The organism is Thalassotalea atypica, assembly GCF_030295975.1.
Lineage (GTDB): Bacteria > Pseudomonadota > Gammaproteobacteria > Enterobacterales > Alteromonadaceae > Thalassotalea_F > Thalassotalea_F atypica.
In genome coordinates this window covers 865,073-1,326,445 of the sequence record NZ_AP027364.1, presented here as the reverse complement: position 1 = coordinate 1,326,445, position 461,373 = coordinate 865,073, and the positions used below count along the sequence as shown (strand labels likewise).

General features: G+C 39.8%; 423 protein-coding genes, 5 tRNA genes, 2 other RNA genes and 4 pseudogenes (2 of these 434 only partly in view). 144 read left to right on the top strand and 290 right to left on the bottom strand.

Translation table 11 applies throughout. The features are described from left to right. The 3 genes from ileS to murJ form a co-directional block, all read right to left on the bottom strand. A protein-coding gene (ileS, locus tag QUE03_RS06185; RefSeq protein WP_286266221.1) for an isoleucine--tRNA ligase crosses the window boundary here: on the bottom strand, window positions 1–474 show its 5' end (the start). 2,364 nt of this gene lie to the left of the window's left edge; 474 of the gene's 2,838 nt are visible here — the first part of the coding sequence; the start codon lies at window positions 472–474; its stop codon lies off the left edge, out of view. A 67-nt stretch (window positions 475–541) separates the two neighbouring features. Further along, entirely contained in the window at window positions 542–1,471 is a 930-nt protein-coding gene (gene ribF, locus QUE03_RS06180; RefSeq protein WP_286266219.1) for a bifunctional riboflavin kinase/FAD synthetase, read from the bottom strand. 149 nt (window positions 1,472–1,620) lie between these two features. Next, window positions 1,621–3,213 (bottom strand): murein biosynthesis integral membrane protein MurJ, encoded by a 1,593-nt coding sequence (gene murJ / locus QUE03_RS06175; RefSeq protein WP_286266217.1) that lies wholly within the window; start codon window positions 3,211–3,213, stop codon window positions 1,621–1,623. A gap of 249 nt (window positions 3,214–3,462) precedes the next feature. Between murJ and rpsT the strand changes: the two genes are divergently transcribed. The 4 genes from rpsT to QUE03_RS06155 all read left to right on the top strand — a co-directional run bounded on the left by rpsT (window position 3,463) and on the right by QUE03_RS06155 (window position 7,796). After that, on the top strand, window positions 3,463–3,723 hold the full coding sequence (gene rpsT / locus QUE03_RS06170) for a 30S ribosomal protein S20 (RefSeq protein ID WP_286266215.1): 261 nt from the start codon (window positions 3,463–3,465) through the stop codon (window positions 3,721–3,723). 122 nt (window positions 3,724–3,845) lie between these two features. Further along, window positions 3,846–5,501: a DUF8614 domain-containing protein gene (locus tag QUE03_RS06165; RefSeq protein WP_286266213.1), complete on the top strand. Its 1,656-nt coding sequence runs from the start codon at window positions 3,846–3,848 to the stop codon at window positions 5,499–5,501. Between the two features lie 139 nt (window positions 5,502–5,640). Beyond that, window positions 5,641–7,242, top strand: a complete 1,602-nt coding sequence (locus tag QUE03_RS06160; protein WP_286266212.1) for a GMC family oxidoreductase — start codon at window positions 5,641–5,643, stop codon at window positions 7,240–7,242. Window positions 7,243–7,313: 71 nt separating this feature from the next. Continuing rightward, window positions 7,314–7,796: a TlpA family protein disulfide reductase gene (locus QUE03_RS06155; protein ID WP_286266211.1), complete on the top strand. Its 483-nt coding sequence runs from the start codon at window positions 7,314–7,316 to the stop codon at window positions 7,794–7,796. Between the two features lie 30 nt (window positions 7,797–7,826). Here the strand turns inward: QUE03_RS06155 and QUE03_RS06150 are convergent, their stop codons facing one another. The 4 genes from QUE03_RS06150 to QUE03_RS06135 all read right to left on the bottom strand — a co-directional run bounded on the left by QUE03_RS06150 (window position 7,827) and on the right by QUE03_RS06135 (window position 13,549). Continuing rightward, window positions 7,827–9,026: a tetratricopeptide repeat protein gene (locus QUE03_RS06150; RefSeq protein ID WP_286266208.1), complete on the bottom strand. Its 1,200-nt coding sequence runs from the start codon at window positions 9,024–9,026 to the stop codon at window positions 7,827–7,829. Between the two features lie 164 nt (window positions 9,027–9,190). Then, window positions 9,191–10,987: an acyl-CoA dehydrogenase C-terminal domain-containing protein gene (locus QUE03_RS06145; protein ID WP_286266205.1), complete on the bottom strand. Its 1,797-nt coding sequence runs from the start codon at window positions 10,985–10,987 to the stop codon at window positions 9,191–9,193. Window positions 10,988–11,174: 187 nt separating this feature from the next. Beyond that, complete coding sequence (locus QUE03_RS06140) at window positions 11,175–11,600, bottom strand: DUF3010 family protein (protein WP_286266203.1); 426 nt, start codon at window positions 11,598–11,600, stop codon at window positions 11,175–11,177. Between the two features lie 74 nt (window positions 11,601–11,674). Then, entirely contained in the window at window positions 11,675–13,549 is a 1,875-nt protein-coding gene (locus tag QUE03_RS06135; RefSeq protein ID WP_286266201.1) for a DUF885 domain-containing protein, read from the bottom strand. A 182-nt stretch (window positions 13,550–13,731) separates the two neighbouring features. Here QUE03_RS06135 and QUE03_RS06130 point away from each other — a divergent pair, with 182 nt between their 5' ends. Together QUE03_RS06130 and QUE03_RS06125 are read left to right on the top strand one after the other, a co-directional pair. Next, the gene (locus QUE03_RS06130) at window positions 13,732–14,457 is read left to right on the top strand and encodes an SDR family NAD(P)-dependent oxidoreductase (protein WP_286266199.1); all 726 of its coding nucleotides are present in this window, start codon (window positions 13,732–13,734) and stop codon (window positions 14,455–14,457) included. Window positions 14,458–14,479: 22 nt separating this feature from the next. Continuing rightward, on the top strand, window positions 14,480–15,346 hold the full coding sequence (locus QUE03_RS06125) for an amidohydrolase family protein (protein ID WP_286266196.1): 867 nt from the start codon (window positions 14,480–14,482) through the stop codon (window positions 15,344–15,346). Between the two features lie 114 nt (window positions 15,347–15,460). On the opposite strand, the gene QUE03_RS06120 is transcribed toward QUE03_RS06125, so the two are convergent. From QUE03_RS06120 to QUE03_RS06095, 6 genes are all read right to left on the bottom strand, one after another. Continuing rightward, entirely contained in the window at window positions 15,461–16,705 is a 1,245-nt protein-coding gene (locus tag QUE03_RS06120; protein ID WP_286266194.1) for an amidohydrolase family protein, read from the bottom strand. 10 nt (window positions 16,706–16,715) lie between these two features. Then, on the bottom strand, window positions 16,716–18,098 hold the full coding sequence (locus tag QUE03_RS06115; RefSeq protein ID WP_286266192.1) for an amidohydrolase: 1,383 nt from the start codon (window positions 18,096–18,098) through the stop codon (window positions 16,716–16,718). 192 nt (window positions 18,099–18,290) lie between these two features. Then, window positions 18,291–18,902, bottom strand: a complete 612-nt coding sequence (gene msrQ, locus QUE03_RS06110; RefSeq protein WP_286266190.1) for a protein-methionine-sulfoxide reductase heme-binding subunit MsrQ — start codon at window positions 18,900–18,902, stop codon at window positions 18,291–18,293. A 41-nt stretch (window positions 18,903–18,943) separates the two neighbouring features. After that, a complete protein-coding gene (gene msrP, locus QUE03_RS06105) occupies window positions 18,944–19,951 on the bottom strand; it encodes a protein-methionine-sulfoxide reductase catalytic subunit MsrP (protein ID WP_286266187.1) in 1,008 nt (335 codons plus the stop codon). A gap of 205 nt (window positions 19,952–20,156) precedes the next feature. Then, complete coding sequence (locus QUE03_RS06100; protein WP_286266185.1) at window positions 20,157–20,525, bottom strand: glutaredoxin family protein; 369 nt, start codon at window positions 20,523–20,525, stop codon at window positions 20,157–20,159. Window positions 20,526–20,611: 86 nt separating this feature from the next. After that, window positions 20,612–21,163 carry a DUF2058 domain-containing protein gene (locus tag QUE03_RS06095; protein ID WP_286266183.1) on the bottom strand — a complete coding sequence of 184 codons (552 nt, stop codon included), beginning with the start codon at window positions 21,161–21,163 and terminating at the stop codon, window positions 20,612–20,614. A 202-nt stretch (window positions 21,164–21,365) separates the two neighbouring features. On the opposite strand from QUE03_RS06095, the gene QUE03_RS06090 reads away from it, so the two are divergent. Both QUE03_RS06090 and QUE03_RS06085 read left to right on the top strand, forming a co-directional pair. Continuing rightward, window positions 21,366–21,590, top strand: coding sequence for a hypothetical protein (locus QUE03_RS06090; protein ID WP_286266181.1), 225 nt, complete (start codon window positions 21,366–21,368; stop codon window positions 21,588–21,590). A 42-nt stretch (window positions 21,591–21,632) separates the two neighbouring features. After that, window positions 21,633–21,815, top strand: coding sequence for a hypothetical protein (locus QUE03_RS06085; protein ID WP_286266177.1), 183 nt, complete (start codon window positions 21,633–21,635; stop codon window positions 21,813–21,815). A gap of 88 nt (window positions 21,816–21,903) precedes the next feature. On the opposite strand, the gene QUE03_RS06080 is transcribed toward QUE03_RS06085, so the two are convergent. The 7 genes from QUE03_RS06080 to QUE03_RS06050 form a co-directional block, all read right to left on the bottom strand. After that, on the bottom strand, window positions 21,904–24,156 hold the full coding sequence (locus tag QUE03_RS06080) for a xanthine dehydrogenase family protein molybdopterin-binding subunit (RefSeq protein ID WP_286266175.1): 2,253 nt from the start codon (window positions 24,154–24,156) through the stop codon (window positions 21,904–21,906). Beyond that, a complete protein-coding gene (locus tag QUE03_RS06075) occupies window positions 24,153–24,653 on the bottom strand; it encodes a (2Fe-2S)-binding protein (RefSeq protein WP_286266173.1) in 501 nt (166 codons plus the stop codon). The genes QUE03_RS06080 and QUE03_RS06075 overlap by 4 nt, the downstream gene beginning before the upstream one ends. Before the next feature lie 50 nt (window positions 24,654–24,703). Continuing rightward, window positions 24,704–25,372 carry a nucleotidyltransferase family protein gene (locus QUE03_RS06070; protein ID WP_286266171.1) on the bottom strand — a complete coding sequence of 223 codons (669 nt, stop codon included), beginning with the start codon at window positions 25,370–25,372 and terminating at the stop codon, window positions 24,704–24,706. Further along, complete coding sequence (locus QUE03_RS06065; RefSeq protein ID WP_286266169.1) at window positions 25,353–26,435, bottom strand: XdhC family protein; 1,083 nt, start codon at window positions 26,433–26,435, stop codon at window positions 25,353–25,355. The genes QUE03_RS06070 and QUE03_RS06065 overlap by 20 nt, the downstream gene beginning before the upstream one ends. Window positions 26,436–26,439: 4 nt before the next feature. After that, window positions 26,440–26,895, bottom strand: coding sequence for an iron-sulfur cluster assembly scaffold protein (locus QUE03_RS06060; protein WP_286266167.1), 456 nt, complete (start codon window positions 26,893–26,895; stop codon window positions 26,440–26,442). Window positions 26,896–26,903: 8 nt separating this feature from the next. Beyond that, window positions 26,904–28,130, bottom strand: a complete 1,227-nt coding sequence (locus QUE03_RS06055) for an aminotransferase class V-fold PLP-dependent enzyme (RefSeq protein WP_286266165.1) — start codon at window positions 28,128–28,130, stop codon at window positions 26,904–26,906. Between the two features lie 242 nt (window positions 28,131–28,372). Then, the gene (locus tag QUE03_RS06050; RefSeq protein ID WP_286266163.1) at window positions 28,373–28,714 is read right to left on the bottom strand and encodes a hypothetical protein; all 342 of its coding nucleotides are present in this window, start codon (window positions 28,712–28,714) and stop codon (window positions 28,373–28,375) included. Between the two features lie 267 nt (window positions 28,715–28,981). On the opposite strand from QUE03_RS06050, the gene QUE03_RS06045 reads away from it, so the two are divergent. Both QUE03_RS06045 and pheA read left to right on the top strand, forming a co-directional pair. Beyond that, entirely contained in the window at window positions 28,982–31,369 is a 2,388-nt protein-coding gene (locus QUE03_RS06045; protein WP_286266161.1) for a penicillin acylase family protein, read from the top strand. Between the two features lie 248 nt (window positions 31,370–31,617). Beyond that, a pseudogene (gene pheA / locus QUE03_RS06040) lies at window positions 31,618–32,790 on the top strand (prephenate dehydratase); the annotation flags it as partial. 69 nt (window positions 32,791–32,859) lie between these two features. Here the strand turns inward: pheA and QUE03_RS06035 are convergent. The 3 genes from QUE03_RS06035 to QUE03_RS06025 all read right to left on the bottom strand — a co-directional run bounded on the left by QUE03_RS06035 (window position 32,860) and on the right by QUE03_RS06025 (window position 38,082). Next, window positions 32,860–33,738, bottom strand: coding sequence for a hypothetical protein (locus tag QUE03_RS06035; RefSeq protein ID WP_286266159.1), 879 nt, complete (start codon window positions 33,736–33,738; stop codon window positions 32,860–32,862). A 178-nt stretch (window positions 33,739–33,916) separates the two neighbouring features. Beyond that, window positions 33,917–37,027, bottom strand: coding sequence for an efflux RND transporter permease subunit (locus QUE03_RS06030; protein WP_286266156.1), 3,111 nt, complete (start codon window positions 37,025–37,027; stop codon window positions 33,917–33,919). A 2-nt stretch (window positions 37,028–37,029) separates the two neighbouring features. Further along, window positions 37,030–38,082, bottom strand: coding sequence for an efflux RND transporter periplasmic adaptor subunit (locus QUE03_RS06025; protein ID WP_286266153.1), 1,053 nt, complete (start codon window positions 38,080–38,082; stop codon window positions 37,030–37,032). A gap of 169 nt (window positions 38,083–38,251) precedes the next feature. Between QUE03_RS06025 and QUE03_RS06020 the strand changes: the two genes are divergently transcribed. Next, window positions 38,252–38,902, top strand: coding sequence for a hypothetical protein (locus tag QUE03_RS06020; RefSeq protein ID WP_286266151.1), 651 nt, complete (start codon window positions 38,252–38,254; stop codon window positions 38,900–38,902). 84 nt (window positions 38,903–38,986) lie between these two features. Continuing rightward, window positions 38,987–39,595 (top strand): hypothetical protein, encoded by a 609-nt coding sequence (locus tag QUE03_RS06015; RefSeq protein ID WP_286266149.1) that lies wholly within the window; start codon window positions 38,987–38,989, stop codon window positions 39,593–39,595. A gap of 71 nt (window positions 39,596–39,666) precedes the next feature. Here QUE03_RS06015 and QUE03_RS06010 read toward each other — a convergent pair whose 3' ends face one another. Genes QUE03_RS06010 through QUE03_RS06000 form a run of 3 tightly spaced genes read right to left on the bottom strand, consistent with a single transcriptional unit; the run spans window position 39,667 to window position 42,399 of the window. Next, entirely contained in the window at window positions 39,667–40,149 is a 483-nt protein-coding gene (locus tag QUE03_RS06010; protein WP_286266147.1) for a thioredoxin family protein, read from the bottom strand. A 29-nt stretch (window positions 40,150–40,178) separates the two neighbouring features. Further along, window positions 40,179–41,306, bottom strand: coding sequence for a bifunctional chorismate mutase/prephenate dehydrogenase (gene tyrA, locus QUE03_RS06005; RefSeq protein ID WP_286266144.1), 1,128 nt, complete (start codon window positions 41,304–41,306; stop codon window positions 40,179–40,181). A 10-nt stretch (window positions 41,307–41,316) separates the two neighbouring features. Next, complete coding sequence (locus QUE03_RS06000) at window positions 41,317–42,399, bottom strand: 3-deoxy-7-phosphoheptulonate synthase (protein WP_286266143.1); 1,083 nt, start codon at window positions 42,397–42,399, stop codon at window positions 41,317–41,319. A 395-nt stretch (window positions 42,400–42,794) separates the two neighbouring features. Between QUE03_RS06000 and QUE03_RS05995 the strand changes: the two genes are divergently transcribed. Beyond that, complete coding sequence (locus QUE03_RS05995) at window positions 42,795–44,618, top strand: winged helix-turn-helix domain-containing protein (RefSeq protein WP_286266141.1); 1,824 nt, start codon at window positions 42,795–42,797, stop codon at window positions 44,616–44,618. 71 nt (window positions 44,619–44,689) lie between these two features. On the opposite strand, the gene QUE03_RS05990 is transcribed toward QUE03_RS05995, so the two are convergent. From QUE03_RS05990 to ffh, 7 genes are all read right to left on the bottom strand, one after another. Then, the gene (locus QUE03_RS05990; protein WP_286266139.1) at window positions 44,690–46,351 is read right to left on the bottom strand and encodes an SUMF1/EgtB/PvdO family nonheme iron enzyme; all 1,662 of its coding nucleotides are present in this window, start codon (window positions 46,349–46,351) and stop codon (window positions 44,690–44,692) included. Window positions 46,352–46,864: 513 nt separating this feature from the next. After that, window positions 46,865–47,218, bottom strand: coding sequence for a 50S ribosomal protein L19 (gene rplS, locus QUE03_RS05985; RefSeq protein WP_286266136.1), 354 nt, complete (start codon window positions 47,216–47,218; stop codon window positions 46,865–46,867). Window positions 47,219–47,232: 14 nt separating this feature from the next. Next, window positions 47,233–48,003: a tRNA (guanosine(37)-N1)-methyltransferase TrmD gene (trmD, locus tag QUE03_RS05980; RefSeq protein WP_286267770.1), complete on the bottom strand. Its 771-nt coding sequence runs from the start codon at window positions 48,001–48,003 to the stop codon at window positions 47,233–47,235. 33 nt (window positions 48,004–48,036) lie between these two features. Beyond that, window positions 48,037–48,558 (bottom strand): ribosome maturation factor RimM, encoded by a 522-nt coding sequence (rimM, locus tag QUE03_RS05975; protein ID WP_286266133.1) that lies wholly within the window; start codon window positions 48,556–48,558, stop codon window positions 48,037–48,039. Between the two features lie 37 nt (window positions 48,559–48,595). Beyond that, a complete protein-coding gene (gene rpsP / locus QUE03_RS05970; protein ID WP_286266131.1) occupies window positions 48,596–48,844 on the bottom strand; it encodes a 30S ribosomal protein S16 in 249 nt (82 codons plus the stop codon). Window positions 48,845–49,145: 301 nt separating this feature from the next. Further along, window positions 49,146–49,880 (bottom strand): substrate-binding periplasmic protein, encoded by a 735-nt coding sequence (locus tag QUE03_RS05965; protein WP_286266128.1) that lies wholly within the window; start codon window positions 49,878–49,880, stop codon window positions 49,146–49,148. 116 nt (window positions 49,881–49,996) lie between these two features. Further along, window positions 49,997–51,397: a signal recognition particle protein gene (gene ffh, locus QUE03_RS05960; protein WP_286266126.1), complete on the bottom strand. Its 1,401-nt coding sequence runs from the start codon at window positions 51,395–51,397 to the stop codon at window positions 49,997–49,999. Window positions 51,398–51,575: 178 nt separating this feature from the next. On the opposite strand from ffh, the gene QUE03_RS05955 reads away from it, so the two are divergent. From QUE03_RS05955 to QUE03_RS05945, 3 genes are all read left to right on the top strand, one after another. Next, window positions 51,576–52,610 carry an SO_0444 family Cu/Zn efflux transporter gene (locus QUE03_RS05955; protein WP_286266124.1) on the top strand — a complete coding sequence of 345 codons (1,035 nt, stop codon included), beginning with the start codon at window positions 51,576–51,578 and terminating at the stop codon, window positions 52,608–52,610. A 104-nt stretch (window positions 52,611–52,714) separates the two neighbouring features. Continuing rightward, complete coding sequence (locus QUE03_RS05950) at window positions 52,715–53,512, top strand: cytochrome C assembly family protein (protein WP_286266123.1); 798 nt, start codon at window positions 52,715–52,717, stop codon at window positions 53,510–53,512. A gap of 80 nt (window positions 53,513–53,592) precedes the next feature. Next, the gene (locus QUE03_RS05945) at window positions 53,593–54,870 is read left to right on the top strand and encodes an HlyC/CorC family transporter (protein ID WP_286266120.1); all 1,278 of its coding nucleotides are present in this window, start codon (window positions 53,593–53,595) and stop codon (window positions 54,868–54,870) included. A gap of 679 nt (window positions 54,871–55,549) precedes the next feature. On the opposite strand, the gene QUE03_RS05940 is transcribed toward QUE03_RS05945, so the two are convergent. From QUE03_RS05940 to QUE03_RS05905, 8 genes are all read right to left on the bottom strand, one after another. Continuing rightward, window positions 55,550–56,851, bottom strand: a complete 1,302-nt coding sequence (locus tag QUE03_RS05940; protein WP_286266119.1) for a tetratricopeptide repeat protein — start codon at window positions 56,849–56,851, stop codon at window positions 55,550–55,552. 11 nt (window positions 56,852–56,862) lie between these two features. Further along, window positions 56,863–57,513: an energy transducer TonB gene (locus QUE03_RS05935; protein WP_286266118.1), complete on the bottom strand. Its 651-nt coding sequence runs from the start codon at window positions 57,511–57,513 to the stop codon at window positions 56,863–56,865. 3 nt (window positions 57,514–57,516) lie between these two features. Then, window positions 57,517–57,930: an ExbD/TolR family protein gene (locus QUE03_RS05930; protein WP_286266116.1), complete on the bottom strand. Its 414-nt coding sequence runs from the start codon at window positions 57,928–57,930 to the stop codon at window positions 57,517–57,519. Between the two features lie 29 nt (window positions 57,931–57,959). Further along, the gene (locus QUE03_RS05925; RefSeq protein WP_286266113.1) at window positions 57,960–58,487 is read right to left on the bottom strand and encodes a MotA/TolQ/ExbB proton channel family protein; all 528 of its coding nucleotides are present in this window, start codon (window positions 58,485–58,487) and stop codon (window positions 57,960–57,962) included. Window positions 58,488–58,490: 3 nt separating this feature from the next. After that, on the bottom strand, window positions 58,491–59,849 hold the full coding sequence (locus QUE03_RS05920) for a MotA/TolQ/ExbB proton channel family protein (RefSeq protein WP_286266112.1): 1,359 nt from the start codon (window positions 59,847–59,849) through the stop codon (window positions 58,491–58,493). A gap of 14 nt (window positions 59,850–59,863) precedes the next feature. Next, the gene (locus QUE03_RS05915) at window positions 59,864–60,637 is read right to left on the bottom strand and encodes a DUF3450 domain-containing protein (protein WP_286266110.1); all 774 of its coding nucleotides are present in this window, start codon (window positions 60,635–60,637) and stop codon (window positions 59,864–59,866) included. Between the two features lie 300 nt (window positions 60,638–60,937). Continuing rightward, window positions 60,938–63,601 carry a TonB-dependent receptor domain-containing protein gene (locus QUE03_RS05910; protein WP_286266108.1) on the bottom strand — a complete coding sequence of 888 codons (2,664 nt, stop codon included), beginning with the start codon at window positions 63,599–63,601 and terminating at the stop codon, window positions 60,938–60,940. 208 nt (window positions 63,602–63,809) lie between these two features. Next, window positions 63,810–66,542, bottom strand: coding sequence for a beta-helix domain-containing protein (locus QUE03_RS05905; RefSeq protein WP_286266107.1), 2,733 nt, complete (start codon window positions 66,540–66,542; stop codon window positions 63,810–63,812). A 606-nt stretch (window positions 66,543–67,148) separates the two neighbouring features. Between QUE03_RS05905 and QUE03_RS05900 the strand changes: the two genes are divergently transcribed. Then, entirely contained in the window at window positions 67,149–67,775 is a 627-nt protein-coding gene (locus QUE03_RS05900) for a hypothetical protein (RefSeq protein WP_286266105.1), read from the top strand. A gap of 81 nt (window positions 67,776–67,856) precedes the next feature. On the opposite strand, the gene QUE03_RS05895 is transcribed toward QUE03_RS05900, so the two are convergent. Continuing rightward, window positions 67,857–68,321 carry an HvfA family oxazolone/thioamide-modified RiPP metallophore gene (locus QUE03_RS05895; RefSeq protein ID WP_286266102.1) on the bottom strand — a complete coding sequence of 155 codons (465 nt, stop codon included), beginning with the start codon at window positions 68,319–68,321 and terminating at the stop codon, window positions 67,857–67,859. A gap of 161 nt (window positions 68,322–68,482) precedes the next feature. Here QUE03_RS05895 and QUE03_RS05890 point away from each other — a divergent pair, with 161 nt between their 5' ends. Continuing rightward, window positions 68,483–69,442 (top strand): tRNA-dihydrouridine synthase, encoded by a 960-nt coding sequence (locus tag QUE03_RS05890; RefSeq protein ID WP_286266100.1) that lies wholly within the window; start codon window positions 68,483–68,485, stop codon window positions 69,440–69,442. Between the two features lie 77 nt (window positions 69,443–69,519). Here the strand turns inward: QUE03_RS05890 and QUE03_RS05885 are convergent, their stop codons facing one another. The 8 genes from QUE03_RS05885 to QUE03_RS05850 form a co-directional block, all read right to left on the bottom strand. Then, window positions 69,520–70,782, bottom strand: a complete 1,263-nt coding sequence (locus QUE03_RS05885) for a tetratricopeptide repeat protein (RefSeq protein WP_286266098.1) — start codon at window positions 70,780–70,782, stop codon at window positions 69,520–69,522. A 2-nt stretch (window positions 70,783–70,784) separates the two neighbouring features. Further along, window positions 70,785–71,402 (bottom strand): energy transducer TonB, encoded by a 618-nt coding sequence (locus QUE03_RS05880; protein ID WP_286266096.1) that lies wholly within the window; start codon window positions 71,400–71,402, stop codon window positions 70,785–70,787. 3 nt (window positions 71,403–71,405) lie between these two features. Then, window positions 71,406–71,807, bottom strand: coding sequence for an ExbD/TolR family protein (locus QUE03_RS05875; RefSeq protein ID WP_286266094.1), 402 nt, complete (start codon window positions 71,805–71,807; stop codon window positions 71,406–71,408). A gap of 12 nt (window positions 71,808–71,819) precedes the next feature. Then, window positions 71,820–72,344 (bottom strand): MotA/TolQ/ExbB proton channel family protein, encoded by a 525-nt coding sequence (locus tag QUE03_RS05870; protein ID WP_286266092.1) that lies wholly within the window; start codon window positions 72,342–72,344, stop codon window positions 71,820–71,822. Further along, entirely contained in the window at window positions 72,344–73,693 is a 1,350-nt protein-coding gene (locus QUE03_RS05865; RefSeq protein ID WP_286266090.1) for a MotA/TolQ/ExbB proton channel family protein, read from the bottom strand. Before QUE03_RS05865 ends, QUE03_RS05870 begins: the two co-directional genes overlap by 1 nt. Further along, on the bottom strand, window positions 73,693–74,472 hold the full coding sequence (locus QUE03_RS05860; RefSeq protein ID WP_286266088.1) for a DUF3450 domain-containing protein: 780 nt from the start codon (window positions 74,470–74,472) through the stop codon (window positions 73,693–73,695). The genes QUE03_RS05865 and QUE03_RS05860 overlap by 1 nt, the downstream gene beginning before the upstream one ends. A gap of 373 nt (window positions 74,473–74,845) precedes the next feature. Then, the gene (locus QUE03_RS05855) at window positions 74,846–75,538 is read right to left on the bottom strand and encodes a 2OG-Fe(II) oxygenase (protein ID WP_286266086.1); all 693 of its coding nucleotides are present in this window, start codon (window positions 75,536–75,538) and stop codon (window positions 74,846–74,848) included. A gap of 2 nt (window positions 75,539–75,540) precedes the next feature. Continuing rightward, window positions 75,541–76,290, bottom strand: coding sequence for a 2OG-Fe(II) oxygenase (locus QUE03_RS05850; protein WP_286266084.1), 750 nt, complete (start codon window positions 76,288–76,290; stop codon window positions 75,541–75,543). A 112-nt stretch (window positions 76,291–76,402) separates the two neighbouring features. On the opposite strand from QUE03_RS05850, the gene QUE03_RS05845 reads away from it, so the two are divergent. After that, window positions 76,403–78,244 carry a tetratricopeptide repeat-containing sulfotransferase family protein gene (locus tag QUE03_RS05845; protein ID WP_286266082.1) on the top strand — a complete coding sequence of 614 codons (1,842 nt, stop codon included), beginning with the start codon at window positions 76,403–76,405 and terminating at the stop codon, window positions 78,242–78,244. Here QUE03_RS05845 and QUE03_RS05840 read toward each other — a convergent pair. From QUE03_RS05840 to QUE03_RS05825, 4 genes are all read right to left on the bottom strand, one after another. Then, complete coding sequence (locus tag QUE03_RS05840; RefSeq protein WP_286266080.1) at window positions 78,226–79,386, bottom strand: aspartyl/asparaginyl beta-hydroxylase domain-containing protein; 1,161 nt, start codon at window positions 79,384–79,386, stop codon at window positions 78,226–78,228. The two genes, QUE03_RS05845 and QUE03_RS05840, sit on opposite strands and share 19 nt — an antisense overlap. An 11-nt stretch (window positions 79,387–79,397) precedes the next feature. Beyond that, a complete protein-coding gene (locus QUE03_RS05835; protein WP_286266078.1) occupies window positions 79,398–80,303 on the bottom strand; it encodes a class I SAM-dependent methyltransferase in 906 nt (301 codons plus the stop codon). 9 nt (window positions 80,304–80,312) lie between these two features. Further along, window positions 80,313–82,142: a 2OG-Fe(II) oxygenase family protein gene (locus QUE03_RS05830; RefSeq protein ID WP_286266076.1), complete on the bottom strand. Its 1,830-nt coding sequence runs from the start codon at window positions 82,140–82,142 to the stop codon at window positions 80,313–80,315. Between the two features lie 141 nt (window positions 82,143–82,283). After that, window positions 82,284–85,100, bottom strand: coding sequence for a TonB-dependent receptor domain-containing protein (locus QUE03_RS05825; protein ID WP_286266074.1), 2,817 nt, complete (start codon window positions 85,098–85,100; stop codon window positions 82,284–82,286). 680 nt (window positions 85,101–85,780) lie between these two features. On the opposite strand from QUE03_RS05825, the gene QUE03_RS05820 reads away from it, so the two are divergent. Both QUE03_RS05820 and QUE03_RS05815 read left to right on the top strand, forming a co-directional pair. Beyond that, window positions 85,781–86,554: a sulfite exporter TauE/SafE family protein gene (locus QUE03_RS05820; RefSeq protein WP_286266070.1), complete on the top strand. Its 774-nt coding sequence runs from the start codon at window positions 85,781–85,783 to the stop codon at window positions 86,552–86,554. Beyond that, window positions 86,545–87,192 (top strand): primosomal replication protein, encoded by a 648-nt coding sequence (locus QUE03_RS05815; RefSeq protein WP_286266069.1) that lies wholly within the window; start codon window positions 86,545–86,547, stop codon window positions 87,190–87,192. The genes QUE03_RS05820 and QUE03_RS05815 overlap by 10 nt, the downstream gene beginning before the upstream one ends. A gap of 2 nt (window positions 87,193–87,194) precedes the next feature. Here QUE03_RS05815 and QUE03_RS05810 read toward each other — a convergent pair whose 3' ends face one another. Continuing rightward, window positions 87,195–88,286 (bottom strand): tryptophan 2,3-dioxygenase family protein, encoded by a 1,092-nt coding sequence (locus tag QUE03_RS05810; protein WP_286266068.1) that lies wholly within the window; start codon window positions 88,284–88,286, stop codon window positions 87,195–87,197. Window positions 88,287–88,409: 123 nt separating this feature from the next. Here QUE03_RS05810 and QUE03_RS05805 point away from each other — a divergent pair, with 123 nt between their 5' ends. Further along, a complete protein-coding gene (locus QUE03_RS05805) occupies window positions 88,410–88,676 on the top strand; it encodes a late competence development ComFB family protein (RefSeq protein ID WP_286266067.1) in 267 nt (88 codons plus the stop codon). Between the two features lie 4 nt (window positions 88,677–88,680). On the opposite strand, the gene QUE03_RS05800 is transcribed toward QUE03_RS05805, so the two are convergent. From QUE03_RS05800 to pspA, 14 genes are all read right to left on the bottom strand, one after another. Then, entirely contained in the window at window positions 88,681–89,358 is a 678-nt protein-coding gene (locus QUE03_RS05800; RefSeq protein ID WP_286266064.1) for a flagellar brake protein, read from the bottom strand. Between the two features lie 157 nt (window positions 89,359–89,515). Continuing rightward, window positions 89,516–89,612, bottom strand: an RNA gene (gene ffs / locus QUE03_RS05795) — signal recognition particle sRNA small type. A 103-nt stretch (window positions 89,613–89,715) separates the two neighbouring features. Beyond that, window positions 89,716–90,300: a 1-acyl-sn-glycerol-3-phosphate acyltransferase gene (locus QUE03_RS05790; RefSeq protein WP_286266062.1), complete on the bottom strand. Its 585-nt coding sequence runs from the start codon at window positions 90,298–90,300 to the stop codon at window positions 89,716–89,718. 1 nt (window position 90,301) lies between these two features. Further along, a complete protein-coding gene (locus QUE03_RS05785) occupies window positions 90,302–91,195 on the bottom strand; it encodes a DUF3014 domain-containing protein (protein WP_286266059.1) in 894 nt (297 codons plus the stop codon). Window positions 91,196–91,374: 179 nt separating this feature from the next. Further along, window positions 91,375–92,013, bottom strand: coding sequence for a maleylacetoacetate isomerase (gene maiA, locus QUE03_RS05780; protein ID WP_286266056.1), 639 nt, complete (start codon window positions 92,011–92,013; stop codon window positions 91,375–91,377). Between the two features lies 1 nt (window position 92,014). Further along, window positions 92,015–93,004, bottom strand: a complete 990-nt coding sequence (locus QUE03_RS05775; RefSeq protein WP_286266054.1) for a fumarylacetoacetate hydrolase family protein — start codon at window positions 93,002–93,004, stop codon at window positions 92,015–92,017. Window positions 93,005–93,271: 267 nt separating this feature from the next. Continuing rightward, a complete protein-coding gene (tyrR, locus tag QUE03_RS05770) occupies window positions 93,272–94,825 on the bottom strand; it encodes a transcriptional regulator TyrR (RefSeq protein WP_286266052.1) in 1,554 nt (517 codons plus the stop codon). A gap of 117 nt (window positions 94,826–94,942) precedes the next feature. Continuing rightward, window positions 94,943–95,281, bottom strand: coding sequence for a 4a-hydroxytetrahydrobiopterin dehydratase (locus QUE03_RS05765; RefSeq protein WP_286266049.1), 339 nt, complete (start codon window positions 95,279–95,281; stop codon window positions 94,943–94,945). 9 nt (window positions 95,282–95,290) lie between these two features. Then, the gene (gene phhA / locus QUE03_RS05760; protein ID WP_286266044.1) at window positions 95,291–96,103 is read right to left on the bottom strand and encodes a phenylalanine 4-monooxygenase; all 813 of its coding nucleotides are present in this window, start codon (window positions 96,101–96,103) and stop codon (window positions 95,291–95,293) included. A gap of 180 nt (window positions 96,104–96,283) precedes the next feature. Beyond that, a complete protein-coding gene (locus QUE03_RS05755; protein WP_286266042.1) occupies window positions 96,284–97,300 on the bottom strand; it encodes a YcjF family protein in 1,017 nt (338 codons plus the stop codon). Further along, window positions 97,297–98,727: a YcjX family GTP-binding protein gene (locus tag QUE03_RS05750; RefSeq protein ID WP_286266038.1), complete on the bottom strand. Its 1,431-nt coding sequence runs from the start codon at window positions 98,725–98,727 to the stop codon at window positions 97,297–97,299. The genes QUE03_RS05755 and QUE03_RS05750 overlap by 4 nt, the downstream gene beginning before the upstream one ends. Window positions 98,728–98,934: 207 nt before the next feature. Continuing rightward, window positions 98,935–99,378: an envelope stress response membrane protein PspC gene (gene pspC, locus QUE03_RS05745; protein WP_286266035.1), complete on the bottom strand. Its 444-nt coding sequence runs from the start codon at window positions 99,376–99,378 to the stop codon at window positions 98,935–98,937. Further along, complete coding sequence (gene pspB / locus QUE03_RS05740; RefSeq protein WP_434019806.1) at window positions 99,375–99,602, bottom strand: envelope stress response membrane protein PspB; 228 nt, start codon at window positions 99,600–99,602, stop codon at window positions 99,375–99,377. The genes pspC and pspB overlap by 4 nt, the downstream gene beginning before the upstream one ends. A 39-nt stretch (window positions 99,603–99,641) precedes the next feature. Further along, on the bottom strand, window positions 99,642–100,319 hold the full coding sequence (gene pspA / locus QUE03_RS05735; RefSeq protein WP_286266034.1) for a phage shock protein PspA: 678 nt from the start codon (window positions 100,317–100,319) through the stop codon (window positions 99,642–99,644). A gap of 190 nt (window positions 100,320–100,509) precedes the next feature. Between pspA and pspF the strand changes: the two genes are divergently transcribed. Genes pspF through QUE03_RS05705 form a run of 6 tightly spaced genes read left to right on the top strand, consistent with a single transcriptional unit; the run spans window position 100,510 to window position 106,912 of the window. Next, window positions 100,510–101,607 (top strand): phage shock protein operon transcriptional activator, encoded by a 1,098-nt coding sequence (pspF, locus tag QUE03_RS05730; RefSeq protein ID WP_286266027.1) that lies wholly within the window; start codon window positions 100,510–100,512, stop codon window positions 101,605–101,607. 13 nt (window positions 101,608–101,620) lie between these two features. Then, complete coding sequence (locus QUE03_RS05725) at window positions 101,621–103,225, top strand: ABC transporter substrate-binding protein (protein ID WP_286266024.1); 1,605 nt, start codon at window positions 101,621–101,623, stop codon at window positions 103,223–103,225. Between the two features lies 1 nt (window position 103,226). Further along, complete coding sequence (locus QUE03_RS05720; RefSeq protein WP_286266020.1) at window positions 103,227–104,255, top strand: ABC transporter permease subunit; 1,029 nt, start codon at window positions 103,227–103,229, stop codon at window positions 104,253–104,255. Continuing rightward, window positions 104,245–105,138 (top strand): ABC transporter permease subunit, encoded by an 894-nt coding sequence (locus QUE03_RS05715; RefSeq protein ID WP_286266018.1) that lies wholly within the window; start codon window positions 104,245–104,247, stop codon window positions 105,136–105,138. Before QUE03_RS05720 ends, QUE03_RS05715 begins: the two co-directional genes overlap by 11 nt. After that, window positions 105,138–106,133, top strand: a complete 996-nt coding sequence (locus QUE03_RS05710; RefSeq protein ID WP_286266016.1) for a peptide ABC transporter ATP-binding protein — start codon at window positions 105,138–105,140, stop codon at window positions 106,131–106,133. Before QUE03_RS05715 ends, QUE03_RS05710 begins: the two co-directional genes overlap by 1 nt. Then, on the top strand, window positions 106,130–106,912 hold the full coding sequence (locus QUE03_RS05705) for a peptide ABC transporter ATP-binding protein (RefSeq protein ID WP_286266013.1): 783 nt from the start codon (window positions 106,130–106,132) through the stop codon (window positions 106,910–106,912). Before QUE03_RS05710 ends, QUE03_RS05705 begins: the two co-directional genes overlap by 4 nt. 103 nt (window positions 106,913–107,015) lie before the next feature. Here the strand turns inward: QUE03_RS05705 and QUE03_RS05700 are convergent, their stop codons facing one another. The 11 genes from QUE03_RS05700 to QUE03_RS05650 all read right to left on the bottom strand — a co-directional run bounded on the left by QUE03_RS05700 (window position 107,016) and on the right by QUE03_RS05650 (window position 119,923). Then, window positions 107,016–107,954, bottom strand: a complete 939-nt coding sequence (locus tag QUE03_RS05700) for a hypothetical protein (RefSeq protein WP_286266011.1) — start codon at window positions 107,952–107,954, stop codon at window positions 107,016–107,018. A 1-nt stretch (window position 107,955) separates the two neighbouring features. Then, window positions 107,956–108,630 (bottom strand): hypothetical protein, encoded by a 675-nt coding sequence (locus QUE03_RS05695; protein WP_286266008.1) that lies wholly within the window; start codon window positions 108,628–108,630, stop codon window positions 107,956–107,958. Next, a complete protein-coding gene (locus tag QUE03_RS05690; protein ID WP_286266006.1) occupies window positions 108,623–109,171 on the bottom strand; it encodes an RNA polymerase sigma factor in 549 nt (182 codons plus the stop codon). Before QUE03_RS05690 ends, QUE03_RS05695 begins: the two co-directional genes overlap by 8 nt. 110 nt (window positions 109,172–109,281) lie before the next feature. Next, window positions 109,282–110,184, bottom strand: a complete 903-nt coding sequence (locus QUE03_RS05685) for a hydrogen peroxide-inducible genes activator (RefSeq protein WP_286266005.1) — start codon at window positions 110,182–110,184, stop codon at window positions 109,282–109,284. A 198-nt stretch (window positions 110,185–110,382) separates the two neighbouring features. Continuing rightward, on the bottom strand, window positions 110,383–111,648 hold the full coding sequence (locus tag QUE03_RS05680; RefSeq protein ID WP_286266003.1) for an inorganic phosphate transporter: 1,266 nt from the start codon (window positions 111,646–111,648) through the stop codon (window positions 110,383–110,385). Window positions 111,649–111,657: 9 nt separating this feature from the next. Beyond that, window positions 111,658–112,338, bottom strand: a complete 681-nt coding sequence (locus QUE03_RS05675; RefSeq protein ID WP_286266001.1) for a TIGR00153 family protein — start codon at window positions 112,336–112,338, stop codon at window positions 111,658–111,660. A gap of 177 nt (window positions 112,339–112,515) precedes the next feature. Next, window positions 112,516–113,217 carry a phosphate signaling complex protein PhoU gene (gene phoU, locus QUE03_RS05670; RefSeq protein ID WP_286265999.1) on the bottom strand — a complete coding sequence of 234 codons (702 nt, stop codon included), beginning with the start codon at window positions 113,215–113,217 and terminating at the stop codon, window positions 112,516–112,518. A gap of 45 nt (window positions 113,218–113,262) precedes the next feature. Then, window positions 113,263–114,087 carry a phosphate ABC transporter ATP-binding protein PstB gene (gene pstB, locus QUE03_RS05665; RefSeq protein WP_286265996.1) on the bottom strand — a complete coding sequence of 275 codons (825 nt, stop codon included), beginning with the start codon at window positions 114,085–114,087 and terminating at the stop codon, window positions 113,263–113,265. Window positions 114,088–114,180: 93 nt separating this feature from the next. After that, window positions 114,181–115,818 carry a phosphate ABC transporter permease PstA gene (gene pstA, locus QUE03_RS05660; RefSeq protein ID WP_286265994.1) on the bottom strand — a complete coding sequence of 546 codons (1,638 nt, stop codon included), beginning with the start codon at window positions 115,816–115,818 and terminating at the stop codon, window positions 114,181–114,183. Window positions 115,819–115,834: 16 nt separating this feature from the next. Next, on the bottom strand, window positions 115,835–117,991 hold the full coding sequence (locus QUE03_RS05655; protein WP_286267765.1) for an ABC transporter permease subunit: 2,157 nt from the start codon (window positions 117,989–117,991) through the stop codon (window positions 115,835–115,837). A gap of 468 nt (window positions 117,992–118,459) precedes the next feature. Continuing rightward, a complete protein-coding gene (locus tag QUE03_RS05650) occupies window positions 118,460–119,923 on the bottom strand; it encodes a coniferyl aldehyde dehydrogenase (RefSeq protein WP_286265993.1) in 1,464 nt (487 codons plus the stop codon). 234 nt (window positions 119,924–120,157) lie between these two features. Here QUE03_RS05650 and QUE03_RS05645 point away from each other — a divergent pair, with 234 nt between their 5' ends. Then, on the top strand, window positions 120,158–120,595 hold the full coding sequence (locus tag QUE03_RS05645) for a CBS domain-containing protein (RefSeq protein WP_286265991.1): 438 nt from the start codon (window positions 120,158–120,160) through the stop codon (window positions 120,593–120,595). Window positions 120,596–120,708: 113 nt separating this feature from the next. After that, on the top strand, window positions 120,709–122,100 hold the full coding sequence (locus tag QUE03_RS05640) for a hypothetical protein (protein ID WP_286265989.1): 1,392 nt from the start codon (window positions 120,709–120,711) through the stop codon (window positions 122,098–122,100). A gap of 57 nt (window positions 122,101–122,157) precedes the next feature. On the opposite strand, the gene QUE03_RS05635 is transcribed toward QUE03_RS05640, so the two are convergent. The 5 genes from QUE03_RS05635 to QUE03_RS05615 all read right to left on the bottom strand — a co-directional run bounded on the left by QUE03_RS05635 (window position 122,158) and on the right by QUE03_RS05615 (window position 126,691). After that, complete coding sequence (locus QUE03_RS05635) at window positions 122,158–123,465, bottom strand: sensor histidine kinase (RefSeq protein ID WP_286265987.1); 1,308 nt, start codon at window positions 123,463–123,465, stop codon at window positions 122,158–122,160. Window positions 123,466–123,511: 46 nt separating this feature from the next. Next, window positions 123,512–124,270: a response regulator gene (locus QUE03_RS05630; protein WP_286265985.1), complete on the bottom strand. Its 759-nt coding sequence runs from the start codon at window positions 124,268–124,270 to the stop codon at window positions 123,512–123,514. Between the two features lie 9 nt (window positions 124,271–124,279). After that, window positions 124,280–124,729, bottom strand: a complete 450-nt coding sequence (locus QUE03_RS05625) for a DUF3019 domain-containing protein (protein ID WP_286265983.1) — start codon at window positions 124,727–124,729, stop codon at window positions 124,280–124,282. A 12-nt stretch (window positions 124,730–124,741) separates the two neighbouring features. Beyond that, window positions 124,742–125,608 carry a MipA/OmpV family protein gene (locus QUE03_RS05620; protein ID WP_286265981.1) on the bottom strand — a complete coding sequence of 289 codons (867 nt, stop codon included), beginning with the start codon at window positions 125,606–125,608 and terminating at the stop codon, window positions 124,742–124,744. A gap of 168 nt (window positions 125,609–125,776) precedes the next feature. Continuing rightward, complete coding sequence (locus QUE03_RS05615; protein WP_286265980.1) at window positions 125,777–126,691, bottom strand: LysR substrate-binding domain-containing protein; 915 nt, start codon at window positions 126,689–126,691, stop codon at window positions 125,777–125,779. A 117-nt stretch (window positions 126,692–126,808) separates the two neighbouring features. Here QUE03_RS05615 and QUE03_RS05610 point away from each other — a divergent pair, with 117 nt between their 5' ends. After that, a complete protein-coding gene (locus QUE03_RS05610; protein WP_286265978.1) occupies window positions 126,809–127,159 on the top strand; it encodes a hypothetical protein in 351 nt (116 codons plus the stop codon). Window positions 127,160–127,229: 70 nt separating this feature from the next. Here the strand turns inward: QUE03_RS05610 and QUE03_RS05605 are convergent, their stop codons facing one another. The 14 genes from QUE03_RS05605 to QUE03_RS05540 form a co-directional block, all read right to left on the bottom strand. Then, entirely contained in the window at window positions 127,230–128,063 is an 834-nt protein-coding gene (locus QUE03_RS05605; protein ID WP_286265977.1) for an HDOD domain-containing protein, read from the bottom strand. A gap of 420 nt (window positions 128,064–128,483) precedes the next feature. Next, on the bottom strand, window positions 128,484–128,948 hold the full coding sequence (locus QUE03_RS05600) for a hypothetical protein (protein WP_286265975.1): 465 nt from the start codon (window positions 128,946–128,948) through the stop codon (window positions 128,484–128,486). 95 nt (window positions 128,949–129,043) lie between these two features. Beyond that, a complete protein-coding gene (locus tag QUE03_RS05595) occupies window positions 129,044–129,445 on the bottom strand; it encodes a DUF4267 domain-containing protein (RefSeq protein ID WP_286265973.1) in 402 nt (133 codons plus the stop codon). 106 nt (window positions 129,446–129,551) lie between these two features. Continuing rightward, entirely contained in the window at window positions 129,552–129,794 is a 243-nt protein-coding gene (locus tag QUE03_RS05590) for a DUF6868 family protein (protein WP_286265971.1), read from the bottom strand. A gap of 139 nt (window positions 129,795–129,933) precedes the next feature. Then, on the bottom strand, window positions 129,934–130,338 hold the full coding sequence (locus QUE03_RS05585; RefSeq protein WP_286265969.1) for a GNAT family N-acetyltransferase: 405 nt from the start codon (window positions 130,336–130,338) through the stop codon (window positions 129,934–129,936). A 130-nt stretch (window positions 130,339–130,468) separates the two neighbouring features. Next, entirely contained in the window at window positions 130,469–130,888 is a 420-nt protein-coding gene (locus QUE03_RS05580) for a hypothetical protein (RefSeq protein ID WP_286265967.1), read from the bottom strand. Between the two features lie 116 nt (window positions 130,889–131,004). Further along, window positions 131,005–131,442: an acyltransferase gene (locus QUE03_RS05575; RefSeq protein ID WP_286265964.1), complete on the bottom strand. Its 438-nt coding sequence runs from the start codon at window positions 131,440–131,442 to the stop codon at window positions 131,005–131,007. A gap of 109 nt (window positions 131,443–131,551) precedes the next feature. Further along, entirely contained in the window at window positions 131,552–131,932 is a 381-nt protein-coding gene (locus QUE03_RS05570) for a SpoIIAA family protein (protein WP_286265961.1), read from the bottom strand. 63 nt (window positions 131,933–131,995) lie between these two features. Next, window positions 131,996–132,277: a putative quinol monooxygenase gene (locus tag QUE03_RS05565; protein ID WP_286265958.1), complete on the bottom strand. Its 282-nt coding sequence runs from the start codon at window positions 132,275–132,277 to the stop codon at window positions 131,996–131,998. Window positions 132,278–132,347: 70 nt separating this feature from the next. Further along, window positions 132,348–132,737, bottom strand: a complete 390-nt coding sequence (locus tag QUE03_RS05560) for a hypothetical protein (RefSeq protein ID WP_286265955.1) — start codon at window positions 132,735–132,737, stop codon at window positions 132,348–132,350. A gap of 141 nt (window positions 132,738–132,878) precedes the next feature. Then, the gene (locus QUE03_RS05555) at window positions 132,879–133,481 is read right to left on the bottom strand and encodes a hypothetical protein (RefSeq protein ID WP_286265953.1); all 603 of its coding nucleotides are present in this window, start codon (window positions 133,479–133,481) and stop codon (window positions 132,879–132,881) included. Between the two features lie 428 nt (window positions 133,482–133,909). Then, entirely contained in the window at window positions 133,910–135,283 is a 1,374-nt protein-coding gene (locus QUE03_RS05550) for a sigma 54-interacting transcriptional regulator (protein WP_286265951.1), read from the bottom strand. Then, window positions 135,276–135,866 (bottom strand): hypothetical protein, encoded by a 591-nt coding sequence (locus QUE03_RS05545; protein WP_286265948.1) that lies wholly within the window; start codon window positions 135,864–135,866, stop codon window positions 135,276–135,278. The genes QUE03_RS05550 and QUE03_RS05545 overlap by 8 nt, the downstream gene beginning before the upstream one ends. After that, window positions 135,863–137,365 carry a sensor histidine kinase gene (locus QUE03_RS05540; protein ID WP_286265946.1) on the bottom strand — a complete coding sequence of 501 codons (1,503 nt, stop codon included), beginning with the start codon at window positions 137,363–137,365 and terminating at the stop codon, window positions 135,863–135,865. Before QUE03_RS05540 ends, QUE03_RS05545 begins: the two co-directional genes overlap by 4 nt. Before the next feature lie 360 nt (window positions 137,366–137,725). On the opposite strand from QUE03_RS05540, the gene QUE03_RS05535 reads away from it, so the two are divergent. The 9 genes from QUE03_RS05535 (at window position 137,726) to QUE03_RS05495 (ending at window position 148,059) form a co-directional block, all read left to right on the top strand. Then, complete coding sequence (locus QUE03_RS05535; RefSeq protein WP_286265944.1) at window positions 137,726–138,040, top strand: EF-hand domain-containing protein; 315 nt, start codon at window positions 137,726–137,728, stop codon at window positions 138,038–138,040. 108 nt (window positions 138,041–138,148) lie between these two features. Then, window positions 138,149–138,475, top strand: coding sequence for a hypothetical protein (locus QUE03_RS05530; RefSeq protein ID WP_286265941.1), 327 nt, complete (start codon window positions 138,149–138,151; stop codon window positions 138,473–138,475). 290 nt (window positions 138,476–138,765) lie between these two features. Beyond that, complete coding sequence (locus QUE03_RS05525; RefSeq protein ID WP_286265940.1) at window positions 138,766–139,941, top strand: hypothetical protein; 1,176 nt, start codon at window positions 138,766–138,768, stop codon at window positions 139,939–139,941. Between the two features lie 239 nt (window positions 139,942–140,180). Beyond that, window positions 140,181–141,512 carry an MFS transporter gene (locus tag QUE03_RS05520; RefSeq protein ID WP_286265938.1) on the top strand — a complete coding sequence of 444 codons (1,332 nt, stop codon included), beginning with the start codon at window positions 140,181–140,183 and terminating at the stop codon, window positions 141,510–141,512. A 111-nt stretch (window positions 141,513–141,623) separates the two neighbouring features. Continuing rightward, a complete protein-coding gene (gene ettA, locus QUE03_RS05515) occupies window positions 141,624–143,303 on the top strand; it encodes an energy-dependent translational throttle protein EttA (protein WP_286265936.1) in 1,680 nt (559 codons plus the stop codon). A 108-nt stretch (window positions 143,304–143,411) separates the two neighbouring features. Then, on the top strand, window positions 143,412–143,774 hold the full coding sequence (locus QUE03_RS05510) for a PilZ domain-containing protein (protein WP_286265935.1): 363 nt from the start codon (window positions 143,412–143,414) through the stop codon (window positions 143,772–143,774). Between the two features lie 31 nt (window positions 143,775–143,805). Beyond that, window positions 143,806–144,300, top strand: coding sequence for a glycine cleavage system transcriptional repressor (locus QUE03_RS05505; RefSeq protein ID WP_286265932.1), 495 nt, complete (start codon window positions 143,806–143,808; stop codon window positions 144,298–144,300). A gap of 76 nt (window positions 144,301–144,376) precedes the next feature. Then, complete coding sequence (gene ppk1 / locus QUE03_RS05500; protein WP_286265930.1) at window positions 144,377–146,503, top strand: polyphosphate kinase 1; 2,127 nt, start codon at window positions 144,377–144,379, stop codon at window positions 146,501–146,503. Between the two features lie 8 nt (window positions 146,504–146,511). Further along, window positions 146,512–148,059 carry a Ppx/GppA phosphatase family protein gene (locus QUE03_RS05495; protein WP_286265928.1) on the top strand — a complete coding sequence of 516 codons (1,548 nt, stop codon included), beginning with the start codon at window positions 146,512–146,514 and terminating at the stop codon, window positions 148,057–148,059. A gap of 73 nt (window positions 148,060–148,132) precedes the next feature. Here the strand turns inward: QUE03_RS05495 and QUE03_RS05490 are convergent, their stop codons facing one another. The 4 genes from QUE03_RS05490 to QUE03_RS05475 all read right to left on the bottom strand — a co-directional run bounded on the left by QUE03_RS05490 (window position 148,133) and on the right by QUE03_RS05475 (window position 152,386). After that, on the bottom strand, window positions 148,133–149,098 hold the full coding sequence (locus QUE03_RS05490; RefSeq protein WP_286265926.1) for a PstS family phosphate ABC transporter substrate-binding protein: 966 nt from the start codon (window positions 149,096–149,098) through the stop codon (window positions 148,133–148,135). Window positions 149,099–149,286: 188 nt separating this feature from the next. Beyond that, window positions 149,287–150,585 carry a phosphate regulon sensor histidine kinase PhoR gene (gene phoR, locus QUE03_RS05485; protein WP_286265923.1) on the bottom strand — a complete coding sequence of 433 codons (1,299 nt, stop codon included), beginning with the start codon at window positions 150,583–150,585 and terminating at the stop codon, window positions 149,287–149,289. Between the two features lie 3 nt (window positions 150,586–150,588). After that, the gene (phoB, locus tag QUE03_RS05480; RefSeq protein WP_286265921.1) at window positions 150,589–151,284 is read right to left on the bottom strand and encodes a phosphate regulon transcriptional regulator PhoB; all 696 of its coding nucleotides are present in this window, start codon (window positions 151,282–151,284) and stop codon (window positions 150,589–150,591) included. Window positions 151,285–151,459: 175 nt separating this feature from the next. Beyond that, the gene (locus QUE03_RS05475) at window positions 151,460–152,386 is read right to left on the bottom strand and encodes a porin (RefSeq protein ID WP_286265920.1); all 927 of its coding nucleotides are present in this window, start codon (window positions 152,384–152,386) and stop codon (window positions 151,460–151,462) included. A gap of 311 nt (window positions 152,387–152,697) precedes the next feature. Between QUE03_RS05475 and QUE03_RS05470 the strand changes: the two genes are divergently transcribed. Next, complete coding sequence (locus tag QUE03_RS05470; protein ID WP_286265918.1) at window positions 152,698–154,449, top strand: sensor histidine kinase; 1,752 nt, start codon at window positions 152,698–152,700, stop codon at window positions 154,447–154,449. Between the two features lie 127 nt (window positions 154,450–154,576). Then, a complete protein-coding gene (gene rdgC / locus QUE03_RS05465) occupies window positions 154,577–155,506 on the top strand; it encodes a recombination-associated protein RdgC (protein ID WP_286265916.1) in 930 nt (309 codons plus the stop codon). 152 nt (window positions 155,507–155,658) lie between these two features. Here rdgC and QUE03_RS05460 read toward each other — a convergent pair whose 3' ends face one another. Beyond that, window positions 155,659–156,015, bottom strand: coding sequence for an RnfH family protein (locus QUE03_RS05460; protein ID WP_286265914.1), 357 nt, complete (start codon window positions 156,013–156,015; stop codon window positions 155,659–155,661). Beyond that, on the bottom strand, window positions 156,008–156,448 hold the full coding sequence (locus QUE03_RS05455; protein WP_286265912.1) for a type II toxin-antitoxin system RatA family toxin: 441 nt from the start codon (window positions 156,446–156,448) through the stop codon (window positions 156,008–156,010). The genes QUE03_RS05460 and QUE03_RS05455 overlap by 8 nt, the downstream gene beginning before the upstream one ends. Window positions 156,449–156,590: 142 nt before the next feature. On the opposite strand from QUE03_RS05455, the gene smpB reads away from it, so the two are divergent. From smpB to QUE03_RS05440, 3 genes are all read left to right on the top strand, one after another. Further along, window positions 156,591–157,082, top strand: coding sequence for an SsrA-binding protein SmpB (smpB, locus tag QUE03_RS05450; protein ID WP_286265910.1), 492 nt, complete (start codon window positions 156,591–156,593; stop codon window positions 157,080–157,082). 102 nt (window positions 157,083–157,184) lie between these two features. Next, window positions 157,185–157,535: a transfer-messenger RNA gene (ssrA, locus tag QUE03_RS05445) on the top strand. Between the two features lie 493 nt (window positions 157,536–158,028). Further along, window positions 158,029–161,097 (top strand): S8 family peptidase, encoded by a 3,069-nt coding sequence (locus QUE03_RS05440; RefSeq protein WP_286265908.1) that lies wholly within the window; start codon window positions 158,029–158,031, stop codon window positions 161,095–161,097. 366 nt (window positions 161,098–161,463) lie between these two features. Here QUE03_RS05440 and QUE03_RS05435 read toward each other — a convergent pair whose 3' ends face one another. The 3 genes from QUE03_RS05435 to QUE03_RS05425 all read right to left on the bottom strand — a co-directional run bounded on the left by QUE03_RS05435 (window position 161,464) and on the right by QUE03_RS05425 (window position 163,777). Next, on the bottom strand, window positions 161,464–162,306 hold the full coding sequence (locus QUE03_RS05435) for a DMT family transporter (RefSeq protein ID WP_286265906.1): 843 nt from the start codon (window positions 162,304–162,306) through the stop codon (window positions 161,464–161,466). Further along, window positions 162,306–162,974 carry a cupin domain-containing protein gene (locus QUE03_RS05430; RefSeq protein ID WP_286265903.1) on the bottom strand — a complete coding sequence of 223 codons (669 nt, stop codon included), beginning with the start codon at window positions 162,972–162,974 and terminating at the stop codon, window positions 162,306–162,308. The genes QUE03_RS05435 and QUE03_RS05430 overlap by 1 nt, the downstream gene beginning before the upstream one ends. A gap of 77 nt (window positions 162,975–163,051) precedes the next feature. Next, entirely contained in the window at window positions 163,052–163,777 is a 726-nt protein-coding gene (locus QUE03_RS05425) for a substrate-binding periplasmic protein (protein ID WP_286265901.1), read from the bottom strand. 204 nt (window positions 163,778–163,981) lie between these two features. Here QUE03_RS05425 and QUE03_RS05420 point away from each other — a divergent pair, with 204 nt between their 5' ends. Beyond that, entirely contained in the window at window positions 163,982–164,551 is a 570-nt protein-coding gene (locus QUE03_RS05420) for an SOS response-associated peptidase (RefSeq protein ID WP_350227405.1), read from the top strand. 8 nt (window positions 164,552–164,559) lie between these two features. Here QUE03_RS05420 and QUE03_RS05415 read toward each other — a convergent pair whose 3' ends face one another. The 8 genes from QUE03_RS05415 to QUE03_RS05380 all read right to left on the bottom strand — a co-directional run bounded on the left by QUE03_RS05415 (window position 164,560) and on the right by QUE03_RS05380 (window position 170,469). After that, window positions 164,560–165,129 carry a hypothetical protein gene (locus tag QUE03_RS05415; RefSeq protein WP_286265897.1) on the bottom strand — a complete coding sequence of 190 codons (570 nt, stop codon included), beginning with the start codon at window positions 165,127–165,129 and terminating at the stop codon, window positions 164,560–164,562. A gap of 13 nt (window positions 165,130–165,142) precedes the next feature. After that, window positions 165,143–166,531: a hypothetical protein gene (locus QUE03_RS05410; protein WP_286265895.1), complete on the bottom strand. Its 1,389-nt coding sequence runs from the start codon at window positions 166,529–166,531 to the stop codon at window positions 165,143–165,145. Window positions 166,532–166,645: 114 nt separating this feature from the next. Beyond that, entirely contained in the window at window positions 166,646–167,167 is a 522-nt protein-coding gene (locus QUE03_RS05405; protein WP_286265893.1) for a GNAT family N-acetyltransferase, read from the bottom strand. Between the two features lie 22 nt (window positions 167,168–167,189). Further along, window positions 167,190–167,699 carry a phage tail protein gene (locus tag QUE03_RS05400; RefSeq protein ID WP_286265891.1) on the bottom strand — a complete coding sequence of 170 codons (510 nt, stop codon included), beginning with the start codon at window positions 167,697–167,699 and terminating at the stop codon, window positions 167,190–167,192. A 10-nt stretch (window positions 167,700–167,709) separates the two neighbouring features. Continuing rightward, on the bottom strand, window positions 167,710–168,225 hold the full coding sequence (locus QUE03_RS05395; RefSeq protein ID WP_286265888.1) for a phage tail protein: 516 nt from the start codon (window positions 168,223–168,225) through the stop codon (window positions 167,710–167,712). 18 nt (window positions 168,226–168,243) lie between these two features. Beyond that, window positions 168,244–168,756, bottom strand: coding sequence for a phage tail protein (locus tag QUE03_RS05390; protein WP_286265885.1), 513 nt, complete (start codon window positions 168,754–168,756; stop codon window positions 168,244–168,246). A 208-nt stretch (window positions 168,757–168,964) separates the two neighbouring features. Continuing rightward, on the bottom strand, window positions 168,965–169,369 hold the full coding sequence (locus tag QUE03_RS05385; RefSeq protein ID WP_286265883.1) for a hypothetical protein: 405 nt from the start codon (window positions 169,367–169,369) through the stop codon (window positions 168,965–168,967). Window positions 169,370–169,560: 191 nt separating this feature from the next. Next, on the bottom strand, window positions 169,561–170,469 hold the full coding sequence (locus QUE03_RS05380; protein WP_286265881.1) for a 50S ribosomal protein L11 methyltransferase: 909 nt from the start codon (window positions 170,467–170,469) through the stop codon (window positions 169,561–169,563). 114 nt (window positions 170,470–170,583) lie between these two features. Between QUE03_RS05380 and QUE03_RS05375 the strand changes: the two genes are divergently transcribed. From QUE03_RS05375 to QUE03_RS05365, 3 genes are all read left to right on the top strand, one after another. Beyond that, window positions 170,584–170,898 carry a DUF6916 family protein gene (locus QUE03_RS05375; RefSeq protein WP_286265879.1) on the top strand — a complete coding sequence of 105 codons (315 nt, stop codon included), beginning with the start codon at window positions 170,584–170,586 and terminating at the stop codon, window positions 170,896–170,898. Window positions 170,899–170,960: 62 nt separating this feature from the next. Further along, window positions 170,961–171,710, top strand: a complete 750-nt coding sequence (locus tag QUE03_RS05370; RefSeq protein ID WP_286265877.1) for an SDR family oxidoreductase — start codon at window positions 170,961–170,963, stop codon at window positions 171,708–171,710. Window positions 171,711–171,799: 89 nt separating this feature from the next. Then, the gene (locus tag QUE03_RS05365; protein ID WP_286265874.1) at window positions 171,800–172,201 is read left to right on the top strand and encodes a hypothetical protein; all 402 of its coding nucleotides are present in this window, start codon (window positions 171,800–171,802) and stop codon (window positions 172,199–172,201) included. A gap of 34 nt (window positions 172,202–172,235) precedes the next feature. Here QUE03_RS05365 and QUE03_RS05360 read toward each other — a convergent pair whose 3' ends face one another. Then, window positions 172,236–172,979 (bottom strand): substrate-binding periplasmic protein, encoded by a 744-nt coding sequence (locus tag QUE03_RS05360; protein ID WP_286265872.1) that lies wholly within the window; start codon window positions 172,977–172,979, stop codon window positions 172,236–172,238. A 234-nt stretch (window positions 172,980–173,213) separates the two neighbouring features. Here QUE03_RS05360 and QUE03_RS05355 point away from each other — a divergent pair, with 234 nt between their 5' ends. The 4 genes from QUE03_RS05355 (at window position 173,214) to QUE03_RS05340 (ending at window position 175,379) form a co-directional block, all read left to right on the top strand. After that, complete coding sequence (locus tag QUE03_RS05355; protein WP_286265869.1) at window positions 173,214–173,408, top strand: (2Fe-2S)-binding protein; 195 nt, start codon at window positions 173,214–173,216, stop codon at window positions 173,406–173,408. A 144-nt stretch (window positions 173,409–173,552) separates the two neighbouring features. After that, window positions 173,553–174,017 carry a bacterioferritin gene (gene bfr, locus QUE03_RS05350; protein ID WP_286265868.1) on the top strand — a complete coding sequence of 155 codons (465 nt, stop codon included), beginning with the start codon at window positions 173,553–173,555 and terminating at the stop codon, window positions 174,015–174,017. Between the two features lie 10 nt (window positions 174,018–174,027). Further along, window positions 174,028–174,495 carry a bacterioferritin gene (bfr, locus tag QUE03_RS05345; protein WP_286265866.1) on the top strand — a complete coding sequence of 156 codons (468 nt, stop codon included), beginning with the start codon at window positions 174,028–174,030 and terminating at the stop codon, window positions 174,493–174,495. 116 nt (window positions 174,496–174,611) lie between these two features. Then, window positions 174,612–175,379, top strand: coding sequence for a peptidylprolyl isomerase (locus QUE03_RS05340; RefSeq protein ID WP_286265864.1), 768 nt, complete (start codon window positions 174,612–174,614; stop codon window positions 175,377–175,379). A 71-nt stretch (window positions 175,380–175,450) separates the two neighbouring features. On the opposite strand, the gene QUE03_RS05335 is transcribed toward QUE03_RS05340, so the two are convergent. Further along, complete coding sequence (locus QUE03_RS05335; RefSeq protein WP_286265862.1) at window positions 175,451–176,647, bottom strand: serine hydrolase domain-containing protein; 1,197 nt, start codon at window positions 176,645–176,647, stop codon at window positions 175,451–175,453. Between the two features lie 421 nt (window positions 176,648–177,068). Here QUE03_RS05335 and QUE03_RS05330 point away from each other — a divergent pair, with 421 nt between their 5' ends. Then, window positions 177,069–179,144, top strand: coding sequence for an ATP-dependent helicase (locus QUE03_RS05330; protein ID WP_286265859.1), 2,076 nt, complete (start codon window positions 177,069–177,071; stop codon window positions 179,142–179,144). Between the two features lie 52 nt (window positions 179,145–179,196). On the opposite strand, the gene QUE03_RS05325 is transcribed toward QUE03_RS05330, so the two are convergent. After that, window positions 179,197–180,135 carry a LysR family transcriptional regulator gene (locus tag QUE03_RS05325; RefSeq protein ID WP_286265858.1) on the bottom strand — a complete coding sequence of 313 codons (939 nt, stop codon included), beginning with the start codon at window positions 180,133–180,135 and terminating at the stop codon, window positions 179,197–179,199. 130 nt (window positions 180,136–180,265) lie between these two features. On the opposite strand from QUE03_RS05325, the gene QUE03_RS05320 reads away from it, so the two are divergent. The 6 genes from QUE03_RS05320 to QUE03_RS05295 all read left to right on the top strand — a co-directional run bounded on the left by QUE03_RS05320 (window position 180,266) and on the right by QUE03_RS05295 (window position 186,461). Then, window positions 180,266–180,823, top strand: coding sequence for a DUF4136 domain-containing protein (locus QUE03_RS05320; RefSeq protein WP_286265856.1), 558 nt, complete (start codon window positions 180,266–180,268; stop codon window positions 180,821–180,823). Between the two features lie 45 nt (window positions 180,824–180,868). Then, on the top strand, window positions 180,869–181,660 hold the full coding sequence (locus QUE03_RS05315; RefSeq protein WP_286265854.1) for a hypothetical protein: 792 nt from the start codon (window positions 180,869–180,871) through the stop codon (window positions 181,658–181,660). A gap of 42 nt (window positions 181,661–181,702) precedes the next feature. Then, complete coding sequence (locus QUE03_RS05310; protein WP_286265852.1) at window positions 181,703–182,524, top strand: SDR family oxidoreductase; 822 nt, start codon at window positions 181,703–181,705, stop codon at window positions 182,522–182,524. Between the two features lie 40 nt (window positions 182,525–182,564). Further along, window positions 182,565–182,981 carry a hypothetical protein gene (locus QUE03_RS05305; protein ID WP_286265849.1) on the top strand — a complete coding sequence of 139 codons (417 nt, stop codon included), beginning with the start codon at window positions 182,565–182,567 and terminating at the stop codon, window positions 182,979–182,981. Window positions 182,982–183,297: 316 nt separating this feature from the next. Continuing rightward, window positions 183,298–185,106, top strand: a complete 1,809-nt coding sequence (locus QUE03_RS05300; RefSeq protein ID WP_286265847.1) for an arylsulfatase — start codon at window positions 183,298–183,300, stop codon at window positions 185,104–185,106. A 155-nt stretch (window positions 185,107–185,261) separates the two neighbouring features. Then, the gene (locus tag QUE03_RS05295) at window positions 185,262–186,461 is read left to right on the top strand and encodes an OmpP1/FadL family transporter (RefSeq protein WP_286265845.1); all 1,200 of its coding nucleotides are present in this window, start codon (window positions 185,262–185,264) and stop codon (window positions 186,459–186,461) included. A 594-nt stretch (window positions 186,462–187,055) separates the two neighbouring features. Here QUE03_RS05295 and QUE03_RS05290 read toward each other — a convergent pair. Continuing rightward, window positions 187,056–187,217: a hypothetical protein gene (locus QUE03_RS05290; RefSeq protein ID WP_286265843.1), complete on the bottom strand. Its 162-nt coding sequence runs from the start codon at window positions 187,215–187,217 to the stop codon at window positions 187,056–187,058. 45 nt (window positions 187,218–187,262) lie between these two features. On the opposite strand from QUE03_RS05290, the gene QUE03_RS05285 reads away from it, so the two are divergent. Beyond that, the gene (locus QUE03_RS05285; protein WP_286265841.1) at window positions 187,263–187,988 is read left to right on the top strand and encodes a substrate-binding periplasmic protein; all 726 of its coding nucleotides are present in this window, start codon (window positions 187,263–187,265) and stop codon (window positions 187,986–187,988) included. Window positions 187,989–188,517: 529 nt separating this feature from the next. Here QUE03_RS05285 and QUE03_RS05280 read toward each other — a convergent pair. The 11 genes from QUE03_RS05280 to hemA form a co-directional block, all read right to left on the bottom strand. Beyond that, window positions 188,518–188,844 (bottom strand): YbaB/EbfC family nucleoid-associated protein, encoded by a 327-nt coding sequence (locus QUE03_RS05280; RefSeq protein WP_286265839.1) that lies wholly within the window; start codon window positions 188,842–188,844, stop codon window positions 188,518–188,520. A gap of 104 nt (window positions 188,845–188,948) precedes the next feature. Further along, a complete protein-coding gene (dnaX, locus tag QUE03_RS05275; RefSeq protein ID WP_286265838.1) occupies window positions 188,949–191,249 on the bottom strand; it encodes a DNA polymerase III subunit gamma/tau in 2,301 nt (766 codons plus the stop codon). 4 nt (window positions 191,250–191,253) lie between these two features. Then, window positions 191,254–191,799: an adenine phosphoribosyltransferase gene (gene apt, locus QUE03_RS05270; RefSeq protein ID WP_286265836.1), complete on the bottom strand. Its 546-nt coding sequence runs from the start codon at window positions 191,797–191,799 to the stop codon at window positions 191,254–191,256. A 228-nt stretch (window positions 191,800–192,027) separates the two neighbouring features. Beyond that, window positions 192,028–192,150 (bottom strand): hypothetical protein, encoded by a 123-nt coding sequence (locus QUE03_RS05265; protein ID WP_286265834.1) that lies wholly within the window; start codon window positions 192,148–192,150, stop codon window positions 192,028–192,030. A gap of 133 nt (window positions 192,151–192,283) precedes the next feature. After that, window positions 192,284–193,129 (bottom strand): 3-deoxy-8-phosphooctulonate synthase, encoded by an 846-nt coding sequence (gene kdsA, locus QUE03_RS05260; RefSeq protein ID WP_286265833.1) that lies wholly within the window; start codon window positions 193,127–193,129, stop codon window positions 192,284–192,286. 9 nt (window positions 193,130–193,138) lie between these two features. Next, a complete protein-coding gene (locus tag QUE03_RS05255) occupies window positions 193,139–194,383 on the bottom strand; it encodes a DUF819 family protein (RefSeq protein ID WP_286265829.1) in 1,245 nt (414 codons plus the stop codon). Between the two features lie 24 nt (window positions 194,384–194,407). Then, a complete protein-coding gene (locus tag QUE03_RS05250; RefSeq protein ID WP_286265827.1) occupies window positions 194,408–195,208 on the bottom strand; it encodes a tetratricopeptide repeat protein in 801 nt (266 codons plus the stop codon). Between the two features lie 163 nt (window positions 195,209–195,371). Continuing rightward, window positions 195,372–195,734, bottom strand: coding sequence for a SirB2 family protein (locus tag QUE03_RS05245; RefSeq protein ID WP_286265825.1), 363 nt, complete (start codon window positions 195,732–195,734; stop codon window positions 195,372–195,374). A 94-nt stretch (window positions 195,735–195,828) separates the two neighbouring features. Beyond that, complete coding sequence (gene prmC / locus QUE03_RS05240) at window positions 195,829–196,689, bottom strand: peptide chain release factor N(5)-glutamine methyltransferase (RefSeq protein ID WP_286265823.1); 861 nt, start codon at window positions 196,687–196,689, stop codon at window positions 195,829–195,831. An 11-nt stretch (window positions 196,690–196,700) separates the two neighbouring features. Beyond that, window positions 196,701–197,789 (bottom strand): peptide chain release factor 1, encoded by a 1,089-nt coding sequence (gene prfA / locus QUE03_RS05235; RefSeq protein WP_286265821.1) that lies wholly within the window; start codon window positions 197,787–197,789, stop codon window positions 196,701–196,703. 153 nt (window positions 197,790–197,942) lie between these two features. After that, window positions 197,943–199,211 (bottom strand): glutamyl-tRNA reductase, encoded by a 1,269-nt coding sequence (hemA, locus tag QUE03_RS05230; protein ID WP_286265819.1) that lies wholly within the window; start codon window positions 199,209–199,211, stop codon window positions 197,943–197,945. Window positions 199,212–199,445: 234 nt separating this feature from the next. Between hemA and lolB the strand changes: the two genes are divergently transcribed. The 3 genes from lolB (at window position 199,446) to QUE03_RS05215 (ending at window position 201,973) form a co-directional block, all read left to right on the top strand. Next, window positions 199,446–200,051, top strand: coding sequence for a lipoprotein insertase outer membrane protein LolB (lolB, locus tag QUE03_RS05225; protein ID WP_286265816.1), 606 nt, complete (start codon window positions 199,446–199,448; stop codon window positions 200,049–200,051). A 5-nt stretch (window positions 200,052–200,056) separates the two neighbouring features. Then, the gene (gene ispE, locus QUE03_RS05220; protein ID WP_286265814.1) at window positions 200,057–200,929 is read left to right on the top strand and encodes a 4-(cytidine 5'-diphospho)-2-C-methyl-D-erythritol kinase; all 873 of its coding nucleotides are present in this window, start codon (window positions 200,057–200,059) and stop codon (window positions 200,927–200,929) included. Window positions 200,930–201,022: 93 nt separating this feature from the next. Next, complete coding sequence (locus tag QUE03_RS05215; RefSeq protein WP_286267763.1) at window positions 201,023–201,973, top strand: ribose-phosphate pyrophosphokinase; 951 nt, start codon at window positions 201,023–201,025, stop codon at window positions 201,971–201,973. A 68-nt stretch (window positions 201,974–202,041) separates the two neighbouring features. Here the strand turns inward: QUE03_RS05215 and QUE03_RS05210 are convergent, their stop codons facing one another. Next, window positions 202,042–202,446, bottom strand: a complete 405-nt coding sequence (locus QUE03_RS05210) for a VOC family protein (protein ID WP_286265812.1) — start codon at window positions 202,444–202,446, stop codon at window positions 202,042–202,044. Window positions 202,447–202,583: 137 nt separating this feature from the next. On the opposite strand from QUE03_RS05210, the gene QUE03_RS05205 reads away from it, so the two are divergent. Continuing rightward, entirely contained in the window at window positions 202,584–203,234 is a 651-nt protein-coding gene (locus QUE03_RS05205) for a lysoplasmalogenase (protein ID WP_286265810.1), read from the top strand. Window positions 203,235–203,236: 2 nt separating this feature from the next. Beyond that, window positions 203,237–204,238 carry an AraC family transcriptional regulator gene (locus QUE03_RS05200; RefSeq protein ID WP_286265808.1) on the top strand — a complete coding sequence of 334 codons (1,002 nt, stop codon included), beginning with the start codon at window positions 203,237–203,239 and terminating at the stop codon, window positions 204,236–204,238. Between the two features lie 7 nt (window positions 204,239–204,245). Here the strand turns inward: QUE03_RS05200 and QUE03_RS05195 are convergent, their stop codons facing one another. Beyond that, complete coding sequence (locus tag QUE03_RS05195; RefSeq protein WP_286265806.1) at window positions 204,246–205,517, bottom strand: sterol desaturase family protein; 1,272 nt, start codon at window positions 205,515–205,517, stop codon at window positions 204,246–204,248. Between the two features lie 235 nt (window positions 205,518–205,752). On the opposite strand from QUE03_RS05195, the gene QUE03_RS05190 reads away from it, so the two are divergent. The 10 genes from QUE03_RS05190 to QUE03_RS05145 all read left to right on the top strand — a co-directional run bounded on the left by QUE03_RS05190 (window position 205,753) and on the right by QUE03_RS05145 (window position 210,635). After that, complete coding sequence (locus tag QUE03_RS05190) at window positions 205,753–206,544, top strand: substrate-binding periplasmic protein (protein WP_286265804.1); 792 nt, start codon at window positions 205,753–205,755, stop codon at window positions 206,542–206,544. A gap of 192 nt (window positions 206,545–206,736) precedes the next feature. Next, window positions 206,737–207,360: a 50S ribosomal protein L25/general stress protein Ctc gene (locus QUE03_RS05185; protein ID WP_286265802.1), complete on the top strand. Its 624-nt coding sequence runs from the start codon at window positions 206,737–206,739 to the stop codon at window positions 207,358–207,360. Between the two features lie 27 nt (window positions 207,361–207,387). Beyond that, window positions 207,388–207,972 (top strand): aminoacyl-tRNA hydrolase, encoded by a 585-nt coding sequence (gene pth / locus QUE03_RS05180; RefSeq protein ID WP_286265800.1) that lies wholly within the window; start codon window positions 207,388–207,390, stop codon window positions 207,970–207,972. Between the two features lie 42 nt (window positions 207,973–208,014). Beyond that, a complete protein-coding gene (gene ychF / locus QUE03_RS05175) occupies window positions 208,015–209,106 on the top strand; it encodes a redox-regulated ATPase YchF (RefSeq protein WP_286265798.1) in 1,092 nt (363 codons plus the stop codon). Between the two features lie 166 nt (window positions 209,107–209,272). Further along, window positions 209,273–209,623 carry a DUF3718 domain-containing protein gene (locus tag QUE03_RS05170; RefSeq protein WP_286265796.1) on the top strand — a complete coding sequence of 117 codons (351 nt, stop codon included), beginning with the start codon at window positions 209,273–209,275 and terminating at the stop codon, window positions 209,621–209,623. Between the two features lie 242 nt (window positions 209,624–209,865). Then, window positions 209,866–209,942, top strand: a tRNA-Met gene (locus QUE03_RS05165). 8 nt (window positions 209,943–209,950) lie between these two features. Then, window positions 209,951–210,035, top strand: a tRNA-Leu gene (locus QUE03_RS05160). A 38-nt stretch (window positions 210,036–210,073) separates the two neighbouring features. Beyond that, window positions 210,074–210,148 (top strand) — tRNA-Gln (locus QUE03_RS05155). Window positions 210,149–210,219: 71 nt separating this feature from the next. After that, a tRNA-Gln gene (locus QUE03_RS05150) sits at window positions 210,220–210,294 on the top strand. A 256-nt stretch (window positions 210,295–210,550) separates the two neighbouring features. Next, window positions 210,551–210,635: transfer RNA gene (locus tag QUE03_RS05145), tRNA-Leu, on the top strand. A gap of 339 nt (window positions 210,636–210,974) precedes the next feature. On the opposite strand, the gene QUE03_RS05140 is transcribed toward QUE03_RS05145, so the two are convergent. Together QUE03_RS05140 and QUE03_RS05135 are read right to left on the bottom strand one after the other, a co-directional pair. Beyond that, window positions 210,975–212,156, bottom strand: a complete 1,182-nt coding sequence (locus QUE03_RS05140) for an FAD-dependent oxidoreductase (protein WP_286265794.1) — start codon at window positions 212,154–212,156, stop codon at window positions 210,975–210,977. A 28-nt stretch (window positions 212,157–212,184) separates the two neighbouring features. Further along, window positions 212,185–212,838: a 2OG-Fe(II) oxygenase family protein gene (locus QUE03_RS05135; protein ID WP_286265792.1), complete on the bottom strand. Its 654-nt coding sequence runs from the start codon at window positions 212,836–212,838 to the stop codon at window positions 212,185–212,187. 115 nt (window positions 212,839–212,953) lie between these two features. On the opposite strand from QUE03_RS05135, the gene QUE03_RS05130 reads away from it, so the two are divergent. The 8 genes from QUE03_RS05130 to QUE03_RS05095 all read left to right on the top strand — a co-directional run bounded on the left by QUE03_RS05130 (window position 212,954) and on the right by QUE03_RS05095 (window position 223,484). Then, the gene (locus QUE03_RS05130; RefSeq protein ID WP_286265790.1) at window positions 212,954–213,406 is read left to right on the top strand and encodes a hypothetical protein; all 453 of its coding nucleotides are present in this window, start codon (window positions 212,954–212,956) and stop codon (window positions 213,404–213,406) included. Next, complete coding sequence (locus QUE03_RS05125; RefSeq protein ID WP_286265789.1) at window positions 213,354–216,170, top strand: ligand-binding sensor domain-containing protein; 2,817 nt, start codon at window positions 213,354–213,356, stop codon at window positions 216,168–216,170. Before QUE03_RS05130 ends, QUE03_RS05125 begins: the two co-directional genes overlap by 53 nt. 121 nt (window positions 216,171–216,291) lie before the next feature. Further along, window positions 216,292–217,746, top strand: coding sequence for a tRNA (N6-isopentenyl adenosine(37)-C2)-methylthiotransferase MiaB (gene miaB / locus QUE03_RS05120; RefSeq protein WP_286265786.1), 1,455 nt, complete (start codon window positions 216,292–216,294; stop codon window positions 217,744–217,746). Window positions 217,747–217,760: 14 nt separating this feature from the next. Next, on the top strand, window positions 217,761–218,855 hold the full coding sequence (locus QUE03_RS05115) for a PhoH family protein (protein ID WP_286265784.1): 1,095 nt from the start codon (window positions 217,761–217,763) through the stop codon (window positions 218,853–218,855). Further along, a complete protein-coding gene (ybeY, locus tag QUE03_RS05110) occupies window positions 218,848–219,300 on the top strand; it encodes an rRNA maturation RNase YbeY (protein WP_286265782.1) in 453 nt (150 codons plus the stop codon). Before QUE03_RS05115 ends, ybeY begins: the two co-directional genes overlap by 8 nt. A 30-nt stretch (window positions 219,301–219,330) precedes the next feature. Continuing rightward, entirely contained in the window at window positions 219,331–220,215 is an 885-nt protein-coding gene (locus QUE03_RS05105; protein WP_286265780.1) for a CorC family transporter, read from the top strand. A gap of 4 nt (window positions 220,216–220,219) precedes the next feature. Continuing rightward, on the top strand, window positions 220,220–221,788 hold the full coding sequence (gene lnt / locus QUE03_RS05100) for an apolipoprotein N-acyltransferase (RefSeq protein WP_286265778.1): 1,569 nt from the start codon (window positions 220,220–220,222) through the stop codon (window positions 221,786–221,788). Between the two features lie 46 nt (window positions 221,789–221,834). Next, window positions 221,835–223,484 (top strand): amidohydrolase, encoded by a 1,650-nt coding sequence (locus tag QUE03_RS05095; RefSeq protein WP_286265777.1) that lies wholly within the window; start codon window positions 221,835–221,837, stop codon window positions 223,482–223,484. Window positions 223,485–223,575: 91 nt separating this feature from the next. On the opposite strand, the gene QUE03_RS05090 is transcribed toward QUE03_RS05095, so the two are convergent. Together QUE03_RS05090 and QUE03_RS05085 are read right to left on the bottom strand one after the other, a co-directional pair. Then, on the bottom strand, window positions 223,576–224,541 hold the full coding sequence (locus QUE03_RS05090) for a sensor domain-containing diguanylate cyclase (RefSeq protein ID WP_286265775.1): 966 nt from the start codon (window positions 224,539–224,541) through the stop codon (window positions 223,576–223,578). Between the two features lie 2 nt (window positions 224,542–224,543). Further along, a complete protein-coding gene (locus tag QUE03_RS05085; RefSeq protein WP_286265773.1) occupies window positions 224,544–225,683 on the bottom strand; it encodes a response regulator in 1,140 nt (379 codons plus the stop codon). 214 nt (window positions 225,684–225,897) lie between these two features. On the opposite strand from QUE03_RS05085, the gene tpx reads away from it, so the two are divergent. Continuing rightward, the gene (gene tpx, locus QUE03_RS05080) at window positions 225,898–226,533 is read left to right on the top strand and encodes a thiol peroxidase (RefSeq protein WP_286265769.1); all 636 of its coding nucleotides are present in this window, start codon (window positions 225,898–225,900) and stop codon (window positions 226,531–226,533) included. A 91-nt stretch (window positions 226,534–226,624) separates the two neighbouring features. Here tpx and ribBA read toward each other — a convergent pair whose 3' ends face one another. The 12 genes from ribBA to QUE03_RS05020 form a co-directional block, all read right to left on the bottom strand. Further along, complete coding sequence (ribBA, locus tag QUE03_RS05075; protein ID WP_286265767.1) at window positions 226,625–227,734, bottom strand: bifunctional 3,4-dihydroxy-2-butanone-4-phosphate synthase/GTP cyclohydrolase II; 1,110 nt, start codon at window positions 227,732–227,734, stop codon at window positions 226,625–226,627. A 9-nt stretch (window positions 227,735–227,743) separates the two neighbouring features. Beyond that, window positions 227,744–228,406, bottom strand: a complete 663-nt coding sequence (locus QUE03_RS05070; RefSeq protein ID WP_286265764.1) for a riboflavin synthase — start codon at window positions 228,404–228,406, stop codon at window positions 227,744–227,746. A 2-nt stretch (window positions 228,407–228,408) separates the two neighbouring features. Beyond that, complete coding sequence (gene ribD / locus QUE03_RS05065; protein ID WP_286265762.1) at window positions 228,409–229,545, bottom strand: bifunctional diaminohydroxyphosphoribosylaminopyrimidine deaminase/5-amino-6-(5-phosphoribosylamino)uracil reductase RibD; 1,137 nt, start codon at window positions 229,543–229,545, stop codon at window positions 228,409–228,411. Then, window positions 229,545–229,865, bottom strand: coding sequence for a hypothetical protein (locus tag QUE03_RS05060; protein WP_286265760.1), 321 nt, complete (start codon window positions 229,863–229,865; stop codon window positions 229,545–229,547). Before QUE03_RS05060 ends, ribD begins: the two co-directional genes overlap by 1 nt. 59 nt (window positions 229,866–229,924) lie before the next feature. Next, entirely contained in the window at window positions 229,925–230,380 is a 456-nt protein-coding gene (nrdR, locus tag QUE03_RS05055; protein WP_286265758.1) for a transcriptional regulator NrdR, read from the bottom strand. A 247-nt stretch (window positions 230,381–230,627) separates the two neighbouring features. Continuing rightward, a complete protein-coding gene (locus QUE03_RS05050) occupies window positions 230,628–231,989 on the bottom strand; it encodes a spinster family MFS transporter (protein WP_286265756.1) in 1,362 nt (453 codons plus the stop codon). Between the two features lie 263 nt (window positions 231,990–232,252). Beyond that, entirely contained in the window at window positions 232,253–233,509 is a 1,257-nt protein-coding gene (gene glyA, locus QUE03_RS05045) for a serine hydroxymethyltransferase (RefSeq protein ID WP_286265754.1), read from the bottom strand. 270 nt (window positions 233,510–233,779) lie between these two features. Further along, a complete protein-coding gene (locus tag QUE03_RS05040) occupies window positions 233,780–234,352 on the bottom strand; it encodes a hypothetical protein (protein ID WP_286265752.1) in 573 nt (190 codons plus the stop codon). Next, a complete protein-coding gene (locus tag QUE03_RS05035; protein WP_286265750.1) occupies window positions 234,352–234,855 on the bottom strand; it encodes an RNA polymerase sigma factor in 504 nt (167 codons plus the stop codon). Before QUE03_RS05035 ends, QUE03_RS05040 begins: the two co-directional genes overlap by 1 nt. A 154-nt stretch (window positions 234,856–235,009) precedes the next feature. Next, entirely contained in the window at window positions 235,010–236,173 is a 1,164-nt protein-coding gene (locus QUE03_RS05030) for an ABC transporter permease (RefSeq protein ID WP_286265748.1), read from the bottom strand. Further along, a complete protein-coding gene (locus tag QUE03_RS05025; RefSeq protein ID WP_286265746.1) occupies window positions 236,170–236,907 on the bottom strand; it encodes an ABC transporter ATP-binding protein in 738 nt (245 codons plus the stop codon). Before QUE03_RS05025 ends, QUE03_RS05030 begins: the two co-directional genes overlap by 4 nt. 9 nt (window positions 236,908–236,916) lie before the next feature. Beyond that, a complete protein-coding gene (locus tag QUE03_RS05020; protein ID WP_286265744.1) occupies window positions 236,917–238,365 on the bottom strand; it encodes an alpha/beta fold hydrolase in 1,449 nt (482 codons plus the stop codon). Between the two features lie 197 nt (window positions 238,366–238,562). On the opposite strand from QUE03_RS05020, the gene QUE03_RS05015 reads away from it, so the two are divergent. Next, window positions 238,563–238,796, top strand: coding sequence for a hypothetical protein (locus QUE03_RS05015; RefSeq protein ID WP_286265742.1), 234 nt, complete (start codon window positions 238,563–238,565; stop codon window positions 238,794–238,796). 87 nt (window positions 238,797–238,883) lie between these two features. On the opposite strand, the gene QUE03_RS05010 is transcribed toward QUE03_RS05015, so the two are convergent. Further along, window positions 238,884–239,285, bottom strand: coding sequence for a hypothetical protein (locus tag QUE03_RS05010; protein WP_286265740.1), 402 nt, complete (start codon window positions 239,283–239,285; stop codon window positions 238,884–238,886). A gap of 404 nt (window positions 239,286–239,689) precedes the next feature. Here QUE03_RS05010 and QUE03_RS05005 point away from each other — a divergent pair, with 404 nt between their 5' ends. Further along, window positions 239,690–242,398 carry a CHASE domain-containing protein gene (locus QUE03_RS05005; RefSeq protein ID WP_286265738.1) on the top strand — a complete coding sequence of 903 codons (2,709 nt, stop codon included), beginning with the start codon at window positions 239,690–239,692 and terminating at the stop codon, window positions 242,396–242,398. A 126-nt stretch (window positions 242,399–242,524) separates the two neighbouring features. Here the strand turns inward: QUE03_RS05005 and QUE03_RS05000 are convergent, their stop codons facing one another. Further along, window positions 242,525–243,778 (bottom strand): sensor domain-containing protein, encoded by a 1,254-nt coding sequence (locus QUE03_RS05000; RefSeq protein ID WP_286265734.1) that lies wholly within the window; start codon window positions 243,776–243,778, stop codon window positions 242,525–242,527. A 378-nt stretch (window positions 243,779–244,156) separates the two neighbouring features. Continuing rightward, window positions 244,157–246,448 carry a bifunctional diguanylate cyclase/phosphodiesterase gene (locus QUE03_RS04995; protein WP_286265732.1) on the bottom strand — a complete coding sequence of 764 codons (2,292 nt, stop codon included), beginning with the start codon at window positions 246,446–246,448 and terminating at the stop codon, window positions 244,157–244,159. A 609-nt stretch (window positions 246,449–247,057) separates the two neighbouring features. Here QUE03_RS04995 and QUE03_RS04990 point away from each other — a divergent pair. From QUE03_RS04990 to QUE03_RS04980, 3 genes are all read left to right on the top strand, one after another. After that, window positions 247,058–247,912 carry a hypothetical protein gene (locus QUE03_RS04990; RefSeq protein WP_286265730.1) on the top strand — a complete coding sequence of 285 codons (855 nt, stop codon included), beginning with the start codon at window positions 247,058–247,060 and terminating at the stop codon, window positions 247,910–247,912. Between the two features lie 134 nt (window positions 247,913–248,046). Further along, complete coding sequence (locus QUE03_RS04985; protein WP_286265728.1) at window positions 248,047–249,708, top strand: M28 family metallopeptidase; 1,662 nt, start codon at window positions 248,047–248,049, stop codon at window positions 249,706–249,708. 488 nt (window positions 249,709–250,196) lie between these two features. Then, window positions 250,197–250,343, top strand: coding sequence for a hypothetical protein (locus QUE03_RS04980; RefSeq protein WP_286265725.1), 147 nt, complete (start codon window positions 250,197–250,199; stop codon window positions 250,341–250,343). A gap of 384 nt (window positions 250,344–250,727) precedes the next feature. Here the strand turns inward: QUE03_RS04980 and QUE03_RS04975 are convergent, their stop codons facing one another. From QUE03_RS04975 to QUE03_RS04945, 7 genes are all read right to left on the bottom strand, one after another. Beyond that, window positions 250,728–251,942, bottom strand: coding sequence for a bifunctional alpha/beta hydrolase/OsmC family protein (locus QUE03_RS04975; protein WP_286265724.1), 1,215 nt, complete (start codon window positions 251,940–251,942; stop codon window positions 250,728–250,730). A 40-nt stretch (window positions 251,943–251,982) separates the two neighbouring features. After that, complete coding sequence (gene grxC, locus QUE03_RS04970) at window positions 251,983–252,252, bottom strand: glutaredoxin 3 (RefSeq protein ID WP_286265722.1); 270 nt, start codon at window positions 252,250–252,252, stop codon at window positions 251,983–251,985. 235 nt (window positions 252,253–252,487) lie between these two features. After that, a complete protein-coding gene (locus QUE03_RS04965; RefSeq protein WP_286265720.1) occupies window positions 252,488–254,011 on the bottom strand; it encodes an FMN-binding glutamate synthase family protein in 1,524 nt (507 codons plus the stop codon). A gap of 128 nt (window positions 254,012–254,139) precedes the next feature. After that, on the bottom strand, window positions 254,140–254,637 hold the full coding sequence (locus tag QUE03_RS04960; RefSeq protein WP_286265718.1) for a DoxX family protein: 498 nt from the start codon (window positions 254,635–254,637) through the stop codon (window positions 254,140–254,142). 130 nt (window positions 254,638–254,767) lie between these two features. Next, a complete protein-coding gene (locus tag QUE03_RS04955) occupies window positions 254,768–255,052 on the bottom strand; it encodes a BufA1 family periplasmic bufferin-type metallophore (RefSeq protein ID WP_286265715.1) in 285 nt (94 codons plus the stop codon). Window positions 255,053–255,083: 31 nt separating this feature from the next. Then, the gene (locus tag QUE03_RS04950; RefSeq protein ID WP_286265713.1) at window positions 255,084–255,398 is read right to left on the bottom strand and encodes a thioredoxin family protein; all 315 of its coding nucleotides are present in this window, start codon (window positions 255,396–255,398) and stop codon (window positions 255,084–255,086) included. A 30-nt stretch (window positions 255,399–255,428) separates the two neighbouring features. After that, window positions 255,429–255,914 carry a YHS domain-containing (seleno)protein gene (locus tag QUE03_RS04945; protein WP_286265711.1) on the bottom strand — a complete coding sequence of 162 codons (486 nt, stop codon included), beginning with the start codon at window positions 255,912–255,914 and terminating at the stop codon, window positions 255,429–255,431. A gap of 150 nt (window positions 255,915–256,064) precedes the next feature. Here QUE03_RS04945 and QUE03_RS04940 point away from each other — a divergent pair, with 150 nt between their 5' ends. Beyond that, window positions 256,065–256,886 carry an AraC family transcriptional regulator gene (locus tag QUE03_RS04940; RefSeq protein ID WP_286265710.1) on the top strand — a complete coding sequence of 274 codons (822 nt, stop codon included), beginning with the start codon at window positions 256,065–256,067 and terminating at the stop codon, window positions 256,884–256,886. A gap of 634 nt (window positions 256,887–257,520) precedes the next feature. Here QUE03_RS04940 and QUE03_RS19630 read toward each other — a convergent pair. Further along, window positions 257,521–257,661 (bottom strand): annotated as a pseudogene (locus tag QUE03_RS19630) (transposase); the annotation flags it as partial. 403 nt (window positions 257,662–258,064) lie between these two features. Here QUE03_RS19630 and QUE03_RS04935 point away from each other — a divergent pair. Continuing rightward, the gene (locus QUE03_RS04935; RefSeq protein WP_286265708.1) at window positions 258,065–259,270 is read left to right on the top strand and encodes an N-acetyltransferase DgcN family protein; all 1,206 of its coding nucleotides are present in this window, start codon (window positions 258,065–258,067) and stop codon (window positions 259,268–259,270) included. Then, entirely contained in the window at window positions 259,267–260,409 is a 1,143-nt protein-coding gene (locus QUE03_RS04930) for an alanine/ornithine racemase family PLP-dependent enzyme (protein WP_286265706.1), read from the top strand. The genes QUE03_RS04935 and QUE03_RS04930 overlap by 4 nt, the downstream gene beginning before the upstream one ends. 257 nt (window positions 260,410–260,666) lie before the next feature. Here QUE03_RS04930 and QUE03_RS04925 read toward each other — a convergent pair whose 3' ends face one another. The 13 genes from QUE03_RS04925 to trmJ form a co-directional block, all read right to left on the bottom strand. Continuing rightward, window positions 260,667–262,082 (bottom strand): class II fumarate hydratase, encoded by a 1,416-nt coding sequence (locus QUE03_RS04925; RefSeq protein ID WP_286265704.1) that lies wholly within the window; start codon window positions 262,080–262,082, stop codon window positions 260,667–260,669. 527 nt (window positions 262,083–262,609) lie between these two features. Next, window positions 262,610–262,783: a hypothetical protein gene (locus QUE03_RS04920; RefSeq protein WP_286265702.1), complete on the bottom strand. Its 174-nt coding sequence runs from the start codon at window positions 262,781–262,783 to the stop codon at window positions 262,610–262,612. A gap of 57 nt (window positions 262,784–262,840) precedes the next feature. After that, window positions 262,841–263,827 carry a protease modulator HflC gene (hflC, locus tag QUE03_RS04915; protein ID WP_286265701.1) on the bottom strand — a complete coding sequence of 329 codons (987 nt, stop codon included), beginning with the start codon at window positions 263,825–263,827 and terminating at the stop codon, window positions 262,841–262,843. Then, window positions 263,824–264,900, bottom strand: a complete 1,077-nt coding sequence (hflK, locus tag QUE03_RS04910) for an FtsH protease activity modulator HflK (protein ID WP_286265700.1) — start codon at window positions 264,898–264,900, stop codon at window positions 263,824–263,826. The genes hflC and hflK overlap by 4 nt, the downstream gene beginning before the upstream one ends. 447 nt (window positions 264,901–265,347) lie before the next feature. Continuing rightward, entirely contained in the window at window positions 265,348–265,686 is a 339-nt protein-coding gene (fdx, locus tag QUE03_RS04905) for an ISC system 2Fe-2S type ferredoxin (protein WP_286265698.1), read from the bottom strand. 2 nt (window positions 265,687–265,688) lie between these two features. Then, window positions 265,689–267,554 (bottom strand): Fe-S protein assembly chaperone HscA, encoded by a 1,866-nt coding sequence (hscA, locus tag QUE03_RS04900; RefSeq protein WP_286265697.1) that lies wholly within the window; start codon window positions 267,552–267,554, stop codon window positions 265,689–265,691. 108 nt (window positions 267,555–267,662) lie between these two features. Continuing rightward, window positions 267,663–268,190, bottom strand: a complete 528-nt coding sequence (gene hscB / locus QUE03_RS04895; protein WP_286265695.1) for a co-chaperone HscB — start codon at window positions 268,188–268,190, stop codon at window positions 267,663–267,665. A 23-nt stretch (window positions 268,191–268,213) separates the two neighbouring features. Next, the gene (gene iscA, locus QUE03_RS04890) at window positions 268,214–268,537 is read right to left on the bottom strand and encodes an iron-sulfur cluster assembly protein IscA (RefSeq protein WP_286265692.1); all 324 of its coding nucleotides are present in this window, start codon (window positions 268,535–268,537) and stop codon (window positions 268,214–268,216) included. Window positions 268,538–268,550: 13 nt separating this feature from the next. Next, a complete protein-coding gene (gene iscU, locus QUE03_RS04885; protein WP_286265689.1) occupies window positions 268,551–268,934 on the bottom strand; it encodes a Fe-S cluster assembly scaffold IscU in 384 nt (127 codons plus the stop codon). A gap of 34 nt (window positions 268,935–268,968) precedes the next feature. Then, window positions 268,969–270,183: an IscS subfamily cysteine desulfurase gene (locus QUE03_RS04880; RefSeq protein WP_286265687.1), complete on the bottom strand. Its 1,215-nt coding sequence runs from the start codon at window positions 270,181–270,183 to the stop codon at window positions 268,969–268,971. A gap of 36 nt (window positions 270,184–270,219) precedes the next feature. After that, the gene (gene iscR, locus QUE03_RS04875; protein ID WP_286265685.1) at window positions 270,220–270,726 is read right to left on the bottom strand and encodes a Fe-S cluster assembly transcriptional regulator IscR; all 507 of its coding nucleotides are present in this window, start codon (window positions 270,724–270,726) and stop codon (window positions 270,220–270,222) included. 154 nt (window positions 270,727–270,880) lie between these two features. After that, window positions 270,881–271,690, bottom strand: a complete 810-nt coding sequence (gene cysE, locus QUE03_RS04870; RefSeq protein ID WP_286265683.1) for a serine O-acetyltransferase — start codon at window positions 271,688–271,690, stop codon at window positions 270,881–270,883. A gap of 17 nt (window positions 271,691–271,707) precedes the next feature. Next, on the bottom strand, window positions 271,708–272,481 hold the full coding sequence (trmJ, locus tag QUE03_RS04865; RefSeq protein ID WP_286265682.1) for a tRNA (cytosine(32)/uridine(32)-2'-O)-methyltransferase TrmJ: 774 nt from the start codon (window positions 272,479–272,481) through the stop codon (window positions 271,708–271,710). 356 nt (window positions 272,482–272,837) lie between these two features. On the opposite strand from trmJ, the gene suhB reads away from it, so the two are divergent. Continuing rightward, window positions 272,838–273,641 (top strand): inositol-1-monophosphatase, encoded by an 804-nt coding sequence (gene suhB, locus QUE03_RS04860; RefSeq protein WP_286265680.1) that lies wholly within the window; start codon window positions 272,838–272,840, stop codon window positions 273,639–273,641. 137 nt (window positions 273,642–273,778) lie between these two features. Here the strand turns inward: suhB and QUE03_RS04855 are convergent, their stop codons facing one another. From QUE03_RS04855 to gshA, 4 genes are all read right to left on the bottom strand, one after another. Beyond that, on the bottom strand, window positions 273,779–275,122 hold the full coding sequence (locus QUE03_RS04855) for a M28 family peptidase (protein WP_286267761.1): 1,344 nt from the start codon (window positions 275,120–275,122) through the stop codon (window positions 273,779–273,781). A gap of 226 nt (window positions 275,123–275,348) precedes the next feature. Then, window positions 275,349–276,764, bottom strand: a complete 1,416-nt coding sequence (locus tag QUE03_RS04850) for a DEAD/DEAH box helicase (protein WP_286265677.1) — start codon at window positions 276,762–276,764, stop codon at window positions 275,349–275,351. 91 nt (window positions 276,765–276,855) lie between these two features. After that, window positions 276,856–277,476: a transglycosylase SLT domain-containing protein gene (locus QUE03_RS04845; RefSeq protein WP_286265676.1), complete on the bottom strand. Its 621-nt coding sequence runs from the start codon at window positions 277,474–277,476 to the stop codon at window positions 276,856–276,858. A 734-nt stretch (window positions 277,477–278,210) separates the two neighbouring features. Continuing rightward, a complete protein-coding gene (gene gshA / locus QUE03_RS04840; RefSeq protein WP_286265673.1) occupies window positions 278,211–279,782 on the bottom strand; it encodes a glutamate--cysteine ligase in 1,572 nt (523 codons plus the stop codon). A gap of 137 nt (window positions 279,783–279,919) precedes the next feature. On the opposite strand from gshA, the gene QUE03_RS04835 reads away from it, so the two are divergent. After that, window positions 279,920–280,645 carry a TIGR01621 family pseudouridine synthase gene (locus tag QUE03_RS04835; protein ID WP_286265671.1) on the top strand — a complete coding sequence of 242 codons (726 nt, stop codon included), beginning with the start codon at window positions 279,920–279,922 and terminating at the stop codon, window positions 280,643–280,645. A 79-nt stretch (window positions 280,646–280,724) separates the two neighbouring features. Here QUE03_RS04835 and QUE03_RS04830 read toward each other — a convergent pair whose 3' ends face one another. Both QUE03_RS04830 and QUE03_RS04825 read right to left on the bottom strand, forming a co-directional pair. Next, the gene (locus QUE03_RS04830) at window positions 280,725–282,074 is read right to left on the bottom strand and encodes a sodium-dependent transporter (protein WP_286267759.1); all 1,350 of its coding nucleotides are present in this window, start codon (window positions 282,072–282,074) and stop codon (window positions 280,725–280,727) included. 203 nt (window positions 282,075–282,277) lie between these two features. Next, a complete protein-coding gene (locus QUE03_RS04825) occupies window positions 282,278–282,760 on the bottom strand; it encodes a YajQ family cyclic di-GMP-binding protein (RefSeq protein WP_286265669.1) in 483 nt (160 codons plus the stop codon). Window positions 282,761–282,939: 179 nt separating this feature from the next. On the opposite strand from QUE03_RS04825, the gene QUE03_RS04820 reads away from it, so the two are divergent. The 3 genes from QUE03_RS04820 (at window position 282,940) to QUE03_RS04810 (ending at window position 286,211) form a co-directional block, all read left to right on the top strand. After that, complete coding sequence (locus QUE03_RS04820) at window positions 282,940–283,296, top strand: VanZ family protein (protein WP_286265667.1); 357 nt, start codon at window positions 282,940–282,942, stop codon at window positions 283,294–283,296. After that, entirely contained in the window at window positions 283,293–284,243 is a 951-nt protein-coding gene (locus QUE03_RS04815; RefSeq protein WP_286265665.1) for a ketopantoate reductase family protein, read from the top strand. The genes QUE03_RS04820 and QUE03_RS04815 overlap by 4 nt, the downstream gene beginning before the upstream one ends. A 117-nt stretch (window positions 284,244–284,360) precedes the next feature. Continuing rightward, the gene (locus tag QUE03_RS04810; protein ID WP_286265663.1) at window positions 284,361–286,211 is read left to right on the top strand and encodes a putative bifunctional diguanylate cyclase/phosphodiesterase; all 1,851 of its coding nucleotides are present in this window, start codon (window positions 284,361–284,363) and stop codon (window positions 286,209–286,211) included. 137 nt (window positions 286,212–286,348) lie between these two features. Here the strand turns inward: QUE03_RS04810 and thiI are convergent, their stop codons facing one another. From thiI to pomA, 3 genes are all read right to left on the bottom strand, one after another. After that, window positions 286,349–287,803, bottom strand: a complete 1,455-nt coding sequence (thiI, locus tag QUE03_RS04805; RefSeq protein WP_286265661.1) for a tRNA uracil 4-sulfurtransferase ThiI — start codon at window positions 287,801–287,803, stop codon at window positions 286,349–286,351. Window positions 287,804–288,502: 699 nt separating this feature from the next. Beyond that, on the bottom strand, window positions 288,503–289,456 hold the full coding sequence (locus tag QUE03_RS04800; RefSeq protein ID WP_286265659.1) for a flagellar motor protein MotB: 954 nt from the start codon (window positions 289,454–289,456) through the stop codon (window positions 288,503–288,505). Between the two features lie 5 nt (window positions 289,457–289,461). Next, the gene (pomA, locus tag QUE03_RS04795) at window positions 289,462–290,226 is read right to left on the bottom strand and encodes a flagellar motor protein PomA (RefSeq protein WP_286265657.1); all 765 of its coding nucleotides are present in this window, start codon (window positions 290,224–290,226) and stop codon (window positions 289,462–289,464) included. Between the two features lie 310 nt (window positions 290,227–290,536). On the opposite strand from pomA, the gene xseB reads away from it, so the two are divergent. The 3 genes from xseB to dxs are packed head-to-tail and all read left to right on the top strand — an operon-like array spanning window position 290,537 to window position 293,552. Beyond that, window positions 290,537–290,788, top strand: coding sequence for an exodeoxyribonuclease VII small subunit (xseB, locus tag QUE03_RS04790; RefSeq protein WP_286267757.1), 252 nt, complete (start codon window positions 290,537–290,539; stop codon window positions 290,786–290,788). Beyond that, entirely contained in the window at window positions 290,785–291,675 is an 891-nt protein-coding gene (ispA, locus tag QUE03_RS04785; protein WP_286265655.1) for a (2E,6E)-farnesyl diphosphate synthase, read from the top strand. Before xseB ends, ispA begins: the two co-directional genes overlap by 4 nt. Before the next feature lie 14 nt (window positions 291,676–291,689). Further along, window positions 291,690–293,552: a 1-deoxy-D-xylulose-5-phosphate synthase gene (gene dxs, locus QUE03_RS04780; RefSeq protein WP_286265653.1), complete on the top strand. Its 1,863-nt coding sequence runs from the start codon at window positions 291,690–291,692 to the stop codon at window positions 293,550–293,552. 99 nt (window positions 293,553–293,651) lie between these two features. Here the strand turns inward: dxs and QUE03_RS04775 are convergent, their stop codons facing one another. Then, complete coding sequence (locus tag QUE03_RS04775) at window positions 293,652–296,060, bottom strand: Lon protease family protein (protein ID WP_286265651.1); 2,409 nt, start codon at window positions 296,058–296,060, stop codon at window positions 293,652–293,654. A 134-nt stretch (window positions 296,061–296,194) separates the two neighbouring features. Continuing rightward, a complete protein-coding gene (locus QUE03_RS04770; RefSeq protein WP_286265649.1) occupies window positions 296,195–296,686 on the bottom strand; it encodes a zinc ribbon-containing protein in 492 nt (163 codons plus the stop codon). A gap of 237 nt (window positions 296,687–296,923) precedes the next feature. Here QUE03_RS04770 and leuS point away from each other — a divergent pair, with 237 nt between their 5' ends. From leuS to QUE03_RS04690, 16 genes are all read left to right on the top strand, one after another. Beyond that, entirely contained in the window at window positions 296,924–299,503 is a 2,580-nt protein-coding gene (gene leuS, locus QUE03_RS04765) for a leucine--tRNA ligase (protein ID WP_286265647.1), read from the top strand. A gap of 84 nt (window positions 299,504–299,587) precedes the next feature. Further along, the gene (locus QUE03_RS04760) at window positions 299,588–300,052 is read left to right on the top strand and encodes an LPS-assembly lipoprotein LptE (protein ID WP_286265645.1); all 465 of its coding nucleotides are present in this window, start codon (window positions 299,588–299,590) and stop codon (window positions 300,050–300,052) included. Window positions 300,053–300,061: 9 nt separating this feature from the next. Next, window positions 300,062–301,102 (top strand): DNA polymerase III subunit delta, encoded by a 1,041-nt coding sequence (gene holA, locus QUE03_RS04755; RefSeq protein WP_286265644.1) that lies wholly within the window; start codon window positions 300,062–300,064, stop codon window positions 301,100–301,102. Window positions 301,103–301,106: 4 nt separating this feature from the next. Next, a complete protein-coding gene (gene nadD, locus QUE03_RS04750) occupies window positions 301,107–301,802 on the top strand; it encodes a nicotinate-nucleotide adenylyltransferase (RefSeq protein ID WP_286265642.1) in 696 nt (231 codons plus the stop codon). Between the two features lie 35 nt (window positions 301,803–301,837). Beyond that, window positions 301,838–302,155 carry a ribosome silencing factor gene (gene rsfS, locus QUE03_RS04745; RefSeq protein ID WP_286265640.1) on the top strand — a complete coding sequence of 106 codons (318 nt, stop codon included), beginning with the start codon at window positions 301,838–301,840 and terminating at the stop codon, window positions 302,153–302,155. 42 nt (window positions 302,156–302,197) lie between these two features. Continuing rightward, entirely contained in the window at window positions 302,198–302,668 is a 471-nt protein-coding gene (rlmH, locus tag QUE03_RS04740; RefSeq protein ID WP_286265638.1) for a 23S rRNA (pseudouridine(1915)-N(3))-methyltransferase RlmH, read from the top strand. 11 nt (window positions 302,669–302,679) lie between these two features. Next, entirely contained in the window at window positions 302,680–304,671 is a 1,992-nt protein-coding gene (mrdA, locus tag QUE03_RS04735; protein WP_286265637.1) for a penicillin-binding protein 2, read from the top strand. After that, window positions 304,671–305,786 (top strand): rod shape-determining protein RodA, encoded by a 1,116-nt coding sequence (gene rodA, locus QUE03_RS04730; RefSeq protein ID WP_286265635.1) that lies wholly within the window; start codon window positions 304,671–304,673, stop codon window positions 305,784–305,786. The genes mrdA and rodA overlap by 1 nt, the downstream gene beginning before the upstream one ends. Before the next feature lie 10 nt (window positions 305,787–305,796). Beyond that, on the top strand, window positions 305,797–306,678 hold the full coding sequence (locus QUE03_RS04725; RefSeq protein ID WP_286265633.1) for a septal ring lytic transglycosylase RlpA family protein: 882 nt from the start codon (window positions 305,797–305,799) through the stop codon (window positions 306,676–306,678). A 241-nt stretch (window positions 306,679–306,919) separates the two neighbouring features. Further along, entirely contained in the window at window positions 306,920–308,056 is a 1,137-nt protein-coding gene (locus QUE03_RS04720; protein ID WP_286267754.1) for a D-alanyl-D-alanine carboxypeptidase family protein, read from the top strand. Between the two features lie 12 nt (window positions 308,057–308,068). Further along, window positions 308,069–308,920 (top strand): D-amino acid aminotransferase, encoded by an 852-nt coding sequence (locus tag QUE03_RS04715; protein ID WP_286265631.1) that lies wholly within the window; start codon window positions 308,069–308,071, stop codon window positions 308,918–308,920. A 15-nt stretch (window positions 308,921–308,935) separates the two neighbouring features. After that, complete coding sequence (ybeD, locus tag QUE03_RS04710; protein WP_286265629.1) at window positions 308,936–309,199, top strand: DUF493 family protein YbeD; 264 nt, start codon at window positions 308,936–308,938, stop codon at window positions 309,197–309,199. A 115-nt stretch (window positions 309,200–309,314) separates the two neighbouring features. After that, complete coding sequence (gene lipB / locus QUE03_RS04705) at window positions 309,315–309,938, top strand: lipoyl(octanoyl) transferase LipB (protein WP_434020146.1); 624 nt, start codon at window positions 309,315–309,317, stop codon at window positions 309,936–309,938. Further along, window positions 309,928–310,896, top strand: coding sequence for a lipoyl synthase (gene lipA / locus QUE03_RS04700; protein ID WP_286265625.1), 969 nt, complete (start codon window positions 309,928–309,930; stop codon window positions 310,894–310,896). The genes lipB and lipA overlap by 11 nt, the downstream gene beginning before the upstream one ends. A 100-nt stretch (window positions 310,897–310,996) precedes the next feature. Then, window positions 310,997–311,443 (top strand): thermonuclease family protein, encoded by a 447-nt coding sequence (locus QUE03_RS04695; RefSeq protein WP_286265622.1) that lies wholly within the window; start codon window positions 310,997–310,999, stop codon window positions 311,441–311,443. Window positions 311,444–311,582: 139 nt separating this feature from the next. Then, entirely contained in the window at window positions 311,583–312,545 is a 963-nt protein-coding gene (locus tag QUE03_RS04690; RefSeq protein ID WP_286265620.1) for a LysR substrate-binding domain-containing protein, read from the top strand. 100 nt (window positions 312,546–312,645) lie between these two features. Here the strand turns inward: QUE03_RS04690 and QUE03_RS04685 are convergent, their stop codons facing one another. From QUE03_RS04685 to prmB, 5 genes are all read right to left on the bottom strand, one after another. Further along, window positions 312,646–313,263, bottom strand: coding sequence for a hypothetical protein (locus tag QUE03_RS04685; protein ID WP_286265618.1), 618 nt, complete (start codon window positions 313,261–313,263; stop codon window positions 312,646–312,648). A gap of 126 nt (window positions 313,264–313,389) precedes the next feature. Then, the gene (locus QUE03_RS04680; RefSeq protein ID WP_286265616.1) at window positions 313,390–314,310 is read right to left on the bottom strand and encodes a hypothetical protein; all 921 of its coding nucleotides are present in this window, start codon (window positions 314,308–314,310) and stop codon (window positions 313,390–313,392) included. Between the two features lie 496 nt (window positions 314,311–314,806). Then, the gene (locus QUE03_RS04675) at window positions 314,807–315,955 is read right to left on the bottom strand and encodes an MFS transporter (RefSeq protein WP_286265615.1); all 1,149 of its coding nucleotides are present in this window, start codon (window positions 315,953–315,955) and stop codon (window positions 314,807–314,809) included. A 108-nt stretch (window positions 315,956–316,063) separates the two neighbouring features. After that, a complete protein-coding gene (gene aroC / locus QUE03_RS04670; protein WP_286265613.1) occupies window positions 316,064–317,149 on the bottom strand; it encodes a chorismate synthase in 1,086 nt (361 codons plus the stop codon). A gap of 10 nt (window positions 317,150–317,159) precedes the next feature. Next, complete coding sequence (gene prmB, locus QUE03_RS04665) at window positions 317,160–318,095, bottom strand: 50S ribosomal protein L3 N(5)-glutamine methyltransferase (protein WP_286265612.1); 936 nt, start codon at window positions 318,093–318,095, stop codon at window positions 317,160–317,162. Window positions 318,096–318,271: 176 nt separating this feature from the next. On the opposite strand from prmB, the gene smrB reads away from it, so the two are divergent. Continuing rightward, a complete protein-coding gene (smrB, locus tag QUE03_RS04660) occupies window positions 318,272–318,802 on the top strand; it encodes an endonuclease SmrB (protein ID WP_286265611.1) in 531 nt (176 codons plus the stop codon). A 23-nt stretch (window positions 318,803–318,825) separates the two neighbouring features. Here the strand turns inward: smrB and sixA are convergent, their stop codons facing one another. After that, a complete protein-coding gene (gene sixA / locus QUE03_RS04655; protein ID WP_286265610.1) occupies window positions 318,826–319,302 on the bottom strand; it encodes a phosphohistidine phosphatase SixA in 477 nt (158 codons plus the stop codon). 248 nt (window positions 319,303–319,550) lie between these two features. Between sixA and QUE03_RS04650 the strand changes: the two genes are divergently transcribed. The 3 genes from QUE03_RS04650 to QUE03_RS04640 all read left to right on the top strand — a co-directional run bounded on the left by QUE03_RS04650 (window position 319,551) and on the right by QUE03_RS04640 (window position 327,612). Further along, a complete protein-coding gene (locus QUE03_RS04650; protein ID WP_286265609.1) occupies window positions 319,551–322,343 on the top strand; it encodes an insulinase family protein in 2,793 nt (930 codons plus the stop codon). Between the two features lie 239 nt (window positions 322,344–322,582). Further along, entirely contained in the window at window positions 322,583–327,007 is a 4,425-nt protein-coding gene (locus QUE03_RS04645) for an EAL domain-containing protein (RefSeq protein ID WP_286265608.1), read from the top strand. A 368-nt stretch (window positions 327,008–327,375) separates the two neighbouring features. Next, the gene (locus QUE03_RS04640; protein WP_286265607.1) at window positions 327,376–327,612 is read left to right on the top strand and encodes a hypothetical protein; all 237 of its coding nucleotides are present in this window, start codon (window positions 327,376–327,378) and stop codon (window positions 327,610–327,612) included. Between the two features lie 568 nt (window positions 327,613–328,180). Here the strand turns inward: QUE03_RS04640 and fadJ are convergent. Continuing rightward, window positions 328,181–330,325 carry a fatty acid oxidation complex subunit alpha FadJ gene (gene fadJ / locus QUE03_RS04635; protein WP_286265606.1) on the bottom strand — a complete coding sequence of 715 codons (2,145 nt, stop codon included), beginning with the start codon at window positions 330,323–330,325 and terminating at the stop codon, window positions 328,181–328,183. Continuing rightward, complete coding sequence (fadI, locus tag QUE03_RS04630; protein WP_286265605.1) at window positions 330,325–331,635, bottom strand: acetyl-CoA C-acyltransferase FadI; 1,311 nt, start codon at window positions 331,633–331,635, stop codon at window positions 330,325–330,327. Before fadI ends, fadJ begins: the two co-directional genes overlap by 1 nt. A gap of 268 nt (window positions 331,636–331,903) precedes the next feature. On the opposite strand from fadI, the gene QUE03_RS04625 reads away from it, so the two are divergent. From QUE03_RS04625 to QUE03_RS04580, 10 genes are all read left to right on the top strand, one after another. Continuing rightward, window positions 331,904–332,860, top strand: a complete 957-nt coding sequence (locus QUE03_RS04625) for an AAA family ATPase (RefSeq protein ID WP_286265603.1) — start codon at window positions 331,904–331,906, stop codon at window positions 332,858–332,860. 9 nt (window positions 332,861–332,869) lie between these two features. After that, window positions 332,870–333,898, top strand: a complete 1,029-nt coding sequence (locus QUE03_RS04620) for a DUF58 domain-containing protein (protein ID WP_286265601.1) — start codon at window positions 332,870–332,872, stop codon at window positions 333,896–333,898. Further along, a complete protein-coding gene (locus QUE03_RS04615) occupies window positions 333,886–334,359 on the top strand; it encodes a DUF4381 domain-containing protein (protein WP_286265599.1) in 474 nt (157 codons plus the stop codon). The genes QUE03_RS04620 and QUE03_RS04615 overlap by 13 nt, the downstream gene beginning before the upstream one ends. After that, on the top strand, window positions 334,356–335,396 hold the full coding sequence (locus tag QUE03_RS04610) for a vWA domain-containing protein (protein WP_286265597.1): 1,041 nt from the start codon (window positions 334,356–334,358) through the stop codon (window positions 335,394–335,396). The genes QUE03_RS04615 and QUE03_RS04610 overlap by 4 nt, the downstream gene beginning before the upstream one ends. After that, window positions 335,393–337,267, top strand: coding sequence for a VWA domain-containing protein (locus QUE03_RS04605; protein ID WP_286265595.1), 1,875 nt, complete (start codon window positions 335,393–335,395; stop codon window positions 337,265–337,267). Before QUE03_RS04610 ends, QUE03_RS04605 begins: the two co-directional genes overlap by 4 nt. Then, entirely contained in the window at window positions 337,261–338,931 is a 1,671-nt protein-coding gene (locus QUE03_RS04600) for a BatD family protein (protein WP_286265592.1), read from the top strand. Before QUE03_RS04605 ends, QUE03_RS04600 begins: the two co-directional genes overlap by 7 nt. 149 nt (window positions 338,932–339,080) lie before the next feature. Continuing rightward, window positions 339,081–339,596: a sigma-70 family RNA polymerase sigma factor gene (locus QUE03_RS04595; protein ID WP_286265591.1), complete on the top strand. Its 516-nt coding sequence runs from the start codon at window positions 339,081–339,083 to the stop codon at window positions 339,594–339,596. Then, the gene (locus QUE03_RS04590) at window positions 339,589–340,302 is read left to right on the top strand and encodes a DUF3379 family protein (protein ID WP_286265589.1); all 714 of its coding nucleotides are present in this window, start codon (window positions 339,589–339,591) and stop codon (window positions 340,300–340,302) included. Before QUE03_RS04595 ends, QUE03_RS04590 begins: the two co-directional genes overlap by 8 nt. Before the next feature lie 116 nt (window positions 340,303–340,418). Next, window positions 340,419–341,879: a sodium/proline symporter PutP gene (gene putP, locus QUE03_RS04585; protein ID WP_286265586.1), complete on the top strand. Its 1,461-nt coding sequence runs from the start codon at window positions 340,419–340,421 to the stop codon at window positions 341,877–341,879. A 125-nt stretch (window positions 341,880–342,004) separates the two neighbouring features. Continuing rightward, complete coding sequence (locus QUE03_RS04580) at window positions 342,005–343,225, top strand: EAL and HDOD domain-containing protein (RefSeq protein ID WP_286265584.1); 1,221 nt, start codon at window positions 342,005–342,007, stop codon at window positions 343,223–343,225. An 84-nt stretch (window positions 343,226–343,309) separates the two neighbouring features. Here QUE03_RS04580 and galE read toward each other — a convergent pair whose 3' ends face one another. The 9 genes from galE to QUE03_RS04535 form a co-directional block, all read right to left on the bottom strand. After that, complete coding sequence (gene galE / locus QUE03_RS04575; protein WP_286265582.1) at window positions 343,310–344,320, bottom strand: UDP-glucose 4-epimerase GalE; 1,011 nt, start codon at window positions 344,318–344,320, stop codon at window positions 343,310–343,312. Window positions 344,321–344,390: 70 nt separating this feature from the next. Next, window positions 344,391–345,368, bottom strand: coding sequence for a DHH family phosphoesterase (locus QUE03_RS04570; protein WP_286265581.1), 978 nt, complete (start codon window positions 345,366–345,368; stop codon window positions 344,391–344,393). Continuing rightward, window positions 345,368–345,967, bottom strand: coding sequence for an adenylyl-sulfate kinase (cysC, locus tag QUE03_RS04565; RefSeq protein WP_286265580.1), 600 nt, complete (start codon window positions 345,965–345,967; stop codon window positions 345,368–345,370). The genes QUE03_RS04570 and cysC overlap by 1 nt, the downstream gene beginning before the upstream one ends. An 18-nt stretch (window positions 345,968–345,985) precedes the next feature. Continuing rightward, entirely contained in the window at window positions 345,986–347,713 is a 1,728-nt protein-coding gene (locus QUE03_RS04560) for an SLC13 family permease (protein ID WP_286265577.1), read from the bottom strand. A gap of 110 nt (window positions 347,714–347,823) precedes the next feature. Then, a complete protein-coding gene (gene cysN, locus QUE03_RS04555) occupies window positions 347,824–349,236 on the bottom strand; it encodes a sulfate adenylyltransferase subunit CysN (protein WP_286265575.1) in 1,413 nt (470 codons plus the stop codon). A gap of 90 nt (window positions 349,237–349,326) precedes the next feature. Further along, a complete protein-coding gene (cysD, locus tag QUE03_RS04550; protein ID WP_286265572.1) occupies window positions 349,327–350,262 on the bottom strand; it encodes a sulfate adenylyltransferase subunit CysD in 936 nt (311 codons plus the stop codon). A 129-nt stretch (window positions 350,263–350,391) separates the two neighbouring features. Beyond that, window positions 350,392–351,291 carry a UTP--glucose-1-phosphate uridylyltransferase GalU gene (galU, locus tag QUE03_RS04545; RefSeq protein WP_286265570.1) on the bottom strand — a complete coding sequence of 300 codons (900 nt, stop codon included), beginning with the start codon at window positions 351,289–351,291 and terminating at the stop codon, window positions 350,392–350,394. A gap of 92 nt (window positions 351,292–351,383) precedes the next feature. Continuing rightward, window positions 351,384–352,391: an NAD-dependent epimerase gene (locus QUE03_RS04540; RefSeq protein ID WP_286265568.1), complete on the bottom strand. Its 1,008-nt coding sequence runs from the start codon at window positions 352,389–352,391 to the stop codon at window positions 351,384–351,386. A 29-nt stretch (window positions 352,392–352,420) separates the two neighbouring features. Further along, a complete protein-coding gene (locus QUE03_RS04535; protein ID WP_286265566.1) occupies window positions 352,421–353,761 on the bottom strand; it encodes a UDP-glucose dehydrogenase family protein in 1,341 nt (446 codons plus the stop codon). Window positions 353,762–354,076: 315 nt separating this feature from the next. Between QUE03_RS04535 and QUE03_RS04530 the strand changes: the two genes are divergently transcribed. The 4 genes from QUE03_RS04530 to serA all read left to right on the top strand — a co-directional run bounded on the left by QUE03_RS04530 (window position 354,077) and on the right by serA (window position 358,355). Further along, the gene (locus QUE03_RS04530) at window positions 354,077–355,561 is read left to right on the top strand and encodes a peptide MFS transporter (protein ID WP_286265564.1); all 1,485 of its coding nucleotides are present in this window, start codon (window positions 354,077–354,079) and stop codon (window positions 355,559–355,561) included. 93 nt (window positions 355,562–355,654) lie between these two features. Next, window positions 355,655–356,278 carry a 5-formyltetrahydrofolate cyclo-ligase gene (locus tag QUE03_RS04525; protein WP_286265562.1) on the top strand — a complete coding sequence of 208 codons (624 nt, stop codon included), beginning with the start codon at window positions 355,655–355,657 and terminating at the stop codon, window positions 356,276–356,278. Between the two features lie 84 nt (window positions 356,279–356,362). After that, complete coding sequence (gene rpiA / locus QUE03_RS04520; protein ID WP_286265560.1) at window positions 356,363–357,022, top strand: ribose-5-phosphate isomerase RpiA; 660 nt, start codon at window positions 356,363–356,365, stop codon at window positions 357,020–357,022. 103 nt (window positions 357,023–357,125) lie between these two features. Then, on the top strand, window positions 357,126–358,355 hold the full coding sequence (gene serA, locus QUE03_RS04515) for a phosphoglycerate dehydrogenase (RefSeq protein WP_286265558.1): 1,230 nt from the start codon (window positions 357,126–357,128) through the stop codon (window positions 358,353–358,355). A gap of 69 nt (window positions 358,356–358,424) precedes the next feature. Here the strand turns inward: serA and QUE03_RS04510 are convergent, their stop codons facing one another. From QUE03_RS04510 to ribH, 4 genes are read right to left on the bottom strand one after another with little or no spacing between them, the layout of a single operon-like run. Continuing rightward, entirely contained in the window at window positions 358,425–358,892 is a 468-nt protein-coding gene (locus QUE03_RS04510; RefSeq protein WP_286265556.1) for a phosphatidylglycerophosphatase A family protein, read from the bottom strand. A 13-nt stretch (window positions 358,893–358,905) separates the two neighbouring features. Next, window positions 358,906–359,877: a thiamine-phosphate kinase gene (thiL, locus tag QUE03_RS04505; RefSeq protein ID WP_286265553.1), complete on the bottom strand. Its 972-nt coding sequence runs from the start codon at window positions 359,875–359,877 to the stop codon at window positions 358,906–358,908. Window positions 359,878–359,894: 17 nt separating this feature from the next. Further along, window positions 359,895–360,311: a transcription antitermination factor NusB gene (gene nusB, locus QUE03_RS04500; RefSeq protein ID WP_286265551.1), complete on the bottom strand. Its 417-nt coding sequence runs from the start codon at window positions 360,309–360,311 to the stop codon at window positions 359,895–359,897. Between the two features lie 14 nt (window positions 360,312–360,325). Continuing rightward, the gene (gene ribH / locus QUE03_RS04495) at window positions 360,326–360,790 is read right to left on the bottom strand and encodes a 6,7-dimethyl-8-ribityllumazine synthase (protein WP_286265549.1); all 465 of its coding nucleotides are present in this window, start codon (window positions 360,788–360,790) and stop codon (window positions 360,326–360,328) included. Window positions 360,791–360,988: 198 nt separating this feature from the next. On the opposite strand from ribH, the gene QUE03_RS04490 reads away from it, so the two are divergent. After that, on the top strand, window positions 360,989–361,291 hold the full coding sequence (locus QUE03_RS04490; protein WP_286265547.1) for a DUF6170 family protein: 303 nt from the start codon (window positions 360,989–360,991) through the stop codon (window positions 361,289–361,291). Here the strand turns inward: QUE03_RS04490 and QUE03_RS04485 are convergent. After that, on the bottom strand, window positions 361,281–362,873 hold the full coding sequence (locus QUE03_RS04485) for a beta-N-acetylhexosaminidase (RefSeq protein WP_286265545.1): 1,593 nt from the start codon (window positions 362,871–362,873) through the stop codon (window positions 361,281–361,283). The genes QUE03_RS04490 and QUE03_RS04485 overlap by 11 nt on opposite strands. Window positions 362,874–363,114: 241 nt before the next feature. On the opposite strand from QUE03_RS04485, the gene QUE03_RS04480 reads away from it, so the two are divergent. Both QUE03_RS04480 and QUE03_RS04475 read left to right on the top strand, forming a co-directional pair. Further along, window positions 363,115–365,994 (top strand): putative Ig domain-containing protein, encoded by a 2,880-nt coding sequence (locus QUE03_RS04480; RefSeq protein ID WP_286265543.1) that lies wholly within the window; start codon window positions 363,115–363,117, stop codon window positions 365,992–365,994. A 61-nt stretch (window positions 365,995–366,055) separates the two neighbouring features. After that, window positions 366,056–367,327 carry a right-handed parallel beta-helix repeat-containing protein gene (locus QUE03_RS04475; protein ID WP_286265541.1) on the top strand — a complete coding sequence of 424 codons (1,272 nt, stop codon included), beginning with the start codon at window positions 366,056–366,058 and terminating at the stop codon, window positions 367,325–367,327. A 94-nt stretch (window positions 367,328–367,421) separates the two neighbouring features. Here the strand turns inward: QUE03_RS04475 and QUE03_RS04470 are convergent, their stop codons facing one another. The 4 genes and pseudogenes from QUE03_RS04470 to QUE03_RS04460 all read right to left on the bottom strand — a co-directional run bounded on the left by QUE03_RS04470 (window position 367,422) and on the right by QUE03_RS04460 (window position 370,572). Next, a complete protein-coding gene (locus QUE03_RS04470) occupies window positions 367,422–368,975 on the bottom strand; it encodes a right-handed parallel beta-helix repeat-containing protein (protein ID WP_286265539.1) in 1,554 nt (517 codons plus the stop codon). Window positions 368,976–369,052: 77 nt separating this feature from the next. Beyond that, window positions 369,053–369,247: pseudogene (locus tag QUE03_RS19660) on the bottom strand (DapH/DapD/GlmU-related protein); the annotation flags it as partial. Window positions 369,248–369,304: 57 nt separating this feature from the next. Beyond that, window positions 369,305–369,571 (bottom strand): annotated as a pseudogene (locus QUE03_RS19655) (hypothetical protein); the annotation flags it as partial. Then, window positions 369,571–370,572: a glycosyltransferase family 2 protein gene (locus QUE03_RS04460; protein ID WP_286265536.1), complete on the bottom strand. Its 1,002-nt coding sequence runs from the start codon at window positions 370,570–370,572 to the stop codon at window positions 369,571–369,573. The gene QUE03_RS04460 and the pseudogene QUE03_RS19655, both read right to left, overlap by 1 nt. Before the next feature lie 174 nt (window positions 370,573–370,746). On the opposite strand from QUE03_RS04460, the gene QUE03_RS04455 reads away from it, so the two are divergent. Then, complete coding sequence (locus QUE03_RS04455; RefSeq protein ID WP_286265534.1) at window positions 370,747–372,267, top strand: hypothetical protein; 1,521 nt, start codon at window positions 370,747–370,749, stop codon at window positions 372,265–372,267. 2 nt (window positions 372,268–372,269) lie between these two features. Here the strand turns inward: QUE03_RS04455 and QUE03_RS04450 are convergent, their stop codons facing one another. From QUE03_RS04450 to QUE03_RS04390, 13 genes are all read right to left on the bottom strand, one after another. Further along, window positions 372,270–373,196 (bottom strand): hypothetical protein, encoded by a 927-nt coding sequence (locus tag QUE03_RS04450; RefSeq protein WP_286265533.1) that lies wholly within the window; start codon window positions 373,194–373,196, stop codon window positions 372,270–372,272. Between the two features lie 21 nt (window positions 373,197–373,217). Continuing rightward, window positions 373,218–374,402, bottom strand: a complete 1,185-nt coding sequence (locus QUE03_RS04445; protein WP_286265531.1) for a CDP-glycerol glycerophosphotransferase family protein — start codon at window positions 374,400–374,402, stop codon at window positions 373,218–373,220. After that, window positions 374,399–375,646 (bottom strand): oligosaccharide flippase family protein, encoded by a 1,248-nt coding sequence (locus tag QUE03_RS04440; RefSeq protein ID WP_286265530.1) that lies wholly within the window; start codon window positions 375,644–375,646, stop codon window positions 374,399–374,401. The genes QUE03_RS04445 and QUE03_RS04440 overlap by 4 nt, the downstream gene beginning before the upstream one ends. Next, window positions 375,647–376,963, bottom strand: a complete 1,317-nt coding sequence (locus QUE03_RS04435; RefSeq protein ID WP_286265528.1) for an O-antigen ligase family protein — start codon at window positions 376,961–376,963, stop codon at window positions 375,647–375,649. A gap of 27 nt (window positions 376,964–376,990) precedes the next feature. Beyond that, window positions 376,991–377,938 (bottom strand): GNVR domain-containing protein, encoded by a 948-nt coding sequence (locus tag QUE03_RS04430; protein ID WP_286265526.1) that lies wholly within the window; start codon window positions 377,936–377,938, stop codon window positions 376,991–376,993. Window positions 377,939–378,019: 81 nt separating this feature from the next. After that, window positions 378,020–378,862 (bottom strand): glycosyltransferase, encoded by an 843-nt coding sequence (locus QUE03_RS04425; protein ID WP_286265524.1) that lies wholly within the window; start codon window positions 378,860–378,862, stop codon window positions 378,020–378,022. Between the two features lie 60 nt (window positions 378,863–378,922). Continuing rightward, window positions 378,923–379,765, bottom strand: coding sequence for a glycosyltransferase family 2 protein (locus QUE03_RS04420; protein ID WP_286265522.1), 843 nt, complete (start codon window positions 379,763–379,765; stop codon window positions 378,923–378,925). A gap of 3 nt (window positions 379,766–379,768) precedes the next feature. Continuing rightward, window positions 379,769–380,818 (bottom strand): glycosyltransferase family 4 protein, encoded by a 1,050-nt coding sequence (locus tag QUE03_RS04415; protein ID WP_286265520.1) that lies wholly within the window; start codon window positions 380,816–380,818, stop codon window positions 379,769–379,771. A 22-nt stretch (window positions 380,819–380,840) separates the two neighbouring features. After that, window positions 380,841–382,010 carry a PssE/Cps14G family polysaccharide biosynthesis glycosyltransferase gene (gene pssE, locus QUE03_RS04410; RefSeq protein WP_286265518.1) on the bottom strand — a complete coding sequence of 390 codons (1,170 nt, stop codon included), beginning with the start codon at window positions 382,008–382,010 and terminating at the stop codon, window positions 380,841–380,843. Next, the gene (pssD, locus tag QUE03_RS04405) at window positions 382,007–382,501 is read right to left on the bottom strand and encodes a PssD/Cps14F family polysaccharide biosynthesis glycosyltransferase (RefSeq protein WP_286265517.1); all 495 of its coding nucleotides are present in this window, start codon (window positions 382,499–382,501) and stop codon (window positions 382,007–382,009) included. The genes pssE and pssD overlap by 4 nt, the downstream gene beginning before the upstream one ends. 11 nt (window positions 382,502–382,512) lie before the next feature. After that, entirely contained in the window at window positions 382,513–382,905 is a 393-nt protein-coding gene (locus QUE03_RS04400) for an FAD synthase family protein (RefSeq protein ID WP_286265515.1), read from the bottom strand. Between the two features lie 69 nt (window positions 382,906–382,974). Continuing rightward, window positions 382,975–384,120, bottom strand: coding sequence for a polysaccharide pyruvyl transferase family protein (locus QUE03_RS04395; protein WP_286265511.1), 1,146 nt, complete (start codon window positions 384,118–384,120; stop codon window positions 382,975–382,977). Then, window positions 384,120–385,196 (bottom strand): nitroreductase family protein, encoded by a 1,077-nt coding sequence (locus QUE03_RS04390; RefSeq protein ID WP_286265509.1) that lies wholly within the window; start codon window positions 385,194–385,196, stop codon window positions 384,120–384,122. The genes QUE03_RS04395 and QUE03_RS04390 overlap by 1 nt, the downstream gene beginning before the upstream one ends. Before the next feature lie 179 nt (window positions 385,197–385,375). Between QUE03_RS04390 and QUE03_RS04385 the strand changes: the two genes are divergently transcribed. Both QUE03_RS04385 and QUE03_RS04380 read left to right on the top strand, forming a co-directional pair. Beyond that, on the top strand, window positions 385,376–386,695 hold the full coding sequence (locus QUE03_RS04385) for a flippase (RefSeq protein WP_286265507.1): 1,320 nt from the start codon (window positions 385,376–385,378) through the stop codon (window positions 386,693–386,695). A 29-nt stretch (window positions 386,696–386,724) separates the two neighbouring features. Further along, window positions 386,725–387,630: a sulfotransferase family 2 domain-containing protein gene (locus tag QUE03_RS04380; RefSeq protein ID WP_286265505.1), complete on the top strand. Its 906-nt coding sequence runs from the start codon at window positions 386,725–386,727 to the stop codon at window positions 387,628–387,630. 108 nt (window positions 387,631–387,738) lie between these two features. On the opposite strand, the gene QUE03_RS04375 is transcribed toward QUE03_RS04380, so the two are convergent. The 59 genes from QUE03_RS04375 to pseB form a co-directional block, all read right to left on the bottom strand. After that, complete coding sequence (locus QUE03_RS04375; protein WP_286265501.1) at window positions 387,739–388,329, bottom strand: hypothetical protein; 591 nt, start codon at window positions 388,327–388,329, stop codon at window positions 387,739–387,741. 245 nt (window positions 388,330–388,574) lie between these two features. Then, a complete protein-coding gene (locus tag QUE03_RS04370; RefSeq protein WP_286265499.1) occupies window positions 388,575–389,981 on the bottom strand; it encodes a hypothetical protein in 1,407 nt (468 codons plus the stop codon). A gap of 707 nt (window positions 389,982–390,688) precedes the next feature. Further along, entirely contained in the window at window positions 390,689–392,791 is a 2,103-nt protein-coding gene (locus QUE03_RS04365) for a secretin GspD/PilQ domain-containing protein (protein ID WP_286265497.1), read from the bottom strand. After that, a complete protein-coding gene (locus tag QUE03_RS04360; RefSeq protein ID WP_286265495.1) occupies window positions 392,791–393,255 on the bottom strand; it encodes a hypothetical protein in 465 nt (154 codons plus the stop codon). The genes QUE03_RS04365 and QUE03_RS04360 overlap by 1 nt, the downstream gene beginning before the upstream one ends. A 4-nt stretch (window positions 393,256–393,259) precedes the next feature. Then, entirely contained in the window at window positions 393,260–393,826 is a 567-nt protein-coding gene (locus QUE03_RS04355; RefSeq protein ID WP_286265493.1) for a hypothetical protein, read from the bottom strand. Further along, window positions 393,823–394,923, bottom strand: a complete 1,101-nt coding sequence (locus QUE03_RS04350; protein ID WP_286265491.1) for a hypothetical protein — start codon at window positions 394,921–394,923, stop codon at window positions 393,823–393,825. Before QUE03_RS04350 ends, QUE03_RS04355 begins: the two co-directional genes overlap by 4 nt. After that, a complete protein-coding gene (locus QUE03_RS04345; RefSeq protein WP_286265488.1) occupies window positions 394,920–395,816 on the bottom strand; it encodes a type II secretion system minor pseudopilin in 897 nt (298 codons plus the stop codon). The genes QUE03_RS04350 and QUE03_RS04345 overlap by 4 nt, the downstream gene beginning before the upstream one ends. Then, a complete protein-coding gene (locus QUE03_RS04340) occupies window positions 395,816–396,544 on the bottom strand; it encodes a PulJ/GspJ family protein (RefSeq protein ID WP_286265486.1) in 729 nt (242 codons plus the stop codon). Before QUE03_RS04340 ends, QUE03_RS04345 begins: the two co-directional genes overlap by 1 nt. Continuing rightward, window positions 396,538–396,948, bottom strand: coding sequence for a prepilin-type N-terminal cleavage/methylation domain-containing protein (locus QUE03_RS04335; protein ID WP_286265484.1), 411 nt, complete (start codon window positions 396,946–396,948; stop codon window positions 396,538–396,540). The genes QUE03_RS04340 and QUE03_RS04335 overlap by 7 nt, the downstream gene beginning before the upstream one ends. Further along, window positions 396,941–397,480 (bottom strand): type II secretion system protein, encoded by a 540-nt coding sequence (locus QUE03_RS04330; RefSeq protein ID WP_286265482.1) that lies wholly within the window; start codon window positions 397,478–397,480, stop codon window positions 396,941–396,943. The genes QUE03_RS04335 and QUE03_RS04330 overlap by 8 nt, the downstream gene beginning before the upstream one ends. After that, window positions 397,464–398,663: a type II secretion system F family protein gene (locus QUE03_RS04325; protein WP_286265480.1), complete on the bottom strand. Its 1,200-nt coding sequence runs from the start codon at window positions 398,661–398,663 to the stop codon at window positions 397,464–397,466. Before QUE03_RS04325 ends, QUE03_RS04330 begins: the two co-directional genes overlap by 17 nt. Further along, complete coding sequence (locus QUE03_RS04320; protein WP_286265477.1) at window positions 398,663–400,321, bottom strand: GspE/PulE family protein; 1,659 nt, start codon at window positions 400,319–400,321, stop codon at window positions 398,663–398,665. The genes QUE03_RS04325 and QUE03_RS04320 overlap by 1 nt, the downstream gene beginning before the upstream one ends. Then, window positions 400,318–400,713 carry a type II secretion system major pseudopilin GspG gene (gene gspG / locus QUE03_RS04315; RefSeq protein ID WP_286265475.1) on the bottom strand — a complete coding sequence of 132 codons (396 nt, stop codon included), beginning with the start codon at window positions 400,711–400,713 and terminating at the stop codon, window positions 400,318–400,320. The genes QUE03_RS04320 and gspG overlap by 4 nt, the downstream gene beginning before the upstream one ends. 165 nt (window positions 400,714–400,878) lie before the next feature. Then, complete coding sequence (gene wecA, locus QUE03_RS04310) at window positions 400,879–401,946, bottom strand: UDP-N-acetylglucosamine--undecaprenyl-phosphate N-acetylglucosaminephosphotransferase (protein WP_286265473.1); 1,068 nt, start codon at window positions 401,944–401,946, stop codon at window positions 400,879–400,881. A gap of 171 nt (window positions 401,947–402,117) precedes the next feature. Then, window positions 402,118–404,865, bottom strand: a complete 2,748-nt coding sequence (locus QUE03_RS04305; protein WP_286265472.1) for an SLBB domain-containing protein — start codon at window positions 404,863–404,865, stop codon at window positions 402,118–402,120. A gap of 112 nt (window positions 404,866–404,977) precedes the next feature. Then, window positions 404,978–405,778, bottom strand: coding sequence for an MlaA family lipoprotein (locus tag QUE03_RS04300; protein WP_286265470.1), 801 nt, complete (start codon window positions 405,776–405,778; stop codon window positions 404,978–404,980). An 87-nt stretch (window positions 405,779–405,865) separates the two neighbouring features. Then, complete coding sequence (locus tag QUE03_RS04295) at window positions 405,866–406,324, bottom strand: DUF2802 domain-containing protein (protein WP_286265468.1); 459 nt, start codon at window positions 406,322–406,324, stop codon at window positions 405,866–405,868. A gap of 62 nt (window positions 406,325–406,386) precedes the next feature. Further along, window positions 406,387–406,878 (bottom strand): chemotaxis protein CheW, encoded by a 492-nt coding sequence (locus QUE03_RS04290; RefSeq protein WP_286265466.1) that lies wholly within the window; start codon window positions 406,876–406,878, stop codon window positions 406,387–406,389. Window positions 406,879–406,931: 53 nt separating this feature from the next. Continuing rightward, a complete protein-coding gene (locus QUE03_RS04285) occupies window positions 406,932–407,702 on the bottom strand; it encodes a chemotaxis protein CheW (RefSeq protein WP_286265464.1) in 771 nt (256 codons plus the stop codon). Further along, the gene (locus QUE03_RS04280; RefSeq protein ID WP_286265462.1) at window positions 407,702–408,478 is read right to left on the bottom strand and encodes a ParA family protein; all 777 of its coding nucleotides are present in this window, start codon (window positions 408,476–408,478) and stop codon (window positions 407,702–407,704) included. The genes QUE03_RS04285 and QUE03_RS04280 overlap by 1 nt, the downstream gene beginning before the upstream one ends. A 40-nt stretch (window positions 408,479–408,518) precedes the next feature. Further along, window positions 408,519–409,487 carry a flagellar motor protein MotB gene (locus QUE03_RS04275; RefSeq protein ID WP_286265460.1) on the bottom strand — a complete coding sequence of 323 codons (969 nt, stop codon included), beginning with the start codon at window positions 409,485–409,487 and terminating at the stop codon, window positions 408,519–408,521. Next, a complete protein-coding gene (locus QUE03_RS04270; protein WP_286265458.1) occupies window positions 409,474–410,229 on the bottom strand; it encodes a flagellar motor protein in 756 nt (251 codons plus the stop codon). The genes QUE03_RS04275 and QUE03_RS04270 overlap by 14 nt, the downstream gene beginning before the upstream one ends. Continuing rightward, window positions 410,222–411,355, bottom strand: coding sequence for a protein-glutamate methylesterase/protein-glutamine glutaminase (locus tag QUE03_RS04265; protein WP_286265456.1), 1,134 nt, complete (start codon window positions 411,353–411,355; stop codon window positions 410,222–410,224). Before QUE03_RS04265 ends, QUE03_RS04270 begins: the two co-directional genes overlap by 8 nt. Window positions 411,356–411,379: 24 nt before the next feature. Then, complete coding sequence (locus QUE03_RS04260; RefSeq protein WP_286265454.1) at window positions 411,380–413,497, bottom strand: chemotaxis protein CheA; 2,118 nt, start codon at window positions 413,495–413,497, stop codon at window positions 411,380–411,382. Between the two features lie 13 nt (window positions 413,498–413,510). Further along, window positions 413,511–414,251 carry a protein phosphatase CheZ gene (locus QUE03_RS04255; RefSeq protein WP_286265452.1) on the bottom strand — a complete coding sequence of 247 codons (741 nt, stop codon included), beginning with the start codon at window positions 414,249–414,251 and terminating at the stop codon, window positions 413,511–413,513. Between the two features lie 26 nt (window positions 414,252–414,277). Then, on the bottom strand, window positions 414,278–414,661 hold the full coding sequence (cheY, locus tag QUE03_RS04250; RefSeq protein WP_115999548.1) for a chemotaxis response regulator CheY: 384 nt from the start codon (window positions 414,659–414,661) through the stop codon (window positions 414,278–414,280). Between the two features lie 45 nt (window positions 414,662–414,706). After that, window positions 414,707–415,429, bottom strand: a complete 723-nt coding sequence (locus QUE03_RS04245; protein WP_286267752.1) for an RNA polymerase sigma factor FliA — start codon at window positions 415,427–415,429, stop codon at window positions 414,707–414,709. A gap of 18 nt (window positions 415,430–415,447) precedes the next feature. Continuing rightward, on the bottom strand, window positions 415,448–416,290 hold the full coding sequence (locus QUE03_RS04240) for a MinD/ParA family protein (protein ID WP_286265444.1): 843 nt from the start codon (window positions 416,288–416,290) through the stop codon (window positions 415,448–415,450). An 18-nt stretch (window positions 416,291–416,308) separates the two neighbouring features. Next, window positions 416,309–417,835 (bottom strand): flagellar biosynthesis GTPase FlhF, encoded by a 1,527-nt coding sequence (flhF, locus tag QUE03_RS04235; RefSeq protein WP_286265442.1) that lies wholly within the window; start codon window positions 417,833–417,835, stop codon window positions 416,309–416,311. A 72-nt stretch (window positions 417,836–417,907) separates the two neighbouring features. Further along, window positions 417,908–420,010: a flagellar biosynthesis protein FlhA gene (flhA, locus tag QUE03_RS04230; RefSeq protein ID WP_286265440.1), complete on the bottom strand. Its 2,103-nt coding sequence runs from the start codon at window positions 420,008–420,010 to the stop codon at window positions 417,908–417,910. 107 nt (window positions 420,011–420,117) lie between these two features. After that, window positions 420,118–421,248 (bottom strand): flagellar biosynthesis protein FlhB, encoded by a 1,131-nt coding sequence (gene flhB / locus QUE03_RS04225; RefSeq protein ID WP_286265438.1) that lies wholly within the window; start codon window positions 421,246–421,248, stop codon window positions 420,118–420,120. Then, the gene (gene fliR, locus QUE03_RS04220) at window positions 421,248–422,033 is read right to left on the bottom strand and encodes a flagellar biosynthetic protein FliR (protein ID WP_286265437.1); all 786 of its coding nucleotides are present in this window, start codon (window positions 422,031–422,033) and stop codon (window positions 421,248–421,250) included. Before fliR ends, flhB begins: the two co-directional genes overlap by 1 nt. Then, window positions 422,033–422,302, bottom strand: coding sequence for a flagellar biosynthesis protein FliQ (fliQ, locus tag QUE03_RS04215; RefSeq protein WP_286265435.1), 270 nt, complete (start codon window positions 422,300–422,302; stop codon window positions 422,033–422,035). The genes fliR and fliQ overlap by 1 nt, the downstream gene beginning before the upstream one ends. Before the next feature lie 2 nt (window positions 422,303–422,304). Then, the gene (gene fliP, locus QUE03_RS04210) at window positions 422,305–423,069 is read right to left on the bottom strand and encodes a flagellar type III secretion system pore protein FliP (RefSeq protein WP_286265432.1); all 765 of its coding nucleotides are present in this window, start codon (window positions 423,067–423,069) and stop codon (window positions 422,305–422,307) included. Next, on the bottom strand, window positions 423,059–423,466 hold the full coding sequence (gene fliO, locus QUE03_RS04205; protein WP_286265430.1) for a flagellar biosynthetic protein FliO: 408 nt from the start codon (window positions 423,464–423,466) through the stop codon (window positions 423,059–423,061). The genes fliP and fliO overlap by 11 nt, the downstream gene beginning before the upstream one ends. 7 nt (window positions 423,467–423,473) lie before the next feature. Beyond that, window positions 423,474–423,884: a flagellar motor switch protein FliN gene (gene fliN / locus QUE03_RS04200; protein WP_286265428.1), complete on the bottom strand. Its 411-nt coding sequence runs from the start codon at window positions 423,882–423,884 to the stop codon at window positions 423,474–423,476. Window positions 423,885–423,899: 15 nt separating this feature from the next. Continuing rightward, window positions 423,900–424,967 carry a flagellar motor switch protein FliM gene (fliM, locus tag QUE03_RS04195; RefSeq protein WP_286265427.1) on the bottom strand — a complete coding sequence of 356 codons (1,068 nt, stop codon included), beginning with the start codon at window positions 424,965–424,967 and terminating at the stop codon, window positions 423,900–423,902. 32 nt (window positions 424,968–424,999) lie between these two features. Then, entirely contained in the window at window positions 425,000–425,542 is a 543-nt protein-coding gene (gene fliL / locus QUE03_RS04190) for a flagellar basal body-associated protein FliL (protein WP_286265424.1), read from the bottom strand. 96 nt (window positions 425,543–425,638) lie between these two features. Beyond that, window positions 425,639–427,657 (bottom strand): flagellar hook-length control protein FliK, encoded by a 2,019-nt coding sequence (locus QUE03_RS04185; protein WP_286265422.1) that lies wholly within the window; start codon window positions 427,655–427,657, stop codon window positions 425,639–425,641. A gap of 140 nt (window positions 427,658–427,797) precedes the next feature. Further along, complete coding sequence (fliJ, locus tag QUE03_RS04180; RefSeq protein ID WP_286265420.1) at window positions 427,798–428,238, bottom strand: flagellar export protein FliJ; 441 nt, start codon at window positions 428,236–428,238, stop codon at window positions 427,798–427,800. Between the two features lie 33 nt (window positions 428,239–428,271). After that, the gene (fliI, locus tag QUE03_RS04175) at window positions 428,272–429,642 is read right to left on the bottom strand and encodes a flagellar protein export ATPase FliI (protein ID WP_286265419.1); all 1,371 of its coding nucleotides are present in this window, start codon (window positions 429,640–429,642) and stop codon (window positions 428,272–428,274) included. 16 nt (window positions 429,643–429,658) lie between these two features. Further along, window positions 429,659–430,468: a flagellar assembly protein FliH gene (gene fliH, locus QUE03_RS04170; RefSeq protein ID WP_286265416.1), complete on the bottom strand. Its 810-nt coding sequence runs from the start codon at window positions 430,466–430,468 to the stop codon at window positions 429,659–429,661. 25 nt (window positions 430,469–430,493) lie between these two features. Next, window positions 430,494–431,543 carry a flagellar motor switch protein FliG gene (fliG, locus tag QUE03_RS04165; RefSeq protein ID WP_286265415.1) on the bottom strand — a complete coding sequence of 350 codons (1,050 nt, stop codon included), beginning with the start codon at window positions 431,541–431,543 and terminating at the stop codon, window positions 430,494–430,496. After that, entirely contained in the window at window positions 431,536–433,263 is a 1,728-nt protein-coding gene (gene fliF, locus QUE03_RS04160) for a flagellar basal-body MS-ring/collar protein FliF (protein WP_434019805.1), read from the bottom strand. The genes fliG and fliF overlap by 8 nt, the downstream gene beginning before the upstream one ends. Before the next feature lie 23 nt (window positions 433,264–433,286). Beyond that, window positions 433,287–433,610 (bottom strand): flagellar hook-basal body complex protein FliE, encoded by a 324-nt coding sequence (gene fliE / locus QUE03_RS04155; protein WP_286265409.1) that lies wholly within the window; start codon window positions 433,608–433,610, stop codon window positions 433,287–433,289. A 205-nt stretch (window positions 433,611–433,815) separates the two neighbouring features. Further along, window positions 433,816–435,156 (bottom strand): sigma-54-dependent transcriptional regulator, encoded by a 1,341-nt coding sequence (locus QUE03_RS04150; RefSeq protein ID WP_286265407.1) that lies wholly within the window; start codon window positions 435,154–435,156, stop codon window positions 433,816–433,818. Further along, on the bottom strand, window positions 435,149–436,315 hold the full coding sequence (locus tag QUE03_RS04145) for a sensor histidine kinase (protein ID WP_286265406.1): 1,167 nt from the start codon (window positions 436,313–436,315) through the stop codon (window positions 435,149–435,151). The genes QUE03_RS04150 and QUE03_RS04145 overlap by 8 nt, the downstream gene beginning before the upstream one ends. A gap of 130 nt (window positions 436,316–436,445) precedes the next feature. Beyond that, window positions 436,446–437,912 (bottom strand): sigma-54 dependent transcriptional regulator, encoded by a 1,467-nt coding sequence (locus QUE03_RS04140; RefSeq protein ID WP_286265405.1) that lies wholly within the window; start codon window positions 437,910–437,912, stop codon window positions 436,446–436,448. A 104-nt stretch (window positions 437,913–438,016) separates the two neighbouring features. Beyond that, entirely contained in the window at window positions 438,017–439,933 is a 1,917-nt protein-coding gene (locus QUE03_RS04135; protein WP_286265403.1) for a hypothetical protein, read from the bottom strand. Then, window positions 439,923–441,182: an ATP-grasp domain-containing protein gene (locus tag QUE03_RS04130; RefSeq protein WP_434020142.1), complete on the bottom strand. Its 1,260-nt coding sequence runs from the start codon at window positions 441,180–441,182 to the stop codon at window positions 439,923–439,925. Before QUE03_RS04130 ends, QUE03_RS04135 begins: the two co-directional genes overlap by 11 nt. Further along, entirely contained in the window at window positions 441,166–441,933 is a 768-nt protein-coding gene (locus tag QUE03_RS04125) for an SDR family NAD(P)-dependent oxidoreductase (RefSeq protein ID WP_286265399.1), read from the bottom strand. Before QUE03_RS04125 ends, QUE03_RS04130 begins: the two co-directional genes overlap by 17 nt. Next, window positions 441,933–443,705, bottom strand: coding sequence for a 1-deoxy-D-xylulose-5-phosphate synthase (locus QUE03_RS04120; protein ID WP_286265398.1), 1,773 nt, complete (start codon window positions 443,703–443,705; stop codon window positions 441,933–441,935). Before QUE03_RS04120 ends, QUE03_RS04125 begins: the two co-directional genes overlap by 1 nt. A gap of 30 nt (window positions 443,706–443,735) precedes the next feature. Next, on the bottom strand, window positions 443,736–444,941 hold the full coding sequence (locus QUE03_RS04115; RefSeq protein WP_286265397.1) for a class I SAM-dependent methyltransferase: 1,206 nt from the start codon (window positions 444,939–444,941) through the stop codon (window positions 443,736–443,738). Window positions 444,942–444,958: 17 nt separating this feature from the next. Beyond that, window positions 444,959–445,876, bottom strand: a complete 918-nt coding sequence (locus QUE03_RS04110) for a class I SAM-dependent methyltransferase (RefSeq protein WP_286265396.1) — start codon at window positions 445,874–445,876, stop codon at window positions 444,959–444,961. A 110-nt stretch (window positions 445,877–445,986) separates the two neighbouring features. Next, window positions 445,987–446,946 (bottom strand): hypothetical protein, encoded by a 960-nt coding sequence (locus QUE03_RS04105; RefSeq protein ID WP_286265394.1) that lies wholly within the window; start codon window positions 446,944–446,946, stop codon window positions 445,987–445,989. Then, on the bottom strand, window positions 446,939–447,799 hold the full coding sequence (locus QUE03_RS04100) for an N-acetylneuraminate synthase family protein (RefSeq protein WP_286265391.1): 861 nt from the start codon (window positions 447,797–447,799) through the stop codon (window positions 446,939–446,941). The genes QUE03_RS04105 and QUE03_RS04100 overlap by 8 nt, the downstream gene beginning before the upstream one ends. Further along, entirely contained in the window at window positions 447,792–448,532 is a 741-nt protein-coding gene (locus QUE03_RS04095; RefSeq protein ID WP_286265388.1) for a cytidylyltransferase domain-containing protein, read from the bottom strand. The genes QUE03_RS04100 and QUE03_RS04095 overlap by 8 nt, the downstream gene beginning before the upstream one ends. Beyond that, the gene (pseC, locus tag QUE03_RS04090) at window positions 448,525–449,646 is read right to left on the bottom strand and encodes a UDP-4-amino-4,6-dideoxy-N-acetyl-beta-L-altrosamine transaminase (protein WP_286265385.1); all 1,122 of its coding nucleotides are present in this window, start codon (window positions 449,644–449,646) and stop codon (window positions 448,525–448,527) included. The genes QUE03_RS04095 and pseC overlap by 8 nt, the downstream gene beginning before the upstream one ends. Beyond that, complete coding sequence (gene pseB, locus QUE03_RS04085) at window positions 449,643–450,644, bottom strand: UDP-N-acetylglucosamine 4,6-dehydratase (inverting) (RefSeq protein WP_286265383.1); 1,002 nt, start codon at window positions 450,642–450,644, stop codon at window positions 449,643–449,645. Before pseB ends, pseC begins: the two co-directional genes overlap by 4 nt. 257 nt (window positions 450,645–450,901) lie before the next feature. Between pseB and QUE03_RS04080 the strand changes: the two genes are divergently transcribed. Genes QUE03_RS04080 through QUE03_RS04070 form a run of 3 tightly spaced genes read left to right on the top strand, consistent with a single transcriptional unit; the run spans window position 450,902 to window position 454,925 of the window. Then, entirely contained in the window at window positions 450,902–452,167 is a 1,266-nt protein-coding gene (locus QUE03_RS04080) for a motility associated factor glycosyltransferase family protein (protein WP_286265381.1), read from the top strand. After that, window positions 452,155–452,412 carry a DUF8042 domain-containing protein gene (locus tag QUE03_RS04075; protein WP_286265380.1) on the top strand — a complete coding sequence of 86 codons (258 nt, stop codon included), beginning with the start codon at window positions 452,155–452,157 and terminating at the stop codon, window positions 452,410–452,412. Before QUE03_RS04080 ends, QUE03_RS04075 begins: the two co-directional genes overlap by 13 nt. 17 nt (window positions 452,413–452,429) lie before the next feature. Continuing rightward, on the top strand, window positions 452,430–454,925 hold the full coding sequence (locus QUE03_RS04070) for a 6-hydroxymethylpterin diphosphokinase MptE-like protein (RefSeq protein WP_286265378.1): 2,496 nt from the start codon (window positions 452,430–452,432) through the stop codon (window positions 454,923–454,925). A 62-nt stretch (window positions 454,926–454,987) separates the two neighbouring features. On the opposite strand, the gene QUE03_RS04065 is transcribed toward QUE03_RS04070, so the two are convergent. The 8 genes from QUE03_RS04065 to flgK form a co-directional block, all read right to left on the bottom strand. Continuing rightward, window positions 454,988–455,308 carry a hypothetical protein gene (locus tag QUE03_RS04065; RefSeq protein ID WP_286265376.1) on the bottom strand — a complete coding sequence of 107 codons (321 nt, stop codon included), beginning with the start codon at window positions 455,306–455,308 and terminating at the stop codon, window positions 454,988–454,990. A gap of 13 nt (window positions 455,309–455,321) precedes the next feature. Beyond that, the gene (gene fliS, locus QUE03_RS04060; protein ID WP_286265373.1) at window positions 455,322–455,762 is read right to left on the bottom strand and encodes a flagellar export chaperone FliS; all 441 of its coding nucleotides are present in this window, start codon (window positions 455,760–455,762) and stop codon (window positions 455,322–455,324) included. 23 nt (window positions 455,763–455,785) lie between these two features. Further along, complete coding sequence (gene fliD / locus QUE03_RS04055) at window positions 455,786–457,159, bottom strand: flagellar filament capping protein FliD (protein WP_286265370.1); 1,374 nt, start codon at window positions 457,157–457,159, stop codon at window positions 455,786–455,788. Between the two features lie 22 nt (window positions 457,160–457,181). Further along, window positions 457,182–457,649: a flagellar protein FlaG gene (locus tag QUE03_RS04050; protein WP_286265366.1), complete on the bottom strand. Its 468-nt coding sequence runs from the start codon at window positions 457,647–457,649 to the stop codon at window positions 457,182–457,184. Between the two features lie 84 nt (window positions 457,650–457,733). Then, complete coding sequence (locus QUE03_RS04045) at window positions 457,734–458,552, bottom strand: flagellin N-terminal helical domain-containing protein (RefSeq protein WP_286265364.1); 819 nt, start codon at window positions 458,550–458,552, stop codon at window positions 457,734–457,736. A 225-nt stretch (window positions 458,553–458,777) separates the two neighbouring features. After that, complete coding sequence (locus QUE03_RS04040; RefSeq protein ID WP_286265362.1) at window positions 458,778–459,599, bottom strand: flagellin N-terminal helical domain-containing protein; 822 nt, start codon at window positions 459,597–459,599, stop codon at window positions 458,778–458,780. Window positions 459,600–459,715: 116 nt separating this feature from the next. Beyond that, window positions 459,716–460,933: a flagellar hook-associated protein FlgL gene (gene flgL / locus QUE03_RS04035; protein ID WP_286265358.1), complete on the bottom strand. Its 1,218-nt coding sequence runs from the start codon at window positions 460,931–460,933 to the stop codon at window positions 459,716–459,718. Between the two features lie 9 nt (window positions 460,934–460,942). Continuing rightward, window positions 460,943–461,373, bottom strand: partial view of a flagellar hook-associated protein FlgK gene (gene flgK, locus QUE03_RS04030; protein WP_286265355.1) — the final stretch only. Its footprint extends 1,579 nt past the window's final position; 431 of the gene's 2,010 nt are visible here — the last part of the coding sequence; its start codon lies beyond the right edge, outside the window — the gene reads right to left on this strand; the stop codon is at window positions 460,943–460,945.

Below are 461,373 nucleotides of genomic sequence, written 5' to 3'. Positions count from 1 at the left end.
ATCCATCGTTAAGTACGGCTTTTCCCAGTCAGCAAAAACACCTAAGCGTTTAAAGTCTTCTCGTTGCCCGTTCACTTGTTTTACCGCGTATTCACGACATTTTTTCCGAAAATCAGCAGCTGAAACTTTATGTCCAGGCTTACCTACTTTCTTTTCAACCATCAACTCAATCGGTAAACCATGACAATCCCAACCTGGGACATATGGCGCATTGAAATCTGACAATGTTTTCGATTTAACAATAATATCTTTTAAGATCTTGTTAACCGCATGACCAAGGTGAATATTGCCGTTTGCATATGGAGGACCATCATGCAAAATAAATGATTTTTTACCCTTTTTACTGGCGCGAATTTGACCGTATAAGTCTTTACTCGCCCAATCTTTTAACATTTGTGGTTCACGATTCGCCATGTTTCCTTTCATCGGAAACGATGTAGCTGGCAAATTCAGGGTATGTTTGTAATCACTCATCTATTTTATTATCCGTTTACGTTCACTTGTTTTGCACATATTAGGTGCGAAAAATAACATTCTGCCGTTAAGCTATAGATTCTATATACTGTTTGGCCTGCTGGCTATCAATATCGATTTGTGCTGTTAATTGTTCAACACTTTCAAATTTCATTTCTTTTCGGAGTTTTTTAAGCAAAATAACTTCGATTATTTGACCGTAGAGATCTTCATTAAAGTCAAATATATGCACTTCAAGTTGTTGCCTGATACCAGCTACTGTCGGTCTAGAGCCTATGTTGGCGACACCTGAATATTGTGCTGCATTAGTTTTTACTTTAACCGCGTAAACGCCCGCTACGGGCGACACTCTACGCTTTAATTTAATGTTAGCGGTTGGGAAGCCTATGGTGCGGCCACGTTTATCACCGTGAAAAACTCGACCAATTATCGAATATGGTCGCCCTAACATTTTTTTAGCGTCATTAAGTTTATCTAATTCTAACGCCTGACGTATTTCGGTACTGCTGATTCTGCAATCGGCCAATTTAAAGCTTTGTGTATCAGAGACACCAAAATTATATTGCTGGCCTGCTTGGCAAAGCATCTCAAAGTCGCCTCGACGATGCTGACCAAATTTAAAGTCATCGCCAATTATCAGATGTTGTATGCCAAGCTTAGAAACTAATAAGTCTTCAATAAAGTGTTCAGCTGTAAGACTTGCAAATTTTCGATTAAAGTTAATACAAATTAATTTCTCAACGCCGAGTTGTTCTAACAATGCATATTTGTCACGCAAGCGCGTAAGTCTTGCTGGAGCAGTATCAGGAGAAAATAATTCTTGCGGTTGAGGTTCAAAAACCATTACCGCTGGACTGCAATTTAGTTGCTTGGCCTTTTCCACTAACGCATTGATCACTCGACGGTGCCCCAGATGAACACCATCAAAATTACCAATGGTTAAAACACAACCATGGTCTGCCGTTTGAATATTGTGGATACCGCGTATCAACTGCATTTAAGCAATAGCCCTACAAAACCATTATTTAGCATTAATAATTACCATATCGCTAAACAACACAGATTAAAAAAACCGGCGAATTATATATCACTCTGGGGCAAGAATCAGCATACTTTAGTGATATTCATCGATTATTTCTAAGCAACTCATTGCTCAGGTCTAATTGAGTCGACTTTAGACACCTTAAAGTCATTGGTTCGAATACCAAGTAAAATAATACAAACAACATAACAAACGACGCCTGCACTAATACAAAACACAAGATTTCGGGATTGTTCTAGCAAGCTCAAGCTGAGCCAGTGCTCAAATGACGGGCTCAATTGATAAATAAGCATGGTCATCACCAACGCTGACAACACCAATTTTGCAATAAACCATTTGGCACCTGCACTTAAATGATATACGCCGTCACTTTTTAGGCCCTGATATAACCAATAAGCATTTAATGTGGCGGAAAGTGTTGTCGCTAATGCTAGCCCTACATATCCCCAAAATGGCGCTAACATTAGATTGAAGGCCATATTGGCAACCATTGCTTTAATTCCAATTTTTACTGGTGTTTTTGTATCTTGTCTCGCGTAATAACCAGGCGCTAGTATTTTAATGAACATGAAACTGACTAAGCCTGACAGATACGCATAAAGGGCGAATGACACTTGCATTACGTCTGTTTGGCTAAATTCACCACGCATGAAGAGCACCATGATAATGGGTTGAGCCAAAACCATTAAGCCGGCCAAAGCAGGAATCCCCATAAAACAGACTACTTTAATGCCCCAATCAAGCGTTGCGCCAAATTCATTATTATTCTTCTTTGCGTGTAAGCCAGCTAAGCTAGGCAGTATAACCGTTGCAATACCAATCCCGAATAGACCTAACGGAAATTCCAGCAACCTATCTGCATAATAAAGCCAGCTTATAGAGCCGGTAATTAGAAAGCTCGCAATCAAGGTGTCCAACAATAAATTTATTTGTGTCACGGAAACCCCAAATAAGGCAGGCACAATCAATTTTTTAATTTTGTTAACACCTTTAGTCTGCCAAGCCCATTGCGGTTTCACTAATACACCAGCGCGGTACAAAAAAGGAATTTGAAAAATAAATTGAGTCAGCCCCCCTAAAAAGACCCCCCAGGCCAAAGCGTAGGCAGGGTTTTCAAGATGAGGAGATAAAAAGATCGCAGAAGTAATAATACAGACATTCAGTAATACGGGGGTGAATGCTGCAACAGCAAACTTACCCATAGTGTTTAGAATAGCGCCAGAAAGAGCCGTTAAACTAACAAACCACAAGTAAGGGAAAGTAATTTTAAGTAAAGATGACGCCAATTCGAATTTGTTTGCCTGCTCACCATCATTAAACCACTCAACAAACCAACCAAAACCAAAGAGCATTACAATAATGGGTGAGCCGATCATACCAACTATGGTGACCAGTGAAATAATAACGCCCAAGGTGCCCGATACTTGAGCAATTAATTTTTTTGTTTCATTTGTGCCATTTTTTTCATCTTCTGCTTGGTACTCACTCAACACGGGAACAAAAGCTTGTGCAAAGGCCCCTTCGGCAAATAATCGGCGTAAAAAATTTGGAATTTTGTTGGCAAATAAGAAAACATCGGCGGCTAAACCTGTGCCCATAACATTGGCAATAACAACATCTCTGACTAAACCTAAGACGCGCGAGATAAGGGTCATAAAACTGACAATAACGCCAGATTTAATTAATTTTTTACTCAATTGAAGTTCCGAACATGCTAAATAGCTCTAATAAGCTATTATGGAGGCAACTCCCTAATGGAAACAAGCAGATATCATTTCTATATGAACGAAAGTTAAGATAATGTTCTACTTTCTCCACAAAGTCTCTTATAATAATCCGCCTTTATTTAAAATTAATAGTTAAAACATTTGACAACTACGCCAAAAAAAGGCATATTTCGTCGCCTTAAATTTAGGCTATATTTTATCATTTTTTAGGAGTTCACCTTGGCTAACTCAAAGCAAGCTAAGAAGCGCGCAGTACAATCTGAAAAGCGCCGTCAACATAATGCAAGTCGTCGTTCAATGATGCGCACTTTAGTAAAAAAAGTAATCGCTGCAATTGAAGCCGGTGACAAAGAAACTGCAACTAACGAATTAGCGGCAGCTACACCAATTTTAGATCGTTACGCAAGTAAAGGTCTTATCCACAAAAATAAAGCAGCTCGTAGCAAAAGTCGTTTAAACGCAGCTATTAAAGCACTTTAATTTTGTAAAACTTTTAAAAAACCGGCTTTATGCCGGTTTTTTTATTTCCGATCAATAACTCGCTCTTGAACTTTAGCTTCTTTTTTTCTACGCTCTAGCCGTCAAATTAAAAGAGAACAGCTATGAAACTAACAAAAATTGCAGCAGTTGTATTATTAGCAACTGGCGCTTTAACAGCTTGCGGCGAAAAAACAGCCCCAGCGACACCATCTTCTAAACTTGTCGAAAATTACCAAGATAGACTCGATATATACAAAACAGTTACGCTCAGCGCTGATTTAAGCCACCTGACCAGCAATCAAAAACAAATGGTTAGCTTGCTGATTGATGCGTCTAAAATTATGGATGATTTGTTTTGGAAGCAAGCATTCGGGTTAGACAAAGAAGCTTTTCTCGCAAATATTGCAGATCCTAAAGTAAGAGCCTTTGCGGATATTAACTATGGTCCTTGGGATCGTTTAGATGGAGACAAAGTATTCCTTAGTGGCTTTAAAGAAAAAAGCCACGGCGCACAAATGTACCCAACCGACATGACAAAAGCAGAATTTGAACAGCAAGACTTCAATGACAAAACAGGTCTCTATTCAATCGTAAGACGCGACGAACAGGGCAAGCTTTCAACTATTGCATACTCTGAAGAGTACAGCGATGAAGTGAATCGCGCTGCCGCTATTCTTGAACAGGCAGCTAAGTTTGCAGAAGACAAAGAATTTGCTAATTACCTAAACATGCGTGCAAAAGCGCTTAAAACAGACGATTATCAAGCGTCTGACTTTGCATGGATGGACATGAAGAATAATCCTATTGACGTTGTTATAGGTCCAATAGAGACGTATGAAGACCAATTATACGGCTACCGCGCAGCATTTGAATCTTATGTATTAATCAAAGATATGTCTTGGAGCGAAAAGTTAGCTAAATACGCCGCATTTTTACCTGAACTTCAACGTGAGTTACCCGTTAAAAAGCAATACAAGCAAGAAACTCCTGGCTCTGACGCTGACTTAAACGCATATGACGTGGTTTATTATGCGGGCCACTCAAATGCGGGTAGTAAAACTATCGCGATCAACTTGCCAAATGATGAGCAAGTACAGCTGGAAAAAGGGACTCGTCGTTTACAGCTTAAAAATGCCATGCGTGCAAAGTTTGATGCGATCATGCTACCAATCGCTGAAACGCTTATTGTGCCAGAGCAACGTAAAAACGTAACCTTTACAGGATTTTTTGCTAATACTATGTTCCACGAAGTCGCTCATGGTTTAGGTATCAAAAACACTATTAATGATAAAGGTACCGTTCGCCAAGCATTGAAAGAACATGCATCAGCATTGGAAGAAGGCAAGGCCGATGTACTAGGCTTGTACATGGTGAAGCAACTGCTAGCCAAAGGCGCTATCACTGAAGGAAAGTTAGAAGATTATTACACTACTTTTATGGCTGGAATATTCCGCTCAGTACGTTTTGGCGCAAGCTCAGCTCATGGTAAAGCCAACATGGTTCGCTTTAATTACTTTCAAGAGCAAGGCGCTTTTAGCCGTAACGAGCAAGGTCTTTACCGTGTAGATATCGAAAAGATGACCGCAGCTATTGATTCACTGTCAGAGCTTATCTTGACTCTACAAGGAAACGGCGATTACCAAGGCGTTGAAAATCTTGTGAATGAAAAAGGCATCATCAAAGATGACCTGGCAAGTAGTTTGGCAAAACTTGAAGCAGCTAGCATTCCGGTGGATATTGTTTTTGACCAAGGTAAGCAAGTCTTAGGTTTAAAATAACGTTCCATAATTGCATTTGAAAATAAAGGAGGCTATCGCCTCCTTTTTTATTATTACGTACTTTTAACGATTTTAATCACATTTTCTCTGCATTTAAGGTATAAATACACTATAAAAACAAATCAATATGGATTAACTAATGAACAAATTTGACTATATTATTGTCGGTGGCGGCTCTGCCGGCTGTGTATTAGCCGATAAGTTATCTGCTTGTGGTAATTATCAAGTTTGCTTACTTGAAGCAGGTCCTAAAGACAGCTCTTGGTTGATCCACCTACCCATCGGCGTTGTTGAGTTGATGAAAAGTAAAACACTCAACTGGCTTTACAATTCATCCCCTGAAAACACACAACATCAACGACAAATATTTAACCCTCGCGGAAAAACTCTCGGCGGTAGTAGTTCTGTTAATGCAATGCTTTATGTTCGTGGCCAAAAAGAAGATTATGATCATTGGGAAAGTTTGGGTAACAAAGGATGGGCTTATAAAGACGTTTTACCCTACTTCAGAGCGACACAACATCAAGAGCGTGGTGAAAGTGAATATCACGGTATCAATGGCGGCCTAAATGTCACTGAGTCACATTCAAAATTACCAATATTTGATGACTTTATTACCGCCGCTCAGCAAGCAGGTTATCAACCAAATGATGATTTTAACGGTAAAGACCAAGAAGGTGTTGGCTATTTTCAGGTGACCCAAAAGAATGGCCTTCGTTGTAGCGCTGCCAAAGCTTTTTTAACGCCTAATCTTGCTCGCCCCAACCTAACGGTGCTCACAGATGTGTTAGTTGAAAAAGTACTTGTAGAAGAGAAGCAAGCAATCGGCGTACAATTTACGAAGAAAGGAAAAATAAAGCAAATCTACGCACATAAAGAAGTTATTTTAAGTGCCGGAGCTTTTGGCTCTCCGCAGTTATTAATGCTTTCAGGTATAGGGCCTAAAATCGAATTATCAAAGCACAATATTGAAGTATTGCATGAGCTTGATGGTGTAGGTCAAAACCTGCAAGAACATGTTGACGTTTTAGTCGTTAATAAAACCAATAGAACTGATGTTATCGCCTATCGCCCTGTCGCACTTGCCAAATTATCTAGCCATCTATTTAAATTCTTGCATAGCCGTTCAGGAGTACTTACAACGTCCGTGGCAGAAGCTGGTGGTTTTATAAAGTCTGAGCCAGATTTGGATCGACCAGATCTGCAAATTCATTTTATTCCTGCTGCAATGGATGACCACGGCAGAAATTTGAAGCTGATGTGCCAATATGGCGTAGCAATGCACAGCTGCTTGTTGCGTCCAAAAAGCAGAGGCTCTGTGACTTTGTTCGGCAGTAACCCTAAACTGCACCCTAACATCAATTTGAACATGCTCAGTGACGAAAGCGATCAAAAAATCATGATCAAAGCAGTCAGAGCAATGCGAGACATATTTGAGCAACCTGCCCTAAAACAAGATTTAGGTAGCGAAGTTTTTCCAGGACAAGACTGTCAATCTGATGATGAAATTTTGGAGTTCTTGAAGGAAAAAGCCAACACCATTTACCACCCTGTTGGCACCTGCAAAATGGGTCATGATGCACTCGCCGTTGTCGATGATGAATTAAGAGTACATGGCATTGACAATCTTCGTGTCGTCGATGCGTCAATCATGCCGACATTGATCAGTGGCAACACCAATGCGCCCACCATTATGATTGGAGCTAAAGCGGCGGATATGATTTTATCTGACGCTTGTTGAACACTTATTCACAATAAGCAGGTCTTTTCAGGTTCAGACTATAATAATTAAGCAATGAAAAAGAGATAACCATGAAAAAAATACTATTTGCCTGCTATCTTTTTGCCATCACAGCATTGTTATCAACGCAAAGCTATGCCGTTGACATCGCTCCGAATTGGCAACTTAAAACTCAAGATGGACAAGCCATCTCATTGGATCAACTTAAAGGTAAGCCTGTGATCTTGCACTTTTGGGCAACATGGTGCCCATATTGCAAAAAACTGCAGCCAACACTCGTAGCGATGCAAAAAAAGTATCAAGCAAGTGAAGTTACGTTAATTGGTATCAGTTTTAATGAAGATCCTGGCGCTACACCGCAGGACGAATTAATAGCAAGAGGTTATGACTTTATGACAGCAATAGGCGGTGACACAATTGCTGAGCGTTATGGTGTAGTAGGTACACCAACCACTTTTTATATCAATAAAAAAGGGGAAATAGTCTTTAAATCCACAAGCTCTGATACTGAAGATCCACGTATAGAGCTGGCAATCAAAGAAATCATCAAATAGTAGTTTAGCTTCCCCCGACATCAGAGCGAGCTAATAGTGTTCGCTCATTGATGTTGGTGTAACCGCATTCTTACCATAGAGTTTATATTTAAACGTGCTACGTTGGTTAGGCTCATACGTCCACTCTAAACCTGCTCTTAACGCATCTTGAGCTTTGTTTGGGTCACCCAATGCAATATGTGATTGGTACAGTCCTAGGTATGCTTCATTGACGTAAGGCGCCAAGTCGATAACCTTACCATAAGTTTTGATCGCCAAATGATACTTCCCTTGCGCTTTATAAACATATGCCTGCTCTAACCAGCTATATGGATTTGGATCATCAAGTTCGGCGAGCTGCTCTTTAATCATTATCGCCTCTCGGTCTCGATTAGTTTTGTCCAGCAAAACCGCATAATTATTCATTAATGAAATGCTCTCCGGTTCGTAACCAATTGCAGCAACATATATTTTTTCAGCCGTTTCAATATCCCCTTTTCGTCGGTGAACTACGGCCAGTAGATTTAACGCCTTGTCACTTTGCGTATCGTATTTGTGTGCAGTATAAGCATTAGCAAAAGCAGAATCTAAATCCCCCGCCACAAGTGCGTCTGCTGCCATATTTTGATAGTACAATGATAAAAACTGATGGTAACTAAAATAACGGCCCCTGATATTATTTTCATTAGGGAAATAATCAATTACGACACTGGGGCGAATAATGGTAATAGACTCTTTATCGGGAGTAAAAGAAGGATCATATAATCGTGTCTGCACGTGTGATGAAGACAATAATAAATTATTTTTTTGTTCAAATACCGGGATACTAGTGACTTCACGAAAATCAAACTCGATATCCGTTAATCGAGCCAGCGCCACTGAGAATATCGCTAAACTCATGCAGTTTCCTTGCTTAAGCGCCATCGCTTGTGTCGCGGTATAGTTTGCTCCATAGTAGGTGAAATTACTTAAATAGTTGGATAAGTAATTACTGACAATTACATGGGCTTTTTCACCTTTTGCCTGTTGCTTATGGTAATAACCTAGGAACTCTTGCTCTTGCTCATCAGTAAGGGCAAAAAGCTCTTCCTCACTGGTAACTTTTATCGCAAGATTATTAAACAGTTCATGATTGACTGATATAGAGTTTTGCGCCAATAAATTTGTTAGCTCCTGATGTTTCGATGAGCTACACCCCACGATAATTACACCAATAAAAAGAACAACCAAGATATTAAAGACCTTTAACATTCACATTACTCCCTATGTTATTACAGTCATCATTAGTGAGTTCAAACCTATCTACGAAACAATTCATAGTTACAACTACATTAACGACATTTTTTAATCTTGTCTAATTTTCAGACACAAAAAAGGAGCCCTTAAGCTCCTTTTTGATGATTTTAAATAATGAATTAAATTAGGAATTCATCTTCATCATGCGCCATCATACTGGCTGCGCCGTTTTCAATACATGCGGCATGACCGTGTGTTCGCGGTAATATGCGTGCAAAATAAAACCTTGCTGTTTTAATTTTAGCTTCATAGAAAGCCACATCAGAAGTACCTTCTGATAATTTATCAAAAGCAACTTTTGCCATTTTTGCCCAAAAATAGGCCAATGTTAAATAACCTGAATACATTAAGTAATCAACAGATGCCGCGCCAATCTCATCTGGATTTTGCATCGCTTTCATGCCAATTTCTTGGGTCATTTTTTGCCAGTTTGGAGCAATAGTGATCATCGGTTTAATGAACTCACTCATTTGCTCATCAGTAATATTCTCAGTACAGAATTGTGTCACTTCCGCAGCAAATGGCTTAATCAATTCGCCTTTTGAGCCCAGAATTTTACGAGCTAATAAGTCAAGCGCTTGAATCCCCGTGGTGCCTTCGTATAAACAGCTGATTTTGGTATCACGCATCAACTGCTCCATGCCCCACTCTTTGATGAAACCATGTCCGCCATAAACTTGAACGCCGTGGCTTGTACACTCTAAGCCTACCTCAGTTAAAAATGCTTTAGCAATTGGTGTTAGCAGTGCTAACTTGCTATTCGCCTCTGCAACTTTTGCAGGGTCTTTTTCTACTTCAACGATATCAACAAGCTGAGATAAATAACCATTTAACGCGCGACCACCTTCTGCAATCGACTTTTGCGTTAGTAACATACGTCGAACGTCGGGATGAACAATGATTGGATCGGCTGCTCCCTCTGGATTTTTAGGGCCAGATAAAGAGCGCATTTGTAAACGATCTTTGGCATACGCCAATGAACCTTGGAAAGCCGCTTCTGCCGCTGCTACTCCTTCATTCGCCACACCTAAACGAGCCGCATTCATGAAAGTAAACATGCAATTTAAGCCACGGTTAATTTCGCCAATTAAGTAACCTTTCGCACCATCAAAATTGATAACACAAGTTGCATTGGCATTGATGCCCATTTTATGCTCTATCGAACCGCAGCTTACACCGTTTCTATCTTCTACTTCGCCAGCAGCTGATACGTTAAATTTAGGCACGATAAACAATGAAATACCCTTAGTACCCTCAGGAGAGCCCGGCACACGTGCAATAACAATATGTACGATATTGTCCGACATGTCATGCTCACCAGCAGAAATAAAAATCTTCGTTCCGCTTAACGAATAAGTACCGTCTTCGTTTAGCTCGGCCTTGGTACGCAACATACCTAAATCAGTGCCACAATGTGGCTCAGTAAGACACATGGTGCCCGTCCAAGTTCCTTCAACTAACTTTGGCATAAACATCGCTTTTTGCTCGTCAGTACCGTGTGCATCAAGTGTTGCCAAGGCACCGTGGCTTAATCCAGGGTACATTGCAAAACTGTGGTTAGCCGCCGATGAAAACTCGCCAATTGCAGTATTTAATGAGTGTGGAAGTCCTTGACCACCGTACTCAACTGGTTGAGATAATGTCGGCCAGCCGCCTTCAACATACTGTTGATAAGCTTCTTTAAAGCCGTCTGGCGTTGTCACCACACCATCATTCCAAGTACAACCCTGCTCATCGCCTATTTGGTTGATTGGGGCAATCACTTGTTCATTAAATTTTGCCGCTTCAGACATGATGGCATCAACCATATCAAGCGTTGCATCTTCATAACCTAAGCTTTGATAGTGGCTTTCACAATCAAGCAATTCTTGCATGACAAATTTCATGTCGCGGATAGGTGCTTTGTACTCTGGCATTTTTTCTTTCCTCTACAACCAAAACTGGTAAGTGGTCTGACTTGTTATAAATTAATTAAAGCATGTTAGTGTGAATTTTTAAAGTAGAAATTCACCTGCGATAAACAACTGGCATAAATTGAAAAGAAAAACGAAAAGAAGTGAAAATACGCAAAGCGCTGAATAACGCTTTGCGTGTCTGTGTAATTTACTGACTGTCTAAATAAGCAAATACAGTTTCAAATGCCGTTTGTTGGTAGTTACGCAATCCTGTATCGCGAAAATCTATGTCTACTTGGGTTTTAGTTAATGCTTTTTTAACAAAGCTGCCAGATAGAATTTCAACATCTAGATCATTTATCAACTGGATAGCTGCTTCAAGTTTAAAACCCACTGGACCGCCAGCAAATTTACCTTTAATAGCACGTCCTTTAATCACAACTTTATCAATTTTATAATCTTCAACAAGTTTAGCAAAAGTAAACTGAAACTTGCGTATTTGCTCTGCATCACCTGCATCAACAATTGAAATTTTTTGTACTCTTAATTGTGGAATGTCATACAAACCATCCGCTAACGCCATTAAACAGACAATCGCATCATTGCCCTTTAGTTCTACACCACAAACTCTCATATTGCTGCCTTAAAAAACTGAATGTGCCAATTATACCTAGTAACCTTAGCTTATTAACAGTTTTTAATTGCAAACTAATTATTCTGATCCTGAATATATTGCGCCACGACATCTTCTAAAATCGTTAGCGGCATCGAGCCATTTTCAATCACAGCGGAGTGAAAGGCTCTAATGTCATAATCTTTACCTAGGCTTTGCTCAGCTAATTCACGAAGTTCAAGAATTTTAAGCATTCCTGTAGTGTACGCTGTTGCCTGACCCGGCCACACACTATAACGAGCAATCGAGCCTCGGTTACCAATGTTATCCCTAGAAAATTGCTCTGACTGCGCATACGACCAGCCCATCGCATGAATACCGGTATCGAGAACTAACCTTGAAGCCCGCATTGCTTCAAATTGTAATCGGCCTAAGTCACCATAAATATCATTTTCATACCAGCCAACGTCTTTAGCTAAACGCTCTGCATATAACCCCCAGCCTTCGACAAAAGATGTGAAGTTTACTTTTCGCCTAAATAAAGGCAGTGACAGTTCATTGGCAATCGCTATTTGCATATGATGACCAGGAACCGCCTCATGATAGGCAAGAGTGGGCATAGTGGTATATGGCTGATCGCCCGCCGTATATGCATAAAAAGCACCTGGCCTTACCCCATCATCTGAGCCTGCAATATAGAAACCGCCACTTTCTCCACCAATGACAACCATTTCCTGTTGCGGCAGTCGATTAAAATAAAGCGGTAATTCTTGGTAAGCTCGAGCAATGATGTCGTCATACAACGCAATAGCATCTTCACCTCTAATTGTTCCACCATCGCTATCAACTCTGGCATACAGAGAGGCTATTGATTCATTTTGTGGATACCCTAACGTATCAAAATGAACGCGCATTTCAGCCTTTATTCTGGCTAGCTCATCTAAACCTAATTGATGGATTTCTGCTGGTGTCATCTCACTGGAAGTAAAATATTTAAGCGTGAACTGGTAAAACTCATCTCCTCCGTCAAATTGACCAAACCCTATTTCTGTCGGAGCTTTGGCCCTTAAATCGAGCATTTTTTTGGATAATGCTTGATAAGCTGGAATGATTTTCTGCTCAACAATTGCCTCCATCTTGTCAAGCATGATGTTGCGCTCTGCATTAGTCACATCATTAAGTTGATTTACTTTTTGTAAGTACGCTTGGTAATAACTTGTTGTTCTTGGGTTTCCGTTGGCGATAGTGTCGACATTGTTGCGAGAGAAGTCTGCTGTGATTCGCGGTTCAATAATTCCTAACGACTCCCTTGTCTCTATCAGAGTGATAATTTGTTCAATGCGTCTTTGAACTTGATTGGCAAGCACTAAAAATATTTCAGCTTCGCTTTGATTTGTAACAGGAATTAGATCGGTAAAATATCGCTCGGTATTGCTTGGCCAACCAAATAATCCATAGGTGGCTGGGTAGTTAAAATGACGAAATTCACCCCATTGAATTTCAAAACTAAGATATGACTCAAATATACGAGCTGAGAGCCTCTGACTTGCCGTCATTTCACTTAATTCATAAGCTGACAATAGTGAAGAGATTTCTGCTTTGATAGCAACCAATTGCTGATCAAACTCATCGGAGATATTAAAAAGCTCTGGATTTTCAATGCCAAATTCTGACAATTTTCCGTCTGAAATAATGTCATCGTGGTTACGCTCAACGATAACTAAATAAGCTTGTTCGAAGAATTCATCAATAGGTAATCCATTGAGGCGTTGATTAACTTCTGATACAACCTCGACAGTGTTGCTCAATTGAAAATCACTAACCACATCGAGCACTATTTCATTGACGATTGGATCTATTACGACGTCGTCATTGTTAGAGTCGCTCGAACCGCCGCAACTGACAACGAATAACGCAGTAATTAACATCATTTTCGTCGTTAGTAAATTGCTCATTTTAAGCACTGTCATTACCCTCTCCGCCTTACCTTTATTTTCTATTATGACACTTATTAAACAAAGTAAAATGTAAGAAGCAATAACTTTTTGGTAAAATATTATGTCTTTATTTTTATCACCCGAAACGTTAAAAACCTACCGACAAGGTCTTGATAGCGCTATTATATTACTAATATTCACTAAAAATTGTCCCTATGAAAAAAGTATGTGTTGTTACGGGTGGTAGCTCGGGTATTGGCTTGAGTATCGTGAAAAAATTTATTGCCGAAGGTTTTACAGTCTTTAATATAGATAGACAAGCTAGTGAAATTGGAATTTATCGCGCATGCGATATCACCAAGGTCGCGCAAGTTGATAAGATTATTAAAGACATTGCCAATGAACACCACATTTCGGCGTTAGTGTCGAATGCCGGAATTCACTACTCCGGCAATATAGAAGTGACGACAGAGGATGATTTGGAAACCGTTTTCAACATCAATGTCAAAGGTGCTTATGCGGCCATAAAAGCAGTGTTACCAAGCATGAAAAAACACAAGTACGGCGCAATAGTATTAATAGCATCAGATCAAGCATTAATCGGAAAGCGCAACTCTTTTGCTTATAACTTAAGTAAAACAGCGCTCGCTTCTATGGCAAAAACTACGGCGCTCGATTATGCACCGTTTAACATCACAGCAAATGCGGTATGTCCGGGTACTATTGAAACTCCGCTTTATCATCAAGCAATAAATAAATACTGCGAAAAATCTGGTGCTAATAAAGCAGAGGTTCATCAAGAAGAACAACAATTGCAACCATTAGGTCGATTAGGCCAACCTGAAGAAGTCGCTGATTTAGTTTACTTTATGTGTTCAGAGCAGGCGCGTTTTATTACAGGCAGCTTGCAAGTCATCGATGGCGGTTACACAGCACAATAATCATCACATTGAGAGGTTTACAGTGAACATTATCGATCCTCACATCCACCTGTTCAACTTGTCTAAAGGTAATTACGATTGGCTAAAGCCATGTAATGAACCCTTGTGGCCAGATAAAAACGTGATAAACAAAAGCTTTGATGAAAAAGATATAGTACTTTCTAAGCCACTCAATTTAGCAGGGTTTGTGCATATAGAAGCTGGCTTTGATAATCAACAACCTTGGCGTGAAATACAATGGTTAGAATCACACTGCTCGCTGCCGTTTCGCTGTATTGCTTTTATTGATATTACCTTGGCGACGAAAGAGTTTGATCATCAACTGAGCAAATTGTCACAATACAAAAGTGTGGTTGGCTGTCGTTATATTTTGGATGCTCAAGCTGATAGGTTACTAAAACATCATCAAGTGATTCGTAATTTAGAAGTGCTTAAAGAATTAGACTGGCTGTTTGAGCTACATGTCTCATTAAACGATCTCAACACGCTACATCATATTGTTAATTTCTGCACCGAAATTTATACGCCAAGAATGGTGGTTAATCACGCAGGGTTTCCTCCTAAAATACGCGATATCGATGCATGGCATACTTGGCGTCATCACATAGAACAATTGGCGCAATTTGATCATCTCGCCATTAAGTGCTCAGGCTGGGAGATGACCGACAGGCAATATGATTTTAATTGGGTCAGCGCTAGTGTGAATCAAGTAATTAAGCACTTTGGCACTAAGCGGACAATGCTGGCGGGAAACTTTCCATTAACCTTATTTAACCAAAGCTATCAATCGTTGTGGCAAGGTTACACCCAACAAATAAATTTAAGCAATGAAGCGCTAGACGACGTGTGCTACCAAACAGCAAAAAACTGGTATCAGTTGCCGCTATAACAGTTATTTAGTTTTTATCTCATTGAATGTAAAAAACCACTTCGAGAATAAGTCAAAGTGGTTTTATTTTGTTGGACCAAAAGTTTAAGTATGAATTAACTTACTTAACCTGTCCTATTTAACGTATGCTCTTGGCATATCAGTTTCTGCCATATAACGATCACGTAATTCATCTTGACGACTACGAGTGTCGTACTCTTTACCGTCAATCCAAATTTTCTCTACTTTTGAACTAAGCTCAAAAGGATCTGCACTCCAAAGCACGATGTCAGCGTCCTTACCAACCGCAATTTGCCCTGCGTTAAGGTCAAAGACTTCCGCTACATTTGAAGTCACAGCAGCCAGTGCTTGTTCATATGGCATCCCGTTAGCGACAGCAATACCAGCATTAAAGCGCAGTTGATACATGTTATGCGTTTCGCCATTAACCGTTAACACTACTTTTACACCAGCCTTATTTAACGTAGCTGCGTTTTCAAGTGACGCATGTAATGAGTCGAAACTCTCAGGTAAGTTACTTGTTGCACTGAACACAACAGGAACATTAGCAGCTGCAACTTGCTCTGCAACCACAACCGCGTCTGCTGCGCCAACCAACACTAAATTCAGCTGAAATCGCTCTTTTAATTTCAGCAAAGCTAAGATATCAGTCGCGCGGTCTACATGGGCAATTAATTGTTTCTCGCCAGCTAAAACAGCATTGATGATTTTCTCATCACGCTTTAACTCTTTCGGCTCTTTTTTATCGTCTTTCTTTTTGGCTTTCGCTTTTTCTAACGCTTTTTCTGCATCTTCAAGCTTATAGGTCAGTTTCTGCAAATCAGTCGCACGTGAGCCTTTAGATTTAGAGCCTAGTTCAATCACTAAGCCCTGTTGCGTTTTTTCAACACTGTCAAACTCGCCCGACAAGTTAACAACAAACGTTTGCCCTTTAAACATGCTTTCACCGCCGCTTGGCGATACGATATCAGTGGTAATGCCACCTTTACGCGAATAAGGAATAACCGTTGATTTTGGATTAAACGCTAAGCTGGCATCAAATGTCATGTCTGCTTTTTTCTCTCTCGCATCACGTGTTCTTGATACCGCGCCCACTTCAACTAAACCTAAAGAGTTTAACGAGTTAATTAGCCCAGGAGTTAAAATTTTACCTTGCGCATCGATCGTTTCATCAGCATTGATCGTATCAGGGTTTATCGCTGAAATTTTGCCGTTTTCAATCACGAGCGTTGCGTTTTCTAATACGCCCTGCTCGGTCACGGTGTGGATTTTGGCGTTTGTGATTGCAATGCTTGCTGCATTGGCGCAAGTCGCACTTGCTAAACCTAAGGCAACTAAAGAATATCTAAATAATTTCATCGTGGTTCCCTTATTCCTGTCCTAACATGAAGTCGCTTTTAGCTTGGTATTTTTTATCATGGCGATCATAAACTTTCGCACCATCAACAAATACTTGCTCTGCTTGCGCATAAACGCTGAATGGGTTTTGATTCCACACCACAACATCCGCGTTTTTACCGGCTTCTAAGCTACCGGTTTTATCATTAATACCTAATGATTTTGCCGCATTTAAGGTGATCCAACGAATGGCGTCCGCTTCAGTTAACTCAAAACCGTTATCGTTCGCGTCAAACATGATTTTACCCGCTTCTTGGTTCAAGCGTTGAATCGTCGTCGATGAATCAGAGTGCACAACAGCACACGAGTTTTTCACAGCATTAACAATAGCCACATTTTCTTTAACCATATCGTAGGCTTCCATTTTAAAGCCCCACCAATCTGGCCACATCGCCGCACAATTTCCATTTTCGCCTAGTAAATCAGCAATCTTATAAGCTTCGATGGCATGATGGAATGTCCCTGCGTGATAGTTAAATTCTTTACTTAGGTCAATCATCATTGCCATTTCTTCTGCTTTGTAGCAATGATTGTGTATTAAGATATCGCCATCTAATACGCCTTTTAAGGTATCAAGTTCGATATCACGTACTGGCGCTTCTGGATTTTTGCCTGCTGCATAATCTGCATCGTATTTTTCCCAAGCACGTTTGTACTCAGCCGCTTCAGCAAAGGCCATGCGGTAACCCGCCATGTTACCCATACGCGTGCCAGGTGCTTGTTTACGAGAGCCATAAACACGCTTCGGGTTTTCACCACAGGCCATTTTCAGTCCGTAAGGTGCTTCTGGGAATTTCATGCCTTGCATGGTGTGGCTAGGCACGTTGCGTAAAGTAACGCCGCGTCCACCAAATAAGTTAGCTGAGCCTGGTAAAATTTGCATCGTGGTAATACCGCCCGCACGAGCTGCTTGAAAACCAGGATCTTGTGGCCACACACTGTGCTCTGCCCACACTTCTGAGGTATTTGGCGAAGTCATTTCATTACCGTCAGAATGTGATTCAACCGACGGACTCGGGTAAACACCTAAATGTGAATGAACATCAATAATACCTGGAGTCACCCATTTATCTTTACCATCGATAATCGTTGCACCATCTGAGGCTAACCCTTGACCTACTTGTACGATTTTGCCATCAACAAAAAGCACGTCTGCGCCATTAATGCGCTCACCTGTACCTGTTAATACAGTCGCATTTTGAATAAGCGTTTTCGTTTGAGGAAGTGCTTTATAAGTACTTGGGTAAGGATTTTTGTTGATAGTGACTTTGGCATCCTGCTTTTCTGATTGCATACATCCAGATAAAGCAATAGAGACTGCCACCATCACAATTGATGGAACAATTTTACTCATGGTGTGTTTCCTGTTTAGGCGCGTGAAATCAAGTTCACAGCATTTGATTGCGCATTGTTTATAATTATTGATGCAGCGTTAAATAAAAGTTCATTTAGCGCTAACCTGCTAACATATTAAAAAAAAAGCGTAACAACAAGTTACAATCACATTTTCCACTGCGGTTTGCGTCAAGATGTCAAATAAATGCGATTAGCGGTTATTTTTTTTAGGCAATAACCATTGTTTTATACGCTTGCCACGAATGCTTAAAAGCGCAATGACAATAGCGAGATAAATGGACGGTTCTATAATTTCCGACTTCACCGACCAATAAAAATGGACACCAACAAGACATGCCATGATATAAGTATAGTTATGTAGTTTTTGCCATGACGGCCCCAGCCTCTTTTTGTAGTAGCTCAACGAGGTCACGCTAAGTAACGCCATGATCACAAATGCAGCCATGCCTACGGTAATGTATGGTCTTTTAATTATTTCACTCCCCAGCAACGCGATATCAAATTGCAACTCAAATGCAACGAAATTGAGCAGATGAAAAAGCGCATAAGTCGCTGCATATAAGCCTAACAGCCGACGACTTTTGAGCAAATTAGGCCATTTAAATTGCTTTGCTACTGGCGAAATAAGTAAAGTGATAATCAATAAATTAAAGGCGCCAATCCCAGTAAAGTGTATAACAGTCTCAACCGGATCAGCGCCAATGGTGTCGCTAAAGGCACCATAATATAAGTAGAGAATAGGCAGTGCAGCGCTAAGATGAATAATGACCTTAAGCCAAAACAAAGGAAGAAATTTTAACATCTAACAAATATCCCTCAAATCAATAAGTAAATATGGCGTATTTAGTAGTATTTACTTAAGTTCATGCCCTTGTATAAGTGCGCTACTTCTTCGCCATAACCATTAAACATTTGGGTTTCAATGCGGTTTCTAGCGAATAGGCCTCCACCGGTTATTCTACGTTCGCTCGCTTGGCTCCACCTGGGATGAGAAACATTCGGGTTTACGTTGGCATAAAAGCCGTACTCACTAGCAGCAAGCTGGCTCCACGTTGTCGGCGGCTGCTTATCGGTGAGGGTAATTCGAACAACGGATTTTATACTTTTGAAGCCGTATTTCCACGGTACGATTAGCCTGATAGGTGCGCCGTTTTGCGGTGGCAGTGTTTTACCATACAAACCAACACTCATTAGCGATAGGGGATTCAGTGCTTCGTCTAACCGTAATCCTTCAACATAAGGATAATGAATCCCACCGCCAATAAATCGACTGCTTTGTCCCGGCATTTGCTCAGGATCGTACAATGTTTCAAATGCCACAAACTTGGCATTGCTGTTCGGTTGCGCTTTTTTAATCAACTCAGCTAGGCTAAAACCTATCCACGGCACCACCATTGACCATGCTTCAACACAACGCAGACGATAGATACGCTCTTCAAGCGCAAACAATTTGGTTAAGTCGTCATAATCAAGCGTAACGGGATTATCAACTAAGCCATCAACCTTTAATTGCCATGGGTCCACCTTAAATGCCTGCGCATTTTTTACAGGATCAGATTTGCCAGTACCGAATTCATAGAAATTATTGTGGGAGGTAACTTTAGCCTCAGGGGTTAATGTTTGGTTATTCGAATCATCTTTTTGATAAGTTAATGTATTTTGCTTAAAGCTCGGCTTGTCGTCTGAGCCAAAAAAATCGATGGCATGAGCTTTATTGCTCGTGCCAGCGATAAGTGCACTTGCACCTATAAAGCCCATTCCTTTTAGTAACTGACGTCTTTCCCGGTAAATATTTTCTGATGTTACTTCGTTTTCTGATATTGCATAACGCTTTGGTGTTTTGATTAGCACAACGTAAATCCTGACCTATGAACTATTAAGTAATAAGAGCAGAACATGCTGAATTATCTTTCAAAATTAAATTACGGTTGAGGAATAAAATCTAATTATTGGCAGGAGCAGAGTAAATGAACTAAATAGTAAACAAGAAGGATAGAAAATAGCGTACTAAAAAGTACGCAGTTTTCCCACGCTATTGAAAGTTAAGTTGTATAACTTATGAGCGAATAGTGGTGCTGAGGTAATTAATGATGTCATTAGACTCGTACATCCAAGTAACACCTTCTTTACCGTTATCAATACGCAAGCAAGGTACTTTTGCTTTGCCGCCGCCTTTTAGTAGCTCTTCACGTGGTGCGCCCTGATTAGCTTTAATATCTACTATAGGCATTTCGATACCTTGACGTTTTAGCGCTCTTCTCACTTTGACGCAAAAAGGGCACGCCGCCAGTTGATACAGGCTAAGGTGACTTACTTGTTCAGCGATGCTTTGCTTTTGCTCTGCGCTAAGCTGAGGTTTTTTCGGGCTAGTGATGAAGTCAATCAGTAGGATAATTCGGCCAAGTAGCCAACGAATAATGAACATTTTTTATACGCCATTGCTGAAAAAAGGCGACATTCTATCACAATAATGAAATGCCGCTAGTGAGTGCTTAGCTCTCGAGATAAAAGTTACCACATCAAATCATCAGGAATTTGGAATTCTGCGTAAGGATCATCTTCATCAATCGACTGTTCTTCCACTTTGTCATTCTTCAACAAGACAACTTTTTCATCCAAGGTCGCAATTTTATCCGCAGTTTCACTGGTGACAATATAAGTAGTTTGATCCAATCCACACAATGCCAATCGCCCTTTAATGAGCGCCTGCTGCGTGACATTGTCAACATAGAGCTTTTTCACTTTATTATCGAAAGTATAATTATACTCGTTTTCACCATTCACGTTTTTGATTTGATGATGCTCAAGGATTTGTAAGATCCTTAGGTACTGCTCTTTTTCAACAAGGGCCTGTTGTTTTTGCGCTTCAAGTTGAGCATCTTTCGCTTGTTTTTCAGCTTGTTGCTTTGCCAAGTCTTGCTTTATTTGCTCTTGCAAAGAAACGCCTACGTCAACGCCGCTACGCTTTTGTTTATTTTTTTTACGCCTGTCCGTATTGGCCTGCCGCGCTTTTTGTTTGGTGGTTAACCCTGCTTTGAGCAGTTGGTCTTGAAGAGATGCCATTTCATTTACGTTACTTAAGAAATCATAGCTATATTCTATCAGCTCTAAAAATGAAAAAAAGCCTCGTTTTTACAGCTGAACTATATTGCATAGATCCATCAAGTTGTTCTCAAGGTCGCATTTTTCCTTTCTTTTTCTCTACTTGATTCGACTTTTGGAAAATTCATTCCAAAGTCAACTTTAAACAAACCGGAGAAATAAAATGAAAAACGGATTACTTACACTACTCTGTCTTTTATTTAGTTATTCAGTAGTAGCTAAAGAGCGACTAGAGGTTTATAAAGATTATGATATCGGCACGCAGTTGATGCAGGTCACTACGGTTAAAGTAGATCCTAACATGGGCGACGTCTATCTTGCTGGCTTAAGTCAAAGCTGGGTGAAAGCGGTTAAGATTCAAAAAGAGCTGGGTTATATCAAAGATTAGAAAATTTTTGGTAGTGACTACCCAGTTAGTGGTCAGTTCAATATGGTCTTAATAGTCTATTTTGAAAAGGCAGCCGACATGGAGCCAAGTAAGAAAAAATATGCGGCATTCATGAAAAAATGGGGCGAAGAAAATCAAAAGAAAGCCAATAAAATCTCAGCGAAGTATCCTGAAGTAAGAACGCTTACAGGAGAATATGTTATGCGAGAAATTATCATCAAATAGGCTATTTTTGTTCAGTCATAAAAAAGCGAGCTCATGTCCCGCTTTTTAACAAATCATCAAGTAAAGAAAGTTTCATTGCCCTAAAGTGCTACACAATCCCCACTTTACTCAAAGGTAGTTCACGATACCTGTTCCCCGTTGCCGCATAAATAGCATTACATATGGCGGGCGCTATAGGTGGTACACCAGGCTCACCTACGCCGCCTGGGAGCGCATCACTTTGAACGATATCAACATGAGTTGGCGGCGCATCAGTCATTCGAGCTAGAGGATAATCATCAAAATTACCTTGTTGGATGACACCGTTTTTCGCTGTTAACTCGCCATAGAAGGTCAGTGAAATGCCAAAAATTGCAGCCCCTTCCATTTGTGAGCGAATACGCTCAGGATTCACGGCAGTGCCGCAATCAACACTCATCCATATGTTACTGATGTTAATTTTCCCATCAGGCTGGGTTTGAACTTCAACCACGCACGCAACATAACTAACAAAACTGCGGTGGACCGCAATACCCAAGCCAGTGCCTTTGGCTCTTTTTTTATCCCACTGCGCCATGTCTGCAACGCGATTAACGACATTTTTTAAGCGCTTGGTATCGATAGGGAATTTGTCTAGTCCCTCACCATAATTACCGTACTTCGCTTGTTCTTTAGCAACGTCTATCGTTCTATCAGGCCCTATTAACTCAAGCAAATGTGCTTTACTGTCGACTCCTTTATGATGTGCAATTTCATCTGCAAATGAACACACAGCAAATGCTTGGTTAATATTAGTTACCGAGCGCATCCAACCAATTCGTGTATGTGCTGGCGCTTTGCCTGCTGCACAGCGCACATGGTCAATATGATATGGCATATCAACCAAACCTAGGTCACCTTCAAAGCCTATAACATCGGCTCCTTTGCTAAAGGTTGAGCTAATAGTAGGAAGTGCAACATGGTGTTGCCACGCTGTCACCTTGTTGTTTTGATCGAACCCCGCTTTAAGTTTTTGAAAACTCACCGCATGATAGTAACCATTTTTGATTTCATCTTCGCGAGACCACATCACACGCACAGGCGCTTTAATCAATTTTGAGATTAAAGCGGCTTCAGCGACAAAATCAGGTTTAGATTTTCGACCAAAGCCGCCACCAAGCAATGTCACATTCACGTTGACGGTTTCCGGCGGTACCCCTAACGTTTGAGCTACCGTATTTTGAGCTGATTGAGGTGTTTGTGTACATGCCCAAACATCAACGATACCATCATGAACATGTGCCGCTGCCGCAGGTGGCTCCATAGGAGCATGGGTTAGCTCAGGGACATAATAATCAGCCGTTATACTTGATGCCGATTGCTTAAATGCTACAGCCACATCACCCTTATTACGCAAAACGTTTGTCGGATTATCACAACTGGTTTTTAAGGCTTCTTTGTATGCGGCGGAATCATATACTGCATGTTCTCCGTCCTCCCATACGACGTTAAGCGCTTCACGTCCCTTCATTGCTGCCCACGTATTAGACGCTATCACTGCGATGCCGCCAAGTGGTTTAAAAACTGCTGGCTCGGTTAAATCATCCAGTTGAATCACATCGATGACGCCTGATATTTTCTTCGAAGCACTTGCATCAAGTGACTTAACCTTTCCTGCCAACACCGGCGGGCGTTCAATCATGACATAACGCATGCCAGGTAGCTCGACATCAAAGCCATAGGTGGTGTCACCCGTCGCTATTTTGTGACCATCAACTAAGGCGACATCTGATTTACCAATAAACTTAAACGCTGACTTGTCTTTTAATTTTAGTGTCGCTGCATCAGGGACTGTTAACGTTGCCGCGATGGCAACCAACTCACCAAAACTGGCTTGTTTATCACTATTTTTGTGATGAATTTTTCCATTTTTGGCGACACACTCATCCACAGGTACTTGCCATTTTTGCGCTGCCGCTTGTTCTAACATCGTTCTTGCTGAGGCGCCGGCTTCTCTTAACGGTTGATAGAAATTGCGAACAGACCGTGAGCCATCGGTATTTTGACTGCCGTATTTTTTATCACCAAGCCCTTGAATAACCTCTATTTTTTGCCAGTCAGCTTCAAGTTCATCAGCAACGATCATCGGAATACTCGTGCGGATCCCTTGTCCCATTTCAGAGCGATGGACAACAATACCAACGGTACTGTCAGCATTGATGTGGACATAAACATTAGGTTCAAATTTACTTGCTGCTTTACCGGCAAATGCTTTTGGCATCAGTGACAATGTTGGAAAATTAACGCCTAGCACCAAAGCGGTGCTACCGATCCCTAATCCTTTTAAGAAGCCGCGACGACTCACATTTTCGATAGTTTTCATACGTCAGCTCCTTCGACCTTAGGATCAAAAACATTAACGCCTTTAGCTACGCTTTCACTGGCAAGATGAATTGCCTCTTTAATACGTGTGTATGTCCCGCAGCGGCAAATATTTCCGCTCATTGCTGTGTCTATTTGTTTGTCAGTAGGATTAGGCGTATGTTCAAGTAAGGCCACCGCCGACATTATCTGCCCAGACTGACAGTAACCGCATTGTGGCACATTGAGCGCTTGCCATGCCTGTTGCACAGGGTGGGAGCCATCATCTGATAAACCTTCAATGGTGGTGATCGATTGTCCTTCAACAGCAGATACTGGCGTCAAACACGCACGAACCGGTTGACCATCTAAATGAATGGTACATGCACCGCACAAACCTTTACCACAACCGTATTTTGTGCCGGTATACTTTAATACATCTCGTAATGCCCAAAGCAAAGGCATATCCATATCATCTTGATATTGATGTGATTTTCCATTAACCATTAAGGTGATCATTGCGACTTCCTTTTGTTTATATTTATAGTTCTAGGATAGTGTTCGTAGTACTAGTCTTTTTTCATTTTTGACAAAAACATTGTTACTTTTGCTAATTGTTCTGGTGTATCTATATCTTCAAACGCATTGGGAATATCTACCATAAGAGTTGAAGATTTGAATTTTTCTACGATAGGTTTAGCACCTTGCTCCCCCTTTAGGCCAATTAAATTTGTAAAAAATCGTTTAGGAAAGATCACTGGCGGCCCATTAGCTTTCTTTTCTTGTCGATTTACTTGCCTTGATTGAATAATCATTTGTGGTGAATTTATGTGCTGTTTAACCAGTAAGTTTAGATCGGCCTGTGTTAATTTCCATTGATCAACAAGTACTATCATCGCCGCTTCAATATGGACCGGTAACTGGCTGATCGCCGCACTAATAGAACTTCCCATACCATCAGACCAAGCTATATTTTCCACGACGTTGACCTCAAGCTCTGATAACGCGCTACGCATTTGAAGAGCCTGACAACCAATGACACAATAAACATGAGGTGTCAGTGTTGATGCTAACTGACATTGACGATAAATAAGTGATTGGTGCTCAATTTCCACCAGTTGTTTAGGTTGGCCTAAACGAGAGGAACTCCCAGCAGCCAATACAATAATTGCTATCTTGCCTATTTCATTGGCTTGATGCTCTATATCTTCCTGTCGCTTATTTTGTGATGGAAACATTTAATTGTATGTCCATAAACAAAGGTTTTTCATTTTGTGCTGCACGAAATTTCGTTAACTGCTGTTGAATTTCAGCCATTATTGACAAAGCAATAGCTTGCGGGCTTCTTCCGCCAAGGTCCAGACCTATAGGGCCAAATACGCGATCATCGACATTGCCATATACTTCAGAGATATTTTCAAGCAATTTATCTCTACGCGCAGCAGGCCCAAGTACGCCAATGTATGGCAGTGATGACGCTATCGCATTTTTTAAATAATGTTGATCGTTTTCTAAATTATGCGTCATTATTACTATCGCATCATAGAGGTCCAATTCACTTGAGCTTATTTGTTCAGCTCTTATCTTACGCTTAATGTTTACTTCGCCAAATAGTGACTTATCTAACGAGGCTTGGCGATGATCCCATAAGGCGACTTGCCAACCTAATTGTTTTGCAAATTGCACGACAGGCACCGCATCAGGGCCAGCGCCACAAACCAATATTGAAATGGGGGGATAAACTGGGATATTAATCAATCGTCTCGATGAGCTAACCTCCACGTCTGCGGAAATAGAAGATACGCTCTTACCTGCAATCTTCGCAGTCTCAGTCACCTGTTGGTCGAAGCGTTCAACTCTTTCATCTGTCGATATAAAATAACCAATGGGTATTTCACCTGAAGCGGTTTGTTGAAAATAATTTCCTGATTTGCCATCAAGGGCATGGGTCAATACATCAGCAAAACCCAAATGCTGATTAGCGGGTGTCATAGGCTGTAATAATATTTTAATCTCGCCTTCGCAGCCGCCCCCTAGCCCCCACAGTAAGTCAGCATCACCGATTAAGTCATAATGCAATACCTTGGATTTATTCTCTGATAGTACTTGCTGGCTATGTAAAGCAATATCGGCTTCTAAACAGCCACCGCTTAAAAGTCCTGTACATTCACCTGCGGTACTAACGTGCATCATTGTCCCTACTTTTTGATACGTAGCACCCCGTGTTTCAATAATCGTCGCCAGCACACTTTCTTTATCTGCTGAAAAAGCACGGGCCAACTCAAACCAATTTTCTTGCATAAATTTACCCACCAGCCTCTAACACTTGTACCGCAGTGCGCCACGGTAGCAACGCACATTGTTGCCGAATTGGTAAAGAAAACACACTGTTTAACGGAGATAAATTTCCCTCAAATAATTTTTGTTCGTTGAAGGATTGCTCAACATCATTGATCACGGCAAGTGCCTGTTTAGTTGTCATAGAGACCAACTTTTCACACATCATAGAAGCGGACGCTCTGCAGATAGCGCAGCTTTCTCCTGAAAACACAATATTGCTGATGGCACCACTTTCTAGCTTAGCGTTGACGGTAATTTCATCACCACATTCTGGGTTTTCACCATCGGCAGATCTCACCTGTTTACCAGAAAGAGTAACGTCAAAGCCTATGGGTTTTTTATGATGGCGCAATAATGCCTGATGATAAAGTTTACTGATCGCCAACGGCTCGACACTATTATTGCTGTTTGTTTGTAACATATAAATACTTATTCAATTTTCATTATTTCATAGGTTTTAGTCAGCGCTTTAATCAGTTTATCAATGTCAGCCTTGTCATTGTATATTCCTAATGAAACACGAACTGAGCTTTTAAGATTCAAATAATGATGTAAAGGTTGAGCACAATGGTGACCAGCACGCACTGCAATATTTTCCAAATCAAGACACGTTGCTACGTCATGGCTGTGAACATGTTGTAGGTTAAAACTTACAATACCAGAATGATTAGTGCCCGTGACTAGTTCAACAAAAGGTAGCATCCTAAGCTGTTCGAACATGTAGCTGCTTAACTTTTCGATATAAGCTGATATCTTTGAGGGTTCCTTGTCTTGTAAATAGTCTATTGCTGCTTTTAGTCCAACAATAGCGGCAACATTGCGACTACCCGCTTCAAATTGCTGAGGGCCTTTACTGAACGTTACACCTTCAAGTGTCACTTGTTCAACAATCCCTCCACCATAAATAGAAGGTTGCATGTGTACTTGCACCGCCTGCTTGGCGTATAGCACGCCGATGCCAGAGCCAGCGTAACTTTTGTGTCCCGAATAAACATAGAAGTCGCAGCCCAATTGCTGAACATCAATTGCAGTATGAGCCGCAGCTTGGGCTCCATCAACGAGCAATTTAGCGTCATATTTTTGAGTTATTTTTGATAATGCTGCTATAGGATTTTTCACGCCAAGTACGTTAGAGATATGGCTAACAGCGACAAGAGCGGTGTTACCGTCTATTTGATTTCTAACTTGTGTTAGGTCCAACTCACCACAAGGCAATAATGAAATTACCCGCAACTGAGCACCAGTCTGCCAGCAGAGTTGTTGCCAAGGAAGTAAATTTGCATGATGCTCCGCAACAGAGATCAATACATTATGTTTTTCCGTGAGGTGTTGCTTTAAAAATCCATCCGCAACGAGGTTAATTGCATTTGTGGTGCTCGCCGTGAAAATAATTTCATCACTAGATAACGCCTTTATATAAGAAGAGACTCGGTAGCGTACCTTTTCAACAATAGCGGTTGACTCAGCACTAAGCTTATAAAAGCCCCGATGACTGTTGCCGTGATGATACAACTGATAGTCATTGACTGCCTTAGCCACAACAGTGGGCACAAGCGTCGTCGCAGCAGAGTCTAAATAAGAAAGGTCTTTATATTCTGCTTGTTCAAATAGGCTGAAATCTTTTTTCCACGGGCTAGCGTGTGCCGAAAGTGACATGTCATTAATTAAGGTTTGTTGTTGTCATAACAGCTTAACCCGAGTACTTAAGGACTAAAAGCATCAAATGTAAAAATTATTGTCTCATAACACCTGCTGGCTTCTGTAAAGTATTTAGTCGCGGTCAATGCCGCCGATTTCCCAATTGCTCTTTACTTAAGTGGATAAGGGTACAACGAACATTCGAGAATGTTTATCCCTACTACAAAGCTCCAATCGGCTTACTCAACACTCAATCACATTTAGACAAGCTTGAGCGATGGTTTAGCTTGCACGTTTGGCGTTTTGGTTTTACGAATTGACACTTCTTTATTAGTTGATTTTCCTTCATGAAATCTATGGTAGGAAAAATTATCCAACCCTAACGCTTCAGTGAACTTATAAAAAGTCATGAAATCTTCTTTAGTGAACTTATGTCCTTCCTTGGTCATCAACCCATCAATATACATAGAGCTGCCATTGATATTACAGTTGGCTATTGATGAATATGGCTCGCCATATTTGTCAACTTTGAGTGCCCGTACCATCTTAATTTCAAAGCACCACTCACCTATATGCATATATCGAGAAACTGAATCAGACATAGCTTAACCTTATTATTTTCTTACCCTAAAATCCCCGACAACAAAACAGGAATAATGGATAGAATTCTAACCGCGCGCAATTATTACATTTGATTAACAAAATCACCACTCAATTTAGCTCAGTTTAATCACACATATCACATGAATTACGGTAGCTCATTGAATTTATCACTAAAAACTGACAAATTAATGCTGTAATCTTTTTAGCGCTGCCATAATGGTTTAAACGAAACAGCAATAACATTCACTTTAAAAGCCAAAATCATAATGAAAATTAACAGATCAGTTATCTTTACGCTTCTTTCAATAACTATTTTTATTGCTGCTACTGCGGCCACTTGGATATATTCACGTATAGATAGCTCGTTGCCAATACTCGATGGCAAGAAAACAGTTTTTGGTTTATCAGCCCAAACAGTGATAGAAAGAGACGCTTCAGGCGTGCCAACTATAACGGCAAAAAACCGTGCTGATATTGCCGTTGCACTAGGCTTTGTTCATGCGCAAGAGCGATTTTTTCAAATGGATTTATTGCGTCGGAACTCCGCTGGTGAATTATCAAGTTTATTTGGTGATATTGCATTAGATTATGACAAGGAGATCAGAGTACATCGATTTAGAGAACGTGCTCGCGCTATAGTCAAACAGATGTCTAAAGAAGAAGAGCTACTGTTGAAAGCCTATACAAGAGGCGTTAATCAAGGGTTAGACTATTTAAAATTCGCCCCATTTGAATACCTTTTACTGAGCCAAGAGCCAGTGCCTTGGCAAGAAGAAGATACCGTTCTAACCGTACTCAGCATGTATTTAGATCTGCAATATGCTCAAGGTGAGCGTGAGCAAACTTTGGGCATTATGGCCAAAACACTTTCTGACGAAGTATTTAGTTTTCTAAACCCTAAAGGTAGCCAATGGGATGCAGCAATTGATGGCACTGAATTCTCACCGACATCATTGCCGGAAGGCGAGTGGCCCACGAGTTTATTGAGAAAAATTCAGACGACTAACACCCCAGAAAAAAGCACCAAAATAGCTCAAGAGCAATTTGTGGGTTCGAACAATTGGGCCGTATCTGGACACATTAGTACCACAGGAAGTGCTATCGTTGCTAACGACATGCATTTAGGTATTCGTGTGCCAAACACGTGGTTCAAAGCAAGGTTGCTGTATCGACAAGGTGAAGAAGACGTGGATGTTGTAGGCGTCACATTGCCAGGCACACCGAATATCATTGTCGGTAGCAATACTAATATCGCTTGGGGGTTTACCAACAGTTATGGCGACTGGAGTGACGTTATTGTGCTGAAAACGAATAAAGACAATAGCCAATATTTGACTCCTCAAGGCTACAAAGATTTCGAACACTTTAAACAAATCATAGCAGTGAAAGATAAAAAGTCTGTTGAAATAGATGTCATGGAAACGATTTGGGGCCCTGTTATCGGCAAAGACGGTGACGGTAACTTGCTTGCTTATCGTTGGGTTGCCCATGACTTGCGTGCGGTAAATTTAGCGGTTCTTGAATTAGAAACAGCAAAAAATGTCGATCAAGCGTTCGAAATAGCGTCAAGATCAGGCATACCAGCACAAAACCTAATGGTCGGTGACAAAGACGGTAACATCGGCTGGACCATCATGGGAGGGATCCCTAATAAATATGGGAATGTCGGTGAACTGCCACAAGACTGGTCAACTGGGGCGAACGGTTGGGATGGTTATGTGGAATTTGAAAGTTACCCTAAGGTAAAAAACCCAATAGACCATCGACTATGGACGGCCAATTCTCGGGTGGTAGGTGGCGAAATGCTTCGAACGGTAGGCAATGGCGGCTATGCAATAGGCGCTAGAAGCCAACAGATAAGAGATAGGTTATTTGAATCTGATCAGTTTAATGAGCAAAAGCTCCTAAACATTGCCCTAGACACAGAAGCGATTTTTATGAAACGTTGGCAAGCATTCTTAAATAAGAAAGTTTTAACCCCAACGGCCATCGCACAGAACCCTCAATGGCAAGAAGTCGCCACTTTATTGAAGGATGAAAGCCTGTCGGCAGAGGTTCATTCTGTCGCCTACCGCGTTGTCAGAAACTTCCGTCTGCATGTGCGAAACATAACCTTTGAGCCATTGATTGAGCAATTAACTGCACAAGATGAAAACTTTGACTTTCACACCATCAGGAACCAACTAGAAACGCCGCTATGGCAAATGATCAATGAGCAGCCAACCAATTACCAATGGCTTTCACGTGAATCTTGGTCAATAATTTTTATAGAAGCACTTGAGAATACCTTGATGGAGATGACTGACAATCAACCCTTGTCACAGGCATCTTGGGGACAGGAAAATCAAGCGGATATTAGGCATCCTTTAGCCTCATCAATCCCGCTTTTTGGACACTATTTAAATATGCCAGCGGAGCCTTTGCCCGGCGATGGGTTTATGCCACGCGTTGACGGTGGTTCATTTGGTGCATCTGAACGTATGATCGTCTCCCCAGGTCATGAGGAACAAGCCATTTTACATATGCCAACGAGCCAAGCGGGTCATCCGTGGAGCCCATACTTTGGCGTAGGCCATAGTGACTGGGTGAAAGGAAAACCATCACCTTTATTACCTGGCGAAACTAAATACACGTTAACACTACTAAGTTACTAAATAATATGAGCTAGAACGAAATATAAGCTTGTTAATACTTGCACTATGGGGACTAGCTCGTTATTGTACTAGCATGAAAATTAAAACTTGTTTTACACTCTTTATCTTCTTATTTACTTCAGTGCGCTGAGGGGAAGACTGTATGCTTTACTGATTAAAGAGCTAACAAGAAACCTCCTCAATAAGGAGGTTTTTTTTTGCCTGATTTACCTAACTTTGATGACATTATTTTTGCTTAAGGAGCGACCGTGACCGAAGAATTAGATCTCAATAAAATTCGCGAACAAATTACCAGTTTAGATCAACAACTTCTTGAATTATTTGCCCAACGTCGCGCCCTCACCTTAAACGTTGCAAAGAGTAAAGCTCATCAAGTGAGACCTGTTCGTGATCAGCAACGTGAACAAGAGTTACTCATTCGCTTAATCACCCAAGGCAAAAGCTTAGGTTTAGACGCTCATTATGTGACCAGTATTTTTCAAACCATTATTGAAGACTCTGTGCTTAATCAACAAGCGTACTTACAACAACTCACCAACCCCAATACTCAGATGCCAGCAGTTAGCGTAGCGTTCTTAGGTAATAAAGGTTCGTACAGTTACTTGGCAAGTCATCGTTACTTTTCAAGACGCGCAGAGCATATCATTGAATCGGGATGTCAAAATTTTAGTGATATTATGCAGCTGGTTGAAGCCGGTCATGTTGATTATGGTGTTCTCCCCATAGAAAACACCAGCTCAGGCAGTATTAACGACGTCTATGATGTCCTTCAACATACAAATTTATCCATTGTTGGAGAAATTACCCAACCTATTGAGCACTGTTTATTAACGGCAGTAAATTCACACTTAAGTAAAATCCAAACCATCTATGCTCACGGTCAACCATTTACACAATGTAGTAACTTTTTAGATAAACAATCGGATATCCGCATTGAGTATTGCGATAGCACAGCAGACGCGATGGCTAAAGTTTATGAGCTTCAAGATGAAACTGTTGCCGTAATCGGTAGTGAAGAAGGTGGTCAACTTTATAATTTACATGCGTTAGAAAAATCAATTGCTAATCAAAGTGAAAATCACAGCAGGTTCATTGTAGTCGCCAGAAAGCCTGTTGATGTGGCCGAGCAAATCCCTGCGAAAACGACACTGATCTTAGCGACTGGACAAAAACCAGGTGCGTTAGTGGAGTGTTTATTGGTATTGAAGGAAAATGGCATCAATATGTGCAAACTAGAGTCTCGCCCTATTCAAGGAAGACCGTGGGAAGAGATGTTTTACTTAGATGTTGAAGCGAATCTAAAATCGTTGCCCATGCAAGAAGCAATTACCGCCCTCACCGATCAAACTAATTTTATTAAAGTACTCGGCTGCTACCCTGTTGAGCATATCAGCCCGACAAGCGTGCCAAGCAGCGCAATTTAATAACAAGAAATTCATAATCTTCAAAGTGCCCAATACCTAGTTGGGCATTTTTAGTTGTAGTGGGAACTATTGATTAGGCGTACGCTTAGTTAATAACAAGTGCGGAGAGCGGCCCGCATACGCTGTTTGCCATAGTGCAATAGAGTAATGTAGTGCTTCATTTAAGAGAGATAATTCAACTAAACCTAAGTCTGACTGGTAAAACTGAGCGTATTCATTTAGCTCAGTAGTTGATAAGTTCTTATAGAGGAAATATGAAAGTATTGAAATTTGATGTGATAAATCATCTTGTAACAGATGCTCCAATTCAAACAATTGACGTTCAACGTCCGAAACCGTCATTTTTTCTTTTCTTGCCGACTCTGTTTCAACCAAAGCCAACAGTACAGGGCGACTGACCGATAGCGTTAGGTCAATCATATTATCGACCATATGCTTTGCATCTATGACTTTGTTGATTGCGGCTCGATGATTTCTATCCGGCATATTCTCAGGAATGCCTCTGACAAATTGAACAAACTTCTGCTCAAAATCGTCATTATTAGCTTCTGCTTCTTTATGCTTAACTAGCTGGGGCAGCGCACTAGATTGCCACTGTATTAACGCGCTAAGCTGCTGGGACGTTATGGAATCATTGATTTTCGTCATTAATGCATGCTTAATTTTTCTGTCATCCCAAGCATCAATTAACGATTGCATAATTTTATTATCTAGCGAATCAGTACCGTACTCATTTTCGGCATCTAATTGCATGGACTTAAGCTGTTCAGGAATGGATTCTAATAGGTCATTAATACCTGATAACTCGAAGTAGCGAGCCATTTGACGAGAATGGTCTTTGTCAGCTGAAATTGAATTTGCCATCAAAAATGGTGAGACCGATAAAAGTAAAATACTGAACGAGTAAAGTTGAAAACGATTAAGTAGAGGAGATAGTAAATTCAAAATAAGTCCTTTTAATTAGCTAGGAGAAAAAGCGTACAATGAATGACTCAAGAGGTGACTATCCTTAGTCACATCCTTCATCAAAACTGAGTGTAGCTAAAATTGGCAAAATAACAATTATATTAATCGCCACATCGAATAAATTCAATTTCAAATTAACTTACATAGCCTATTTTATTTATTCCTTGGCAATGTTCTTCGTCACTTGTTCACCTCGTAATTTTAGTAACTCGTGCTCTATAGCCAATGGTGACCCAGTGTTTCGACAAAGCCAATAATAAGCACAAGGTACAACAAAAAGCGTAAAAATACTGGCCATCGAAACTCCAGCGAATATAACCACACCTATCACCATACGGCTTTCAGAGCCCGGACCTGAAGCTAAAACAAGTGGTATAGCACTGGTGACGGTGGTAAAGGTTGTCATCACTATGGGGCGTAACCTTTGCTGGGCACCGCCTATCAAAGCATCTTCAAATGCCAAGCCTTTGTCACGTAATTGGTTAGCAAACTCAACTATTAGAATGCCATTTTTCGCCGCTAAGCCAATTAACATGACAATGCCGATTTGACTGTAAATATTTAAGCTCATACCCATATATTCAAGGCCCAGTAATGCACCAACTAATGCTAAAGGCACCGTTAACATGATAACAAAAGGGTGAACAAAACTTTCAAATTGAGCCGAAAGCACCAGATAAGTGATCAACAAAGCTAGGCCAAAAATAAAGAGTATCGATGTACCCGACTCCTTAAACAACATTGACTGACCTTTGTAATCGACCTGTGCTTGTTCTGGCAACTGTTCATCAACCGCTTTGTTTAAATAATCAAGTGCTTCTCCCAATGAATAGCCATCAGCCAAGTTGGCGCTAATGGTTACACTGCGTAGTCTGTTATAACGATTGAGCTTAGACGAAGTCGCATTTTCCCTTACGGAAATTAGATTAGATAAAGGAATTAGACGCTTAGAATCACGTGAGCGAACATAGACATTATCAATATCTGATGGGCTATCAAAGTCTGCTTCATTTCCTTCTAAAATAACATCGTATTCTTCGCCGCGATCGACAAATGTGGTAACACGACGTTGGCCCAACATGGTCTCAAGCGTTTTGGCAATGTCTCCTATAGGTACATCAAGATCGTAAGCACGGTTATGGTCAATTTCAACCAGTAACTGCGGATAGGTTTCTTGATAGTCGCTGTCTACACCAACGAGATTTGGATTTTCTTGCGCTTTTTCAATAATAATATCACGCCATTTCGCTAGTTCTTCGTAGGTGTTTCCTTGCAGGACAAATTGCACTGGCGTATTCCCGCCCCCGCCACGTAATCCTTGACGTAATATGGCAAAGGCCCTTACATCAGTAACACTTTGAAGTTCTTTGTTCATCATTCCCGCAAACTCAAAAGTAGAAAAAGATCGCTCCCCCCACTTAGGTAAACCGACAATGGCAATACCGCCTGTGCCGCCAAAACCAGGAACACGAACAAGGACACGATCAAGTTCACCTTTGGTTTGAAAGGCCATTAACTTGTCTTCAATTTGCTGCATGTTTTTAACGTTATTTTCATGACTTGCCCCTTCTGCACCTCTCATGACAATAAATAAATCACCACGATCTTCTTTTGGCGTATATTCAGAGGGCAATTGTTGAAATAACATATAAACCGAGTAAAGCGATAACCCTATAATCGAGATCAGTAACAGGGGCTGACGCACACTGTGCTTAAGCGAGTTACCGTAGGCCGTCTCAAGCTTAGCAAAACTCTTATCAAGCAACTGGCCAAATGAGGAACTCCGCTCTCTATGTTTTAATAGTTTAGAGCAAAGCATAGGCGTTAATGAAAGCGCCGTAAGGCTTGAAAATACCACAGCAGCAGCTATGGCGAGGGCAAATTCGGTAAAAAGTCGCCCAACATTACCTGATAAGAAAATTAACGGTACAAATACCGCTACTAACACCAAGGTGGTGGCAATCACAGCAAAGGCTACCTCGCGGCCACCTTCAAAAGCCGCAACCAGTGGTGCTTGTCCTTTTTCGATGCGGCGGTAAATATTTTCAAGTACGACAATCGCATCATCAACCACTAGACCGATTGCTAAAACGAGTGCTAGTAAGGTTAATAAATTGATCGAAAAATCAAGCCAAGAAAGCACCATCATTGAGCCAATTAGCGCAACAGGAACCGTAATCGCTGGGATAAATGTCGCTCGAATATTACCTAAAAACAAAAAGATGACCAAAATCACCATCAACATGGCGACAAGTAAAGTGCTGTAGACTTCATCAATGGAGCCTTGGATAAATACCGATGAGTCATAACTGTTGGCAATCGTTGTTCCAATGGGTAATGATTCTCGGATATTGCCCACCTCTTTGCGAGCCGCTTTTACCACATCAAGGGTGTTTGCCTTTGACTGTTTAATAATGCCGAGGCCAACCATGTTTTTCCCGTTACCGCGGAACATGTTTTCATCATCTTCAGCAGCCACTTCCACACGCGCCACTTCCGATAACCTGACTAATTCCTTGTCTTCACCTCGGGCAATGACCATATTTGAGAAATCAGTTGCCGAGCGATAGCTTCGCTCTACCCGTATAGAAAAATCACGCTCAATCGACTCTATTTCGCCAGCAGGAAGTTCGATGTTTTGAGCACGTAATGTTGACTCAATGTCGTCAACAGTAATTCCCCGAGCTGCCATAGCAACGCGATCAAGAAATATTTTCATGGCATAGGTTCTGCCACCACCAACATGGACTTGCGCTACGCCATCAACCACCGCAAAGCGATCGACAATATATCGTTCAGCATAATCAGTCAGTTGCAATGTACTCATGGTTTCGCTTTGTAGTACAAACCAAACTATAACACTTTCATCGCCATTGGCTTTGGATACCTCGGGCGGATCCGCTTGCTCAGGTAGGTTTCTCAATGAACGAGAGATTCTATCTCTGACGTCATTGGTGGCCGAGTCTATGTCACGATCTAATTCAAATTCAATGGTGATACTGGAGCGGCCAACACGGCTCGTCGAGGTAATATTCTTAACACCTTCAACACCGCTAATTCTGTCTTCTAGTACTTGCGTAATTTTGGTTTCAACAATTGCGGCTGATGCGCCTGGATATGAGGTGTTGATGCTCACTATAGGCGGATCGATATCAGGGTACTCTCTTAATGGCAGCATTAAAAAGGCCACTATACCAAAAGTGATCAGTAACAGATTAATGACCGTTGCAAAGACAGGTCTTTTTACAGATAGATCAGATAAAACCACGCTTAGTCCTCCAAGACATTAACTAGAGTACCTTCGCGAAGCTTAATCGCACCTTCCGTGACAACAGCTTCATGTTCAGTAAGCCCATCGAGGATCTCTGCAATACCAGGTTTTCTTCGCCCTACTTGCACTTGCTTTCGCACTGCCTTGTTGTCCATGATGACAAAAACGTAATGACTGTCTTCAATGGGGATAATAGCGTTTTCTGGAATTTGTAATACTTGCTCAATTTTTCGTTCTACCGCAATAGAAAGCAGCATACCTGGTCGTAGTTTAAATTCCATATTTGGGATTTCAGCGCGTACTTTAACCATACGTGTCACATCGTCGATTCTTGGATCGATGGAGGTCACTTTTCCATTAAAACTTTCGCCATCATAAGCAGTATTTTTGGCTTGAATGACTTGCCCTATTTTAATGGTTGTGAAGAATCGTTCTGGCACAGAAAAATCCACTTTAACTACGCTTAAATCATCAAGACTGGTGATAACTTCTCCTGATTCAACATATGAACCGACACTGATTTCTCGAAAACCAAGCACGCCATCAAACGGCGCCATAATCGTCAAATCGCTGAGTTTTGTTTTTGCAATCAATAGTTGAGCAGCAATAGCTTTAGTTTTAGCTTCTTGTTCATCAACTTGTGACTTTGACGTTGCTTTCTTTTTCCAAAGCCCTTGAAATCGATTTAGTTGTGCCACTGATTCCGCCAAGTTTGCTTCTAACTCTTTCACTCTTGCGGCTTCTTCTTGATGATTTAATCTCACCAACACATCACCTTTTTTTACCATTTGTCCATCAGTGAAGGTGACTTCATCAACAATATCAGAGTACTGTGATGTAATAAGTACTTGCTCATTGGCACGCACATTTCCTAATGCTTCAATCACGTCTCTAAATTCATCTTGTCGTGCAACTACTGTTTTTACCGACACGATACGTTGATGTTGTTTCTGCTCAGATACGGCTTCAGGCCAATTTAGATAGGCAACGAGCGCCAGCAGACAAAACAACAAAAAATAAAATGGTAGACGATTTTTAATACTTGAAGACATAATACCCAAACCTTATTTAAGACTTAGCAATTTTATAATAATTACAATAGCATAACGATGTAGTTCGACTGAAAATATCGGTAATTAAACGTATATCAACTTCTTCACTGTGAGTTGCCGATAAGTACGATATAATTATGGCAATCATTTGACAAAAAGGTCTGTTATCTTGAATAAACTCGCTGTACTTGCATTTACTATGCTAGCAATTTTAGGTGGTCTATTGTGGTATGTCGCTGGTAGCTCATTAAACCCATACTTGGCGCAATATGGGAATGAAATAAATAAAACTCATCCTGATCTATCCATTGCATTTGGCTTAACAGAAATAAACAATCAGCAAGGTATTGCTAGTACAAGTCAATTCATCCTTGCCCCATCAGCGCAATCACTGACCCCTAGATTACAATTAGACAATATTCGTTTTAATTACGATCCCAAGAGCTTTAAAAAAGACGCTGTCGCAATAAAGCTAATTTCTATTGAATCAGCAACTTTATCCTTATCAAAGAACAATGCACTGGCAGAACTAGCCCCCTTTAATGAATTGCTTTTAACTATAGTTGAGCAAACTAAATTGGCTGGCGAAAACAGTGGAATTACGGGTAAAAATGAGCCAAAAGTTCACATTATTGAGCTCACCATCAACACATTACACGTTACATTGTTTGAAGGTGGTGAACCTCAACAAGAACAAATATTTCAGGGAGTAAAAATTACACCAACGCTTCAACAAGGCATCATTAGTATGGCTTTTACGCAGCTTAATATTGACATCATCGAGCATGCATCACACCTTTTAGCGACGAGTGAATTGTGAAGAAATTGCCAATTTGAAAATATACGCAATACTTACTTAAGGAGTAAAACGCCTATATAAAATAACAAAAGGATCATTCAGGGTATGACAAATTATAATCATGCAACATTAGCTATGACCTTAGCGTTACTTTCATTTTCGAGTATTGCAAATTCAACGTTGAAAAGTTCGCCCTATGAGTTAACGCCATATATTGGTTACGTGTACGGTAATGATATAGAGGACGCTAATGGTGGCAATCTGGATGTGTCGAACGACCCCAGCATAGGTTTGGGATTTTCTTGGCACATCTCACCAAGCACTAAGGGGCAGGTGCTGATTAGCTACGTTAGTCACGAATTTAAAAATACTAATACAGGAGCAAGTGAAGACTTCAACCTACTGTATACTCATTTTAGCGGTATTAAATTAATGACATTCAAACAGTTTACTACTTCTGTTGAGGTCGGCATTGGGGGGGCGTACATCGATACAGACTTCGAATCAGGTGTATATCCTTCAGCGACAATCGCTGCTGGTGCTCGTTATAAAATATCCCATACTACGGCGATGGTTGCCGAGCTTAGAGGCTATGCAACGTTAACTGACGATGATGATGATTTTTTCTGTGATGGTGATAATTGTGTCGCCGATTTTGGCTCTGGCGTATATTACGATGCTAGCATCAATTTTGGGCTGGTCTTCGAATTTTAAGCTCGCTATTAAGGTTACCCCATTAAAAAGCCCTGCACGTCAAATGTACAGGGCTCTTAACTCTGATGATACTAAAGCATATTTTTTATATCAGTAACTAAATCAATTTGCGGACGCTCTACAATTCGTCCGATTTCTTTACCATTTAACTTAACAACAAATGTAGGCGTGAATTTGATACCTGCGCTTGTTGATAACCCTTGCGGATCTTGCTTGTTAAAATCCAGCGCAATTAAAGTCGTTTCAATATTGTTTGTATAGGTCATTGCCTTTAACATTCGTGGCACTTCTCGGTGACTATCATGACACCATGTACCAAAATAAATATCGAGTGCTAATCCTTTTGGCAAGGACTCAAGTACTGAGATTTGAGCCTGTTCAACTTGAAATCGCTCATACTCAGTACTAAAAGAATCATATTCTTTAAGCAATGACACACTTGTTATTTCACCAACATGATGTTCAACTTTTTTGCTTGTACTATCTGTGCTTACACAGGCAGAAATCATTAAAAGTACCGCTAGCGCACTGACATATTGTTTGATTTTATTCATACTACTTCTTTTGTTGTATCTGGTTAGTCTTATCTAATTTCGTTTGCTTTTGCTAGCATCCCCTTGCTTTCTTTAAGGAAAGTATCCGCATAATCACCAAACCATGAGGAAACTTGCTCAAACACGGCTACAAAAGCACTCTTGTCTCCTTGTTCTACATCATCCAATAATTCTAAGAAGCGATAAGCAAAGCGCTTCATCATAGCGATATTATCCGAATTAGCAAAAATAATATCAGCATACAAAATAGGATCTTGTGCGAACAATCGACCTACCATAATCAATTCCAATCGATAGATTGGCGAACTCATATCAACTAGCTGATTGAGCTGTGCCCCCTCAGTCATCAAGTGATAGCCGTATGCAATGGTAGAAAAGTGACGCATTACCTGCACCAATGACATTGCTTTGTCGTGCTCAACTGCACTGACTGGGTAAATCGTTGCTCCCCATACTTTAAATTGCTCTAAAAGCCACTGGTATTGTTCAGATTCTCGACCTTCACAAGTAATGATTGTTTGCTTAATCAAGCCAGTAACATCCGGACCAAACATTGGATGCAAGCCAACCACAGGGCCAGAATGCACTTTCATCATTTCATACACGGGTGATTCTTTGACACTAGTAACATCTGCTAAAACACAATTTGTTGGTAGGTTCGATAACTTTTGAATGATCATTGAGGTGATTCGAATAGGCACTGCAACTATGACTAAACTGGCCTTACAAAGCACTTTCTCGGCCAATTGCCAATCGTCTTTTTCAATAATATGAACTTGATAGTTTGAACGTTTGAACAGATCAACAAAGATACGTCCAAGTTGACCTTGGCCTCCAACAATAATGATCTCGCCAGCGTCTGGGTTTACGCATCGATAGCCACTTTCATCTTGGCTATTATATGAATCTCGCATCAAGCGACGCAGAATATCTTCCACTAAATCAGCATCGATACCAACTTCTCTTGCTTGTGCTCTACGACGCGCTAATAAACTCTCCTCTCGATCAGGCGCATAAATCGGCATACCTACTTTGCTCTTTAATGCGCCAACTTTTGAAGTGACGAGACGGCGCCGAGCTAAAAGTTCAACCAATTCACTGTCGATACTATCGATTTCATCTCTAAGCTCTCCCAGAGCTCTATCAAATTCTGTCATACTAAGTTTATTACCCTATGCGCGCCGTTAAAGCACTTTGTAATTTTTCACTTGCTTTAGCAAGTAATTCTTTAGTGGTCTCAAAGTTTATACAAGCATCCGTTACAGAAACACCATATGCAAGCTCTTCTCTAGGTAAATCAGTGCTTTGATTACCCGCATGAATATTACTTTCAAGCATAATACCTATGATGGACTTATTCCCTTCACATATTTGATTCAACACGTTATCCGCCACCAAGGGCTGTCTTCTATAGTCTTTATTAGAATTACCGTGACTACAATCAACAACAATACCTGGCTCCAACTTTTGCTTTAACAAGTCTTGTTCGCACTCAGCAACATTGACTGAATCATAGTTTGGCTGTTTGCCGCCGCGTAAGATCACGTGTCCATCAGGATTACCCGAGGTTTTGATCAGTGCCACTTGCCCTTGACGGTTTATTCCCATAAAACGATGTGATGAAGCAGCTGATTGCAATGCGTTGATGGCAACATCTAAACTGCCATTGGTACCATTTTTAAACCCTATAGGCATCGACAACCCACTCGCCATTTCACGGTGCGTTTGAGATTCTGTCGTTCTAGCACCAATCGCCGCCCAACTAAAGAGCTCAGCTAAGTATTGTGGACTAATAGGATCTAACGCCTCAGTTGCCAGTGGCAAGCCTAAATCAGTTAAGTAAATCAAAAGTTCACGCGCATTTCTAAGGCCTGTTGTAACGTCAAATGAGCCATCCATATGTGGATCATTAATCAGTCCTTTCCAACCTACTGTTGTTCTTGGCTTTTCAAAATAAACACGCATAACAATGTATAAAGAGTCTTGATGCTCATCATGCAACACCTTGAGCTTTCTGGCATATGCTTTCGCAGCTTCTATATCATGAACCGAACAAGGGCCACTGATAACAAGTAAACGGTGATCTTTTTTATGAATAATATTAGAGATGACGGCACGTGCCGATTCAACGAACTCTCGGCCTTCATCACTAAGTGGTAGTTCTGCTCGAAGTTGCTCAGGGGTAATTAAGACTTCTTCGGAGTTAACGTGAATATCATTTAAGGTACTTTTTATTGGACTACTAGCCATAATTTCTTCCAGTGAATGTGTGTAAATAAAATATAGAATAAGGTTTTAGGTAAGCAAGGCTTACTTAATAAATGGGGTATCTAGGCGATATCGATAAGAAATGTAGAGGTTATATGTGTTCATTTTCTTTAATAATTAATTCAATGTCTTGGTTTGTCAAAGTAAGCAATTGATTAACTAAGTGTCCAAACCGACTTTCAGCTATCATCATAACTCAACAAAACACCAAGTGTAAAGTTTTCATTTCACCGTTCGTAAACTAAAGATTACAAAAGTATCTACCTTTATATTTATACTCATTTTAATACGGTGAATTTATTTTAGGATTCTCTTTGTCAGTTAATAAGTTAAGATATGAGTGAGGAAAGAATCAGGGATCCGTTCTAATAAAAACAATGCGTTATAAATTTGATAATTTTGAATTTGACAGTACAAGTTTAATACTTAAAAAACATGATGAGCCCTTGGCTATACGACACAATGAAGCCAAAGTACTAAAGCTACTGCTTGAGCATTCGGATGATGTCTTTAGTAAAGAAGATATTTTATCTCATGTTTGGCAAGACAAAGTTGTATCGGAACAAGCTGTTTTTCAGAGTATTAGTCATCTGAGAAGTCTTTTGGGCAACCAAGCAATTAAAACCTTTTCGAAACGAGGTTATCAATGGCAACTCAAAGCTTATTCTATTCAATCTGATGCTAATTGGACGCAAAGTGATATAAATTCAACTGAAGTAAAGCCACAAGCATGTACTTTACCACAGCCTAAAATCCGAAATTCCCAGCTAGCCATTGCACTAGCTAGTTTAGCTTTATTTACCATTGCTGTGATTTATTTAATATTGGCGCCAGCTCAAGAAGAGAAAAGCTTTGCTATTAAAATTGCGTATGTCCCGATAACTGACCAGCAAGGAGGAAAGGCCGCTATACTTGATGATAATGAGCATTTTGATTTTACCGAATTACCTCAGTTAAATACCACACAATTTCAGGCATCAACGGAGTTCGAATATCCACTTTTGGCAAAAGAACACCCATTAGTTTTATCTGGCTCTATTCGTACCCAAAAAAAACAAACGTATATTGATTTTATCTTAAAAGGTCCATTTGCTGATTGGCAAGGTCAGCTTTCAGGTGTTGATCAGCAAGATGTGATAAATCAGCTTCAACAACATTTGCAGCGACCGGTTATTTATCATCTGCTGAATAAGGCTCAAACTCCAGAGATTAAACAAGCAAACTTATCTATTGCTCACCAACAAACACCAAATGATCTCATTATCCTTGGCCAACTGATCGAGACTTACATAAGAATGGGAGAGCTTGAAAAAGCTATGGTGATGGCGAATAAACTGGAAAATATTTCTGTTTCAAAAAGTAAAACACAATATATAGGCAATGCTTTACTCTTTCAAAGTCAAATTTTAACTCGTAAAGAGCTATTCGATTTAAGTGCCCATAAACTGGCCAGCGCAATTGAGCAGTTTGAAAAAATTAACGATTTAAACCGGCAAGCAGACGCATGGTTTGCGCAATCTTGGATAGATCATAATAAGGCTGATTATCAAGCAATCAAGGAAAGCCTCCTTAAGTCATCACAGTTGGCTTTTGAGGCCAAAGATAAACAGCGAGAACTAAGCGCGTTAACTTACTTATCTGTTTTGGCACATAAGAATCATCAAGAAGATGATAAATACCTCTATTTAAGGCAAGCTGAAAATAAGATGAAGGCTTATCAATTACCTAGTTATCACTTTGCCATAGTGCCATACCACTACGCTATTTTTGCTAAAAGCATACAAGATAAAGAACCCCATTTAAGACAAGTATTAGCGTTGGCCACTTTAACACCTGATTTCTGGGCTGCACAAAACAGTCGCCAGCAATTGATGAAATACTATATAAGCCAAAACCGTCTCTCTGAAGCTCAAACGCTTGTCAATGGTATTACTAAAGATAATGCACAGAACTCCTACTTGAGAACATTGTTAGCACAAGCACAGCAAAATAATGATGCATTTATTAATCATGCGCAACGGACCTTTGAGCAAGCGGAGTTGGCGGGGAATACTTATCTTAGTTTAGAAATAGCGTTACTGATGTGCAGTACAAAAAGCACTCAAGTAAATTATGATTTTTATTCACAATACATCGATGAAAAAGCGACATCCTATTGGCGAAGTAATAATAAAGAAAAGTTGTTAGCATTGAACTTATAACGCCACGTTAAAAGCTGAAAAAAATAGTAAAGGCAGCCATATTACTGCCTTTATTTAGTACCACGCTATAACTACGCCTGCGTAAGGTTTAGCCAGTTTAATTTCCAGTTTTTATCACGTGAACGTAACGTCAGCTTATTTTTGCCTTTTTTAAGGTAAATTGCAGCGCCCGTTTGAGTTTGCCATTCGTTGTACCCGCCGGTTTTAGTTACTTTTTCTACTGCTAACTCTTTACCATTGACTAATAGAGTAAAGCCCTCAGTATCTCGTGGTGCAGCCACACGGTAACTGAGGTTGTAATTTCCTGATTGGGCTACCTCAAGCTGATAGTCCACTATCGCTTTATCTCCAATACCACCAGGCCCAGTTAAATTATACTTTCCATCAATATCAGTGGTTCTTGCTACGCTAGAGCCACTTAACTCAGCCGCGGCTTCGGCTTCTATTCTACCTGGTGCGTGTACCCACGGCGCTTGAGTTTTTACTGTGTTGCTGTAGTCGCTTTGTTGATGTTGTCTAACCGCGACAACCGTGTATTCGTATCGATGATGGTCAATATTGGCGTCTTTAAAAGTCGTTCCAACTATATTTGCCGCTAATAGCTTAAAAGTGCTTCCACTAGCCGCATTTCTGTAGATACGATAGCTCTCAATATCAGTTTGCAAGCTCTTGTCCCAATTCAAAATAACAAGGCCTTTTTCTTGATTTATGGTTAAGTTTTTAACGCTGTCAGGGTAAGGCAGCATAGCATCACGTTTTAATTGTTCACTGCGCTGAGCGATTTTTAGTTCTTTGACAAACTTCTTAGTGTTGCTAGATACAGTTGGGCGCACACCATCTAGCGCAATTCGAAACCCTTCCACTGCGCCAACAAAGTCTTCACCCAAGGCACCTCTTCGGCCAACAGGAAACGTATTCCAATGCCAACTACCACCTCGTGCAACGCGGTATTCACAGGCTTGATCTGTCCACGGCTGACCATTATTTTGCACCCCTTTATAATTATCTTTATAACAATCAGCGATAAACTCAACCACGTTACTGAGCATATCATGCAAACCAAAAGGGTTAGATTTATACATGCCAACGATACTTGCATAAGCCGAGTGATCAACACAGCTTGATTTACCATTGAAAAAATTCACATAGCTGGTATTGCTATCCCGTTGCAAAATATTTTCACCCGTTAAATCGGCGGTATTTTCATATTCACAAACTAAAGATTGTTCAGGGTCATCACCAAAATAATATTTACTGCTGGTGCCTGCCCTAGCCGCATATTCCCACTCTGCTTCACTCGGTAAACGATAAGGAAGACCTGTCTCTTTTGCTAGCCATTGGGTATATGCATTGGCCGCTTGCCAACCAATACAATTTACCGGTTGAAAATCATTAGTATTGAGAGAATTATTTTCCCACGTACCATCGGTCTTGCCATAACTAAACCAACCATTTAGTTGATGGGTGCATTCAGAGGGCATTTTATAACCAGTCTCTTCGACGAAGTGGCGAAACTCTTTTACCGTTACTTCATATTTTCCTAAACTGAATTCAGGTAGAGTCACATTATGAATAGGTTGAGCATCTTCTTCATCAATATCCCCCATTTGAAAACTACCTGCGGGAATGGTAACCATCATGGGCTCAATTAACTCGCTGCCCTTCTCATTTGCATAAAGCACAGAACTATTTGTTGATAAGAATAGAGAGACGATTATTTTGTTTAATTTCATTTAGCTGTCCTTTTTAAAGAGAGCCTAATCATGAAAACATAAGTAAATATAATCTTATTAAAAATCTAAATATGGTTAAAAATAGAAAAATCCTAGATTATGAATGTCCTAGCTGTAGTGTTAAAGGCTATTAAAAAGTAAGTTGGCGTTCGACAAATCACCTAATATGTTACTTGCGCTAATTACGCCACTTCAAATTAATTTGGTTGTAATTCATGAGCGTAGTTTTTGAATGGATATTAAATACTAGGTCAACATTGTTGCCGACAGATTATTATAAGCCTAGAAATTTAGTCATGTGCTCAAACAATAAAGCAATATTTAACGACATCAAAGGGTAAAAAACGGCGATTACGTGAAGGCTTATTTTGACACATTTGTGAATCGGCAGGCGATGCGCTGCAAGTGTACTTGAATGATGGTTAGTGATCGGAAAATTCGGGCAATAAAAAAGCCCAGCATAAAACTGGGCTTTTTCTCGGGTAAAAGTAAAACTTTTTACAAGTGTAAAAGTTACTTCTTCGCCAATTTCTCTTTAATACGTGCAGAACGACCAGAGCGCTCACGCAAGTAGTAAAGTTTAGCTTGACGAACATCACCGCGGCGTTTGACTTCAATTGAGTCAACTAATGGGCTATGTGTCTGGAATACACGCTCAACACCAACACCGTTCGAGATTTTACGAACAGTGAATGCAGAATGTAAGCCACGGTTTTTAACAGCGATTACAACACCTTCAAATGCTTGAAGACGTTCTTTATCACCTTCTTTTACTTTAACTTGTACTACAACTGTATCACCTTGCGCGAACGCAGGTAAGTCAGTCTTCATTTGCTCTTGTTCGAGCTGTTTAATAATATTACTCATAATTACCTTCTTTCCTAGGATTCACGATCTGAGGCCGAAGACTTGATTTTCTCAAGCATATTCAACTGTTCAGTCGTCAGAGCTAGGTCAGTTAAAAGTTCTGGTCGTCTAAGCCAAGTTCTTTCTAGAGACTGAAATTGTCGCCACTGCCTTATGTGTTCATGATTTCCACTTAGCAATACTTTCGGTACCGACATCGCGTCATCTGCAATTTCTAGTACTTCTGGCCTTGTATAATGTGGACAATCGAGTAAACCATCAGAGAAAGAATCTTGCTCTGCTGATTGTTCATGTCCAAGCACCCCGGGTATAAAACGCGCTACTGCGTCGATTACATTCATGGCGGGGAGTTCTCCTCCACTTAAAATGTAATCACCAACCGACCATTCTTCATCAATATCTGACTCTATGATCCGTTCATCTATGCCCTCATAACGACCTGCTACGAATATCAGGCAGTCATGCTGTGCCAAATCACTTACACCGACTTGGTCTAATTTCCGTCCCTGAGGCGATAAATAAATGACCTTTGCTTGTTTGCCAGCTAACTGAGCTTTTTCTCGCGCAGCTTTTATGGCATCACGTAAAGGTTGCACCATCATTAACATACCAGGTCCGCCGCCATAAGGTCGGTCGTCTACTGTACGATGCTTATCATGGGTAAAGTCTCTCGGATTCCACTTGTGAAATTCAATCAACCCTTTACGAATAGCTCGGCCGGTCACCCCATACTCTGTGATTGCATCAAACATTTCAGGAAAAAGGCTTATCACCCCTACCCACAGCTTGCTGTCAGCTAAATCGCTGTCATTCACGAGTTAAAAACCTGGATCCCAGTCAACACAAATTTGTTTTGTTTCATTGCTTACCGACACAATGACTTGGTCAAAAATATAAGGGATTAACCTTTCTTTTTTACCAAACCCATCATTTCGATTCGCTTTAACAACCAATACGTCATTCGCGCCAGTTTCCATTACATCAGAAACCTGACCAAGGTCGTAACCTTTATCAGTAACAACAGCCATGCCAATTAAGTCACGCCAGTAAAACTCCCCTTCGGGTAATTCTGGTAATAGATCTTCTTCAACGAAAACTTCAGATCCAACAAAGCGTTGAGCTTGGTCACGATCTTCTGTTGTAGAGAATTTAGCTATTAAACCGTTATTATGTCTACGCCAATCACTTATTTCTATTGATTGTTCTTTACCACCTAATTTTAATGACCAAGGTGTATAGTCAAAAATAGCTTCAGGTACATCAGTAAATGAATGGATTTTCAGCCAACCTTTGATGCCGTAAACAGCGCCTACTTTACCTAGGAGGATTTTCTTTTCCATATTACTCACTAACTGCCCTTAAAACTTTCTAAATCAATTAAGCTGCTACTGAAGCATCTTTAACTAATTTAGCCACACGATCAGATACTGCAGCACCTTGGCTAACCCAATGGTTAACGCGATCTAGGTCTAAACGTAATTTCTCTGCTTGACCTTGTGCTGTAGGGTTGAAGAAACCTATTTTCTCGATGAAACGACCATCGCGAGAATTACGGCTGTCTGCAACAACTACCTGATAGAATGGACGCTTTTTAGCGCCACCACGAGCTAAACGAATGGTAACCATATCGCCCTCTATTTAATTTAATGTTAAAACGAATTTCCAGACACTTCCTGTTCCCTTAGGGACAGAAAAGCTCGCGTATTCTACGCTTTTTGAGCTTAAATGCAAGCTATCTATGTCTATCAAAGCATAATCCTTAGATAAATGACCTAAATTCATTCTTTTTTATCTAGAGAGCTGTTTTGTTATTGCGGCGGGTGGCAATACACGCCCATTGTGTGACTCAACAAAGTAACTACGCACTTGTTTCCGTTTGAACCCAATAAAATTATGTTGAATTCTTTTTTTTAATATATGTTTAACGCTAATATGTAGGTGCATTTAAACCATACTTTGCATATAACTCATTTAAGATTTTTAACTCAGACAAGGTTTCTAATATCGCATTCACCTGAGCTGATGAAATTTGAGCCTTTTGCGGCACAATAAAATACCGTTCGTATTCCCTGTCATAACGTTCAGAGGTAAGTAATTTATTTTTATTGTCTGGGTTACTATAAACAAACCAATTCAGCGTACTTTCGCTAACCACTGCAATATCCCCCCTTTCTGTGATAAGCATTTTTAGAGCGGCAAGCTCTGTTTTTACGAAGATTGGCAAGTACTGAGGGTCTTCAAACCACTTATCATTATCTTTTTCTCTAAACTGATAATGATAACCATTGACCAAGACAATACGTTTCCCTGAAAAGTCATCAAAGTAATCTTGTTGACGGGTACTAGATTTGAGCGCTATAAACCTGTCTTTTTCAGCATTTAAAGGGTGTGAGATCATAATATTATGTTTCAGCTTCCACCCCCACACGGGGTTATCCCACATGACAATATCCGTCCAGTTTTGCTCAATTGACTGGAAGACTCTTTTGGCTGGGATCCGTTTAAGAACAAATCGAAAGTCACTTTGTACGTTATTCATGGCGAGGAGCAAATCAATAGTTAACCCATGATCACCATCTTCAAATAAATATGGCTCATGAGTTGATGCTGAAACGACTATCTTTATTGGCTTGTTGCTCGCAGCAAACGAAGTACAATTCATCGAGACTGCTAAAGCCATAGCAGCAACACAGTATCTAAACCACATATTAACCTGACTGATATCTGAATATTAAAAAAGGCAGCAGAGGCTACCTTTAACTATTGAACAATTAAATACTATCGACGGAACATACCGCCTCCGCCCATGCCACCCATACCACCCATACCACCAGGAGGCATCATTCCCTTCATGCTGCGCATCATTTTTTGCATACCGCCTTTACCAGACATTTTTTTCATCATTTTCTGCATTTGGGTGAATTGCTTAAGCAATTTATTTACGTCTTGGATTTGTGTACCAGAGCCTGCTGCAATGCGTCTTTTACGAGAGCCCTTGATAATTTCAGGTCGGGCTTTTTCAGCTGGTGTCATCGAATTGATGATGGCTTCCATCTGGACAGTCACTTTGTCATCGACCTGACCTTTGATCTGATCTGACATATTGCCCATACCAGGCAATTTATCCATCATCCCCATCATGCCGCCCATGTTTTTCATTTGCACAAGCTGCTCACGAAAATCTTCTAAATCAAAACCTTTTCCTGATTTAACTTTATTAGCAAGTTTTTCAGCTTTCTTTCGATCAACCTTTTGCTCAACTTCCTCGATGAGTGACAACACGTCGCCCATACCAAGAATACGTGAGGCTACGCGATCAGGGTGGAAAGGTTCAAGCGCATCAATTTTTTCGCCGATACCCATAAATTTAATCGGCTTGCCTGTGATATGACGAATAGACAGCGCAGCACCACCACGTGCATCACCATCAGTTTTGGTCAAGATAACACCAGTTAGCGGTAACGCATCATTGAAGGCTTTGGCGGTGTTTGCCGCATCTTGACCTGTCATGGCATCAACAGTAAATAACGTTTCAACTGGGTTAATTGCCGCATGCAACGCTTGGATTTCGCCCATCATGCCTTCATCAACATGCAAGCGACCTGCGGTATCAACAATTAATGCGTCAAAGAAGCCTTTTTTGGCATGATCGATTGCTGCTTTAGCAATATCGACAGGTTTTTGTTTGATATCACTAGGGAAAAACTCAACACCGACTTCTGTAGCCAATGTTTCAAGTTGCTTAATTGCCGCGGGTCTATAGACATCAGCACTGACAACTAGTACTTTTTTCTTTTCACGTTCTTTTAAAAATTTAGCGAGCTTAGCTACTGAGGTAGTTTTACCCGCTCCTTGTAAACCCGCCATCAACACTACTGCTGGTGGTGTGGCTTTTAAATCAAGGGCTTCATTTTTCTCACCCATTGCCGTTTCTAGTTCAGTGCGAACAATCTTCACAAAGACTTGGCCTGGCGTTAAGCTTTTAGAAACTTCTTGGCCTACAGCTCTCTCTTTAACTTTACTGATAAACTCACGTATTACCGGTAAGGCAACATCCGCCTCGAGTAATGCCATTCGCACTTCTCGTAAGGTTTCTTTTATGTTGTCTTCGGTTAGGCGACCTTTGCCGCTAATATTTTTTAGTGTTCTGGTTAAACGATCGGAAAGATTCTCAAACATGAATGTCTCAATCAAAGTAATAGAAAGATATAATTGCAAGCATTATACCTTGATACGTTATAAATAAAATAAGCAGGTTTCAAATTGCTGACAATGAACATTGCAAAGCTAATTATGCTACGCTAGCGCAATGTATTGAATAATACCTTATCTATTGAGGCAAGTAGTGGAAGTTACAATGTTATTGCTTGAAAATTTAATAGCGCTAGCGGTAGAAGCCAGCCCTTGGCTGCTACTAGGGCTACTGATTGCTGGTTTAATGAAATCCTGGTTACCTAGCCAAATATTGAGCAAACATTTAGGTAGCGGAAAAATGGCTGTAGTTAAGGCGGCGGTTTTCGGTGCTCCTTTGCCCTTATGTTCGTGTGGTGTCATACCCGTTGCAACTGAATTAAGACGCAGCGGCGCTTCAGCCCCAGCCACCTCTTCATTTCTGGTGGCTACACCAGAAACGGGTGTTGACTCCATTTCTGTGTCATACGCATTGCTCGGTCCGGTTTTCGCCATTTACAGACCTTTTGCGGCAATATTTTCAGCAATTGCAACAGGGTTAATTGTTTCAACAACAGATGACACCCTCAGTAAAAAAGCTGTGGCTTCCAAAAGCTGCTGCACAAGCCAAAAAAAAATCACAGAATCAAATTGTTGTGCAACTAAACCTGCACCACCGAGTGCATGGGCGAAAACAATCACCGGAATTAAATATGCTTTTTCAACGCTCATAGATGACTTGGTTAAGTGGTTACTCGTAGGCTTATTGTTTGCTACCTTGGTTAGGACATTTGTTCCGACAAGCTTTTTGACTTCATACGGTAGCGGTTTAATCGCCATGTTAGTGATGATAGCTATTTCTATACCCATGTACATTTGTGCAACAGCTTCGACCCCTATAGCTGCTGGATTTATATTAGCGGGTTTGTCCCCCGGTACAGCATTGGTTTTTATGATGGCAGGGCCTGCAACTAACATATCAACCCTTGGTGTGATTAAGAATGAAATGGGTAAAGCCGTATTAATAAGGTATTTACTTGGTATTAGTTCATGCGCCATTTTATTTGGCTACGGGCTTGATTGGGGGGTCAGCGTCTTCGACATTGATATAGGTAAACAAATGGCGCATAGCCACGAAATTGTGCCGCTTTGGGTTGGTTATACCTGCGCAATAGCGTTGGTAATACTGTCATTTAAGCCATTAAGAAAAAAGATTTTCTGATCTAGATCGTAAGATTGAATGTTATATCGTGGTGTAAATTTATTTATCTGATAAAATCCCAAAAAACAGAGACAAATATTAAATTTTTCAGGCAGGAGCACTGAGTGACTTTTATCCAAATGACTACATTGATTGCGGCAATTTGCTATTTTGCAGCAACCTTCTCAATTGTTTCCCGATTGTTTCATGAGAAAGGTCCTCGACACATACTCGTCTTATTTTTTGCTTGCTGTGCCATCATTCCGCATGTGTTGATAACAACAAACTTATTGTTCACAGCAGAGCAAGTGAATTTCAATCTACCGAATGTCGTGACCTTAGTATCATTGGTGATTACACTACTAATCACGTTGTCTGCATTAAAATATAGAATTAATTTACTAATGCCAGTGACCTACGGTTTTGCCGGCACTTGGGTACTAGCGACGTTATTTATGCCGGAGGTATCTTCCCTTCCACTTACCGCAGGTAAAATTGGCCTTGTAACACATATTACTTTTTCATTAATAGCCTATTGTGTGCTCGTTATTGCTTGTTTATACAGCTTTCAGGTGGCATACATAAATATGAAGTTGAAAGAAAAAAATCTAGCCGTATTAAATCACTTACCTCCATTAATGCTAGTAGAACGCCAACTCTTTATTATTTTGGGGATTGGTACTTTATGCCTATTAACGACTGAAATAACCGGAATAATTTTTATCGATGCATTTTTTTCAAAAACGAGTGCGCATAAAACGATACTATCATTAGTAGCATTAATCATGTATTGCGTCATACTTTGGGGACATTTCAGAAAAGGGTGGCGTGGACATAGAGTGTTAACTTTGACGGTAGTAGCCACAGCAATACTAACATTGTCATACTTTGGTAGTAGATTTGTGAAAGAGTTTCTCTTGTAATCCTTTTTAAGGTATAACGGAGAGTGGAATTTAGAAATTCATTCTAAATTCAATGTGTTTAGCTATATGGGATCCCTTTTTTGGACAGCATTTCAACTAGTGTGCTTTTTATAATATTAAGCATACTCATTTTTATTTCTGCTTATTTTTCAGGCTCAGAAACCGGTATGATGTCGCTTAATCGTTATCGATTAAAGCATCTTGAAAAACAAAAACATAAAGGCGCCAAGCGGGTTAGTAGACTGCTGGAACGTCCAGACAGGCTGATTGGCTTAATTTTAATCGGTAATAATCTAGTCAACATTGCAGCATCTGCCATTGCCACTATCATCGGCATGCGTTTGTTAGGTGATGTAGGGGTTGTTTACGCAACTTTTATACTGACACTGGTTGTACTGATTTTTGCTGAAGTCACACCAAAAACCCTCGCGGCACTATATCCTGAGAAAGTTGCATTTCCGAGCTCAATAATCCTTGGCGCTTTACTTAAATTGCTTTACCCCGTTGTGGTGATGGTCAATGCGATCACCAATGGTTTTTTGTCTCTTTTAGGGATCAGCTCTGAACAACGTGAGCAACATAGCTTGAGTACAGAAGAGTTAAGAACTGTGGTAAATGAATCAAGCGCCTTTTTACCCGAGCGTGATCAAAATATGCTGGTTGGTATTCTAGATTTAGAAAATGTCACCGTCGAAGACATCATGATCCCTCGAAGTGAGTTAGTAGGCATTGATATAAATGATGATTGGAAAAAAATACAAAAACAATTAACACAATCTAATCACACGCGCGTGCTTCTTTATCGAGACAGTATTGATGACGTGGTGGGTTACGTTCATGTCAGAGACGCACTTAAACTATTGTCAAAAAACCAATTTACTAAAGCTACATTAATTCGTGCCGTCAGAGAGCTATACTTCATCCCAGAAGGTACGCCTTTGAATACTCAACTGCTTAAATTCCAGCATGCAAAAGAAAGGTTAGGCATTGTGGTTGACGAATATGGTGACATACAGGGATTGGTAACACTAGAAGACATTCTAGAGGAGATTGTAGGCGACTTTACGACGACGATGACACCTACTCCTAGCGATGAGGTCCACAGACAGCCAGATGGCACCTATTTGATTGATGGCAGTGCGACAATTCGAGACATAAATAAAGAGATGTCTTGGCATTTACCCACAGACGGCCCGAAGACGCTAAACGGCTTGATAGTTGAATACCTTGAAGATATTCCACAAGCAAAAATGAGTGTCCGTATCGCTGGATATCCGGTTGAAATCGTAGACGTTCGAGATAATATGATTAAAACTGTTAGAGTCATCCCTGAGTACATATCACGAGAAAACCCTTAAAAAACAAGGGGGACAGAGCAATAATGTCCCCTTAAACCATCAACAAGTGGATAATTCGGTTTTTATTCAAAAAATATTGGATAAAAAGACTACACATTGATTTTTTATCGAACATACTACTGAGTATTTTTACATATCTTCTTCTGCATTGTGGATAATCAAACACTTACAGAACTTTTTCAACAAACTTATCCACAGAAAAGTACGCCATTTACATTTCCACAATTTCTGTGGATAACAAATGCGACCCCAATGAAATAACGACCTCCGTTTTTGCAATCATTTTTTCATAAAAATTTCGTATTTTTTTAATAAAATTTTAATGTCTAAATTAAGTACTGGTATACCAGTTTAAATTTAAAGTATATCTCGTTCGAGGCCAATTGCGCTGACGCAATTCTGTGAAAAATCTTATCGGTAGCAGCAACTTTATCAATTCTAAGCTATTGGAATAATAAAGTAAGTTTCGTGGTTACTACGTATCAACATGCTATGCAAATAAAGAGGTGCTGCACTCAGGTACCATAGCCAATAAACACGGTTTAATTGGCATAACTCAGGCCAAAGCAATGTCTGACAAAAGCAAGGAATGTAACAAGTATCATAAAATTTACCATAGTATTGCTTTCATGACAGATACACTCCCCCTGCGATGGAACTCTCTCAACATTACTAACCATCAATTCATTGTTAAACGCTGTTTATTACTCTGTTCTTTTTCTACGTAGTTAGCCCACTGGGTAGCTGTTTTAGCGATTTCTCGGTGATTTTTAGCTGACTCAAAAGCAGTAATAGACTCTCCATACTCTTGCAAATTAAAGTGTGCCATGCCCAAAGCTAAGTGCATGTTACCTTCGTTAGACAAACCACCACGTTTGATCGCTAATTTGGCACTATCAATGGCTAGCTTCCATTGTTGCGTATTTAGATAGGTTTGAGCCAGTTGCTCATCAAAAAATCCGTTATCCGCTATTTCGGCACCTTTGACTAAAACAGGAATTGCTTTCCGATCTTCTTTGGCCATGGTATATGCCTGAGCCAATAGCTGAATACGCTTCTCGTCTGCGACAACTAAGCCTTGCGCTATGGCATCATCTAATAGCGTAGCGGCTTTATAAGGTAGCTTATTAAACAAGTACAATTGAGCAAGCATAACAATATCACTCGATTTGGTGACAAAGCCCGCTTGCCATGCTGTTTCCATAGTCCCAAGCTGTTTTTGCTCTTGGCCTATTTCACCGTACATGCCAGCAAGCTGTAACCAGTAACTTGGCTTTTGATATAATCGAACCAATTCTTCCATCACTTCAGTTACTTTTTCTGGTTGCTTGAGCTCAAAATAAGCCGCTCTTTGCAAAATTAACCAATTCTCTTTAGGCTGAGCACCTTCAAGTTTAGAGAGCGCAAGCGCATTGTTAACATGTGCCAACGTTTCACTATAGTTTTTGTTTTGATAATGAACTTGTGCAAACAAAATATGCTGACTTGATTTTAACACTTTGTCATTGTTCGCACGCCACTGATTAAGAAAACCCAGCGCCTTTACATAGTCTTGTTGTTGCATTGCTAACTGAGCCAACGAATATACAGTAGAGGTGTACAAAGTATCCGGAATTGCTTCTTGTGCGATAACATTTTCAAAACTGCTGATGGCATTATCTAAATCTTCGTTACCGTAATACATGAAACCATAAAAGTTCCATAGCATAGCTTTCTCGTAACTGTTTAGTTGTTCAATACGATCTTGCACTTCGTCAAGAATTTCAAAGCCAAGAATTTTATCGCCGCCATCGGCAATTTGCTGCGCCCTTGCCAATTGCGTATAAACCCGATTCCTCATCGCGGGCACTTTTTTAGCGACGCGTTTTTCAGCTTCTGCCGCAAAAACATGTCCGCTGTTTAGCACACCACTTGTTAATAAAGGAAATGTGTATAGCATTATGGCAACGACTGACGCGTTAATTATTGTAGATTTAGCCATGTTCTATTCTCCTAACCGTCAATTTCGAAGCTGATTTTATTTTGTACGCCAGCAACTTCCATCGGCTCACCGTCGACAACACGTGGCTTATATTTAAACTTTAATGCTGCGTCTAACGCCGCACGATCGAAAATACTTTCAGGACTTGCTTCAATCACAACAGCATCTTTTACTGAGCCATTTTTTGACACGGTAAATTCAACAATAACGTACCCTTCAATTCCTCTCGATTGTGCTCTGCGAGGGTAAACCGGTGCAACTTTAACAATCGGTAAGTAGTCACCATCACCACTCTCAAGGCTTAAGCCACCAGCTAAACCTGCATCTACAGCAATATCAGCATTAAATGATGTACTTACCGCATCACTATTCGGGTTGCTTTGCTGCATTTGTGGTGGCTGCATTTGCGGTGGTGGTGTTGCAGGCTTGGGTGGCTTTTGCGGTTTACGCGCTTTCTTTTGTACCGTTTCGTCTCTTTTTAAACGTATAAAGTCGAGCACATTACCTCTTGGTGGCTCAGTTAATACGTCATTCCCACCAGTAATTAGGGTTTTCATGCCCACGAGTAAAAACAGCGTCACGACAATAGCAAATGCTAATGCCGGTACGTAGCGTTTTAGCATGGCTGAAATTCCGGACTCAGGCATTGCGATCGTTGTCATGATTTAAGCCTCTTGTGCAGCGATTGAAACATCAAATACACCAGCGGCTCTTGCAGAGTCCATCACTTTGATCAAGATATCTGTAGTTGCTTTTTTATCCGCTTGAATAACAACCGTACCTTGTGGATTTTCAGCCTTTAAACGTTCAATATTTGCTTGCACGGCGCGCACGTCAACACGACGTTTATTGATCCAAATTTCTCCTTTATCGCTAATCGCGACTAAAATATTGGCGCGTTCTTTTTTAACTGCGGTTGCCGCTTCTGGGCGGTTAACTTCAATACCTGCTTCTTTAACGAATGAAGCGGTCACGATGAAGAAAATCAATAGAATGAAGACCACATCCAGCATTGGCGTCATGTTAATTTCTTCGACTTCTTCTTGTTCTTGTAAAACTTTTGCTAATTGAGAGCGCATTTTACGTTCCTGTTCTTTCTAAATTTAAATCAATGAGCCATTGGAAGATTGTCTTCGAGAAGCTCTGTTCTTCGTTTTGATGTGCGTTGCAACCATGTGACAACAAATACACCAGATAACGAACCAACCATACCTGCCATCGTAGGAATAGTTGCCCGTGAAACGCCTGATGCCATTGAACGGGCATTACCACTGCCTGATATGGCCATCACATCAAACACTTGGATCATGCCCGTTACCGTCCCTAGCAGTCCTAGTAATGGACAAAGTACAACTAATGATTGAATGAGTGCTACGTTCTGGTTGAGTAGCTCAGATGCTCTTGAAACATTGGCCATTCGAATATGTTCAGCATTCCATGAATAACGTTCAGTTCGGCTGTTCCAGTTAGCAATAATGCTTTGTTTTATTGAACGATAGGTTTTCAAGTAAAAATAGACACGTTCAAAAATCAATAACCACATCAAGCAAATGACACCGGCAATGACGGTCAATACTTGACCGCCCGTGTCGAGAAACTCACGAATGCTATTCATCATGTCGATGAATAAAGTCATGGGTTATGCTCCTTGCTCTGCTCTTTCAGCAACGATGCCTGCACTTTGTTGCTGAAGAATATTGATGATGCCGCGGCTTCTGGTGTTTAGCATGGTTGAGATAAATACCATTGGAATGGCGACGACTAGACCGAGTACAGTAGTAACAAGTGCTTGAGAGATACCACCAGCCATTAGTTTAGGGTCGCCAGTACCAAACAATGTAATCGCTTGGAAGGTATTTATCATACCAGTAACCGTTCCCAATAAGCCGATCAACGGCGCTACAACCGATATGATTTTAATCATGGTTAAGCGAGAAGTGAGCTTAGGTACTTCCTGTAAAATTCGCTCTGACAATTTTAATTCAAGTGTTTCTAAATCAGCATTTTTGTTAATGTCTTTAACGGCTAGCACCCGACCCAACGGATTATCATTAGAGACAGTTTTTGATTTCAACTGACGGTTAACTCGACCGCCAATGAGGTAAAGTGAAAAAAAGCGTTCGATAGCGATAAGTAAACCAATAACGCCAATTGCTAGTATGACATAACCAACAGGGCCACCCTGATCGATACGTTCTTGCGTATCAGGCGCTTGCACTAATAGGCTTAGAATTGACCCTCCTGTTGGGTCTAGTGCAAATGCCACTTGGCTGTTACTTGCATTAGTCATGTCTTGTGCAGTACCAAGATAACGACCTGAAGGTTGACGAATAAGCTCTGCAACACTGCCTGTTTCGTTGATGTATTCTAAGTACTTTCCATTAGCAACTAAGTTGAAATTACCAATACGTGTCACTTGAGCTTGCTCTTTAGTGCCATCAGCTAATACAACCTCACGTTCAAACCTCGAAATCTTAGCGCTTTCAGTCATTTCACGTTGTAATTCAAACCAGATTTTTTCAATTTCTTCAATGGACGCTAGCTTTGAAGATGAGCCCATAGACTGTGCGAACTCATCTAAAAATTCACCGCGATTTGGGATTTGTGCAGAAATAACGGAATTTTTAAACTTGCTTTTGGTATCGCCAGCGACTTGTTGTAATACACCGAATAACTCTTTCAATTCACCTAAACGCTTGTTCAATGCATCTTGATTGTTTGCTAACGCCAATTCATTCACTTGGAATTTATTTTCCAAGCGCGTACTTTCTAAAATTCGATCGTTTCGCGTATTTTTTGCATTAGACAAAATCTTATCTTGATCTGATTTTCTGGCTACAAAGTCAGCTTCACGTTGCTTATTTTGTCGAGTTTGCGCCACTCTTCCTTCTGCAAGTTGTGCTAATAATTCGTCAAGTGTTGAAGCTTGCTGAGCAAATACAGACGCTGATGATACAACTAACGCTGTAGTAAATAAGGTAGATAGATACTTTTTCACTGTAAACTCCGTGACTATTCAGAAACGTTAATTGGCACAATCACCAAATCAGGGGCAAGCTGCTTACGAGCAATACGCAACGCTTTGTTCAAATCAGTTCTATAGCCAGCATCTAACTCATCCCATGATAAAGTTTTGCTATTCCATAACCCTGAGTTAGCGCCATCACGTGTTTGATAGACGAACGCCACGCGGCCAATACGCAAGAAGTCGACGTCCATTTCATTGCCGTTTAACGCCAATTTATCGGAGTAGGCCTCGATAGTACGGCCATAATCAACTTCCACTTGGTAGGCTTCTAGCACGCGTCTGAACTTTTCAGATACAGCGATATCAGCTCTTTCCATCATAGATTTTAACGATGCAATTCGTTTTGAGCGTTCTTCAGGTAAAAATGGGACATCTAGTGAAACAAACACTTCTAACGTATCAATCATACGTGCCATCAATGGTGATATTTGGCGTTCGATGATGCTGACTTGTTCCATTGATTCAGAAATTTGCGCCAGCTCTAATAGTTGGTTATCAACCTGTTTTTGCATTTGGCTGATATAAACGTTTAAGCCATCAACTTCTTTGTTTACAACGTTGAATTGCTGTAGTTTTGATTGGATTTGATCCGCGATTTTGTCAATTTTTTGCTGAGATTTAACAGCAGATTGGTTGATTTCTTGACCCGCATTAACAACTTGTTCTAATTGCGGTGAGTTTTCAGCAACAACAGTGCCTGCCCATAGACTAGTAGTGCCTATCAGCAAACTAGCTTGTGCCAGTTTAGACAATTTCATAATTAAACCTTTATTTAATTATTTGCGTATCGTGTTTATTCAGCTATCAACAATAAGCAAAAGGGGGCTTTATAAAAGATGAGCAAAGTTTAATTACCTAATGTGACAAATAGGTTTCAGCAATGTGTCAAGTTTATTAAATGACATTAAGGTGACGTTTTTCTTACGCTCTTTAAATAAATGTCATACTTGCCATTTTAAGAACATAGCCATTTAGTAGACTACACATTGCATTGCTAGTTAAAATTGAAAAAGGCTACCGAGGTAGCCTTTTTGAAAATTCAATTACCTTAAGATGGGTTAATCAAACTCCCATTTAAAAGAAAGATCGAAACCAATACCACGCGTTTCACTGCGTAATAACGTATCTTCAAATTCAATTTCCTTTGTCTCATCCAAGATATTTTGCACCTTTAACTTTAGCGTTGTCGCAAACGTTGGGTAGTAGGTGTACACCAAATCTAGTGAATGGAATGGTTGCTCGTAAGCATCATCTTTCTCATCAATGCCAGGAATGATAATACGCTCACCAAACACGTTGTATGCAAGTGTAGCGGTGTGATTACCATTTGGGTGGTCATAACCAAGGTTTAAGTTAATGACATATTCAGAATGACCTGTCATGCGGCGACTTGGGTTAGTGATGGTAGTAGATACACCTGTTTGATCAACAACACTTTGCGTATCGATATTGATTTCAGAATCACTTAATGTCACGTTACCTGACATAAAGAAGTCATTACCATCCATACCTAAGAAAGGACCGATAAAAGCAAAATCCTTCATGAATTCTACTTCAATCCCATACACTTCACCTTCTTCTGCATTGGCGATACGAATAAGTGGCGGACCATCTTGTGCAGGAGATTGTACTGATTCAATCGGATCTTCCATGTCTTTGTAGAATAAACCTACTGACACGTTTTCTCCGGTGTCTAAATACCATTCCCAACGAAGATCATAGTTTTTAATACGGGTGCTGCGTACCGATGGCGTACCACCGATCGGGAACTCAGTTAATGGATCGATGTAAGTCGCTGGTGCAACCTCACGAATATCAGGACGAATAGCTGTTTCACCGTAAGACGCACGAAATTGCATGGTGTCGTCAAGAATGTAGGTTAAGGCTAATGCACCAAATACATCATCTTCTTGGAACGCAAGTTCAGCCAAGTCTTCTTCTGTAGGGTTTGCTGGAATATCAAACTGACCGGTTGCAGGGTCAAGTGGCGCAACCACTTGTCTGAAGTCTTCCCAACGAACACCACCGCTTACGCGCCACGTGTTATCGAAGAAAAAGTCAGCTTCAAAGTAGTACGCATCAATTTTCTGTGCTGACAAGTAATCATCACCGGCAACAGAGGTATCGCGAATCAAACGCTCACTGCCTGTTAATGGGTGGTTTAACACAACATCATCGTTTAAGATTTCGTTCATTTCATAACCCGTTAAATCAAGGTTATTAAATGCTAAGGTGTTAACATCGATACGACGCGCAAAAGCTTCACGCGTTTTCTCGATATAATCAGCACCTGTCTTCAACTCAATTTCTGTAGTGTCAAAAGTCAGCGGTAAAGAGACATTAAAGCCTGCGTTTTCGACATCATCATCAAGATCTTGGAAGGTATACCTTGATGCCGTAGTCGCATTTCTTAATGAACTTTCGTTTTGTACATCAAAGATGCCGTCTTCATTTTCATCCGCTAGTATATAACGAGTTGAAATATTACCTGGGGCATAACGATTAGAACGTGAATCAGAATATTTCCAGTCAACACCGATAAACCAATAATCAGGAAAGTTATGCTGGCCTCGAACTTGATTGACAATCAACTCACGTTCTTCATACGCCACTTCAACATCACGAACACGCAAACCATCGCTGATCAACACGTTATTTGTATTACCAAATTTCTCTTTGATTTGATCACGTGTGTCATGAAGTATTGTCGAGCTAAAATCGATTTTATGATCACGCATGTATTCAACACCAAAGTTGAACATGCCTGACCACCTAACTGAGTGCTCAGTAGAAACAACATCATCAAAACCACGCACTAAATCGTATTCGCCAGAAGGTTGTAGCACGTAGTCTTGGCCTTCATATTCCTCAGATACTTGCCACTCGTTATCATATGAGAGAGCGGTTAAGAATCCATATCGAAAATCCGCCACTTCAAAGCGATTGCCAACGGTTAAGTCTAAACCAAAATCAGGATCTGGATTTTCGGACTTAGGATCATAATCCTTATACAAATCAGCAGCGATTGCTCGGTTGTCTTCTTGAGACAATTCACCCACATTATTGTAGTTGCGCCATAACTGCTTTAATGCAGATGGCGCTTCACGTGTGCCATCATCAATACCATACCAATCATCGTCACCGCCTTCGTAGCTCAGACCATTGTTACTGTTTTCAGAGCTACCGCCAATATTACCGGCGATATTGAACAAGAAATCAGTCGGGATAGACTTCAGGCGTATATCGACGTTACCACCACCAAAATGCGCAGGCATAGAAGGCGAGTACGACTTTTGAACAGATAACGACTCAATAATTGAAGAAGGGAATAAATCCAAAGGAATAACGGTTCGCGTAGGATCTGGAGATGGAACTGCTGCTCCATTTAGTTGCGTACTTGAGTAACGCTCACCTAAACCACGCACGTAAATAAATTTGCCGTCAACAAGTGTAAGACCTGTAACACGTCTTAATGCCGCAGCTGCGTCGCTATCACCGGTACGAGATATTTGTTCTGCACCTAAGATGTCTGCTACGAACGCTTGGTTTTTGCGCTCTTCAATAACAGCACTGGCAGTGCCCTTTAAACGGCTGACTTTTACTACGACTTCTTCTATCGCTTCGTCGTCAGCTTCTTGTGCACTGGCTTGGACACCGGTTAAGCCCGATAGCACGGCTACCGCTAAACTCGATAATCCAAAGTGCTTTAATTTAGTGTTCATTTCTAACCTCTTTAGAATGGCTAGCCCTGAAAAAGGGCTAGTTATAGAACGAGAATCGCCTAATAATGAACACGTCATTAGAATTAGACGTTAGGTATTTCAAATTGAAGTCAGTGAGTTCGTAGACACAGCAGAAGCACGGAGTTTACAAATGTAAATGAGTACTTCTAATGCCGCCTACAAATTCACTGGCAATAAGTTGGAAGACCTATTCAAGACCTACAGTCCATCCTTCAGTCCAATCGTTGTCTTCAGATACCGCACCAATGTGATTAGCATTGTCAAAGAAAGCATCTGCGCCGAAGCTGTATGGTGTTGTTGTATCAATTGTGTAGATACCGTTTATTACGTCTGTAATGCCGGCTTCTGTGCTGTTATCACTATTGATGTTTAATACCCAATCCATTAGGTCAAACGCGCCTGTTGAACTGTCTTGGCTTTTGAAGTTTTCGCCACACGCGAATACCGAGTTAGTGATTACTGTTTGATTTGCGATTGCTTGGTCAACGGTAACACCTGCTTCGAGCTCTAAGCATTCGCCAGCAGCGTTTGTTACCACGAAGTTATGCAATTGCGCACGAGTACCTTCACGTAAGTAGATACCTTCAGAGTCTTTGTCTGCTGTATCAAATCCGTTACCGATGATTGTCATGTTCGCAATGGTAGGGTTAGATTGAGGTGTTTTGCTTGGGTTAGAGCCGTCGTTATCTGCTTCGATTGCACGGTTAGCTTCGCCGTCGTTAGCATCGTGCTTAACAAGTACGTATTGCATGTTACCGCGGAAGCCGTTATCCCAGTCTACTGAGTCATCCTTGTTCGATGTAAGAACAACGTATTTAGCATTAACTGCACCACCGAAGAACTCTACACCGTCATCAGCGTTATCGTGAACTTGGATGTACTCAACCGTTGTACCTGAGCCCACACCACCGAATGTGATACCGTTTAATTCATTGTCTGGTGCAATTTCAAAACCGGCGTGCTTGACGACAACATAGCGTAATGTACCTGAATTGTCTGCCCAGTTAGCTTCAGTATCATCACCACCAAATACAGCTCCTTCTTCTACACCTTCAATTTGAAGTGCACAAGCGCTGCCGTCTGTAGGACATTTGTTAGAGTGTGCATTACCTAAAAGGACAACACCACCCCATTGGCCAGAGCCCGTCTCGATGCCGTTGATATCTTCACTAGAAGTCATGATGATCGGCGCTGAAGCTGAGCCCAAAGCTTCAATTTTTGAATCACGGCTAACCACTAAGTAGTCGCCACCTGAGCGACCGAAGAGTGTTGTACCAGCTTCAATTGTTAGTGTTGCTGAGTCAGCTTTATCGTTACCAACAAATACTGGACCGCTTAGCGCGTATAAGTTTTCAGATGTTAGCGTTAAGTCTGAAGTGATAACACCTGAAACTTCACACGTTGTTTTGCCATTGATTGGAGCAATTGCTGATGTACCTGTAGGACAACCTTCAGTTTCTGGCGGTTCAGTGATTACACCACCACCGAAACCAAATGCCCAGCCTTGACGCCAATCATTGGTGCCGTCGAATGCCCCTTGGTAATCAGTTGCGTCAAACCACGTATCTACGGCTGATGCATCTTGGCCTGCACCTAATAAAGGAGATTGTGCACTAGGAATACCTGACTCATCTACTAAGATAGATGTGCTAATCATGTTCGTTGTTTCAGCAGAAAACCAAGTAGCAAGGTCGAAATCACCTGCGCCTTTAAAATTTTCGCCATTGTTACAAGCCATTGTTGAACTTTGGAAAACGATGTTACCCGCTTCAGCGTTAGCAACTGTTTGACCTACTTCGAATTCTAAACACTCGCCCATTTCAGTAGGCCCAGTTACTACTGTGTTGTAGATGCTTGCTGAAGTACCTTCACGCAGATAAATACCTTCTGAATCTTTATCTGCCGTATCGAAGTTGTTACCCATGATTGTCATATTTGAAATCGTTGGGTTAGACATTGGCTCTTTGCCAGGTGATGAACCATCGTTATCTGCTTCGATAGCGCGGTTAGCTTCACCAGCGTTAGCAGCGTGTTGCACGAAAACGTGTTGTATGCGGCCACGGAAACCGTTATCCCAATCGATGCTATCGTCTTTATTGCCTGTTAATACCAAATGTTTAACATTTGCTGCACCACCGAAAAACTCAACGCCGTCATCAGCGTTAGCGTGTACTTGCAAGTAGTCAACTGTAGTGCCTGAACCAACACCACCAAATGTAACACCGTTTAGTTCATTATCTGGGGCGATTTCGAAACCAGCAAACTTAACTACGACATACTTAAGTGACCCTGAGTCATCTTCCCAGTTGTCGCCACCGAATACAGCACCTTCAGCAACACCTTCAATTTGAAGGGCACATGCGCTGCCATCTGTAGGACATTTGTTTGATGGAGCGTTACCCAAAATAACAATACCACCCCATTGACCTGCTGTAGCGTCTTGACCTTTAACATCTTGTAGCGAAGTGAAAATAATTGGCTCCTCTTTAGAGCCTTCCGCCATGATTTTCGCGTCACGATGAACTACAACATAATCATTTCCTGACTGACCAAACAACACTGTACCTTCATTAATTGTTAAAGTGGCATTCGCCATCACTTCTAATGCACCATCAATGGCATAGAAAACTGGCGTTGAGCCAGAAACTGCAAGTAGCTCTGTATCTTCACTGATTTGACCATCAATGATTTGTACGACAACATCAAACCCTATCGCTGTACTCACTTCTTGGGAAAGTGATGAACTTGGCTTACCAGGAAGCTCTACTACCGGATCTGGGTTAGTCGGTGCTGGGTTGTTAATTATGGTATCGCCAACTGAGTTATCTACTTCTGATGACAACTTAACGTCACCACCACAACCCGCTAATACCAAGGCAGTTGAAACTGCACTTATTTTGAATAATTTTGTTATTTGCATCTTTGTTACCTGCTCCGCAGTGTTTAATATAAACATGGTGTTATAGAAATTTTTGCGGTAATCCTACGGCTGAAAAATGACAAATATGTTTAAATAATGTGTATTTTTTGTGTAACTAAAATGACAAAGAGATGACAGCCTATATTTCAAGCAGCGAGTTGTCCGATTTATAAATTCAAAACATTGAAACAATTATTCCTAAGTCATAGATTTCGCCTACTACTATTTACTTTTGAGTAAGTTATCGCCAACATTAGATTCAATTACTAGTGATTATATAGAGAGCATATGTCAAACTTTTTAGACATCACCGAAATCAACTGCATATGGCAAAAAGGGGAGCACAATGCCTTTACAGATCTTTGCTTCTACGATGGTAAATTTTATTGTTCTTTTAGAGAGGCACAAAGGCACGTTTCTAATGTGGGATTCATTAGAATATTACATTCCGAAGATGGAAAATCATGGACTTTATGCTCCACTATAAGGGAAGCAAATAGGGACCTTCGCGATCCAAAGTTTTCTCATGCCCCTGATGGAAAATTAATACTCTCTTATTATTCAGTTCGAACTATCGAGGATACTAAACAGCGTATTGGTGAGAATATGGTTCGCTTTAGTGGTGATGGTGTTTCATGGTCTACTGCTAAGAAATTTGGCGATACGGATTGGTGGGTATGGCGTCTCAACTGGCACAATAAGAAGGCCTACGGAATTGGGTATTATTACCCCAGTAACCGTGTTCAACTCTATCATGGAGATCCAAGACGAACATTTGAACTCTTAGATGATAACATTTTTGGGTTAGATAAAAATGGTAAAGGATACCCCAATGAAAGTGACATTTTATTTATGGATGACGGGACAGCTCTTTGTGTATTAAGGCGTGATGCAGATACTTGCACAGCACAAATCGGTGTTGCAAATGCGCCCTACAAGGATTGGTCATGGACTGACGTAGGATACTATGTAGGTGCACCCAAATTGATAAAAGTAAAAGGTAAAATAATACTCGCTGGAAGAAGCTGGAATAAGGATGAAGGTTGTAAGACTTCAATTTGGTTAGTAAATAGCGCTAGATTAACCCTAGATCGTCTATTTACTCTTCCTTCACAAGGAGACACAAGTTATCCAGGCATGGTCGTTTCTAAGGACAGACTACTTTTAAGTTACTACTCTCAACATCAAGAAAATAAGTGCAAAATATTCTTAGCGAATATTAAAATAAATTAGCTGCTATAAAAAAGCGAGAGACTATTTTGTTTATAAGTCACTCGCCTTTATAAATAGACACTCTAGCTGTGTGTTATTAAATTAACCACCACACTTAGCTTTACCTTTGCCTTTACCTTCGCCACATTTGCCTTCGCCGCATTTGCCTTTAGCTTTGGCTTTACCTTCACCACATTTGCCTTCGCCGCATTTGCCTTTAGCTTTACCTTCACCACATTTGCCTTCGCCACATTTGCCTTTAGCTTTGGCTTTACCTTCACCACATTTGCCTTCGCCGCATTTGCCTTTAGCTTTGGCTTTACCTTCACCGCATTTGCCTTCGCCGCACTTACCTTTGGCTTTACCTTTACCTTCACCACATTTGCCTTCGCCACATTTGCCTTTTTTACCTTCACCACATTTGTCACCGCCAGCAACTACAGACATAGAAACTACGTCTTCCGAAGCGAATGGGTTGACTTCAGCCTGTGCTGGTGCAGTTACAAACATTGCAGCAGTAAATAAACCTAATAACGTTGTTGCAGAAGCTTTCTTAAATAAATTCATTCTATTTCCCTCTAAAAAAAGTAACTAACTTATACATTTATAAGTGTTTTTATTGAGACCATCAAGTCAGAGATAAAATTTCATGCTTTTAATTTATTTTTATAGCTGTTTCTAAATACAACATTTCACTAAAATACTGAAAATTTTGATCAGGATGTAGTATGAACAACAAAGTAAGTGACATATTTCTTGCACCGATGGAAGGAGTCGTTGACGGCACCATGCGACGCCTATTAACACAAATCAATGACTTTGATTTATGCATAACAGAATTTGTCCGCGTAGTTGATTATAAGCTCCCTAAACATCTTTTTTATAAGACATGCCCGGAGCTAAAGCAAGAAAGCTGCACCGACAATGGTACACCTGTAAGAGTTCAGCTACTTGGTCAGCATCCACAATGGATGGCTGAAAATGCTCACTTAGCGTGCTCATTAGGGTCCAGGGGCATAGATCTCAATTTTGGTTGCCCAGCTCCAACTGTCAACAAGAGCATGGGAGGCGCAATACTGCTTAATTCACCTGATAGTATCTATCGCATCATTATCGCTGTGAAAGAGGCTGTGACGGCTTTAGAACAAGACGTATCCGTTAAGATCAGATTGGGTTTTAACGAAGTCAATTTATTTAGGGAAATCATAGCTGCAATAAATCAAGCAAATCCTGCTCAACTCACTGTGCACGCAAGAACTAAAAGGCATGGTTATAAGCCTCCTGCCTATTGGCGAACAATTGGAGATGTTAATGAGATCAATAATATAAAAACAATAGCCAATGGGGAGATTTGGAGTAAAGAAGATGCGGAAAATTGTATGCTCGATGCTAAGACGAAGCATCTTATGTTGGGAAGAGGTGCGTTAGCATTACCAAATTTGGCAAATGTCATTAAATATAACGATCAACCTATGACTTGGCCACAGGTTTGTGAATTACTCATTCAATACATCAACATAATACCTGATGAACATCATCGTTATTATGTGCCCAGTAGAATCAAACAGTGGTTGAAGTACTTAAAAATTCAATACCATGAGGCCGGAGATTTTTTTGAAGAGATAAAGCGCATCTCAGATAAACAACAGCTAACTGAGTCCATCAAACATCAAATATCTACGCGATGATGCCCTTCTAAAGCTCACCTAACCTTAGACAAAAAAAAACCAGCATAAATGCTGGTTTTTTAGAACAAAGTTAAAGATTAGATTGCAACGTTTTTACGACGTGCAGTATCTTCAATGAATGATACCCAACCCTTCGCAGATTTACGCGTTTTAGGATCTTTCATTGCTTTCTTAATTTCAGCATATGCTTTTTTATACTGACCTAGGTAGAAATGAGATTCTGCCAAGCTCATGTACAATCGGCCTTTATTCTTAGCACCTTTATCGATTGCTTGGTTTAAAACAACGATCGCAGATTTGAACTGCTCGTCTTGCTTTAATAACATGCCTTGCTTACGGTAATGCTGAGCTTCGTTCGTCAACTTAGCCAACTCACCATAATACTTAGCTGCAATACCAATATTTTGAGCTGAATGGTACGCATTAGCTAGTGAACCGATATTGGTCTCATCACGTTTAACTAAACCAGTTCCTATATGCTTTTCAAGCAATTTAGCTGCTTTGAACGGTGCACCACTTTGAGAATATAAGTTAGCTAACGTTTTGATCTCAGACTCTTTTTCTAAAAAGCCTTGCTTGTACGCAAGATCAAGTGTTTGAACGGCCTTGTTATAATCTTCAATTAGTAAGTAAAACATACCCAGTTGCGTCCACCACTGTTTATTTTTAGGGAAGATTTGAACAACCGTCTCTAAAACATCAACAGCATCCTTATACATCTTACGTTCATAATATGAGGTAATTTTAAGGATATATGGATTTTGGTTATGTTTATCACCAAAAAGCGCTATAGCTTTATCAGCTGGCTCGATAATTTTATCAAGGCGACGGATAGAATAGTAAGCATTTGCAATCTTTACATAAGTATCAGCATCTTCTTTACCAGTAAAGTCCATCCACGCTTTGTAATTAACAAGCGCCTCTTTATAAGCTTTGGTTTGCATTTGAAGGTCAGCAAGTAACTTAATTGACTCGCCATGATCACCTTCATTTAAGATGTCAGGTGCAACAGCCAATTTAAGGTACTTAATTGCTTTTGCTTCTTCATTACCTTTAGTAGCGTACATAACCGCAATAAAGCGATCTACGTAAGCTTTATCGTAGACTTTTTTAGCCTCGATATCCAAAAGTAACACCAAAGCACCGTCGATATCATCCGTACTATAAAGCTCAAATGCTTTTTGTACTTTCTTACCAACAGAAGGCCCTACAAGTTGAGTTGGACGCTTTTTCTTTTCTTTTTTAGCAGCTTCTGCCGCAGAAACATCAAAAGATAAAGGAAGCTGTGCCGCAGCAACTGTAGATGCAATAACTAATGCTGTGACTAGTTTTTTATACATTCTTACTTACCTCCGTCCATTTTAAAGTCAAGTTGAACCGTTAAACCAGGTTGCTTTTGCGGCTTGCCGTCAACAACTTTTGGTTTGTATTTCCATTTACGTAAAGCGCGTTTTGCTTCTTTATCGAAAATACGTTTTGGCTCGGCTTCAATAACTTGTACGTCTTCAACACCACCAATTTCATTGATCGTAAATGATAAACGAACCCAACCTTCTTTACCGTCACGAGCAGCTTGTATCGGATATTTAGGCTCGATACGTACGATAGGAGTTGCCTCACCATCACGTCCAAAGCCCGCTCCTGGAGCTGATAACCCCGTTGATGCGCCTGAAAGTTGTATACCAGGCATATTAAAGCTAATACCACCTTGGTTGTTATTCGTCTCAGGTTCCGGCGCTTGTGGCTTAGGCGGAGTCTTAGGCGGCGGCGGCGGCGGTGGCGGAACACGGCGACGTGCTTCAGCTGCCGACTTAGGCGGAGTTGTGTTAACTTCGACTATGATATTTTCAAGCTTTTCTTCATCGTTTCTATCTGTACCAGAAACAAGAAATGCCATGAAAGCAAACAATCCGAAAGTAACCGCTGCGCCTAGTAGTATTGATGCTAAAAAGCGACCCATAAACTACCCCTTTGCAGCAGCGATAGAAATTCGGTCAATCCCTGCTTCCTTGATAGCATCCATTACTTTAACAACTACGCCATGTTTTGCGTCTTTGTCAGCTTGAATGATAACAACGTCAGTTGGTTGCTCTGCTAATAGTTTTTCAATGTTAGCCGCAACGCGTTCAACATCGACGCGACGCTTGTCTAACCAAATCTCACCGGTATCTTTTACGGCAACAAAAATATTTGCAGATTTTTGCTTAGATTGGTTAGCTGCTTTTGGTTTATTTACTTCAATACCTGCTTCTTTTACGAATGAGGTAGTTACAATGAAGAAGATCAACATGATGAATACGATGTCAAGCATCGGCGTCATATCAATTGCTGCTTCTTCCTCTTCACGAAAACGTTTACGTGCCATTCTAATATCTCTCTAGTGATGAGGTAAACTGTCAACCAGTTTAGCCTTTGCTAGTTTAACTTTAGCGTCTAAGCGTGTGCTAAAAAACACACCTGATAATGCTGCAACCATACCTGCCATTGTAGGTATTGTTGCCATCGATATACCAGCTGCCATTAGACGCGGATTACCTGTACCTTGTTGAGCCATGGTTTCGAATACTGAAATCATACCGGTAACTGTACCTAGTAACCCAATCAGTGGACACATTGCCACCAAGGTTTTAATAGTAAGCATATTTCGCTCAAGTAATTCTGTCGCTTCGGAGATCCATGTATCTCTGATACGATGTGCATACCAAGAGGTAGTATCTGCTCTAGCATCCCAACGCTTGATAATATCATCACGCATTGTTGGATAATTAGATGCTAAGAACCAATATCTCTCTATCATGAGTATCCACATCAATAAGAGAGCAACGGCGACGAAGTATAAAACATTACCGCCAGTTGCAATAAAACTCCTGACAGATTCTACAAGCTCTATCAGGAATAACATTATTTAGACTCCTTCTCTGCGATTGCAGCAATCAAACCAGCACTTTGCTCGTCTAATTTATGAAGTACAGCTTTACTCTTACCTGCAACTACGCTGTGAATAAGAATTAGAGGAAGTGCAGCGATTAGACCCAACGCAGTTGTTACTAGTGCTAATGAGATGTTACCCGCCATAATTTTAGGGTCACCTGTACCGAACAATGTAATTGTTTGGAAGGTTAAGATCATACCGATAACAGTACCTAATAGACCCATTAACGGAGCAATAGCTGCGAACATTTTGATTAAGTTAATACCACGGTCAACTGAAGGAGTTTCACGTAAAATAGCTTCATCTAATTTAAGTTCTAACGTTTCAGCATCAACACCTTTGTTCTCTTGGTAAACTTTTAATAAGCGACCAAGCGGGTTGTTTTCGTTAGGCTGTGCTAAGTTCTTTTGTTGTGTCTTCATTTTTGAAGTCACCGCACCTAGAACAATGAAACGTTCTAATGCAATTAAGAAACCTAGGATAAGTAATACTGTGATTGCGTAACCAACAGTACCACCTTGATGGTAGAACTCTTCTAGTGTTTTCTTACGTGTTTCTAACGCTAAAATAGCACCACGTGAAGGGTCAACATAAACCGGTGCAAAACCAGAGCTTACGCTAAAGAAGTCAGCCGCTGTGCCTGAGATGTAACCAGCTGGTTGCTTAGCAAGAGGTTGAACTTGACCTACTTCATCATTGTAGTTTAAGAAACCATTGTCAGATACGATGTTAAATGTACCGATACGTGTAACATTTTCAGTAGACTTTGAACCATCTAGGTTAGTTACTTCAGTAGAGAATTGAGCAACTTTACCTGACTCAGTCATTTCTGTTTGAAGGCTAAACCATAATTCTTCTAAATCTTCCAATGCTGGAATTTCTTTAGAGTTAGCAATGCGGTTTAATGATTCACCACGACCTGGGTATTGAGCACTTACAATTGACGTTGAGATTGAACCGTACGCACTTGCAGCTGCTGCACGGCTAACACCGAACATTTCACCTAAAGTACCTTGAGCGTTGTCAAGTTCAACTTCTTTTTGCGCTAAGGTAATTTCATTAGCAGCGTATTCTTTAGTTAAACGGTCGTTACGAGCGTTTTGATCTGCTAAGTCTTTTTTCGCTTTGTTCAAAAGCGCTTGTTTGTCAGCACGTGCAGCTAAGAACTCTGCTTCACGCTTTTTATCTAATTTAGCTTCAGAAATACGATCTGCTTTTACTTGTTCCAAAAGCTTGTCTAGTTCATTCGCACTTGCTGTAGTTGCGAAACCTGCTGAAAGTGATGCAGCAAGCAATACAAAATTAATAACTTTCTTCATTATTTTGCTCCCGCTGCAAATACTGGTAATTTAGTTAAGTCCATTGGCAACTGCTTACGTGCCATGCGAATAGTATCTGTAATAGATTTAAGGTATTCGTCACCTAACTCATCCCATGAACGAGAATCATTATTCCAAACCCAAGCTTGTTTGTAGTCTAATGATTGTGCAACTAATGAAATACGTCCCATATGAACGAAGTCAGCAGTAATTACACGGTCACCAAGGTCTAATTCACCTTGATAAGCGTCAAAAATCGTACCGTAACCAGCTTCGATTTCGTACGCTTCTAATACTAAACGGAATTGCTCAGACGTTGTAACATTTGAATCAGCCATTACGTCACGTAAACCAGCGATACGCTCTTTACGATTCTCAAGGTTCATTGGCACGTCTAATTCAACGAATTTTTCTAACGTATCAATCATTTTGTACATTAGTGGTACAACACCTTGCTTAATTTTATCAATACCGTCGATTTGACGTTGTAATGAAGCAATGTTTGCGTTTTGGTCATCAACCATGCGTTGTACGTGATCGTTGTAGCCTCGTAATACATCAGTTTCATCAACAGTAGTGCGGTACTCTGCTAATAAATCTTGAGTTTGCTCGTAAATGCTATCAACTTTACTTTGAGACTTAGCTGAAGCTTTGAAAATCTTAGCTTCTGCTTTTTGTAGATCTGTTAGAGCGTCAGCTGCAGCAATATTACTACATGCTAATGCCAATACGCCTGCTATCGTCGAAGCGACTAGGCTTTTTTTACTTATTTTGGACATAGTTCCCAACCAATTGCTATTTAATTAAGATAACAAAAAATCTAAATTTACTGTTACCGCAAATTTAACTTTTGCCATTTAAAAGGATTTATTAATTTAGAATACAACTAGCCAATACTCCCAGACGACAAAGAATGTGTCAACCTGCAATATAAAAAACTGTATTAAAAAACTACAAATTTAATAAACTATTTTCGTTTTGTTCAAAATGAACACAATTTATTAAACTTTGTGAAGCCATTTTAGTGACAACTAAATATAAAGTACGCTAGCCGATCCTTCTTAATGATCAAAAATATTTGCTAATATAAGTTTTACTAATTCTTTCGTATTAAGTCAAATTTAATATCGTTTAATTACATTTTCTTAACATTTATGCCCTGAACCATCCAGTAATAGAGTATCTACTCTTGGGAGCAAACGCCGCAATCGAACTTACCGAATGCACTTTATCAACATCAAAAAGCGTTAATGTATTGAATAATGGAGCGTAGGATTTTTGCGGTTCTCCTTGTAATGAATAAAGCTGTAATAAGCCTCCCCAATCAGGGTGCCATGTATTATTAAGTCCCAGAACGTAAGCGAATTTTCTTGTTTCACCAGGTATATTATCAATGTGACGCGTTAGAAAGTCTCCAACACGATAGCGAGTCACTTGACCGTCGGCATGAGTTAATGAACTATTCCCAGTAATACTTTTAATTAAAGCTGTCGTTGAATCATCATTTACTAACGCTAGAAAATTACCAAGTAACGTGTCACTTTCAGGTGAAGGTCGATGACGTCCGTATAAAAAACCCACCCCTTGCGCCGCATTTTGATAAATACTTAGGTATAACTCTCGTCTTTGCTGTGGAGTCAGTTGGCTGATTTCCTCATCAGAGGCTTCTTTATTCTCATTGTTAACAAAATACGCGTTTTTAAAGTTAACACTATTTTCAACATAATCAGCTAATTTCATCGCATCATGTTCAACTAAAAAGTTCTCTATTCGAACTATGCCTTGTTCACTAAACTGCTGCTGCAGCGCTAATGTGTCGTCACGTTCATGATTCAATTGGAGCATTCTTACCTCTTGTTTTTTGGGTTTTTACCAGAGCGCAGCCAACCGGTAATAGAAATTCGATCTTGGGCCGCAAATGGACTGACATAGCCGACATAATGATCAACTGGTATTTTAAATATGTTTATTTCGTTAAAAGATGGAGCAAAACTCTTTGTTATGTTTTGATTGCTATCTAATAAATGTAACGCACCACCCCAGTCAACTCGCCATTCCTTTGTTAGATTAATCACAAAAGCTGCTATACGATTTTTGCTATCTACATCATCGTTGTGTCGGTTTAAAAAATGCCCTTGTCTAAATCGTGTGATTTGTCCATCCGCAAAACTGATATGGGGCGCACTGAGCAACTGTCGAAAATATGACAATGTAGCATCCTGATTCAAAAACTCCATGATATGGTTGAAAAAGTGATCCGGCAGCAAATTATCGTGATAAATATCGTATAAAGGGATTGTTTCGTAGTGGTACTGAAAACCTTGAGCCGCTTGCTGATAAATTATTGATTGCAAATCTTGTTTTTGTTTCGAGTTCCACTGTTCAACTTCTAAGTTATTTAGATCTTGATGTTGACCATTATGATCAAAAACTAAATTCCACTGTTTTTGTTTTGTTATATGCTGAGTGATTAATTCTGCAGTTTCATTAGATAACGCATTAGGGACTTTGATATAGCCGTTACTTTTGAATTGATCTACTAAATTTTTCGGCGGTTCTTGACGCGCCAGCATTAGCTTATGTTTATATGAAGTCAATGCACTTCCAGAGATAATCATTAATTAATCAATACAGTTATAGTATCATTCTCGACTAATCAAAGAGAAGCACTACCTGTGCATATATCCTTTAGTAAGAATCAAGTAGCATATGAATTTTGACCAAGCATTGCAGGCAGCAGAGCAAGCACAAAGAAGTGGAAACATTGACCGTGCGCGTGAGCTTTATGAAACGATCATTTCTCATTCAAGCCACACCGACGCGCTATATGGCCTAGCGACAATATATCTACAAACAAAGCAGTTTGCCTTGGCCATCCCACTATTTAAACAGGCGCTTAAGCAAGAGCCTAATGCCGCTGATATTGGCTACAACTATATACTGTGTTTAAAAGAAAGTGGTAACATTCAAGCTGCACTATTAGTTGTTGATGAAATGAAAAAGCATGCATTGCTAAACCGCGAGATAGCGATGGCATATGCCTTTGTTTCATACCAAATGAACAGTTTTGACCGTTGCATTACATTATTAGAAAAACTAAATGATAATTCGACTAAAACTACCCATCTATTAGCCACCTGTTTTATGCAGACCGAGCAATGGCTTAAAGCAATGGAGCTGTGGCAGTCATTGGCTAAAGAGCAACCTCAAAATTGCCTGCTCTACAAAAACCTATCCATAGCAGCTTCCAAGGGAATGAAATACGAGACAGCTATTGAAGCATTTGAACAGGTCGTTCGACTTGAGCCCACGAGCGGTAACTTTGTCAAATTTGCAGACTTGTATCTAATCGCACATGACAGTATTCAAGCTAGAGCGAAAATATCGTCAGCTATTGCAATGGGAGATAAAAGCCTAGGTAGATATGAAACAGAGTGCAAAATATGCCGATTTGAAAACGATCGAAATGGCGCATTGCTTGCTGCAAAAGCAGCGATTGCCCTAAAGCCTAGTTCAGACTTTGCCTGGCAGGCAATACAAGAGTTTGGCGACAAGCAAGACAATGAAACTTGTGTTAATAGATTAGCCACCTTAACCCAAGACACTTCATCAAGTTCTTTTGAGTTGCAGCAAAACCTATTCACCTATGCGAAAGCGTTAGAAAAAACCGCTAATTATGCGCTCGCTTTTGATCAATTCACCAAAGCAAAGTCACTTCAATATCAACGTTTTTGCGACAACGGCAATCAGTATGATAAACAAGAAGTTGAGCAACAATATCAACATTTAAGCTCGATCCCCTATCAAGCGATGAGTAAATCAAGAAAAGTTGAGCATATCTTTATTGTTGGTATGCCTCGTTCGGGTACTACCTTAATCAACCGTTTACTTAGTCAACCAAAGCACAACAAATCTTGTAATGAAAGTAACGGCATAGCAACTTGCTTTGAAAATTCGCTTTTAAAGACAAATCGAAATCCAGACCAGCTTGCTGATTTTTTATCTGAACATCGAGCAACCCACCACCATGCATACCGTGATTATGTTGGCATAGAATCACAGGTATTAGTCGATAAAATGCCTCATAACTTTAGGTATGTTGGCGCAATACTAGCGACAATCCCTAACGCGCGCATTATTCAAATGCGCAGAGATCCGCAAGACTTGGCATTATCTATATATTCACACCAATTTCATGAATATCACAATTATGCTTGCCAGCTTGAGCATATAGCACACGCGATTGTTCAAGCGAATAAACTGATGGACTCTTGGAAAGCGCAGTTTCCTAATCAAGTCATTGATCTCAATTATCAAGACTTTGTTCAAAAGCCCTTAGAACAAGGAAAAGCCTTATTCGAGTTTTGTGAGCAAACTTGGGACGACAGTTACTTAGATTTTTATAAGCAAAGTGTACCAAGCTTTACATTCAGTGAAATACAAGTAAGAAAGCCGATAAATACCAGTAAAATAGGTTACTCAGAGCATTATCAAGAACAGTTTGCTGAATTTAGAAGGTATTATGAGCACTACTACTTGGCAGGTAGATAACTAGTCCGCTTTAATAACCACTGATTTCTGGCGTTAAAACTTTGTTGGATTGCCAGTTTTTCATTGTCATTCAACTCAGGGTGCCAAATGGAGAAAATTAAAACAACGCGATCTTTATCACTTAAATTTATCGCTTCGTGTTCAAAGGAATCGTCAAAGACGACCGGCTCACCTTGTTGCCAATGATGTTGTTCACCCGATACACTCAAGTAACCATCGCCAGGTATAATAATTGGCAGGTGTACTGTTAAACTATGATTTGATAAACCATAATGCGGCGTAATATGTTGGCCAGCCTTTAACACAGAAAAAAACACTTCAAATGGGTGTTGTCCTAAACCATACAGTGGCAACCGTGCTAATATCGCTAGCGTCTTAGGAAAATAAGCTTCAATATCGTGATTTATCTTGCCATCCTTGTAAATATGCAATGCAGTCCAATTTTGTTTTCCAGCAAGTGCTTCAAACTCTTTCTGAGTATAACTTTCGTCTAGGTATGGCAGGTATTGCTCTTGAACTCGTGTATTTAGCGATAAGTATTCTAGCTTTATTGACTCAAACTGTTCCTTGACCTGTGCAGCCCAGCTAAATTGTTCACTTTTCCAGATTGCTGTCGCTGTTAGCTCAGGTAAATAAAACAAATGGGGAAGCTGTTTTTCGTGCTTGTATTTAAATTGTGCATTATGCGTTTGAGGCCAAACACTATTCTTTACGTGCTCAATATCTATAAATTCATTCAGTTTATTTTGATGTAACAAACTAAAATGGTGCCTTAAAGCCAAATCTGCATTATAAGATCTAACACGTGTTTCATATGATGTTTGCTCATCAAATTGAAATTGGGTCAATCTTGCATCTAGATCAACGCCAAGCGATAAAATCGAAACACCTTGTTCAAACTGTCCCTGCTTCAAATAAAAGCAACCTGCATACAAATATACTAATACATTGTGCTCTATCGTTTTTAAACAATGTTGATAAGCTAAATCAGCCAATGACTTTTCACCAATTTCTTCTTCAACAACGGCTAAACGGTAACTTTGACTTGCATCGTTTTGATTAGCTTGTACATATTGCCTTAGCAGTGTCAGTGCAGCTTTGTTTTGCTTCGCTTCAAAAAGCAACTCTATTTTATCTAACACTTAACCACCTATTACTTTCTACCATTGATAAGCCAACCAAATATCAACTCTGGCGCATTAAACGGATTTAGCACTTTCATTTTAGCGCTTTCTGGAACTAAGCCAATCAGCTTGATTAATTCTTCTATGTTTTCTGCACTCATTGCTGCCGCTTTTAACTGATTTAAGCGAGAAAGTTCAGCCTTTATGCGATTCATTAAGTTTTCAACAGTGAGCCTGGCGAGTTCATTATTCCCTTGATGCTCTTTAAGGGAGATTATCTGTCCAATAACTTGATAAATTTGACCGGTGACATCTTTAGTCAATTGACCAACGTATTTATCCATATAGGCTTGACCACATTTATCCAATTGATCGGCTGACAAATTGTTGTCAATGTAAGCCGTTAAATGAACAAGCAACCCTTCAGGCTCAAGGAGCCAATTAAGCTCGTCGTTACGCTTTGAGGATGAAGTTAGGATTTCACTGTTGGGATGATGTATGACTAGTTGACACCTGCCCCCTTTTTTTAACACCCGGCTAAGCTCTTTAGATGCAGTTTTAACGTCAGCATATTCAAAGCCAAATTGACTGGTGACATAATCAAAAGAGTTACTCTTAAAAGGCAGAGCACTAATATCAGTGTTGCCCATAAAGCGGACACTACCAATTTCTTCTTCACTTGCACTAGTTGAAGGAGATATAGCCGCATAGTCGACTCCGACTAAATTTAAGTCTTGTCTTTCATTATGAATAGCGTGAATAACACTGCCATTACCCGTTGCCAGATCCAATAAATGCTCATTAGGGCTCGAATTTTTTACAAATTGCTGCCACAAATTCATCAACAACTGTTGATCTTGCTGTTGTGATCTAGCAATACAACTATCTAAATGACTATCTTGCCAATAGCAAGACCATGCTTGATTCTCATTCATACACTCACCTTACACTGGAACAACATCAAAAGGAGATGTCAAACGATAGTCATTTTCGAGCCCATTAAAAGCAATAGTTCCATGCCAAACATAAGATGGAAATAAAGCCAGTGTACCTGCTTTAGGTTCTATAATACGTTCAATTTTTTCACGATCACCTAAAAAGAGTGAACTCTCACCAAATTTAATTGCTCCGGCTTGTGGATGTGTTTGCTGTACTTTTGTGAAATCAGGCATATTGACGTAAAAAGATGAACTTAACCAACCTGCAGGGTGAACATGGTTCACATGAAAGCCTTGAGGCTTTAGTTTTACCGACCATGAACCAGAAAATTCAAATGCATTAGCCTTACGAGACAAGAGTGGATGGTTGTTATCGTCAGGTAAATTTGAGATATGTTCATTAACCACTTCTGACAAACTTTGTTTTAATGCGCTAATAACAGGATGTGGCTTGTACAATAATCTTCCAGGCGTTTGAGTGCCATGTTTCAACGTTTGTTTTAAAGGCTCATGCTTGGTGTTATGCATTGACAACAACACGTGCTCTAAGTCTTTTAAAAACGCTGGCAGGCTTTGATATCCCTTCGGCGTTGGTATTTGATAACCTCTAACAAATCTCTGGTAATCAATTAACCATTGGTATCTATCGTCCCCAACTAACCGCCAACACAAACTTTTGTAGGCAATAAGTAACTGGTTATAGGGCGCAATTTTCTCAACCTTCGCCACTAACTCTTGCGCTCTTTCATATTCATATTCGACGATTAGAATACCGATTAAATCAAGAGCAACATCTACTTTAAAGGACATGTTAAGAGACTGTTCAAACGCTTCTATGGCGGCACTATTATTTTTTTCTTGCGCGAGCAAGATACCTTTTGTTTTCAAAAGTTTTGGTGTTTTTTCAATAGACAGTGCTGAAGTCAACGCCACTTGTGCCAACTCAGCTTTATTCGCATTGATCAGTGAGTCGATGTAGGCATAGTGAATGTCCATATCCGTGGGTAGATGCTCAAGCGCTAATCTAAAACTATGACCAAAACTGTCTTTCTTGCCCGTCTGCCAATAAAATTCATTAAGCGTGGAATGAACATCTATTGCCTTTGGATTTTTATTGAGTGCGCTCCAATAAAACTGCTCAGCTTGCTGATAACGCCCTTGTTCGAAAAGAGTGTTTGCGGTGTTAAACTCTACTTCGGGAATGTTTGGGTTGATTGCACGCGCCTTGTTAAAGCACACCAAAGCTTCATTTAACTGCTCTGATAATTTGTACGCCAAGCCCATATTATGTAATGCATTAATATAATTGGGGTCGATATTAAGGGCTTGTTGATAATATTTAATCGCATGTTCAAATGACTCTTGAGCTTTATAAATATTTCCAAGCTGCGTTAATACTGATGGATCGTTCTTTTTAAGAGCAAGTGCTTTTCGCAATCGCCCTTCAGCCTCTTTAAACATGTTTTTTTCAAAATAGGCCAAAGCACTATTTTTCAAGGCATCAAAAAAGTTAGGCTGTAATTTTAATGCATTATTATATGAATTAAGTGCTTCATCAAATTGTTTAAGCCCTAATAAACAATTGGCAAAATTATTATGTACTGCGCTTTGGTTTGGATTTATGGAAAGGCTTTGTTCGAAACTTTTAATTGCCGCATCAAACTGGCTTTGCCCTTTGTAAGCTAATGCTAAGAGGTGGTATAAATCACTTTGCTTTGGAAATTCATGAATGAGTTTGTTCGCACCAGTAATAACTTGTTGGTAGCTTTTTTGCTGTAACAACTTTGACAATTGTTGGAGCTGTATTGCCAATTGCTGCTTTCTTTGTAAATTCATTACGCTAGCCGATACTTCTTTTAATTTATTGTAATAAATTAGCCCATAAATAAAAACAACAATCAGCTCAAAGTTACTTAACTGTAGCCAAAAAAAATGGCCAACCGAAGTTGACCATTTTGTTCAAACTAAAGCTTTAGCTTAGTTGAATGTGTAAGTAGCACTTACGAAGTAACGTGGACCCATAACGTCATATAACTCAGGGAACGTGTTAGCTTGTTGCTGTGAATCACCTAATGCTTGTGGCTCTTCATCGAATACGTTTTTGATACCAGCGTTCATTTTCAGTGAATCACTGAATACGTAGCTAGCACTTAAGTCAACGTAGATTTTAGAATCTAACTCAGGAACAACTAAGTCGCTGTGAGATAGATCTTCATCAACCATTAATTGGTCATCTTCAGTTTCACCGATGTAACGGATTAATGTAGAAAGCGTTAAGTCACCAGTTGTCCAGTTAACACGAGTGTTAGATTGGAACTCAGGACGTGGCGTACCACATGTGTTACCAAAGTAACCGGCACATTCGTTAACATTGTCTGGTAACTCAGCAATTGGAGTTGTATCAAACTTGTCTAAGAACGTTGAACGGAACTGAACGTTTAAGCTTGAACCATTACCGTTAAAGCCAAAGTCAAACTCAGTATTGTAAGTTACGTTAAAGTCAACACCAGCAGTTTCAATTAAACCAATGTTTTCGTTTAATGATTTAACTAAAGAAACGTTACCGTCTGCACGACGAGTAATGTTTTGACACGTTACATCGTTGATGTCTTTTTGGATGTTGTAACAAACGTCTAATGTGTTGTTTACACCGTAAGAAGCGATTGCATCTTCAATTTCAATTGAGAAGTAATCGATTGTAACGTCTAGGCCTTCCATTGGTTGAATAACTAAACCAACAGTTAATGTATCTGAAGACTCTTCAGCAAGGTTAGCATTACCACCGAATGAACCTTCGATTTGTGAGTTAGCTTGTGTGAACACACCAACTTGACCAGGAGCTACACCAGTAGCTTCACAAAGTGCAACATCAGTTACGCCAGGTTGGAAACCACCAGCAGAACATGGATCCGTTGCACCTGGGAAGCCGTTAGCAGAACCTTGGAAAAGCTCAGCAACGTTAGGAGCACGTACAGCTTGTTGGTAACCAATACGAGTTGAAATCCACTCAGTTGGTGCCCAGTTAACAGCACCAGCGAAAGATTCTACGTTACCAATGTTAGAGTAATCTGCGAAACGAGCAGCACCCCAAAGACTTAAGTCTTCAGCCATTGTTTTACCAGCAAGTACTGGGATTGAGATTTCTGTGAAGAATTCATCAGAAGCATAGTCACCAATTGTTGCTTCACCAGCGTTGAAACCTAATACGTCACCACCAGCTAAGAACTCGTCTGGACGGAATGAAGATTCATCTTGACGTTTTTCATAACCAAATACGATACCAACTGGCTCTTGAGCGCCTGGCATAGTGAAAGGTAATGTACCTGCAACGTTAGCCATGAATACTTCTTGGATAACTGAAGTTACGTTAGATGCACCAACGTTTACGAAATCAACTGCTTCTTGAGAAATGTTACCAGCACCAAAGATGTTCATTGGTACACAACCACCTGAAGGATCTTGACACGCTGTACCATCGTCAGTTACTAAAACTGCTTGACGGAAACGAGAAGCTGCAACGTCATTGTTTAATAAGTTAGTTTGGTCAAGCATTGAGCGGCTATAGAATACATCGTATGACCAATCGTCATTAATGTAACCGTCAATACCTACTAAGATACGGAATGCATCACGAGTATCAATAGATTGACGTGAACCATTCTCTACCATACGACGACCAACGAATGCAGAAACAGTTTCGCCACTTGGTAAGCCCCATGCATCTTGAACTTCTTGAGAGAAGAACACGCTGTTCGGGTTAAGTTCTACTGTAGTGAAAGCAGGAGTAGGTGCTAATTCTTGTGGTACATAGTTACGAATGAATGAAACTTCAGAATAAATTCTGTGTTCATCAGTAATGTAGAAGTGAGAGAAAGCACTTGCTGAGTATCGTTCTTGTGGTAATTGTAAGAAGTTATCTGGTGCGTAGTTAAAACGTGAATCAGGTTCTACCCACGGTAAACCTTCGCCGTTTGGACCAAATGTACCTACAACAGTACCGTCAGCTAGAGTTGGACCACCCCAGATACGTGTACCAGGAACACCTGATGAACCACCAGCAACTAACTCGTCACCGCTTTCTGTTAAAGCAACGTTAGAGAACGAACGGTCGCCTTGGAATAATGCTTCACGCTTAGAGTAACCTAAGTAAACAACTGCGTTACCACGGTCATCAGCAAAGTTGCCACCCATAGTCATATCGAAGTTGAACTTCTCTGCGTCGCCTTCATCTGTAATATCGTAAAGAGTTGAGAATTCAACACCTTCGAAATCATCTTTCATGTTGAAGTTAACAACACCACCGATTGCATCAGAACCGTATACAGCAGAAGCACCACCAGTGATGATTTCAACGTTTTCAATTAAAGAAGCTGGGATTGTGTTCAAATCAACTACGCCATCTTGGCGAGAAGGAACCCAACGACGGCCATTAACCATTACTAACGTACGAGAAGTACCTAAACCACGTAAGTTAACTGTCGCTGTACCATCACCTGGGTTGTTAGAGCTAGGACCAAATGAAGGAAGAGTAGAAGGTAATTCAGCAAGCTTTTGCTCAACGTTTAAGTTACCTGAGATAGCGAATTCTTGTGCGTCAACTTCGATGATTGGCGTTACAGCAGTTAATTCTTGGCGCTTGATACGAGAACCAGTAACTTGGATTCGTTCAACGCTTTCTTCTGCAGCAGCATCATCAGCAAAGGCCATAGCACTAGGCATAGCAAAAGCAGTTGAAGCAGCACCAGCAGCAATAGCAAGCCTAACAGCTCGAGTGAGCTTATTATTTTGATACATTGTATACTCCCTGGATCACTTTCGTGATTTAGTTTTTTAATATCAAGGCTATTATTTTGCCTTGTTTTGTTTTATTTATCGGTCAATGACCTGATCTGTCGCATAGGATAGTAAACTCAATTCGTTTACATCGTCAACACCATTTATAACAATTCTTGTTACATAACTCACAAAAAGTAATAACAATTTACATGTTACTGCAACATCTTTTTACCCTACTCACCGAACACAAAGTTGTAACACCCGAACAAAAAAAGAGGCTCACGAATATACAAACCAAACCAACAAGCAATAAAACAGCGCAATAACAACAACTTAACTTAATACAAAAAAGCATTACAATGTGTTTGTATTTCGTTCACAAGCAACTTTCACCTAATTAAGTAATAAAAGTTATATGTAACTAATGATTTACATATCGTTAATTTTTAGGAATTAGAAAAATTTCAATATTGGAAACTTTTTTTCGATGCAAAATAACGGTACCTAGTTTATAAAATCGACAAGACTGAATCTGGGCATGTAAACTTTCAACGAACTTTCAAGCAGTGACAAAGGGATTTGAATCTGTCTAATAGCTCTTAATACTAATGCTTTGAGTTCTAACTAAGACTAAAATATCAATTAGCTTTTTAAGCCGTTGTGGTACAATCTTTTCAGATTAATTTTGAGGCTAATGAATGGAACCTGTTTTAGACATTACAATGTGGGCGATTATTTGTGGTGTTGGTTTTGTAGCTGGTTTCATAGATGCAGTTGCTGGGGGTGGTGGTATGCTTACCGTGCCCACGCTACTCGCGTCAGGCTTGCCTCCTCATGTCGCATTGGGTACCAATAAGTTAGCCGCTACATTTGGATCTTTTACTGCGTCATATACCTATTATAAGAAAAAGCTGTTCAATCCCCTCTTTTGGAAGTACTCCCTATTAGCCACCGCAGTCGGCGCAATTATGGGTACACTTGCCGTTAGTTTAATCAGTGTTGAGCTACTCGAAAAAGTACTACCTATCATTATATTAGCAACAGCAGCTTATGCTTTTTTCACCAAGAGCATTCCATGTCATACGCACACTTTACCCGAGAAAACACCACAACTAATGACTAAGCAGGTAGCTCAAGGATTAACATTAGGTTTTTACGATGGTGTAGCCGGTCCCGGTACAGGTGCTTTTTGGACCACGTCCAACGCCGCACTTTACCGACTAAATATATTGATGAGCTGTGGCATTGCTCGCTCATGTAATTTTGTCAGCAACATATTCTCACTCGCTTTATTTGCATATTTGGGACATATCAATTTATTGGTCGGCTTGTCAATGGGCCTATTTATTATGATCGGAGCTTGGGTAGGCGCACATTCGGCCATTAAGTACGGTAGCAAATTTATCCGCCCTATTTTTATTGGTATTGTACTAATACTCTCTCTCAACTTGGCATATAACGCATGGTTTTAAATAAACACCAAAAAGCAATTGCTCGCTTGCACAGCATTATTACAGAGCTAGCAAAGCAAGCATTACAAATAGACCAAGAAAATAGTCAATTAAAATCACATCGTAGAATTGAAGATAAAGCCCTATTTTCGAGTAATTTGTTTTCGACGCAATCAGATAAATACCATTTATATGTCAAAGAAATAGAACGGAAAGTAAAAGAACTACAAAAGCATATTAGCTATGAAAACTTTACCGTGGTCGATAATTTACTGCCAAGCCTCGAGCGACAAATTGCAGCGATCACTACTGCCCTTTCAGCCAATGATTCTATTCATCGCAACATTGACAATGCCTTTAAACCAAGACAGTTCATTAAAAATAAGTATAAGAAAACGGCTAAATTAATCATGCAGCCAACACATGAGCTGTATTCAAAACTCTCAGAGCATAATGAGTTTGAAAGGCGCTTAGCGCTAATGATTGCAGAACGCGAAATGCTACGTAGTAAGACATCAAACCATAGTGCAAACAATGAGAAATTGAAACTTGAAATACTGGCGTTACATCAACGACTAGGACGATGCCGTCAAGCTATATCAATTATCGAACGGGATATAGAGCTCGCCGAAAAGCGAGGCTCTAAACCTAACCGCTAACCTTAATTAGAAAAATGGTACCCGAGTGCTCGCTCAACCTCTTTGGGTAGTTCAGGTAACGCACCTTTGGGTAGTAAAAAAGTCGCTAAATTAAAAAAATCCTGGAAGATACGGTTACTTTCAGTCGTCCGCCTTAAATAATCATGGCCCGATGAACCACCAGTACCAATTTTGCTGCCTAACATCCGCTGTACCATCATCATATGTTTATATCGCCACAGTGTTAGCATTTCATCCACTTCGGTAAGACAAGTAATGAGCTGAAATGGCAAGTTAAAAACCGGTTCATCACGATACATATTGATAAAAAGTGCTGATAATGTCGCGCGATGAGACAACCTAAAGCGCCCTGCCTCCCTCACTTGTTCAAATTTATCTGCATCAAGTAACGCATCAAAGTTGGCTCTGGTATTGGTATGCTCTTTAAGCTGCTGTACTTTCTCTTCATCGTTGAGCATATCATTTTGTTCAATGATAGATCGCTCCTGATCTAACATGCTGTCTGTCGCGTCTTTATAAAGCTGCCAAAACTTAAACTCGCCAAATTCTAAAAATGGCATACGCTCTAACCACGATTCAACACGTTCAAATAAACTTTCCTCTTGCTCGAGGTTTTCAAGAAATTCACGATGCTCATCTGTCAACCGGTTATAAAAAGATGCTTTATCAAAATCAATTCTAAATTTAGATTTTAAGCCCAGGCTAATTTCCAACACTTTAAATTGAATACTCTGAAAGCCCGATGCCGGTACAAGGAAATTTCTAAAAGATAAAAAATCTTGCGGTGTCATGGTTTCCATCACGTCAATTTGTTGATTGAGTAAGGCTTGTATTTTTATGACGCGTTTCAATCTATGTACAACAGTAGTTAAGTGCTGATCTTTAACTTCATCTTGCGAAAACACTTTCATCACAGATGAAAGTTCATGCAATATTTGTTTAAACCAAAGCTCATAGGCTTGGTGAACAATGATGAATAAAGTTTCGTCGTGTGCTTCTGCACCGTATTGACCACTCACAGGCTTTTGGGCATCAAGAAAACTGGCAAGCTTTAAATAATCGCCGTAATAACAAGGTTCTATATTTTTTTTCATTTTAATTAATTAACTGCTTTCCCCAACTAGTTTATACACTTTATTTACGAGGTAAGGTTAGCTTTTTTTTATCGGTCGGGTTAGGCTTAAACAGATTTCCTAAAATTATTTTAGAGGGTTTAAATGAAAATTTCTGATGATATACATAATTACTATGAAAAATTAGTACTAGATCATTTTGAAGAATTAAAAGTAGAAGAAAATTATGATATTGACTTTATCGCCGATTTAACCTGTATCGTATTAAACCAATTGCCAACGCGATATATTCGACATGAAGTTGACATGGCATTTTACCTTCCTGCGTCTGAACGATTTGAAATGGAAAGCAAAGTAAAGGTCGCCGTGGTCAAAGCACTAGACTTTATGAAAACCCACCCTTCAGCTTAAACCATTATATATCTTGCTCGATAAATAAGTGTTCGAGAATTCGGTGCACTTGTTTATCGTCATCAATAAACTGAATACCTACATTAACTTTTCCATCTAGATAACGACTGTTACATACCCTCGCCTTAATATAAAACTCCTCAAGTTCAGGTAACTTAATCGCAACACCAATATCTCGTTGATTCACTTTGATCTTGTCATTATTGCTTTTGAAGGCAAAACCACAACCTTTAGATGAAATATCACCAATTACGCCCGAAATGGCTTTTCCATTACTTTCTGCTTTATCACTAAATGTCATGATCCTAGCGGGTAAATGAATATTGATACGTTTTTGCATGCGTAGCTCACGATTTTCTATGTTTTTAGGATACTCAAGTACTATTAGTTTACCTGGTGTTAACGTTACTTGCTTTACCGCAGCACGAAACGCAAAACACTGCCCATGTGCACCTTCCATTAAATAGCGAACTATCAGCATATTGCCTTCAACTAAGACATCACTGAAGCTTTTCATCCTATTAGGCTCGGGATGATTTAAGAGAATATACTTCCCTATTTCATAGCCAACTAAAGAGGTTTTAAATCGAATAGGCACTGGATGATTGATTTGAATATCGACAATTTTACCTGGTAGTAATTCAAAATATTTAAATGCAGTGTCCATTGCTTTTGCATTCATACAGCACAAGCCATGTTTTTTTTATAGATATAAGTGAGTGTAATAAGCTCAGATCAATATTACAACAGATTAATATTAAACATAAAAACGAGTAGATTAGTCAAAAATTTGGAGAGTGAATACAAGTAAAATTTGAATATTTTGGATTAGGTGGTAACCCTCACAGCCACACTCCGGCACATGAGTCGTCTGCTGCGGTTGCTTCCTTCCGGACCTGGCCGAGTTCACAGAGTATCATTGCGGAGGGACCGAAAGGGTCACCATAGTACTATTAAACGAACAAAATTTTTTATTCGTTTAATAACGGCGCGAATTATCGCTAATCAAAGTAGTGGATGCAAGCACTAGTTCAGATATTTACACTGCTTGCGGATTTTTTGCACAAGCTGAAGAAAAAGCCGCTTTCACACGAACTAATTCTTGGGAAATATTGTCATCAATAAAGTGTGGTTGTCCAAACCTAAGCTCCTTGACGTCGTAATGCAGCGTTACGGTTACCACAGGAATATTAGCTAAGTGAGCAATAGATAAGAAACCTGTTTTCCATTCTTTTGTTTTACTGCGAGTTCCCTCTGGCGCTAGCGCAAGTATCAACTGTTCATGGCGCTCAAATTGTTCAACCATTTGTTGCACCACACCGTGTTTTTTTTTGCGATCGATTGGAATACCGCCGAGCTTTAATAACAACTTTCTAAAGGGCCAAATAAATATGGCATCTTTACCCATAAATTTAAGCTTTAGGTTCAATGTCAGCATGATCGCAACACCCACGACAAAATCCCAGTTCGAGGTATGTGGTGCAACAGCATAAATAGCTTTAGGGTAGTGGGGTATTTCTCCTCTCACCTTCCATCCAAGCACTGATACTACTGCTCTTCCTAACCGGTTCCCGATAGGCCGATAAACCGTAGGAATACAATCTGGCACTACAGGTAGCTTCAACTTATTCTCCGCGACGACGACCTAATTTGTCACTAAACTCCAATAGTACGGATTTAATCACTAGTAGGTTCTCTTTACCTAGACGTAACAATAACTTATCAGTATCTGAAAGTGATTCCAACTCATCAGATTTATATTTGTACATGACGCTCGGACGAATTAACACCACCTCACCTTTTGGTATATCCATATCCAGTACACGTGTAATAGCCTCTTGCATGGTTTCGGTAAAATCATCCTCGGGGTAACCAAGCTCACCATAAGCCTCATCTATAAGTGGTTTAAGTTCAAAATACCAATTAACTAAACTTTCAACATCAAATGAACGCAAGAATTCCACATAAAGATTGAAACGTTTAGCCGAATTTTCGTCCCATACCCACTCTTGCATTGGGCTATTCTCGTCAAGAGGAACGCCATCGAATTTCGTTGACGGCTTAACTAAAGGGCTATGTTCATAAGCAATAATGCCCTGTGAGAAGTTATCGGTAAAAACGACCAAACGTCTGATCATGTCATCATCTATAACCAGCTTTAATAGCTCCTTGCGCCAAGTTAAAGAGGTCATTTTCTCTTTTATCCAGTTATCACTTTCGCTCAGTAAGGGAAGCGGCTCTTCTTCAATGACAGGCTCTTCTTCAACTATGTCCACTACGTCTTCAACAAATGACTCAGGGATATCCTCAATGATAGGCTCTTCAATCACTTCCTCAACAATGACTTCTGGCTCTGCGACAACCACTGGAGCAACCTCTTCAACTGGAGCTGGAGGCTGTTTTTCGTCTAAGAATAGGAAGTAAGCGAGCCCTGCCAACAGCACGACAATAATAATGACAACAACAGTCCAATTGTTCTTGTTGGGTGATACTTGTGGATTTTCAGGTGATTGCTGCATAGTTTGCTTTTAATGTCTCTTTGATGGGATTAAACATTCGAAAGTATAGGTCATTGCACCTTTTTTTATCCTAAGATGCAACCATTTACGTCTTGTTGTTAGACAAATAATTGTTAAAAAGTTTTATTTTGTGCAAGAAAAAAGGAAGCATTGCTTCCTTTACTATTAAAGATGACTATTTATTGAGCATCTGGCTGATTTTCCGGCAGTGCCGCGATAAAAGCAGGGTGTTTTTCGCAGTTTGCCATGATTCGCCCTATCGTTTTATAAGATGTTAAATCAACACCAAAGCGTTTAGCGTTATACAATTGAGGGATCAAACAAATATCCGCTAAGCTAACCTTATCACCAAAACAATATTTTCCTGCGCAGTCAATGACTTGTTGCTCGAATGCAGATAATCCTATGGTCATCCAGTGATTTACCCAATCAGATTTTTGTTGCTCTCCCACCGCTAACTCTTGCGTTAAGTACTGCTGAACACGTAAGTTGTTTACGGGGTGTACCTCACATGCAATATCAAACGCTAACGCTTTAATTTTTGCATTTTGCTCAACGTCATCAGCATATATTGACGGCGTTGGGTACTTAGCTTCTAAATAATCAATAATTGCCAATGATTGATTCAGTTTAAATTCACCATCAACTAACGTCGGGACTAGGTGGGTTGGATTAAGCGCGACATAGTCATCACTGTGTTGCTCCCCACCATTTTTAACAAGGTGCACCGCAATTGAGTCAAACTCAATTGCTTTTATGTGCATCGCTATCCTTACACGGTAAGCGGCTGAAGAGCGCCAGTATCCATAAAGTTGCATATTATGCTCCTTTATATTCAACCACTTGCTGGTCTATCGCACCAAAAATGCTTTCACCTTCAGCATCAAACATTTCAATGCGAACGGTATCGCCGAAGCTCATAAATGAAGTGCTAGGTTTACCATCGGCAATAATTTCCAACATGCGCTTTTCCGCCAAGCAGCTTGAACCCGCAGAACGGTCATAGTTTGAAATAGTACCAGAGCCAACAATACAACCAGCTGATAAAGGGCGTGTTTTAGCTGCATGGGCAACGATGGTTGGAAAATCAAAAGTCATATCAACACCACAGTTAGGTTGGCCAAACAGTTCGCCATTTAAATGCGTGGTCAGTGGTAAATGTAATTTCTTCCCATCCCATGCGTCATTTAACTCATCTGGTGTAATCGCAACTGGTGAAAATGCACTTGATGGTTTACTACCGAAGAAACCAAAGCCTTTAGCAAGCTCCCCTGGAATTAGATTTCTTAAGGAAACATCGTTGACTAACATTAGTAACTTAATATGCTCTTGAGCTTGCTCTGACGATACACCCATAGGGACGTCGTCAGTAATGACTGCAACTTCAGATTCAAAGTCAATTCCGTACTCTTCAGAGGCGACAGGAATTTCGTCATAAGGACCAATAAAGGCATCAGAGCCGCCTTGATACATCAGTGGGTCAGTCCAAAATGTTTCAGGCATTTCAGCATTTCTAGCTTTTCGAACAAGTTCTACGTGATTGACATAAGCACTACCGTCAGCCCATTGGTAAGCACGAGGTAAAGGTGATTCACATTGCTTTTGATCAAAAGCAATTTCACCTTCAACAGTGCCTGCATTTAATGCTTGGTAAACAGCATTAAGCTTGTCAGCTGCTTGCGCCCAGTCATCAACCGCTTGCTGCATCGTTGTGGCAATATCACTAACCACTACCGCTTTTGACAAGTCACGACTAACGACGACTAATTGACCATCTCTGGTGTTGTTTTTCAATGTTGCTAACTTCATAAAGCCCCTACTGATACGAATATGACGTAAGTAAACTTCGCCTACTTACTTTTGTTTTTAGATTGAAAGAATTTTACGTTAAACCATCTGAAAAACCAGTATTTACAAGGTTATTTGTTTAAGTATCGCAAAAGTAAAAGTGTTTACAAATGTTTGCAGGATTTAGTGGTCGGTCAGTGATATTTTAGTGGCGTTTGAGGAATAATGATGGCTGGCACAACAAAACACAAGTATTGCGCGCCAGCATATTAGAAAAACAGGTTGGAACTATATCTTTACAGTTTTCTTGTTAATATCATATTCACGTAATTTATTGGCGATGGCTGTATGACTTAAGCCTAATTTCTTGGCGAGCTGTCTTGTACTTGGGTAGGCAGGATAAAGTTTACGCAGCAAGTCAGCCTCAAAACTTTTCACTGCGGCATCAAGTGTTCCTTCAAATTCCTGCTCTAAATAGCCGTGTTCTCGTGTGTAGGCGGGAAGCTGCAAATTTTCAGTTTCTATTTCATTACCTTCAAGTAAGGAAACCGCTCTGATCATCACATTTTCCAACTGCCTAACGTTGCCAGGCCAAGGATAGTGTTCAATAAAATCTCGGCAATCTTCACTTAAGCTTAAATTACTTTTTCCTGTTGGGTGAGCGGCTTTTGTCATGAAATGATCAGCAAGCGGTATAATATCAGCTCTACGCTCTCTTAGTGATGGTAGGTTTAACCCCAGCACATTAAGGCGATAATATAAATCTTCTCTAAATTCCCCAGCTGCAACCATACTCAGTAAGTCCTTATTGGTCGAACTGATGAAGCGAATATTCACTTTAATTTCTTGCTCATCATCTACACGTCTAAAGCAGCCGTCCTGAATTACGCGCAATAACTTAATTTGCAATTTAGCTGACATTTCACCAACTTCATCTAAAAATAGCGTGCCATTATTTGCTAGTTCAAATAACCCTCGTTTACTTTTAGAATCAGTTGATATTCCACTACCAAACAACTCTGACTCCGCAACGTCATCTGGTAAAGACGCACAATTTAACGTCATAAACGGATGTTCAGAACGATCACTAGCGCTGTGGCAAGCTCGTGCAATAACTTCTTTGCCGACCCCTGTTTCGCCAACAATCAGCATTGAAGAGTCTAACAAGGCCATACGTTTTGCTTCTCGTACGACCTTGCGCATTGCACTGCTCGTTGTTTGAATTCCTGCAAAATTATTATCATTTGACTGCTTAAACGCACTCATTTGCTGACCCAAACGTGCTTCAGATTTTAAGATTAACACAGCTCCAGCAAGTACAGAGTCACCATCTTCATCATCAACATGAATAGGCAGAATATCTGCCACAAAATCTTCATCTTTAAATTTCAAGCGGCGGGTTTGTGCCAAAACTTCGTCGTGCTCAAGCCATTTAATGACATTAAACCCCTTCAGCCATTGAGCAACTTGTTCGCCAACAATTGCTTTTATTGGCTCACCAATAATGGAAACTGCAACATCATTAGCCATACGAACATTGCCACGTATATCAATTGATAAAAAAGGATCCGGAAACGTTTTTGCTAGTGTTGCCAGCTCATTTCGCTCCCGTTCAGAGGGCATAAAGGGTGTTGTTTTTACGTCGATGACGCCGTCAGTTAATCTTAACTGAGGCATAAAGGTTTGTAATTCTGAAAATTCTAGATTAGGGATGTGAATGAAAACTTGACCAGTGCCCGTTATCACATCAATACCTTTAATATTGATCTCATGTTCGACAAAGATGCCTAGCACTTTCTGAGCAATACCGACACGATCCTGACAGACAATTTCCAATCGCATTTATTTTAGCCTTTATTTTCAGTAGTAAAGGCAGCTATTGTAAACTATTTTGTACATTAATAAAGCCCCTTTTAAAGGGGCTTTATTAATTTTTTTTCGAAATTTTGTAAGTTTTGATTACAGCAATTTGTCTGTTTTCGCTGCACATATAAAATCATTTCGATGTAGTCCCTTAATTGAATGGCTCCACCAAGTCACCGTTACTTTACCCCATTCCAATAAAATAGCAGGATGGTGAAATTCAGCTTCCGCTAGTTCAGCAACTTTGTTTGAAAAAGCCCATGCTAATTTAAAATTTTTAAACTTGAACTCACGCTCAAGCATCATAATGCCGTCACGTACTTCAGGAATCCAATCAGGAATTTCCCTGATCAACTCGGCTAATTCTTCATCACTCACTTTAGGTGCGTCTACGTGACAAGCTTCACATTGTTGTGTTGATAATTGAGATGTCATTACTTTTCCTTAACTGGCCATTTTTTCTTTGGGTGGAAATTTAGGTTTATGCAAACCAAGTGCTCTTGCTTGTGAAACTAACTCCATTAAGTCCAATGCGCGTATCGCATCTAAATCTGACATTTTCTCGATCATGAAATAGATAGGTTGCATGATATCGATTCGGTATGGAGTTCGTAAAACATCGACGACCTGTTCTTCGTTCGTCAAAAATTTTAGCTGTGCTTGCCCCTCTTGCATCGCGTAATCCGTTTCTCCCGGTGACGACAATATACCACCACCATAGATACGCATGCCTTGCTTAGTTTTCATTAGACCAAACTCGACAGTAAACCAATACAATCGTGCCAATGCAACACGATCTTCTTTGCTGGCATTTAAACCGATTTCACCATAGCGTTGGGTGAAAAGCGCAAACGCTGGGTTGGTCAATAACGGGCAATGACCGAATATTTCATGAAAGATATCTGGTTCTTGCAGGTAATCAAATTCATCAGGTGTTCGAATAAAAGTTGCTACCGGAAATTTCTTCTCAGATAACAGTTTGAAAAACTGACCAAAACCGATTAATGCCGGCACTTTGTAACATTCCCAACCTGTTGATTCTCGTAAGACAGAAGACACTTCTTCTAATTGTGGTACTCGATCCATGGGTAAGTTGAGTTGGTCTAACCCTGACAGAAACTCGTCACATGCTTTACCTTCAATACACTTCAGTTGCCTTTCGAACAGAGATTTCCAGGTTTTATTTTCTTGTTCTGTCCATTGGATAATACCGTTATCATCAGCATCTTTGGAGACGTACTTTGTCGCCTTTGCCATTTTAATATTCCTAATAAGTCCGTGCTTTGGTCACGTGTAGATGCATTTATCTTAAGTGATAGGAACCAGAAATAGGAAGAACAAGCCAACGGTCAAAAATAGTACAATAACTGACAATGTAAAGTTAAAAATACACCTCTTGTCAACACATAGAACTTTATCAATAGAAGTGTGAATAAGTTATTTACTCGGCATTAGCTGCTTGATCTGCTGGATTACTTCTTTTCTCACTTGCGACAATTTAGGGGCATTTTCATCGAACGGCATCGGACGACAAAGGTATATAGTTTTCAACCCTAACCGTGCGGTAAGCATGCCTGCACCTAGGCCTTGCGCTAGTTTTCCAGATAATCGTCCAAGAATATCAGCACCCAACATATCAACACTAACGTCAGCAACCACTTCGCTCGCACCTGCGTAGAGCATATTAGTTAAAACTTGTTTGACCAATTTAATGCGACTCCAATAACCTAGTTTTAAGCCATACAAACCTGCCACTTTATCGACCATGGTTAAATTACGCCATAGCATAATTAGCATATCGAGCAGCGCTATTGGACTTAGCGCCACTAATACAACAGATTCTGATGAATATTTTGCAACTTCAGCTAATGCTTTTTGATCAACCTGTGTCAGAACAATTCGAGAATACAATTGAAGTAATTCTTCATGGTTTAGTTCATTTATTTTAATTTCTCGCCATTTCTCTAGTTGCTCCGAGCTTAGATCACATGGCAAATTTTCTGTTATATCTTCGCATAATGCCTCGATGTCATCGTGGCTAGTATTTTCATCAATATCATTGATTTCTTGACGCAACTTTTCTCTCGACTTTAATTGTCTTAAACCTGTAAATTCACGAAGTAAACTACTGCTGGTCAATAACAGGATGCAAAGTAGCGCCAATGCATATAATCCAGTTAAAATAGGTGATTCAACGAAGCCAGCTGTGAAAAAATCAAACAGTTCGAATCCTACTACGCCGCTAAATGCGACAAGTAATATACGCTTTAACCAACTTGGCTTGGTTTTATCTTCTTGTTGTACTAACTCAATATCTTGTTCTAGTTCAATCGGTTGCCAATCACTGTTATCAACAATTATTTGCTGGTTTTGCTCATCACTCGCTTCTACATTGAGGTCAATCTCTTGCTCGCCAAACAATATTTGCTGTTGATATTTGGTTTTCTCGGTCATTTCATTTTGTCTCCAAGCAAAAATTGCAACACCTGATCTAGTCGCAAGTGCGGTAAGCATTCATGACTTGAAATCGCCTGTTGTGGGGCAAATGATATAAAGTTAAACGGTGTGCTTTTCCAGTATTCTTGGTCTGGCAGTTTTTTCGGTACTGCTCCCGGAAATAAGGTTATCGTTTTGTCATCGTCAGCTTTACGTCCTTTGATCACAGGAATTTTCTTACCTTGATGGAACGTTTGGCCACTGTCAGTTGTCTTCACTGATGAAATAGCTAATGTTTTCATGGTGATCGCATCAAAATTCAACTGATGTTTGCTTGCATGAGTCAATTGATTCAGTAGTGATACTAGTGCGGGGTGCTGCTCAGGCGTAACATGATCTGATTTCGTTGCTGCAAAGAGCAACTTATCAATTTTAGGTGAAAACAGTCGTGAAAGTATATTTGATTGTCCGTAGTGATAACTTTCTAAAATCAAACTGATTGCATGCTGTAGATCTTTAAAGCTCTCCTGCCCTTTATTAAGGGGAGATAAACAGTCAGCCAATACGATTTGTCGATCAAAGTGTTGGAAATGTTTTTTATAAAAGCGTTTTACCACACGCTCTCGATATTCTAAATACCGAGCACGGAGCATTCCTAAGAAACTGGTGTCTTCAGCATTTTGATAGGCATTGCCGTCTATATTATCAATGTCGGTAAAAGGAAAAAATTCTAATATAGGCGCCCCTTCAAGCTCGCCAGGTAAAATAAAACGGCCAGGCTGGATAACTGAAAGGCCAAGTTCATTTCTAAACAAATGTAGTAGTTCGGTGTATTCTTTGGCTAATTCAGTAAGTTTGTCTTCATCTGCAGTTTCAAGCGGATTTATTTGAGCAACTTTATCAATAAAACTCTTCGCATGCTCAGCCCTTGGCGCTTGTTGTAATAGTGCAAGCATTTCAGAGGACCATTGCTCGTACGTTTGTTTTAACATCGGTAAATCAAGCAGCCATTCGCCTGGATAATCAGTTATATCAAGCGTCAAGGTCGCCATGTCTGTCGCATACTTTAGGTACGAATCTTTAGGCTTGTAGCGAATTGCTAGCCTTATTTCACTGATCCCCTTCGTCGGCTCTGGCCAATGTGGGGGCTGATGACAAAACGCAGACAAACAATGTTCGTAATCAAAACGGCTAATATGTAGGTTTTTCTGTGGGACTCGTTTTGCGGCGATAAATCGCCCTTGATGTACCGGATTGAAAAAGCTCATTTGCGATTCATTACTTTCGTTAACGAGTTGATTCACGAGCGAAGTAATAAATGCGGTTTTGCCGCTACGGCTTAAGCCTGTCACAGCTAAAGTAACATGCTGATCCAACGAACGATTAAGTAAATCGCCTGCTTTGTATTTTATTTTGTTGATTTTTTCTTTACTGAACAGCGCCATAAAACTATTTATCTATGCTTTAGAATGAAAAATCTTTTTATTGATGGTAACTATTTTTACCGGCAGTTAATAGAACTAATGTTCAGGATTTGCCTTATTTGACGATAGCTAACTTAATAATTATATTGAGGTAAATGCTCACTATCTGAGATTAACTTGCTATACATGATGTTTTTACCACACACAAAAAAACGACCGAAGTCGCTTTTATAATTTATTGATTTCTCTCGAAACCGTAAACTCTGGCGAAGTAACATATCGTTCCATATGTCTCAGCTGTTGCTCTAGCCCATTGTATTTGCGTCTTATGTCATGAAACGCTTGTTTAGGCGGCTCTCCTGCCTGCCAAATTCTCGCCTTGACCTTAATCGACTCCGTAGCGACATCTTCTTCAATTTCCTCTTTCGTAGGAGGTACATGACGTTTTTGTTTACGACCTTTAGCTTCCGCAGTGCCAGGCTTTTTATCTAAGATAAACCAACCAGCCACATAGATAACGACAAACCATCCCATACCTAATAGCACGCCTGATACAACTAAGATACGTACTAACCATGTTTCCCAACCAAAGTAATCAGCTATCCCTGCACACACACCTGCGACCCTACCTTGGCTTGGAATTCTGTACAATTCTCCGCGACGTGTTTTCATACTTTGCTTCTCCAGTCTGGAGTCTCCGCATCTAAAATAGCTTCTAATGTTTTAATTCTATCAGCCATTTTATCTGCCATCTCTGATAAATCAGATAATTGATTATACTCTTCTTCAGTCAACCCTTGACTAATTTGACGCTTGCTTCGGTAATGTAATATTAACCAAATAGGCGCAACCACAAGCATGAATATAATGATCGGTGCAACAATAATCTCTTCCACAATACTTCTCCTTAATAACGCGTGACTTTGCCTAAACGATTATTTTTCTTTTTTAGTTTTTGATGGTTTCATTTTAGCTTTTAATTGCGCTAATTCATCATCAATATTTTCATCGTTTTCTAATTCAGCAATTTCGTCAGCTAATGACTTGCTGCCAAGATCTTGTGCTTCAACTTGAGCTTCTAAATCGTCTATTTTACGTTCATAGCGATCAAAACGGCTCAGTGCATCATTTACTTTATCATTATCAATATTACGTTTCACTTTTAAACGAGAACTTGCTGTTTTTTCTCGCATTAATATAGCTTTTTGACGCGCTTTAGCATCAGCCAACTTTTCTTGCAATTGTGAAATTTCGTCTTGAAGTTTAGCAATGTGTGACTCTACGTGAGTCAACTCATCGGCTAATGACTCTGCGTTTTCACTGCACTTTTTCTTTTCAATAAGTGCGGCTCTTGCTAGGTCATCACGACCTTTGCTTAATGCTAACTCGGCTTTTTCTTGCCACTGCTGTGCATCTTTCTCATAACGGCCTACCTGACGCGTTAGTTCTTTTTTATCTGCTAAAGTTTTAGCTGATGAAGAGCGAACTTCGACTAAGGTATCTTCCATTTCTTGGATAATAAGGCGAACCATTTTTTCAGGGTCTTCCGCTTTATCTAGTAAAGAATTAATATTTGAATTAATAATGTCTGTAAATCTTGAAAAAACACCCATAACAACTTCCTCAATTAACTAAAATTCATTTTCATCTTGTTATTAACTATTCATTATCTAAGCCAAGATGACAAATACACGTAATTAGATGTTTTAAAAGAATTTTTTATTTTTATAGAAAACACTTCAATCTGACTGAGTAATAAAATACACTATTTGTTAGTGAAATAAACTAATTATTAGGTCGAGCATGGGGCGATTTAACCAGCAGGATAATTTAATAGGACAATCAAACAGTTTCTTGGAAGTTTTGGAGCAAATATCGCAAATTGCTCCACTAACGAAACCTGTATTGATTATTGGTGAACGAGGGACTGGTAAAGAGCTTGTTGCTGCTCGTCTGCATTATTTGTCTAAAAGGTGGGAGCAAAGCTATTTAAAGCTAAATTGTGCCGCCTTAAACGAGAATTTACTGGAAACTGAACTGTTTGGTTATGACAGCGGCGCTTTTACAGGCGCAACTAAGCGTCATGAGGGACGTTTTGAACGAGCAGACAAAGGCACGTTATTCTTAGATGAAATTGCCAATACTTCAGGATTAATCCAAGAAAAATTGTTACGCGTTGTTGAGTATGGTGAATTTGAACGGGTTGGTGGCTCACGTACCATCAAAACCGATGCGCGTTTAATAGCGGCAACCAACGAAGACTTACCAACGTTAGCCGAAAAAGGTGAATTTCGTGCCGACTTGCTTGATCGTTTAGCATTTGATGTTATTACTCTGCCCCCGCTTAGAGAACGCTTAGAGGACATCTTGATACTCGCCGAACACTTTGCAATTAATATGGCACGCGAATTAGAATTTGAATTATTCAGTGGTTTTACTGAAAAAGCAAAACGCTCATTACTTGAATATCATTGGCCAGGTAATATTCGTGAGCTTAAGAATGTGGTAGAGCGTAGCGTTTATCGCTGCAACAATCCTCACTTACCAGTGCACGAATTAGTCATCGATCCCTTTGAATCGCCTTACAGACCTACTCAACGAGTTAAAACGCAAGATCGTGTAGCTACTACACCAGAGAGCATCAATAATAGTAGTACAGCAATAAATGATACACAGATTGTCTCGGAAATTTTGGTCGAGCCGCAAAAACCACAATTGCAGTTCCCCGTATCGTTAAAAGATCTTTCTCAAGATTATGAAATCGATCTATTAAAAACAGCACTGGCAAATTGTCAATATAATCAAAAGAAAACAGCAGATGCGCTGGAATTAACCTACCATCAATTAAGAGGCTATTTGAAAAAATACAATTTGCTTGATGGAAGTGGAGCAGATGAATAAAAGCACTAGGCAAATGAAATCATATTTTCGAACCATCATGGCATTCTTAGGCGTTTCGATATTGTCTGCCTGCGATGTTGCCAATAATGAACAGCTTAGCCAAAATAGCCTTATTTATTGCGCAGAAGGCTCTCCTGAAACCTTTAATCCTCAATTGGTGACTTCAGGGACAACGATTGATGCAACCGCTAATCAAATCTATAATCGTCTGATTTCATTTAGTCGCAAGGACAATAGTATAAGCCCTGCGTTAGCCAAATCTTGGCATGTCACCCGTGACGGAAAAATGATCACCTTCTATTTACGTAAAAATATCGCCTTTCATCAGACCGAATATTTCACGCCTTCACGTACCTTAAATGCTGACGACGTTTTGTTTAGTTTTAACCGTATATTAGATAAAAGTCATAGTTTTCATTACGTTTCAGGAGGTAGTTATCCTTTTTTCCAAAGTGTAGGTTTTAGTGACATTGTAGACAGCATCGAGAAAATAAATGACTACACCATTCGTTTTAAGCTTAACCAGGCAAATAGCTCATTCTTAGCAAATCTTGCCACTGATTTTGCCGTGATTTTATCTAAAGAATATGGCGATAAATTAAGCATCATGAATAAAAAGGAACAAATTGATATTCTCCCGATTGGGACAGGCCCTTTTAAGTTAAAAAGTTATTTGTCTGGCTCTCATATTCGTTATTACAAGCATGACGGCTATTGGAACAATGAAGTAGCAATTGAACAACTGGTGTTCGACATCACCTCAAGTAATACCGCTCGACTCACGAAGCTATTAACGCGTGAATGTGATGTTATTGCTTACCCTATCGCCCAAGAGCAAATTATTGATCATCCGCATTTTATATTAGATGAAGTCACTTCATTTAATATTGGTTACTTAGGTTTTAACACTTTAAAGCCACCTTTTGACAACATTAAAGTAAGGTTGGCGATTGCTCATGCGATTGATATTGATGCTATTATTGACACTGTTTATTCAGGTTTAGCGGAAAAAGCCACTACCGTCCTTCCAAAGAGCTCTTGGGCACACAAAAAAAATACCGCTTTCACCCACTCTAAAACAAGAGCCAAACAATTATTAAATGAAGCAGGTTACCCAGAAGGCTTTGCCATGGATATATGGGCAATGCCTGTACAACGAGCATACAATCCAAATGCTCTGACAATGGCTAAGCTCATTCAAGCCGACTTGAATGAAGTTGGTATTAAAGTTGATATTGTCAGTTATGAATGGTCAACATTTCTTAGAAGGCTACGTTTAGGCGAGCATAGTTCAGTATTGTTAGGTTGGTCAGCAGATCACCCCGATCCTGATAACTTTTTTACCCCGTTACTTAGTTGTGCTGCGGCAAGCACTGGCAGCAACCGAACAGCGTGGTGCAATGAGGAATATGACAGTTTGCTTCAATTAGCATTACAAACAACCAATATTGCTCAGCGAACAAACTTTTATCACCAAGCCCAAGCAATCGTTGCTAAAGAGTTGCCTTTGCTCCCTATCGCTCACTCTAAACGATTTCAAGCACGAACAAAAAAAGTTAAGGGACAGTTGCTGAGCTCTTTTGGTGGTATAAACTTTGCCGAGGTAACCAAAGAGTAACATGCTAATTTTTACCTTACGCAGGCTAAACCTGTTCTTTTTTACCATGTTGTTATTAAGCATTTTAAGCTTTAGTTTGTCTTTTCTTTTCCCTGGCGATCCTTTAATTAATTTAACAGGACAGATCAACGCAACCGAGCAAGAACTGGTAGTGCTTAGAGAAAGTTACGATACTGACCTGAACTTATTCCAACAATATATTGCATACATTGCCCACATTTTTAATGGTAACTTGGGGCTATCCATGTCTTCGCAAACGGAAATCAGCAGCGATATTCTTGCCGTATTGCCTGCCACTATAGAGTTGAGCTTATTTGCTTTTTTACTGGCTACACTTATCGGCATTCCATTAGGTTTTATTGCCGCGATTAATCACAATAAAACAATAGATAATGTCATTTTATCTATAGCTATGATTGGTTATTCAGTACCAGTATTTTGGTTAGGGTTATTTGCGATATTAATCTTTTCCATCACCCTTGGATGGTTGCCCTCTTCAGGACAAATCAGTTTGCTTTACGAAATAGAGCCGATCACCGGTATTTTATTATTCGACATATTGCTGAGTAATAGCGAATACAAATGGCAAGCATTTCAAAATGCTTCAGCCCATATAATATTACCGGCATGTGTGATTGCATCAGCGCCAGCAACTATCTTTATTCGATTAGCCCGCACCGCCATGTTAAGCGTGTTAAACACAAGCTATATCAAAGCAACTATGGCTAAAGGTTTAAGTTTTAAACAAATAATTATCAGACATGCGCTACGCAATGCCCTAATAAAGGTAGTCCAACACGTCGGATTACAATTTGCAAACTTAGTCACCCTAGCAATGATTACAGAAGTAATATTTAATTGGCCCGGTATTGGTCGATGGTTGATCGAGAGTATCTATCAACGTGACTACACCGCGATACAAGGGGGACTGTTGGTGTTATCGTCATTTATATTCGTTGTTCATATCATTACTGATTATATATACGCCGCGCTGAACCCACGTGCACGGGAGCTGCGTCATGGCTCGTGAAAAAATATATCAAGAAGAAGAATTTCCAACGCCAATGGCACAATTTTGGAGCATTTTTAGACAAACTCCTGTGATTATGATCGGTTTAAGCAGTTTTATCTTTTTCACTGTTTTCGCTTTGTTTTCTCCTTTACTAACACCTTATTCATCTGTTGCTAATCACATCGATATGGCATTACTGCCACCAGCTTGGGACAACGAGGGCAGTGTCAGCTTCTTGTTAGGGACTGATGATTTAGGTCGAGATATGCTGTCTCGGCTAATGGAGGGGGCAACATTAACTTTTGGGTTAAGCTTTATTGTGGTAATTATTGCATCCATTATTGGTGTGTTTATTGGTTCAATATCAGCGCTAACCTCAGGTATAAAGTCCAGCATACTAAGTCACTTCTTAGATGTAATATTGTCAATTCCCTCCTTGCTATTAGCCATTGTGATAGTGGCGATACTCGGGCCTGGTTTAGCGAATACACTATGGGCAATCATATTGGTGATGATCCCTCAATTTGTCCACATCACCAAAATGGCGGTGAAAGAAGAGTTTGAAAAAGACTATGTCATGGCTTCACGTTTAGATGGCGCAAGTCCCTTTAGGATCCTACAATATTCTGTTTTCCCGAATATCGTTGAAAAAATCATCAGTCAAGCAACGCTTGCTCAATCTGCTGCCATATTAGACATTGCCGCATTAGGCTTTTTAGGACTCGGTGCGCCAATCCCAATGCCAGAATGGGGGGCGATGTTATCAAGTGGTATTGATCTATTCTACATCGCTCCATGGACAGTTTACCTGCCGGGTTTAGCGATATTATTTGCCGTTATCTCAACCAATTTGCTCGGAGAAGGTATTCGTCATGCGATTAAAATTCGAAAGGAAAGTTAATGAATCTAGTTGATATTCGAAATTTATCTATTGAGCTACTTTCACCTAACAACCCTATTCTTGCTGTTGATCGTGTAAGTTTATCAATGAAGGAGGGAGAAGTTAGAGGGCTCGTTGGCGAATCAGGCTCAGGTAAATCCCTTCTAGCGCAAGCTATCGTTGGGGTGCTTGATGATAAGTGGCGTGTCACAGCTGACAGATTCCACTGGCGTGGAAAAGAGCTTTTACATTTGCCCCTTGAAGAACGAAAAGCAATTATTTCAAAAGACGTAGCTATGATCTTCCAAGAGCCAATGGCCTGTTTGGATCCAACAACTTCCATCGGTGATCAGCTTGAAGAAGCGGTAGATACAGAACAACTAACTGGCTATTTCTGGCAGAAAAAACAGCAACGAAAAAAAGCGGTGATTAAGTTATTGCATAAAGTGGGCATTAAAAATCATGAGTTATGTACTAAAAGTTACCCTCATCAATTAACCGAAGCATTGTGCCAGCGAGTAATGATTGCCATTGCTTTAGCAGGCCGACCAAAATTACTCATTGCAGATGAGCCAACCGCAGCAATGGAAGTGACCACACAAGGACAAATTTTTCGTTTATTGGCCAGTTTGAATCAATTAAAAAACATGTCAATTTTGCTGATCAGCCATGATTTGGAAAATATCACGCACTGGACAAACACGATAACCGTTATGTACTCAGGACAATTTGTAGAAGCAGGCACCACCAAGCAAATTTTCAACCAACCATTTCATCCTTATACCCGTGCTCTACTTGATAGTAGCTTAAAAGCTAATAGTGACTTACCCCCAAAATCACGATTGGTGGCGTTACCTGGTAGTATCCCAATTTTACAGCATTTACCCATTGGTTGCCGTTTAGGACCGAGGTGCCCTCGTGCACAGCAACAATGTGTTGAAGCACCTAAAACAAAGAGTATTCACGGCCATCAAGTCAGTTGTCACTTCTCACTTAAGGATCATTACGCGTCATGACCTGCTTGTTAAGTGTTGCCAATTTAAGCAAACAATATAAATTACCTGGCTTCTGGTTCAATCGTAAAATTGTTAACGCACTTGAGCCGATATCATTCGAATTACAAGCATATAAAACCTTGGCTATCGTAGGCGAGATGGGCTCTGGAAAATCTACGCTAGCCAAGCTATTAGTTGGCGCTGAAGTGCCCACAACAGGGACGGTCAAGCTTAATGGTCAAGTACTGGAGCCCCGTAACTTTAAGCAACGATGCCAACACGTTCGTATGATTTTCCAAGATTCGGGTACAACTCTAAATCCTAGTTTGACCATTGGGCAATTGCTCGACGAACCTTTAAAGTTGAATACACAATTAAGCGATTACGAACGAGGACAATTGATCAGGGAAACCTTGTTAAAAGTTGGGCTGCTGGCCGAGCACATGAATTTTTACCCTCACATGTTTTCAGGCGGCCAAAAACAGCGGATATCACTCGCAAGAGCCATCATATTGAAACCCCAAGTGGTAATTTTAGATGAAGCATTAGCCGCCTTAGATCCCTCGTTACGCTCACAAATGATCAACCTATTACTCGATTTACAACAACAAATGGGATTAGCGTTTGTATTAATCTCTCATAATTTAGGCATAGTACGCCACTTTAGTGATAACATTATGGTGCTGAGGGCTGGTCAAATTGTAGAGTCAGGAAAAACCATTGAGGTTTTAAAGCAGCCAAAACACAAGTACACCCAAAAACTCATCATGACACAAAACCTACAGTTCTCGATGAAATAGTATTCAAGTGATTGTTCATTGTATCCCTACAACAATAAAAAGCCCTTGATAGCATGCGCTAGCAAGGGCTTTTTATTATCAATTTCACTTAAGATAAATCATCTTAAAACTGATAAGCATTGCTCGATGCTAATAACTTATCTGCCGAAATCTCATCCGTTGCACAGCCATTGATATTACGTTTGCTAAATACATGGATGATGTCTTGGTATTGACGTCCCACTTTATCACCACCGGACTTCAATATCACAGTAACGTTCTCTCCCTTTGGTAATGACTTCAAGCCATTGCCATATAAGCATAAGGTTTCAGCCATGGTCTTACTTAATTTGCTGTAATACCCTTTTCGCTCTTCTTCACGTTTAGCCTGTTGCGCACTTTGCTTCTGCTTATATTCTTTAGTGCGTTGATCCATCTCTTTACGACTCACATTTAGCTTTTCTTTCTTCTTAGCCAGTGTTTGAAGCTCAGCTTTAATTTCCTTTTGATCTGCTGGCTCTGCCCTTTTCAGTTGATATTCCAAATCTCGCGTTTCACGAGCAATGTCTCTTAGCTCATAGCTTAAATCACGTTGTTCATCACGTAGCTCTCGATATTGATCTCGATTTTCACTTAAAGACTCAAGTGCATGTTCATAGCTTTCTGCAGCACTTTCCATTGCCTCTGCAACGGTTTGCTCAATATCTACACCCGCTAGTGCTGAGGCGTGTTCCAGCTGAGCCATGTTATGATCAGATATAGTGAAATCACCGACTGGTGGTACTGGCGGCACGGCAGGTACCGGAATGTTAAAATTGTAGCTTCCCCAATGGCCTCTGCCGCCGCTTGAACGAATAGTAAACACTATGCCTTGGCCTTTTAGATAGGTACTTTCAATGCCAGATAATTTGCTGCCACGGTGTTTACTGCCAGTCCCTACGGATGAACTGATGATGTTTTCCATTATATTGAGTTGCTTGCTCATTTGTGCGAAGTCTACTTCGGCAGCGCTTGCGGTATACGATGCAATTAAGCATGGGATAAGTGTTATTAGCTTCTTCATATTATTCCTCTACTCTCCAGCTAGCTGGTTGTAAACTAGGTTCTTGGTTACTTAAAATATTTGTTTGATAGTTAATCGTGTCTTCCAGTTGACGTAACTTAATACGCTGCAAGCTTTGATCTTCTTTTCGCTGCTCGTTGAAATAAGAGATAAAATCACTGATATCTTCTTTGCGCTCTTGGCGCGATGTTTCTAAAATATAGGTCGCCAATTGTAAATTGCTTTGTTGTTGCTTATTCACCTGCTCAACAGAATGATTGGCCAATGTAACTTGCTGTTGTTGGCTAAACTGAAGCAGCTTTTCATCGACCATTTGGGCAATGCGCTGTTGGTCACTCCCGCCACCAAAGCTCACTAACATGCCATTTTCATTCACGTTAAATTCAACTTTAAAGATCACTAGTGCCAACGCAAAACACGAAAATGCCATCGACATTGCGGGGATACCTTGCCACTGCCACCACGGTCTAACATCAGATTCAAATGCCGACGCTCTGTCCCAATCAGGCACCTGTCGTATTGGTGCTGTTGATACTTCAAAATTTACACGTCGCGCTGCATTCACTCGATCTGCCCATAGTGGATCTTGGGTAAGCTCTTGCTCCGCTTTCGCTTGTTGCTCAGCAGATAATGTACCGCTTAGCCATTGTTCAAATAACTGTTCACGTTTAAACATCGACCGCCTCCATAAACCCTTTTAACTTATCTAGTGCGCTATACAATCGAGATTTTACCGTGTTTGTTGAAATTCCCAATTGATAAGCAATATCTTCAAAAGTACGCTGTTGAAAAAACTTAAGCTCCACGACAATGCGTTGATTAAACGATAATTTTGACATCGCTTGCTGGATCTCTCCTGTCTGCTGTCCCGCCGATAACGTAAATTCAGGACAATTGTGTTCAGTTTCATCTATGGTTTCAGGGCTATCATCAAGTGATTGGGTTGGCCTTTTGCGGCGGTAAAACTCAATACACCGATAATGTGCGATCCTAAACAGCCATCCTTTAAACGGACTGTCGCCTCGAAACGTGGATAGATTTCTAAACACAGCGACAAATACATCTTGCATTAGATCCATCGCATCATCAGGATTACTCACCATACGATACGTATAGTTATAAACGTTACTTTCATAACGTTTAACTAAACTTATCCAAGCCGACTTTTTCCCTTTTAGCGCTTGTTTTACGAGCGTTTCATCGCTTCTCTCAAACACGCATTTTCCTATTGTTTTTCGTTATTTTAATCATGTTATTAAGTAGGTAGTTGCAGCTATTAAAAAAGTTTGAAAATAATTAATTTAATTTGCTCCATTCGCTAGCGCCGTTAATCAATTAAGGACTCTACAACCTTTGAAAGCTTATGGTATAAAGGCTGTCTCATACTGGTTGGGCGCCATAACAAGCCAATTTCTCGGTACATGTTATCAGGCATTTTTTCAACAGTGAGCCCTTCTCGTTGGCCAATATTTTTATTTACCGCCATATAAGGCAAAAATGTCACGCCATGATGAAACGCCGTCATTTGTACTAAAGTAGTCAAACTGGAAGCAAAAAACGGGTTTATCCGTGTACTATCTGCAACATTACATGCGCTGACTGCGTGCTCGGTTAAACAATGCTCTTGTGATAATAAAAAAATACTTTGTTGCGGTAAGTTTTGGTAATCAGTGACGTTGTTAACTTGCTGAAATTGATCAATTAAGGCTTTTTCACCTGCAATATAAAATGCGTCGCGACCAACAACTTTAGTTTGAAATTGATGATCTGCCACCGGCAACGCTAACAGTGCAACGTCTATCTCTCCATTGGCCAACTGCACCAACAAGTTCTCAGTTGTGTCTTCTCTAAGAAAAAGTGACAACTCTGGTAATTCTTGCTGACATGCAAGTACTAAATCGGTCAGCAAATATGGGGCGATTGTTGGAATTGAGCCTAGCCTTAAACTTCCACTAAATGGCTCACCCTGTCGCTGACTGTAATCAACGAGTTCACTGGTTGCTACAATGATTTGTTGTGCTTTTGCGACAATCTCTTCACCATGCGTGGTAAAAACAAAGGCCTTATGATCTCGCTCGATTAACTGACAACCTAATTGCTCTTCAAGTTTAATAATCGCGCTACTCAGAGTCGATTGACTGATAAAACTGGCATCGGCGGCTCGATGAAAATTTTGGTGTTGGTGCAAGGCAACTAGGTATTGCAAATGCTTGATATTTGGTAACTGCATAATCAATATTTCATATCAAAGGATAATTATTGATTAATAATAGCAATTTAAAAATATGTTACTAGTCGAGTGAGTAGAAAGTGATCTAAATAAGTAAGGCAAATAGGCAAAAGATGTTTAATTCGTAGAAACAAAAAAGCCAATCGAATGATTGGCTTTTAATACATTGCTGTAATTAACCTAAATAGAGTTAATTAATCAGCTCATGCTGGAAGACAATATCCAGAAGAAAATAATCGATAGACCAGCACCAACAGGTAATGTGATAACCCAAGAAACCACAATGTTGCGAACAACGCCCATGTTAATTGCTGCGATACCTCTTGCCATACCTACACCCAACACAGCACCAACCAACGTTTGTGTCGTTGAAATAGGTAAACCTGTACCTGATGCAATAACCACAGTACACGCAGCCGCTAATTCAGCTGCAAAGCCGCGACTTGGCGTTAAGTGTGTAATTCCTTTACCAATGGTTGCGATAACCTTGTGACCAAATAGAGCAAGTCCGGCAACAATACCTAAACCACCTAAAGGTAAAATCCACCAAGCCAAAGCTGATTTCTTAACAATCTCACCTTCGTTGCCAACAATGCTTACTACAGCAGCTAGTGGGCCAATAGCATTTGCAACATCATTTGAACCATGGGCAAATGCCATACAACAAGCGGTGACAACCATTAAAACAGCGAACACTTTTTCAACATTTTTATAGTGATGACGCTTGTCAGCTTTTTCATTAAACTTTAATCGGGCGATAAAAATCGAACCAATGAAAGCAACAATAAGGGCGACGATAATTGCGTATACAAACCCTTCGGTTGTACCAATGTCTAATCCAATATGTTTAAGACCTTTCTTAATCGTTACTAGCGATAACACAAACCCTGCAAGGAACATATAAAATGGCACCCAACGTTTTGCTTGTCTTAATGGATTTTCAGTATCAAAAATAAGTTTTTGGGCGCTGTTAAAGATAACGAAAGCGATGATACCTGATATCAATGGTGTAACGACCCAACTACCAACAATTCCTAAGACTTTACCCCACTCAACGGTGTCTACACTTACCCCAATAGCGGCAAAGCCTATAATAGCGCCAACAATAGAGTGAGTAGTAGAAACAGGCCAACCTAGGTAAGACGCCACTAATAACCAAGTTGCAGCAGCTAATAACGCAGAAATCATACCGAAAACGAGTAGGTGTGGTATATCAGCAAAATAGCTTGGATCGATGATCCCTTTACGAATGGTCGATGTTACTTCACCACCTGCAAGGTATGCCCCTGCAAATTCAAACACCATAGCGATGATAATTGCTTGTTTAATAGTTAGCGCTTTAGAGCCTACAGAGGTACCCATGGCATTTGCCACGTCATTTGCACCAATACCCCACGCCATAAAAAAGCCGACAACCGCAGCGATCATAACTAATGTGCTGCCGTGTGAAATTAAAATATCCATTATTGCGCCCTATTTTCTAGCGAGAAGTATTTCTAAACGAGCACCAACGCGCTCAGATAAATCGGCAAGATCGCCAACCCATTCAATTATTTGATATAAAAACATCACATCAACTGGGTTAAGTGTTGCTTCCATCGCCATCAAATTTGCACGCATCGTGATTTGCATTGAATCAGTATCGTCTTCAATTTGATCAAGCTGATGGATCATTTTTGCCACTAAGTTTACTTCTCGGCCTCTAAAGCCCGTTTCTAGTAGGTCATCTAGCTCATTGATTGCATCTGCCGCTTTTTCAGCTGCATCGATACAACGTGCTAGGTATTGATTGAAATCTTCTTGAAGTGATTCAGGGATTTGCAATTGTCGACCAAATACGCGTCCTGCGATATCTTTAGCTTTATTTGCTATTCGGTCTTGCTGTGTTAATAGTTCCAGTAAATCAGCACGATCAACTGGCATAAACAAACCACCTGGAAGTTCTAAGCGTAATTGACGCTTTAGACTGTCAGCTTCTTTTTCTAAGTCAGAAATCTCTTTACGAAGTACAGCAGCCTTGTCCCAATCATTTTCTGCACAAGCGGCAAAAAAAGCAGGCAATTGGCCACAACATTTAGTCACCATTCGAATGTGTTTTTCTAATGGTTTTATAGGCGACTTTGCAAATACACCTAATATTGAATTGTTCGACATAATTATAGTCCGGGAGACGAATCTCTTTATTGTTTTGCGACGCGGATTCTACTTTATTAAGTGGCTTTTGCAAGTCATTAAAAAGCATATTTTTCACGTAGTTATCTAAGGTACCAACGAATACCTTTTTTTTATATTAGCTCAACATATTATAAGTCACAGTTGAGCGCTTTTTCGCTATATATTGCCTATTTCCTCAGCACTAGTATGGCGAACTACTTTGCCTTTGACAAAATAAATTATGTACTCACAAATATTTTGACAACGATCACCAATACGCTCCAGCGCACGAGCCGACCAAATCACCGTCATGATTTGAGGAATTGAACGTGGATCTTCCATCATGTAAGTCATTAACTGACGCATTAACCCTTCGTATTCACGATCTATTTTGTCATCATATTGATGAGTTTTATAAGCAGCATCTACATCCATACGAGTGAAAGCGTTGAGTGTGTTTTGTAATACAACTAAAACACTTTGACCAAGATTTTCCAAATTGATCAATAAATCCCGCTGCTCTTTTGAAAAGCTTTCTTGCGCAACTTTCGCTATTTTCTCGGCTTCATCACCTATGCGTTCTAAGTCAGTGATGGTTTTAATGATTGCCATGATCAAGCGTAAATCGCCAGCTGCTGGCTGCCTTTTAGCAATGATGCGAGTACATTCGTCATCAATGCCCACTTCCATTCTATTGACTTGGTAATCGTTTTTCAGCACTTGTTCTGCAAGATTTTCATCTCCGTCGATCATCGCGGTGATCGCGTCTTGAAGCTGTTTCTCTACTAATCCTCCCATGTTCATGACATGATGAATTACACGCTCTAAGTCTTCATTAAATTGGCCTGATATATGTCGACCAACATTTAAATTATCCATAACAATTCTCTTTTCAAAAAATTTTCAATCTACAACTTAACGCTATTAGCCGTAACGACCCGTGATGTAATCTTCGGTTTGTTTCTTAGCCGGTGTGGTAAACAAGGTATTTGTGTCGCTATATTCAATTAAATCCCCCATATACATAAAGGCTGTTTGATCAGATACACGTGCGGCTTGTTGCATATTGTGGGTGACAATAACTACTGTAAACTGCTCTTTTAAATCGTTAATTAACTCTTCAATGGTTAATGTTGAAATAGGATCAAGTGCCGACGTCGGCTCATCAAGTAATAACACTTCAGGCTCAATAGCAATGGCTCGCGCAATCACTAGACGTTGCTGCTGACCACCAGATAAACCTAATGCACTATCGTGTAATCTATCTTTGACTTCATTCCACAATGCAGCGGCACGTAACGATCGCTCTACTGCTTCATCTAATACTCGACGGTTGTTTTCGCCTGTGATACGTAAACCATAGATGACATTTTCATAAATGCTTTTAGGGAAAGGATTAGGACGCTGAAACACCATGCCCACTTTACGGCGAAGCGCTGCAACATCAACATGCTTTCCATAAATATTTTCACCATTTAAATCTATTTCGCCTTCAATGCGACAAGTATCAACCAAGTCATTCATGCGATTAATACAGCGCAACAGCGTAGACTTGCCGCAACCGCTAGGACCGATAAAAGCTGTGACCTGTCCTTTGGGTATCTTCATGGAAATATTATTTAGCGCCTGTTTCTCGCTATAAAATAAATTCAGGTTATTAATCTGCAGTGCAGTTTGCTCTGCTGACAAATTAGCTAAGTCGAGCGGTGCTTGAATGCCACCTAAATTGCTTGGGTTAACGTTAATCATAAAATACTCTTTTAACTCTTAATTTTTCAGTTGAAGAGAGCGCTCTCTCCAAGCTCTAATACTTATCTTTACAGGCCACGCTGTGAACATCAATCAATGCTCTAATGCGCGATATTTTTCACGAAGCTTGTTACGAATATTCACCGCGGTCATATTCAATCCAACGATAATCGTCACCAATAATAAGGCTGTGGCGTACACCAGTGGTCTTGCAGCCTCTACATTTGGACTTTGAAAGCCCACATCATAAATATGGAAGCCTAAATGCATAAATTTACGCTCTAAATGTAAGAACGGGAAGTTGCCATCTAATGGCAGCGTAGGCGCCATTTTAACCACACCCACAAGCATTAATGGCGCAACTTCACCCGCAGCACGGGCAATCGCTAGAATAATGCCTGTCATAATTGCTGGACTTGCTATTGGTAAGATGATTCGCCACAAGGTTTCAGCTTTCGTTGCCCCTAAAGCCAAACTACCGTGACGCATTGATGCTGGAATTCTTGATAACCCTTCTTCGGTTGAAACAATTACAACCGGCAATGTCAAAATTGCCAAAGTAATCGCAGACCATAGTACACCAGGCGTACCAAATGTTGGGCTTGGTAACGTTTCTGGATAAAACAACTTATCAAGGTTGCCACCGACCATATAAACAAAGAAACCTAAACCAAACACACCGTATACAATTGAAGGAACACCAGCTAAGTTGATCACCGCAATACGTAATAGTTTAGTAAGTGCATTTTTACCTGCGTACTCATGCAGATAGATGGCCGCAACAACGCCAAACGGTGCAACAATGACAGTCATCAATAACACCATCAGTACGGTACCGAAAATGGCTGGAAATACACCACCTTCAGTATTGGCCTCGCGAGGCGCATCGAATATGAAACCAAATATTTGCTCAAAAAACACACCAAGCTTGGCAAAAAATCCCAGCTGATTACTGAAAGTGATTTTAATGATTTGATCAAAATTAATCGTGACCTTTTCTCCGCCCATAGCACGCATTACAATTTGATCACGTGATATTTGCTCGCGAAGTACCATTAACTCTTTTTCTAGCGTCTGGTATTCAGATTCAAGTTTTGCTGATTCCTTAACTAGTTCAGTTTTCACTTCATCATTCAAAGTGCCGTCTAAAACATGCTTTCTTTCTTTCAAGCGTATTCGTTCTAATTGATAGTTTATCGCGCCAATATCAACGGTTTGTAATTCTTCAATTTGCTCTTGAAATTTATTAACTCGTTCGAGTAACTCTGGCATGCGTGAAGCGTCAGTGGCTTCGCCCGCCAAAATAATCTGTTCAACAAAACCATAAAAATTGCCATTGCTACGACGTTCTATCACAGCAATATCTTGCGGTTGTGATTGTGCTGTAACCAATGGGGCCAATATCCATCTAAAGTCCAAACTGACTAATTCACGATTACCGGTTTTTATCAAAAAGCGCTCTATAGTTTCAGATTTAGCCAACGCTTCTAAATTTAAGTGCGACAACTGTGATGAAGGTATTTGTTCACGGTCGTAAATTTCACCAATAACAACACTTGCTTTACCGTGTTCATCCACCAAATTAAATTGATGTATTTTCGATGGCCAAAAATAAGATAATCCATTCGATGCAATAAGCCACAACAAGCCCAATACAGAAATTAAACTTAAGCTCACGCCACCAGCAGATAACCAAACCCAAGGGGAGCCAGTTTTAAACCAATCTTTCATTTAACTAATCCTTCCCTTACAACGAGCTATATTTTTCGCGCAAACGTTGGCGAACAAATTCAGCCAATGTATTGAAAACGAATGTAAATACAAACAAAACAAAAGCTGCTAAGAATAATATACGGTAATGTGAACTGCCCACTTCAGACTCAGGCATTTCTACGGCAATGTTGGCGGATAAGGTACGCATTCCTTGGAATATACTCCAATCAAGAATCGGCGTGTTACCCGTTGCCATCAATACAATCATGGTTTCACCAACGGCGCGACCCAGTCCCATCATGACGGCAGAAAATATACCGGGACTTGCCGTCAACAAAACAACTTTCATTAGCGTTTGCCAAGGCGTTGCGCCTAGTGCCAACGAGCCACTAGTTAAATGTTTTGGCACACTGAAAATTGCATCTTCCGCCATAGAGAAAATAGTTGGAACAACTGCAAAGCCCATGGCGATGCCAACAACAAGCGCGTTACGCTGGTCGAACGACATGCCTAGGTCATTAGTAATAAATTGACGAATATCACCACCGAATAAATAGTTTTCTACCACAGGTGACAAACTAAAGGCCAATACACTGGCGAGTAATAAAATCGGGATCAGGATAATAGGAGCCCACTCTTCAGGTAAAACCGATTTATACTTCTTCGGTAATTTGTACCAAGCAAAAGCCGTCATAAAAGTTGATAAAGGCAGGAAAATCAATAACAAGACAATACCGGGTAAGTAATCTTCAATGATGGGCGCAAGCCACAAACCCGCTAAAAATCCTAAAATAACCGTAGGCAATGCTTCCATTAACTCAATCGTTGGCTTTACCTTTTTACGCAACGCTGGCGGCATAAAATAGGCTGTATAAATGGCAGCACTCAATGCCAAAGGTACAGCAAATAGCATGGCATAAGCGGCAGCTTTCATTGTGCCAAAAGAAATCGGCACTAATGAGAATTTTGCTTCAAAGTCATCAGAGCCTGACGTAGATTGCCAAATATAATCTGGCTCAGGATAGCCCTCGTACCAAACTTCTTGCCATAAAGCTGACCATGTCACTTCAGGATGTTCATTGACTAACTTGAGCAAAGCAAAGTGACTTTTACCAGCGACTTGCTCGACAAGAATCAACGCATCGGCACGAGGGGCTATAGAGAGTGCTCCTGGCAGCGCTTTTGCAATTTTTCCATGCCAAAGATCAGCATCACTGGTGGTATAAAAAATTCCCATTTCACCTGAGGGCGTTAAGGTATAAAAGCTTTTACGAAATTGCTCTGTGTATATCGCAGCAACAGGCTCATTGTCGCTCGCCTTAAAACTTCGGATCTTTTTAAACTCACGACCTTTAGCACCTGCAACTTCAAACCACTGGCTCACTTGGCCTCGGCTGTCACCAACAAGCAGTGAGCTCCCTCCAGATAATAATGCCATGGCGGTGATATCAACCTTATTCTCAACAATATTGTTGAGTTCTGCTTTTAGCTCAACGGCATAATCATCGTCTAAGTCATACACAGCAACTTCATCACCCGTGCGAATAAAGGCCATCATCAGATCAGGTGTGACTAAAATGTCTTCAGCGCCTCGGCCAACGTAATCTATTTCTTGATAGACAGCTTCAAACTCAGGGCCGTAATTAAAATCATCTTCTGCAATAAAGCTAGTTTTAATGACGCGATCATCACGAGTACGCGCGACAAACACCGCTTTTTCTTCATTCATTGCAAAGGCGACATGCTCAACGCCTACATCCATCTCATCAACAGGGAGAAAGTCCTCGCCTAGTGGATGGGTAACGGACGGGGTAATATCTCGGCTGTCATTTGGATAAATCGCCGTAAATTTTGCAGCAATGAGTTTCACTCGTCCTTGCGTATCAACTAACAAGAAGTTGCCAGCGCCTACATCAACTACATGTTCAATCGTTTCTTCATGCACCTGCACTGAAAGAATTTCACTGCCTTGTGCTCTAAAATCACTCGGTGATATTTGATAAAACGTCATCGCGCCATGATTATCAATTTGAAAAGCAACTTCTTTAAGCTCATCCAAACCGGTTGCTAGTACTTGCCCTTTTTGTGTAATACTCATCTCATGTACTGGCTCTACATGAGCTGATTCAAAAATAGGCTTAATGACATACAGCAAATATAAAAATATTAAGATCAAAGTAAATAGCACCATGACCCCGCCAAACGAGATAAACCATTTCGCTAGTTTATTTTTTAACTGGCGAATATCAGTGGATTGAGACGCAATTGACACTCAACTACCCTACTTAAAATATTGGGATTAAAACAATTGCGGTAAGTATAAGGCAGTTTTATGACAGTTTTGTGACACATGATGTCAGCGGAGAAAATTCGTTAAGGTCAATCAAAAAACAGTCATCAATTATTCAACGAGGAGCATAACTAACCAATTGTTATTAAAGGTAATTATATATTTAGACCTGCTCTATTTATTGATATTGATAATTTGTTAAGAAAAAACGAATACCTGAATACTCGACATATATATGATATTCGTCTTTTATTATGTACGTGTAGATTTGCCCTAAAAACGTAATAGCTTTCAGTCTAGAGACAGTCCTATTAATTCAAACTTTCAAGAATCCAATGACTTGTCGAGCTTCAACAATCCTATTCGCCATTAGGATAAGAATAGTTTATCAATCATTTTATGAATGAATTTTCCATACGGCGGAAACGCATTAGTTGCCATGTTAAAACGGCCTTTTTTGTATACCCCTTTTGCTTTTGAAAAAGTGGTAAACCCTTCATGACCGTGGTAGTGCCCCATACCTGACGGACCTACGCCACCGAACGGCAAATCTTCTTGTGCAACATGCATAGCGCTGTCGTTTAAGCAGACGCCTCCTGAGTGCGTTTGCTTTAATACTTGCTGTTGTAATTGTTCGTTATGACTGAGCAAGTAAAGCGCCAGCGGTCTAGGGCGTTCATTAACATAGGTAATCGCCTCAGACATTTGCTCATAACCGACAATAGGGAGCAGCGGACCAAATATTTCGTCCTGCATCACGATCATTTCATCTGACACGTTCGTTAAAACTGTAAGGGGGATTTTACCTTGTTCAGCACAGGAGTTAAGCGTTTGCTCATCGTTAGCATTTCCTTTAATTAGTGGTGTAATTAAAGCTCCTTTTGTTCTCGCATCTTCTAACCATGACGTTAATCTATTAAATTGACCATCGTTAACAATGGCTGTGTAATCGTCGTTATTCGCAATGTTCGGGTACAGTTGATTGAACCAAGAGTTAAGCTCATCTACCAAGGCATCAATTCGATTATGAGGGCATAATATGTAGTCGGGTGCGACACAAGTTTGCCCCGCATTAAGCGACTTACCCAAAATAATCCGTGAAACCGCATCTTTAAGCTCTATTTCATCGTCAATAATCGTTGGTGATTTACCGCCGAGCTCAAGAGTGACCGGCGTTAGATTTTTAGACGCTGCCGCCATCACCAACTTACCAACCCTTGTTGAGCCGGTGAATAGTAAATGATCAAACGCTTGGTTTGAAAAGTGCGTGGCAACATCAGGTCCTCCATGAACAACAAGTACCTGCTCCTTAGAGAAAACTCTTGCAATGATTTTTTCTATAACATCATTGGTTTTTGGTGTAAATTCCGACATTTTTATCATGGCTCTATTACCTGCCGCAATGGCCGTTATTAATGGTCCTAAAGACAAGAACACAGGGTAGTTCCATGGCGTAATGATGCCAATCACACCCAAGGGTTGATAGGTAACAAAAGCTTTAGCTGGTTGAAACATAATGCCAACATGACGCTTCGAAGGCTTCATCCACTTTTTCAAGTGCTTAATCGTATAACTAATACTGCCTAATGTCGGCATGATGTCACCCATTTTAGTGTCACCATGCGCACGACAACGAAAATCATTGGATAAAGCAACAAGTAATTCTTCTTTATGGGCGATAATCGACGTTTTTAGGTTGGTCAAGTCGGCGATTCGAGCATCAACTTCAGGGTAAGGTTGTCGACTAAAAGCTTTCTTTTGGCTAACAAACACCTCATCAATTAGCGCAATATATTGTTCATCTTCTTGTTTTGTATATGTATTATCCGCCATAATGCCGTCTACCTATGTAAATTATTGTTTTTGTAACCAAGCGATTAGTCAAGTTAAGTAACCCTAGGTTACTTAACTAAAAAATAGAGTGCAATCTATTACACAATCTTTTACATATTTTGTTCATGCTCTAATGCTGCTAATCAACACGCTAACCTTCACCTTTCATCAACACTTGATTAAATTCGCTGAACTAGGTCTAATAAAATTAACTTCATACCTAGATAAAGAATAATGTCAGTAGCTAACATAATGACGCGAGATATGATTTCGCTTGAATTAGATCAAACGTTAAACGATGCTAAACAAATATTTGAGTCTAATAACATTCACCATATTATTGTTCTAAATGATGATTTAACCCTTGCAGGGCTTATAACAGACAGAGATTTATACAAGCATTTAAGCCCAACCATTGGTACCAGTAAAGAAACACGTCAAGACTCAATGATGCTGAGAAAGAAAATTCATTTAGTCATGACCAGAGATATCATCACTGCACGTGGCGACTTATCAATTAACGAAGCAGCGTTCCGATTTTATGAGCATCATATTTCCTGTTTACCCATTGTTGACAACAATAATTGCCCTGTCGGAATAATTACGTGGCGAGATATCATTAAGCTACTTGCGTATCAATTCAAACGTAAGCAAGCAATGTTAAATTCTTAGCTATACTTACCTTCGCTCACTGCAACGTAGTATAAGGAATTAAAAACATTTTATTTCAGAAACTTAAAGGTAGAAGAATTAATTTATGCGTTTCTTAATAATATAATTTCATCATGAAAAATTTATTATCGCTTATTCACACTATTTCTATGCGCTTATTATTAAGCGGTGTATTAATATACAGCTCTCTGAGCTCAGCCAACGAAATAGTACTGAGTGATCCTAGCAAATCAAAAAAAGCATTATTTGTTAAAGAACTACTTACTATAAGTTACCAGCGTCTAGGTTATAAGGTACGGTGGGTTAAAAACGTTAGTTCACGGGAGCTATCTCTTGTCTCATCAGGGAAGTTATCTGGTGCGCTAGCAAGAGCACCTATTATTGAAAGCAATTACCCTGATTTAGTGAGAGTTCCTTTTCCTATCCTAAAGTTTTCCATGCTGAAGGTTAGTGACCGTGAGCGTTGCGGTTTCTGTTTGAACGAGCAAATCACCTCTTTTGCCTATGTAAAAGGCAGTGTGATTTCCGAAAAGTATGTAGAAACAATAAGTCCAGACATTAGAACATTTGCGCTCACTGCAAGTGATAAATTAAACGAAATGGTACAAAAAAGGCGGGTTGATTCAATGTTAGTAATGGACTTTCAAATTGATCCAGAAATATACCTTAACCCCAATTTGCTAATAGAGTCAGTAGATGAAGAACTCGATTACCACTATTTAGGCCCAACTTTTTCCCATTTAAAAGAGCCACTATTAGAAGTGCTCAATGATCTAAACCAAGAAGGAATGATTGCTAAGCTGGAAGCAAAGTATCAGATTAAGCTGGAACAAAGGCGGATTAAGCCGAATCGGAAAATTAAGGCGGTATCAGGCAATTGGACAGGCTACACCAACAGCGACGGCTCAGGTGTCTATTGGAATATTGTAAAATCGATTTTTGGTAAGAGCTTTACTGTTGAAACATCAGAATACACTTGGCAACGAGCCAAAATTCTGTTTGAGAAAAAGCAAGCTGACTTATTGGTCGGTGCCTATATTAGCGATAACACAGGTGATTTTCTTTTTTCGTCTTATCACATAGATTTCGAATACCCTTTATATGTATTCGCGCAAAATCAACACATATTAGATAAGTTTCAAAACAAAGAGAGTGATATATCAGCCTGTGTTATGGCAGGAACAGAAATGAAAAACTATATCGACTTTCTCCCTATAGAGAATGTATTTATGACAAACCTAGAGCAATGCAATACGTTATTCGCTAAAGGAAAAGTCGACGTAGTTGTTGAATATCACTACAACCTCGACAAAGAGTTAATAAAACGCCCCAAAGCAATTTTGAAAAACGCTGAGCCACTATTTGTCGTCTTTCACAACAATGAGACTGGCCACTATTTGAAAGCGCTCTTTGATAAAAGTATTTCAACCCTCGCTCAACAAGATAAATTAAGAGCTTTGTACCTTACCGATGAAAATTTCGAGCAAGCAAATATCCAATGGTAGTCAGAATTTACCGTTAATACTTTGCATGTGGCTTTGAATGTTGAACAAAGCTATTGATTACTTCTTTGGCAGCTTGATAGTGAAACATGCCCCGCCAAGGATGCTTGAATCAGATACCGACAACACACCTTGATGCCAATCAACAATACGTTTAACCATGGCTAAACCAATACCATGCCCTTTAATTGATGAGCTTTTATTATCACCTCTTACAAACGGTTTTAAGATTTCTTTTCGTTGTGACGGGATAACGCCAGCACCATTATCGTGAATGCTGAGATGAATGTATTTATCATCGGCTTCAAGTTGAATTAACACTTTACCTTCGCCATATTTAATCGCATTTTGAACAACGTTGGTTAGTAGCATCATTAGGTACTTTTTATCTGCAAATAGGTGAAAATCACCGTTGTATTGCTCGCACTCAAACTCAATTTCATCAAGCAGCCCAGACTGGACTTGAGCATCAACAAGAACAGTTATATCAAACAACTTACGCGATAAAGATACTGAGTTCTGATCTAAGCGTGCAAAGGTCAGTAACGTTTCTACAAGCTCCGTCATATCATCAACGTGCTTACTCAGTTTTTGCTGATATTTGTCACGGATAACAGGGTCTGTTTCTTCTTCTAACGTATCGATACCAAAACGAATTTTGGCCAAAGGGGTGCGCAAATCATGAGAGACCGCACTGCTCAATAATTTAACGTCAGCGACTAACCCTTCAATCCGTTCAGCCATGCGATTAAATTCATTTTCTATATCACGGATGTAGGAAAACGAGCTTGGCTTTACCCTACGCTGTAATTCACCTTCGCCAAACATTTTGGCTGTTCTCCTTAACGTAAGCAACTGTTTAATCAACGGGTATACCCATAAAATAAACAAGCAGAGCAGCACGAGATAAAAGACGACAGTAAAAAAATACGCTCTTGATTGTTCTGCTTGAATGAAATGTTGCCTAGGAGCTTTGATCAGCAATACTTCATCAAAATTGGCTAAATAATAGTGCCACGTTAAATGGTTACTACTTTCCAATAATAACGGCAATTTTTGTTTCATTTGTTTATATAACGGCGTGGGCATAGGTAGTTTGTCGGCTGACACTAAACTGATATGAAAACGTTCTTCAGACCCATTTTCATACTGAGCCTTGGCTTGTTGCCATTGCTCAATAAATAGCTGCCTGTCTGTCATGTTATTCAAGGTAGCTGCAAATTGCTTACCTAGTGTCTCAAGTACGTATACCTTATCCATATTACGGCTTGGCTCGTGACTTTGCTCATACGCTTTGTCAAAAAGCCAGCCAAGCCCTGCGGTCGCAATAAATACATAAGCCAATAATGAATACACTAATAAGCGCATGACAATCTACTTCTCTGTATCACCTTTACCATTGTTACTACCATACCTACCAGGCATCCTTCGCAAACAAATACCCTTTACCCCAAATCGTTTTGATTAGATTGGGCTCTGTCGGGTTGTCACCTAGCTTTTTACGCAGACGTGATACTTTAAGATCAATAGAGCGGTCAAAACCATCGTAGTCAAAGCCACGTAATTCACTGACCAACTGATGACGAGAAACTATCTCACCTGCCTTGCTCGCCAGCAGCCACAACACTTCAAATTCGTTCGACGAAATTTTAATTATTTTATCCGCTAGTGTCACTTTCATCGCCTCGCGATCAATGGTTAACTGATTAAAATTAAGCTGTTGCTCTAGCGTGCCTTTACCTTGTTGATACGATTGTGACTTAAGCTGCATTTGTCGCTCAACGTGTTTTCTGATCCGGGCTAGCAAAGCGCGGGCTCGTACAGGTTTAGTAAGATAATCATCCGCGCCCATTTCTAACCCTAGCACTTCATCGATTTCCTCATCGCGTGCGGTAACCATAATGATCGCGTTACAAAACTCAGGGCGAACGGCTTTACACACATCAAGCCCATCAAGGTTAGGTAACATGCCGTCCAAAATAACAACGTCAGGGACTAGCTCTGTGATCAGCATTACCGCTTCATTACCACAGCCGGTTACGCTGACCTGGTAACCTTTCGTTTGCAAGTAATCTCGCATCCACTGCGCTAAATCAATGTCATCTTCAACGATTAAGATATGCGCAGGTGCTTTAACGCCGTTAGCCAACTCATTCTGTTTTTTTTCGTCCATTGCTTCTCTCTAAAACATGCGCCAAGATGCCCTAGAGCGCACGTTTTTCTTGTACACCCAAGCCATTTCTAGTTGCGCTGTCGCTAATATTTGAGGTGTATCCGCCGTACTCTTTAAGTAGAAAGACACATTTTCAGCAGATTCAATTTCGTTAAAATACTGCCCTTGGCGTACCTGTTGCCAACACATTAATGGCTTGTGTTGTTGAGATGAAAACAAGCATAAATCATCACGTTCAGTCGCATTCCATGTGATCTCAATATCAACAAAACAGGTTTGTCCATGATGTAATGCAATACATTGTTTAGGGGCTAATTCAAAATTAATCACCGAGTTTTCTGCAAATGCTTTTACACTTATCATACACATCAGTGTACATGCGAGTAATCCCGAAAATAACGTTGGTTTCACGTTGCCTAATGGCATTAATGCTACTGGAATTTTAATAAGTTTTTTCACGACAAGCTCCTATTAAAATACATAGCTAAGTAATAAACCGAATTCAGTGATATCGGGATCACGATCAGGTATATATTTAGCAAACTGCATTATCGAGCTGTCACTGATGCTGTCTGATACATTGGTATATCGAAAATAGGTTTCAAACAAGACATCTTCGCTGATCGGGTAACTTGCACCTACTTGACCAATAACATCGGTACCAGCCCCTGCTTTATAAGGTCTAAAGCCCAATTGCTCCATCAATTCAGATGTCGAGTAGTAGTAATCTAAGATTTCTTTTGAACGGTACTCTAGGCCGCCTGAGAAATATACTTCCCAGTTTTTAATTTGATAAGAGCGTCCAAGCCACAATGATGAGTAAATACCACTGTCGTAATCCCGGTTAAACGATATCGGTGATACAGTAAATTGCACAATGGCGTCATTGATGAAACCACTAGCGCGCAAGCCAAGCATTTGAGTACTGTCTCTTTCCTCCTTTTCATTAACCTTGTCAGTAATAAAAACATATTTGTTGTGGCCATGTGCTCTGGTAGTAATAACATCAAAATTCCAATTTTCAGTATTGTAAAAGTTATAACCAATATTGGTGCCTTGATCTAATTCATTAGCGCCATAGGACGCCTCAATAAAAAGCCCGAGTTCTGTTTGGTATCGGCCACTAACAAACAAAGAGCCGTTACTGGTTTTGTCTTCGTATGGCCCTTTCTCATATTTATAACCGTAGCCTACTTTAAGATAACCACCATGGGGCTTTTCATTGGCTGATGTTGACGATTGAGCATGGTCATTGGCGCTAAAACCTTCATTAGCTTGAATATTTGTACTGATGATACACAACGCGAGAAAAGCGACGTGTAAAAATAACTTTGGCATATAATTCCTTTATAAATAAACCGTCAATTCACATTGCGGTGTTGACTTGATATGCAAAGAATAAAGCGCTTTGATGAGAAAAGGCGTACCACTGATTGTCAAACTGTATCACTTTGTATCTTCTTTTTATGGTATTGATGGCGAAGATAAGTATAAAGAATCTTCGGCTTATGCCAATACACTTTCGTTACATTTCGGCAGCGCCTGCAAAACTTTAGATATCCATGCTTCAAAAAGTTGAACTTTCTTCCAGGTAAAATGGTGGGCTGGTGCGACTAGATACAATGTGCGAGGGCTATCAAATTGGTAATCCAGCACATTGACTAAAGTACCCTGTTTAATATGCTCTGCCACCAACAAGCGGCTAACAAATGCTACCCCTCTTCCAGAAAGGGCATGATCGATTACCGGTACTGAGTCGGTAGTTTGTAATGAAGGTTTTAACTGCTGCTTGCCCAAATGATATTTCGCTTTAAAGTGCACAACGGCTTCTTGTATATCGACACTGGTGTCATTCAGTAATGGTAAATTGGCAATATCATCAATGTGTTGACCAGCACCTTCCACAATTAGCGGATTTGCCACCAGTACTATCGTATCATCAACTAGTTTTCGTGATTCTAGGTTTGGATAGGTACCAAATCCACGACGAATAGCGATATCAATGTTGTGTTCATCAAAATCATCTAACAAATTATTCGGATTAAATTGCACACTTAACGCAGGATTTTCTTGTTGAAAACAGTCTATGTTAGGGATAAGTAAAAGTGATGTCACTGAATGCAATGCAGTTACTCTTAGCTCGTTCGCATTTGGCTCAAAAGTGACCGCAGAAATACCTTGGCGGACCTGCTCAAAAGCCTGTGCCACAAAAGGTAGAAGAAGAGAGCCACGTTTTGTTAGCGTCATTTTTGTACTGCTACGTTCAAACAATTTACAACCAACGTGAGCTTCTAGCAATTTAATTTGCTGACTCACTGCTGCTTGACTAACAAACAACGAATCGGCAGCGCCTTTAAAGCTGCTACTGTTCGCAACAGCGAGAAACACTTGTAATGATCTAAGTGGAGGTAATCTGTCCATAAATTAAGTTTTTCTTAACTGATGATAAGTTTATATCGTTTGTATGAATACTATACAAGGATTAATTTAGACCGTGCAATTATCAAACACGGATTAGAGCCGTTAAGAGAGAACACCATGAAAATTACAATGTTATTGACAATTACTGCCCTACTCACTTTTAGTTATGACTCTATGGCAGAATACAAGAAAGTTTATTCTGAGCAAGGTTACCCCTATAAATTGCTTATACACAACGCAGATTCAGTTAAGATATTCTATCGTGAATCAGAACAAGGAATTTCTTGTCGCGTTAAAGTAAGTTGGGACAACAAAGTAGCTGAGTCGAAGGTACAAAAAATTAGTCAGCAAAACTTTATCAAAACACCATTGGCGAGTTGTTTGCCAAGAAAACAAGCAAAAGTGTTGTTGGCAAAAACATTCAGTAAAAATAAAGCAAGTGTATTTAGCCAAACTAAAGGGCTATGATCTCGCTTGCAGCTAGGCATAGCACTGAAAGTATGCCTAGCTGTCCTGTTATTCGCCTGGGTATGGAGTGTTAAACTTTTAAAATAGACATGATTGTCATGCCTTCACTATTACAATAGTTAATTGCATCATTTAAGGTCTGTTCATTGATGCCTAAATCATCCAAAACATGTTGACCAATTAACCTTATTTTTGGGTACAAGCCAGGATGTGAATTACACACAGCTAAACGAGATGCCACATAAATAATAGCGCTCAACTTGTCTAACTCGCCAGCGTAGCCTTGATTATGCTCTTTTATGGGAATAATAATGGAATCAGGCAATTGCCACAGTTTCAATAATTCAGTGCTACAATCGGCAAACGTAAAGCCGAATACGTCCTGTTGCCTTTGCCATGGCGTTTCACCTCGCTCAATGGTCTCGCAGTATTTCACCTTTTCTCGCTCGCTATGCACAATGGCGAGTTCACCAATATTATGAAACAAGCCGGATAAAAATAAGCTTTGGCTATGCTTAACACTCACGGCTGCAGCAATAAATTTAGCGATGAGTGCGCAGTCGACACTTATCTCCCAAAAGCGTTCCATATCTAAAACATCAGGATCAAGACCAGAAAATGCAGCTGTTACGCCGTATGCGTCGAGCAAACTATGAACTTCTTTTAGGCCGAGCACTCTCAGCGCTCGCCCAATATCATCAATTTCTCTGGGAAAGTTAAACATGGCACTATTGGCAATTTGTAGAAGTTTTGAAGCTAGAGCAGGATCAAGTGTAATGACACTTGCAATATCATCCAGTGAGGCTTGCTGGTCTTCAAGCATTTGCTTTAGCTTTAAGTATATATCAGGCAATACACATAATTCTTGTGCGTTCTGCGCATATTGCAATGCAGATGATGTCATTTGAGCCTCTTCGTTAAACAGTCAATTACGATAAATAATATAACGAAATTAGTGTGCTGCCTAGCGAATGCTGGCCCGATAAATAGCACCAAATAAATACCAATAGCTAAATTTTACTCACAATTAATAAACAATCTACGTTCGTTTATAGTGCCGCTACAATAACGAGCCGAGAAAAATGAGGTTAGTTTGGGCAATTGATACTTTTATTGTGTTGGAGTATTAGCATATGGCTTAATTTTAGTCATATGCTAATAAACCAATCTAATACTTAACGAACAATACATTACACTAGTATTAAATTTGTATCTGAGGCTTTTTACCGAAGCTACCACTGGCAATCACATTCAGTTAGGAAAAAGCGATTGCATCTTAGAAAAGGCATAGGGCTTTATATGTGTTGAGAGTCAGGTATATCTTTTAAGAGGCTATGCCTTGCTTTGGCTGCTTATTAAGTTCACGTTGCGATTTATATATCCCCACCAAGGCTAAACCCATTAATAAATAGAACGCTTTTATCGCTGAAAACTCAACAACAGCTTGCCCGCTATCCAAGTGACTATATAGCACAGCGCTCGTAAATACTTCAATAACTGTTTGAATAATGGGGTAACAAAATAACGCGATTGCAGATAGTTTGGCAAACTTATAATCCTCTGGTTGTTTAATAAACATAACCAAAAAGAGTAGTGATAAAGACAGCACCGTGTTGCTTATCCATAACATCAAGGCCGCTTTTTTTACTTGCACCATACTTGCGTCTTTTGCAGATGGGTAAACTTCTAGCAACTCTAACAAATATCTCTCTGGCGACACTAAGCCCCAGATGGGATAAATCAAAATAAGTAATGCAGCAATGAATATGCTCACTCTAATTAAGGCCATAATCTCTCCCTTTAATCCTTATGCCCATCTCAAGGGCGAACTTGAATTTGATAAACCGTAACGCACGACGAAAATATAACAATAATATTTTGTATTTAATTGTCCTGCCCCACTTTTTTAGCATTAATCTTTCTTAAGACAAAAAATACAATCAATAAGTACACAACGGTAGCAATATGCTTAGCAACGACTTTGATAGGTGCTTGAGACTCATAGGCCAGTAACCCATCGGCAATTGGCATAATAATGCCAAACAATGCCCCCCACATTAATACAATATAATTACGTGTGTACAAAAGATAGGCAAAAATCAGAGTAATAAAAAGCGTGCGAGAGCCATATATCTTTACCCAATCACTATCCGTAGCCGAAAACAGTTCAGTGCCTCTTACGGTAGAAAAGAAGACAGGATCAATAAAAGCAAAAGTGCCATAAAAGCCTTGCAATAGAACCATTAATAAAACTAATACAAACGCCACTTTTTCTAATTGAGTCATTTTATTGTTCATTACATCCATTTACTTAAATAATGCTAGGCTCAGCTAAGCTGCAGAACCAAATAAAGCTAGCTACTTTTAAGAGCTTATCGCGAAGTACTAGCCACTAAACCATAACTTTCAATGCAATATATGGCACCAAATTAAAAACGATGATAGACAGTTTATAATTTGCCAAATATGAAAAGTATAACGAAGGCAATTTTGAAGCACTCACCCCTGTTAACTTAGTATGAACATTGATTGCAAAGCCTCTAAAAAAGAAAAGGAATATAGCGGCAAAAGCTAAAAGACCTATATTTAGGACTGTACACCAACCAAAGAAAGTCGTTAATTCATTAATATTCATACAAGGTTAATCTCCTATAAACTCGGTTCAAAGTAACATCATTTTATGTAACGAAAAATGCTTGGTTTAAAAACAAAACAAAGCAATACAGAGTAAACTGTTAGCGGTCCCACTATTGTATTGGCCTGTTATATACCAATTATAGAGTTACCTGCATTTTAACGTATGAAACATCTGCCTTATAAAAACGCTTCCCATATGGCTGCATACCAAAGCGTTGATAGAAATTTAGTGCTGACTCTCTTGCATCACACCAGAAAACTTTTGCATCGGTATTTTCGAGTGCTTGCAGAATATACCGCAACATTTGAGAGCCAATACCTTGACTTTGATAATCAGCATTAGTAGCAAATTTACGTAAACGAGCTTTGTTTAACTGCAAGAAAACTGAAGCGACACAAACAAGTTCATTATCAACAAAAGCACCAAAATGCCACGCATCATCGTCACCTTCTACATAGCAGTATTCAGGTGGTTTCATTGGCCATAAAACGCGATGGCGAAGCGGGATTGTTTGTTCCCAAGAAATACGTCTAATTTCCATATATACCTACAGAGCCGTCATAAACATATAGCAGCTAACCAACGGGGCTTATGTGTTTGGCTAAAGTGTTGAAGACAAAAGGAGCCAACTGTTTTTATCCTTATTATTAACTTATAAGCTTGCTCATTGCTTATAAGTTTGCCCATTGCTGCTTTAATCCTATTAGGTGCACAATTCCAAAAACCAGACAAATAATAGAGCTCCAAACCCAAAACTCTGGAGATCGCCCCATGGGAGAACTTATAAAGAAAAAACCAACTGCCCCACGAGCCAAATAAATGATTGTAATTAGTATAAGGGCCAAACGAATTAAAGGGAGTTTAAAAATAATGCCTGCCGCAGAAAAGGCATACATTGACCAAATAGAAAGCACCAGAGCAATTCCAGTAGTCACAAGCGTTGGCTGAATACTCCCCTGCTCTGAAAGAAGCGCCATTTGCTCTCCTGCCCCGAAGAAGCGATACCAAGGTGCTCCGAAGTAAATACAACCTAAGTGTAAGATTGCTGCCACTGCACTTAAAGCGCCTGCGACAATTAGAAAAACATTCATACGTTGTTGGAATCTCCCTGTAATCTAACGCTTCTATAAAAAGCTAATTTTATTGACTAATAAGTGAAACAAGTGGAAATGTACAAACGTTTATCATCCCGACTTCGTTTGCCTTGTTAGGTATATTGGCGAGTTATAGCTAAACATACAACGATGATTAATAAGTTTATTGATGCTCGAAACAACCAATGATGCTCACCGAATGAAATACGAAATTTCTTTGTGAGCAAAACTATCACCCCCATTAAAGAAAACCAGGGTGTAAAAAGAAGCGTTAACTGCCACTTTACTATCGTTATTGCTAAATCGTGTAATGCACCGCTTACAGCAAAAGTCATAACTATTGCTAGCCAAACAGGAAGTACTTGGCTCAAAGGTTTCATTATTTTGCGCGAAAGATAATAACCCCATATTGGATTCCAATATTGCCAGAACAAATAGAATGAACTTGCGCCAAACGACCTTTTGAGCATATTTGTCATTGAACCTGATGCGCCAAGAGCTACGCCATTACGCTTTCTTACGTACTCTGCAAGTGTGATTGTTTTGTGCATGCTGACCTTATATGCCTATCGCTAAGCGAAAATTGTAGTTTATTTATTTTTAAACAAAGCAGTACTGAGCAAACCTTTACTTATAATCTTGTCCCGCCAGAGTAGCCTATTATTCTTTAACCCAGATCAGGGCATCATGTAGTTTATCAAAATACTGAACTTCACCGGTCATAAACCAAGAACCAATCTTAGCAGCTATTTCTTGCCAATTCTTATTCCCATAAATAGCTATTTTGCGAAATTCATTATTATGTTTAAGACCAAGTTTAAGGTCATCCCACGCCGCTCTTAATTCCCAACCCTCAAGCTCAGTACCATCAATTAAAACGTCAACTTTAGGATTTTTAACCTGCGCTAATGCAGAATCAATCATAGGTGTGATCACTTTATAGTCTTCATGCGTAAGCTTTCCCACTGCCTTTAATGAAAGGAAAAACTCATTTTCATACCTTTCTATTCCAATAGATAAACCATGTTTGATAGAGCTCATAATGAAATCTCCAAATAATAAAATGCCCAGCAACAAGGCTAAATGAAACAACTTGTTATATGTTTATGCACTGCAGCTAATTTGATAATGCCGTTCTACGTTTTTAGTTACTTCACCCCATTTGGATGATTTAACTCTGGCTTGGTGATTATCAAAAGCAGCTTGGTTTACAAATTCTTCGTAAACGCTAAACCTTTGAGGGTTAACTGCATCTGGTGTAACTTCAAAAACTAAACAACCAACTTCTTCTAAGGTAAGTCTTTTATGGTTAATTAATTCACTTTTAACAACGTCAAGCGCTGAGTCTGGTATAACTATGAATCCTTCTAATATAACCTTAGCCAACACTAAACTCCTAAAAAGTATAACAAATGATATAGCCCATTAAGCAACTCGTTAAGCAACTCGTTAAGCTTTAAATACGACGAACCCACAATACAACTTTGTATTCCAAATTTGTGTTGTTTTTAAAAGAAATAGTTAATTTACCTTTTTTCTCTTTGAAAACAGTACTGGCGCTATTATCTGTAGGTCCTGTTGATACACCAGCGTAACCATTTTCATCTTTGATTTCGAATATGTATTCACCTTTATGACTATCAACCATATCTTTTGGGAATTCAAAGTTGAAACCAACCCATAGATCAGTTTTTGTGGGTATTTCAATTTTCCCTGAACTATAAGCAGTTAAATTAATCTCTTTAATGATTCTGGCATCAGCCTTAACTTTACTTTTCAAACCACTTGAATATGAGGATTGATAAAAAAAGGTAGTAAGAAAAAATAAGGTGTATAAGAGTTTCATGATTCGCGCTCTTTGAATACTAACGTCCATTTAAAGGGGCTGATAATGGTTGGCTAAAATTCGCGATGAAGGAGCACTAGCCAAGCGTTTTGCATGCTCTTGCCCCAATAAAATGAACACGCTCCGTGTGTTAATTTACTGCTAATTCAAATTAATCATTTCTTTTATCTTTTCTCTAACTAATTTCAAGTCATCTTGCAGTTTTATTGTAACTTTATCCGATTCACCTAAGTAATTTCTCAACTTTTGAGATCTTTCTATGAGATGACGCTTAGATTCAGGAGTCAAATTTGGAGAATCTCCTTCGTTAATACCCTCTATTTTCTTAGAATTTTCATTAAGCTGATTCAGTAGAGAGTTTTGTCCATTCAATGCAGCTTGTAATGTAGCATCAATGCAACTTATCTCGGCTTGTAATAAATTAATTCTTTGATTTCTTTCTTCTAATTCATTAGCTTTTTTTTGTAATATATTAGCCAGAGTTTGTTGTTCTGTTTGCTCTTGATGAGACTCCGCGGAGCTCGTTAAAGCTTTTTTAGTTTCAGTCAATTCTTCTTTTTGAGTTGCATAAGTTTTAATTAAATAGATCAATGCTAACGATGCGATAATAGGGTTTAAAATACCGCCAATATAGTCACCAAAAGCGCCCCAAACATCTTGTTCCGAAGATAATCCATATTGCCCAAATTGAAAAATATAAAGCCCTAAGACAATCGATATTACTATTAAAACGTAGCGAATCATTTTAGTTAAATTGAACCTTTTATAAAAATGTAAGAGTGTGATTAATCGTAGGCATATAACAGCTTATTATGTAGACGTCTTAGTAATATCCGTCTATTCACTTCCTTTTAAACTACCAGAAAAAGCTAACTATTCAATCAGTTAAGTTGGTTTTCGTTGTTTTCAGTTGTACATTTATGGATATTACTGAGAGTTCACCGCAATACCGGTGTAAGAAAGAAACTCATATCCAATAATTTTATATAACTACCAATTATTCATTATGATATTAGTAGCTTAGTGAGAATTTCAGGTAGTATTAGTGTTGGTTTCTTTGGAGTTTGGTGTTCATTTCTCGCGCTGAAGTCATTGCTATGCGGTGTGTTCGATGATGTTTATTAGGGGGCACTCACTAATTCATCCTTCGATGTATTAATGAGCTGACCGCGCTATTCTCTGAATGCCTCGGCATTTAAATGGTGCTTATTCAATAATTTGTAAAACTCAGTACGATTGCGCTGGGCAATTTTGGCGGCTTGCGATACATTACCTGACGTAGTTTTCAAAATATTGGCCAGATAATCCCGTTCAAATTGATCCCTGGCTTCTTGAAAAGAAGGTTGTTGGGATGACTCCCCTCGTAGCGCATTTCTGATCAATGATTCATTGATTAAAGGCTCAGTCGCTAACGCAACACTTTGCTCAACCACGTTTTGTAATTGACGAATATTGCCAGGCCATGGCGCACTAATCAGCAACTCCATCGCGGCTTGAGAAAAGCCATTAATTGTATTAGCTGATTTATCGCCACTTTTTTTAAGAAAGTGTCGCGCCAGCAGTGGAATGTCTTCTCTGCGATCTGAAAGCGGTGGCAATGCCAACTCGACCACGTTTAAACGATAATATAAGTCTTCTCTAAATCGTTGCTCTAAAATTGCTTTTCGAATATTTTGATGTGTTGCAGCAATCACTCGAACATCAACTTTAAGAGACTTCGTGCTACCAACAGGTCTAATTTCTTTCTCTTGTAACGCTCTGAGTAATTTAACCTGAAAGTTCATTGGCATATCGCCAATTTCATCAAGAAATAAAGTACCGCCATCAGAGGCTTCAAATAAGCCTATGTGATTTTTTTCAGCTCCGCTAAACGCCCCTTTTACGTGACCAAACAATTCTGATTCCAGCAATTGCTCGGGAATAGCCGCACAGTTTATCGCAGTGAACGGTTTACTATGACGGCTACTTGCTAAATGAATTGCTTTGGCCAATAGCTCTTTACCAGTGCCACTTTCACTGCGGATCAGTAAACTAAAATCGCTTTGCGCTACTTGATAGGTTTGCTGTAATAGAGCCTCCATCACAGTGCTACGGCTAATGATCTCTTTACGCCATGCATGTTGGTCATTAGACGGATCATTGACGGATTGCGGCTGCAGCCTGATTGCCTGCTCGACAGTATCAAGTAAATCTTGTGATTCAAACGGCTTGGTTAAGAAACTGAAAACACCTTGCTTGGTTGCGTTAATCGCATCAGGAATGGTGCCATGTGCAGTCATAATTATGACCGGAATATTGGGATGCTGTTGGCGAATTTTATCAAATAACGCCATACCATCCATACCTTCCATACGTAAATCACTGATTACAAGCAATGGGTGAAAACTCTTTAACAAGCCCAACGCTTCTTTACCACTTGAAGCTGATTTAACTTGGTAACCAGCCGCTGTTAACCGGATCCCCAACAGCCTTAATAGACTAGGATCGTCATCAACAATGAGTATATTGCCACGTAAAGTGGCGGTTGTTTTGATTTCATTAGCCATGATTATTTATGTTCTTTTCTATATTTTTTAACTGCTGTATTTGTTGCTGTAGCTTGTGTGATTTAGCTTCAAGCAGCTCAATTGAATGCTGTTGTAATTCGAGTTTTTTTTGCGTTTCAGTACTCGCTTTTTCATTCAAAATTAATTTATTCAAAATTAATAACTGCTGATTGAGCTGGTCTTTCAACATTACGATAAATGCTAAGTCAGTGGTGTTTAACTCTGCTTGATCAATTTGAACTTGCTTTTGATTAAGCTTTGATTTTGCCGTGTAGGGGTTATGTATCGGAGAGTTAGGTAGGCTATATAACAAAAGCAAGTGGGTTTCTGCTAATTCACTTCCTAATTTACTGTTCTCTTGTTGTAAACGCACTTCTGCTTTGAGCTCTTCTTCAGCTAAGCTTTTAATCCACATGTAATAGCCTCCGTAATAAGAGGTGTTATGTGTGGTCATTTGTTGTGGCTGGAGTAATAATTGGCAGCCACTTAGTTGTAACAGCGTGATCGCAAAGCAGGTAGTTAAAAGACCACTGATAAATTTACTCGGCACCCTTTTTCCAAATATAAGGTGTAAATGGGTCATCTTTCCTTCTCCACTTTCGGTAATAAAATGGTGATCATCGTTCCGTTCGGCTCTGTATCTGCTTTATTTAAAGAAGATAAATTTTGAACGTTTATTTCACCCTTTAACCTAAGTAATAGTTCTTTTACGATGGTCAACCCTAGGCCACTGCCTTTAATGCTTGAATTTACCGGCGCTGGCCCTTGGTAAAAAGCGTCAAAAATTCTTGCTAGTACAAGCTCATTCATCCCCGGTCCTTGGTCGCTCACTTCAATACAAACCTTGTCTTGCATAGATTGACTGGCGATTCTTATATGCCCCCCCTGAGGTGAAAACTTGATCGCATTAGACAATAAATTATCTAAAATGACATTAAGCTGCTTGGTATTACACTGCAGCTTTGCTGGCTCTATTTGCAGGTCTATTTCAATTTCTTTACGTTGAATATCAAGCTTTCTGTCATCTATCGCCATCTCTATTTGTGGCTTAAGCTGCACATGTTCAGTGTCTTGTAGGCTGGTTGAGTCCAACACGATATTGAAGTCGAGCAAATCTTCAATTAAACATTGCAAGCGCGAAACACTAAGCTTGATGATTTTGACAATTTCTTGCTGATCGTCATTAAGCTCACCAACACTGTTGTCATATATAAGCTCGGTTCCTTCCCTAATCGCTGCCAAAGGTGTTTTTAGTTCATGAGAAATGTGTCTAATAAAGCTCGACTTTTGTAACTCCAATACATGCAGCCTGTTTCGCATTAACTCCAGCGCTTCTGCAATCTCTCTAACCTCGGTAGCGCCAGTCACGTGGATCGGTTGCTCAAAACTACCCTGCTCTAAGTCGTTTATTTTAGCTAATAACGCTTTCATCGGACTCGTTATAAGAACAATGAAAAAACCGGAAATCAAAAGTGAAATAGGAATAATGATCAAACTTTGCAGCATGGTTTCACTGACTTGGCTGGCTGAATTCTTAATTTCATCCGCTTTTAAATCAATTAGAGTATTACTGCGTTGCATTATTTCTTGGTTGATGCTGGCAAGCACTGTGAACTGCTCTTGCACATTGACTAACGCTAATTCATTTGCAGTAGTTGTTAAGAGTAATGCATTAATACTCTCAATTTGCTGGTGAAAGCGAGCAACAACGTCCGTCAGTTGAGTATCATTTTGGTTAACCAACGCAGTCATTATTTCGTTTGACAAATGCAATGCATGCTTTTGATATTGTTCAAGTAAATCTGACTCATTTAGAATCACGAACTGGCCGGCCAAGCGTTCCATTTTACTCATGGTCAAACTAAGTTCGCGATTGGTTTGATTGAGATCCGCCACGGTAAACACCGCCGTTGCACCCTGCTTAGCTAGCTCATTCACTTGACTCACGCTGTAAAGTAAGGCGATCGCCAACGGCAATACGACTAAGCCAAAACCGATTAATGTTAAGCGTTTAATCGATATCGCTGAGATAAAATGTAATATATGTCTATACAACACATATGGCTGCAAAATGGTCGTCACTGTTTTTCCTATTGGATTAGGTTGTGCCCAAAACAAAGCCTTTGTAGGGGATTTTCACTACAGAAACAAGACTGTCGCTGATCAACGACGTTTAGTGTTTTAGTCGATTGATTTCGTTACTCGTTGATTTTGTTGGCTTTAAGTCAACGCTATCGATAAATCAATAAACATCACCATGAACATTTAATTTTACCTGTTGCCAAATGGCGACACAAGCACTGGGATTTAAAGTAATATTCTCTTAATTTTCAACAAGTTAACTTTTGGCACGTGTTCTGCAATACCGTGTTCGACGATGTAAACTTGCTTCGGGTATATGACCTAACGCAAGTGATTTAATTTGAAAAACAAGGAATTATTATGAACAAAACACGTTTAATAGAAATCAGTGCGATAGTAATGGCTGCTACGTTAGCTACATTTGTAGTAAATGCAGATCAGGAAGTTAGGTTGAGCAACGTCAGCATTAAAACACCAGCTCACGCCACTAACAATCTAACGGCGCTATTCTCAACCATAGACACGGATAAAGATGGATTATTAAGCAAGTCAGAAATTTCTGCCAGTAAAAACGATCTCTTGATGAGAAATTTCAAAGCCATTGATAAAAATACCGACAACAGCATTAGCAACGAAGAACTAAGCGCATTCAGCGCAAAAATAAAAACAAAGTAAGCATTTTTAACTTGAGTGACCTCCCTCTAGTTAACATGCTCGCTAACTAGCACTCTATTTTGCCGGTTGTCTCCAACCAAGCGACCGGCCTTTTTAAGGTTTAGCATCATGCAACACATGACAAAACATATCCAAGTCGGAGACTGGATTTACGAAATCAAAGCCGTGCGTGCTTTGAAAGTTGAAAGCTATGGACAGCCTTATTCCGCAATTGCCAATATAAACATTAATGGAGACAGTGCGTATATTGACGGACTCCTAACCAAAGACGATGACCATTTTGATCGAAAAGATTTCAATAATATTATTAGTTTTTGCCGTAATTTAGACTTGGCCAATGTCCACTTTGACCGCTACAAAAATGGCACGATGCGCTCAGAAACGGTCAAACTTCAAAAAGCATCCCTGCCTGCATTCTTAAAAGTTGTAAGTTAACGTTTCAGTTTCATCAGGTGCATCACTTTTGTATCTGATGAAATCACACTCCATGCTCACCTTTGTCTTATTTTGTTGCACTTTTGTCAGCCCTTTGAGTGCCTTAACTACAAGCATTTTGATAAACTCGCCCGCTATCAATCAACGAATATTAGATAACGGATGTCTGATATAGAGTTATCTCTAGGCATTACTTGCTATCTATAAATTAAAACTAAAATAAAAACCATTTGAATTCGGCGTGCAGTAAAAGTGGCGTTCGAGTATTAAATAGGCATAGGGTATAAACAATGTTTAAGAGTATCTGCTTTTTAATAAGCTTGTTGTTTGTTTCAGTTTCCGTTAGCGCGGAAAATGCAAACAATCAGTCACAACATAAACAATATCATGAGGTTAAGATATCGCCTGACGGCAAAACTATAGCAGTCGCTATGGATGTAGAAGGAAAACGAACACTTGCTTTTCTTAATACTGCAAACATGGAGTATGTCGGCGGCTCTAAATTACCAAGGCTAAGTGAAGTAGGCCAATTCTATTGGGCGAATAACGAACGGGTCATTATTCAAGTACATAAAAAAGAAGCATGGCGCCCTGAATCCATTTATTACGGCGAGCTTTTCGCACAAAATATCGATGGTACCAAAGCCAACATGATATATGGTTACCGCGCTTTGCATGAGCGTAAAGCTCGTGGTGCAGGCTCTAAATTTAAGAAAAAGAAACGCCTCGAAGGCAGCGCAGAGATCATTAATTTAATGAGTGATGATGAGCGTAGTATTCTAATCAGTTCAACGTTATGGAAAGAAGGTACCCATCCTTCTGATACACATTGGAAAGGTATTGGCAATCGCTTAGCGGCGGTTTACAAGCTTGATATTTATAATGGTGAAATCAGTACTAAACGTATTGGTGGCGCGCCCGTATCTTATGCGACTTTCTTATCTGATAACAAAGCGCAATTAAAAATTGCCTATGGTGAAAATGTGAATAATGAGCTTTACATCATGAGCGATGATGGTAAATGGCAACAAGTTGCAAGCTCTAACGTTGGCAAAAACATTCAACCGTTAGCGATTAACAGTGCAGGCACCCATATGCTAGCTTTAGACAACTTCAACCAGCAAAATACTGGCCTGTTTCAGTTACGTTTATCTGATGGGAGCTATGAGAACTTAGTCAGTGATGATGAAATTAACGTACTTGGCGCTGAAGTTTCGAAAGACGGTCACGACGTATACGCGTTACTACTTTCAGGAGACTACCCAAGCTACGCAGTACTAAATCAAGATACTGTTGAATCGCAAGTCTTCAATAATTTATTGGCGGTGTTTCCTAAGAAACAAATTTCCATTGTGAGCAAAAGTGATAATAATGAACTATTTGTCGTCCAAGTGATGGTAGATGGTAAAAACTTTAAGCACTACATTTACAACAAAACCACCAATAAGCTTTCTGCATTTGGTTAGTACTGATAAAACTCTACAGAGCTTAGTATTAAGCTAAGCTCTGCTATTTTATGTAAACTCACCTTTTAATTACCTACTAACTTTTCATTTCACTCAATTTCCACATATAGCAACACTAGTCAATGTCATACAACTAGCGCTGATTATCACCTCTGTTGACCTAACTCACTGAAAAGCTTACTGTCTAATAAAACATCAATCATATGTTTTGATTTCTAACCAACATTTTGTGAGAAATAATGCCGAATCGTCCCCCACAACAATTAACGATATTGATGTCAATGTATCTTGGTTATGCTGCCATGATGATTTGCCGTCAAATGGTCACTATTTTGAGCCCAGCATTGCTTGCGGATGAATCGCTAGGCTTAACAAAAACAAATTTAGGTGATTTTGCTGCCTACGGCACCTTGGGCGCATTGTTTGGCAAAATTATTTGGGGCCCGCTTGCTGATAGATTTGGTGGTCGCTTTACCATGTTAGCCGGTATTGTCCTAACGGCACTGTTCGTTATCGCCTTTGGATTGTCTCCTAATGTGATGGCTTTTACGGGCTTTGCATTTTTGCTTTATTGCACTAAGTCTTCCGGTTGGCCGGGCATGACTAAATTGGTTGGCGAGTGGTATCACCCGCAGCATTATGGGCGAGCTTGGAGCATACTCTCCACCAGCTCTCGCTTAAGCGTTGTGTTAGCAACTTTGTTCTTTGGTTGGTTATTAAGTGTTATGCATTGGCGATCCGTTGCAATTGTCTCAGCAGTTTTTGCGTTAATCATTTGTGTTGGTTGCTATTTCTATTTAAAAGATAAACCGGACAATCCAAATTTTTTCAAAGACCACTCAGAAGATTCTGGTGATGCAGAACTAGCGCTCGAATCAAAACAAGCCCTTGATAACAAATATAATCACCCGCTACGAGGAACCAATACGTTAGATGGATTACTTATTTTTGCTAAAAGTCCAAGGGTTTGGCTAGTCGTAATTTTGTTGATGGTTTTGACCTGTATGATGGCGTTTTTAGACTTTGTTGCAGTTTACCTGATGGAAAGCTACCAACTGACGCCGTCACAAGCTGCAATGGCTTCTACTATTTTCCCCGTTGGTTCATTAGCGGGGCTTTTAGCTTCAATGGCTTTTTATGATCGTTTCTCCAAAAAAGGGATCCGAGCCGTATTAACTCTTGCTTTGCTGTCGAGCCTTATCAGTGTGCTTACTTTACAGTATTTACCATTATTGAATTTAAATAGTCAGTGGAACTACATCGTCGCACTTGGCGCCATCTTCATATTTGCCTTTTCAATTGCCCCTGCTTATTACTTACCCATGTCAATATTTTCTATAGAGTACGGTGGGCCTCACAGTGCAACGCTGGTTTGTATCATTGACGCTTTCGGTTTTGCCGCCAGTGCTACATTTGCCTTTGTCGGTGGACGGCTTGCAGACAGCGCCGGAGGTTGGTCTAGTTTTATGAATATGCTGATACTAATTTCAGCGGCTGGTGTTGCGTCAGTATGGGCCTTTATGCACGCCGAGTACAAAGCAGCCAACAAAGCATGCCCTACAGCTAAATAGCTCGGTTGATCTTGAAAGCTAATGAAAATCACGCAGCACATTTGCGCCCTATCAACCTTTGACTTAAAATGACGATTATTCCAAATCTCCAAAAAATAAAAAGGCTCTCAAATGGCTCAGCCGTTACCTGATAAATTCATCATGTCGATGAACCGCGTTTCTAAAGTTGTTGCACCTAAACGCACTATTTTAAAAGACATCTCCCTTTCATTCTTCCCTGGCGCAAAAATCGGTGTTTTGGGTTTAAATGGCTCTGGTAAATCGACCTTGCTTCGTATTATGGCTGGCATTGATAAAGAGTTTGAAGGTGAAGCGACAGCACTTGCTGGCACAAACATTGGTTATCTACCACAAGAGCCACAACTTGATGAAGAAAAAACGGTTCGTGAAGTCGTTGAAGAGGCTGTATCGACGGTAAAAAATGCGATGGCCCGTTTAGACCAAGTCTATAACGAATATGCGGAAGAAGGCGCTGATTTTGATGCACTAGCAAAAGAGCAAGGTGAATTGGAAGATATCATCAATAGCCAAGATGGCCACAATATTGATAACGTTTTAGAACGTGCTGCCGATGCATTGCGTTTGCCTGAGTGGGATCAAAAAATAGCAGTCTTAAGTGGTGGTGAGCGCCGTCGTGTCGCGTTATGTCATTTATTATTACAAAAACCAGATATGCTGCTACTGGACGAACCAACTAACCATTTAGATGCTGAATCGGTTGCTTGGTTAGAAAGGTTCTTACACGATTATTCTGGTACCGTTGTGGCTATTACCCATGACCGTTACTTCCTTGATAATGTTGCAGGTTGGATCTTAGAGCTTGATCGCGGCCACGGTATTCCTTATGAAGGCAACTACACCAATTGGCTTGAGCAAAAAAATGCTCGACTTGAACAAGAGAAACGTACAGAAAACGCTTTAGCAAAAACCATTAAACATGAGCTTGACTGGGTCCGTTCAAACCCTAAAGGTCGCCAAGCAAAATCTAAAGCACGTATGGCGCGATTTGAAGAGTTATCAAGCAACGAAAATCAAAAACGTAATGAAACTAATGAGCTTTACATTCCACCGGGACCTCGTTTAGGCGACAAGATTTTGGAAGTAAACAATTTAACTAAATCTTACGGCAACCGCGTATTAATAGATGATTTAAGTTTTAGCATCCCGAAAGGGGCAATTGTTGGTATTATTGGCGCAAACGGCGCTGGTAAATCAACGTTATTCAAAATGCTGTCAGGAGCAGAGCAACCTGACAGTGGCTCAGTCGATTTAGGTGACACAGTTAAACTAGCCAGTGTTGATCAATTTCGTGATGATATGGGTGAGGACAATACGGTTTATCAAGAAATATCAGAAGGTCATGATATTATTGAAATCGGCACCTACCAAACTCCAAGTCGCGCTTATTGCTCTCGTTTCAATTTTAAGGGTAACGACCAACAAAAAATCATCAAAAATTTATCGGGTGGTGAACGCAACCGAGTACATTTAGCCAAGTTAGTTAAAACTGGTGGCAATCTGTTGCTACTTGATGAGCCCACTAATGATTTAGATGTTGAAACTTTGCGCGCACTTGAAGAAGCTATTTTAGAATTCCCAGGTTGTGCCATGGTTATATCACATGACCGCTGGTTCTTAGATCGTATCGCTACTCACATCATTGATTATCGTGATGAAGGACAAGTTAATTTCTTCGAGGGTAACTTTACCGATTATGATGAATGGCTGAAGAAAACATTAGGCCCACACGCTAATGAACCACACCGCATAAAATATAAACGAATCAATTAATGCATTAATTAATATACAATTAATTCGTAAATTATAGGCACCTTAGGGTGCCTTTTTTATCAACACAAGCTATGCTAAAGGCATATGTTGGTTAATGTGTAAACGTACATGGAAAATAGACGTCAATTTACTCGAATACTGTTTTCAATAAAAGCCACGCTTTGCGTTGAAGACCAAGAGTACCCAGTATCCTTACATGATATTTCATTAAATGGGGCGCTAACAACTAAGCCTGATAGCAATGCATCATTAAAAGGTAAGCTGGGTATGCTGCTGTTTTCCCTTAATGATGACAGTGCTAACGTAGAAATGCATATTGCAGTCGTTCACGAAACAGAAGATGAAATTGGTCTTCAGTGTAATGCTATAGATATTGAAAGTGTGACTCATCTGCGACGTTTAGTGGAACTGAACTTAGGCGACGATAACCAACTCAATAAAGAACTTTCTCAACTTACCCGCTCAGAATAATAATCTCATTGTTAGTAAAAAAGGACGTATTATGAATCATCTAGTCATCACCTTTATTGGCCCAGACCGCCCAGGGGTCGTCGATACTTTTTCAAACATCGTTAAGCAGAACAATGGCAACTGGCAAACCAGCAGTATGCACCACTTATCAGGATTTTTTGCTGGCATATTTGAAGTTGCAATTGAAGCATCAAATACTGAAAACCTCAGCAGCGAGCTACAAAGTATTGAAGGCTATACCGTCCATATTGAAAAAGCTGTAACAAGCGCCAGCCAAAAGGCCGACATTGTGTTAGAGCTTACTGCAAACGATCGTTCTGGCATCATCCAAGACATTTCATCCGTCATTCATCACCAAGGCGGTAATTTACTGAAGTTAGTCAGCGCACAGGAAAATGCGGCACATTCAGGTCAATTGATGTTCAAAGCTAAAGCGCAAATAGCCGTTGATGATGCTAAGATCGAGAGCCTGATCGCTGCTCTTGAAAATATTGCGGACGACTTGATGGTGGATATTTCTCAATAGAATTTAACCTCATGTGACAGTCATCATGAAACTGTCACATGACTCCCTTACCCTGATAGTTTTGTGATTTGATCATATGAACGATTCTCGCCTATATTACGACAAAGAGTTAAGCTGGCTGTCCTTTAATGAACGTGTGTTACAAGAGGCCGCAGATCCCAAAGTACCGTTAATAGAACGAGTACGGTTCTTAGGTATTTACTCTGCAAATCTTGATGAGTTTTTTCGTGTCAGGGTAGCCAAATTACGCCGAAAAGCCATATTGGATAAAGCCACCTGTGACACAAAAACCACCAAGCTACTTCGCTTAGAAGAGCTACTTAGTGAAATCATTGATAAAGTACAAACACTAACCAATACCTTTCAACCTATCGCTAATAATTTGTTCAGAGAGTTAGCAAAGCATAATATTGAGTTACTGTTTAATGATGAAAAATCAACTACGTTTAAGAAGCAACTCACTGCAGGGCAAAAAACGTGGATCAAAACCTTCTTTGATCATCAAATTATTCGCCATATTACTCCGATAATCATTTCCTCTAATACACACCTTGCCAACTGTTTAGATGATGACGGTGTATATTTATTAGTTGGCTTAAAACAATATGAGCAAGTTCAGTATGCATTAGTTGAAATTCCGCGAGCAGAAGTGGAACGTTTTATTATTTTACCGATTGAGGCAGGTGAAAAAGTAAAACGTATTGTAATGTTAGACGATATTATCCTCTATTTTCTAGATGACATATTCAAAGGTATTTTTGAGTATCAAGAGATTGATGCCTATTCCATCAAGTTAACTCGCGATGCAGAATACAACCTTAACGACGAACTTGACCAAAGTTTATTGGATAAGATGTCAAAAGGCTTGAAGCAACGTTTAAAAGCAGACCCTGTACGCCTAGGCTATGACGGCAACATGCCTGAACGTATGCTCAAATCTTTAAAAAAGGCATTAAAAATCAAAGAGGAATATAATTTGGTTCCCGGTGTAAGATACCGCAACTTTAAAGATTTTATTCACTTTCCAAACTTAGGCGTAGCCACATTAGAGAATCCAAAGTTAGAAGCACTCGACGCCCATAGACTCACCAAATTTAATAATGTCTTTGAGGCGATATCGCACAACGATGTATTGGTGTATTACCCGTATTACAAATTTAGACACTTCACCGAGTTTTTACGGCAAGCATCCTACGACCCCAGCGTGACCCAGATAAAAATAAATATTTACCGTGTCGCCAAAAAATCAGAGATTGTTCATTCACTGATTGAGGCCGTTAAAAATGGGAAAAAAGTAACGGTCGTTGTTGAGTTAAGAGCACGATTTGATGAAGAAGCTAATATTGGCTGGGCAACACGCATGAAAGATGCCGGTATTGATGTTGAGTTTGGCATTGAATCATTAAAAATTCATTCAAAACTATGCTTAGTCACTCGTGAGGAAGACGGAAAATTAGTACGCTATGCCCACATTGGCACAGGAAACTTCCATGAGAAAAACGCTAGAATTTACACCGATTTTTCTCTATTTACTAAACACAAAGAAATCGCACTAGAAGTAGATAATGTCTTCTCATTTATTGAACACAGTTACAAGCGATTCCGCTTTAATCACTTGCTTGTTTCACCACTAACATCACGCAGGCGTCTTTATCAACTTATTGATAATGAAATTCAAGCGGCAACAAAAAATAATGAGGCGCGTATCACGCTAAAGGTGAATAACCTAGTGGATAAAGGTTTGATCAATAAACTCTACAATGCTTCTAGTGCAGGAGTCATCATCAATATCATTGTTCGAGGAATGTGTGCATTAAAACCGGGTATTAAAGGCGTCAGTGACAACATCACCGCAATTTCTATTGTTGACCAATTCTTAGAGCACCCTCGTGTGATGTTATTTCACAATCAAGGTGAACAATCACTTTTTATCAGCTCCGCAGACTGGATGGAGCGTAATATTGACCAGCGTGTTGAAGTGAGTTGCCCTATCTACGATGAGGCACTTAAAGAGCGAATCATTAAAACACTGGAGCTGCAACTTAGTGACAACCAAAAGGCACGTATCATTAATAAAACACAAGATAACGAATATATTAAGAAAAACGCGAAAAATGCAGTACATTCCCAGCTTGCCATCTATGATTATTTAAAAGCACAAGAGCACTTCGACCGGCAGCAATTCACCATAGACGATGATTAAGTATTTAAATGAGTAACACTGAGCCTTTAAACATTCTAAAATCTACTGACGAGAACATCAATTCGTTGGCTGAGCATTATTTAGGGGCGTTAGATATAGGTTCAAACAGCTTTCATTTTGTTTTTGCTCGTGTTGTTGAGGAAAGCCTTCAAATATTGCACGCTGAAAAGTATCAAGTAAAACTTGCCAGCGGACTCGATGAAAATAATTTGCTGGATCAACAAGCTATCCAGCGTGCACTACAAGCCCTAAAAGATTTAGCGCCGTTAACCGAAAAGCTCGATACCGAGAACTTTCGCGTTGTCGCTACATTTACATTACGCCAAGCTCAAAATACCCATGAATTGCTAAAAGCCGCTGCGGAGGTTTTTCCTTTTGATATTGAAGTTATTTCTGGACACGAAGAGGCACGTTTAATTTATCAAGGGGTAGCCCATTATACTGCGCCAGACCAACAACGCTTGATTATTGATATAGGTGGTGGCTCAACCGAATGCGTCCTTGGTGAAAATTTTCAAACAAAATACTTAACGAGCTTAAACATTGGCTGCGTCAGCTTTTATCGTGAACATTTTGCTGACGGAAAAATTACAAAAAAGCGCTTTGAGTGGGCAATATTGCAAGCAAAATTAGAAATGGAATCTCATGTAAAACGATTCAATAAGGTGGGCTGGCAACAAGTATTAGGCACTTCTGGCACGATGAAGGCGCTGTTTAACATAGTAAATCATGAACAAAGCCTCCCTAAAGGCGTTAAATTAAAATCATTGCATAAACTCAAAGACAAGTTAATTGAGTTTGGCCACGTAGATAAAATTTCATTACCTGGACTAAAAGAAAGTAGACGCCCTATTCTTGCACCAGGGCTAGCTATTTACCTTGGCATTGCCGAAATGCTCAAGATAGAGTCCTTTGTTTATTGCGATTATGCATTACGAGAAGGTGTGCTTTATGAGTTGCTCGATAAGCTGGCTTACAAAGACATCAGACAGCGTACGGTTGATAGCCTTTCCAAACGTTTCAATATCGACGAAGAACATGCACAAGTTGTGTCAAAACAAGCGATATCGATATTTGAACAAGTTAGAAGGGACTGGGAATTAACCAACAAATCTCATTTGAGTCTACTCAGATGGGCAGCCCTGTTGCATGAAATTGGTTTTGATATTAATCCTTCAGGCTATCACAAACATGGCAATTACATCTTAACCAATGCCGACCTGCCCGGCTTTAATCTTGAACAACAAAACGCTCTAGCCTATCTGGTAGGCAACCAACGGAAAAAATTACAATCAGCAGATTCGGCACACTGGTATGTATTAAAAACGAGTGAAATAGAAAAGTGTGTCGCTATATTGAGGTTATCTGTTTTATTAAATCAGCAAAGGCAACTTACAACAGCGCCAGTATTTACAGTACACGCAGATAAAAATTCCATCACATTATCATTTGAGCAGCTTGGTCTAGATGATCGAAGTACCATTCGAGATGATTTAGAAACTGAAGTTTTACAACTTAAAAATATTGGCATCGAACTAAACATAGCAACGTATTAGAACATTGTTTATGCTATTTTCAATAGCAAAAAAGCCAGACTAATGACTGGCTTTTTCCATGTAAGTTCAGTGGTTATAAAGTAATGCCTAGCTTCTTAAGCTCTTTGTTAGCAACTTTTGCTGGCAATGGAATATAGCCATCTTTCTCAACAATATACTGACCAGATTGCGACAACACCATTTTTAAGAATTCTGCTTCCATAGGTGCTAATGGTTTATTAGGGTGTTTGTTAACGTAAACATATAGGTAACGTGATAGTGGGTATTTACCAGCTACCGCATTTTTCATATTTGCTTCAACGAAATTGTCACCTTTTTTAGCCAGTGGCAATGCTCTAACACCCGATGTTTGATAGCCAATACCTGAGTAACCAATACCGTTCAAAGAAGCCGATACTGATTGTACAACTGACGCCGAGCCTGGTTGTTCGTTTACGGTATTTTTAAAATCACCTTTACATAAGGCTTTCTTTTTAAAGTAACCGTAAGTGCCTGATACAGAGTTACGACCGTACAACTGAATGTCTTTACCAACCCATTCACCAGTTAAGCCCAAATCACCCCAACGGTCAGCATCTTTCTCAGCGCGACATTTACGGTTACTTGAAAATATCGCATCGACCTGATCAATGCGTAATCCTTTAATTGGATTGTCTTTATGAACAAAAACCGCTAACGCATCAATGGCTACTCTAACTGCCGTTGGCTTATAGCCATATCGTTTTTCAAAAGCTTCGATTTCTCGTGACTTCATCTTTCGGCTCATTGGGCCTAAATTTGATGTCGATTCCGTCAACGCTGGTGGCGCAGTCGATGAACCCGCAGCCTGAATTTGCACATTTACGTTAGGGTAAGTCCGTTTAAACTCTTCGGCCCAAAATGTCATCATATTAGCTAATGTGTCAGAGCCAACTGATGAAAGGTTACCTGAAATACCACTTGTCTTTTCATAAACAGGCAGTGCTTTATCTACAGCCAATGTCGAAAAGCTGACTACACTTGCTAAACCTAATACGCCTAATGCACGTTTAAAACTCATAATCTTCTCCGATTTCGATGAGCGTTGTACCTAAAAGTTGTGACTACTATATAAAGCAATTGTGACAATTATATTTCTTGAATGTGACACTTATATGACAACCGAAATATTTTTGTCATTAATGAAAAACAAATGAAATTTAACTGAAATAGGATACCTATATAGCAGGTATTTCGATGAAAAACTCTCTACGAACTAATGACTTTGCTTTCTTCAAATATGATTGAAAATTCACTGCCTTGCTGCCATTTACTATTAATAATCAACTCGGCGCCATGGTGTTGCAGAACATGTTTAACAATTGCTAAGCCAAGCCCTGAGCCTCCAGTATTTCGAGAGCGTGATTTATCAACTCGATAGAAACGCTCTGTTAAGCGATTGATGTCTTCTGGGCGAATTCCCGGTCCATTATCTTTGACGGAAAATATCGCTTTATTCCCTTTTTTTTGCCACGTGATGCTAATTTCACCGTTGGCAGGTGTATAAGCAATAGCATTGGAGATTAAATTAGAACAGGCACTTTTTATTTCAGAGTCAATGCCAACTATCCCTAATGTTTGTAGACAAGTGACAGTGATGTTGTGATTTTTATCTTGATTGAGCCAGTTCGCGTCTGTAATTAAATTAGCGATCATCTCAGGCATGTTAATGGGTAACATATCATCTTCCGTCGCCGCTTCAATACGCGATAGGATCAATAACTGCTCAACTAACCTGTCCATACGAGACACTTGCGACTCAATGACATTAAATGCCTGCTGCCAATGAGGATCAAGAGCGTGTTCTGTACTTTGAACCATTTCAACGTAACCACGCACAACTGTCAGTGGAGTTTTAAGTTCATGAGAAACATTTGCAACAAAGTCTCGGCGCATTTCTTCAAGGCGATGAATTCGACTAATATCACGAGCCAACAATAAAACTTGGTCTTTACCGTAATCCATAAACCTTATTTCAAGTTGCATATCCGCATTAACTGGCGAGACTAGCACACAAGGTTCGCTGTAATTTGCAGCAATGACATAGTCTGAAAATTCAGGAGCGCGCAGCAAATTATCAATACGCTGTCCACTATCACCTGGCCACTGAATGCCGAGCAATCGTCCTGCTTTTTTGTTGCTCCATTGAATAGTTAAATCGTGCCCTAAAACGATGGCAGCATCAGGCAGTGCTTCTGCACCGTCACGATAGTAACCAATACGTTTGGTCAGCGACTTTTGTTTGGTACGGTAATTTTTGATGTTTTTATCTAAACCATCAAAAATTCGTCCCCAAGTTCCTTCTGCATGCGGTGGTGAAATGGCTTTTGAATTCCAGATCCACTGTATTAACTTGACCCTAAAATAATATTGATAAGCTAATAAGGAAACCGCTGAAGCCAGCAAGACAAAATACAACTGTCCGATCCAAAGACCAACTATTGCACTAATAGCAAAAAATATAACTAGCCTAATTACCAGTTGTCGAATTGAAAGTTCCAACGGCATAAATTAACTTAATACTTTCCCTGAGAAGCGGTAGCCCGCTCCCCTAACAGTTTGCACAAAATCTTCATGTCCGTTGCCTGAAATAGCTTTTCGCAAACGACGGATATGAACATCAACAGTTCGATCTTCAACATAGACGTTAGTCCCCCACACGTTGTCAAGTAGCTGCTCCCGGCTATAAACACGCTCGGTGTGTGTCATAAAAAAATGCAACAATTTAAATTCTGTAGGTCCTAGCTCCAAGTGTTCATTGTTAATGCTCACTCGATGGGCAGTAGGATCAAGTTTTAAGCCGTGAAACTCTATCGTCTCCTCTAGCGCGGTCGGCGATACTCGGCGAATAACTGCCTTGATGCGGGCAATCAACTCTTTAGGAGAAAATGGTTTTGTAACGTAGTCATCCACACCCGCGTCAAATCCTTTCACTTTATCTTCTTCATCTGAGCGGGCTGTAAGCATAATGATAGGGATATTACGCGTGTGTTCACTTTGCTTTAGTTGTTTAGCCAATTTAACACCTGTGCCGCCTGGTAGCATCCAGTCGAGTAAAATTAGATCTGGGTATGGCTCAACCACTTTTGAAATAGCTTGATCGATATCTTGTGCTTCAATGGCATTAAAACCGTTTTGCTCTAAGACGAAAACAATCATTTCCCTGATCGGCGCTTCATCTTCTACAACTAGTATTTGTCTGTTCATCTAAAATTACCTAGAACTTGTTAAGTGACACCCTGTGATTAAGAATATAATGCAAAAATTTGATGACAGTTTTATGACAAAACATCAATTATTTGAATGTTGTGCGAATATTTATAATTAAGCAAGAAAAAGCCGCATAAATGCGGCTTTCAATTATTGATTTATTGGCTCAAATTTAGAATTTATGTTCTAAACCTATCGCTAAATAATCTTCATCTGCTTGCGAGTCCATATCGAACGTAGAGAAAAAGGTAAATAACTTGGTGCTTTTAGCTAATTTATAGTCTGCACCAATGCTGATCCCCATTTGGTCATCACCACCGTCGGTATTAGCCGTTTGAATTTGGCCTTTATAAGTCACTTTGTTAACGGTATAACCTGCCGACACCATAACCCCATCCAACTCTTTACCGGTATCGATATTTTCTTGAGTGTGAATAATGGCACCTAATTTAATGCCTGCAACTTTAGTTGAAGCGATTGCACGAACCACATCATATCCTCTTACTTCTGAATCCATCGCGACAGCAGCATAGAAGTTAGATTTTTTGAGATCTTTATCACCGTAACGAACCCCCACTGAGTACGCATCTTCATCATCAACACTGTCTTCGGCAATGTAAGTTAACGCCAATTGAAAATCTGCAAACCATGGCGATTTATACGTCAAAGAATTTGCAACTCGGTTCTCCCCTCGCCATAGATACTTAATATCAGCATTGTAGTCGTTAAATAAATCCACTCGCCCCTGCATTTGTTTTAATGCGGAATCATTTTTACCCAGGAATACACCGCCGAAACTGCCTTTCAAACCAACATATTGGTTACGATCACGAATATTGTCTCCGTTTTCACTGTCACCATCTAAATCAATTTGAAACTCAGCCTTGTAAACTACTTCAAGGCCATCGCCTAAATCATGTTCGCCTTTGAAGCCCAGTCGAGATGCATTACTTCTAATTTCAGTAAATGAGCCTTCACCTTCATCTGAAGATTGTACGGACAAGTTCGCTTTACCATAAATATCAATACTGGCTGCAAACGTGCTAAATGACGTGACTGATAATACTGCCATTGCAATGGCCTGCTTAGTGAAATTCATATTATTACCTTAGTGATTCATCAGTTTTCTCAATTGCGGTGCATTTTGCACAACAACTATGACACTTTTATTACAGTGTGAAACTTTTTTTAATTTTTGATTAACGTTTAATGTCTTATACATGACACTTTAGTGACTCTATTGTTACACTCATCATTTACAATAAGGCTAAATGACTGAATATATTGTAGATGAATTTTAAACAAACGGCGTTAACGCAACAAGCAATACCTTGTTTCATTTAAATAAAACTTTTCTAAACATTAAAAACAGCTAGAATGAAATTAACTGTAACCAAATAAATTGGGCTTATGAAGGTCACGAGTATTTCACGAAAATTGCTGTCAAAGGTTCTTTCCTTCTATTTTGTCTTAACATTTATCGTGACAGGTGTGCAGATTATTGCGGAATACAACGCCACCAAAGGACAAATCAATAGAGACTTATTAACCCTAGAGAAAACGTTCAGTGGTAGTCTGACCCGTGCTGTATGGGAACTAAATACGCAGCAAGCGCAAGATATAGCGGCCGGCCTTCACAACATTCCCATGATCAAAGGCATACTCGTGACCGATGAGAATGATCAAACGATCATTGAATTGGGTGATGTTGGTCAGGACGAGTCATATAGTGCCCGACGAAAAACCGCAGACAGTAGCGCCATCAGTTTTAAAAACACGAGATCTGTCACTGGCGAATTATTTGGCCACACTTTCCCCTTGATTTTTCAGTTCTCAGGCCGAACGACTAAGGTTGGCACCGTAACCTTATTATCGAGTAACGATGTGGTTTTTAATCGCATCGAAGTAGGTCTATATTTCTTGATTGGTAATGCGATGGTTAAAACCGCTGCGTTGGTGTTGCTGTTTTCATTCGCGTTTCAAAAACTATTAACTCGGCCTTTGAGTGAGCTGACGGAACAGCTTAACCAGCTAGACTTAGATGATCCTGAAGCCTCTAAATTACACTCTATCAGCTATGAAAAAAATGAACTAAACATACTAGAGGATGCCTACAACAACCTCATTGACGAGCTCGTTTTGTTCAAGGAAAAGCTCGCCAATACTCAGCAAGATTTGGTTAACGCCAATGCTCGCCTTGATGAGCAGAATTTAATACTTGAACAGGAAGTTGCGAAGAAAACCTCGTCATTAAGTACCACAATGTTGAAAATGGAAATGCAGCAACGTGAATTATTACAACAACAAAGCCAATTGAAAGCCGAAAATGATCGTCGCAGTAAAACAGAGCTGACCCTAACCCATACTAATAACGATTTAAAAAAATCTATTCTTGAACTCAATAAAGCGCAAAAACGCTTATTAAATGCAGAAAAAATGGCTGTACTAGGTAGTCTATCGGCTGAAGTTTCTCACGAAATTAATACCCCTATCGGCGTAAGCATTACATCAACGAGCTTTTTGGTGGACTTGATTAAGCACTTAGAAACTGACTTTACTGAGCAGAAACTCACCAAGCGAACATTTGAAGAGTTTATCAATAACGCCAACCAAAGTGCTGAGTTGTTGAGTAATAATCTAACCAGAGCGTCTGATTTAATCTCAAGCTTCAAACAAGTTGCCGTCGATCAAACCAGTGATAAAATTCGCCTGATCAATATCGGCCAATATCTTGACGAGATTGTTCAGTCATTACACCCTAAGTTAAAGAAAACTAATCATTGTGTCAGGGTGCACTGCCCTGACAACATCGAAATGCAAGTTCACGCAGGTGCAATCTCCCAAATCATTACCAATTTAGTCATTAACTCCATTATTCATGGTTTTGAAGGCATGAATCGTGGAGAAATTCGCATTGATGTAAATTACCTGAACGACAACCTTCACCTACATTATCAAGACAATGGACAGGGGATCGAACAGTCAGCGTTAGCACATATCTTCGAACCATTTTACACCACTAAAGACGCTATGGGGGGGTCAGGTCTAGGCACCCATATCATATATAATTTAGTCACAGACACCCTAAATGGAACTATATCAGCAAGTTGTGAGCCTAACCAAGGGCTGGCTTATGATATTGAATTCTCCAATATGCGTTAAATTACATTGCACTTAAATATACAAGTTAAGCCTTTAAAAAATATGCCGAGCTTTATGATGATCGCACCCTTAAGATCGGCTATCATTGCCGCTGATAATTTTCCGCCATAATAAATAGGACTCATTCATGTGGTTTAAAAACCTATACTTCTTTGCGTTTACTCGCCCTTTTAAGTGGACAGAAGAAGAGCTAGAGCAACATTTAGCAGAACATCCTTTTACACCTTGTAAATCTACTGAACAGTCTCATTTTGGTTGGGTTAATGCGTTAGGTAAACATGGTAATAGTCTAGTTCATTGCGCTTCAAACAACTTTTTATTATGTGCACGTAAAGAAGAAAAAATGCTGCCTGCGCCAGTGATCAAAGATATGGTCGATGCTAAATGTGCACAGCTAGAAGAAGAACAAGGCCGCAGCGCTACGAAGAAAGAGAAAGAGCAGTTTAAAGAAGACGTCACATTTGAATTATTGCCACGTGCGTTTTCTCGCTTCAACGACACCCACGGTTATATCAGTCCTGACCACAACATCATTGTTGTTAACTCAAGCAGTCGCGCCAAAGCAGAAGATTTTCTTGCCTTACTGCGTAAAGTATTAGGTACATTACCGGTCACAAGTTTTAACCCAGAACAAGCACCTGATGAAGTCATGACTGACTGGATCACAGAAAGCAATTTAGGCGAACAGTTCGCGTTAGGTATGGAAGCAGAATTTAACGCCGTAGGCGATGATGGCGCAGTAATTCGTGTGAAAAACCAAGATTTAACCAGTGATGAAATCAAAACTCACATTGATGCTGAAAAGTTTGCGGTAAAGGTCGCTCTAGAGTGGGATGATGCCATGTCATTTATTGTTTGTGATGACTTAGCATTGAAACGACTAAAATTCTTTGATGTACTTCAAGAGCAAAATGACGACATTGATAAAGATGACATTATCGCAAGATTAGACGCCGATTTTGCCTTAATGGCGGGTGAAATCAACCGATTAATTGTCGATTTGCTAGCTGAGTTCTCATTAAAAACCACTGACTATTTAGATGAAGACGACAAATAGTTCAGTTTCTATCTATCGTTGAGCCGAGTAATTGTTTGGCTCAATTAAAAAGCCCAATGTTATGCATTGGGCTTTTTAATAATTATTTATGTAGAAAAAGTTAAGACGCCCTCAATAACGCAATAGCCTTTCAATAATGTTTAGCGATATGACTAATCTTCAGCGTTAGTTGCCCCACGCAATGGATTAATACGGCCACCAGTAACTTTATCGGCCCTACCTTCTTCTTTTGCTTTTTCTGCTCTGCGTTTTCTAACTTCTTTGGGGTCGGCAATCAACGGACGATATATTTCAATCCTGTCCATATCTCGCAAAATATCACTAAGCTTCGCAGCTCTATTCCAAATCCCCACTTTATTGCTTTCTAAATCAATTTCAGGGAAAAGCTCAAGCATGCCTGACACTTTAATTGCCTGCTCTATTGTAAAGCCATCATCAACGCTTAGTGACATTAACTCTTGTTTGTGAGGTAAGCCATATACTAGCTCAATATGAATTTGCTCAGCCATTTTTCCCATACACCTCTTTTGCTCTTTGCGTAAACGCCTGTACCATATTATTAGCAATATGCGTGAATACTCGTCCAAAGGCTAAATCAAACATTTTGTTAGAAAACTCATAATCTAGATTTAACGTAACTTTACAAGCATCTTCTGATAACTCAATGAGATTCCAGCTACCAACTAACTTAGAAAAAGGACCGTCTACTAAATTCAAACGCACTTGTTTATTCTTAATCAAAGTATTTTCTGTAGTAAACCATTTATTAATGCCAGCTTTAGACACCAATAAACTTGCTTTCATTGACGTGTCATTTTGCTCTATGACTTTACTATCACTACAATCAGGCAAAAACTGCGGATAAGCTAATACATCATTAATTAGATTAAACATTTGCTCAGCGCTATGCATAACCAGCGCACTACGATTTACTGTTGGCATTCATCCCCCTAAATTTGCTCGCTATCATAGCAAATCACTTGTCAAAGCTCACCTTAGATATTTATTTTTAATAAATTTACTCAAGACGATTTAAAACCAAGTAATACAACGTATAATGAGCGCCGTTAAAGATGGAAAGACAATGGCAAAGAAAAAATCTAAAAGTTCAAATAGCAATACTATCGCGCAAAATAAAAAAGCACGTCACAACTATAACTTAACCGACAAATTTGAAGCCGGTATGAGTTTACAAGGTTGGGAAATTAAAAGTATACGCAACGGTAAAGTGAATATCTCAGACTGTTATGTCTTCATGAAAAACGGAGAAGCATACCTTACAGGCGCTGAGATCATGCCGCTTAATTCAGCATCAAGCCACGTGGTTTGCGATGCAACACGTGATCGAAAGCTATTGCTTAACCGTAGAGAATTAGACCGATTATCTGGCGCGGTTGACCGAGATGGATTTTCACTTATCGCAACAGCCATGTACTGGAAACAATGCTGGGTAAAACTAGAATTTTTCCTTGGTAAAGGTAAAAAAGATCACGATAAACGTGCAGACATTAAAGACAGAGAGTGGCAAGTAGATAAAGGTCGCTTGATGAAAAACAAGAATTTGAACAAAGATTGATAAAAATCGAGCAACTACTGTTCAATTTTTATCACGTTGTTTAAATGCTTAAAGCGCGATACAATGCGCTATGTAGGGTGAAAGCTTTACAGAAAAAACTTTGGGGCGGATTTAGGATTCGACGAGATTCACGAAACCCAAGGTGCATGCCCAGGGGCGGTTGGCCTGGTAAAAAGCCGCAAAACCATAATTGCAAACGACGAAACGTTCGCACTAGCAGCTTAATGCTAGCCATCGCCTCAAAGACTCGCCTATTGTCTTGAGAATCGATGGTCACCCCAAGTAGGCTAGCGAGGGAAGCATGCTCAAGGCTGAACCGCGAAATAGTATTGAGCTCACCATGACGAAGCCTGTCGATTGGCGTCTAATTGGTTAAATAATTAATCGACTAAGCATGTAGTACCGAAGATGTAGGTTTTTCGGACGGGGGTTCAACTCCCCCCCGCTCCACCACATTGAATACTGGCGAAAGTCAGGTAAATCAAGCCATAGCGCCTAGAAATAGGGACTGTGGCTTTTTTTATGTCTGATGCTTAGCTCCCGCCTACTTAATCAGATTCAACTCTCCATTTCAATGCTACTTAGCATGGCTGCATCTAGGCAGACTGTTGCTCGGCTTTACATTCAATACAAGGCCTACACATCAGGCTTTAAATGATCTCACACTCTAATTTATAAAAGTAGATTAAAAAACTTTCATGTAAGAGGACGATTTTCGTCCGATTCCTTTACACAAATGTAACAAGTTATTAATGAAGAGCTTAACAATCTTTTTAACTGATTGATTTAAAATAATTAAACTTAACTGGTTCAAAACTTGCTGATTTGTTGCTGTTAATTGTGCCTAATGTGTTTTAAACAAAATACTAGGTATGTTCAAAAATTATTAAGTAGTAAATAGAGAGTATGTAAAACAGTATAAAAATAATTATTAAGGAGATTAAATGTGAAAGGCTCTTTCATAAAAGGTGTTAAAACCAAATCGAAATTATTAAGTAAAGTCTATAACTCAACATTTCAAACCGTACTTATTCTACCTGTAATCATCTGGAATTCGGCATATGCCACAGATATTCCAGCCGTTGATGCTCAAATGCTTACCAGTAGCATTACTTCAAGCAAAACAACATCAAAAAATGATGTATATATCATTCGAATGAAAGATAATCCTATTGCTGCCTATGACGGAAGCATCAAAGGTCTAAAAGCAACTAAACCTAGCAAAAACAAAAAAATAGATCCTAAAAACAAACATGTTATTGCTTACGGAGATTATCTAACCAACAAACACGATAATTTATTAAAAGATATCGGCTCAAACAGCAAGCTCTACAGTTACAAATATTCATATAATGGCTTTTCCGCTCGACTAAGTTCAGCTCAAGTAGCAAAACTAAAAGCAAACCCTGATGTTTTAACTGTTGTAGCGGATGAAATGCTTAAACCAGACACTATCTCGACTACATCATTCCTTGGTTTAGATGCCACAGACGGAACTGGTTTATGGGAAAAGCTAGGTGGTAAAGATTACGCCGGTGAAGATGTAATTATTGGCATCATCGACTCAGGTGTTTGGCCTGAATCTGAAAGCTTTTCAGACAGAACCGGTACAAACAAAAACGGTAAAGGTGGAAAGTTAAGTTACCATCAAATTCCTGGTTGGCATGGTAAGTGTACGCCAGGAGAGGGATTCCCTGCCTCAGACTGTAATCAAAAGCTGATTGCTGCTCAGTGGTTTAACTCTGGCTTTGGCGGCGATATAGGTGTAAAAGCAGCCTTCCCTTATGAGTATGCCTCAGCTCGAGATGCAGACGGTCACGGCACACATACCATGAGCACTGCTGGAGGTAATAGTGATGTTGATGTTTCAATTAATGGATCTGATGTAGGTACTGCAAGCGGTATGGCACCACGTGCCAGAGTCGCTGCATATAAAGTATGTTGGGGACGAGGTGGTGAAGGTGGTTGTTTTGGCGCGGATAGCGTCGCAGCAATCGACCAAGCCGTTGCCGATGGTGTAGACGTCCTGAATTTTTCAATTAGTGGTTCTAGCACAAGCTTCACAGACCAAGTAGAAATTGCGTTTCTATTTGCAGCTGATGCAGGCGTGTTTGTTGCAGCTTCTGCTGGTAACAGTGGCCCAGGAGCGAGCACTGTTGCTCATAACAGTCCTTGGCTGACGACCGTTGCAGCAGGTACTCATGATAGAGGCTGGGAAGCTACCGTCACTACAACAGGTGATGGTGTAACATATTCAGGCGTATCTTTAGGTAGTGGCCTTGGTCAATCAGAGATGATTTATTCACTGAATGCCGTGGCAGCAGGTGCAGACTCTGAAGAAGCACGACTTTGTTACCCTGGTACTTTAGACGATACTGCTGTTGCAGGAAAAATCGTAGTGTGTGATCGCGGGACAATTGCTCGAGTAGATAAAAGCTTAGCCGTGTCAATGGCTGGCGGCTCAGGTATGGTTTTAGCTAATGTTGCTCCTTCTTCATTAAATGCTGATTTTCATTCTGTACCAAGTATCCACGTGGACGTTGCTACAGGTAATGCTATTAGAAATTATGCAATCAACTCTGGCGCCGACGGTGGTAGCTTGAGTGCTGGTACACCAATGACATTAGAAGGATCTTTTGTCGCTGGTTTTTCTTCGCGCGGCCCAGCACTGGCTGGCTCTGGTGATATTCTTAAACCAGATATCATGGCACCAGGCGTTGACATTATAGCAGCTGTATCACCTGACGGTTACGGTGGCGAAAACTTTGGCGCATTAAGCGGCACTTCTATGTCTAGCCCTCATATGGCTGGTTTAGCTGCTCTTATGAAACAAGCACACCCAGATTGGTCACCAGCAGCTATTAAGTCTGCATTTATGACCTCTGCAGTTCAAACGACCAACCAAGGTAATCCTATTCCGGACGGACCTTTTGGCTACGGCGCTGGTTTTGTTCAACCTAATAAAGCCATCAATCCAGGCTTAGTTTATGACGCAGGCTGGAATGATTGGATCGGATTTTTATGCGGTACCGGGTCAATTGATTGTGGAGGCTATGCCCCTGACCCAAGCAACATGAACTACCCGTCGATAGCTATTGGCGCTCTAGCAGGTAGCCAAACAGTGACTCGTACAGTAACTAATGTTTCTGATTCACATGGTACTTATACTCCAGTGATTGATGGTCTAGACGGTATTTCAGTAAGTATTAATCCTGCGGTAATTGCAATTGCTCCAGGAGAAAGTGTTTCTTATAGCGTGACATTTACCAATATTGATGCAGACGTTGATACATATTCAACTGGTGGTATCACTTGGGTAGATGGCGATCAACTCGTACGTAGTGCAGTAGTAGTATACCCCGTTCAGTTAGGTGCTCCAGCTGAAATTGTTGGCAGTGGTGCTGATGGCTCAACGAGTTTTGATGTCGCATTTGGCTATACGGGTAATTACAGTGTTGGAACGCATGGCTTAGTTGCTGCATCTACCCAAGCAGGTACGGTTGCTGATGACCCGAGCAATGATATCAATACAGCATTAGATACTTGTGACTTCGGCGGATTTCCATTCACTTGTGAAGGTATTACTTGGCATGCAGTATTTGCTGCTCCTGGCGCAGAATTAGTGAGAATATCATTATTTGATGATTACACAGACGGCGCTGACGATGCTGATTTATATGTTTGGGACTCAAGCTTTAGCTTCATGGGTTCTTCTGGCAATGGCACTAGTGCTGAACAAGTTGATATTGCCTCTCCTGCCGACACGCTTTATTTTGTAGCAGTTCATGGCTGGCAGACTGATGGCGCTGATGCTAACTACACTTTATTTAGTTGGGATCCATCTGTAGACGCTGGCAATATGACAGTGACAAGCCCCGCTGGTGCAGTTTTAGGAACGACAGGAACAGTGACTGTTGATTGGGCTGACTTAGGCGCTGAAAAGTACCTTGGTGTATTGAGTCATAGTGACGGTGGTTTACTTAAACAGACTGTTATTAATATTCAAAATGATTAGTAATAGCCACTGAGTTAGAAAAGCAATATTCTAATTTTGTTATTCTAATACTCTGATTTAAAGCACACCGCATAAACATGCGGTGTGCTTTTTTTTTACAAATTATGTATTACATATTGGCAACAAAAATTCGAAGCTTTGCCGGATAATGGTAAAATACATATTTGAATTAAGTTAACAGCCCAATGTTCAGCAAATGGCGTTGTTTTAGCAACTGTCCGTTCAGTACAAGAAACGAAGAGCATTTATCTACATCTTTCCTTGTTGGTGATATTGCATTTGTCTTACCGTAGAACGGGTAATAAAGAACCTTGTTGTCGTTCAACTTGCCCCAACACAGAAAAAGCATATTCAGTCAGTTTTTATTTATTCTCTCTTACTTAATAAAACAATGAGTATTCCTGTCAATATCGTTAATGACGCAACAATTGATTGTATTGTTATTGCTTCAGACAACAAGAAAACACCCGCAATAGTAGCTATTACTGGTACAGAAAGCTGAACTACCGACGCACTAGTATCTTGAAGTTTAGGTAACACCGTATACCAAATAGCGTAGCCGATAGCAGAGCCAAAAACGCCTGACAGTATCGCATAGACGCTACCTTTAATGTCTATCGAAAACTGACTTATCATCACTATGTTTAGTAACACAACCATTGGTAACGTGCGGGTGAAATTATCTGCTGTTACCCCCAAAGGATCGGTGCCTGCTTTTCCTTTTATTGAGTAAATTCCCCACGCACAACCAGCAAGCATCATCAGTACAGCCGATAGTATTGGCGGCGCTTTTATCCCTGGTAGCAATAATACTAATAGTCCTATCAAAGCGAACATGAAACCGAACCATTGCCACTTAGTCAGTTGTGCTCCATTTAAAAGGGCATGAACAAGTAAAAATAGTTGTACTGTGCTGAATAATATAAAAGCGCCGGTTCCCGTTGGAATATTCACATAGGCAAATGAAAAGGCGGCAGCGTAAATAAACAATGCGAATGCCGCTAACCAACTGCCGGTGCCTTTATTCTTAATTTTTCGACTAGCTTGTTGAACACTAACCAAAAGGAAAAGCGTCAATGCACCGCTAGCCAAACGGATTGAAGTAAAAGTCGCGGGATCAATTTCTGATTCACTTAGTGCGATTCGGCACAATACTGAATTAGCCGCAAACGCAAGCATCGCAAGACATGTAAAAGAAATAGTTTGCATTAGTCGGTAAGGTGACCCGTTTTAACCCAAATTAGGCATCCGTCATCTTTTGTAAACGGCGTATGCTCACTCAAGTGAGGGCTTCTTATCCATGTACCTTTAGGGTATGCACCATGTTCATCATAAAAGGTCCCTTCAAGTACAAAAATTTCCTCACCACTCCAATGTTTATGGCGGTTAAATTGTGTGTTTGGCGCCCAACGTACCAATGCAACGTGCTCTATTTGGTGCTCATGCAGCGGTAACACAGTCAGCCCGTCAACAATCCCTGGGAGAAATTTCTCTTTGGTTGTATCTATTGCCAATTGCTTGTCATCTTCAACATCAAACTGCTGAAGTTTTACTAAAATCGTCGCACCTTCTTTTCCAATGTTAGGTGTGTGAGCTGTGCCTATAGGGTTTCGAACATAGGTTCCTTTCGGATATTGACCATGCTCATCAGCAAAAACGCCTTCGACAACGATGAACTCTTCGCCGCCAGAATGAACGTGCGAGCTGAACTTACTGTTAGGGGCATAACGCACCAATGATGTAGCTTGAGCTACTTCGTCACCAATGCGGTCGAGCATCATGCGCTCTACACCAGGCATTGGGGAATCAACCCAGCTGTAATCATTTGGCTTAATTACGACACGCTGGGTAAAGTCAGCATTTACTTTTAGCGACATAACATTCTCAATAATTTGACATAGCTGGCTTAATCTATCATCTAAGGGCCCAATGACTGATGAAAATTATTCAATTATCAATCTGGTTTGGCGGTATGCTGGTCAATAAAATCTTGTAACTCACCACTTTCTTGCAATTTACTAATGTGCCGATCCAAAATTTCTTTTTCACGTACTAAACTCGAGCGCAAAATAATATTTAGTGGCACGATACTGACAGGGTGTTTCGAACGATAAAATTTGTCATCTTTGAAAAACGAAGAATTAATTAAGTTCAACGCGTTAAATTCGTTCATTATCGCAAAATCGCAACGATTTTTAGACAACATTCGTAACATGGATAAATGGCTTGAAGAGTCTACACGCATCAACATTCGGTCACGAAAATATGTTTTAAGTTTAGGGTAGGTATAGCCCTTTCTAGTACAAATATTTTTTGCACTAGTAGAGTTTTCTAATGAAAAATCTTTTTCAAATGCTGTATTTTTATAGAGAAAACTGCGGTGCTGGAACAAAGGCACTGTTGCGATCAATTTGTCGGGCTCTTTTAACCAGCGCTGGCTCAACATCATCAAGTCAGCTCCCCCTTGATACATAAATTCTTCGCTGCGCTTTCGACTGTTTGAGATATATTTAATATTTAACTGATTGGTTTCGACTAGTCCATTGAGAATATCAGGGATGATCCCCTGATAAATTTCTTTGTCGCGATCAAAGTATAAATACGGCAGAGAGCCTGGATGATTGACAATGAATAACAAAGGTTCATTCGCTTTAGCTAAAAAAACTAAGGCGGTGGGCATTAAAATTAAAAGGCTTATTAATTTCAAATGAACAACTCATATTATTTCAGAACGTTATTAATATTCAGTATAGTAAACCTAAGTTTTATGGGGCGAACTTAACGAATAAAATACTAAATTTTTGGTCAAAAAATAAGAAATTAACTTTCAATTTTCTATAGTTCTGTATACTTTTATTCATTTAAGGCGTTAAGCGTATTTTATATGTGTGGCAGATTAAATGTAACAAGCGACCCTTTGTCGCAACTAGTAAGCGATTACTTAGGTATTGAGTTTAACGCCATTGATAATGATGATTTAAGGCCGTCAGAGGCTGTTGCCACGATCATTAAGCCCCCATTAGGATTTGCACAAATCAATGCAAATTGGGGCATCAAGCCTGATTGGTCTAAGCAATTACTGATTAACGCTAAGGCAGAAACCATTACGGAAAAGCCAACCTTTAAAAGCGCTTTTAGTCACAGCCGCTGTTTAGTGCCTTGCTCAGGATGGTATGAATGGAAAACTGAAGAAAACAATAAAATAAAATATCAATTTACAGCTGAAGCCAAGCAACCACTGTATATGGGCGGCATATTATACCATCCAGAGTCACCACAATTAGTTACCTTAACGACAAGCCCAACGAAACTATGCGCTGAAATCCATCACAGAATGCCAGTTTTAGTTACCGCTACACAGATTGAACAATGGTTTGATGGCTCACAGCAAGAACTGGAGCCGCTGCTAACGTCTAACGAAAACTGCGAAATTACGATCAAGCGCATGGTGTAATTTACGGATCACTTTTTACCGTAGAGCAGCTTCATTAAGATTAATTGATCAAAGGGAGATTTACCGATGAGCTTTTTATCTTGTTGATACTTTTCCATGGCTTGCCATAAATCATCTATATTGTAGCCTTGCTGCTTTAGTGCCTCTTGTATTTGACTAATAACCTCAGGATAAAAATAGAGCGAAGAAGACGGGCCTTTGACCTCTACTTTCTCCGTGTTTTTCTTTATCGCATTTGAAGAGAAGTATTTTACTACCCGAGAAATAACGCCTCCTACGGTTGATTCAGGCGTTTGTTTGCATCCTTGCAACAGCAACAGCATAACCGTGTCGAGTCGCTGCCATGCTAATAAATCAAAGGTCTCTGATTCAAGCTCGTTATAGGCTGAAATATAACCTGAAACATACCCCGCATACTGCTGCAATACGGGTTCGTCTTTACTGGCAGCCACAATAAAGCTTTTACATTGCTGTACGCCAACGCCCTTGATGGCAAAAACACCGTCGGTGTCTTTTGCCAATGAACTTAACGAAATACTAGATAAAATGACAACAAGCAGAAATCTGTCTATCCGCATTCATAATCCTTAATTAAATTAACGGGCGGCTACTATACTTGCGCCACAGTATCAATAATCCAGCAAGCATTAACACTATAGCACTAGGCTCAGGAATTGTCGGAGGGTTAACGACAGTCGTTACATCAAAATCAAAGCTAACATCGGATAAAAATCCTGCTTTGTCTGTAACGCTAAATAATACGTTATGATTTCCACCACCAAACGCAGCAGTTAAGTCCGCCATAGAATATGAGAAAGCACCAGATGAAAATAAATCTGCAAAGAAGGCTGTAGCGTTGGTTGCTCCATTAATAAGCGCAGCAAAAGATAGGCTTTCAAATCCTGCAATTAGGGCATTCACTGCTAGGTCTGCATCGCCAGCATTAAAAGTAAAGTCAATGTCAGTTCCGTTTACCGTTGCAGAAGCATTTAATGTTGGGGTGGCATTGTCATAACTAACGTTAGTGGTATCAGAATCCGATTTCCCGGTCATTTCTTCAGTCCCATTTGCAGTCCACGTTGCTGTACTGGTGGTCATGGATAACCCCGATGCAGCAATACCGACTTGAATACTATCTCCAATGACAGTACCCGTTTCAGACCAAGTAAAACCAACGAAGTCTTCACCGTCTGAACGGGCTGCGCCTAGATCATTGCTTTGAGTAACCGAAGCAGTCGCGGTTTGTATCAGTGTCGCGGCGTTGTAAACAATATCAGGGCCGGCATCTACTACCAGTTCAACGGCTTCGTTTAAGACACTATTATTTGAACTGGTAGAGGCGACTTGCCCCCCAATACAATTTGCGTCCATACAGTTAAAAGCTTTCGCCTCCATAGATGTCGCGCTAGTATCTGTCGCAGTATTAAATAATTGAATGAAATTAAAGCCAGCCCCAGCAAAATCTCCTTCATACTCAAGACCAATAATATTGTTTTTGTCGCTAATGTCAGAGCCATTGGCAAAATTTAGCGTAGGTACAGGAGAATTATCGCCAAAATCAAAATGATTGCTTTGGTCTTGCTGATAAATAAACGGTGATCCTGCATCCAGCCCTTCCATAGGAACAAATATATCCAAACTGTTGCCCGCAGCAGATAAATCAATGGTGCTCATTGATTTATTTGTATCATTAAAGCCTAAATCTTTAACAGCAACATTATTCGTCACTGTTGAGGTGTCATCATAACTGAACTTAATGACGTATTTTTGCCCTACGCTCATTCCGGGGCCACCATTAGCAGTAGAATTAGGTGTATCGGCTACGGTATCCCACGTACCGACATAAATAACATCAATAATGGCTGCTGATGCGATATTGGTCAGCGATAATGCACACAGCATTAAGGCAACAAGACACCGATTGAGCCATTTGCTCAATCCTTTTATTGCCATTGGCAATGTATCTAACCATGAGAACATAATTTTCTCCTTTTTTTATCATCTCAATATATGCATCATCGGTTCATGTAATACCGTTAAATTGAACCTAAAAACACACTGATTATTTGCATGAACTGATCTGTTTAACCCAAGCTAATAAGACCATTCCATTTTTTCATAAAAACTAATTTCTTCGACAACCGAGAAACCGAGCTTTAAATATAGTTGTTTAGCGACATTGTCCGGCTCGACATGCAGACTAACGGTTTGTTGATGATGCTTGGCTTCGTCGAGCAAGTCGGTCATCAACTTACACCCAATGCCACGTCGCCTATGTGGTTGTAATAAGGCAATATCCATCACCCGTATATCCTTTGACGTTCGTTCAACATACAAACGTCCTATGTCTTCATCTTCAACCTTAATGATCAAAAACTCCGCCTTTGGGTAATGCTTTTTATAATGCTCATCCTGCGCATAAAATTGAAAACGTAAAAACTCCGCTTTCTCTGTATCATTCCAATGCCCTATTTTAAGCATTTCCTCCGAGCGAGAATCCGCATAAACCGACAACAAGAACGCCATGTCACTTTCATTCGACATTCGAAGTGATATCGCTCCTGCCAATGGGGCATTTAATTGCCCCACTTCAACCCGTAAAGGCTCGCTATTCATTGTGCGCACTCCATAAAACAACTTAACTCCTTGATGGATAAAGCCCCTGTAAAGCGATAATGAAATACATCCCTAAAAATGGCTGCATATTGTTGTGCGGCTGATTTCCGCCGGCATTTTCCAGAGTGCCTACGGCCATATTAGTAACATCAGTATCACTGGCATACATTGGTGCGGCTCCAATACCAACAGCAGCAGAGGGGGAAGTCGCACTTGCCGTTGGGAACGAATTCAAGGTATGACTGTGGGGCGGCAGTTGATTGGTAGTCAATGTAACATCGTTAGTACCAATTCTTTCGCCAAGACGCCTAGCAGTTAAACCGGGCCCTCGACCTGGGTGCATTGGTGCCCTGCCTTGCAAATTGGGTAATGCCGTAGTTGTCCTACCGTCACCACCATATGTTGTACCTATCAATGAAAATAACGCCGTATTTTGTGCCACAGGCAATAATTGCCCATCACAAAATGCCCAACTTCTTGGTGCAAAATTTCCGGCAAATATCCTGATTTCAGCTATAAAAGGTTCTGACATGTTGTTCTCCTCAATGCCTTGATGGATAAACGCCGAAAAGCGCGACAATAAAATGTACACAAAGCGTTGGCATGAGGTTTGTGTGTGGATTGCCTGTGCCTGTAGCAGCAACACTGTTGCCACTCATTGCTACTGCAGCGCCTGTACCGTATATATTTGCACCTGATGGTGTTGCTGTCGTGTTGCCAGCAGGGCTACCATCACCAGCTGCTGAAGTCGAGGCTAAAAAGCCATGACTATGTGCCCCCACGGTATTGCTGTCTAACGACACATTTTCCGACCCTGCTTTAGCGCCCAGTCTTCGTGTTGATAACCCTGGTCCACTCCCAGCATGAATAGGTATCCGACCTCGTAAATCCGGTAGGCCAAACGTGGTTCTACCATCACCGCCATATATGGTGCCAAATAAACTAAATAAGGCATCGTTTTGAGATACTGCCAATAGCTGCCCGTCACAAAAACTCCAACTTCGAGGAGCAAAGTTTCCAGCAAACATTCTAATTTCACCCACAAATGGTTCTGACATAATCATTTCCTCCTTGAGTTAGTTACGTGATGGGAACAAGCCCTGAAGAGCAATAACAAAGTTTAACGCGAGATACGGCTGCATATTATTGTGCCCTTGACCTCCAGTGGTTGATACCTGATTTCCTGTTAGTGCCGCTGTTTGCGTTAAGCTACCGTAAGGCGTTAATGGCCTCCTTCCGCCAGCTCCTACACCTAGTAAGTTCCCCGTTCCCGATGATGAACTTGCCGTAGCGGATGAAGCTCTTGCTTGATGTGTATGGGCAGGAATTTCGGATTCTTGTAAAATATGGTTTTCATCTCCTGAACGCTCACCTTGCGATATACCGTCACCTACGTGCATGGGCGTTCTTCCTCGCATATCCGGCAAAGCAAACGAAGTTCGCCCATCACCGCCATACGCTGTGCCAAGTAGAGAATAGAGTGATTGATTTTGATTGATAGGTAGTATTTGTCCGTCGCATAAAGCCCAACCTCTCGGTGAGAAGTTAAATCCGACGATCTTTACCTCTGCCAGAAACGGCTCAGACATGATATGACTCCTTTTTGTCATCTTGTTTAGAGCACATACTACTAGCCGACCCTAGCTCTAAATATATTCATAAAAGTGGCAGTTAAACCACTCAGTTGTATGCGTAAAACTTAAATCGCCATGATTGTGTTTATTGGCTCGAACAACGTTTCGTTAAACCAAAAGGATAATACCCTACAACAAAATATAGCCCTGGATTCTGGTTCTGCTAATTTTTAAGTAAACTAAACGATGCACGAAAGAACCGCCCATTCCTTTTTTTACTATACGAAGGCTCTAAATAAATAAGCATAGGTGTACTTGAAAAATCTTCAAGTACGTATATACCCGCTTCTAATGATGACTCTTCTCTGGTTTCCCAGCGCAGTGAAAACTGCTCCACAGCATCATCAGAGCTTTCTTCAAACACTTTTACCAGTTTAATTTCTGCGAGATAACCACCATTGCTGTCATACAGTGCGATCCATTTTTTCATTAAGTGCGAAAATTTGTCTTCCCCAGAGGAAATTTCACTGCCTGTTTCAGCAAGTACTTTGAGCGAAATTGAAGGGACTAATAAAGTAGCACCAAATAACGTGGCGGTGCCTAAAATAAATTGCCGACGTTGCAACATAGAATCTCCCGTAAGAAATAAGCCCTTAAGAATTGTTCAAATAATGCACAAAACACACCAATGAGTAATTATTAATAATTACATCCAATTAACAGTAGGTTAGCCTTGGCCATTGCGTCATTGCATATTTAGACTTCACCAGAACTGTAAATAATTCGGACATTTTTTGAGCTCTTTTAACTAGATACATGTCACGCTTTATGAGACCAGGTTAAGTTCCACCCCTGTGCTATCATATTTTCCGGCGTTGCCAGCATCCCGTTAATTGATGCACTTTTTTCAACATTCAGTGTCGGGTAAACCGGCCAATGCCATGTTTGCCAATGACATCCTTTGTATCCCGGATAATTATTAATACTGACGTTGTGAGTTAATTCACTTTCGAAATACCCCATGAACCCGTGCAAAGCTCCAGCAGTATGTACATGAAACTCAATGTCATGAGCCAACAATCTCGGCTTTTTATCTTTACTAAAATCAATGTTCTCAATTAACTGTGGAGTAGCAAGTTCAGTCGGCTGGTGGGACAAAATCCGCATTTGCGCCTCTTCTACGCAATCAAGCTTTGCTACACTTTTCAGGTCAATACCTTGAAAGTTTTCCCGCCAGATTCCTTGATACTCGTTTTGATATTGAACCGGCACAAGGTAGGTTTTGAGTGTACGAGGTAATATTGTCCCTGAAGGCTTTAAGTATCTTTCGGCAACAGCGTTGACGCACTCGGCAATATTTTCATCTGTGCCAAAATCCCCAATAAGCTCATTAATAATCACATCGACGGACTCTGTGAGGGTAATATTTCTAGCGTCACCTTCAATCACTGTGATCTGCTCTGACATGCCATTGTCAGCAATAATTTGCCGTGTAATTGGTATTATTTGTGGACGCACCTCAACAGCATAAACGTGAGAAGCCCCTGCTTGAACGGCCATGATGGCTAAAACACCTGTTCCTGTACCTAAATCAACAACGACATCGCCTTGCTCGACAACCTCATTGATCGCTCTTCGATAACATTGCATCCGATATTGATCAGACAGCATCTCTTGATATAAAAATGCAGGGTGATTTGTATGCGTGTATATTGATTTATTTGTCATGAGCTTCCTTAATTTTTATTATTCATTTTATACATTTATAAAAAATTGCTAACTTGCTAAAACCCTTGCTGTCAGTTACAAATAATAGTACGAAAAAACAAAAGGTATACGTCAATGTCAAAAATGGATTTAGTCGATTTAAGCGATATACAGATGACAGACTTTTCAAATATAGTGAATCAACCGTTTAGATGTTTAGCGCCCATAGAAGGTGAAATTGAGTTGACGGAAGTCGTTGCTCTCAATAAACAAGACGATAGTCGCGCAAAAAAAGCTCCTTTCATTTTGGTTTTTCATGCACCGCTAGAATTTCCAATCCAACAAGATACGTATCATCTATCACACCAAGAATTGGGCACAATGGCCATATTCTTGGTGCCTGTTGGGAAATCAGAAGAAAGCGTGATATTTGAGGCAACATTTACTTAAAGTTGTTAAGCGCAATAGCGTTTCATCAAACAAATAGACAACAATAATAAAATAGGCAGTACATGATCAGAGAAAACATTTTAATTACTGGTGCTAGTTCCGGTCTAGGCAAAGGTATGGCCATTGAGTTTGCCAAAAGAGGGAGAAACCTAGCTTTATGCGCTCGCCGTGAAGACAGACTGTTAGAGTTAAAACGGGAACTTGAATCAATAAATCCTAACATACGAGTGATTGTTAAAACGCTCGATGTGAATGAGCACGACCAAGTTTTCGAGGTCTTTAAAGCATTTAAAGAAGAACTTTCATCTATTGATAGAATAATCGTCAATGCAGGAATGGGCAAAGGGGCTTCAATTGGCACAGGATACTTTCACGCAAATAAACAAACAGCCATCACTAATTTTGTTTCAGCGATCGCTCAAGCAGAAGCGGCTATGGAAATATTTCGAGAACAAAATTCTGGTCACCTAGTCACTATATCATCGATTAGCGCTGTAAGAGGCTTCAGGCGTGCATTAACCGTTTATGCTGCAACAAAAGCAGCCATCACGTCGCTAACCGAAGGGATTAGAATTGACGTGATGAATACACCGATTAAAGTCAGCTGTATTCATCCTGGATTTATCCGCAGTGAGATCAATGAAAAGGTCGAAAAAGTACCGTTTATTGTTGATACAGAAACCGGCTGTAAAGCCCTTGTTAAAGCAATTGAGCAAGAAAAGGCGAATAGTTTTATTCCCGCTTGGCCGTGGGCTTGGTTACATTGGCTATTAAGAATTTCACCTACCAGTATGCTCAAGAAAATGAGCTGATCATATTCAACAAATATTCCTCAACTTTTTCACACACAGGCCGATGTATTGATAAGGCAAAAACAAAGGCGTGAAAAGTTGAGCAGAAAATGGATATAACTTCGTCCTCAGCATTAAATATTGGAAGCACACAACCCTCTTATAAAAAGAATGCTGAGTCGTTACCCCATATGCAATATGTAGACAAGCAGTTGTCTGATATTAAAACTCATGTCAAAGAAGATAAAGTCTCCATTTCGAGCCAGGCGTTGGCACTTTTTCAGCAAGAAAAATCTCAAAACACTAATACACAAAGTGTGGAAAGCTCGGTCAATGATCAAGCCATTGAAAACATCAAAAAGCAACTAGAAAAGCTTAAACAGGAATTAAATAATATACAGCACGATAACTCCGAAGATGCTAAGCGTGAACGTAGAATGCTACAAGGCCAAATAAACGCTCTTAATGCTTCAATGCTCGATCTCTTAGGTAAAAAACTCAACGGTATTTGATCAACTCATTATTGCTAATGCGACAAAAACATTTCTATTTGTTTGAGTATTTTTTAATGAGTTTGTCCGGCACTCCCTCTGCGTTTAATGCCTGTAATGCTGCACTAAATTGCTTAACAATAGTTGCATCAATCCCTTTGTTAAACGCCAAATAATTACCGTGCAAGCGAGTTATTTCTAGGGGCCAAATAGATTCAACTAAGTGCGGTTTATTTCCCGTATGGTAGGACAATGTCAGTGGGCTCGCGATAAATAAATCAACTTTTTCCGAGAAAAAATGCTCTACATCACCGTACTTTTTAGACATCAACAGTAGATTTTTTCCTTTGGTAAACCCTATTGCCATCAGTAGATCAACATAAACATCGTTTCTTGGTGCTGCGACTGTGTATTTTAATAAGTCTTTTGAGTCAGCGATTGTGATATCTTGCCTTGATTTTAAGCGATAAAAATAGCTTTCAGAGGCCACTAGAGGACCAACCCAATGAAACAGTGACTCCCGCTCAGCATACCTTGATGTGGAAAATATCCCCGCATTTACGTTTAACTGAGCTGCTTGTAACGCTCTACCCCATGGTAAAAATTCGTAACGACATTGAAGCTTGACGCGTTGGCACATCAGCTCTATTAACTCTAGGTTTATGCCTCTGTGTGTACCGTCCACAGTATAGTTATAAGGAGGGAACTGCTCCGTATAAAGCAGGATTTTGTTACCGTCTGCAGCGAAGCATCCTAGGTGAGCAACGCAGTAAAAGTAGATAAAATAGATTAATCGCATAACCACATGAACGATTGAAAATCGAAACGTTAAACCTTTATTTTGTTGTCACCTAATTATAGAAGAGAATCATTGTCTGCGCTTTTTTTGTATAGCTTAGCTATTCAGCTTATGTTGAAAACTTTTAACCTTTTACATTTCAAATAGATAGTAAAATTTGGAAATTTTACTATTGAACGAAGTGTAAATAAGAACTATTATCACTTCGTTTTGTAGTTAGTTGAGTTATTTACTATGTATGTGTGTATTTGCAAAGGCATCACAGATCACCAAATTAAACAGTTGGTTACTGAAGAAGGTGTAGGCTCTATGCGTGAACTTAAAAATCATGTAGCACTGGGCACCCAATGCGGCACTTGTGTAAAAGTAGCTCAAAACATCATTAACACCACTATCGTTGACGAAGCGCTATTCAAAGATGTTGGTTGATTCATTTCCATCATCAATAAATACGAATAAAAACAACTCTAATTACTATTTTTAAGTTCTTGTTACCGTTGCGGATTCTTGAATAACCTACATTCTTTTCTATACTTTAATCTCATCTTAGCCACACTAAATTAGAGAACCGTAATGAAAGGCAATACAGCAGTTGTATCCGCGCTCAATAACGCACTCCTATCCGAATTAACCTCCATTAATCATTATTTTCTACACGCCAGAATGTATAAAAACTGGGGCATTAATGAGCTCAATGAGAAGTGCTATGAAAAGTCAATTCTTGACATGAAACAAGCCGACAAATTAATTGAAAGAGTTTTGTTTTTAGAGGGTTTGCCTAATTTACAACAACTCTCTCCCCTTGTGATTGGTGAGAACACGCAAGAAATGTTGCAATGTGACACTAAGTTTCAGCACGGCCAAATCAAAGTAATGCGTGATGCTATTTCATTATGCGAACAACTACAAGACTATGTGAGCCGCGAGATCCTCGATGAAATTTTGGAAGGTGAAGAGGAATATTTAGATTGGCTTGAAGCCCAACAATATCAAATTGACCACATTGGTATAGCAAACTACATTCAGGCGCAATTATAGAGGACGCACTATGCAAGGTAATACACAGGTAATTTCAGCTCTTAACGGCTTATTAGGCTATGAATTAGCGGCTATGGATCAATACTTCATTCATTCACGCATGTATGAAGACTGGGGCATTAACAAATTATATGAACGAATAGATCACGAATTTGACGATGAAAAGCAACACGCTTCACTACTGATACAACGCATTTTGTTTTTAGAAGGTATTCCAGACATGCAATCTCGTTGTGGCTTAAACATAGGTAAAAATGTACCTGAGATGCTGCAAAGTGACTTAGATGTGGAATACGCTGTCGCCAAAGCACTTAAAAATGCAATCAAGCTATGTGAGCAAGAGAAAGATTTTGTCAGTCGCGAAATATTAGAAAAGCTGCTTGATGATACCGAAGTTGACCACGCATTTTGGCTTGAGCAGCAGCTAGGCTTAATTTCAACCATAGGGTTAGAGAACTACATACAGTCTCAGCTATGATGTTTTCATCTACATCATAAATAGATGAAAACATCTAAGATTTACAAAAATTTACTTTGCTTTACCTAACAGTCACATTACTATCGTCATGTTGTAATAATTAGCAGTAAAAAAACATGATCTTAAAACCTTTATTTCGTCATTTATCAATGGCGGCGCTTGCATTAACTAGTGCACTTTCTCAAGCAACAATCGTCGAGTTTCAAACCTCTCACGGTAATATTCAAGTCAACCTACATGATGAATCAACGCCTAAAACCGTTGAGAATTTTTTAACCTATGTAAATAACAGTGATTATGTAGACACTGTTATCCATCGGGTGGAGCCAAACTTTGTTGTTCAAGGCGGCGGCTTTAAATATGATGGTGATATCTCTCTAGATCCTATATCAACCCGTGGCAGTGTTGACAATGAGCCGCTATGGTCCAACGTCAAAGGTACTATTGCAATGGCTAAAGTATCTGGCAATGCTAATAGCGCGACCAGCCAATGGTTTTTTAACCTTGAAAACAACAGCGCCAATCTAGATTTACAAAATGGCGGTTTCACTGTTTTTGGTCAAGTCATTGGCGACGGTATGGATGTGCTTGAAGCCATTGAAGATGTGCCACTTTGTAACAGCACACCGATTGAGAATTACACCAGTGAGCAATGTAGCAATAACGACGTTCCTGCTTATGAAGATTTTGTGACAATCTACAATATTGTTGTCGTTGATAGCAGTACCAGTACTGATGGAGATTTGGATAAAACCCCAAATACTTTGATTAATCAACCAGATCCAGATGATGGTGGTAATGGTGGTAGCAGCAGTGGCGGTAGCTTCGCGTGGATGTCAGCGGTTATGTTGTTAGTGCTAGGCCGTCGTTTTACTAAAAAATAACGATTGTTTAACCGCATAAAATAAAAAGCTCAGTACCTGTTGATGGACTGAGCTTTTTTTATGATGTTTTATTACGATTTGAGCGAGGCGACTATTTGTCTAAAAAACGCCATAGTTTCTTGCTTTGAATTTAAGCTATCCTGAAATTGTTTATCTGCACTATTTTTCACAATAACTACATTTTCTTGTTGATTCACATAGATGTACTGACCATAAACCCCCACACAGAAAAACTCACCCTGCTGTGCCTGAGGCGGTAACCAAATTTGATAGCCGTAACCTAGTTTTCCTTCATCAGATTTCAAATAATCACTTGTCGCCGTAGTGGCTTCATTTAACCAATGTTCTGAAATTAACTGCTCTTCTTCCCAACGCCCCTTATTAACCAACAAGCGACCAAAGCGCGCGTAATCTCGCGTGGTAACATTTAACCCACCTAACGCAAATGCAACGCCTTGTGAGTCTGTGATCCAATTGGCGTCACTTTCCATACCTATTTTATGCCAAATTTCTTCCTGTAATAATGCCACTAGAGACTTCCCTGACACGCGTCTGACAATCATACCAATAACATGAGTATCCATACTGACATAGTGAAACTGCTGACCTGCTGGCTTCTCAGCGGCTAAGCCTGTGGTCATTTCATCAAGCGAACCACCAATAGCCAATACCCGTCCCATCTTATTAATGTCAGAATTAAAGTCCTGATAGTCTTCATTCCATTTCACACCAGAGGACATTTGTAGTACATGTTTTACTTTAACGTTCTCATAGCCTGAGCCTTTCATTTCTGGCAAATAGAAAGCGACATTATTTTCAATATCTATCCTGCCTGCATCAACCTGCATACCAAAAAGCACTGAGACAAAAGATTTAGCCATGGACCACGAGATTCGTTGATCGCTAGGTTTAGTTCCTAAATAATAATTTTCGAAACTGATCTTATCATCTTTAATCACGAATAATGCCGTGGTAGCACGACGCTCTAAAAACTCATCAACCGCCGTCGATTTATCTCTATAAGTAAACGATGTTGGTAACGGTTGCTTGTCCACTGCAAACTGATAGGCTTGCCCTTCTTTTCTGATCGTCTTGTTGATAAATGCTTTGTTCATATGAGAAAAATTATCAACAATAACTTCTTTGTCAAACAAGGTGATAACGCTATATAAGCGATTCGCTTTTTCCCAATTTATCGCAACCAAGACAATGGAGCATAAAATTAACGTTGTTAGAAAAATTTTTCCGTATTTTAGAAACCGTCCCATAGCGCTACTCATTTTATTATTAATTTTTATGTGAAGATGTCCTACAGTCGCTAAATTACGAGCTAAGTTCAAGTAATTACTTTCGTTAAAATGAGTTAAACAACGCCTAAAACGTACCTAGATACGCTAAATGTAGTGATATCCACTTTAATACTATTTTGTTTGTTCCCCTCATGCCCGGATAAATAACTCACAATTTAATATTAATACGATTTATACACTTACTAAAGTAATTTTGTTTTTAGCACTTATGTATAAGGCTTCGCAATTAGAATGGGATAAGTAATGAATGTGTCTCTGTACTTTTTAATTATTGGAATTGAACCAAGGGAAAACTAAGCACAAAAGAAAAACTGTACAGATATACAGTCATTAGCTTTTCAGTTATATTATGCCAAGCTTTCTTTCCAAGGTAGACATCATGCTAGATACAATTGAGTTAAACGCCGAGCAAACGGATGCGGTTAACTATGGCATCAACTTAGATCACTCCTCTACTGCTGCCCCCCTACTTGTTATTGCCGGTGCTGGTACTGGAAAAACTAATACCCTTGCCCATAAAACAGCAAAGCTGATCATAGATGGCGCAGCGCCTGAAAGAATACTTTTGATGACATTTGCTAGAAGAGCAGCAGCAGAGCTATCTTCTCGTGCCAATCGTATTGTTGAGCAACATTTAAGAGCAAAAAATGCAGTATATCAACCGATCAAAATTAATTGGATGGGCACCTTTCACTCTATTGCCGCTCGTTTATTGCGAGAACATGCAACCAGCATTGGCATAGAAAGTGATTTTACCATAATGGATAGAAATGACTCGGCCGATATGATTGATATGCTTAGGCATGAATTAGGGTTTAGCCAAACCCATAAACGCTTTCCAAAGAAAAAAACATGTCTTGATATCTATTCGCGTTGCGTTAACAGTCAAAGCAAGGTTGAAGATGTATTAGAAAACCACTTTCCCTACTGCAATGACTGGGCTAACGAGCTGACTACCCTGTTTGCGAACTATGCGAACGCAAAAAGCGAGCAGCTTTGTTTGGATTATGATGATCTTCTACTTTATTGCTATTACATGGCACAAGTCACTGAGATAGCCAATCAAGTGCGAGAGCAATTTGATTTTATATTAGTCGATGAATATCAAGACACCAATGTATTACAATCTGGCATACTCACCGGATTTTTCCCTACTGGGCGCGGGTTAACGGTAGTTGGTGATGACGCACAATCTATTTATGGATTTCGCTCGGCAACTGTGGATAATATTTTAGACTTTCCATCTCAATTCACGCCACCCGCCAAAATAATATCGCTTAAAAAAAATTATCGTTCACACCAACATATTTTAGATTTATCCAATGCATTGCTAAGTGAAGGGCATGAAGGCTACAAAATAGAGCTATACAGCGATAAAAAAACGGGCACAAAACCCAAATTAGTCACCGTAGAGGATGATGCGAAACAAGCTGAATATATAATTGAACAAATCCTGGCTGCGCGTGAACGTGGTATTGAATTAAAAAAACAAGCGGTTCTTTTTCGGTCGAGTTATCACAGCGATCGCTTAGAATTAGAGCTAACGCGTCGAAACATCCCTTATGTTAAACATGGTGGCTTAAAGTTTCTTGAGGCGGCTCATGTGAAAGATTTACTGTCAATTTTACGATGGGCTGATAATCCCAAACATAAAATATCAGCGTTTAGACTGTTAAAATTATTGCCCAGTATAGGCCCTAAAACAGCAGAAAAAATTATTCATCATCTGAGCATACATCAATATAACCTCCGCGCACTCGCTCAATATACTGTACCTGAATGTGCGAAAAAGCACTTTGACAATTTGGTCAATGCGCTCTTCTCAATTCATGACGATGCAGTGAAGTGGTCAGATCAAGTTAATCTCGTTGCGAATGTCTATAAAGGCCTAATGGAATTGAACTATGAAGATCATTTTGTCCGTTGGGGTGATATCGAACAACTGATCCAAATCTCCCAACAGTTTCCATCACGAGAGCGGTTTTTAACCGAGCTCACTTTAGATCCACCTCAGGCATCAGGCGATTTGGCCGGTTCTCCGTTGATTGATGATGACTTTCTCATCCTTTCAACGGTACACAGCGCCAAAGGACAGGAGTGGCAAAATGTGCATATTCTCAACGTTGCAGACGGTAATTTTCCTAACGAATATGCCGTAGGTGATAAGCGTAGTATTGAAGAAGAACGGCGCTTACTCAACGTCGCTATTACGCGCGCCAAAGATGAACTGCATTTGCTGCAACCGATGAAGTACTGGGTACCTGAGCAACAAAACTGGGGAGACAAGCATGTTTATGGCGGTAAAAGCCGATTTATCACCGATAAGCTCGCTAACTTGCTTACGCATACTTATTATCCCAAAAGGCACCATGAGGAAAAAGAGAAAGCGACAGCAAAAACAGCGTTAACCGATATTCGAAAAACAGTATTAGGGATGTGGAATGAAAGCGCTTAAAGCTAAATCAGCACACAAAACTATGCGTTAATTGCCACTATTTTTACTGGAACTACTTAATGCTTATGCTGTTGATTAATTCATTCTTCATCCATTGCTCCGCTTGGCCGTGCGCAATGTGTGGCCCTTCAAGCAGCACTAACTCATACAAGTAGTGTTCTGCAATATCGATCTCTAATACCGAAACAAATTTATCTGAAAAGTCTGGACTGTTCATCATTAAACTAGGTGAAATAAATAGGTAATCATTATTCGCTAAAAGCTCGGTCAACAAACTCAACTGGCTGCTTTTATATACGACGGTTGGCTTGAAATTAAGTACGCGATTAAATTTTTCGATCGGGTTTTCAAAACTCTTACTCTCAGTAGGACCTACTTGATAATCAACAAACTTGAAGCGCTCCAAGTCCTCTAATTTATTTTTCGAAATTGATTGCGCCAAAGGATGTGATTTTCTCGCATAAACGTGAGGTCGAATGGTCCCTAACGAAGTGTAATGGCATTGCCCACTTTGTGGTTTTACAATATGAACAGCAAAGTCATATCTGCCCTTTTCCAATGCACTGATGGGATCAGCGTCACTAGGTAAGTCAATCAAACAAACATGAGGGGCGACACACTCTAACCGAGCAAGTAGTGGCAGCCATATTGCATGACACAACACAGAAGGAACAGACACCGAAAATGTTTGCTCGCACATGGCAGGATTAAACTCTTGTGTGCTAAATAGATGCTCAATCTCAGCTAAAATTTTCGGTAAACGTTTTTCAACTTCTTTTGCTTTGGCTGTCGGTGCCATTCCATTTGGTGTCCGATAAAACAGCGGATCATCAAAAAGATCGCGTAGCCGTTGTAGCGTTTTACTCATCGCCGGCTGAGTCACAAACAAGGTCTGTGCGGCCTTGGTTATGCTGCCCTCTTTTAGTATTACACTTAACGCTACCAAAAGGTTCAAATCTATTCGTGCTAGCTTCTGTTCTAAATTATGCATAGCTTTGTCACCAACATTCCACTCAGTTATGAATATGATAACTATACATCATTTGAGGTTATTTTATTAGCTACTTAATATAATGCTCGTAAACAATTATTTAAGCATTTATTTGCAACAGGAGATCAAAATGAAAAATATCATGAACTTCATCATCTGTGTATTGGTTCTATCAGGTTGTTCAACAACCTACACACCTAAAACCGATGTCGAGCCTGAGTTTGACTTTGCCTCAGTAAAAACATTTTACGTAATAGGTGACCAACAAAATCCTAATATCATGCTAAGTGATATAGATCGTCGCCGAATGAACAAAGCTATGACTCAAGAGCTTATTGCCACGGGATATGAAGAAGCAGATGTTGACAGTGCCGACATACTAATCAGCTACTTTGTTGCAACCGAAGACAAAGTAAAAATTAATTCACATGGGCACACACCACATTATGCTTATGCAGCTAGAGTTACCCCTGCATATCGTTATGGTTATGGGGTAAGCAATATTAGCGCGAAAAGTTATACAGAAGGCACATTTGTTGTCGATATTATCGATCGAGATTCAAATGAATCAATGTGGAGAAGTACCTTAACAAAGCCTTTAAAACATTATCAAACAATTGAAGAACGTGAAAATGCGATCACTGATTTGGTCAGTACCATGTTTCAAGAACGTCCATCATCATTGTAGTGACTCCGTGGGCTGCAATGCCCACGATTAAAATAAGGCTTAAAAATGAAACAACTTACTTCCATTATCGGTATTTTGTGTTGCAGCGCCCTGCTTTCAGGTCATAGCATGGCCGATACATTGCAGTTTAAGGACGGCCAACAATTGGAGGGCCACGTGATATCACTGAATACCTCTACTCTTACATTTGAAATTGCCGGGCAGCAACTAGCAATCGAACGTGTCAAGGTTGCAAGTGTTGCCTTTAGTGCAAGCAATCAAAGTGCTAGCACTACGCCAGATCATACAGCAAAAGCAGAGTCCCTTAATAACCAAATTGACACGGACAAGCAATCCAATAGCGGCAAGCAAACAACGCTACCAGCAGGCACTGGATTATTGGTTAAAACTCTCACAACCATAGATTCTAATAAACATACAACGGGACACAAGTTTGTTACCAAGCTTGATGCCAATATTGAAATAGATGATCAGGTAATTATTCCTGCTGGCACGCCCGTCTATGGCCAAATTCAAGCAGCAAAGCAATCTCATCGCCTAGCGGGAAATGCAGCAATGGATATTAGATTTACGCATTTAAAGTTAAATCATACGCTCGTTGAAATCCAATCCAGTGCAATTAATGTGGTCTCTGATAGCACAACGAAACAGTCTATAGGCCGAACAGCCCGACTCGCGGCAATTGGTGGCCTAGCAAATGGCTCTAAAGGTGCTGAAAATGCAGCTAAAGCTGGACTGGGCCTATCAATGTTAAGCTCTGGCAACGCCATCAACATCCCTGCTGGTACCTTGCTGGAATTTAAATTAACAGCAGCAACACCAATCACTCTGAGCTAAGTGTTTATCTCTTTGTTGTGCTGCTCATAGGTAGAAACTAATATGAAAAAAAATATTTTAATTACTGGCGCCTCTTCTGGTATTGGGAAAGCGCTAGCAAAAAAGCTAATCCTAGAGGGGCACAATGTTTATTGTGGTGCACGCCGGATTGATAACATGGATGACATACGTTTCCTCGGAGCGTCGACCTACAGATTAGATGTACGAAATAATGAAAACGTAAACAGAGTAATCAACGCTATAATCAAAGAAGCGGGACATCTCGATATTGTCTACTTAAATGCTGGCTACGCAATTGCAGGTCCAGTTGAAGAAACTCCCGTTGAAAAAGTGCATCAACAATTTGATACCAATGTTTATGGTGCAGCTCGCGTAGTGAGAGCGGTATTACCACATATGCGGGAACAAAATAACGGCCGCCTAATTTTCACGACCTCAATTGCTGGAAGAGCGTCGACCGGCATGAATTCTTGGTATAGCGCCAGCAAACATGCATTAAATGGCATGGTGAAAGGCTTAGCACAAGAAGTCGCACAGTTTAATATTCAAGTTGCTACCGTAGAGCCCGGCTGTGTCGATACTGAACTGCCGGAAATGCAATTAAAAGATATGCAAGCGAGTAACCAGTTACCGGCGTATAAAGCGGCAGTCATTAAAAACCATGATTGGCTAAAAGATTCCTACAACAAAGGTTCAGATACTACATCTACAGTAAATACACTGATTACAGCAGGCTTTACCAACAAGCCAAAGCTAAGTTATCGGTCAACAATAGACGGTAAGTTAATTTATTTTATACAGTGGCTGTTCGGTGAAAAGTGTATGGGCAATATCGTAAGTTATTTGGTGAAGCGTTCTAAATAACGATAATCAAAACAATTATTTATCATTAGGAGTAATAAGTATGTTTTTTACAAAGTATCTTAAACCATTTTTAGTCATCGGTGGATTAGTCACTATGTACGCCGCCATTTATGCGTTTTGGCCAGAGTGGGCACTCATGGATATGAACAATTTGGCATACGATGAGCGATATTTATTTATAATTCGCCATTGGGGCATCATGGTTGGCTTAATGGGCTTTTTCATCGCTGCATCGGCTTTTGTACCTAGTTGGCAACAATCCATTGTGCTGTATTCATTTTTAGAAAAGCTTTTTATGGTTTATTTATATACTAGTAATGCCTTTTCACCTGAAACAGCTTGGTTAAACGAATGGTTTGTCCCCTTCGCCATTACAGATATCACTATTTGCACATATACACTAGGGTATTGGTTTGAGCAATATAAGATCAAGAAAGAATCCGCAAATACGCTTTAATCCTGAAAGTTAAGTTAGAAGGCCTCATCCCCTTTTCATTGGTGTGAATCAAACGCTCAAGTTGAACAACTTGGGCTTTTTCTCTTAAAAGTGTCGATATATTACTCTGCTTACATGTTAATAAGTCATCAATTTTAGATCCCCCTTCATCCTACCTTTCTCATTGCTCAATAATGCAAGCCGTAACATTCCTAACAGTTATACACCCTATAAATATACATCACTTGTAGGCATGGAATGACAAATTTAAAATAACCTCATTGTACTGAACTGATGTAAATCACCCTTTTTTAATCAACTAATTGAAGTAATCGATATGAAAAAATCAACTTTATTCACGGCATTAGGACTTCTGGTTTGGGTCAATGCCAATGCATTTGCAAATAGCACAGAAATTCTGCCAAACAATGCAGATATGCAAGCTAAAAAACGGCCAAATATTATCGTGATACTTGCGGATGATATGGGCTACAGTGATATCGCTCCATTTGGCAGTGAAATTGATACGCCGGTATTAAGTGAGCTGGCTGCCAACGGTTTACAAATGACTAACTTTCACGTTGGTGCAGCGTGTTCTCCTACGCGTACCATGTTAATGAGTGGTGTTGACAATCATTTAGCTGGTCTTGGTAACATGCTTGAAATCCAAGCAGACAATCAATTTGGTAAGCCTGGATATGAAGGCAAATTAAACCACAATGTTGTGAGCTTACCGACCATATTAAAAGGGTCCGGTTACCACACTTACATGGTAGGCAAGTGGCACTTAGGCAAAAAAGCAGGCTATCTGCCGGCAGACCGTGGTTTTGAGCGTGACTTTACATTGATGGAAAGTGGCGCAGATAATTACGTAAATAAGACCTACGCGCCGATGTACAAACAAGTACATTATTTTGAAGATGGCAAACCCGCTGATTTGCCAAAAGACGGCGAGTACTTTTCAACAGATTATTATACCGAGAAAATGATCAGCTATATTGATTCCAACAAAGATTCAGGTAAGCCATTTTTTGCCTATGTTGCATATCAGGCTGTTCACTCACCAGTACAAGCGCCAAAGCAATATATCGACAAATATGACGGTGTTTACGATCAAGGTTGGGATGCTTTAAAGGCGAAACGTCTAGCTAAGCAAAAAGAGCTTGGAATTGTCGGTAAAAACGTCGGCTTACGTGAAAATATGGACAACGATATTTTCGAAATCCTTGATTGGGATAGCTTATCAGAAGAAGAAAAGCAGTTTAGCGCTCACAAAATGCAAACATACGCAGGTATGGTTGACAACATGGACGTAAACATTGGTCGCTTAATGAAGTATTTAGAATCCATCGGTGAAGCAGATAATACTATGATCATCTTTATGTCCGATAATGGTGGTGATCCTACAGAATTGCCTGATATTGGCCTGTATACCTCTTGGTATGAAGACAACTATCAGTACACTTTCATTGATGACTACAGCGCTGGGTACTCTGAAATGGGACAAAATGGTTCATTCGTACAATACGGACCAGGATGGGCGTCAGCAAGTAACACACCTGGTAGCTTCTGGAAGACATTCTCTTCGGAAGGAGGCATTCGCTCACCCATGATCGCGTATTTCCCTGACCATATTAAAGCACAACGCTCTGCTGAGTTTGGTTTCATTAAAGACGTTGTACCGACATTACTTGACGTAGCAAATATCGATATAGACGAAACCTACGCTAAATTGCCCAACATGCATAAACCTGACGGCGTAAGCATGTGGTCATTAATGACTGGTAAATCAGCCACTGTTCACCCAAAGGATGCCAAAGTTGGTTATGAACTAGCTGGAAGTAGCGCTGTATTCTACGGGGACTATAAAGCAGTTAGAAATATCCCACCTAAAGGAAATGGCGAATGGGAGCTTTACAACATTAAGACTGATCCGGCGGAAGCAAACAACTTAGCATCTAAAAAGCCAGAGCTAATTGAAGAACTTGCAAACGATTACGCACAATATGTTCAAGATAACGGTGTTATCGAGGTGCCAAAAGGTTACGACCCTCGAATTCAGCTCGTTAAAAACAGTATGCAAGATAACTTCTTTATTTACTGGACTGTAACAGTTTACGCGTGGTTCAAAGGGCTTTTCGCTTAAAGCAACATCACATATAACGCGCTTCGCTGAGTCAATTTTTATCCTGACTTAGTGAAGCAGCACAGATCACATTGGTGTTCCAATATACCTTTCTTTTTAACTTTAAATTTTTGTTGAACAGATTACATTTCCCTATCGTAGGAGATAGACACGTCATGAAGAAATCAATAATTGCACTATTTTTATGTGCAAACTATGCGAATGCGAGTGGGCTTTTGCTACAAGAAGCCGCAACAGCAAATGCTGGAACCGTTGGTGCCGGAGATGGAGTTTATACCGAATCAGCTGCTGCTAGCTGGATAAACCCTGCAACCATGTCCTATATGGGCGAAGACAAGTTTACGATTAACGCCATGTTTTTGGACTTACAAATGGATTACGAAGATTACGGCACTAAAGGAGAGTTACCCGATTACACCCCAACAGGGGATACAGATGCTCAAACAGTTATGCCGGCATTAGGTGTGTTTTATGCCCGACAGGTGACTGATAACTTACATCTTGGTATAAATATCGGCGGAACCGGCGGTTCATCTATTGATTACGGTACACAGTGGGATGGTGCGAATCATTTAGTCAAAGCCAACATGAGTATCCTGCAAGTAAACCCCAATATGAGTTACAAAGTCAGTGACAAACTCTCCATTGGATTTGGCGGACAAATAAGTTATGCGATATTAGAAGTCAGTACCACAGGTATAGAAATCGATGAGGGCGATGATTTTTCCTATGGTTATACTGCTGGTCTAATGTACCAAGAAGAGCACTGGGCTTTAGGCCTAAGTTACCGCTCAAAAGTTGTCCATGAATTTTCTGATATGTCAGTTACTTCATTAATGGATCCCCCTATCGAATCTATTGTGGGTACTGAGTTAATCACACCATCAATTATCGACATCAGCGGTCGATTAGCCGTAACACCAACGCTAAGCTTGCTGTCATCAATTCAACTTCATCGCTGGAGTGAATATCCAGAAACCCCTGTTTATCATGACAAACTAAATAGTCTAGAGGGGGCTCCTCAATCTATTAATCGCGAGTGGGAGGATACATGGAAGTATGCTATTGGCGCAGAGTACTTGTTAAATCAAAACTGGACACTTAAAGCCGGCTTTGCTTATGAGACAGCACCACAAGACGATCCGACAAAGCAATGGGTTGACTTCCCTGTTGGTGAATCATATCGCTACTCACTAGGCGCAAAAACCAAATGGCATGATACGGTTGTTGACGTCTTCTACGAATATGCTGATTTAGGTACCGTAGAGATTGATCGTACAGGTAAAGCATATACCCAAATCTATGGCGGATTTGAAGGCCAAATTCATTTCTTTGGCGTTAATTTTACTTTTTAGTAGATAATCCTTCGTTTTCTACAAGTTTAAATAAAAGAATAGCGCCTTAAGGCGCTATTCTTTATAGGTGTTATAACTAGAATGGCATTTTCATGCCTTAAGTTTTGAGGTATATGCTAAATAATGATTATTCACAAAACTGAATCGACCGGACTAACCTAGACATTTTCGTGGTTCATAAAATAGGCTTTATCGTAGTCAGCCGAAGGCTGATTATTTAAATAACGATGCTGTCGTTACTGTTGTTAGACATTTCGATGTAATCGAATATATCTTCTTTCGCTTTTTCTCAATTTAAGTACTTTCACCGTTTAATACATTCACGTTTGAGTAACTGGAAAACGCCTTTTGCAACAGCACTATCATGGCAGTTCCCTTTGCGGCTCATACTCAGTGACAAATTATGCTCGCCTGTAAAGCATTGCCAATCATAATCTGTAAATTGACTCCCTAGATCTGCATGCACAATAACAGTTTGCTCAGTTTTGCCCCGCTATACCGCTGCAAGTCATGCATTTACTACGAAGTCTGTATGCATCATTGATTGCATCGACCAGCCAATAACTTGGCGAGAGAAGAAATTGGTCACCACAGCTAAGTACAAAAGGCCTTGATGAATGTCGACATTCGTAATATCTGCCACCCAACATCGAATTGCCATTTCATTTGGTTATCAGCAACAACTGAAGGCTTATGGCCATAACTGCCTTTGCGCTTCTTATAGTCTATTTGTGCTCGAATACCTGCAAGGTTCATATTTCTGTTTACAGCGCACATGGTTTTGGCTATCTTGAGCTCATCATGTTTAAAATCATTGTAGCCTGTCTTTCTTTTTTCTTAATAGCGAGCACATACGCGAACGAAAAAGGAATTGTCGCATGTATAGACGACCACCCACCCTATCAGTACTTAGGCGAAGTGCCTCACGGAACACATATCTCGGCATTAAAAGTTCTTGCTCAACAACTAAACATGCGACTAACCTATATCCAATCACCTAATTTCGCACGATGTGTAGCGTTACTAAAATCTGGCGGTGTTGATGTCATCGCAGGCTTAAACATTACCGAGAAGCGCGAGAAATTTGCATTTTATGCGCCATTTAAATTGGCCGATAAACTATCTGTTATTACAAAAAAAGACATTACAATTAACACTTACAGTGATTTCAAAGGTAAGTTGATTGGCGTTCCTAGAGGGGCTACGTACTTTGCAAAATTTGATAACGATACGACGTTAAATAAAATAGCAATTCAAAATGAAAGAGCCGGCATTTCACTCTTATTAAAAGAACGAATTGACCTCATCATGTCGAATCCGGACTTGCTTGATTTGAATTTAACCGACATTGCTAAAGCTAACTTGAAAGTATCATCAATATCCTTAGATGATGTAAGAGCCAAAGAAACATACTTTGGTTTTAGCAAAAAACACAAGCTCAACCTTAGCCAAGATGAGATCATTAATACCGTTAAATCTGCATTTAAGCGAGGGGACTTTTTATCAACAACTAAGGTTAAGGAATGATATAAATTTCGTTAACAGTAGCAACGAGGTCCCCAGCATTTACGTTAGCTAAATGACTCAACATCTCTGCTTTTCATGTATAGAAATAATAATCGCTGACTTTACAGACCGTTTAAAATACCTATATTTTACTGCAAGATAAGCAAGAACAGCGAAAAATTTATTGATAACACCTGAGTTTTGAGGTTCAACATCATGACTAACTTCTAGGCCTATTAATCTCCTAAAAGGCATATTTTTTCTACAGCAATAAGGCTAGCGCTTAGCTAGCCTATTTAGGAGTTTGTTTAACGGACGAATACTATTCCATAGGATCAATGGATTGAAGGTCAAAACTTCAAATCATTGTTGAACTTGGCTGTGTCGAACACAATTCAATAACCAGCGGCTTCTCTAGAAACCCCGTTAAAGTTTCTCTCAAACAATAAAAAAGCCCAAGTTAAACAACTTGAGCTTTCGTTATTTTTGCTTTGTATTTACCAGTTACTAACGTTAAATGAACACTAGGTAATATTAAATACTGTAAGCGTTAAAATGGCATTTTCATCCCTGGAGGTAATTGCATACCGCCAGTTAGTGCGCCCATTTTTTCTTTATTGGTTTCTTCAATACGACGTACCGCATCATTAAACGCAGCAGCAACAAGATCTTCAATCATGTCTTTGTCGTCTTCCATTAAACTTTCGTCAATTTCAACACGACGTACGCTGTGAGAGCCTGTCATAGTCACTTTAACCATGCCAGCACCAGCTTCACCGGTCACTTCCATATTGGCAATTTCTTCCTGTGCTTTTTGCATTTTTGCTTGCATTTGTTGGGCTTGTTTCATCAAGTTGCCCATACCGCCTTTCATCATAGTATTCCTCTATTCAATTTTGTGCCAAAGATAGTGCTTATTGAGTGATAATTCAAGTGCTACATACGCCATAATCACACAGCTCGCGGCTAATTTGTTACTGTCTATTTCGCAACAACAGTACTTTCATCTAGTTCAGCTTGAAACTTTGATTCCATTTGTTGAACAATTTCATCATCTTTCAAGACTTGTTTTGCATATTCATAACGTTTGTCATTGATGTGCGTCTGAATTTGATAAGGGTCATCTACTGTTTGTTCAACAATATTTATTTCCACTTGCATCGTGCGAGCAAAATAATGAGATACAAATTCTTGCAACTGTTGATGCGCATTTTCAGTTTTAAGATGCTTGGTTTTCTGGTTCAAACATAATATTAATAAATCATCATTCGACTCAGGGTCAATGGTCGCTTGAATGGCGAGTTGCCTAAGGCGACCATTTAATGCCATGGCATCAATCATGTTGGCCCATTTATCAACTTGATTTGCTTTTTTTATTTCAGCCGGGTCAATATTTTCCGGTGCAAAAGGTTGCTCCGGAATGGTTTCAATATTAGGAACATCCTTCGCTTTTTCTTGTTGTAGTTCAGCTACTGTTGGTTGACGCTTATCCGCGTCACTAGACTTTTTTCCGGAGTTTTCCTGCTGTTTTTTACGACTTCGTAATAGATTCCGTTGCTTGAGCACATCACCAATGGGTGAATTAATCGTTGGCACTGGCTCATCGACAACTGGAGCAGCTGGTTGAGTATTAGGCTCAGCATTATAAGATGTCACAGCAGTAACTGTATTTTGATTGCTATTAGTCTCCACTACTGATGAATGTTCATCATTGGCTTGTGGCTGTTCCTCAACAGGAGTTGAGTCAAAAAAGTCTGGTTCTGCTTGAATATCCTCAGTAGGACCCGCTAATGGCTCGTCTTCTACGTCGATGTTTTCCGCTTGATTCTGCTGTACACTCGCAGCAGAGTTATTTTCGTTTGTTGCCAGTTCTGCCGTTGTTTGTGTACTTGCTATCAAGGCTGAGTGCATGTTTTCAGCATCTTGCTCAATTGACAACATTTCAGCCGCCAATTTTTGCTCTAAATAGGCTTCACTGCTCTCTTCCTCATCTTGTGCTATGACAATGCTATTTGCATTATCAGTAGACTCTAGCTGAGGTGCTGTTTGAGGCGATGACACTTTATCATTAACGATAGGCGCATCTATGGTAACGTTTGATTCATCAAGCACCACATCATCAAACGATACGGCGGCAAGTTGAGTTGATGTATCATTTAACCTAGCTGCATCATTTTTTGGTAACTCATTTGCATGAGCAACAGGCTTGAACGCCAATAACCTCAATAGCGTCATATCAAATGCTGCTTGTTCGTCACCCGCATAAGGTAAATCTTTTCTACCATTTAACGCAATTTGATAATAAAGCTGAATATCTTCAGCGGACATAGCTTGTGCAAATTTTTTCAATAATGCCAAATGTTCATTCGACAGGTTAAAGTCATGTGCTACCACCTGATGCATTGCCACTTGATGCAATAATTGAATCAGCTCAGCAAATAATCGTCCGTAATTTGGTGCATAACTCGCAATCTCTTGAGACAACACCATCAGTTGTTCAGCATCATGCTTAATTAATGCGATCAGAATTTTAAACGGCCAATTCTGATCAATACCGCCCAGCATTTGCTGCACATTGCTCAGCTGGATATTCCCCTGACCTTGCGCGATGGCTTGATCAGTTAAACTTAAACTATCACGCATACTGCCGCGCGCCGCCTTAGCGAGCAACGTTAATGATCCAGCATCAACATCGACCGATTCAGCCACTAGAATTTCTTTCAATTTACGTTCGATTTGATTAACCGTTAGCGCTTTTAAGTGAAACTGTAAGCAACGTGAAAGTACCGTGATTGGTAATTTTTGCGGATCTGTTGTCGCCAAAATAAATTTAACATGTTCAGGCGGCTCTTCTAGCGTTTTAAGCAACGCATTAAAACTGCTGCGAGAGAGCATATGCACTTCGTCAATTAAGTAAACTTTAAAGCGACCACGCGAAGGTGCGTATTGTACATTTTCAAGAATTTCACGCGTGTCATCAACTTTCGTGCGTGAGGCAGCATCAATTTCAAGCAAATCAACAAAGTTGCCATGATCAATGTCTTCACATACGTCACATTTACCACAGGGCTCTGCGCTAACGCCTTCAATACAGTTCAAGCTTTTAGCAAAAATACGGGCGATAGTAGTTTTACCCACGCCGCGCGTACCAGTAAATAAATAGGCGTGATGCAGTCTATTTTGTGCAAGGGCATTGGCAAGTATCGTAACGACATGCTCTTGCCCCATCAGCTCCCTAAAATTCTTAGGGCGCCACTTTCTTGCTAAAACTTGATAACTCAAAAGACTAATCGCCTTCGTATTGTAAAAGAGAGGTTACATCGAGGTCTAACTTAGCTAATTTTGCCTCGCCACCTAAATCAGGTAAAGAAATGACGAATGCAGCTGCGGTTGCCGTTGCACCCAATTTTCTGATCAACTTCGTAGTTGCTTCAATAGTGCCACCAGTTGCCAGTAAATCATCAATAATTAACACCTTGTCAGCTGATGTTAGCGCATCTTGGTGAATCTCTAACGTGTCTGTACCGTACTCAAGCTCGTAATCTTGGGCAAACGTTGCTCTTGGCAATTTACCAGGCTTTCTTACAGGTACAAATCCTAAGCCCATTTCAACGGCAAGCGGTGCACCAAATAAGAAACCACGTGCTTCAGTACCCACTACTTTAGTGAATCCTTGACCAGAGAACTTTTCTTTTAACAGTTTGATGGTAAGTTTGAATGCCTCTGCATCATCTAAAATTCCCGTAACATCGCGAAACAGTATGCCTGCTTTTGGGTAGTCTTTAATGGTGTGGATTGCAGCTTTTAGGGTAAGAATATCTTTTTCAGTCATTTCATTTTATTCATAAACTTTAATACCTAAAGAATAATGCAAAACGAAGTAATTTTATAGCGATTTCCTGCCACTATTTTCAGTCATTTGGATATTTGATTGGTTCAACCCACTGGTTGATGTCTTGATTGGATTTAAATATGTAAATCCGATATTAGTATTATTTTTTCAGCCAAAAAAAAATGCCGCAAGTTGCGGCATTTTTTGATTATTTTTAACAGCGAAGTGTTACGCCATTATTGAATACCAACCCATAAGCATTGGTAGCAATGGGAACGCAAGCATGGCTGCTGTGGCAATGAATAAATGACGTTTAGAGGTTTTCTCTGAGAAATTTTCGTGACCTGACATGTAATGACTTCCGAAGTTAAAAATAGAATCAGGCGCGAATTATAGAGTAAGGACACTAATTTGAACAGAGAAACTTGATCTAGATCAATGAATCCCTGTAAATTAATCTAAACAATAACACTTAACAAATTGATTAGTCAGAAGTATTAAGCGGCTCAAAACTTTTAACTAAGTCATCCACTGCTTTCATTTGAGCTAAATAAGGTTCAAGCTTGTCTAATGGCAATGCGCAAGGCCCATCACACTTGGCTTCATTAGGGTTAGGGTGTGCTTCAATAAAGAGCCCAGCAATACCTAGCGCCATACCGCTTCTTGCCAATTGCGCAGCTTGGGCACGACGACCGTCTGCAGAGTCACTACGACCACCGGGCTTTTGCAATGCATGAGTTGCATCAAATATTACCGGTGCAAACCCTTTCATCTCTTCCATGGCCAACATATCTACTACTAAGTTATTGTAGCCATAGCAGCTACCACGTTCACACAAGAGTATCTTATCGTTTCCAGCTTCACCGAACTTGGTGATGATATGGCGCATTTCGTGTGCCGCCAAAAATTGAGGTTTCTTCACGTTAATCACTGCATCAGTTTTTGCCATAGCAACAACCAAGTCTGTTTGACGCGCTAAAAAGGCAGGCAATTGAATCACATCAACTACATCTGCCACTGGCTGTGCTTGATAAGGTTCGTGAACATCAGTGATGATAGGCACATTAAAGGTTGATTTTATCTCTTCAAATATCTTCAAGCCTTCATCAAGACCAGGACCACGATAAGAGTTTACCGAAGAACGATTTGCCTTATCAAAAGAGGCTTTGAACACATAAGGAATATTTAACTTTGTTGTCACCTCAACGTATTGCTCTGCAATTTTCATTGCTAAATCACGCGATTCAAGCACATTCATACCACCAAACAACACAAAGGGTTTGCTGTTATCAACGTCAATTCCAGAGACATTTACCGTATTAATTTTCATTTATTATCCTTAACCTACAGCTTGTAAAATTTGACCACACAACCACGCCATATAGGTTCCGACAGTATAGCCTAGTACTGCTAGTAGAACCCCTACCGGCGCTAATGACGGATGAAAGGCGGATGCTACAACTGGCGCAGAGGCTGCGCCACCCACGTTAGCCTGACTACCGACAGCCATGTAAAACAGTGGTGCTTTGATCATTTTAGCGACGAACAGCATAAGGGCAGCATGAATCATCATCCACACGGCACCAATAATGAAGTATACAGGTGCATCCGCAATCATACGCACATCCATCTTCATACCAATTGTTGCAATTAGAATGTACAAAAACGCCGAACCCACTTTCGAAGCACCAACACCTTCAAGCTCTCTTGCGCGGGTAAACGAAAGCGCAATCCCGACAGTGCTAGCAAAAATGATCATCCAGAAAAACTTACTGTGGAAACTGAATTTATCTAAACCTGGGAAGTTCTCAATAAAATATGGTGTAACGTTATCAGCAAATAAATGTGCAAATCCTGTCACTCCAAGCCCTACGGCAAGAATGATCATGATATCTGATAAGCTCGCGATACGGCCATGTTTTGCATGAAAGTTTTCAACACGTTCTTTTAGCGCAGTAATCGCGGTGGTATCTGCGCCAGTTTTCTCATCAATTTTGTTGGCTTTAGCCGCCATCACTAACAATACAGCCATCCATAGATTCGCCACAATAACGTCAACAGTGACCATCGCTGAGAATATTTGATCGCCAGCGCCATAAATCTCTTTCATAGCCGCTTGGTTGGCGCTACCACCAATCCAACTACCAGCAACAGTTGTCATGCCGCGCCAAACGGCTTCAGGGCCACTAACACCTAATAATTCAGGTGCAAAACTAGATACGATCAACAAGGCGATAGGGCCACCAATTACAATACCGAGGGTACCTGTAAAAAAGAGAATGACTGCTTTGCTGCCTAGTCGCGCAATGGCTTTTAAATCAACGCTAATGGTCAATAACACCAAACAGGCGGGCAGTAAGTAGCGAGAAGCAACGTAATATAGTTGGGATTCTTCACCATTTACCACACCGAAAGTATTTAGTAGTGAAGGAAGAAAATAACAGATCAGTACCGCTGGGACGACACTGTAAAATTTTTGCCAAAACCTAATATTGCAATGGGCTGTATAAAAAACCAATCCGAGCATAATGGCTAAAAAGCCCATTATTGTTGCATCGTTGGTAATAAGTGGAGTATGAGTCATTGTATTTCCGCTTGTTGTAATTATTTAATGAATAACTGTGTTTGTTATTTTTATATTGTCTAATTGAATTTTTAACAGTTGTGCAGCCGGATCTTCTGGACATTGCTCAACAAAGAACCGGTAATCATCGCAAGCCACTTTAAAGCAATCAAGTTGATGAAGCAAAAATCCTCGATCTCTTCGCTCTAACGGATCTTCTGGTCGCAAAGAGACGAGTAAATCGACACACCTTAGTGCCGTATTGAAATTCTCTTCGCCAATCAGCGCATTTTTGCACGCTGTTAAGTACTCAACAACAAGGATATTGACGTCCATTGGGGCTAAATGGTATTGCTCTGGCGCCGCCGATAATTCCTCCATTCGCGTATCTAACTCGTGAAAGTTTAACGACTCCCCACTTAGGGGATCAAAAATAATCGCGTAACTTTCGTTACATACTAATCGCACCATGGTTTTCTCTGGAACAAATACAAGATCAGATTCAAAACCACATTCTGTTGCGATATGTTGGATAATTGCAGCTTTTAATATCGGAAACATCATGCGATTTTCAAATGCAGAGGCAAGTTGAAACGACAGGCTTGGCCATTTTTTTCGCTCATTGTCCAAAAACAAATGATCGACATACAAGGTATTAATTAAGTGCTCTGCTTGCTCAAACTGATCTTCATATTCAGCAAGTTGCTCTTGGCAGTTTGCGATCACGGGCTCAAGTAGATCTTTTATACGACTTGAATCATCAAAGATAAACTCTTCGATCAAAGAAAAAGTACGTAACAAGTCATCTTGGGATTCAGAAATTTCGGATAACAACAATTCGGTCATAAATACTACGTAAGAAACAAATGAAATGTAAAATCAAAGCAGATGATATGGGGACGATTACGACAATTTAAAGGCTAATTTTTAATTTACCAGTAATTAGCATAACGATTTTTAAGTAGGTTGACCTCTATCAACCTACTTAACTATATATCAGTAAAATAGATCAGAAAAAGAACGTTTGTTTTGTGGCGGCGATTCTGAAAACAACCATGACCCATCCCATCGCGCCCAAAAAGCCAAAAATTTGCATCATGCGATTACGCGCCAGTTTAAGAGCATAGTAACCCGTAAAAATATAGGCCACTATCGCTATCAATTTTTCCGCTAACCACATTTGTTCCATCGGGTTTATCGCTAATTTGACCGCCATAGTAATACCAACAATAAACAAAAAGGTATCAATGACATGAGGTGAGATTTTAACCCATTTTTTTTGTATCATTTGCGATTCCATCACCGTCCAGGCAAAGCGAAGAATGAATAATGCAACGCTCAGTACAGCCAATGTCATATGTAAATGTTTCATAGTTTTCCTATTTGATTTTTATTATTTTGATGTTCATTAGTAACTGACTCTTAATAATTCGATTACCAACTCTCTCTAATTTATTGTGTAAATATTATTTATCACTTTGACTAGAAAATAATGCCCAAGTTATTCGATCATTACCACCTAAGTCTTTAACGGTTGTTGCGTTTTCATAACCCAACACCGTAAAAAATTGTCGAACTGCAGCCCCTTGTTCAAATCCATGTTCAATATATAGACGTCCGTCATCACATAAAAAATAACGACTTTGTTCAATAATATGCTCTATATCTGCCAAGCCTTTATTGCCAGCTACCAGTGCAGTATGCGGTTCAAACCTAACATCACCTTCAGATAAATGAATATCTTGTGCATCAATATAAGGAGGATTGCTAACAATAACATCAAAGCACTGTAAGGGCGCAATATTACTAAACCAATTACTGGCCAACACGCTAACATTAGTAAAGCCAAGTTGCTGCACATTCGTTTGTGCTAACTTAACGGCTTCTTGATTGAAATCTACTGCGCTCACATGCCAACTTGGGTTTTCACTGGCTAAGGCCAGCGCTATTGCACCAGTACCAGTGCCTAAATCAAGTAGCTTGATGTTGTCACCTTCAACATGTTCAAGCACTAGCTCAACCAACGTTTCAGTATCAGGCCTTGGGATCAAAGTTGAAGGAGCAACTGCCAATGGTAGCGACCAAAATTCTTTATGCCCAACAATATAGGCAACCGGCTCACCTTGCTGGCGTCTCTCCAGCAAAACATCAAAATGCTGCAGTACTTGGGAAGACACCGATTTATCTGACCAAGTAATTAGATAAGTTAGATCTTTATCAAGGACATGCGCCAATAAAACCTGTGCGTCTAATTTCGCGCTGTCAGAGCAATCAGCCAGCAATATGCTGGCTGATTCGATAACGTCTTTAATGGTACCGCGAGACACGAAAACTCCTATTAGCTTTGTTCAGCTAATGAAGCAAGCAAGTCCGCTTGATTTTCTTGTAGGATAGGTTCCATCACTAATTGTAAATTTCCTTCTATCACTTCATTTAAGCGATATAAGGTTAAATTAATACGATGATCTGTCATGCGACCTTGTGGATAATTGTATGTACGAATTCGTTCACTACGATCGCCGCTGGCCACTAAGCTACGTCTTGAAGATTCTTCTTCGCTACGACGCTTATCATCTTCTGCTTGCTGCAACCTTGCTTGCAGTACTGACATTGCTTGTGCACGATTTTTATGCTGCGAGCGTTGGTCTTGACACTCAACCACCACACCCGTTGGGATATGGGTAATACGAATAGCAGAATCTGTTTTGTTAACGTGCTGACCACCTGCACCAGATGCGCGGAAGGTATCAACTTTTAAGTCAGCCTTATTAATTTCAATGGCATCGGATTCCGGAATTTCAGGCATCACCACTACGGTACAAGCCGAAGTATGTACGCGCCCTTGGGACTCTGTTTCAGGTACACGTTGCACTCTGTGCCCACCTGATTCAAACTTCATTTGTCCGTAAACACTTTCACCAATGAATTTAGCAACGATTTCTTTAAAACCACCTTGTTCACTTTCATTTGAATTCATCAATTCAACTTTCCAGCCTTGCTTTTCAGCATATCGGCTGTACATACGAAACAGATCGCCAGCAAAAATAGCCGCTTCATCACCACCTGCACCGGCACGAATTTCAACAAAACAGTTATTGTCGTCGTTCGGATCACGAGGAAGTAAAAGAATTTGCAACTCACTTTCTAGCGTTTCTATGGATTTTTTAGCTTCTTTATATTCTTCTTGCGCCATTTCGCGCATGTCAGGATCGTCATCTTTAAGCATTTCCTCTGCCATCGCAAAGTCATCTTCTGCGCCCTGGAAGTCTTTAAATGCTTTGACAGTACCTTCAAGTTGTGAAAACTCTTTAGATAAGGCCCTAAATTTCTCTTGATCGGCAATAGTGTCAGGATCAGATAATAGCGCCTGCACTTCTTCAAAACGTTCAACTAAGCCTTCAAGTTTACTATATACAGATTGTTTCATAGGAGTGTTCTTAATTTTAATTCGGCGCAATGATATACCAAATCGACTAATTTTTTAATCAACTTGATACGATTTCTTAGGATTTTGTTTGTTTGAGCCAAAGTTATATAAGCTTAGCTCGATTTTAGCGGTATTTGTTAAGCCACGTTTAGCTTATTTGGGCTTATCGATAGAAAATATATCGCGTAGATAAATCAGTTTATCCAATTCGCCGCCTTGAGCAGCAGATTGCAACGCACTTGTTGGCGCATGCATTAGTTTATTAGTCAGCTTAGTCGCCAGCTCTGCCACTACCGCTTCAGGATTTTTGTTATTACTTAATTGTGACAATGCTTTTTCTATCAGTACATCACGCTCCGACATACATTGTTGACGATAGCTCAATACCGCATCTTGGGTATTTAAGCCTCGCAGCCATGACATAAAACCATTAGATTGCTTATTAACAATACCTTCAGCTTGTACAGCTGCTTTTCGTCGACTTTCGATATTCTGCGCAATGATGCTTTGAAGGTCGTCAACGGTATACAAGAAAACATCTTCTAAATCGCTGACTTGTTCTTCAATATCACGAGGTACAGCCAAATCCACCATAAAGATCGGTTGGTGTTTACGCTTGGATAACGCATTTTCAACCATTCCTTTCCCGATAATCGGTAAGGTAGAGCCTGTTGAACTGATCACGATATCGGCTTGACTTAAATGTTCCGGAATTTGCGCTAATGTAATAACTTCAGCACCAATTTGTGACGCCATATTTTCCGCACGAGAAATTGTGCGATTGGCCACAGTGATCTTACCGACTTTATTGTCGTATAGATGCTTAGCAACTAGCTCGATGGTTTCACCGGCTCCCACCAATAATACTCGAGCTTTTTCAAGACTAGCAAAAATATGTTTAGCTAAGTTTACCGCTGCAAATGCAACAGAAACAGCACTTTCGCCTATTTCGGTATCGGTGCGTACCTGCTTTGCAACGCCAAAAGTTCTTTGAAACAAGCGATCCATAACCAAAGCCATTGAACCAGCTGCTTTCGCTTGACTGTATGCTTGTTTCATTTGACCTAGAATTTGAGGCTCACCTAGCACTAAGGAATCAAGGCCACAGGCAACACGCATCATATGATTGACCGCTTGTTGATCAGTATGCCAGTAAAGGCTAGGTGATATATGGCTTGCAGGAACGTGATGGTAGTTTTCTAACCAACCAATAATACGTTGCTTGGTTTGTTCAATTTGGGCGTCTTGTACCAAATACAATTCAGTACGATTACACGTAGATAAAATAGCGGCTTCTTGGCATTGAACTTCTGACAACAATTCCTGTAATGCGTGATTCAGCTGATCGGGGTTAAATGAAATTTTTTCCCGAACAGCGACAGGTGCAGTTTTATGATTAATACCAACAGCAATTATGGACATACGTATGAAATTAGCCTTTAAATATTTTACGCCACTATTTTGACATAATTAGCCCCGAAATGGGCGTTACAATATTTGATCAAAAATAAGTATTTGTTATTTAAATGGTACAAATTGCACACATTCTAGAAGGAACAACAAATATGAAGCTAATTTTACGCAATAAATCCGATGATTGAAAGTGACTAGCAAGCTATGGTCAAATAGCAGTATAACTTCACATTAAAATGTCAAATGAGATACTTTTTACTTTTCCTGCTCATAAGTTTGCAATTATTGACGGGCTGCGTGAATCAACATGCCATTAAACAGCCGAATGTTTTGACCAATACGGATTCACGTGAACAAACACTTAAAACGCTAAGCCAATGGCGTATTGCTGGAAAAATTGCATTTATTCAAACAGATAAGAGAGAGAGCGCTAACCTTCATTGGTCTGTCGACCAAGAAGCACAACAACAATCTCTAAGAATGACAACCTACCTCGGCATTAATGTGCTTTCGCTTGAACAAGAAAATGAGCTCACTACCATAGAGGTTGACGGTGAAAGTTATCAAGGGGATGATCTCGAACTGCTTGTCTGGCGACTGACGGGGTTCACGTTACCAACTAAAGCGATACAATATTGGATCAAAGGCATTCCTTTTTTACCTTCAGATAGTATCGAAACTAATGAACAAAATTTGCCTGTTATACTATCCAGTGAATATGACAATCAAGCATGGACTGTTCGCTACCAGCAATACAAAACAATCAAAGGTCATCAACTCGCCACTAAGATGACCATCAAACAAGATCAACTAACCATCAAGCTCGCTATTAATCGTTGGGAATTTTAACTTCAGTGCCTGCTACTCAATCAACGGATAACAACTTTACACAATTTATTTTGCCATCACCGGCAAAATTAAATTTATTTCTGCATATTAATGCTCAACGTGAAGACGGATATCACGAATTACAAACCTTGTTCCAGTTTTTGGACTACGGAGATGAAATAGCCATAGAGCTTAGTAACGACAATCAAATTACATTACTTAATCCGGTCGAAGGAGTTGCGACAGAAGACAATTTAATTTACAAAGCTGCTCGGCTGCTATTCAAGCTAAAAAACAATCAATTAGGCGTAAAAATAGCCATAAAAAAAATCCTGCCAATGGGGGGAGGACTGGGTGGCGGCTCTTCAAATGCCGCAACGATTTTATTAGCGTTGAATAAGCTTTGGTCTGTAAATTTAAGTATACAAGAGCTGGCCGACATCGGTTTATCTCTCGGTGCTGACGTGCCTATTTTTGTTGAAGGGTTTGCCGCTTTCGCCGATGGCGTTGGTGAAAAGTTGTTACCAGCGAATCCAATTGAATATTGGTACTTAGTTAGCAAGCCTAACTGTAGTATACCCACCGCTGAAGTCTTTAAATCAAAAGACTTACCGAGAAGCACACCTAAAATTTCACTTGTAAATTTAGATGTCGAACATTCGCATAACGATTGTGAAGTAATGGTAATTAAACACTATCCTGAGGTTGCCAACTTACTGGCTTGGTTGGTAGAATACGCGCCGTCTCGAATGACGGGGACTGGGGCGTGCATATTTACACGTTTTGGCTCTGAAAAAGAGGCGCGTCACTTACAGTCTTTACTTCCAAAAGAGGTAACATCGTTTGTGGCTAAAGGCTTAAATCAATCGCCTGTGCACGCCATTGTAAATAATTTATAAACTTTGGCTGGCAAAATTGAAATAATCTGCTGTTATATATGTAACATATAACAGCGTGTATTTTTAATGTCACAAGTTTCTGAGGAACTGACAGTGCCTGACATGAAGATTTTTGCGGGAAACGCCACCCCTGAACTGGCTAAAAAAATTGCTGACCGACTATATATTGGTTTAGGTGAAGCAAAAGTAGGTAGTTTTAGCGATGGCGAAATCAGTGTTGAAATCACTGAAAACGTTCGTGGTGCCGATGTATTTATCATCCAATCAACTTGCGCGCCAACTAACAACAACTTAATGGAACTTATCGTCATGGTTGACGCGTTACGCCGCGCTTCTGCCGGTCGTATTACCGCAGTAATGCCTTACTTCGGTTACGCACGTCAAGACCGTCGTGTACGTAGTGCTCGTGTTCCTATTACCGCAAAGGTTGTTGCTGATTTCCTTTCTAGTGTAGGTGTTGACCGTGTATTAACAGTTGACTTACATGCTGAGCAAATTCAAGGTTTCTTCGATGTACCAGTAGATAACGTATTTGGTACGCCTATTCTTTTAGAAGATATGTTAGAGAAGAACTTAGAAAACCCTGTAGTTGTATCACCTGATATTGGTGGTGTAGTACGTGCTCGCGCTGTAGCGAAGTTATTAGATGATGCTGACTTAGCTATCATCGACAAACGTCGCCCTAAAGCAAATGTTGCTCAAGTTATGCATATTATTGGTGATGTTGAAGGTCGTGACTGTATCATTGTTGATGACATGATTGACACGGGTGGTACGTTAGCAAAAGCTGCGGCTGCACTGAAAGATCACGGTGCGAAAAACGTGTATGCGTATGCGACTCACCCAGTATTATCTGGCAATGCAGTTCAAAACTTAAAAGATTCTGTGATTGACGAAGTGATTGTAACTGACTCAATTCCATTGTCTCCAGAATTAAAGAAATTGAAAAATGTTCGTCAACTAACCCTTAGCGGTATGTTGTCTGAAGCTATTCGTCGCGTCAGTAACGAAGAGTCAATTTCAGCGATGTTTGATGAAGGTTAACCTTTAACCTTTAAAACATGAGCAGTAAAACGGAGCAATAAGCTCCGTTTTTTTATTGCTCTAGCAAATTAAAATGCCGGTTCAATTAAATCCCATTTATTGCCGTACAGATCTTTAAAAATAGCCACCTTGCCATACGGCTCATTTCTTGGCTGTTCAATGAAGTTTATGCCATTTTCTTTCAAGCGCCGATAACTGATATCAAAGTTAGCAGTTTGTAATATCATCAATACACCTTCCCCTGCTTGTTTTCCAACAAGTTGCTTCTCCTCATCAGTCTTTGCTTTTGACAAAATGAGGCCAACTAGAGGTTGCTCTGCCGACGCGTTCAATTTGATCCATTTATTACCATCTCCCAAATCACTATGTTCGAGTTCGATAAACCCAAGTTGCTTGCAATAGAAATCTAATGCTTGTTGGTAATCATTAACCAATAGGTTAATACCACTGATTCCCCGTAGCTCATTATTCATAAATTTATGCTCTTCTTTCGTTATATTCAGGCATTGTATAAAAGGTGCAGCTAAAAGTACTAATTGATGTATGATAATGGTATAAAAACGTTACAAAACACATAGATAAAATCATAAAAATAAAAAAGCGAGTCACTATGTTAGACAACAAATTTAGCCTGGGATTTTTCATAACAGCCGGCGTGTACATACTCTCTTTAGGGTTTGCCCCTTATTCGTTGCAGTTTGGCGTCAAAGTGCTACCCATTATCATTCTGCTGGCAACAACATTACTTTACGCCAAAGGACAATTAAGACTAATTGTAGCAGCGGCTGTTATCGCTTCTGGCATTGGCGATGTGATGTTGGCATTACCCATTGAAAATAGTTTTATCTTTGGTCTTGGCGCATTTTTTATTGCTCAAGTCACTTATGCATTTTGTTTTTTTCATTTCAGGCACAAAACAGCCGTTCCGTTGAATTCTAAAATAGTTATCGGCCTACTTATTTTATATTCACTTGCCATGGCGACATATGTTTTACCTAGTACTAGCGACATGCTGATTCCAGTCTCAGCCTATTTGACGGTGATCACTCTTATGGGGATAACAGCTTTAAGCTCTGGCTTACATTCATGGGTGACTTTTGGTGCCTTGTTTTTTGTTGCCTCTGATTCAGCGCTAGCACTTAGCCTATTTAAGACGCCATTACCGTTTTCAAGCCATATTGTAATGTTTACTTATTACGCCGCGCAATTTTTAATTGTCGGAGGGTTATTGAAAAGCTCAATCAAGCAAACGCAATCATAGGTATGAAATACTCTCTACCGCATTATTCTATCCGCGCACTCGTTAATTTTTTAACGCGAATGGGATTAGAGCGGTCGATATTGCTTGCGCACATAAAAACGAACGAAGCAGATTTAAATTCGGCGCAATGTGATTATACCCCTGAAGATTTTGAGCACCTATTATCACTTGCACGCCAGTCACTCAAGGTTAACAATATTGGTTTTTTATATGGAAAAGCATTTGAGCCTAGTTGCTGGGGACTATTAGGGCATATTGTCGTAGCAGCTAAAACACTAGCTGATGCCTTAGCTTATCAAAAACGATACCAATGTTTGTTAGGGAACGCCGGGCAAGCCTATCATGAGTTTGAAGGCGATATTATTACTATCCGCTGGTTATCAGAGCCAAGTGCTAGTCCGTGTAATATAGAACAAGTTATCACCGCATGGGCCGCCTTTTCCTTTACCCATACCCTCGTTGACGACAAGCCGATAGCGGTCTATTTCACCCATAATCAAATGGCTGCTCTTGAAGATTATGAAACGTTCTTTGGCTGCCCCGTGTATTTTAATGCAAACTTTAACGGTATCAAGGTCAAGGAAAGTTCGCTTGATTTACCGCTGAGTAGCTACAATCAAGAAGTATTAAATGTGTTGCTATCAAATGCACAACATAAGCTAACCGAGAAACGGCTGAACGCCTCATTAGATATGATCACTGAGTACATTATTGATGTTTTACCTGACCACGTGCCTGAGCTAGCAGAAATTTCAGCGCACCTGGGGATTAGCACGCGGCAGCTCCAGCGAAAATTTCAAAAAGAGTCGACCAATTTGACCGAGTTGATGGAGAGCATTCGTAAAAACCTCGCCATATCTTACTTAACCCAAACTGATCATAAACTGCTTTATATTTCCACCATGCTTGGCTATTCCGAGCAGAGTACGTTTCAACGCGCGTTTAAGCGTTGGTCTAGTGTAACGCCACAAGAATTTAGGTTAAACCCATCACCACTCATTTGAACCATATTTATTGCTCAGCAGGTTCATCCTGTAATGTATATTGAGCAAGCTTATTGCTGTTGCTCCATGTAGCTACATTCACATAATAGAAAGTCGCCAATAATATTAAACAGGCAACACTGGTTAACCAAATTCCGTTCTCAACTTCAAGTGCGTCTAACGCCAAATAAACCGCTAGGCTTGTTGATAGAATGCGAATGGGTTCAAACCATAGTGCCCAGCCTTTTTGCTCCTGTACACCGGATATCACCACTAAATTCAAAGTAGCCAACAAACACAGCGTCGCATTCATTGGTAAAGAAAGTGAATGAGCGGAAATAAAGAATGCCAGCACCAAGCCAATCACAATAATAAATTGTGCCAATAAATATCGCTTTAAATACGGAGAAAGCGCCACATCATACTTGTTCATGGTTTTGGTGGTTACCCAGCCTCTTGGGTGCGAAGCCGTAACATCATCCGGTCGCCAACCTGGCGGCTTAAACCACAACACAATTTTATCTCGCCAGCTTCTTGTATTCAGCGCATCGGAGAGTAGGCATGAATAGACTTGCAGGTTAGCCCATATAGGATTCCAACTTTTTAACTGATGGCTAACGCCATAGACAATGCTAACGTTATCTTTTTCGGCCTGGAAGGAATTAAACAACTTGTCCCACAATATAAAAACGCCCGCATAATTCTTATCAATATAATCACGATTTAGCGCGTGATGAACTCTATGATGACTAGGCGTGACAAAAATGGCTTCATACCATGATGGCATTTTATTAATGTGACGGGTATGTACCCAAAATTGATAAATTAAGTTTAGTGAACCGCACGCTATTGCGACAGTTGGGCTTACACCAATTAAGGCAAGCGGAAGATATAATGTCCAACCGAGTAAACTCGGCGTACTGGTTTGCCTTAATGCAGTTGTTAAATTGTACTCTTCGCTTGAGTGATGAACCACATGAGATCCCCACATTACGCCAATTCGGTGATTAAGTCGATGGGACCAATAATACGCTAAATCATAAGCAACAAAAGCAAAAAACCAGACCAGCAATGATTGCTCTGACAATGACCAAATCGCAAAATTTTCATAAAGATAAAAATAAAAAGAAATAGGAATGGCGGCTTTTAAAATACCAGTAATGCGGCTGAATATGCCGATACTTAATGAATTTATCGCATCATTAAATTGATAAAACTGAGTACCACGCATTTTATCGACAATAAGCTCAATAATAATCAGCAATAAGAAAAGTGGAATAGCAAAAAGTATTAACGACATAATTAATCACACTATTGAACAATCATTAGAATATAAGCGAATAAATAGGCGAACACATTGACCTCATAACGACAACGGTTGACTCTATATACCACAGTAAAAACTTCCCTAAGCAAACACCTAATTTATGGCATCTACTTAAACAGCTCATTTTACATCTCAAAATTTACAAAGATGAGTTACACTTAACCAAGGATACACCTTTACTGGCAAACACTTTGCCTTGAGGAAAACGATGCTACATAGAACCTTATCGTTTTTTATTATCGCTTTCTCCATTATAGCAGCGCCTTCAAGCATGGCTTTTTCACAAAAGCACCAACTTAATTTAAATGACATCAAATGGCCGCCCTTCTTTTTCCCTCAACTTGAAAGCAATAACACGGGTATTGCCAAAGACATTTTGAATAACTGTATAGGTAGCATGAACTATACGATTAAGTACAAATCTTTACCTATTAAACGAACGCACTTATACATGCAATCAGGGGAATTAGACGTCAGTGTTTATTCCTACAAAAAAAGCAGAGAACAGTTTGTTGTCTACGGTAAAGAGCCTATTTTTAAAAGCCAGTATGGCTTTGCATCAAGGGCTTCAGATAAAATTATCATCACCAACATAAATGATGTATATAAATATCGCTTTGGACACTTAGCGGGTTTGGCTCATACCCCTGAGCTGATGAAGATTGTTGAAGAGAAAAAAATCACTGATGATATTTCTGAAGGCTATGATTTGGATGCTATGTTTGGCCAATTACTAGCAACACCTCAGCGATTTCAACTCATGGCCAATTCTAAAGAAACCTTGAAATGGCGAGCCAAGCAACTGGGCGTAGCAAATCAAATACATGTCCATGATTTCACCCTTAGAGTTAAACCATACTTTGTCACCGTATCAAAATACTCTAAGAGCATTGAATACATTGACGAATTTCTAAAGCACATCGACCAATGTATCGTGACGATGAAAAAGAACGGACAATATCAAAAAATCCTCTCCTCCTATGGGTTAACTTTCGAATAATTTTCTTAGCATAAATAAAAGAGGCTCGTTATTTAACCTATCGACAATCTAGTTGGTTTTATGCTCTTCTCGTGGTATGATGCCGCGCTTTTTTTTATCGGGTAAAAGTTCTCGGTAGTCCAAAAGAAGTAACGACATTGTTTTTGGTCGCAAAAAACAATGAATATTTTATTTAATTAAAGAGTATTAAAAATGACTGATTTATTTACTTTAGCTGCAGAAGTACGTACTGATTTAGGGAAAGGTGCGAGCCGCCGCCTACGTCACGCGAACAAGGTTCCAGCTATCCTTTACGGTGAAGGCAAAGATCCTGTTTCTTTAACATTAGCGCACAACAAAGTATTCCGTGCACAAGAAGAAGAAGCATTCTACTCGCACGTTTTAACATTAGACATCGACGGTGAAAAAGTTGAATGTTTAATCAAAGACATGCAACGTCACCCGTACAAAAACATCGTTATGCACATGGATTTCATGCGTATTGATGCAACTCATGACGTTCACACAAACGTTCCAGTTCACTTCATCAATGAAGAAGCTGTAGCTAAGAAAGGCGCTACTGTTGCTCACCACGTTTCTGAAATCGCAATTACATGTTTACCAGGTAACTTACCTGAATTCATCGAAGTTGATGTTGCTGATTTAGAAGTAGGTCAAACGCTTCACTTATCTGATGTTAAATTCCCAGAAGGCGTTACTTCTGACGAATTAGCTAAAGGTGCTGATCATGACCAAGCTGTTGTTACTGCTAATGCTCCAAAAGGCAAAGCTGACGACGAAGAAGGTGATGAAGCAGAAGAAGCTGCTGCTGAATAATAATTTTTAGGAACAATCCTTAAAATTATGACTATTCAGTTAGTTGTGGGGCTAGGTAATCCTGGCCCCGAATACACAAAAACCCGTCACAATGCAGGCGTTTGGTTCGTTGAAGAGCTCGCTCGCGTTTACAACATTTCTCTTAGACCAGAAAAAAAATATTCTGGTTACTACGGTAAAGGTCAAATTGGTGGTCAGCTTGTCCATCTTCTCATTCCAACAACTTTTATGAACCGTAGTGGGCAATCAGTTGCGCCATTAGCCAACTTTTTCAAAATTCCTGTCGAAGATATTATTGTCGCACACGACGAACTCGATATGGAGCCCGGTGTATGTAAAATTAAGAAAGGTGGCGGACACGGTGGCCATAACGGCTTACGTGACATCATTGCCCGTATGGCAAACAACAAAGATTTTTATCGATTACGCATCGGCATTGGCCATCCTGGTCATCGAGATCGCGTAACAGGACATGTGCTAGGCAAAGCGCCAGCAAGTGAACAAACTTTAATTGAGCAATGCATAGACGAAGCAAGCCGATGTATCGAAATATGGCAAAAAGACGATCTGAAAAAAGCACAAAATCGTCTTCACTCTTTTAAAGCCAGTTAAACTAAATTATCAAATTCGTTATCTAGACACTTAGGAATTATCATGGGATTTAAATGTGGTATTGTTGGCTTGCCCAACGTGGGTAAATCGACCTTATTCAATGCACTGACTAAAGCGGGCATTGAAGCAGCAAACTTTCCATTTTGTACAATTGAGCCAAACACCGGTGTGGTGCCAGTACCTGATCCTCGTTTAGATAAGCTTTCTGCTATTGTTAACCCTGAACGCGTTTTAGCAACAACAATGGAATTTGTTGATATTGCGGGCTTAGTTGCAGGTGCATCAAAAGGTGAAGGTTTAGGTAATAAATTCCTCGCAAACATTCGCGAAACAGACGCTATTGGCCATGTTGTTCGTTGTTTTGAAAACGACAACATTATTCATGTTGCCAATAAAATTAACCCTGCTGATGATATCGATGTCATCAACACTGAATTGGTCTTAGCGGATATGGATACCGCAGAGCGTGCTCTTCAGCGACAAGCGAAACGTGCCAAAGGTGGCGATAAAGACGCCAAATTTGAAGTGTCTGTATTAGAGAAAGTTCTCCCGCACGTTGAAGAAGGCAACATGGTGCGTTCTTTAGAGCTTGCTAAAGAAGAAAAAGCAGCCATTGCTTACCTTAACTTTCTAACCATCAAACCAACCATGTACATTGCTAACGTTAATGATGACGGTTTTGAAAATAACCCTTATTTAGATGTTGTACATGAAATAGCAGAAAAAGAAGGCGCTGTTGTTGTTCCAGTCTGTGCTGAAATTGAAGGCGAACTGTCTGAAATGGATGAAGATGACAGAGAGATCTTCATGGAAGAGATGGGATTAGAAGAGCCAGGCTTGAACAGAGTAATCAATTCTGGTTATGGTCTACTTAGTCTACAAACCTATTTTACCGCCGGCGTAAAAGAAGTTCGTGCTTGGACAGTTAAGCAAAACGCAACAGCCCCACAAGCTGCTGGTGTTATTCATACTGATTTTGAAAAAGGGTTTATCCGTGCTGAAGTCGTGAGTTACGATGATTTCATTGAGTATAACGGTGAATCAGGCGCTAAAGAAGCAGGTAAGTGGCGCTTAGAAGGTAAAGATTACCTAGTTAAAGATGGCGACGTTGTTCATTTCCGCTTCAATGTTTAGTTCTTATAGACACAAATAGTATTTTGAAAAGAGGCTCCGGCCTCTTTTTTGTTTCCTAACCTCACCTTATCTCCCTCATTTTTAGTAATAAACTTCCACATTTTCCGTGTTTATTTTTTTATGAGCTATTCTTAACTTGTCTAGTACTAATAAAAATAGGTAACGTATGAAATTATTATTAATCGTAGTAAGCATGTTCATCCTCACTTTAACCGTATCAAGTCCCGCTGTTGCTAATGACAGTATAGCTATGCGCATATGCGAGTATGTTGCAGCAAATGATAAAAATCGCCTGAGATCTTTCCTCAAACAAAATAAATTAAAAATACGCGGCATTTTTAATGACGTTAATTGCAATGGGGATAATCTGTTAATCTTTGCAGGAAAAAATAAGGCCTTAGAGGTTGGAGAGTTTATTATCGGCAAAACTCCATCCAAAACTGTCGCCGCAAATATAGCTGAATTGGAAAAATATTCGGCTCATTTAGCAGAAGATGCCAAAGATCGCGTAAATTAATCCCCTTTAATTATGCTGGTTATATTATAAAAAGAAGTGTCATCACTTCTTTTTTGCTTTTTAAAGAACACAAAACGCGTGCGAAAACATCTTTCACCGTTAAAACTAGAGACAAAATAAGCAATTTGATGACTAAATAATCAAACACGCAAAAAGAGTCACTTTTTTATAAAAAAACGGTTGACGTAGGCAACCGAGATTTGCATAATACGCGCCACTTGCTGAGAGGCAAGATTGTAAATGGCTACATAGCTCAGCTGGTTAGAGCACATCACTCATAATGATGGGGTCCCAAGTTCAAATCTCGGTGTAGCCACCATTTACAATGCGGGAGTGGCGGAATTGGTAGACGCGCTGGATTTAGGTTCCAGTATCGCAAGATGTGAGAGTTCAAGTCTCTCCTCCCGTACCATTTTAAAGGCATCAAGTTTTTAAAATAGTAAGTATTGATGGAGTATAGCCAAGCGGTAAGGCAGCGGGTTTTGATCCCGTCATTCCAAGGTTCAAATCCTTGTACTCCAGCCACTTACTTCAATGCAATTTATTTAAATTGACTGTCGATAGTAAGTAAGCATTCAATACTTCTTAAATTCTGTTGGGGTATAGCCAAGCGGTAAGGCAGCGGGTTTTGATCCCGTCATTCCGAGGTTCAAATCCTCGTACCCCAGCCAATTTAAGTCTCTCTTCAAAGATGAATTCAAGAACATAAGTATACTGTAGGTAAATCGATTAGGTAATATGCTACTTAACATGAGTAACAATGTTCCAGTGTCGTAAAATTTGATGCCTTAGGTTTAACCTTAAATATCATAATCAAAATGCGGGAGTGGCGGAATTGGTAGACGCGCTGGCCTTACTTAGGTAGCAACGTTCCAGTATCGCAAGATGTGAACCCTTAGGTGCAAGCCTTAAATTCACAATCAAAATGCGGGAGTGGCGGAATTGGTAGACGCGCTGGATTTAGGTTCCAGTATCCTAGGATGTGAGAGTTCAAGTCTCTCCTCCCGCACCATTTTGAATGACCTATCTATATTATTCTAAATACTAATTTTCTAATGATTATTCTCTTATGCAGTGGAAGTGTCTGACGCGCAGCTCTCTATGATGATACATCGGCTCCAGTATCATAGGATGTGAGAGTTCAAGTCTCGCCTCTCGCACCATTTTGAAAACCTATCGAATACTTATATAAAAATACTCTTTAAATACCTTTTTCAAATCTCAGCCATCCTGTTAGCGAAATTGTTAGACGCGCTGCTCTTTGTGGTGATACATCGGCTCCAATATCGTTAGACATGAAGTTCAATCGCTTACAAGTAAAGTTAATAAAACTTATTGCGTGATTAGCTTACTACTCTATACCGCAAGCATACGCCAACGCTTTGGATTTTAAGATTGGAACACGTTGAGCGACAAATAAGCCGGTATTGCGTAGCAATTTAAATAAGGGCAAATCATTTGAAAACCCTTTATACAAAGCATCCATTCCAGTCATCATTAACGCATTGTCAGTCCGTCTAGCTTTTTCATAGCGAACCAACACATGTGGCTGATGCCACAGCTCGCCATTACCTATGGCCGTTGCGATGATGGTTTGCAGTGCTTTAACGTCTTTAAATCCTAAATTTACGCCCTGACCTGCCAACGGGTTAATACTGTGAGCAGCATCTCCTAACAACACAACGCGTCCTTCGACATAACTATTCGCATGCTGTCTTGTTAACGGGAAAGACGCTTTATTAAGTACCTTAATGTCGCCCAGTTTTTCAGGAAAGGCCGCTAGAACACGCTCTTGTAGTGCTTGATTAGATAAGGCACTTAATCGTCTAATTTCATCCTTATGATGATACCAAACCAGTGATGCCTGATTTCCAGATAGCGGTAGCATGGCCATTGGCCCAGAAGGTGTAAACTGTTGCCATGTTATATCTTGTTGTTCAATTGATGTTTGTACATGGATTAACATTGCTGATTGCTGGTACTGCCAACCAGTGCATCCAATGCCTGCCAGTTTCCTGATGAAGCTATTGCCACCATCAGCAGCAACAATTAAACGAGCATTGATTTCTCGCTCACCAACACTAAGCGTTGAAAATCCTGTTGTTTCATGATCAACTTGAGACAAGCTTTCAACACTACTAGGACATATCAACTCAATACTATCGTGTGCTTCAATTTGTTGCCATAACGCAAGCTGAATTGAGCGATTCTCAATGATATGACCTAAATAAGGCTGGTCAATATCATCGGCGTTAAACTCGGTGTAAGCCAGTTCTGACTCCCACACCCCCAAACGTTTATATGGCGCACATCGCCATGCTCTAATTTGCGGCCAAGCGCCTAATTGCTCAAGCAAATATTCAGATGCTAATGAAATAGCAGAAACACGTAAGTCGACAGGTTGCTCAGGTGAAAGTGGATTGGGCGCAGATTTCTCCACTAATGTCACTGAAAGCCCTAATTGGGCTAGCGACAAAGCTGCTGCTGCTCCAACCATGCCACCACCTACTACAATACAATCAACTAACTTCATAACACGTTCTTGTTCAATGAGAATGTAACTATTCTAACCAACCAGATATAGTTAAGCGATGTTTATGTTTGGGGTTATTCAGCATTCGAACACTGTGTGGCATTGGATGATTGAGTTTTAACAGCGTAAGACAGTTAAACTCTGGCTGAATCACCTTTCTGTAAAATCGACTTTTAGTCGGATAAAGTACTAACTGCCCTCCATATTTAGGCTGCCATCCTTTACTTAACTGATAGATAAAAGCATATTGCCCAGCCGAGCCATCCGTGTGATAACTAATAAACTGCTCTCGTTCGAATTTAGCAACAAAGCTATCCCTAATCTCTCCGCTCAACCCCAAAGGCATGGCCACTTGCTCTTTAAGTGTTTTGGCTAGATTTAAGTGAATGTCCCCTGCTCCGTGTCGTTTAGCATGTTTATTGCTCGTTCGATAAAAAGAAAAAGCAAATTGCTTATTTCGTTCGGCTTTTATCGCTTGTTGTTGTCTGCATTTTTCCACATTGGATGACGATATGCGGTCTTTGATATGTGTCAGTGGTCGATAAGGCGTTGTCAACAATCGCCAGGTTTTGAAGTGCGCTGCTGTTAAGATTTGTTTTCTTAAATGGTTTGCGGTGTCACTAGGTAAATACTGACGAAACTGGGCAAAACCTTGCTCTTGTAGCTGTTCAACCCAATTCATTCCTACTCCACGTGTTATTATTTGTTCACTAGCAATTGCTATATTATTGGTTATACTCAATTTTGCCGTCAAAGGCAGGAAATAACAATAACACTCTAATATTTAAGGAAAGATTATGACAGCTTTAAAAGAACAACAACATCTTGCAGACGATATTAAGCTCGTTTTTGACATGACTGAAAAACCTAATCGCACGCAACTAAAAGCACACCCGGATAGAGCTGTAGTTGCTAAATTACGCGCCGATTTAGTTTTACCAAGTGATAAAATTTTAACCGTTGATATCGACTTCGATACTGAGAGTGGCTACCATAACAACACAATGCTGGTTATGGATGACTTTGGTGTTAAATTACTTGCCGCAGGATTCAAAGCCGAATATGGTGCTGAATTCGCAGATAAAATACTTGACGCGTGGAACAATAAGAAAGATCAAGATGACCCACGAAAACCCACTTACATGTTGGTACAGAAACCTAAAGATGACAACGAGTTCCCACGGGTATTTGTTGCATGTGGCTCTAAAGATCATAAGCCTGATCAAAAAAGCCCAACAGATATCTTATAACGCTAAGTCATGGGGTAAAGTACTCAGTGCTTTACCTTTTTTGCTCTTCTTTTCCATTTTTCAAACCTCCGCCAATAACAGCAATTCAATTGAAATACTCTCCGATGTTAACGATATTTATCAAGACAAAAGTGGATATGTATGGATAGCAGGCCAACATGGCCTCGCTCGCTTTGACGCTGAAAATCAGATAAATTTTTCGAATAACAACAAACATTGGCCTCTGCCTTTTAGTTGGGCACATCAAGTTACACCGTTTAATGATCACCTATTAGTATCAACACAGGTACACGGGCTCTTTATATTCGATATTAGCAATGGAAAAACAGAACAAATACAATTACCTAGCGACATTAAAACTACATACTTCGCAACGTACTTTGAAAATAATATTTACTTTGAAAGTAATGATTCACTTTATGCTTATAACGTCCAAGAAGCTTCGACAAAACTTGTTGCAGAGAACTTATTCGTCAGAGGTATTTTGAAAAATGAAGAACACATTTACTTTATTAATAACAGCAATATTCAAACATTAAATGACGGGGAATTGACCACAATTTTCACAGGCTCTATAGATGCTTATGCTTCGACAGTTGATTCTCTGATAGTTACAGATAGTGAAAATATCTACTTAGTCAAGGAAAGTAAAATTGCTGCATCCAAAAGTATTGACACTCCAATTAGCTCATTGGCAAGTGCCAAACACAGTAATAGCGTTTTTGCACTTACAAAACAGGGTAATATCCAGCAATTTAGTGCTAATGACCTCATTGAAATTACTCACAACTTCCCTAATTTCTCTGTGAACAAAGTGAAAAAAATGTACCACGATGACTCGGGCGTTTTATGGATTGCATCAAACAAGGGAGTGCACAGGTTAGTCGAAAGCAATGTAAAAAATCACCCGAAAATATTCGATGTCCGCCATAATGCTAATGAAATCGTTTTAGTGGAAGATGAACTAATAATTGCCACCTATGGTGACGGTTTACATACCATGGATGGGACAAGTAACTTTATCCATCCGAACGTCAACGATTCCTTTACAGAAAATGGTAAACGTGCAATGACTGTCTTAATGAAGGGTGAGCAAATGTTGCTCGGTACTTTTGACGGCGTTTGGACGTATAACAAGAATCAAGTTAACGCTAAGAAGCTCTCCTTTGAGAATAACGATAATATTGTTTTAAAATTAGTAACTGATAATGACAAATTATATATCGGTACTAACCGAGCAGGCTTGAAAATTTATGATTTAAAAATGCAAAAAATCACTCACCATATAGACCGCAACAACGGTCTTAAAAATGAAGAGGTGATTGATATTCTCCCTTTGCATAATGGAGATGTGTGGCTCGCTACCTCAAACAACGTTGAAATTTACAATCAACATAGCAACGAAATCCAACAAACAGGGGTCTCCATTCCCAACAAAGTGATTTCACTAAATTTAGTTAATAACAAAGTTTATGCCACAACTAAAGGCAGTGGAATTTTAGTGTTCAGTTTACGTGGTGAGTTGTTATCGCGCTTCGCTGAAGGAATAGATTTTAGCCATGGAAGATTATTAGAAGGCGAACTTTGGATACCAGCTAAACCAGGAATTTATCGTTTAGAGCCTGAAAATAACCAATTGTCTCTAGTACCCGGCTCAGAAGACTACACCTTTAGTAGTGCACCACTGAAATCAAAAGAGAATATTTATGCCTGGCACAGTGGGGGACTTTTTGAGATTAAAAATTATAACAATGAAATATACCACGCAAATATAAAGGTAAGCCTCGCCAATGTCTCCGGTCGTCCAATGCTTAACAAAGCAGATTTAAAACTCGACTCATCTAACGATGTTGTGACACTCACTTTAGCAAGCTTAGATCATAGAAAAAGCAATAAAAAGCGCTTTCAGTACCGTATAAACAATAGCACTTGGACAAATGCCACGAGCAATCAAATTACCCTTACCGGCCTAAAATCAGGCAGTTACGATATTGAAATCAAAGGCACTAACAGTTTAGGCCAGTGGAGCAACAACCGCGCGTTTGCCAGCATAACGGTTGCATACCCTTGGTATTGGACACTGCAAATGCGTGTTATTTATTTGGTATGCCTAATTTGCTTTATCGCAATAGCGATATGGCTGTTGTACTTGCGAGCAAACTCTATTAAAAAAGTTCATCTGTTGTTAGAAAATGAACTAAAAAACAAAGGTAAAAGAGCTGTTTCAATCACTCGTAGCTTAAACTTAGCGCAAGAATTACTTACAGAGAAAAAGATAGATGAGGCAAGTGGCATCATCAAGCAGAGCATTGAGGAGCTTGACTCAAATAATCTACAAGAAGAACCCGATTGCCTTTACGGAAATTCGCTTGAGGTTGCACTCCCTTATTTTGGAGAGTATTTGTACCAGAAATACCATATAACATTGAATAATCAGCTAGAGTTTGACAAAACTAAACTAGATTATGAGCTACAGGCGAATATTTATAAAATTGTATACGAGGCTGTAACATCGGCTTTGCTTACCAGTGAGAGCCGTCATTTTAATGTCCATATCCAAGAGTTTAAGTCAAAACTTTGGCTAACGGTGAGCGACAATGAAAATTGTTTTGCTCATTTCAACAGTAAAATAACCTTTGATATGGCGATGTATTATGTCAGACAAATTGCAGAAAAATATAATGCCTCAGTCAATACATTCGATGCCCAAGAAGACAAAGGTAGTCAGCTTGTCGTCAGTTTTCCTTTAATGTCTTTGTCTTAAATTGAAACAAATACAATTAATTAACCAATTGCACAATTTAGCAACTAGCGTCTAGCCAAAAGAAAGAGTAAAATACGCCTCCGATTATAGAATACGTGATTAAATTTTAGGCAATTAGTTGATGAGTAAGAAGCTGTATATCAAGACTTGGGGCTGTCAAATGAACGAGTATGACTCGCAGAAAATGGCAGAACTTTTAGACTCAACCCATGGATTAGAGTTAGCTGAAGAAGCTGAAGATGCTGATGTAATCTTATTAAACACTTGCTCAATTCGAGAGAAAGCACAAGAGAAAGTGTTTCATCAGTTAGGTCGCTGGAAAAACTTAAAAAACGATAACCCTGATTTGATCATTGGTGTTGGTGGTTGTGTTGCCTCTCAAGAAGGTGATGCTATTCGTGCTCGTGCACCATACGTCGATATGGTTTTTGGTCCACAAACCTTGCACCGTCTCCCAGAAATGATCCAACAAGTCACTGGGGACAAAGCGCCTGTTGTTGACGTGAGTTTCCCTGAAATTGAAAAATTTGATCGCTTACCAGAGCCTGTAGCTGAAGGCCCTAGTGCATTTGTCTCGATCATGGAAGGTTGCTCAAAGTACTGTACCTTCTGCGTAGTGCCTTATACACGCGGCGAAGAAGTCAGCCGCCCGCTTGATGACGTGTTATATGAAATCGCCCAACTTGCTGAACAAGGTGTACGTGAAGTTAACTTACTAGGCCAAAACGTTAATGCGTATCGTGGTGACGCTCATGACGGCAGTATTTGCCGATTCTCAGAATTATTGCGTTTAGTCGCCACCATTGATGGTATTGACCGCATTCGCTACACCACTTCACACCCTGTTGAGTTTACTGACGACATTATTGAAGTGTATAAAGACGTACCAGAATTGGTAAGTCACTTGCATTTACCAGTACAAAGCGGCAGCGACCGTATTTTAGTACAGATGAAGCGCGGACATACCGCTATTGAATATAAATCTCAAATCAGAAAGCTGAAAAAAGCACGTCCTGATTTATGTATGTCATCTGACTTTATCATTGGTTTCCCTGGTGAAACAGATCAAGATTTCGAGCAAACAATGGATTTAATCAAAGCCATTGATTTTGATTTAAGCTTTAGCTTTATCTACAGCGCTCGACCAGGTACACCTGCCGCTGATTTACCTGATGACATCAGTGAAGAAGTTAAAAAGCAGCGTTTGCAAATATTGCAAGATCGCATCACGCAACAGGCATTGCGTATTGCTCGCCAAATGTTAAACACTGAGCAACGTATCCTCGTTGAAGGCCCATCGAAGAAGAACCCTATGGAACTTCGCGGCCGTACTGAGAACAACCGTATTGTTAACTTTGTAGCGCCTCATCATGTTATTGGCCAGTTTGTTGATGTGAAGATCACCGATGTTTACGCTAACTCATTACGTGGTGACTTGGTTCGTGAAGAAAAAGACATGGGCCTTCGTATTGCGCATTCCCCTTCAGATATTTTAGCCAATAGCCATCATAGTGCCAGCGCAAAAGCGAGTACTAATGGTACCGATGAACTCGGTGTTGGCACTTATACTCCATAAATTCGGATATTTTTTTGACTACAGTAAATAGTATAACTTTTAAATTAGAGCCTGTTGATAATCATCGACAGGCAAATCTTTGTGGCCCTCTTGACGATAATCTTAAACAGCTTGAAAAACGTTTAGGTGTTGAAATCGCTTATCGGGGTAATGAATTTAGAATTATCGGTCCAGAGCAAAGCAACAAAGCTGTTGAAAAAATTTTGAAACAACTTTATGTGGAAACTCAAGCAGTAAAAGGTGAAACCAATAACGTTTCAGCTGAAATGGTGCATTTAGCCATTTTAAATGCTGACGTTCTTGAGCAAGAGCCAACCAAAGTTGATGTTGACTACGAAAAAATGGTCACCATTAAGACGAAACGTGGTGTGGTCAAGCCGCGCAACCAAAATCAATCGGGTTACGTTCAAAACGTACTCACTAACGATATTACTTTTGGTATTGGCCCTGCGGGTACTGGTAAAACTTATCTTGCCGTGGCCTGTGCAGTAGATGCATTAGAGCGCCAAGAAGTTAGACGTATACTACTGACACGCCCTGCCGTGGAAGCTGGTGAAAAGCTAGGGTTCTTACCAGGCGATTTGTCACAAAAAGTAGACCCGTATTTGCGCCCACTCTATGATGCCTTGTTTGAAATGCTCGGTTTTGAAAAAGTTGAAAAGCTGATTGAGCGTAGCGTGATAGAAATTGCGCCCTTAGCCTACATGCGTGGTCGTACCCTAAATGATGCTTTTATTATTCTAGATGAAAGCCAAAACACCACGGTTGAACAAATGAAGATGTTCTTAACCCGTATTGGTTTTAACTCTCGTGCGGTGATCACTGGCGATATCACGCAGGTCGATTTACCTCGTGGTCAAAAGTCTGGCTTACGCCACTGTATTGAAGTTCTTGATGATATTCCAGGTATTAGCCTAAATTTCTTCCAATCAAAAGATGTTGTACGACACCCAGTAGTTGCGCGCATTGTTGAAGCCTATGAGGCTCATGAAGAAAAGATGACAAAACTAAGACAAGAGAAAAAGCGACAAGAGCAACTTGCCGCCGCTAAAGCTAATGAAAACAGCAATGTTCAAGCAATGCCAACGGTAAACAAGCCTCGTGATTGAACTGGACATTCAACGTGCGACTGAAGACGACAAGCTACCAACGAATGCGGAGTTTGAATGTTGGACCAAAGCCGCTTTAGCAAAATACAACATCGCATTTGAACTAACTATTCGACTTGTCGATGAAGCAGAAAGCCAAGCCTTAAACCTTCAATATCGCGAAAAAGATAAGCCAACTAATGTCTTGTCTTTTCCATTTGAAGTACCTGAAGGTATTGGGCTAAATTTGCTTGGTGATTTAATCATTTGTGCGAAAGTAGTCGAACGTGAAGCGAACGAGCAAAATAAAGCGCTAAATGCCCATTGGGCTCATATGGTGATTCATGGTTGCTTGCATTTATTGGGCTTTGATCATATAAGTGATGATGAAGCACAAGAAATGGAATCGCTAGAAATAGACATTCTGTCTCAACTTGGGTTTAATAACCCTTACGAAGAAATTTAATTAAATTTTTATAGGAAATAAAAAAGCTCTATGAGCGACGACAACCCTCACTCTAGTAACGGCTCTGCCAATAAATCCTTTATCGACAAGATAGTTCAAGTATTTACAGGAGAGCCGCAAAATAAAGACGAATTAGTTAATGTCATTAACGATGCTGAAGACAGAGACTTAATTAAGCCAGAAACCAAACAAATGATTGAAGGGGTTCTGGAAGTTGCTGAAATGCGTGTTCGAGACATTATGATCCCGCGCTCACAAATGGTAACTCTTAATATTAATCAATCATTGGATGAATTTCTTCCAACCATTTTAGAATCTGCGCACTCTAGATTTCCCGTAGTTAACGACGACCTTGATGATGTTGAAGGGATTTTACTCGCTAAAGATTTATTAGCTTTTGGCTTTAATGGCAATACACCTTCTTTTTGTATTAAAGACGTTATTCGCCCTGCGATGATTGTACCAGAGAGTAAAAAAGTCGAGTCGTTGTTAAAAGAATTCCGTTCAAAGCGCTATCATATGGCAATCGTTGTTGATGAATATGGCGGTGTATCTGGCGTTGTGACTATCGAAGACATTCTAGAATTAATTGTCGGTGAAATAGAAGATGAAACCGATGAAGCAATCGACGAAGAAATTAAGCACTTAGCCAGCAATGTCTATCAGGTTAAAGCATTAACCGATTTAGAAGACTTTGATGAGTACTTTAATTGTAATTTTGATAAAACTGATGATGATGCTGACACTATAGGTGGCTTAGTATTACATCAGTTTGGCCACATGCCGCAAAAAGGCGAAGAAACAAAAATTGGTGATTTTGATATCAAAGTAGTTTCCGCTGACAGCAGACGTCTGCAAACACTACAAATTTCCATCCCTAAAGATCATGAAATTAACGGTAAGATAACTGATTAACTTTATGTTCGACTCGGTTTTTACGCGCATCAAGCGTAATTGCATCTCTAAGAATAACTGGCTTAGCTTTTTTTCAGGGCTAAGTCTTGTTTTCGCTTATGCCCCCTATTCACAGTGGTGGTTGGTGTTTTTAGCACTACCGCTGTTCTTTTACCACTTAGATCTCAGCTCGGTAAAAGAAACAACAAAGCAATGCTTTATTTTTGGTGTTGGCTGGTTTGCAAGTGGCATTAGCTGGGTTCACGTTAGCATTGATCAGTTTGGTGGTATGCCCCTAGCCATATCATTAACGCTTATGCTGATGCTATGCCTTTACCTTGCGATATTCCCTGCTATTGCTGGTTTTTTATCAGCGAGATTTGCGCACGGTACGTACTATTTTTATTGGCTATTTGTTCCATGCTGGATATTTACCGAATGGCTTAGAAGTTGGTTTTTAACCGGCTTTCCATGGCTATCCTTGGGCTATAGTCAAATAGATAGTCCACTGTCAGTGTTGGCGCCTGTGATCGGCGAGGTTGGTATCACTTTGGCCATGCTGGTGATTGTTACAGCATTCACGTCTTTATTAAAAAGACAACAGCAAAAACGATCGTTGCTTTTACTAGGTGCTATAGTTGCTGTTATCGCAACTGTCGGGCAAATTGAATGGACAGAGCCAACACAACAAGTGAAGAAAGTTGCCTTAGTGCAAGGTAACATTGCCCAAGAGTTAAAGTGGGCTCCTGAGCAAGAATGGCCAAGCATGCTCAAATATTTGGACTTAACACGCAAAAACTATGATGCAGATATCGTCGTTTGGCCAGAGTCTGCTATTCCAACAGTCGAGCCTTTGGCTGGGGAATTTTTAGATATTGCTAATCAAGGAGCTGCGATAAATAATGCAGCCATCATTACCGGCATTTTGGATTATAACATGGAGTCTAAACAAGCCTTTAACAGTTTGGTGGTGCTAGGAAAAAAATATCAAGACGATACCGAGGGCAGCTACTACTACCCCAGCAGTAACCGATTTTACAAACACCATTTATTGCCGATTGGCGAATTTGTTCCATTTCAGGAATTTCTGCGCCCGTTAGCACCATTTTTTAACCTGCCTCAATCTTCATTTACCCGTGGACAATACGTACAACCTAACCTAATAGCGCAAGGCTTGCATATCGCTCCATTGATTTGCTTTGAAATTGCTTTTCCAGAGCAACTCGCCGCAAACTTTACCAATCAAACAGACCTCCTATTAACTGTAAGTAATGATGCGTGGTTTGGCGACTCGCATGGACCGCATCAGCACATGGATATTGCTCGAATGCGCGCATTAGAATTTGGTCGCCCATTATTACGCTCAACCAATACTGGTATTACCGCCATCGTTGATCATCAAGGACAATACATTGCTAGAATTCCACAATTTGAAGAAGCAGTGTTAAAGGCAGATGTGCCGTTAGTTTCGGGAAGAACACCGTTCAGCTATCTTGAGCGCTATCCGACTTTTATACTCTCGTTTATTTTGTTTATATCAATAATGCTAAGCCAGCGTAAAAACTCTCCTAACTTATCCTTGCCGAATAGTTAAAAAAGCATAATATAGTTGTCGCTGCCTTAAAACTGACAGGACAATAATGAAAAAAATAATCACTGCTATCATCAGCTTAACGCTGGTAAATTCAGCAATTGCGGACACTACTCTAATTCACAATGTTAAAGGCTATACCATTAAAAATGGTGAGCTGAGCCAATTTAACGCCATTCAGTTCACCGATGACTCTATAGATCGTGTTTTCTCCAAAAACACCGCCCTACCCAATTCAAAAGATATTAGGCAAATCGATGGTAAAGGCGCAACCATGTTACCAGGATTAATTGACGCCCACGGTCACGTATTAAATTATGGCTTATCGCTCCAACGTGTTGATCTTGTTGGAAGCACATCAGAAAAAGACGCAATCAGCCGTGTGGTTGATTATCAAAAAGAAAACCCAGAACAAAAGTGGATTCAGGGGCGTGGCTGGAACCAAGTACAGTGGCCATCAAATCAATTTCCAACGGCAAAGTCACTAGATAAGTACTTTCCCGATACACCCGTATTTTTGAGTCGTGTTGATGGTCATGCAGGCTGGGCAAATTCAAAAGCCATGGAAATTGCAGGCATCACCAAGCAAACATTATCGCCTAATGGTGGAGAAATTATTAAAGACGCTTCTGGAGCGCCTAATGGTGTATTTGTCGATAATGCCATGGATTTAATATTTTCTAAGATCCCTGCGCTATCGAGAAATGAACAAAAAAATGTACTTATTAAAGCAATGAATAAGCTCGCCAGCGTCGGCTTGACAAGCGTTCATGACGCAGGGGTTACCAGCGAGAATATTGAGATATTCAATGAGATAGCAAATGAGCAAGCAATGCCGATTCGAATTAATGCCATGCTTTATTTGCCAAGTGACAACTGGCAACAACGACTCAAACAAGGGCAAATAAAAAGTGCAGATGGAACCTTTGCTTTTAACAGTGTAAAAATTCAAGCGGACGGCGCCCTAGGCAGTCGTGGCGCGGCCATGCATGCAGATTATTCAGACAAAACCAATCATAAAGGTCTATTACTGCATACCAATGAAAAATTGAGTTATTATATTGAACAATCCATGAAAGCAGGCTTTCAAGTTAACACCCATGCTATTGGCGATCATGCTAACAGCTTGACGTTAGATCAATACGAACAGCATATAGCATCAACCAACAGCAAAGCGTTAAGGCACCGCATTGAGCATGCACAAGTATTACGTGTCGAAGACATTCCGCGCTTTAAATCACTAAACGTAATAGCCTCAATTCAAGCTACCCATGCAACCAGTGATAAGAACATGGCCGAAGACCGCATCGGTAAAAAACGCTTAAAAGGTGCTTACGCATGGCGCAGTTTACTTAATGCCGGCGCAAAAATCGCGAATGGCTCTGATTTTCCTGTTGAGCCGACCAATCCATTTTATGGTTTACATGCTTCGATCACACGTCAAGATCGCCATAACCAGCCTTTGGGAGGCTGGATATCATCGGAGAAACTCAGCCACGAAGAAACATTAAAGAGTTTTACTATTGATGCAGCTTACGCGGGCCATCAAGAAGATATTGTCGGTACATTAGAGCCAGCGAAAAAAGCAGATTTTATTTTAGTAGACGCAGACATGTTCACTCAAGAACCAAGCACAATTTGGCAAAACAAAGTGCTCGCGACATGGGTAAACGGTAAACAAGTGTTTAGCCGATATTAGGCAAAACATTTTCCATAAAAAAACGCGCATTAAGCGCGTTTTTTTGCTTTTTACTGTTTACTGTTTACTGTTTACTGTTTTGTAATACAGTCTATTTTTGCTGTGGATGTAAAGAGATTTTGTTCCGCCCTGTCTCTTTTGAGTTATAAAGCGCAGCGTCAGCACACTCTATCCACGCTTCATACGTGTTTATTGATGGATCTATTTCAGCAATTCCCATACTCACAGTATAATTAATATCAATGTCATTATATTGTACAACCGCTGCTTCTACTTCCTTGCGCAAGCGCTCAGCAAAAATATAAGCATTTTTTAAACTGGTATCTGCCAATAAGATGGCAAACTCTTCACCACCGTAACGTCCTGAAGTGTCAGTTTCTCTAACATGCTCTCGAATTAATGACGATATATGCCTGATCACTTCATCGCCAACCATATGACCATAATTATCATTTACTTTCTTAAAGTGATCGATGTCTAACATTACCAAGCAGCTAGCATGCTGACTACGCGTCCAGCGTTTAAATTCAGCCTTTAAGCAAGACTCCCAGTGAGTACGGTTAAATAGCTTAGTTAAACCGTCCGTTTGGCTTAAAATTGCAAGTTCCTCATTGGCTTTTTCAAGATCTTGTTTATGTACCGCATTGTCTGTCACATCATAAATAATCAAACATAAATGCGTCACCTCACCCGTTGCGGATAGCAAAGGGATAAAAGTTGAGTTTTGATACATGTAATCAGCAGTGCCGGTTATTGGGCGATAGTTTTGAAACTTAAACACATAGGGGCGTTGTTCCCAAATAGTAAATGCTTTGTTTTTCAATAAAAAAACCGACTCCGCTTTACGTGTAAACCAATCTTGTGGAATTTCATCAAACAAGGAAAACAAGTTTTGATCTTTAACTTCACGTGGCAATAAGCCACTGTGATTTTCCATAAAACCGTTCCAAATCTGAATGTTATAATCGCGATCTAGCACTACCAAGCCAACATCAATGTTGTGGAGCATTTCCATCAGCCAATGTAATTCATTTAATTGTGTTGCTTGTAACGACATAACTAATCCAGTAAGTAAGAAATTTTATTGTTAAGCGTGCGCATTGAGTCTTCCGTGAATAACATCAATAAATCACACTTAATCGGATAATTTTCAATGTTGTAGCTAATTTCTATGGCAAGGGTCTGTTTCCATTTTGACGCGTTAGTCGCAATTAGCTCCGTCACCGTTCTATGCTGTCCTAACACGACCGGATGTCCTTGACTAAAAGACATATCCAATTGTTCAGATACACCATTGAGACATGCTCCGATGAGGGTATTAGCTAAGTCCATCAACAGTTCAAGCTCAGTAGATTCATCTAATTCACCGTCAAAGCCCATCAATTGGGCAACATCTTTAAAGCTCGAATCGTTTAAGATCAGTAATGCCTCACCGCTCACACCCGCGCCGATAAAGCCTTGGCAAATCCCCGAGGTACTGTCATTGCTAGCAACTGATGACAACGCCATGCTTAATTCACTGACCTCAATCAGATTGACATTGGGAATAGGGAGAAGCACAAACACATCAAGCAAACGCGCAAGTAAGTCACCTGCTCGTCCCATTGCGACATTAGCAATTTCTTGATAACAATCCCTTAAATCATTTGATAATACTATCTCTTGGCGTTCAACAGGCGCGACCATATCAATTTTGGTCGGTGATTGCGTAAACGCAGGTAACTTAACCTTATCTTCTCGTCCGGCTGTTTTAGTTGATTTTACACCTGACTCAATAACACTCACTTGATCATCGTCAGTACCTGAACCTTCCGGTTGAATAACATCTGAAGCTGAAAAAATACCGTAACTGGTTAATATTTCAGTTAGTTTTTCTTTGCTGACAGGCTTTTTAATAAAATCAAGTGCACCCATACCGGTGACTCGTTTATGAGCCGTTGGCTGTATGTCACCAGAAATCACCACAGTCAATGTATTGAGATCTTGATCTATAATTTCCTGTAGTACTTCGTAGCCATCCATTTTAGGCATGTTCAAATCAAGTAAGAGTACATCACCTTTACCCGCTTTAATTGCTTCAATTCCTTCGACCCCGTCAGCAGCAAAACTTATTTCAACATCCCAGTTGTCAGGTAACGACCGTGCCACCTGCTTTCGCGCCATATTTGAGTCATCACAAATCAGTAATTTTGTTGACATCGTTTCGACTCTACCTCGTATTATTAACGTGCAAGAAATGTAGAAATTATAACAAGTTAGATTATAGCGTTAGCTGAAGTAAAAATCCCGTTCAAAGCACGATTTAATGGCAATTTAAGGAGGACAAAGGTAAGCTTATCGCCATAGAAACCCTAATAGGCAACGATTTATGAAAATTTTAACATTACTATACTCATGTACATTTAGTGCTCTTATGATTAGTACTAGTTTCGCTAACACGGTGAATCACGAACCGTTAACAGAAACGAGTGATCTAGTTAAAGCAGGTAGCAAATATGTCACTTTACTTGGCACCCAAGTCGCTGAAGGTGATACAGCACCTGATTTTAAAGTGGTCAACGACAGCTTTGCACCGGTAACATTGCAAGATTTCAAAGATAAGACCGTGTTGATTTCTGTTGTACCAAGTTTAGATACTGGCGTGTGTTCATTGCAAACTAAGCGATTTAACGAGGAAGTTGCCAACTTACCGGATAACATCGCAATGTTAACCATTAGCAACGATTTACCTTTTGCACAAAAGCGCTTTTGCAAAACGGAGAGTGTCGATAAAGTCAAAGTACTTTCAGATGCCGTGTGGCGTGATTTTGGCAGCAAATACGGGTTATTGATTAAAGACATGGGGTTGCTTACTCGAGCTATCTTTATTATTGATGAGCAAGGAAAAGTGGCTTACAAAGAGCTTGTTGAAAATATTTCTCAGCATCCGAAATATGACGATGCAATTGCAACCTTAAAAGCCTTAAGCTCTACTGAGGTACTACCAGCCTTACCTGAAGAGAACATTGAACAACCAGAGGCAGTGAACGAGACCAACGACAGTCAATAATTTTACGTTGTTATGAAGTAGCAGAAATAAAAAAGACTAAGTAATACTTAGCCTTTTTTATTGTTTAACTATCACTTATGAATTAAGAAAACTAATCCGCAATATACTCAACAATTTCAAGTCCGAAACCAGACAACGAATGATACTTAGTTTGAGCACTAAGTAAGCGCATCTTACAAACACCTAAATTGGCAAGAATTTGTGAGCCAACACCAACATTTCTTGAACCAACATGGCGCTCTACTTCTTTAATCGTTTCGCCAGCATCTAGCTTGGCATACTTTTCAACCTGAGTAATCAATGATTCAGGTGACTCATGCTTACCTAGTAACACTAAGACGCCGCCCTCTTGAGCTATACGTTCAAGGGCTGTGCCTATTGGCCACTTATTCACGCTATCACGTTGGCTAAAGAGTAAGTCTCTAAACGTATTTTCTAAGTGAACACGCACTAATGTTGGTTTATCAGGGCTGATCTCCCCTTTTGTTAAAGCAAAGTGTGCTTGACCGTCGATGGTGTCTTTAAATACAGTCAAATCGAACTCACCAAATGCGGTTGGTAACTTACACGCTGAAATACGTTCAATGGTCGTTTCAGTTGCATTTCGGTATTCGATTAAGTCAGCAATGGTGCCCATTTTAATGTCATGCTTTTGAGCAATCTGCTCTAAATCAGGGCGGCGCGCCATAGTGCCGTCTTCATTTAAAATCTCTACAATAACCGCCGCAGGTTCACACCCTGCCATGCGAGCAACATCAACACCTGCTTCGGTATGGCCAGCACGGTTTAACACGCCACCGTCTTTAGCAATGAGCGGAAAAATATGTCCCGGTTGAACAATGGAGTGATGATCTGCATCTTTAGCACATGCCGCTAACACGGTTGTTGCACGATCAGCGGCTGAAATTCCCGTAGTCACGCCGTAAGCAGCTTCGATTGATACAGTAAAGTTCGTGGTAAATTGTGCATCATTTTTGTCGACCATTAACGGTAACTTTAATGTTTCACATTTTTCACGGCTCATTGGCATACAAATAAGACCGCGACCATGGGTCGCCATGAAGTTGATTGCCTCCGGCGTTACTTTTTCGGCGGCCATAATGAAGTCGCCTTCGTTTTCACGATCTTCATCATCCATTAAGATAACCATCTTTCCTAATCTAATGTCTTCGATGATTTCTTGTGGGGTATTTAATTGCATGACAACCTCTTATTTCGTAATAATGCCACTTTGCATCAGCAAAGCTTCAGTAACGCCTGATTTCTCTTGCGTTTTATTTGAATTTTTCGTTAATAAACGTTCGATATACCTAGCCATAACATCAACTTCCAAGTTCACTTTGGTGCCTACTTGGTACTGACTAATAATCGTTTCTTGCGCGGTATGCGGCACAATCGTAAGTCTAAATTTATCTGCGGATAACGCATTGACCGTTAAACTGATCCCGTCTACAGTAATTGATCCTTTTTCGGCAACATAGAGAGCAATGTCTTCGCTCATCGATAACCAATACTCGGTACTGTTACCATTATCGACAACGGATAAAACTTCTCCTACCGCATCTACATGGCCTGAAACAATATGACCACCGAAGCGCGTGGTTGGTAACATCGCTTTTTCTAAATTAACCGTTTGTCCGATGTGATAATGGGTAAAGCCTGTACGAGTCAACGTTTCTTTTGAAACATCGGCACTAAAACTAGTGTTGTCAAAACTAACCACCGTCAAGCACACGCCGTTTGTTGCAATCGAATCACCAAGGTTGACATCACTCATGTCGAGCTTACCAACAGCGACAGTAACGCGAGCACCTTCACCATTGATATTAATGGCCTTAATTTGACCTTTTGCTTCTATAATTCCTGTAAACATTTCTAACTCTTTGACAGCAATGCTGTGATTTTTAGATCTGGGCCAACCATACGCACGTCTCTAAATTTCAACGTTTTAGCGTCTGCTAAAATCGAAATTTGAGGCATAGCTAACATCGACTTACCTTCAGCTCCCATCAATTTGGGCGCTTGATAATGTATCAATTCATCTACCAACTCTTGTTCAATAAAAGCACCTGATAAATTGGCACCGGCTTCAATCAGTACATCATTAAACCCGCGTTTCGCCAATGCCAAAAGTACTTGCTTTAAATCGGCTTTGTCATTATCGGACTTTGACACCAAAAGATGTTCTACAAAATGGGGCCAGCTATGATTGTTTTCAATGTCTGTACCAATAATAATTATTGGAGATTTAATGTTGAATAATGCCAGCTTTGGCGAAAGACGGTTTTGACTGTCAATAACCACGCGCACAGGTTGCCTAAGGTGCTCTTTTTGATATTTAGCCTTTAACCAGCCAAGCTCTTCATGTCTAACGCTCATTTTGGCATTATCAACAATAACCGAGTCCGCGCCGGTAATAATTGCACAGCTTTGTGCACGAAGTCGTTGCACATCACTTCGTGCCTCTGGTGAGGTTATCCACTTGCTTTCACCACTGGCCATGGCGGTTTTACCATCTAAACTCGTGGCCAGTTTACAACGTACATAAGGTAATTGTTGAGTCATTAAGGAAATAAATCCAGCGTTTAAATCTCTTGCATCTGCTTCAAGCAAACCGTAGGCCGTTTCAATGCCTGCATTTTCAAGCATCGTCAGTCCGCTACCTGAAACTTGTGGATTAGGATCAACCATAGCACAAATGACGCGAGCAACTTTTTCCTCGATGAGCCCTTTAGCACAAGGTGGCGTGCGGCCAAAGTGGCTACAAGGCTCTAACGTAACGTAAGCAGTACAACCTTCAATAGCTAAACCATTAGCTTTGGCGTCAGCAATGGCATTGACCTCAGCATGAGCACTACCCGCTTTTTGATGATATCCTTGACCAATAACTTGATTTTCTTTCACTAACACGCAACCCACTCTTGGGTTAGGCGATGTGGTGTAAAAACCTTGTTTGGCAAGGCTAATGGCAAGCCGCATATATTGATGATCAGCAGTGGTAAATTTAGTCATTAGCTTCTCTTATTTGAAATGCTGCCATGTGCGTGTTCAATTACCACCACTTTTGCTTCAGGAAATAGCAGTTGAGCGCGCTGCCACGTTAGTTCGGTAAACTTGCCGACTACCCAAATATCAAAGACGTTATTATCGTGAGTGAATATACTAATGGTGTTCTTAGCCCGCTGAATTTTTGCTATTTTTACTTTTTCAAGTGATATAACGCGGCTTTTCATCAGCATACTAATTGCCGATGTCCTTAGCGTCACTTTGTCATCATTGTCTTCTAATATTTTATTTGGATCGTTGAAATAGCGACTTCTTGTGACAATCATATGTATTGACAAAAATAACAGCCAAATAATTAAAAAGTAGCTACTTTCACTCATGGCCGTTATTTGTCGTCACCAAGGCGAGCTATTTCTTCACCAAACTCACGGATGTCTTCAAAAGAACGATAAACCGAAGCAAATCGCACGTAGGCTACTTTATCGAGCTCTTTGAGCTGCTCCATAATAATGTTGCCCAACATCTCACTAGAAAGCTCTCGCTCGCCGGTAGCACGCAATTGTGATTTCACTTTGTTGACAGCCAATTCGATATTTTCAACACTGACCGGACGCTTTTCTAATGCGCGCTGTAAACCACTTCGCATTTTATCTTCGTTAAATGGCTCTCGTGAACCGTCTCTCTTGATAATGCGTGGCATGACTAGCTCTGCAGACTCAAACGTTGTGAATCGTTCGTGACAGTCGGTACATTCCCGCCTTCTTCTGATCTGATGGCCATCAGACACTAATCGAGAATCTATTACTTTTGTGTCGTTCGCCGAACAAAATGGACAAAACATGAACGCTCCTTAAGCAATGTGTCTTGAATTATTTATCGCACTATTTTAATCGAAAACAGATTGTTAAGCGAAAGTTATCCCATTTTTTTTAGCTGTCACTTTATGGCAAATATAAATCTATATTTTAACCAAACATGAACGAAGAGTGTCCGAGAACGGTAATCTATAAGATTAAATACAGCTGAATAAGATGCGGATATGAAGGTAAAGACTGCAATAGCACTTTTACCCTCTTAACTCCCAAATATTAATCAGGCGCATTGTCTAAATCAGTTTTTAAATGGTTTGCCGCGAGATAAAAATGGCATACAGACCAAAAACTCACCAACGGTAATATAAACAATATTGCATAACGTAATGACTCAGCCTGATATGTTGGTATTAAATAATCACTTAAAATACCTACCGACCATGGACCTAGCCCCAAGCCAACAATATTAATGATCAGAAATAAAATTGCCGATGACATAGCCCGCATTCTTAAGCCGACTAAGCCATGGGTCGTTGCTATAACACAACCTAAATAAACATTGGCCAGTATCGCTGGAACAATCATCGACATTAGCGCTGCATACATACCATCAGCTAAACAAAATAGTATTAAAAACGGTAGTGCGATAAAACCGACAAGTCCCGGTAACCAAACGTACCAGCGTTTATCTTTAGTCGCTAGTTTGTCAGCCAGTAAACCACCACCGAACACACCAATAGCCCCACCGACTCCTATTATTAGTGCTAGCCAAGTACCAAGTTCACCTGTCGACATACCATGTATGCGGATCATAAATGAAGCGGTCCAGCTTGATAAACTGTAGCTAACAAAGGCATTAAGCGCCGATGCCAAAGCGAAATGGCGGAAAGATACTCGGCTCCATAATAATTTGAGCACCGAGCGAAACGACGATTTTTCAATACTTGCTTGACGATTTTCAGCCATTCCTCGAATTGGCTCAGCAAGCGTCATTCTAACGATAATCGCTAATAAAATACCCGGAGTACCAACAACGATGAACGCAACCCGCCAACCAAAATATTCATTCAGCCAGCCACCGAGTAAAAATCCGAATAAAATACCGACGTTGACGCCGGTTGAATAGAAGCCTAACGCGCCTGCTCTTTTTTCTGGCGGGAAGATATCGGAAATAATCGAATGTGACGGTGGACTCCCCCCCGCCTCGCCTACCCCAACACCAATGCGAGCTAATAACAATTGAAGATAATTTTGAACAAAACCGCTGACCGCCGTCATCAGGCTCCATAAAAATAGCGACATTGAAATGATATTACGACGGTTACCGCGATCTGCCCATCGAGCAATAGGTATTCCCGCCGTGACATAAAAGACAGCAAATGAGAATCCTGTAAGCAAACCCAGCTGGCTATCGGATAATTGAAGATCTAATTTTATCGTTTCCTGTAGAATCGCCAATAACTGTCGATCAATAAAATTAAAGCTATAAACAATCGTTAGCAGTACTAAGGCATAGTACTTTTGTCGACTTTCGGTTTGTACTCTTTCCTCTATATTTGCGCTTTGAGTGGGAGCACTAGAACGGTTATCTACCGTACAATCGTCAATTGCCATCACGTCATTCTCATTGTCAGACATATACTGAGCCTTGTGGACATTCTTTTTTTTGTTTTTATACAAACAAGATAACACCTTAATGACTAGACAATGTCAAGATCCAGGTATTTTGGTAAATAGTCTTCTGCTAATTGTTTCAGCCTCGTTCACCCCATCGACTTTGCCCTGTTGCGTTTACCAATCAAAATAAATTTTGTCGCAAAATCAAAAAAGGCCGCTATGCGGCCTTTTAAATCATTTTAACAGATGAAGTCAGTAATTTTTTTTCATCTGATATTTATTTCTTATGCATAAACTGGGAAGTTAGCACAAATTTCTTTAACTTGTTCTTGAACTCTTTTGCTAACGTCTTCGTTTTCAATATCATCTAAAATATCGCAAATCCAACCCGTTAGTGTTTTAGTTTCTTCAACACCGAAACCACGACGAGTAATCGCTGGTGTACCTAAACGTAAACCAGAAGTAACAAATGGCGAGCGAGGATCGTTAGGAACCGAGTTTTTGTTTACCGTGATGTGTGCCTTACCAAGGGCAGCATCAGCATCTTTACCTGTGATGTCTTTATCAATCAAATCAAGTAATAATAAGTGGTTTTCAGTACCGTTTGACACCACTTTATAACCACGTTCTTGAAGTACTGCGACCATCGCTTTAGCGTTATCTAGTACTTTTTGTTGGTATGTCTTAAATTCTGGTTCTAATGCTTCTTTAAATGCAACCGCTTTTGCTGCAATCACGTGCATTAACGGACCACCTTGACCACCAGGGAAAACGGCTGAGTTTAATTTCTTATAAACAGCTTCGTCATCACAAGCAGAAACAATTAAACCACCACGTGGACCGGCTAATGTTTTATGCGTTGTTGTAGTTACAACATGTGCATGAGGCAATGGGTTTGGATATAAGCCAGCAGCAATTAAACCAGCAACGTGCGCCATATCAACCATGAAATATGCATCTACTTTGTCTGCAATTTCACGCATACGCGCCCAGTCAACAACACCAGAAAAAGCAGAAAAACCACCAATGATCATTTCTGGTTTATGTTCTAGTGCTAAACGTTCCATTTCTGCGTAGTCGATATCACCCGTTTCTGGGTCTAAACCGTATTGAATGGCTTCATATGACTTACCAGAAAAGTTAACGTGTGAGCCGTGAGTTAAGTGACCACCGTGAGCTAGGCTCATACCTAACACTTTTCCGCCTGGAGTAACTAGCGCTTGAAATACCGCAGCATTGGCTTGTGAACCAGCATGCGGCTGAACATTGGCATAAGTTGCACCGAAAAGCTCTTTCGCACGATCGATTGCTAACTGTTCAGCTTTATCAACAAATTCACAACCACCGTAGTAACGCTTGCCAGGATAGCCTTCAGCATACTTGTTCGTTAATTGAGAGCCTTGCGCCTCAAGTACACGTGGACTGGTGTAGTTTTCTGATGCGATCAATTCAATGTGTTCTTCTTGGCGAACGACTTCGTCAGTCATTGCTTGCCATAAATCAGCATCGAAATCAGCAATATTCATATCACGAGTAAGCATGTCTTATCCTCTTAGGGTATAGCATTAAAGCGTTATAAAGTGAGTTAAAAATTGAAATTTGAGGCGGCATATTTTGCCCGAATCTTAAGAGTTTGTATATCTTTTAACTCATCATTTATCGGTGAAATAGCAGCTAAAATGTTCCCTAAATTCCAACATTAAAAGCTGCCGCCTAATATATGAAAGTTAAAACCGACAATCAAGAAATTTAAATCAGATTTAAAAAGTTTTACCCGAATATAATTCGGAACATCCGTACAGCCCCGTATCTTAGTCGATTTCGTTATTTTCTAGACGTTCTTTTTCCAATACACGTTTTTTGTGATAATGATGGGTTATGGCATAAGACAAAATAAGAATTGAATTTCCAATAATAAACGCTGGCAAAACTGATTTATCGGTTCCTTTTTTCATTTCATAGGTGAACCAATTCATTGCAGGTAATAATGCCCAAAATGAAACTTTCATCAACACACAATATTTTATCGCGCCTTCAATGCCACTGATGTAGCGCTCAATTGCCTGTTCTGGGCTGGCATCACTCATTCGCCAAGTTTGCTGTCTTATCTTAATTTCGTAGTAAACATACACGGTAGATAAAATTGCACCAAAGCCTAAGTACGCCATCACAGGTGTAGGCCATTGCCCATCATACAACCCAAAAAAGAATGATATATATAAGCCGATAGTAGCTATCAGGTTTAGTACGATAAATCCTTTCGCGATCATGGTACGTTTTTTAAACTGTTTGATCAGGAGGTCTACATCAATATGTTCATAAGGTTGGCTTTGCCAATCTTGCGCGATTGACTCCCAACTTTCATCTAAGGGAGATTTATCCATCAGTTAGCCTCCAGTAATTTCATTAACGCTGATTTTGAACGTTGTAACCTGACACCGACTAAGTTTACCGAAATTGATAATGTATCTGCCATTTCTTGATAACTCATTCCTTCAAGTGCCAAGGTGATCACTTGTTGTTGTTCTAATTTTAACTGTCTAATTGCACGACTTAAGCGAAGTTGTCTTTGCGCCTTATCAAGCTGTTGATAAGGCGTTTCAGCATCAATAGCAACATCCAAATGTTCATCTATATCATTATCCGCTTTCACTGTACGCACTGCCTTAGCTACATGTGTAGCTAAGATATTATGAGCAATACGAGCGACAAAGGTTTTAACACTTGATGCTCCTTTGAATTTGGGCAGTGCTTGCCAAATATTCAGTGCAATTTCTTGCAGCAATTCTTCTTGAATCGCCGGTTTAGCTTCAAAACCCATGATCATATGACGAAGCATTTTTTCATGCTCCGTCATCCACTGCTTAAATGTTACCTGATGGCTCAAGTAGGTGTCCTTATTGTTATTATTGTCCTGAGAACAAAATAAGCTCTCACGGCTGCAGGCCGGATTTTCGCTTTTTGTTAACTTTGCGGCGACTCTAACATAAGACTATTTTCCAACCAACAAGTAACATAGTATTAACAATCAAATGGCAAATTTAGCTTAACGCCATCACCACTTTCTCTGATTTTAATTTCTTCGCCAACACCATCACTAATGCCGCAGTTATGGCGATAGTAACTGTTCCCGTCACGAACAAGGCTCCCCAATTCACTGGTAACCCCTTAAATAGATCTTCCATAATGATCGACTGACCCGCAATGGGTAACCAGTCTAACCACTGCGGCCTATTGTCAATAAACATCATTGCAACAGGTACCATTGATGGCGCCATGATCAGCATCGTGACTGTCGATTGTGCCTCTTTAAAGCTTTTGGCCTGAAAGGCAAAGAACAGTTGCAATGCTGCGGCTAAGAAACAAATGGGGATCAAGAGCATTAATAGTGCACTAAAAGTAAAAGCGTCGATATTGAAGGTAGCGCCGATTTTGCTTAAGTCGACAAAGCCGACAGACAATGTGGTTAAGCTCAGCATTAGAATGACCGACAATATAGAAATGGAGCTTGAGCACAGTAATTTTGCCAAGACAATTTTGATCGTACTCACGGGTTGGCACAAAAGCATTTCAAGTACGTTGCGCTCACGCTCGCCTGCGCTTGAGTCTATGGCAATGGAAAGCCCTGACATAAACGCTCCCATTAATAAATAAAGCCCAAGCATTAAGCTTATCATCATGGCGTTGCTGCTCGGCCTCGCGATATCTTGCTCGACCAAATTCACTGGTTGTAATAAGCGAACGTCAATCCCACGCATGATTAAGCGTTTGTATCCTATTTTTCTTGCATGACTTCGCACCACATCCTTGATGCGTCTGATGGGTGCTAGTGAGGGTTTGTCACTGTAATCCGCCCGTAAAACAATATCGACAGGGTAACCTTCCAGCATATCCTCTGCATAAGACGCTGGAATGGTGATATTAATATTACGCTCTTTCCAAATGCGCTGCTGATCACCTTCGGCTTCATCTGTGCTGAGTATATTCTCATCGATAAAAGCTTTCATTAATTTCGGGGCATGCTCGGCGCCGACTATATTGACATACACCGGCGGGGTATCGACCATCTCTTCAATCATGGTTTTAGACATAAACATGATCATAACAGGTGCGAGAAGTGCCATTGAAAATGCCACCATAAGTGCACGTTTGTCACGTATTGCTTCTTTAAATTCTTTGATAATTAATGCTTTTAACTGGATCATGCGGCAACTCCTTCATCAGAGCCAATGAGTTTAACAAAGGCTTCTTCAAGTTGAGTTTCCCCCGCGAGCTCGCATAGCTCTTGCGGCGTGCCTTGAGCCGCTAGACGGCCATTAGCAACAATAACAACGCGATCACATAATGCAGCAACTTCCTGCATCACATGAGAAGAAAATAAGATACAGTGACCTTTTTCTTTAAAACGGGTTAAATGGTTACGCAGTACCCGAGTGCTCATCACATCTAAACCTCGTGTCGGCTCATCTAATACGAAATTTTTAGGTTGATGCACTAGAGCTTGTGCCAAGGTGACTTTCATACGTTGTCCTTGTGAAAAGCCTTGAGTTTTTCGATGAGCTAACTCTTCCATGTCCAAGTCTTTTAAAATTGTATTAATTGCATCATGTTTTGCCTTGCCCTGCATGCCATGAATACTGGCGAAATAGTCAATTTGTTCGTAGGCAGTCAGACGCTCATACAAACCAAATTTGTCTGGAAATATACCAAGCTTGGCTCTGGCTTGAATGGGATGCTCCAACGCACTAACACCATCTATCGTAGCACTGCCTTGATCTGCTTTTAATAATCCGTACAGGCTTCTAAGGCAGGTAGTTTTACCTGCACCATTAGGGCCAAGAATTCCGGTTATCTCTCCATCTTTGGCAATAAATGACAGACCATCTAGTGCTTTTACGTCTTTACCAAACGTTTTATGTAAGTTGTTTACTTCAATCATTTTTCGTCCCTAAATATTGCCATTTAAACTGGTCATAAATGACTCGTCTGGAATTTCCGTTAAACATTTTTCATCAAGCTGATCTGGTTTCAATTCGGTAAGAAATTGATTAACCACATCGACACCACAATCACTGCTGGCGACAATATGAGCGGCATTTTTGACAACAATGTGATGACTATTCACTAAGGTCGCATCTGATTTCTCACCGTTACTAGGCGGCGTCACTGGATCAAGGTTTCCAGATAACACCAATGTCGGAATATCTGCGGTTACAGGCTGATAAAACTCGCTGCTCGGACGGTACTTAGGCCATAACGGGCACGCCAAGCGCCACACACGATGACTGACGTTTCTGCCAAAAGTATTATCTGCATCAGCATTCCAATCGTTTTCATTTAACAATGGGAAGTCTTCATTACACACAATGTTGAGTGTCAAACCGAAATACATGCCCCCTTCATCGGTGTTGGTATCATCAGTTGATAAAAGTCCAGCAAGTGGCTGAAAGTTACCTAGGAACGCTTGGTGAATGGTTAATGGCACTACAGTGCGTAACTCCATACTGTATAACTTAGTAAATATGACGCTGATAAACTTTTCACCGTCGACTTTAAAATCAAGAGGTGTGCCTAATCTTGGGTGTGAAATTCGAATAATTTCCGGTGATTTCATTAAACGCTCATACACTGTTTGGAACTCCGACTCCAAATCAGGAAAGGCTTTTGCGCAGGCAGCTTCTAGATTGCAATTTTCGACCAACAGTGAAAAAGAGCGAGCAGATGATTGACCAAATGGCCCAATAGGTACTTCAATGGGACCAACACTATCAAGCACGACACTGCGCAAGCTATCAGGCAGCAATCGCATGTAAACCAATGCAGCCCTTGTGCCGTACGAACCACCATATATATTAATTTTTTGATGACCTAAGGCTGCTCTTACGGCGTCAAAGTCTCTGATTGCATTTTCAGAGTTGTACTGGCTTAAGTTCTGCTTTAATTGCCCAATGCACTCTCTGATATCGTCTGCTGAAAAATCTGAGCTTGATGAGGTATAGACATTTTGGTCATAAAATTCAGCCTCGTCACAAATAATAGCGTTCGACTTTCCGGTACCACGTTGATCAACCAAGATAATATCTCGGGTTTTTCTGATTTCATAAAACGTACGGCGAATATGAGCTGATAGCTCAGTGGCAGCTTGCCCTGGCCCCCCTGCTAGAAACATTAACGGCTCTAATTCCGAGCTTCGGTCAATTGCTGGCAGTACCACGACATTGACATCTAGGCTTGTACCTTCAGGTTTTTGGTAATCTTCCGGCACGGTTAATGTGCCACATTGAACTTGCTCTTTAATGCCTTTTACATGACATTCTTCAAGCTCCAATTTTGATTCTTTAGCGAGTCCTTGCCAGCTTATCAATAGTAAGCATATGGTGGTCATCAATGTCCGCATTATTCTTGTTAACTCCATGTTTTATAATTTATTCAGTACAATAGTCTGGTTATGTGGTCTTTTATTACAAAAATAATATAAAACTTTTCTCTTACAATTTATGTAATTGTTTTTTAGCATAATTTATTGATCTTTTGAGGATGTTGGCTAAAACTTTAATAGATACTCGATAACATAAACATCAATTGAAGGAAGCAATGATGAAAGTAGATTTGAGACCAAGCAAGAGCAAGCACCCTCAAGACATCCAACAATCACCTCAGCACGCTCATGTGATAGAAGAAAAATCTAACGTTAGACTATCAAATGTATTGTTAAAACAAAGTCAATTTGCGATTAAACAGTCTGTTTTACAATCAACATTGTTGATACTTGTAGTGATTTTTTATGGAGTATCTATTGGCAGTTTTCTTTACTTTCTCTTGCCATAATAACGCTATAGAATGCCGAGCATTCCAGACGACTGAAAATTCAATCTAGTTGCAAACGTCTGTATGATAATGCGTATAGGTTTATTTTTAAGTGCGAGCTAAAAAGAATTGCTGTCTTTTTCTTATAAAGTAAATCATGGAAAGTGCCATAAGTGCAGGAATTGCTGCATGTAGAATGGAAAAAAGTAACGCACTTGCAGTTACTGAGGTAAATACTAAAAAACCTATGCTAGGCCAAAACAGCCACAAAATGTGTTCGCTGACACAAATTTTAAACCCTTTAAGCATGATCAAGCTGATCATTATTACCAATAGTATTGAAAGCAGCGCTGTAACTAAAGGTGAATAAAAATCTACTACAAAAGCAGTGTATGAATGGAATAATTCAGGCACGGGTGTTGATGCTCCCACATTCACCAACCATACATATGAATTGGCCAGTATGGCCCCGAAAATAAGTGTCCAAAATTTATTATTATTACGACTCATTCCAACCCCATAACTTAAAACATTGTGTTATTTTTTATAATTATTAATGAACTTGATAGTCATTATTTATTGTTTTTATTAGTGTTATTTTTATACAACAAGTTCATTATTTAGACAAGCTCAGATTAGTTAGTTTAAAAGATAACTTAGCGCTGTATCACTTATTTAAAAGGTACTTCTCTCTATATTTAGCATCTACTCCCAGTTTTAAATTCTTTTGTTACGAGTCACACAATCAGCTTATTAATGATGAATTTCGCCTGTTTCCACATGACTAAGCAATTGTATTTGAACGTCATATCAAACATTGAATAGTTGAAGAGTTAGATTAGCTCAACTATATTTGTTATTAGTTTCAAGTGCTTGGCTGAAAAATCATTAGTTTATCAATTAAATACTCATGGATGTCGTACATAGCGTTTTTTATTGGCTATATATTCATTGCTCTTCTACTTTCAGAAATATCGGTTCAAAGTCAAGTTGTGCCAATTTGGCTACCTGCTGGCATTGCACTTATGGGTTGCTACTTTTGGTGGTGGCGTTTCTTCCCTGCGGTGTTTGTCGCTTCGTTTTTCTTTAACTTTACCGTCATTTCGAACTTTGAATATTCATTACTCTATTCAACTGTTGGAATTCAAAATGCCATTATTGCCTTTGGGGGGACATTACAAGCAGTTATAGGTGCTTCGTTGTTACGTTATTGGCTAGGTAACCCTTTCGAGCAGTGGGAAAATAAGAAGGCTATTTATTTTGTTTTAATTGTTGGCATTCTAATTAACGTAGTTTCATCTACGATAGGCGTGTATTCCTTAAGTATTTTCAATCCGTCATATCCAATTGAAGACTATTACCTTAATGTCATTTATTGGTGGCTTGGGGACTCCTTAGGTGTACTCCTTATTACTCCATTATTTTTAAGTATATATAACTTTAAGCAAGTTGATACTGAACAGAAAAAAGCTAGAATAACGGTAATAAGTGCAGTGGCCACGCTATTTGTTATCACTACACTAATAACACTGCTTTTTATTGAAAAGTCGACTGACAACTCAAGAGAATTAGTCAAAAAAGAAATACAAGTTATTGAAAATAGTATTCATAGCCATATAGCCGAAAGTGTCGAAGAATTAAAAGAACTAGCAAATTATATTCAAAATACACCTAAAATGAATAAAGCAGATTTTCAACAATTTGTAGTCACCGCTTACAAAGAATCTCCGTCGATTAAAGCGATGTCGTGGAATCCAATTATACTTCAAAAAGATCGACCGTTTTATGAAGCTGAGCTGACAGAACTTTACGGCAAAAGAACACCTATAAAAGGTGAGCCCATACTCGAAACCGACCCAATCATTTATGTTAAATATATTAGCCCTGAACAAGGAAATAAAAAGGCAATTGGCTTTAATGTATTTTCCAACCCATCACGAAAAATGACATTAATGAAAGCCATACAAAGCTACCAACCACAAGCAACACCCGTTATTCAGCTAGTACAATCAGAAAAAAATGAACCTGGCTTTTTACTATTTTTTCCAGTATTTGAACATTTGAATAGCAATACGGTTGAAATGACTAAGAAATTAAAAGGATTTGCAACCGGTGTATTCTTAGTTGAAAGAATTCTATTGAAATCATTCACAGAACAACAACAAAAACTATTTTATTTTGAGTTTTTTGAACAAGGTAGTTCAGATTGGTTTTATTCCAATACCATTGAAAGAGATAGTAAAGCGATATCGCTTAACCCTCCCTATAACAGCTTCACTGATACGTTTACTGTTGCCGGCCAACTATGGAATATAAATTTATTGGTAAACAAAAAATATGTTGCTCGGAAACAAAACGAAGAGTTTTTATTTTTGTATCTATTACTGGTAGTGATTGAAGTAGTTATCATAATTTCACTGTTACTAATGCATAACCGCCAGCTAGCTTTAGATATACAAGTGAAAGAGCGTACAGAGTCATTAGAGTTAGCTATGCAAGAAGCCAATTATGCTAACCAGGCGAAAAGCCAATTTTTGGCAAATATGAGCCATGAAATTCGTACACCAATGAATTCTGTAGTGGGATTTTCTCAGCTAGCGCAAGGCTCTAATAATATAGATGAAATTAAGCATTTTATTGACAATATCGCTATTTCTTCCGACTTGTTAGTCAATATTGTTAATGACATTCTCGACATTTCCAAAATTGAATCAAATAAGCTTTTATTAAGCCACGATACTTTTGATCTTCATTTGTCATTATCCAAAGTACATCGTTTATTTGAATCTCAAACTATTGAAAAAGAACTTACCTGGTCACTACATGACACATTGCCTACTCAAATGTATGTTTTAGGTGATCAAACCCGTTTTGAACAAATCTTAATAAACTTATGTGGTAATGCAATCAAATTTACTCACCAAGGCGGAGTATCATTATCAGCTTCATTGGTTGAATCATCAGAACTTGATGCGCATATCCAAGTTCAAGTAAAAGACACTGGCATTGGCATATTAGAAAGTAAAATTGACGGCCTGTTTGAACCCTTCACGCAAGCGGACTCTTCAACATCAAGAGATTTTGGTGGCACAGGCTTAGGCTTAACGATATCAAAAAAATTAAGTCACTTAATGAATGGAGATATAACAGTTTCTAGCACAATAGATAAAGGCTCTATTTTTACCTTAACTTGTCGACTGCCTTTTGGTGAAGCTGACAAAGTCGCCAATAATAGTGGTAGTGCAGATAATAGAGATATTTCGCATTTGAGGGTACTAGTAGCAGAAGATAATAAAATTAATCAAAAACTTATAAACAATATATTAAAGAAATTAAATATAGATGCTGTGATTGTTGAAAATGGCCAACGCGTTTTAGAGCACATTGAAAAAGAAAGTGTGGATGTCATATTAATGGATTGTCAAATGCCAGTTTTAGACGGATATGAAGCGACTAGAAAAATCCGAAAACAACCTGAATTTGATCATATTGTTATCATTGCTTTAACAGCTGACGTGGATACAAGAAGTAAGGAGAGAGCGATAAAAGTAGGGTTTAATAAACATTTAGCCAAACCCATTGATATAGATGATTTAGTTAAAAATCTACAACATATTGTCTAGTGATTAAAAGTCGCAACAGTATTAGAATAGATAAGTATAGCAAATTAAGTAATTGATTTAAAATAGAAAGTACCTAGCACAACCTGTTGAATTCATAAATTGAACTAAATAGGCTTTCCTATACTTTTATATGAAATAGATTGAACTGCCCGCATGTTTTTTAGCTTCGTACATGGCCTCATCAGCTAATTGTATTAAGGTGTAGGCATCTTCATTATCATTTGCATATACTGAAACGCCAAAACTGGCTTCAACTGGTATTAACTCTTTCTTAATTTTGAAGGGCGAATTAAACTCTTTTAGAAGCTTATCTGCCATTATTTTTAGTGATGACTTATCTTCCACACCACTCATCACAACAAGAAATTCATCTCCACCCATTCGAGTGACAAGATCAGCTTCTCTGGTGCAGTGTTTTAATCTATTGGCTGTTCCTATTAAAACTTCATCACCAATAATATGACCATGTGTATCATTAATCATCTTAAAATTATCAAGGTCAATAAAAACAAAGGCTATTAACGTGTTTTTTGTTTTTGACTTTTGAAACAGCACCTCTAATTTGTCCTCAAGCGCTCTGCGATTAGGTAACTTGGTTAAAGGGTCTAAATTCGCTAATTCGAGTGCTTCTAATTCCTTTTGTTTTCTTCTGGAAATATCTCTCACAATGGCAAGGAAATAGTCTTTTTCATTAAATTCAGTCAGGCTTATGCTTGCTTCAACAGGCAGTTCTGTTCCATCTTTGCGTGTATGTGAAGACTCAGTGACAATGTTCTCTTTTAGCTTTACCCGTTGATATAACTCTTCCCATTTTCCTTTGATATTGAAACTCAAGTTAATGTCCGACACGGATAATTTAAGTAGCTCTTCCTTGCTATAACCTAACCGTTGATGCGCAAGTTGATTACAATTTAAAAAGTGCCCATATTCGGGGTCAACAACGTAAATTGCATCATTGGACTTATTCACCAAATGATTGAGCAGTACTTCAGCCGCATCTAATTTTTTTATGGATGTTAAGTCAACTAATTGCGAGATATATCTTCTTACTACATGGTCATTATCGACTTGCGCAACAATATTAAGTTGAGCAAAAACTGTATGCCCCAATTTATGTTTATATCGCTTCTCTTCCTGAACAGGCGTTCTAGGATCTTGAGCTAACTTTTTTCTTATCAGTTGATTGATATGAATATCATCACAATGAGTAATGATAACATCCTCTGAATATATCTCGTCATTTTCGTAGCCAAGCATTTTTTTCAGAGCTGGATTAACGTATTCAAGTTTACCGTCAGGAAAAGACAAAGCGATTGGAACAGGGGTGATTTCAAACAAACGATAAATGGATTTTTCTAGTTGTAGGTCATTTTCTTTCATTATAATTCACACAATATCTACTACGCTCATCCTAAGCAATTGAGTTTTATTTATTCCATAAATTATAGGCTATTTTTAACTTTGCTATGTAACTGACATAAAAATCTCATAAAATGTTACGTTTTTTGGTAGAAATACTCGTAAACGATAAGATATAAGATTCACTTTTTTGTCTATTAAACAACACCGCGACACTAAACTTTAGTCCCGGCTACTTTCCTAAATAAACAAATAAGAAACCTTATTATAAAGTTTACCTATGGATAAAAATTCTCTCTTTTAGGTGACATTACCCTCGAATAAGATGAGCTGAAAAGTTCTACAAAAACCCTACCATTAAATAGGGCAAAATTACGCTATCTAGTTGAATTTAAATATTCAATGTAAATGAGAATTACCATTACTCAGGAATTTTAAGACTTGTGCCGACTCTACAGGCTTACTAAACAGGTAGCCTTGGGCTGTATCACAGCCTAACTCTTTTAGTATGTTTAGCTGTTGCTTACTTTCTATGCCTTCAGCGGTAATAGTGTGGCCAAGGTTGTGCCCCATTTCGATCATAGAGCCCACTAATAGTTTAGTTTTATCATCGGAAACCATATCGTCTATAAAATGTTTGTCGATTTTAAGAAAATCAACATTTAGGTGCTTAAGGGATGCAAAAGAAGAATAGCCGATGCCAAAGTCGTCAATAGCCAGATATACCCCAAGTGTCTTTAAATGTCTAAATACAGTAAGGTTGTTTTGGTTCGTTTGAACTTCTCCTTCCGTGACTTCTAGTTCCAGCTCACTAGGGCTTACACTAGTTTCTTCAATTATACTTCTTATTAATGGCACCAAATCACTATCAAGAAAGTGGCTTGGTGAAATATTAATGGCCATTCTGACAGATGGAAGACCGGCTTTTTTCCAAGCCATTATTTCTTGGCAAGCTTTTTTTAGCACCCATTCCGTAAGCGGCTTTATCATGCCGATCTCTTCAGCCATACGAATAAAATCTACCGGTGCAACGTGCCCTAGAACTGGGTGATTCCAGCGACATAATGCTTCAACACTCACAACTTTTCCGCTTCTGATATCAATTTTTGGTTGATAAACCAAAGACAGTTGCTCTTTTTCAATCGCCTCTCTTAAATACTGTTCAACTTTAAAACGATACTCCGTTTTTAGCGTTAACTCTTTTTTATAAAATGCATATCTATTTTTACCAAAATCTTTTGCCGTATATAAAGCCGTATCCGCAGCTTTTAACAGAGTTTTTAGGTCCGAACCATCGTCAGGATAATAGGCAATACCAATGCTACAAGCAGGTGTAAATACTCTCCCGCATAGCTCTACCGTCTTTGAAATAAGCTCTAAGCAGCGTTGTGCAACGTAAGCGCCTCCATAATCTCCTTTTACATCACTAACGGCAATACAAAATTCATCGCCGCCAAGACGAGCAATATAATCAACCTCTCGGCAAGCTTTTTTCAAACGCTGGGCGACTTTTTTAAGTAGCAAATCTCCCACGTCATGGCCTAATGTATCATTCACGTCTTTAAAGTTATCTAGGTCGATATACAATAAGCCAAATTTATTATTATCTCGGGAAGATATTTTGATGAGTTCTTCTATATTAAGATAGAAGTGAGAGCGACTAGAAAGTTTGGTGAGTTTGTCTGTGTATGCTAAATCTCGAATGCGTTTTTGGTTTTGTTCGCGCTCCATAACAATACCCGCTAGTCTTGCGGCTGAAATAAGATCACGTAATTCTTCATCATTCGGTAATGCGGGGTAATCATAATACATACCGAAAGCTCCTAACACCTTTCCTGAGGAGCTCTTAATTGGTTCAGACCAACAGCTACGCATACCAAATGGCAATGCAACTTCTTTTAAGTTTTTCCATTTAGGATCAGTTTCAATATTTTCAACTAAAACTCGTTTTCCCGTGAATGTAGATGTCCCGCATGAACCAATATCAGGACCATACTCTAGACCATGAACTGCATCACAATACGCTTTAGGTAGACTAGGTGCGCCGCCGTGAAGCAATTTATTTCCAGATAACTCTAACATTGAGCAACGCATGCCAGGGTTGCGTTCTTCGTATAATAATGCAATTTCTTTATAGACTTCGGCTGCAGGATTTCCTTTGGCTATCATTTCGAGAACATTGGTATGTTTTTGATCAAATAACTCGGCTTTCTTTTGAGATGTTATATCGACATGCGTTCCAATTAAACGCACCACTTCACCACTAGATCCTCGCAACACCTTAAAACCACGGGAACGAACATGAATTTCATGACCGTTTTTATGGTGCATACGCATTTCTACCTCAAAACTGTCGGTCTCGTTGGATACATATTGATTAACTTGTTGTAAAACAGCTTCTTTATCATCATCATGAACTAATGCAGCCCATGTACTAAAACTGCCTTCAAGCTCATGTTCTTTATAACCCAACATACTTTTCCAGCGTGGTGAATAATAAACCTCGTCTGTGTTTAAATCCCAGTCCCACAAACCGTCGTTAGCGGTTCTCATCGCCAAAGCAAATCGCTCTTCACTGATAAAAAGTTGAACAGTACGATCTTCTTTTTTCTGCAGAGCCTCTGTGAGCTCAGAGCTTAGTTGCTCGATTTCTTTGAGCAATTGCTTCTTTTCACTACCTAATTTTGTCATAACCCCTCAATTAACAATCGTAATTGAAACCAGCCAACGAGCTTATTGAATATGCATAATCAGAATAACATTCACTATCATTCATAGTGTTGCAAGCTTAACTTTTCACTCAAATAGATGAATCATTGGCCTAAGTAAACCTGTCACCAATAGGAAGATTTTCTGCGCAAGAATACTATGTTAATTTTGTTTTCGAAGCATATAATGCAAAATCTATCTGGCTGAATTTTACTTCGTTTAACAGTAAGTGTAGTAGACAGACGCAAAGCTGGACATATTTAAGGCATTTAAAAGTATACATGACCTTCATTTTAGGGCTCTTCATGAAATTAAAAATTGCTCAATCTACTCATGCTTCAGCAGTAATAGCGCCGGAAAACGCAACGGAGACAAAGTAGCTGCAAATACACTTTGTCTTTTAATGTGTACTTGACCACGTTTATACATTAATCACGCTAATCCGATTTATTCTTTATGCCTGATCAAGGTGTGATAGGGAAAATTGTTTATACTCCATAACAAATCTTAATCAGTTATCGTTCGTAAAACTCATCAATACAAAGAGCACAACTGACAGAATTAACTCCTTATAATGTAGAGCTTTTATTTATGCGCTGGACATATTTTATTGTACTTCAATTGGCAATTATCGCAGCGGTAGTTGGGCTAGTTTATAAGCACCAAGATAACGCTGTAATTATCAAAACGCCCCCAAAGTCGTTAGCACAGTGGTACAAGCCAGCAAATAAACGTCATGTTTGGCTACACAACATGTTCAACCTTCGACGAGAAATGCAGGCCGTTGCATTTTACGCTGAGCAACAAGATGAAAAACATTTGCATTCTTGGGTAGGAAAACTGAATGAGCATTATTCGAAGATATCGACCATGGTACCGCAATGGCAAAACAAGCTTGATTTAGTTGCCATGAAGGATTTGAGTAATGCTAGCGCTGCACTTAATTATGTTGAAGTACTTCATCAGCTTGAACGTGTTCAGGAAAGTTGTGATAGTTGTCATAACGATTATCAAGCTATTACAGCATTAACCTACCGAGCTCCAAATTTTAAGCCTATTCAAGTAACTCAGGAACATAATTTCATCGACCATATGAACTTATTAACCCAGCAGGTTAATCAAGTTAAGATTGCCTCACAAGACGGTTTTACCGAATTGGCATTGCAATCAGTTGACGAGTTAAAGCTCAGCATGGTTGAATTGGGCCAAGTTTGTACGGATTGTCATAAAAAAGATCGTCGAGAATATCCAGACAAGATGATGAACAAAACATTGAATAGTTTAAAAACAGCAATTGGCTCAGGTACAGCTAAAGAACAAGGCCGTTACTTAGGCACTTTGGCGGTGCTAGCATGTGCGCGATGCCACGGCACCCATAGAATTGTACACGGCATAAAAGATAAGCTAAATGAAAGGCCTAGTTTTAGTGAATTGGTTAAGCACTGACCGGTTTTCTTAATTTGAGTGTAAGTTTTTAATGTTAAAGATGAGTCGATATTTTATACAAAATAACGATCATATTACCAAAAGCATCAGCTTTGATTATAATCCCTACCCCACCGTCAATTTAAAGCGAGCATATGAAAAAAACAATAGTATTAACTCTCATCACATCGGCAATATTAACTGGCTGTAATAGTGAAGAAAAACATCAAACTCAAGCCGCAATACCAGCAGAAAAAGTTAACACAACGGCAGATTTTACCGCAAGCTATAACAGCATCAATAAAGAACAATTAGCTCAGCACATTAAAGTGCTTGCTTCAGATGAATTTGAAGGCAGAGCACCATCAAGCAAAGGTGAACAGCTGACACTTGATTATTTAACCAAGCAGCTCACTGCTATTGGATTTAAACCGGGCAATGGCGACAGCTTTTTACAAGCCGTCCCTATGGTGTCTATTGAAGCATCACCTGAGATGAGTCTATCTATTGGCGATAAAGAGTACCAATATGGCCATGACATGGTGATGGGCTCAAGCCGTATTAGTGATTTTGAACAACTTAAAGATTCAGAGTTAGTGTTTGTTGGCTATGGTGTTAATGCCCCTGAATATAACTGGAATGACTATGAAGGGTTAGATGTCAAAGGAAAAACTGTGGTCATGTTAGTCAATGATCCTGGGTTTGCGACAAAAGATCCGGCAGTGTTTAATGGCGAAGCAATGACCTATTACGGCCGCTGGACTTATAAATATGAAGAAGCAAGCCGCCAAGGTGCAGAAGGTGCGATCATAGTTCATGAAACGGCGCCTGCATCTTATAACTGGTCAGTGGTAGAACATTCTTGGAGTGGTCCACAATTTGGTTTTGTGCGTGACGACTTAAATAAAGGCCGCGTAGCAGTTGAAGGTTGGGTTAACGTTGATGTAGCGAGTGAGATATTTGATAAAGCAGGTTTAAACTTTGAACAAGCTAAAACTCAAGCTGCTAAAGGCAGTTACCATGTTGATATGGGCGACTTGACTGCATCTGTTACCGTCAACAATACAGTGAAAGAGTCTGTATCTTATAACTTTATTGCAACCCTTCCTGGAAGAACCAAAGCAGATGAACATATTCTATACAGCGCACATTGGGATCACTTAGGTAAAGATACCAGTTTAGAAGGCGACCAAGTCTATAATGGTGCCGTTGATAATGCCTCAGGCACGGGCGCACTGATCGAAGTCGCTGAAGCATTTGCCAAATTACCCGTAACTCCAGAGCGCTCAATTACCATCATGGCTGTTACTGCTGAAGAGCAAGGCCTATTAGGGTCAAAATTTTACGCTGCTAACCCTATTATTCCAGCCGCTAAAACAGTGGCAAATATCAACATGGATGCGTTAGGCGTTAACGGCCGCAGTAGCGATGTATCTGTGTATGGTTTAGGTCAGTCAGAACTGGACAATTTCCTTACGGCTGCGGCTAAAAAGCAAGGTAGAACTATTGCCGGAGATCCTCGTCCTGCCGCTGGAATATATTACCGCTCAGATCATTTTGCTTTCGCTAACATTGGTATTCCTGCACTCTATGCAAAATCAGGTAAAACACCAGTAGACGAAGCTACCAAAGCTCTACGCGCCGAATTGAAAGAGACATTAGGCAAGTGTTATCACAATCTTTGTGATGAATATAGCGAGCAATGGGACTTGTCTGGCGCAGTGGAAGACATGCAAGCGTTTTTTGAAATTGGCTATGAATTGTCAAACGAAAATGTATGGCCACAATGGAGCAAAACATCAGAGTTTAAACGCTAGTACTTAGCAGCCAAACTAAACCATTGTTTTTGCTAAATGAACAATGGTTCAATAGAAAACAAAAAGGGTAATAACATATATGTTATTACCCTTTTTTAATCAATATGTTTTATAAAGCTGAGGCTGTTCATGATTATTTAGATTCGAGTAATTAATTGCCTTTTAGTGAGTTTCATTGTGACGTCGATATAAAGCAGGAAATAATAAAAAGTTAAACGCCCTTCATAAGCAAGTTCTGGTTACTTTTCTGTCATCAATTTGGAACGCTGTTAGCCCTTATTATCTCTGAACTACAACATAAAAATAGTACTAAGAGTAACAACTCATCAGTTAAAACCATAGGTTGTGAATGCCATTTACACGATAAAGGACGTCAATCATAAAGATCGCACCTCCAAACGCCAGAACATGTACACCAAAAATGAATGTATTCTGAAGGGTTTTATTCTTGTCGTTATTACCATCATAGAAAGCTGTCTCCTACATTAATGTTTGGATCACTTACATCGGCCAAAAAGTTAGTGGAAAAAGCACTATTGTACAGCTCCCCTTATATTGATATGCGAGGCGTTAAAGCGCTGCAATATCAAGGTGAAGAGACTGCTACTTCTGAACCCCTAGATAGGCACTGGTAGGTTTTACGTGTTTAGGTAAGGCTTTTAGTGACAGCAAAATAGGAAACTCAAGCAACATATCCACGAAAGAGATGAGGATACGTTATTTAATTGCTTCAAATCTCGGCTTTCAAATGAGGTTTGATATTGCCCAAGGATCCTAAAATACCGCATTTTACGTTTAAGTAGAAAGTGGCTGGTCAGTTCGTTAAAACCATTTCTACACTCCAATGTTTATCGTGTGATTTTTAATTACTACGCTATAAAACAGAAGAGAGGCTTTTTAGCTAAAATCGCCTATAAACAGTTAACGGTTATCCGCATTATTTATGCTAACAACATGCTAATCAAAAGCCCCGTCACGAGACGTTACTTTGAATAAACATAACTTCTTAGGCTGTAGAACTAGGTTAACGCCGTGACGATATTAACTTCGCCCTCCAGTGAGCGATGAACTGGACACTTATCTGCAATCGCAAGTAAACGACCACGCTCTTCTTCGCTGATATCGCCAGCAAACGTTATTTGGCGTTCAAATTGGTCTAACTTCCCATTAGCTTGCTCACATGAATCACATTCTTGAGCGTGTATTTTGTTATGAGTTACGTCCACTTGTACATGTTCTAGCGGGATACCTTTTCTTCTGGCATACATACGAATAGTCATTGATGTACATGCCCCAAGACCTGCACTAACTAACTGGTATGGTGTTGGACCGAGAAAGTCACCACCGTAACTAACCGGTTCATCTGCAACTATATGATGTCCTGCGGCGCTAATGTCTTGAAGAAAACTGTTTGCATCTGCCTCGCTCACACGCACCACGCCTTCGGGCGCATTCATTAACTTAGGGAGTAAATCCACTTTGATATAACGCTGTACCCATGCAGCGATCAAGTCTGATGCATATTCAGCATCCTTTACATTGGTTAAAAGATGGTCAGCATCATCTAAGGTAATAAAACTCTTAGGATGTTTTGCCATTTGAAAGATACTGGCTGCATTTTCGATACCCACTGTTTCATCTAGCGGCGCATGTAGTACCAATAGTGCTTTCTTTAACGAGCCAACCTTATCATTTAAGGAAACCTTTGAAATATCATCTAAAAACTGCTGTTTAATGGTAAAGCTTCTTCCACCTAGTGTAACCTCTGCCTGTCCTTGTGACTCAATGGTAGTTAGTTCACTAGAAAAGTTATGCGCAACATGCTGTGGGTCGGCTGGTGCACCAATAGAAATCACCGCTTTCGCTTCTGATATTTGACCCGCCGCAGCTAAAATAGCTGCGCCACCTAAAGAATGGCCAATCAATAATTGGGGCGCTTGATAGTTTTCTCTGAGGTATTTCACCGCCAATAATAAATCCTCGATATTAGAGCTAAAACTTGTATTAGCAAATTCACCTTCAGAATGGCCTAAACCAGTGAAATCGAACCTCAACACCGCAATGCCCAGAGATGCAAGACGTTGCGCAATTCTCCTTGCTGCCGGAATATCTTTAGAACAAGTAAAGCAATGAGCAAAAAGTGCGTATGCTGCTGGCTTACCAGCGGGTAAATCTAATCGTGCAGACAAGATGGAACCATCATGCCCTAAAAACTCTAGACGTTCTGTTTTCATAATTTCACTCTATCTTTATTTGCGCTCAAATAGTCTCGACTTAAGCTTCAATGTTTTTAGTTGATAATATTTTAGCTAATTTACCACTATCTAATGCAGCTTGAAGGTCATCATTACCACCTATGTGTACATCGCCAATAAAGATTTGTGGCACCGTGCTGCGTTTACTCCGGCTTTGCATTTCTATTGTTTTCTCATTGTCGAAAGTAATATCGTACTCTTGAAAAGCTACGTTTAATTTTTTTAGCGTCATTTTGGCCATTTTACAAAACGGGCAATATCCTTTGGTATAGATCTCTATTTTAGGCATAAATAATCTCCTCTTTGTGTTCATAATATGTAGTAAATTTTGGTAGTTTCTCGCCATGTAAAACGCTAACAAAGCACATCTAAAATCGTCGGTGCAACGCACTGTTTGTGTAAATCACTTAAAATTGGCTCGTACGCACCAGTATAGCTCCCGAAAAGCTCAAAACTTGTTGCCAATACGCCTACACCAAGAGCAGTAAAACATTGAAATAATAATGTGAATATAGAACACTGTTTTATGATTCTACGGTGTCAATATGAGGTGAACCTTTAGGACCTGCAATTGGGTAAACATCTGAAAGTAGAATACTGCGCCCATTCTCTGTTACTACTTTAGCATGATGCCTTTTTAGCTCACGTGGCTCTTTCACACCACATGAGTGTGCGATGGTACCTACTTCATAGACCATGTTTTTGATATACGAAGCGACACGAACTGATTTATCAGCGGGGTTTAAACCTTTTTGAAATTTCGCATCTTGTGTTGCTATGCCTGTAGGACAGGTATTTTTATTGCATTGCAACGCTTGTATACAACCTAACGAAAACATAAATCCTCGCGCAGAGGTGACAAAATCAGCGCCCATGGCAAGTGCCCAGGCAACATTTGACGGCGTGATTAACTTACCTGAACTTATTACTTTTATTCTGTTTCTCAGCTTATGCTCAATCAACTTATCAACAACAAAAGGTAAACTCTCTTTTAATGGTAAGCCCATATAATCCATCAAGCTTTGTGGTGCAGCACCTGTACCGCCATCAGCACTGTCAATGGTGATAAAGTCAGGTGCTGACGCTATCCCTCTTTCATTAATTTTACTAAACAGTGAGTCATAAAAATCTTGCCGCCCAACTACCGCTTTAAAGCCCACAGGTTTCCCCGTTACACGGCGCACTCTGCCAATCATATCTAAAAGCTCATCACTGCTAGATATATCTGTATGGCCATTTGGGCTAATGGAATCTTGACCAACTTTGATGCCACGTATTTTTGCTATTTCAGGCGTCACCTTAATACCAGGTAAAATTCCTCCTTTACCAGGTTTAGCGCCTTGACTCATTTTTATTTCGAACATTTTTACTTGCTCATGGGCCGCTATTTCTTTCAGTCGTTCTTCTGACAAATTACCATTTTCATCTCGAACGCCGTATTTCGCAGTGCCTATCTGAAAGACAATATCTGCGCCGCCTTCAAGATGATATGGAGATAGCCCTCCCTCCCCGGTATTCATCCATGCGCCGGACTCTTTCGCCCCTGCCGACAATGCAAGTACCGCTTGTTTTGAAATAGCCCCAAAGCTCATCCCTGAGACATTGAATAAGGAGTTTGTACGGTACGGCTTTTTGGAATATCCGTCACCAATAGTAATTGATTTGGGTAGGGCCGCATCTTCAGTTAACGTTGGAAAAGGACAGCTTAGAAACATCACTTCTCCAGAGTGAGCAAGCGAACGTGTTGAACCAAAGGCAATAGTTGAATCTACATTTTTTGCTGCCCGATACACCCAAGATCGCTCGGCACGATTGAACGGCATTTCCTCTCTGTCCATCGAAAAAAAGTACTGGCGAAAAAACTCCCCCATGTGTTCGAAAGAATATCGAAATCGGCCAATAACCGGAAAGTTTCTACGTATGGTTTGTTTAGTTTGCGTGACATCACTGATATATAAAAAGAGTACATAAAGTACACCTATTCCTATCACACCGATAAAAGCAGTTGCTGCCCAAATTAAAATGGTAAGTACTAGTGAATCAAACATATTTATTGTCCCCTAAACATTCGGTAGTAAGTCGAACAAGCTTTCCACATTGTTTTGCCTTTTACCGTACGGAAAAATATCAATTGGACTTGTTCAACTCCGACTAACGAGTTCATCTAATATAACAACTACGCGTCTTTAAGAGTGTGGCTGCTTGCCGCTTTAACATTGAATACTCGTCCTTCCACAATTCGGTCCAAGGCCAAACGTCCACCACTGAAAATGACCACCTGCAACAACAATGTTCCCCACAAAACGTGTTCAGAATACGCGGCTGGTGCAATATCTTCTAAACTGATCACCGCGACAATATTGACAATAAACAGACCCAAAGCAGAGAAACGACTGGCCAATCCAGCCATGAGTAGCAATGGCAGTATGATTTCGGCAGCTGTGCCTAAATAAGCCGCTAATTCAAACGGTAAAACTGGCACTTGATATTCATACTCAAATAGCATCAATGTGCTATCCCAGTCCCTTAATTTTGTTAGTCCAGAAGCGAAAAACGCCCAACCAACATAAAAACGTGCTGCTAACAAAGCGACTGGTTCTAACAGGCTAATGTTGCTAGCGAGTGAGGTATACAGTCGACTGACAGCTATCAGGCGTTGTTTTAAGGTATTCATAATTGATTCTCTTGAATGTAGTTAATTAAATTTCGTTGAATGATTTTTAGTAACCATCTAATAAAAGAAAAAATGGCTATCTCTATTTTCGGCATTAAATGCCTTATTGCTTACCAAAATAATTAGCCTTCTAGGCTTTAGCCGCTGAGTTGTATAATTCCTTGGCTTCTTTTTTTGATAACCCGCCAAGTGTTGAACAAGTACCTTTTTCAACTAATTTCCACTCACCTTTGTCATTATCAACTTTTGATTGCCCAGCACATGAGTGGGTGCCAGCTAAATTCGCACAATCATTCTGAGCAGCTTTAGCTACGCCATAACATTTTTCTTTCTTACCGCCGGCTTCAGCAGGTGCTATAACCCCAGCAGAAACAACGGCTGCCAGTGCTGCGCTAAGTATTAATTTATTGTTCATAATAAGTCCTCTATTTGCGTAAAGTGAGCAACTAGGTATGTTGCTCTAACCATTGCATTAATTGCTGTGGCGGTAACCCGCCAACACGCTGGTCAATAATTTCATTATTTTTCACTAACATCATTGTTGGTACACTGCGTATACCATAATCAGCTGCGACTGTTGGCGAGCTATCAACATCAACTTTGATACTGTTGAGCCGATCACTCATTAATTTAGATATACCGTCAACTATCGGTGACATTGATTTACAAGGGCCACACCACGATGCAGTAAAATAAAGTAATGTGCATGCGTGTTGTGATAACGAGTCATCAATAGCGTTAGCAGATGTTAGTTGTTCCATAATAAAATCCTCACTTAATACAGGTAACTGTTACTCGTAGACTTTCTCTATTTGTTCTACAGTTAATCCTTTAATGCCACCCCAGTTCTCTTGTGCAGTTTCAATGTAACCAGGAATATCCGTTGACCATTTCTTTTGTACATCTTTGTTTAAGTTAAGATATAACTTGTCGCCGCGGATATGCCAAGCCGTTGGATCAGTATCAAATTTTCTATTCATGGTGACACCAAAAGCACAGTATCCACCGTATTGCGGAGCGTACTTACTTGGCTCAGTCTGAAATAAATCACGATTTTCAGCACTTGAAAATTGGTAGATAGCGCCATTGTAAGCCGCTGTAAATTTGTTAGACCCTTTAGTAGGTGCCCCTTTAGTGAAATAGGAAACGGTGTCATAACCTTTTAATGCCAAGTCATTACCATTGGCATTAACTTCAATGTTGGCGGCAAAAGTTAAGCTGCTTACTAACAGTGCAGAGGTCGCAAATGTAGTTCTAATAATCGTTGAAAGTGTCATTCTTTCTCTCCAGTATCTAATATTCAAAATTTAATAATTAATAAGGATGTTTTCCTTGGTTGGTAATATAGGGCTTTCAATTGAGCAAAAGGAATGACATAGTCCTAACTTTGACCCCATTCGTCCAAATCGATACTAAACGAGGAAAAAATGGATCAACTTTCAATTATTTTGCAGCGCTTTTCGATGAACACAGAAGTGTTCTTTACTGGTAATTTATGTGGCATCAGTAATTTCAACCGAGAACCTAATCAAGGTCACTTACATTTATTGCGTAGTGGTGAATTAACCATTATTGATGAAAAAGGAACATCACAATTAATCGATGAACCAACGGTTCTGTTTTTTCCAACACCTCATGCCCATCGTATTGTAGGCAATGAAGAGAACCCGCCAGAATTGGTGTGCGCTAATATCATTTATAATGAAAGTACCTCAAACCCAATCGCCAATGCATTACCGGCAATTTTGAGTTTCAAGCTCAATGACTATCCCAAGCTCAAGCAAAACGCATTATGTTTATTTGAAGAAGCTTTTCATGATCGAAGCGGACGAATACAAATGATTAACTTGCTTTCCACTATGTTTCTTATTCATGTACTACGTCATGTGCTTGATAACAATATGATGAAGATCGGCTTACTTGCGGGTTTAGCGCACCCCCAAATTTCTAAAGTCTTACTCGACATTCATAACGCGCCTGAGCGTCAATGGAAGCTAGAAACAATGGCGGAACTGGCATTAATGTCACGATCTAAGTTTGCAGATCTTTTTAAAAAAATTGTTGGCCAAAGCCCTGGCGATTATGTGACTGATTGGCGCATAATTGTGGCAAAGGGGCTACTGCAACAAAAGAAACCTGTAGCACTAGTTGCTAATGCCGTTGGTTATGAAAATGGCTCAGCCCTAGCGCGAGTGTTTAGGAAGAGACTGGGCATGTCACCCAAAGAGTGGCTTGAAAAATCACAGTAGCATTTTCTCTCATACATAAAAAGAAATGTAATTTCATACTTGAAACGGCATTGGTTTAGATCAGAGAAAATAACTATATGCTCAAGCACTTGACCGATGTCAAAGGGGTGATGGTAATCTAGCTATCTTCTTAGATTTTGAATCTAACTTAATGGAATAAAAGGGGTCGGTGACATATGCGTCTTATTTTCATTTATCGTCACTCCTTTGCTTTCCTCGGTCGACCTCTTTTGTCAAAGCCTATGCTTCGACCAAGTGCCAATTCTATTTCATCTTTAAATCGATTATCACCAAACGGCATATTAAATTCTGCAGCATGACTAATAGAGTTTACTATTAACAGTTCAAGCTCTCATAAAAATAGTGAATGATAATGTGCTTCCACACTCTGCATATCCTTACCTAGTGCTAGATAGCATGGGTGAGGACTTAATAACTTTCTTGGCTTTAAACCGACTTTTACATGATAACTTGACCAGAGGTAATCTTGCGGATGGTTTACCATATTTGCTCTTACAGGATTCAGCTCTATATATCGCATACAGGCTATAAAATAGCTATCTGCTTGAACTAAACTCGCTTTAAAACGACCTTCAAATAATGTTCCTGAGCGACATAGCGCTTTATTGATATATTAAACATACCGCCGACCAACAGATTGCATTACGGCTGAGATGCCATTGGCATCATTTGGTGTCATCAGCAAATGTATATGATTTGTCATTAATACATAAGCATGCAAATCAACATTATATTTTTTACAGGAATGAGCTAAACACTCTAAATAGAAAAGGTTATTTTCTGTTTAGAAAAAACAAGTTGAGCGGTTATTGCCTCGCTGAATTACATGACGAAGCACGCCCGCGCTAAACACCCTTGGCTTTCTAGGCATATCGAATCCTTTCGATAATTTAGTTATTTGTTAACTCTAGTTAAATCAATTTATTATTCAAATGAGAATAATAATCATGTGTCACCGACCCTTTTACTTATTAGTTTTTGATGTAGAGCACAAGATAGCCTTAGAAAAAAGATTATGGTCGAATAACCAACAAAAATCTGCTAAATATGCTATTGTGTTGCATCTCCCTGCCGCTTAGTAGGGACCTCTTTTTCTTTCCGAACTTGCATCTCGGCACTCTTTAGTCGCCCTTCTAAGCCTACAACAAGGCTTTAGTATGTTTACATCCCCCTCTAAATTAAAAAACATTTTACGACTTAATAGCATCAATGATGCTGACATTAATAACGACTTGATATTTCTTAAGCCCCGGGCTTCACTTTTCCACACAGCCCTACCTGATCTCCCAACGGCAGTCGTATATTGCGAAGGTAATTTTGGTAAAATTGACGGAAAAACCGCGAATGGTTTGGTAAGACATTCACAAAAATATCGTATTTTATCTGTCATAGACAGTGAATCTGCTAATTTAGACTCAGGTGAAATGCTTGATCAAAAAACTAATGGCATACCTATCGTTGCTAATATCGAAGAAGCTATAGTTCGTGAAGGAATCGCCCCCGATTACTTCATTTTTGGAATAGCTCCATCAAGTGGATTGTTATCTAACATTGAAAAGAATGTCATTTTAAATGCAATGTCACTGAAAATGCACATTGTCAATGGATTACATGAGTTTCTAACAGACGACCCTATATTTTTAGATGCTAGCCTAAAGCATAATGTTCAAATATTAGATATTCGCAAGCCTAAAAATAAAGAAAACCTTCAAACGTTTAGTGGAAAAATTCACAATGTAAAGTGCCCAAGAATTGCAGTGATGGGAACGGATTGTGCGTTAGGGAAACGCACAACTGCGACAATGTTAGCCGATGAGTTAACAACAAAAGGCCTTAAGGTGGTCATGATTGCCACAGGTCAAACAGGTATTATGCAAGGGGCATCATACTGCGTTGCACTTGACGCGGTTCCTTCTCAATTTTGCGCAGGTGAGTTGGAGTCTGTGATTGTCAAAGCATATGAGGCAGAAACCCCAGATATTATCATTATTGAAGGACAAGGCGCTTTAAGCCATCCTGCATTTTCTACTAGCTCATTTATCTTACGTGGCAGTTGCCCAACAAGTGTTATTTTACAACATGCTCCTAAACGAATACACCGTACTGACTTTCCTAATATGCCAATGCCTTCAGTTGCCTCAGAAATAAGTCTAATCGAGACATTTTCTGATACGACTGTTATTGGGCTAACCCTTAACCACGAAGGAATGTCTTTAGATGATATTTTCACTGCGATGGTCGGTTACTCTACTGAATTAGGCATACCTGTTACTGATCCATTATCTCAACCTATAGAGCAACTTATTGACATGGTACAGTCAGTCTATCCCCACATAGCTAGTAAACTGGCTGAAAAAAGATGAAGTATCCGAGACTAGATGTCGACTGTTCTAAAATACACCACAATGCACAATTACTAATTGCTAAATTTGCTTTAAAAAAGATATCAGTTACTCCGGTAACGAAAGTTTTTTTAGGCCATCCCATTATCGCTCAAGTTCTTATCGATGCTGGCGCTAACATGATTGCGGACTCAAGACTCGAAAATATCCAAAGAATTACACAAACGGGTATTCTTGTACCTAAAATGCTGATTCGTACCCCTATGCTCAGTCAAATTTCCAGTGTTGTGAGGTGTTGTGATATTAGTCTGAATACTGAAACTCATGTTATTCGGGCGCTTTCTAATGCGGCAAAGCACTTAAATGTCACCCATGGAATTATTATCATGGTCGAGCTAGGCGACTTAAGAGAAGGCATCATGCCGGATATTGTCATTGACTTCATCCATAATATCATAGCCTTACCGAATATAATCATAAGAGGAATTGGCACAAACCTAGCCTGTCGATATGGCATTGCTACTGACAATGAAAAGATGGCGCTTCTTTCAGACTTAGCCGATGAAATAGAAACTAAATTTGGACTAAATCTAGATATTATCTCAGGGGGCAATACCGCTTCAATAAATTGGGCACTTAACTATACAGGTTCAACTCGAGTGAACAATCTTCGTATTGGGGAAGCTATTTTTTTAGGTTTCGACTCCTTATCACAAAAAAAAATAGAAAGGCTATATACCGATGCAATAACTTTGACAGCTGAAGTTATCGAATCCAAAACAAAACCTTCTTTTCCCTGGGGAGATAGAGGTTCAAATGCTTTTGGAGAAAAGGTATGTATTTCAGACAGAGGGTTGGTATCGCAAATCATTGTTGCATTAGGTCGCCAAGATGTCTGCGTAACAGGGCTTAGCGCTCCAGATGGAATGACAATTATGTCATCAACCAGTGATCATTTGATCATTGAAACCACAGGACGTCCATTGTTAGTTGGTCAAACAGTAAAATTCAATGTAGATTACAGTGCACTTTTATCTTGTATGTCATCTAGTTTTGTTCATAAGTTTTTTAATGCATACAGTACGATAAAAACTATAAATAATGATGCTAATCATAAAAGTAAAGTTAACTATACTGCTCATCAGAATCAGTTGCATTAAATGTAATTATTCCATAGTAAGACAACAAGTTGTTATACATTGATATAAGAATTATCATGATACTGAAGTTATGAAAGTCATTATTTATGCTCAACAAAAGTACTTTAATTACCTTAGGTAATTCGTACTTAAAGAAGCAAAAGGCGAGTCTAGTAAGCATAATTGTGATTTAACTATCTAAAATTAATACACCAACAGCTTTTCATTTGGATAAAAATACTTTAAAAATAAAACATACTCACCTAGCTATACAATGGTCATTCTTTGAAAGAAGGTTTTTGTTTAATTTTTTCTTTCAACAAAGCTTCAAAATCAGTAATGGTGAATAACCCAAGTATTTGAGCAGCCTCAGCTAATGAAACATTTTTATTATATGCCTCATGAACAATTTGTGATGATATGTCATAACCGAGTGTGGGTGCTAATAAAGTGATTACCGACAAACTTTGCTTCATATTGCTGTTGATTTGCGACTCATTTATTTCAAGTCCATTAACACAATTGTCAGCAAAAGAATTTATTGCATCCGATAATAACTCAATACTTTCAATAATATTATGAATGATCACTGGGCGGAAAGTATTAAGTTGTAACTGCCCACTCGATGCCGCTAATGAAATAGTTAAATCATTACCAAATGCTTGTAAACAAACCATGCTCATTGCCTCACATTGGGTAGGGTTTACTTTTCCTGGCATAATAGAGCTGCCAGGCTCATTTGCAGGTAACAACCATTCATTAAATCCACAACGTGGTCCACTGCCTAACAATTTAAAATCATTCGCTACTTTAAACAACACACTCGCCAGTTGCTTTAAAGCGCCACTATAGCGAATTAATGCATCCATTCCTGAAACCGCAGCATAGCCATTATGCTTGGCTTCAAAAGGCAATTGATAATGCTCAGCTAATTTTAATGCTACCTTATTGCCAAAATTTTCGGGCGCGTTATCTCCTCCACCAACAGCAGTGCCACCAATAGCAAGTTGATAAACATCACGCAAGCTTTCTGAAATAGCTAAGCGAGCTTGTGTTAACTGATCACAATACCCTGAGAAAACAGCGCTAGTTGACAAAGGAATTGCGTCCATAAGATGTGTTCTTCCGGTACTCGTTGTACCTTTAAACTCCCACTGTTTATTTTTAAGTTCGTCATATAAATGAGTCATAGACTTAAATAAATGACTTTGTGTTAAGGTGGCAACGACTACATGCATTGCACTGGGAAACACATCATTCGATGATTGAGACATGTTGACATGATCATTAGGATGAATTCGATTGTTAATATAATCAAGTTGATGGTTTTCAAAACACCTTTTTTCTCTAAATTCATTAGCTAACGTACAAATCACCTCGTTTACGTTCATATTGGTTTGAGTACCAGAGCCTGTTTGCCATATGCGCAAAGGAAATTGTTCTGGATGATCTCTTAATAGCAATTCATCACATGCAGGTAAAATAGCCTGCAAATAGTCTTCATTTAATAGACCTTCATCATAGTTTACCTGAGCGCATACCCGTTTGATCATAATGAGAGTATCGATAAACTCTGTTGAAAAACAGTGCTTACCAATATTGAAATATTTTAAAGATAATCGAGTTTGTTCCCCCCAAAGTACTTTAGGCTCTCCCGTCGCTGTCTTGTTATGACCTGTTACGTATTTATTCATAAAAACTGGCTTGCCACATAAGGCAAAACCCCTCCTGCAAGAAATTAATCTCGCTCCTGTGACCATTGATGCATGACACTACTGGTAAAGTTACTGTACCTTTAATACGTTCAAATAATTCTACAACAGCAGTTTTAATACCAAGTAGTGATAACCTTAGTTGCCAGCACCACCGTATTTTTCTTCTATTGCATTGAACACTGTTGCAAAATCAACACATGCGGGTAAAGCAGAGTAGTTTTGTATTCATACACGAACAGGTAAAAGAAAATTCATAACCAACCATTGGTTCTTTAGACACATAGTTGTTGTTGGTAGTATCGACAACACTTTGATAATTAAAAGTGTTATAAGTTGAGCAACTTCGAAGAATATTTTCCAAAAAAGTTTTGTAATAAATGGCAAACCATCCAAATTAAACTGAAAATTTTCAGCAAGTTTATTTAACGACCAATAAAAAAACGTTGCCTTTACTGCCTCTGTTATTATTAACTAAATGAGTAAAGTGTCTTTCTTACCATGCTGCTTTATTTATCGGAATCATGATATTTTTCCTTAGAACCATCCTGCTCTAATGCTGCAACATTCAATGCATCTTGAAAGTTATTAAAGCGTAATTTTTTATAGCAATAAATCGTCTTTTGTTCGCAAAAAATACCGTACTTTTCCATCAATACTCTTTGATCATTAAGTGAAGTCATTATGATCTCTCCAACAAATGTTAAAAGAAGAAAAGTCGTCTCAAGCAAGTTAATTATCTATTTAACTTGTATCGTTTTGTCTGTGCTATTAATACCGTTGATAAATTTAAATAAATCACTATCAGTTGACATAACAAGCGTCGTATTTTCAGAAATGATTTCAGGGTAGGCTCGCATTGTGCGGGTAAATTGATAAAGACGAACTGCTTCAGGGCTTTGACTGTAAGACATTGCGTAAATATCAGCAGCCTGCGCATCAGCTAAACCTCTAATTGTTTCAACTTCTTTATAAGCCTCTGATTGTATTTTATTAAGGTCTCTAACGCGATTACCTCGTATTCTTGCCGCTTCACCATTACCTTCCGACAAAAATCGCTCTGCTATTTGTCGACGCTCACTGATCATTCGATCATAAATTTTGGGTCGAACACTTTCATTGTAATTAATCCGTTTAAAACGAATATCAAGTAGTTCAATACCAAATACCTTAACCTTCTCAGCCGCTGCAGTAAATATCTCTTCTTCAACCCATTTTCTACCTTTTTTAATAGGGACTAGATTCCCCATTTTTAACTCTCTTTCAGCCTCTGTTAACATAGCGTCGCGAAGTGGCTTGCGGTCATTAGTGGTACGAATAATTTCTATTAACTCATGCTTAGCCACAGCATTTCGGGTTTCGCTGCCTAAAATATCATCCAACCGTGATTGCGCACTACGCTCATCTCGCAACCTTAAAAAGTACTGTAGAGGATCAGTAATTCGCCAACGGGCAAAAAGATCTACAGAAATATATAACTTATCTTTGGTTGGCATATCAGAAGGCGCACCATCCCATTCTAAAATACGCTTATCAATGGCATTAACCGACTGAATAAAAGGCATTTTAGCATTCAGGCCAGCCATCGTTACCGGCTCACCAATAGGTTTACCGAATTGAGTAATAATCACCTGTTCTACTTCGTCCACTGTGTACAACGACTGTTGAAGAGCAATGGCTAAGCACGTAAATGCTATCAGGAAAATAGTCACCCTTTTGGAGATCATCGTTTTTCTCCTACTTTTAATAGGTTGTTCGGTTGCTCAAGGTTCAGCAGAGGCAAAATATTGTTTGTTGTTTTGTCGATAATGATTTTCGATTGAACTTGAGATAAAACTTTCTGCATAGTTTCAATATAAATACGGCGAAGTGTAACCTCTGGCGATTTAACGTACTGGGCGAGTAAGGCATCAAACCTAGCAATATCACCCTCAGCTTCATTTATCCGCTTTAATCGGTAACCATCAGCTTCACGAATTCGTTGATCTTTTTCGCCTAACGCTAAAGGAATGACTTTGTTATAGTCTCTCCTTGCTTCATTGATTAGCTTTTCTTTTTCTTGCTGTGCCTGATTTACTTCATTAAAAGATTCTTGTACGGGTTTAGGCGGGTTGATATTTTTTAACTGAACTTGGTCGATACTGATTCCCATAGTGTACTTGGTTGAAAGTGTTTGCATTTTTATCAATGCTTGAGATTCAATTTCTTGGCGACCAATAGTAATAACTTCATCAACCGTCCGGTCACCAACAACCTCACGCATGACCGACTCTGAAACATACCTAAGCGTTTCACTCGGCTCTCTAACTTCAAATAAGAATTTAACGGGGTCTAAAATACGATATTGTACAACCCATTCAACTAACGCAGCATTAAGATCACCAGTAACCATTTGTGTTTCACGCTGTTCGTCATGATTTAGACTATTTTGAAAGGGGTCTTGTGCACCAGATGTTGTAAAGCCAAACTCCTGCTTCAACTGTCGCTTTACAGGAACCGTGGTTGCTGATTCAATGCCAAATGGGAATTTAAAGTGAAGCCCAGGTGACACTTCTCTTACATACTTGCCAAATCGTTTAACAATAGCAACTGAATCACTAGGAATGGTATATATCGAAGTCCAAACAGTAAAACCAAAGAGAATTAAGAGCAGAAGTAATAGAAAATTTAACGGACTCCTGCCGGGTAAAAGGCGCTGAAATTTAAACATTCCATCATTAAAGAGTTTATCTAAATCTGGTGGGGATGATGATTTATCGTCCCATGGGCCCCGAGGAGGAGGTTCAACATTAGTAGGCATAATAATGCCCTCTATATAAATGACCTTAATTGATCACTTATCATCTATATATGGGGTCAAAAATCACACAATCAAGGGGGAAGAGACACCTTGCGCTAAAAACTATCTTTACTTTGTGTGAGAAATTGAGCTGTTCACCTTCGGAAATGGTGAGACATGTAGAAGTGGAGGTAGAGAAGACCCTTTAATATAATATTGGTCAACATCATGACACTCTGTTTTAAGGGTGAATGTTGACCAGTTCCTAAAATGAACATACGCTATGATTCGGCTGAACAGGGTAAAGTTCAAGAACTGATTTCATACCTAGTTGATTTTAATGATATTTTTAACTTCATCCTATAATGAACAGACGATAAGCATTTCAGCTAATACCATCTAAAACGAAAAAATGGTAATAACATCAACCTGTTATTACCCTTTTAATATTCTACTTCTAAAACTCAGTTAGTGATTTTCAGAGACCATATTCACGGTATATTTAGGAATTTCAACAACTAAATCTTCATCCGCAACTACGGCTTGACAACCTAAGCGCGACTCTGGCTCTAAGCCCCATGCTTTATCGAGCATGTCATCTTCTAATTCGTCACTTTCTTCAAGTGAATCAAATCCTTCACGTACTATCATATGACATGTCGTACAGGCACAAACCTTTTCACACGCGTGTTCAACGCCAATGTCATTGCGAAGCGCAACATCTAACACGGTTTCACCTTTCTCAGCTTCAATAACTGCGCCATCAGGGCATAATTCTTCATTGGGTAAAAATATAATTTGTGGCATGTTTATTTAACCTCATCAACAGATTGACCAGCTAATGCAGTGCGGATGGACGAGTCCATTCGGCGCTCAGCAAAAGTCGCAGTAACCTGATTCACTATTTCAATTTGTTTTTCAATGTCATTGGTCGCGTTTGTTTGGCTCACTTTTGCTAAAGTGGCTAATGCGGCTTCAATGTCATGTAATTCTTGTTCATTAAGCAAGCCTTTGTCTGCATCAAGTGCGGCTTGTACAGATTCAATCACACGTGAAGCTTCAACTTGCTGCTCTTTTAACATACGAGCGGCAATATCTTCTTTGGCGTGACTCATTGAATCTTTGATCATTGAAGCGATTTGGCTTTCATCCAAACCAAAAGAAGGTTTTACTTCAATGTTTGCTTCAACGCCGGTGGATTTTTCCATCGCCGAGACACTTAACAGCCCATCTGCGTCGACTTTAAAGGTCACGCGAATATGTGCTGCGCCAGCAGTCATTGGCGGAATGCCACGTAGTTCAAAACGCGCTAATGAGCGGCAATCATCAACTAACTCACGTTCACCTTGCAATACATGGATCGACATTGCTGTTTGACCGTCTTTAAAGGTGGTGAACTCTTGTGCCTTAGCTGATGGAATCGTGGTATTGCGTGGGATCACTTTTTCCACTAATCCCCCCATGGTTTCTAAACCAAGAGAAAGTGGGATGACGTCAAGCAATAACATATCGCTGTCAGGTTTATTGCCCGCTAAAATGTCCGCTTGGATCGCCGCGCCAACAGCAACCACTTTATCTGGATCAATTGATGTTAGCGGCACTTGACCAAAGTATTTTTCAACTTCTGCTCGCACTAAAGGTACGCGAGTAGAGCCACCAACCATCACCACTTCAATCACCTCATCGGCAGTAATATCAGCATCTTTAAGTGTACGTCGACATGCACGTAGCGTTTGTGCAACAAGCTTGGCAATTAACTTTTCAAACGTTGATTTAGACAATTCATATTGCCATGTTTCACCATTTTCCAAATCTAACTCAATGGTAAAGCTATCAACATCAGTTAATGCTTCTTTAGCTACACAGGCTTGTTGTGTTAACTGACGCTCTAATGAGGTCGATAACGGACGTGAAAGTCCAGCTTGCTCAATCAAATAGTCAACTAAGGCAACATCAAAGTCATCTCCACCCAATGCGGTGTCACCACCTGTGGCTAATACTTCAAAGACGCCTTTATTTAATCGTAAAACAGAAATATCAAAGGTGCCACCACCTAAATCATAGATAGCAATAACACCTTCTTGACCTGAATCTAAACCGTAAGCCACTGCGGCAGCTGTTGGCTCATTAAGTAACCTAAGTACGGTTAAACCTGATAATTGTGCGGCATCTTTTGTGCTTTGGCGCTGAGCATCGTCAAAATGTGCAGGAACGGTGATAACGGCACCCACCAACTCGCCACCTAGCGCAGCTTCAGCTCGCTCTTTTAGTGAGGCCAGTATAGTTGATGATACTTGAACGGGATTCACAGCACCTTGTCGTGTGACGATTTCAGGGTGATTTTCGTCGCCGGCGTATTGATAAGGCAGTGACGGGTATTTCTTTTCAATATCAGCCAAAGAGCGTCCGATAAGACGCTTTGCAGAAACGATCGTGTTTTCAGGATCTGAAATTGCAAACGCTTTTGCTTCATGCCCTACTAGTGTTTTCTCATTTTGATAAGAAACAATAGACGGTAGAATATCTTGATTTTGTGCATCTGAAATGGTTGTTGCTTCACCACTTTGCACACTAGCAATGAGTGAATTCGTTGTGCCTAAGTCAATACCTACAGCTAAACGATGCTCATGCGGAACCGTACTTTGACCCGGCTCTGCGATTTGTAATAAGGCCATATTGAGACTCTTTAAATTCGCGACTTTTAATTTGGTAAATAAAACAAGGAGGCATTAAGAGCGTTTTAGCAATTCCCTCTAATGCCAAAGGTACTATTGAAACAGGACTTATCCTTCAAATAGCAGATCTTCTAATCGATCGAGTTCAAGGTGAAGTTTCTTATAAAACTTCAATTTTCGCAGTAATTCACTCGCTAACTCATCACTTTCAGGCGTATTTTGAGCCAGCTGAATTTGCATATTTTTATATAAGGCGTCAAATTCCACTTCTAGAACTTGGTTTGCTTCAAAAACGGCTCCATCGATATCATCGGCAAATTTTACTTCAGCAAGCATTTCTCGAAGTTCCATCTGGCGCATTAAAAATGAGTTATCCTTGAATGATGCTTGCTCATTTGGCAGGTTTGCACCACGTTCAACAAGCATATACTCTGCTCGTTTGATAGGATTTTTCAAAATTTGGAATGCATCGTTAATCATTGCTGATTTTTGCACGGCTAACGCTTGCTCTTGACTTGAGCCATGAGCAAAGCGATCAGGGTGAACACTTTTCTGAAGTTTCTGATAGGCTTGTGTTAGTTGACTGTTATCAACAGCAAACTTTGTTTCTAATCCAAATAATTGAAAGTAATTCACGGTAACTCCGGCGACATCAAAACTTATACGTTAAAGCTTTCACCACAACCACATTCGCCTTTAGCGTTTGGGTTAGTGAACTTGAACCCTTCATTTAGTCCTTCTTTAACAAAATCGAGCTCGATTCCTTCAAGATAAACTAAACTTTTGCCGTCAATAATAATGTTGACATCATCAACAGCAAATACTGAATCATCCTCATTTGGTTCATCAACAAACTCAAGCACATAGGCTAAACCTGAACAACCAGTGGTTTTGATGCCTAAACGTAAACCAAAGCCCTTGCCTCTATTCGTTAAGAATGACTTGACTCGCTCTGAGGCCGAAGCCGTCATAGTAACCGACATTACAGCTCCTCGCCTATTCGCCTTGCTTGCTTTGGTAATCTTCTAGCGCTGCTTTAATTGCATCTTCCGCTAAGATTGAGCAATGGATTTTTACCGGTGGTAATGCTAACTCTTCAGCAATTGCGGTGTTTTTAATTTCTGCTGCTTCTTCAACAGACTTACCTTTGACCCATTCAGTGACCAATGAGCTTGACGCTATCGCCGAGCCACAACCATAGGTTTTGAATTTAGCATCTTCAATGATGCCTTCATTGGTAATTTTTAATTGTAACTTCATTACGTCACCACATGCCGGTGCCCCAACCATACCAGTCGCTACTTGTGGATCATCTTTATCTAATGAACCAACATTGCGTGGGTTTTCGTAATGATCAATAACTTTTTCGCTGTACGCCATAATATCTCTCCAAATACGCTGATGCGTTTAAATGCTAGTGAGCAGCCCATTCAATTGAGTCTAAATCGATACCGTCTTTGAACATTTCCCAAAGCGGTGACATTTCTCGTAAATGACCAATTGAACGCTTAATCAAGTCAATAGCGTAATCAATTTCTTCTTCTGTGGTAAAACGTCCAAAGCTAAAACGAATTGAGCTGTGCGCTAATTCATCATTTAAGCCCAAGGCACGTAATACATAAGATGGTTCTAAACTAGCCGAAGTACATGCTGAGCCACTTGAAACAGCTAGGTCTTTCAATGCCATGATTAATGACTCACCTTCAACAAAGTTAAAGCTGATGTTTAAGTTACCTGCATAACGCTTGTCAAAATCGCCATTAACAAACACTTGTTCCATGTCTTGAAGACCCTTAAACAAGCGATCACGCATTTTCGTTACGTGTTCTAAGTCTTGCTGCATTTCTTCTTTTGCAATTCTAAAAGCTTCACCCATACCAACAATTTGATGAGTCGCCAATGTACCGCTTCGCATGCCACGTTCATGACCACCACCGTGCATTTGTGCTTCTAAGCGAATACGCGGCTTACGGCGTACATACAAGGCACCAACACCTTTAGGGCCGTAAATTTTATGGGCAGAAAATGACATTAAGTCCACTTTCAAATGCTGCATATCAATAGGTAATTTACCGGCACTTTGCGCAGCATCCACATGGAAAATAATTTTACGAGCACGACACATTTCGCCTATTTCAGCGATATCTTGAATCACACCAATTTCGTTGTTCACGTGCATAATTGAAACAACAACGGTATCGTCACGCATAGCGGCTTCAAGTTTGTTTAAATCAATCAAGCCATTTGGCTCAGGATCAAGGTAAGTGACCTCAAATCCTTGACGCTCTAATTCACGACATGTATCTAAAACTGCTTTATGCTCTGTTTTAGATGTAATGATGTGCTTGCCTCGTTTGTGATAAAAATTAGCAGCACCTTTAATCGCCAAGTTATTTGATTCTGTAGCACCTGATGTGATCACAATTTCACGAGGATCCGCATTGATTAAATCCGCTACTTGGTTACGCGCAATATCAACGGCTTCTTCTGCCTGCCAACCAAACTTGTGTGAACGTGACGCAGGGTTACCAAAATGACCATCGGTGGTCATATACTCCATCATTTTTTCAGCAACACGTTTATCAACAGGTGTTGTTGCTGAATAATCAAAATAAATTGGAAGCTTCATGGAACTTTATTCTCCAAACTAAAGGGCTAACTGGCGCTACCAGTCTTGCACTATATTTCTAGTTGTAATCAAGGTTTCTAGTGATGGTGCCACATTCTTTTTATTGTGGTGTTCATCTTGTCTTTTTGAAACCGTTTGTACATCACTTTGTTTGACGAGCTCCGACAAAGTGATGCCTTGTAAAAAATCTTCAATTTTCTGACTTAAGTTATGCCATAACGTATGTGTTAAGCATTGATTGCCTGCTTGACAATTACCGTGCCCACCACATTTAGTTGCGTCAACACTCTCGTCAACAGCGCTAATAACGTCTGCTACAGCAATTTCTGCGGTACATTTACCCAAACGGTAACCGCCACCGGGACCCCGGACACTGATAACAAGACCATTTTTGCGAAGGCGTGAAAACAATTGTTCTAAATAGGATAGGGAAATGCCTTGTCGCTCAGAAATATCTGCCAATGGCACAGGTCCATCAGATGCATGTATTGCTACATCCAACATCGCTGTTACGGCATAGCGCCCTTTAGATGTGAGTTTCATAATGTGCCCTAAGTAATTCGCAGCGCAATTTTACATATCCCTGCAAATTAGTCAAATAAATACCCAAGTAAACTACTCAAGTATTTTACCCTTTGCTAGATTGGTGTCAAGAGAAACCCGACTAAATTAGTCAAGTATTATTATTGGTGACTAACTAAATTTCAGGGTCGAAAGCGTCCACAGTATCTTGACGACGCTTGGCTGCTGCTTTTTCATCTTCAACAAACTCACCTACCCTCAATTCAGGCAATGCTTCTTGGCAAACATTACCACCTAATTGATTAATCTCTTTGCAAAGGTCTGCCACTTTGTTGTCCATCAAATGCACATGGTCGAGTAATCGCCCAATCGCCTTAGCAACCGGATCTGGATTATCTTCAGAAATGGCATAAGCATCAAAGCCGTATTTTTTAGCGACGGCATCTCTTGGACCAACAGTGCCATTTTTCCCATTAGGGTTAACAATTTTTCCTGGGATGCCAACGGCTGTCGCGCCATCAGGGACATCTTTAACAACAACAGAATTGGAACCAATTTTACCGTTTTTACCTATTGTTATAGGGCCAAGCACTTGAGCACCGGCGCCGATAACCACATTATCTAATAAAGTTGGGTGTCGTTTGCCTGCATTCCAGCTGGTACCACCAAGAGTAACACCATGATAAATTGTACAATCATCACCAATTTCTGCTGTTTCACCAATAACGATGCCCATGCCGTGGTCAATAAACAATCTCCGTCCTAACGTTGCACCTGGGTGAATTTCAACCCCAGTTAACCATCGGGCAATGGTTGAGATAAGTCGCGCTATTAACTTAATGTCCTTTCGCCAAAACCAGTTTGAGAGCCTATGACCCCAAATGGCATGCATGCCAGGATAATTTAAAAAGACTTCAAGCGCTGTTCTTGCAGCAGGATCTCGATCAAAGACACTGTTAATATCTTCTTTGATGCGACTAAACATATCTCTTCCTATTCAATTTACGATTTATCAGCGCGCCTTGCCGTCTTCTCTATCGAAGACAAGATACCACGCCACATTTTAACTTCTTTTGTGTCTGGACGAGCGCGGTTAATAAATCGTCTCAGTTTTGTCATCACTAAACCCGGATGACTTGGAACAATAAAACTTGTTGCTTTTAACGCGTCTTCAAAATGCTGAAACATTCGCTCTGTTTCTTCAACCACAGGATACTCTTCGTCAGCATCTCCCGTTTTTTCATACGACGCATTTTGTGACGCAAGAAACGCCATTCTTACTTCATAACTTAATGTTTGTACTGCCATGGCCAAATTCAAGGAGCTATACTCTGGGTTTGCCGGAATTTGGACATGGAAATGACAAAGTTGTAATTCCTCATTGGTCAAACCGCTACTTTCGCGACCAAACACTAAGGCAACAGAGTAATCAGGCACTTCTTTAATAAGCTTCTCACCACATTCTCTTGGATCAAGCATTGGCCAAGGCAATGTGCGCGAACGGGCACTGGTGCCAACAACCAAACCACAATCGACAATTGCTTCTTCTAACGTATTAACTACTTTGGCGTCTGCCAGTACATCTGTTGCTCCGGCTGCTAGCGCTTGCGCTTGACCATTTGGCATTTCAATGGGATCAACTAATACCAACTGGCTTAAGCCCATGGTTTTCATTGCTCTGGCAGCAGAGCCAATGTTGCGACAATCCGATGTATTAACGAGAACAATTTTTACATTCTCTAATTTTGCTTGGGTATTTACTTGAACGTCAGACATTATAACTATCTAGATGGCTAAAATTGTCGGGATTCTACCATAGAACAGTACCTATGTAGGCAAGTTTTTGCATCTGATTTTTACAATAGTCACTATGGTTATTCCATCTGAATTAGTCGGAATTGATATAAGCGCCTATTGATGAAATAAAAAGTGCGACCTTCTCGTTAGCTAGAAAATAGAAAAAACCATAAATCCATCTATGCTTATGGCACATTACAATACAATGACAAAGCCTTATTTAAGGGAGATTGATGTCATTGGCTATTAGAAGAACATTCTGTTATAATCCGCGCCCTCTAGCAACGAGTGGGTTTGTTAGAACAGTTCTTTTACAAAATCGGGGTAGTTAAACCATGCATCCAATGCTTAACATTGCTGTGCGCGCTGCGCGTTCGGCTGGAAATATAATTTCACGTTCTTTTGAACAACAAGATAAAGTTGAAGTTGAATTAAAAGGAACAAATGACTTTGTTTCGAATATCGATAAAGCGGCAGAACAAGCCATTATTGATACCATTCAAAAAGCTTATCCAAATCACTGTATCGTTAGTGAAGAGTGTGGTGTTGTTGATGGCTCTGACCAAGACTACCAATGGATCATCGACCCGCTCGATGGTACCACCAATTTTGTAAAAGGCATTCCTCATTTCGCTGTATCTATTGCCCTTAAAGTAAAAGGTAAGTTAGACCAAGCAGTGATCTATGATCCTATCCGTGGTGAAGTGTTTACAGCGAGTCGCGGTAAAGGTGCTCAGTTAAACGGCTCTCGTATCCGTGTAAAACAATCTAAAGATCTTAACGGTTCAGTCTTAGCTACTGGTTTTCCATTCAAGAAAAAACATCACAGTGATGCGTATTTTGAAATGTTTAAAACGATGTTTGTAAAAACTGCAGACATGCGCCGCGCTGGTTCAGCCGCGTTAGACCTAGCGTACGTTGCTGCTGGCCGAGTTGACGGTTATTTTGAAATTGGCTTAAAACCATGGGACACAGCAGCAGGCGAATTGCTTGTAGTTGAAGCCGGTGGATTAGTGACTGATTTTGTAGGCGGCCATAACCACAGCCAATCAGGCAATATTGTTGCTGCTAGCACAAAGGTGTTAAAAGAAATTCTAAAAGACATTCGCCCACATTTAGGCGAGAGTCTATCGAAATAACTTTTGTTATTTACGACTACCCAATAAAAAAAAGCGCCATAGGCGCTTTTTTTTATTTCTTATCATCAAGCTAAATCTTGATAAAAAGTTTGCTATAGAAAAGGGCAATATTAAAGCAAAAGCCACATCAAAATACTTTAGTAACCACCAAATGATCCCGCAGGACCCGGAAAAACCACGGGTGACTCGAATCCTGTTTTTGACACACTGCTGACACCAAAGAAGTAGTTATCAATAACAACGTTCTTCAATTCAAATTCAGTGATATCACCAACATATTGGCTCTTTGTCCACTGAGCATCGGTAGTTAGTCGCCAATGCACACGATAGCCCGCAAGATTTTCAGCCATCTTTCCTATCGGTCTAGTCCATTTAAGCGTTGTTGATGGCATAACCGCACCACTGATTTCAACGTTTGCAGGAGGCGCTGGTGCCCACGCCATCGACGCTAAGGTAACCGCATTTAATGACGTGAGTTTTGCATTGAAATCAAAGTCGACGCCGGAGAGTACATCACCATATTCACGGCCGTTTTCTGTGCGTAGGTCTTGATGTTGGCGATCGTAGTGCTCATTGGTTTCCATGATACGTACCGCCGGATAACCAACCTTGTTAAACGGTCGATGATGGCCACCACGAGCAAAGCGATCTAATCGGTACACCATCATCACATCCAAGTTGGGGATATAGTCATCGGCAATTTTGTCAATATAACGGGCGACATTGCGTGACGGCGAGTCCACCTCCCCACCAGTAAAACGTCTTAGTTTAGCTTCTTCAGGTGTTTCAACATAACGTACACCTTCCGAGAACACCCGTGCGGTGGTGTTATTGATCACGCCATTTATGCCAGCAATATTGCCAATCATGTCGTTATTAATCACTGCTTGAACACGCCAGTTATCTTTCTGCGCGGTCTCTGCCATAATTTTCCCGCCAAACAAGCCTTGCTCTTCACCAGAGAGCGCCGCATAAACCACCGTGCTATCAAAATTATGTTTTGACAGAACACGTGCCGTCTCAATAACGCCGGCGACACCTGATGCATTATCATTTGCCCCTGGTGATGTTGTGGTGAAATCTAAAGGGTCACTCACTCTTGAATCGATATCTCCTGACATCACAATGTATCGATTAGGATCGACAGTACCGCGCTGAATGGCAATTACGTTTACGACTTCAGTCGGGTTAGGAATACGCTTTTCGCCTGAAAACGTTTGTTTTTGATAAATTACTTCCAAACAGCCACCACATTCTGCTGAAATTTTGTCAAATTCTGCTTTGATCCATCGACGCGCGGCGCCAATACCGTTTGTGTTAGATTCCGTCTTTGACAAGGTATGGCGAGTCCCAAAACTCACCAGTTTAGTGACATCTTGTTTAAGCCTATCCGCACTAACATTAGCTTGTATATCCCTTAAAACAGGGTGTTCACTTGGCGGTACAACCAATGATTGCGCTTGGACGGTGCCAAATGACATCGAAAAACAGAATAAGGCACTGGCAACATTTACACTGCTGGCAACAGGAGTTTTTGATAATTTAAACATAGACTTTAGCTTGTGTATTAACGTGATTAAAAAGTTAACACAGCTTTTAAGTGCCGCCTATCCTAAAAAAGATCTTTGCGGTAAATAGGGAGTCTTTTACGGTGAACCGTCAACTGCTCTCAATATAAAAACAGCTGACAGCTACAAATAACTAAAATTAGCTATTCTGGTAAGGGCTGGGTTTGCGGTTACCACTTTTATTTGGCTGCGATGAATTTCCTGAACGGCGTTTTTGAGAGGAGTTCGTTTTGTTACCGCTCGCATTGTTCCCGCCGCTGTTAACGCGATGACGTGGATTCTTGCTTTTTGGTTTATGTCCTTTGGCATTGTCACCTGATTTTTGGCCGTCTTTATGTTCAACTTTGGGTGCTTTTGGCTTTTTAGGTTTTTTCGCTTTAAACGGCTTAATTGCACGAGACTCCGCTAACGGGTTCATCGGTGTGAACTTGGCAATTTCTCGTCTTGGAATATGCTGTTGAATGACATATTCGATATCGACAAGTTGATCATATTCGTCTGCTGAAACTAAGGATACCGCTTGTCCATTAACCCCCGCTCTGCCTGTACGGCCAATGCGATGAACATAATCTTCTTGCACGTTTGGCAAATCAAAATTAACCACTTGCGGTAACTGGCTAATATCAATGCCTCGCGCCGCAATATCAGTTGCAACCAAAATACTGATGTCTTTACTTTTAAATCCGGCCAATGCTTTCGTTCGGGCACCTTGGCTCTTATTGCCATGGATGGCTGCCGCTTTATGCCCTTCACTTTCGAGATATCGGGTTAATTTATTAGCACCGTGTTTAGTACGAGTAAATACTAGCACTTGTTGCCACTTTTCAGTGGTGATCAAATGATGTAAAAGCGCAGGTTTTCTTTTCTTATCCGCCGCAACAAGCCAGTGCTCAATAGTGGCTGCTGTACTATTTTCAGGCGTTACAGAGACTTCACTCGGGTTATGAACAACGCCCTTAGCCAGCTCTCTGATTTCAGGAGAAAATGTTGCAGAGAAAAGTAGCGTTTGTCTTTTTTTAGGAAGCAACGCCAATATTTTATTGATATCGCGGCTAAAGCCCATGTCCAACATACGATCCGCTTCATCAAGCACTAGCGTGTGAAGTTGTTGAAACTTGATCGCATTTTGCTGATACAAATCGAGTAAACGACCAGGTGTTGCCACCAATATGTCTACACCCTTTCGAAGACGAAGCATTTGCGGGTTGATTTTTATACCACCAAAAACCACGTCACTGGTGACGGGTATATGTTTGCTGTATTTAACTATGCTGTCTTGTATTTGCGCGGCCAACTCACGAGTTGGGGTTAATATCAAGACTTGCGTGTGATTTCCTTTCACCGACTTATGTTTACTACTTTCATATAGTTTTTGCAGTATTGGCAACGTAAAGCCAGCGGTTTTACCCGTACCTGTTTGTGCCGCCGCCAGAATATCTCGGCCAGCAAGTATTTTTGGGATCGCTTGTTCTTGAATAGGTGAAGGCTTGTCATAGCCTTGCTCTTGAATCGCATCAAGAATTTTTTGGCTCAAACCGAGAGAAGAGAATGCCATGGATTGGTTCCGAAATAAAAAAAGCGCGCTAGTGTAGCATAGTTCACTAGTGCGCTATTTATTAATTATAAAGTAATTTATTTAGTGTATTTTAACCAAAAAATAATCGCCATAACCAACTGCTGTTTAAATCGTCTTCACAACTTTTTAGCTGGCTGCTATACCTTTTCGCTCGGTTATCGACTTTGCGAGAAACTTTGACTAACCAGCCTTTGGCTTTGTAAGTTTTCTTTCTAAAACCACCCCAACCTTCGTGATAATTAAGATACTGGTTATAAGCATCCCATTTAGAGACTCGATTTATTTTATTAGTCTTAAATATGAACCACCCCATAAAATCGATGGCATCATCAAAGTCATCGCGATCAGCACCTGAATTACCCGTTTCACGAATATAATCATCCCAAGTCATAGTTTTCGCTTGAGAAAAACCATAAGCACTGCTGACTCTGCCCCATGGAATAAAGCCAAGTAGATAATCTCTAGGCGGGAGTGCATCAGATCTAAACATACTTTCCTGATACATCATTGCCATTGGCACATGAATAGGCACGCCCCAGCGATCTTTGGCATCCTTAGCATCAAAATACCAGTCCCTGTTTTCTCTGAATATTTCACATATATTTTCAGGATTCTTCGGTGGAGCAGACGCACAGCTTGATAACATGAGTAAGCAGGTAATCGCGACAACGAGTGTTTTTAGATACGGCATAACTGTATAAATTCGAAAGTGATAAAGCATGATGCCAGATAAATGGCAATTTGTGCACTGCCTGTTTGTTTAAATGCGTAACAAAAGAAGAACCATTCGATGAGTAGGTATTTTTTCGCTTAGAACAAAATCAGACCAATCTATTGATTTATATATAAAAATATAAAAAACTGTCAATGATTTTAAGTTATTTCTGAATTTAATTTAACTTAAGTTGAACTTTTTTGTGCGGTTGTACTCTTATATTACGAGAGGCTTACTCCCTTAGTGTTTCATGTTTTTATCGGCGCGTTTTATTAAACGCGCTTTTTTTTGTCTGTTTTTTATCTAGAAGATATTTTTTCATTATTTTGGTGTTAATTGGAACTTTAATTGACAATTACGTTCTTACTAAACGAGAGACTTTATTTTCCCTAATGTTTCATGTTTTACGCGTTCATTTTAGAGCGCGTTTTTTTTTGAAAAAAATTAATCAAGTTAATTTGATTATTTTTTGAACTATTTTAAAACTATAGACTCTTACTACTGAAAGCAAAACCTCCCTGGACTGCTTTCTTGTTTATATAGCGCGTTGCCCTAACGCGCTTTTTTTTGTCTCTATGAATCCAATATCGCAAAAAACTCAATCACTTAACTTTAATTCACAGGGTGTATCATTTTGTCTTAGTTAGCAGATAAAATGAAAAAAACCTTGAATGAATAATCTCACCCAAGGTTTTATTTATGATGCTTAGTTATTGTCGAAAATAATCGGCAAGAAAATCATCAAATGATTGCTCATCGGCATTTTCAATTTCAGCTTGCTGTTGATGCGATGCTTTGACTGTCTTAGCAAAGATATCGAGATCAAATGATTGATATTCAGATGCCATTGCATTGGCTTGATAACTCTGAGCCCAGTCCAACGCCAGCTGGGTTAAATTATTATTCTGATTAACGACAACGTCTAACATTTTAGCTGACGGCGTTAATGAACTATCTGCTATTTTTTCATATTCTTTTGCCGTCGCATTAGCATAGTTGTTGCCACCATAGGCACCGTCTAGCAATCGAGCCACTTGTGAGAAATCGTCAAACAATATTTTCCCCCAAGCTTTGATAGAACGTTTTTTCTCCCCGTCGACTAGCAGTAACTCTGGATCTCGACCACGCAGAACTACATCATCCATATTCTCTTCATAATGAGCCTGTAGCTCAGCGTTTAAATCTGGACTCGGCGATAAAGCACAAAAGGTCAAGAAAACATCTAAGAAATGGATTTGCTCAAGGCTTATACCAGTATCAACAAAAGGATTGATATCAAGCGCTCTAACTTCAATATACTCAACGCCGCCACGGGCTAAAGCTTCAGACGGCTTTTCACCAGGCTTTGTTACTCGTTTTGGTCTTATTGGAGCGTATAGCTCATTTTCAATCTGTAAGACGTTGCTATTAAGCTGTTTGTATTCGCCATCAACTTTGACGCCAATTTTATCGAATTCTTCGGAGCTTAAACTGATGGCATTTTTCACGCCGGAGACATAAGTATCAAGGTTGTTATAGCAAATATGCAAAGCAGATTGTGCATTATTGGTATAGCCTAAGTCACTCATTCGTAGTGATGTTGCATGCTCCAAGTAGATGTATCCGCGCTCACTGGTTTTAAACGGCAATTGATGGGCTTTGTTTTGCAAAAACGAACGGCACAATATTGGCGAGCTTCCATATAAATAAGGAATTAACCAGCAATATCGTTTGTAGTTGCGAATAAGCGCAAAATAGCGCTCTGAAATAAATTCTTTTATGGGTAAGTCACTACCGTCAATTTCTTTTAGTGCTTGCCAAAACTCTTGAGAAAATGAAAAGTTAAAATGAATACCAGCAATCACCTGCATCATGCTACCGTAACGGTTTTTTAAGCCTTGGCGGTATACTGTTTTCATTTTTCCTATATTGGAGCTGCCGTACTGCGCCAACGGGATTTTATCGTCATCATCAACGAAACACGGCATACTTAATGGCCAAAGCAACTCACCGTCGATTTGACTAAAGGTATAGCGCTGTATGTCTTTTAGCTGTGCTATTGTCGTTTCTGCGGATTGGCAAACCGGCGTAATAAACTCCAACAATGTTTCAGAATAATCTGTCGTGATATAAGGGTGTGTTAAAGCTGAACCTAACTCTTCTCTGTGAGGCTGCTCCGACAAACGCCCTTCTTTTAGCACACGTAACGCTTCACGTTCTACGCCTCGGCTGATATTCGAGAGTGTTGACTGATAATGAGGCTTGGAAAACGCTTGTAAATATTCGTCTAAAGATTTAGTCAAAATGACTCCGAACGCGACGCGTTAAATGATGATAATCACTATGTAAGGGTAATTCATGTAAATTCAATGCGCTAACCTTTATAATTATTGATAAATTTAGTTATATCATAGAATCCTAGGTCATCAGTGACCCCATTATGAAAGAAAATATGTCTGACTTTGAAATAATTGATGAGCAAACCGACTTTGTCGTCGTGAGTAAACATGAAAATATAAACTTCCATGATGAAGATGATTTAGGCCAAGGCCTTTTTAATCAAGTTGCTCATGCTATTCAATGCCCGAAGCTGTATCCGGTTCACCGTTTAGATAAAATGACTTCTGGTCTTATTATCTTTGCTAAGACCTTAGCTACAGCACAACAATTTCAACAAATGTTTGAAAAACATGAAATAGCAAAGTTTTACTTGGCCATTAGTACTCACAAACCCAAAAAGAAACAAGGACTGATTAAAGGCGACATGCAAAAGAGTCGCCGTGGCATGTGGAAGCTGATGCGCACAACTAATAATCCGGCCATTACACAATTTTTTTCTTATGGTTTGGGTAATGGTAAGAGGCTGTTTTTGTTAAAACCTCATTCAGGTAAAACTCACCAGCTTAGGGTTGCACTAAACAGTATCGGTGCAACGATTTATGGCGATCCACTTTATAGCTCAAACGTTTCAACATCTACACAAACACAAGAGATTTTAGCTGATCGCGGCTATTTGCATGCTTTTGCGATAACCTTTGTTCTACACGGACAAACTTATAAGTACGTATGTAAACCAACGCGGGGGCATGAATTTGATTCTACAGGCTGCAAACAACATATAGATGAATTAGCTCGGCCTTGGCAACTCAATTGGCCAAACATATGAACTTCCTTGTAAGCACTTTCAATTGCCCAATAAAAAAGCCGACATCTGCGTCGGCTTTTAATTAACTAATACCCATTAGCTATAGTAAAGAATGTATGAATACTGCACCAATGGCTACTGGACAGATAAACTTAATGTACCAAGGCCATATTTTCCAGAATAAGCTATTTTCAACACCTTCATTACCTAGTTTAATTTCAGCCAATAGCGAACTACGATGCCAGATCCAACCACCAAACACACAACATAACATGGCAATAATAGGTTGCCCGTATTGGGTAGAAACCGTCGCCACTAAGTCCAACATGAACTCTATATTTACAACGATGGTTACACTAAGCGCAAGAATGCCAAAGCCAATCCATGTGGTGGCGGTTTCCCGAGCAACGCTGTGACGCTCTACAGCATAAGAAACCGGACCTTCGAGCATAGAGATAGACGAAGTCAGTGCAGCAATTGACATTAAGACGAAAAAGGCAAAACCAACAAACAAGCCCATCGTACCCATGCTGTCAAATAATGTTGGAAGTACTTCAAATACCAAAGAAGGGCCCGCAATTAAAGAGCCATCATCAGCAAATATCTTTAATCCTTGTGCTTGTGCCACGTACATTGAAGGAATAATAAGTAAACCAGCCAAAAACGCGATAGAAACATCAATCAGTGTAACTTGAGCACCGATAGTGACCATATTTTCTTTTTTAGAAATATATGAGCCATAGATCACCATCACACTGGTACCTAAAGATAATGAGAAGAACGCTTGTCCCAATGCACTTACCAGAAGATTTGGCTCTAACACACGAGAAATATCTGGGTTTAAATAGGCGTTTAGCCCTTCTGATGCACCGTCAAGCGTTAACACATAAACAATGAGTAAAATCAGCAAACCAATCATCATCGGCATTAAGCGCTTGGACCATTTTTCAATCCCCTGCTCAACACCTTTTCGAATAATGATAATGGTCAAAAACATGAACAAGACAGTAAACAGCAAATTACGCCCTAACGATTGACCGACCACCCACTGCGCGATCCATTCCTGCCCCATAATGTTGGCCACAGGTTCAATAGCAAATGACATCATCCAGCCAGCTAAAATTCCATAAAAGCTCAATATCATTGCGGCGCAGATAATGCCACCAAAACCGACCACAAAAGCAAAGCGTTTTTGTAGTACTGTTCTCGACATTTTTTGTAGAGACGTCACCGCATTCGCTTGGCCATAACGGCCAATAAGAATCTCAGCCATAAAGGCGGGGTACGCTAAGCAAAAGGCTAAAACAAAATAAACTAATACAAACGCTGCACCACCGTTGCTTGCTGTTTGCGTAGGAAATCCCCAAATGTTACCTAGACCGACAGCAGACCCAGCTGCTGCCATGATAAAACCTATGCGAGAGCTAAACTCGCCTCTTGATGCACCCATTGAATTGTTTTCTTCTTTATTATTATGTTCAAGCAACTTAATTTACTGAAAGTCAGTACAAAAAAATAGAGGTTAATCGTTAAATTATTCGATGAACCTCTATTAAACTAATTAACTCACTGTAAAGTAAAGATTACTCATAAAATTACAGTCGATGTTATTTCGACACTGAAATACACTTAAAAGGTATTTCTTTGAATGACTTAATCTCTAAAGTTATTAAACTGAAATGGCGTGTCTAATTCACATTCTCGAACTAATTGCATCACCGCTTGTAAATCATCGCGCTTTTTACCGTTGATTCTTACCTGCTCACCTTGAATGGCCGCTTGCACTTTAATTTTGCTGTCTTTGATCAGCTTGACCAATTTTTTAGCCACGCTTTGTTCTATACCTTCTTGAAACGTTACCGTTTGAGTACATTTTTTTCCTGAAAATTCAGGATTAGATAGGGTCATTGATTTAGGATCCACTTCACGCTTCATTAATTTACCACGCAAAATATCAACCATTTGTTTTATTTGAAAATCTCCTTCAGCTTTTACAGATACCGCTGGCGATTTCCACTCAAAACTTGCTTCCACACCTCTAAAGTCATAACGAGTGCTTAACTCGCGATTGGCGTTATCAACAGCGTTACGTACTTCTTCTAAATCAATCTCTGAAACAATATCAAATGATGGCATAATTGGAGCCTCTAACTCATGCTTTAAAAATTTGAGCTAAGTTTACCAAAGCATGTAAACATTACCAACGCCTCATTGCGCGCCCTGAAAACACAGAACACTGAAATCACCGCAAATTGTCTATACATGCTATCTGGTCATGATATTATGCGTTTAACGCTTCACACTATATTGTTGTTTTGAAAAATCTACATCACTTTTTGTTCGTTCTCGTACTGACATTGGCTGCAACTTCACTGGTCTTTTCCAATGAAATCCGTAGCCTTGTATTTAGAAACACTCAAATAGATACCATTGGTCACTTTATCGGGTTCTTTTGTTTGACATGGTTATTATCAAGCTTTGTCAAACTGCCCGCTCCAGCCTTATTACTTTCACTCGTTGCCTATGCCGCTTTAAGTGAATGGGGGCAATATTATTTAGGCTTTAGAAATGGAGAAATGAAAGATTTCGTCGCAGACTTAGTTGGTATTTTTACATTTTTCGCCCTTAAATGGGTTTGGCTAGTCTATGGCCGAAAACTAACTAACAGATGAAAATTGTTGTTGCCGGTCAAGGAGCAATTGGTGGATTGTGGGCCTCCCACCTCGCCAAAAATTCAGCATGTGAAGTAAGTATCTTCCCCACCTCTGTCACATATTCAGCACTGAAAGACCAAGTAGAATTTACTAAGCCCTTCAATGACCTAACCATTGATTTTACTCACAATCGAGGGCTTAGCGAGCACATAGCTATTCCGTTAGCAACGCGTAGTCATCTAAACCAAGCTAGTGTGATACTGGTCTGTGTAAAAGCGTTCAACGTGGCCACAACGTTATCCAACCTATTACCCTTGCTAAATGAAACCGTCGTTATAATTCTATGCCACAACGGAATGGGTACTGTGGAAGAGGTTGCGTCGCTACTAACACCTACAATGTCTTTGTTAGCAATGCTCACTACACACGGAGCTTTTCGAGCACAAAAAAATCATGTCATCCACACAGGCATCGGCGAAACAAATATTGGACTTGTGAAAGGTTCATTAAAACGAGAGCATATCCACCAAATAACCTCCTGTCTCCACTCAGCCTTAAGAGAAGTCAATTGGCACAATAATATAAAGGAAAAGCAATGGCTTAAACTGGCTGTTAATTGCGTTATAAACCCAATAACATCAATAAATTCGATTAAAAATGGTCACATACTAGATAGTAAATTTACCCCGTTAGTGACTAAACTTTGCGAAGAAATATCATTGGTTACACAGAATGAAGGCCTCGTTATAAGCGCAGAATCCCTATATGCTACAGTTAAACAAGTAGCCAAGAGCACGGCGAACAATTGCTCCTCTATGTTGTGCGACATCAATAGCAAACAACGCACAGAAATAGACTATATCACGGGGTATTTGCTACAAAAAGCAAAGCGCCATCACCTTGAGCTTCCTGAAAATCATCAACTTTACTTAGCCGTCAAAGCGCTAGAAGAAGGCCGTACATAATGGATTTCCACCGAAAGCACTAAAAACTAAATAGTTATTCAGTTTAACTGTGTTAAAAACCACAACTATTACAATACTGGAACATATTTCCTCGTTCGAATTAATTAGAATAAGTCTTTGAGTACAGTTGAAGAACATTTTAGTTATATGATCACACCGAAAAACCAAGCGTTTTGTTTGATGTCATTGAGCTTTTTGTTGGCCATTATTGTATGTAATTACACTTTGCTTTCGCTTACCCAACCAGTAGCAGCGAAATTGCTGTACTCCCTGTACGGGTTTAGCCTTGTTGCGGCTTACTTTACTAAGCAATCACAGATAAAGAATTCATTAGCGGTTGTAGCTTTTTTGGCTATTTGTTCTGTAGGAATAATATTTCCACTTAATATGAATGTCATTGATGGTATTTACAGAATAATTCCACTGCTTTTTCTATTTGTGTTTCCTGGTTCGATGTTACCCATTGCCATCTCAATCGCCCTTTTGTCAGCCTATTTACCTTCTATTGGAAATGGAGAATTACCTGAATTTATCCAAGGTTGTATTGAACTGGTTTCTTTAAGTATTCTTGCTAGTCTGATGGTGTATTTTCAAAAAAAAACCATCAACCAAATGCGCTCTTTTCGCCGTGAAAGCTATACAGATTACTTAACAGGCTTAAACAATCGAAAGAGTTTCATAAAGCACCTAGACCAACAAAAGCTTAAGATCGATAGCGTTAGGTACAGCAACCTAAATTTCGCCTTACTTGTGGTTGATCTAGATGGCTTTAAAAAAATAAATGATCAGTTAGGTCATGCCAGTGGTGATAATGTGCTGAAATTAATTGCATTACGTTTTAAGTCACTCACCAATAAGTCAATCGAACTTTATCGAATTAGCGGCGACGAGTTTACCTTTATTCTCACACCACAACACAATATTAGGAAGAAAGCAGAGCTGATAGCCGAGCAAGTATTGAAAATAAGCCAACAGCCTCACGTTTTTGAAGGTAAGAGTTTCGAATTATCATGCAGTATCGGCATTAGCATCTATCCAGAAGACACCACAGATATTGAGGTGCTCTGCACCCATGCTGATTTGGCGATGTATAAAGCAAAATCAAACGGTAAAAAGTCTTATGTTTTTTATGAAGATAAATTAGCAGCGCAGAGTAATCGTTTTCACGATTTAGAAGCTGATTTGAAAAAAGCAATCAAACGACAAGAATTAACCGTGCATTACCAACCTAAAGTGTGCGTTATCACAGGAAAAATAACCTCAGCGGAGGCTTTATTAAGGTGGCAGCACCCAAAATATGGCGCGATAAGTCCACTCGAGTTTATTGCGATTGCAGAAGCAAATGATACGATTTGTGATATTGGCGCTTGGGTTTTCAAACAAGCCTGTCAGAACATCAAATTATTCAAAGAAATTTCTCCATTACGAAATATTGCCGTGAATGTTTCACCAAAGCAATTGGCACAGGAAACGTTTGTAAAACAACTCGATGTAATCTTAAAAGAGCAGCAATGTCCCGCCCATTGGATTGAAATTGAGCAAACCGAAAGTGCATTAATGGAGTCTAGAGAAAAAAACATTAGCGTGTTAAACCAGTTAAAAGCAGCAGGGTTTACTTTATCACTAGATGATTTTGGTACAGTCTATTCTTCACTTGCTCAACTTAGTAGCTTACCCATTCAAATTATTAAAATTGATAAGCGATTTATCGAGCATTGCGCCACCAAGCATAAAGACCGAATGATCGTTCGCGCCATTATTCAGCTCGCTGATAACCTTGGTATGGAGACCATTGCAGAAGGAGTCGAAACACCGGAGCAACTATCAGTTTTGCGCCAAGAGCATTGTGGCGCCTATCAAGGGTATTTATATTCCAAACCCGTACCTGCGACACAATTTATTGAATTACTTTTGGCCCAAGAGCATAGGACTAGATTGCCGAGCAATACTGAGTTGAAAGTCGTATAGCGCTTTTTGCGAGCTGCAACACAAACAAACTGAGTAAATTTCCAACAAGCGCAAACAGCAGAGCAGCCATTATGGAATCGCCAATAAAAAAGCGAGCTTAGCTCGCTTTTTTAGTATGCTAAACTCACCCTCATCAATTAAGGACGATAAACATTCACGTTTTTAAAGCCATTATCTTTTAGATACAGCGCTTGTAACTTACTCATCACACCGCGGTCACAATATAATAAATATTCTTTTGACTGGTCCAAGTCGCCGTATTGTGTACCTAACTTATAAAACGGTAAGTGTTTCACTTCAACACCATCAATTTCCAACGGATTTTCGTCTTCTTCTTCAGGTGCGCGGATGTCTAACACGATCATGTTCTCAGCAATTTCAGCGGTTTCTTCTACAGCGTGTATTTCTTGCTCAGTTTCTTGACCAATGTCCCTAATATCAAAAATGCGTGCATTCTCAACTACACTATCAAGTATCGAAAAATCGAAATTATCTTCTTCTGACTCGACTTTTGAAAGAACAGCTTTGACCGTTGGCTTTTTAGAAATTACGCCACAATACTCTGGAATGGTTTTAGCAAAATCTTCAGTGCCTATTTCTCGGGCAATATCGATGATATCTTGCTTGTCGTGTGCGACTAAAGGGCGCAGAATTAGTGTTTCGGTAACACGATCGATAACATTCAAGTTGGTCAGCGTTTGGCTAGAAACTTGCCCTAAGCTTTCACCGGTTACCAGCGACTGAATGCCCATTTTCTCTGCCACTTTTGACGCTGCACGCATCATCATACGTTTTAACACAACCCCCATTTGGCCATTTTCAATATTCTCTAATATTTCAGCAACCACGGGTTCAAAATCAATTGCGAAGAATTTAATACGGTGTGACGCGCCATATTTGTTCCATAAGTAATAACTGACTTGTTTTACGCCAACTTCATGAGCCGAACCACCTAAGTTAAAGAAGCAAAAGTGTGTACGAGCTCCCTTTTTAATCATTTGATAACTAGCAACACCTGAGTCAAACCCACCAGACATCAAAGAAAGTACATCTTCTTGAGTGGCAATCGGGAAGCCGCCTAATCCCTTATGGGTTTCAGTAACGATAAACAGCTTATCGTCCTTGATTTCTAAGCGAATGGTTACATCAGGATTTTTAAGTTTAACTTTAGCACTGTCGACCGCTTGGTTAAGACCACCACCAACGTATTGCTCAACTTTAATCGAATTCCATTCATGCTTACCTACACGCTTAACGCGCACACAAAAGGATTTGTTTTCGATGGTCTTAGCGTGAACTGCCAACGTTTTCTCAAAAATGTCATGCAAGTCGGTAAAGTCTGTTTGCTGCACTTCAATAAACGTAGGAATACCAGGGATACACTTGAGTGTCTCAACCAGTTTTTCACGGTTTTCAGGCGTGTTATTTTTAGTATTAACTTCAATGTTGTCCCAATTGTCACGCGTGGTCACTTGCTCATCAACACGTTTGAGCACGTTCTTGACATTGGACCCTAATATTTTTGTAAAACGCTTACGTACAGGACGACTTTTGATCGTTATTTCTGCTTGTAACTTAACGATAAATTTCATCAATAACACCACCATAAAATTAAGTGGCGCGGATTATACACTATCGGGAGATATTACGCCTAGTTAAATCCATGGCGTTCAAAGTAACGAAAAACACATTAAAGTAATCAAATATAATTTTTCAGTATACTTTTTACTCATCCCACTATATAATTCCGCTGTTATTTAATCTCCTCTCGTTTATTTAACTGATTATCCCTTGTGACTCGTCCATTGAGATAATTCGTGTTTTGCCTCTCCTTTTCACAGTTTGTCATTACTCAACACAACTAGCTTTTTATTGTTCAACCGAAGAAACAAGTATTCTTTGTAGCGTATCTTTGTACCTGCACAGTTGAGTTTCACCATGCATGCGTTCATTTAAAAAAGAGATGAGCCATAACCGACAACAAACAACAAAAAGCTTTCAATTTAGTGCGTTTTTCGCAAATAGAAAGAGTTTTATTATGTCTTATACATATAACGGAAGGGTGTATCCAATTGCTGCCCCGATCAAATCAATTTCAGTCAACAAGCTCACCATTGTTGTGACTGATAAAATAGGCTCCACACGTTTAAAATTTAAAAACGTGCGTGATTCTAGGCAGTTTCTTGCTTGTGTTACACAAGCATAATGTTTAGTGGACGTCCTATATCCAACAAAAAAAGAGCAACATACATTGCTCTTTTTTTTTGTTGGAATGAAGTAATAGAGTTGGCCTAGCTTTGTGGTTCACTGAGCGAAATAGGATCAGTTTCTTTAGCTTTACCTTGGTTTATTGAAATCTCGACGCGACGATTACGGCGACGATTAAGCGCATTCGTGTTTGGTACTAATGGGCGTGTATCGGCATGACCCACCACTAACAATCGACTCGCATCAAAATTCGGTACCTTCACCATTTCATGAGCAATTGCCACCGCTCTTTGTGACGAAAGATCCCAGTTAGAGCGATACAGCTCAGAGCTTATGCCTTGATTGTCAGTGTTACCCGAGATCATAATTTCACCGGGCACGGTATTAAGCAGTGCTCCTATTTCTTGCATAATAGGCTTAAATTTAGGTTGCAAAAATGCCGAGCCTGAAGGGAATGAGCCATTTTCACGAATGCGGATGATGATTTGTTGACCCAGCGCCTCAAGCTCAATTGCACCGTCTTGAATTTGTTGTTCAAGTTGCTGGGCAATTTTCTTCGCCAACTCATTCACTTGCTCTTGAGCAGCTTGTTCCATCATTTCTTGAGCCTGTTGGATCTGTTGCTGGCTCATTTGATCATCTGTGCTCTGAGATTGACCACCACGTTCAGTGCCACGTTGTTCTTGTCGGCCACCGGCTGAAGTTTCATCACCCGCTTGAAATTCCAACATTTGTTGAGTCATTTCCATGCTTTGCTGTTGAATCACTTCAATAGGTGTTGGATCAGGTTTACCAGGCCTAAACTCTTGGGCAATAATGCTGGTGCCTTTAGGAATATCTTTAACTTCTATTTTGTTTTGTACACCAAAAGCAAATTTCATCGAACCTGCAATTTGCTTGAACTTCAACACGTCCATTTCAGAAAACGACAGTAATAATACAAAAAAGCACATTAGCAGCGACATTAAGTCTGCAAATGTTCCCATCCAACTGGGTAGCCCGGGTGGTGGGCACTTACACTCTGGAGGATTAGCCATAGTTGCTACTCTTCTGTTGTACTAATAACGCGCTTACTTTCTGCTAGGTAGTTTTTCAGCAAACCTTCAATAACCCGCGGATTTTGGCCATCTTGAATACCTAGCACAGCATCAAGGATCAATTCTTGATTGAGCTTCTCTTCGCCTAGGCGTAAGGTGAGTTTATTGGCAATAGGAATAGCAATAACGTTAGCTAAAAATGCGCCATAAAGTGTTGTTAAAAGTGCAACCGCCATTGCAGGACCAATGGCTTTAGGGTCATCCATGTTTGACAGCATTGCCACCAAACCAATCAAGGTACCAATCATTCCCATCGCTGGCGCCACTTCGGCTAGCGCAGAAAATATCCCGACACCAGTTTCATGGCGTTCAGTGGTCAATGCTATGTCTTTTTGTAAAGTGCCACGAACAACGTCAGCATCATGACCATCAACAAGCATATCAACACCTTTTTGCATAAACGGATTCGATATTTCTGCTTCTTCCAACGCGAGGAAGCCACCTTTTCTCGCTGCATCCGCCATTTCTACTGCTTTTTCAATCAGCTCATCAGGTTGTTCAATTTTGAATATAAACGCTTTAGCGGCAATTTTTCCAATCGTAAAAAACTGACCTAAATTATAATTGGCCAAAACCACAAATAATGAACCACAAAACACGATCAAAATGGACTGCGTATCCACGAACATACTGATATCGCCACCGAGTATCATCGCCATGACAATAAAACCGATCGCGCCTAGAATTCCCAGTAGCGTAGCTAAATCCACAAATGCCTCCTAAAAGCATGAAACAACATCATTTTATTTGATAATACATTAACACATCATAGTTCGCTATTATCAAATAATGCTAAACCTGCACGAGGACGTAAGTGAGGCAAAGTTTAGTTGATGATAAAAGTAGTGCTATTAATTGATATTATCGCCCGATGAGTCAATAACTTAACCATTTTTTATCGACTTTTATTTGATTCAGTTCATGCTTAGATACATTGACCAAAGCGTCAAGCTAAGGTACCGTTGCGCCATATTATAAAATGCAGCAATTGAAGTGGCTGATGTCACGACATTTACCATTATGGCAAAGAAAAAAATTGAAAACTTGAGCTTTGAAGAAGCACTCTCTGAGCTCGAAGTCATTGTACATAAGCTTGAACAAGGCGAGCTTAGCCTTGAAGAGTCGATGAATATATTTGAGCGAGGATTAAACCTCAGTCAAGTGAGCCAAGCCAAATTACAAGATGCAGAGCAACGCATCAAAATTTTAATGGATAAAAACGGTGACTCGCAACTGGAAGACTTTAGCTTAACAGAGCAACCGCATTCGTGAGTGAATTATCTAAATTAGCCAGCTTCCAAGCACGCGTTGATCAGCTATTAACTGAAAAGTTAAACGATTTAACGATAAATGATCCAAGGTTGCATGACGCCATGAGATACGGTCTGCTTATTGGCGGTAAGAGAATGCGTCCATATCTAGCTTACGTTACCGGTGAAGCGTTAGGCGCTGAATTAAACGACATTGATGCCATTGCTTGCGCCATTGAGTGTATTCATGCCTATTCCTTATTGCATGATGATTTACCTGCAATGGACGACGACGATCTTAGGCGTGGCAAACCTACCTGCCATAAGGCGTTTGATGAAGCCACGGCAATACTTGCTGGTGATGCATTGCAATCCTTAGCGTTTGATTTTTTAGCCAACCACCGCTTCAACAATATTACTGCTGCAAAGCAAATAATGTTAGTGAAGCAGCTAGTTGATGCTGCTGGCTATCAAGGCATGTGCGGTGGCCAAGCACTTGACTTGGCAGCAACAAATAAAACGATATCGCTTACAGAACTCGAACAACTGCACCTACTCAAAACGGGAGCCTTACTTAAAGCTTCGGTCATTATGGCTGCCGAATGTGCGCCAAATGTAAATACAGAAGAAATGAAAGAGCTTGCCAAATACGCTGAATTAGTTGGTTTAGCTTATCAAGTCCGTGACGATATAATTGATATAATTTCTAGTGAAGAAGAGCTAGGTAAGCCAGCTGGTTCCGATCTGGCAGCAAACAAATCAACCTACCCATTATTGATGGGATTAGACCAAGCACAGCAAAAAGCACAGCAGTTATATCAACAATCACTTCAAGCTTTAGACACTTTGCCCTACAATACGCAAAATTTAGCTGAATTTGCGACTTTTATTGTCCATCGCACACATTAATTAAAAAAGAACTTATGACTATTAACCTTGCTGATTATCCCCTGTTAAAAACAATTGATACGCCAGATGACTTGCGTATGTTAAATCAGGATCAGCTTTCGCAAGTCAGTAACGAATTGCGCAGTTATTTATTGAACTCTGTTAGCAAAAGCAGTGGCCACTTTGCTTCCGGCTTAGGCACAATTGAGCTTACTGTTGCCTTGCACTTTGTCTACAAAACGCCTTTTGATCATTTAATCTGGGATGTCGGCCATCAAGCCTACCCGCATAAAATACTAACGGGTCGTCGCGATCAACTTCATACCATCAGGCAAAAAGACGGTTTACATCCTTTTCCATGGCGTGAAGAAAGCGAGTACGACGTTTTAAGCGTTGGACATTCAAGTACATCAATTTCTGCTGCATTAGGTTTAGCTGTTGCTGCTGAGAAAGAAAATCAAGATCGCAAAGTCGTCGCGGTTATTGGTGATGGCGCCATGACTGCTGGTATGGCTTTTGAGGCATTAAATCACGCAGGCGACATTCATAAAGATATGCTCGTTATCCTCAACGATAATGAAATGTCGATCTCAGAAAATGTTGGCGCACTGAACAACCATTTGGCAAAGATGCTCTCTGGTAGTTTCTACACAGGTATTCGTGAAGGAGGTAAGAAAATTCTTAACAATTTGCCTCCTATTAAAGAGTTAGCAAGTCGCGCTGAAGAACATTTAAAGGGTATGGTCGTACCCAGCACCTTCTTTGAAGAATTAGGCTTTAATTATATTGGCCCAATTGACGGTCACGACGTCAATGGCTTAGTTGATACTATTCGCAACATGCGAGGTTTGAAAGGCCCACAAATACTACATATTGCAACCAAAAAAGGTAAAGGCTACGAAGCCGCTGAACAAGATCCGATTAAATACCATGCAGTGCCAAAATTTAATCCCGCAGAAACCGCCTTACCTAAAAGCCAAGCAAGTTTGCCGACCTATTCTGCTATTTTCGGTGACTGGCTATGCAAAATGGCCAGCGAAGACAAAAAGCTTATGGCGATCACACCAGCAATGCGAGAAGGCTCTGGAATGGTGGAGTTTAGTCAAAAATTCCCCGATCAATACTTTGATGTGGCAATTGCTGAGCAACACGCCGTAACTTACGCTGCGGGCCTTGCTATAGGTGGTCAAAATCCTGTCGTTGCAATTTATTCAAGCTTCTTACAACGAGGTTATGATCAACTTATTCACGATATTGCTATTCAGAACTTACCAGTGCTCTTCGCTATTGACCGCGCGGGAATTGTTGGGGCGGATGGGCCGACGCATCAAGGTTCGTTTGATTTAAGCTTTATGCGTTGTATTCCAAATTTAGTGATCATGGCACCGGCAGATGAACGCGAGTGTCAGCTAATGCTGACTACAGGGCACAAACTGGATAAACCAGCAGCAGTGAGATATCCTCGGGGCAGTGGTACCGGCGCTCAATTACCCTTGGTTGATGAAACCATTGAGGTGGGCAAAGGGCTAGTAAAACGCGAAGGCAAAAATATCGCTATCCTGAGTTTTGGTACCTTATTACTAGAAGCAGAAAGAGCAGCAGATGCTTTGGATACTAGCTTAGTGGATATGCGTTTCGTTAAACCACTTGATGAAGCGTTGATTACTGAGATGGCACAATCACATGATGTAATTGTCACCATTGAAGACAATGCCATTGCGGGCGGCGCGGGCTCTGGTGTTAATGAATTTGTACTCAGTCAAGGTTTAGCCATTAAAGTGCTTAACATTGGCTTACCGGATCAATTTATCAAACACGGAACACAAGCAGAAATTCATCAAGAGTTGGGTTTGGACTGCGAAGGTTTTGTGAATAAAATCAACGCATTTTTAGCTTAAATTCCAGCTATTAATAAACAGACACAAAAAAGCTCGGCGTTTCCACATCGAGCTTTTTTTATTTAAGTAGAAAATAAAATCTAAAGTAAAGCCATGCGGCTATTCTTCGCCGCCGTGTAGCAACTCTGCAAAACACTGTAATTTATCCAATGCCATGGCATGAATAGATTTTCGTGGATAGCGACCTAAACGATTTATTGTGCCTGCAGGCATAGCCATGAGAATTTCTAACGCTTGGTCTATGTCTTCTACCGCATAAATATGAAAATCGCCCTTTTCTACCGCTTCAATCACGCTCGGCTCTAACATCAAATTAATAACATTAGTTTTAGGGATAATAACACCTTGCTTACCCGTAAGACCTTCGTCTTTACAGAGTCGATAAAAACCCTCAATTTTCTCGTTCACGCCGCCAATGGATTGTACTTCGCCGTGCTGATTAATTGATCCCGTGATTGCTATCCCTTGGTCAATAGGAACAAGCGTTATCGCTGAGATCAATGCACATAACTCGGCCATTGAGGCACTGTCTCCGTCAATGTGACCATATGACTGCTCAATAGCAATATTGGCAGAAATAGAAACCGGAAGCTCTTGACCATATTTATGTCCCAAATAACCGGTTAACAGCAAAACGCCCTTCGAATGAATGGACTTACCGAGGTCTACTTCCCGCTCAATATCAGTCACGCCATTACTACCCGCATAAACGGTGGCAGTAATACGAGCTGGAGTACCAAAAACACTGTCTCCTATTTCTAAGACAGTTAATCCATTGACTTTACCGATATTTTTCCCGTCGGTATTGATCAGTACTTGTTGCTCCTTAATTTCGCTTAACCACGATTCGCTCATTCTTCCTGTGCGGCGTTGTTTAGCTTTCAAAGCCATTTGAACATAGTCAGCAGTGAGTTTTCCTTCTTGCTCGACGATCACCCCTGCGTGCTGCTTTCGCATCAAATAAACGGCTTCATCTAACAAATCATTCACTTGTACGATATTGGCAGAAATTTTATGTTGGTGTTCGGCTCGTCTCAGTGCGTGGCGTATCAATTCAATCACTGCATCATCCCCCACTTCAGGATAATCATATTTCTGTGCTCGTTGACGAATTAAATTACTGTATGCACATAAGTTATTTTCGTCTTTGGTAAAATGGCGGTCAAAGTCGGCAAGTACACGAAACAACTCAGTAAATTCCTGATCATATTCTTGCAGTGTGTAATAAATATGAGAATCACCCAGTAAAACCACTTTTACATTAAGCGGTATTTTTTCCGGCTGAATACTGTAAACGCTGCCTTGGCTTAATTCAGAATAAGGATTTTCAATGGTGATACTTTGTGTTTTTAAGGCAAGCTTTAAGCGCGACCATACCATAGGTTGATTGAGTAACTTTTCCGCTTCAATCAATAGATAGCCACCATTGGCTTTATGCAAGGCACCTGGCCTTATTAAGCGATAACTGGTGTAACTGGCTCCTTGGAAGGTGGCAACATCGACGTGTCCGAACAAATTTTGAAAGGTCGGGTTTTGTTCATATACAACCGGAGCTCCGCCATTGTGCTCACGCTCCACCAACAAATTAGGTAAGAATTGTTCGACCATTAGTTTGCGCTTATCTTTATCATTTTGATTTTCAGTACTTTCATCCACCAGCACTTCCAATACTGCATCAACAACGTGAGCCTTCACTTTTGATAAGTACTTCAAGACCCCTAAATTACTCGCAAATTCGTGTTCAAGCTCTTTAATCAACGGCATAATACTTTGCTCGGCCGTGTCATATTTTAGCTTTCTTAGCTTGTCTGACGACTCACGTTTCCACAAAGGCAGCTCAAGCAATTGCTCAGAAAGTAAGTTTTCTAGCTCAGCCAGCAATTTATAAAATGCGGTTCGTTTTAATTCGTCTAAATTAGCAAACTCTTTATCGTTTAGCGGCTTGCCATCAACCAAAGGCGAAAAGCCAATTTCCCCTGCCTCTTCATATAGTACAACACTGTTTTTCAGCGCTGTCTCTTCAACGATAGCAATGGCTTCGTCGTATTTTTGATTAAATTCACGATCAATGGCCGCTTTTTGGCGCTGATAGCCTGCGTTATCAAATATTTCGGGAAATAAATCTAATAGCTCATCAATAAAGGTATTGATTCTGGCCATCAAGACTTTGCCATCTCCAGGACTAACATATAACCGAAAAGGTACATGGTTATCATCAAAATTATTAATGTAACACCACTCTGGCGGCGTGTTTTGCTCACTGGCAAAGGCATGTAACATCTGCTTAATTAATGTTTGCCGACCCGTACCATGATCTCCCATCGCAAAGACATTAAAACCAACTGCCGTCATTGAAAGACCAAATTCTAATGCTTCTTTTGCCCTTTCATGACCAATAAAAGTTTCATGATCGATGGGTTCAATCGAACATTTTGAAATTTGTTGTAATGAAAGGTTCGCAGTCAACTGCGACGGTTCCAATCGGCATTGAACGAAAGGTTGGCTCATGCAAATACTCGCTATAAGAGAAAAAGGGCAATATTTTCCAGCAGTTTACCTTGCTTTGCCACATTTAGGAAAAGATACTGCAATAGGTGTTGTTAATTTTTAAGGTGAATGACAACTCTTTAATTTATCACGCCTTATTGTGGTGCTGCGGCTTTTCTACCAAATTGGTTGTGACCACACTCAGTACATTCGAGTACTTCGCTAAAATGAGTGTATAAATGCACTTGATGGCATTGCTTACATTCTAGTTCGCCAAAGCCAATAAAATCTCCTGCTTTGTACACACCATCGTGTGCAAAATCATCGCTTAGTTCAGCCCACTCTACTTGTGATTTGTCGGTCATTTCAGCAAGTGTTGCCCACCATGATTCGTTCATTAAGCCCAAGTAAATTGAATGTTCACGGTCCGATTGCCAGTGTTGATAGAATTCACTCAAGTCAAATTTAAGGTTTTCAATGAACTGGCCAACTCTTTCTTCAGGCAATGCCTCAGCAGCCTTGGCGTAGAGTTTAGCCTGCTCAACAAATTCAACCATTTTTGTCACCTCGTGACGTTTTACTTCTTCTAACCAATTAGACATCTGAACAAAAACTTCTTGAAAACCTTTAGGATTTTCTTTTGACATAATTCCGTCCTACCTTTGGAAACCATTAATTTTCAGTATAGTAAACAATAACCAAATGTATTTATTTGATATCAAGTTTTACGGTTATTTTATAGCGAGCAGCTTAAACAAAATTTAGTGATTAAGCTTGTTGTTATTCATGCAGATAAGGTATTCTATGCGGATATCTAATTTTTGCTGTGCAGTTGTTCAATTTACTGTACTTAGCGCCCTTTTATCGTGTTTGAGAAATCTTTAATGGAATCCATTTACAATCCCCAGTCAATCGAAACAGAAGTTCAAAAATTCTGGACTGAAAACAAAACGTTTAAAGCTGTAGAAAAGCCAGGAAAAGAAAAGTTTTACTGTCTGTCTATGTTCCCATACCCAAGTGGTCGACTGCACATGGGGCATGTACGTAACTACAGTCTCGGCGATGTGATTTCTCGTTACCAACGTATGCAAGGCAAAAACGTCATGCAACCTATGGGTTGGGATGCCTTTGGTTTGCCTGCAGAAAATGCCGCGATCAAAAATAATTCAGCACCAGCAAAATGGACCTATCAAAATATTGATTACATGCGTAACCAGTTAAAATTATTAGGTTTCGGCTACGACTGGGATCGCGAATTTGCGACTTGTCAAAAAGATTACTACCGTTGGGAACAGTGGTTTTTTACTAAGCTTTACGAAAAAGGTTTGGTGTACAAGAAAAATGCAACCGTAAACTGGGATCCTGTCGATCAAACCGTACTTGCCAATGAACAAGTTATTGACGGTCGTGGCTGGCGCTCTGGCGCTATTGTTGAACGTAAAGAAATCCCTCAATGGTTCATCAAGATAACTGACTATGCCGAAGAATTACTAACAGATTTAGACCAATTGGAAGATTGGCCTGAGCAAGTTAAAACCATGCAGCGTAATTGGATTGGCCGCTCTGAAGGTGTCGAAATGACGTTCTCACTAGAGAACAGCGAAGAAACTTTCGATATCTATACCACTCGACCTGATACTGTGATGGGCATTACGTATGTAGCGCTTGCTGCACAGCATCCATTAGCGCTTAAAGCAGCTAAGCAAAATGCAGAGCTAGCAGCGTTTATTGAAGAATGTAAAACCAGTAAATTGTCTGAAGCCGACATGGCGACAATTGAGAAAAAAGGCGTAGATACCGGATTAAAAGCCATTCACCCATTAACGGGTGAAGTTGTTCCAGTATGGGCAGCGAATTTCGTCTTAATGGATTACGGTTCAGGCGCGGTAATGTCAGTACCAGGTCATGATCAACGAGACTGGGAATTCGCCACGAAATACGGATTAACCATCAGGCAAGTCATTCAAGGTCAAGAAGATGAGGACATTGCCAACGCTGCCATTACCGAAAAAGGCACGTTAGTTAACTCAGGTGAATTTGACGGATTAACATTTGACGCTGCATTTAAAGCCATTTCTGAAAAATTAGTGGCAGAGAATAAAGGCCAAATTAAAGTGAACTACCGTCTACGTGACTGGGGCGTATCACGCCAGCGTTACTGGGGTACTCCTATCCCAATGATCAATCTAGCCAATGGCGAATCAGTGCCAGTGCCTGAGTCAGAACTACCTGTTGAATTACCTGAAGATGTGGTGATGAACGGCGTAACCTCTCCAATTAAAGACGATCCAGCGTGGGCGAAAACAACCTATAACGGCGAAGAAGCATTTCGTGAAACAGATACTTTTGACACTTTCATGGAATCGTCATGGTATTACGCACGTTACTGTTCACCAGATAGCACTGACGCTATGCTTGATCCGGAAAAAGCTAACTACTGGTTACCTGTAGATCAATACATAGGTGGTATTGAACACGCTATTTTGCACTTATTGTATGCACGTTTTTTTCATAAATTATTACGTGACGTCGGTTTAGTAGAATCAAGCGAACCGTTTAAGAGCCTGCTTTGCCAAGGTATGGTACTTGCTGACACTTATTACCGTGAAGCTGACAACGGTGGACAAGACTGGATAGCGCCATCTGACGTTGATGTAGAGCGTGATGAAAAAGGTAAGATCACATCGGCTAAAAGTAAAATCGATGGTGAAGACGTTATTTCCGCTGGCATGAGTAAAATGTCTAAGTCGAAAAATAACGGTATTGACCCACAATCAGTGATTGAGCAATATGGCGCGGATACCGTGCGTTTATTCATTATGTTCACTTCACCACCAGAGCAAACCCTAGAATGGTCTGATTCGGGCGTTGAAGGTGCACACCGTTTCTTAAAGCGTGTATGGAAACTTGTGCATGACTTTACAGAACAAGAAGGCGACATCGCTGCGGATATAAATAATTTAAATGCGGTTCAGAAAAAACTAAGACGCGAACTGCATAAAACCATCAAGAAAGTCAGTGACGATATCGGCCGAAGAAATACCTTCAATACAGCTATTGCCGCCATTATGGAACTAATGAACCATTTGGCCAAGGCGTCAATAACTACACCTGAAGATCGTGCAGTGATGCAAGAAGCTATTCGTTCAGTTATCTTAATGCTAACGCCAATTGTGCCACACATGTGTCATCACTTATGGCAGCAAGTAGGGCATGGCGGTAACGTTGAAGATGCGCTATGGCCAACATTAGATGAGTCAGCCTTAGTTGAAGACGAGAAACTTATTATCGTACAAGTAAACGGTAAATTACGAGCCAAGTTAACTATATCTGCAGGCGCTCCACAAGCTGACGTTGAAAAGCTTGGCTTTGAAGAAGAAAATGTTGCTAAGTTTATCGAAGGCAAAACAGTACGTAAGGTTATATACGTTCCTGGCAAGTTATTAAACATTGTTGCTAACTAAGCACTCTGAGGTGTATTTGTGAAGATCACTAACAAAATGAAAAAATTCGTCCCAAATGGGCTCTCAATAAAGGTGATTAGCCTCATGTTAATCACTGCCCTTTTGACAGGATGTGGATTTCATTTACGTGGTGATTTTCTTCTACCGCCTGAACTACAGACTCTATATGTTTCCTCTGTTGATCGACATGGTGAATTAACACGTTTAGTGAAAAATCACTTCGCCATCAACAAAGTGAACCTGGTAAAGTCATCTCAAGGTGATATTCCAGAGCTCAAAATTCTTAAAGACAATTTGAATCGAAGAACACTTTCAGTTTTTCCAAATGGACAAGTAGCGGAATATGAGCTCATTTATTCAGTACGCTATCAGCTGAAACTGGGAAATGATTCACAACAATATTCATTTGAGCTCAACCGAGACTATCAAGATGACCCAGACAAAGCTCTTGCGAAAAGCCGTGAATTATCATTAATATTGAGCGAATTACGACAAGAGGCCGCGGATCGAATTTTACGTGACCTATCGAGCTACAAGGCAAATATTTAACTCTGTTTTATGAAGATTTACCATAACCAACTGGCCAGTACTTTTACGCAACCCTTGCCTACAGTGTGGCTAGTTTGTGGTGATGAACCTTGGCAAAAAAATGATGCCATAAAACAAATTCAATATACAGCGCAGCAACAAGGCTATGTCGAACGTTTAACGTTCACCGCCGATGATAAATTCAATTGGCAAGATTTACTTGATGAATACATGGCAATGAGCCTCTTTGCCAGTCAGCGAATCATTGAAGTTGAATTGCTCAATAAAGTGAATGATGCTGGTACTAAAGCGTTATTGTCATTAGTTGAACATCTGCACCAAGATGTTGTTTTGATATTTCATGGTACCAAACTCGATGCTGCGACAACCAATAAAAAATGGTTCAAATCTCTAAGCAGTCATGGTGTCTACTTACCTGTTTATGATTTAGACACTAAAGCCCTAAGACAGTGGCTTAATCGACAAGCACGGCATTATCAGCTCAACCTACCGGCTGAATCTCAAGCTCTTTTGATTGATTTATTTGAAGGCAATGTCCTTGCCCTTGATCAAGAGCTGCAAAAATTATCACTGTTATATACAAATAAACAAGTTACAGCTGAAGAAATATCAGAACTTGCAATAAAACAAGCTAAGTTTAATCCCTTTCAATTAATTGATGCCTTATTGTTAACCGACAGCGCCAAATGTCTTGCGATTGTCGAACAGCTGCGTGAAGAAGGCAGTCCTATTGGACAAATCGTCTGGTTCATTCATAAAGAACTGCACAATTTGAAAGTTATGCTCGATGAGCAAGCACAAGGGAAATCGTTTAGCGACATCTGCAAGGCACATCGAATCTGGAAAAATAAAGAGTATTTATATAAAAAGGCCTTGTCACGATATACGCCCGGTGCCATCAACGTTGGCATATCTCGTTTAGCCTCGGTTGATTTGATCAGTAAAACCACCAGCGACTTCGATCCTTTTGTCTTGATTTCGGATTTATGTGTTGGGCTTATTCATCAAAAAGAATATTTGAACTTACCACTTAACTACGAATTTGAATAACCTCATGAATAGCCATCAAAGTCGTGACATTGCTATATTAGGTGGGACATTTGACCCAATACATTTAGGCCACATAATCCCAGCGCAACAAATAATTGGCTGGATGAGTATTTCAGAGCTCATATTACTACCTGCTCACATTCCTCCACACAAGTCTCGCCCTTTGACGCCCAGTAACGTGCGGGTTGAAATGGTAGAATTGGTCTGTCAACAGCACGACAATATTGCCTGCGACACTCGTGAACTTAGCAGAAATAAACCCTCATATACGATAGACACGCTAAAAGAGTTTAGGCAGGAATACCCGGCACATCGCTTATTTTTTTTAATAGGCATGGATTCATTGATTAGTTTTACCACTTGGTTTGAGTGGCAAAATATTTTAAAACTTTGTCATATTGTTGTTAGCACTCGGCCAGGCTATGACAAAGACACACTTTCTGAAGAAACAAAGCAATTACTTGAACAGCGACAAGTGTCACTGGAATCGCTTGGCAAGGAAAAGTCAGGAAAAATCATCATGGCTCCGCCGTGTGAATATGATATTTCTTCCACCATGGTTCGCGAATACATTGCACAACAAAAAACGGTCGAGCAATACCTAACCCCCGAAGTAGCCAAGTACATAAATGCTCACCAACTATACAACCCCATAAACAAATCGAACAGCGAAGTTAACGCTCGCCAAAAAAAGTGCTAATATCAGCATTATTAATCTATCCGAAGGAACCCACATTGCAAAGTGAAGATCTAACACGTTTTGTTGTTGAAAAAATTGAAGACTTAAAAGGTCGAGACATTATAACGCTCGACATTCAAGGTAAAGCCAGCTTCGCCGATTACATGATAGTGGCATCAGGTAACTCAAATCGCCATGTAAAATCTGTAGTACAAAATCTAGCGACAGAATGCCGCGCTGAAGGTGTAGAGCCTTTGGGCTTAGAAGGTATTGATGTTGGTGAATGGTCACTGCTCGATTTAGGGTCAGTAGTAGTCCATGTCATGACGGACGAATTAAGAGATCGTTACCAGTTAGAGCAACTTTGGTCGTAATCCACTTTTCTCATGTTATTTTAATTTAATCGGGTCAACATTATGCGTCTCACCTTGTATGCCGTAGGAAATAAGATGCCTGCTTGGGTTGTCCAAGGGTTTACTGAGTACACGCGACGTTTTCCGCGCGATCTGTCTTTTCATCTAGTAGAGATTCCTCCGGGGAAACGTGGAAAAAATGCAGATATTGCACGCATTCTAGATAAAGAAGGTGAATTAACATTAGCAGCTATTCCTAAAGGCAACCGCATTGTAACTCTCGAAGTTACAGGAAAACCGTGGGATACGCCACAATTGGCCAGCCAGTTAAAGCGATGGCAGCATGATGGACGAGATGTTGCCTTACTGATTGGCGGACCTGAAGGCTTAGCACCTAGCTGTATTACCGCGTCAGAGCAAAAATGGTCATTGTCTCCATTAACACTACCTCACCCTATGGTGCGCATTGTCGTTGCTGAGAGCTTGTATCGGGCTTGGAGTGTTAATAATAATCATCCTTATCATAGAGAATAAATTCGACTGAGATGGTTAAAACTAAACGCGTCAGCATAAAAAACCACACCGCAGAAGCAAACCTATTTGCTCGCCGCACATTTATTGCCTTTATTGGCGTGCTTGTTATGCTCATTATCTTGTTTAGTAATGTTTATAACCTTGAAGTTAATAGTTTTGAAAAATACCAAACTCGCTCTAACAGCAACCGAATAAAATTATTACCTGTGGCGCCCAATCGTGGCCTCATTTATGATAGAAACGGGGTATTGTTGGCGGAGAATAAACCGATATATTCTCTGGAAATTATTCCCGAAGATGTAGAAGACATTGAAGAAACGATTAAAGCCGTGAGTAACCTACTGAGTATCAGTGAGGAAAAACAAGCAACATTTTTTAAATCAATTAAAGGCAAACGCCGTTTTAAACCGGTAGAACTCCACTCTAGATTAAGCGATCAGCAGGTAGCCCTTTTCTCGGTAAATCAACATAAGTTTCCAGGTGTATTCATTGATGCTCGTTTAAAACGCTATTATCCTTTTGCCGATTTAACCACTCATAATCTTGGTTACGTTGCTAGGATTAATCGAAAAGATGCTAACAAACTTGAAGCCAGCGGTAAGGCCGAAAACTATGCCGCAACCAGAGAGATAGGCAAGCTGGGATTAGAGCGTTACTATGAAGATATTCTCCACGGCACCATTGGCCACCAAGAAGTAGAAATTAATAACCAAGGCCGTGTTATACGTACACTCGACTTCACTCCGCCGACACCTGGGAAAGATCTCACATTAACATTAGACATTGAGCTGCAAATGATTGCCAAACGTGCACTTGCCGGAAAACGTGGCTCTATTGTCGCATTAGATCCTCGTGATGGTGGCGTGCTCGCCATGTACTCCAATCCAAGCTATGACGGCAATTTGTTTGTTCATGGCATCAGCACTAAAAACTACAAAAAACTACTGCAATCGAAAGACTTGCCTTTAATAAATCGCTCTGTTCAAGGTTATCCACCGGCATCAACAGTTAAGCCATTTTTAGCATTATTAGGGCTTGAGCAAAACATCATTACACCGGAAACGCGAATTTGGGATCCAGGCTGGTACCAGTTAAAGGGCATAGAAAACAAATACCGTGATTGGAAAAAATGGGGACACGGCTGGGTAAATTTAACAAAATCTATCGAACAATCATGTAATGTCTATTTCTATGACTTAGCCTACAAACTAGGCATCACTAAAATCAGCACCATGATGGAAAAGTTTGGTTTCGGTGATTATACCGGTATCGATATTCACGAAGAAAGCGCGGGGATTTTGCCTAGTGTAGGTTGGAAAAGAGCGCGATATAATGAGCCTTGGTATACTGGTGAAACGATATCTGTTGGTATTGGCCAAAGCTATTGGACGGTAACACCACTTCAGCTTGCGCAGGCCTTATCAAACTTAGTCAATGAAGGTCAAAGACGCCCACCTCATTTCTTAAAGGCAACATCACAAACTGAGTTTTTGCAACAAGGTGACAACAATGTCGCAAAAGTCAGTGCTACACCTTACGAAATAGAAGAAATGCCCCCCATAGAGATATCAAACCCTGAAAATTGGCGATTGGTGCTTGACGCTATGCACAACACAGTTCAAAAAGTTGGTGCAACAGGCTACAACGCATTTAAAGGTTCAACCTACGACGCTGCGGGGAAAACAGGCTCTGCGCAAGTAGCCCGTATTGCCCAAGATCAAAAGTATGATGCGAAGAAAACCGCAGAAAATAAACGTGATAACGCGATGTTTATCGCTTTTGCACCTTATGAAAAACCAGAAATCGTGGTCGCCGTTGCCATTGAGAATGTTGAACAAGGCGGCGGGGCAACAAACGCAGCGCCTGTAGCAAGGCAAATTATGGATCAGTATTTCGGAAATCGCGTGATCGCCAGTAGCACAGAGAGCCTTCATCCCTTGCACGGCAAGCAATATCAACAAGCCCAACAATCTAATCATAATCATCAAATGGGCGGACATTAATGAGAAGTCACGGTCAAGAGCAACAAAAAAAGCTCGATATTTGGCAAAAGTTCCATCTAGATATGCCGTTATTGCTCGGACTCATCACGTTAATGATATTGGGCCTTTTTGTTGTTTATAGTGCTGGCGGACAAAATATAGATCTTGTGATCAGACAGGCAAGACGTATCGGTGTTGCCTTCATTGTAATGCTATTTGTTGCCCAAATTCCTCCCATGGTATTTCGCAAGTGGGCCGTGCCAATGTTTGTCGCTGGCCTTATTATGCTCATCGCAGTACTGCTTGTAGGTACTATTGGTAAAGGGGCGCAGCGTTGGTTGAATTTAGGCTTTATGCAATTTCAGCCCTCAGAAATCATGAAATTGGTCGTCCCCATCATGATTGCTTGGTTTATCAGTCAATATGATTTACCAGCAAAAATTCCTCATATTATTGCCGCTTTCATACTAGTACTCATTCCAACATTACTGATCGCAAAACAGCCAGATTTAGGCACATCGTTACTGATCGCAAGCTCTGGCATCTTCGTGATATTTCTGGCTGGAGCAAGTTGGAAGTTGATAGCCACCTGCGTCGGTTTGGCCTCAGCCTTTACACCTATCTTTTGGATGTTTTTGATGAAAGACTACCAAAAGCAACGAGTGCTGACGTTTTTAAATCCAGAACAAGATCCTTTAGGCTCAGGCTATCATATTATTCAATCTAAAATCGCCATTGGCTCAGGCGGATTACAAGGAAAAGGTTGGTTGCAAGGTACACAGTCTCAATTGGAATTTTTGCCCGAACGACATACTGATTTTATTTTTGCGGTTTTTAGTGAAGAGTTTGGCTTAGTAGGCGTTACGTTATTATTGTTGGTTTATCTTGCGATTGTCATGCGCGGTCTATGGATAGCAACAAATGCACAAGAAGCGTTTACTAAACTACTCGCTGGGAGTATCACCTTAACCTTTTTTGTTTATGTCTTTGTAAATATTGGTATGGTGTCAGGTTTATTGCCTGTTGTTGGTGTCCCTTTGCCACTGGTCAGTTACGGGGGCACATCAATGGTGACATTAATGGCAGGATTTGGCATGCTGATGGGTATTAGTACTCACCGACGATTTATTAGCTAACTCCTAAAATATGAATAAGACATCGCACCTTTTTTACACCGTATGTTTGATTTTATCCATCGCACTTAGCGGCTGTTCAAGTCAGTTTGGTCGTTATCAGCAAGCTAACGACAGCACCCCTACTCGTTTACCATCAAGCACCGAATTACGAGATGCAGTCCCTAGAGTTGAACAAAAAAGTCGTGGTGGCAATAGAGATTACACCGTTCGAGGCAAAAGCTATAAAGTGCTCAACGACGCTGAAGGGTTCACACAAACGGGCATTGCTTCATGGTACGGTAAAAAGTTTCACGGCCATTTAACCTCTAACGGTGAAATATATGATATGTATGCGATGAGTGCAGCCCATAAGAGCCTACCACTGCCGACATACTTGGAAGTGACGAATCTTGATAATGGCAAACATGTCATTGTTCGTGCTAACGATAGAGGACCGTTTCATCAAGACCGTGTTATCGATCTCTCTTACAGCGCAGCGTACAAATTAGACATGCTAAAAACAGGTACAGCAAATGTCCGTATTGTCGCAATTACCGATCCAATAGCTTTTAGTCAAAACAAGAACCGAAAAACAAAAGCCGCCTCCTCTGCACCGACAGCTCCGACAGCTCCGAATAACACTGTTAATACAACACAGAGTACAAAATTAACAACATCTGCTCAGGGCAATATTTATATACAAATCTTCGCGACAAAAAGTAAGAAAGTGGCGCTAGACACGGCGATGATTCTCAAAAAACAATACCAACACAATGTTATAACACCTCACCATCAAGGCTTATTCAGAGTGCAATTGGGCCCATTTAAAGAGCAACAAAACTTAACGCCTATTATCACAACACTGCAACAGTCTGGTTACCCAAACGCTTATCGTCGCAAAATATTACAATAACCTTAGCAATAGGGCGCTAGCACCGTAGTAATTACACATTAAGATGATATACTGACGGCAATTTTTTGTCTGTACAGTTGAACCTTTTACAGTCTAACTGTCATATTATTTAGTCGCTTGCACATTTGTCGTTAAATGTAGTGAGTGAGGCTTAATTTAATTTTAATCACTGGCTTTTCGAAGGAAAATTATGATAAACCCATTAGCTGGACTCATAGCTAAAAAATCCAATAAACTTCTAATGATATTCGGTGGTCTCGTATTCTCAGCCGCTGCATTTTCTCAAAGCATAAGTATTGTTCCTGATGCTCCTAAGGTAAATGCCAAAGGCTTTATCCTGATGGATTACAATACCGGCAAAGTGATTGCTTCTAATGAAGCGGATACTCAGCTAGAGCCCGCCAGCTTAACCAAAATGATGACCAGTTACATCATCGGCCGTGAAATGCAAGATGGTAACATTGCTAAAACAGATCTTGTCACCATTAGCGAAACGGCGTGGGCGAAGAACTTCCCAGATTCATCAAAAATGTTTATAGAAGTGGGCACCGAGGTTAGCGTTGATTTGCTAAACCAGGGTATTGTAGTTGCTTCTGGTAATGATGCTTGTGTCGCTATGTCAGAGCACATTGCAGGCAGCGAAAGTGCTTTTGCCGATTTAATGAATGCTCATGCACAACAACTAGGTATGAACAGCAGTTACTTCGAAAACAGCCACGGGTTACACAGCAAAGAGCATTACACCACACCTCGCGATATGGCGACGTTAGCCGCTGCATTGATTCGAGACGTGCCTGAAGAATATGCTCTTTATAAGCAAAAGTCATTTACCTATAACGATATCAAGCAATATAACCGTAATGGTTTACTTTGGGATAAAAGCTTAAATGTCGATGGCATGAAAACGGGTTATCACTCAAAGGCCGGTTATAGCTTGGTTACCTCTGCCACGAAAGACGACATGCGCTTGATCACTGTTGTGATGGGTGCAGACAGCGAACGTGCGCGTAAAGTTGAAAGTAAAAAATTGTTAAATTATGGTTTCCGTTTCTTTGAAACTTACACGCCATATCAAGCAGGTGAAAAGCTAACTTCAAACCGTGTTTGGATGGGTGACAAAAAGGAAGTCGACTTAGGTATCCTTGTTGACACGCCTATCACTATTCCACGCGGTCAACGTAAAAAGCTTGAAGCTAATTTTGAATTATCGAAACAACTTACCGCGCCAGTAACTAAAGGCGAACAAGTAGGCACACTCTTTTTACAACTTGACGGCGAAGACGTTGCTCAATATCCGTTAGTGACATTGCAGGAAATTAATGAAGGCAGCATGTTTAGCCGGTTAGTTGATTACGTCAAACTACAATTCGAACAATAATAACCGATCGCCATGTCACAGATATCCTTCTTGAATGGCAAGTTTGTAGCGGCATCACAAGCGAAAGTCTCGGTCTATGATCGGGGCTTTTTATTTGGCGATGCCGTATATGAAGTCATTCCAATTTATCAATCTCGCCCTTTTCGCCCTCAAGATCATCTTGATAGACTACAAAATTCGCTTAAAGCTATTGCACTGAAACTGGATTATTGCGATAAGTATTGGCATGCTTTGATTGACCAGATGATCAAAAAGAATAACGGCGGCAACTTATCGCTATATATTCAAATAACGCGCGGCAGTGAAATAGAACGAGATCATGTCGGGCGAGCTGATACTGAACCGACAGTGTTGATGATGGTGTCTCCCTTAAGCACAGAAATTGCGTCACTTACGCCGATAAAAACCACCTTGTTGCCCGATATTCGCTGGAAAAATTGCTTTATAAAGACAACGGCCTTGCTAGGGAACGTGATGCTCAAGCAACAAGCCTCACAAGCGGGTTATGAAGAAGCGATATTGCGCCGCGAAAATATTATAAGCGAAGGCACAACCTCAAATGTTTTTATGGTAAAAAATGGCATTATCTACACACCTATAGCGAACCAATATATCTTAGCGGGCATTACACGAGAGGTAATTATTGAAATTGCCGAAAATGCCTCCATAAAGGTAATTCAACAAAATATCACGGTTGAACAACTGCTCGATGCAGATGAAATTTGGCTATCTAGTTCGTCTCGAGAAATTAGCCCTGTCACCCAGATTGATGATAAAATAGTAGCTAAAGGTACCATTGGGCCCGTGACTGCAAAAATGCATCAGTTATTTCAAGCATTTAAGCGACGTTTAACCGGTTCATAATTGACGAGAAAAAGCATGCAAACGAAATTTGATGAATTACTAGAGTTTCCAACAGTCCTTAATTTTAAAGTCATGGGCGTCGCTTGTGATCATTTACCGGATCTCATCATCGCAGAATTGCAAAAACATACTCCCGGTGATTACACCCCGAAAATCAAGCCTAGTTCAAAAGGTAATTATCATTCAGTGTCTATCGCGGTACGAGTGACTAGTAAGGATCATATTGAAATGATTTATAAAACATTAACGGCAATCGAAGAAGTCCGTTACGTACTATAGTCCGCTTTGAAATACTATGATGTAAACCCGTTCTATCTTTCGATATAATAGTAGTTACCGAATAAAATGAGTAATTAGATTGCAAAATACGTTAATCATTCGACAACTTGCCCAAATGGATTACACCAGTGTTTGGCAAGCAATGCAGAATTTTACTGATAATCGTACTGAAAAAGACGCTGATGAACTTTGGTTTGTTGAGCATCCTCCGGTATTTACTCAAGGACAAGCGGGCAAAGAAGAACATTTACTCATGCCCGGTGATATTCCGGTAGTTAAGGTTGATCGAGGTGGGCAAGTTACCTATCACGGCCCTGGACAGCAAGTTGTCTATTTCATGATTAACTTGCGACGACGAAAAATTGGCGTACGTCAGCTAGTGACTTTGATCGAAAACAGTATTGTTGCTGCACTCGCTGACTATAATATCTCCGCTTATGCGAAACCAGACGCGCCCGGCGTATACGTTGACGAGAAAAAAGTCGCATCATTGGGCTTAAGAGTTCGTAAAGGTTGCTCATTTCATGGTTTAGCGCTAAACGTCGATATGGATTTATCCCCCTTTCTTAGGATTAACCCTTGTGGTTATGCAGGATTGGAAATGGTGCAAACTAAAGATCTCAACGGCCCTAGCACAGTATCAGATGCAGGCCATGCGTTAGAAAAACATTTAATTAAATTGCTAGAAGCGAGCGATGTTCGCTACCAAACAGGATTGGAACAAACAGATGACCACTAAATCTTCACGTATTGCTCCCGGCACTAAATTAAGGGATGCCGAGAAAATGGCACACATCCCAATTAAAGTAGTGACTTCAGAGCGTGAAAAAATGTTGCGTAAACCTGAATGGTTACGTATTAAGTTACCTCGCACGACTGAGCGCATTGATCATATAAAGTCATCGCTTCGTAAACATAACTTACATTCAGTGTGTGAAGAAGCATCATGCCCTAACCTATCAGAATGTTTTAATCATGGTACAGCTACGTTCATGATCCTAGGCGATATTTGTACACGTCGTTGCCCATTTTGCGATGTCGGTCATGGTCGTCCTTTAGCGCCTGATGCTAATGAGCCTGAAAAGTTAGCACTGACGCTTAAAGACATGGCACTAAAGTATGTGGTGATCACCTCCGTTGATCGAGACGACTTACGAGATGGCGGTGCCCAACAATTTGCCGACTGTATTTCACAGATCAGTGAACATGCGCCAAACACTAAAGTTGAAATTTTAGTCCCTGATTTTCGTGGTCGTATGGACAGAGCATTAGAAATTTTAAATGCCAATCCGCCGCATGTATTTAACCATAACTTAGAAACAGCCCCGCGTTTATATACCAAAGCGAGACCAGGTGCTAATTATCAGTGGTCACTCGATTTACTGAAAAAATTTGGCGAAGCGAACCCAGACGTGCCAACCAAGTCTGGTTTAATGGTCGGCTTAGGCGAAACCAACGAAGAGATCTTGCAAGTGATGCAAGATTTACGTGCTCACGGCGTAACCATGCTAACCATAGGTCAATACCTACAACCAAGTAAGCATCACTTGCCGGTTGAGCGTTACGTTCATCCAGATGAGTTTGATATGTTCAAAGCAGAAGCAGACAAAATGGGCTTTAAACATGCCGCTTGTGGTCCACTCGTACGCTCTAGTTATCACGCTGACAAACAAGCGGCTGGCGAAGAAGTGAAATAATACTCATTATTTGTGCCCGTTTAATCAGAAAGGTTAATATAAGTACGCTTTTATTGACCTTTTTTATTGTCCTAAATTTCTCCAGTTAGTAATCGATAAAATGAAGCATTATTTATCATTCATCGCTTTGTGGTTCATCATCACAATAAGCACATTTGTTGTGGCAAAAGATTACCCACAAGTCATCGTTGAAAAGGTCAACTCTATTTATGACGGCGATACTTTTCGCGTTAGTATCATCGGGTACCCTGCGGTAATAGGCGACAATATCCCGATTAGGATCAAAGGTATAGATACCCCGGAAATACGAGGCAAATGTGCCGAAGAAAAAAAACTGGCTAAAAAGGCAAAGCAGTTTACTGTCAGTGCGTTAAGATCGGGCAAGAATATCGAGCTCAAAAATATTCAACGAGGTAAATATTTTAGGCTAATTGCCGATGTTTATATCGACGGTGAAAGCTTGGGCGACAAACTTATTTCCGAGCAGCTTGCTTATGAATACCGTGCTGGCACTAAGCAAAGTTGGTGTAAATTTAGTAAAAATTAGTATTTTTTTGACGAGGCTCAGTGACAACAGCCCATTTAACGTTTCTTCTTCATGTCCCACAAACTGTTACATTGCAATACTCTCCACGCGTTGTTGATGTATCTAGACTTTGCTAGTATCGACAGTATTACCTTATCGTATGTGTCGGAAACCTCAATTGGCCACTAATTTACGTAAAGTTGACCTAAATTTAATCAATATACTTGTTGAATTAATTAAAGAACCTAACCTAACCAACACGGCCAAGAAGCTAAACATGACACAGCCTGCTGTGTCTATGGCACTACAGCGCTTACGCACCTTATACTGTGACGCCTTGTTTGTTCGACAAGGTAGAACCATGATACCTACAGAAAAAGCACTGGCCATACGGGCGGAACTTGAACAAGCCTTATCATTAATTTCTAACACTTTCCCGGCCACAAAAACATTTGATCCATTACTATCATCGGTAACTTACAAATTAAATGTGTATAGCCACGCAGAGCAGACCATGGTAGCTGATTTTATTGCTCAACTAGATATAGAGTCGCCAAACTCTTTACTTGAAGTACATTCTAACTATAAAGATGGGCCTGATAAGCTCCTTAGAGAAAGACAAATAGATGTTCATATCGACTATAAACCTATCGAACACCCTGACTTTTATTTTGATGAATTAATTCGAGAAAAATTCATTGTGGTAGCAAGAAAAGATCACACTCGCCTGCAGCATAAAACATCCATTACTTTAAGCGAGTTTTTAAATGAGAAAATGGCGGTATACTTATCACATGGCGATAAGCAAACCTTTTCAGATCTGTTTCTTAAGACATCACCTGAAGAATTAAAGAACATTAAAATTGGCTATCAAGGTTCATCTTTACTGGGCATATTAGCAACAGTAAGCCAATCCGACATGATCACCATAGTACCTGAGCATGTTATTCATGTTTTATCAGATTATGGTGAAGTATTAATTTTTGAACCTCCTTTTGAATGCAATGAATTTGTCACCTATATGAATTGGTTTGCTAATAATCATAATGAACCAAGCCATCGTTGGCTTAGAGAGTTTATTACACGACAATCTTCAGTGATAGCTCAGACTTCTGTTAAGTAGTATTAAGTTATAATGCTGCTTACCTTAACAGCTTAAATTTTCAAGAAAAAACCAACATAGTAATGTTGGTCTTATCAATTTACTTGCGACTTACGAAATTTTAAAATGTGTACCTTAGGTTAGCCGCAAGAATATCTGTATTTTCGCCTAACTTATAATCAACGCCGATTGCAAGGTTGTTAATAAGCTCATAGTAAGCACCAACTTGCGCAGAAATTTCATTTTCATCGCCATTATGGAAGTATTTAACCCTCGCTGCCAACTCTACGTTGGCAAAAGGCATAGAACGAACCCCAGCTGCCGCGCTGTAGCCAAATAAATTATCATCACCGTCACCGTCTTCACAGTAGAATTCACCGTCATTTCGCTCTTGAGCAAGCTCAGCAAACCAATCCGAATTATCAGATAGCTTATAATGAATGCCAAAGCCAATTAAATAATCTTGCATATCTACATTTTGATTCACACCTTGAATATTAATGTTGTCATCCGCATCTGTATATTTCATGCGAAAGTAAGCATTTTCACCAAGAGCAACAGAGCTAGTAACACTATAGCCCGACAATTCTTCTCCTTCTAATTTGTCAATTTTTGCCTGCACACCTGAAACTTCTATATACGAATAGGAAAACTCATTAGACTGGGCAGCATTCGATGCGAAACCTAAGCCAGCTGTTAATAAAGCAACGCACACTGGTAAGTAATTTATTTTTTTCATAATAATGCCTTAATAAATAAAAAGGAGTAGCGAAATTGGAGTTAAGTTATCACTACCCATAAATTGAAAGTAGGCAGCGGCAATGGGGTAAAGTAGCCGCCACCTATAAAACCTTATTGAAATTATTTAGAAAAGTTTCGGTACAACTGGAATAGCAAAAATACGGATACCATAATCAGGACCAAATTGATCGTTTTGTTCAATGTAGTGGTAAGCTTCAATTCCTAAGCGTACTGGCAGTTTTCCAATCTTGGTGATGGTATCAATACCAATACCAACTGGAATCGAGAATCGATCACTGCCTTCTTTATTCCAATCCACTTGAATATTCGGTGCAAAACCTATTTGTGTGGCAGGACCAATTTTGTGGCGATATACATATTGAATATCCGTTAAGTTGATATCTTCTTCTTTGCCATGTTCATCAACATTGTTGGAACTACCGATCCCCGAAAAATGCTGAATTACTGCGCCATATGTATTCACTTCACCGATATTAAGAGCAATTAGCGCAGGTCCTACTGCAGTTTGATCAGCGCCCATCAAAGTCATTGATTCTTCTTTCGCTGTTGGGAACATTGATGTAACACCCCCTCCAATGATCCAGCCATTGATATCCGTTTTAGGCCCAAGTGCCGCTAACACTCCGGAGTCCCCCAGCCCACTTTCTCTATCCATTCCCGGCGCTTCAATACTGCTGTGCTGTAACGTAGGTCGTAGAATTAGGTTATAGTTTTCTGTCATATCAAACGACATTACCGGCTGAAACTTAAAACTATTCATTGTGTAGTCATTTCCATCAGCCGCTTTGAAGCTGGTGTAATCGTTTTGAGTAAACAGTAACCACAAATCTGCAAGCGGGTTATTCAATTTCTTTTGCATTTCGGCTAACTCTGCCTCAGTTAACTGCTGGTTGTTACCTGTTTGTTCAGACTGTACTGTAGCGCCTAAATGATCTGATGATGACGCTACTTCAGTGTTGTCATTTGCAAACGCATTAGTTGCTAACAAGGAGCTGATTAATACGGATAAAGCTAGTTTTTTCATGTTGTCACCTAAGTTGTAAATTTATAATTCGTTTTGCTTGAGTAATAATTTAGAGGACGAGTGCACAAATAAAAAATCAATAAAAAACAGCCTATATATCAATGAAATTGATAAGTAACAGAAATTACACCGAGTAACAGGAAGTCGATCTGATAAAAGTTGTCTGTTGAAAAAGGTAGTTGAGTATTAGGCGAGAAGAATAGTGTGTTGCAGAGGTACAACAACAGATTTTATGCGTGTTTACAATATTCAGCTCTAGTCACGAAAACTGTAAACACTTAAAAGTAAAAGACTTAATTATAAATATCATTTTTCACCACCATTTCTTACTATCTTTAAGATATTCAAATATAAAGCGGGCACATTTAAGCCAACAAGAACAATAAATCATGCTGATTTGGACAAAATACGTAGCACGAGCTGGGCATAAATTAATGAAAGATAGTGAATATGCAAAATATAAGAACCAGTATTAAACCAATAGCCTAAAAGGTTATTAACGACTGTTTTTTGTAGATACGAATAAGGCAAAAATAGCTCCAACGATAGCCACAGATGCCGAAGTAACATAAGCATTAGTAGCACCGGCTCCATCGAGCCACAAAATGCCCGCCATGTAAGCTCCTATCGCGCCACCAATACCGTAAACACCACCGATATATATGGCCTGTCCCCTATTTTGCTGATTCGAAGCAAAATGTTGCTGTATAAATTGCATGCTGGCACTGTGGTATAGGCCAAAGCTTGCTGCATGAATGATTTGAGCAATCACTAACATTATCGCAACATCGCCAAAATTACCGGTTAAATACCACCTCAGAGCGGTAATCAAAATACTAAAAATCAGCAATGTTTTAATACTAAAGAGCTGAAATAACCTACCAGCAATAATGAAGATACCGATTTCGGCTAATACGCCGATAGAGATAAAAAGACCTATCGCATAGCCAGGGTAATCAAGTTGACGAATCAGTAGACCAAAAAAAGCATAATAGGGACCAAAACTGATTTGCAGCATTAAGCCCGCCAAAAAGAAAAAGATGAATGTAGGTGTCACCAACCGTTTATAAATAGAACCTGTTGGTTTAATGGCGGCTTTGATATGCTTAGGCTGTTTATGCCAAAGTGTTGACAACCATAATGTAAAAAGAATTAATGCGCCAATAGTAATAAAGGTATCCGATGAAAAGCGTTCAATCAATTCACTCGCCATAACGGCAAGTGCAATAAAGCCAACGCTGCCCCAAAGCCTTATTCGCGCATAAATTTTGGGACTACGCCGTATACTTGCTAAAGTCATGACTTCAAGTTGAGGTAAAATCGCCGTCCAAAATAGGCTAAATAATGCTAACGCGATGGTGATCCCCCAATAGCTGTCCACCAAAAACATCAACATAAAGGAGGTAAAAGCAAGTAACGCCCCTAGCCGAATAACAGGTAACTGCTTGCCTGTCTTATCCGCAAACATTGCCCACAGCGTAGGACCGAATATTCTGGTTGCGGTAATAATGGCGAGCATTTCGCCAATTTCCACAGAGTTAAACCCTTTCCCGTCTAAAAAAACCGCTAAGAAAGGCACTAATAAACCAAGTACAGAAAAGTACCAGAAATAAGTGTTGGATAGTTTAAAGAAAGAATTAAACATTCAGGAAAAAATGTTAGGAGTGAGTCCTAATGTGACGAAAAGTTTAAATTTAGCGCGGGCTTTGTTATTTAAAATTATCATGAACAAAGCCCCCAAATTAGGTTGTGATTATACTTTAGGTGTATCACACACAACGTCAGCGTTTTGTGCACGATTTCGTAAAAAATGATCCATCAACGTCAGCGCTAACATCGCTTCAGCAATTGGCACTGCGCGGATACCCACACAAGGATCATGACGACCTTTAGTGATGATGTCAGCCGCATTGCCCTCTTTATCAATAGTTTTTCCAGAAACACCAATGCTAGAGGTCGGTTTTAAGGCGATATTGGCTACAATAGGCTGTCCTGACGAAATCCCTCCTAATACACCGCCCGCATGATTGGTGCTAAAACCTTCCGGTGTTATTTCATCGCGATGCTCTGAGCCTTTTTGATTTACTACCTCAAAGCCATCGCCAATTTCAACTGCTTTGACCGCATTGATACTCATCATCGCATGAGCAATATCGGCATCTAAGCGATCGAAAATGGGCTCACCTAAGCCAACAGGTACATTTTCAGCAACAACCGTTAGTTTGGCACCAATAGAATCCTTTTGGCGAATAATATCGCGTAACACTTCATCTAGTTTGTCGAGTTTAGAGGCGTCAGGAAAAAAGAATGGGTTTGTATCAACAATGTCCCAATCATATGTTTCGGCTTTAACATCAGCAATTTGTGTCACACAGCCCTTAATTTCTATATTGAGTTTGTCTTTTAAGTACTTTTTAGCGACAGCACCAGCTGCTACGCGCATCGCGGTTTCACGAGCAGAAGAACGACCGCCGCCTCGGTAGTCACGAATACCGTATTTTTGCCAATAGGTATAATCAGCATGCCCTGGTCTAAATGATTCTGCGATATTACCGTAATCTTTAGAGCGTTGATCGGTATTGGCAATCACCAAACCAATTGGCGTACCAGTGGTTTTCCCTTCAAATATGCCAGACATGATTTTGACTTCATCTGCTTCGCGACGCGCTGTAGTATACCTTGATGTACCTGGCTTTCTGCGATCCAAATCAAGCTGTAGATCAAGCTCAGATAATTCAAGCCCAGGAGGGCAACCATCAATAATTGCACCTAACCCTAAGCCATGACTTTCGCCAAAAGTGGTTACCGTAAATAATTTTCCAAAGGTATTACCAGACATCTCTCTAAACCTATCTCTTTACTGTTCGTTGATTAAAAATATCAGCGTATTGTTCTAATTGTGCTTTTGTCAGTAAAAACACGCCATGACCACCATATTCAAACGTTAACCATTTAAAAGGCACTTCAGGGTACTGTGCTTCTAAATGCACTTGAGAATTACCCACTTCACAGATCAGGAGACCTTCATCATTCAAATGGCTTGCCGCTTGCGACAATATTTCCCTGACGATATCCAAACCATCATGACCGCAACCTAACCCAATTTCGGGTTCGTGCATAAACTCAACAGGTAAACTGTCAACGTCTTCTTGGTCAACGTACGGCGGGTTAGAAACGATTAAATCATACTTTTGCTGTTCAATTGAAGAAAATACGTCAGATTGAATTGGAATAACTTGTTCGAGTAAGCCATGTCCTTCGATATTAATTTGCGCCACATTTAAAGCATCTAATGATAAATCCAAAGCATCAATTTCAGCATCTGGAAATGCATAAGCACAAGCTATCGCGATACAGCCACTGCCAGTACATAAATCAAGAATGCGACTTGGACTTTTGTTAGCACTGACATAAGGCGCGAATTTATTATTTATAAGCTCCCCAATAGGCGAACGCGGAACAAGCACACTTTCATCAACATAAAAGCTTAAACCGGCAAAAGAGGCCTGATTTGTTATGTAAGCTGCTGGGAGTTGTTTTTCAATACGTTGCTCAAACAATCCCATCAAATACTGCTTTTCGTCATCACTAATTTTACAAGTTTTAGTTTGTTCAAAAAGAGAAACCGGCAGTGACAGTCCAAACATGACAAGCACAATGGCTTCATCCCACGCGTTATCTGTGCCGTGGCCAAAATACAAATCCGCTCGATTAAACTCACTGGCTGCCCAACGAGTAAAGTCTTCAACGGTATGTAATTGAGTAAATATTGCTTGTGTTGTCATTATTCAAACCTGAAAAACTGCTTGCCAATATTATCTTTTATTGCGCCGATTAACACAAAGTAATTCCATTGAGATCAACAAATAAAGCCTAAAATTTATTATTTCACAGGCAAGGCTGGCTGATTTTAGCGCCTGCATGCTTGTTTTTGACACTTGATGACTCTAGACTGCCGCATATGAAATTCAAAGATCTACTTTCAAACGAAGACAAAAAAGTGTTTAAAGAGGCAATAGGTAAAATAAAGCCTATCGCCCAAGATAAAGTCATGCCTGTTCGTCGACCACTAAAAAAGTCAATCATCGACAAAAAATCAGTGATTCAACAAGTGGCTGAGTTTCATTTTTCAGATGAATTTGAACCTAACCTACCACAAAATGGTCCAATGAAATACGTTGCTGAAGGTGTTGACAGCTTTGAAGCTAAAAGCCTTCGCCGTGGGAGCTATAATCCTGAACTTACTTTAGATTTGCACGGGTTAGACCAGCATAACGCAAAAAGAGAAATCGCAGCACTAATTAAGGCCTGTCACAAAGAACATGTAAGGTGCGTGTGTATAGTTCATGGTATTGGCGGACGAGTGTTGAAAAACAAAACCCCTCATTGGTTGGTGCAACATCCCGACGTCATGGCTTTTCATCAAGCTCCACTTGAGTACGGTGGCGACGGAGCTTTGTTAGTATTAATCGATATTAAAGATAAGTATTAGCGACATAACCCAAAGCAACTTTTTTAACATAAGTCGATTGGTGCAACCATGCGAACAATATTACCTGTCATTGTTGCCAGGTCATATTCCACTTCACACACTCCAGCCGTTTGAAAGATAGGTGATTGTTGCTGCCTTGATAATTCGCCAACAAGAAAACTCACTAACGGCATATGAGATATTATCAGCAACTTTTGGCACGGATTTACTGCAAGGTCACCATCAATATAATCATGAACATCATTTGCAACACCTGAGGGAGTGATAATATTGACTGTTTCTGGTGCATCATTAAAAGTAAGCTTTTGAATGACTTGCTGACAGGTTTGTTGAGCACGTTTATAGGGGCTGACCCAAATTCTATCTGGGATAAAATTCATTTTCATCATCCAGCCCGCCATTAGTGTTGCTTCTAGCTTTCCTTGCTCTGTTAGAGGGCGTATGGCATCTAACTCACCGTTATAGCTTGCTTGGCCATGTCGCATAATAAAAATCTGCATTTATCTTCTCCGCACAACTCTATTTGCGGACCCTAATAACATTTTGCGGCTATAGTAATAGAATAATGTTAAATACCAAAGTCATAATATTGATAATCTATAATATTATAATAGACTACGCATTTAGCTTAATGTAATTTATAATAAAAACAATGAACTATCTAAACGATCATTTTGTCGTCTATTTGATCTATTTTTAAAAACACACAATCTTATTTTTTGTTGTAATTGGTGTTTATAGGAGCTGGGTGTTGAAGCAAAGTCCTAACGATCACAAATGCTACAAAGCGATAACTCTACCCAATGGGCTTAGGGTTTTATTAGTCGAAAACAATGAAAGCGACCAAGCTGCGGCTGCACTTGCCGTAAATGCGGGGCATTTTAATGACCCTAAAGACAGACAAGGGTTGGCCCACTTTGTTGAACATATGCTTTTTCTTGGCACGCACAAATACCCTGATGGTAGCGAATATCAGAAATTTATTAGCCAATACGGTGGCCACAACAATGCATGGACAGGCACAGAGCACACCTGTTACTTCTTTGATATACAGCATAAATATTTTGACAAAGCACTAGACCGGTTTAGCCGCTTTTTTATTGAACCATTGTTGAGTAAAGAGTTTGTAAAATCTGAGCGCCAGAACATTGATGCCGAGTTTAAACTAAAATTAAAAGATGATATTAGGCGCCTTTATGACGTTCATAAAGAAACCATTAATCAAGCACACCCATTTGCGCAATTTTCTGTAGGCAATATCGATACCTTAGCAGACAACGAAAGAAGTTGCGTACAGGAAGACGTGGTCGCTTTTTTCAAAAAATATTATTGTTCTACCTTGATGACTTTAGCGGTAGAAGGACCATTTTCATTAAAACACTTACAAGAATTAGTTGAACATTACTTTTCAGATATTAGTGATAAAAAGCAACCACAGCCGACAATTACCGAGTCACTTTATTTACCCGAGCATTTAGCAAAAGAGATATTCGTGACACCGGTGAAAAATGATCGTCAATTGATTATCAGTTTCGCAATGCCCAGTATAGATGAATACTATCGCCACAAGCCTGAGTCAGTACTCGCGTACCTATTAGGTCATGAAGGGCCAGGGAGTCTACTATCATTATTCAAAAAAAATCACTGGGCGATGGGACTAACAGCGGGATCTGGTATTAATGGTTCTAATTTTAAAGACTTTAATATTAGTATCAGGTTAACTGAAGCGGGTGAGCAACATACCAAGCAAATCATTGAAGCCGTATTCAGCTACATCAAACTTCTAAACGACAAGCCAATAGCTGAATTTTATTATCAAGAAAAAAATGCGCTTTCAGAATTATCTTTTCAATATCAGGAGAAGCTAAAACCATTAGATTCGGTCAGCCAACTCGTCACCAACATGCAGCACTACCCTGTTGAAGATTATATTTACGGTGACTATGTCATGACTGGACTGTGTCAAACATCAATCAATCGACTACTTACTTTCTTGGCTCCTAAAAATTGCCGCATAATAAGAGTTGGCCAGGAATTTGAAACTGACAAAACCAGTTTTTGGTATCAAGTGCCTTATCGTCAATCCGACATTTCACCAACTCAATTATCGCATTGGGAAAATATTGATTTGCACGAAGAGTTACAGCTTCCTGCAAAAAACTCTTACATCATCAGAGCACCAAAAGTATACCCCCACAAAGAACAAACATTGCTACCGGAAGTTATCTATGATCATGACGGGCTAAAAGTATGGTTTAAGCAAGACACTACTTTTAAAGTTCCTAAAGGCTATATGTACATAGGCATTGATTCACCAATATCCGTTGCCAGTATTGAAAACATTGCCATGACTCGACTATTTGTTGAGCTTTACACTGACTCAGTTATAGAAAAACATTACGATGCAGAATTAGCTGGTATTCACTATCATTTATATTCTCATCAAGGTGGAATGACTTTACAGTTGTCAGGCATATGTGCAAACCAACCTAAATTATTAGAAAAATTACTTGCCGACATTCAACACTTTGATGTACCTGTACAGCGTTTTGAACTTATCAAAGTGCAGTTGTTAGAACACTGGCGAAATGCTGATAAGAGTAAATCTATTTCGCAATTGTTTTCAACGTTAAGCTCATTAATGCAGCCCAATAACCCGCCTTCGTCGCATTTATATGATGCATTGAACGCTGTCACCTTCGAAAAATTCTGTGATTACTCAACACAATTATTCAAGCAAATTACAATTGATGCACTCATACATGGGAATTGGCTTAAAGATCAAGCAACAAATATCGCGTATCTTCTTGATGAGACATTTAAAAATAACCACCATGCGGTGAATCAAGTGCAATGCCCCGTTATAGATATCTCTGACTTAAATGAAATATTAGTGCCTGTACATATGCCAAAACATGATCATGCGGCCGTTATTTATTACCCTAATAAAGACAAAGACCTAAAATCAACCGCGTTAATTATGTTAGTTAGTCACTTGTTAGCTCCTTTGTTTTTTGAAGAAATGAGGACAGAGAAACAATATGGTTATCTGGTTAACGTTGGTTATGTCCCAATAAATAGGTACCCTGGCCTTGCTTTCTATATTCAGTCGCCAAACATCAAACCTGAAAAGCTGGTGTCCGAAATGAATTTATTCATAGAGCACTGGCGCTCAAAAGTTGCCAATATTCCTGAGCAGCAGTGGTCAACGCTCAAAGAGGGGCTGGCAGGTCAACTAATGGAAAAAGACTCGAGTTTACGTATCAAAAGCCAACGTTTCTGGGGTTCAATTTGCAATCAAGACAATGAATTTGATCATAAAAAGAAAATGATTGAGGCTATAACCAAGGTACAACGAAGCGATTTAGAGCACTTTATTGCCGATAATCAAAAATTGACTACAGTTAGTGGTTATCAGAATAGAGTAACGTTGGTTTCATCCGAAGATAACATTGATGACTTTAGCGTGAAAAGCCAGCTAAAAGGAAAAATCATAGAAAATTGCCAAAAATTTACCGTAAAATGCAAAAGAAAATTCTAATTCTGTCGATATCAACTATATAAAGGTACGCTCTTGTTGACTTACTGGTGCCCATCACATTAAATGGATTAGTAAAATAATAATTATAATATGCCGATACATGGCTTTAGGTTGAATTAGTGCTGTTTCACATTTCCAAATTTTTGCTTAGATTCTTTGCGAGTAAAGCCTTATGGGTTCTGCTTGTACCATTATTTCTATTCAACCAATATTCACACGCAGTAGAACAAGCTAATCTATTGAAGCTAAGCCAAATTTCTGTTTCAGATGGTCTTTCAAATAGTGATATTTTCTCTATTGTTCAAGACAGCTCTGGTTTTATTTGGGTCGCGACATATGAAGGATTAAATAGATTCGATGGAGCTGAGTTTGTTGAATACCGTCATAATGACGATCTTCCAAACTCTATTGCTAATAACTTAGTTCGGGCGCTTTTAGTCGATAGTAATGATCAATTATGGGTCGGTACTCACAATGGTTTAAGCCGTTACAATGTTGAGTTGGACAATTTTGATAATTTTACTCATCAGCCCAGTCAAGAATACTCACTTTTAGATAATATTATTTTAGATATCTTTGAAGATAACAATGGAACGCTCTTTATTTCAACAGATAAAGGAGTCCAAATCTATGATCCTGATAATAATAATTTTAAGAAAGTCAAAATTAGAGGTTATGAAGGTCAAATTACAGAAATTAAGACCCTTGCCCAAGACGATAATAATAATTATTGGTTTGGCTCATTCGGTAATGGTATTTATTTAGCCAATAAAAGTTTTAGTAATGCTGAAAATATACGACATAATGATATCACGACGAGCATTTGGCCAATCAATATTAACGCTAATACCCTCTATGATTTTAAGATTATTGGAGAAAATTACTGGCTTGCCACAGACAATGGCCTATATATAGTCAATTCAGACTATGAACTTATAAGGCATTTGAATACTCGTAATACCAACCAGTTATTACTTTCAAACGAAATTAGGGCTATTCAAGAATTTGATGAAGAGATCGTATGGTTAGGAACACGTGAAGGACTAAATCAAGTAAAGATAACGGACTTCTCAGTAAAAAAAATAGCTTCAAATGACGATACTACCGCCAATTTACCTGATTATTGGATAACGTCCATTTATAAAAGTTATGCAGGACAAATATTGATATCTAGCTATGGTGGTGGGATATATATTTACACTCCTTCAAAATCAATTTTCAACAATGAATTGAAATCCACTGAACTCAAAAATAAGAGAATAGTATCCATAGCAGAGTCAACTGCAGAAAATGTAATATGGTTTGCTAATGAAGATGGAGAACTATACTCCATTAGAGAGCATGGAGTTAAAAAGACTAATTTTAACGACCCAATACGTATTTCTCAAATTCATACTCATCGCAACAAGTTGGTTCTCGATACCCTAAATGAAGAGCTTTTTGTTTATTCACTTAAATCCAGAGAATTAGAAAGACACCCTTTATGGAAAAGTGAATCACAATTTCCATACTTCAATTCGAATTATTTAATTGATCAAAATTTATGTTACATCAGCTCAATCAAAAATCTTCGATGTTATAACTATATAGAAAAATCTTTTAAGTCAAACAGTTTCGAAAATGATCCTGTTACCAGCATCAACCATGCTAGTGATAACAAAGTAATCGCTATAACTCAATCCAATCGAATATACCTGTATTCCCCCGAAAGCGACGTTACCGAGAACATTTATCAACTTGCTGAAACCAATTTCGAGACAAAATTAATTATTAATAGCGACAATTGGATTTGGTTAATCTCAGAGCAAGAAGGTATTTTGTTAATTAATTTAGACAGTAATAGTGTTCAGCATATTACCGAGTCTAATGGTTTAAAAAACGTTTCAGTAGAGTCGGTTATAATAGACAACGAAAATAATTTATGGTTTTCAACGAACAGAGGTATATCCTCTATCAACCCTAGATTGGCTACGGTCCGAAATTTTGATAGTGATTACGGTATCGACAATGAGCAATTTGTCACAAAATCAGTATTGAAAACAAGAGCAGGTGATATTTATTTTGGTAGTATTCAAGGTGCAGTAAAGTTTTTCCCTGAAATAGCATTAAATTCGTCCGTTGAAATAGCCTCTCCAAAACTAACAGGAGTGTATGCTGCCAATCAAGCCCCTACTACAGATATCACAAAGGTAAATGAGCAAAACACGTTTTTTATTACAAGTAACATATCACAACTAGAGAAACTTCAGTTTAGGCATGATTTATTCCCGTTAAGTTTTGACTTTATTGTTCCAAACGTAAACCTTCCAAGCCAAGTCAAGTATAGATACAGGCTACTTGGCTTAGACTCAAAATGGCTTGTAACTGATCATAATAACCGCAGAGCAACATATAGCGCATTGTCACCTGGTGATTACATATTTGAGCTTGAAGCCTATAATATGCATCGCCCTGACAATACTACTAGAACACAAATAGAAATAGAGGTCCTCCCTCCTTGGTGGCTGAGTCATAGCGCGTTATTAATATACGGTTTGATCATTTTTTTATGTGGCCTCTATGTCCTGCAGCAATTCCGCCATAAACGTCTTTATCATTTGCAAATTAAAGCCAGTGAAGAACGATTGAAACTGTCACTTTGGGGCAGTGGCGATGAAATGTGGGATTGGAACATTGTTACCGGAAAAATATTTCGCTCTAACATCTGGGGAACACTTGACTTTCCACAGGATGGTAAGCGCAACGTTGGTACCGAACACACTAATATTCACCCACATGATATCCCGAGAGTTAAGGAAGCCTTAAATGATCACTTTGAGCAAAAATCAGAGCATTATGAGTCCACATACCGCGTAAAAAATCAAAATGAACAATGGATGTGGGTATTAGATCGCGGAAAAATTGTTGATCGTAACGACAAAGGTACCGCAACCAGAATGACCGGTACACTAAAAGATATTAGCCACATTAAGAAAGCAGAAGAAAGATTAAAACTGTTTGCGAAATGTATTGAAAACATTTCAGATGCCGTAATTATTTATGATCGTCAGTTCATGATAGTTGATGTTAACAAAGCCTACGTAGAAATAACCGGCAAATCTAAAAGTAGGATGCAGGGTAAACCGTTACAATTTGAACGCTATGGAGACAACTTTACTCAAGGCGTTAAAAAACATCTAATTACTCATGGTTCATGGCGCGGAGAAATCGAAAGTCGTCGTGAGAACAATGAGGTTTATTATACGGATTTATCTATAGATGTTATTCGAGATGAAAGTGGTAACATATCTCATTTCGTAAGTGTGTTCTCTGATGTCACCTCTCGAAAGAAAAATGAAGCCGAATTACGAAAGTTAGCTAATTCAGATACTTTAACCGGCTTACCAAACCGATCATTCTTTCAAGCTAATCAACTTCATTTAGTAAAAAACAAAACGCCTCATGCGTTATTGGTTTTTGATTTAGATCACTTCAAAAAAATAAATGATTCCATGGGTCACCAAGTCGGCGATTTATTGTTAATAGAAGTCGCTAAAAGACTGCTTTCGCTAGGTAATAAAAAAAATATCGTCTACCGATTGGGAGGGGATGAATTTAGTATTATTATTGAAAATACCAATGATATCCATACAATAACCACGGTTGCTAAACAAATATTATCCGTTATTGCTCAACCATTAAGACTAAAAAATCAAGAAGTCGTTTTATATTCCAGTATCGGAATCGTACTTTATCCCGAAGATGGAGCGACACCACAAGAACTGCTTAAAAATGCCGATACGGCGATGTACCATGCCAAAGACAATGGCGGTAATAAATATCAGTTTTTCAGTGATTCAATGAATAAACAGGCAGTAAAACGATTACAAATTGAGAGCTTAATTAGGCACGGCTTAAAAGATGATCTGTTCTCTGTTTTCTATCAACCTAAAATTGAAATTAGCACAGGTAAAATTGCGGGTATGGAGGCACTTGTACGCTTTGAAACCCCCTCTAAAGGCATCATCAGTCCATTGGTCTTTATTCCTGTATCTGAGGAGACAGGTCAAATAATTGACATCGGCGAAATTGTCTTAAGAAAAGCCTGTCACGCCACAAAGAAATGGGTAGACGCGGGCTTATTTGAAGGTCGAGTTGCGGTGAATTTATCAGCCGTTCAATTTACTCAGCCGAATCTTGTTTCCATGATCTCTCACGTGTTACAAGAAAGTGGGTTAGCACCTAAATACTTAGAATTGGAAATTACCGAAGGGACGGTCATGGACTCTCCACAAAGAGCCATCGACACCATGCTACAAATTAGAGCCATGGGAATACACTTATCTTTGGACGATTTTGGCACAGGCTACTCTTCACTTGCTTATCTGAAGAAATTCCCATTGAATACGCTTAAAATCGATAAAGCATTTGTTGATGATATTGAAATCTCAGAACAAGGACGAAACATGGTTGCTACTATTGTAACCATTGCGCATAACCTTGGCCTTCATGTTGTCGCCGAAGGTGTCGAGAACAACAACCAACTTAACTTTCTCTCTGGATTAGCGTGTGAGCAGCTTCAGGGCTATTTATATAGTAAGCCCCTTGCTGAGCCTGAATTTCAAAAATATCTGCTGTCTTATCAAATCACAGATCAATCGACAACTTCATTCATTCGAAACTAAACGACTTAAACATAAGATGTTGTCGTTTACCTATCGATAAAACAGTTCATTCAATTTGCATTATGATTGTTGAATTAGTTAAGTTGACTTATTATTATTACCGAGAGTCGCTTTTTTACCCATAAGAGCTTTATTATAGCGTGAGTCGTTAACCTTAATATTTACTTTTCAAACAGTTATTTAATTAAACTTCTATCATTAAACTAGACAGTCAATTTTTCGACTATCAACCATTTTTGCGAAGCTATTCCAAAACTAATCCATAAATAACGGCCATATAGCCCTTTCAAAAAGGGGTCTTTGCAACTTGGCACAGTAATAGCTAATAAGCCTATAGTTTTATCATTTCACAAACAATAGGAAAGAACATGCTAACTACAATTATTATGTCACTGACTGCAACATTAAGCCCAATTGACGCTACAGCAACTTCAAGCATTGAAAATACAAATAAAGTTGAATTCGTTCAAGTAAATGAAAATAGAAATAAAAGTACTAAGAAACTATCTTTCGAAAGAGTGAATGAAAACCGTAATAAAAGTACTAAGAAACTATCATTCGAAAGAGTGAATGAAAACCGTAATAAAAGTACTAAAAAACTTTAAGGTGGAATTATGATTAAGTTTATAAAATCATTATTTACAGAGCCGAAAGAAAACTCTATTGCTGCGGCCATTGAGTTCAAAGAAGTACCAGCATCGCGCTGGTGGAAGTAACCTTCTAGACAGTAGAGCTTAATCGCAACACGGACGTTAGCGAATGTTCTTTAATCCCAATTAGTCTCTACCCGTAATTAAATAGGGCTATCCCTCGTTAATTCACGCCCTGAACAACAAACAATTAAAGCCAAAAGTTCGATTGACTTTCATTCTCTTTTTCATACAAAAAATTGGCCATAAAACAGGTCCAAAAATAAGGCCAGCTGTTGCCCACCGCTTTCGTCCTAAGCCACTGCTTAATGCCTGACAATAAAAAAACAAACAACTAACAATCGATACAATAGATAATAGCAACAACACAATACTAACCACTCATAATTTTAGGCGGCGTATGATAGCAAAAGTGTTTATTTTTCGAAAGTAAAACGGATAAAAAAGAGGCTAATATTAGCCTCCCTCATTTAACAATATTTACCTACTAGCCGGCAAGCCTTTGCCGTTAAAGTAAATTAGCTTAATAGCACGTTTTACCGCTTTCAGCCATTTTCACTAAAGCTTCACAGGGGGTAAATCGTTCACCGTATTGAGATGCCCATTGATTAAGCTGCGCAACAACATTTACCGCTCCAACTTTATCTAAGTACCTAAAGGGACCGCCTAAGAATGGTGGGAAGCCGATACCAAAAATAGCGCCAATATCACCGTCTCTAGCATTTCTTACAATCCCTTCATCTAAACATCGTACGGCTTCGTTTAACATCGTGTAAACACAGCGTTTCGCAATATCTTCTGCTGAACTCTTTCCGTTAACGGTTATGCCCAAGAGGTTGTATATTGACTCGTCAACCTGCTTTTTGCCTTTTTTGGCTGAAGTGCCGTACAGATAAAAACCTTTGTTTGATTTCTTACCTAGTCGACCGTCTTCGATGAGCTTTCCAAAAGCTGAAGGCGTGTCAAAACGCTCTCCTAATTCCGCTTTAAGAATTGGACCAATTTTACCGCCAATATCTATGCCCACTTCGTCAAGCAACTGCATTGGCCCCACAGGAAAGCCAAACTTCACTAGCGCCTTATCAAGTTTTTCTACCGGCTCACCTTCTAATAACTGCAACGCTGCTTCATTCATATAGGGGGCTAAAATACGGTTAACGTAAAACCCAGCTTTATCTTTGACAACAATAGGGGTTTTACCTTGCTTCTTAGCAAAAGCAACGGTCGTGGAAATGGTTTCATCCGACGTTTTCTCATGGGCGATAATTTCAGCCAAAGGCATTTTATCTACAGGTGAAAAGTAATGTAAGCCAATGACATTTTCAGGTCGCTCAGCATTAGCTGCTATTTGACCAATAGGTAAGCTTGATGTATTACTCGCAAAAATAGTCTTTTCACTACAGTGTTGCTCAACATCCGCAACCATCTTCTGTTTCAAACTTAAATCTTCAAATACAGCCTCGACAACAATATCTGCGTCATTAAAGCCGCTATAGTCCAGCGCACCTGTAATGGATGCCATTTGACTTTGCATTTCACTTTTTTGCATGAAACGACGTTTGACTTTTTTGTTTAAAATATCAAAGCTATATTTAAGCGCAGCACTAACACCTTTATGTGATATATCTTTGATACGTACCGGCACCTTGGCTTTAGTTGCAGTAACGAAGGCGATACCACCACCCATTAAGCCGCCACCTAGTACGCCCGCTTTGTTTACTTTGGCAGGCATAACATCAGCAACGCCCTGCTCTTTTTTCATCTCAGTAGTCGCAAAAAATAAATTACGTAACTGCTCTGATTCAGCTGTCATCACCAAATCACCAAAATGATTGGCTTCTGTTTGATACCCCATCGCTGGGGAACGCTCAACACCAACACGCACACAGTCGATGATTTTCAATGGTGAAGGATAATTACCTTTAGTTTTGGCCAAAACTGATTTACTAGCTTGGTCAAAAAGCACTTTTCGGCCCAATGAGTTGCCTTCTAGAGCTTTATCTAAAAGTGAACGCTTGATTTTTACTGGTTTAACTTTTCCGGCAAGTGCTAACTCTTCTGCCGTACGAAGCAATATGCTGTTAGGTACAACATCGTGTACTAACCCCATTTTTTTCGCTTGTTTAGCGCGTATTTGTTTACCCGTTAACATCATATCTAATGCTTTTTGGATACCGACCAATTTGGGTAATCGCTGCGTACCTCCACTACCTGGCAATAGACCTAATTGAACTTCAGGTACACCTAATGCTGTTTTCGGGTTATCACTACATACGCGCGCATGACAAGCTAACGCAAGCTCTAACCCGCCACCTAAACAGGCGCCATTTATTGCAGCAACTAAGGGTTTAGGGAAGTTCTCCATTTGATCAAAGATCATTTGTCCTTGACGAGAAATCGTTGTTGCTTCTTCAGCTGTTGTACAACTTGCCAACATGTTGATATCTGCGCCTGCGACAAAAGAGTCTTTTTTTCCTGAAGTAACAACCACCGCTTTAATTGAGTCATCCTCACGGACTTCTTTGAAGACTTCGGTAATTTGCTCGCCAAACTCTGCTTTTAGCGTATTCATGGTTTCACCAGGAACGTCCATCACCAAATGGGCAACGCCATTTTCTTTTCTAATTAAAGTAAAAGCATTATCTGTTGTTGTTTGAGTATCACTCATTAATCTGTCTCCACAATCATTGCTGCGCCTAAGCCACCAGCAGCACATGCTGTTGTTAATCCTACACCACCGCCACGGCGGTTTAATTCGTTCAAGGTTTGCGTAATTAGCCTAGCGCCAGTTGCGGCAAACGGGTGACCATAAGCAAGTGACCCGCCCATGACATTGAACTTAGCCATATCAATATCACCGATAGCTTTGTCTCGACCTAAATGTTCTTGTGCAAATTTGTCGCTTGCAAACATTTTCATATTCGCCAGCGCTTGGGCCGCAAAGGCTTCATGCATTTCCAATAAATCTAGATCTTTCAATTCCATGCCTGCACGTTGTAATGCAAGCGGCGTTGCGAAGCTTGGCCCCATTAACATGTCTTCCCACACATCAATCGCTGCAAAAGCATAACTTTTAATATAACCTAATGGCTTGTAGCCAAGCTCTTTTGCTCTACCTTCTCTCATTAATAAGATAGCGGCGCCCCCATCAGTTAACGCAGTACTGTTAGCGGCAGTTACTGAGCCATGTTTACGGTCAAAGACCGGTTTTAATTTAGCGTAACTCTCAAGGACAGAGTTTTCACGGAAACAATTATCTTTATCAACAAACTGTTTGTAAGGCTCAGGGTGGGCTGTCATCACCTCACCGTCGAGCTTCCCTTGTGCCCAACTTTCAGTTGCCAAAGTATGAGAACGATGTGCCAATGCGTCTTGATCGGCTCTTGAGATATTATGCGTTTTAGCCATTTGCTCGGCTGTTTGCCCCATAGAAATACCCGTAGAGTACTCAGCTACAGAGGGTGGAACAGGTAAAATATCTTTAAGGCCTAATTGGCGAATCAAATTGAATTTTTGTCCGAATGTTTTCGCTTTACTTAGATCAATAAGTGTACGACCGAACTTTTTTGATAAGCCAATCGGTGCTACTGACATTGAATCAGCACCACCAGCAACACCAACATCAACAATGCCCGCCATGATTGATTCCGCCACGTTAACCGTGGATTGAAAACTTGTCGCACAAGCACGCGATACACTATAGGCATCAGTATGAACATTCATACCTGTACCTAATACTATCTCACGGGCAATATTTGGTGCCTCAGGCATTTGAACAACTTGCCCATAGACAAGTTGATCTACAATTTTTGGATCTACTTCATGCTTTTTAAGTAACTCATTGACAACCATCTTACCCAAGTCCACAGCAGGTACGCCATGAAATGCGGTCGCTTGTTTGACGAATGGTGTTCTAAGACCCGCTACCACGGCAATACGCTCGCCTTTCGGGGTGGTAATTGTGTGTGTTTTTGTCATTATATTTCCCTAACCAAGAGGTCAGACCTCTAATATTTGTAATTTCATTCTAACGGCAAATGAAAATAATTCAAACTTTGATCATCTTTCGTTGATATCGCTATTTTCATTTTAGATAAAAATATTTACAACTAACTGCCCAAAGCTTGTTTTTTTTTCTGGGAACCATATATAGAATCAAGAGTCTTTAATGTCGTACTATGTAAAAATAGCTATACGTACTAAATAAAAATGATAAATAACCTCGAAAAATAAGTTATAAAACCCTATGACCATCGAACATTTTGCAAATTTAAAACAACATTTATCTGAACAAATCATTGGCCAACCCGCGTTGGTTGAGAATTTACTCATCGCATTACTAGCGGACGGACATTTAATTGTAGAGGGGCCACCGGGACTTGCTAAAACCCGCGCAGTGAATGCATTAGCAGAAGGGTTGGAGGCTGATTTCCATCGAGTACAATTTACCCCTGACTTACTACCAGCAGATTTAACCGGCACAGATATTTATCGTCCTGAAGATGGCACCTTTGTTTTTCAATCTGGGCCACTATTTCGAAATTTAGTCCTCGCTGATGAAATTAACCGTGCGCCAGCAAAAGTACAATCAGCTTTACTTGAAGCGATGGCGGAAGGGCAAATCACTGTTGGCCGCAACACCTACCAGTTACCAGAGCTATTTCTGGTAATGGCGACACAAAACCCACTCGAGCAAGAAGGTACTTACCCACTACCAGAAGCGCAGCTCGATCGTTTTTTGATGCATCTTGATATTGATTACCCTGATGCCAAAGCAGAGCTTGATATACTCAAACTTAATCGAGGTGAAGCCCTTAAACACGACAAAAAAGCTTTACGTATTTTAAGCCAAGACGAAATTTTTTCGGCTCGTGAACAAGCCCTTAAAATTCATATGTCAGAAGCAGTTGAAAACTATATCGTTGATTTGATTATGGCAACACGCCAGCCCGAAAAATATGACGATAAATTGAAAAAGTGGCTTGCTTACGGCGCTAGTCCACGTGCAACCATCGCATTGGATCGCTGTGCTCGCGCTAGAGCTTGGCTTCACAACCGTGACTTTGTCAGCCCTGAAGATGTTCAAGCGGTATTTCACAACGTATTAAGACATAGAATTTTGCTCACTTATCAAGCCGAAGCTGAAGGGATCACGCCTAATCAGTTACTTGACCACTTGTTGAGTTTAGTTGCAGTTGCCTAAGTTAATGCGATGAAATGGTTTAATCAATTATCAATAGCGCCTGAGCATAATGATGTACCGGCGATTTTGTCTAGCCTTAAGACAAACGGCATAGCGTTAAGTATTGAAGAGTTATTACAATACCAAAGTAAAGCTTCTTTGATCAACTTGTCAGCTAATCGCAACCAGTCGAGTAAAATGTCTGGAAATTACCTTGCCCGCAGCAAAGGTCGAGGCATGGAGTTTGATGAGGTACGTCATTACCAAACGGGCGATGATATACGTACGATAGATTGGCGCGTGACCGCTAGAACAGGTAAAACACATACCAAGTTATTTCGAGAAGAAATTGAGCGTCCGGTACTTATTGCGACAGATTTATCGAGTAATATGCATTTTGGCAGCAAGTTACTATTTAAATCCGTGCAAGCAGCACATGTCGCAGCATTAGTCGCGTGGCATGCCAAAGGGCGTGGAGATCGACTCGGCGGTATCGTATTTAATGAACATCGCCATTTAGAATGCAAGCCACGCAGTCGTAAGCAAGGTGTGTTACACTATCTACATAATCTGCAAGAAATTCATCGTTTAGGCCTAAACACACAACTACAAGAGAATGAAAAAAACCTGCAAGCTCCTGCCCTAGAAGCTACTGTAGCTTTCGAAGAGAATTGTGCTCGTATCAGACAACTAGCCCGACCAGGTAGTCTCGTTTATTTAATCACCGATGGTTATGGAGTAAGCGAAGAAAGTGTAAGACATTTGGCTCATGTCAGCCGTCACTGTGAATTGATCGTCTGCCAAATTTATGATCCTATTGAACATCAACTGCCAGCCTCCACCAACATGCTTAATGTAGTGCTAAGCGATGGCGAAAACAGGCAAACTTTGACACTAGGTAACAAGAAGAGTGAACAAGAATACGCGCAAAGTGCTCTAGCTCATCAGAAAATGCAACAACACTTATTTACTAAAGCCGGCGCTCGACTTTTGACTATTAGCGCAGCCGAAACATTGGAAAATCAATTGAGCCATGGAGACCGTCAATGGACCCGTTAGCTCAACTGCAAGACATTCACATCCCCGAACAAATAGCCAATTACCCAACAGCCCCTGGCTGGATAGCGGTATACGCATTATTATCCGCATTATTGGTATGGCTAATCATTAAATTTATACAACGGGTTAAATTAACGCGTAATCGTAAAGTAGCGCTAAAACAATTAGCACAAGCTGGCTCGGCGAGCGAATACATGACCATATTAAAGTGGGCTGCCATGGCTTACTTTCCCAGAAAAGATGTGGCTCATTTATCAGGAGAAAAGTTAACTGACTTCTTAGCAGCAGCACTACCTAGAAAACAACAACGAATGTTCAACAATAAATGCCAGAATTTACTCATTACCTATTATCAAAAGCCTTTTGATGACAATGAATGCCAGCAATTAAAAGAAGTTATTGAATTTTGGATTGGCCAAGCCTTACCACCTAAACCTGCACAAATGAAGGAGGCTATATGATCCATTTTGAATGGCCGTGGTTACTGCTTGCCTTACCATTACCTCTATTGGTCTATTGGCTACCGGCAAAAAAGCACAGCCAAAGTGCAGCGCTGAAAATTCCACACTTGTTGTCTGGCGTTTCAACCATTGAGTCGAGCAGTAATAAAAATAAAGTACCACTGTCGATATTAACCATCATATGGCTACTTACAGTTGTCTCGGCAAGTCAGCCACAATGGTTAGGAGAGCCAATTGATATTCCAACCGAAGGCCGTGAAATGATGATAGCGGTGGATTTATCGGGCAGTATGCAAGTAGAAGACATGGAACTGGGCGGTACTACAGTTAACCGATTAGACATGCTCAAAGTATTGCTTGGTGAGTTTATAGAAAGAAGACAAGGCGATCGCCTAGGCCTGATATTATTTGGTGATGATGCTTATATGCAAACCCCCATGACGTTTGACAGAAAAACAGTCAAACAAATGTTAGAAGAAACAGTGCTTGGTTTAGTCGGCAAGAAAACTGCGATTGGTGATGCAATTGCTTTAGCCGCAAAACGCTTTGACGAAAAACCGGACTCGAACCGCGTATTGGTATTACTGACTGATGGTCAAAACACGGCAGGTAAAATCACACCAGATCAAGCACTTGAATTAGCTGTTGATAAAGGCATTACCATATACTCCATCGGTATTGGCGCAGATGTCATGCTGCAACGTTCTTTGTTTGGTACGCGCCGCGTTAACCCATCAAGCGAATTAGATGAAGCAACACTAACAAACCTCGCCGAACAAACTGGCGGTAAATATTTTAGGGCTCGAGACAGCCAAAGCATGAGTGAAATATACCAATTACTCGACAATCTAGAGCCGGTAGAGCAAGAGCAACAACAAATGCGTCCGTTGACTTCTTTGTTCCATTACCCACTGGCTGTATCGCTTATTCTCGTGTTCTGTTATTTACTTACCATAAACATAAGGCATATGTGGGCAAGTCGGTCGACGCATACGGCCAGCAGTAAATTAGATAAGAATGCAGGGGTGAGCAAATGAATTTCAATGACTTTCATTTTATTAGGCCGGTGTGGTTATTAGCAATTATCGCGCTAATGCTTGCAATGTATCTGCTAAGAAAGATCCGCGTTAGCCAATCCGGCTGGACCAAGTTAGTACCCAAGCACCTGTCTTCGGTGTTGTTAGAGCAAGGAAACGAAGGCAAATCGCTTTCACTTGCCTTACCTTTTTTGACCGGACTGCTGGCAATAGTTGCGCTGGCAGGTCCTACTTGGCAAAAGTTACCTCAGCCTGTTTATCAAATACAGCGGGGCTCTGTGCTCATTATGGATATGTCATACTCCATGTATGCCACAGATATCACCCCTAATCGCTTAACCCGTGCGCGCTACAAAGCCATCGACTTGTTGGATAACCTTAACGAAGGTGACATTGGCCTTATTGCTTATGCCGGAGATGCGTTTGTTATTAGTCCGCTCACAGAAGATATTAATAACATCAAATTATTACTGCCGTCTCTCAGTCCTGATCTTATGCCTGAAATGGGCAGTAATCCATTAGCCGCTTTGTATCTGGCTAACGATATGTTAGCAAATGCAGGGCATGTTGAAGGCGATATATACTGGTTTACCGACGGCATAGATTTTGAAGACATCAGCGATATTAACGACTGGTCAAAATCATTTCCACATCGTTTAAATATTCTCGGTGTTGGCACCAACGATGGTGCACCAATAAAGCTGACTAACGGTGAGTTATTAAAAGATGATAAAGGTGCAATAGTCCTTCCTCGCCTGAGCTCAAAGTATTTAGCGGGCGTTGCAAATCAATCAACTGGTCATTATCAAACGATTTCCCATGAAAATGATGATATTGAAGCCTTGACGAAACCTTCGAAAAATCAGCAAGAAAAACAGCAGGGGGAAAATAATAATACCGGTGATCAATGGCAAGAAGCGGGTCCTTATCTCGTTATTTTATTATTACCACTTTTATTGGGCTATTTCCGACGTGGCGTGTTATCAGTTGCTGCGATCTTAATGTTCACGCTGCCGAGCAAACCAAGCTACGCTGTTGATTTTAGCAATTTGTGGAAGACCAAAGATCAACAGGGTCAACAGCAATATAATCAAGAAAGCTATGACACTGCCGCTGCGCTATTTGAAGATCCGATGTGGAAAGGCAGTGCACAATATAAAAATGGAGAATATGAACAAGCCTTGAGCTCCTTTCAACAACTTGATACCGCAGACGCCTATTACAATCAAGGGAATGCTTACGCCCAATTGAAAGATTTTGATAACGCTATTGAAGCGTATGATAAAGCATTGGAGAAAAACCCAAACGATGAAAATGCCCAAAAAAATAAGGCGTTAATTGAAGAGCTCAAAAAACAGCAAGAACAACAGCAACAGCAGGAAAATGAGCAACAACAAGGCGATCAGAGCCAAGATCAACAAGATTCTGAAGAACAGCAATCAGAGCAAAAGGAGCAACAAAATAAAGATAGCCAGCAATCTGACAGCTCGGACGAAAATCAATCTCAGTCAGAACAAAAAAAAGATGATCAGGCTAACTCGCAAGAAAATCAATCAGAGCAAGAACAGCAAGATCAGCAGCAGGAAAACAGCAACGCTCAACAAAACGAGGCAGAAAAAGACCTAGAACAAGAGAAAGAGCAACAAGCTCAAAATGAAGCACAGCCCGAAGAAGGCGAGCCAGAAACTAAAGAAGCTCAAGCTCAACAAGCGCGTCAAGAACAAATAGATCAAGAAAAAGCGCAAAAACATCAGCAATTATTAAATAAGGTCACCGACGATCCTTACCTTTTATTACGCAACAAAATGCAGTTGGAGTATCAAAAGCGTCGTCAAAATGGCAGCCAATCAGGAGTGAAGAAAAAGTGGTAAGAGCTATTATTTTATTGGTCAGTGTATTTGGGATGATGCCGTCGCATGCATTGACTCAAGTAACCGCTTCGATAGATAAAAACCCTGTTACTGTCAAAGAGTCTATCGTATTAACAGTTGTTGCTGATGATGATGTCGATTCTAATGCACTGGACACTTCTGCCCTATTGAATGATTTTATTGTCGGTAGAACATCGGTTAGCACGCAAACTAGCATGGTTAATTTTCAAACTTCGAGAACCACAAAATGGACAACATTATTGGTTCCACGTCATGAAGGAAATTTAACAATTCCTGCACTAAAAATTGACGATCAACAAACAGCGCCAATTCAAGTTAAAGTGCTATCGGCTAGTGATCCCAGCGCGTCAAGGCAGCAAGACCTTTTTATCACCACAGAAGTGTCAAACAAAGACATTTATGTTCAGCAGATGATGACATTAACGGTAAAGCTGCATTTTGCTGCGGAACTACAACGAGGCAGCTTAAGTGAGCCAAGCTTCGAAGGCGCAACCATCACTCAAGTGGGGAAAGATAAAGAAAATGAAACCATTATTAATGGACGTCGTTTTCGCGTCATTGAACGTACCTACTCTGTCACTCCACAACAAAGCGGAGATTTTATACTTGCATCCCCAATGTTTTCAGGTGAAATCATGGTGCAATCGGCAAGACGCTCAAATTTTCTAAGCTTTGGTGAGACAAAACCCGTAAGCGTCATCGGTGAAGAAATTCCTATTAAGGTTCGCCCTATTCCTCAGCAATTCAAAGGCCAATGGCTACCCAGTGAGCTCCTGACCCTACACGAAGAATGGCAACCTACTGAAGGGCAATTTACAGTTGGAGAGCCAATCACACGTACTATCACGTTAACCGCTGCGGGTGTTTCTTCAGAGCAATTGCCATCAATAGCATTGACGTTGCCGAAAGGACTTAAAGTATACCCTGACCAAGCAGAGCTGCATTCAAGCTTAAACAAAGGGCGAATCATCAGTCAGTCAGTGCGAAACTTTGCCATTGTCGCAAGTCGTGCCGGAGAATATCAATTGCCAGCGCTAACTATCCCATGGTGGAACACGATCACTAATCGCATGGAAACTGCAACATTACCGGCGCAATCGATCATTATCAAACCAAACGAAAATATCGATACGACTACAGATATTCCCCCCCCAGCCATTCAACAAGACAAAGGATATATCACTCCCGAAACTGTTATTATTGAGAAATCGCCTTGGCTGCAGTGGTTATTCCTAGCATTATGGTTACTGACTTGCCTAGCGTGGTTGACGCAATACCTTTTGAGTCGACGTACAAAGTCAATTCTTAAGAATAAGACCGACACTTATCAAGTTAATGATGTTCACTTGGCTATATTAGCAGCCTGTAAAAAGAACCAAGGTGCACAAGTGATGAACTTGTTGTTGCCTTGGGCAAAAAGTATCAGTAAAACGCAAACCGTCAATAATATTAGTGACGCAAAGGCGTATTTTAGTCATGATGAATTTAGCCAAGCAGTCGATGATTTATATGCCTATTTTTATGGCAATAACGACCAACCGGCCAAAGAGTGGCAGGGAGACGCGCTTGTTCATGCAATATCAGCGCTTTATAAAATCCAAGCAAAACAAAGCGCTAACACATCAATAAAACTGAACCCTTAATATTTCAGGTTCAATATCACACTTCTTCGGCGATGTTATTTTTAGCACAATCGGCTAAACTTAACCTCGCCGTTTTAATTTCTACGCGTTAAATAATGCTAAAAAAAATAATTCGAAATAATAATTCAGACCATCGGGTCTCTACTTCCATGACGACAAAACAAGTAAGATACGAAGCCCTTGTTCGGGCCTTGCATAGTGATTTATATCGCTATGCGTATTGGTTGACGCATGATAAGCAAGTGTCAGAAGATTTGGTGCAAGAAACCTTTCTGCGTGCATGGCGCGCCTTAGATTCACTTAAGGACGAAAAAGCCGCGAAGTCTTGGCTGATCACCATATTACGACGTGAAAATGCCAGACGCTTTGAACGAAAGCGTTTTGAAATGAGTGAATATGATGAAGCCGCAATAACAGATACGCGCTCAACAAGTACCGAACAAGAAATAGAAAACCACTGGCTAAGAGAAAAAATAGGTCTCATGCCAGATGAATATCGAGAGCCACTTGTGTTACAGGTGGTCGGTGGCTTTAGCGGCGAAGAAATAGCTAAAATCCTCGACTTAAATAAGAACACCGTAATGACAAGACTGTTTCGCGCCAGAAACCAGTTAAAAGAAGCGATCGATGAACAACCATTGAAAAGAGGTAATCACAATGGATGATCTGAAATTTAGACGCAGCCTGCTCGCTGATCCCTACAGTCAAGATCCTGAATTTATGTCTGCAAGAAAAGCAGATGCAAGTAAACAACAATATGCTCAAGAGATTGAAATCCTAAACAGTAAAATTGAACAAGCATTGAATGTGCCTGTACCTGAAGATTTGTGTGATCATTTAATCCTGCGCCAAACCATGGCTAGTCATCGTCAGCAAAAGCGTAAGAGTCGAACTCACCTTGCTCTAGCTGCATCAGTGGCATTCGCCTTTGGTTTAATCTTTAATTTTATGCAATTTTCTAGCGCATACTCAGGTATTGATGATTATGCATTAGCCCACGTTTATCATGAAGTAGGTAGTTTTGATAATACTACAGATGCTCGGGTTTCACTGACCTCATTAAATAGCAAAATGGCGTCATTTGATGGCCGCTTTAGTGGTACTATTGGTGAACTAATATCTGCAGATTATTGTCGATTTGATGGCATCAAGAGTTTGCATTTGGTCTTCCAAGGTAAAACGTCACCAGTTAATGTTTTTGTGGTACCTAATCGTGACGAAGTGTTGTTTTCAGAGCAGTTTTCAGACGCTCAATTGCGTGGTATTGCAAAGCAGTTTGGGCAACAGAATGTGATTATAGTCGGCGATAAGCAAGAGTCTTTAAATCAATGGCAGCAAAACCTTGCAAAAAACATTCAATGGTCAACTTAATCAAAGGCTAAACTTTATAAATCACAAAGTTGTTACGAATATTTCAGACTAGCCCCTAGCTCATTAAAACCATACTTGTTAGCATAGCGACATTCTAGCTAATAAGTATGGCAAACATGGCATTTGAACTTCCAACTTTAGTAACATTCGTAAGTTACCTACTGGTCACTTTAGCAATTGGTGTTGTCGCTTTTAAAGCAACTGATACCTTAAGTGATTATATTTTAGGTGGCCGTAAATTGGGCCCTGCAGTTACCGCTTTGAGTGTCGGTGCATCTGATATGAGCGGCTGGCTACTACTTGGGCTTCCCGGCGCAATATATCTTTCTGGGGTTAGCGAAGTATGGATAGGTGTCGGCTTGGTTGTGGGGGCCTACTTCAATTGGCTATTAGTCGCTCCACGACTTAGAAAATTCACAGAAAAAGCCAATGACTCACTTACGTTACCAGAGTTTTTCGAGAACCGCTTCAATGATACTTCTCATCTACTAAGGTTTATATCAGCAGCCACTATTTTAATCTTTTTTACCTTCTATGTTTCTTCTGGTTTAGTTGGGGGCGCCATTTTATTTGAAAAAGTCTTTGGCTTAGATTATAACTCAGCGTTAATCATTGGCGCAGTAGTCATTGTATCTTACACCTTTTTAGGTGGCTTCTTGGCGGTCAGTTGGACTGACTTCTTCCAAGGCTGCTTGATGCTACTTGCATTGGTTATTTTGCCTATTACGACAATCTATGAATTAGGCGGTATAGATAAAACAGCGGCAATTTTAGATAATGCCAACCCAGAATACGCCAGTTTATTTAAAAATTTTTCATGGCTTGGTTTTATCTCACTTATGGCTTGGGGATTGGGTTACTTTGGTCAACCTCATATTTTATCTCGCTTTATGGCAATTCGTTCAACAAAAGACATTCCAGCATCACGTAATATTGCCATGGTATGGATGGTGGTGTCTTTGATCGGTGCGCTTGGTGTTGGTTTGGTAGGCCTGGCCTACTATGTACAAACACCATTGGAAAATAGTGAAACAATTTTTATTCAGCTTTCGTCAAGCATTCTCAACCCTTGGGTTGCCGGCGTAATAATTGCCGCCATACTATCAGCTATCATGAGTACGATTGATTCTCAACTACTGGTTTGCTCAAGTGTAATTGTAGAAGACTTTTACAAGCACCTGAATCAACGTGAAGCCAGTGAAAAAGAACTTGTGTGGCTTTCGCGTATTTCTCTAATTGTTATTGCATTACTCGCCACAGTAATCGCAACGAACCCTGAAAGCTCGGTTCTTGACTTGGTTAGCTATGCTTGGGCAGGTTTTGGCGCTGCGTTTGGCCCAACGGTAATACTTTCTCTTTATTGGTCTAAATATACCAAGTTAGGCGCTATTTGCACGGTTATTACTGGAGCAATAATTGTCGTTGTTTGGAAGCAATTAACCGGCGGAATATTTGATTTATACGAAATAGTCCCTGGTTTTATCACTGCAATGGCTGTGGGCGTATTAGTGTCAACTACCGTTAAATCAGACTCAACAGAATCCGAAGAAATGTTTCATCAGTTAAATAAAGATTAGCGATTTAATAACGATTAAATTATAGTGGCGTAATACCTAACTTCAGTATTGCGCCTGAATTTACCCCAAAAGAATAATAATTAAGTAATACGAAGACAAAAGCTAAACCAAGGATTTTCTTACGTATGTATTTTTATGCGGCCCGACAGCCTATTTTGGACAAAAACAAAGCTTTATTTGCCTATGAGCTGCTGTTTAGAGATAGCATCGATAATATATTTCCAGATATAGACGGTGATGAAGCAACAACTAAAATGGTTGAAGCAAGCCAGTTTAACATGGGAATCAATGAGTTCACCGGCAACAAACCAGCTTTTATTAACTTTACACTAGAAACTTTGAGTCAAGGTTATGCCACCATGCTCACCAACGAAGAAGTCGTCGTTGAGATATTGGAAACAGTTAAACCAGGTAAGAAACTTTTGGCGATTTGTAAAGAGCTTAATGACAAAGGCTACACTATCGCGCTTGATGATTATGAGCATCAATCAGTTTGGGGGCATTTTTACCCGTTTATCCAGATAATCAAAATCGATTTTCAGCAAACTACTGTAGATGAAATTAAAGTCATCAAAAAAGCAATTGAGTCATATCCCCACATAAAATTGTTAGCGGAGAAAGTAGAGACCCATGAAGAATATAATCAAGCAGTAGCTCTTGATTTTGATTATTTTCAGGGCTTCTTTTTTTCTAAACCCGAAATGGTTAAGGCCAAAAATTTATCGCCCTCGCAAATTGCTATGGCAGAATTGCTGTATGAAACCTCTAAACCGGATTTAGACTTAACTTCTATCACGGCAGTATTTGAACGCGATGTGTCGTTATCATACAAGCTTCTACGCTATGCAAATTCACCAATCTTTCGTCGACGAAGTGAAATTTCAACAATAAAACAGGCCTTGGTGATCTTAGGCTCAGCGGAGTTGAAAAAGTTTATTGCTTTAATGTTTGCAACTACGGCTAACCCTGATAAACCGTCTGAATTAATCACAATGTCGATGGCACGGGCAAAATTCTGTGAGCTTGTCGCGCCACTAATGAAAACGCAAGGCGATACATCAATGGCATTTTTGACAGGCCTTTTATCAATGATTGATGCTATCTTAGATGAAAGTTTGGAAAGCGTACTGGCTAAATTACCACTAGCAAAAGAAGTAACAGAGCCACTCTTAACTGGCAAAGGCACCATGGCTGCGATTATCAAGCAGTTGGAACTGATTGAACATGCAGAATGGGATAAGGCCATGTTAGTGATGGAAAAGTTACAACTCGATAAAGAAAAAACCGTTGAATGTTATAACCAAGCGCTTGCATGGGCCGATGAACAGGCTAGTCAGATGACATAGCATCAGTTTTATTGTCGCTGTAACGCAATGAAAAAAGAGCCCGTAGGCTCTTTTTTTATTGAGAGTAAGAAGGTGGTAATGTTGTTATTCAAAACCGTTTGGGTTTTGCGATTGCCATCGCCATGTATCTTCAATCATCGTGTTTAAATCACGAACCGCTTTCCAGTTCAATAATGTTAGTGCTTTATCAGCATTAGCAAATACTGTCGCAATATCACCAACACGTCTGGGCACAATAGCATATGGGATATCTTTACCACTAATCGCTTTAAAGCTCTTCACAATCTCCAAAACTGAAGTGCCATTGCCAGTACCTAAATTGATCGGCTGACATCCTTGTAAATCATTTAAGGCCTCTACAGCTTTAATATGACCCAAGGCAAGGTCTACAACATGAATATAGTCTCTAACTCCGGTACCGTCTGGCGTATCATAGTCATCACCAAATACATTGAGCTGAGCCAACCGGCCAACGGCGACTTGAGCGACATAAGGTAAAAGGTTATTGGGAATACCGTTAGGGTTTTCACCCATAGTACCGGATGCATGAGCGCCAATTGGGTTGAAATAACGTAAACAAGCAATCGACCATTTTGTATCGCTCTTTGCCAAATCCATCAATATATTCTCGATCATTAGCTTCGTTTGACCATAAGGGTTAGTCGCAGAAGTTGCCATCGACTCATCTAAAGGAGAAATATTGTTTTCACCATAGACCGTTGCAGACGAGCTAAAAACAAGTTTTTTAACATTAAACTTTGCCATTATTTCGAAAAGCGTGATCGAGCCACTGACATTATTCTGGTAATAACTCAGTGGTATTTCATTTGACTCACCGACTGCTTTTAAACCAGCAAAGTGAATAACAGCTTCGATATCATGTTGGCTAAACACATCACTCATTGCTTTTGCATCACAGATATCCGCTTGAATGAATGTTGGGAAAACACCGGTTAGGGCTTCTATTCTAGACAGCACCCGAGTAGAAGAGTTTGACAGGTTATCAACAATAACAACCTCATGCCCTTTTTCAATCAATTCCACCACGGTATGACTACCAATATAGCCCGTGCCCCCTGTAACTAATAAACTCATCTTTTATCCATTTATCACGCTAAATCTCGTTAACATTTAATTTATTCAATATGGCGACTACGCCTGAGATTTAATTATAGTAGTTAAATAAGGTCGAAATAAACTGTTCGCGCTGATCTAAGGGTAATTTATTAATTCCTGCCGCGCCTGATCGGCCACCACCAGTGGCAAATTGAATACATACCTCATCAGCACCTTGCTTATTTTTTAGCGGCGCTCTAACACTTACCGTATAACTTTCACCATCGCGATTATAGGTTAGCACCCCATGAGCTTTATCAGGTGACTCATTCGCAAGTTCATTGCCAAATACACCACTAACACGTCGTGACCAAGGTGCGTCATCTAGGAGCACAACTTTAATCGCTTCATTATCAACTAGAATCTCAGAATGTTGGGCTTGTTTCATGTCTTCATGATAGGCCCGTTCTAAGGTTGAAAAAATTGAATCCTCATCCAAGATCAGATCAAATGGATCAGAATATGCTAACAATGCCTTAAACAGCTCCGCAGGGTGAAAATGTAAGTCCTCGACCGCCTGACCATAACCGTTATAATTAATGTACGTTCCTAAAGCGCTCAATTGCTGCTGTTGTATCTCTGACAGGCCTATCTGATTAGATAATGCGATAGCCGAGGCCGTCATATTGTCACCAAATGCAGCAGCAACCGCCCAGTTGGCATATTGTCCCTTTAAATACTCATTGACCAATAATGCGGTACATGTATTGGCATCAGTATTAATGATCGGTGTTAGGTTTTGATGAGTAGGAATTTCACCACTTCGATGATGATCAACATAAAACGTAGCAATGCCTTGAGCCAATGCTTGTTCGAGCGCCGTAACGTTTTTTTCCATGGATATATCAAGCACTGTCATTGACTGAGCTCTCGATAGATCTATTTTTTCAATTAATTGAATGTCTCGTTTTACCCCCGTGATCAAGACTGAATCTTTAGGCTCAGCAAGACGCAGTTGAATTAATGAAATAATGCCATCAGCATCACCATTAAAGACATCAAAATGTTTTTTATTATTTTTAACCACTACTGTATAAATCCTTGATTTCGTAAGTAACTTACGATTTGCTCCGCACATGCCTGAACAGAGTGTTCGTCGGTGTGAACGTGAATTTCAGGCGCCTTAGGTACATCATAGCCAGAGTCTATGCCAGTAAAATCCTTAATCTCGCCACTTCGTGCTTTTTTATATAGCCCTTTTGGGTCTCGTTGTTCACAAACAGCTATAGGGGTATCGATAAAGACCTCAATAAACTCACCATGGTCTAATTTTTCACGCGCCATCTGACGATCACAGGCAAAAGGTGAAATAAATGCAGTAGAAACAATCACGCCAGCATCGACAAACAGTTTTGCCACTTCGCTAACACGGCGTATATTTTCTATACGATCTTCATCACTAAAGCCTAAGTCGCCGTTTAAACCATGACGCACATTATCACCATCAAGCAAATATGTACGACACTGCTGTTGATGTAACAATGCATCAACAGCGTTAGCTATGGTTGATTTGCCTGAGCCGCTTAATCCGGTGTACCAAAGTAAGCACGATTTTTGATTGTTCAGTGCTGCACGTTGGGCTTTGTTTACTTGTTGTTCATGCCAAACGGTGTTTTCTGTTTTCATATGTTTTAACTTAAATGATTAAAATGGAAATATAACGGGGATCATAAAAATCACCACCGCCGAATATGTGATTGATACAGGCAAGCCATACTTAACGAAATCGGCTAATCGGTAGTTGCCCGCGTTAAATACCATGACATTGGTTTGATAACCGTACGGACTGATAAAACTCCCGCTAGCAGCAAAAGCGACTGCCATGACAAAGGGTACCGGGTTTGCGTCTAGCCCAATGGCCATATTGTAAGCAATAGGAAATATCAATGCTGCTGCCGCATTGTTTGTTACCAATTCAGTCACCACTAAGGTCAAGACAAATACCATAATAAAGACGATAAAAATACTTTGCCCATGTAATAGTTGCTCAACTTGACTCGCCAGTAACTCTGCCACACCGCTATTTTCCATAGCGGTTGCTAAGGTCAGTGCGCTTAATACGATCATCCATATTTCCAGTGGAAAACGTCGCTTAATTTCGTTAATAGGTAGACAGCCAGTAAAGACGAGTAAAGCAACAAAAAACAATAGGCATTTAAGCAAGCTAATAGACGTTAGTACAGACGTTGCAATAGAAACGATAAAGCCAAACACGGTCAAACGATCACGCCAACCATAAAGCATGTTATCGGGCTGATGACCGGATAAGATAAAAAAGTTTTTAGATAAATTGGTACGAGAGCTAAAGTCTTTACCGACGGCAAGGACAAGAAAATCGCCTGATTGAATGACGATTTCACCAAGCTTACCTGATAATGTCCCACCTTCTCGCCTTATTGCAACAACGGCTGAATCAAATCGAGCCCGAAATCCCGCTCCTTTAAGGCTTTTTCCAATAACAGCAGAATCCGGTTTTATCACCACTTCAGTCAAATTATCCCGCAGCAAACCATCTTGTTCAGCAAAGAGTGTTAAACCGTCAAATTGCTGTAAGGTCAACACTTTGGATATGTCACCAGTAAAAATCAGTTTATCGCCCACTTCCAAATATTCCTCAGGCTTTACAGGAGAAATAAGTCGTCCTTTTCTAACCAATTCTACTAGGAATAATGAGTCCAAGCTTCTTAAGCCATTCTCCTCGATAGTCTTACCAATTAGTCCAGATGATTCTACAACTTCAGCTTCAACTAGGTATTCTTTGGTTTGTAATGCTTCTTTAGTAATATCAGGCAAACTCGGCAAGCGAAGTAATATAACAATAGAGCAAATGCCTAATGCGGTAAGACCAATGATAGTGAAATCAAAAAATGCCAAGCTGTTTTGACTTTGTTCGATGTAGAGGCTATTTACAAGTAAATTGGTGGAGGTGCCGACCAGGGTTAACGTACCGCCCAAAATCGACACAAATGAAAGTGGTAATAGTAATTTTCCTGGATTAATAAGGGTGTTGTTTTTAACGGTATTGATCAGGCTTGCCACAACCGCTGTATTATTCATCAAAGCCGATGCGAATGCCGCACTGAGTAAAGTCCTCAATGTGGATTTAATTTTCGAGCCACTGATTAGAATAGTCGACAATCGACGAAGCACACTGGTACGCTCGAACGCAAATGAACAAAGTACCAATAAAACGAGTGTTACTAACCCTGGGTTAACTGCATTTGCTAAAATATCATCGGTAGAGACTAATGTAGCGGCGAGGCAGAGAAGTGTAGCGCCGAAAAATACGCGCTCAGGAGCCTTTTGAAACTTGATCAGACCGACTAAAGTACCGAAGAATATCGCCAGCATTACCCATTGCATAGCAGCCATCTAGTGATCCTTTTCACGTTGTTTAATGCTAAAAGCGCGCCTTAATTACTTACTATTACTCAACATTTTAAGTCTAGCAAGCAATTAAGCGCTTTTTCATCAAGAAGTAGTTAGCCAAACAATTTAGATAAATCGCGAGAGCCCCAATGTGGGAAATGTTTGCGGACTAAGGCGTTAAATTCAACTTCAAAATCGGAATAGCTTTGCTCTTTAAGCGTTTCACTTATTTGCTTAATCATGCCGGCACCAACCGTCACATTACTTAAGCGATCGATAATGATAAACGCCCCAGTTTCTGGGTTAATTTCATACGGATCAAAATGGATTTGCTCTGCCACGCTCATAGCGACCGTGCCAATTTCATTTAAGCCCAATTGCGAGACCTCACTCGCCTCCATGGTATTAACATCAATTTTATTTTCAATTTTCGATACGTGCCCAGTAGTCATTCGGGTGCCGTGCTTGATGTAATATTCACGACCAGTTTCTAACGCTTCTTCATGCATCCAAACAACGTTAGCACTGAAGTTTTTAGATGAAGAAGGGATGGCATCCTTCTTCACAATCATGTCACCACGGCTGATATCAATTTCATCTTCTAGCGTCAGGGTAATGGCCATGCCTTTTTCCGCACGCTCTAGCTCGCCATCAAAGGTGACTATTGATTTTACATGACTTTCTTTGCCTGATGGCAAGGCAACAATCGTATCGCCAATTCTAATTTGGCCAGCCGCAATCGTGCCCGCAAATCCTCTAAAGTTAAGATGTGGCCTGTTAACGTATTGCACAGGGAACCTAAACTCTGACAATGCTTGCTGACGTTCAACTTTTATCGTGTTCAGTAACTTCATTAAGGTAGCACCGGGGTACCAACTCATGTTTTCACTTTCTTCAACAACATTATCGCCATTGAGCGCCGAAATCGGTACAAAACGAATGTCTTCAAACGCTAATGATTCAGCAAATTCACGATAACTTTTTTTAATTTCTTGGTATCTCTCTTGACTATAATCAACCAAGTCCATTTTATTCACGGCCACTAAAACGTGTTTGATACCCAGTAGCGAACAAATAAAAGAATGGCGACGGGTCTGCACTTGAACGCCATGGCGAGCGTCAATCAAGATAATGGCCAAATCGCAGGTGGAAGCCCCTGTTGCCATGTTGCGTGTATATTGCTCGTGTCCAGGGGTATCTGCAATAATGAACTTTCTTTTATCTGTTGAAAAATAACGATAAGCAACATCAATAGTGATACCTTGCTCTCGCTCTGACTGTAAACCATCAACCAATAGCGCTAAATCAACTGTTTCGCCCGTTGTACCCGATTTTTTACTGTCGTTTTCAATAGCTGCTAATTGGTCTTCAAAAATCATTTTTGAGTCGTGTAATAAGCGGCCGATTAACGTACTTTTTCCATCATCAACACTACCACAAGTCAAAAATCTGACCAGTTCTTTATTTTCATGTTGCTTTAAATACGCTTGAATGTCTTGTTCAATTAAGTCTGACTGATGACTCATTTTTATCCCTTACTTAGCAACTGCACTTTGAATTGAACTCACAATGATAAAACGCAGCTGAGAAAATTTGATGTATTGCCTAAAGAAAATTTAGAAGTACCCTTCCATTTTCTTCTTCTCCATTGAACCTGCTGAATCGTGATCAATAACTCGCCCCTGTCGTTCTGAAGTTTTCGTCAGCAACATTTCTTGAATTATATCAGGTAAGGTCGCAGCCTCAGATTCAACGGCGCCTGTTAATGGGTAACAACCTAGAGTTCTAAATCTAACTTTCTTCATCTGAACCTGCTCATTTTCTTCAAGCGGCATACGGTCATCATCGACCATGATCAGGGTGCCATCACGCTCTACTACTGGTCGCTCGGCAGAAAGGTATAACGGTACAATTTCAATATTTTCAAGGTATATATATTGCCAAATATCGAGTTCAGTCCAGTTTGATAACGGAAATACACGAATACTTTCGCCATTATCAACCTTACCGTTGTATATGTTCCATAACTCTGGACGTTGATTTTTCGGATCCCAACGGTGGTTCTCATCTCTAAATGAATACACTCTTTCTTTGGCACGAGATTTTTCTTCATCACGACGTGCGCCACCAAAAGCAGCATCAAAGCCATAATGATCGAGTGCCTGTTTCAAGCCTTGGGTTTTCATGACGTCAGTATGTTTTGCACTGCCATGTTTAAATGGGCTGATCCCCATTTTTAACCCTTCAGGATTTTTATGAACAAGTAGTTCAAAATCATATTTTTTCGCCATTTCATCACGAAACGCGATCATTTCTTTAAACTTCCACGTAGTATCCACATGTAAAAGTGGGAAGGGAATTTTTCCTGGGGCAAACGCTTTTCGCGCAAGGTGTAACAAAACGGCAGAGTCTTTGCCCACAGAGTAAAGCATCACCGGCTTATCAAATTCCGCAGCGACTTCACGTATAATATGGATTGATTCAGCTTCTAATTTTTGCAGATGGGTTAAATTCATAAACCTATTAACTTCCTTCGTTTTTGCAAGCGCCAATCAGCTGTTGCAATTTTTATTGTCAATATTGTGCCACATCCTGCGTAGCTCAACCATATAAGAAAAAGCTTTTATATTCCATTTCGAAATATAAAAACTCCTTTTACCATTTATCAGCAATATCTAAGCTTACTCTAAAACCAGTTGCTTTAGATATGCCCTAAACTGACTATTTAGCTCAGGGTGACGCAGGCCATACTCGACATTGGCCATCATGTAGCCCATTTTAGAGCCACAGTCATGAGACTTACCTGTCATATGAAAAGCCTCAACTGTTTCTATTTTCATTAAACTTGCAATAGCGTCCGTTAGCTGTATTTCATCACCGGCACCTGGTGGTGTATATTCTAACAAATCCCATATTTGCTCTGATAATACATAGCGACCGACAACCGCCAAATTTGATGGCGCATCTTCAACCGCGGGCTTTTCAACAACCGCTGTCATTTTCTCACATTGTCCTGCACTTAAAGCTGCACCGCCGCAATCAACCACACCATAATTGCTTACTTTTTCCATAGGCACTGGCTCTACCAATATTTGACTATGTTCGGTTTGGTTAAAGCGAGCTATCATAGCAGCCAAGTTTTCTTCTTTTAAGTTGGCACTACCATCATCAAGAATAACATCGGGTAATACCACGACAAAAGGCTCATTTCCAACCACTGGACGGGCTTTTAATACAGCATGCCCAAGACCTTTAGCTTCGCCCTGTCGAACATGCATTATGGTGACATCTCTTGGGCATATTGCTTGAATTTCTCCAAGCAATTGACGTTTAACCCGCTTTTCCAGCGTCGTCTCTAGCTCAAAAGATTTATCAAAATGATTTTCTATCGCATTTTTAGATGAATGCGTCACTAATACAATTTCTTTTATACCCGCCGCCACACACTCATTTACAATGTACTGAATTAAAGGTTTATCAACTATGGGCAACATTTCTTTAGGAATGGCTTTGGTTGCAGGTAACATTCGAGTCCCTAAACCCGCAACAGGGATAACAGCTTTTCTGATCACTTTTGACATTTCGTCTTCCATTTTCATAATACGTTATTGGTGTCATTTACTGACACAATTTGGTAATCCGTGGTTCATTAAATATTGCATTATTGTGGCAATCACACGTTATAATGTTTTCGATACCATTGAACAAAATTTGCAACGCCTTGTTCAATATTCATTTGCGGCTGATACCTTGTCGCAGCAAATAAGTCATCTACATCGGCATAGGTTTGATAAACATCACCCGCTTGCATTGGTAATAAGTTTTGCTTGGCTTCAATGCCTATCGCCTTTTCAAGTGCGCTGACAAATGAAGTTAATTTTATCGGATTGCCATTACCAATATTATAAATACGATATGGTGCACTACTTTGTGCTGCGCTGCCTTGCTCAACCGACCAACTATTGTTTCTTATCGGGATGTTGTTTTGCGTTCGAATAATGCCTTCAACAATATCATCGATATAAGTGAAGTCTCGTCGCATATCACCATGATTGTAGACATCAATTGGCTTGCCTTCAAAAATGGCTTTTGTGAATTTAAATAGCGCCATATCAGGTCTCCCCCATGGCCCATAAACCGTAAAAAATCTCAAGCCTGTAGTTGGAATGTCATATAGGTGTGAGTATGTATGAGACATCAGTTCATTTGACTTTTTAGTCGCTGCATACAAGGAAACAGGATGATCAACCGCATCACTTGTTGAAAAAGGTGTTTTACTGTTTAAGCCATAAACAGAGCTAGATGATGCATAGACAAGGTGCTCGATATTGTTATGACGACACCCTTCCAAAATAGTTAAATGACCAATTAAATTTGAATCAGCATAAGCCATCGGGTTATCAATAGAATAGCGAACACCCGCCTGTGCCGCTAAATGAATGACACGATCAAATTTCTCAATAGCAAACAGGTCTTCAATACCTCTTCTGTCCGCTAAATCTAGTTGCTTAAAATTAAACAACGTCAGCTCGTTCAGTAATTGAAGACGTGACAACTTTAGATTTACATCATAATAGTCATTGAGATTATCTAACCCTACCACTTGATGGCCTTGTTCAATTAATCGTTTGCTGACAAAAAAGCCTATAAATCCTGCTGCACCCGTTACTAAATACTTCACTTGTTTATCTTTATCCCAAAATCATTAAATTAAAAAGATTTTACACTGTCGCCACGGCCAATGGCGTAGTACGAAAAGCCCCTACTCTTAAGCAGGCCTGGATCATACAAATTGCGTCCATCAACAATTACTGGATGAGAGAGGGACTTTTCTATTAGTTCAAAGTCTGGCGCTCTAAATTGGCTCCATTCTGTGCAAATAACTAATGCATCAGCGCCATTTAAAGCTGATTCTTTTGTGCCGACTAAAGACAAATCATCTCTATTTCCATAAATCCTCTGACACTCTTCCATTGCTTCTGGATCATAGGCTTGTACTTTTGCGCCTGCCTGCCATAAAGCTTCCATTAACACGCGAGAAGACGCTTCACGCATATCATCGGTTTGTGGTTTAAATGACAATCCCCAAACGGCAATGGTTTTACCTTTCAGTTCGCCATTAAAGTGATTGTTGATATGAAAAAATAATTTCTGCTTTTGACTATAATTGACGCTTTCAACGGCAGCCAGCAAGGCAGGTTGATAATTAATACTTTGTGCTGTTTTTACTAATGCTTGCACATCTTTTGGAAAGCACGATCCACCATAGCCACAACCTGGATAAATAAATTGATAGCCGATACGTGAATCAGAGCCAATACCGTGACGCACGGCCTCTATGTCAGCACCCAATAACTCAGCAAGATTGGCAATTTCATTCATGAATGAAATTTTTGTTGCGAGCATGCAGTTTGCGGCATATTTAGTGAGTTCAGCTGAGCGCACATCCATAAAAATCATCCGATCATGATTGCGATTAAATGGCGCATAAAGTTCACGCATGATTTCTCGAGAATGTTCGTTTAACGTACCAACAACGATTCGATCAGGTTTCATACAGTCGTTGACGGCTGCCCCTTCTTTTAGAAACTCAGGGTTGGAAACGACATCGTAAGAAATATTGAGATTACGACTGCCAAGCACCTCTGCAACCTTCGCAGAAACTTTATCGGCTGTGCCAACGGGCACGGTTGACTTATCGATAATGATTTTGGGAGAGGTCATGTGAGATGCGATAGTTTCTGCCACCGCTAACACATATTTTAAATCTGCTGAGCCGTCTTCATCCGGTGGCGTACCCACAGCGATAAACTGAATTTCACCATGTTCAACGCCAAACCTAGCGTCTGTAGTAAAGCTTAACAAGCCATTTTTATATGTTTCTTCAACAATCGGCGTTAACCCAGGTTCATAGATCGGGATGATGCCTTTTTCTAAATCCGCGACCTTTTTTTCATCAACATCGACACAGACAACGTCATGCCCCACAGAAGCTAAAATGGCGGCCTGCACCAAGCCAACGTACCCAATACCAAAAACTGTTACTTTCATTTACTTCCTACTCGCTGTGAAGTGCATAGCTAAGACAAATAATAACATTGTTAGTGCTACATTTTATTTACGCAAATAATAACGAATAAAACGAGAAACAAATAGAGCTAGGTTACAAATTTACGCCAAAGATTACGCGCTTTTAATATTTGTTATCAGAACGAGCACCACCACAGAATTAGATTATTTACTCAGTGAAAGTTTTCATCTTATATTTTATTTAGATCAACCTAATGCACTTGCCTTTACGCTCTAGCAAAGGTATAACACGGGCTGTAATAAAATCACGAAATTAAATCTGGAAAGGATAATTATATGAATAAGCCTAATACGGGAACCATGCTTGGTCACCCGAAAGGACTCTTCCTATTATTTGGTACCGAAATGTGGGAGCGCATGAGCTACTACGGTATGCGCGGTATCTTTGTATTATATTTGGTGGCATTTGCCGCAAACTTTGGCTGGGATATGGCCTACTTCGGCATAGATCCTACTGCAGCTGATGCACAAGACCAGTTAGCCAAAGCATTAAACAAAAACGCCCTTGGTATTTTGGGAATTTATGCGTTTTGGGTATACGTAACACCAGTTCTTGGTGGTTGGATGGCTGATAACCACTGGGGTCAGCGTAAGGCTATAATTATTGGTGGTGTGTTAATGGCGTGTGGCCAATTTTCACTAGGTACTCCTCACCACTTAATTCCAGGCATGGAAATTGAATTTTTATACTTAGGTTTATTCCTTTTGATCATGGGTAACGGTTTCTTCAAACCGAATATTTCTACCATGGTTGGTGATTTATATGAAGAAGGTGACAAACGTCGTGATGCGGCATTCACTATTTTCTACATGGGTATCAACTTAGGCTCTATCTTAGGTTATTTCGTGGTTGGTACAATTGGCGAAAAAATCAACTATCAATATGGCTTCTTAGTTGCCGGTATTGGTATGATTTTGGGCGTGATTTTACAATTAGCAATGTCTAAAAAATACCTTGGTAACGTTGGTGTTGAACCAGCTGCTAAGAAAGGCCGTGAAGCAGAAGGTGCTTCAAATGCTCCTTTAACTTCTGAAGAACGTGATCGTGTAAAAGTTATTTTAATCATGTCATTCTTCACGATAATCTTCTGGTTAGGTTTCGAACAAGCCGCTGGCTCAATGAACCTATTTGCTAAACAAAAAACAGACCTTGTCGTATTAGGCTTCGAGATCCCTGCTTCTTGGCTACAGTCAGTTAACCCTATCTTCGTTATATTGTTTGCTCCTATGTTTGCTGCTATTTGGCTTAAGATGGGTGAAGCAGAGCCAAACTCTCCTAAAAAATTCGCTTTAGGTATGTTCTTCTTAGGTCTTGGTTTTATTTCTATGGTAATGGCTGCACTTCAAATTGGTGACAGCGAGACAGCAAAAGCTAGTATCATTTGGTTAGTTTTAGCCTATATGTTCCATACCATGGGTGAATTATGCTTATCTCCTATTGGCCTTTCACTAGTCACTAAATTGGCACCGCTTAAATACACTTCACTATTGATGGGTATGTGGTTCTTCTTCTCTGGTGTAGGTAACTATGCAGCTGCTGCAGTGGGGCAAATGGTTGGTGATGTAGGTCCATTTGCTGCCTTTATGGGTGTTGCCATCATGGCGTTCGTAGCAGGTATCATTCTTTGGTTAGTCAGCGGCAAGTTGGTAGACTGGATGCACGGCGCAGAAGATAACAAGCCACAAGATTTAGACAACAAACTAGAAGAAGAAATGTCTGTTGTGGGTACTCACGAAGGTATGCCTGAAAAGCACACTTAATCGAGCACTTTGAATAAAAAAAGCTAGCTTTGACGCTAGCTTTTTTTTTACCATTGATATCAATATATTGAATAATAACAAAAGAACAGAGCAATGAACGATCGTCTACTTTCTCGTCAACAGCTTCGTAAACTGATTAGAACAAAAAGAAATGCACTTGATCGTGAATTTCAACATTTGGCAAGTGGGCAACTTCTTAAGCAACTCACTGAGCACCCAAGATTCGCTATAGCGAACACCGTTGCATTGTATTTGGCTAACGACGGTGAGCTAGACCTTTCTCCGATTGTAAAATGGTGTTGGCAACAAGGTAAACGCGTATACCTGCCAATATTACATCCTTTTAGTGCTAATCATTTATTATTCACACTGTATCGTTCCGACCAAAAAATGGTCGCTAACAAGTTTGGCATCTTAGAGCCAAGGCTGAATAAAGCAGAGCTTATTCCAATTAAAGAGCTCGACATAATATGTACGCCGTTGGTGGCTTTCGACCATACAGGGGCCCGCTTAGGTATGGGAGGAGGCTTTTATGATCGTACATTAGCGCCAATCTACGACACCTTTGACACACCAAGCCAATCAGCAAGCAAGCAAACTACTCCCTATTTGATTGGCCTAGCCCATGATTGCCAACAAATCGCTAAAGTCCCTACCGAATCATGGGACATCCCCATTCCCGAAATAATCACACCAACACAACGGATCATTTGTTAATTTACTGTGCGCAACTAGGCTGACACGTTATAATCTCGTCACAATTTAAAGCCAGCAACATTGAATTAACCAAACGAGATTGTTATGACCCAAGATGAACTAAAAAAAGCAGTAGGCTATAAAGCTATCGAATTTGTAGCAGACGATAGTATTGTCGGTGTCGGTACGGGTTCTACCGTAAATCATTTTATTGATGCACTTGCCACCATCAAAGATAAAATTCGCGGCGCAGTTTCAAGCTCAGAGCAATCAACAGAAAAACTTAAATCATACGGTATCGAAGTATTTGATTTAAATAGTGTTGATGTATTAGATGTCTACGTAGACGGCGCAGATGAAATTAATGAACACATGCATATGATCAAAGGCGGTGGTGCAGCGTTAACCCGTGAAAAAATTGTAGCGGCCGTTGCTAAAGAATTTATTTGTATTGCTGATGAATCAAAGTTAGTTGGCGTATTAGGTGAGTTTCCACTACCAGTTGAAGTCATTCCTATGGCGCGTAGTTACGTAGCAAGAGAATTGGTTAAACTGGGCGGCGACCCCGTTTATAGACAAGGTGTAATCACTGACAACGGCAACGTGATCCTCGACGTTTATAATTTAAAAATTATCAACCCAACTGAATTGGAAACAAAAATAAACGCAATAGTCGGTGTTGTCACCAATGGTTTATTCGCTAATCGCGCGGCCAACAGGTTATTACTAGGCACAACTAGCGGTGTAAAAGAAGTGAGCATATAGCTGAAAAAATATCCAAAAAAAGCAAAATTAGCACTTTAGAGTTATAGCACTATATGATATTTTAGATATCTAGCCATCCAAACAGACGCGACTGAAAATTACTATGAACCAAAACTCGTTAGCCAAAGAAAAAATTAAAATCCTTTTACTGGAAGGGCTTCACCAAAGCTCGCTAGAAGAACTAAAATCCAAAGGCTATTCAAATATTGAATATATTAAAACATCCCTTTCAGAAGCTGAATTAATTGAAAAGATCAAGGATGTGCACTTCATCGGTATACGTTCTCGCACGCAATTAAACGATAAAGTGTTAAGTCATGCGAACAAACTAGTTGCTATTGGTTGTTTTTGTATCGGTACAAACCAAGTGGAATTACCTGCTGCTCAAAAGAGAGGCATTCCTGTATTTAATGCTCCGTTTTCTAATACCCGCTCTGTAGCAGAACTCGTGTTAGGTGAAATTCTACTTTTACTTCGTGGTATTCCCGAAAAAAGCGCATTGGCTCATCGTGGCATTTGGCAAAAGTCAGCCGTAGGCTCTGTTGAAGCTCGCGGTAAAACTTTGGGAATTATTGGTTACGGGCACATTGGCACTCAACTGGGCATCATGGCGGAAAATGTAGGAATGAAAGTTCGCTTCTATGACATTGAAACTAAATTGCCATTGGGAAATGCCAGTCAGGCCCCTTCACTTACAGCGCTGTTAAAAGAGTCCGACGTGATCAGCCTTCATGTACCAGAAACAGCACAAACTCAAAATATGATGGGCGTTGCTGAGTTTGAAGTGATTAAGAAAGGAGCCATCTTCATCAACGCTTCTCGTGGTACCGTTGTTGACATCGATGCTTTAGCTGAAGCACTTGAGAATAAAACCGTGGCGGGAGCTGCAATCGACGTATTCCCTGTAGAGCCAAAAGGAAATGACGAGGAATTTATCTCGCCATTACGCGCCTTTGATAATGTCATTTTAACGCCGCACATTGGTGGTAGTACTCAAGAAGCTCAAGAAAATATCGGATTGGAAGTTGCTAGTAAACTGGCTAAATACTCGGATAATGGCTCAACATTATCAGCCGTAAACTTTCCTGAAGTATCGCTTCCTGGACACACTGGCACGTCTCGATTATTGCACATTCACCACAACCAACCAGGAATGTTAACGGCTATTAACAACGCGTTTGCCCAACACGAAATCAATATTGCAGCGCAATATCTTCAAACCGACGATAAAATTGGATATGTTGTAATTGATGTAGAAACAGAAAACAGTGAAATGGCATTAAAAGAGTTAAAGCAAATTGAAGGTACTATTCGCGCTCGTATTCTTCATTAAGTCTATTAAAGTGTGAAACATAAAAAAGCCGAGACAATCTCGGCTTTTTAGTATTTAGAACTTTTTAGACTACAAAAAATAAAGCAGTAACTGTAAACAAGCTAACGCCATAATACCGGCAATAACATCATCAATCATGATACCAAAACCACCTTTTACATAGCGGTCTAAATATGAGATGGGCCAAGGTTTGACGATGTCAAAAAAGCGGAACAAAGCAAAGCCTAAAACAATGTTTAACACAGATACAGGCACCAAATACATGGTAATAAGAAAACCTACAATTTCATCCCATACAATGGCAGGATGATCGTGCTCATTTACAGCTTTAGCGCAATATCCACAGATGTATATACCAACTACAGCCATGACTAGCGTCAATAATAAGTATACGAATGGCGATAGGCCCGTCATCAATAAATAAACAGGTATAGCAGCCAAAGTGCCAAATGTGCCGGGCGCTTTAGGTGCTAAGCCACTACCAAAACCTAATGCCAAAAACTGAACGGGATCAGTTAGAGAAAAATGAGGCTTCACTTAGAGTTCACCTTTATGATTGAGCATGAGAAAAATGTTCATACCCGTTAATCTCTAATGCGATAGGCTTGCTGTCCATGGTCGTTGTAATAGCTTCGTTAGGGTTTATTTGCCCAATACAGCGAATAGGCACACCTAGATTATTGAGCGCCGTTTCCATGCCCACTTTATTATCTTCTGAGACGGTGAACAGAAGCTCGTAATCGTCACCAGATGACAATGCAAGTTTAGCGGCATCAGTTTGCTCTAGAGTACTTAACATTACTTTAGATAAAGGTAAGGAGTCTAAAACAATATTAGCGCCGACATTGGACGCTTTACAGATGTGGGTTAAATCAGCAATCACGCCGTCAGAAATATCAATCGCAGCGCTGGCATATTCACGTAATGCCTGCCCAGCTAATACTCTGGGTTTAGGGTAATTAAGTTTTGACATTATTTGTTCAACAAATACGTCTTCAACCTTAAGTTTGCCTTTCAAGTGCTGCAACGCCAAGCCTGCATCGCCCACTTCACCGGTTAGATAAACCCAATCACCTGACTTAGCGCCCGAGCGAGAAATATGTTTCCCCAAAGGCGTCGTACCTTGAGCCGTCACAGTAACACTAAGCGGCCCTTGTGTGGTATCACCACCAATTAACTGAACATTGAAGTATTCACATAATTCAAATACGCCAGCACAAAACTCAGTTAACCAAGCTTCATCCGCGTTAGGTAAAGTTATAGCAAGAGATAGCCAATTAGGCTCAGCCCCCATTGCAGCCAGATCTGATAAACTCACTGCAATCACTTTATGTCCAATAGCGCGAGGTGCTGTTTCCACAGGAAAATGCACGCCAGCAACTAAAGTGTCTGTAGTGATCGCTAAATTTTGTCTTTCATCAGGCTTAACAATGGCACAATCGTCACCTATACCTAATAATACGTCTTTTCGTTGAACAATTTGCTCAGCAAAATAACGCTTGATCATGTCAAATTCTTTCATAGTTATTACAACGCTACTTATTCGTTAGGCCGTAAATCTTTGACCGCTTTATCAAGCACACCGTTCACAAATTTATGGCTGTCATCAGCCGCAAACGATTTTGCAAGTTCAATTGCTTCATTAATCACCACACGATACGGCACTTCTTGGCAATCGCTCAGTTCATAAATTGCCGTACGAAGAATGGCTTTTTCAACAGGGTCAACATCGTCTAGTGGACGATCAACGTGCGGCGCAATCACACCGTCCAGTGTTGAAAGCTTTGCAGCAACACCACGTAACAATTGTTGGAAATATTCAATATCAAAACGACGTTTAGCGTTATCTGTTAAAAAGTGCGCTTCAACATCGGCGATATCATTTTGACTAAGCTGCCAAGAATACACGGCTTGAACCGCTAATTCTCTCGCTTTACGTCTAGGAGTAGGTTTCACTGTGAATCCTTAGCTTAAATTTGTTCTAACACGTTAACCATCTCTAAAGCACCTAACGCTGCTTCACCACCTTTGTTACCCATCTTAGTGCCTGCACGTTCAATCGCTTGCTCAATAGAGTCAGTGGTAATAACACCAAAAGATACCGGAATAGATGCTGATAATGAAACTTGTGCTAAGCCTTTATTACACTCGCCAGCAACAAAATCGAAATGAGGTGTACCCCCACGGATAACCGCACCTAACGCAATAATGGCATCAAATTCATTTTTAGCTGCAACACGCTGTGCCGCTAATGGTAATTCATACGCACCAGGTACTTTAACAACAGTGATATCTTCATCATTGACATTACCGTGACGCTTTAACGTATCAATCGCGCCTTCTAATAAAGCGTTAACAACAAAATCATTAAAACGAGAAACAACGATAGCAAACTTCTTGCCCTTTGCTTCAAAATTACCTTCAATTACGTTCATTGAATTTTACCTATAGAAAAAAATTGTCGCGATTCTAACAAAAAAACGGCTTTTTAGGTACTTGTTTGTTGTTAAAAATATACACAGCAAGAATTAAGCTTACAGATAAAGCAACATAATCAATTTGGTAATTATAGATGATTGCAAGCAAAGCTTTAGGTACACTGTGCCTAATAATAGGGTTACGTAGAATTGGATATGATTTTTTCATCTAATCAAATTGAAGAACTGAAAGATTACAGCATCAAAGAACGACAAGAGATTCTCGCTCTTGCGATGCAGAAGCTCACAGTACCACAAAAGCTAATGCTTAACTTAATCAAACTTGGCTTGTTAATCCCACCTTTTATTTATTTGGCAAGACAGGATTGGGGCATGTTGGTTTTGACAGTGATAATTTCTTTAGTAGCATACTTGCTTGTAATGAAGCCGGCTTCATTGAGCTTTTGTAAGGCTCATATTAAGCAGGCTTTAAAGCAATTCTCGAAATCTATTGAATAACTCTATAATTTATTTCCTTGTTTGATAAATAAACTTCGTGAGCCTTCATTTTATCTTTGAAATGAGCAAAGTCTTTCTGTGACTGAGTGCTCCAAAGGACTTCAGCAAGAGCCGGCATTCTAGGTAAAGCCATATACTGAAGTCGGGACTCTGTTTTTATAAAAGCTGACCAAAGCTGCCCTTGCCCACCTAAAATATCAACATTGTAATCGGCTGAATAATCCACAGGCATTTTGTACACTTCTTCCACAGGTAAAAAGCAACATTGAGCTAATGGCTCTGTTTCACTGTTTCCCTGATAATAATCAAAATAAGTATAAAGGCCAGGGGTTAATATAACCGAGGTATTCTGCTCTTGCGCTTTAGCGAGTAAGTCCAAATCGCGCCATATCATTACGGTAGGCTGTGATTGAATATTTTTTTCCAACACTTCGTCCCAACCTATAGCTTGCTTACCTTTAGTCACCAAGTATTGACTCACTCTGTCAAAAAAATAGCCTTGTAAGGCATGTTCATCTTTTAGGTTATGCTCTTGTATAACCTGCTGAGCAAGATTGCTTTGCTGCCAAGTATTGATAGCAACTTCATCCCCGCCTATATGGACATATTTACTTGGGAATAATATAATCACTTCATCGAGGATATGTTCAACTATCTCAAAGGTACTTTCTTTCGGGCACATAACCCCAAAAGATTCCCACCAAGAAGTTGATACCTGGTAATTGATATCAAAACACCCTAGTTCAGGGTAAGCCGCTAAAGCAGCCATTGCATGGCCTGGCATTTCTATTTCAGGAATTACCTCAACAAACCGTTCAGCAGCATAAGCGACAACCTCTTTTATTTGTTCCTGTGTATAAAAGCCACTATGGGGTATACCGTCGCCGATATAAGGTTCATAGTTTTTTTCTAACATACTCTCAAAACGATATGAGCCAATATCAGTTAGTAAAGGATATTGCTTTATTTCAATTCGCCACCCCTGATCATCCGTTAAATGCCAATGGAACTTATTTAGCTTGTACAACGCCATTAGATCTATAAAGCGTTTAACTTCTTCCACGGAGAAAAAATGTCGGCTAACATCCAGCATCATACCTCGGTAGCTAAATGTAGGTTGATCAGTCACAACCAACTGAGGAATTTCATTATCTTTCTGCTGAGTAAAAATAAGCTGTTTTAATGATTGAATGCCATTAAACAAACCGTGATTTTCATTGGCCGTTATACTAATTTCCTCGTTGTTTATAGCAAGAGTATAAGCTTCAGGTTCGGTAACATTACCTGAGCTTTCTTTCCTGAGTACGATAGAAGAATAATCATCTCCTGGCGGCTCTTCATTTATGTAGATGTTGACTGCAAGCTGCGCCTTGATAAAGTCACTTAATTGATCAGCAATAACTAGAGTCTGTTCATCACCGCTTTCTAGCACTATTTTCACATCATTCTTAATTAGATATGTACCCGATGTTAGCTCTACATTAGTTGGTTGAGGAATAATAAATGCGGTATTCGCGCTATCATCGCTATTGCAACCGATCAGGCAGGTCAAAACCAATAATGTGCAAATCAACTTATTCACTTTGTTACTCCAACTTAGGCACTTCTATATAACAACCGAAGCCTAACAGTGTTTGTTTTTGCATTCCTACAGCAACTAGAGATGCACGATGGGTGGCTAAGTTATCATTATTTATTGTTAATTCAAAATAGCATCCGTCCATAAACCTAAAAGCTGCAATGAAACAAAGAAGTCTGCAATATCGCTTTAACTTTCAACGAATTGAGATATGATGCTGATGTTATTGGAAGAATAAAAGTTATTGAAAAGGAATTACGCTATCAGAATTTTCCAACTAGTCCTCATTGGGGTTTTATCTTTATTTTCGTTATTAACATCAGCATCTGAAATATCGATTGAAAAGTTAGACCTCAATAAGGCTGAATCAAACCATAGAAATGACAGCTATCCCGACGGTTTTACCGTACTTCAAGATAAACTCTATTTTTTAGCCACCGGTACATTTGACGGCAAATATTATCAAAGAGCTTTAGTGTCTTATCAAAAAGAAACTGACACAGTGTCCTTTATTAAAGCAATTGATGACCACTCCGGAAGCAACCGATTCACGTTAAGCGCGATAGGTAACCTCCTGTTTTATAGCGAACAAGGGAGTCTGTGGAGTTACAACCTTGCCGACGATAAACACACTAAGCTAATGACTCATGATGACCCGTATACCGATGTGAATGAGCCACAAGAATTCCAAGGGAAGTTATATTTTGCTACAACCAATCGCAATTACATGGAAAATAGCACTTCAGCATTATGGGTTTTTGATCCTGACAAAAATATTATTGAAAAGGTACTAGCACTTCGTGTTGCACAACTACTCACTTTTAATGGTGCGTTATATATTTCTGTCGTAGTCGATGATAGTAACTTTGAGGTTTGGCGACTTAACAACCAAGCACAATTGAGCAATGTATTTACCGTTAAAGCGCAGCTTACTTATTCCGGATATGGTTATAGAAATTCTGCTGTCCCAATAAAGCTCATCCCATTCCAGAATAAACTCCTTTATAATTTTGAAGACCAGCTTTATCAATTAAACACAAACGATTTTACCGCAATCAAGTTGACTGATAATATAGAAGTTAGAAACTATAAAGAATTTAACGGCTTACTGTATTTCTCAGGTAAAAACCTCGATGTAGGCGTAGAGTTATACACCTACAACCCACAAACAAAGCAAGTCAAGCTAGTATTTGACTTTACCTCTCGTCATTATGATTGGGAAGTAGGCATAGGCTCCTCTTTTCCTCACCAATTCACCATTTTTAATAATAAGCTTTATTTTTGGATTTATTTTGCATCCGGCTACTCATCAGACAAAGAATTATGGGTATATGATCCACAAACCGAAATTACTGAACGAGTGGCGTTAAGCGCTTATATGACTCAAGGTAAAGGCACATTAGCCATTTATCAAAATGAGCTGTATTTTAGAGGAGATATCATCGAACGAGAACATGAAGGCGCATATGGAGGATATGACCAAGAACTTTTTCGTATCAACACAGAAAGTAACATAGAACTAGTCAAAGACATAGCAAAAAGCAATGCAAGTTCATTCCCATCAAACTTTATCAGCAACAAAGATAATCTTTATTTTCTAGCGACAGAAGACAACGAGGACTACCTTTGGCAATATGATTTTTTTAGTGGTGAAGTAAGATCATTGCACGCCATTGAGTTCTCTATTTACGGCTACCACCGTAAACTTTTCCAATTTAATGACTTTCTATACGGAATAGGAGCTAAATATTCTGATGGCGTGAGTAACGTTGTTGTTCAACAATTTAGCTTAGATAGCACAGAGAACAATGAAGTTAAAGAGATAGCGGAGCTTAAAGAGCATTATTTAAAAATTAATACTTTAACGCAAGTAGATAAGGTCATAACATTTAGTACCAGTAAAGCAAATGGCGATGACAACAACACGTCAAACTTCTACCTATTTGACTTAGAAACGCTTCAACTGACAAAATTAGATCTAACATTTGAGCTATCTGGTTATTCAGGAGTTACTAATGTTATTTACCATGACGACACCCTTTACATTGCACTCGAAGATGAACAAACAGCGCTGGCTTTATACGAATATAGAATATCTACGGGTGAGCTACACACGATTATATCAACTCCATCACCAACCCCGCCGGTAGCGCGACTACACGATTTAATGATATTCCAAGATAAGCTGTATTTTACTTCGACAAAATATGGACTGGAGTTTTGGTCATATGATCCTCAGACAAAAGTGCTAGAAAAAGTCTCGATAACCGATTCTGAGTTCGAGTCAGAAAACCATACCTCTTGGTTACCATTAAATGCTAGCGAGGCCTTATTTAGTGACAAGATCACCTTATTATCTCGTGGCGTAGATTACTCACCAGAGGACAATAGCCCAATCTATACTTACACATTATGGCAATATCACGCTGAAGCAAATGACTTGGTGCCAATTGAATTACCCATACCTTATGAGCAATTACATTCAGCCTATGTTACATCTGACAAACTTTATATTCATTCCTCTGAAGGAGTCATTGAAATTGATGACTCATTACAAGCATCTCTAATACCAGAAATCAAAAGTTGTACACCAATGATCAAAGATGAAAATTATTTAATCTGCGCAAGTGCACTTGAAAAAGAAAATATTCAAATCGGAAGCGAATTACTCATAGCAAAAATTTCTGGCGCAGCAGCTGAAATTAAGGGCGACAGTACAAACGATATTCAAGTCGGTGATCAGTATAACTTTAAACCTACCGTGCTTGAATATGAGAATGCAATCCTTTCATTTACTATTGAAAATAAACCAAGCTGGGCAACGTTTGATACCGTTACTGGAGAGCTCAGCGGAATGCCAGCTACTGCTGATATCGGTGAATATAAAGAGATACAACTATCAGTGAACAATGGCGCTTATACTAGCTATCTAACACCTTTCGAAATAACCGTAACCGCTAAGCCAGAGACGCCTCCTATTGAAATGCCTCCTATTAAGGAAGAAACAAGCAATAGTAGCGGGGGGAGTTTGAATATAATTCTTTTGCTGCTTCTTGCTAGCTGTATGATAAAACGGAAACACTTAATGCATAAACAAAGTACGGCACTGAATAAATCGCGATGATAAAATTAGAACTTCTATCTTATCCTAACGACTGACAGCAAATAGAATAAGGTTTTGCTCAATGCACAATAAATTATTAATAGTCATATTTTTGTTGGTAATAGTGTTTATTACTGGCCGCGTACATGCTTTAGAGTTTGACGAATATTGTCAATATAACGAAGCACAACAAGATTGTTCTACCGCTTTTTTAGATGCCATGCTAGATGCAGCTAACACTCAAGAAGCAATTATTTTATCCGAAGGCAGTCAATACCATTTTGATAATATTAATACTGAAGGGCTCAACCTTAACGGTGTTTCCATTATTGGTGAAGGTGAAAATAAGCCGGTTATTCTCACAGATGGTTTATACCTTTTTGATATTGATGATTTATTGGTGAAAAACATTAAGGTCAATGGTATTCACAATGGTGAGAATGATACCGAGCAAGGCAATACATTAATGTTGCTAGGGACAAGAGAACGCCTAAATAAAAAAAACAATATAACCGTGGACAACGTTGAATTTGAGAATGCCGCAGAAGATTTATTGGTACTTTGGAATACGCAAAATGTCACTATAACTAACAGTAAATTTAGCCGTTCAGGACTGGCAATGCGCACGGTTTCAAGTGTTGGAGATCCAAATGATTTAAGGCCGAGAGGAAGTGGGCTACTATTTCACAACGTAACTGACTTAAATGTTAGCTTTAATGAATTTTATCAAATTAAAAAAGTCGGTGTTTTTCTCGATGGTGAAGATGTTCTCGATGAAAACATTAAAATACATGACAACTATATTGATTTGTTAAGCGATGAAAAGCCGACCCAAAGGTATGGCCTTAAAGGCGGCGCAGGAATTTACCTCGCCAACTCAATAAACACTAAAGACGTAGAAATCTATAATAATAGAATTATTAATTACACCATGAATGGCATGAGGATAAACGGCTCAAATATTAAGGTATTCAACAATTCATTTAATTTTTCAGGTAAATGTGGAGAAACTGACAACAGTGTTTCACAACCCTTAGTCGGCATGGCAATCAAGGCACACTATCTTATTAATGCAGAGATTACCAATAACTGTATTCAAAATACCCATGCAGGAATTGTTTTAGAAAGCTGGGACAACATTATGAATATAATTGTCAAAAACAATCACATCTTTGGCGCTAAGGTAGATTTTTGGGTTGATGATCAAGAGGGCGGTACTTCATCAAATATTGATATTTCAGATAATGTAGTCGGTAATGGAGATGGTGAATCTGAGTCTTCCGGTGGCGCATCTAGTTTACTTATTTTACTTTGTCTTTGGAATTTCTTGTGTAAAACAAAGAGAGACGTTTAATCTGTGTAACTTATCGTTTTAACCATACCTAAAGAATCAGACAAATAAAAAAAGAGGCTTATAGCCTCTTTTTTAATAGAGACAATAATATTGTCTACTGATAAGTTAAATTTGTAAAACTATTCGATTGACCGTCGTCTTTGTAACCAGGATCTAACTTAGTAAAAGTAATCCTGTCAAAACGGTTATTTTGAGATTTACTGTCACGTATAAAGATACCGCCATAGCTTCCATCATCGCCTGTAGGGCTTCTAAACTCGCTACGAATAAATGTTGAGTTACTGACATTTGTCAAAACTAAATGACTCCAGTTACGCGACACCGCCTGGCCTTGCACGAAATTATTGTTAAAATAGAATTTTTCTTGATCTTTAATTGCTATTAGTGGGCCACCAAACTTTTGTTGGCTTGTTACCAATGTATTTCCTGTTACTCGATTACCAGCACTTGGCGTTTTAGAAAAGAACGCAATTCCGTAATTAGTCGTGCCAAATATTCTATTTCGATCAATTAGCAAATTAGAATATTGTGCTGAGCCTCTATAAGTAACAAAAATAGCATTTTCCGCTTCATAGATAACATTATCTTGAATGGTCACTTTCGAAATATCTGACCAACTTTCTAATGAAATACCTGCACCAGAATTTTGGAAGCAATTCCCGACTATGACTGAATTTTTAAGATAATGCGCTTTAACGGCTATGCCAGCTCCCTGGACTACAGATGTATCCTTAGTATGACATTCACCTCTATGGTTTATGTAGTTATTTTTAACTAACATATCAGAGCCATTTACTCGAACAGCATTCCCTTTAAAATTCAAAACACGGTTTTCTTGCACTCTAAAATTACTAAAGTTAGGAGAGTTGCCAATATAAATACCTGCACCACCTAACAAGCCATACCGCTGAGTTGGCTTTTCAAAATTCTCCATATCGATGTAATTATTATGCACATTCACATTCTTATTAATGATGGTTTCTGCGTGGAAGTACATTGCCGTTTTCTTGATTTCGTAATATTCGTTGTAGCTCACTTCCGCATCATCAACGTTAAAAAACAGCATACCGCTACCCGCTGGCCTCAAATCATCAGGATCACCATCGCTTGATTGAGTCCTCATCGCTAACCCTGTTCGTTTAAAAACGTTATTATTAATGACAACATTTCGGCTGTTCCAAACGGCTAACAAATCTTCTGCTGAGTTTTCAAAATAACTATTACTAACAGTAATATTCTCTGCTTTTTGTTGTTCGTCTTTTGTACCCAAGATAACAACAGACGTACCTTGATGAGTATCGCCTATTTCATTATGAAGACCGCTAAAGCTGATGTTATTTATATATAAATTGCTAACATCAAATAAATGAAATTTGTCACTAACTATGCGTGGTTTTTGATCACCTTTAGCAATGCCGACTAACTTAATATCACTTAACCCATAACCTTTAGTATCGACTCGTTCGATATTGAAAATTTCGCCAGCTTCAAAAGTAATGCTTTCGCCTAGCTCTTGTGCATCGTACATTGCTTGAACAAACTCAGCAGAGCAATCTTGTTCGGCTTGTGTATATGAACAATATTGATTGAAGTCTAATGCAAAAGTTGAAGGTGATATCAGCATGATAAATGGTAAAATTTTTCGCACGTAGTGCTCTCCTAATTAGTTATTCCCAGTGTTATATGGCATGTATTTACTCTAATTACACACCATAAACAGCCGTATTACTGCCTTGTTTTAATAAATTTTGCGGGATTACCTGCAACTACCGTTTTTTCTGCTACATTTTTTGTTACTACTGAGCCAGCACCAACAATTGCGCCATCAGCTATGAATACGCCTGGCAATATAATACTGCGCTGTCCAATCCAGACATCATTCCCTATAGTAACAGGACGCTGTGCCGTATCACCTTGTAATCGCATTGCTATATCAGTTTGCTTGGTATTATGCCCTTTTGAAAAAATAATCACCTCTGGCGCAATCATGACATCATCACCAATAATTGTGTCATTAGCAATTTGGCAGTCAGGTTCAATAGATGAATTATTGCCAATTGAAATATCAGCACCAGTGCCAAAATACACATTCTTATTGATGTTTACGTTTTGCCCTGAATGCTTAAATATTCGACCTACAAGCAGTCGTCTTACTCTTCTAATGCCTAAACCTATTACCGGTGTTTCAGTTGTAGGCAAATGCCGGACTATAAGGTAATACGCGCACAGCGATAATAATCTCATCATACTCTTATTGCTTTTCTTCTAACTAAAAATTCAATTATCTTTCTGACCAGTTTAGTTGCTCTTAATCGAATTAAGAATACAAAAATTTTATACCGCTTTTTAGAATTAGCACGTGTATAAATATCAAAAACATGCCTAAAGTGTTGCAATATCTCACGTTCAATTTTTCTATCCACATAATCAGGAAGTTCGAAATTCTTGCACAAACTTAGACGAGCTAAGGTGATGACCGTTAAATTTATATACCAAGTATTAAGATCAATATCTGAAGATGAATATGGGTTGTTCTGAAAAAACGCCCTCAATTCTGCTAGGACCTGGTAAATGTCCATCACTTTATCAGAATAGGTTTTAGTTATCGCCCCCTCTCTGTGACGATAAAAGTAACAAGGCGTTTCTATAAAAGTAATTTTATCTGCAAGAAAGAATAACTTAGGCAAGGTACCTAAGTCTTCATACCAAAGGCCAATCGGAAATTTTATGTTATGTTCACGGAATAAAGAAGCTTTTATAAGTTTATTGCATGCATTAGGCAGCGAACTACTGATCAAACCCTCTTGTTGAGTCACACTATAGGTGCCGGTTAATCCCTTTGCGTTTGGATGAATAAAGCGTATATGCTCACCAACCTCTGTCACTTCTCTCATACCAAAACAGATAATATCGACTGCTTCGGTAGCTAGCTGTTTTTTTAAAACCTCAATAGTACCTTTTGCTAGATAGTCGTCTGAATCTAAAAAAGCGACATATTTTCCTTTCGCCACAGACAAGCCATAATTTCTTGCGTCAGATAAACCGCCATTTTCTTTATAATAATACCTAAAGATTTCAGCATGTTCGCGCTCAAATTGCTTGGCAATATCTCCACTAGTATCAGTAGAGCCATCATCTACAAGTATTACTTCAAAATTTTCATCGCTTTGATGAACTAAAGAGTCTAGGCACTCATTTAAATATTTTTCGACGTTATAAATAGGGACGATTAATGAAACTAGCAAAACAAACAGGCTCGAATTCTAAATTGCGAAATAGTCATCCATAATATCACGAATATGCTTACAAAGAACACGTGTTAAGATGACAAAAAGCATAATAATAAGTTTAAGAAATACGTAAACTTAGGGTATTATAGCGCACCAAATAAAGTACTGAATAGTCGTTCTAGGAGATCCATGAGAGGCTTATATCTAAATTGCGATTTAAGAGAAATTCCTGCCAGTAAAGAACTATCTTCTCATTACAGTGCGACTTCCGAGTTTCAAACTAAATACAGTACAGGGCAAGTCATTTACAATGAATTTGAATGGCCTGATAAACCCGAATATCAAATAGATGGTCATCTATTCGTCATTAGCGGCTGGTTCATTTACAACAACCTCCGTAATAACATTAAAGAGTTAGCCAATGCACTAATTAAAGATGGATACAAAGCACTAGATTATGTGAACTCTGGTGTTTTCGTTATTTTCTGGAGTAACAACGAAAAAGAATGTCTGATCACTGATCCCTTAGGACTTTCTAGTCATTTTATCGATACAACACATAAGTCACTGAAAGTAGCTCCGACCACTAAAGCCATTTACCATGCTGACAATCACCCTATCAACCCTACTCTTGAACGTATTTTTAATAAAAAGCAGCACCTATTTGGTAACTATACACTATTTGATGGCATCGAAAGGTTAGCTCCTCACAGTATTACCACGCTTAACCATGTGGAACACTATGCTATCCTTGATCGTCGCCTTAGCGTCGAGCTTGAAGACATTGGCCAAGAGTTTACCCGCTTTATACAATCATGGTCATTTAATGACAGATTACTACCATTAAGTAGCGGGCTCGATTCTCGCCTAATCTTAGCAAATGGTGAGTTTAATTATGGTTTTACTTACGGGCCTATAAACTCACCTGAAATTACGATAGCGAAAAAATTTTCGTCAGACTTCCAACATTATTATGCCTATGACTTTAGCGCACCAGAACTTTACTCAAAAGAGGCTGAAATAGTATCAGAGATGTCGTTTGCTTCTTTACAGCCGATACACCGATTATTAACAAATTACGCTCATGTAAAAGACCATTTTAAAAGTGCCAATGTCTTTTATGACGGGTATTGTGGTGATGTCTTTCAACGAGGAACATTCTTGACCTTCAAAGGCATAGAGGGTGAGCTACTGAAGCTTTTTCCTTGGCTTTATAAATTGCTCAATTGGAATGAGAAAACGCTATTACTAAAAAGAAACAAATCTCTGTCCAGTGAAGAATTTGATTTATTGTATAAAGACTATGTGAGCAAAACAGAGAAGTTATCATTAAATGACTATCAAAAAGTCACCTATTATGAGTTTCTTTACGGTAGAGGTGGCCGATACGCTGTATTTGGCAGTAATATTTTAGCAGCGCAATTTTTTACAGTCGCTTCACCATTTGCCGATAAGAAAGTATTTAATACTGTAATCCATCAAGATTTTTCAGCAAGTGTTCGCTATGTCTCGATGCGTAAAATCTGGCAGAAAGTGCTACCTAAATATCGCACAGAGAAAGTTGAATCGGGTTATACGCCGAAATCGCCAACCTGGTTGATTCCATATACTCAATTAGCCTATCGACTAATGTTTCACTTAATCCCATCTCGAGCTAATTATGGCATTCAGCAAAAAAGGCTGTTAAAAAAGCAATCTAAAGAGAAGTAACTTTATAGATTGCTTTGCTGAATAATTTCTTTCGCACTTTCGAAAACCGTTTGGGTTTCGGCGTTTCTGTTTGGCTCTATCGTCACCACATCAACATGACTTAATGATTGGCTCAACTTAGTGTCAAGTTCATCGTCATTAAAAGTAAACACATTCACAAGCAAACCGAGTGATTGAGCATATTCACTAAGAGATGTTAGGCGCTGAGTTTTGACCTCTGCACTCAACTCTACCATATCAAGCCCACATTCTGCGGCTTGCTCTATCTCAGCAAACATGGTCTTTTGGCTTTTAATATACGTTAATCTGCTTAGCAAAATATAAGGTCTAACTTCAGCAAACTCAGGCTCTTCCAGTACTTGATAAAACCTAGACAATGACCCGTCAAATTCAAACGATCGTATAAATGTCATTCTGTTGGGGTTTAAATAAGCTCTTTGATTAAACGCATTCATCGGAGCTGAAATTTGTCGAATAAGCGTTCGAGCCTGCTCCTCAGAAATGATAACTCCTTTAACTTCAACGAAGAGAATTTGTCGAGCATCAACTAGATCCGGTGAGTTAATAACAGCGTCGAAATCGACCAGTTCAGAACTTTCATCATGACTGATCGCTATGCTATTGATATTCTCATTGCCATACAGTACATCTATTTCAATAAAATCAGCACTACCCGTTTTGGCTGAATGAATAAGGGTTAAAGTCTCATTCAGTTCAGAGTTATTTGCATAACAGTTATGGCACGATACGGCGACTTTTCTTCCAGCCCGGTTTGTAACAATGTCCTGCTCAAAATAGTCAAACAAAAAGGCATTTTTACTAATTTTTGTTGGAGAAATATCAGCACAATAGTTAACATCGTTTTCAGAGTTGCAGCCACTTAACAGACTAATACTCATTAGTATCAATGTGAGTTTAAATAGTTTCATAAAGGTATTTCTTATTATTTTTTATAATTCACTTTTTGTTAGCGTATCAATAATTTTCTTACAAGATGTCTTGTAATCATCCCCCCAAAATAACTTTATAACGTATTCACGTTCAACTTTATAGTCATCAGACAAGCTTTGTAAAGCCACAAGTAATTCATCAAAATTATGTGATTTGGAGCCAGGTGTAACATCGTGATAATCAAAATACATGCTTCTACAGTTCTCTAGGTACTCTTTAAGATCAAAGCAGTAAAAATGTATTGGTTTATTCAACATTAAATAATCAATATATATTGATGAGTAATCTGTAATCAGTGCATATGAGTCTCGTAACACTGGGTACATATCAATATTATTAGGCAATAATTTAACTCTTTCAAATTCAGACACGTCAATACCTTCAGCGCCTGCCGAAGGGTGAGCCTTAATCCAAAACTCGCCATCCACTTCTTTCATGACTTCGTTAAGTTCTTTAAAATCAAACCTTTCTTTTGAAAAGAACTCACCGCCGGTATCTCTAAAAGTTGGCATATAAATAAATACTTTACTACCAATCGTTGGCGCTAACTCGTTTGACGATAATTGATTGAACGAAACTTGATCAAAAAATTGATCAGTACGCGGCGAGCTAGACCTAATAATATTTTGTTCTTCGATTCTAAAAGCACTTTTAAAAAGCTCTGCCATTTTATCACTGGGTGCGGTAACAAAATCTGGACGACTATAGGCAGCAGGATAAAAAAATCTTAAAAACAACTGCTTACGACTTGGTTTTTCTGCATATTTTTCAGCTAATGCACCACTGTCTATATCAAATTCAATTTTCTTAAGGGGTAATCCGTGCCACAAGTTAACCAGTTTTGCCCCTGAGCTAAACCAGAAACTGACTTCAGATACATACGAAGAGAAAAAAACAAATTCCGCCCTGATAATAGTCAATATTCCGCTAACACTCTTACGTTTTACGACCTTATAACCTGCGGACAACAACTCTTCATATAATTGATTATTATCTGTAACCCAAACAGCATCAATTTCTTTATGTTGGTTATGAGTATAGTGAAATAAGTACTTTGAATTATCGACAAAAGAATCGCGATATGATGAAAAACACCATAAATTTTTCTTTTTCGGAATTAGCTTGACGATGAAATAAATGGGCCATAACACTGCTAACGTAACGAAGTACTTGATAATAATCATACTGGTTCTTTCTTTGAAAATTGCGCTAAATGGTTAAAGACTCGCGTTTTTGCAAAATAAGCCCTTAGAACAAATACTGTACATTCCGCGGCAACCACACCCCAAACAAAATATTGAGAGTCTACAATTCCGCTTAAATAACCATAAAGAGCAATAGCGAAAAACACTAATGCACCAACAATTACAACACCATTAGCTTCTTTAGAAAAGCCCAGTGCAGCTAGAAGAGGAAAACCAAGCATCATTGAAGGGAATAAAAATACCAACGCGACTAGGTGAATAGAAAATATGTCAGCACTTGCTTTAAATTCACTGCCAAATAAGAACTCAATTATTACCGGCGCAACAAAATAGCCTATGACGCCACCAAACAAAACAACAACCATCGCGATTAGAAACAAACGCTTATATAAGCTCAGATCTTTATTCTTCGCTACATGAGGATACAATGCGTTCGCCAACGGATACATAACAGATTGAGCAGCGTTATATAGTTTTTCTGATGCAGCGTAAATTGCCGCTTGAGCTGGTGTTCCAATAAACCCAATCAATGGAATCATTGCCGAAGTATAAGACATGATAAAGACGCGAGAGCTGAAAAACGGTAATGCTTCTTTAAAGGTATCTTTTATCAATAACCATGTTGGAAATGAAACCGGTACCGCTTTGAACACATGGATTAAGCTTATTGCTCCAGCGATAAAAAAGCCACAGCCATATACGACTGTTGCAAGACCATAATCACTTGTATCTCTGATAAACAAAAACAATAAACCGACATAAACTATTTTTGTTACCACTGTATAAAAGGTCACAAATTTCATTTGTTGCATGCCTTGGAAGAACCAAACTGGCAACATCATTTGCCCCGACAATAAGAACATTCCACCCAGCATTAATATATTGTGCTGTACATCAGGTTTTAATATAAATACAACAAGATAAAATACCGCTAAGGTGAGCACTAATAAGCAAGTCTTGATAGCGAGTACAGCACCAACAATTTGCCCTACTCTTTCCTTATTCTCGCTTTCAATGCTTATTTGTCGAGTAGCTGAAAATTCAAAACCAAAGCGAATGAATACCAGTAATAAGTTCCCTATCCCGATATAAAAAGCGTATTTACCAAAGCCATCAAGCCCGAGTGCTCGCGTTAGGAGGGGAATAACTAGAAATGGCAGCACATAGTTGCTAAATTGAACGATAAATAAGAAAAAAAAGTTCTTATAAACAAGCCTACTCATTTATGCCGCCACATTAATATTAGGCGACTTACAGAGGCGTCTCCTTTGATTCACAAGATCTATATAAGCCATACCATTAACTAACCCTAATAACGGTGCCAGCATGCCTGAAGTGAAAATATGTCCAGCAACAACTGATACACCAATTAGTATCAGGTTAATCACCAATACTGAAGGTCCCCACGTACTAGTTGGAATTCTAGTCGCAAGATAAGATACTCGTAAAAATATAGTGGCGTTCACTAAGAAAAAGAGTAGTCCTGGTAAGCCGTGCCATAAATACATGTCAATCGGATCAATTTCCATCGCATTTTTTGTTAATAGCCCAAGTCCAGTCTTACTTAAACCAAAAACATAATCTAATAGATTAGTGTGGTGCTCGAATACTTGCATCATATTAACTACAAACTCATCACGACCTGATAATAAAATACCAATTATGCCTTTTTTCTCATAAAACCACATAAACCGACCAAGGAGGCCAGTAGCCTCGAATACTGGTAGTAAAACTACAGCTAGGATAATGCCCACAACAATAAGCGGAAAAGCCATTTTCAATTTAAGCCAGGTTAAATTTAATAGTTTGTTCCGTTCATTAAACAGTGGGATAGCAAATACCATTGCCACACCCGCTAGCATAGCTGCTTTAGTGGCGATTAACAGACCACATACCATCGCTATTGGTGCAAATAAAAAGTATAGCCGCCTACTTCTTATCCATAATAAATGAAGGATGACGCCAAATAACACAATAAAAATACCACTGACTTCATTACCTGCATAAAAGAAGCCCTTAACCCCTATTTCTTCATTGTCACCATCTTCTGCACCACCATAACTTGAAAAGCCAAAACCAAGTACGCCTAGTATTATGTTGGACAAAAGAATTAGAAAGCCAAATTTTATTGCCATTTGCCCGTACTTTTCCGTCAAGACTGGCCATTTATCCGCCATTAAGCAGCAGTAGACAAAAATGAATAATGCAGTAAGTATCTTTAAGGAGGAAGTGAAATCATCGATAAAGCCAGCCGCATCTAATGTATCAACTAGCGTAATAACTGGACCAACTAGAAAAAAAATTAGGATAGTTAATGAATAGGCTAAAGCGCGCTTAGACTCAGCTCCCACTTGAAGTAACACAAGAAACAGCAACGTCAACTTAAACATTGCTGAAAGCTTGGGATCGATTCCCATCCCCGATAAGAAAAAGCCATTAACCGAGTCAACTAGCAGCGTAACGCCTAGCATTAAAAAGGTTAGCTGACATATAGCCAGCTTCAAACTTCTGATTTTAGCGTCTGGGTTGGGATTAATCATGTCAAAAGACATAAGAACGTTAGAGTCTTAAAGTGACTGTTGTTTAATATGCTCAGCTCTACCGGTTCTAAACAAAATAATGATAAGCCCGATAATTCCTCCAAGGAATCCCGCGACAACTACAATGATAGAACGCCTAGGCTTGTGCTTTAATTCAGGAACAACGGCAGGATCAACCACTTTGAAAACATAATCTTTACGGATTTCGGTTAACATTCGAGATTTGATTTGTTCTTCCATCAAGCTCGTAAATGCCTTTCTCAGCTCCTGTACATAAGATTCTTCAGCAAGTTTTTGTAAATACTTAATGCTATTGTCAGCTTCATTGCGATCCATCACTCTAATTGCTTCATTTAACTTTTCAATTAGCAGTATTGTCCATTTAGCGGCAAGGTTTGGTGAATAAAACTCCAAACTAACTACTACAAAACCTGATTTAGGATCTTGCTCAACCTCTAATAGCTGTGAGAATACTTCAAAGGTTTCTTGAATAGATGGGATCTGTTTTCTTGAAGGTGGTGCTGTTCTTACCCAGGTTTTGCTTTCGACATCGTAAACTTCAGGATCGATTATTAACGTATCCGATACAGGATCCCATTCAGAAGCTGCCATTATAGGCACAACAAGATCATTTTCTTTTATAAACTCCCCCAAAAAAGCTTGTGATTTAATCAACTCTAGCGCTAATTTAGCGTTCTCATCACCACCTTCGCCTAAACTAAGCCCTGCAACAGCAGCCAATCCACCTAAATCACCGGCAAGCCCTCCTAGCGAAGACTGTTCTTCAGAAACAGGCATAAGTAACGTCTGCGCTTTATAGACATTTGCCTGATTGACTGCCCAAATCAACGCAATAATCGCAAAAGAAAAGCCTGAAATAACTAGCGTCAACCAGTTTTGAAGAAATAACGAGAACAACCCGTATAAAGATAATTCTTCAGTTGTTTGATTCGCAGTTAATTGCGTTGATTCCATAAAAATTATTCCAAGATAATTAAGCACATAAATAAAGTGCAAAATTATATATTGTAACGTTCTCAGTGTCGATTTATGACGTTAACTATTCTTATAAAATTTTTTATGTAGTGATCTTATAATTGAAAAATTTGAAGAGAGGAAATAACGCAATTTACTGGTGAAGTAACCTGTACCTATTTGTCGAATTAGATCATGCAAGCTCATGACTCTGGCTTCTCTGCGCAGCATCATAAACTCTTGGTTAATGATATTTTTTCGTGACATCAAGTGCCCATGCTTTTGCATAAATTGATGATACCCTTTGACGCTATTAGGACTAGATATCATGCGATTTGACGAACCAGTATCGTTAATAATGTAGGTTGGATTTGCAATTCGCTTAGCCATCCCATAATGCTCAATTAAGCGTGTCCATAAGTCATAATCTTGACAAGCAACAAAAGTTTCGTCAAAACCGCCTAACGCTTTAACTCGTTCAGTAGCGACTAAGACTTGCGTTGTGGCTTCATTGTAGTTCAGCTGCTGCTTTAACGAAATATCCATATTTCGGCTATCAATCAAACGCTGTTTTTTGCCGTAATCCCACCACGCACTTGAACAAATAAACGCATATTTTCCATCATACTGACTCAGCAATGATTCGATCCGATTAGGCAAGAATAAATCATCATCATCAAGCCCGGTTATGAACTTACCGTAAGCATGTTGTATCGCGATATTTCTTGCAGCACATGCACCTGCGCTTGTTTTATTACTAAAAAATCTTACCCGTTGATCGTTGTTAACTACCGTCTCTAAAAAGGCGACAGTATCATCAGTAGAGCCATCATCTACAACGATGACATCCAAATTCGAATAGGTTTGCTCAAGAATTGAGTTAAGCGCACGCTCAAGCAAATCACGCCTATTTTTAGTAGGCATATAGACACTAACAAGCGGATTTTGTTGGAGTAAGTTCATAGTTTTAATAAAGCTGCAGCATTAGCAACGATTTGATAAGTCCCTATGCCATTTATTGCGTCGTCCAAAATGATATTCGACTCTAGCTAGTACTTTGGCACAAAGTTTGGTTGTAATAAATATCAATCTCGCGACTAACTTTTGTGGCGCTCTATTTCCTGACGTTACACCGGCACTAAAATGACCCATTTGATCCAGTTGAATATTCCCGCGCTCAACACGGGCCAATACTGTAATGAGGCTATAGATATTTCGTGGCGCAATAAAACTAAAACTAAATTCACTTAAGATTGCATAATCAGTATTGCTAAATGAGCGCCTCAAATATTCGTCATCGGCAATGACATCTGGAAACTGGTTAAGCTCTTTTACTGCTTGAGCACTCAGGGCGATAACGTTTGAAAGTCTTAATGTTTGATTATAGTGAGAACGCTGCTCAACCTGATAGTAATGACTTACCCACTTACTACTTTTAGCCGTATCGAAAGCAACTCTCGGTGAAACAGCCTTTAGTTTGCGCAGTTCAAGTTGCTCAAATAAGGACATGACACACTGGCCCGTAACTAAAATGTCAGCATCAAGTAAAACCACAGCGTCATTGTCGGTTAAACTTAAACCAACGTTGAGTGCATGAGTTTTAGAAGGTTTTTTTTCATCAACCACGTCTATCGTGATCTGCTTCATGTTATTTTTTTGAGCAACTGATGTGGCAAAGAGTTGCATAACATCTACGCTATTGTCAGTACAACCGTTACAAACGATAAATATTTTACAGTCAGTTAAGGCATCATCAGCAAGTAAACTCGCCAAGGTATTGGGCAACAGATTTGCTTCATTATACGCGGGTATGATTATGCTTTTCATGAATTAAAGCTGCTCGATTATATTTTTGGCGACTTGCTCTGGCGTATAATACGTTAATACTCTATTGGGACCAAAACCAGAATATTTTGCTCTATTCTGCGCTACTATTTTAATTTTATCTGCTACTTCTGTAGCTGACACAGACTGACAACATTCACCAACCTCTGGCGTAACAACATCGTTTATCGGTCCCCAACCATATGCAATCACCGGTAAGTCGTATGCCATTGCTTCAATAAATACCATACCAAACGAATCATAGGTTGACGGTAAACAAAATATATCAGCTTGTGACATTAAACTGTGCTTTTGCTCGCCATCAATCCAGCCTGTAAACTCAATGCGATCATTCGCCTCTGATAAACTAGCCATTGATTGATAATGTTCAAGTTGTACGCCATCACCGGCAATAGTTAACGTGTAATGCTCAGGCAATAATTCAAAAGCACTTATCACCGTTTCAATGCCTTTCCCGTCAACCATACGTGCCATGGTTAAAATTTTCACCGTATCGTTAGACTTTATATTTCTTGGATTATCAAGATATTGCTTCGCTATTTGGCAACTAAAACTATTATTGGGGTTTGGTGAAATAATGATAGGCTTTTCAATACCTCTCTCTTGCATTAGAGATTTCCACCAAGGCGTTAAAGCCACTATTTTTGAATAAGGAAGCATGACAAGGCGTAAGAAAAAACGAGTAAATAGGCTGCCATTAATATATTGATTGAAGGTCGGAGAATGAATGTGAGCAATGGTTTTTGCCCCTAGTATTCTCGGTACAACAGCGAGGGTGAATTTTCTCGTCATTGATAGCCAAGGGCCACAATGAAACCAAAACACAGCATTTGAACGATATCTCAATGCAAGCAATTTAATCTTTACCAGCGCGATTATCCAGCAGACAATGGAGTTTCGATCTCCATCATGTGATACCACAAATTCATAATCTATATTGTGAGCTTCCAGACCTTCAATATAGCCAGTAAGAGCCGTGGAAATACCGCCTTTTCCGCTATCCGCCTTTGTGCCAACTATGATGAGTTTTTTCATATTATTTGTTTCAACATAAGAGCTAAAGCTTTCGTACTAGCTCTAAGAATAAATAGCGCAATAAGTTACCTTGCCTAAGGGCACGAGAAGGTTGGTTTGCCAAGCGGTAAAACCATTCTAAATTAAGCTTACGATACAGTAACGGTGCCCGCTTCACTTTGTTGGTATATACATCATAAGTTCCACCAACCCCCATAAAAAAGGTATCAGGGCATAACTCTCGGCACTGTTGAATGAATAATTCCTGCCTTGGAGAGCCTAGTGCTACAGACACTATTTTAGGCTGCACACTGACGATTCTTTCTATCACAGCCTGCTCTTGGCTCTTATCAAAATAACCATCTTGATAACCGCACACATTCACGCCATATTGCGCTTCTAACTGATTAACCGCAGCAAAGTTAGTTTCTTTTGTTGCACCAACAAGAAACACTGGCAAGTCAAATTCAGCTGATTTTTCCATCAATGCTTCCCAAAGCTCGCAACCTGGAATACGAGAAACACGCTGCCTTGATTTTCGTTTAAGGGTTTTTACAACACCTATGCCGTCAGCATAGCGAATGCTCGCTGACAAAATCGCTTCTTTTGTATCAGGCTCATTTATTGATTGAATCACTTTTTCAGGGTTTATAGCGATAGCACTGCCTGGCAATACATCTCCCCGAGCCGAAATAATGTGATTAACGGCGTCTTCCATGGTTGGAAATATATCAATAGGTAATCCGCCGACTAGATTTGAAGGCGTGACCTCAAAAAACTCATCAATATATCCATAACCCCAAAAGGGCTGATTTACGTATGTATCAAATGTTGTAGATTTAGCCTGCTCAATTGCAGAAAAAATCTTGTCAAAGTCATGACAAACACAAGCAAGGTTGTTTTCTTCCAAATACGAGGCTAAATCGAGTTGATGATCATCAACTCGATCGCTATTAGGTACCACCACCATACGTCGATGTTCTTCCAGCAACTGAAATACTGTACCTGCACCCGCATGTGCAATGACTAGATCGCTTTGCTCGAAATACTTGTCTATTTGATCCGTGTAGCGAAAGAACTCATGATTTTTAGGTGTATAATCACCGTTAGCCAATTGAATGGTAATGTCGTACTGCTTAGGTGACAAATTTTCATCAATTGCTTGGATCAGTGAGTTGTAATGGGTATTACCAACAGTGACGAATATTTTCATAGTCGTCCCATATAAATACCATCAGGATAAAATTTACGCAGCGACTCTTGTTGAATAAAAAATTTATTCGCTATCAGGTACATCATGCGCCCCGCAATCGATGGAGTGGAAAATCGACACCAATCTTCAAAGAAAATCACTTTTTTAAACAGCATACGGCATATCAAGCTAGGTACTACCGCAAGACCAGGACCAGTAGAAATCATGCCTACTACACGATATTTAAAACAAATCCGGACCATTTGCACAATGGCCAGAAAAATATAGGCAATAGAAATAAAAAAATTTTTGTACCAATAAAACTTATCCCTAGCATCGATACAAAAATAACTATCAACAATACATGGGAAGTCGAGATCGGCATTAGATAGAGTAACATATTGGCAATTTTGCTCTGCCTCTGTTTTATTGCTCAAAAATCGCTTCATTTGTGCGGCATGGCCGCCTTTACCGTAAACCAGTAAGATGACCTCTGTTTTTTTATTAAACATAGATTCTCTATTCAGTAGTCTTTTACAATTTCAATGAGTTCTGTCGTTGAGATAGAAGGAGTTCGGGGTAAATAGACAACCTCACATATATCTTTAAACTCATCAAATTTACCGGCCCAATCATCACCCATGACTAAAACATCAGCCCGATAATTAATAATGTATTCTCGCTTTAGTTCTAGTGACTCTTCATAAAACACTTCATCAACACATTTTAGCTCTTGTACTATCGCACTGCGGCTGTGTTGCGGGCAAATAGGGTAACGATTTTTTTTAGAGAAGTTAAGTTCATCCGTCGACACGCCAACAATAAGATGATTCCCATACGCTGCCGACCTTTTTAAAATATTTAGATGGCCAACATGGAAAATATCAAAAGTACCAAACGTTATCACGCGTGACATATGTATTACCGTAGAAAATTAAAAGTGCGCTATTGTAGTGAATAACGCCTGCAGATTAAATCAATATTACTAATTTAATTCATTACTAATTGTTGACCAAACTAATTTGGCGCTTTCTTTGATGTCAGCTGAATAATCAGACAATTCAGCGCTATTTTGCTCTGCAGATTCTGCAAAATGACTAATAACACCTGAAAGGGCAGTCTTATCTATTGATGCATCTAATATCCAGTTTTTGCATCCGTAATCATCAAAAAGCTGCTCATACTTATGAGACCAGCTTGTCCCCAAGCAAGGAACATTTTGTGAAAGTGCACTGACACAACCATGATACCGCGAACTTATCACCCAAGCACATTGCCCTATAATCGACTTTATTGCCAAACAACTTTCAGGGTTAACAATTTCAACTGGAAACGCCAACTTATGATTAATTTGCTGACAAATTTGTTGATCTCCCTTCCCTTCATGGTTTAGTAAAAATACCTTTTGATTTATCGCTTGAGCCGCTTCAATAGCATTAACAAGAACGTCGATGTATTTTTCTCGCCACAAAGTGTTTTTATTACTATTGCTGATCATTTTACTATTCGGAATAACAGCTACTTGGCCTTTTAAATAAACATATTGAGATGGCAACTCAGGGACCAATAAATTAGTGAAGTCTGGGGCTAATTGCACATTACTTTGTGCCGTCAGTTCTGTTACATGATTCACTGACACGCTATCTCTAGCAAAAGCCACTGCAACGTTTTCAGTTAATACCCTCGCAGCTTGCTGATACTTAAGACTAGAAAAAGGCCCTAATGCTTGTGGCATCAGTATATATTGCTTATTTTTTTTCTTGAATCGCTTGGCGATTAAGCTTGCTTGCTTTAGAGGAAGGTAATTCCATTGGTCACCATATAAAAACCCTGAAGCATCAAGCACCATGTCCACATCAGCTTCAGTAACTATACCTAAAGATGTCTTTAAGTACTGGCGAAGATATTTAGGAACAAGATAACTTACTCCATTGAAGTCAAAGCGGTTTTTAACCAATCTGAGTTTTTGATACGCGCCAATTTCAGCACGTTTAAGGTACGGTGAATTCTGATCCGGCTCCATACAAATTTCTGCATCCGGCCACAATTTATTTACCTGGTCGATAATTGCTTGCAACATCAATTCAGCGCCTTTATTGACAAACTGAACGCCCTTAATTTCAATAAGCATTACTTAACGACCTTGATTAATTGCTTCGCACTTTTTTTCTGAGAAAACGGAATCCCGCCAGTGTCTTTTGCATACCCCACTGCAACCATCATTATTGGTCTTTTATGTGCTGGAAGGTTAAGACGATTAGTCAATTTAACTTCAAATGATTCAATGTCGGGCCAATTTATTGGGCATGTGGACAAGCCTAAAGACTCAAACGCCAACATTAATTGCATAGCAACCAGACCACCATCAATATAAATAACGTGACGATCACGCTCGAACGGATATGCGCTTAAATCCCCCATAATGACGATTAGTGCTTGGATATTATCACTAAATCCTTTAGTGCCCATTGGTATACTCGCTATTTCCTGTGCAATGCTAGGTTCAATACATGTGTAAAATTCAAATGGCTGACGATTACAAGCACTTGGTGCTTGAGCCGCCATGTCAATAGCCTGCTCTATCAAAGAGATATCTACGGTCTTATCTTGATACCACCGAGTTGAGCGACGCTGTTTAAATAGTGCATGCAAGTCTTCCTCGCTAATAGAAGATTTGACTCTATTTTCACTGGGATACGGGCTATTAGGAGGTGACTTTGTTGTCGTACGAGACATAGAAACAGGTAAGGCATTAAACAATGCTCTTGCTTTTTTAATCACAGGAGTATCTGTAACAACCTCAAAATAGGCGCTTAATACATCTGATGCCCAATCTAACTCTTCTTTATTAAAACCTTCTTGATTCAAGCACTTGGCAAAAATATCTACTGTTTCACCAATATAAGCTTCAGCAAAGCTTGGCTTTCTGGGCTCCATAATTAAACCCTTTTCAAGGCGATGTGTATTTCTTCTAAGCAATGCATGCGAAGCATTAATGGCTTCAAGCGCCTCATGATAAGCAATACGCCCCGCCAGTACCGATTGATGCTCTCGACGAAATTGACCGTTAATTAAGAAATAGAAGAGTGAGCTGGTAAAACGAAACTTCACGCAGTGCTTCGCAAGGAAGAGGTCTACTTTAGCGCGAGTTCGAGCAAGCGCATCAAAGAGTGTCTCTGGTAATATTTTTTTTATTAATGCCTTCATTTAACACTTGCTAATTTAAAGGCGAAAACTAAGCCTTTATTGTTGAATACGCAGGTATATTCTAGCGAATAGACGACATAACAGCTAGCGAAATTAACTTTCGCTCTCGATACGAATTAAATAATGGTATATTAGTCATTAGATGCACTATCTTATTATAATCAAAGCAAAATATTTTCATGAATTGGTCTAAAAGCGCACAAAACAGCATATTGCTTATCGCAGAAAAGGTGATAGTAATAGGCTTCGCGTTTGTCACTAGTGTATTGCTTGCTCGTGTGGGTGGTACTGAGCTTTTTGGTCAATATGCTTATGTAACTGCTTTTGCCACATTATTTTCTCCTCTGTGTATTATGGGCTTAAACAACATAGTCACTAAGTATGTCGTAAAATATCCACGAAATAGTCATTACTACGTAAAGTCCGCACTAACTATTCGATTATTAGGTGCTGCAGCATCCGTTGTATTAGGTACAGCTGGGATTTTATTGTTTAATGATAACAATACGCTATCGAGCTATATATTTCTGTTACTGCTCTTTCAAAGTGCTAATGCCTTACTCATTTATGAGTACTTTTTTCTCGCTAAGCAGCAAGTAGTATCTACGCTAAAAATAAGAATGTCAGTTGCTGTTATTGCTAATATTGTCAAAATCATCGTTATTGTTAACCAAGCAAATTTATTGCCTTTAATAATAATTCAATGCATTGAGTATGCTGCGGTAGCCTTGCTATACCATGTTCAATACCGATCTCAGCAGCATCAAATACAAATTACCCGCCCGGCTAACCGTCATGGCGCACAAGTAATGTTGCATAAGGGTAAGTGGTTATTATTATCGGGCATTGCGGCAATAATTTATCTAAAAATAGATCAAATTATGCTAGCTAATTTAGTAAGCACCGAAGAAGTTGCCTATTACGCCGCAGCGGCCAAGCTATCAGAGTTTTGGTATATCTTTCCAATTCTAATCGCCAATGCTTATAACCCAAGCATAATCACTAAACGTAAATTAGGTACAAAGGCGATGAACGGCTTTTTGCTGTACTTACTCGCCTTATTCATCATCACAGCATTAGTGATTAGCTTTGCGACTTTGATTTTATCTGAGCCGATCATTGCATTAGTTTACGGCGATAATTATCTACCTAGTGCCGCCATTTTAAGTGTTCACATATTTGCGAGTATATTTATTTTTCAACGTGCATTGTTTAGCAAATGGTTAATCATCAATAATCATTTAAAATACAGCTTATATACACATGGTTTAGGCGCTGTGTGCAACGTGCTATTAAATATATTTTTAATCCCTAAATATGGTGGCCTTGGCGCCGCTTGGGCAACACTACTCTCCTACATTGTTGCTAGCTATATCAGTTTATTTTTGTATCAAAAAACACGACCGTTTGCCTTTTTGATGACCAAAGCAATGTTACAATGGCCGCAAATTATAGTCGCTGGATTACAGCGTAAAAAAGTGGCAATAGATGAAAAATAATATGGCACAAGGCAGTTAAGATTAGCGCTATGGTAAATATTAAAAATTTAGTAAAGCAGTTACTGATAAAACAAGGCTATGATATCGCTTTGCATCCTATTGCTAAGGAAGCGTATGAAGGACCAAAAATTGCCTTTGTGCATATCGCAAAGTGTGCCGGTATGTCGGTCGATAAAGCGCTGAGGCAAGCGATTGCGCTGCCACAACAGCAACGTATTGACCGAGATGCAACGCTTGCTGCGAGCGTGGCAAGCTTTAGCAAAGAAATATTATCAGAAGAAGACAGTATTGCCTTTAGCCGACATCACGCGAAAAACCTTTCAAGCATCTTCGATTATTACCTTGCAAAGCAATGGCAATACGTTAGTGGGCACGTTACCGTAAACAGTGAATTGCTGGCTAAGTACGCTAACGACTATGCGTTTATGACCGTGCTGCGCGATCCAGTTGAGCGATTTAAATCCAACTATATTTACAACAAACTCACCAATCAAAACCCTTTTATGCTGCCTAATGCCTTAAACACATCAAGGCAAAGTGAAGCTGAACTTATAGCTGAAGCTGAGGCTATTATTAATAGTGAACGCGGTTGGCAATTGGCTAATACTCAAACCATGTTTTTAACAGGCCGTTACCCTAAAGACAGTGCTGATGCTGAGTCAATGCAAATTGAGGTTATGGGTAACTTAGAACAATTTAAGGTAGTTGGCTTTTTGGATGATTTAGATGCGTTTGCTATGCAATGTAGTCAATTGACGGAGCGTAAAATTACTTTTGAAAAAATAAACACTCAATCATCTGTCATGAAAAAAGAGGAAGGTGTGAGTAACTCTTTGCAGGCATACTTCAGCCGTCCAAAAACAATAAATAAGCTGAGTGACTTATGTTGTAGTGAGTTAGAAATTGTGGGTAAAGCGAGAGGAAAGCTTAGTTAACTCGAACAATAAAAACTAGAGACATATTATTGTTCTTTAGACAACCCCATTCTTCTAGTGCCTTAAGATGTTAAATGCCGACTTTGTCGGCATTTTAAGTTAGTAAAATCAATTCAATTTAAAAGACGTAACAATGCGTTTAAACTCTTTCATCACTTCGTCTTCAACTTGTTCTGCGCCGCTAACGGATAAGGTGTAAACGGTGTTTCGTGGTAGGTCTAACACCGTAAGATTTTTAATTACCTGCTTATTGCCTCCAAAATCAGCGCGGAAATCATATTCTTTGTTATTTTCACTGCCTTTATACACTTTGCCAAGTGGCGTTGTTAGCGCTAATTTAACCTCGGTTGCACCTTTAGCATTAATACCGTCTAATGCGCTTTTAATCACACCTGCCCACTCAGCATCACTGCCCGTATAATTTGCGCCAGTTAATCGCTGACAAGTGACGTTAGACGCAACTTTAGCACTGTTATGCGTATATGAGCTTAATTGCTGATTCATTTCTAAACTTGTTGCCTTATCAAGCTGTAGGTTTTGTTTTTTACTGAAGGGTTTAACTTTAAAGTTCAATGAAGCATCACAGCTGTTTGACAAAATAACTTCAGAGTTTTCGGCTGAAGCGGCGTTAGTGTTAAAGGTCATAATAGAGGTAACCAGCACTAAAAGAAAAGACAATGAAGTAATACGAACTGTCACAAAAATTCTCCGTAAATAATGTCTTGGCAATAAGCCAATGATTAAAGGTTTTAAACCGAATTATTTCTCGGTGATATAGTGAGGACGATAATATAAAAAAATTGCTGCAAGGTATATAGAAGAGTTATAGCGTAATTCAGATTAGCTGATAATAACCTATACATTTCTCTTTAATAATTTTCAGGCAATAAAAAACCCAGCCTAAGCTGGGTTTTTAAAGTAAATATCGCTAGATAAACTAGTGATTATTGACCGTGTTGTTGAGTAGTAGAAATCTCAGTACGACCAGTGTCATCTGTAGTGAATGCGTAAGCATTAACATCGCCTTCTTTAGCATCGATGTTAAAAGTAACGCTTAACTTAGTTAATGAATCAGTTGGAAGACCAAATAATGCAATTAACTCAGCTTGGCTAACTTTAGTTACAGCATTTTTACCTAAGTCTTTACCTAAGTCCATTGAAGTGTAAGTGTCAGTTCCATCAGCATCAATTACACTAACAATTACATCAACATCTGATGAGCTGTTGTTTGCGAAGTGAATTGAAGATGAAGTACCTTCTTTACCTACAGGGAAGTAAGGTACAGTGATTACAGTTGCGTCGAGTTTCCACTCACCTGCATCAGCATCAGTTTGTGTAACGAATGCTTTAGCGCCACCAAAACCAACACTTGAATCCATTAAGAATTCAGTAGCAGGAATAGTTTTACCTGCAGCCACAGGCTTAGTCAAAGCTAGGTAAAAATCACCTAACACGTTACCAGCAAAGTTATCAGCAGATACAACTACACGAGCAGTGGTATCATTTACTTTAGCAACTGTAGCTGTAGTACCAGCTAAAGCAATAGGTGTTGCAGCTGTGCTTAATAAGAAAGCTTCAGCAGTAGCCATATTAGCAGCGTAATCTTTGAAGTTACCAGTTACATCTACAGTTAAAGTTGTAGTAGCAGCAGTTACTTTACTAGCTAACGTCTGGTTATCTGTAACATCAATTAAAACTGCATCATCTAAAGACGCAGAGTTACTACCATTAGCAAACAAGTCACCATTTTTAGTAAATGTTACTTGATTCAAACGTTCTACCACACCATCAAAATCAGACTTTACTGAAACTGCATATTGATCTTGAGTAACAAGGAACAAACCTGTGTTATCACCTGAAGTATCTTTAGCATCACCAGTTAGACCTGATTTAGCTGAATAAGTAGCTGTAGCTGTAGATGCTTTAGTTGCGTCAAAAGCTGAAGCTGGTAAATAAAGTTCAAATGATGAATCTTTAGTTACTGGGTCACCTGTGTTAACTTCTAAAACTAAAATACCTTTTGAAAGGTCAGTAGAAGCATGCTCAGACACTGTGTATGTACCTGAACCGTAGTTGACATCAATTTTCGCAACATCAGCAGCTGGAAGTGTATCAACAGCTAGCGCTGCCAAACCAGTTTTATCAACACCTGTACCAAAGGTAAAAGTAATCAAATCACCTGCTTCAAGCTGTTCACGTACGATTACGCGAATTGTAGATGCTGTTGCGCCATTCACTTCAATACCTTGAGCTGAGTGAGCAACTGTTGCATCAGTCAAATCAGCAGCATTTGCTACAGTTGACGCACCTAAGATAGCAGAAGCTACTAGTGCTTTTTTGAAAAATTTCATTATTTTCTTTCTCCTAGTTTCATGAAACCAGCAATAGAGTAATGAGCTCTATTGCCAATATTTTTCCTGTTTCGGCGGGAGTTTTAGCCGAATCAAATCGAATTTAATGATAAAGCCCTAATAAAGTCAAGTAAATAGCTTTCTTATTTTTATATTTTGTTGAATAAACAACCAATTAATACATCAACAAGGCTAATTTAGCTTACTTAACGTTTTTGTGCTTTATATTTACTGTTCTTAACAATAACTATATGCGGCGCATTTTAACCAATAATAGTCAGATGCGCTACTACTTATAGCGAATTAATAGTAGTACAAGTGTTATAGAATTGAAATCTTTAATCTTGTTGTTATTTTCAAGCAAATCACTTTATTAAACATCCATATTTCAATCTGCAGACGACTCGCTACATTTCGATGCTAAGTTACTTTGTCTTTTTGTGGTTTTCAAGTGGTGTGACCAAAAAAAAGCAAAAAACATTAGAATTGTTCTAAATCCTTTGCTTTGTGTCAAAAAACTGACTTGGTTTTAAAGTACTTATGTGGATTTCGTTAGCTTGTTTATTGGTTTTTAGTACTGCGTTTAGATACCGCTTTAGTGCGTCATCCCCGCGCAGTTAGGAGCCGTCTGGAGGTTATTATAGAGATCCCCGCTTTCGCGGGGATGACGTAGTATGCTGGTATGACGTAATAAAGAGTAGCGGCGCTTATAGGTTAATATTTTCTAGGCCTTGAATAAAGCTGTCTTGTACTCGCTTCCAGTCGTCTAAGTTATGCACTATTTTGGGTGTCACTAGAATTACCAACTCTGTTTTAGACGTAGTTTCTGAGTCACTTCTAAAAAGGTGGCCTAGTAAAGGTAGGTCACCTAACCCTGGAATGGCGTTAGCATTATTTGAACGGTTTTCACTGATTAAGCCGCCTAACATAACTGTTTGCCCGTCACCTGCTACCACTTCTGTCGATACTTTACGCTCGAAGATTGATGGTGAACCACTAATAGAAAGTCCATCCGCCGCAATATTCGAAATATTTTGAGAAATGGTCATTATTACAGTCCCTTGTGCATTCACTGTTGGCGTAACGGTTAAATCGATACCTGTTTTACGGTATTGAATATTCGTGGTTTCTCTGTCGCCATTAATAGGGTCTGCGGTTGTGCTTCCTACTGTTGGCACATCATCGCCGACGCTAATTGTAGCATCTACCCCATCCCGCACTAGCAAGGTTGGCCGAGACAGTACATTTACTAGGCCATCTTTTTGATTTAAATTTATATTAATGCTGCCATCAAGTCCTACTACAGAATAACTAAATCCTGATTCACCGTTATAGTTGAAACTTTCAGTCGTACTTCCGCTTGGGCCACTTTTGATTGCGTACTCAACGCCTTTCGCAAAACTTCCTGTAAGGGTAACTTCCGCAATCACTACTTCAAGCATCACTTGCTTAGGCATAACATCAAGCTTACGAATAATGGGTTGCAGCTCTTGATAATGTTTACCCGTTGAATAAAAAATTAACGAGTTTGAGCGAGAATCTACCACCATACGCATGTTTTCGCCTTCAATGGCTTGCGTACTTTGTGTGGCATTTGTAGATGATGAGCGATTATTCTGTTGAGTATTTCCTGAAGCACTATTGCTCAGGTTTGTTGTAGTGTTTCTTGAAAATGACTTATTTGTTGTTGAAGAAATAAGCGGAGTTAAGCTTTCCCCTAGATCAGAAGCCCTAGCATATCTAGGGTGGTAGGTATAAAACGATTGCTCAGAGCCCTTTCTTGGTTTGTCTAGGATATCGGCCCAGTATTCAACCCTATCCAATATTTCATCCGCACTGGCAAAAACGACAACCTTACCTAAATGCTCGATTGGAATAAATTGTAAATTGGTTACAGGGGCACGGGTACTTTTAGAGATAACCCCTTCTTCTTGCAATAGGCTTGTAACTTTTTCAATGAATGTTTCGGAGTCAATGTACTGAAAGCTTAGCATAGCTATGGCTTTATTGAGCATTGCTTTGCTTTCAAGCAGTTTAAGTAATTCTATTGCTCTTACAACTTGTGGGCGTTTACCTTTAATAGTGACTAAACCCTGCGTTGGATCTATTGTTACTGTAGCATCAACTAAGGAAGTTAATGTGTTCCTTAGACCTACACTCACACCGTATTTAGCTGGTACTAATTGGAGAATATCGCCAGATACATTAGGGACATCTTTTTTGCTTGAACCATAACCAAATGCGGTATCAGAACGACTACCTTGTTTGTTAAGCGGGTGAATAAAAAATACATCATCATTAATAGCAACATTAATGGTATTTTGCGCCAATATTTGCTGTACTAGTTGAAAGAGTTTTTTACCTGAGACCTTTTCTTTAAGCTCTAGGGTAACTGGGGTTGTATTGTTTTTAACGCTTGGCTCAATTAAATACGATACGTTAAGTAAATCACCTAATACGTAATGTAGAAAATCATTGAGCGGTAATTCATTTACAGAAACTTGAAATTCAGCGTTATCACTAAATTGTTTAGATAAATCAATTTCAAGCTTTAGGTTATTTTTATTGTCACTTAAATTATTTAAACGAACAAACTCACCTGCTTCATTAAATTCTTGACCATTCACTTGGTCATTCGTTTTAGGTTGACCACCTTCAGATTCTAAATAAGATTTTTTTAAATTCATCTCATTTGATTGTATTGGGCTGTCAGGTTCCATTAGTGATGCACAACCTGACAAGGCAAACATTGATGAGATAACGAGTGCTAATTTATGCTTATTTAATTTTTGCTTGTATTGTGAGTGCATTATTTCTTACGTTCAAATAGTTTAAATTCAATTAGTTCGCTATTGCGATCAAAGCTAATTTTGTTCGATTTTAAGTCGACTAGCGTAGCATCTTGCCCTAGTTTGTCACCTTTGGCTAATCTGACCATATTACCTGATTCGCCTTTCAATAAGATAAAAGGTTTTTGAGGGTCATTAAAAATGCCGTATAAAATGTATTCTTGATCGCCCAAAGCTAAAACTTGCTGTGATGTTGCCGCAACTTTCTCTACCTTTTTAGGTGCGTTTTTTTCTGCTCGTTCGAGTTTTTTAGCCAGCCAAGATTGCTCGGCAGCTAACGGCTCTTTTGCAAGTGTTTTGGGTTGGTATGGTTTAACGTTAACTTGCGCAGCCGAATTTTGAGCTTGGGCATCTGCAAATTCAAAATAATCACTCGCTAAATACGTAAATGTCAGTAAAGACAATATTAACGGAAGTACTCGCATAGGGCTATACACCTCCCTTTAAGTGCCATGCGTTTATATTCATTACAGCATTAAATGAACCCTTGGCATCAATGTCAAAATTTCTATGATTGAAGTTGAAATCTTCAATATTAAATAAAGGTTTAGCCGTTTCAATTGCTCGCGTTGTTTTTGTTAGGCACACAGCATCGCCTTTAAAACGCAGTTCGATTCGCCATTTAGATAATCTTTCATCAACTATGGTATTACCTTTAAAACCAATTCTGTCTACGGAACAGCCTGACTCTGATAATATCTTTTCTATATTCGATTGGGCGGTAAGTTTGAATTTGGCTTCATCCTGTTGCGTATAATTAAAAGACGCTATTTGCTTTACTTCTTCATTTACCAAAGCAAGCTGATTACCAAATTCTTGTTGGTTATTTAATAATGAACTGATCTTATCACTTTTCTTATCAAGTAAAGTGTAAGTCTGCTGCTGCTCTGTTTGCCAATCGCTCAGAGGGACAACTATATAATTAGCAACAATTAATGCACAAAGCAGTATCAAATAATGTTTGTACTGCGTTAGCTCTTGAGTCAATTTACTCATACTGACTCCTTGGGAATAATATTGATGACAAAACTCTCTTGATTACCTGACTTCCTAACGGAGCCTTTGAAGCTTGCTGACGCCACTCCTTGGTGTTCGGCAATCATTGCCAGTAAAGTTGATGCCTTATCAGTTTTACCTCTAACAGTTAATTCACCTTTTTTATAAGTAATTCGGGTTAACGTAGCACCTTCCTCTACAATTTGATAAACAATATCCCAATTGTTATGTGCTATTTTTTGATCTGCAAGTTCAGTTGATAATTGATTAAGTAAGGCGCGCTTTGTATCAATTTCTTGCTTTTGCATAAGCACATTAGACACTCGGTCACCTTCCGCACCAAGAGAAGCTTCTTGGCTATAAATGTTAAATGCCAAATAACTATTAGTTAATACATAAAAGACAAGTGCAGTTAATAACGGAGCAGCATATAACCAATGTAATTTCTCTAGGTTAATCCATTCTTTAGGGCTAATTAAGGCTTTTTTTGGAAACTCTTTCAGCGGTAACTTGTGCAAACAACTTTGCAAGAACTGAGGAAATTCATCTGTTGATATTTTATTTACTGATTTATCACTTGGTAAGCCAGCACTCAATCGATACGTTTCTATATTCGCAACAATACCTTTGGCATACGCGCTATTCACTTTGTTACCTGTGGCAGAGCTAAACAAAGTACCTATAGGCGTCTCTATTTCCAAAATAGAATCGAATCCTTGATGAAACAACTCTGTTTCAGGAACATAAATATTGGCTGTGCCAAGTTTAGCCATCAGTTCAGGGGAAAATTCTATAGTTTTAACATCAAAGCCGTCGATATTTTTGTTTTCAATAATTTGAAAAATACTGTTATTGAGTTCTGTTGATTGCTTTTTTAAAGAAAGTAACTTATTCAGCTCCGATTTATTGATAGCTGAAAAAGCTTGCCAACGTTCGCTGTAATGAGTTTTAGCAACAATGACAATACGTTTTTTATCATTTTCAACAGCTTCAAATTTGTTTTCTTCTAACGCTAATAGCGAGTTAGAATAATAAGCTATTCTTTTGTTAAGTTGCTGTTGCAGCAATGGAATTTGATTTAGTACTTCGAAATTCACGAGTTATTCCAAGTTATATTTGTCATTAGAATGGGGCGTTTTTTTGAGTTCGCGCGAACCTCTACCGTCATACTTTTGTTTAAATAGTTTTCGTTATTTGCTGTTTCTAACTTAATGTTAAAAACTCGCCCAGTACGGAATGATATAAAATCATCCTCGTCAATACCAGTCGCTTGAAAGAAAGCAAACCCATTTAATTCTTTATTCTCTCTTAATTCGACGACTTGTTGAAATGCTTGTACATCATCTAAGTAGGCGCTAAGCAGGTGTTCAGGCGCATTTAGTGGGTTAAAAGATGTTCCTAAGGAAAGTGAAAAATATTGTTTCCATTGATGATTAGTTAACAAATCCCCTTGTTTGATATGACTAATTTCAGCAAAAGATTGCAGATATGAATTTCTTGGTCCATAACCTAACGTCTTTTCATAGTAGCTCGACTCTGCACCGTTTAGATGAGTTAAGTCGTCTTTGTCTTTCCAGTCAGCCAGCGAGTCCAAGAATATTCGGACAGGCTCATTCTCTTTACCTAATCGATAAAATAAGTTTTCTGCCAATCTACGATTAACATGATTAATGCTTAACAAGCTTGATACATCTTGAATGGTTGCTATGACATGTTCATTTATTAGAAATGGCTTGCCGTAAAAATTCCATCGAGCCCTGATGCCTTCATCTGTTTTAGATGGGTAACGACTTTCCGTTGCCAGATAGTGCAACAACTCAGCTTCAGCTGATTCTAAATCAGCAATAGCTTGCTGACTTTGCTTCATAACGCCAGCCGAGTGTATCTGAGAGCGAACCGTTTGGCTGATATATATGCCTAACATAGCCAATATGATTGAAATGATCAGCACTTGAATTAAAGCAATGCCCTTTTGGTTTACTCTCTTCATTAGTCTATATCCTTTCTGATATGTGACATTAACGCATAAATAGTAGCCACAGGCAGTTGGACATTAAATTCATGTAACTGAGCAATCTGCTGCACTGTTATTTGTATTTGCTCTGGCAGAATTCTTTTAATTTGTGGTTGATGAGTTGAGTACCAGGCTCTTTCAGGCTGATTACGAGGGTCAATATTGGTTTCTTCATTGACAAACATCAGTGCTTCTTCAAATGACTGCCAACCGTAAAAACTAAAATTGATTGTCTTTATATCTGATAACAGGGTCACTTGGTAGACCCAGAATTCCGGTGCTTCAGTGTTAATTTGATTCTCGTTTATTAACACAAAATTTTGCATCGGCTTTTCTTTATAAATCAGCTTACTAAGATTTCCATCTTGAACAACACTGATGTTAACTAATGCAGCATCTTGAGAAAAAATAGCAGAAGCCGTAACCCACTCTATTTCTTCACTACTTGCTTTGAAGTAAATCTCTGCCTTTTTCTGACTATTTTTAATCACATAAGGCATTGCACTAGCAAGCATTCTATTGATGGAGTCAAAAGCAATTCCGTCTTGTGTACCTTGCCAAAAGGTATCCACTCGTTTTTGCCATTTTTGCGTATATAAACTGTAAGCGTAATAACCCGAAAATAGCACCATCATAAGCAACGATGTAGCCAGCATGAGTTCAATTAAGGTGAAACCACTATTTTTTGTTCTGGGCGTTACCATGTTGCAACCTTAAAGGTAAGTGGTTCAGAAGTGCTTTGACCACGTTTCGCCGAGACTTTGACTTCATACAAGCCAAATTGCGGAGAAGGATCAAATGATTCATCGGCCCCTCTAATACGAGATTTAAAGGAAGTGCGCACTGCTTGCCATTCATAATCAATTCCGCCCGATGAAAATTGACCGGTAAATTCTGGTAACTTTCGTTCTTGTACTTGTTGATGAATATCTGCTTTGATTGTCGAAATTACGTTAGTTGTTGCTTGATAGAAGTTGGCTTTATTTGTGATTCTATTCGCGGTAAAGCTTGAAGCTTTATACAAATCAGCAACAATTGCGAGTGCTGAAAATAGAATAACCGCAGCAATTAATACTTCAATTAAGGTAAAACCTTGCTGTTTATTCATCAATTGCAAACACCGAAGAAAGGGGAAAGCTGCGGGTATTGTCACCGGTGAATATCGAAAATAAATTAGGAGATACGATGCCTTTGGTCGTTACATTAAAATCTTGTGCGACGAACAGCAGCTGATTGAAGGTAATTTCCTGCACAAGAACCATTTCATTTTCAAGTGCTTCTAATTCCTTACTGTTGGCTTCGTTTTCACTTATGCTAAAACTTTCTGGCTCTTCATCATAAATACCTAGCAAGTTAGGTTTGTTTTTTATATACACTAAGAGTTTGTTTTCTTCCAATCTCACGTCGTGTGCGTTACCTTGATAATACGCTTTATAAGTGAGCTGCTTGAATAATTGGCGCACTTTTTCTAGTTCTACATGACGCTCTTGCTGGTTGATACTTTGTTGAAATAAACCGCCACTTAATGACATGACTACGGCCATAATAGCCATAACCACCATTAACTCGATCAGCGAAAATCCTTGGGTAGATTTAATTAGGTACTGCTTAGTGGGGGAAGTTTTAGAACGGTACATCATTGATTGAAACCATGCTCATTAGCATTGAGATAACGATGCCACCAACAAAACCGCCCATAAATACAAGCATTAATGGCTCTAACAAGGTTGTTAATTTTTTAATGACCTGATCCAAATCGCCTCTGCTTCGATCAGCAACTTCTTTGAACACTTTCGGCAATGTACCTGTTTCTTCACCTACTTTAATAATAGACAAGAAGAAGTCAGGGAATATACGTGTTTTAGAAAGCACAGCGCTTAATTGTTTACCTGATTTAAGCTGCTTCAGTGCTTGCTTGGTGTCACGCTTTAAGTCTTCGTGTTTCAACGTATTTGAAGTGAGTTCTAAGGTAGTATCTAATTGTAGCCCTGCATCAAGCATCATCGCCATCGAGGAAGCAAAACGAATTCTCTCGGCAGTTAGAATAACATTCCCTACCCCTGGTAAACGTGCTGCTGCAATATACATTTTACTGCGAATATGAGGTTGCTTGAAAGCCCAACTTAATGATATCAAGCCAAGTACCACTCCGCCGACAATGAATAATTCATTTTCAACAAAAAAGTCACTCACACCAATAATCATTTGGGTATACCATGGCGCTTGGGAGAGGTCGGTAAATATACCTGCCATTTTTGGTACGATAAAGGTTAGAACAAAGTAAACAGCAGCGATACACACCATCATGATCACAGACGGATACGTTAGCGCTTGCGAAATTTGGCTTTTCAATTCCTTTTGGAATTTTAGATCATCAGATAATCGGTTGAGCACTTCAGGCAAATTACCTGAGGTTTCTCCAATTTTTAGCAAGTTGATATACAGCGGATCGAATAAATCATCGTGTTGTGCAAAGGCTTCGCTTAAAGACATGCCCTTTTTAAGCGAAGAGGAAATTTTTGCGAGCAATCGGTTAAGCGCGGGGTTAATGTTTGATTGCAAGATGATATCTATGCCCTTATCAACCCTTACACCGCTTTCCAGTAGAAGCGACAACTGCGAAGTAAAAAACTCTAACTCTTCTAAACTTACGCCTTTAGCAAATAAGCTCATAATCGACTTAGATGAAGACAGCGGTGTAATTTCTAATGGATGAATACCATCCGCCATAAGCTTTTGCTGTGCTTCAAGCTTATCAATAGCCTCTATAAAGCCTTGATGCCTGCCGCCTTGCGCATCTACTGCTTTATATTCAAAATCCATTAGCCAGCTACTCGCAATACTTCATCAACGGTAGTAACACCATTAATTACTTTGTATAAGCCATCTTTAAGTAAATTTCTACGATTTAAAGAATCATTGTAAGCTTGTGCTTTACTGATAAATTGATCGTTTTTCGGCATTAATTTTATTTCGTCATCGCTTCGTAAATATTCATTAACCGCGATTCTGCCTTTGTATCCTGAGCCGTTACATTTATCACAGCCAACCGCTTCTAATACGTTTATCTCTTTTAATCCTGATTTTTCACGAAGCGTTTCCATCTGATACTTAGCTATCAGTTCATTAGCGTTTTCAGCAGGTTTTGCACAGTGTTGGCATAATTTTCGAGCAAGGCGCTGTGCAACCACAGAAATAAGTGCAGCATTTAATAAGAATTCTTCAACACCTAAATCAAGCAACCTTGTGTATGCACTGGCAGCATCATTGGTGTGTACTGTAGAGAAAACTAAATGACCAGTAAGTGCAGATTGTAAGGCAATACGCGCAGTTTCAGCGTCACGAATTTCACCAACCATGATAATGTCAGGATCTTGTCGTACTATTGAACGTAAACCTGCTGCGAAATCAAAACCAATTTCGTTATTTACTTGAACTTGATTGATACCTTCTAGTTGATACTCAACAGGATCTTCTAGCGTAATTATTTTAACATCTTCGGTATTGAGCTCATTCAAAAAAGTGTAAAGTGTGGTTGTTTTACCAGAGCCAGTAGGACCCGTTAATAAGATAACACCTGTCGTTTTCGCTAAGTCTTGTTGAATTAATGTTTGTGTGTCATCCGATAGTCCTAATACAGACATATCATATCGAATTGACTCTTTTCTTAAGAATCGTAAAACGATACTTTCACCTTCGTTCAGCGGTAATGCGGAGACACGAATATCCAGCTCCTGATTGGCAATACGCATTTCTATCTTGCCATCTTGTGGACGGCGCTTTTCAGCGATATCCATACCTGACAGTATTTTCAACCGTGTGGTAATTGGCAACTGCATTTTAGGGGCGAGATTATCGACTTCATGTAAGACACCATCAATACGGTAACGAACTCGAAACTTACCTAAGTATGGTTCAAGGTGCATATCTGATGCACCTCTAGCCAGCGCTTTGGTAATTAAGGTATTAAGTAAATTAACCGTTGGCGCTTCTTGCGCTAATTCGCGAAGACGTGCCTCTTCATCACCTGAAAGTTCTTCATCAGAGTCAATAATGCTTTCATTGCTTTGAATTTGGTAGAGAAATGACTGCAGATCGTTTTCATTAGCAACAAGTACTTGAGGCTCAACATCTTTTTTTTGTAGATACTCAATAACTTCAATATCAAGTGGATCTTTTGCTGCTAGCTGCCAGTTATTTTCATCTTGAGTAAGTAAAAGCCAATTTCTTAACTTGAGAAAGTTTAAATCGCTATTATTTAACTTTTCAGGATTCCAATCTTCCCATTCGTCTTTATTAAATAAAGGTAGAGATAAAAGTTGGCTAAAAAGTGAGGTTAGATCATCTTCAGTTAAACAGCCCATATTGACAAGAATTTGCTCTAAGCGACCACCGTTTCGGTTTTGGTAAACTGATGCCTTGTCTATATCTGTTTGACTTACACTAAATTCCTCAAGCAGTAATTGATTAATGTTGATCATTGGTGAATTACGTCTTCACTCTCATCAGTTCCGCCTACCTTGCCGTCCAACCCGTACGACATCATGCTGTAAGGCATACCGTTTTGTCCGGGCACAGTATAAACGTATTGTTGCCCCCAAGGATCTAAAGGAATTGATTTAGGAAGGTAAGGACCATCCCAACTTGGGTGTTCACTTTTTCTTAATTCTTCAAGTGATGCAGGAACATTACCTATATCCAAACGGTAGGTATCTATTGCAGTTTCAAACATTTGCATTTGAGCTATTGCGGTTTTCTTTTTCGACGAGCTCACTTTGGAAAACAATTTCGGTGCAACTAATGACCCCAAAAGTCCCAAAATAATTAGTACAATCATCAGCTCCATCAAGCTGAAACCTTTATTTTTTCTCATAGTATTCATGTTTATAAACTTATATTGGGTTTGAGTCTACCAGTTGAAAATTATACTGTCGACGGGAAATATGTTTCAGAAAGATACTTAGATTAAATGTGCCTGGTAAGCAAGAACTTTGAAGGCGTGCCTAATAAGTAAACACGCCTACTTTGTTATAATAATTTAAGCGATATGCTCTGTTTTTATTTTAGGTTTAATCACACAAAATCGTAGCAACACTCTTGTATATGTAGCGAATAAAGCAATGAAGCCAAGTAGCATTTTCCATTCTGCAATTTTATAGAAATCCCCTGCAATACCAATGACAGCAAATAGAATTGCTAATGCACTGATAAACCATAACGCTTGCCTAGATGTCATGCCAACACTCAGGCAAATATGATGCAGATGACCATTATCAGCTTTGAATGGTGATTCGCCTTTACTAATACGTCGATACATGATGGCAAACATATCCATCAACGGCACAGCAATTAACCATAATGCAGTGACAGGGCGAAACGCCGATATTTCACCACTAGGCGCCTGAGAGCCTAAGGTAAGTAGCCAAATAACAGTTAATCCCATGTACATGCTGCCAGCATCCCCCATGAAGATTTTTTTCCCTCTTGGGTTTCTAGTGCTAACGTTATAAAACAAATATGGGATGGTTGAGACGACAATCAGCATCGGCAACAAAATATCTGAACTTGGATTATTAAGTATTGTTAAAATAGCAATTGACGCTATAGTAATGATACTCATTGAGCCTGCGAGTCCGTCGATTCCATCAACCATATTAAACGCATTGATGGCAGTAATTACAGCAACAATCGTAAAAATCATGCCGTAAGTTCCTATATTTAACGAGTCACCACCGAGCAAGCTGCCAAAATCACTAATATATTTGCCTGCACCAAAAACAAGAATTGAGGCAACTATCCCCTGAAACACTATTCGCGAAACAACACTTAGATCGTAAATATCGTCAAGCGTTCCAATAAAAACAATGAGTGCAGAAGAGATTAAATACAGGTTTATGATCTGGCTTTGCGACACAAACAAAGTAGAGGCAATAAGCACACCTGTGAATATTGATATGCCACCAATCAGCGGAATAGCACCGTCGTGACGTTTTCTTTCGTTAGGTAAATCGACAAGTCCGACATGCGGTGCCAAAGGGAGCAATATTTTGATCGTGAGAACAGAAGAAGCAAATGCAACAAATAACGCTACAAGGTTAAATATCATTTAGACATGACCATTCGTTTTTATGGTGAAAAATCTTTTAATGCTTGTATGTATACTAACCAAATAGGCGGCACTCATACAAGCGTGGCGTATTATAGTTATTTGCTGCATGGTTAGCTAGTAAATTATTGTAAGATTGCTAACTAACCACCATTATTTTGTTTCTTTCTTCTAAATCCCTGCAATAGCTGCAATAGCTACAGCGGCTTGATAGATAATTTGTGTGCCTGTAGCCCACAACTTCAAGCTATCCATATATTCTGAATCAAGAGGTACAACAACTGTATCTCCAGGACTTAATTTCACACTTTCATTGCTGGCAAACCAGCCATTTGGCTCAGGGATCTCAACTCGACCATTAGCCTTAATAACATATAGCCTTTCAATGTCCGCTTGTTGCCTAATACCACCGCTTAAAGTGACATAATCATAAGCGTTCATATCTTTATTAAATAAATGAGAAGTCGCCACTTGAACTTGCCCAATGACATTGACTGAATTGTTTAACGTCGGCACATAAAGGATGTCACCATTGTCCAACAAAATATCATGTTCTTTTGACTCAATATTATCAAGGTCAATAACTAAACGGCCAACAGGTGCAACTCGTGTTAAATCGGCTAATAGCTTATTGACAAGGTTGTAGTCCATCCCTTTTTGAGTAGATAAACTTTTAGATGCGATTTCCATCCGTAAGCTCTCTGACAATTTAATTAAATTTTGTAATTCTAATTGCTTGAGCTTTTCTCTACTAAACACTGAACCTTGAACATAGGCGAAATCCGTGTACCCACCCGCTCGATTAATAAGTTGGCTAAGTGTTTCTCCTCGCTGAATAGTGTATTTCCCTGGAAATAGAAACTCACCACGTAGCTCAACAATGTGATTTTCTTGCCATGCAGGTATTACATGAACATTTAATCTATCTTTACTTCGTAATAAGATGTTTTGAGAATCTAAATTATCTGCTGGCGTGTTTTCTAGTGCTTTTTGTAAATTTACATCAATTGAAATTTTTTTCGCTTTATGCCCTTCTACATGATTCCGAGTAATTTCCGCTTTATGTAAGTAAGCTGACTCAAGTAATCCTCCAGATGCGAATAATAAACTAGTCACTCGATTGTTTTTCGCTAACGGATATATTCCAGGATATTTAACTGCACCTACCACTTCAATTAGTTGGATAGGTTGCCCTGCCGCGGCTTGATTTTGTAATTTTTTAATTACCGGAGCTAACATACGTTGACGTGAGAATAAGCCAATTTCATTTATGCCATTCTCTTCATCTACTTTCCCGCCAATAAGCTCTTCCATAGACTTTTCAGCAAGTTTTAATGTTTCATCCACTTCATCGATTGTAACTTCAGGCTCAATTTCACCAAATTCAAGCCAGAACATTCTGTCTTCATAATCTAGCTTTGCCTGCTCTTTTTTCGCAAGTGCATAGTCTTCTTCGCTCATCGCTAGAGAGTCTAAAGTGATGACATCTGGGTTTTGCTTCTCATGCATTGAGAAAACCAAGATTTTATCTTGCGCTTGCAGTTCGATATTGTCGTTAGAAAGTGGGTTTGATATAGCATTAAACAAACCAAACTGCAGAACTTCAATGTTGCGACCAATATCTTTTTCTCTCACTATAATGCTGTAATTTAAGTCAGCATCTTCAAGCATATAAGAGTGAATATTAGGGAGTAAATCACTTACGCGTTGCCCGCTAGACCATTGGTATTTACCAGGTCTAGATACAGCCCCTACTATCGTCACTGATTGATCAAATTGAGCAGAGGTTTTCATTACCTGAACAACATCACCGGCAACTACCGGCTTTTCTAGCTGTTTTTTATCAGCCAGATCGACGTTAACAATAGTACGTAGGTTGTTTTTATTAAATCGTTCAACAACAGTTGACGACGGATATGCTGAAGGTAAGAGTCCTCCTGCCATTTTAACTACGGATGCAAAAGTTTCCTGTCCATTCAATTCATAAATGGCCGGCCTTTTAACCTCGCCATCTACTGTGACTCGGTCTCCTACTGGCGCGACAAAAACTACGTCGCCCGACTTAAGCATGGCGTCTTTCGATGAATCGCCATTGATAAGCAAATCATATAAATCAAGTGTCGAAACTAGTTTACCTGATCTTTTCAGCTGAATATTTCGAAGTGAACCAATTTCATTAATACCACCCGCTGCAAATAAGGCATGGGTTATACTTGAAAGCGCACTTAAATAATATGGACCTGGCTTGTAGGCATCACCGGCAATAAAAACTCGAATCGATTTTAGTTCGGCCAAGGTAATTACAACATCAACACCTAGAATTTTACTTTTTATTTCATGCGTTAAAACTTTTTTCACTTCTGCAAAGGTCAATCCCGACACTTGAAACGCACCAAGTTTGGGAATAACCAATTGCCCTTGACGAGAAACATATAAGTCTCGCTCGTCATTTTCCTTACCAAAAATTTGAATACTTATGCCATCGCCTGGACCAACAATATAGTTTTCCGGTGCTGCGATATCCATGATCGGCGCAAATGTTTGCGGCGCGTTAGCAAAGATGTCATAACCAAAGGGTTTAGGTTTGCCGTCATCTTCTTCTTCTTCTTCTTTTTGCTCTAGACCAAAGTCCATTACCGGATTACCAAACTCATCGAATTCAGTTCCTCTAGGATAAACTTCTTGATCAGCAGGACCAGCAGCTTTTTGACCAAATCCACCAGTTCCCATCTGCATTTGGATCATATTGAAGTCAATGCCCATGCTTTGCGCCAAAGCACGCTGCTGCGCTTCAGGCAATCTCTTAAATTGCTCAATTTGTTGGGGGGTAATGTTGCTAGGGATCTGTGCAGCATTTACTGTGAAAGATAAGACGATTACCATCAATATTGATAGTAAATTTAAAAACTGTTTGTTCATTAAAGTGACCAAGCCCTTGCAAAATTCATTGATTTAAAAAGCGAGCAGAAGTTTAACATAGCTCATTTATAGAGAACATCTGGATATGAACTAATTAGATAAAAGTTATTCACTAATCAATTTCATCATCAAGTTCATCCAAGTAAGCATCAATTTCCGCTTCTTGTTCTTCATCGACTTCTATCGGCGGATTTCCATCATACACTTTATACGTCATATTCTGAAAATAGGCATTTTTAACAAACTCATAGGGGTCGACTGCCTCTTCTAATATCTTTTCTTGATCTGCTAGCTGAGAGCGCGTTTCTAGTCCTATCACTAGGTTACGGGCAACGTTGGGCCAAAAATCAATAATCGCTAATGGCCAATAATATCTATCGACAAAATCACCTACTTCTTCTCTTACCGAGCTAGGACCTAAGGCCGGGATCACTAAGTACGGACCATCACCTACACCATAACTGCCCAATACTTCGCCAAACTCTTCTTGCGTGCCTGACCATTCAAAGTCGCTGGCAGGATCATAAAAACCTAATAAACCTATGGTTGAATTTAGCAAGAATCGACCCGCACTTTTTCCTGCATCTTTAAATTTACCTTGCAGTAAGTTGTTAATCGCCGATGAAGGTTCATTCAAGTTCATCGCCATATTGTAAAGCCCTTCACGTAGCGGGTCTGGCACGTTATTTACATAGGCCTCTGAGCTTGGCTTGATGACATATTTATCAGCATAGTCCCAAGTAAATGTCCAAAATGGGCGATTAATTGACTCAAGAGGATCTTTCGGATCAGATTCCACAGACTCAGCCGACTCAACATGTTTTGTGGAAGAGCAGCCAGAGACAAGTAAAACAGTAAAAATTAGAAAGAAAAAGTTAGAATGCTTTGTTAAGCGTGGAAACGAGAATGTCACAGATTATCCCTATTATTATAAAATGAGAAACGCAATTGAAAACAAGTTGTGCACATTATGATAAATATTTGTTAAGTATGCAGCAGTTTATTTAGGCTTATAGACAGAAAGTAGCATTTCGACTTCTGCTTTTGGTAATTCGCATTCGGTCATAATTTCTTCAATTCCAGCCCCTAATGCCGCCAATTTATATGCTCTACTGTAAAGCTTATCTTGAGGCTCTTGCGATTTTACCTGATCAATCACGGTCTGCATTTGGCTAAGCTCTTTTTTTACTGTTTTTATTCTGTGCTCAAATTGCTTTGACACTTGGATGTCTTCTTGTGATTTTAGTTCAACAGTTTTTGCAAGATTATTTAACTTTTCTTCAAGTATTTGTTGATGATGCTGTAAATCTTCTAAGACTAACTCACTTGCTTGGTTACTGATGTCGAGCTGGCTATATTGCTGTGATATTTTTTTTAATCTTACAAACAGTATGAAAATCAAAATAATAACGACTAAAAGTGCAGCCACATGCGGCTGTATTGAATATAACCACTGCATTTATTTTGTTCCTTGATCAAAAAAAACCTGCTTAACAGGTTTTTTTATTTGCTGGTCAATGATTAAAACTGCTTGAGTTCATCCCACTCTTCGTCAGACAACAGTTTATTAAGATCAACTAATATCAACAGTTCGCCTTCGCGATTAGATACGCCTTGAATAAACTTAGCGCTTTCATCGTTGCCAACATTTGGTGCTACGTCAATTTCTGATGCTTTCAAATAGACAACTTCAGCTACGCTGTCTACTAAAATACCAATCACTTGCTTTTCAGCTTCAATAATCACAATTCTTGTATTATCGGTCACTTCCGTTGACTCGAGACCAAACCTTGAACGCGTATCAATAACTGTTACGACATTACCGCGAAGATTGATAATACCAAGTACATACATCGGCGCGCCTGGCACAGGTGCTATTTCTGTATAGCGCAATACTTCTTGTACTTGCATTACATTAATACCGTAGGTTTCCGTCTCTAACTTAAACGTTACCCACTGTAATACTTCATCTGTATCTGCTACTTCGTTTGCATTACGTCTTTCGTCAGACATACCACTTGTCCTCAATTTTATTTTTGATCACCGCGATAACACGATGAATTGATTCAATCTTGATGAATACTCGCGCCATCGTCAAGTAACTTAATTAATGATTCTACTTCTAATAAAGCACACATTCTATCTTTTACCAACCCAGCAAGCCATGGTCGCTTATTAGATTCATCTAACCATTTAACATCTTCTTGCTCTAACGTTACAGTATCAACCAAATGTTCTGCTGTAAGCCCCCATTGACTCGTACTTAACATTATAATGTATTGATAATCCAACGCTGATAATAATTTATCATTACATTTTTCAGGCATCACCCAACGAGCTGTATCAACTACGTTGATTTGCTCTTCACGTTGTACCATAACACCTTTAAACCAATCCGGCTTGCCCATCAGCGGCGTGGCTTTATCGACATTATGAATACCACCTAATTCAATCAAAGGGACTGCAATAGTCAAACCTGCCACTTTGAAAAACATCGCTTGGAAGCTCCCATTACGGTAATCTTTTTCGGGCTTAACTTTAATACTTCCTAGAGATTTCTTAGTCTGAAGTTGAGCTTTAGCAATGGGTTTCGCTGGTTCTACATTCGTTTTTTCTACGACTTTAGGTTCAATTTTATCGCGTGTTATCTCGACGGCAGGCTTTCGCGATAAGACTTTATTATCAATTGGCAGCTTTCGCTCCACACTGACATTTTCTAACAGTTTTTCAAGTGGTTTGTTTTCGGGCTCTTTGTGCTGCACCTTTTCATCATCGGTAAGCAGCTCCGAGAGATATGAACGCATTACTTTTTGACTAGCTGCTAATGGCTTTGACATTATTTCTTCACCGTCGACAATTTAACCAAGTGCTTTAATAAGCTCTTATAAGCATACACCCCTCGAGAGGATGCTGCATAATCTGAAGGCACTTTTTGTGAAACACTGGCATTTCTAAAGTTAGTGTCAACGGGAATAACCCCCGGCCATACCGTTTCACCATAAGTTTCTTGTAGTTTTTGATACGCTAATAGTGACGCCTTGGTACGTTTGTCAAACATAGTCGGTACAATCGTATAGGAAAAAGGGTCATCTTGTTCGGCTTGCATGATTTCCATCGTTTTCATCATACGATCTAAACCTTTAAGTGCAAGAAACTCTGTTTGAACTGGGATGATAATACGATCAGATGCTGCCAGAGCATTAACCATTAATACGCCTAAGACGGGCGGGCAATCCATTAGGACATAGTCATACTCACCCGACAGTTTTTCGATGGCCTTTTTAAGCACCAACCCCATGCCTCCCTTACTTCCTAAGGAGCGATCAAGCGTCGCTAAACCCATCGTAGCAGGCAAAATATCAATATTGGGGTAACTGGTCGGGCATAGGCTTTGCACTACTTGCTCTTTTGAAGAGACTTGCACAAAAAGATCGTAGACACTTAACTCGAGGTCTTCAGACTCTATGCCGAAGTAGTAGCTTAATGAGGCATGCGGATCCGTATCAATAAGCAGGACTTTTTTACCATTTTCAGCTAACAAGCCACCAAGCGCTATAGTCGATGTTGTTTTCCCAACACCACCTTTTTGATTTGCTATTGTCCAAACGTTCAAAGCTACACCTTAGTTACTTGAAAGAGCTATATCCGATAAATCAGTTATTTGATTCATCTGTATCATCCACACGTGTGGTAATTCTTATACCACCGTTTTCCATCCGGATGATTCTAATTTTATTATCTTCACCAGAAGATTCAACTACTTCCTTTATCGCTTCAACATCTTTTACACTAATAGTTGGCGTATTGAGTAGGTTTTCTTGATTGAGGCCATATTTAGAGATTGCAATAACTACCCGTCGGTTTTGTGCTCGACCAGTAGTGGTTGCGTTATTCGCGGTAGGTGCATATTGACCGTACCCTTCAATCGCCATTCTTTTAGGATTTATTGCTAACTGTTCCATAATTTTCAAAATCGCTGTTGCTCTGAAAACTGATAGTTCCCAGTTTGACTCGAAAATCTCATTATTGATCGGTTGATCGTCAGTATAGCCTCGAACTCGAATAAAGTTTGTAACGTTCGCTAAGATTTCATTGATTACTTCTAGTATTGCATTCGCATTATTGGTTGGAGACGACGAACCACTAGGAAACAAAAGAGCACTATTTAGCTCGATTTCAAGCCAGTCACCGTCGACTTGTAACTGGGCATAACCTGACTCAATGATATCGTAAAGTGCGGTGTGCAACTCTTTTTCTAAAGACGTGAGATTCGTGCCAACAACACTGTCTGCAACATTTGATAAGATAGGCTCACCATCAGTAATCTCAGGGCCCGCCTCATCTTGGATACCGTTACCAAAAAGTCGTTTGTTCGTCTTACTGGAGTTTACCGGTAAAATATCATCACCATGACCTTTGTTTTTAGTCAGCGTTTTATCTGCTTGAAATACACGCCCAATAGACTCTGTCACACTCTCGAAAGGCTTTTCATTGACCATTGCCATGGCATATAGCACAACAAAAAGTGCAAACATTAGGGTCATATAATCCGCATAAGAGATTAACCAACGATGGACATCATCGTGTTCTACTTTGTGTCTTCTCGTTCTATACCTGTTCATCTTGCAACCTAAAAGCTGACAATCTGTTTTCGATTGCATGCGGGTTTTCTGCCAATGAAATTGAAACCAGCCCCTCTAAGATCATTTCCCGGTATAAAGTTTGTTGATAAACAATCGCTCTTATTTTGTTTGCCACAGGAATATATATTAGGTTCGCAAAACCAACGCCGTAAATTGTAGCAACAAACGCGGTGGCTATTCCTTGCCCCAGTAATTCTGGATCTTGCAAATTGCTCATCGCCTGAATAAGCCCTAGCACAGCTCCTAAAATACCAATTGTAGGACTGTAGCCCCCCATCGATTCAAAAATGTTCGCCGAACGTAGATTATGCTCGCGATAAAGTTCTAAATCGATTTCAAGAGAGTTACGAAAATTTTCCGTCTCTACTCCATCAGCTAGTAAATTCAACCCTTTATTTATGAATCGGTCTTCTTCATCCAGCGCTATGTTCTCTAGCACTAAGTAACCGGATTCTCTTGCTTTTGCAGCCCAATCAACAATACGCTCTATACCTTGTTCAAAATTGTAGGTGGGAGGAATAAAGATCCATTTAAGAATATTGAGCGCGTGCCGAAACTGCTCTGTTGAAGATTGTAACATCACAGCACCTAGGGTACCGCCAAATACAATCAAAAAAGCGGGTAATTCAAAAAGGGTGGATATTGCTCCACCTTCAATACTGAAGCCTAAATAAATTGCAAAGAACGCGATAATAAGCCCAGCAATACTGAGCTTATCCATGTCCTATTTCCTTTAAAATAGAGGGTGCAATTGCGTCTAATGCGATTGATAACTGCGATATACCCGCTGTGGTTACAGCCTGTGGCATACCATATACAACACATGATTCTTCATCTTGTGCCCAAATGGTGGCACCTTTACTTTTTAACATGCGTGATCCTTCCCTACCGTCAGCCCCCATTCCTGTTAGTATTATACCTAATACATTACCGGAAAATATTTTAGCGGCTGAACCAAAACTAATATCAACACTGGGTTTATAAGCAACGCGATCTGACTTGTCTTCCAGTATTTTAAGTTTTGCAGCATTTTCTGTGCCATCAAGTATCATTTGCATGCCACCTGGCGCTAGGTAAGCACAGCCTGGTTTTAGCACATCACCATTCTTTGCTTCTTTGACAGAAATTTGACACAAAGAATTGAGTCGATTGGAAAATGCTTCAGTAAACGCGGCAGGCATATGCTGAATCATGATAATAGGTAATGGGAAATCCGCAGGAAATTGCGTGAGAATATTTTGTAACGCAATAGGTCCTCCGGTTGAGGTGCCAATCGCGAGTAATTTATATGACTTGCCAGAGCTTCTTTTAACCACCTGCGCGCTTACTGGGGAGTTAACCGTAGGTTTAAGCTCTCCCATCGTACGTCGAAGAGGCTTACTTGATGCGCCTTTAAGTTTTGTCTCCCGAGGCATTATCAATGATCTTGGTTTTCTTTTTAAGAACTTTGATTTTCGTGCCAGCTGGACAACGCGTTCACGCAATAAGCTACCAGCGTCATCTGTATTCTTGGCAATTTCATTAAATTTTTTAGGAAGAAAGTCCAATGCCCCAGCATCAAGAGCATCTAATGTTGCTTTAGCTCCCTCATGAGTCAATGAAGAAAACATCATTATGGCGGTGGGCGATTCAACCATAATTTTTTTAACCGCTTCAATGCCATTTAAAACCGGCATTTCGATATCCATGGTGATGGCATCGGGCCTTAGCGCTATGGCTTTTTCAACGGCTTCCCTACCGTTAGTTGCAACATCAACAACTGTTAGGTTTGGATCCAATTCTAATAAATCGCTGACCCGTCGCCTAAAAAAACTTGAATCATCAACAACTAATACCTTATAGGCCATTTGTTATCTCTTTGGTTTTATAGGTTAAGAGCGCAGCTTTTTATGTACAGCCGATTTCTTTGCGTAATGCTTAAGCATACTAGGAACATCCAGAATCAATGCAATACCACCATCACTGGTAATCGTAGCACCCGCCATACCAGGCGTGCCATGAAGTAGCCTATCAAGCGGTTTAATAACAACTTCTTCTTGACCAATCAAACTATCCACAACAAACCCTATTTGCTGAGAGCCTAGCTGTACGATAACAACATGCCCAGAATCACGGGATTTTTGTTCATCTTTAAAGTCTCTTACAAGCCATTGATCTAAATAGAACAACGGAATAGCTTTGTCACGAACAATAATCGTTAATTGACCGTCCACAATATTCGTGTTGGTTAAATCTAAATGAAATATTTCATTGACGCCCGCTAGAGGAAGTGCAAACGTTTGATTGCCTACAATAACCATAAGAGTAGGTAGAATTGCTAAAGTAAGCGGTACTTTTATCTCTAAAATAGTGCCAACACCGAGCTCAGAATCAATGTTCACGGTGCCGTTTAACTGAGTAATTTTAGTTTTGACAACATCCATACCAACGCCACGGCCTGATACTTCAGAAATTTCAGTTTTAGTTGAAAAACCTGGTGCAAAAATAAGGTTGAACGCTTCCTTCTCAGGCATTCTTGCTGCAGCTTCTGCATCAAGCACACCGCGTTCAATAGCAATACTTTTCAATTTTTCAGCATTCATCCCGGCGCCATCATCTTTAATGGTTAACAGGATATGATCCCCTTCTTGCGAGGCTGATAGAATAACGGTACCTTCGCTGGGTTTTCCGTTGGCTACCCTTACTGATGGTTCTTCAATACCGTGATCGACAGAGTTACGAACCAAATGCACCAACGGATCTGCTAACGCTTCAACTAAGTTCTTATCTAGATCAGTTTCTTCACCTTCAAGTATAAGTTTAATTTCTTTACTCAAACTACGAGCTAAGTCGCGAACAACCCGAGGAAAACGCCCAAACACTTTCTTAATTGGTTGCATACGCGTTTTCATGACGGCACCTTGAAGATCGGTCGTGACGGCATCAAGATTTGATACTGCTTTCGTTAAATCTTCATCTTCTTTGGTCATACCAAGTGAGGTCAGTCGATTACGGACTAATACTAATTCGCCTACCATGTTCATAATTTGGTCTAGACGCTTAGTATCAACACGAACTGTAGTTTCCGCTGGTGGAGCGGCAGGTGCAGCAGGCTTTTTATCGGCAGTTTTAGGGCTTGCTTTAGCAGCCGGTTTTGGCACAGCTTTCGCAGGTGTTTTTTGTACAGGCTTAGCTGACTCTACTGGGGTAGGTGCTGATTTTTCAGGTTCTACTTTTGATGATGCTTTCGGCGCATTTCCTTTGCCATGTAATTGATCCAGTAATTCTTCAAACTCTAGATCATTAATTTCATCTGAACTAGGTGCTGGTTGCGCAGAAGCTCCACCGCTTACATTAGCAGAAAAAGCACCTTGTCCGTGTAATTCATCTAACAATGATTCAAACTCGTCATCCGAAATTTCATCACTGCTTGAAGACGTCCCTGTGGTTTCTGGGGTTTTAGTAGCAGAAGGACCGCCACTTGGGCCATGTAATTCATCGAGCAAACGCTCAAATTCATCTTCGGTCATCTCATCGCCATCACTTGCGCTAGTATCTGTACTAACGACTGGCTCAGGCTCTGGGGCAACTTCTTGCGGCGCTGCAGTAGTTTCTTCAGTCTCTGGAATACTTAAACGGTGAAGTTCTTCGATTAATCCAGGATCTGGAGTGTCCATCGCTTCGCGTGCTTGTACACGAGCGTATTGTTCGTTGATGGTATCAAGTGCCTGTAAGATGACATCCATCAATTCAGGTGTCACTGAACGTTGGTTGTTTCTTAAAATATCGAACACGTTTTCGGCACCGTGACAAACCTCGACAAGCTCTGTCAATGCCAAGAAGCCAGCACCGCCTTTAACGGTATGAAAGCCCCTAAATATTGCGTTTAATAAATCAGCATTATCAGGGTCATTTTCAAGTTCTACAAGTTGTTCTGATAATAATTCTAAAATTTCACCAGCTTCTATTAAGAAGTCTTGTAGAATTTCTTCATCCGCTTCAAAGGACATGCACTAACTCCCGCTAAAATCCTAAACTAGATAAGAGATCGTCAACATCGTCTTGATCAGCGACAACATCATCTCTGTCTTCAGTATTTACAATTGGCCCTTCTACAAGGTTATCCCCTGTTTTGAGCTTAGCTTTTTTCTGCTCTTCTTCTGTTACGCCAAACATGGTCAGCATATTAATCAAGCTTTCTTCAACTTCGATAACAAGGTCAATAACTTTTCGAATAACTTGTCCGGTTAAATCTTGAAAATCTTGCGCCATCAGTACATCAGTCATTAATGCATGTACTTTTTCAGTTTCCGTACCTGTTGTTTTTAACAGTTTATCGATATCTAGACATAGGTTTTTAAATTCACCTAAATCCAAATCATTGTGCATTAATTTAATCCACAATGGATTGACCGTTTTGATTTGCTGTTGAATATTATCAACCACAGGGAAAATTGATTCGACCGCGTCCATCGTTTTGTTAGCCGCATCTTCAGTACGGCTAATAACGTAGGTTAAGCGTTCTTTAGCGTCAGGAATATCGGCATTAGCTAGGTCGCTCAATCGAGAATCAATTTGAAAATTACTCATCGAGTCATGTAATTGACGCGTTAATTTTCCGATTTCGGCAAAAAGTTCTGAATGTATAGGACTTTGAAGATCCGATATCATTTTGTCAGCTTCATCTTGTTGGCCGTTTTCTAGATATTCGACCATCAACTTGGCTTGCTCTAACGTAACTCTACCGCTAGGATTATTACTCATAGAATTCCCTCACGCTTATGTTGCGGTTAGCCTAAACGTTCAAAAATTTTATCTAATTTTTCTTTCAATGTTGCAGCGGTGAACGGCTTAACAATATAACCGTTAACACCCGCTTGAGCGGCCATCACAATTTGCTCTTTCTTAGCTTCAGCAGTAATAAGCAAAACAGGTATGTGTGCTAATTTTTCGTCAGCACGAATAGCTTTGAGTAGATCTATACCTTGCATGCCTGGCATGTTCCAGTCGGTCACGACAAAATCAAAGTCACCGCCTTGTAACATTGGTAAGGCAGTGCTGCCATCATCTGCTTCTTGAATATTAGTAAAACCTAAATCACGTAATAAATTTTTTACAATTCGTCTCATGGTTGAAAAGTCATCAACAACAAGTACTTTCATATTTTTATCCAAGACATCCTCCGGATATTAACAAGTAACTATAACTTCTTATTCTACTTAACTTTGCCAAGATTGCATACGTGCTTTTAATCGATGCATGGCTTGACTATGTATTTGACTCACTCTTGACTCACTTACGTCAAGAACTTGTCCTATTTCCCGTAAATTAAGCTCTTCATCATAATACAGTGACAGTACTAAAGCTTCTCGCTCAGGTAAAGTCGAAATGCATTCTGTTAACTTTTTTTTAAAAACTATTTGCTCAATTGATTGATAAGGGTCGTCTACTTTGTAGCTGTGTTCATAATTAATCGAATCATCACTGACCCCTAAGTCTTCAATGCCAATTATTTTGCCAGCACTGACTTCATTAAGAATATGATGGTATTCATTTAACGAAATTTCAAGTTTTTCAGCAACTTCACTATCTGAAACATCTCGACCATATTGAGCTTCTAAACTTCTGATGGCATCACTGACCATACGACTGTTTTTGTGAACGGAGCGTGGGGTCCAATCCCCTTTCCTTATTTCATCAAGCATAGCACCGCGAATACGAATACCTGCGAAGGTTTCAAAACTGGCGCCTTTGCTACAATCAAAGTTGGTTGCAGCTTCAAACAAGCCAATCATGCCGGATTGAATTAAATCTTCTACTTGAACACTTGCAGGTAGGCGTGCCAATAGGTGGTAAGCGATGCGTTTTACTAAAACAGTATGTTGCTCTAATAAGGCAGACTTATCGGTTTGGTTACTATATGCATTGGTTTTAGCCACTATAGCTCCGAGGGTAACAAACTATTGTTCTAACAATTGTTCGATAAAAAACTCTAAGTGACCTGACGGCTGATGGGGTATAGGCCATTTACAGACTTTATTTGCTAAATCTTTAAACGCCATAGCCGCAGGAGAAGCGGGAAACGCTTCAACAATCACTTTTTGCTTTCGTACGGACTTTCTAATATTTTCATCAAATGGAATGATGGCTACTAGCTCTAAGGCCACATCTAAAAAACGATCCGTAACTTTAGTTAATTTACCGAAAAGCTGTTGACCTTCACGTTGACTACGTACCATATTAGCAACAACTTTGAATTTAAACACACCATGGTCGCGACTCAGGAGCTTCATTAGGGCATAGCAATCGGTAATTGATGTAGGCTCATCGCATACGACTAACATAACATCTTGTGCGGCCCGAGAAAAACTCAGTACCATGTCAGAAATACCTGCTGCCGTATCTACTATTAAGATATCAAATTCAGTTTTTAACTCGCTAAATGCGCGAATCAAGCCTGCATGCTCTGCTGGTGTTAAATCCACCATAGATTGGGAGCCAGACGTTGCGGGAATTATTTTTATACCGCTTGGGCCTTCTATGATGATGTCATCTAACTCACACTCACCACTTAAAACATGAGAAATATTACGTTGAACTCTCAACCCTAACATCACATCAACATTGGCTAAACCTAAATCCGCATCGAGAACTAAAACGCGTTTGCCAGCTTGAGCTAACGCGATTGATGTATTCAGTGATACGTTAGTTTTACCTACACCACCTTTACCACCGGAAACGGCTATAACTTTAATTTGTTTCAAATCTTGCATTCTTCTTAAGCCACTCGCTTGGTCTAACATTTACAACTTCTCAAAATTTTAGCTAATAGCTGGGGCTGACTTTAACACCATTCGCGAGTTCATTGAATTCTTAATTAATGACTTGCTTGCCATTTTCTCTGCAAGACTAACTAATTTTCCAGCATTTGCAACCTTAATATCCTCTGGTACACGCTGTCCATCGGTTAGATAGCCGATTGGCAAACCATTTTGTATTGATGTCGAGATAATCTCACCAATACTTAAACTTTCATCTAGCTTAGTATAAATACAGCCACAAAGTGGAATTTTCTTAAACCTTTCAACGTTTTCTTGCATTACATTGGCCTGAGTATTCGCTGACAGAACTAGGTAGTTTCTGATCCGCACTCTTGAATTGCTAACCAAAGAAGACAAATGCTCTGCCAAACGCAAATCGCGTTGGCCCATACCAGCCGTGTCAATTAAGACTAATTTCTTGTTCGAAAAAGCAGACAGGATTTGCTCTAGTGACGAAGCATCTTTAGCAAGTTTTACCTGACAACCAATAATTTTACCGTAGGTTTCGAGTTGTTGAAATCCACCAATGCGGTATGTGTCCGTTGAGATTAGTGCCACATGCTCTGCACCATGCAATTGTGCAAATTTAGCCGCTAGTTTTGCCACAGTTGTCGTTTTCCCTACTCCTGTTGGGCCAACTAATGAGATAACTCCACCACGTTTTATAATATCGTTTTGTGTGGTATTGAGCTGTTGCGACAATAACGACAGTGCGTGTTGTAAGGCTTGAGCTTCAGAGGCTTGAGCTGGCACGTAACCTGCCACTTGATCAGCAATTTGCTCACTAATGCCTATTTCCATTAACTTATTCGTCAGCAATGCTCTGCTAGGATCTCGTTGCGCCATGTCCTGCCACATTAAACCGGACACTTGATGCTCTAATAATTGACGAATGGAAGCCATTTCTTCTTTCATCTTATTAAAATCACCCATGTTTACTGTGGCAGATGACGAAACTGTATTTTTGATCTCGCCGATTGACTCATCATTTGTAAGCTGTGATTGTGAATTATCTAGATGCTCATTGTCTGAGTCTTGCGCCGATTGTGCTAATCGTTCGGTAAAGCTTTTGAATTGCTCTTCAATTGAATTGGTCGGCGTTTGTCCAGACAATTGACCACCTACTTGTGGATTATTACCTGTGTATTTTTTCGTTTCAGTAGCCGCCTGAGTCGATGCTGCTTGCTGTTGATTTTGCATTTGTACTTTGCGATCTAGCAAGGCTTGTAAAGTATCAGTTTTCGGTGTTTTACTCTTCATCGTCGCTTGAGGCTGAGAGCTTAAATTGACGGTATCATCTGCCATAATTTGCTGTGGTTTGGTCTGAGCAGCCGTTGACTCTTGTTGTTTAGCACTTGTCGCCTGCTCGGGTTGAGCTACAGCTTGTCCATAATCAACAGCGGCCATTAGTTCAACGCCTTCAGGTATCTTTTTATTCGACATAATTACCGCGTCTGGTCCTAACTCTTCTTTGATTTGAGTTAACGCCGTACGCATGTCACTGGCTACGAATCGTCTAATTTTCACTGATACCTCCTCTGTTTGACATTCTTGTCAAACTCATTCTAGTTACTGCGGCAAATTCGGCGATGACTACGGTTACTGTCCAATAGCGCTGACAATTTTAATTTGTTTATCATCCGGTATTTCCTGATAAGAAATAACTCGTAAACTTGGGATGGTATATTTAACAAATTTAGCTAGCACAGTTCTTAAAATACCTGATGTCAGTAAGATCGGGGTATCGCCTGCTAGTTCTTGGCCTTGTGCGCCATCAGTTAATGATTTCTGTAACCTTTCAGCTAAACCAGGTTCAATACCTGCACCATCATCACCTGCCATTTGCATTGACTGATGCAACATCTGTTCCAGCTCTGGTGACAAAGTTATGACAGGTACTTCAAGAGCAGGTCCAACAAGGTCTTGGACAATAAATTTGCGTAACGAGATGCGAACAGCAGCGGTTAACACTTCAGGATCTTGACTCTTAGGCCCGTACTCAACTAGGGTTTGGACGATACTGCGCATGTCCCTAACGGCAACACCTTCATTCATCAAGTTTTGTAATACTTTAACTATAGTGCCTAAACTTAATGTGTCTGGGATCAGCCCTTCTACTAATTTAGGATAAGTTTTACCCAGCATATCAAGTAAGTTTTGCACTTCTTCGTGACCCATTAATTGAGAGGCATTATTGGTCAGTATTTGACTTAAATGTGTCGCAAGTACTGTAGCTGCATCAACAACGGTATAGCCGAGTGATTGCGCATGTTCTCGTTGCGATTGCTTTATCCATACAGCATCTAAACCAAATGCAGGGTCTTTCGTGACAATGCCATCTAAATTACCAAAGACTTGACCAGGGTTGATGGCAAGCTCATGATCATGCCTGATCTCAGCTTCCCCAACGGTTACTCCCATTAATGAAATTTGATATGTATTTGGTTCTAAATCTAAATTGTCTCGAATATGTACCGCTGGCACTAAAAAGCCAAATTCTTGTGACAATTTTTTACGCACGCCTTTAATACGATTCAGTAACTCACCACCTTGGGATTTATCAACCAAGGGAATTAAGCGGTAACCAATTTCAAGACCAATAATATCGACATGATTAACATCGTCCCAACTTAACTCTTTTACTTCTGCGCTTTGTTGCTCTGCTTGTACTTTATCTTCTTGTTCTTTAGCTGCTTGCAACTCCTCATTCTTCACTTTCTTTTTACTGATATAAAAAGCGCTACCACCGATAGTAAAAGCGAAAAATAGGAAGGCTAAATGTGGCATGCCTGGAACTATGCCCATGACAAACATCACACCCGCCGCAATATATAGTGACTTAACTTGTCCAAGCTGAGCACTGACTTGCTCACCCATATCTTGCGAGGTATTTTGGCGTGTGACAACGATTGCGGTACCGACAGAGAGCAATAGGCCAGGTATTTGTGCTACTAAGCCATCCCCAATGGTCAGTAAGGTATAAATTTCAACTGCTGAGTCAAAGTTTAAATCATGCTGCACCATACCGATGACTAGGCCACCAATAATGTTGATGAATAAAATTAAGATGCCTGCAATGGCGTCGCCTTTTACAAATTTACTGGCACCATCCATCGAACCATAAAAATCCGCTTCACTGGTCACTTCAATACGACGCTCTCGTGCTTGTTCTTGAGAAATAAAACCTGCGTTTAAGTCCGCATCTATCGCCATTTGTTTACCTGGCATAGCATCCAAGGTAAAACGTGCTGTTACTTCTGATATGCGCCCTGCACCTTTTGTGACAACCATGAAGTTGATGATGATTAAGATCAAGAAGACGACTAAACCAACGGCATAGTTTCCCCCAATAACTACCGAGCCAAACGCTTCAATTACTTTGCCCGCGGCATCTGGTCCTTCGTGGCCTTCAAGTAATACCACACGTGTACTGGCCACGTTCAACGCCAAGCGTAAGATAGTTGCGATAAGCAATACGGCCGGAAACGAGCCAAACTCCAATGGCTTAAGGGTATAGACAGTGATCAGTAGTACAACCAGCGCTAACGCTATATTGAACGAAAATAAAATATCGAGTAAGAATGCAGGCATGGGAAGCACGACCATACCTAATATCGCTATGATCAACAGTGGCGTACCAACACCCGATAAGTGATGGAACTTACTTTTATTAAACTGGGAAAAATTAGCTAATAACTGCATTGCTTCTTTATGTTAGTTTTTTGACACTAACACGAATTTAGCAATAACCAGACCAATGTCAGCCTACTATGGAACGACAGCTGATTTATTAACCAACACAAGAAAAGTTAATAACGAAAATCATCCGGTATAGGTAAATTTTTAGCCAGTGATTTAGGGCGGGTTGCTTTTCCTTTTCGGTGTTCATTAAGTTGATAAATAAATGCCAGCACTTGCGCTACCGCAGCGAACAACTCTTCTGGGATTTCTTCGTTAGCTTCGGTTGTATAATAAAGCGAACGCGCAAGCACCGGCGATTGTAGTATTTCAATATCATGTTCTTTGGCAATGGTTCTAATGTGTATTGCCATTTGATCGATACCTTTTGCAACAAGTACTGGTGCTTGTCCACTTGCTGTATCGTATTTGATCGCCACGGAGTAATGGGTCGGGTTGGTGATAATCACATCTGCACTAGGCACGTCTTGCATCATACGTCGCTGCGACATTTCATATTGCGTCCGTCGTATGCGACCTTTAATTTCAGGATTACCTTCCGTGTTTTTCATTTCATCTTTGACTTCTTGCTTGGTCATTTTAAGCTGGCGAGTGTGGTTCCATACTTGATAAGGCGCATCAATTACAGCAATGATAAATAAAGAAATTGTTAGCGTTAAAAACATCCACAACAGCATATTTACTGCGTGACCGAAATTAGAAGGAATAGTTTCTAAACTAAGCCCTAGGATTTGTTCAAATAAGCCGCTGAGCAATAGGAAAGCAACGATGAAAACAACAAAAAACTTAAGAATTGATTTAAGTAGCTCGACCGCAGCCTGCACACCAAACATACGTTTAAATCCAGCTATTGGTGATAACTTACTGGCTTTAGGCGCCATTGCTTCCCAAGAAAAACTTAAGCCGCCAAGCATTGTATTGCCGACAAATGCGGCAAGCATTATGATAAAAAATAGCCAACCTAACGGAGCAACAAGTTCACCAATAACCTCATTTATTGCCGCCACTAAAGCATGGATATCCGTTGCTTCTTGCCGAGAGATTGAAAACAAGCGCTTCATGACTTTTGATAAAGCATTTACCAGTGACGAGCCTACCCACATTAATCCAACAGCACTGCCAACGAGTACAAACAAAGTCCCCAGCTCTTTTGAACGCGCTATTTGCCCCTTTTTTCTGGCCTCAGATAGCTTTTTGGCCGTGGGTTCTTCGGTGCGTTCACCGCTGTCAGAGTCAGCCATTATGGCACTGTCCTACAGTCGATCAAATGACATGTAAAGTCTATGGCACGTTGCCATTGCAATTCAAAATGCACCATAAAGTTGCCCATAGTTAACCACATGATCAGTAAACCTGAACACATAGTAATAGGAAAACCAATAGCAAAAATGTTCAGCTGCGGTGCTGCGCGCGTCATGATGCCAAATGAAAAATTGATCAGTAGCATTGCCGTCAGTGGCGCAATAGCCAAAGATAACGCGGTCGCAAACATCCAGCGCCCCCATTCTACTGCTTCTTTAAATTTCGCTGTATCAAAGTTATCCGCTGGAATTGGGATAGTATCAAAACTCGCGACGACAAATTGCAGGAAGATAAGGTGACCATCTAGCCCCCAAAAAAGCAATGTCGATAGAATAAGAAAAAATTGCCCCACCGCCGGTACACTGGTGCCACTGGCGGGATCAACTAGTGACGCAAAACCCAAACCTGTTTGCATCGCAATGATCTGACCAGCAAGGGTAAAGGTATTGACCACCATCACAGTCATAAAACCGATCAGCACACCAATGATAATTTGCTGAGCCACTAAAAGAGCTGTTGCAAAAGTAAATAAGTTATCGACTTGTGCCGACGGGATGGCCGGCATGATTGCTACTGTGATAGACAAACACAGGAACAGTTTCACACGCATGGGAATGGTTTTCGCCCCCAAGCCAATCATCGCCATAATAAGCGAGGAAACACGAAAGAATGGCAGTAAAAAATCAGCCATAAATTGATTAATGACTGACTCAGTAAACTCCATTAGCTAATAACACTCGGGATGCTAGAAACCAACCGAATGGTATAATCCATCAGTTTTTGAACTAACCAATGGCCCCCAAATATCAATGCTAATAAGGTAACGATTAACCTAGGAAGAAAGCTAAGGGTTTGCTCATTGATGGATGTCGCCGCTTGAAATACTGCCACCATCAAGCCGACACATAAGCTTGGCACAATCACCGCACTCACTAGTAAGATCACTAAAAACAGTGCGTCACGTAATATGTCGACAAAAACTTCAGGAGACATCGCTAAGTCCCCATACCATAGCTCGTTGCGATTGTACCTATCACAAGGTTCCAACCATCAACCAAGACAAATAACATCAACTTAAACGGAAGAGACACAATCATTGGAGATAACATCATCATCCCCATCGCCATTAATATACTGGCGACCACTAAGTCAATAATCAAGAAAGGAATAAACAACATAAAACCTATTTGAAAAGCAGTTTTCAGCTCACTAATGACAAAAGAGGGAATGATCACAGTCATTGGTAAATCTGTAGGATTATCTACTTGCTCAATCCCCGCCATATTTGCCAACGTATTCAAATCTTTTAATCGGGTCTGCTCCAACATAAAAGCGCGTAGCGGCACTTTAGCTTTATCAATTGCTTCAACAGAGGTTAACTGATCAGCCAAATAAGGTTGAATAGCGTCTTCGTCAATTTTGTTGTAGACCGGTGTCATGATAAAGATGGTCATAAACAATGTTAACCCGATAATCACTTGATTGGACGGCGTTTGTTGTAAACCAAATGCTTGCCTCAATATGGCCATAACCACAACAATGCGGGTAAACGATGTCATCATGATCACCGCCGCTGGGATAAACCCTAATGCGGTCATGAAGATCAATATTTGTAAGGTGACGGAGTATTCTTGTGAGCCATCCGGATTAGTGATTAACGTTAATGCTGACATCGATAAGTCATCAGCAGCAATAACATTGCCTGATACTAGTAAGCTCGATAAAATAATAAGCACTGAAAGTAAGGTATTATTTTTCATTTTTCTTTAACAACTTAACGATATTTTGACCAATATCCATCGTTAAAGGTTGCCCCACTTCTATTGGATTTTCAAGGGTTTGAATAAGCGTGATTTGATTGGCCGTGACGCCAAGCAACAATTGTTTGTTGTCTACCTCGACTACAACAAGCTTTTCCTTTGTCCCAAGATGCATACTAGTGATCATTTTCATCCCTGAAAGCTTCACGCTATTAGGCTGAAATTTTTTAAGTATAAAAGCGCAGGCAACAATAAAAACCAACACCAACAGCAAGGACAAGATGATACTGACCGAGTCTAAGTTACTTGCGGCATGTTTTCCTACTACTGGTACAACTTCTTCAGCCTTAGCAAAAATGGGAATAAGAAATAAGTATACTCCGACAATAAAGCGCATATCGCCCCTACTTTAGTTTCTTAATACGTTCAACTTGGCTAATAACATCGGTTAAACGAATACCAAACTTATCGTTAACGACAACCACTTCACCATGAGCAATCAAGGTACCATTAACCAATACATCAAGCGCTTCACCTGCAACTCTGTCTAATTCAACCACAGAGCCTTGGTTTAACTGTAATAAATTACGAATACTGATATGACTACGACCTACTTCCATGGAAATGGTCACAGGAATATCTAAAATTGCATCCAATTTGCGCTTTTCATCGCCGCTAAGAGAGTCTGTTTCCTCTTGCAATTCATCAAGTTCAACCGCTTCAGCTTCGCCTTCTTTTTCACCCTGTTCTTTAGCATCAGCCTGTTCAGACAATGCCTCATCCCACATGCTTAAATCATCATCTTCTGTGCTCATAAACTTTGCCTCTTTCTAATACTCTAAATCATCTTCAAGAAGATGTAGTTCGGCGTCACTGTCGAGTCGTTTGCCGCCCTTAGTTAATATGGTTAATTCAGATTTTACTGATTCTGGTCGTTTAATTTTTTGATCTATCTTAATTGCAATGTTGTCACGACTTCTGCCTAGTTTCGCACGATAGGTCGGGAGATCTTCAACTAACACGGTAATATGATCAGGCATTTCGATTGGAATAATATCGCCAGCTTTAAGATCCATAATTTCTTGCAATGAAATTTCTGCTTCAATGAACTTGGTACTGAGTTCAACTGGAACGTCCATGATTTCGTCGCGAAGGGCTTTCGACCAACGCATGTCGGTGTCTTCTTTGTCACTTTGCACACCAGCATCAAGCAATTCACGGATAGGCTCTAGCATCGAATAAGGTAATGCAACATGGAAATCACCACCACCACCATCCAGTTCAATATGAAAAGAGCTGATCACAACAACTTCGGTCGGACTAACAATATTAGCCATCGATGGATTAACTTCTGAGTCTAAATATTCAAAAGACACGTCCATCACTGGTGACCATGCTTCCTTATAATCTTCAAAAATTAGCTTAAGTAACATTTGAATAATTCGACGTTCTGTCGGTGTAAACTCTCGGCCCTCAATTTTTGCATGATATCGACCATCGCCACCAAAAAAGTTATCCACTAAAATGAAAACCAGACGCGCTTCCATGGTGATCAGAGCAGTACCTTTTAACGGTCTAAAACGCACCATATTCAAACTGGTTGGTACGAACAAGGTGTGTACGTACTCACCAAATTTAATCATTTGGATACCGTTAATTGACACTTCAGCAGTACGACGCATCATGTTAAACAAACTAATTCGCATATGACGAGCGAATCGTTCATTGACCATTTCGAGTGTCGGCATACGCCCACGAACGATGCGATCTTGTGAAGAAAAATCATAATCTGAGGTGCCTTCTGTCGGCGCAAAATCCTCTATTACTTCTTCTTCTTCGACCTCATCAACACCGTGGAGTAGCGCATCAATTTCGTCTTGTGATAATAAGTCACTCACTCATTCGTACTCTATATAATGTTCAAATTGGGTTATTGCATTACAAAACCAGTAAATAGCACTTGCTCAACTGTTTTTTTGCCGTTGATTTCAGTCATTTCTTTTTGTACTGCAGCCAGAGCTTTTTGTTTCAATGATGTTTTTCCGGCACTCGTAGCCAAATCATCAGCATTGGCTTGTGAGAATACCGACAGTAACGTGTTTTCAATCAAAGGCACGTGCTTTTTCGATTCTTCTTCGTTGTCTGAGCCGCGAACCAGTAATTGTACTCTGATCTCAACGAAACGATCACGAGCCGTACCTGGTACATTGAACCTAAATGGACGAGGCATTGGTACATAAAGCGCATTTCCTGCACTCGCACCGGTCGGCTCTGCTGCAACATCAGCTGTACTCGCTTCACCAGAGTCTAATGCGGCGTCAATATCAGCGGCAGAAGGTTCATCCGAACCTGACATAAAGAAAAAATAACCACCACCACCTGCTAGCAACAAGACGACTACGGCAATAATAATGATCAGTTTTTTCTTATTTCCACCACCGTTATCTAATTCTAATTCTTTTTCATCTGCCATCACTCACCCTTACAAATATGCAGCTACAATTTATAGCTTGTTTTTATTGGTAAACTATATCGTTAAGCGCTGCTTTATCCAATGTGTTTTCCTGCTCTAAGCGTAAAAATCAACGCCAACTGCTGAAGCTTTAACCACATTAGCCGCAAGTGTTGCTACTTGGGCTGCGTCATCGTCAGTTTCGCCGTCAGAAAAATGCCCTTCACCCGCTTCTGATTCACCATTGCCAGATGAAGCGTTTCGATGTTCAATATTCGCATCCCCCACATCAACACCTGATTCAGAAAGCATCTCTCTTAACTTGTTCATGTGCTGCTCTAACGCTTCTTTAGCTTGTTGGTTTTGTACCATAAAACTCACTGATGCTTGTTCATTTTGCAAATTAACACGCACATGCATGTTGCCCAATTCAGGAGGGTCTAATTGAATATCCACTTGTTGCAACTTTTGATTTATCATCACCATTACTTTCTCTTTGACTTCATTGGCGAATTCTTTTTTATATATTGCAATGGTGTCAGTAGCTAGTTGAGTTTTTTGTACTTGTTGGTTTTCTTTTACAACACGATTCGTCAATTGCTCAACTAAATGCTCATTGGCACTATCTTCTATTTGCTCTGCATCTAGCCTAGCAGAATTGATCAATCCGCCGGTATGTTGCAACGTCTCTGCTACCATACTTTTACTGATCGCTTTATCAGGCTTAAGTGCCATTTCTTCATTTGTTTCTAGCTGTAATTGCTGGTTTATCAATTCAGATTTTGCTTCACTACTATGCTCTTTATTGCTCTGCTCAAATGCGCCAGCAGACTGCGACAAATTGGCATCGGCTTGAGGCAAAGCATTTGAGCCTTTAATTGAACTTACCAAATTATTAGGTACTTTGATTGATGACTTATCCATTTGTTTAGCTAGTGCTACTTGTGCAATCTGTTGCTCGCCATTTTTACTTTCAACCGCTTCTGCTTGGCTTTGTGCAATACCGTTCATTTGAGCAGCTAACATTTTTTCAGCTGAAATTGATTTATCCAAGGTTTTGTCAGTGTTTCCCGACTTATTGGTGCTAACTTCTGACTCCATTGCTGACAGCACATTTTTCGTTTGAGGGCTGCCTGGTTGGTTCATTAAGAGATCTTTTGCCTTAGAATTTAAGTTCAGTTTATTCGCCAGTTCGTTAAGTTGCTGTTCACTAAGTACTTCATCTGTACTTTGTTGTATCTTAGACAACAATTCAGGCGATATTGGCTTTGCAGCTCCTTTCTTTGTCGATAAAGCTAATTGCTCGATTGATGTTATCGCACCTTTAGCTGCTCTTTTACCTTCACTAGCTTCCCTATCAGACTCTTGCTCCGTCAGTGACGTTTGGCTAGCTTTAGAAACAATATTGTCATCAACCTTAGCGTCTTCGGTTAGTTGCTGTGCTGCAGCTGCATTGGCAAGTTTATCTGCATTAGAGGTCACACTTTTGTCACCAATCTGTGCATCACTATGCAGCTTTTTAAGTTGATTCAATTCTTCTTTAAGTGATATTTTGTTGGCTTGCTCTAAAGAGAGTTTCTCATCCTCAGGGCCTACATAGTCAGCCGATACTTCAGATCCAGTGCCACCAGTTGATATATGCTCAGGAGAGAAAGGGGTTAACATACCATTTGATGCTGAAAGTAGGTTTAAAAGCGCTTGTGACTCATCAACATTCTCGGTGTTATCATCAACTGTTTGTTGGTCAGGGAGGGCTTGTTCCACTGATCCTAGCTCTGTTTTCTCTGAATAACTTTCGTCACGCAATGGGCTGTCTGCAGATTTACCTTTTACTTGAGTGTTAGCAACAGCACTTTGTTGACGTTCAGCAGCCTCATTTAACGCTTGTTCAGCGTTTTTCAAGGTTGACTGTTTTACTTGTGAGCTATTGTTGCCATGTTGCTCTGTCGACAATTCTTTGCCGCTTTTACCTGAAAAAGCACGGCTGTCGTTGCCATTGGCATCTCGCGACATTTGTTTGTCCACTAGCTCAGCAAAGGCACCTGCATTTTTTTCCGCTCCGGCAGGCACAGGGTTTTCATGTTTACTTTCAACAGCTTGCGTCAAATCAACGGCGAGTAATTTAACTTGTGACATATAAAATTCAGTCCTTAACTTATTGAAAACAACTAGTGAATATTCAAACTAATTGTGAACTTCTTAGCACTACTTCAAGGTATTAAGCAATTATTGCTCCAATTTATTCAAAGTTGATTAAGTATTAAGAAAACTTAGTACTAAGCTTTTCTTCTGACAAACTGCTGCGTGGCAATTTCATCAAACATTTTTTGTTCTTGACGCTGTGCCTTCAGCGCTTCTTTTTTCATTTGTATTTCACGTAAATGTTCAACAGCTTGCAATTTTTGGCGTTGTTTTAGCCAAAGGTTTTTACGATGTTCCATCATTGCCTTTGACTGTTCTATGGCTATTTTCACTTGCTCGCCTGCTTGATCTAACTTAGCAATGAAGGATAAGAAATGGTTATAAGTTGCACTATCAATGCCCTCAATAGAGCGTTGATTCAATCGTTTCATGTACTCAAGCCGATAATCGCCAACACCATTGAGTCGATCTAAATTCTGTTGATATTCCAGCTCTGCATCTTGAAGTTGCAGTGCCGTTTTTCGTTCATTATCTTTCTCAAAGCGATATAAAACATCTAATTGTTTCGATGACATACATCAATCTCCTTATTCTGCGTTTGAGCCCAATTAAGCAGCATTGTTACCTTGATTTTGATTATTGTGTGCTTGCGCTGCTGCGATAATTTCTTGCAACTGCGCCAGACTTTGATCGTAGGGGATCACTTCACGCATTTTTTGCTGCAAATAGAAGTTAATCACTGGTAAGAGGTTAATCGACTGATCTATTCTTGGATCACTACCTTTGGTGTAGGCACCAATAGCAATAAGATCTTTATTCTGTTGATACAAAGAGTAGTTTTGCTTCATCACCTGTGCCAGTTGTTGATGTTCGTCAGAAGTGATGGCGGGCATTACTCGACTAATTGAACCCTCAATATCAATTGCAGGGTAATGACCGGCATCAGCCAGTTCTCGTGATAGTACGATATGGCCATCTAAAATGGCACGTGCTGCATCAGCGATAGGATCTTGTAAATCGTCTCCCTCAGTTAATACGGTATAAAATGCAGTAATAGAGCCTTGTCCATCGCCTCCATTGCCGGCCCGCTCTACCAGTTGAGGAAGTTTTGAAAATACTGAAGGTGGATAGCCCTTCGTCGCTGGTGGCTCACCTACAGCAAGAGCGATTTCACGCTGCGCTTGTGCATAACGGGTGAGTGAGTCTAACAATAGTAAAACGTTCAACCCTTGGTCGCGAAAATACTCACTGATTTGTACCGCAGTTTCGCAACCTTTTAATCGCATCAGCGGAGAGCAATCAGCAGGTGCTGCGACCACAACCGAGCGGGCACGTCCTTGCTCTCCTAGAATTTCTTCGATAAATTCTTTAACTTCTCGGCCACGCTCACCGACTAAGCCAACGACAATAACATCCGCCGTGGTACCTCGGGTCATCATGCCTAACAGCACACTTTTACCGACACCAGAGCCGGCAAACAATCCCATCCGTTGACCTTGCCCAACGGTAACAAATCCGTTAATTGAGCGTACACCGACATCCAGAGGCTCGCTTATTGCTCGCCTTGCTAGTGGGTTAATCGGTTCGCTTGAAATGCGATAATGCTCGTCATCTTTGATCGGCCCTTTACCATCAATCGGCTTACCGACACCGTCAATAACACGGCCTAGTAAATCCATTGAGAAAGGAATTTTTGCTTTGGTCGATAAAGGAACCACACGTGCGCCTGGCAGAACACCTTTTAAACTTTCTTCAGGCATTAGGTAGGTTTTATCATCGGCGAAGCCAACAACTTCGGCAATTAATTCTCCGTGAGCGGTTTCAACTAGACATTGACTTCCGACATGAGCCTTAACTCCTACGGCTTCCAATGTTAACCCAACTACACGTATTAATCGCCCAGCAACCGCTTCATTAAACGGATGAATGTATGATTTACAGTTTTGTAATCTTGCCGCTAAACGCGCACTATCGATCATGTTAAATTATTGACGGTTACTTCTGATGTAAAGCATCGTGCAAAAATGATTCCAATACTTGCTTTAATCTTGATTTAACGCGGATGTCGATATTGGAGGTACTGTTTTCTATTTGGCAGCTGCCCTGTTCAAATTGTGGTGCAGCGAGCAATCGCCAACCCTGTTCTTTGACATAAGCTTCACCAAATTGTTGTTCTACAATGCTGATGTCTAATGGATTGAGTAAAATTTGTGTTTGGCTATCTTGGCTAGGTAATGACTTGATGCCCGCAGTAATCGCTGACATTAAAATGTCAGGATTGGTTTTGGCTTCCTGAAGCACCACAGCTTCAGTTAGTTGCATCACAAGTTCAAGCAATTGCACTTCAACATTGGTTTCAAGCACAGCTAATGGTTGATGCAATTGATCAATTTGCTTTTGCCATATTACCGCCAAATCATTGATTTGTTGCTCCCCATGCTCAAGACCTTTGGCTAACCCTTCGTCATGACCTAGCTTAAGCCCATCTTCATGGCCTGTAGCTTTTCCCTCATCGTAGCCTTTTGAATAGCCTTCTTCCTTACCCTGATTAAAGCCGTCTTCATAGGCGGCTTGGCGAATTTGTTCTATTTCATCAGCCGTTAACGGAACAGGCTCTGGCTCTGGCTCTTCCGGTGGCTCATATCGCCACGTTCTATTTTTACCAATAGCATTAGTTTTCAACTGCTCTTCTTCAGACGGAGTCGACTCAACATCAGGAAAATTCCAAATAATGTCTTGATCTGGTGTCGCACTTTTGTCGGTACTTTCGTTTAAACTAGCTTGTTTTTTCTCGGTCTCTGTCATTATACACTGCCATTAAGGGAGTTCATTATAAGAACTCATCGCCGCCGCCAGCACCACCTAGCATAATTTCACCGGCGTCAGATAATCGTCGAGCAACTGAAAGAATTTCTTTTTGTGCCGCTTCGACTTCGCTAATACGCACAGGTCCCATGGCCTCAAGATCATCAGCCAGCATTTCTGCCGCACGTTTAGACATATTGCTAAGGATTTTTTCTTTCAGAGCGTCATCCGCACCTTTGATCGCTTTCATTAGCGCGTCTTGTTGTACATCTTTCAGTATTGCTTGGATACCTCGGTCGTCAACATCAGCCAAGTTTTCAAAGACGAACATAAGATCTTGAATTTGTTGACTCATTTCTTCGTCATGCTCGCGAATTGAGTCCATCAACATACCTTCTACATTCGTATCTAAGTAGTTCATGATATCAGCGGCAGCTTTAAGGCCACCCATTTTCGCTGCTTGTGCACCGGCTTGGCCAGCAAATTGTTTTTCCATAATCTCGTTCAGCTCTTGTAGTGCAGCCGGCTGTACTTCTTCTAAATTAGCAATACGCATCATTAGATCTAAACGCACTTTTTCTGAGAACTGACTTAATATTTCAGCTGACTGTTCAGGGTCTAGGTATGACATCACGATAGTCTGAATTTGCGGATGTTCGTTACGAATAATATTCGCCACTTGTTTTGAATCCATCCATTTCAATGAATCAAGGCCTTTGGCGCCGCCCCCCATTACAATCTGATCAATTAAATTACCGGCTTTGTCTTCACCTAATGCCGCAGTAAGCGCTTTACGCACAAACTCTTCTGATTGGAAACCTATGGTACTGAAGTTTTGAATTTCATTGATAAACAGCTTGTGAACGGCAGTGATTTTCTCTTGGGTAAAATCTTCCATCGCCGCCATGACCATACCGACCTGTTGCACTTGCTTTGGCTCTAAATGCTTAAGAATTTGCGCGGCATCTTCTTCAGATAAGCTTAATAATAATATTGAGGCTTTTTCGACACCGTCGAGTTTATCAACGTCAAAGCCACTAGCCATTGGGGCTAATTCTTGTGATTCATCACTCATCTTCAATCAACCAACTTTTCACAACTTGAGAGGATAGTTCAGGCTCGTTAGCAACCAGCGCTCGAACTGCTTTTAGGACATCTTCGTCACGATGTAGATCAGGTAGTTGTAGGCTACCGTCTGGAGCGAATCCTACCGCGCCTGCGTCGAAGTCAGATGTTAACATATCCATGGTTTCATCGCCTAGATCGATATGCGTATCAAGAGATTTATCGCCATAGTCCGCCGGTGTTTGCTCTGGGTGCAATAGACGTTTAAGCATTGGACGAATAACGAAGATAATGAGAACAATTATGACCAATGCCCCCAGTGCCATCTTCATGGTTTGCATAAACCAAGGCTGCTGATAAATTGGTATCTGAACTTCTTCACCAACATCAACCCGTGAGAACGGCAAAGTCACTACGTCCAATGTGTCACCACGTTGCAGGTCAAAACCAATGCTGCCTTGAAGCAGTCGACGTATATTGGCAAGTTCTTGCACTGAGCGCGGAGTTTGCGTTACTGCACCTTCTGCCCCCACTGAGTTTAAGTAGTCCAATGCCACTGAAACAGTTATACGACGGATAACACCTGTTTGTTGTTTGGTGTAACTGATCGATTCATCTAGCTCATAATTTTTTGTCGATTCTGAGTGCTTTCGAGTAGGCATGACACGTTGTGAATTGGCGCCACCTGTCGCGTTTTCTGGAATGTCAGATTCAAGCGGCGGCTGATTGCTTAATGCACCAGGTATGCCACCTAATGCACCACCGATTGAGTTGTCTTCAACTTTCATTTCACTGCGAAGCGCAGGTAAATCGGGGTTGTAACGGCGCGATGTTTCTTCCGAATTGGTAAAATCCATAGTGACATCGACTTGCGATGTATAGTTGCCAAGCCCTACGACAGGAATAAGAATGGAGTCAATTTTCTCCATATATTCCGCTTCACGTTTTTGTTCAATTTCAAATTCTTTACGTGAACGTGATGAAACCGAATCTTGAGAGCCTGAATTAAGTAAACGTCCATTTTGATCAGTTACCGTCACGCGATTAGGCGTTAACCCTTGTACGGCTGAGGCAACGATATCAACAACGGAGTCAACTTCTTCTTCCGATAACATTCTATTACGCTGTATTGTTACCACAACAGTAGCGGAGGCGCTCTTTTGCTTTCGGGCAAAGACATTTTCTCGAGGGATGGCTAACAACACTTTAGCACGAGAGATTTTTTGAAGCTGTTCAATGGTTCTAGCCAGTTGTAATTCTCGGCCATGTTTTAGCCGTTCAGTTTCCATACGCTGACTGACACCAAAGCCCATGTCTTTCATAATAATATCAGTGCCTTGATCTGGCTCTTGATTCAAACCTTCACGGGCCAGCATTAGCTTAATTTGCTGGTATTCATCATTTCGAACAGAGATGATATTGCTTTCTTGTTTGTAATCGACTTTGTTGGCGTCTAAAAAGTCCATCGTTTCGATGAGCTCTTGGGTCGGCAATTTGGTTAGAATGCGATATTCCGGTTGGTTTATCCACATGATCACAAACACAGCAATGGCTAAGCATATTGCCAATGCCATGATTATGGTTAGTTGGCGGAGTACGTCAACATTTCCCAAAGTTGCCGAAAAACCTGATTGTTTCTCATCTGCGACACTATCATCACCATCAAGGGCAAGTAAGTCATTGCCACCTTCAGGTGACACCATTGCAGTCGAATTACTCATATCAGCCACTATACTTCTCCGCTATTTCTTGGTTAAACCGGCATGCTCATGATTTCTTTGTATGCTTCGACAAATTTATTTCTCACTTGCACGGTGGCATCAAATGCGACTGACGCTTTCTGAGCGGCGATCATCGTATCGGCTAAAGTCACTCGGCTATCGCCAAGCTCAAATGCTGTTCTTTTACTGCCTGCGTCTTGCTGAATTTCGTTAACGTTTTCAATGGCCGACTTTAATAAATTGCCAAAATCACCGCCAGATGAATTGACAGACTTAATTTCGCTACCACGATTACCTGTCGCCTCAAGAGACATCGCCTGCATTTGCGAAAATAATGAATTTGCTTTGATATCCATGATGATTGTCCTGTCAAAAAAACGTTATGTATTTCTAACTTTAAATAAAGCAATCATGATGCCAATAGGGTTACAAAAAGAAACAAACAGTTATATCTTTGAATAATAAGACTTTAAAACAAAGGTCGCCACGCCTAGCTGATGGAATTACTAGACATGGCTGATGGAAAAATGTACTTGGAAATTTGACTATGCGGGAATTTGACTATGCGGGGATCTGGATACCACTGTCTCGCATTTTGGCAATTTTATATCGTAACGTACGAGGACTGATCCCTAACCGTTCAGCAACTGCCTTGCGGCTACCATGACAAGCTTGTAGCGTATCGAGAATAATTTGATGCTCTTGGAGCTTTAACTCACTGCCCAGCTTGTCTTCATGCTGTGTTGGATTTGGCGCATGAATGGATATTTGGGTATCAAAGTTTTCAATCAATAAATCGGTGGCCTCAATGATATTGTTAGCATGTAAAATTAATGCCCGTTGTACAACATTATCAAGCTCTCTGACATTTCCTGGCCAGTCATAGGCAAGTAACTTACTGCGTGCAACACTGGTTAAATTTGGAATAGCACAAGCTTCTTTTTGACAATGACGTTCAATCAAATGTTTGGTCAAAGGAATGATGTCGTCTCGGCGCTCGGCTAACGGCAACCACGTCAGTGGAAAGACATTCAAACGATAATATAAATCTTCTCTGAACTCTCCGGCCTTTACCGCTTCTTTTAAATCACGGTTGCTGGTGGCGATCACTCGTACGTCCAAGTCTATTGTTTTTCGGCCACCTAAGCGTTCGACTTCTCGCTCTTGTAATACCCTAAGGATTTTAGCCTGTAAACCAAGATCCATTTCAGTAATTTCATCCAATAAAATGGTGCCACCTTGTGCTTGTTCAAACTTGCCGGGACAAGCCTGTATCGCACCGGTAAACGCGCCTTTTTCATAACCGAATAAAGTGGCTTCAAGCATGTTCTCAGGAATTGCTGCACAGTTAATCGCCACAAAAGGCCCAGTATTACGTGCTGAGTGTTGGTGGACATATTGTGCTAGCACTTCTTTACCTGAGCCGCTTGGACCAAGCACCATGACTGAGGCTTGGGTAGACGCAACTTTTTTAGCCAGTTTAAGTAATTCGATGCTTTGGCTATCTGCCACTACCGGCGTATTCTCTTCACATTGTTGAAGCGGAATATACTGACTGACCATATTTAGTAATACTTCAGGTGCAAACGGTTTTGCCATGTAGTTACAGGCACCATCACGCATTGCTTGCACTGCATCATCAATAGTGCCGTAAGCTGTCATCAGTAGCATGGGCATTTGCGGATTTTGTGCTTTAATGCTTTTTAATAGCGATAAGCCTGACATCCCACCCATTTGCACATCACTGACAACTAAATCAATTTTATGGTTTTTCAGCTCCAGTAACGCCTGCTCACCAGACTCAGCGGCCACGCATTGATAACCTGCAAGTAGCAGAGTATCCACCAACGCTTCACGTAAACCTCCATCATCTTCAACAACGAGTATTTTACTGTTATCCATGAGCTACCTCCTGAAACTGATTGCTAAGGTCAACAGGGTTATTGTTAAGTGGTTGACCGGCCATCAACAAGGGCAACTTAATACAGAAATTTGCACCTTCGCCTTTGCGGCTGATCAGTTTTACTTCTCCTTGATGAGCGGTTGCCACCGATTTAACGACAGCAAGCCCCAAACCGGTACCTTGCACTCTAGAGGTGTAAAACGGTTCGAATATTTTGTCTACATACTCGGGATCAATTCCCTTGCCATTATCTTTAATGCTGATATAAACATGCTGGCCATGGCTTTCGATGTTCACTGAAATCTCAACATTGGTCTTTATCACTTGGATACTATTTTGGAATAAATTTTGAAGCGCACCCATTAGTGCACTTTCATTGCCTAAGACTTTGCAATCGCGGCCACAACGGGTGAAGTGAATTTTCGCTTCTGCCTTTTTCAGTATGGCGTCAACTGACGCAATTGACTTTTCAACAAGCTGATTCATTTCTAGTGTCGATACCACTTGCTGGTTACCACTTTTGGCAAACAACAACATATCATTTACTTGTGCTTCAAGGTCTTGCAGCCTCGACATCAATTTATCCTGAAAGTTTACGCGAGAGGTATCGCTTAAACTGGTATTACCTAAATTAGCGCCATAAAGCATAGCAGAAGATAATGGGGTTCTAATTTGATGTGCTAAGGTTGAAACCATGCGCCCTAATGATGATAACCGCTGCATATGGCTTAATTTGTCTTGAAGTAAACGGGTCTCTGTTAAGTCAGTGATCATGATCAGTTGCCCCGGCTGTTCACCCAACGCAGTGATTTCTAGTTTAACGCGGCGGCCGTCTTTTAATGAAACCTCATGCCAATCATCGGCACGGGGTTTAAAAGAGCGACGAATAACATCAAACCACGCTTGACCAAGAATTGGTTCATCAAGCAATTGGCTAGCAACTTTATTGATCTTTATGACAACACCGTCACCATCAAGCATCACCAAACCAGTTGGCATCACATCAATCAGTTGCGCTAACTGTTTACTTTGTTGGCGCAGCAAGGTGAGTTCACCGCTAAATGATTCTTGAGATAGGTTTTCGGGGTGAGGTTCAAACGCAAAACTGTCTTGACCAAAAATATTGTTCGTTTGTGTAGATGCTATTGCTAGTGCCATAATGCTGCTGCCCGATTTAATAACTACATCAGACCAAGCATTATACATGCCACAAAGTTTTTATTTTGTTTTCAGTTAGTTAGGTAAAGTCAGGAACGGTGCCAATGTATTGACACCGTAAAGCATCGTATTAATCGTTGTCTTTTTGAATATCGTATTTACGCATTTTTTCAACCAAGGTTGTGCGACGCATCGCCAGTAAGTCAGCAGCTCTTGCCACAATACCTTCGCTTCTGGTTAACGCTTGTTCGATTAATGAGACTTCCATTTCAGCTAAGTGTTGTTTGAGGTTTAAACCGTCCTCAGGGAGTGCTCCGTTTTGACTCGGCACATAAGCTTCCTCTTCAGGTTCTACCTCATCTTCATCATAATCAAAGCCCGCAAATAACTCAGCGATCGCTTCTTGCTCTTGCAACTCTTCTGGGTATTCAGGTTGATACTCATCAACATCAATATGCTGATATTTGATTGGCAATTCGCTGACATCCACCGTTTGATCGCTATACATGATGATCATGCGCTCGATTAAATTTGAAAGCTCCCTGACGTTACCAGACCACGGGTGCTCCATCAGTGATTCCATCGCTTTTTCGGTAAACCGAACACCCTGCCCTTGTTCTGCTTCAAATCGAGCAACTAATTCTTGTGCTAACAAAGGCACGTCTTCTTTTCGTTCACGTAGCGCCGGACTTTCGATCGGAAAGACATTTAGCCGGTAAAAAAGATCTTCTCGAAAATCCCCTTTCTTAATCATTTCTTCTAAATGTTGGTGAGTCGCCGCTACAATACGTACATTCGCTTTAATGCTCTTACTGCCCCCAACACGCTCGAACGTACGTTCTTGTAGAACGCGTAATAGCTTTACTTGCATTGGGTGTGGCATATCACCAATTTCATCGAGAAATAACGTGCCACCTTCCGCTAATTCAAAGCGACCTTTGCGAGTAGAAATAGCGCCGGTAAATGCGCCTTTTTCATGACCGAACAATTCACTTTCTAATAATTCACCCGGAATGGCGCCACAATTTACGGGTACAAAGGGGGCTTTAGCGCGCTCAGATAAATTATGAATATTACGCGCAATAACTTCTTTTCCAGTACCTGACTCACCTAAAATCAATACATTAGCTACCGTACTCGCTACTTGCTCAATTAGAAAACGTACTTGTTGCATCGGCTGGCTTGCGCCGATAAGAGAACGTAATAAACTTGTACCGCAACCCGATTTATTACGCTTGTTTGGCAATTTATTGTGGTATTGGTGGCAATGATGAATAAGCTCAGTTAACTGTGCGTAATTTAGCGGAACACTTAATTCCCCTAAAATATTAACGCAATCATTAAGATCTTTAGGATCAAGTACATCATGAAATACAAAAGGACATTTAGGCTGAGATTTAACAAAGTCGATAATCTGTTGATCGATGTGCTCAATTAGCACGACTGCTAAAATGTGCTCGGTTTGCGTGAAAACAGAAGCCAGTTCGGCTTGTGTACAACTTACAAACTGCTCACCAACAAATGAAAGTATCATTTCAAATTGCTGACAACGCTCTTGGTCATTGCCGACAATGACAATCTTTTTCTGACCTTGCATAAATCTCGCTATATACTGCATTATTATATTGATTATCGATTGATTTTAACTAGCTCCTTAGATTTAGCAACAAATAATTGACGCTTGTAAGTCATTATTTTGACTCAAAGTAAAATACAGTATGACAACCTGAAATTTGTTTGTGTTGGTGCTTTAAGCGTGTCGTCTAATTCTTGTAAGCTAAAGAACACGCGTGTCAGTTTATGTTCTCCGCCTGCGGAATGTTGCAACATAACGAAGGGATAACTTACGGCTTGATCTATTTTAATTTCACAAATAGTCTTATCTGACTGCCCAAATCTTAAGATACCTTCGGTTACACCTAAACCATTTTGACTACTTTGAATCAATGAATTGGGCAAATGATGCTCCACTATATCCTCTTTTTCTAGTATGTACCTTTCAAGCGCTTTACCACCGTTATGACATTCATACCAAATGTTATCGTCGCAATGCGTAGACTTAAGGGTTAAGGCGCCTATTCTAATTGCTCCACGAACGGGAGTACTCAATACTAGTTGAGCATCAAGGGCTAAGTGTTTTTTCTCAAAATCAATCGTCCAAATTTTATGAATTTTTGCACCATTTTTGAGCTTAATAGTGCAGGCAATTGAACAGCCATGTTTCGTATTTTTGAGAGTGAATTGCTCTACTTTGTTTAAATCGGCTATCTTACCGGTCTCAACAGACTCTATCGTCGTTGTGCCAGTATAAAAATCGGCTCCAAATCCAATATCATCAAGTTCACCATGCTTTACTGTCCCCACCCCTAAAGACTTACCTTGATAGACAACTGAGTCTAAAGATAACCCTTTTAATTGGTTAAACGTAAACTGGTAATCATCGTTCGATATTATTAAACGTTTACCTTTGACGATAGAATTAAATCTAGTTTTCTCTGCGTCTAATACGTCACTTTGAAGGTCTGTAGGGGGCTTATCAAAACGGCTTAAGTACTCCATGGCACTTTGCCATTTCAGTTCAGTAATATGTGTTCTATAGTCACTTCCCCAATGCTTAAGCAAGCTTTTCCAATCTTCCAAAGTAAAAGGGTTTTTACGGTTTTCTTTATAATATCGATAGCATAAGGTATTTATAAATGTAGCACCTCGACCACATGCAGCCCATCGACTTAAAGAGTACTTTCGTTGTTTTTTTACAATGATTGGTTGCCTTGCTGTGGTCAATTGCACAACAGGCTGATGAGAGTTGAACTTTGTTAGGACTTCTAATGGTAAGCAAATATCCCCTAACGACATAAGATTCTCAAGTAAGTTGGTGATAACTGACCATTCATCGCCATTAAGTTTTGCTTCTGTTTCGAATCGCCCAGGACGAAAGTTAAAAATTTCAATATCTGATGAATAGACTGGTAATGCCTTATACCCTTTGTTAATGAGCTGTTTGATATCTATAAGGTAATCGTTCAGTTCTTTCTCACCATGTACGACACGCTGGAAAAATTGAAAAGCAATACTGTCGGTCCAAAGTACAGGAAGGCGATGAACTTCACCTTCAATTTGTTTTGGGCTATATGCATTCTCTGCTTGCCAACTCGGATTTTTTACTGCTCCATTATTCCACTCCATCGCAATAGCCTGATAGCCTGCTTCAGCATAAATATCCACTAAGCCTTTAGAAAACGTCTGCTCGTTAACATAGGCGATATTAGGTTTTATACCCAAGATTTCTTGGTAAACAGCTAAACCAATTTGTTGATTTTTTAGGTTAACTTCATAAGGAATTAGCGGGCCAATACATTGCATATAGCCACTACCTATGATTTCAACCAACCCTTCATCAACTAGCGATTTGCATTGTTTGATCCATTCAGGCCTCAACTCAGCAATTCTTTCTAAACTATAAGCACTCAGTTCAAGCCCTAACTTAACATTACTATTGCGAGCTAATGCTAAGAATGGAAAGTAACACTTGTCAATCACATCACCTAATTGCGCTTCTTCTATGGCAGAAAAGGCTAAGTTACCGTGAAATATGAGATAGAAGTATTTACTCTCCATTTCTCAACACACTTGTATCTACGTTTATTTCCACTGTGTCATGAACCCAAGTTACTCGCTCTTCAAGTTCTATTAAATTACTAGCTGTTACCGTAAAAACACCAAATCTGTCTGCGTGACTTCGAATTGTTGGCAGGAAATCACCAACTTGATACCAAATCTCTAATTTTTCGACAAATGGCTTAGCACGAACCTTGTCTAAACCTTTGATTGAAACGAGCTTACCTGCCGGAGGGAAGAAATAGCGATTTGCCACTGCTTGTTGAAACTTAGGGCGTAAGCTATTTAGATCAGGCTTTATACCTAAGGCAATATTAATGGCTGACTCAACATAGTTAACTCCTGTTCCTAGCGGAACCAAGCTTTCAGAAAAATCACCTCCGCTTAATCTTGTTGCCATTTCAATGACTTTAGGACCTGACTCAGTTAATACAATATCACCCTTAACAACACCATCAGTAACACCAAGTGCTAAAGCCGCTTGTTCCACTAATAATTCCACTTCGAGCCTTTGCTCTTGAGTTACTCGGCTTGGTTCCCAACCACCGTCTTCAATAATAAAGGGTAAGTAATCGGGCATTCGATCGTAGTTGCGATCAACAAAACCTGGGGTATATGCCTTTCCCTCATACATAATACTTTCAGTGCTAATTTGAGGACCTGCTAAGTAAGATTCCACCATGACAGTATTGCTAAACGATTCAGCCTTAGCATGTTCATAGAGTGCTTCTATATCGGATGACTCTGTTAACAAAAATACACCTCGCGCGCCTGATCTGTCCGTTGGTTTAATGATTAACGGCAAGCCTCTGTTCTTAATTACACTTTTCAGATCTTCATAATCGTTAAGCATTTGAAACCATGGAATCGGAACATCTTTTTCTAAAAAGCATTTTTTCATTAAATACTTATCAGTGGCAATTTCGGCAGAGAGAACTGGGATATGTGGTGCACCAATATATTGGGCTAGTTTTGCAACAAACTGTGAAATATCGCTGCCCATCACTGACACGCCATCGATACTTTTGCCTTTTGCCTGAAATTCATCGACAAAAGTTTTAAGAGCAATTAGATCTCGCGTACTAACCACCGCATACTCATCTGCAATCTCAAAACCAGCAGCATTAGGATTGCCATCAACGACAACAACATAGTGGCCCATCGCTTTCGCCGTTTTTATGGCGAAGCATTGATCTGTGCCCGCTCCTAATAAAAGAAGCGTTTTAGTTGTGTTACCCAAGGATAGCACCTCCACTTAATGCTATTACCTGCCCTGTCATGTATTGCTGTTCATCAGATGCTAAAGCAATAGCCATACTAGCAACGTCTTTTACTTGACCTTCTTTTTTCAGTAAAGTCATGTCTAGAACCTTTTGACCTGCTGGGCTATCTACTTCATCGGCAGTTTGATCTGTCCGAATTAATCCTGGAGCGATAGCATTGACATGGATATTAAACTCCGCGCCATAACGAGCAATAACTTTAGTTAAGCTATTCAAGCCAGCCTTAGAAACCGCATAATGCACTGTTTTAGGACCATGATACTGCCCAGCAACGGAAGATATATTGATGATACGTCCTGAATTTTGCTTCTTCATGAAAGGAAAAACTTCTTGGCTACAAATAAACGGTCCTTTTAAGTTAACAGACATTATTTTATCCCAGTCATCGTCCGTGACTTCATCAAACCAACCGCGCTGATTTATCCCCGCATTGTTGACAAGAATATCTATTTGTCCAAAAAAAGATTCTGTCTCTTGATAAAGCTTTTGTATTTCTGTGCGCACAGAAACATCAGCTTTAATAGCTAAAGCCGTGTCTTTACCATGAGCATCATTAATCCTTTCAACAACAGCCTGCGCTGCGTCAACATTATTAACATAGTTAATGACAACGCGTGCTCCTTCATCCGCAAATGCTTGAGCGATACCAGCACCGATACCACGTGAAGAACCAGTGACTATTGCTACTTTATTTTCTAATCGTTTATGAGTCATCATTAAAAGAATTTTGTCCACTTAGTCTTAATTTGTTCTACAACTTGCTCTGGCAACATTCCGCATTCATTTGAACATTCCTCTTTGCTTCCAGGATGTACAAACATGTCATTTACCCCGCTTCTAAAGACATTTTTACTCGTATTTAAATCGCTGTAAGCTTCCAATACAATCGAACCTAGGCCACCGTTTAGTACACTTTCTTCTAGTGTGACGATGTGCTCGACTGCTTCAGTTAATTCAACTAAACGTTCACTTGGGAAGGGCTTAATCGATTGAATACAGATAATTCCAAATTCTTTTCCGTCTTTAGCAAGTAACTCTACTATACGATATGCATCGAGTAATTTGTTCCCTAAGCAAATGATATAGCCATCCGTTCCCGCTTTAGCTAACGATAAACCGCATGGTTCCATCTCACCAATTACACCTTCACATTCAGGAATTGGCTCATATGGATATAAAATTGCCATAGGCCCTTGTGGATTAGCTAAACGTTGCTGAATCATCTTACTTAATTGTGCTGAATTGGCAGGATATTGGATTTGAAGGTGTGGAAACGATCGTAAGTATGGTATGTCGTATATGCCATGATGGGTTGCGCCATCATAACCTGCAAAGCCAGCACGAACACCGAATACGGTTACAGGTAATTGCATGTAACACGCGTCATGAATGATTTGATCGTAAGCTCGTTGCATAAAAGTTGTCTGCATACACACGACAGGCTTTTTACCCCCAAGTGCTAAACCACACGCCATGCCAACGGCATGTTGTTCGGCCATACCAACATCCAGAGCACGCTCGGGATACTTATTCAAACAAGCATCTAATGAAGACGCATAAGGCGTTGCGGGCGTTATAGCATAGACACTTTCGTCTCTGTCCATGATTGCTTCAAGCTCTTCAGCCGCGACAACGGCATATGTTCTGCCAACAACAGTAGCTGAGGCCCCTGCCCCTGTTTCTACGTCAAATGGCATTGAGAAGTGCATTTTGTATGGATGATTTTTTGCACACGCCAAACCTTTACCTTTTTCAGTTTTAACGTGTACTACAGCGGTCTTGTTTGCACCTTTTGCTTTTTTCAACGTTGAGGTTAATTGCTCAAGGTTATGACCATCTGTCACTGGCATGTATTCAAAACCCATCGCAGTGAAGAACGATTCACATTGTGATTGCCAACCGTCTCCAGCCGTCAGATTTCTCATACCACCAATAGATTTTGCAATCGCCATTTCATTGTCATTAATGATAATCACTAGGTTATCGTTTTGCTGCTCTGCACAATAATTGAGCCCTTCAAATGCCATCCCTTCAACCAAAGAGCCGTCACCTATGACTGCAACAACACTTTGTTGCGAACCTGAGTCTTTAAGTGCTTGAGCATAACCGCTTGCAAGCGATAATGAAGTGCCCGCATGAGAGGCATCGATAGCATCGTGTTCACTTTCATCTCGTGCGATAAACCGGCTCATGCCTCGATACGTATTCAATGACTTAAATGCGTCTTCACGTCCGGTCAATAATTTATGCGTATACCCTTGATGTCCTGTATCAAAGATCACCTTGTCATTTGGAGAGTCAAATAAGTGATGAATTGCGATGGTTAGCTCAATAACAGACAGGTTCGCGCCAATATGGCCACCCGTTTTCGCGATATTCTCTAACAAGAATTCACGTATTATGTATGCCTGCTCAGTTAACATTGCGGGTGACATTGATTTAATAGCAATATGATCAGCTATCTGAGCTGACTGACTTAACGTGTTCATTAGGTTGCTTTACCTTAAAATTTTGCTGTCTTAGTTTCGAGGTTTCGTACAAATTAATACGGTGTTTGTACCATACGGGTCGTTTTCATCGTAAATAATACCGGCTTTAATGCCCACAACTTTGACGACAAAGAAATACTGATTAACAAGATCAAGCAGCCCTTTTAACGAGTATTCAATTAAGTGACACGAGTTCACCGGAATGTGACCAATCGAATTTTGAGGGGTACTTAACACAAAAATACCGCCCGGTTTTAATATACGTTTTACTTCGGCTAAACAGGCATGATCCGGTACATGTTCAAGCGTTTCAAAACTGGTAACGGCATCATAGGTATTATCTTCAAACGACATTTTAGTAATGTCTTCTACAAAGTATGACGTGTTGGATTGTGGGCAGTTTTTCTTCGCAAAATCTACACTCTCAGGATCAAGGTCAGCGCCATGAGCTTCTCTTAAATGTTTAGCCATAATTCGAACGCCGTAACCATCGGCACAAGCAATATCGAGTGACTTCATGCTTGGATTTAAATGTTGCAACGCTAACTCATAATGAAAACCTAAACGATCACCTGAAGCAATACGCTTACTGTTAACTTCTTGACGTGGAATCTCGTAGATGAAATGTGCTTGTTTGCGACACTGCGCCAGATATTCATCAGAATATGTTGGCAGTTCAGTTAAAAACTCGCACTTATACTGCTCTGGGTGCATAACGAAATAACACTTAGGATGTACTTTAAATTTGGCATCAACGTCATCAACAAGTTTGCTTTCTAACGTTCGTAAAGCGCCAACATTGAAGACTTCCGACGTAAAATGAACGGGAAAATCATCTGGTAATTTAACACAATCAGCCATAGTCTCTTGAGCCATCGCTAGCATTTTTTTACTTGCGTCTGGATCAAAACAAAAATGAATACCGTCTACACGAATAATATATTCATTGGTAGACATGTCACTTGTGGCATCAACCATGCGGTTTAATGGACTGGCATCATGTCCGTAATAAAGAGACAGTCTGCTGTCGTTCAGTTGGCTCACGATAGTATCTAACTCTCCACCGCGATCAAATTCAGGAGCAACAAGCACAACGTCGCAACTATCAAAGTTTGATAATACTCTTTTTAAGGTGCGCATCACTGCGATTTCACCTTCAACTTCTCCCATACAGATGTCAACACCACCTGCCCATGATCTTGAACTTGCTTGTACTAATACTTTGTAATTTGTCATTTAATGCTCCTAACAGCCTATTTTACTTTCTTCGCAAATAGGCAAACTTCTCTTCCAATGCCCTGCTCTGCCATTCCTTGATACCAAGAACGTCGCAATTGATTCTGGCCTGCTTTAGCCAGCTGTGTTTCAAAACGAATTCGCTTTTTGTGGCACTGCCTACCCAGTTGGTCATTGCCAATATAATTCTCGCCCATCAATAAGAACATATCGATAGGGAATGTTGTGTCCTTTAAAAAAACTTCAAATCCTTGACGTTCTAGTAATGAGGTCAATGATTTAAAATTAAAATAATTCAAGTGATGTGGCGGTGCAATCCACCATGGTTCATAATTTTCTACATCTTGCAATGCCAGTTGAAATGGACTGAAGTCATTGGGAACCACAATACATATAACGCCATCAGCATTGAGTAAAGAGGACATTATTTCTATCATCTGAATTGGGTTAGGGACATGTTCAAGGACTTGGCTAGCATGAATAACGTCATACTTTCCTAATGTTTTGGCTGATTCTGGATTAAAAAAATCTTGTAAAACATTAACACCAATAGATCTTGCATATTCACATGCCTGCACAGAGGGCTCTATGCCCTTAACGGTCCAACCTCTGTCTAGTCCTGTTTTCAAAAATCGGCCGGGCCCTGAGCCTACATCAAGGATAGTGCGTTTATCTTCAGATAAAGACGACTCAAAGGTATCAAACCTGTCATCATAAACTTGTTGCCACCATGCTGAATCTTCTTCACTTTGTTCGAGAAACAGAGGTTTCTCAGTCGAATAATATTCGTGGCGGTAAACTTTATCGAGATCTTCTAATGTAGGAAGAGGCATTACATGATTGAATCCACAATGTTCACAAGCGATAACATCAAATCCATTCCTATGATCTACGATATCACCTTGATGAATACTCTGGTGATTGTCTTTTGCCATAAGCGCCCTCTACTTTATTATTACTGTCGAAACTTTGACAAGAATCTAATTTGTTTTTTGTTTTGCAAAAACTACACCAATACCGTTAAAAATCTACTGTTTTCGAGTCATTACATCAATTTTGAGGCAATAATATCAGCAATATTATTGGTTGCTTTTGTTATCTGAATGGAAGGTGATGTGAACGGTTTAACCTTTTCAATTGACTCTACAGTAACTCGTTTGGCAAACCCCATTTCAGCAAACAATCGGTGAGAAGTCACATGATCGTCTTGCCAGCAAAAATGATATGACGCTACTTGCATCACAGCAAGCTCATACGCCGAAACGCCAAAATTAATCACTGCAAAAGATATCCCCGTCAAGAAACTCGCCATGTCATCAATAAGGTGCTTCACATGTACCCTTGAGTGAGTTTTACTAATCGAGTTAATTTTTTCAATATCTGGGTGATCTGCTTGCACAACAACATTAATGTCTGAGCTTTGTCCTAGCGAAATAAGGTGGTTGAGTACCGGTAATGTTTGCCTATGCACATCCGTTCCACCCAACATCACTAACCATTGGTCTTTACTACTTTTGCACTCCTGTTGATAGAACTCATCTCTTAAGAGTACATAGTTCCACCCCTGATAAACAATGGCTTCGCTATCAGTCCAGTCTAAACGTTGTACAGCAGGCGTGGGCGGATAAAACAACAGATCACATTCTTTTCGATAGTCACTTGGTTCATCAATCGCCACGGTAAGTATTTCTTTTGACTTAAGCAAACGAATAAGAGCTGGTGGCAAGTCATCTCTAATGTCACCTATGAATACATCAATCTTGTGCTGCCGAATAAAGTGGGTGAACCACGCTAGGTAATCATCCTCTGCCTTGCTAAATTCAGTAAAAGAAATCTCAGCATCGTTAAGTGGCCGCTTTGAAAGTTCATCAGAGTTAATCACAAAATGAACGGCCATGCCTCTATTTCTAAGTGTTTTCGCCAGCGCGATGCACCGAGTTATATGTCCTAATCCGACACTTTTCGAGGCATCACAGCGAAACACTACCATTGGTATTTTAACCATTAAATGATTTTCTTATTGATATAAAAGGTCGGAGGCCATCACTAGGATCTGCTCGCCATTCTCGGTCTGGTAATTCGCTTTCAACGGGTTCTTTGATACCTGTGCCGTCACAAAGAAAACCCGCCTGTGCCAATGCGATAGTTTGCTGTATTTTGTCCGGTAACCAGCAGTGGCCATTTTGATATTCTTCACCCTGTTCATCTAAGTCTAAATGAAACTCAACGGCGCTGGCTTGCCAGCGATGAACAGCTCTTAAAATAACAGCTGGTGATACAGAATGATCGGATAAACCAACATCACAACCAAACTGCTCTCTTAGCGTCTCAATTGCTTTCAAATTTGCTTGTTCGACTGGTGTAGGATAGGCAGATATAGTATGCAGCAACGTCAATTTTTGAGAAGAGTGCGCTTTAAACGTGCTAACAGCATGTGCTATTTCGTTTAAATCCGCCATACCTGTTGAAAGTATTAATGGTTTGTTTGCTTTCGCACATTCAATGATTAAATCATCCCATAACAATTCGTAAGAAGCTATCTTGAAGAAATCCACAAAAGGCTCAAGTTCCTCTACCGCTTTTAAATAAAAGGGGGTACAGCTAAATTGAATGTCATTTTCTTTACTGCATTGACTTAATTCTGGCAGAAAATCTAGCGGTAACTCCCACTGCTTCCGCCTTCTGTGCTCTTCGCTTTTTGATAAGATTTCTGGAGCAAATAATTGATCAATCTTAAACAATTGAAACTTAACAGCATCACAACCTATTTCTGCAGACTTTCTAATAAAGTCCTTCGAACGTTCAATATTCTGACTGTGATTACTTGATACTTCTGAAATAAATATTGGTTTAGCCATGTGTAACTTTCTTTTGTTCTATATGCTGGTTTAATTTACTAATTTCTGGGTGTTTGTCTAATGCATCAACGAGCTCTAAGTAAGTAAATTTTGTCGTGTTGCCGAGTATTTCGTACATGCCTTTAATTACTTCATAATCAGAAGGTTCATCTAGCGTTATACGATAAGAAGACATATCAACCGGAGATGAAAATTCAGCAACCCGATATTTATCTTTATTAGTTAAATAAATATATGGGGTCACATGTTCCTTTTCGTAATCTTCAGTTGCATTATTAAAAGCAGTTTCAAGCAAATCAAAACTAAAAACTTCGGTATCTAATCCTCTAGGAAACCCACAATTACTGCTTGCTGCTGCAATATCACAGTTGCCTTTCTTAAAAAGTGAAATAACGTTATTTACTACATCACTATCGATTAGCGGGCAATCTGACGTTAAACGAACAATGATGTCCCCTGCTTGCCCACCAAACTCCTTTGCGGCGAGATAATAACGAGAAAGCACATTTTCTGTATCTCCACGAAAATAGCTGACATCATGTTCGTTACAAAAATCTACAATTGGCGCTTCTGAGCCATCATTGGTTGTCGCGATAATAATGTGTGACTTAAGCAATTCTAGACGTTCAATCATTGTGCCCAATACCGTCGTATTTCTTAGGGGTAACAGAATCTTTCCTGGTAGACGCGTTGAAGTCATACGCGCTTGAATAATGATAAATAATTTAGGCATTCTCAGCTAATAACTCTTCTGATATACGGATGAAAGTATCAATGACATAAGTCGCATCATCACCTGACATTTTTTGCTGACACGGCAATGATAGCTCCGATTGATAAAATGCTTCAGCCCCTACTAAAGGAGATGAATAGTAATGTTCAACATAGAAGCTATTTTGGTATATAGGGCGGTAGTGAACTTGTGCCAGCACTTTTGCTTCATGCAAACGTTTTAAAAGCTGTTCTTTTTTCTCAGATAGTTCTTTGCTAAGAATCACGGGGTAAAGGTGTCGTGCAGAGTGTTCAACATCTTGCAAAGGAATAACATGGCACCAATCAACTCCTGACAAGGTTCTATTGAACTGATTAGCGATTTCATTGCGAGTACTTATAAATGAGGACAATTTATTCAGTTGGCTAAGCCCTAATGCCGCAGCGAATTCAGTCAAACGAAAGTTAAAGCCAAACATGGCCATATCTGACTGCCAAAATGATTCTTTTATCATGCCATGAGAAGCACAAAGAGACATTTTACGAGCAAGCTCGGGATCATCACACACAGCAGCTCCACCTTCACCAGTAGTTATTGGTTTGATGGCATGAAAACTGAAAATGGTTATATCGGCAAGACTACCGACCGGCTTACCTTTAAATCGGGAACCAAATGCGTGGCTCGCATCAGAAATAAACCACAATCGGTGTGATTTGGCTATTTGATTAATTTTATCGTAATTTACAGGTCGTCCAGCAAAATCAACACTCGCAATGGCTTTAGTTTTGCTTGTAATTAACGCTTCTATTTTTGACTCATCAATATTACCGTCAGGCTTAACATCGCAAAATACAGGTGTTGCTCCACAAGCGATGATCATGTTTGCTGTGGCAACAAAACTTATAGGCGTAGTGATGACTTCATCACCTTGTTTAATATCAATAGCCTGATATGCGCAATACAACGCTGATGTCGCTGAATTTACTGCAATAGCATACTGAGTTGATGCAAAATCACCTATCGCACGCTCGAACTCTTTAACTTTAACTCCTTGAGTTAAATGCGTGCTGTTCAGTACATCAATTACCGCATTTATGTCTCTTTCATCAATTAATTGCGTGGAATAAGGAATCATTGGATATCAATTATCTTAAGCTTTTCAGATAACTGCTCTGCGTTCATCCAGCAACTATTGTTCTTAGAGTTGTATTCGAAGCCTCTTTCAACCATGTGACCTTTTTCATCACATGAATTAGTAAGATAGTCAACTTCTTTATAAAATACGATACTCGGCTTAATGACATAATGATCTTCAAATTCGATCGTTAAATGTGAATCATCTTCTGGACACATCGTTTCATGCATCTTTTCGCCTGGTCTTATTCCAATAACATCATGCGGCATGTCAGGAGCAATGGCTTTTGCCATCTCTTCTATAGTCATCGAAGGAATTTTAGGGACAAATGTTTCGCCGCCTTGCATCCGCTTAAAGCTATTCAACACAAATTCAACACCTTCTTGGAGAGTGATCCAAAAGCGTGTCATTTCAGGATCTGTAATAGGTATAGAAGTCGCACCATTTTCCATTAATTTTCTAAAGTGTGGGATAATTGAACCACGTGAACCTAATACATTCCCGTATCTTACAACAGAAAACTGGATAGGGTTTTTGCCGCGCATATTATTTGCCGCTACAAATAATTTATCTGAAGCCAGTTTTGAGGCTCCGTATAAATTTACTGGGCAAGCCGCTTTATCCGTTGATAGCGCAATAACTTTTTTAACTTTGGATTTTAGTGCTGCATCAATAACATTTTGCGCACCAAACACATTAGTTTTTATACATTCCATAGGGTTATATTCGGCGATAGGTACATGTTTTAGCGCTGCTGCGTGTACCACAAAGTCAACTTCATGCATGGCTCTGAATAAGCGTTCACCATCCCTTACATCCCCGATGAAAAATCGCATGCAAGGGTCAGTAAACTCCTGAGCCATTTCATATTGTTTCAGCTCATCTCTTGAATAGACTATCACCTTATTTGGGCTAAAGTTTTTCAAAATATGCCGGATAAATGCTTTACCGAAGCTTCCTGTACCGCCAGTTATTAAAATATTTGCTTTCTCAAACATCTTTCGACCTTTTTTTATCGTTGTTTTATTAGAACAAGAAGGTTCACTATTACAACATTTTCTATGTATTATAACTCTTAGCACCAGATGATATGAAACTTTGTTCTTATCGGTTTGCTGGTATCGCCGAGACTATTTACACCTATATATAAGATACACAATGCATTTTTTCTGCCAATTACTCAAGTCAAACATTTGACGTTGTTTTTGGCTTAATTATTGCGTTAGGCATTTGAAACTAAAACAATGATACGTATATGACAACTATCGATTTTCACTTCGAGACGATTAGCAACAGATGGCCAGAGATCTATGAAAAATTCAGATCTCAAACTGCATCTGATGTCGAAATTGCATACGAGCAAAACACGCTGGTCATAAACAATATTCAGCTAACCTCAAATTACGATCGAGATAAGGAAGCAAAACTAATTGTAGAGACCGTCCCTCATCATGCAAGAGAAGTTAATGTCTTTGGTGTGGGCTTAGGTGATCATATACAAGTATTGTTAAACAGAAGTGCTATTGTCCATGTTAATGTCGTCATCTTAAATTACAGTGTAACCCTCGCCGCATTGTCTGCAGTCGATCATCCTTGGCTAAAAGATCCAAGAGTTAATTTAATCGATGCGAGCCAAATAGAAGATGTGTCTCAGCCTTTTTGTGCATTAATCAGTGAATTAGTGCTTGCAAACGACAACTATTCCCGTTTAAGAGATAGAGTGCTAGTTGAGCTGGATGAATCAGGAAAGCTAAAAAATGCACGTAAAAGAAATTTTGAAAATTCATTGTTTTTGAATGAAGTTAACATCGTTCAGGATCCTGATGTTTCAACATTAATTACCAAACTTGCTCCAGTGCAAAAGATATACATTGCTGCTGCTGGACCAACGCTAGAAGATCACCTCCCTTGGCTGGCAGCAAACAACGATAATATTTTAATTATTGCGGTGGATACCGCAGTTCCAGCACTTGTCTCAATGAACATTATCCCAGATGTAATTTTCATGATTGATGAACACACCCATATGTTTTTTGATAGTATTGACCTTGATACACTGAAAAAATCAGTCCTTGTTTACTTTCCAACGGCTAACAATAACTTTATATCCCGTTGGCCAAGAGACAAGTTTTGCGCTTATGGATCGACGATTGATTTCAATGAAATCAATCAAAAAATAAGAAAATCCCGCTTATATTCTGCTGGCAGCGTAATTCATCCGAGTATCGATTTAGGTCTGCAAATGGGCGCTTCAGAGATTATATTGCTAGGCGCAGACTTCTCATTTATTGATTCAAAGTCCCATGCCAATTTAAGTGCTGAACTTTATTCAAAAGAAGAAATGTCTCAAAGTCATCATTGGGTTCATAATGGTCAAGGTGGGAAGAATAGAACCTTAGCTAATTATCGTACTTACTTAAGAGAGCTTGAAATCTATATCTCAAGAAATAGACATGTACAATTTTACAATGGCAGTCTAAGGGGAGCACTGATTGAAGGAACAACACTATGGCAACATTAGAAGAGTCTATATCAACTAAAACACGCTCTGTGATCAGTACCTTGCGGCTAGGCTATGAGGGCGAAGCAGGAAATCAATTAGCGTCTTTAGTCGATTTACTTGTACAAGCAAAAATATCAAATGAAAATATGACACAGATAACCAATTTACTTAAGGTCTCACATCAAGCACTCTCAAACAGAGATTACTTATTTGCTGCAGATATTATTGAATATGAAATTTACCCTAGAATCATCTGTCAATAGACCGTTAGAGGAATAAAATGTCAGTCGAAACGATGCAAACAAGCGAATCCTTTATCTCAAATAAATTTGGAGAGCAATACCTTTACTCTATTAATCGTAATGCCTTTCTAAATCAAAGTGCGGAAATTGTCTTTGACAAATATTTCGAAGAAAAGCTATGGAGCGAAGAAAAATTCAATGTGATTTCTGGGTGTGATTCAGGGTTACTTCTTTTGTATGTTTATTATCACGGAATACCTGACGACAGCAAGTTTCTATTTGTTGAGCAATCAAACATCATTGAGATATTAAATACCCTCATTGATCTATCATTGCTCGGTGACAATATTAAAGTTGTGAATCAAGACGAATGGCTTGACGCTGCCAAAGATATGGGGATAGCAACCTACCTTTATTCATCCAATGTTGCATATCATAGATCTATTTGCTCAATAGATGACTATGAAGGTCAATATCACGATATTCACCTCAATATCTTAGAGAACATTGAGGCGTTGACATTCCAGCAAAATAGCTCGTTGGGAAACCAGTTTTTCACTGAATCCCAGTTAAATAACTTAAGTGAAAACTACCATTCCGCTTTTGGATTAAAGGGTATCTACAAAGGTAAAACTGCAGTAGTTATCGGTGGTGGACCGTCTTTAGATGAAAGTATTGATTGGATGAAAGAAAACCGAGATAAATTGGCGATTCTGGCCGTGTCTCGAGTTGCCAAACGATTACTCGAAAGTAACCTCATTCCTGATATGGTGTTCTGTGTAGACCCATTTTCACCTAGTTATGACGTAAGTAAAGAATTGTTGAACATGCCTGAGCATGTCTTGTTTATTCATAACAATAGTGCGAATAATCGGCTAGTGAGTCAATGGAGTGGAGCCAAAGCTTACTTAGGTACACTCTTCCCCTGGGACTCTAAACAAAATTCAGAAAATTTAAATGGCATGGGACCCACAGTCACCAATACCGTTTTGAACTGCGCTATAGGTATGGGATTTGAAAAGGTTTTATTAGTTGGTGTTGACCTTTGTTATTCCAAAGCAGGTGTTTCCCATGCAAAAGGAAGTGAAGAAGCAAATCATGGCGCAGCTTTACATCACGACGGCCTTTGGGTCGAAACATATTTAGGGGATATTGTCGAAACAACCATTCCTTACAATCAAGCAGCTAATGTTATTGAAGCACAAGCAGCAATGGCTAACAATTTGAACATAGAGGTGATTAACTTATCCCCTAATGCAAAGAAACTCAAAAATATTCCCTTCGTCAATAAAGACGATGTGATATTTCAACACGATGCATTTCAATTAAGAGAACAATCTCAGCATTATGCGCCATCATTAGAGATCAATAGAGCTCATATTGCTCTATCTCAAAAAGAAATTTCTAAGATACAAAATGAACTGATAGAAATTAAAAAGCTGTCTCAAAAAGCCATAAAACTTAATGCGGCACTTTATGACTCCAAACTAAGCGATGAGAAAAAGTCGAAAAGTAAAATTCAACTCGATAACATTGAGTCCAAATTAAGCAATAAGTTTGCAAGTGCTTCAGAGTTTATCAAACGTTATGGCATGCGCTACTTTATCAAAGTAGTAACACCTCAGTCCCATGAAAACTGGGCCGATGATAAAATGGAAGAGTTGGGAAGACTCTACTATCAAGCGTATATAGATAGTAGCGATGCGCTTAGTAAACTCATGGCCAACATTCAGATACACCTGACACAAAGACACAAGGAGCTCTCTTTCAAGCTTTCAGCGGAAGATCTAGTCAAAGAATGGTCTGAGCATAAAATACTTGGCCGCTCAAAGTTATATAGAACATTTGCAAAACAAGGCAATAAGGTTTTATGTGAGAAAGACATTGATATTCTAAACAATAGTATAAATGAATTCCAAGATGAGCTAGAAGGTAAAACTACTTTTCAATATATTGCAGCACAAGCCAATGTTCAATTTAATGCTAATTTACTTAGTCGAAAAATCAGACGGTTGTTTCAGAAAAAGCATGCTGATGGCTTAGCGCTGCTTATCAACAACTTGAAAATTAAACCTAAGGACGAGCCAGGCTGGTATCAAATATCCATGTTAGCTCAAGCTTACCTTTACTGCTTAAATAAGCAGGACATTCTTGCGATTTCATTTTTTGAGAAGTTGCCGTTGGAATTGAGGCAGGACGATGAATTACGCGTTTTGGCAACATTGTATTTAAGAGCTACCCAGCCAGAAAAAGCAGAAGAAGTATTGGCCACGCTTTCTTTAAGCAATAAGATTTTTTTAGCACAATACGCAAAAATATCAGCGCTGAACAATAACATTGAACAGGCAATTAAAGCCTACGATGAATATTTAGCGTTAAAGCCAAATGATCTATCAACATTGATAGAAATAAGTGAACTACTGATGAAGCATGGAATGTTTTCTAGGTCGAAGGGCTATGTTCAACAAGCACTTGAATTAGCGCCAAGTAACCAATCCCTAATTTCGTTGATGCAAGAGCTGCAGCACCTATAAGGTGCTGCAAGAACTTAATGTAGAAAGATAATTAAAAAAATAGTTGGGAGAGATCCTAAACGCTATAGCAGATTAATCTTTTGATACTTGTTAACCGCATTAGTGATCTTTTTTTGCTTTATGTTTTGCTGCAAAGATTCATTTTTCAAATTTGAAAAATGAATTGCCTGCACCTTATCGTCTTCAAGTAGCTGACGTAAAAAGAGGAATGCCGACTGTGCCTTCGCACACTCTCTGTCGATCATTTCAAGCTGCTTAACTAGTGACTTAACTTTTAATTGTCTTTGCGCAAGAAGTTCGTTTCCTTGCTTAAAGCGTTCTTCCGCAAACGCTTTCTTACAATTGGCATTTAGCAACTGAATATCATTGATCAATGCTTTCAATACACTTCTCTACTTAGATACCAACAGCACTAGCTTGTTGGTCTTTTTGCTTTAGTAAGTCAATTCCTTGCTGCTTTCCATCTTCAGGCATTTGTGCCCAAGCATCGCGAAGTGGGCGAAGTAAATCATCAATATGAGACAAGGTATCAATATTCATGTCTACATTCACATCAATAAATTTATCTATGCAATAAGCGTATAGTTCAAAAAAGTTATCTGATATTTCCGGTTCAGCATCACTATCTAATGCACTCTGTAAGGCTTCCAGTAAACTAATCGCCTTAGTGATTTGGTTTGTTTTTAATTGAATATCTTTGCGTTCAATAGCGCCTTTAGTATTTGCAATACAATCGATAATACCACTGTACATCATTAATATTACTTGATGTGGATTAGCATTAACTAGGCCACTTTCAATATTAACCTTATTATAGGCTTTGATATTTTTTCTCATGGCTATACTCCTATGAGTGTAAGTTAGTCTTTATCGCTATTAGGAACAGTCAATACCGAAGTCAAATATGAACTCGTAGCATTATATTGAGCAACCGTTTGATCCAAAAACGTAAAACGTTTTCTTAGCGTGTCTTCGTAGTTCCTCAACTTTGCTTCAAGGGCATCATATTCATCTACAATACCAGACTTTTCTGCCTGTAAACGGCTATTTCGAACCGTCAATGAACCGTCACTACTAGTATAACTTTCCAGTAAAGCCTGAAGTTGAGTACTTACACCATTTGTACCTGCAAAAAGCTCGCCAACACCATCTAAAGAGTTAGCTAAAGCATCAGCTAGCTTTTCAGTACCCGTCGCTAACGTGCCATACTTTTGAGTGCCTACTTCTAAAAGCCCTTCTTTATTTAACGTTATGCCTATGTCGTCAAGAGAGTCTATACCTGAAATTGCACCACTGATACTGCCAGTCACCATATTAACCATTTGAGACTTTATCGATCTAATATTTGAATCAAATGCCAACTCACCATTTTCAGGATTACTTAAACTATTCATGGTGAACATTAACGAGTTGTAACCGTTAATAAACGAATCAATCAATGCTTTACCATTTTCTTCGTCTTGTGAGATAGTTAATGTGCTTGCGCTGCCAATATTAGCTTTATTTGCAGTAATAGTGACATCTTCAATAACATTTTTGAATTCGTTAGAGTCACTTGAAATAACGATACCATTATTATCAATGATAATTTGAGCATCTTGAGCAACTTGAGATGGAGGCCTGTTAACTAAATCAGTTGTTAACCCTGATAGTGCAGCATCACCGGAAGATATAACCAGCTCATTAGCAGCACCTGTTTTTTCCGAAGAAAATGATAAATATGCGTTACTGCCCGTGTTAATGATATTTACAGAAACGCCAAAATTTTCTGATTGTTCGTTAATTTTATCTCGAATAGTCGATAATGTGTCTGTTGCATCAATCGCAACATCAAACGTATCAGTACCCGAAGTTAAAGTTATCGTCCCAGCACCTACCGTACTTGAAGAGTCGGTAAATAAAGCAGATTGCTGTTTTGAACCAGTCGCTAATTGTTGAACTTCGATATCAAAAGAACCATTACTCGCAAAGCCATTTGTTGTAACCGAAATATCGTCGTTGCTTACGCCAATTGTTTGTTTATTAAAAGATGACGCATCTGAGAGGTCTTTGAGAATTGACTCAAAAGAGTTTAATGCTGACTTAAGCTGGCCAACACCTGATATTTCAGTTTTGAGACGCTCTTCTTTCTCTTGTAGTCGAATTTCAGTAGGAATGGCCTCGGCATTGATATATGCTTCTATAATCCCTTCAAGATCTAGGCCTGATCCTATACCTGCAGATGTTACATTCATAACTGGCTCCCAAAATGCTTACTTAAACTTTTTCATCAAGAAGTATACCAGTTTTCTTGCCGACATCTTCACGTATCTGCAATATCCGCTGTGCTATCTCTAACACTTCTTCTGAAGGGAATTGTTTGATTAATTCTTGACTCTCAGAATCAAACACTTTGATGACAGTCTTCGCAGATGAATCATCAGTCAAGAAGTTGACATTTTTCATCGGTAAATTCATGAATTCAGACACTATTTCAACCGCTTTATCAAGCTGCTCACTGTCTGATTTTTTAGAATTTTCTTGCTTACTGCTCTCTGCAACTGCTTTATCAAGTAAATCAACTGATGACACAGTTCCTGCATCTTCGGCTGTCGGCAATAACTCGCCACCTTGGTAGACTTTATCTCCGCCGATCTTCTCAGGCTGCTTCAACACCTTACCGGTGCTAGATGACACTTCAGAGAGCAATTGATTGGAACTGTCTATAGATACTGACGATGCCATAATTAACTCCTCTTAATAAATACAAAAGTGACACTCTCTTACGACAGTGTCACTACTTTTCTAAATAACACTCTACTTAACTAATTATAGTAGTGATAATGCTATCTGTGGTTGCTGGTTAGCTTGTGCTAGCATTGAGCTTGAAGCCTGTTGCAATACTGTTGTTCTTGCTAGTCTAGCTGATTCAGCGGCAAAGTCTGTATCTTCAATACGTGAACGAGACGCCGATACATTTTCTGCAGTGTTATCATTTGAACGAATGATTGAAGAGAAACGGTTTTGCTTAGCACCTAAATCAGCACGAACACCATTCACTGCTGCTAATGCTGAGTCCATTTTATCAATTGCACTTTGTGCTGCAGAGAATCCACCAATGGAACCAACACCACCCGCAACGATTGAAGCTGCGTCAAAGTTTTGTGTAATAGTAATTGAAATCACTTGTCCTTTATTGGCACCGATTTGGAAACCTTCATCATAAGAACCATTTAGCAAGGAAACGCCACCAAACTCTGTATCATCAGAAATACGGGTTAACTCACTTTCTAGCTCTGCGTATTCTGCTTGAAGAGCTGTTCTGTCACTTGTATTGTTAGAGCCGTTTGATGACTGTACAGCCAACGTACGCATACGTTGTAGTGTATTTGTATACTCATCCAATGCACCTTCAGCAGTTTGTGCTAAAGAAATCGCATCGTTAGCGTTACGACTTGCTTGGTTAAGACCGTTAATTTGAGCGGTTAAACGCGAAGAAATTTGTAGACCCGCAGCATCGTCTCTTGCACTATTGATTCGCTTACCTGACGATAAACGCTGATAACTTGTCGACAAATCCTCTGTAGAACGAGCTAATTGACGCTGTGAATTAAGTGACGCGATATTACTATTTACTACTAAAGCCATGATATACCTCCGGGAATAACTCCCTAAATTAGTGTTAACTTACGAGGCCATCAAATTTTCTGTATTCGCCTCTTGTAAACTTTATCGGGCGGTTTTTAAAAAGCTTTAAGCTTTTTTATGAAAATAGTTAAAAAAATTCACTAAAATTATTCAAGTAACTGATTTTTTTGCATAAAAAAACCTTCCAAAGAAGGTTTTTTATGCAATAGAAACTATAAATATCTATTATTGTAATAGGGATAACGCTATTTGCGGCTGCTGATTAGCCTGCGCTAACATTGAACTTGAAGCCTGTTGCAATACTGTTGTTCTTGCAAGCGCTGCGGATTCATGAGCAAAGTCTGTATCTTCGATACGTGATCGCGATGCTGAAACATTTTCAGCTGTATTTGTGTTACTTCGAATAATTGAAGAGAAACGGTTTTGTTTCGCACCAAGTTCAGCGCGAACGTCATTTACATTCTTCAATGCGGTATCCATTCGATCAATTGCACTTTGTGCTGCAGAGAATCCACCAATGGAACCAACACCACCAGCCACAATAGAGGTAGCATTAAAATTCTGCGAAATCGTGATTGAGATGACTTGGCCAGCATTAGCACCAATCTGGAATCCTTCATCATAACTACCAGTCAATAGCTGTACACCACCAAACTCTGTATCTTGACCAATGCGGGTTAATTCACTTGCTAATTCCGCATACTCAGCCTGCAGTGCAGCTCTGTCACTTGTATTATTAGAACCATTAGATGCCTGTACAGCAAGCGTACGCATACGCTGTAAAGCATTAGTATATTCGTCCAATGCCCCTTCAGCTGTTTGAGCCAATGAAATACCATCATTAGCATTACGAGCAGCCTGGTTTAAACCATTTATTTGTGCAGTTAAACGACTAGATATCTGCAGGCCCGCTGCATCATCTTTTGCACTGTTGATTCGTTTACCAGATGATAAACGTTGAAAATTAACCTGTAAGTCATCTGTTGAGCGACTTAATTGGCGCTGAGCATTCAAAGATGCAATATTACTGTTTACGACTAAAGCCATTGCTATCATCTCCTAAGTTTTAGGTAGTGGTTCATTGCTGATAACAACATTATGTAGGAACCACAGTTCATTATTTTATTGACGCATAATTAATAAAGCATCATGCGTGCCAATAATTAAATATAGTTAAACAAACTCAAATTTTTCACTTGAACAAATGTTTGCTGCGCGGCTTGTAGTGCAACCTGTGATTGCTCAAAGGTTGCAACCGCTTTTGCAAAATCCAAGTCTTCAATATTTGAACGACCTTGCTCCAGGTAAAGCACCGTATCCTGATGATTATCACCTTGATTTTCAATAAGTTGAAGCCTTACACCTGCTTCTGTTCTTCTAGACGTAATGTGGTTAAGTGACGCGTCTATTTGCTCGAGTATTTCACCGTAGTCAACGGCATGTTGAGCAGAGTTCGTAGGATTAGCACCAACACTCACCCAATCAATTGCACGCTTAACAGTGTCAAACACACTTATATTTTGCTCTGGTGCAAGGTCAAAGTTGTCGCCCGGCAATGGGTTGCCGTTTATTTGAACTTCCATTCCATTCGGTAAGGAAATCAACTGCCCTGGGGTGTATGTTGTGGTATTAAACATGACGTCACCGTCAGCGTCTGTTACCGTTAAATCTGTAGAAGATGTGAAAGAAAAATTATAGTTAGGCGGATAACCTGCGCCCGGTGTAACATTATTCAAACTAGGGTTATTAATTTCAGCTTTATTAACTGAAATCCCTGATGTATTTGTATTGTATATTGGTGAAAAATCACCCAGCGCATTTTTAACATTTACAAATGCATCATCGCCTGGTTGATTTGTTTCAACCATGACATTTTTAGCGATTTGAAGCTCTCTTACACCACTATCACCTTGATAAGAGACAGTATTGTCTGGTTGGATGGCGAATGGCTGCACATCAATTTGATAACCAGAGAATATATAACCGCCTGTTTCATCTTTAGAATTCGCTACATCAAGGAGTTCGCTCTGACTGTTCAGAATTAAATCGCCTAATGACGCTAAGTCTTCATCTGACAATGTACCATTATTTGCCTGAATAAAAGTCTGCTTTAGTTGCTGAAGAACTCGTTCAGCATTATCGAAAGAGGTGTCTTGCAAACTGTTTCTATTTTCAGCCTGCGTAATATTTCGTTGATATTTGTCTATATTTCCAAGCTCACTTTTGTAGCCTGTCAATGTGCCGTAAGCAACAGCATCATCTTTAGCAGTCAACACGTCTTTACCACTAGAAATATACTTTATTTGATCGTTCACATTCGATTGCTGATTACTCAGTTGCAAACTATTTTGAAAATAAAATTGAGCTGTTGAAACGCGCATAAAAAATCCCTACCTTGCTACAGAAAGTAGCGTGTCGAATATAGTATTGGCTGTCGAAATAATTTGAGACGCCGCCTGATAGGCTTGCTGGAATCGCATTAAATTAGCCGCTTCTTCATCTAGGTTAACCCCAGATGTTGCCTGATTTCGATTAAACGCTTGTGTATGTAAAGACTCTGCGGTTTCTGAAACAAGCTCTGCAGATTTTGCTTTTGAGCCAACATCTGCTGTGGAGATACCTAAACTTTGAGTGAAGGTTTCGTTCCCTGAATTTAGTACACCTGCTTCTTGTGTCAGTGCCATGGTCACTGCATTGTTGCCATTACCGACGCCGAATGCATCTGCAATCACAAATTGTTCTGGTGATGATGGGAATGAGCCAGAAGGAGTACCGGAAATTTCAATGGTGAATAGGCCTGTGCCTGCTGCTGCTGGTGGCA

Excerpts from the sequence above, each read along its gene's own strand:
- ribF (WP_286266219.1), bottom strand. The coding sequence starts at position 1,471 with ATGCAGTTGATACGCGGTATCCACAATATTCAAACGGCAGACCATGGT.
- QUE03_RS06165 (WP_286266213.1), top strand. The coding sequence starts at position 3,846 with ATGAAACTAACAAAAATTGCAGCAGTTGTATTATTAGCAACTGGCGCT.
- QUE03_RS06160 (WP_286266212.1), top strand. The coding sequence starts at position 5,641 with ATGAACAAATTTGACTATATTATTGTCGGTGGCGGCTCTGCCGGCTGT.
- QUE03_RS06155 (WP_286266211.1), top strand. The coding sequence starts at position 7,314 with ATGAAAAAAATACTATTTGCCTGCTATCTTTTTGCCATCACAGCATTG.
- QUE03_RS06150 (WP_286266208.1), bottom strand. The coding sequence starts at position 9,026 with ATGTTAAAGGTCTTTAATATCTTGGTTGTTCTTTTTATTGGTGTAATT.
- QUE03_RS06145 (WP_286266205.1), bottom strand. The coding sequence starts at position 10,987 with ATGCCAGAGTACAAAGCACCTATCCGCGACATGAAATTTGTCATGCAA.
- QUE03_RS06140 (WP_286266203.1), bottom strand. The coding sequence starts at position 11,600 with ATGAGAGTTTGTGGTGTAGAACTAAAGGGCAATGATGCGATTGTCTGT.
- QUE03_RS06135 (WP_286266201.1), bottom strand. The coding sequence starts at position 13,549 with ATGACAGTGCTTAAAATGAGCAATTTACTAACGACGAAAATGATGTTA.
- QUE03_RS06130 (WP_286266199.1), top strand. The coding sequence starts at position 13,732 with ATGAAAAAAGTATGTGTTGTTACGGGTGGTAGCTCGGGTATTGGCTTG.
- QUE03_RS06120 (WP_286266194.1), bottom strand. The coding sequence starts at position 16,705 with ATGAAATTATTTAGATATTCTTTAGTTGCCTTAGGTTTAGCAAGTGCG.
- QUE03_RS06115 (WP_286266192.1), bottom strand. The coding sequence starts at position 18,098 with ATGAGTAAAATTGTTCCATCAATTGTGATGGTGGCAGTCTCTATTGCT.
- msrQ (WP_286266190.1), bottom strand. The coding sequence starts at position 18,902 with ATGTTAAAATTTCTTCCTTTGTTTTGGCTTAAGGTCATTATTCATCTT.
- QUE03_RS06100 (WP_286266185.1), bottom strand. The coding sequence starts at position 20,525 with ATGTTCATTATTCGTTGGCTACTTGGCCGAATTATCCTACTGATTGAC.
- QUE03_RS06095 (WP_286266183.1), bottom strand. The coding sequence starts at position 21,163 with ATGGCATCTCTTCAAGACCAACTGCTCAAAGCAGGGTTAACCACCAAA.
- QUE03_RS06090 (WP_286266181.1), top strand. The coding sequence starts at position 21,366 with ATGAAAAACGGATTACTTACACTACTCTGTCTTTTATTTAGTTATTCA.
- QUE03_RS06085 (WP_286266177.1), top strand. The coding sequence starts at position 21,633 with ATGGTCTTAATAGTCTATTTTGAAAAGGCAGCCGACATGGAGCCAAGT.
- QUE03_RS06080 (WP_286266175.1), bottom strand. The coding sequence starts at position 24,156 with ATGAAAACTATCGAAAATGTGAGTCGTCGCGGCTTCTTAAAAGGATTA.
- QUE03_RS06075 (WP_286266173.1), bottom strand. The coding sequence starts at position 24,653 with ATGATCACCTTAATGGTTAATGGAAAATCACATCAATATCAAGATGAT.
- QUE03_RS06070 (WP_286266171.1), bottom strand. The coding sequence starts at position 25,372 with ATGTTTCCATCACAAAATAAGCGACAGGAAGATATAGAGCATCAAGCC.
- QUE03_RS06065 (WP_286266169.1), bottom strand. The coding sequence starts at position 26,435 with ATGCAAGAAAATTGGTTTGAGTTGGCCCGTGCTTTTTCAGCAGATAAA.
- QUE03_RS06060 (WP_286266167.1), bottom strand. The coding sequence starts at position 26,895 with ATGTTACAAACAAACAGCAATAATAGTGTCGAGCCGTTGGCGATCAGT.
- QUE03_RS06055 (WP_286266165.1), bottom strand. The coding sequence starts at position 28,130 with ATGTCACTTTCGGCACACGCTAGCCCGTGGAAAAAAGATTTCAGCCTA.
- QUE03_RS06050 (WP_286266163.1), bottom strand. The coding sequence starts at position 28,714 with ATGTCTGATTCAGTTTCTCGATATATGCATATAGGTGAGTGGTGCTTT.
- QUE03_RS06045 (WP_286266161.1), top strand. The coding sequence starts at position 28,982 with ATGAAAATTAACAGATCAGTTATCTTTACGCTTCTTTCAATAACTATT.
- QUE03_RS06025 (WP_286266153.1), bottom strand. The coding sequence starts at position 38,082 with ATGTCTTCAAGTATTAAAAATCGTCTACCATTTTATTTTTTGTTGTTT.
- QUE03_RS06015 (WP_286266149.1), top strand. The coding sequence starts at position 38,987 with ATGACAAATTATAATCATGCAACATTAGCTATGACCTTAGCGTTACTT.
- QUE03_RS06010 (WP_286266147.1), bottom strand. The coding sequence starts at position 40,149 with ATGAATAAAATCAAACAATATGTCAGTGCGCTAGCGGTACTTTTAATG.
- tyrA (WP_286266144.1), bottom strand. The coding sequence starts at position 41,306 with ATGACAGAATTTGATAGAGCTCTGGGAGAGCTTAGAGATGAAATCGAT.
- QUE03_RS06000 (WP_286266143.1), bottom strand. The coding sequence starts at position 42,399 with ATGGCTAGTAGTCCAATAAAAAGTACCTTAAATGATATTCACGTTAAC.
- QUE03_RS05995 (WP_286266141.1), top strand. The coding sequence starts at position 42,795 with ATGCGTTATAAATTTGATAATTTTGAATTTGACAGTACAAGTTTAATA.
- QUE03_RS05990 (WP_286266139.1), bottom strand. The coding sequence starts at position 46,351 with ATGAAATTAAACAAAATAATCGTCTCTCTATTCTTATCAACAAATAGT.
- rplS (WP_286266136.1), bottom strand. The coding sequence starts at position 47,218 with ATGAGTAATATTATTAAACAGCTCGAACAAGAGCAAATGAAGACTGAC.
- rimM (WP_286266133.1), bottom strand. The coding sequence starts at position 48,558 with ATGGAAAAGAAAATCCTCCTAGGTAAAGTAGGCGCTGTTTACGGCATC.
- rpsP (WP_286266131.1), bottom strand. The coding sequence starts at position 48,844 with ATGGTTACCATTCGTTTAGCTCGTGGTGGCGCTAAAAAGCGTCCATTC.
- QUE03_RS05965 (WP_286266128.1), bottom strand. The coding sequence starts at position 49,880 with ATGAATTGTACTTCGTTTGCTGCGAGCAACAAGCCAATAAAGATAGTC.
- ffh (WP_286266126.1), bottom strand. The coding sequence starts at position 51,397 with ATGTTTGAGAATCTTTCCGATCGTTTAACCAGAACACTAAAAAATATT.
- QUE03_RS05955 (WP_286266124.1), top strand. The coding sequence starts at position 51,576 with ATGTTATTGCTTGAAAATTTAATAGCGCTAGCGGTAGAAGCCAGCCCT.
- QUE03_RS05940 (WP_286266119.1), bottom strand. The coding sequence starts at position 56,851 with ATGGCTAAATCTACAATAATTAACGCGTCAGTCGTTGCCATAATGCTA.
- QUE03_RS05935 (WP_286266118.1), bottom strand. The coding sequence starts at position 57,513 with ATGACAACGATCGCAATGCCTGAGTCCGGAATTTCAGCCATGCTAAAA.
- QUE03_RS05930 (WP_286266116.1), bottom strand. The coding sequence starts at position 57,930 with ATGCGCTCTCAATTAGCAAAAGTTTTACAAGAACAAGAAGAAGTCGAA.
- QUE03_RS05925 (WP_286266113.1), bottom strand. The coding sequence starts at position 58,487 with ATGACTTTATTCATCGACATGATGAATAGCATTCGTGAGTTTCTCGAC.
- QUE03_RS05915 (WP_286266110.1), bottom strand. The coding sequence starts at position 60,637 with ATGAAATTGTCTAAACTGGCACAAGCTAGTTTGCTGATAGGCACTACT.
- QUE03_RS05910 (WP_286266108.1), bottom strand. The coding sequence starts at position 63,601 with ATGAACACTAAATTAAAGCACTTTGGATTATCGAGTTTAGCGGTAGCC.
- QUE03_RS05905 (WP_286266107.1), bottom strand. The coding sequence starts at position 66,542 with ATGCAAATAACAAAATTATTCAAAATAAGTGCAGTTTCAACTGCCTTG.
- QUE03_RS05900 (WP_286266105.1), top strand. The coding sequence starts at position 67,149 with ATGGTTCGCTTTAGTGGTGATGGTGTTTCATGGTCTACTGCTAAGAAA.
- QUE03_RS05895 (WP_286266102.1), bottom strand. The coding sequence starts at position 68,321 with ATGAATTTATTTAAGAAAGCTTCTGCAACAACGTTATTAGGTTTATTT.
- QUE03_RS05890 (WP_286266100.1), top strand. The coding sequence starts at position 68,483 with ATGAACAACAAAGTAAGTGACATATTTCTTGCACCGATGGAAGGAGTC.
- QUE03_RS05885 (WP_286266098.1), bottom strand. The coding sequence starts at position 70,782 with ATGTATAAAAAACTAGTCACAGCATTAGTTATTGCATCTACAGTTGCT.
- QUE03_RS05880 (WP_286266096.1), bottom strand. The coding sequence starts at position 71,402 with ATGGGTCGCTTTTTAGCATCAATACTACTAGGCGCAGCGGTTACTTTC.
- QUE03_RS05875 (WP_286266094.1), bottom strand. The coding sequence starts at position 71,807 with ATGGCACGTAAACGTTTTCGTGAAGAGGAAGAAGCAGCAATTGATATG.
- QUE03_RS05870 (WP_286266092.1), bottom strand. The coding sequence starts at position 72,344 with ATGTTATTCCTGATAGAGCTTGTAGAATCTGTCAGGAGTTTTATTGCA.
- QUE03_RS05865 (WP_286266090.1), bottom strand. The coding sequence starts at position 73,693 with ATGAAGAAAGTTATTAATTTTGTATTGCTTGCTGCATCACTTTCAGCA.
- QUE03_RS05860 (WP_286266088.1), bottom strand. The coding sequence starts at position 74,472 with ATGTCCAAAATAAGTAAAAAAAGCCTAGTCGCTTCGACGATAGCAGGC.
- QUE03_RS05855 (WP_286266086.1), bottom strand. The coding sequence starts at position 75,538 with ATGCTCCAATTGAATCATGAACGTGACGACACATTAGCGCTGCAGCAG.
- QUE03_RS05845 (WP_286266082.1), top strand. The coding sequence starts at position 76,403 with ATGAATTTTGACCAAGCATTGCAGGCAGCAGAGCAAGCACAAAGAAGT.
- QUE03_RS05835 (WP_286266078.1), bottom strand. The coding sequence starts at position 80,303 with ATGAATGAGAATCAAGCATGGTCTTGCTATTGGCAAGATAGTCATTTA.
- QUE03_RS05830 (WP_286266076.1), bottom strand. The coding sequence starts at position 82,142 with ATGAATTTACAAAGAAAGCAGCAATTGGCAATACAGCTCCAACAATTG.
- QUE03_RS05825 (WP_286266074.1), bottom strand. The coding sequence starts at position 85,100 with ATGTATCAAAATAATAAGCTCACTCGAGCTGTTAGGCTTGCTATTGCT.
- QUE03_RS05820 (WP_286266070.1), top strand. The coding sequence starts at position 85,781 with ATGGAACCTGTTTTAGACATTACAATGTGGGCGATTATTTGTGGTGTT.
- QUE03_RS05815 (WP_286266069.1), top strand. The coding sequence starts at position 86,545 with ATGGTTTTAAATAAACACCAAAAAGCAATTGCTCGCTTGCACAGCATT.
- QUE03_RS05810 (WP_286266068.1), bottom strand. The coding sequence starts at position 88,286 with ATGAAAAAAAATATAGAACCTTGTTATTACGGCGATTATTTAAAGCTT.
- QUE03_RS05805 (WP_286266067.1), top strand. The coding sequence starts at position 88,410 with ATGAAAATTTCTGATGATATACATAATTACTATGAAAAATTAGTACTA.
- QUE03_RS05800 (WP_286266064.1), bottom strand. The coding sequence starts at position 89,358 with ATGAATGCAAAAGCAATGGACACTGCATTTAAATATTTTGAATTACTA.
- QUE03_RS05785 (WP_286266059.1), bottom strand. The coding sequence starts at position 91,195 with ATGCAGCAATCACCTGAAAATCCACAAGTATCACCCAACAAGAACAAT.
- maiA (WP_286266056.1), bottom strand. The coding sequence starts at position 92,013 with ATGCAACTTTATGGATACTGGCGCTCTTCAGCCGCTTACCGTGTAAGG.
- QUE03_RS05775 (WP_286266054.1), bottom strand. The coding sequence starts at position 93,004 with ATGAAGTTAGCAACATTGAAAAACAACACCAGAGATGGTCAATTAGTC.
- tyrR (WP_286266052.1), bottom strand. The coding sequence starts at position 94,825 with ATGCGATTGGAAATTGTCTGTCAGGATCGTGTCGGTATTGCTCAGAAA.
- QUE03_RS05765 (WP_286266049.1), bottom strand. The coding sequence starts at position 95,281 with ATGACATCTCAATTATCAACACAACAATGTGAAGCTTGTCACGTAGAC.
- phhA (WP_286266044.1), bottom strand. The coding sequence starts at position 96,103 with ATGGCAAAGGCGACAAAGTACGTCTCCAAAGATGCTGATGATAACGGT.
- QUE03_RS05755 (WP_286266042.1), bottom strand. The coding sequence starts at position 97,300 with ATGACCGAGAAAACCAAATATCAACAGCAAATATTGTTTGGCGAGCAA.
- QUE03_RS05750 (WP_286266038.1), bottom strand. The coding sequence starts at position 98,727 with ATGGCGCTGTTCAGTAAAGAAAAAATCAACAAAATAAAATACAAAGCA.
- pspC (WP_286266035.1), bottom strand. The coding sequence starts at position 99,378 with ATGAAAACACGTCGCGGAGAATTGTACAGAATTCCAAGCCAAGGTAGG.
- pspA (WP_286266034.1), bottom strand. The coding sequence starts at position 100,319 with ATGGGTGTTTTTTCAAGATTTACAGACATTATTAATTCAAATATTAAT.
- pspF (WP_286266027.1), top strand. The coding sequence starts at position 100,510 with ATGGGGCGATTTAACCAGCAGGATAATTTAATAGGACAATCAAACAGT.
- QUE03_RS05725 (WP_286266024.1), top strand. The coding sequence starts at position 101,621 with ATGAAATCATATTTTCGAACCATCATGGCATTCTTAGGCGTTTCGATA.
- QUE03_RS05720 (WP_286266020.1), top strand. The coding sequence starts at position 103,227 with ATGCTAATTTTTACCTTACGCAGGCTAAACCTGTTCTTTTTTACCATG.
- QUE03_RS05715 (WP_286266018.1), top strand. The coding sequence starts at position 104,245 with ATGGCTCGTGAAAAAATATATCAAGAAGAAGAATTTCCAACGCCAATG.
- QUE03_RS05710 (WP_286266016.1), top strand. The coding sequence starts at position 105,138 with ATGAATCTAGTTGATATTCGAAATTTATCTATTGAGCTACTTTCACCT.
- QUE03_RS05705 (WP_286266013.1), top strand. The coding sequence starts at position 106,130 with ATGACCTGCTTGTTAAGTGTTGCCAATTTAAGCAAACAATATAAATTA.
- QUE03_RS05700 (WP_286266011.1), bottom strand. The coding sequence starts at position 107,954 with ATGAAGAAGCTAATAACACTTATCCCATGCTTAATTGCATCGTATACC.
- QUE03_RS05695 (WP_286266008.1), bottom strand. The coding sequence starts at position 108,630 with ATGTTTAAACGTGAACAGTTATTTGAACAATGGCTAAGCGGTACATTA.
- QUE03_RS05685 (WP_286266005.1), bottom strand. The coding sequence starts at position 110,184 with ATGCAGTTACCAAATATCAAGCATTTGCAATACCTAGTTGCCTTGCAC.
- QUE03_RS05680 (WP_286266003.1), bottom strand. The coding sequence starts at position 111,648 with ATGGATATTTTAATTTCACACGGCAGCACATTAGTTATGATCGCTGCG.
- QUE03_RS05675 (WP_286266001.1), bottom strand. The coding sequence starts at position 112,338 with ATGTCGAACAATTCAATATTAGGTGTATTTGCAAAGTCGCCTATAAAA.
- phoU (WP_286265999.1), bottom strand. The coding sequence starts at position 113,217 with ATGGATAATTTAAATGTTGGTCGACATATATCAGGCCAATTTAATGAA.
- pstB (WP_286265996.1), bottom strand. The coding sequence starts at position 114,087 with ATGATTAACGTTAACCCAAGCAATTTAGGTGGCATTCAAGCACCGCTC.
- pstA (WP_286265994.1), bottom strand. The coding sequence starts at position 115,818 with ATGAAAGATTGGTTTAAAACTGGCTCCCCTTGGGTTTGGTTATCTGCT.
- QUE03_RS05655 (WP_286267765.1), bottom strand. The coding sequence starts at position 117,991 with ATGGTGCTATTTACTTTGATCTTAATATTTTTATATTTGCTGTATGTC.
- QUE03_RS05650 (WP_286265993.1), bottom strand. The coding sequence starts at position 119,923 with ATGGCGGATAATACATATACAAAACAAGAAGATGAACAATATATTGCG.
- QUE03_RS05645 (WP_286265991.1), top strand. The coding sequence starts at position 120,158 with ATGTCAGTAGCTAACATAATGACGCGAGATATGATTTCGCTTGAATTA.
- QUE03_RS05640 (WP_286265989.1), top strand. The coding sequence starts at position 120,709 with ATGAAAAATTTATTATCGCTTATTCACACTATTTCTATGCGCTTATTA.
- QUE03_RS05635 (WP_286265987.1), bottom strand. The coding sequence starts at position 123,465 with ATGCGCTTATTAGTGTATTCATTATTGGCTTATGTATTTATTGCGACC.
- QUE03_RS05630 (WP_286265985.1), bottom strand. The coding sequence starts at position 124,270 with ATGGACGAAAAAAAACAGAATGAGTTGGCTAACGGCGTTAAAGCACCT.
- QUE03_RS05620 (WP_286265981.1), bottom strand. The coding sequence starts at position 125,608 with ATGCCAAAGTTATTTTTACACGTCGCTTTTCTCGCGTTGTGTATCATC.
- QUE03_RS05615 (WP_286265980.1), bottom strand. The coding sequence starts at position 126,691 with ATGGACAGATTACCTCCACTTAGATCATTACAAGTGTTTCTCGCTGTT.
- QUE03_RS05610 (WP_286265978.1), top strand. The coding sequence starts at position 126,809 with ATGAAAATTACAATGTTATTGACAATTACTGCCCTACTCACTTTTAGT.
- QUE03_RS05605 (WP_286265977.1), bottom strand. The coding sequence starts at position 128,063 with ATGACATCATCTGCATTGCAATATGCGCAGAACGCACAAGAATTATGT.
- QUE03_RS05600 (WP_286265975.1), bottom strand. The coding sequence starts at position 128,948 with ATGGCCTTAATTAGAGTGAGCATATTCATTGCTGCATTACTTATTTTG.
- QUE03_RS05595 (WP_286265973.1), bottom strand. The coding sequence starts at position 129,445 with ATGACTCAATTAGAAAAAGTGGCGTTTGTATTAGTTTTATTAATGGTT.
- QUE03_RS05590 (WP_286265971.1), bottom strand. The coding sequence starts at position 129,794 with ATGAATATTAATGAATTAACGACTTTCTTTGGTTGGTGTACAGTCCTA.
- QUE03_RS05585 (WP_286265969.1), bottom strand. The coding sequence starts at position 130,338 with ATGGAAATTAGACGTATTTCTTGGGAACAAACAATCCCGCTTCGCCAT.
- QUE03_RS05580 (WP_286265967.1), bottom strand. The coding sequence starts at position 130,888 with ATGAATGTTTTTCTAATTGTCGCAGGCGCTTTAAGTGCAGTGGCAGCA.
- QUE03_RS05575 (WP_286265964.1), bottom strand. The coding sequence starts at position 131,442 with ATGCACAAAACAATCACACTTGCAGAGTACGTAAGAAAGCGTAATGGC.
- QUE03_RS05570 (WP_286265961.1), bottom strand. The coding sequence starts at position 131,932 with ATGAGCTCTATCAAACATGGTTTATCTATTGGAATAGAAAGGTATGAA.
- QUE03_RS05560 (WP_286265955.1), bottom strand. The coding sequence starts at position 132,737 with ATGAAACTCTTATACACCTTATTTTTTCTTACTACCTTTTTTTATCAA.
- QUE03_RS05555 (WP_286265953.1), bottom strand. The coding sequence starts at position 133,481 with ATGATTCGCTACGTTTTAATAGTAATATCGATTGTCTTAGGGCTTTAT.
- QUE03_RS05550 (WP_286265951.1), bottom strand. The coding sequence starts at position 135,283 with ATGGCTAATGAAATCAAAACAACCGCCACTTTACGTGGCAATATACTC.
- QUE03_RS05545 (WP_286265948.1), bottom strand. The coding sequence starts at position 135,866 with ATGACCCATTTACACCTTATATTTGGAAAAAGGGTGCCGAGTAAATTT.
- QUE03_RS05535 (WP_286265944.1), top strand. The coding sequence starts at position 137,726 with ATGAACAAAACACGTTTAATAGAAATCAGTGCGATAGTAATGGCTGCT.
- QUE03_RS05530 (WP_286265941.1), top strand. The coding sequence starts at position 138,149 with ATGCAACACATGACAAAACATATCCAAGTCGGAGACTGGATTTACGAA.
- QUE03_RS05525 (WP_286265940.1), top strand. The coding sequence starts at position 138,766 with ATGTTTAAGAGTATCTGCTTTTTAATAAGCTTGTTGTTTGTTTCAGTT.
- QUE03_RS05520 (WP_286265938.1), top strand. The coding sequence starts at position 140,181 with ATGCCGAATCGTCCCCCACAACAATTAACGATATTGATGTCAATGTAT.
- ettA (WP_286265936.1), top strand. The coding sequence starts at position 141,624 with ATGGCTCAGCCGTTACCTGATAAATTCATCATGTCGATGAACCGCGTT.
- QUE03_RS05510 (WP_286265935.1), top strand. The coding sequence starts at position 143,412 with ATGGAAAATAGACGTCAATTTACTCGAATACTGTTTTCAATAAAAGCC.
- QUE03_RS05505 (WP_286265932.1), top strand. The coding sequence starts at position 143,806 with ATGAATCATCTAGTCATCACCTTTATTGGCCCAGACCGCCCAGGGGTC.
- ppk1 (WP_286265930.1), top strand. The coding sequence starts at position 144,377 with ATGAACGATTCTCGCCTATATTACGACAAAGAGTTAAGCTGGCTGTCC.
- QUE03_RS05495 (WP_286265928.1), top strand. The coding sequence starts at position 146,512 with ATGAGTAACACTGAGCCTTTAAACATTCTAAAATCTACTGACGAGAAC.
- QUE03_RS05490 (WP_286265926.1), bottom strand. The coding sequence starts at position 149,098 with ATGAGTTTTAAACGTGCATTAGGCGTATTAGGTTTAGCAAGTGTAGTC.
- phoR (WP_286265923.1), bottom strand. The coding sequence starts at position 150,585 with ATGCCGTTGGAACTTTCAATTCGACAACTGGTAATTAGGCTAGTTATA.
- phoB (WP_286265921.1), bottom strand. The coding sequence starts at position 151,284 with ATGAACAGACAAATACTAGTTGTAGAAGATGAAGCGCCGATCAGGGAA.
- QUE03_RS05475 (WP_286265920.1), bottom strand. The coding sequence starts at position 152,386 with ATGAATTTCACTAAGCAGGCCATTGCAATGGCAGTATTATCAGTCACG.
- QUE03_RS05470 (WP_286265918.1), top strand. The coding sequence starts at position 152,698 with ATGAAGGTCACGAGTATTTCACGAAAATTGCTGTCAAAGGTTCTTTCC.
- rdgC (WP_286265916.1), top strand. The coding sequence starts at position 154,577 with ATGTGGTTTAAAAACCTATACTTCTTTGCGTTTACTCGCCCTTTTAAG.
- QUE03_RS05460 (WP_286265914.1), bottom strand. The coding sequence starts at position 156,015 with ATGGCTGAGCAAATTCATATTGAGCTAGTATATGGCTTACCTCACAAA.
- QUE03_RS05455 (WP_286265912.1), bottom strand. The coding sequence starts at position 156,448 with ATGCCAACAGTAAATCGTAGTGCGCTGGTTATGCATAGCGCTGAGCAA.
- smpB (WP_286265910.1), top strand. The coding sequence starts at position 156,591 with ATGGCAAAGAAAAAATCTAAAAGTTCAAATAGCAATACTATCGCGCAA.
- QUE03_RS05435 (WP_286265906.1), bottom strand. The coding sequence starts at position 162,306 with ATGCAAACTATTTCTTTTACATGTCTTGCGATGCTTGCGTTTGCGGCT.
- QUE03_RS05430 (WP_286265903.1), bottom strand. The coding sequence starts at position 162,974 with ATGTCGCTAAAAGTAAATGCTGACTTTACCCAGCGTGTCGTAATTAAG.
- QUE03_RS05425 (WP_286265901.1), bottom strand. The coding sequence starts at position 163,777 with ATGCCCACCGCCTTAGTTTTTTTAGCTAAAGCGAATGAACCTTTGTTA.
- QUE03_RS05420 (WP_350227405.1), top strand. The coding sequence starts at position 163,982 with ATGTGTGGCAGATTAAATGTAACAAGCGACCCTTTGTCGCAACTAGTA.
- QUE03_RS05415 (WP_286265897.1), bottom strand. The coding sequence starts at position 165,129 with ATGCGGATAGACAGATTTCTGCTTGTTGTCATTTTATCTAGTATTTCG.
- QUE03_RS05410 (WP_286265895.1), bottom strand. The coding sequence starts at position 166,531 with ATGTTCTCATGGTTAGATACATTGCCAATGGCAATAAAAGGATTGAGC.
- QUE03_RS05405 (WP_286265893.1), bottom strand. The coding sequence starts at position 167,167 with ATGAATAGCGAGCCTTTACGGGTTGAAGTGGGGCAATTAAATGCCCCA.
- QUE03_RS05400 (WP_286265891.1), bottom strand. The coding sequence starts at position 167,699 with ATGTCAGAACCTTTTATAGCTGAAATCAGGATATTTGCCGGAAATTTT.
- QUE03_RS05395 (WP_286265888.1), bottom strand. The coding sequence starts at position 168,225 with ATGTCAGAACCATTTGTGGGTGAAATTAGAATGTTTGCTGGAAACTTT.
- QUE03_RS05390 (WP_286265885.1), bottom strand. The coding sequence starts at position 168,756 with ATGTCTGAGCCGTTTCTGGCAGAGGTAAAGATCGTCGGATTTAACTTC.
- QUE03_RS05385 (WP_286265883.1), bottom strand. The coding sequence starts at position 169,369 with ATGTTGCAACGTCGGCAATTTATTTTAGGCACCGCCACGTTATTTGGT.
- QUE03_RS05380 (WP_286265881.1), bottom strand. The coding sequence starts at position 170,469 with ATGACAAATAAATCAATATACACGCATACAAATCACCCTGCATTTTTA.
- QUE03_RS05375 (WP_286265879.1), top strand. The coding sequence starts at position 170,584 with ATGTCAAAAATGGATTTAGTCGATTTAAGCGATATACAGATGACAGAC.
- QUE03_RS05370 (WP_286265877.1), top strand. The coding sequence starts at position 170,961 with ATGATCAGAGAAAACATTTTAATTACTGGTGCTAGTTCCGGTCTAGGC.
- QUE03_RS05365 (WP_286265874.1), top strand. The coding sequence starts at position 171,800 with ATGGATATAACTTCGTCCTCAGCATTAAATATTGGAAGCACACAACCC.
- QUE03_RS05360 (WP_286265872.1), bottom strand. The coding sequence starts at position 172,979 with ATGCGATTAATCTATTTTATCTACTTTTACTGCGTTGCTCACCTAGGA.
- QUE03_RS05355 (WP_286265869.1), top strand. The coding sequence starts at position 173,214 with ATGTATGTGTGTATTTGCAAAGGCATCACAGATCACCAAATTAAACAG.
- bfr (WP_286265868.1), top strand. The coding sequence starts at position 173,553 with ATGAAAGGCAATACAGCAGTTGTATCCGCGCTCAATAACGCACTCCTA.
- bfr (WP_286265866.1), top strand. The coding sequence starts at position 174,028 with ATGCAAGGTAATACACAGGTAATTTCAGCTCTTAACGGCTTATTAGGC.
- QUE03_RS05340 (WP_286265864.1), top strand. The coding sequence starts at position 174,612 with ATGATCTTAAAACCTTTATTTCGTCATTTATCAATGGCGGCGCTTGCA.
- QUE03_RS05335 (WP_286265862.1), bottom strand. The coding sequence starts at position 176,647 with ATGGGACGGTTTCTAAAATACGGAAAAATTTTTCTAACAACGTTAATT.
- QUE03_RS05330 (WP_286265859.1), top strand. The coding sequence starts at position 177,069 with ATGCTAGATACAATTGAGTTAAACGCCGAGCAAACGGATGCGGTTAAC.
- QUE03_RS05325 (WP_286265858.1), bottom strand. The coding sequence starts at position 180,135 with ATGCATAATTTAGAACAGAAGCTAGCACGAATAGATTTGAACCTTTTG.
- QUE03_RS05320 (WP_286265856.1), top strand. The coding sequence starts at position 180,266 with ATGAAAAATATCATGAACTTCATCATCTGTGTATTGGTTCTATCAGGT.
- QUE03_RS05315 (WP_286265854.1), top strand. The coding sequence starts at position 180,869 with ATGAAACAACTTACTTCCATTATCGGTATTTTGTGTTGCAGCGCCCTG.
- QUE03_RS05310 (WP_286265852.1), top strand. The coding sequence starts at position 181,703 with ATGAAAAAAAATATTTTAATTACTGGCGCCTCTTCTGGTATTGGGAAA.
- QUE03_RS05305 (WP_286265849.1), top strand. The coding sequence starts at position 182,565 with ATGTTTTTTACAAAGTATCTTAAACCATTTTTAGTCATCGGTGGATTA.
- QUE03_RS05300 (WP_286265847.1), top strand. The coding sequence starts at position 183,298 with ATGAAAAAATCAACTTTATTCACGGCATTAGGACTTCTGGTTTGGGTC.
- QUE03_RS05295 (WP_286265845.1), top strand. The coding sequence starts at position 185,262 with ATGAAGAAATCAATAATTGCACTATTTTTATGTGCAAACTATGCGAAT.
- QUE03_RS05290 (WP_286265843.1), bottom strand. The coding sequence starts at position 187,217 with ATGAACCTTGCAGGTATTCGAGCACAAATAGACTATAAGAAGCGCAAA.
- QUE03_RS05285 (WP_286265841.1), top strand. The coding sequence starts at position 187,263 with ATGTTTAAAATCATTGTAGCCTGTCTTTCTTTTTTCTTAATAGCGAGC.
- QUE03_RS05280 (WP_286265839.1), bottom strand. The coding sequence starts at position 188,844 with ATGATGAAAGGCGGTATGGGCAACTTGATGAAACAAGCCCAACAAATG.
- apt (WP_286265836.1), bottom strand. The coding sequence starts at position 191,799 with ATGACTGAAAAAGATATTCTTACCCTAAAAGCTGCAATCCACACCATT.
- QUE03_RS05265 (WP_286265834.1), bottom strand. The coding sequence starts at position 192,150 with ATGTCAGGTCACGAAAATTTCTCAGAGAAAACCTCTAAACGTCATTTA.
- kdsA (WP_286265833.1), bottom strand. The coding sequence starts at position 193,129 with ATGAAAATTAATACGGTAAATGTCTCTGGAATTGACGTTGATAACAGC.
- QUE03_RS05255 (WP_286265829.1), bottom strand. The coding sequence starts at position 194,383 with ATGACTCATACTCCACTTATTACCAACGATGCAACAATAATGGGCTTT.
- QUE03_RS05250 (WP_286265827.1), bottom strand. The coding sequence starts at position 195,208 with ATGACCGAATTGTTGTTATCCGAAATTTCTGAATCCCAAGATGACTTG.
- QUE03_RS05245 (WP_286265825.1), bottom strand. The coding sequence starts at position 195,734 with ATGAAACATTTACATATGACATTGGCTGTACTGAGCGTTGCATTATTC.
- prfA (WP_286265821.1), bottom strand. The coding sequence starts at position 197,789 with ATGAAACAATCTGTATATAGTAAACTTGAAGGCTTAGTTGAACGTTTT.
- hemA (WP_286265819.1), bottom strand. The coding sequence starts at position 199,211 with ATGTCCATAATTGCTGTTGGTATTAATCATAAAACTGCACCTGTCGCT.
- lolB (WP_286265816.1), top strand. The coding sequence starts at position 199,446 with ATGAGATACTTTTTACTTTTCCTGCTCATAAGTTTGCAATTATTGACG.
- QUE03_RS05210 (WP_286265812.1), bottom strand. The coding sequence starts at position 202,446 with ATGAATAATGAGCTACGGGGAATCAGTGGTATTAACCTATTGGTTAAT.
- QUE03_RS05205 (WP_286265810.1), top strand. The coding sequence starts at position 202,584 with ATGTTAGACAACAAATTTAGCCTGGGATTTTTCATAACAGCCGGCGTG.
- QUE03_RS05200 (WP_286265808.1), top strand. The coding sequence starts at position 203,237 with ATGAAATACTCTCTACCGCATTATTCTATCCGCGCACTCGTTAATTTT.
- QUE03_RS05195 (WP_286265806.1), bottom strand. The coding sequence starts at position 205,517 with ATGTCGTTAATACTTTTTGCTATTCCACTTTTCTTATTGCTGATTATT.
- QUE03_RS05190 (WP_286265804.1), top strand. The coding sequence starts at position 205,753 with ATGCTACATAGAACCTTATCGTTTTTTATTATCGCTTTCTCCATTATA.
- QUE03_RS05185 (WP_286265802.1), top strand. The coding sequence starts at position 206,737 with ATGACTGATTTATTTACTTTAGCTGCAGAAGTACGTACTGATTTAGGG.
- pth (WP_286265800.1), top strand. The coding sequence starts at position 207,388 with ATGACTATTCAGTTAGTTGTGGGGCTAGGTAATCCTGGCCCCGAATAC.
- ychF (WP_286265798.1), top strand. The coding sequence starts at position 208,015 with ATGGGATTTAAATGTGGTATTGTTGGCTTGCCCAACGTGGGTAAATCG.
- QUE03_RS05170 (WP_286265796.1), top strand. The coding sequence starts at position 209,273 with ATGAAATTATTATTAATCGTAGTAAGCATGTTCATCCTCACTTTAACC.
- QUE03_RS05140 (WP_286265794.1), bottom strand. The coding sequence starts at position 212,156 with ATGAAGTTAGTTGATTGTATTGTAGTAGGTGGTGGCATGGTTGGAGCA.
- QUE03_RS05135 (WP_286265792.1), bottom strand. The coding sequence starts at position 212,838 with ATGAATTGGGTTGAACAGCTACAAGAGCAAGGTTTTGCCCAGTTTCGT.
- QUE03_RS05130 (WP_286265790.1), top strand. The coding sequence starts at position 212,954 with ATGACAGCTTTAAAAGAACAACAACATCTTGCAGACGATATTAAGCTC.
- miaB (WP_286265786.1), top strand. The coding sequence starts at position 216,292 with ATGAGTAAGAAGCTGTATATCAAGACTTGGGGCTGTCAAATGAACGAG.
- QUE03_RS05105 (WP_286265780.1), top strand. The coding sequence starts at position 219,331 with ATGAGCGACGACAACCCTCACTCTAGTAACGGCTCTGCCAATAAATCC.
- lnt (WP_286265778.1), top strand. The coding sequence starts at position 220,220 with ATGTTCGACTCGGTTTTTACGCGCATCAAGCGTAATTGCATCTCTAAG.
- QUE03_RS05095 (WP_286265777.1), top strand. The coding sequence starts at position 221,835 with ATGAAAAAAATAATCACTGCTATCATCAGCTTAACGCTGGTAAATTCA.
- QUE03_RS05090 (WP_286265775.1), bottom strand. The coding sequence starts at position 224,541 with ATGTCGTTACAAGCAACACAATTAAATGAATTACATTGGCTGATGGAA.
- QUE03_RS05085 (WP_286265773.1), bottom strand. The coding sequence starts at position 225,683 with ATGTCAACAAAATTACTGATTTGTGATGACTCAAATATGGCGCGAAAG.
- tpx (WP_286265769.1), top strand. The coding sequence starts at position 225,898 with ATGATTAGTACTAGTTTCGCTAACACGGTGAATCACGAACCGTTAACA.
- ribBA (WP_286265767.1), bottom strand. The coding sequence starts at position 227,734 with ATGCAATTAAATACCCCACAAGAAATCATCGAAGACATTAGATTAGGA.
- QUE03_RS05070 (WP_286265764.1), bottom strand. The coding sequence starts at position 228,406 with ATGTTTACAGGAATTATAGAAGCAAAAGGTCAAATTAAGGCCATTAAT.
- ribD (WP_286265762.1), bottom strand. The coding sequence starts at position 229,545 with ATGACTAAATTTACCACTGCTGATCATCAATATATGCGGCTTGCCATT.
- QUE03_RS05060 (WP_286265760.1), bottom strand. The coding sequence starts at position 229,865 with ATGATTGTCACAAGAAGTCGCTATTTCAACGATCCAAATAAAATATTA.
- nrdR (WP_286265758.1), bottom strand. The coding sequence starts at position 230,380 with ATGTTTTGTCCATTTTGTTCGGCGAACGACACAAAAGTAATAGATTCT.
- QUE03_RS05050 (WP_286265756.1), bottom strand. The coding sequence starts at position 231,989 with ATGTCTGACAATGAGAATGACGTGATGGCAATTGACGATTGTACGGTA.
- glyA (WP_286265754.1), bottom strand. The coding sequence starts at position 233,509 with ATGCTTACTCGTGATATGAATATTGCTGATTTCGATGCTGATTTATGG.
- QUE03_RS05040 (WP_286265752.1), bottom strand. The coding sequence starts at position 234,352 with ATGGATAAATCTCCCTTAGATGAAAGTTGGGAGTCAATCGCGCAAGAT.
- QUE03_RS05030 (WP_286265748.1), bottom strand. The coding sequence starts at position 236,173 with ATGATCCAGTTAAAAGCATTAATTATCAAAGAATTTAAAGAAGCAATA.
- QUE03_RS05025 (WP_286265746.1), bottom strand. The coding sequence starts at position 236,907 with ATGATTGAAGTAAACAACTTACATAAAACGTTTGGTAAAGACGTAAAA.
- QUE03_RS05020 (WP_286265744.1), bottom strand. The coding sequence starts at position 238,365 with ATGCGGACATTGATGACCACCATATGCTTACTATTGATAAGCTGGCAA.
- QUE03_RS05015 (WP_286265742.1), top strand. The coding sequence starts at position 238,563 with ATGATGAAAGTAGATTTGAGACCAAGCAAGAGCAAGCACCCTCAAGAC.
- QUE03_RS05010 (WP_286265740.1), bottom strand. The coding sequence starts at position 239,285 with ATGAGTCGTAATAATAATAAATTTTGGACACTTATTTTCGGGGCCATA.
- QUE03_RS05005 (WP_286265738.1), top strand. The coding sequence starts at position 239,690 with ATGTCGTACATAGCGTTTTTTATTGGCTATATATTCATTGCTCTTCTA.
- QUE03_RS05000 (WP_286265734.1), bottom strand. The coding sequence starts at position 243,778 with ATGAAAGAAAATGACCTACAACTAGAAAAATCCATTTATCGTTTGTTT.
- QUE03_RS04995 (WP_286265732.1), bottom strand. The coding sequence starts at position 246,448 with ATGACAAAATTAGGTAGTGAAAAGAAGCAATTGCTCAAAGAAATCGAG.
- QUE03_RS04990 (WP_286265730.1), top strand. The coding sequence starts at position 247,058 with ATGCGCTGGACATATTTTATTGTACTTCAATTGGCAATTATCGCAGCG.
- QUE03_RS04985 (WP_286265728.1), top strand. The coding sequence starts at position 248,047 with ATGAAAAAAACAATAGTATTAACTCTCATCACATCGGCAATATTAACT.
- QUE03_RS04980 (WP_286265725.1), top strand. The coding sequence starts at position 250,197 with ATGTTTGGATCACTTACATCGGCCAAAAAGTTAGTGGAAAAAGCACTA.
- QUE03_RS04975 (WP_286265724.1), bottom strand. The coding sequence starts at position 251,942 with ATGAAAACAGAACGTCTAGAGTTTTTAGGGCATGATGGTTCCATCTTG.
- grxC (WP_286265722.1), bottom strand. The coding sequence starts at position 252,252 with ATGCCTAAAATAGAGATCTATACCAAAGGATATTGCCCGTTTTGTAAA.
- QUE03_RS04965 (WP_286265720.1), bottom strand. The coding sequence starts at position 254,011 with ATGTTTGATTCACTAGTACTTACCATTTTAATTTGGGCAGCAACTGCT.
- QUE03_RS04960 (WP_286265718.1), bottom strand. The coding sequence starts at position 254,637 with ATGAATACCTTAAAACAACGCCTGATAGCTGTCAGTCGACTGTATACC.
- QUE03_RS04955 (WP_286265715.1), bottom strand. The coding sequence starts at position 255,052 with ATGAACAATAAATTAATACTTAGCGCAGCACTGGCAGCCGTTGTTTCT.
- QUE03_RS04950 (WP_286265713.1), bottom strand. The coding sequence starts at position 255,398 with ATGGAACAACTAACATCTGCTAACGCTATTGATGACTCGTTATCACAA.
- QUE03_RS04945 (WP_286265711.1), bottom strand. The coding sequence starts at position 255,914 with ATGACACTTTCAACGATTATTAGAACTACATTTGCGACCTCTGCACTG.
- QUE03_RS04940 (WP_286265710.1), top strand. The coding sequence starts at position 256,065 with ATGGATCAACTTTCAATTATTTTGCAGCGCTTTTCGATGAACACAGAA.
- QUE03_RS04935 (WP_286265708.1), top strand. The coding sequence starts at position 258,065 with ATGTTTACATCCCCCTCTAAATTAAAAAACATTTTACGACTTAATAGC.
- QUE03_RS04930 (WP_286265706.1), top strand. The coding sequence starts at position 259,267 with ATGAAGTATCCGAGACTAGATGTCGACTGTTCTAAAATACACCACAAT.
- QUE03_RS04925 (WP_286265704.1), bottom strand. The coding sequence starts at position 262,082 with ATGAATAAATACGTAACAGGTCATAACAAGACAGCGACGGGAGAGCCT.
- QUE03_RS04920 (WP_286265702.1), bottom strand. The coding sequence starts at position 262,783 with ATGACTTCACTTAATGATCAAAGAGTATTGATGGAAAAGTACGGTATT.
- hflC (WP_286265701.1), bottom strand. The coding sequence starts at position 263,827 with ATGATCTCCAAAAGGGTGACTATTTTCCTGATAGCATTTACGTGCTTA.
- hflK (WP_286265700.1), bottom strand. The coding sequence starts at position 264,900 with ATGCCTACTAATGTTGAACCTCCTCCTCGGGGCCCATGGGACGATAAA.
- fdx (WP_286265698.1), bottom strand. The coding sequence starts at position 265,686 with ATGCCACAAATTATATTTTTACCCAATGAAGAATTATGCCCTGATGGC.
- hscA (WP_286265697.1), bottom strand. The coding sequence starts at position 267,554 with ATGGCCTTATTACAAATCGCAGAGCCGGGTCAAAGTACGGTTCCGCAT.
- iscA (WP_286265692.1), bottom strand. The coding sequence starts at position 268,537 with ATGTCGGTTACTATGACGGCTTCGGCCTCAGAGCGAGTCAAGTCATTC.
- iscU (WP_286265689.1), bottom strand. The coding sequence starts at position 268,934 with ATGGCGTACAGCGAAAAAGTTATTGATCATTACGAAAACCCACGCAAT.
- QUE03_RS04880 (WP_286265687.1), bottom strand. The coding sequence starts at position 270,183 with ATGAAGCTTCCAATTTATTTTGATTATTCAGCAACAACACCTGTTGAT.
- iscR (WP_286265685.1), bottom strand. The coding sequence starts at position 270,726 with ATGAAACTCACATCTAAAGGGCGCTATGCCGTAACAGCGATGTTGGAT.
- cysE (WP_286265683.1), bottom strand. The coding sequence starts at position 271,690 with ATGTTTAGTCGCATCAAAGAAGATATTAACAGTGTCTTTGATCGAGAT.
- trmJ (WP_286265682.1), bottom strand. The coding sequence starts at position 272,481 with ATGTCTGACGTTCAAGTAAATACCCAAGCAAAATTAGAGAATGTAAAA.
- suhB (WP_286265680.1), top strand. The coding sequence starts at position 272,838 with ATGCATCCAATGCTTAACATTGCTGTGCGCGCTGCGCGTTCGGCTGGA.
- QUE03_RS04855 (WP_286267761.1), bottom strand. The coding sequence starts at position 275,122 with ATGTCATTTGGCACCGTCCAAGCGCAATCATTGGTTGTACCGCCAAGT.
- QUE03_RS04850 (WP_286265677.1), bottom strand. The coding sequence starts at position 276,764 with ATGGCATTCTCTTCTCTCGGTTTGAGCCAAAAAATTCTTGATGCGATT.
- QUE03_RS04845 (WP_286265676.1), bottom strand. The coding sequence starts at position 277,476 with ATGCCGTATCTAAAAACACTCGTTGTCGCGATTACCTGCTTACTCATG.
- QUE03_RS04835 (WP_286265671.1), top strand. The coding sequence starts at position 279,920 with ATGAAAGAAAATATGTCTGACTTTGAAATAATTGATGAGCAAACCGAC.
- QUE03_RS04830 (WP_286267759.1), bottom strand. The coding sequence starts at position 282,074 with ATGGGTGCATCAAGAGGCGAGTTTAGCTCTCGCATAGGTTTTATCATG.
- QUE03_RS04825 (WP_286265669.1), bottom strand. The coding sequence starts at position 282,760 with ATGCCATCATTTGATATTGTTTCAGAGATTGATTTAGAAGAAGTACGT.
- QUE03_RS04815 (WP_286265665.1), top strand. The coding sequence starts at position 283,293 with ATGAAAATTGTTGTTGCCGGTCAAGGAGCAATTGGTGGATTGTGGGCC.
- thiI (WP_286265661.1), bottom strand. The coding sequence starts at position 287,803 with ATGAAATTTATCGTTAAGTTACAAGCAGAAATAACGATCAAAAGTCGT.
- QUE03_RS04800 (WP_286265659.1), bottom strand. The coding sequence starts at position 289,456 with ATGGCTAATCCTCCAGAGTGTAAGTGCCCACCACCCGGGCTACCCAGT.
- xseB (WP_286267757.1), top strand. The coding sequence starts at position 290,537 with ATGGCAAAGAAAAAAATTGAAAACTTGAGCTTTGAAGAAGCACTCTCT.
- dxs (WP_286265653.1), top strand. The coding sequence starts at position 291,690 with ATGACTATTAACCTTGCTGATTATCCCCTGTTAAAAACAATTGATACG.
- QUE03_RS04775 (WP_286265651.1), bottom strand. The coding sequence starts at position 296,060 with ATGAGCCAACCTTTCGTTCAATGCCGATTGGAACCGTCGCAGTTGACT.
- QUE03_RS04770 (WP_286265649.1), bottom strand. The coding sequence starts at position 296,686 with ATGTCAAAAGAAAATCCTAAAGGTTTTCAAGAAGTTTTTGTTCAGATG.
- leuS (WP_286265647.1), top strand. The coding sequence starts at position 296,924 with ATGGAATCCATTTACAATCCCCAGTCAATCGAAACAGAAGTTCAAAAA.
- QUE03_RS04760 (WP_286265645.1), top strand. The coding sequence starts at position 299,588 with ATGTTAATCACTGCCCTTTTGACAGGATGTGGATTTCATTTACGTGGT.
- holA (WP_286265644.1), top strand. The coding sequence starts at position 300,062 with ATGAAGATTTACCATAACCAACTGGCCAGTACTTTTACGCAACCCTTG.
- nadD (WP_286265642.1), top strand. The coding sequence starts at position 301,107 with ATGAATAGCCATCAAAGTCGTGACATTGCTATATTAGGTGGGACATTT.
- rlmH (WP_286265638.1), top strand. The coding sequence starts at position 302,198 with ATGCGTCTCACCTTGTATGCCGTAGGAAATAAGATGCCTGCTTGGGTT.
- mrdA (WP_286265637.1), top strand. The coding sequence starts at position 302,680 with ATGGTTAAAACTAAACGCGTCAGCATAAAAAACCACACCGCAGAAGCA.
- rodA (WP_286265635.1), top strand. The coding sequence starts at position 304,671 with ATGAGAAGTCACGGTCAAGAGCAACAAAAAAAGCTCGATATTTGGCAA.
- QUE03_RS04725 (WP_286265633.1), top strand. The coding sequence starts at position 305,797 with ATGAATAAGACATCGCACCTTTTTTACACCGTATGTTTGATTTTATCC.
- QUE03_RS04720 (WP_286267754.1), top strand. The coding sequence starts at position 306,920 with ATGATATTCGGTGGTCTCGTATTCTCAGCCGCTGCATTTTCTCAAAGC.
- QUE03_RS04715 (WP_286265631.1), top strand. The coding sequence starts at position 308,069 with ATGTCACAGATATCCTTCTTGAATGGCAAGTTTGTAGCGGCATCACAA.
- ybeD (WP_286265629.1), top strand. The coding sequence starts at position 308,936 with ATGCAAACGAAATTTGATGAATTACTAGAGTTTCCAACAGTCCTTAAT.
- lipB (WP_434020146.1), top strand. The coding sequence starts at position 309,315 with ATGGATTACACCAGTGTTTGGCAAGCAATGCAGAATTTTACTGATAAT.
- lipA (WP_286265625.1), top strand. The coding sequence starts at position 309,928 with ATGACCACTAAATCTTCACGTATTGCTCCCGGCACTAAATTAAGGGAT.
- QUE03_RS04695 (WP_286265622.1), top strand. The coding sequence starts at position 310,997 with ATGAAGCATTATTTATCATTCATCGCTTTGTGGTTCATCATCACAATA.
- QUE03_RS04690 (WP_286265620.1), top strand. The coding sequence starts at position 311,583 with ATGTGTCGGAAACCTCAATTGGCCACTAATTTACGTAAAGTTGACCTA.
- QUE03_RS04685 (WP_286265618.1), bottom strand. The coding sequence starts at position 313,263 with ATGAAAAAAATAAATTACTTACCAGTGTGCGTTGCTTTATTAACAGCT.
- QUE03_RS04680 (WP_286265616.1), bottom strand. The coding sequence starts at position 314,310 with ATGAAAAAACTAGCTTTATCCGTATTAATCAGCTCCTTGTTAGCAACT.
- QUE03_RS04675 (WP_286265615.1), bottom strand. The coding sequence starts at position 315,955 with ATGTTTAATTCTTTCTTTAAACTATCCAACACTTATTTCTGGTACTTT.
- aroC (WP_286265613.1), bottom strand. The coding sequence starts at position 317,149 with ATGTCTGGTAATACCTTTGGAAAATTATTTACGGTAACCACTTTTGGC.
- prmB (WP_286265612.1), bottom strand. The coding sequence starts at position 318,095 with ATGACAACACAAGCAATATTTACTCAATTACATACCGTTGAAGACTTT.
- smrB (WP_286265611.1), top strand. The coding sequence starts at position 318,272 with ATGAAATTCAAAGATCTACTTTCAAACGAAGACAAAAAAGTGTTTAAA.
- sixA (WP_286265610.1), bottom strand. The coding sequence starts at position 319,302 with ATGCAGATTTTTATTATGCGACATGGCCAAGCAAGCTATAACGGTGAG.
- QUE03_RS04640 (WP_286265607.1), top strand. The coding sequence starts at position 327,376 with ATGCTAACTACAATTATTATGTCACTGACTGCAACATTAAGCCCAATT.
- fadJ (WP_286265606.1), bottom strand. The coding sequence starts at position 330,325 with ATGAGTGATACTCAAACAACAACAGATAATGCTTTTACTTTAATTAGA.
- fadI (WP_286265605.1), bottom strand. The coding sequence starts at position 331,635 with ATGACAAAAACACACACAATTACCACCCCGAAAGGCGAGCGTATTGCC.
- QUE03_RS04625 (WP_286265603.1), top strand. The coding sequence starts at position 331,904 with ATGACCATCGAACATTTTGCAAATTTAAAACAACATTTATCTGAACAA.
- QUE03_RS04620 (WP_286265601.1), top strand. The coding sequence starts at position 332,870 with ATGAAATGGTTTAATCAATTATCAATAGCGCCTGAGCATAATGATGTA.
- QUE03_RS04615 (WP_286265599.1), top strand. The coding sequence starts at position 333,886 with ATGGACCCGTTAGCTCAACTGCAAGACATTCACATCCCCGAACAAATA.
- QUE03_RS04610 (WP_286265597.1), top strand. The coding sequence starts at position 334,356 with ATGATCCATTTTGAATGGCCGTGGTTACTGCTTGCCTTACCATTACCT.
- QUE03_RS04605 (WP_286265595.1), top strand. The coding sequence starts at position 335,393 with ATGAATTTCAATGACTTTCATTTTATTAGGCCGGTGTGGTTATTAGCA.
- QUE03_RS04595 (WP_286265591.1), top strand. The coding sequence starts at position 339,081 with ATGACGACAAAACAAGTAAGATACGAAGCCCTTGTTCGGGCCTTGCAT.
- QUE03_RS04590 (WP_286265589.1), top strand. The coding sequence starts at position 339,589 with ATGGATGATCTGAAATTTAGACGCAGCCTGCTCGCTGATCCCTACAGT.
- putP (WP_286265586.1), top strand. The coding sequence starts at position 340,419 with ATGGCATTTGAACTTCCAACTTTAGTAACATTCGTAAGTTACCTACTG.
- QUE03_RS04580 (WP_286265584.1), top strand. The coding sequence starts at position 342,005 with ATGTATTTTTATGCGGCCCGACAGCCTATTTTGGACAAAAACAAAGCT.
- galE (WP_286265582.1), bottom strand. The coding sequence starts at position 344,320 with ATGAGTTTATTAGTTACAGGGGGCACGGGCTATATTGGTAGTCATACC.
- cysC (WP_286265580.1), bottom strand. The coding sequence starts at position 345,967 with ATGAAAACAGAAAACACCGTTTGGCATGAACAACAAGTAAACAAAGCC.
- QUE03_RS04560 (WP_286265577.1), bottom strand. The coding sequence starts at position 347,713 with ATGGCTGCTATGCAATGGGTAATGCTGGCGATATTCTTCGGTACTTTA.
- cysN (WP_286265575.1), bottom strand. The coding sequence starts at position 349,236 with ATGAGTCATCAGTCAGACTTAATTGAACAAGACATTCAAGCGTATTTA.
- galU (WP_286265570.1), bottom strand. The coding sequence starts at position 351,291 with ATGTCAAAAGTGATCAGAAAAGCTGTTATCCCTGTTGCGGGTTTAGGG.
- QUE03_RS04535 (WP_286265566.1), bottom strand. The coding sequence starts at position 353,761 with ATGAAAGTAACAGTTTTTGGTATTGGGTACGTTGGCTTGGTGCAGGCC.
- QUE03_RS04530 (WP_286265564.1), top strand. The coding sequence starts at position 354,077 with ATGAATAAGCCTAATACGGGAACCATGCTTGGTCACCCGAAAGGACTC.
- QUE03_RS04525 (WP_286265562.1), top strand. The coding sequence starts at position 355,655 with ATGAACGATCGTCTACTTTCTCGTCAACAGCTTCGTAAACTGATTAGA.
- rpiA (WP_286265560.1), top strand. The coding sequence starts at position 356,363 with ATGACCCAAGATGAACTAAAAAAAGCAGTAGGCTATAAAGCTATCGAA.
- serA (WP_286265558.1), top strand. The coding sequence starts at position 357,126 with ATGAACCAAAACTCGTTAGCCAAAGAAAAAATTAAAATCCTTTTACTG.
- thiL (WP_286265553.1), bottom strand. The coding sequence starts at position 359,877 with ATGAAAGAATTTGACATGATCAAGCGTTATTTTGCTGAGCAAATTGTT.
- ribH (WP_286265549.1), bottom strand. The coding sequence starts at position 360,790 with ATGAACGTAATTGAAGGTAATTTTGAAGCAAAGGGCAAGAAGTTTGCT.
- QUE03_RS04490 (WP_286265547.1), top strand. The coding sequence starts at position 360,989 with ATGATTTTTTCATCTAATCAAATTGAAGAACTGAAAGATTACAGCATC.
- QUE03_RS04475 (WP_286265541.1), top strand. The coding sequence starts at position 366,056 with ATGCACAATAAATTATTAATAGTCATATTTTTGTTGGTAATAGTGTTT.
- QUE03_RS04455 (WP_286265534.1), top strand. The coding sequence starts at position 370,747 with ATGAGAGGCTTATATCTAAATTGCGATTTAAGAGAAATTCCTGCCAGT.
- QUE03_RS04450 (WP_286265533.1), bottom strand. The coding sequence starts at position 373,196 with ATGAAACTATTTAAACTCACATTGATACTAATGAGTATTAGTCTGTTA.
- QUE03_RS04445 (WP_286265531.1), bottom strand. The coding sequence starts at position 374,402 with ATGATTATTATCAAGTACTTCGTTACGTTAGCAGTGTTATGGCCCATT.
- QUE03_RS04440 (WP_286265530.1), bottom strand. The coding sequence starts at position 375,646 with ATGAGTAGGCTTGTTTATAAGAACTTTTTTTTCTTATTTATCGTTCAA.
- QUE03_RS04435 (WP_286265528.1), bottom strand. The coding sequence starts at position 376,963 with ATGATTAATCCCAACCCAGACGCTAAAATCAGAAGTTTGAAGCTGGCT.
- QUE03_RS04430 (WP_286265526.1), bottom strand. The coding sequence starts at position 377,938 with ATGGAATCAACGCAATTAACTGCGAATCAAACAACTGAAGAATTATCT.
- QUE03_RS04425 (WP_286265524.1), bottom strand. The coding sequence starts at position 378,862 with ATGCCTACTAAAAATAGGCGTGATTTGCTTGAGCGTGCGCTTAACTCA.
- QUE03_RS04420 (WP_286265522.1), bottom strand. The coding sequence starts at position 379,765 with ATGAAAAGCATAATCATACCCGCGTATAATGAAGCAAATCTGTTGCCC.
- QUE03_RS04415 (WP_286265520.1), bottom strand. The coding sequence starts at position 380,818 with ATGAAAAAACTCATCATAGTTGGCACAAAGGCGGATAGCGGAAAAGGC.
- pssE (WP_286265518.1), bottom strand. The coding sequence starts at position 382,010 with ATGAAAATATTCGTCACTGTTGGTAATACCCATTACAACTCACTGATC.
- pssD (WP_286265517.1), bottom strand. The coding sequence starts at position 382,501 with ATGTTTAATAAAAAAACAGAGGTCATCTTACTGGTTTACGGTAAAGGC.
- QUE03_RS04400 (WP_286265515.1), bottom strand. The coding sequence starts at position 382,905 with ATGTCACGCGTGATAACGTTTGGTACTTTTGATATTTTCCATGTTGGC.
- QUE03_RS04395 (WP_286265511.1), bottom strand. The coding sequence starts at position 384,120 with ATGCTTATTGAAATTAAGGGCGTTCAGTTTGTCAATAAAGGCGCTGAA.
- QUE03_RS04390 (WP_286265509.1), bottom strand. The coding sequence starts at position 385,196 with ATGAAGGCATTAATAAAAAAAATATTACCAGAGACACTCTTTGATGCG.
- QUE03_RS04385 (WP_286265507.1), top strand. The coding sequence starts at position 385,376 with ATGAATTGGTCTAAAAGCGCACAAAACAGCATATTGCTTATCGCAGAA.
- QUE03_RS04380 (WP_286265505.1), top strand. The coding sequence starts at position 386,725 with ATGGTAAATATTAAAAATTTAGTAAAGCAGTTACTGATAAAACAAGGC.
- QUE03_RS04370 (WP_286265499.1), bottom strand. The coding sequence starts at position 389,981 with ATGAAATTTTTCAAAAAAGCACTAGTAGCTTCTGCTATCTTAGGTGCG.
- QUE03_RS04365 (WP_286265497.1), bottom strand. The coding sequence starts at position 392,791 with ATGCACTCACAATACAAGCAAAAATTAAATAAGCATAAATTAGCACTC.
- QUE03_RS04360 (WP_286265495.1), bottom strand. The coding sequence starts at position 393,255 with ATGCGAGTACTTCCGTTAATATTGTCTTTACTGACATTTACGTATTTA.
- QUE03_RS04355 (WP_286265493.1), bottom strand. The coding sequence starts at position 393,826 with ATGAGTAAATTGACTCAAGAGCTAACGCAGTACAAACATTATTTGATA.
- QUE03_RS04345 (WP_286265488.1), bottom strand. The coding sequence starts at position 395,816 with ATGAAGAGAGTAAACCAAAAGGGCATTGCTTTAATTCAAGTGCTGATC.
- QUE03_RS04340 (WP_286265486.1), bottom strand. The coding sequence starts at position 396,544 with ATGGTAACGCCCAGAACAAAAAATAGTGGTTTCACCTTAATTGAACTC.
- QUE03_RS04335 (WP_286265484.1), bottom strand. The coding sequence starts at position 396,948 with ATGAATAAACAGCAAGGTTTTACCTTAATTGAAGTATTAATTGCTGCG.
- QUE03_RS04330 (WP_286265482.1), bottom strand. The coding sequence starts at position 397,480 with ATGATGTACCGTTCTAAAACTTCCCCCACTAAGCAGTACCTAATTAAA.
- QUE03_RS04325 (WP_286265480.1), bottom strand. The coding sequence starts at position 398,663 with ATGGATTTTGAATATAAAGCAGTAGATGCGCAAGGCGGCAGGCATCAA.
- QUE03_RS04320 (WP_286265477.1), bottom strand. The coding sequence starts at position 400,321 with ATGATCAACATTAATCAATTACTGCTTGAGGAATTTAGTGTAAGTCAA.
- gspG (WP_286265475.1), bottom strand. The coding sequence starts at position 400,713 with ATGAGAAAAAATAAAGGTTTCAGCTTGATGGAGCTGATGATTGTACTA.
- wecA (WP_286265473.1), bottom strand. The coding sequence starts at position 401,946 with ATGATATTTAACCTTGTAGCGTTATTTGTTGCATTTGCTTCTTCTGTT.
- QUE03_RS04305 (WP_286265472.1), bottom strand. The coding sequence starts at position 404,865 with ATGAACAAACAGTTTTTAAATTTACTATCAATATTGATGGTAATCGTC.
- QUE03_RS04295 (WP_286265468.1), bottom strand. The coding sequence starts at position 406,324 with ATGCAGTGGTTATATTCAATACAGCCGCATGTGGCTGCACTTTTAGTC.
- QUE03_RS04290 (WP_286265466.1), bottom strand. The coding sequence starts at position 406,878 with ATGTCTGACGAAAGACGTAATGCAAACGAAGTAGCAGATACAGATGAA.
- QUE03_RS04285 (WP_286265464.1), bottom strand. The coding sequence starts at position 407,702 with ATGTCAAAGCCATTAGCAGCTAGTCAAAAAGTAATGCGTTCATATCTC.
- QUE03_RS04275 (WP_286265460.1), bottom strand. The coding sequence starts at position 409,487 with ATGAACAGGTATAGAACGAGAAGACACAAAGTAGAACACGATGATGTC.
- QUE03_RS04270 (WP_286265458.1), bottom strand. The coding sequence starts at position 410,229 with ATGGATAAGCTCAGTATTGCTGGGCTTATTATCGCGTTCTTTGCAATT.
- QUE03_RS04265 (WP_286265456.1), bottom strand. The coding sequence starts at position 411,355 with ATGGCCTATAAGGTATTAGTTGTTGATGATTCAAGTTTTTTTAGGCGA.
- QUE03_RS04260 (WP_286265454.1), bottom strand. The coding sequence starts at position 413,497 with ATGTCCTTTGAAGCGGATGAAGAAATTCTACAAGACTTCTTAATAGAA.
- QUE03_RS04255 (WP_286265452.1), bottom strand. The coding sequence starts at position 414,251 with ATGAGTAATAATCCTAGCGGTAGAGTTACGTTAGAGCAAGCCAAGTTG.
- QUE03_RS04240 (WP_286265444.1), bottom strand. The coding sequence starts at position 416,290 with ATGTTAGACCAAGCGAGTGGCTTAAGAAGAATGCAAGATTTGAAACAA.
- flhA (WP_286265440.1), bottom strand. The coding sequence starts at position 420,010 with ATGCAGTTATTAGCTAATTTTTCCCAGTTTAATAAAAGTAAGTTCCAT.
- flhB (WP_286265438.1), bottom strand. The coding sequence starts at position 421,248 with ATGGCTGACTCTGACAGCGGTGAACGCACCGAAGAACCCACGGCCAAA.
- fliR (WP_286265437.1), bottom strand. The coding sequence starts at position 422,033 with ATGGAGTTTACTGAGTCAGTCATTAATCAATTTATGGCTGATTTTTTA.
- fliQ (WP_286265435.1), bottom strand. The coding sequence starts at position 422,302 with ATGTCTCCTGAAGTTTTTGTCGACATATTACGTGACGCACTGTTTTTA.
- fliP (WP_286265432.1), bottom strand. The coding sequence starts at position 423,069 with ATGAAAAATAATACCTTACTTTCAGTGCTTATTATTTTATCGAGCTTA.
- fliO (WP_286265430.1), bottom strand. The coding sequence starts at position 423,466 with ATGCGCTTTATTGTCGGAGTATACTTATTTCTTATTCCCATTTTTGCT.
- fliN (WP_286265428.1), bottom strand. The coding sequence starts at position 423,884 with ATGAGCACAGAAGATGATGATTTAAGCATGTGGGATGAGGCATTGTCT.
- fliL (WP_286265424.1), bottom strand. The coding sequence starts at position 425,542 with ATGGCAGATGAAAAAGAATTAGAATTAGATAACGGTGGTGGAAATAAG.
- QUE03_RS04185 (WP_286265422.1), bottom strand. The coding sequence starts at position 427,657 with ATGTCACAAGTTAAATTACTCGCCGTTGATTTGACGCAAGCTGTTGAA.
- fliJ (WP_286265420.1), bottom strand. The coding sequence starts at position 428,238 with ATGTCATCGAAACAATTAGATGTTTTATATCGCTTTGAGAAAGATAAT.
- fliI (WP_286265419.1), bottom strand. The coding sequence starts at position 429,642 with ATGATCGATAGTGCGCGTTTAGCGGCAAGATTACAAAACTGTAAATCA.
- fliH (WP_286265416.1), bottom strand. The coding sequence starts at position 430,468 with ATGACAGAGACCGAGAAAAAACAAGCTAGTTTAAACGAAAGTACCGAC.
- fliG (WP_286265415.1), bottom strand. The coding sequence starts at position 431,543 with ATGAGTGATGAATCACAAGAATTAGCCCCAATGGCTAGTGGCTTTGAC.
- fliE (WP_286265409.1), bottom strand. The coding sequence starts at position 433,610 with ATGGATATCAAAGCAAATTCATTATTTTCGCAAATGCAGGCGATGTCT.
- QUE03_RS04150 (WP_286265407.1), bottom strand. The coding sequence starts at position 435,156 with ATGGATAACAGTAAAATACTCGTTGTTGAAGATGATGGAGGTTTACGT.
- QUE03_RS04145 (WP_286265406.1), bottom strand. The coding sequence starts at position 436,315 with ATGGCACTAGCAATAGCATCTACACAAACGAACAATATTTTTGGTCAA.
- QUE03_RS04140 (WP_286265405.1), bottom strand. The coding sequence starts at position 437,912 with ATGCAAGGTCAGAAAAAGATTGTCATTGTCGGCAATGACCAAGAGCGT.
- QUE03_RS04135 (WP_286265403.1), bottom strand. The coding sequence starts at position 439,933 with ATGGAGAGTAAATACTTCTATCTCATATTTCACGGTAACTTAGCCTTT.
- QUE03_RS04125 (WP_286265399.1), bottom strand. The coding sequence starts at position 441,933 with ATGATGACTCATAAACGATTAGAAAATAAAGTAGCAATAGTCACTGGT.
- QUE03_RS04120 (WP_286265398.1), bottom strand. The coding sequence starts at position 443,705 with ATGAACACGTTAAGTCAGTCAGCTCAGATAGCTGATCATATTGCTATT.
- QUE03_RS04115 (WP_286265397.1), bottom strand. The coding sequence starts at position 444,941 with ATGACAAATTACAAAGTATTAGTACAAGCAAGTTCAAGATCATGGGCA.
- QUE03_RS04110 (WP_286265396.1), bottom strand. The coding sequence starts at position 445,876 with ATGGCAAAAGACAATCACCAGAGTATTCATCAAGGTGATATCGTAGAT.
- QUE03_RS04105 (WP_286265394.1), bottom strand. The coding sequence starts at position 446,946 with ATGGTTAAAATACCAATGGTAGTGTTTCGCTGTGATGCCTCGAAAAGT.
- QUE03_RS04100 (WP_286265391.1), bottom strand. The coding sequence starts at position 447,799 with ATGGCTAAACCAATATTTATTTCAGAAGTATCAAGTAATCACAGTCAG.
- QUE03_RS04095 (WP_286265388.1), bottom strand. The coding sequence starts at position 448,532 with ATGCCTAAATTATTTATCATTATTCAAGCGCGTATGACTTCAACGCGT.
- pseC (WP_286265385.1), bottom strand. The coding sequence starts at position 449,646 with ATGATTCCTTATTCCACGCAATTAATTGATGAAAGAGACATAAATGCG.
- pseB (WP_286265383.1), bottom strand. The coding sequence starts at position 450,644 with ATGTTTGAGAAAGCAAATATTTTAATAACTGGCGGTACAGGAAGCTTC.
- QUE03_RS04080 (WP_286265381.1), top strand. The coding sequence starts at position 450,902 with ATGACAACTATCGATTTTCACTTCGAGACGATTAGCAACAGATGGCCA.
- QUE03_RS04075 (WP_286265380.1), top strand. The coding sequence starts at position 452,155 with ATGGCAACATTAGAAGAGTCTATATCAACTAAAACACGCTCTGTGATC.
- QUE03_RS04070 (WP_286265378.1), top strand. The coding sequence starts at position 452,430 with ATGTCAGTCGAAACGATGCAAACAAGCGAATCCTTTATCTCAAATAAA.
- fliS (WP_286265373.1), bottom strand. The coding sequence starts at position 455,762 with ATGAGAAAAAATATCAAAGCCTATAATAAGGTTAATATTGAAAGTGGC.
- fliD (WP_286265370.1), bottom strand. The coding sequence starts at position 457,159 with ATGAATGTAACATCTGCAGGTATAGGATCAGGCCTAGATCTTGAAGGG.
- QUE03_RS04050 (WP_286265366.1), bottom strand. The coding sequence starts at position 457,649 with ATGGCATCGTCAGTATCTATAGACAGTTCCAATCAATTGCTCTCTGAA.
- QUE03_RS04045 (WP_286265364.1), bottom strand. The coding sequence starts at position 458,552 with ATGGCTTTAGTAGTAAATAGTAATATCGCGTCACTTAATTCACAGCGT.
- QUE03_RS04040 (WP_286265362.1), bottom strand. The coding sequence starts at position 459,599 with ATGGCTTTAGTCGTAAACAGTAATATTGCATCTTTGAATGCTCAGCGC.
- flgL (WP_286265358.1), bottom strand. The coding sequence starts at position 460,933 with ATGCGCGTTTCAACAGCTCAATTTTATTTTCAAAATAGTTTGCAACTG.